This is a genomic window from Vibrio maritimus, assembly GCF_021441885.1.
GTDB classification, from domain to species: domain Bacteria; phylum Pseudomonadota; class Gammaproteobacteria; order Enterobacterales; family Vibrionaceae; genus Vibrio; species Vibrio maritimus_B.
In genome coordinates, this window is the sequence record NZ_CP090438.1 from 921,854 (window position 1) to 1,383,226 (window position 461,373).

Genomic DNA, 461,373 nt, shown 5'->3' on the forward strand with positions numbered 1-461,373 from the left:
CTGACGAAGGACTTAAAGAGAAGATCTTCAACAACATGTCTAAACGTGCTGCCGATATGATGCGTGAAGATATTGAAGCAATGCCACCTGTGCGCGTTGCTGATGTAGAAGCAGCTCAGAAAGAAGTTCTGACGATTGCTCGTCGCATGGCGGATAACGGAGAGCTAATGCTCTCTGGTGGCGCGGACGAATTCTTGTAAGCGAAGCGTGAAGGAAGATTAACTTAATGTCTAATGATAGAAAACGCGGCTTTTTACGCCCGTCAGAAGACAATACCGTTGAAGAAGCCCACTCGTGGGGACTGCCTGACTACACCTCGCAAGTAAGCCAAGAAGCGCGCGAGACGGCATTCAATTACGACCCGAGTTGGACGCCACGCGAAGAAACGCCAGCGGAAGAAGAGCCGCTGATGCTGACCGAAGAGCAGATTGAACAGATCAAACAAGGCGCTTATCAAGAGGGCTTGTTTCAAGGTCAAGAAGCAGGCTTCAAGCAAGGCTATGATAAAGGCAAAGAAGAGGGCTTAGCGGCAGGTCACCAAGAAGGGTTAGACCTAGGTAAAGCCGAGGGTGTGGCTGCTGGTGAAGAGTACATCAAGCAGCAAGTAGACACCTTCATGAACCTTGCCAATCAATTTTCTAATCCGCTTGATCTAATGACTAGCCAAGTGGAGAAACAGCTGGTGGACATGGTCTTAGCTTTGACGAAAGAAGTGGTTCATGTCGAAGTGCAAACCAATCCACAAATTATTCTCGATACAGTAAAACAATCGGTAGAGGCGCTGCCGATTGTAGGTCATGCCATTACCCTCAAGCTCAACCCGATTGATATCGACATCATTCGCGCAGCCTATGGCGACGAAGAGCTGAATATCCGTAACTGGACCTTAGCAGTAGAGCCGTCGCTCAATCGAGGTGATGTGTATATTGAAGCGGGTGACTCCAGCGTGAGTTACAAGCTAGAAGACAGAGTCAAAAACGTATTACAGAGCTTTTGCGGCACGAACCGCCATCAAGGGGGCGAGTAATGCAATCGCTGGCGCAGCGACTGGCCAACTACAAAGTGGAAGGCCATAAATCCAGAGCAACGGCATCCGGCAAGCTAGTGCGTGTGGTAGGGCTAACGCTAGAAGCGATTGGCTGCAAAGCACCTATCGGTAGCTTGTGTAAAGTTGAAACTATGCACGGCGATATGGACGCTGAAGTGGTCGGATTCTCTGGCGAACATCTTTATCTTATGCCCAGTGAGCAAATCACGGGTGTACTTCCCGGTGCGAAAGTCACCCCTATGGCCTCAGAGACCGGTTTACCAGTTGGTATGGAGTTACTTGGCCGTGTTATTGACGGTGTAGGTAATCCTCTAGACGGGCTAGGCGATATCTATACAGACAAGCGTGCCTCCTTTAACGCCGAGCCTATTAACCCACTGGCGAGAAAACCTATTACTGAGCCTCTCGATGTTGGCCTTAAAGCCATCAATGGCTTATTAACGGTCGGCAAGGGACAGCGTATTGGTCTCTTTGCGGGTTCCGGTGTGGGTAAGTCGGTGACACTTGGGATGATGACTAGAGGTACCACCGCGCAAGTCGTTGTGGTTGGCCTTATTGGTGAGCGTGGTCGCGAAGTAAAAGAGTTTATTGAAGAAATTCTCGGCACTGCGGGGCGTGAGCGCTCTGTGGTCGTTGCGGCTCCAGCCGATGCTTCCCCTCTGATGAGACTAAAAGGTTGTCAAACGGCATTAACCATCGCTGAATACTTCCGCGATCAAGGGTTAGATGTCTTGCTATTGATGGACTCACTGACGCGCTTTGCACAAGCTCAGCGTGAAATCGCGCTATCCGTTGGTGAACCACCGGCAACGAAAGGCTATCCACCATCCGTGTTTGCTAAGCTGCCCGCTTTGGTGGAACGTGCTGGTAATGGCGACGTAAACCAAGGGTCGATAACGGCGTTCTTCACGGTGCTTACTGAAGGTGATGACTTGCAAGACCCTATCGCAGATGCTGCCCGTGCCATCTTGGATGGTCACATCGTACTCTCGCGTGAGATGGCTGATGCTGGTCACTATCCAGCGATAGACGTGGAGAAATCGGTCAGCCGTGTCATGCCACAAATAACCGACGATCAGCATGTTCTGATGTCCAAAGCAGTTCGACAAGTTCTATCAGTATGTCGTAAAAACCAAGACTTGGTATCGATCGGCGCTTATAAGCCAGGAACGGATCCTGCAATTGATAGTGCGTTTACCCTTAAGCCAAAACTGGATCAGTACCTGCAGCAGAGCATGAAAGAAACGGTGCCATACGACATGTGCCTTGGCATGTTAAAACAGCTGTTGCAAGTAGAGTCGTAGCGTCATGGATAACGCGTTAGAGTTCTTGCTTGAACAGGCTAAGGATAACGAGCAGCAGGCGGTGCTCGCCTTAAACAAGGCTCGTGCCGAACTCGAGGATTACTACCATCAGGTTAGGCAGATCGAACAGTATCGCTTAGATTACTGCAATCAACTGGTATCGCGAGGACAGGCTGGTCTTACGGCAAGCCAATACGGTCACTTAAATCGATTTTTGACACAGTTAGATGAGACGCTAACCAAACAAAAATCTGCTGAAAGCCATTTCCAACAACAAGTCGGTGACTGCGAAGAGTTCTGGCACAATACGAGAAAACAGCGTCAGTCGTATGAGTGGCTCATCGAGAAAAAAGCGAAAGAGAAAGCGCAACTTGAAGCTAAGCGAGAGCAGAAACAGATGGATGAATTCTCTAACTTGTTGTTTTCCCGTCGTCGTCAAACTCGCTAATTTCCTACCTTAGAGCTAAATCGTTATCGGTACAAAAATTGCATCGAACATGCCTAGATAATATAGGCGGCAAGATCCCGCCGCATACGTAACCTTCTATCAAACGGGCCTAAATGGAATGAGTCTGTCGATTTCAAATAACAATGTATCGAATACAGTACTGCCTAAAGGAGACGGAAAATCTTCTGTCACTGAGGGCGAGACTGGTGAGAATTCAGGCTTTTGGGATAAGTTCAAAGACGCGTTGTCTTCTGAAAAGTCTGAATCTGATCAAAAGGTTGATGGTGCATCTACCTCGGCAGGCAGTAAGTCTAAATCGACAGATGCCATGCTCGATGATGTGAAATCATCGGTTTCTGAGGGCGACTCGGAGACAGAGGAAACTAACGCTGTCGCTAAAAAAGACGCTGAAGCTGCATCTAAGTCTGCTCAAGTGGAAGGCGAAGATGGCACTGCTCTCGCTGATTCGAAAGTAACAGGCAAGGATAAATCAGCGGCAGTCGGTTCTGCTGATTCAGACGAGTCAGAGCAGGCTGTCAAAAAAATGACAGCGAGCGGTGTGGCTGCAGAAGCTGGTGTTAGCAAAGCTCAAAGTTTAGAAGATACAGCGAAATCTAGCGTCAATGCTCAGCCTGATGCGAAGCAAACGGTCTCAGAAAATGCAGAGTTGCTGTCTCGATTAGATAACTCAAATAAAGCGCTGCAAACTCAAGCGGGAGCTGGCGTAGCGGCTGTCGCGGCTCAAGACGCTGAAGCGTCATCAGCGATCAAATCCCAAGGTGCGGATGTCGCTAGCGGTGAGCAGAAAGTGTCGAAGGGCAATCTTAGCCAAGATGAGGCGATGGCTGCATCGACGATGATGGCTGCTGGCTCAACTCAAGTCGCTACCAAGCCTAATGGTGAACCCGTAGCTATGAGCACTAACTCCGCGGTATCTGGTGACTCCGCTGCTGCGTCAAATAAAGGCCAGTTGCTAGCAGCAACCGGTGGCGCTGCTGTCATTCAAGGCAGTGACGGTAAATTGACACCTGCAACCGAATCAGATGCAAAGGCGGCGACAAATAATATCGCGTGGAGCAAATCTGATGCAGATCCATCAGTAAAGCCAGACGCGAAAGCAGCGCTTGCGGGTATGGCTGTGACGACAGATAAGACTGCACTGACTCAATCGCAGATCATGCAGGGGCAAACTCCACAAGCTCTGGCGGCACAGAATAGCGCTAACCCAAGTGCAGCGGTTGCAGGGGCTAGCCAAGGTCAACCGATCGGAGATATGGCCGCCGCTGCGTCGATGAGTGCAATGATGGCGAGTGGGCAAGCAAAAAGTAGCGCGCCACTCAGTACCCAGGCTTCTGGACTTCAAATTGGCGCAGCCAAAGGCACCAACAAGGCCCTGAACCAGCCTGGTGTGGGTTCTGAAGGTGCGTTGCAGGCTGCTGGTGCTGGAGCGCTAACGGCTAACCAAGTACGTGGTGAGCAATCGGCTCAAGCAACTGGGGCGGTGCAATCACCACTTATGCTGACGAAAGAAAACGCCGGAGAGCAGGTGGCCGAACGGGTTCAAATGATGATGTCGAAGAACCTTAAGCATGTGGATATTCGCCTTGATCCGCCTGACTTAGGTCGTATGCAGATTCGAATGAGCCTAAATAACGATTCCGCGACGGTGCACTTTACCGTGCAAAACCAACAAACCCGAGACATGGTGGATCAAGCCATGCCTAGGCTCAGAGAGATGTTGTCGCAACAAGGCATTCAGTTAGCGGACACCTCTGTTCAGCAGCAAGGTCAGCAACAGCGCCATGCGTCTCATGGCTCAGGCAACGGTGGTCCATCTTCCGGTGGCACCAATGGTTCAGCAGAATCTGACGCGAATGTTGAGGGTGGCGTCACAGTCGATGTTGCCGTGAATAAAAATAAAGATGGCATCAGTTACTATGCCTAAATCAAGATAACTCAGTAGTTGAAAAAATATGGCAGAAGAAAGCTTAGAACCCGCTAAAACCAACAGCAAAAAGCTGCTAATTATCATCGTTGCTGCAATTGTCGTATTGCTAGCTGCTGGTGGCGGTGCGTATTGGTTTTTAAGTTCGGATGACAGTGTCGATACGCAACCGATGACAGCAAGCGGTAGTGCAGCTCCGGCGGTGCCAGTCGACCCAATTTCATACGTTAATTTAGCGCAGCCGTTTGTGTTCAATGCGGCGGGCAATCAACGCGATCGTATGGTCCAGATTAAAGTACAGCTGATGGTGAGAGGTCTTGATAATGAAAGCCAAGCTCGCTATCACTCGCCGTTGATTGAAAGTACTCTGCTGTCGACGTTTGCTTCAGCAACGGTAGAGCAGCTTCGTAGTACCAATGGTCGCGTAGAGTTACGTGATCAAGCCACTCAAGATGTGCAAGCGAGCCTAAGCCAAGTGGTAGGTAAGCCTGTGATTGAGCGTGTGCTGTTTACCGATTTTGTAATCCAGTAGGTGCATTGTGACTGATTTATTAAGCCAAGACGAGATTGATGCGCTACTGCATGGGGTCGATGACGTCGATGAGGTAGAGGACGAGCTGGATCAAGATCCCGCAGATGTGGTCCATTTTGACTTCTCGTCACAAGACCGCATCGTCCGTGGTCGTATGCCAACGCTCGAACTTATCAACGAGCGCTTTGCCCGCCACATGCGTATCAGCCTGTTCAACATGCTGAGAAAAACCGCCGAAGTATCGATCAACGGCGTTCAGATGATGAAATTTGGTGAATACCAAAACACCTTGTACGTGCCAACAAGTCTCAACATGGTGAGGTTTCGTCCATTGAAAGGGACGGCGCTTATCACTATGGAAGCGCGCTTGGTGTTTATCTTAGTGGAGAACTTCTTCGGTGGTGACGGACGTTTTCATGCCAAGATTGAAGGCCGCGAGTTTACACCAACAGAGCGACGTATCATTCAGCTACTAATGAAGACGGTGTTTGAAGACTACAAAGAAGCCTGGTCTCCAGTGATGGGGGTTGAGTTTGAGTACCTAGATTCAGAAGTTAACCCAAGTATGGCAAACATTGTTAGCCCAACCGAAGTGATCGTAGTGAGCTCATTCCATATCGAAGTGGATGGCGGTGGTGGTGACTTCCACGTTGTGATGCCGTACTCCATGGTTGAACCTATTCGTGAGCTTCTTGATGCGGGTGTTCAATCTGACAAGATGGAAACGGACGTTCGTTGGAGTAGTGCGCTTCGTGAAGAGATCATGGACGTGCCGGTTAACTTTCGCGTCAACTTGCTTGAAAAAGACGTGTCACTGCGTGATTTGATGGAGCTGCAAGCGGGCGACATCATTCCTATCGAGATGCCAGAAAATGCCACTATGTTCGTTGAAGACCTTCCGACCTTCCGAGTGAAGATGGGACGTTCAGGCGAGAAGATGGCAGTACAAGTATCAGAAAAAATTAGACGTCCAGATGTAGTTAAAACCGACCTGGCCTTCTTAGGGAAGGACATTATGGCGGAGCTAGAGCATGTGGAAGAAGTCGACGAAGAATAACAGAAGTAGAGATAAGCAATGACTATCAGTGATGACCAAAAACTAGCGGACGAATGGGCAGCAGCACTGGGTGAAGACCCAATGGCTCCAGAGATTGATGTCGACGAAGTGCTTGCGGCACCTCTCGATGAGCTAGAAGATTCGCCAGCACCAATCACCGACGATGAGCGACGTAAACTGGATACCATCATGGATATTCCAGTGACCATTTCTATGGAAGTAGGTCGCTCGCAGATTAGTATTCGTAACCTGCTACAGCTTAACCAAGGCTCTGTTGTTGAGCTTGATCGTATCGCAGGTGAATCTCTTGATGTGATGGTCAACGGTACCTTGATTGCGCACGGCGAAGTGGTTGTGGTCAACGATAAGTTTGGTATTCGTCTCACCGACGTGATTAGCCAGACTGAACGTATTAAAAAACTTCGTTAATAGAATACAAGCATGAAACTGAATCGATGTTTGCCGCTCGTCATGGCGGCTGCTCTCTACACAATTCCAAGCGTGGTCAACGCTGCGGCAGAAGTTACGCCGCAGGGCGGGTCTCCTTTCGATCTCGCTGCGACATTGGGTTCATTGGTACTGGTGATTGTCATTATTCTGGGCTTAGCCTGGGTATTGAAACGCATGAAGGTGCCATCTTTGGTTAACCAGCAAGGGCTTAAGATTGTTCGCCAAATTCCAGTGGGCACCAAAGAGCGTATTGCGATTGTTCAAGCCGGTGAAGAGCAGTTTTTAGTCGGCATTACAGCGCAGTCGATTCAACTGATTTCGAAACTAGAACAGCCTCTTGACGAAAGTGAGGTTTCGCAGCCAGCGTTTGCAAGCCAACTATCTAAAATCATGAAGAAGCAACAAAATGACTAACTGGATTCGACTGTTACTGGTCTGCCTATTCATGGTGATTGCGCCGCTGAGCAGCGCTGCAGAAGAAGAACTATCAAGTTCAGTTCCAACCAATGCTGCGCCAAGTAGTAGCGTTACCGTGTCTGAAATGCGCAATGACCAGGGTGCTGCTGGCGTCAGTACATCAAGCGCTTTCGGCACTGGTCCGGGCATTCCTGCGTTTACCATGACAACCAACCCTGATGGTAGTGAAGACTATTCAGTCAACCTGCAGATTCTCGCGTTAATGACTATGCTGGGCTTTTTGCCCGCAATGGTTATTTTGATGACGTCGTTCACTCGTATCGTGGTGGTGATGTCGATTTTGCGTCAGGCAATGGGCCTGCAGCAGACACCTTCTAATCAGGTGATCATTGGTATTGCTATCTTCTTGACCTTTTTCATCATGTCTCCAGTTCTTAATCAGGTGAATGAGCAAGCGATTCAGCCCTATCTGAACGAGCAGATCAGTGCGAAGCAGGCGTTCGATCAAGCTCAAGGGCCTATGAAAGACTTCATGCTGAAGCAAACTCGCGTCAAAGATCTCGAAACCTTTGTCGAGATGTCGGGTTCGACGGCTCAGAACCCTGAAGATGTATCGATGGCGGTGTTGATCCCTGCGTTTATCACGTCAGAGTTGAAAACCGCATTCCAGATCGGCTTTATGCTGTTCTTGCCTTTTTTGATTATCGACTTGGTCGTCGCGTCGATATTGATGGCGATGGGTATGATGATGCTTTCTCCGATGATCGTATCACTACCGTTTAAACTCATGCTGTTCGTGTTAGTTGATGGATGGAACTTGATTTTGTCCACGCTGGCCGGCAGTTTCGCCTTGTAGCTGGAGAAGCGTTATGACTCCAGAGATGTTCGTCGAGCTGTTTAGGGACGCGTTATGGATGGTACTGCTTTTGGTTTGTGCCATCGTAGTGCCAAGTCTTCTTGTTGGCTTAATCGTTGCAGTTTTCCAAGCGGCAACGTCGATCAACGAACAGACATTGAGCTTCTTACCTAGGCTTATTGTGACTATTTTGGCATTGATGGCTTTTGCCCATTGGGGAACTCAGATGATGATGGAATTCTTCTATGAGATCATCGAAAGGCTTCCTCAGGTGCTCTGGTAACGAGCATGGAATATCCAGCGAGTGATGTACTCGATTGGCTAGCCAACTTCTTTTGGCCATACGTGCGTATCTCCGCCATGCTCATGGTGATGTCAGTCACTGGGGCTAACTTTGTTTCACCAAGAATTCGTTTGTTCTTGGGGCTCGCGCTCACCCTTGCAGTATCACCATCTATCCCTGCTATCCCACAAACTATCGAGCTTCTCTCTTTCGAAGGCTTTCTGACGGTTGCTGAGCAAATCTTGATTGGCACGGCGATGGGTATGGTGACCGTTTTCATGGTTCAGACTTTTGTTATGCTCGGTCAGATCTTGGGTATGCAGTCGAGTTTGGGTTTTGCGTCCATGGTAGACCCTGCCAATGGACAAAATACACCGGTACTCGGCCAGTTATTTTTGTTTCTTACGACCATGTTCTTTTTGGCGACGGATGGTCACTTAAAAATGATTCAGCTAGTGGTGATGAGCTTCAAAACCTTGCCCGTTGGCACTGGGCATCTGTCTGCGACGGACTTTCGAGAGATGGCAGGCTGGCTAGGAATCATGTTTCAAACCGCGCTTAGTATGGCATTGGCCGGAATCATTGCGCTGCTAACGGTTAACCTATCGTTTGGTGTGATGACGCGTGCTGCACCTCAACTTAACATCTTCTCACTCGGCTTCGCGTTTGCACTGCTGATTGGTTTGATGATCTGTTGGTACATCATTGCGGGTTTATACAGTCATTACCAGTTGTACTGGTTAGAAGTGGAAGGTCAGGTGTGTCGCTTGATCGACCTAGTGTGTTAAGGGAGGTCTGACGATGGCAGAATCAGACGGCCAAGAGCGTACCGAAGACGCCACCCCCCAGCGGCTTAAACAAGCTCGCGAAAAGGGGCAGGTGGCGCGCTCTAAAGAACTGGCTTCAGTATCGGTACTGATTGTCGGGGCATTATCACTCATGATGTTTGGTGAGGGGCTTGCTCGTGCGCTGTTTGGCTCCATGTCTCGCTTGTTTACCCTGACGCGGGAAGAAATCTATGACCCCACCAAGTTGTTTGACGTCGTGCTAGGAGCACTGTCGAGCTTGCTGCTGCCACTCGCTATTATTTTGTTTGTGCTATTCGTGGCCGCTCTTATCGGTGCCGCTGGTGTTGGTGGTATCAGTTTTTCTGCTGAAGCGGCGATGCCAAAGATGTCTAAGATGAATCCGCTCAGTGGCTTAAAGCGTATGCTCGGCATGCAAAGCTGGGTTGAGCTGATTAAGTCGATACTTAAGGTTGCGTTAGTAGCAGGCATGGCTTTTTATTTGGTAAATGCCTCACGAGCGGATTTGTTTCAATTGAGTATGGAGGTGTTCCCACAGAATATCTTCCATGCACTCGATATCTTGTTGAACTTCATACTGCTTATCAGCACCACTCTACTCATTGTAGTGGCCATCGATATTCCATTTCAGATCTGGCAGCACGCCAACCAGCTAAAAATGACCAAGCAAGAGGTCAAAGACGAGTTTAAAGACACCGAGGGTAAGCCCGAGGTGAAAGGCCGCATTCGTATGTTGCAGCGCGAGGCAGCACAGCGCCGAATGATGGCAGAGGTACCGCAAGCTGACGTTATTATTACCAACCCAGAGCATTTCTCCGTAGCACTGAGATATAAACAAGGACAGGACAAAGCACCGGTCGTGGTTGCTAAAGGTGTCGACCATATGGCGCTGAAAATCCGAGAAGTAGCGCGTGAACACAACATCTATGTCATTCCTTCGCCGCCGCTTGCTCGTTCGCTATACCATACGACTGAGCTTGAACAAGAGATCCCAGACGGTCTGTTTGCTGCCGTGGCACAGATTCTGGCGTATGTGTTCCAGCTCAAGCAATACCGTAAAAAGGGTGGTCAAAGACCAACGCTGCAAAACGAGCAGATCACTATCCCGAAAGATATGCGTTACTAGTGGTGTCAAAAAATTGGCATGTTTTGATGGCGTAAATCTTGCAGTATGTGTCTATTAGAGAAATAACCCGCGTCTCGAAGGATTGACCGAGACCAGCAGTGATGTAGTAGTAATGAAATTGACGTTACCTTTTGCCGATAAGTTGCCGACAATTCCTCGTCGTGCCTTGCCTGCTATCGGCGCACCAGTCATGGTCCTTGCCGCGCTTGCGATGATCGTCTTGCCGATCCCAGCGATTCTACTTGACCTATTCTTTACCTTTAACATCGCGTTAGCGATGGTGGTACTGCTGGTGTCTGTCTACACACGTCGTCCACTCGACTTTGCTGCATTCCCGACGGTACTCCTTATCGCAACACTATTGCGCCTTGCGCTAAACGTCGCTTCTACTCGTGTGGTTTTACTTTATGGTCACGAAGGGGGAAGCGCAGCAGGTAACGTGATTGAAGCGTTTGGTAACGTCGTGATTGGCGGCAACTATGCGGTCGGTCTGGTGGTGTTTATGATCTTGATGATCATTAACTTCATGGTCGTAACCAAAGGTGCAGGACGTATTTCTGAAGTTAGTGCTCGCTTTACGCTAGACGCATTGCCAGGTAAGCAGATGGCGATTGATGCCGACTTGAACGCCGGTTTGATTGACCAAGACCAAGCAAGGTTGCGCCGTTTTGAAGTGACGAAAGAAGCGGACTTCTACGGTTCAATGGATGGTGCTTCAAAATTCGTAAAGGGCGATGCCATTGCCGGTATTCTAATCCTGTTCCTCAACATTGTGGGCGGATTAAGCATTGGTATGATGCAATACGGATTGGGCTTTTCTGAAGCACTACAAATCTACACGCTCCTGACTATTGGTGATGGTCTGGTTGCTCAAATACCATCGCTACTGCTTTCTATCGCGGCAGCGATTATGGTAACCCGTCAAAATACTGACGAGGATATGGGGCAGCAGGTGGTATTTCAGCTCTTTGACAACCCTAAAGCGCTCACCATTACTGCAGGTATCCTATTTGTCATGGGTATTGTCCCTGGCATGCCACACTTCGCCTTCTTATTACTGGCTGCGCTTGCAGGAGGCGGTGCTTACTGGATGCACCGCAAGCAGAAAGTCAAAGAAGAAACCAAGAACCTACCGGCTGAAGCTGGCGGCAACAGCAACGACCCAGCTGCACCACCGAAAGAGCTATCTTGGGATGACGTACACCCGGTTGACGTCATTGGCTTAGAGGTTGGCTATCGATTGATCCCGCTGGTCGACAAAGACCAAGGTGGCGAACTGCTTGAGCGCGTTAAAGGCGTACGTAAGAAACTGTCTCAGGACTTTGGTTTCCTTATCCCAGCCGTCCATATTCGCGATAACCTTGAGCTTACGCCTAACTCCTACCGCATTACCTTGATGGGAGTGGCCGTAGGCGAGGCTGAGATTCGTCCGGATCAAGAGCTAGCGATTAACCCTGGCCAAGTCTACGGTTTGATTGACGGGGAGCAAACCATTGACCCTGCATTCGGACTCGAGGCGGTATGGATTCAAGAAGCGCAGCGTGAGCACGCACAAGCGCTCGGGTATACCGTCGTAGACTCTTCGACTGTACTCGCTACGCATCTAAGCCAATTGCTGACCAACAACGCTGCACAGCTACTAGGACACGAAGAAGTCCAGAACCTTCTGGAAATGTTGGGACGCAGCGCTCCGAAGCTGGTGGAAGATTTTGTCCCAGAGCAGTTGCCATTGGGTACGGTTGTGAAAGTGCTGCAGAACCTGCTGCATGAGGCAATTCCAATCCGTGATGTGCGTACTATCGTCCAAACTTTGGCGGAATACTCTGGTAAGAGTCAAGAACCTGACGTATTGACGGCAGCGGTTCGAATCGCCCTGAAACGCTTGATTGTTCAGGAAATCAACGGCATAGAACCAGAACTGCCGGTGATTACTTTGATACCTGAACTGGAACAAATATTGCATCAAACAATGCAAGCATCTGGCGGGGAATCCGCTGGCATTGAACCTGGATTAGCCGAACGACTTCAAGCTTCGCTGACTCAAGCGACTCAAGAGCAAGAGCTAAAAGGAGAGGCAGCTGTGCTGCTGACATCAGGGGTGTTGCGTTCGACACTGGCTAAGTTTGTGAAAAACACCATTCCGAACTTGCGAGTCTTGTCTTACCAAGAAATCCCTGATGAGAAACAGATTAGAATCGTACAGGCGGTAGGCAACTAACCATTAAGGTTGTCATAATAACGTTTGTACATTGAATGGATGTAACACTTGAAAATTAAACGATTTTTCGCCAGAGACATGAGGCAAGCTCTGCTCCAAGTTAAAGAAGAACTTGGCGCAGATGCGGTGATTATGTCGAACAAAAAAGTGGCGGGCGGCGTAGAAATCGTTGCTGCTATTGATGGTGATACTGCGCAGCCAGAACATCGTCAAATGGGCAGTAATGCACTGGCTGCGCCAAGTCGCACAGCTACGTCGGGTTATGGACGTGATCTCAAAGAAGACGTGGTAAACCTGCAGCAAAAAAGCGCAGCCTCTACCCCTTCGATGACCGATCGTTTTGCCAATATGCTAAAAAGCTACCGTGGCAACGAACCCGCGGAGCAAGTTAAGCCTAAAGCAACCCCACCGGATTCACTTTCCGCGCTTTTGGAGCGTCAGTCCGAACGTGCTAAAGCGGTGAGCGATGGTTATCAAAACAGTGACCGCCTGCAATACTCTCAGCAGAACAGAACCGAGCAGCCTTTTCGTGACCGCCAAGACAATGGACGTCCATCTTACCGTTCAGACGAGTCGTACGTGGATAATGCGAGAGAAGTGCGTCGTCCCTCGGGGCAGCGCGATGGTAAGTTTGGTGAAGAGTTAGAAGCGATGAAAGAGGATATGTCCTCAATTCGTCGCTTGTTGGAGCATCAAGTCTCGGGGCTTATGTGGCAAGAAGTAGAGCGTCGTGAGCCACTGCGTGCCATGTTGATTAAGCGCCTCGAACGAATGGGTATTTCACCAGAGCTTTCAGACCAGCTGGCCTGCTATATTCCAGAGGACACACCGCCACAAAAGGCGTGGAAAGCACTGCTATCTCTGGTCTCTGACCAAATCGTTATTAGTAAGCAAGACATTTTGCGTCAAGGGGGCATTGTCGCTCTACTTGGCCCGACTGGTGTGGGCAAAACCACGACAGTCGCTAAATTAGCGGCTCGTGCGGCAATGGAGTATGGCTCTGATAACGTCGCACTGGTCACTACTGACACCTATCGTATAGGTGCTCACGAGCAACTTTCGATTTATGGCCGAATTATGGGCTGCCCTGTGAGAGTGGCTAAAGATTCTGAAGAACTTGCCGATGTACTATATCAGTTGAGAAATCGACGTTTGGTTTTGATCGATACAGCCGGCATGGGACAACGTGATGTCCGTCTTTCAGAGCAACTTGATACTCTCATGCAGGAAAGCGGCGAAATTATCCATAGTTATCTTGTTCTCCCAGCTACGGCTCAGAGGCAAGTATTACAAGAGACCTTGGATCATTTCAGAAGAATCCCGCTTTCAGGTTGCATAATGACCAAGTTGGATGAGTCGCTCAGCCTAGGTGAGTTTATTAGCGTCGTTGTACAAAATGCACTGCCGGTTACCTACATCGCAAATGGTCAGCGTGTACCGGAAGACATAGTGATCGCGCAGCCAAAATATATGGTCGCGAAAGCCAACGAATTATTAGAGAAGTCGACAGAGAATGAACCTCACTTCTGGAACAGTGATATGGAGGGGGTTTAGATGCAAGCGAAAATGACGAATAACATGATACATGATCAGGCCAGTGGCCTTAGACGTTTGACTAAACCTACTTTGACTAAAGTCATTTCTGTCACTGGTGGTAAAGGCGGTGTTGGTAAATCCAATGTCACGCTTGGTCTCGCAATTTGTATGGCTCGCCAAGGTAAAAAAGTCATGGTACTTGATGCTGACCTTGGTCTTGCTAACGTTGACGTTATGCTCGGTATTCGACCGAAGAAAAACCTAGGCCATGTCCTAGCTGGAGAGTGTGAGCTTAAAGACGCCATTGTGGAAGGTCCTCATGGTATTAAGATCATCCCGGCAACCTCTGGTACTCAAAGCATGACCGAACTGAGTCATGCCCAGCACATGGGACTCATTCGCGCCTTTGGCAGCCTTGAAGAAGAGATGGACGTTCTGTTGGTTGATACCGCAGCGGGCATTTCTGATATGGTGGTGAGCTTTTCTCGTGCCGCGCAAGATGTTGTTGTTGTGGTGTGTGATGAACCGACGTCGATTACTGATGCCTATGCATTGATTAAACTCTTGAGCCGTGAGCACCAAGTTCAACGGTTTAAAGTCGTTGCAAACATGGTCCGCAGCTATCGCGAAGGTCGAGAATTGTTTACAAAATTGACATTAGTCACAGAACGATTCTTGAATGTGAGTCTTGAGTTAGTCGCTTGCATTCCATTAGATGATAAAGTGCGACAAGCAGTGAAAAGACAGAAGATCGTGGTTGATGCATTCCCGCGCTCTCCAGCGGCGCTGGCACTAAGTTCATTGGCGAATAAAGCCCTGATGTGGCCGATTCCAAAAGTGCCGAGTGGTCACTTGGAATTCTTCGTCGAGAGACTTCTCAACAGAACAGAAGCACTAGAGGAACCGTTTGGTGAATAAAGCTTTGACCTATGACCAGCATGCCAATTTGAGTGGTCAGCAAGCTTTCTTGGAGAAATACTCAGTATTGGTGAAACGTATCGCTCACCATTTAATTGGGCGTTTGCCACCAAACGTGTTGGTTGAAGACCTAATTCAAGCTGGAATGATCGGCTTGATAGAGGCTCAAAAAAATTATGACGGTAGCAAAGGTGCAAGCTTTGAGACCTATGCCGGCATTCGCATCCGAGGTGCAATGCTGGATGATATTCGTCGCGGCGACTGGGTACCTCGTTCGGTACACAAACACAGTCGTGATATTTCGCAGGCTATTTCGGCGTTAGAAGTAGAACTCAATCGAGACCCTACTGATGTAGAAGTAGCCAACCATTTGGGAATGGGGTTAGCTCAATACCACAAAGCACTTGCAGACATTAACTGCTCTAGACTGGTTGGTATTGAAGACCTTGGCGTTTCTGAAGACTCTGTATCTGTAGCAGATGAAGAGGACAATTCGCCATTTCAGGGTGTCGCAGATGATGCGTTCCGCGAAGCGTTAATAGAATCAATAAAATCGCTCCCAGAGCGTGAAGCATTAACGTTATCCCTGTATTATGACGAAGAGTTAAATTTGAAGGAGATAGGTGAAGTTTTGGGCGTCAGCGAATCGCGCGTTAGCCAAATTCTGAGTCAATCTATGCAGCGTCTTCGAACCAAGCTTAGCGCTTGGACAGATAATAATTAATAAACACTGATCTTGCTTTCAGTGGAGGCAATTTTGAATAAAAACATGAAAATCTTGATTGTTGACGATTTTTCAACAATGCGACGTATCGTCAAAAACCTATTGCGCGACTTGGGCTTTAGCAACACGCTGGAAGCCGATGATGGTTTGACGGCATTACCTATGCTCAAGAAAGGCGATTTTGACTTTGTAGTAACTGACTGGAACATGCCAGGTATGCAAGGTATCGACCTTCTGCGCCATATTCGTGCGGATGAAGAGCTCAAGCACCTTCCAGTGCTGATGATCACTGCTGAAGCAAAGCGTGAGCAGATCATCGAAGCAGCGCAAGCTGGTGTAAACGGTTATATCGTTAAGCCATTTACCGCTGCAACATTAAAAGAAAAACTAGATAAAATTTTTGAGCGTTTATAAGACGCCATAAATAGCAGACGGCTATATCAGAATGATTTCATTGGAACAAGCTAAGCAGCTTGTTGACTTGTTGGAACAAGACAAGCAGCAGGAAGCAAATGAGCTAGTCATGATGATCCAAGGTGGCAGCGAGAGTAAAGTGCTGCAAGAGGTCGGTGCGTTAACACGAGACCTCCATGATGCTTTAACGGAATTTAGCTACGACACGCGTCTTAACGAGATTGCGAACGACGAAATCCCAGAAGCACGTGACCGCCTTGAGTATGTCATCAATAAAACCGAAGTATCAGCGAATACCACTATGGATGCGGTAGAACGCTGTTTGCCTATGGCAGACAGCCTGCATGAGTGCCTTACTCAAGTGCGCCCACAGTGGAATGAGTTGATGCATGGCAGGCTCGAGCTACAGCAATTTAAAGACCTGTGTCATCGCATTGATGACTTGCTAAGTCAGGTGGAAGGCGACAGTACCGAACTGCGCACTCAGCTCACCAATATCCTTATGGCACAGGACTTTCAAGACCTTACTGGACAAATCATTCGTCGCGTTATCACCTTGGTAAGCGAAGTGGAAACGAGACTTGTGGAAATCTTGAAAGTGTTCAGTGACGAACAACAACCAACAACTACAAAACCAAAGCAAACGATCTCTGGCGTTGAAGGACCAATCATCAATCCTCATGAGCGTGATGATGCCGTTGCTTCGCAAGATGAAGTGGATGACTTACTCTCCAGTCTTGGGTTTTAGGGGTGACTATGAGCTACGAATTAGATGAAGAGATCCTTCAGGACTTCCTTGTGGAAGCGGGTGAAATTCTAGAGCTGCTTTCAGAGCAACTTGTTGAGCTTGAGAACAATCCGGAAGACAAAGATCTCTTAAATGCAATATTTAGAGGTTTTCACACGGTCAAAGGTGGCGCAGGTTTCCTTGCGTTAACTGAACTTGTAGACACTTGTCATGGTGCAGAAAACGTCTTTGACATTCTGCGTAATGGCCAGCGCTCAGTCAATGCGAGCTTGATGGACACCATGCTTAAAGCATTGGACACGGTTAACCACCAGTTCCAATCCGTTCAAAACATGGAATCCATAGAACCGGCTGACCCTGCGTTGTTGGATGAACTGCATCGCCTTAGCAGTCCTGAGTCAGCAGATGAGTCTGCACCAGTAGCCGCTGCCCCAACACCACCTCCAGTTGTAGATATTCCAGAGCCAGTAGTTGAAGCACCAGCGCCGGTATTAGAAACACCTGCGACAACGTCAGAAGTGTCCTCCGGTGGTTCTATCGACGATATTACCCAAGATGAGTTTGAGCGTCTGTTAGATGAGTTGCACGGTAAGGGCGGTAGTCCAACGAAAGCCAGTTCAGCTCCAAAAATGACAGTCGTAGAGGCACCTGCGACCACAGCAAGCGATTTGGCTTCATCTGATATCACTGATGACGAATTCGAAAAACTGCTTGATGAGCTTCATGGCGTGGGTAAAGGACCGTCTGCGGGCGATGCTCAACCAGCACCTGCGGTTCCAGCCGAGCCTGTGAAACCAGCAGCAAGCGCAACACCTTCTGTCAACGAAGGTGGTGATTTGATGACGGATGAAGAGTTCGAAAAGCTGCTTGATGAGCTGCACGGTGTAGGCAAAGGTCCTTCGCCTGATGAACTAGAAGCAGCAACCAAGCCAGTATCAATGAACGCGGCGCCAGCGCCAGTTGAGCCAGCACCCGTTGTTAAGGCTCCTGTTCCAGCACCTGCGGCGGCTCCAGCAGCACCGCTAGCAAACAGCGAGAAATCGCTACCTGCTGAGAAAAAAGCCACTGCTGTCGCCCCGAAAAAACCGCAAGCAGAAGCGAGCGTGCGCGTTGATACCTCGACACTTGATACCATTATGAACATGGTCGGTGAGCTTGTATTGGTTCGTAACCGTTTGGTTAGCTTAGGTTTAAACAGCAATGACGAAGAAATGTCCAAGGCCGTTTCTAATCTAGATGTGGTCACCGCCGACCTTCAAGGTGCGGTAATGAAAACCCGTATGCAGCCTATCAAGAAAGTCTTCGGTCGTTTCCCGCGCGTGGTTCGCGACTTGGCGCGCAGCCTGAATAAAGACATCGTGCTAGAAATGCAGGGTGAAGATACCGATCTTGATAAAAACCTCGTTGAAGCACTAGCGGATCCATTGATCCACTTGGTGCGTAACTCGGTCGACCACGGTATCGAGATGCCTGACGCTCGTGAAGAGTCAGGTAAGTCTCGCACGGGTAAGATCACTCTGTCTGCATCTCAAGAAGGCGACCATATCGAGCTCGCTATCATTGATGATGGCGGTGGTATGGACCCAGATAAGCTACGCGGCATTGCCGTTAAGCGTGGTATGATGGATGAAGATGCCGCTTCACGTCTTACAGATAAAGAGTGTTTCAACCTCATCTTTATGCCTGGCTTCTCAAGTAAAGAGAAGATCTCGGATATTTCCGGTCGTGGTGTAGGTATGGACGTGGTTAAAACGGCGATCAACACCTTGAATGGCTCGATTGATATTGATTCAGAGCTGGGTAAAGGCACTAAGATCACTATCAAGGTACCGCTGACGCTAGCGATTCTGCCGACATTGATGGTTGGCGTAGGTAAGAACCCATTCGCATTGCCGCTTGCGAGCGTGAATGAGATCTTCCATCTTGATTTGAGCCGTACCAACGTGGTTGATGGTCAGTTAACGATTATTGTTCGAGATAAATCCATTCCGCTGTTCTATCTCCAAGATTGGCTCGCACCTCACACGGCTCGAGCACAGCAGCGCACTGGTCATGGACACGTGGTCATCGTTCAGATTGGCAGTCAACGCGTTGGCTTTGTCGTCGACACCTTGATTGGTCAAGAAGAGGTCGTTATCAAACCTCTGGATAGTTTGTTGCAAGGTACGCCAGGTATGGCGGGCGCAACTATCACCAGTGATGGACATATTGCATTGATTCTAGACGTGCCTGACTTACTTAAGCAGTACGCAGCAGCATCGCGTATCTGATAAGGAAGGTTATGTCGTTAAAAGTTTTAGTTGTCGATGACTCGAGCTTCTTCCGTCGCCGAGTCAGTGACATTATCAATGCGGCGCCACGTCTGGAAGTGATTGATGTGGCGGTCAACGGTAAAGAAGCGGTCGAAAAAGCGTTGGCACTAAAGCCTGATGTGATCACTATGGATATTGAGATGCCCGTTATGGATGGCATCTCAGCGGTCCGTGAGATCATGAGTGCGCAGCCAACACCTATCTTGATGTTCTCTTCGCTAACGCATGAAGGCGCAAAGGCGACCCTTGATGCGTTAGAGGCCGGTGCATTAGATTTTCTACCGAAGAAATTTGAAGACATTGCTCGTAATAAAGACGAAGCGGTGACCTTGTTGCAACAGCGAGTTCAGCAGATCGCAAGTCGTCGTGCGTTAATGAGACGTACGGCTGTTCGTCGCCCAGTTACACCAACTGCGGCGCGCGTATCAACGACACGTGCGACGGAATCTGCTCCTTCGGTTGGTAGACCAGCTACCGCAGCACCTGCATCTCGATTTAGAAGCAGTGGCAAGAGCTACCAGCTAACCGCAATTGGTACCTCAACCGGTGGTCCAGTTGCGCTACAGAAGATACTGACTAAGCTGCCATCGAACTACCCACATCCTATTCTGCTGATTCAGCATATGCCAGCGACGTTTACCGCCGCTTTTGCAGCGCGCTTGAACTCACTGTGTCAAATCACGGTGAAAGAAGCGGCCGATGGCGATATGTTGCAGCCTGGCGTTGCCTATTTGGCACCTGGTGGCATGCAGATGATGCTGGAAGGTCGTGCGGGGAGTGCGAAGATCCGCATCCTAGATGGTGGCGAACGCATGAATTACAAACCATGTGTCGACGTGACATTTGGCTCTGCAGCAAAAATTTACCAAGACAAGGTACTTTCAATGGTACTGACAGGTATGGGTGCAGATGGTCGCGAAGGTGCTCGGATGCTTAAGAGTGCAGGCTCCACTGTTTGGGCTCAAGATGAAGAATCTTGCGTGGTTTATGGTATGCCGCAAGCGGTAGCCAAAGCCGGTATCTCAAGTGAAGATTTGCCGCTAGACCGAATTGCCGAGCGCATTTTGGTTGAGCTAAAGAGGCAGTAATATGATCGTATGGAGCGTTGCTAACCAAAAAGGGGGCGTGGGTAAAACCACGACCACAGTGACATTAGCGGGATTGCTGAGTCAAAAAGGGCACCGTGTTCTTCTGATCGATACCGACCCTCATGCTTCACTTACCACATATCTTGGGATGGATTCAGATCAGCTGTCGCACAGCTTGTTCGATCTGTTTCAGCTAAAAGAGTTTAGTGATAGCCGAGTGAAGCCGCTCATCCACAATACCCATATCGATAATATCGATATCATGCCAGCGCATATGTCGCTGGCGACGCTTGATCGCGTAATGGGCAACCGCAGTGGAATGGGGCTTATCTTAAAGCGTGCTTTGATGGCTATTCGTGACGAATACGATTATGTCCTTATCGATTGTCCACCGATTCTTGGTGTGATGATGGTCAATGCGCTAGCGGCAAGTGACCGAATCTTGATTCCTGTTCAGACTGAGTTTTTGGCGATGAAAGGCCTTGAGCGCATGGTTCGTACTTTGGCGATTATGCAGAAGTCACGTCAGCGTCCATTCAAGGTGACGATTGTGCCGACCATGTATGATAAGCGCACGCGTGCATCTTTGCAGACCTTGACTCAGTTGAAACACGATTACCCATCTCAGGTATGGAGTTCGGCGGTACCGATTGATACTAAGTTTCGTGATGCGAGCTTAAAGCATATGCCGGCCTCTCATTTTGCGGCTGGCAGTCGCGGTGTGTTTGCATACAAACAACTACTGATTTACTTGGAGAGGCTCGCGCAAGATGAAAGCTGATACTGCGCCACTCTCAAGTGAACAAGCGCTGGATGATTATTTTTCTGCGCTGCTTGGCCTCGAGCAAGACGAAGAACTCATGGTTGACTTTGGTGAACCATCGCAGGAAGTCTCTGCAGAGCCAGAGCCAGAGCCAGAGCCAGAGCCAGAGCCAGAGCCAGAGCCAGAGCCAGAGCCAGAGCCAGAGCCAGAGCCAGAGCCAGAGCCAGAGCCAGAGCCAGAGCCAGAGCCAGAGCCAGAGCCAGAGCCATATCAGCCGAGTATGCAAGTAGCTACTCAACGTGTCACTGTCGGTGATTATGACCGAGCGTTTGACGAGTTTGCTGAAGAACCCGATCTTAAAAATCTCGAAAAGCTGTTTAGTGGCTTGCAGCAGCAAGTCGATATCGAAGTCGACACCGAAATCGATGTAAAAACAAAGGTTCAACCAGAAATCGTTGTCCCTGAAGTGGAAGTGCCCGTTGAAGAAGAAATTCAGAGCTGGGACGTCACGAGTATTGAGTCAGAGCATCCAGTTACTGAAACAGAAACCGTTACGGAGTCATTCGAACCCGTACAGATTTCAATGGATGCTCAAGAGCTAGAGCAAGCTGCCGATAGTATTGAAGCAACCGCAAGTTATTTAGACTCTAGCAATGGTGGTGGAGCTGAGGTTGTTTGGCAAAACGGCGAACGCACTGAAGGATTTCAGGTTCTCTACTTTGATGTGAACGGCATGACGTTTGCTGTCCCCCTAGACGAACTAGGTGGCATACATCAAATTGCCGAACTCAGTCACCTAATTGGTCGCCCAGCTTGGTATCTCGGTCTGCAGTCCAGCCGTGAGAATAAGCTCGATGTCGTCGACACCGCAATGTGGGTAATGTCTGATGTGCTGCAAGATGATAGCCACAAAGAAGATTACCAATATATTGTGATGTTGGGCGAGAGTAACTGGGGACTGGCAGCCACAGAACTAAAGGGCACCGAACAGCTGGCGCCTGAAGCGGTTCGCTGGCGTGAGAAAGCAGGTAAGCGTCCTTGGCTTGCTGGCATGGTTAAACAGCAAATGTGTGCGCTGGTTCATGTGTCTGAACTAATAGATATGCTTAATGCTGGTTTAGATGTTAAATCAGTACAGTAATTAACAATATTGATGCTAAACACTCGATGTTCATTATGTCGGTGTTGAAGATGAAATTGAGAGGAAGACTATGTCTCAAACGATGGATGTTGAACTAAGAAAAGAACAATCGAACGATGAAGTTCTTCAATGGGTGACTTTTCAACTAGAAGAGGAAACTTACGGCATCAACGTAATGCAGGTACGTGAAGTTCTGCGTTACACAGAAATTGCACCCGTACCAGGTGCTCCAGATTATGTACTGGGTATTATCAACCTGCGTGGTAACGTGGTTACTGTTATCGATACCCGTTCACGCTTTGGTCTTATGCAGGGCGAAATCACGGACAACACTCGCATCATCGTGATTGAATCAGAGCGCCAAGTGATTGGTATCTTGGTTGATAGCGTTGCAGAAGTCGTTTACCTACGTTCTTCAGAAATCGACACGACACCAAGTGTGGGTACTGATGAAAGCGCCAAGTTTATCCAAGGCGTGAGCAACCGTGATGGTAAACTTCTTATCCTTGTTGACCTTAATAAACTACTCTCTGAAGATGAGTGGGATGAGATGGCTTACCTATAATGCTTGATGCTGTGTCTTTGACGTCACCTCTTCTCTGGGGAGGGGTGGCGGTTGTCGTTGTCCTTTTCGTTTGGTTGGTGAAAGTGCATCGTGGGTTAAACATGCACAAGACACATGCACGTCAGCAAAAGCGTGCACTCGAGAAAGAAGTGGAGAAGTGCAACAAGCAACTACTTGAAGTACGCTCTGTGTTGGTTGGTCTTGGACAAAAGGTCTCTGAGCAAGAAGAGATTATCGTTCATCTAACCGAGCGCATCATTGAGCTAGAAAACGTCGACAATGATGGTCGCCTTTATACTCGTGCCAATAAAATGGTTCGTTTGGGTGCCGATATCAACGAGCTTATAGAAGAGTGTGAACTGCCAAAAGCGGAAGCTGAGTTGATGCTCTCTTTGCAAAAGAAAATCGCAGGTAAGGAGAAGGTTCCGCCTCTCCACAAAGACCGTGCTCAACCTCAGCGTCGACCTGCGTCGCAATATTCTCCCCAAAAACGACCTCGCTAACTTAACGTGGCATTAATGAAATATTGATGCCACGTTAATGTCAAAATAACAACGGTAACAATCTTTTACGCTTTCCAATTCGCCCATTGAATGCAGTTTGGTATTCTATGTTTCATCGAAATGTGAAGGATTATGTTAGCGTATACCACTTTGTGGTTATATATTTCAGTTAAAGAACAGTAATTTATTGTTTCTTACTAAGTTTCGTGAAGAGTATTTGATCATTATCGTTTCACGCTAGAGTAGCTATGGTAAGATGGACGCCCAGTCGAACCAGTGTTTAATTGAATGTTAGAAGTAACAAATTTAACCGCGATTCGTGATGAGCGCGTACTCTTCGAGAATTTATCATTTTCGTTACAATCCGGTGATCTCGTACAGATTGAAGGTCGCAATGGAACAGGCAAAACGACGCTGATGCGTATCGTTGCCGGACTGGGTGATAAAGAAGAAGGGGAGATCAAGTGGAATGGTGAAACCATCGAATCGAATCGAGAAGATTTCCACCATGCACTGTTATTTCTCGGACATCAAACTGGTGTTAAGCGCGATCTTACTGCTCTAGAAAATCTTAGGTTCTACCAATCTATCCATGCTCCTCACACTACCGATGAACAAATTTTTGCCGCGCTAACTCAAGTAGGTTTAGCGGGCCGTGAAGATGTACCGGTTGCTCAGTTGTCTGCAGGTCAGCAACGACGCGTTGCGTTGGCGCGCCTTTGGTTAAGCGAACAGATGCTTTGGATCCTTGATGAGCCGCTGACTGCGATTGATAAGCAAGGCGTTAAAGTGCTGGAGAACTTGTTCTTAGAGCACGCTAACAAGGGTGGGATTGTGTTACTGACGACTCACCAAGATATGTTTAGCGATAACCCTAAACTAAGAAAAATTGTGTTAGGAGTGTGATCGATGATGCTTAATTCCATGATGAAAATCATCCGTCGTGAACTGTTGATCGCATTTCGTCGCCAAGCGGATATTTTTAATCCACTTTGGTTCTTTATTATCGTTATCACGCTGTTTCCATTGAGCATTGGTCCGGAGCCAAATTTACTTGCTCGTATTTCAGCGGGCATCGTATGGGTAGCGGCATTGCTTTCGGCGCTGTTATCGTTGGAGCGTCTATTTAAAGATGACTTTCAAGACGGTTCACTTGAGCAGATGATGCTGATGCCAATACCGCTTCAGCTTGTGGTAATGGCAAAAATCATAGCGCATTGGCTCCTCACTGGTTTGCCACTGATTATTATTAGCCCGCTGTTGGCTATCTTGCTGTCACTAGATAGCAATACATGGATTGCGGTAGTACTGACCCTGTTGGTCGGTACACCTACGTTAAGTTTTATTGGCGCGATTGGTGTCGCGCTAACGGTGGGGTTACAAAAAGGCGGCGTACTACTGAGTTTGCTTGTTCTGCCGCTCTATATCCCAATTCTAATATTTGCTACTTCTGCTATTGATGCTGCTTCCTTGGGGGTTGCGTATAATGGTCAGTTAGCTTTATTGGCTGCGATGCTTGCGGGTGCAATGACTCTAACCCCGTTTGCCATCAGCGCAGCCCTAAGAGTCAGCGTAAACTAAAACAATAGCGCCAATATCATTGCCAACGCAATGTGAAGAATGTCGTCAAAGAGTGAGAAACACTATGTGGAAATGGCTTCATCCCTATGCCAAACCCGAAACCACTTACAACCTGTGTGGCACGCTACTTCCGTGGTTTGCTACGCTTGCATTAGCCTGTCTATCGATTGGTACCGTGTGGGGGCTAGCTTATGCGCCTGCCGATTACCAACAAGGTGATAGTTTCAGAATCATCTACATACACGTGCCATCTGCCATTTGGTCGATGGGTGTTTACATGTCGATGGCCATCGCTGCTTTTGTTGGCTTGGTGTGGCAAGTGAAGCTTTCAAGTATGGCCGCATTGGCTATGGCTCCGATCGGTGCAGTGTTCACCTTTATCGCTCTTTTAACTGGTGCCGTATGGGGTAAACCTATGTGGGGCGCATGGTGGGTATGGGATGCTCGTCTGACTTCAGAATTGATCTTGCTATTCTTATACCTTGGCGTTATCGCGCTTTACCACGCATTCGATGACCAAAAAACGGCAGCTAAGGCAGCCGGCATTCTAGCCATTGTTGGTGTTATTAACCTGCCAATCATTCACTTCTCAGTAGAGTGGTGGAACACGCTTCACCAAGGCGCGACCATCACTAAGTTTGCGAAGCCTTCTATCTCAAATGACATGTTGTGGCCACTTCTGCTCAACATTTTTGGTTTCGCATTTTTCTTCGGTGCTCTGACGCTTATTCGTCTGCGTAACGAAATTATTAGTAAAGAAGGCCACAGGCCGTGGGTGATTGCGTTAGCAACGCGATCAAATCAGAAGGGGTAATCACTATGCATTTTGAATCCTTAAGTGACTTTTTCGCGATGGGTGGTTACGCCTCCTATGTTTGGAGCGCGTTTGGTATCACCTTCTTAGCAATGATTATTCTTCTGGTGACCAGCGTGTCACGTGGTAAAAAACTTCTTAAAGACGTACAAGCCAAAGTTGATCGTCAAGCTCGTATCGACGCGGCTAAGAATATGGAGAACACACTATGACCCCAAGACGTAAGAAAAGGCTCGGCATCATTTTAGCCATTTTCATTGGTATCAGCGCCACTGTGGGTTTGATTCTCTATGCACTTAATCAAAATATGGACTTGTTTTACACGCCAACGGAGCTAGTAAACGGTAAGAAGAACGGCGAAAAGCCTGAAATCGGTCAGCGTTTGCGTATTGGCGGCATGGTTGTCGAAGGCTCGGTCAGCCGCGATTCAGAGTCACTTCGTGTGAGCTTTGATCTTGCGGATGTCGGCCCTAAAGTGACAGTGGTCTACAACGGCATCCTGCCTGATTTGTTCCGTGAGGGACAAGGTATCGTGGCTCAGGGTGTTCTCGTTGAACCAACCAAAATCGAGGCATTCGAAGTACTTGCTAAGCACGACGAAGAATACATGCCACCTGAAATTGCTGAAGCGATGAAGAAGACACATGAACCGCTTCAGTACTCTGCAGAACAAAAACAAGGAAGCGGTCAATGATTGCTGAAATTGGTCACTTTGCACTGATACTCTCTCTGAGTTTATCAGTGCTTCTGAGTATTTTGCCGCTCTTCGGCGCGTCACGAAATAATACAATGTTGATGAACACTGCAAGACCTCTGTCTTGGGGTATGTTCATCATGTTATTGATCTCATTCCTTATCTTGGAATGGGCGTTTTATGTCAACGACTTTACTATTCAGTACGTCGCGAACAACTCTAATACCCAACTGCCCTGGTACTATCGCTTAACTGCGGTATGGGGTGCGCACGAAGGTTCACTGCTGTTATGGGTATTGATCCAAGCTGCATGGACCGTTGCGGTTGCGACGTTCAGTCGCGGTATGCCTCAAGAATCTGTGGCTCGCGTTCTAGCCGTAATGGGTATGATCACGGTCGGCTTCTTGCTGTTCATCATCGTAACCTCTAACCCATTCTTACGGACTCTACCTTTCTTCCCCGTAGATGGACGTGACCTCAACCCACTATTGCAAGACCCGGGCTTAATCATTCACCCGCCAATGCTCTATATGGGTTACGTAGGTTTCTCTGTTGCCTTCTCTTTCGCGATTGCCTCTCTGATGTCAGGTCGTTTGGATACGGCATGGGCACGCTGGTCTCGTCCTTGGACAACGGCGGCGTGGGTTTTCCTAACACTAGGTATCGCATTAGGCTCTTGGTGGGCTTACTACGAACTTGGCTGGGGCGGCTGGTGGTTCTGGGATCCAGTAGAAAACGCATCGTTTATGCCGTGGCTCGCAGGTACCGCTCTGATGCACTCCCTTGCGGTGACTGAGAAGCGCGGAACATTCAAAGCGTGGACAGTACTATTAGCAATCTCAGCATTCTCACTCAGTTTGCTCGGTACCTTCTTAGTTCGTTCAGGTATTTTGGTATCGGTGCACGCGTTTGCCTCTGACCCATCGCGCGGTATGTTTATCTTAGGCTTCCTCGTGTTTGTTATCGGTGGATCGTTACTTCTGTTCGCACTAAAAGGTGCGTCAGTACGTGCTCGCGGTAACTTTGACCTTCTATCTCGTGAGAACGCGTTACTTGGTAACAACGTTCTACTTATGGCAGCACTCGTGGTTGTTCTGGTAGGTACCTTGTTACCGCTGGTTCACAAGCAAATCGGTTTGGGCTCAGTCTCTATCGGTGCACCATTCTTCGATATGCTATTTGCTTGGTTGATGATTCCGTTCTCTTTCCTACTTGGTATTGGTCCTCTGATCCGTTGGAAGCGCGACAAGCTATCGACGCTTGCTAAGCCAATGCTGATCTCGGGCATTATCTCAGTAGCGTTCTCTGCGCTAATGATGGTGGTGCTTGCTGAGTACTTTACGGGAATGGCATTCTTGGGCTGGTTGATGGCATCTTGGATCATCACGATGCACGGTTTCGAGCTGTACCAGCGTGCTACGCACCGTCACACGTTTGCTGAAGGTGTGAAGAAGCTACCACGCAGTCACTGGGCAATGATCTTTGGTCACCTAGGTCTAGCAGTAAGCATCATTGGTATTGCCATGGTTCAGATTTACAGCATCGAGCGTGATGTTCGACTTGCGCCAGGTGAGCACTACCAAGTGTACGACTATGACTTCTATTTCAAAGGCGTACGCGACAAAGACGGCCCGAACTACGATGGTTACATTGCCGACTTTGAAATCACTAAAGATGGAAAGTACATCAATACACTACACGCAGAAAAACGCTTCTATCGCACCGCTAAGTCTATGATGACAGAAGCAGCGATTGATCGTGGCGTGACTCGAGACCTTTACATTGCGATGGGTGAGCGCCTAGACGACGGTAAATCGTGGGCAGTTCGTATCTACCACAAACCATTTGTACGTTGGATTTGGCTTGGTGCGATTCTGATGTCGATTGGTGGTGGTCTGGCTATCAGCGATAAACGTTACCGTTTCAGGAAAGGTAGTAAAGCAGAGGGAGAGGCGTAATGAATAAGAAGATTCTATTTATCCCGCTAGTTGCGTTTCTCATTCTAGTCACTGTGTTCGCTATCCAGCTTGGTCGCAACCAAGCTGGTGATGACCCAACCAAGCTAGAGTCTGTATTGGTCGGCAAAGAAGTCCCTGAGTTTCACTTAGAGGATCTTGCAGAGCCGGGCAAAATATACGACCAAGCGATTTTCAAGGGTGAGCCGCTACTGCTCAACGTATGGGCGACTTGGTGTCCAACATGTTACGCCGAGCACCAGTACCTAAACGAACTGGCTGCTGATGGCGTTAAGATCATCGGTCTTAACTACAAAGATGAGCGCAATAAAGCGGTACAGTGGCTAAATGAGCTTGGTAACCCTTATCTAATCAGCTTGTTTGATGGCAATGGCATGTTAGGTTTGGACCTTGGTGTATATGGTGCGCCTGAGACCTTCCTTATTGATGCTAACGGTGTGATTCGCTACCGCCATGTGGGTGATGTGAACGCACGAAACTGGACTGAGAAGCTTCAGCCTATGTATCAACAGATGCTAGAGGAGGCGACACAATGAAAAAGTGGCTAATCGCACTGGCATCAAGCTTGGTGTTGGCGTTTTCAGTAAACGCGACGATTGAGATACATGAGTTTGATAACTTAGAGCAAGAGAACCAATTCAAAGAGCTAAGCCATACGCTTCGCTGTCCTAAGTGTCAGAACAACACCATTGGCGATTCTAATGCAGAGCTTGCGCAGGACCTTCGCCAAAAAGTGTATGAGATGACTAAAGAGGGTAAATCTAAAGACGAGATTGTCGATTACATGATTGCTCGCTACGGTAACTTCGTTACTTACAACCCACCACTGACGCTGGCGACTTCTATTCTGTGGCTTGGTCCGCTGTTTGTGATTGTACTTGGTTTCGGTCTTATCATTGTCCGCAGTCGCAACAACCGCGCGAAAAAAGTGGTTGAGGCAGAAACGTGGAGTGATGAAAAAGAAGCCAAACTTAAAGCTTTGCTCGAAGAAGAAAAAGAGACTGGAGATAAGCAGTAATGACACTATTTTGGATATCCACAGTCGGATTGGTCATTGTCGCTGTCGTGTTGTTGGCGATGACGCTTAACAGTAAGAAAGTGAACAAAGACGAGCAGCTTCGTGATGAGCTCAACAAAGCGTTCTACAGAGACCGTTTAACCGAGCTTGAAGAAGAAGCCAATGAAGGTTTGGTGGAAAACCAAGAGGATCTGATTGATGACCTAAAACAATCACTCCTTGATGATATTCCACATCAGGACAAGGTAGAAAAAACCTCACTGTCTCCAATGACCGTACTGATCCCGTCAGTTGCTCTGATTGTGGTGATGACATACGGCATGTACATGCATTTTGGCGGTGCGTCTAAGGTGAAAGACTGGCAAGAAGTGTCAGGTCGTCTACCTGAGCTTTCTAAAAAGTTGATGGAAGGTACTGATGAACCAATGACAGAAGACGAAATGCAAGATTTGACGCTAGCACTTCGTACTCGTCTTCACTATCAAAGCAACGACTCAACAGGTTGGTTGCTACTGGGTCGAATTGCACTAGCCAATCGTGATGTCACCACAGCGACAGATGCGATGGAAAATGCCTATCGCCTTGAGCCTGAAGACGCTGATGTGAAGCTTGGCTACGCGCAGGCGTTGATGATGTCTCAAGATGAGATGGATCAGAACCGAGCACGTGGATTGCTAAACAGTCTACTTAAGTCTGAGTACGTTGACCTTCGAGTGTTATCACTACTGGCGTTTGATGCGTTTGAGCGTCAAGACTATCCAGCCGCGGTGCGTTACTGGTCTGTGATGCAGCGAATGATCGGTCCTGAAGATAGCCGCTATGAGATGCTAACTCGCAGTATTGAAAATGCTCAAGCTAAGATGGGTGAGCCTATCGTTCAAGGTAAGTCGGTCGCGGTGAACATTAGCGTATCACCAAATGCACGCTTACCACAGGATGCCGCCCTAATCGTCTCTGTGCACCCAGCAGACGGTTCGCCAATGCCTGTCGCAGCAGCTCGATACCCACTCGGAACTTTCCCACGTACCGTTGTCCTCGATGATAACAACAGCATGATGGAAGGACGCAAGCTTTCAAGCCTTGAAGGTTTGATTGTTCGAGCGCGTGTTGATAGCGACGGTAACGTAGCGACTCGCGATGGCGACTGGTATGGTGAGAGTCAACCAGCCGAGCTTGGCGACACAGTAGAGTTGGTTATTGACCAACAATACTAATCAGAATCTGAAGGCATGCGATTAATTTAAATGTAGCCAAGTTGTTGCTTTAGCTAGCTTGACTGCGCGCATGCCGCTATACTCATCCATAGTGGTTATTAATACAGTCTGACGTTTATTCCTTATTTATCAGACAAATAGGGAGCTATAAAAAACCAAACGCAGAATGTACTGGCTTATGGATGAGGTTATGCAATCAGCATTAACCGGCAAGAAGCACGCGCTTTTTGCCGTTTTTGTTTCTAGCGTATTTCTGTTTGGCTGTGCATCAGCCCCAGATGAAGAGCAGGCGGTAGAGACTCAGCAATCAGTATCGAGTCAAACGGAGCCGCTGGCATCAGCGTCTGAAGAAAGCGTGCCTGAAGTAAATGTGGCATCCGAGTCGAGTGTTGTTACTTCTGATGGTTCTGCAGCAACGGAGCTTGAAGCCAGTGCCAGTGTGGGTGCTGATGTTTACGACCCATTTGAAGGCTTCAACCGTGCCATGTGGGCACTTAACTACGACTACCTTGACCCTTATTTCGTCAGACCTGTCTCGCTCGCTTATGTTAATTACACGCCGGTGCCTGTTCGCTCCGGTGTTCGTAACTTCCTCGCTAACCTCGATGAACCCTTTAGTGCCGTGAACAACGCTGTGATGGGTAATGGCGGTAAGGCGCTCGATCATTTCAACCGATTCTGGATCAACAGTACGTTTGGTCTTCTGGGCTTTATCGATATCGCCTCTGCAGCCGGTATTGAAAAACACGATAAGAAAGAGTTTGGTGATGCAATAGGCCATTACGGCGTAGGCGAGGGACCATACATCATGGTACCTGGTTACGGTCCGATTATCTTGCGTGAGGGTGCGGATGTCGTCGATGGTTTATATCCACCGGCATCGCTACTTAACTTCTGGGCAAGCTTTGGTAAGTGGGCGCTAGAGGGCATGGAGAAGAGGGCGCTAGTCGTATCTCAAGAAGCGACGCTAGAGCAGTCTCCAGATCCATACGCACTGACTCGTGATATCTATATTCAACGTCAAAACTACAATGCTGAAATCGTCGATGACACAGTGGATGAGGAACAAGAAGCGTATATTGATGACTACTTGGATAGCTTTGATGAGTAGTTTCTAGTATTGGGTTTCCGAACAATCGGTATCACACTTCTCGTCATCTTCACGGAAGTGAAGATCTCCCAAAGCGCGTAGTAAACTAAAAGTGATTGCTTAGCTGTCCCAAGTTAATTCTACTACGCGACGTGGAAGATCCCCTTTTTCAAGGGGATGACGGTAGTTTACTGTTTTTAGGGATTTAGAAGCGGTAATTCGCTTGGATACCAGCGATCCAAACATCACCAGAGATTTCACCTACAAACGCACCAAATGCTTCAACTTTCTCGTCAAGTTCATCTCTTGGCTCAGTAATAGAAGCGTCTCGAGCCATGATGTAGGTTAGACCACCATCAAGCGTAAATTGCTTAGAAAACGCGTAAGTAAGACCAGCACTTAGCCAAGTACGATCTGTCTCTGGAATGGTCGTTGTACGGTATTTATCATCAACAGCAGACATGTCGTAAGCGATACCGCCACGCAGTGTGATCTCTTTATTCAGCTGATAGGTAGTACCAAGTGCTAAGCGGTAGCTGTCTTTCCAGTTTTCTGTTTTGATTGGTGATACCTGACCATCAACAAATTCAGCTTCTAGTTTGTCGAAGCTGCTCCATTGTGTCCAGTTGATGCTCGCGTGCATTGCCCATTGCTGAGTTAGTTGATGGAACGAAGATAGCTCTGCCGTTGCGGGTAGAGCAACGCTCAGTTTACCATCCTTTTTGCCTGCAAAGCCAAATCCAATGCCTTCACCGTGACCCTCGAAATCCATCATGACTTCAGATTTGTATGCGAAACCAATACGGTGGTCGGGATTAATTTGCCAAGCTGCACCAAGTACATAGCCCCATGAAGAATCGGTGCCTTCTACATACTTGAGGTAATCGCCTTTGTTGACATTGATACCACCTGGAAGAGGGGTAGAGAATGGGGCTGTCGCACCAATTTTGCCTTCACCAGTAACATAGCGAACGCCACCACCAACGCTAATTGCGTCATTGATTTGATAGCCAAGGCTAGCAACGGCTTCAACGGTCATGATCTTCGCTTCATTACCATACTGAGTTGCTTTGAAATCACTACCGAGGTTGGTTTCCATGCCATAGTTGGAGCCAAGCGCTAAACCAGCAAACCACTTATCGTTGATCTGATGTGATACGTATAGATTCGGTACTGGCGCGCTGTTAGCGATGTCTTTCGCTTCAGTGTAACCAAGCGTGCTAGAAGTACCTTTAACGTCAATATTCGGCTCAACATAAAGCACACCACCAGAAATCTGTGTACCTTCCAAATAAGTTAGCATCGCAGGGTTACGCCACTGTGCACCCGCGTTATCAGCCATTGCTGCTTCACCAGCGTACGCACGACCTAGGCCCGTCGCTGAATATTCAGCAAGTTGAAAGCCTGCTGCAGACGCTTGTGCAGACGCTAAGGTGCCCATTACCACTGCAATTGCAAGGGGAGTGTATTTTGAATTTATCATTATTGTTCGCTCAAATTATTTGCGTTTAGAGCGAAGATTCTATTTTTAGAGTAAAGACTTTAAAACTAATTTGTGACAAAAAGTGTATTTTTGAAATTATATATGGGCAGAGTTCATTTGATGGGTGAATGTGCTGGTTGTTATCAGGATGTTGTGAAAACTCAGCGTACAGATGTAAAGGTTTGGAAGGGTAAGGTTGGACCAGTAGGTGTTAAGAAGACAACAAAAAGGGTCGATAAATCGACCCTTAAATGATATTGACGAGCTAGCTTAGAAGCTGTAGCTGTATTGGATACCAGCTAGGATAGCGTTAGCACGTGTTGTTGCAGTTAGATCTGGCGCTAGTGGGTTTACTTCCGTAACCGATACGTCCTGACCCATTAGGTAAGTGAAGCCAAGGTCAACAGTGTGATGTTTCTTGAAGTGATAACCTGCACCAAATGAGAACCAATGACGATCAGAGTCTGGTACAGAGATTGACGTTAGCTGATCTTGTGCAGCAGTGTCATACATATAACCTGCACGCAGCGTCCAAGCATCGTTTAAGTAGTATGTACCACCCAGTGCAACATGGTAACCATCTTTCCAGTTGTATTCTTTAATTAGAGTGTTGTCATTAGTTTCGATCTTGTCGAAAACGCTCCAACCAATCCATTGAAGACTATAGTGTACAGCGAACTTTGTGTCTTCAAGTTTGTGGTAACCAGAGAATTCAACCATACTCGGGAGCGGAAGTGTCACATGGTCGTACGTATTTTGTGACGAAATAGGCGTTCCACCAATTGAAATATTTGGTCCAAATTTGACAGTGCCGCTAGCCTCTACCGCTGGACTGTAGTGGTATGCCAAACCAAATCGGTTATTTTCGTTTAGTTCGAATACCGTACCAAGGTTAAAGCCATAGCCAATGCCAGAAGCATCAATATCAACTACTGCTTGTTGACCAATAGGATCAACCGGAGCACCTGGAGATGGTGTGCCTGGAGAAGTTTCTCGTTTTAGTTTACCAGAGCCGTCAACGATATCTAAACCACCACCAACGCTCCATTGCTCGTTGATTCTATAAGCAACATTAAGGGTATAGTTGATACTCGAGATTTCAGTGGTACCGCCATAAACTTTAGCTAAGTTGTTATTACCGAAAGAATCATCAAAATTGTTTGTGGTGCCAAAGTTAGAGTAGATACCTGCACCCAATGCCCATTTGTCATTTAGACGGTGGATGTAGTAAATGTTCGGAACAGGTGAGTTAGCAGAGTTGTTAGCGTTTGCTTCTTGCACACCGTATGGAGGAGAACCAGCACCACCGATGTCTTTGATGTCGATGCTTGAGCTGATTACATTTACACCACCAGAAAATTGGTGAGTGTCGAACAGTGTCATCGCTGCCGCGTTACGTGCCATTACAGATGCGTTATCTGCAATAACTGCGTCACCCGCAAATGCACGACCTAGGCCTGTTGCTGATTGAGAGTTGAGCTGGAAACCGGCTGCTGTTGCTTGAGTGGAGGCTAATGTGAGTGACGAAACTGCCACTGCTAATAGTGTTTTTTTATACAGACGCGAAGTAGTCATTTAGTATACATCCTTTTTTTGTCATCGCCTCTTATGGGCGTTAATTGGTTAAAATTGAGTTAAAGCTCAATTTTGGGGCTGATCCTAATCGCTAGTATAGACATTAGAAATCAGACCAGTAATCAAAATGACGCAAAAAGTATATAAATGCCGACTAACTGACAGTAAAAGCATCGATTATGCGTATATTTAGAGTGGTTACTCTAAAAAGTGCTTCAGGAAACAAAAAAGGGTCAACTCGACGGAGTTGACCCTTTTATAATAGGTTTTTATGCAGGATTAAGGATCTTATTAATCTTTTCGCCGATCTTATCTAGGTTTTCACCTTCTTCACCTACTAGAACAAAGCTCGCATCTCCCATTGGCTTAACCATGCCTGACATTCCATCCTTGTCGAAGTTCTCTACTTGCTCGGTTGGAATTCTTGTCAAAAACATAGTGACTTTGCCCTTCTCGCCTTCAAACACGATGTGCATCGCATTTGAATCACCAAATCCACAGTGATTAATGTAGAAAACGTGGTACGGAAAATTTTGCCCTAACTGGTAAGCAAACGGCAATAGCTTGGCATTGATTTGGTCTTTAGACGGATTTTCATCCAAAGATTCAATAAAGCTTTTCTCAGCGTTGAAATGCTCCATGGCCATCTCTGGGAGTGATGCTTGTGCGTCAGACACAACAACATTACCCCAGTTAACCTGACCAACAAGCAAACCAAACGCAAACGCCACAGAGGCAGCCAATGATAATGCTCTTTTACTAAAGCTTACCTTGACTACATTATTCTCAGGCGGCTGGTTGAACAAAATACGATCGGCAAGATCATCAGGCACGTCAACTTTCATTGCCTGTTCGATACGCGCATCTAACCCCAGAATTTCTTCTAAGTATTTAGCGTTAGCCTCACTGTTTTTGGTCGCCTCCAACAGCTCAGGATCTCTTGCCTTAGGATCGGACATAACGCGACGACGGAATTCTAACTCATCCATTTTGTTGCCCCCTATGTGCATCCTCAGACTCAAGCATCTCTTTAAGCTGGTTTCGAGCTCTAAATAATCGAGTCATAACAGTATTCTTGTTTAAGTCGAGTATATTACCGATCTCTTCACCACTAAATCCACCTACGACTTGTAAGAAAAGTGGTTCTCGATACTCGACATCGAGTTTCATAATTTGTGCTTGAAGCCATTCCTGTTGGTGGTGCGGATCATCAGAAACCTTGGCATCATTGCCGTAGTCATCGATATCCACCAGATCAAACTGCTTGCGCTCAAAGCGTCTTGCGTTTTCTCTGCGAAGGATAGTGATGAGCCACGACTTCGCTGCCTTTTCGTCTTGCAGGCTGTCTAACGACTTCCATGCACGAAGGCAAGTTTCTTGAACTAAATCCTCAGCCACTGGCTTGTCTTTACACAGCCAATAGGCGTACCGATATAGGTCGCGATGATAAGCACGTACCAGTGCTTCGTACTTTCTTTGTTTGTCCATATCCGAGTTGACCGGACGTTTGGAGAATTTATTTCCAAAATTTTTAATTAATGACACAGGAGCCCCCGTTTTCGCTCTGTGAACTCTATTTTTTGTTCCGCGGTGTCAGTAAAGTCACACAAAATTGATCTAGTTCAAAATTCCGACCTGTGGAGAAGTTATATTAGACCCTGTCATCTCGTTGGTCTTTCGGGACTAACATGTTGAGCAAGATGACACTTCCTTTTGAAGGCTGACTTTACTTTCTCCTAATCAGGAAACTGATTATTTTCAATTGGCGCAAGTTAATTGCTTTAGAGATTCCAACCACACAATTATCTGTGTGGTTTTTTTTTGTCTGAAATCCTACCGATATCTTCTTGTTTTCTCACACCATATTGTTGCCGACTTTACGCAAATCTCATATTCCATTTTGGTCGACCCTATCACGTTATTCAATAAAACCACCAATATTTATCAAACGGTTGTTTTAAATCATTAACAATCTCGTTACAATGCGCGTGGTCAGACCTCTTTAGGAAGGAGAAACTATGAGCAGTAAGGAAGTGGGGAAAATCGATCTCACCACTCGAAACGGTGAGCGAATTGCTGTTGTGGCGGGGCTTCGTACCCCTTTTGCCCGTCAAAGTACCGAGTTTAGTCAAGTACCAGCAGTAGATTTAGGAAAAATGGTTGTAGCCGAAATGATGGCACGCACCGACATCGATCCTAAGTTGATCGACCAAGTGGTATTTGGTCAGGTAGTGCAGATGCCTGAAGCGCCAAACATTGCTCGTGAAATCGTGCTTGGAACAGGTATGAACATCCATACTGATGCGTACAGTGTGACGCGCGCTTGTGCTACCAGCTTCCAAGCTGCGGCTAATGTGTGCGAAAGCATTATGGCTGGCACTATCGATGCGGGTATCGCTGGTGGTGCAGACTCTTCTTCAGTACTGCCTATTGGCGTCTCTAAAAAACTTGCTGCGAACCTACTTGCGCTAAGTAAAACAAAAACCGTAGGTCAAAAGCTCAACATTCTTAAAAAGTTATCGTTTAAAGATTTAATGCCAGTACCGCCAGCGGTGGCTGAGTATTCAACGGGACTGTCTATGGGACAGACCGCTGAGCAGATGGCGAAGTCTCACGGTATCAGCCGCTTAGAACAAGACGAACTGGCGCACCGCTCACACACTCTTGCGTCTCAAGCGTGGAAGGAAGGTAAAGTGCGTGACGAGGTAATGTCGGCATTTCCTGAGCCATATAAAAAGAGCTTGGATGAAGACAACAACATCCGCCATGACTCAGAACTCTCAAGCTATAGCAAGTTACGTCCAGCGTTCGATAGACAATACGGCAGTGTGACTGCTGCCAACAGTACGCCACTTACCGATGGTGCTGCTGCGATTATGCTTATGCGAGAAGGCCGCGCAAAAGAGTTGGGACTAGAAATCAAAGGCTACATCCGCTCGTACGCATTTTCAGCAATTGGTGTGCGTGAAGACATGCTGATGGGACCTTCTTATGCGACGCCGATGGCATTGGATCGCGCAGGTATCTCTCTATCCGATTTGACTCTGATTGATATGCACGAGGCGTTCGCCGCTCAAGCGCTGTCGAATGTGAAGATGTTTGCGAGTGAGAAATTCGCGAAAGAAAAACTGGGTCGCTCGCAAGCTATCGGCGAAATCGACATGGACAAGTTCAACGTGTTAGGTGGCTCGCTTGCCTACGGTCACCCATTTGCCGCAACAGGCGCGCGAATGATTACACAAACGTTGAATGAGCTGAAACGACGTGGCGGTGGGCTAGCCCTTAACACGGCATGTGCAGCAGGTGGTCTGGGTGCAGCAATGGTTCTGGAGGTAGAATAATGAGTGAACAAAAAGCCTTTCATCTTTCGGTTGATGAACAGAACATCGCATGGCTTGGTATTGATGTACCCGGCGAGAAAATGAATACCCTGCAAGCGGCCTTTGCAGAAGAAATGTCGCAGCTGTTTGCTGAACTAGAAGAGAAAAAATCCGACCTTAAAGGGTTAATCGTTCATTCTCTTAAGCCTGATAATTTTATTGCTGGCGCAGACGTGAGAATGTTAGATGCGTGTACTTCAGCAGAAGAGGCGCAAGCACTAGCAGCCAAAGGCCAAGAGATGTTCCAGCAGCTCTCAGATTTGCCTTTCCCTGTGGTTTCTGCGATTCACGGCCCTTGTTTAGGCGGCGGTCTAGAGCTCGCGCTAGCATGTGATTACCGTGTATGTAGTGATGCGGACATTACTAAACTAGGTCTGCCAGAAGTTCAGCTTGGTTTGCTGCCAGGCTCTGGTGGTACTCAGCGCTTGCCTAGATTGATTGGTTTGCTGCCATCACTGGATCTTATCTTAACCGGCAAACAGCTTCGCGCTAAAAAAGCCAAGAAGCTAGGTGTGGTTGATGCCAGTGTTCCTAAGACGATCCTACTTGACGTAGCGAAGCAGTTTTTGGAAAAAGGCAAAAAGCGCAAAGCTAAGAAGCTAACCAAAAAAGAAGTACTTATGTCAGGTACTGGTTTGGGGCGAAAAGTTATTTTTGACCAAGCAGCGAAAAAGACCAACGAGAAGACTCGTGGCAACTATCCGGCTGCCGATGCCATTCTAGATGTGATTCGCTTTGGTCTTGAAAAGGGCATGACAAAAGGTCTTGAGAATGAAGCCAAGCGCTTTGGTGAGCTTGTCATGACCTCAGAGTCTAAAGCTCTGCGCTCTATCTTCTTCGCTACCACAGAGATGAAGAAAGAGTTCGGTAGTGATGCTCCGCCAAACAGTGTGAGTAATGCGGTCGTGCTTGGTGGTGGCTTAATGGGAGCGGGTATTACTCACGTTACTGTGAGCAAAGCGAAAGTCCCAGTGCGCATTAAAGATGTTTCTAATGACGGTATCGTCAACGCGCTCGGTTACAACTTCAAATTGCTAGAGAAGAAGCGCAAGCGCCGCATCATCTCTAAGGCAGATTTGCAGGCTCAGATGCTTCAGATGGCAGGTGGTACTGACTTTACTGGCTTCAATAAAGCGGACGTGGTGGTCGAAGCGGTATTTGAAGATTTAGGTCTCAAGCAGCAAATGGTCAACGATGTGGAGACACACGCTAAGCCAACGACCATTTTTGCCACTAACACATCATCGATCCCAATCGCTCAAATCGCCGAAAAAGCAGAGCGACCAGAAAATGTCGTCGGCCTGCACTACTTTAGCCCTGCGGACAAGATGCCACTCGTTGAGGTCATTCCACACGAGACGACGTCCGAAGAGACCATCGCGACTATGGTGCAGTTTGCCAGAAAGCAGGGTAAGACGCCGATTGTGGTAAAAGACCAGGCTGGTTTCTACGTAAACCGTATTCTTGCACCTTACATGAATGAGTCAGCGAATGTGCTGTTGGCTAACGAGCCGATTGAGTCACTGGACAGAGCCTTGCTTGATTTCGGATTCCCGGTCGGTCCAATCACACTACTCGATGAAGTCGGTGTCGATATCGGCGCGAAGATCATGCCTATCTTGGTCAACGAGCTCGGTGAGCGATTCCAAGGTCCTGACGTGTTCGACAAGCTTCTCAACGATGGTCGTAAAGGCCGTAAGTCGGGTAAAGGTTTCTACACCTACAAGGGTAAGAAGAAGACGGTTGATAGCTCAGTCTATAGCGTGCTAGGTCTAAAACCTGAAGTCTCAATGGCAGAAAAAGAGATTGCGATTCGCTGCGTATTACCAATGCTCAACGAAGCGGTTCGCTGTTTGGATGAAGGTATTATTCGCAGTCCGAGAGACGGTGACATTGGTGCGATCTTCGGTATCGGCTTCCCACCTTTCCTAGGTGGACCATTCCGTTACATGGACTCATTGGGCATCAAGAAAGTCGTTGAGTTAATGAATGAACACGCTCAGAAATATGGTGACCGATTCGCACCATGTGACGGACTGGTTACTCGAGCGGGCCTGGACGAAAGCTTCTACAAGTAACTTATAATAAATTTAGGGTCTACAAACATTCACCCCCTCGAAAGAGGGGGTGTTTTTTATCCTAGGTCAGTATCTTTTGGTCGGAGCTGAAATTCTTCGATAGAGCCAATCTCGCGTCCTAGTTCAAGCTTAGCGGCATCCACATGCGCTTTACCTTGGCTGTGCATAATGAGTCGGTTTGCCGTGCGAGGTTTAAGCTCGTTGACAACGAAGCGAATCATATCGGCACGAGTTAGTGATTTGAGCTCTTCAAGCACTTTCTCACGTTGGCTAAAGCTGGTGTCTTTATTGCCTATTGCTACCCATAAGCGTTGAGCTCGCCCTCGCAGCGTCGTATCAGGGGTGGAGATTTGGTTCCACAGCCCTTTTTTGCTGCTGTGCCATTGATAGTCGTTGAGTTCAAGCAAGACCATATACACCGCATTTAAAAATTCATCTATGGAGCGAATCAAATCGGCAGGTGCCGCTTTCGGTGATTGCACATAGAGCACTATGCCCGGGTGACGATTGAGCGGCATGTTGCCCGTCCCAACCATGTAACCGAGTTGCTGTTTAGTGCGGATCTCGTGGAAGAAGGTCGCTGACATCAAATGGTTGGCGAGTGAATACAAGGCGATACTTCTCGGGTTGATGTCTTCACACTGGTAGTAAACCACAATCGCCGAATCGTCTTGGTCGCAATCCACTTCTTTCTGGAAACTGCCGCTGCGCCCAAGCATCACGAGAGGTCTTAGACTCTCTTCGTATTTTTGATTGTGAATACGAAGGGCATCTTTAAGCGTAGTGGCGATATCATGCGCACCTTGTTTGTGCCAATCTCCATAGACAAACATATCTATGTGTAGCTCGGACAAAATCGCCTGTACGAAACTGGGCAGCTCGTCGACCGATATGGTTTCTAGTGCATCAAGCAACACAGGGTTTGGTGGATTATTAGGCTGCAGAATGCCCGTCATCGCGTTAAAGAGCTGAGAAATCGGACGATCTTTTGTTGAGTTTCGCCAGCCTCTCATCATCTGAGCTTTGATGCTTTCGAAGCGCGCAGGGTTAAATTCACGCGTAGCAAAGCGTTTGAGAATCATCTCAAGCAATTGAGGCTGCTTCTTACTAAATCCAGAGATAGATAGGGTAACCCCACCTTGGTGGGCGTACATATCGTAGCTTAGACCCGCAACTTCAGCCGGATAGGTCTCTTCTGACAATGAGTCGAGGAACATCTCAACACACAAGCGAGTCATAACGATATTACGAGGCGAAGCAACGGAATGTGGGCTGTCGATAGCGATAAACACAACGCCTTTTGGTACCTTGAACTGGCTATCTTGAAGGTGCCATAGCCTAAATCCATCGAGGTCTTCGATAAGCTGCGGATGCTCTTCACTGCCCTCTAAAGGATAGGTCGACAAGTCGTAGTTGATGAATGGGTTTTTCTCGGGCAGCTCAAAAGGTAGTTCGCCGTTATCGGGCTGCTGGTTGAAAAACGCAATCTCTTGCTCGGTAAACTTAGTGACGGAGTAAGGAGTAAAGTACCAGTCCGCCTCACGATCATACGCTTGATCTTTCGCCACCAGGGTAACTTTTAGATTGTCAGTGCTAAAGAAACTGCCGTACTCGGCAAGCATGGCTTCATCGAAGCCTGCCATTTTGTAGTCGCCATAGATGACATCATCCGCTTCATAGTGCTGCATGTTCATCACTAAGTGACTAACCATCTCGAGTTGTCTTGCTGGCTCTTGGAACTGGAAGGCGGATTCCATCACTGCTCGTTTCTCAAGATAACGCCACTCCTGCATTCCATGAGTTTTAATGAGCTCTATGTACTGAAATACTGACTGAATCATTTCATCAACATGTTCAAGCCCAACAGGCGTTAGAGTCATGCTGATACTGAATTCGCGGTAGTTACTGCCAGACGCCCCGCCACCTGCCGATAGGGATGTAATCCAGCCAAGCTCTTTGAGGTAGAGCATTAAGCTTCCTTTGCCTTCATAACCGAGCAGGTTGGCAAAATAAGAGAGCGGCTTTTGATGGTAATGCTGATGCGTTGCCGGGAAAGGGAACGACAAGATAAGCTTACGGATCTCTTTCACAGGCTCAACACGCACCATGACTTTGGTATGTTCTTCGGTGACAAACGGGACGTCGACCGACTTAGTAATGCGTTGATTGTTAGTGATGTCGGAGAATTTCTCCTGAGCCCACTGTTCCAGCTCATCTAGCTCATGCGGTCCGATCATAGCCAATGTCATAATATCGGCTGAATACTGATCGCGGTGAAAGGCGAGGATCTCGTCGCGAATGGTTTTACCATTACGGTCAGCGAGGGTTTCTACATTACCTACCGAGAACTTAGAAAAAGGGTGCGCAGGATTGATGGTCTCTTTTTGTACTTGATAGAGTCTGCGACCATCTTCATTTAGCTTGAGTTTGTACTCGGAGTCTACGGCTTGGCGCTCTTTGTCTAGTGCTTCTTCATTAAACAGGGGCGCAGTGAAAAACTGACTGAAACGATCGAGCCCTTTTTCAAACGCATTCGGGTAGATGTCAAAGAAATAGCAGGTGTGCTCGGTACCTGTCCAAGCGTTATTGCTGCCACCATGTTGGCTGATAAAAGACTGAAACTCGCCAACTTTTGGGTATTTTTCTGTGCCCAAAAACAACATGTGTTCTAGGTAATGCGCAAGACCTTCTCGATCAGAGGGATCGTCGAAATGGCCAACGTTAACGGCGAGCGCAGCCGCGGATTTTTGGGCTTGCTCATCTTGAATGAGCAGCACGCGTAACTCATTGTTTAGCGTGAGGTAGCGATATGAGCGATTATCATTTGGACTTATATGCACGTATCTTCTCCAGAATAAGCGATGGCTTGTCCAGATTAAGCGATGGTTTGGACTGCTTAACCAAGCGTCTGGCTACTAAGGCGATGTCTCACTATTGGTACTAACAGAATGCACCAATACTTAATTACAATCATTCAATAAGAGACTGGCAAACTAAGTTACAAACTTTTTTAGTGTGACATTGTAAATTGTTAAGAAAGTCGAAGCCTTTAGCAAGTGAATTGATATAATTAATTTTTTTAAATAAGTATATACCCTAGTTAATAATTAAGGCAGGTAACCTTTTGAGGTAATTTGCGTATAAACAATAGGGTCGTAACGCTAGAGATGGCGGCTCAGAAATGCCATCGTACAGGCGGGTATTCATATGAAAGTGTTTATAATGCGTCACGGGGAAGCGGTTCATTACGCTCCAACAGACGAACAACGAGCATTAACGTCTCACGGCAAAGAGAACTCAGTCGTGGTCGCGAGAGCTTGCAAACAGCAAGGCTATGGTCGTTTTGATAAAGTATTAGTTAGCCCTTACCTACGCGCTCAACAAACGTGGGCTGCCATTAGCAGTGAGTTTAGCAGTGATGATGTGGTCACATCCGATGACATAACGCCGTACGGACAAGCAGAAGACGTGGTGGAGTTTGTCTCTGCAATCGCTGAGGTTGAAAACCTAGAATCTATCTTACTTGTCTCTCACTTACCTTTGGTCGGCTATTTGACAGCTGAGTTTGTGGGTGACATCAGTGCGCCAATGTTCCCGACGTCGGGTATGGTCTGCATCGAATATGATGTGGAAAGAAGACAAGGCGAAGTGCTTTGGCACATTCACCCATAATCTGATTTCTCTGCGTAGCTTGGTGTGCTCAGAGCGTTAAATAAGGCGACGTCCGATCTAGTGGTGTCGCCCCATATGCTGATTATTTCTCGGGAATGGATAGCAATACTAAGAGAGCACCATCGCCACCGAATTCTAGCGGAGCTTGGTGAAACGCCATCACGTCTGGGTGCTGCGCTAGCCAAAGCGGCGCTTTCTGCTTAAGTATGTGCTTGCCGATGCCGTGCATGACGCAGGCACAGTGAATGTTTTCCTTTACGCAGTGCGCGATCATCGCGCCTAGTTCACGCTTCGCTTCTTGCTGCGTCATCCCGTGCATATCTAAAAACACGTCCGGTACATACACACCACGGCGCAAGCGCTTCACTTCATAAGTCGACACGTCATCGCGAGCGTAGCGCGTTGGCCCCTCGTCGCTTAGATGCGGAACAAACTCGTCCGAGAAGTAAAACTCTGCATCTTTGGCTTCTCGGTTGGTTCTTTTCTGTTCTTTTTGTTTCTTATTTCTGTTTGGCTGCTGGACTATGGTATCCTGTTGCAACTTTTTTACGCCTTGTACTGCATCCCTAAATAGGGCGAAATCGTCATCAGCGTTGGTGTCTTTTTTGCTCATAGACTGGGACAACTCAATAAACATCTAGATTGGCAGTATTGTAGCGCTTTTTGGAGGCAATTTTGGATAAGATTTTTGTGGAAGAAGCCGTTTCTGAGCTTCACACACTTCAAGACTTGATTCGTTGGACCGTTAGTCGATTCAATGCAGCAGGTCTTTTTTACGGCCACGGCACTGATAATGCTTGGGATGAAGCGGTTCAGCTCATCCTGCCAACGCTGTACTTACCGATTGACGTGCCACCACATGTTTTAAACTCGCGCTTGACCAGCAGCGAGCGTTTGCGTGTTGTTGAGCGTGTAATTAAACGTATCAACGACCGCACCCCAACAGCTTACTTAACTAACAAAGCATGGTTCTGCGGTCTTGAGTTCTTTGTTGATGAGCGCGTGTTGGTGCCACGCTCACCAATCGGAGAGCTTATTGAAGCTCAGTTCCAACCTTGGTTGGCAGAAGAGCCAGTGCGCATCATGGACCTATGTACGGGCAGTGGCTGTATTGCGATTGCTTGCGCGCATGCCTTCCCAGACGCTGAAGTTGATGCGATTGACATTTCAACAGATGCCCTAGAAGTTGCTGAGCAGAACGTTCAAGACCACGGTCTAGAGCAGCAAGTGTTCCCTATTCGCTCTGATCTCTTCCGCGATCTGCCGAAAGAGAAATACAACCTGATTGTTTCTAATCCACCTTACGTGGACGAAGAAGACATGAACTCACTCCCAGAAGAGTTCACGCACGAGCCAGAATTGGGTCTTGCAGCAGGTACTGATGGTCTTAAGCTGGTACGTCGTATCCTCTCTAACGCTCCTGACTATCTAACAGATGACGGTATTCTTATCTGTGAAGTGGGTAACTCGATGGTGCATATGATGGAACAGTATCCGCATATCCCATTCACTTGGATTGAGTTCGCAAACGGCGGTCACGGTGTGTTTATGTTGACCCGTGAACAGCTTGTTGAGCATGCAGAAGAGTTTTCGATTTACAAAGACTAATTCTGAGATGACTCTGAGATTGAAAAATGCTGCAATGAGAATTGCAGCGTTTTTTTGTTTGGGGGTTTACATCGCCTGCCTTTGTCGTCACTATGAATCCACGAAGAATAGACAAGCAAAGGACAAGCGCTCACATCCAATCTTTGCTTCACTTAGCATAATTTGTTGAGAGATTCGCAATAAACATCGCGCTTGTTCGGACAGACAGAGGAAGTAATGGCAGGAAATAGCATCGGACAACATTTTCGTGTAACCACATTTGGTGAGAGTCACGGCATCGCACTAGGTTGTGTGGTGGACGGTTGCCCTCCTGGGTTGGAAATCACGGAAGCCGATATGCAAGTTGACTTAGATCGTCGTCGTCCAGGTACATCGAAATACACGACTCAGCGACGTGAACCAGATGAAGTGAAGATTCTTTCTGGTGTGTTTGAAGGACAAACGACAGGTACATCCATTGGCCTGTTGATTGAGAACACAGACCAACGTTCAAAAGACTACTCAGAGATCAAAGATAAGTTCCGCCCAGGTCATGCGGATTACACCTACCATCAGAAGTATGGTGTTCGTGACTATCGTGGGGGCGGCCGTTCATCGGCACGCGAAACGGCGATGCGTGTTGCTGCAGGTGCGATTGCTAAGAAGTACCTTAAGCAAGAGTTCGGTGTTGAAATCCGCGCTTACCTATCACAAATGGGTGATGTATCTATCGACAAGGTAGATTGGGATGAAATCGAAAATAACGCATTTTTCTGTCCAGATGTCGACAAAGTAGAAGCGTTTGACCAGCTTATTCGTGATCTTAAGAAGCAAGGCGATTCAATCGGCGCTAAGCTGCAAGTTGTTGCTACCAACGTACCTGTTGGTCTTGGCGAGCCAATCTTCGACCGCCTAGATGCAGACATTGCTCACGCATTAATGAGTATCAACGCGGTAAAAGGCGTTGAGATTGGTGATGGCTTTGATGTTGTTAATCAAAAGGGCAGCGAACACCGTGATCCACTGACGCCTGAAGGTTTCACGAGCAATCACGCTGGTGGTATTTTAGGTGGTATCTCAACTGGTCAAGATATTGTTGCCAATATCGCACTAAAACCGACATCGAGCATCACGGTACCAGGTGAGACTATCACTAAAACTGGCGAGCCAACGCAACTGATCACTAAAGGTCGCCACGACCCATGTGTTGGCATTCGCGCAGTGCCAATTGCAGAGGCTATGCTGGCGATTGTATTGCTGGATCATCTATTGCGTCATCGTGGTCAGAACCACGGCGTACAAACAGAAACGCCAGTGATCTAACACTCGAAAAACCGAAGAATACTTAAAGCCCTGCTCATTAACAGCAGGGCTTTTTTTGTCCCAAATCACGTCTTGAGCAATAAATACCCCAAAATCCAGACGTTATGAAATTAGTCACAATATTTGTATGGGTATAGGTTCAAACTAAACACTCAACCATTGCTGGGGAGTGCATTTATTTGGACAGAAGGATCCGAAAAATGACTTGGAAGACGAGTAGGCGGGTAACCGCCGACTCAATGTAACTGTGCTTGTTTCCAATCATTTAAGGAGCTCTTTATGTCTCAACATGAAATTAGAAATATTGCCTTTGTCGGTCAAACAGGAACTGGCAAAACCAGCTTGATTGAACGTCTGCTTTACGAGTCCCACGCGATTAATAACTTAGGTCACGTCGAAGATGGCGATACCATTACCGACTTTGATGACCAGTCTATTCACTATCAGCATAGCGTTGAAGCGACCCCCGTTACCCTTTCTTGGCATAAGCACCAGATGAACATCATCGATACTCCGGGGCAAGCTGAGCTGCTTGGTCGAACCTTGAGTATATTCCCTGCGGTTGAGGCGACAGCATTGGTGCTCGATGCAGGGCTTGCAATCAACCAAGTGTCGGAACGCTTGTTCCAGTTCGCCCAGCAACAGAAAAAATGCCAGATGGTGATCGTCAACAAGATCGATCAAAATCCAGACAAAATCTTAGCGCTTCTAGAAGAGATAGAACAAAGGTTCGGCGCCCAATGTCTTCCTATCAATCTACCGTCGGACAAGCCAGCAGACGTTGTCGACTGTTATTTCGAGCCTAATCCAGAGCAAAGTACCCTGTTCAGTGGTGTCGATGAGGCTCATGAGTTACTTGTCGACCAAGTTGTAGAAATGGATGAATCTTTGATGGAGCTGTACTTAGAGCAAGGCTCTGAACTGACTCCAGAGCAGCTGCACGATCCATTTGAAAAAGCATTGCGCACAGGTCATGTGGTACCGGTGTGTTTTGTCTCTTCAGACACGGGGGCGGGCTGCGAGCTTTTACTTCGTACGTTAGCCGAGATCATGCCAATGCCCGATGAGGGTAACCCTCCGATGCTTGAGAAAAACGGTGAGCTGGTTTCTATCGACTGTGATAAACGTGACCATACCGTTGCGCACGTTTACAAGGTCAATGTCGACCCATATATGGGCAAACTGGCTTATGTCCGCGTGTTCCAAGGCGAGATAACCGCAGGCAGTCAGCTGTTCATTGGGGACAGCAGCAAAGCCTTTAAGGTTGGGCATCTATACAATCTGCAAGGTAAGAAGCGTCAAGAGATCAACAGTGCCAAAGCGGGTGATCTGTGTGTGTTGGTTAAGGTGGATGACTTGGCGTTTGATTCGGTCATTCATGACTCTCATGATGAAGATGGTGTTGAGTTTAGAACGCTTAATTTTCCAGAATCTATGTACAGCCTTACACTCAAACCCAAAAAACGGGGTGATGAGCAAAAACTGTCAGATGTATTGACTAAGATTGCCGCAGAAGACCCATCGCTAAAAATCGAACACCGTACGCGCACTAACGAGACGGTGCTAAGCGGACAAGGTGAATTCCATCTTAAGATAGCCTTAGAGAAGATGCAGCAAGTGTTCAAGCTTGATGTCGAAACCAGTCAGCCTAGTGTCGAGTACTTTGAAACCATTACTAAGCCAGCGGAAGCTCAATACCGCCACAAAAAACAGAGTGGTGGCGCAGGGCAGTTTGGTGAAGTTCAACTTAAAGTGCGCCCATTAGAAAGAGGAGCAGGATTTAAGTTCGTGAATAAAGTTGTTGGCGGTGCGATTCCAACCGCATTAATTCCTGCGGTCGAGAAAGGGATCGTTCAGGCGTTAGAAGAGGGGGCGATATCGGGTAACCCAATCAAAGATATTGAAGTCACGGTATTTGATGGCAAGTATCATTCGGTCGATTCTAAGGAAATCGCGTTTGTCATCGCGGGCAAAAAAGCCTTCTTGCAGGCAGTAGAGGCGGCGGGACCTATCGTGCTTGAGCCTATTGTTGACCTGTCACTTGAGATCCCAACTCAGTGTGTTGGTGATGTTTCAGGAGACTTATCTGCCAACCGTGGTTTGATTGTAGGAAGTGAACAGGGAACCTATGGAAGCACCATACTGGTGGCTAAGTCACCCATCAATGAGCTGCAAGATTATTCTCGCAGACTCAAAGCGCTAACCGGTGGAGAAGGGCGTTTCAGTATGACATTGAGTCATTATGAGCCTGCACCACCAACTATTCAGAGCCGTGTTTGTGAGGCACAAGACTGATAAAATTAGCCCCAACTCATGATAAGTTGGGGCTAATTCTTTTACGCCTCTATTTTTTACTAGCCATGGACGTGTTAGGACTTGTTATCTTCTTCAGACTGAGTTGTTGAGGTCGATGTCGTCGTTGAGTTCGCCTCTTGCTTTTCCAAATCCGCTTCTTGTTTTTCCATCTCAGCGATCTGTTTCTCTAGCTCTTTAACTCGAATCTCTGCTTCTAGCTCAGCGACACGTTTTTCTGAATCTGAACGAGTGTCTTTTTGTAGGCTCTCGGCTAAGATCTCGGTTCGTTCTGTTTCACGTGCCTCGGCCGTGTCTTTCATTGAGCCTGATACACCACCCGCAACGGCACCTGCGGTACCCGCTTTAACCGCAACCTCTGGGCTGCCGGTTAGGACACCTGCGGTCACACCAATGAGAGCGCCACCAATGGCACCACGGTTACGAGCTTCGTTACGGTTTGCTGTTTCATCATCCGTGGCTTTATTCGATGCACATCCTGTTGCGAACAGTGCCATAACTAGGGCAAACGCTTTAAGTGTTTTCGATGTAAACAGTTTTGATGAAAGCATGTTCTTTACCTGTATGTTAGTGCGCTTAGTCATTTGAGCGCTTTGTTGTGATTGCCTTGGATGACAAACACTATAACCACAGGAGAAATATTGAACGATAGGGGGGACAAGAAAGCTGATATTTAAGTTATAAATATCAGCTTGAGAATAGAATTAGTGTAACGCTTCTTCACTGTCCAGCTGGAAAGAAGGCAAACGCCACTTAAAGCGCACGGCAGCCATACGTAAACTGTATCCGACAACCAGGGTGATGATGGTCGTGGACAACGTTGACAAGCCGTATTCCAGAAGCCCTAAATACAAGCAGGCAGCGACAACGGAGATCGAAGCGTATAGCTCTTGATGCAGAACTAAAGGTGTTTGACGACAAATCAAATCACGCAGCAAGCCACCAAACACGCCCGTGACTAGGCCTGAAACGACACAAATAAAAGGGTGTAGCCCCATGCTCAGACCAACATTGGTACCGATAATGGTGAACACAATCAAACCCAAGGCATCCAGTCTTACGAACACACCTTTAAATTTTATAATCCATTTGGCAAGTCCAGTGGTGAGTACACCTGCAAGACAAGTGATGGCGAGAAACTCGGGGTGCTTTACCCAACCAAGGGGATAGTGACCCAACAAAATATCACGAACGGTACCGCCACCAATCGCCGTTGCACTTGCAACAAGCATAACCCCAAACCAATCCATATTGCGGCGACCAGCACTTAGGGCACCTGTCATCGCTTCTGCTGTGATGCCAATGATATATAAGACGGTAAGCAACATAACACAATACTCGAAAATTTAAGATGCGACAGTGTAGTGATTAGGTCGAATTTTGACGAATGAAATGTTTTGTAGCGCAAACGTTTTTAGGATTAGATTAACTAATGTTTTTAGTGAGATCATAACAGTGGGATTTCCTTGAACTTGGCTTTTTTAACACTCCAGTAGTTTGCGCTTTACCTTAAGGTCGAATCCATACACAATATCGGCAATCGTTATTGACTCAACACTGATATGCACCACCAGTACCAAGACCTGATTTCCATTTTTAATCACACCTTTTTTGATGACTACCGAACCAAGTTAGAGCTCGGTGGTGATGAGCCTATTTACCTGCCAGCTGATGATAAAGTGGACTTTCATCGCATTATTTTTGCTAGAGGCTTCTATGCGTCGGCGCTGCATGAAATAGCTCATTGGTGTGTCGCGGGACCGGAGAGAAGACTTCTAGAAGACTTTGGCTATTGGTATCATCCTGATGGTCGTACCCAAGAGGTCCAAAGCGAGTTTGAGAAGGTTGAAATTCGTCCTCAAGCTTATGAGTGGATACTCTCAGCGAGTGCTGGCTTTCCGTTTACGGTGAGCTGCGATAACTTAAGTGGTGATTTTGAACCCGACCGCGTTGGCTTCATGCAAAAAGTGCACGCTGAAGTACTGAGCATTTTAGAAGCAGGTATTCCGCTTCGCGTGAAAATGCTATCTGAGGCGTTACGAGCCTTTTACAAGACACCAGAGCTTTCTCACAATACATTCGTGGTTCGCTAACGGCGGACGACTTAAATCAAAAAACAAATCTGAGCCACAATATGATTATTGAATACGAAGAAAAACTACTTGAAACCATCGATTCTCGCATCCAAGACGCATCCGATGATGAACTGTTTGCTGGTGGCTATTTACGCGGGCACATTTCACTGTCAGCCGCGTCTTGTGAAGAAGAAGGTGTATCAGATCTCGGTGAATTTAAAACACGTATCCAAGCAAGTCTTGATGACGCTAAATCTGAACTGACACCAGCTGACCGAATCATTGTTAATGATCTTTGGACAGAATTGCAGTCAGCTATCTAGTCGTTTTATATCGCTTTAACCAGTGCTTGTTCGAAAAATTTGATGAACTAGATTAGATCGCCGCTCTTGTTGTAATGTGGAGATAGATTAACCTTTAAGCATCAAAACGAAACGCATAACGCGTTGTGATGAAAAAGGAATCTGTTATGAAAGTTATCGCATTTGGCGCAAGCACCAGCAGCACTTCTATCAACAAAGCTCTAGCAACGTATGCTGCCGGATTAATTGAAGGCGCTGACGTCGAGGTTCTCGACCTTGCTCAGTTTGACGTGCCACTGTTTTCGGAAGCCAAAGAGAAAGAGATTGGTCAGGCTGAGGGTGCGAAAGCATTTCTAGAAGCGATTCAACAAGCAGATGCCTTGGTCATTTCTTTCGCTGAGCATAACGGTCACCATCCAGCGGCCTACAAGAACTTGTTCGATTGGGCGACCCGAATTGACCGCGAGGTGTTCAAAGGAATTCCTGCGCTGTATCTGGCGACATCACCAGGACCAGGCGGCGCCTCGAACGTCCTAGCGGCAGCGACGAACTCTGCCCCTTATTTTGGTGGCAATGTTAAAGCGAGTGTTTCGGTGCCAAGCTTTTATGATGTGTTCGACCTAGAAGCGGGCAAATTGACCGACAGCGCACTGATAGACAAGATAGAGTCAGCGATAAAACAGCTGTAATACTAATAGAAACAAAGGCGCCTCAATGGGCGCCTTTGTTTTAGGTTAAGCTCTTCAATTGACTCCGCATCAAAACTCTGTGGGAAGATCCGCGCTCGATATTGGCATTCTTAGATTCAGAGAGTACTCTAGCCTGAGCAAAAAATAGAATGATAAACAAAGGAATATCTATGCTCCAGCTAGCAATTATCGGCACAAACTGGATAAGTGAAAAGTTTGCTCAGGCTGCCTTACAATCGGAAAAATACGTTATCCGCGGTGTCTATTCACGTTCCTTAGCTAAAGCGCAAGAGTTTGGTGCCCCTTTTGGCGCAAGCGTGTTCTTCGATTCAGTACAAGCGCTAGGACAAAGTGAAGAGATTGACGCAATCTACATTGCATCGCCAAACAGCCTTCATTGCGCCCAAGCCATTGAGTTAATGTCAGCCGGTAAACACATCATTTGTGAAAAGCCGATGGCATCAAACCTCGCCGAGGTTGAGCGAATGTTTGAGGTAGCCAAAGCAAACAATGTGGTGCTGATGGAGGCGTTTAAAACTGCTTATCTGCCTAACTTTATTGAAGCCAAGAAATCGTTATTGAGTTTGGGTAAGCTGCACAAAGCGCACTTAACCTACTGCCAATACTCCTCTCGCTATCAAAAGTACTTAGATGGTGAGAATCCAAACACCTTTAATCCGGCGTTCTCTAACGGATCAATCATGGATATAGGTTTCTACTCTGTGGCTGCAGCGGTGGAATTGTTTGGAGCGCCAAGCCAGGTGCAAGCCAGTGCGCATTTGTTAGAATCCGGTGTCGATGCTCATGGTAGCGTTCTGCTACGTTACCCTGTCTTTGACGTGACATTAAGCCACTCTAAAGTAAGCAATAGTTACTCAACGAGTGAAGTGCAAGGTGAAGAGGGGAGTCTGATACTGCCAGATTTCTCAGAATGTAATGGCTTTGAACTGCAAGTGCGAAATGGTGAGCGTCAATCAGTCAGTGTTGAGCAAGTTGACAACAGTATGATGTATGAGGCTTTAGCTTTTGCTGAAGCGGTTGAACAGGGTGAAATGGATGCTGATGCAACACAGCGCTCACTCACCATAGCCAAAATTATTACTGAAGTTCGCCGTCAGACTGGCGTTGTATTTCCTGCCGACAGCGAATAAAAAGTAAAGAGTCGGGCAGTGGGTCCGACTCTTTACTTGATTAACGTCTAAGCTAAGCTTTCTGATGTCCTGAGCGGTCTCGTGTTGCCACGCCGTTGTCAATAATCTTCGACTTACCCAATCCGATAAACACCATCACGGTCGCCACTACGATACATACTGCACCCACGCTTACTTGTCCTTGGAAATCACCCGTTGCTGTTGCCGCTTGTGCCACAATTGGACCTGCTGCAAGACCAACGGTACCGATCTCCGGACCATAAGAGCTGAAGTAGCCCGATTTATCGGTGGTTGCCAGTGCTGTGTAGTAGCGAGCGTACATCATATTCCACAGCATAATGTAGAAGGCAGAGAAGCCTAAAAACGAGGTGGTGTCGTTTGTGCTTGCCATTCCAAAACAGACAGCGGCATTAATCACACTCAGAGATACAATAATGGTGGTATGGCTGTATTTTTTATCCACGACAGCCGTTAGGATGCCACCAATGACAGCCATTACTGAACCCACCGCCAACACTAGACCAACATCTTCTGTGGAAGCTTGCATGTCTGCACCGATAATTTCGATGTAAGGGTAGATGATGCCAAGACTCAAGCTATACACCAAGAACGCACCGCCAACCCAAATCATAGGCACAACGTATTTCTTCTTGTCGACTGTGTCGCCATGTGTGGTCGAAATCTGCTTGTCCTTCTCGACGCGTCCGTTGTCTGGGTAAAACCAAAAGGCCACCAAGCAAAGTGCTGACGCAAACATAAAGAATTGGTACAGCGCATTAAGACCGAACTCTGCCATCAACTCTGGAATAAGAATGAACCAAGTGATGAGCCAAACGTTCAACGCGGCAATCATGTAGCCAAAATTGCGACCAGGATGTTTGGTAACACTCATACCAACAAGACCGAGTGAGTAGCCGATGCCTTGTCCACTACCTGCAAGTAGGCGACTTGCGATAAAGCTATCGAAATCTTGTGCGGTCATGCTCATGTAGTTACCGGCAATAAGTGCGATGGCCGCGAGATAACCGATGTATCGCCAATTTACGCGACGAATAAGAAGTAAAGAGAAGAGTAGAGAAGAGAGTGCAGTGGCGAGGAGTTCATACATGGCGATACTTTCTATCTGAGCATCATCTAGTGCCATGGCTTCAGCGGCGCCACCGAGCATAAAGGGTAAAAAGTTAAACGCGTTGGGGGCAAACATCACCAGCATCATGGCGGCGATGATGAGCGCCTTTGAGTCGATCGTCCGTGTTGGGCTAACAAGTTTTTTTAGCATACTAAGCTCCTATCCATCCTAGAACAGCTTTGTTATAGATATGTTAATGGTGAGCATTTTTTAGCAATGACTGAAGTACCCATTTGGGTTACAGAAATGTTAATTAATGTAATTGTTGTGTTTCATATCAAAAGCCTTGTGATGATGAGCAAAAGTTCGCTGCTTTAGCGTGTCACCCATTCGGGTTACAGGCTGATCGAATATTTGAAGCCGTGAGCACATTGTGACGAGAAATTTGAAGGTATCCGTTTAAATCGGGGGTAATTTACTTTTTATCAGCAACTATTTTTGTCAGGATGTTAGAAATAATATACTCAATTATGCATTCCAATCGATGATTCGAATAGATCTAATGCTGACGCGTTTAATCCTCTGGAGGGTCAAGGAGCGCCCACTTGAGCTGACATTGAGAAGCATGGTAATTGAATAGGCATGTGAAGTTAAGATAAGGAGTGTCTATGTCTGAGACCAAAACACAGTCCGAGAGCGTAGAGGCTTGGTCGGAGTTCAATCAATATTATCCTCCCTTGATTGCCTCTATCGGAGAGAGCGATTTTCTAGACCGTTTATCTGAACTTGCTACCGCACTCGTCGACTACGATAGCTTGGTGGTGATGAGCTTCAGTACCGACAAGGCGCCTGTGGTGCTTCATAACGACTCGAGCTATTTCAAAGACCAAGTCATCGACAAAGATTTTATGGGAGCGATGGTTCTCGATCCTTTCTATCAGTTAATTAGAAGGGGAGTCCGTCAAGGGATATTTCGTTTAGAAGATATTGCTCCCGATGAGTTTTACAGCAGTGACTACTACAACAAGATCTACAAACAGACGGGCTTGCAAAAAGAAATAGGGATTATCTCTAGCTGCAACGATGAGTTTTGTTTGGTGCTCTCGATTGGGCTGCGCAATAAAGCCGATGTTGAAGTCGATGAGCTCAAACGTTTGAACACCTTTTATCGTTTGATTCAGTGTGCCATCTGCAAGCACTTTGAGGTTGGGCACCCTGAACAGCGCACCATTGGGCATCAATTGAATGATATTTTTAGTAACTTTGGTAAAGATTTCTTGAGCGAGAGGGAGTGTCAGGTAACGCAACTGGTGTTGCAGGGATACTCTACCAAGGCTATTGCGCCTCTATTAGAGGTGAGCACTGAGACGGTCAAGGTGTATCGAAAGCGTATTCACAATAAGTTAAAAATATCTTCCCAATCAGAGCTGTTTTCGCTGTTCCTAGAGGCGGCATCGACGGTGCCTGCAGATAGCAATATCGATCCACTTACGGTTTACTTTGGTGGTAAGAGCGTTCACTAGTGAATCGTCCCCTATAAGGGTTATTGGCTTAAATGTTAAATATATTTAACATAGTGAGTGTTGGAACCAGTAACCGCCTTCGAACAGCGCTTGCTAGTGACACATCTCCTTATCTGAGCGCACGCTTGAGCCGCGTGGCGCCATCAGTTTACCCGATCTCTTGGTAGTCAGAGGTCGGGTTTTTTTTGTGATCTCAATCCTAGGATGAACTCAACGTGTCAGTTCGAATGTGACTTCGTTCACGTTTGGATTTTTTGTGGTGTTTGATAATTCTGGCGGGTCGGTAAAATGAAAACGAATTGTTAAATATGTCGTTCCTTTTATGGAGGATTGTGCTGTTTAATGATTTGATTTTAGAACTATCAATATATATTTCTGGTGATAATTTTCTAAATAGAAGGAAAATATTGCCATTGGACCATGTTGCAGAGCTTTTACCTAATTTTTATTAGGCTCAGGAGAATTATGCCATTTTTGCTACAAAAATATGGCAAATTCCTTTGAAGATTGGTAATGTGGTCCGCAATCTTTGTATGGATTTAGAATTTTGTGCTCATTTTTTAAGCTAAATAATTCTAAAATGCTGGCCGTTCTAGCAATCTTACAAAGAAGTCATGGATGCAATAATAAAACTTGGAGTTAAATACATGTACAAGAATAAGATCACGCAAGCCCTTCTTCTAGGTGCTGGCATGGCAGTGGCTGCCACTTCTTTTTCTACTCTTGCCGCAGATGTTCCAGCTGGCACGAAACTAGCAGAAAAACAAGAGCTTGTTCGTGGTAACGGTACCGAGGTAGCAACACTCGATCCGCACAAATCTCAAGGTGTTCCTGAGTCTCACGTAATTCGTGATCTTCTAGAAGGCCTAGTAAACCAAGATGCAAACGGCAAAACCATCCCTGGTGTTGCGACTTCTTGGGAAACCGAAGACAACCAAACCTTTACTTTCCACCTACGCAAAGACGCAAAATGGTCTAACGGCGACCCTGTAACTGCAAACGACTTCGTTTACAGCTTCCAGCGCGCGGTTGATCCAGCGACAGCTTCTCCATACGCTTGGTACATGGAATACACCAAGATGGCGAACGCAAAAGACATCGTTGCTGGTAAAAAAGACAAGAGCGAGCTAGGTGTTAAAGCGGTTGACGACTACACACTAGAAGTAACGCTAGACACAGCAGTTCCTTACTTCGTAATGATGATGGGCCACACAACAGTGAAGCCTGTTCACAAAGCGACAGTAGAGAAGTTCGGTGACCAGTGGACTAAACCAGAAAACTTCGTAGGTAACGGTGCATTCGTTCCTAACAAGTGGGTAGTGAACGAGCGTCTAGAGCTAGTGCGTAACGCAAATTACTGGGATAACGACGCAACAGTTCTTAACAAGGTAACTTTCCTACCTATCGAGAACCAAGTTGCAGAAATGAACCGTTTCCTTTCTGGCGAGCTAGACTTCACATACGAAGTTCCTAACGAGCACTTCCGTCGTCTACAGAAAGATTACGCTGAAGACGTAAACATCAAGGGTAACCTGTGTACGTACTACTACCAGTTCAACGCACAGAAAGCACCTTTCAACGATGTTCGTGTCCGTAAAGCAATGTCTTACGCAATGGACCGCGATATCGTAACTAAAGCGATTCTAGGTCAAGGCCAGAAGCCAGCTTACTTCCTAACTCCAGAGATCACTGCAGGCTTCGACCCTGTAACTCCAGAGTACGGTCAAATGTCTCAAAAAGAGCGTATCGCTGAAGCGAAACGTCTTCTTGAAGAAGCAGGTTACACTAAGAGCAACCCTCTAGAGTTCAACCTACTTTACAACACATCTGAAAACCACAAGAAGATTGCTGTAGCAATCGCGTCTATGTGGAAGAAAGAGCTAGGCATCAATGCGAAGCTTGAAAACCAAGAGTGGAAATCTTACCTAGACAGCAAAGACAGCGGTGACTTTGACGTAGCACGTGCTGGCTGGTGTGGTGACTACAACGAAGCGTCTTCTTTCCTAACATTGATGGTAAGTCAGAACACGACTGCGGGTCAGCACTATAAGAGCGCTGAGTACGACAAAGTTATCGATAAAGCACTGCACTCTACTTCAGAAGAAGAGCGTACAGCACTTTACATCGAAGCTGAGAAAATCCTAGCGAAAGATATGCCAATCGCGCCTATCTATCAATACGTTACAACACGTCTTGTATCTCCACAGCTTGGTGGTTACCCAGAAGGTAACGCAGAAGATAAGATCTACTCAAAAGATCTCTACATCAAAGCTAAGTAATTCTATATAAAAAAAATAACGAACTAAGACACTGTGTGTGCATTTAGCACACGCAGCGTCTTCTTATTATTAATTGTCACAGACTGGATGGATGAGTTTATGATTAAATTCATACTTAAACGGATATTTGAAGCAATACCGACACTGTTGGTATTGATTACTGTCTCATTTTTCTTGATGCGTTTCGCACCAGGCAACCCATTTTCAAGTGAGCGCCCACTTCCACCGGAAGTAATGGCGAACATCGAAGCAAAATACGGCTTAGATAAGCCAGTATTTGAACAGTACACTACGTACCTCACGAACATCATTCAAGGCGACTTCGGTCCGTCATTTAAATATCAAGATTACACGGTAAATGAGCTGATCTCGGTGGCGCTTCCTGTGTCAGCGAAAGTCGGTTTAATTGCCTTTATATTTACTGTCATCATGGGGGTCACGGTAGGAACCATTGCCGCCTTGAAGCAGAATACCTGGGTGGACTACACCATAATGTCCACCGCCATGCTGGGAGTGGTAATGCCATCTTTCGTATTGGCCCCAGCACTGATCTACCTATTTTCACTGCACTGGAATTTGTTCCCAGCGGGTGGTTGGCACGATGGCAGCTTTAAGTATCTGTTCCTTCCTGTTATCGGCATGTCGCTACTTTACGTGGCAACTTTCGCGCGTATCACGCGTGGTAGCATGATTGAAACACTGAACAGTAACTTTATTCGTACCGCACGCGCCAAAGGTTTGAGCTATCGATACATTGTTATCAAGCACGCACTAAAGCCAGCGCTATTACCTGTGGTTTCGTACATGGGTCCAGCGTTCGTGGGTATTATTACTGGTTCAGTTGTTATCGAAACTATCTTCGGTCTACCGGGTATCGGTAAGCTGTTTGTGAACGCGGCATTTAACCGTGACTATTCGTTAGTAATGGGTGTGACCATTCTTATCGGCTTCCTATTCATTCTGTTTAACGCCATCGTAGATATTTTGCTTGCGATGATCGACCCGAAAATTCGTTACTAAGGGAGTGTGGTAATGATGCTAACGAAAAAAGAAAACTTAGAAGCGGTAGAAAAGTTTTCAGAGAGCCTAGAAATTGAAGGTCGTAGCTTGTGGCAAGACGCGCGTATCCGCTTTATGCGCAACAAAGCTGCGATGGTCAGTTTGTTTATCCTGTTTGTTATGACGATGGCGGTTATCTTCCTGCCAATGATCGCGCCTTATACTTTCGACGACACAGATTGGTACGCGATGCATGCTGCACCAAGCGCAGAGCATTGGTTTGGTACAGATAGCCTAGGCCGTGACCTATATGTTCGTACCCTTATCGGTGGTCGAATCTCGTTGATGGTAGGTGTTCTTGGTGCCTTTGTAGCAGTACTGATAGGTACGTTATACGGCGCGGCATCTGGCTTTATCGGCGGTAAAGTTGACCGAGTTATGATGCGTATCCTAGAGATCCTGTACGCAGTACCATTCATGTTCCTAGTCATCGTACTAGTGACCTTCTTTGGTCGTAACATTGTACTTATCTTTGTTGCTATCGGTGCGATTGCATGGCTAGACATGGCGCGTATTGTACGTGGTCAAACGCTCAGCTTGCGTAGCAAAGAGTTTATTGAAGCGGCACACGTATCAGGCGTAAGCACATGGCGCATTATTACGCGTCACATTGTTCCTAACGTTCTGGGTATCGTAGCGGTTTACTCAACGCTTCTGATTCCAAGCATGATCCTAACGGAATCATTCTTGTCATTCCTTGGTCTTGGTGTTCAAGAGCCAATGACGAGCTGGGGTGCCCTTCTTCAAGAAGGCTCACAAACAATGGAAGTTGCCATTTGGCAGCTAACATTCCCAGCAATCTTCATGGTGGTAACACTATTCTGCTTTAACTATGTGGGCGACGGTCTTCGTGACGCGTTAGATCCAAAAGACAGATAATAACGATTAAGGAAGTACTATGAGCTTATTAGATGTAAAAGATCTGCGTGTCGAATTTAAAACGCAGGATGGTATGGTAACCGCAGTTAACGACCTAAACTTCTCACTGAACCAAGGTGAAACGCTTGGTATCGTAGGTGAGTCCGGTTCAGGTAAATCTCAGACTGTATTCTCAATCATGGGTTTGCTAGCGAAAAACGGTATTGTATCGGGCAGCGCTCAGTTTGAAGGTCGTGAGATCCTTAACCTACCAGAGAAAGAGCTGAACAAAGTTCGTGCAGAGCAGATTGCGATGATCTTCCAGGACCCAATGACCTCACTGAACCCTTACATGAAGGTAAGTGATCAGTTGATGGAAGTACTGATGCTGCACAAAGGCATGGGCAAAGCGGAAGCGTTCGAAGAATCTGTTCGCATGCTAGAAGCGGTTAAGATCCCAGAAGCACGTAAGCGTATTACCATGTATCCGCATGAGTTTTCAGGCGGTATGCGTCAGCGTGTAATGATTGCGATGGCACTACTTTGTCGTCCAAAACTTCTGATTGCCGATGAGCCTACTACGGCACTCGACGTAACTGTTCAGGCGCAGATCATGGATCTTCTGAACGAGCTAAAAACAGAGTTCAATACAGCAATCATTATGATTACCCACGATTTGGGCGTTGTGGCTGGTTCTTGTGACAAAGTACTCGTGATGTACGCGGGTCGTACGATGGAATACGGTACCGTTGATGAGATCTTCTACAACCCAAGTCACCCATATGCCGAGGGTCTGCTAAAGGCAATCCCTCGCTTGGATACCGAAGGTGAAATTCTGCCTACGATTCCAGGCAACCCACCTAACTTGCTACGTCTACCACCAGGCTGTCCTTACCAAGAGCGTTGCCACCGTGCAACACCTCAGTGCAGCGTGGAAGCACCAAAGCTAGAGAACTTTGGTCAAGGTCGTCAACGTGCGTGTTTTTCTGATTGGGAGGCTTGGGCCAAATGAATGCAATGACAAATAACAAAGAACTTCTTTTAGACGTTAAAGACCTTAAGGTTCACTTTAGCATTGCTTCTAAGTCCGCATGGCCTTGGAGCAAGCCTTCTAACCTAAAAGCTGTCGACGGTGTTAACGTACGTTTATACGAAGGCGAGACACTGGGCGTTGTAGGCGAGTCTGGTTGTGGTAAATCTACGTTTGCTCGTGCCATCATTGGCCTTGTAGAAGCGACGGACGGTGAAGTGATGTGGCTTGGTCAAGATCTGACTAAGATGCAAGCGGTTCAGCGTCGTAATACGCGTAAAGAAATCCAAATGATTTTCCAGGATCCTTTGGCGTCGCTTAACCCGCGTATGACAGTGGGCGACATCATCGCAGAGCCTCTAGAGACCTTCTATCCAGAACTTTCTAAGCAAGAAGTGAAAGATCGCGTTAAGGAAATGATGGCTAAGGTAGGTCTACTACCAAACGTTATCAACCGTTACCCTCACGAGTTCTCGGGTGGTCAGTGTCAGCGTATCGGTATCGCACGTGCACTTATCCTAAAGCCTAAGATGATCATCTGTGATGAACCAGTATCAGCACTAGACGTATCGATTCAGGCTCAGGTTGTTAACCTTCTTAAAGAGCTACAAAAAGAGTTAGGTTTGAGCTTGGTTTTCATTGCCCACGATTTGTCGGTAGTAAAACACATCTCTGATCGCGTATTGGTTATGTACCTAGGTAACGCCGTTGAACTTGGTGAAGCTGAGGCACTGTTTGCTGACCCGAAACACCCGTATACACGAGCGTTGATGTCTGCAGTTCCAATCCCAGATCCAAAGATTGAACGCTCAAAGACGATTCAAATGCTTGAGGGTGATTTGCCTTCACCAATTAACCCACCATCGGGTTGTGTGTTCCGCACGCGCTGTCCACAAGCGACAGAGCAGTGCGCACAACAAAAACCAACAATACAGGGAACGGACGTACACGCAGTGTCGTGCCTAAACGTTAGCGTTTAGTGTATCCCAGTAATCGAATAGCAAGGAAAGCCCTAACGGTATGTGTGAGCTGTTAGGGCCGCTATTTTCAGCCTGTGACGGGCCTAAGCGCGACGAGTAAGTTTAGTCGCGCTTTTTTTGTATCTGTCACCCTGCAAGCCATTTATTTTTTTGTCACGCTGCCTGTTATTCAAAGATTTTGAACGACATAGTTAAAGGCGCCCACTGAAGTTTGTAATCTTTCCGCTCTATACTTTTTTCATCAAAATCATAACGAGGAAGAAAGCCATGGGTAAATTAGTGGATGGTGTTTGGCATGATGTTTGGTATGACACCAAATCCTCTGGTGGCAAGTTCGTGCGCGAAGACGCAGGATTTCGCAACTGGGTCGAGAACCGAGCAGACGCGGAGTTTCAACCAGAGTCGGGCCGTTACCACTTATACGTATCCCTCGCTTGCCCTTGGGCACACAGAACCTTGATATTCCGGTCTCTTAAAGGATTGGAGGAACACATCGATGTGACTGTCGTATGCCCAGATATGCTATCTGAAGGTTGGACTTTTGGTTTGCCAGAGCCGCTTTTTGGTTTTACTAAGCTTCATCAGATTTACACTCAAGCTAAATCAGACTACACCGGCCGTGTGACGGTTCCGGTGCTTTGGGATAAGAAAACCAATACGATCGTTAGCAACGAGTCGTCTGAAATCATCCGCATGTTTAACACGGCGTTTAATGACCTTACTGGAAATCATGACGACTATTACCCAGACTCACTTCGCGCGGGAATTGATCAGTGGAATGAGTTCGTTTATCCAAACATTAATAATGGTGTCTATCGCTGCGGCTTTGCTACCACTCAAGAAGCCTATGAAGACGCGTTCCACGGTTTGTTTGACGCCTTGGACAAGGTAGAGGCACATCTAGCCACATCGCGCTATTTGGTGGGTGATACCCTGACAGAAGCTGATTGGCGCCTATTTACTACATTGGTTAGATTTGATGCGGTTTACGTAGGGCATTTCAAATGCAATAAAAAGCGCATTGCCGATTACCCAAATATTCAAGGGTATCTGAAGGAGCTGTATCAAGTAGAAGGTGTCAGCGCAACGACGGATCTTTATCACATCAAGAGACACTACTACTTCAGCCATACGGGTATAAATCCAACACAAGTCGTGCCATTAGGACCTGAACTTGACCTTGATTCACCTCACGGACGTGAATCGATTGGTGGCTGAAAAGTGATTGAGAGGCCATCATGAGAGACAGTGACTAGCGACAGATGGCCAGAAACGAAAAAACCGACTCGGATGAGTCGGTTTTTCTTTTGTATGGTGGGGGGGGACGGATTCGAACCATCGAAGGCAGTGCCGGCAGATTTACAGTCTGCTCCCTTTGGCCACTCGGGAACCCCCCCAGGGGTTTTTATGCTTGGTCGATGTTTTCCCAACGCGTCGATTCAAGTTAGCTAGCTGATATCGTCAACTAACAAAATATGGTGGGGGGGGACGGATTCGAACCATCGAAGGCAGTGCCGGCAGATTTACAGTCTGCTCCCTTTGGCCACTCGGGAACCCCCCCAGGGGTTTTTATACTTGGTCGATGTTTTCCCAACGCGTCGATTCAAGTTGGCTAGCTGATATCGTCAACTAACGAAATGTGGTGGGGGGGGACGGATTCGAACCATCGAAGGCAGTGCCGGCAGATTTACAGTCTGCTCCCTTTGGCCACTCGGGAACCCCCCCAGGGGTTTTTATACTTGGTCGATGTTTTCCCAACGCGTCGATTCAAGTTGGCTAGCTGATATCGTCAACTAACGAAATGTGGTGGGGGGGGACGGATTCGAACCATCGAAGGCAGTGCCGGCAGATTTACAGTCTGCTCCCTTTGGCCACTCGGGAACCCCCCCAGGGGTTTTTATACTTGGTCGATGTTTTCCCAACGCGTCGATTCAAGTTGGCTAGCTGACATCATCAACTAACAGAAATGTGGTGGGGGGGGACGGATTCGAACCATCGAAGGCAGTGCCGGCAGATTTACAGTCTGCTCCCTTTGGCCACTCGGGAACCCCCCCAGGGTTTTATACTTGTTTGATGTTTTCCCAACGCATCACTCAAGTTCGGAGCGCATCATAACAAACTGCGTATGGCTGTAAACCCTTTTTTGCTGATTTTGAACTGAATGGTGCCTTTTTGGGCAGAGACGGCTAAAAAGCGTGTTTTTAGTCATTATTATTTATACAGCAGCGAGTTATATTGGTTCTACGTCAACATGGATACAAAAGATTAGCCACAATTGTAAATAGATTAGCGCGTTAAGATTTACACTTCTTGACGTTATTGGGCGTATAACTCGCTAGAATAACCATAGTTTTTACACTAAAAGACACACACAATGAAAAATAAAACCATAATGGGTTTGCTGGCACTGTCTATTCTCTGTGTTTCACCAGCAACTCTAGCCAAAGGAAAGGCTGGCGCTAGGGCAGTCTCTGTCGTGACCGAGCAAGTCGCCATTCATCAAGTTTCCCAGTCACTGTCTCTTGTTGGCAAATTAGAAGCTGACGAATCCGTGATTATCTCTTCTGAAGTCAATGGCATTGTCGACCGCATTCAAGTTACCGCAAACCAAACCGTTGAAAAGGGACAACTCCTTGTCCAATTGAACGACGACAAAGCGCTCGCGGCAGTTGCAGAAGCACAAGCCTACGTCCGCGACCAAAAGCGTATCCTTGCAGAGTTCCAACGCCTAGTTGACCGCAACGCGATTACCAAAACAGAAATCGATGCTCAAAAGGCTGCTGTTGATATTGGTAACGCACGTCTAGACGCAGCTAATGCCAACCTTAACGACTTATATATAGAAGCCCCTTTTGCTGGCACTGTGGGTCTTATTGATTTCAGTCGCGGTAAACTAGTGAATGTAGGTACTGAATTGCTGACACTCGATGATCTATCAACGATGCAGCTCGATCTCCAAGTCCCTGAAAGTTATCTTCCAATGCTCGAAAGGGGCATGGATGTTACCGCGCTTACTGCGGCATGGGGCCCTCGAGTATTTACAGGTAAAGTCGTAGCGATAGATACTCGCGTGAATCAAGAAACCCTTAACCTGCGTGTTCGTATTCACTTTGAAAACGAAGACAGCCGCTTGAAGCCAGGCATGCTCGCACAAGCTCGTATGGAATTCCCACCAATTGAAGCACCAATTATCCCAGTTCAAGCATTAGAGTATTCAGGCACTAAGCGCTATGTGTATGTTGTTGATGACAACAATAAAGCCCATCGTACGGAAGTCTTCCTCGGTGCTCGCGTAGGTAACCAAGTTGTGATTGAGAAGGGAATTGAGATTGGTCAGCGCATCGTGGTGCAGGGCATTGTTAACATGCGCGATGGGGTTTCAGTCTCCGAAGTTAACGCGAATGGAGAGCCAAGTGCTGCTCGCATGCAAGGCGACAAAAAGCCAACGGATAAGGAAGCCAGCTAATGTTGTTATCTGATGTTTCCGTTAAACGTCCGGTAGCGGCCATTGTTCTGAGCTTGCTGCTTTGTGTTTTCGGTATCGTGTCGTTTAGCAAACTCGCTGTGCGAGAGATGCCGGATATCGAGAACCCTGTTGTCTCTATTTCTACTCGCTATGAAGGGGCGTCAGCCACTATTATCGAGAGTCAGATAACGTCGGTTATCGAAGACCAGTTATCAGGCATAAGCGGTATCGACGAGATCGAGTCGACAACACGTAATAGCATGTCTCGAATTACTGTGACGTTTGAGCTTGGCTATGACCTAAATACCGGTGTCAGTGATGTTCGTGATGCGGTAGCAAGAGCTCAGCGCTCACTGCCAGATGAAGCTGATGATCCACTGGTGTTTAAGAACAACGGTAGTGGTGAGGCATCGCTTTACATCAACCTCAGCTCCTCTGAAATGGACCGCACCCAGCTAACCGATTACGTCAATCGTGTACTGGTGGACCGCTTTAGTTTGATATCCGGGGTGAGCTCGGTTGATATCTCCGGCGGCCTGTATCAGGTGATGTACGTCAAACTCAAACCAGCCTTCATGGCGGGCCGTGGAGTGACAACGTCTGATATCACTGCAGCACTGAGAAGTGAAAACATTGAGAGTCCGGGTGGTGAAGTTCGTAACGATGCTACCGTTATGTCGGTACGTACAGCGCGTGCTTATAGCACTCCTGTTGACTTTGAGTATCTCGTGGTCAAGCGAGCAAGCGATAATACGCCTATCTACCTTAAAGACGTAGCTGACGTTTATGTGGGGGCCGAGAACGAAAACTCAACGTTCAAAAGCGATGGTGTCGTTAATGTGAGTATGGGTATCGTGCCACAATCTGATGCCAACCCACTGGAGGTCGCAGACCTAGTCCACAAAGAAGTTGAACGCATGCAGCAGTTCCTTCCCGAAGGGACACGCTTGGCGATCGACTATGATTCTACCGTTTTCATCGATCGCTCGATTTCTGAGGTATACAACACCCTGTTTATCACAGGTGGATTGGTCATCCTGGTGCTTTACATCTTTATTGGTCAAGCGCGAGCGACACTTATCCCCGCTGTCACCGTACCTGTGTCTCTGATTTCATCTTTCATTGCAGCGTATTTCTTTGGCTTCTCCATTAACCTCATCACGCTAATGGCACTTATCTTGTCAATTGGCTTGGTGGTTGATGACGCCATTGTGGTTGTGGAGAACATCTTCCACCACATCGAGCGTGGCGAATCACCGCTACTAGCTGCTTATAAAGGGACAAGAGAAGTCGGCTTCGCCGTTATCGCAACCACGCTAGTACTCGTTATGGTGTTCCTACCGATCTCCTTTATGGACGGTATGATAGGACTACTGTTCACCGAGTTCTCAGTTCTGCTTGCTATGTCGGTCATCTTCTCGTCCTTGATAGCGCTGACCCTAACGCCAGTACTTGGCAGTACTATCTTGAGAGCGAATGTAAAACCAAACCGCTTTACTCAAGCGATAGACCGCGGTTTTAGAAAGCTAGAGCGTGGCTATAAGGCGGCGCTTGCTAAAGCCCTTAAGCTAAGATGGCTTGCGCCGATTGTTATTATCGCTTGTGTTGGCGGCAGCTTTCAGTTGATGCAACATGTGCCAGCACAGCTCACGCCATCAGAAGACCGAGGTGTTATCTTTGCCTTCGTTCGTGGTGCGGACGCGACCAGTTACAACCGCATGGCGGCCAATATGGACATCGTCGAAGATCGTCTGATGCCTTTGCTTGGTCAAGGATTCTTGAAGTCATTTAGTATCCAATCTCCGGCATTTGGCGGTAACGCGGGTGACCAAACTGGCTTTGTCATCATGATTTTGGAAGACTGGAACGATCGTGACGTTACCGCGGCGGAAGCATTGGGAGAAGCGCGTAAAGCGTTGGCGGGTATCGCCGATGTTCGAGTGTATCCGTTTATGCCAGGTTTCAGAGGCGGGTCCAGTGAACCAGTCCAGTTTGTTATCGGTGGCTCAGACTACTCAGAACTTCAAACTTGGGCAGACAAGCTAGAGCAAGCCGCAGAGGAATCGCCGTTTATGGAAGGGGCGAGTACTAACTATTCAGAGAAAACGCCGGAACTTGTTGTCACCATTGATCGCGAACGAGCTGCCGAACTGGGTATTAGTGTCGCTGATATCTCAGACACTCTTGAAATTATGCTAGGCGGTAAGAGTGAGACAACCTACGTTGAGCGCGGTGAAGAGTACGATGTGTATATCCGCGGCGACGAGAACAGCTTTAACAATGCGGCGGACCTTAGCCAGATCTACATGAGAACTCAATCGGGTGAGCTGGTGACTTTGGATGCGGTGACCTCAATTGAGGAAGTGGCTTCGTCTATTCGTCTGTCTCACTACAACAAGCAAAAGGCTATCACTATTAAGGCGAACTTATCTGATGGTTATACCTTGGGTGAGGCGTTGGATTTTCTCGACCAACAAGCGATAGAAATGCTACCTGGAGATATTTCTGTAAGCTATGCCGGCGAGTCGAAAGACTTTAAGGAGAACCAATCAAGTATCTTAGTGGTGTTTGGTTTGGCGCTACTGGTGGCTTATCTTGTGTTGGCAGCGCAGTTTGAGAGCTTTGTTAACCCGTTGGTGGTGATGTTTACGGTACCTATGGGGGTCTTTGGTGGCTTCCTTGGCTTGGTGATCATGCAGCAAGGTCTGAACATCTATAGTCAAATTGGTATGATCATGTTGATCGGTATGGTAACTAAAAACGGTATCTTGATCGTCGAGTTTGCCAACCAGCTCCGTGATAAGGGCATTGAGTTTGAGAAAGCCATCATTGATGCCTCAGCTCGACGTCTTCGTCCGATTATGATGACCGCATTTACTACACTTGCCGGTGCGATTCCGTTGATTCTGTCGACAGGTGCTGGTTATGAGAGCCGCGTCGCGGTGGGTACAGTCATCTTCTTCGGAATGGCGTTTGCTACTCTGGTTACGCTGTTTGTCATTCCAGCGATGTATCGTCTGATCTCTGCGAGAACGCAATCGCCGGGGCATGTCGAGGCAGAGCTCAACAGAGCACTCAGTCATGATGTGAAAGCGCGCAGCAGTCATGGTGAGTTAAGCGATGTCTAGCTAAACAAAACATAGATAACAAATGCCCAGTTTCAACTGGGCATTTTTTCGTTTGTTGGTTAGGATGGAGATAGAAAAACCAACAATAAAGGAAAGTAGAGTGGCTGATTTCAAATACAAAGATCTCCCGCAAGACCAACAAGATAAGCTCGACGCAGCTGTATTTCGCCGCCTTCTTGCGCACTTAGATAGCAATAAGGACGTTCAAAACATCGACCTTATGATTCTGGCTGGCTTTTGTCGTAACTGCTTTAGTAAATGGTATAAAGCAGAAGCGGAAACCCAAGGCCTAGACCTAGATATCGATGACGCTCGCGAGCGTGTCTATGGTATGACGTACGACGAGTGGAAGACGAACCACCAACCAAAGGCAACACCTGAGCAGCTTGCTGCGTTCGAAGCGAGACAAGCGAAGAAATAAGCGTTTGTTATCAGATACGAAAAAGGCTTGGTCAGTGACCAAGCCTTTTTGCTTTCTACGTATTTTAGGGCGAGACAACAAGTCTTCGAACGACTACAGCACCATCGCTGCAATCCAACCAAACACGATGAGTGGGATGTTGTAGTGGATAAAGGTAGGAACCACTGTCTCCCAAATGTGCTCGTGTTGACCGTCTGCGTTCAAACCCGAAGTTGGACCCAATGTTGAGTCAGAGGCTGGCGAACCCGCATCACCCAGCGCAGCTGCAGTACCGACAAGTGCAACGGTTGCCATTGGTGAGAAGCCGAAAGCGATAGCAAGCGGTACATAGATAGTTGCAATGATTGGAATCGTAGAGAATGAAGAGCCGATACCCATAGTGACCAAAAGACCAACGACTAGCATTAGCAGTGCCGCTAGAGGCTTGTTGTCACCAATGCTAGTGGATAGAGCTTCTACAAGAGACTCAACGCCACCAGTCTGCTTCATTACCGCAGCAAAGCCCGCTGCAGAAATCATAATAAAGCCGATCATCGCCATCATGTGAACACCTTTAGTGAACACATCTTGTGTCTCTTTCCATGCAATCACGCCGCCAAAGGTAAAGACCATGAAACCAGCAAGTGCACCGATAATCATTGAACCAGAAGTCAACTGAACGGCTAGCGCCGCTACGATACCAGCGATAGCAATAAAGATGTTCTTCTTGTTGATGTGAGAAGGCTCTTCATCGATTTGTGTCATCTCTGTTGCAGCGTACTCACGCGGTTTACGGTAGCTAAAGAAGATCGCGAGAAGTAGGCCCGTGATCATGCCGAGCGCAGGAAGTAGCATCGCCATAGGGACTTGTGATGCAGTTACCGACTCTAAACCGTTGTCATGTAGGTTCTTAAGCAAGATATTGTTTAGGAAGATGCCACCAAAACCGACGGGCAGAACCATGTATGGCGTAACAAGACCAAAGGTCAACACACAAGCTACTAAACGACGATCAAGCTTGAGTTTCGCAAATACGCCTAGCAAAGGTGGAATCAAAATTGGGATAAAGGCGATATGCACAGGGATTACGTTCTGAGACGACATAGTCACGAGAATCAGCGCGACAAGAACCGCATACTTAAGACCTGTTGAGCCCGCTGAGCTTTCTTTGCCATGAATTCGCTTAATCACGCTTTGTGCAAGTAGGTCAGTAATACCAGACTTGGAAATGGCAACCGCGAAGGTACCTAGCATCGCGTAGCTCAATGCGATAGTAGCACCGCCACCAAGACCACCTTCAAAGGCGCTAACAGCATCGGTCAGTGACATACCAGAGACAACGCCACCAACGATGGCACTAAATGTTAACGCAACGACAACGTTAACGCGCATCAATGCCAGAACCAGCATGATGCAAACGGAAATAACGACAGGATTCATAATAATCTCTAAAAGTTGTGTTTGTTTATTCTTGGTTCTCGTCAACGACAGGCCAGCCACCAAGTGCTTTCCATTTGTTGACGATTCGGCAAAACAGCTCAGCCGTCTTTTGGGTGTCGTAAAGAGCCGAGTGGGCTTCCTTGTTATCGAACTCCATGCCTGCGACTTTACAAGCTTTTGCCAATACCGTTTGACCAAAAGCAAGACCACTTAATGTCGCGGTATCGAAGGTAGCAAACGGGTGGAAAGGTACGCGCTTAAGTTTGGCGCGCTCATTCGCCGCACTAACAAAGCTGTGATCAAAATTCGCATTGTGTGCCACCATGATTGCTCGATTACAATCGTGTTGCTTTTGCTCCTTTCGAATCACTTTGTAGATCTCTTTCAGTGCCTCTTGTTCAGAAACCGCTCCACGCAATGGGCTAAACGGGTCTCGAATACCGTTAAACTCCAACGCTTCCTTTTCTAGGTTAGCGCCTTCGAACGGTTCGATGTGATAGTGCATCACAGTGGCAGGTTGTAGGTTACCTTCTTGGTCCATCTTTAATGTGATGGCACAGATTTCCAGTAACGCGTCAGTGCTAGCATTAAAACCTGCCGTTTCCACGTCGACAACAACGGGAAAATAACCACGGAATCGCTTTTTTAGCGTTAGAGCTTCGTTTTCTACAGACATGTTAGAGTTTTTTAATGTGACGAAGCGGGCATTATTGCAGATTCTTTCAGCATAAAAAACCAAACAACGCATTTAATTTCGGGCTTAATACCTCAACCATAGATACAGGTAATCGTTTGTATCTCATTCTTCATGACAAGTTAGTTAAAATCAGACGTTGATGTTGGCGGGATATTTGCAATGTACAAGATGGAGATCCATCTAAATGCATTAGCGGCAAGGATATGCCGCCGATGTTATTGCTGTCGAGTTATCTATCTATATGAAATTAAAAACTTTACTTGCCACTTTCTTGTTGCCAGCGTTAATCGCTCCCGTTGCCAATGCGGCAATTGAGAAGCGCTACGTGGCAACACCAACCCAGTCTCAATGGGAGATGGTAAGTAATACACCGTTGGAGTGCCGCCTTGTTCATCCGATCCCAAATTTTGGGGATGCGGAGTTTATTGCACGTGCGAGCAAAAAGATTAACCTCGACTTTGAACTGAAAATGCGCCGTGCAATGGGCGAAACACGCAATGTTAGCCTAGTATCAATGCCACCACCTTGGCGTCCAGGCGATAGTGCAGACCGCATCAGTAACCTACAGTTTTTCAAACAGTTTAATGGTTATGTCGGCGGACAAGCTGCATGGAGTATCTTGAGCGAGCTCGAAAAGGGACGTTATCCGACCTTTAGCTATCAAGACTGGCAGAGCCGTGATGAACGTATCGAGGTGTCACTCTCGTCGGTATTGTTCCAAGGTAAATACAATGTATTCAGTGATTGTATAGCCAATCTTCTGCCATATAGCTTTGAAGACATCTCGTTCACCATTCTTCACTATGACCGCAACAGCGAGCAGTTAAATAAAACCTCTCAACATCGACTACAACAGATCGCTGAGTACGTAAGATACAATCAGGATATCGACTTGGTGTTGGTATCCACTTACACCGATTCAGGTGAAACAAAAAGTGAGAGTCAGCAGCTTTCCGAAAAGCGCGCTGTGATTCTACAAGACTACTTCCACTCTCTAGGATTACCAAAAGATCGAATTCAGGTGCAGGGTTACGGTAAACGCAGACCGATTGCGAGTAATGAATCCCCGATTGGCAAAGCGAAGAACCAGAGGGTAGTGATTTCGTTTGGGCGGACTGAGGTTTAGGGTCTGTTTGGCGTTGGAGTTTTGGAAACCAGTAGTAGAGAGGCTGCTGGTTTTTTTGTTTTTGGGATTGGTGTTAAGAGGTGATTTGCTCGCTGCCCGGAGCCTGATGGGCTCGACAATGTCGGTCTCAAATTTGTCGTCATTCCGCACTTGATGCGGAATCTACTTAACGCGCGTGCTGAAAGTCAAAAGGGAAGTTGCTAGTTGCTTATTTATGTTTAAATTACTTTTGGACATGAATGAGTCAGCGCTTTTACTAAATTAGAGAAAGTTGAATTAATACAAATTTGGCACCCCGTGAGTTAGCTCTGGTATAGAATAGCTACCAAAGCTAACATTTTCTGGGTAAAAATAAGGTACTGGTTTATACGGTAGTCACGATGCTATCTGGATCGCTAATATCAATTACCTCTTGAATTTAGGTAGTCGTTGATCAGCGAGTTTCGGTAAGTACCAAATGGTGCGTCATTTGCTGAGTCTTTACGAGTGATATATCGCCCTTGTAACCGGACTGTATCGCCTGAACTAACAAAAAAACTTACAGAGTCACCCGTGTCTAATTTTAGACTTTTGGAAGTAAGCACATCATTGATGTATAAGCTATCGATATAGGTAGTTTCGTCTTCCAACTCGGCAATTGTGAACTGTTTTACATTCTCAGGAATAGTAAAAGAATCTGAGACTGTAGTGTTTTGACCGTCTGGAAGCAACTCTCTTATGTATACGGCCTGCTCCGAAGTGAAGAACAAATGTGGGCACGAACCACATTGCCAAGCTTTGTTTATGGTATACATGTTGGTGATATCAAAGTCATGTATTTCTACGGAGTGATTCTTGTTTTGGCTTTGAAAGCCAATAGATTTTGGTGCAATGACCGTCCCAAAACTCAACATTTCTTCTAAGTCGGCAGACGACCCAGATTGATGGCTTAGTTCTCTAAACCATTCTCCATCGGCAAATTTCGGGATGCTAGAGATTTTTTTTGTTGTTATGCCTCCAATTGGAGTAATCAATATGCTTACAGGGATAACAACCGTTTCATTCCGCTTTATAGGCGCTCTAGGTAAAGTATAAGCTCGAGGTTTGAGAGCAGCCTCAGAAGTTCTCTCGAAGGTTTGACTCAGGTGTGTTTCACTTTCTAATTGCTCAAAAGTAACGTTGGTATCAGAGTTATTTGTAATGGTGAGGAATACCCCCCAAACACCTCTTAACATATACTCTTCGATCAAAGGTACCCCCCAACAACCATGCTCATAGGTTCCGATGAGTGCTGTCGGAAACTTCTCGTGAACCTTATGGTCAAGCATTACTCTTGTCAGAGGGTCATCTTCTGAGAGCTTTTTAAGCTCCTCAAACTTAGGTGATCTAATAGTATCAAAGTAAGGAAATCTACCTTGTCTGTCTTCAACAATCTCAGCTTCAGGATATTCTTTTAAGTAATCTTCAACACTATTAAAGTCATTCCCATATTTACCCAAATCTCGATATCTTCCGCTCTCAGTCCTCGTTAGCTCTTGAAGGGAAGTGAATACATTGTTTTCAACAAGCAACGGATTCATCACAGGGATAACCTCTAAGTTCTTGTTTGCTATAGCAATCAGATCATCAAAGGTCTGTGATACCAGATATTTGATAGACAGTTCTGGAAGAGATGTCTGTGACTCGTTCAAAAATGCCTTCAGTTCCTCAAGAGAAAATTGAAACTGAGGGTTAATATGAACATCTCTGCCAGCCTGAATGTTAATAGACTCATCACCAGACTCTATCTTCTGCTTGTTGAACATTGTTACTCCTAGAAACGTGTATCTCTACCAGATTGGATATTTATGGATTTCTTGCCTGACTTTATCTTTTGATTGGCCAAACTGCGCTTGTTTCGTATCTTTATTGTGAGCACAGCCAATAGAACTGCGGCAATACCAGAGATTACGTACGTTCCAAGACCACTAAATAACCACTCATGATTATCCTGCAGGTAATTTATAAACTTTTCAATGAGTTCCATCATGCTCTCTGAGTTGGATTTAGTAAAAGGATGTTGGTATTGAGCATTAGAACGCCGTTGTGTTCAAGTGATAATTTCCCTCAAGAGGCGTTTTTCATGCTCGTTTTTGTTGAGCTCCATTTAATAGCTAGTACCGTGCGAATAGAGTCAAGTGTTGCTTACTGCCTTACCATTAGATCCAGTAGTGCAAAAACAGATCACTAAAATATGCATAATGATCGATGCCAACATGTTTTGGGGCAAAAATGAGTTTTCTCAATGTAGGCAGTTTTGTATTGATATCTAGAAAACCACTTGAACACTGAAGATTAATACCCCCTCTAACTCCCCCTATGTTGCGCTGGTCAGCAAGGCAATGGGCTATGGTATTAAGGGGGAGAACAGTCTTTTGCGTTGGGGAGTCTGTGAAAACTTGAGAGTTAGGGATACTTGGGTGGTGGCAGTAAAAAGTTGGTCGTTAAAGCCCACTGTTTTCTTGGCTCAGTGAGGTGATTTTAACTATTAACGTTTAAGGCCAGCACTAGCTCTATAGTTTTGAATCAACTCAACCTCTGTGCCTTCAGGCTCATTACCAAAGCTAAGTTAGTCTCTTATACACATCAAAGGTTCCTTTTTATTTTTGCAACAATACTAATCATGATTACCTCTTTGTTAATGATTTTCTCAATACTATTCTGACTGTACCGACATAAGTTATGTATTTGAGGTAACAACATGAAGAGTTCGATTGCAATTATTGCAGGTGTTCTAACCTGTGCTTCCATCGGAGCTTACGCTACAGAAACGACGGTTGAAGACACCGGTAATACGGTAGATTATGTTCAAGTTCGAAATGGCGTTGCCTATCAGGTTAATGAGACAACGCCATTCACTGGCAGACTGACCAGAAAATATGATACTGGCCAAAACGCGCTGCAAGTGAAGTTTGCCAATGGTAAAGCAGTTGGTTCAGAAACTACGTGGTATCCCAATGGACAAGTCGCGTCCAGCATTAACTACCGAGAAGGTGTCGCTACCGGTGAATGGAAGCAATGGTATGATAACGGTCAGCTAAAAACGGATTCACACTACCAGAATGGCAAGCGCAGTGGGCACTACACTGAATGGGCTTACAATGGTCAAAAGGTAGTCGATGCCAATTACGACAAAGGTAAACTGCAAGGTCAGGTGTCGACTTGGTATGAAAACGGTCAGCCGCGAACGGAAGCCACTTATGATGGTGGGCAAAAAGATGGACCTGCTATTCAATATTACTCCAATGGTAACAAGGCCTACCAAGCTAATTATGAAGATGGCGCGATCAACAACGGCACCATTACACAGTACTCAATGGACGGTCAAAAAGCTTATGAGGTTACAGTGAAGAACAACAAGGTTGTCTCAGAACAGCATTGGTTTGACGGCAAGTCATAAACAGTTTGGGATGCTAGGGTAGAGAGAGTAAAAAGCCAGTGGTTATTTCCACTGGCTTTGTCATTTGAGCTTTATGAAATCAGCGCTTAACCTTCAAGCCCTGCACTGGCTTCTTTGTTTTGAATCAGCTCAATCATGTAACCGTCAGGGTCTTTGACGAAGGCGATTTGAGTGGTGCCACCTTTTACGGGGCCAGGCTCGCGCGTGACGTTGCCGCCAGCCGCTTTGATTGCATCACATGTGGTGTAGATATCGTCTACGCCAATAGCGATGTGACCATAAGCGCTGCCCAGGTCATATTCAGTAACGCCCCAGTTGTAGGTCAGCTCAATGACTGCACCTTCAGACTCGTCACCAAAGCCTAGGAAAGCTAGGGTGTATTTGTATTCGGTATTTTCATTTTTACGCAGCAATTTCATACCAATGACGTCGGTATAAAACGAGATAGACTTATCTAAATCACCTACGCGTAGCATAGTGTGAAGGATACGACCGTTAGACATAACATTGCTCCCTTAATATTAATTGTCTGGATAGACTTTATCTTTGAACTCACATAAATCTTCAATAATGCAGCTGCCGCAGCGCGGTTTGCGGGCGACACAGGTATAGCGTCCGTGAAGGATCAACCAGTGATGCACATCAAGTTTAAATTCTTTTGGAACGACTTTGAGTAGTTTCTCTTCCACATCGTCGACGGTTTTACCCATCGCGAACTTAGTGCGGTTTGAGACGCGGTAGATGTGGGTGTCTACGGCGATCGTTGGCCAGCCGAAGGCAGTGTTGAGTACTACGTTGGCGGTTTTGCGCCCTACGCCGGGTAGGGCTTCTAATGCTTCGCGGTTTTCTGGTACTTCACTGCCGTGTTTTTCAATAAGGATCTTGCAGGTCTTGATGACGTTTTCGGCTTTTGAATTGAACAGGCCAATAGTCTTGATGTACTCTTTGACGCCATCAACGCCCAGTGCCAGCATGGCTTCTGGTGTATTCGCGACTGGATAGAGTTTATCAGTGGCTTTGTTCACACTGACGTCGGTTGCCTGCGCAGAGAGGAGGACGGCGATGAGCAGTTCAAATGGCGAGCTCCAGTTAAGCTCTGTCTCTGGATTGGGATTGTTCTCGCGAAGCCGCTCTAGAATCTCTTTTCTTTTGGTGTTGTTCATTTGCTGACTATTTCTTCCGCTGATTGCTTGTACTTAGTGTCTGAGTATCCAGTATGTTTTTATTATAAAAATGCCCGAAAGTCTCGGGCATGAAAAGCTTTAGTTAGTAACGCGAGCGCGTTCAATCTCTGGTTTTTCTTGTTTTGGTTGGCGCTGCTCGATTTGCTTATCGATAACGTTCTTAAGGGCAATTAAGAAGCCGACACCGATAAACGCGCCTGGTGGCAATAGTGCCAACAGGAACTGGCTATCAAATTGGAATACTTCAATACGAAGCGCTGCTGCCCAGTCACCAAGCAAGAGGTCGGCACCATCAAATAATGTCCCGTTGCCAATCAGCTCACGCATGGCGCCAAGGACGACCAGAGCAGAGGTCATGCCCATACCCATCCAGAAACCATCCAGTGCCGCTGGACCAACCGCGTTCTTGGAAGCAAAGGCTTCTGCACGACCAATAATGATACAGTTGGTCACGATAAGGGGAATGAAGATACCCAGCGACAAGTAGAGGCCGTAAGCATAAGCATTCATTAATAGCTGAACGCAGGTTACCAGCGCCGCTATAATCATTACAAAGACTGGAATACGGACTTCTTTTGGCACATAGTCTCGCACTAACGAAACAGTAACGTTTGAACCAACAAGTACCAAAAGTGTCGCCAAGCCCAAACCAAGCGCGTTGGTCACAGTTGATGATACGGCTAGCAGTGGGCACAGACCCAGCAGCTGGACGAGGGCAGGGTTGTTATCCCACAGCCCGTTCTTTAGCAGTTCTTTAGACGTTGCCATTATTCACCTCCACAATTAAGCGGTTGGCTTAGAATGGAATCGCGATTGGTGTTCACGTATTCCACGGTGTTTTTTACGGCTTTAACCACCGCACGCGGCGTGATAGTTGCACCGGTAAAGGAATCAAACTGTCCGCCATCTTTGCGAACTGCCCAATCCCCTTGATTGTCTTCAGTGACTTGCTTACCAGCAAAACCAAGAATCCAATCGGTAATTCTAAGGTCGATTTTATCACCCAGCCCCGGCGTTTCTTGATGCGCTAATACTCGTGTACCAAGAATAGTACCAGTCGTGTCTAGGCCGATAATCAGCTTTATTGCACCGTTGTAGCCGTCTGGTGCAATAGTCTCGATGGCCAGTGCCGTCGGTTCATTGTTGACGGTTGCAATGTAGACAGGTTGCGCCTGATTGGTGCCCAGTGCTGGGTCACTTACTAGGGTACAAGCGGCATACAGTTCATTATCGTGCAGTTCATGAGGAATCACCTCATTGAGCGTGGCTTGAAGCTGTGCTCGCTCTTGGCGAACGATTTGGTCTTTGGTTAAGTACTGGGTAACCGCGACTAAACCTGTTGAAGCACAGGCAAAGACAGCAAGCGTTAAGCCGTTTTTTCTGATTGCGTTCAGCATGGTATCAATGTCCGTAGGTTCTTGGTTTAGTGTAGTAATCGATCAGTGGCACACACATGTTGGCGAGAAGAACGCTAAACGCCACACCATCAGGGAAGCCACCCCAAGTTCGGATCACAAAGACCATCAAACCGATAAAGGCACCAAAGATAAGTCGACCTTTCACTGTCGTTGACGCGGAAACAGGGTCAGTTGCAATGAAAAATGCACCCAACATAGTCGCACCGGATAGTAGGTGCAGTAGTGGCGAACCTGTCTCGCCCGGCAGAACCAAAGCAAAGGAACCGCTGACGATAGTCAAAGATGCAAGCATCGCGACTGGGATGTGCCATTGGATTATGCGCAGTTTTAGTAGAACCAATCCACCAAGAAGGTAGGCAAGGTTTACCCACTCCCAGCCAACGCCGGCTAGGCTACCGAAAATAGGCTGTTCGAAGACTTCAGCTGACGTATTGCCGTTACTAATACCGGTTTTGAACGCATCAAGCGGCGTTGCCATCGTGATCCCATCAATGCCGGTTCTGATCTGCTGAAGCGAGTAGCCATCCGCATCAAAACCACCAAAAATCAGTGAAAATGCATCTGCAAAACTCACGGGCTCACTAGAGATAGCGTTTGGTGCAATCCAGCTTGTCATTTCCACAGGGAAAGAGATAAGCAAGACTACATACGCCACCATAGCTGGATTAAACGGGTTTTGTCCTAAGCCACCATAAAGGTGCTTGGCGATAACGATAGCGAAGACCAGACCAATGGCCACAATCCACCATGGTGACAGTGGCGGGATGGCAATCGCCAACAGCCATGCAGTGACCAGTGCACTGTAATCACGAAGTGCTAGTGATGGCGAGCGCTTACGAAGAAGCATAATTGCCGCTTCTAAACCAAGTCCAACAACAATAGCGAATGCAAGTTGAACTAGCGTTCCCCAACCGAAGAAGTAGGTTTGAGCAACCAAACCAGGCAAAGCGCATAGGGCCACACCTTTCATCAAGTCTGGTGTACGTTTGCGGCTATGTGCATGTGGAGAGCTAGCTATAAAGAACGACACTAGTTGTTCTCCTTATTTTTTTCTTGTTCGAGTTTTCGTGCTTTAGCTCGCGCAATCGCAGCGGCGACCGCGGCTTTCTTTGGATCTTCCGTCTCAGGAGCATTCGAATCAGAGGCTGTAGTTTGACTGTCTACCTCTGGCGCTTCAGCTTGTGCTGCTTGCTTGCGAGCCTTAGCTCGAGCAATTGCCGCAGCCACAGCCGCTTTCTTCGGGTCATCCGATTCAGGCGAAGCGGTTTCACTGTCTGCTTCCGGTGTTTCAGCTTGTGCTGCTTGCTTGCGAGCTTTTGCTCGGGCAATTGCAGCAGCAACGGCCGCTTTCTTCGGATCGTCCGATTCAGGCGCAGCTGTTTCGCTTTCTGCTTCCGGCGTGTCAGCTTGCGCTGCTTGCTTGCGAGCTTTAGCACGAGCAATGGCAGCGGCCACAGCCGCTTTCTTCGGATCTTCTGATTCAGGTGCAGTTGTTTTACTTTCTGCTTCCGGTGTGTCAGCTTGCGCTGCTTGCTTGCGAGCTTTAGCACGAGCAACTGCAGCAGCTACGGCCGCTTTTTTCGGGTCATCCGATTCAGGCGCAGCGGTTTCACCGTCTGTTTCCGGTGTTTCAGCTTGCGCTGCTTGTTTGCGAGCTTTTGCTCGGGCAATTGCAGCAGCCACAGCCGCTTTTTTCGGGTCATCCGATTCAGGTGCAGCTGTTTCACTGTCTACTTCTGTTGCTTCAGCTTGTGTCGCTTGCTTACGAGCTTTAGCACGAGCAATTGCTGCGGCAACGGCCGCTTTCTTTGCATCGCCCGTTTCGGCTGCAGGTGATTCACTCTCTGAGATTGAGGTTTCAGCTTGCGACGCTTCTTTTCGTGCTTTCGCCCGCGCTATCGCCGCGGCAACCGCATCTTTTTTCGCACTTTGCTCATTCGACTCAACATCGCCTGCTGATTCCGCAGCTTGTTGCTGAGCCGCTTTTTTCGCTTTGGCTCTTGCCAGCGCTGCGGCTATTGCGGCTTTCTTAGGATCTTGTTCAGTAGTGCCAGCGTCATTCTCAACAGCGTTTGAGTCAGTGGCTTTTTGCGCTTTGCGCTCGCGTGCTTGACGTTTGCGCTCTTCGCGCAGTTTTGCCATTTCGGAGTTATCAGGCTCAGCTTGACCTTGTTTCGCCGCTTCTGCTTGTTTTGCTTTCGCACGAGCAATAGCTGCAGCGACAGCCGGTTTGACTTCGCCAGCTGTATCAGCGCCTGCTTTCTGTGCTTTAACTCGCTCTATTGCTGCGGCAATGGCGTCGTCACCACCGCTAGATTTCATTTGTTTACGACGATCGTCTGCTGCTTTCTTGAAGCGGTTCTCGCGTTCAGCTTTATCACGCTCTAGACGTGCTTTTTTCTCTTCAAAACGAACCTTGGCACGCTCTGCTGCTTCTGATTCTGCTTTACGTGTGCGGATCTCTGCTTTTGCTTGACGATAGTACTGGACGAGCGGAATTTCGCTTGGGCAGACAAATGCGCACGCACCACACTCAATACAGTCTTTAAGGTTGAGCTCTTCACACTTATCGTATTCTTGCGACTTGGCATACCATTGCAGTTGCTGTGGCAACAAAGATGCAGGGCAGGCTTCTGCGCACTGACTACAACGGATACAGGCTATCTCGTGAGAGCGAGGGTCGATCTCTCTAAACGTCGGCGCCAAAATGCAGTTAGCAGTTTTGGTGATAGGCACATTCGCATGCGGCAAGGTGAAGCCCATCATAGGGCCACCCATGATTAGGCGCTGAGATTTCTTATCTGCTTTGTAGCCAAATTCATCGAGCAGGGCTTGCACTGGCGTGCCAATCAATGCCCAAACATTGCGTGGCTTCTTGAAGGTTTTACCCGTAAGGGTCACCACACGCTCAACAAGTGGCTCGCCGTTGCAAACAGCACGTTTAATCGCGTAAGCCGAACCAATATTTTGCACCATCAAGCCAATATCTGCCGGAATGCCACCAACAGGTACCTCCAGGTTGGTTAGGATCTTAATGAGCTGCTTTTCACCACCAGAAGGATACTTCGTTGGAATGACCCGAATGACGATATCTTCGTCAGCTGCTGCCATTTCCAGCGCTTTGATCGCTTCTGGTTTATTGTCTTCGATACCGATGATAGTGAGCTTTGGCTTTAAGACATGCTTAAGGATATTGATCCCTTCAATCACCTCTTGCGCAAAGTCTTGCATTAAACGATCGTCAGCTGTGATATACGGTTCACACTCTGCGGCATTGAGGATCAGGATCTCGGTACGCTGCAAGCCAGACTGAATCTTTTTGGCAGTCGGGAAACCCGCACCACCCATGCCAGAGATACCCGCTAAGCGAATCTTCTCGATAATGGCGTCGGGTTCGAGTGCGGTAAAATCGGCAACTGGATCGAGCTCTATCCATTGGTCTTGTTGGTCTGATTCAATAACAATGCATAGATCGCTAAGACCAGACGGGTGCGCAATAGTGCGAGGCTCAATTGCTGTGATAGTCCCCGAGGTTGGTGCATGAACAGGCAACATAAATGCCGCATTCACTTGGCTAAGCGGTTGTCCCTTGAGCACTCGGTCGCCAACGCTGACCAAGATGTCGCCTGGTTTACCAATATGCTGTTTAAGGGGAATGACTAATTCGTTTGGAACTGACGCTTTAACAATTTCGCTCTGATTAGACTGCTTCTTATTTTCTTGTGGGTGCACGCCACCCGGGAAGTCCCAAAGAGAGCCAGTTTTAATCTGTTCGATGAGTGATAACATAGTGCTCCCTATTTACCGTTTAGTTCTGTAGTTGGTTCGGTAATATTGACGACAGGGATAGCATCCATTTGCCATTTCCATGTATCAGCTGTGGTTTCAACGGGGATCATTTCAATACAATCAGTTGGACAAGGTGCAACACAAAGATCGCAACCCGTACACTCATCCTTGATAACGGTATGCAGGGCTTTCGTGCCCCCCACAATGGCATCTACCGGGCAGGCTTGAATGCATTTAGTGCACCCAATACACATGTCCTCATGAATAAACGCCACTTTCTTAATCGATTTCTCAGCATCGTGAGCAGAGTCCTCGACTTCAACGCCCATTAAGTCTGCCAGTTTTTCGATAGTAGGCTGACCGCCCGGAGGACATTTGTTAATCGCATCACCGTTGGCGATAGCTTCCGCGTAAGGGCGGCAACCTGGGTATCCACATTGACCACATTGGGTTTGCGGAAGAATACTGTCTATTTGGTCAACGATCGGGTCGGCTTCCACCTTAAACTTAATGGAGGCGAAACCCAGCACAGCACCAAATAAGCCTGCGAGAATGACGACGGCAATAATAGCGATAAGGATGGTAGTCATTACAATTTCACCAACCCTGTAAAGCCCATGAACGCCAGTGACATGAGACCTGCTGTAATCATGGCAATCGATGCACCTTTAAACGGTGCAGGGACGTCGGCCGCAGCAATACGCTCGCGCATGGAAGCGAACAGAATGAGCACCAACGAAAAGCCGACAGCCGCGCCGAATCCATAGATGATAGATTCAATAAAGTTGTGGTTTTCATTGATATTAAGAAGTGCAACACCGAGAACCGCGCAGTTGGTCGTGATCAGCGGTAGGAAAATACCGAGTAGACGATAGAGTGTAGGACTCGTCTTGTGCACGACCATTTCTGTGAACTGAACCACCACGGCAATCACCAAGATAAAGCTCATGGTTCTGAGATATTGAATGCCGAGCGGAACCAGTACATAGGTTTCCACCAGATAGGCGCACACAGAGGCTAGCGTCAGTACGAATGTCGTCGCTAGGCCCATGCCAATTGCTGTCTCGAGTTTTTTCGACACGCCCATAAACGGGCACAACCCAAGGAATTTTACCAGTACGAAATTGTTGACGAGTACCGTACCCACCAACAACAAGAGATATTCGGTCATAATAATAAGTGTAAAGAGCTCCGATCCCAATATTATCCTGTTTTGAGCGGTGAATAACAACCTGCGAAATCTATGGTTTTGCTTGTTTGTACGAAAAGTATAAGCGTTCGGGCTAAAAACGAAAAAAGCCATGTCGTTTGACACAGCTTTCGAAGGAGATTTCTGTCTAGCAGATACGAAAAAGCCGCGTCTTACGACACGGCTTATTCTGAATTTGGCTCCCCCTGCGGGACTCGAACCTGCGACATACGGATTAACAGTCCGCCGTTCTACCAACTGAACTAAGGGGGAATTGCTTAAAGCGGGGCGAATCTTAGCTATCCTAGATGTTTGAGTCAACGGTTTTTTTGAAAAATCACCAGAAAAAAAGATCCAAAAATTTCTTTACTTTTCTGAGAGCCTTGCGGGTGTTGAGCTTGTTTTACTTATCCACCAAATTTGTGGATAAATGTGTTAATTGTACGGGGTCAATTCAGAATTTGAGTAATTACTCACTTGTCAGCTTGTGAATAACTGATTCTTAAGTCAATTAAGTTGATAATAAACAGTTATTTACGAATGTTATTGAGAAAAGTATCAAAAGTGAGAATAAGGATGTTCACAGAGTATAATTGATTGATTGGGGAAAAACCGTGGATGAATTTGCGATTAACGTTTGGAGCTAGAGCTTGGCGGGGCGATTACGATAGCAAACATGGTTGATAAAAGCGAGCATTTTAGTTGCAAAATTAGGCGACTAGCGTTGAAATACTAGGGTTGCAGATAAGGGATAGAAACACATGGCAAAACACTTTGATTTGGTTTCCGACTACCAACCATCTGGCGATCAGCCTGCCGCTATCGCTCAACTCGTAGATGGGCTTGATTCAGGTTTGGCACACCAGACTTTGCTCGGAGTGACAGGGTCAGGTAAAACCTTCACGCTTGCTAATGTGATTGCACAGGCGCAGCGCCCTGCTATTTTGCTAGCGCCTAACAAGACACTCGCGGCACAGTTGTATGGTGAGATGAAGGCTTTCTTTCCGAATAATGCTGTCGAGTATTTCGTTTCATACTACGACTACTACCAACCAGAAGCGTACGTTCCGACCACCGATACTTTCATCGAAAAAGATGCATCGGTAAACGCTCATATTGAGCAAATGCGATTATCAGCAACCAAAGCGCTGCTTGAGCGTAAAGACGCCATCATCGTCGCATCTGTATCCGCGATCTATGGTCTGGGTGATCCAGACTCCTATTTGAAGATGATGCTTCACGTGACGCGTGGCGCGGTCATCGACCAGCGAGACATTTTACTTCGCTTAGCAGAGCTTCAATATTCACGAAACGATGTCGCGTTTGAACGCGGACAGTTCAGGGTTCGCGGTGAAGTCATTGACATATTCCCGGCTGAATCGGATCAAGAGGCGGTACGTCTGGAGATGTTTGACGATGAGATCGACTGCATCAGCCTGTTTGATCCTCTTACTGGTGTGATTACCCAAAGAGATATTGCGCGTTACACCATCTATCCGAAGACACACTACGTAACACCAAGAGAGCGCATTCTTGATGCTATTGAAGAGATAAAAAAAGAACTCGTTATCCGACAAGATTACTTAAAAGAGAACAATAAACTGCTCGAAGAGCAGCGGATATCGCAGCGTACCCAGTTTGATATCGAGATGATGAACGAGCTTGGTTTCTGCTCTGGCATCGAAAACTACTCTCGTTACTTAAGTGGTCGTAAAGAGGGTGAGCCGCCTCCGACGCTGTTTGATTACTTACCAAAAGACGGTTTGCTGATCATCGACGAATCCCACGTGACGGTTCCACAGATCGGGGCCATGTACAAGGGTGACCGCTCTCGAAAAGAGACGCTGGTGGAGTTTGGTTTCCGTTTACCTTCAGCATTGGATAACCGTCCAATGAAGTTCGAAGAGTTTGAGATGATTGCGCCGCAAACCATCTTTGTTTCGGCAACGCCAAGTGCTTACGAGCTTGAAAAATCCAACGGCGATGTAGCGGACCAAGTCGTGCGACCTACAGGTCTGTTAGACCCTGAAATTGAAGTGCGCCCGGTGGCGACTCAGGTTGATGATTTGCTGTCAGAAGCAAAAGCGCGAGCTGCGATTGATGAGCGTGTTTTGGTCACAACGCTGACTAAACGCATGGCGGAAGATCTGACGGAATATCTCAATGAGCATGGCGTGAAAGTTCGCTATCTGCACTCAGATATCGATACCGTGGAGCGAACCGAAATCATTCGTGATTTGAGGTTGGGTGAGTTTGATGTCTTGGTAGGGATCAACTTACTTCGAGAGGGTCTCGATATGCCAGAGGTTTCTCTGGTGGCGATTCTCGATGCCGATAAAGAAGGCTTTCTGCGCTCAGAGCGCTCTTTGATCCAGACGATAGGTCGTGCGGCCCGTAACCTCAAAGGCAAGGCGATTCTTTATGGTGACACCATCACCAAATCAATGAAGAAAGCCATTGATGAAACCAATCGTCGCCGTGAAAAACAGCATGCTTATAATGAAGAGCACGGTAAAGTGCCGACTGCGCTAAAACGTAATATCAAAGATATTATGGAGATAGGCGGCGCAGTGAAAAGTGGTAAGCCTAAAAAAGGCAAACAGGTACCACTGTCGAAGGTGGCCGAGCCGTCGCAGGCTTATGTGGCGCTATCTTCTCAAGATCTTGAGAAGCAAATACTCAAGCTCGAAGGCGAGATGTACCAACATGCTCAGAACCTTGAGTTTGAGTTGGCAGCCGAAAAACGTGATGAAATAGAGAAACTTAGACAGCACTTTATTGCAAACAGTTAACAAGCTAGGAGCAGTCTGCTAGGCTGCTCAGGTTTTAAACTGCAAAATAAAAATGGTTTTTACCAGCCAATAATTGCAAAATGCGAATATGCTTATAAAGCAAACATAACAAAACAACAGTTAGCTAGGATTTATGCAACCTTTAATCGACGAGCCGAAGTCTCGCTACCTATTGATGGTAGAAGATACTGCCTCCGTTGCTGCGTTGTATCGCTCGTACCTTTCTCCTTTGGGGATCGATATCAATATCGTTGGCAATGGCCGCGACGCGATTCAAAGCTTAGAGCATCGGACGCCTGATCTAATACTTCTCGACCTGCGTCTTCCCGACATGACAGGTATGGATGTGTTGGACGCAGTAAAAAAATTCAATCCCGATGTGCCGATCATCTTTATGACGGCGCACGGTTCTATCGACATTGCGGTAGACGCGATGCAACACGGGGCGCAAGACTTCTTGATCAAACCCTGTGAGGCAGACCGTCTGCGCGTCACGGTCACCAACGCCATCCGCAAAGCCTCTAAGCTGCGTGATGAGATCAATGATACCGGCAGCCCGAGTTATCAAGGTTTCATCGGCAGTAGTCAGCCAATGCAAGCCGTATACCGTACCATCGACTCTGCCGCATCCAGTAAAGCCAGTATTTTTATCACAGGCGAAAGTGGTACCGGTAAAGAGGTATGCGCAGAAGCCATTCACGCAGCGAGTAAGCGTGGTGATAAGCCGTTCATCGCCATTAACTGTGCTGCAATTCCTAAAGATTTGATTGAGAGTGAACTGTTTGGTCACGTGAAAGGCGCTTTTACCGGCGCGGCGGTAGACAGACAAGGTGCGGCAGAGCTCGCCGATGGAGGAACGTTATTCCTCGATGAGCTGTGTGAGATGGATCTTGACCTACAAACCAAGTTATTGCGATTTATCCAAACAGGTACATTCCAGAAGGTTGGTTCTTCTCGAATGAAGAAAGTGGATGTGCGCTTCGTGTGTGCAACCAACCGAGATCCCTGGAAAGAGGTACAAGAAGGGCGCTTTAGGGAAGATTTGTACTATCGCTTGTACGTTATCCCACTTCACTTGCCACCACTTCGAGACCGTGAAGAGGACGTAATTGAGATTGCCTATTCGCTGTTGGGTTTTATGTCCCATGAAGAAGGCAAAAGTTTCGTACGTTTTTCGCAGGATGTGATAGAGCGATTTATTCAATATGAATGGCCGGGTAACGTACGTCAGTTGCAGAATGTGCTTCGAAATGTGGTCGTGCTGAACCATGGCAAGGAAATTACCTTGGACATGTTACCTCCACCATTGAATATACCTGTCGTCGTAAGTAAGCCCGCAGCTACTATTACGTCGTCGTTTGGTCCTCAGGATATACAGCCGTTGTGGCAAACTGAGCGCCGTACCATCGAGCAGGCGATTGAAGCGTGTGATGGGAATATTCCTCAAGCTGCTAAGTACTTAGATGTTAGTCCATCGACTATCTATAGAAAAATCCAAGCATGGAATGCGAGTGAGAATAAAGTATGACACTTATGAATCGAGAGCGAGTCGATCAGCTTACTAAGGAAATTGGACCTGACAATATTCCAATTCTATTGGGCATTTTTACCGGCGAATTAGTGACATATCAAGAGCAGCTTTCTTCAGGTTCGCTTGAAGACAAGCTAACCCAGTTGGCGGAAATTTGTCATGCGCTTAAAAGCAGCGCGGCAAGTTTTGGAGCGGAGCCGCTATGTCAGTTAGCTATCGAGGTCGACACCTTATCCAAGCAGAATACTCTGCCTCATGACCAAGCATTAATCGACAAAGTACTGGTGTTACTCGACAGAACGCACTCTACTTACGTATCGTTTTTAGCTGAGCTGGAATCATAACAAAGGGCTGTGTTTACACAGCCCTTTTTTAGTGCTCATTTCGATCATTGCAACAGTGATTCTATCGCGGCTTTGAGTTTTGAACGGTCGTGACGCCAATCTCGGTTTGGTGATGCAAGCGGCAGGGTGACGCAATTCCATTCTGAACAAATGTCAGGATGCGCTTCTTCTCCCAAGATAACGTCGAGCTTTCTACCTTGTAATGCACGCTCACACCATTTCAGTTTTTGCTCTAGCGTCATGCGACCTGCCGGTCCATATTCAGGCGATAGGTTCTCCACAAATACCACCTTTGCGTTGGTGTTCTTAGCTATGGCTTGGCTTAAGTCCGCTAAAAGTAGTGGAGGCATGATGCTGGTCAGGAAGCTACCGGGGCCGAGAACAATGCAATCGGCCTGTGCAACTGCGTCTACCGCTTCCTTTGTCGCGGGAACAAAAGGTTCTAGATCAAGGCGCTGTAAGTCTTGTTCCATCTCATCAACTGACGTTTCGCCCGTCACCCACTTACCATCCACCGACAGTGCTTTTAAGTCTGAAGGATGCTCCGACATGGGGATAATATTGACGTCCACTTTCAAAAGGTCACGGATAAGCTCAATGGCTTCTAAAGGTCGAACGGATAAATTGTCGAGCGCGGTCAGCATAAGGTTACCAAGGTTGTGACCGTTTAGGTCTCCAGTCCCTTTAAAGCGATACTCAAACATCATTGAACCAATGGATGGGTCGGTAATGAGCTGGTTGATACAGTTACGCGTGTCTCCCCATGCAATGCCACCTTGGCACTCACGAATGCGACCAGTCGAACCACCATTATCTGTGGTGGCCACAATGCCGGTAGCATTGGAACCAAAATCTTTGAGTGCAGCCAACATTCTGCCAAGTCCGTGGCCCCCGCCAATCGCCACGACTTTTTTTGATGAATGTATGCTCATCTTATTCTTCTTTTATGTTATCGAGTTGTCGTAACATAGGGTAAATTGTTCATTTACGATACTCAACTATAATAAAAATGACGAATAAGTAAGGTTTTTTGATTAGAGAACTGGAAAACCCCGTCGTTATTAAGTATTTTAATCGCACGCTGTTAACGCTCCAAGAGTGTTAATTGCCATAACTCCGAGCTCACGACGCTAAGTCTTATGATGAAATCATTCAAGATAAGCGTGTTGAGCCAGTGACAGATTGGTCACAAGGGCTTGATTGGAAATGATCACGCCTCCCGTGTTTGGAAAGGTGTTCCGTGGCGCAACAATTCGAAGATAAATTCCATCGCAAGTTTTATTACTTGCGCTTGTCGGTTACAGATGTCTGTAATTTCCGATGTACATACTGCCTCCCTGATGGCTACAAACCACCCGGTCAAAAAAGACCGGCATTTTTGACGCTACCTGAAATCAAGCGTGTCGTAACTGCGTTTGCAGATTGTGGTACGTCGAAGGTGCGCATTACTGGTGGTGAGCCAAGTCTCAGGAAGGACTTTCCTCAGATCATTGAAACGGTCGCTAATACTCCGGGTATCACTAAAGTCGCGACGACGACAAATGGCTATCGCATGGCGAAGCAAGTGGATACTTGGCAGCAAGCGGGTTTGACACACATTAACGTCAGTGTCGACAGTTTAGATCCGCGCATGTTCCATCAGATCACTGGTGAAAATAAGTTTACCGAGGTGATGGCTGGTATCGACCGTGCGTTTGAAATTGGGTACGAGCAGGTCAAGGTTAACGTTGTATTGATGAAAGATCTCAATGCAAAAGAGCTGCCTTCGTTCCTCAACTGGATCAAAGACCGTCCTATTCAACTTCGGTTTATCGAACTCATGCAAACGGGTGAAATGGACGAACTGTTCCAGAACCACCACGTGTCAGGTGTCGATATCCGCAACCAACTTATCGCTAACGGCTGGATACTCAAGGCGCGTCAGAAAAACGACGGTCCTGCACAGGTATTTGTTCACGCCGATTACAAAGGCGAGATTGGGTTGATCATGCCGTATGAGAAGAACTTCTGTGAGAGTTGTAACCGCTTACGTGTTTCTGCTATGGGCAAGCTGCATCTCTGCTTGTTTGGCGAACATGGTGTTGAGCTGCGCGACTTACTACAAGAAGACACTCAAGAGCAAGCGCTGATCGAGCGCATCCAAGCACAATTACAGACCAAGTCGGTCAGTCACTTCCTACATGATGGTAATTCGGGAATGACGCCTCACTTGGCATCTATCGGCGGCTAATTCTAGCCGTTGACGTTACGTTTACAGTTTTTATAGGGTGAAAAATCATGGGTCACGCAGAGAGCAAATTTGTGCCTGCGAATATCGCAGTGCTAACCGTTTCAGACACACGTACTGAAGAGAACGATACGTCGGGTCGCTACCTCGTTGAGAATTTACAGGAAGCGGGCCACACGCTTGCGGATAAGAAAATCGTTATTGATGACATCTACCAAATTCGCGCTGTAGTCTCACAGTGGATTGCGGATGAAAGCGTTCAAGCGGTGATGATTACTGGCGGTACTGGCTTCACCTCTCGCGACAGCACGCCAGAAGCGCTGGTTCCTCTGTTCGATAAGCAAGTAGAAGGCTTTGGTGAGCTGTTCCGTGCGGTATCGTATGAAGAGATCGGCACCTCTACCATTCAATCGCGCGCAATTGCGGGTTTTGCGAACCACACTGTTATCTTTGCGATGCCAGGCTCTACCGGTGCGTGTCGTACTGGTTGGACGAAGATCATTAAGCAGCAGCTAGATGCGAGCCATCGTCCATGTAACTTTATGCCTCACCTAACTAAGTAATTGTTGAGGTAAACCATGTCGGAATTTACTCATATTAATGCATCGGGCGAGGCCAACATGGTCGACGTCTCGGCAAAAGCAGAGACGGTTCGAGAAGCACGAGCGGAAGCTTTCGTCCATATGGCGCCAGAAACGCTGAAAATGATTACCTCGGGCAACCATCACAAGGGTGATGTGTTCGCGACAGCGCGTATTGCTGGTATTCAAGCGGCAAAGAAAACTTGGGATTTGATCCCACTGTGTCACCCGTTGTTGCTGTCTAAAGTCGAAGTGCAACTTGAAGCGCTTGAAGATGAGAATAAAGTACGCATCGAGTCAGTCTGTAAACTAGCAGGTAAGACTGGTGTTGAGATGGAAGCACTAACCGCAGCATCTGTTGCCGCTTTGACGATTTACGACATGTGCAAGGCGGTACAAAAAGACATGGTCATCGACAGCGTTCGATTGTTGGAAAAAACTGGCGGTAAGTCAGGACACTTTAAGGTCGAATCATGATTAAAGTACTCTTTTTTGCACAAACTCGAGAACTGGTGGGCGTCGACAGTGTCGACCTAGACATGGATTTTGCTACAGTTGAAGACATTCGTGCTCACTTGGCGACACAAGAAGGCAAGTGGGATCTGGCTCTTGAGCCAGGCAAGCTGCTTGCTGCCGTCAACCAAGATATCATGCCTCTCGATTCTGCTGTGAAAGACGGCGATGAAGTCGCTTTCTTCCCTCCCGTCACTGGGGGTTAATATGACTATTCGAGTATCTGTTCAACGTGAAGATTTCTCTGTCGGTGACGAGTATGAAGCATTGGCGCAGGGTACGGCCTCAGGCGCTATTGTGACTTTCACAGGCAAGGTGCGCGACATGAACTTAGGCGATAACGTGGTCGGCATGACACTTGAACACTACCCAGGAATGACAGAGCGTTCTTTGGAAAAGATCTGTGATGAAGCGGAATCACGTTGGATGCTAAATGGAATTCGCGTTATCCACCGCGTTGGTGACCTTGATGCTGGCGACCAGATTGTATTTGTTGGTGTCTCCAGTGCCCACCGTGGCAGTGCTTTTGAGGCGTGTGAGTTCATTATGGACTATCTGAAAACCAAAGCACCATTCTGGAAAAAAGAGCGCACGACAGAGTCAACTCGCTGGGTGGAGTCTCGGGACTCTGATGCACAGGCTGCTGAGCGCTGGCAGAAGTAAATTTATGCACCGTTCAGGTGAGAAATTATAGGGATCAAGCGAAGGCTTGGTCCCTTTTTTTGTGATTATTTTTGAGCTGCGCATGAACAATTTGTTGGAGTGAGCTTGGGTTCAATGAACTATTTGGTGTAATAAAACAACAAATAACTTTGACTTTGGTCACATGCTGGCGCAAAATTGACCTTTAATCACGCCCTGATGAGATCAAAGTATGAATAGTACAGTAGTTAGCAACGAAGATAGCCAAGTATCAATGAAAACTTCTTTTTACAATGAAGTACTTTTTTTCGCTAAAGCTAGTGTGGTCATGACCGCAATTCTCCTACTCGTAGCATCAGCTTGGGTATAGCTATTCTGTATGGCTTCAGAGTTAACGCTTCATTTTCAAGCTAGACCAATACAAAACAGCCATGAGCAAATAAGTGCCAATTGGTGCAATATAGCTCATTCTTAATGAGTAGTCGTCGATCAAACTGGCCTGCACTAATGGCAATATCACCCCGCCAATTGAACACATAATCAGAATAGCGGCTCCTTGAGCGTTGTATTTGCCTGATGCTCGTAGTGCTTGCGCGTAAATGATAGGGTAGAGAGCGGCATTACATAACCCGACGAATAGTAATAAAAAACCCACCCAACTAGCTTTAACCAATAAAGCAATTGAACTAATCAGTGCCGCGATGAGGCATGCATACGTAAACAATATCTGACGATTCACTAAATGACCGAATTTAGCAAAAAGCAATCGTCCAAGGAACATAAAGACCCAGTAGGTTGCTATGAGTTGTGTTGCCTTAATGAGACCTAAATCTCCATAATGCTCTTCTGCTAAGTAGGTAATTGTAAAGGTGCCAAAACTAACTTCAGCACCGACATAGAGTAGTAGTACTGTCGCAAGCATTACAAACTCTCGGTTTATTGCTAGACGTATTAGTCCTTTCCAAAATCCCGATACTTGTTTTGGCTTGATATCAGGTAAGCTTATTTTGCTGAAAAAGATCAGTAAGAAAACAAAAAAGCTAGCAATCATCAAAAAAAGAATTGAGACATGGAGAGAGGTCCTCACCAATCCTAAAGTGCTAGCAGCCACAATCACTCCGGACAAAACCAAGGGGCCAAGTACGGTACCGATGGAGTTAGCAGCTGTTGCGATACTCTGTCTGACGACACTTTTATCCGGTGTAGATAAAAGTGAGACGTAAGGTGAGCTGACAACTTGAATTGCTGAAATCCCCGATGCCATCAAAAGTATGCCCAATAAGGTAGGATACAGCGATTCTGTCCGAACGAGATATGCCATAACCAAGCAACCCAACAGGCACCACCAAAGACAATACTTCATGGTGGTGCGATATCCGAGTTTTGCCATAATAAATGACGTAGGCAGCGAGACAGTCACCCTTGTAATGAAGAAGGCCATAGGAAAAAGCATGGCCATTTTGTAGTCTAGGGAAAAGGTATCTTTGTAGTAGGGAATAAGAGAATTACTTGAAACAGTAATCAAGCCCCAAATAAAAAAGATCAGTGATAATAAGACCAGCGGGGCATCTTTTAAATGGAATGCTCTCATTGCGCCTCCTCTACCTATAAAAAAAGCAGAAGTTTACCTTCTGCTTTTTGCCGGATTAAGAAAATCTAGTCACGCACAAAGTTGATGTGATGGACATGAATGTTGTATTTCTCAATGATGACTTTAGTAGCGAGCATACTCCTAACTCGCGCATCAGAATCCAAAGCTTTTAGCATCGTCGCTTCGTCTTCATAACTGTGTTGCATCATCAGCAACAAGTTCTTGTGGCTATCGGCTTCGATGGCTTCAGGTTTGTTGACAACGACACCAAGGTTATTTGGAAAGGTGCGAATAATAGGCACAACTTCATTATCCATATACTGATAGAAATCTTGTTTCTGTTCTTCGGTTAACTCGGCTTCAAAGAAAGCGGTGCGAATAATCGTCATAACGTTGTCCCCTTACAGCTCAAAACCAGATTGGTTAGCGATGGATTTGAGGGTCGCTTTGGCTTTAGTGATATCCTCGAACCAGTTGTCGTTTTGAGCCCACATCTCGATCACGAGAGGTCCTCGATAGTCTATATCAGCGAGCGTTTTAAAAATCGAAGCGAAGTCGACTTGACCTTCTCCGATGACCAAGTCACGGAACTGACCATCACAGCTTTCTGAGACGCGTAGTGTATCTTTCAAGTGGACCTGAACCAGATGATCGCGGCTTAACCTGAGTTCAGTGCACACATCGTGGTTCCAACCTGAAATATTGCCTACGTCGGGATAAGCCATAAAATAAGGGGACGGAATCTCACGTTTGAGCACTTCAAATTTGCTGAGCGAGTTTAGGTATGGCGTGTCCATAATCTCGACGCCTAGCATGATGCCCGCTCTTTCCGCTAGCTTGGTCGCTTGTTTCATGCCTTCAACAAAAAGGCGATGGGTTTCTGCTGATTGAGGTTCGTAGTACACGTCATAGCCGGCCATCTGGATACAGCGGATACCTAGTTTGTAGGCTAGAGCAATCGCTTTTTCCATGATGACATGGGATGCTGCGCGAGTGCTTTCGTCCATTGAACCGAATGGGAATTTGCGATGCGCACTTAAGCACATGGATTGCAAAGGCATTTCGTATTTTTCGCATAGGTGACGAAGTTTGTAAATTTCTTCATCAGACCAATCAAGACGAGCTCGACGTTCATCGGTTTCGTCTACAGAGATTTCGACAAAGTCGAATCCAGCGTCTTTGGCTTTTATCAAGCGCTCTTCCCAAGAGAGAGACGCTGGCATAGCTTTTTCGTAAATACCTAATCTGAATTTGTTTTGAGAGTTGAACATACTTTTTCCTTAAAAAAGTTGTTCCTCTATACGCGCGGTAATATCTTGAATTTTACTGGCAATTTCTTCATAACCTAGTGCTTTCATTTTTGGAGTTAGTGAAGAAACGCTGACTGCGTATACAGGGGTGTTGTTTTTGTCAAAAATAGGAACAGCCACACAAGAAATACCAGCTTCGTTTTCTTCATCATCCAAGGCGTAACCACGCGCTTTGATTTGATCAAGAACACTAAAGAACTGAGATTTATCTAAAATAGTATTCTCAGTTAACGGCTTCATTGTGCTGACATTACGTTGCCAATAAGTTTCTCGTACCGCATCGGAGCTAAATGCGAGGTAACACTTCCCAGCTGCGGAGCAGTACATAGGAGAATGTAAACCGACATAGGTGCGAGTTCGAAAGGCGGCGTTGACTGGCTCGAACTTGTCTTTGAAGATGATGTTGTCAGCATCAAACGACAGAAAATTCACGGTTTCATTAACGTCGTTAAGTAGCTCTGATAGGAAAGGTTTCACCGCTCCTGTTACGTCAGAGTTAATTGCGGCATGACCGAGCTGTACCAGCTTCATAGTAAGGCGATATTCTTTACCAGAACTCATTTGAGCAACGTATCCCGAGGCTTCAAATGTTGCCAAAATGCGGTGGACTGAAGACTTATTAAAGCCTGTGCCTTCAGACACTTTTTGTAGGGAAACTCCGTTTGGATAGTTCCCTAGAAACTCCAGTACACTTAACGCTTTAGACAACGATTTAATTTGCTCACTCATATACGTGCTACCAATGTTTTCCTATTTCAGTGTGAAAACTTTCTGCTACTTCACGACCATTGCTACCAGCTAACGCTCGACCAGCAATAAATGACTTAACAGTAAGATTCTTAAACAAATGCAGATCGTCTGGCACAATACCACCAGTGATAGAGAGTTCAATTCCTAAATTCGATAATTCCTGCATTTTATTTAAATCTTGTTGGGTCCAATTAACGCCAGCGAGTTCAGCATCACGTGACCGATGGTAAATAGCATGGGTAATTCCCATCTCGACCCAAGCTCTGGCGTCGTCCAGCGTCCAACGACCGTAGAGCTCGATCTGTACTTCGCCATCGAACTCATCGGTGACATTTTTGGCAGAACGTATGGTTTCGATATGAGCTGCAGCGCTTACGGTGACCCAGTTGGCACCTGCTTCCATGGCCAAGCGCGCTAAAATGGCACTGGCATCGGTTATTTTCATGTCGCAGACGACGGTATGATTGGGGTATTTTTCACGGAGGACTTTTACACTGTCCACACCATGAGCGAACGCCAAAATAGTACCGACCTCAATGACATCTAGTTTGTCCGCAACATGTTCTATCGACGCGAGAGCCACATCGAGGTCGGTTGCGTCAAGTGCCATTTGCAATAAAGGTTTAGGCATCGATTTCATCCTCAAATTGTTTGAATAACTGAACCAGTTTTTGGTAGTTGTGGTATTTCTTTTGGTAACGTGAATGGTTCTCTGGATTGGGCTCGATGCGAGACACCGAACTTGTAATGCTGTTAGTGCATTCCTGGAGAGAATCAAACTCCCCAGAGCCCACCATAGCCATCATTGCTGCCCCTAAAGAGCCAGTTTCATCAACTTCAGATATTTCTACTGTCATACCGGTAAGGTCGGCTAACATCTGCATCCAGACGGAACTCATGGCTGGCCCCCCAGTTACCTTTAGTACCTTTGCTTTTGGAAAACGCTGACGCATCCGTTCAAGGTGCAGATTGTGACAGAAAAGAATCCCTTCCCAGATCGCTTGAATTAAGTGGCCCTTGCTGTGGTGAGACTGAAGACCATAAAAGCCAGATTTCAAACCTAAGCCCTGATTGGAGCCGTAGAGGAAAGGCACGAAGTAGACTGAACTTGACGCTGGCGCTAATGCTGCCACTAATGCTTGGTTTTGTGTGTGGTCGAGCTCACCGCTCTCTCCAAGGTAATCGGCGAACCATTCGTAGTTACCAGCCGAGGTTGGGCTGGCCTCATGAATAATGTATTCATCGTCAATGGCATAGTGACCATAGACGAAGTTATGATGTGCTTTAGTGACCTGTTTTGAGATTCCCGAGGTGACTGCCCATGTACCCATCACATAGTTGAGCTTGTCTTCGGATGAGTTAATGCCAGAACAGATCGCGGTTGAGACGACGTCGAAAAGTCCACCGAACACAGGAGTGCCTTCTGCAAGGCCTGTCTCTTTAGCGATCGCAGCCGTAACTTTGCCGGCTTGTTGTTGCGGTTTTACAATTGGAGGTAGCGCATCCCAGAGCTCCTCTATACCGAATATGCTCAAAAGTGATTTATCGTACTCACCGGTGATGGAATTGAAGAGGTTACTCTCAGATATGTTGGTTAGCTCGGCGGCGACTTCGCCAGTTAAGCGATATCTCAAATAATCGTGGGACATGAGAATCGCACCAATATTGTTGTAACGCTCGATATCGTTCTCTTTGAGCCATCGAAGGATAGACACGGGGTGTCCTGTCCAAAGCGTTTGCAAGGTGGTTGGATAAATCGTCTCAGCAACGCCTTGATCTAACCAACTTTTGACGATGGGCAAAGAGCGCGAGTCGGAAGACATGATGCCGTATCCTAGGCTTTGCCCTTTCTTATCTAGCAGGTAAACCCCTTTACCTTGGGCGGAAATGCTCAGCCCTTTAATGTCGGTAGGGTCAACGTCAGTCTGCGCTAACAGCTGTCTAATCACATCAACCGCGTTTTGCCACAGCGCATCCAAATCACGCTCCACCCAACCTTGTTGATCGTTGATGACGCTTGCTGAAACGCGAGCGAGTCCGCATTGGGTGCCGTTAGCGTCAAATAACGCGGCTTTCATAAAGGTGCCGCCAGAATCAATACCGATGTAATAGTTCATTATTTCGCTTCCAGTAGATCGTTATGAATCTTCACCACAAGTTTCCTTACTGGCTGGTCATCATCATTTTTGATATTGGTAATGTGCACGATATTGGGTGTGAACAAGTAAAACTGTTTTGGCGTAGCGTGAATAAGGTTTAGATCAATACCGTCATGATTGTAGAATTGCAGATCTCTTTGTTCTAAATAAGGTTCGGCGTTTGTGTGCTTGCCCGTGTCGATAGACCACGCCATGGTCTCACTACCCTCTAGCACAATTTGCAAATCAGAGTGATATTTGTGAACTTCAGGCTTGAAGTTTTCCAGAGGTTCTTTGTTGTATTCCAGTACAACAAACCACGCCTTATTTGAATCAAACCCGGGTAATTCATGACGCCCCAAAGTGAGAGATGCATAATCAAGGCTATTTAAGTATTCCAAGACGTTTTGGATAACGATAGGGTACGACTTTGTTATTGAAGTAGGTTGAGTGCTTCCAACTAACATAGAGTTCTCGATTTCTATTAATGAGTATTGAGAAAGAGTTGTTTTAATAAAAGTGCCAGGCTGCGCTTATCATCATTGTTTTTTTCGGTGATAAGGTTGGCGGCGCTTTTTACGGTATCATCGGCGTTTTTCATCGCGATACCGATACCAGCGACTTTCAACATGGAAATATCGTTGTGGTTGTCACCAACGGCCACGCACTCATCAAGTTCGATGCCTAAGGGCAAAATATACTGACATATCGCATTACCTTTGCTGTTGCCTGTTGCTGCAAAATCGACTCGGTCAATCCAAGAACGTTCACCATTAAAGTGTTTTTTTATGAAAGGCAGTTTTGCAAAGCTGTCTACTTCACCCTCGACGACGAACTTCCAAACGTAGTCTGAGCGTTCTGCTTCAAGTTGGAAATCATCTACCTTTTGAATATTCGGGCGTTCGCTTTCTGGGAAGGTTTGTGACCAGGTAAGTAAAGCTTCCATATACTCAATAGGACGAGCTCGTGAGTAGAGCATGGCATCACGAACATACATCACCATTTTGAGGTCATGTGCTTGTGAGAGCGTGATGAACTGATTAGCTATGTTTTTGTCGATGGCATTTTCTTGAATCACAGAGTTGTTCTGGTAGTCAAAGATATAGGTACCGTTGCAACAAATGATTGGCGTCGAAAGACCGAGTTGGTCGTAATATGGCTTCGCGGCGACATGGTGGCGACCTGTTACAATCACCACATGTGTGTTCACCGCGATCTGTTGTATGGTTTCGATCAACTCTCCGCTGATAGTATGCGCTGAGTTAAGCAGTGTCCCATCGAGGTCTAACGCCAATAATTTGTACATAGGATTACCCTTACTTCTGCCCGTAGTATGAATTCTTGCCGTGCTTACGGTTGTAGTGTTTGTCGAGCAACTCGGGTTGAATGGCAACTTCTGGGCTGATAGCACGAGTTGCGGTTGCCATCGCCGCAATTTCCTCCATGACGACGGCATTGTGTACAGCATCAGACCCATCTTTACCCCAGGTAAACGGAGCGTGGCCAGCTATGATGGCGCCTGGCATAGCTTGAGGGTCTATATCTCTTTGGTTAAACTCTTCAATGATGACGAGTCCAGTGTTTTTTTCGTAATCAGTCTCTATCTCTTCCTTACTAAGTAAGCGTGTGCAAGGGACATCGCCATAAAAGTAGTCAGCATGAGTAGTGCCGAGTGCTGGGATATCTCGGCCTGCTTGTGCCCAAATTGTCGCATTGCGTGAATGGGTATGAACAATTCCACCGATGGTTGGGAAGGCTTTATAAAGTTCAATGTGAGTCGCAGTGTCGCTTGAAGGATTCAGATTGCCTTCGAGACGATTGCCTTCAAGATCGATAACGACAATATCGTCGACTGTCATCACATCGTATTCCACACCTGATGGCTTGATAGCAATTACGCCACGTTCGCGATCAATTTCGGATACGTTGCCCCAAGTGAAGGTAACAAGACCATATTTAGGTAGTTGTAAGTTTGCAGCGAGTACGCGTTGCTTTAATTCTTGGTACATAAGTAAACTGCCGTTGTTCGTGTTTTAGGAGGAGGTTAAAGAAGGGTTACTCAGATAAGCTCTAAGCAACCCTAGCGATGGTTACTTAGCCGCTACCTTGATCTTGTTGATCATGGTGTCGCCATTTTTCTCGATATATGCACTCCAAACTGGTTGGATAGCTTGTTGGAATGCAGCGCCGTCAACATCACGGTTCACTTGCATACCCTGTGCTTCAAGCTCTGCAATCATCTCGTCTTCTTTCTCAATGCTGAGCCTGCGTTGCATCGCTACCGCTTCTGCTGAAACCTCTTCGATGATCTTTTGCTCTTCTGGGCTTAGGCCGTTGAATTTACGTAGGTTCATAGTTAGAACCAATGGAGAATAAGCATGCTGAGTAAGGCTTAAGTATTTTTGTACTTCATTGAACTTGAACGAAAGCGTTACAGAAATTGGGTGGTCTTGAGAGTCGACAACGCCTGTTTCAAGTGCTGTGTAAAGCTCAGACACCGGAAGTTGTTGTGGGTTAGCACCAAGTTCGTTAAACATGTCGTTTAGTGCTTTAGAGCCATTAACTCGCATTTGCAGTCCTTTTACGTCTGCCGGTGTGCGAATAGGCTTATCATTATTGGTCATGTTGCGATAGCCGTTTTCCGGGAACCCAAGACCTTTAAGACCGAATTTCTCAAACTTAGCCAGAACTTCTTGACCTGGTTCACCATCAAGTACTTTGTATGCCGTCTCACGGTCTGGGAACATGAACGGCAGGGTAAAGGCTGCCGACTCAGGCATTAACCCGTTATAGTTGTTCAAACCGACCATTGCCAAATCTACAATCCCCGCGCGAGACCCGTCGATCATTTGCTTATCACTGCCTAGCTGACCTTGAGGATAGATGTTGACTTTGATGTCGCCGTTAGAGCGCGCTTCCACTTCTTGCTTGAAGAATAACGACAGGTTTTGTTGTAAATCAGACTCTGGTGCTGCGTGTGCTAATTTCAAAGTTGTTGCAGCAAGTACGTTTGAGCTCATTGCGATAGTTGAAGCAAGCAACGTGAGTTTTAGTAGGGTTTTCATTATGATTTTCTCCGTCGAGGGTTAACCAATGACAAATGACATTGGCACAGTGATAATGCTTGGAAATATGACAAACAATGCGAGTAGGGCCATGTATGCACCTATGAATGGCAATACACCTTTCACAGCAGTCGACATAGGCACTCTAGCTACACCACAAACTACGTTTAGTACGGTGCCTACAGGAGGCGTAATTAAGCCAATTGAACAGTTGATAACGAACAGAAGGCCAAAATAAGTTGGGTCAATGCCAGCCATCTTGATTACAGGCATTAACAGTGGAACGAGAATTAGAATGGTTGGGCTTAAATCCATCACCATGCCCACGCAAAGTACGAGTAACATAATGACCGCCATTAGCAGGCGAGGGCTATCCACGAGTGGACCTAATAGTTCCGCCAATTGTTGAGGAAGCTGAGCGACCGTAATCAGCCACGCTGCTACCATGGCACAGCCAACTAAGAACATGACCATTGCCGTTGACCGACCTGCGTTGATGACGATGTCGTAGAACTTCTTAAGCGTCAACTCTTTGTACACAAAGGTAGAGATGAAAATTGCGTATGCTGCTGCAACAACCGCTGCTTCCGTTGGAGTAAAGATACCGAAGCGAATGCCGACGATGATGATTACTGGTAGCAATAGTGCCCAGACACCATCTTTAAGCGCCGCTCGTTTCTCTGCTTTGGTGGCTTTTGCCGATGTTTCTAGATTCTCTTTGCGAACGGTCATTCGCCAAACGAACATCAATGTCAGGCCCATTAATAGCCCCGGGACGATGCCGCCAAGGAACAGGTTTTTGATGGAGATGCCGCCTGCAACACCTACTAAGATAAGAGGAATTGAAGGTGGAATAACCGGTGCGATGATGCCGCCTGAAGCCAGCAAACCCATTGAAGGAGCTTCAGGATATTTCGCCGCTTTCATCATGGGATACAAGATACTTACTAAGGCTGCTGCGTCCGCCACGGCTGAGCCTGATAGTCCAGCAAGTAGAACTGAGGTCATGATGGCTACGTAGCCTAAACCGCCCTGACGATGCCCGACATAAGTAGTGGCTAAGCGGACAATACGCTGCGACAAACCACCTGATGCCATAACTTCGCCTGCAATGAGGAAGAATGGAATCGCAAGTAGCGTAAAGCTGTCTACGCCATTAATTAAAGACTGCGCAAGAATGTCCGCACTGAAGAAGTCCATATGTAGCATCAGTGCTATTGAAGACAATAACAGGGCAAATGCCACTGGGAGACCAAGTAGGATCGAGACAATCAATACCGATAAGAAAATGGCTAGCGTCATTATTCTTTCTCCTCTTCTAAGCTATCTAACTGCCAGTCTGGCTTGAAGATTCGCACAAAAGCGATTACGCCCATAAGCCCTCCTGACACCACGCCAGCTAAGTAAAATAACGCTGAAGGTAGCCCTGTAAGTTGAGAAATATCAGACCAGTTGGACATCATTTGACGGTAAGAACCGATGAAGAGCATGCTTACTGATACAAGCACCACTATCCAACAAAGTCGTCTTAATACGGGTACTGCTTTTGGAAATAGTCGTTCTGAAAATTCCGAGACAGCAAGGTGCTCACCTCGGCGCAGCACAACGGCTGCACCGAGCATGACTACCCATACAAGACCAAGGCGAGATAGTTCTACAGAGGGACGAAGACCAGATGAAAAGCCGTAACGTAATACAACGTTGGTAAATACGAGGACAATCATGCAAGTCAGTATGACAGCCATGATGACGTCGATGCTTTTCCAAATACTCTTGAATACACTTTGCATAAAGCTTTCCCTACCTTAGGCAAATTACAGAGATGTAATTTGATCCCAAATGCCATCATTGATCTCGATGCCGCCAGCTGCTTCGTGTTTGTTGATGAAGTTTTGGATCTCAGAACCAGCAATCATCACTGAACCTGTTTCTGCTGGTTCAGAAGCAAGGACATAGTCGCGAATGCGCTTCATTTCTGCGCTATAACGGCTCTCGTCCATGGTCTTACTGAGGTCAATCGCGATCAGGAATTGAGATACACCAAATTCACCTCCCATATCTTCAGTCAAGGCAGGTACTGAGTTACCACCTGTGATCGCGGTCAACATCATGTCCAAGACAATGGCCATTGAAGAACCTTTCCAGAATCCCATTGGTAGGAGGCGTTTATTTTCCCAAAGAACATGTGGGTCTTTAGTTAGCTCACCGTTGTTATCGAAGCCGCCAACAACAGGTAGCTCTTTGTCTGCCAAAACGAAATTCTGTAATTGCCCGTAGGAAAATTGGGTCATTGAGCAATCAACTACTACTGGTGGGTCACCTGCAATAGCCATAATCAATGGGTTGGAGCCAACTCGATGGTCTTTACCTCCCCAAGCTGGCATAACTGCAATCGAGTTAGTAGAAGCGATACCAGCGAAACCCTGGCGCGCCATTTTTAGTACGTAGGCACCACCACGCATCCAATGGTTGGAATTGCGCATACCGACCATGCCAATGCCATAATCACGAGCCAATTCCATCGCTCGCTCTGCGCAAATTAACCCGTTGAGTACACCAGGACCAAAATTACAATCCCATTGTTCCAATGCGCCCATGCTGTTTACACATTCTGGTTCGGCGTTAAGTTTGATTTGTCCTTTGTCGACTTGGTCAATAAATACCGGGAATCGGTTAATACCGTGTGAATAAGTCCCTTCGTTGGCCATTTCAACAAAACCCGCGGCTAGCTTAGTTGCCATTTCAGGTTTCATGTCGCGAGCTAAAAGAATTCGTTCATATTCTTGTTGTAGTTTTTCCGTAGATACCAATGGCATTTGAGCTCTCCGCTAAGTTAAATTCCATAATACGGAATTAATTATGAATATAATTCCAAAATAAAACTGTGAGCCAAGTGGAGAAAATTTCGGCTATTAACTCTTTTGCCAATAACTGTTAGCTGGTTAAAAAAAGGAATAAAAAGATTCTATAATTCCGCATTGCGAGACAATTAGTGTGCTCTAGATCTACGTTATGTAGTTTATTCAATGAAAATACGGTTTCATTGAGAGATTTTGCGGGGGGGCATTCTATAAATGGTCGTTATTGATGGGTGGGTTTATTAATTTTCGTTATTGGTTTAATGATCAGATAAAGAGGTGAGCTGTTTTTTAAAATAGGGTCACGCTGAGTATTTAGTATCGTAATACGAATTGCTTGTGGAGCGAGAGTGGATAGTTTGGCTAGATTTGTTCCACCGAGCCTCAATATGAGTAGCTCGATGGAGCAACAAAACTGAATACAGCTACAACTGCCGATATTTCAAATGTAGTTGTGCTGCAATACTTATTTAGCAGTCAAAGCAACGCCATCAAAGCGAATACCAGCCCAGCCGTGTTTGATAAAGTTACGGATGTTTGCGTGGTCGTTGCCATTAGGGTTTTTAAGTACATCATCACGGTAGTACTGACCAAAACACGCTAGCGTTGATTGCTCATCCAGTTCCTTAATTTTCGCAAAAGCAAAAATCTTACAAGAGCCATTGTTTTGGCCTGCTTGGTTCTGGGTCTCACCGTTAGTAAAGCTAACTGGGCTGAACTCGAAATGCTCGTCAATAACCTGCATCGTCTGTTCAAACATGACGTCATTCGGTTGTGCTGCCAGCAACTCTAGAAACTTTTCCATTTTTCCTTTCCTTCGATATTGTTCCGAGTCGGTACTATATCATCAGACAATTGAAAATTGGGCAGGAAGTGAGAAAAACTGAAAGGGAAGGGGTAAGGCTGGTTTTAGCTTTGATTAAAGAGGGGCTCGCGCTAATCTCGAACCCCTGTTAATTGTTCAGTTGGCGACTTAGATAACCTTACCGCTGGTTATCTAAAAAGTCGTATACCGCGCTAATTACGCCAAACTCAGTGTTACTTGGTGCTGAAAAGCGCGCAATTTCTTTGACACCAGGGTGTGCGTTTTCCATTGCATACGAGTAATAGCTCTCTTTAAGCATTTCTGCGTCATTAAAGTAATCACCAAAACTCATGGTTTGTTGATACGTGAACCCCATCGTCTGCTGCAGGTGACGAATTGCGGCACCCTTTGAGGCGACCTTGTTCATAACATCAAGCCAAATTTTTGCACTCACCACAACCTGGAAGTCATCACCGAATGCAGGTCGAATTATTGGCTCAATCTGTTCCGCTGAGCCATTGAAATTAAGTACTGCGATCTTGATGAACTCGTCTTCAACAGTAAGCAGATCTTCAACGTACTCGCAGCGGTGGTAGTACTTGCTAATTTCTTCGAGTGCGGTTGGATCTTGAGTCTCGATATAAGCTCCTCTCTTGCCGCATAAAACGATGAATGCATCATTAATGCTGCGAGCTTTGGTGATGATCGATGGAACTGAATCACTATCGAGTGTGCAGCTATAAAGTTCTTTGCCTTGATGCATCACTAGCGTGCCGTTTTCCGCGATGAACAACATCTCGTCTTGATAGCCTTCAAAGGTATCGTACAGACTGTAGTACTGACGACCAGAGGCAGCAGCGAATAGAATGTTTTCATTCTTGAGTCGTTGGAAAAACTCTGGGAATGCTGGTGGCAAATTGCTGTTTTCGTCAAGCAATGTGCCATCCATGTCGGTGGCGATGAACTTAATAATGTCGGTCATAGGTCGCTGTGTATGGTGTTTGAATGAACAAGGACAGGAGTATACTCAAATTCAAAGTTGCAGGCAGTAAATTACGGTGTCTTAATCATTGTTCTTACATTTTGACCGTGTGTATTTGAAGTTTCGAAAGTGCGCGGAATGCTCGAGCCCGGTGGTTTCATCGTAGGTGCCTGCCCAGTTGGAAATCTGTGGATTAGTAGCCCACACATTCATCATAATTCTAAGCCTGCTATCCGATTTCATCGGGATGGGTTGGTCGTCGGTATTCCTAACGCGATAGACAAGCTCACCATCAATAAACCACTTGATGGTGTTTTTATTCCATTCGATAGCGTAAGTGTGAAAGTCTTCTGAGGCGTCAAAGTCCAGATAATGGATATACTCGTTGTGCTGTTCGTAGTTGTCATCGTTGGTCCAAAAGTTCAGTTGAACCAAATTGGTGTTCATACCTAAAAACTCGATATCTATCTCATTGTGAATTCCGTTTCCACCTTCAGGCTGGTCATAGGGGCCTGCAAACAGAAAGAAAGCGCTCACGACACCATCAGCTTTAACCGGTTTCATTTCGACTTCGAAACAGCCGTTACCATAATAGCCATAGCTTCTTATTTCCCCTGAAACGACATCCTTGTAGCCATGATCATCGATGGTGTTTTTCAGCGTTAGGGTCAAGCCTTCGTTGGTGAATAGCGCTTGCTCTTTAGTCCAGCGGTTCAAAAACGGAAAGCCATTCTCCCAGCCGTCGGCGAGAAACCAAGTTTGATTGTCGAGTTCGGTGAGAGGGTCACTAAAACTGGCTCCCATTGCAATGGCTGGCGTCATCAAACCAGCTGCCAAATAAGTAAATGGCTTAACCATGTCTCAATTCCTTTTGACGAGTAACCTAGACAGTTTAGGTGTGTAAATAGAAAGCTCAATGTAACGGGTGTCTAGTATGTGAGAATTTGCACAATGGCATGCACCACTTTGGTGCTTTAGAAAGCGCGATAACAGTGAGGTAGAGAATGCGTTTCTCATTAAGCTATTGAAAAATATAGTTTCTATTTGTTGGACTCAAATTTGCATTGACTTGTTTAACAAAAGCTCAGCGGATAACTCGATGGTTATCACCGTACTGAAGTGAACAAAAATCTAACTCGTCAATGGCAAAGGCGCCTCTTCTTGTAACAAGGAGAGGCGCCTTTTTGTTGATATAGCCTGGCTAAAGGAGACGTTATGAAGCCGAGAAGTGTCAATACAACATGTCCATATTGTGGTGTCGGTTGCGGCCTCGTCGCAAAATGTGTCAGTAATCCAAAAGATGCTTCGACCAAAGGGGATCTTAACCATCCAGCGAATATGGGAGCCTTATGTGTAAAAGGCTCATCGCTCGATGATAGCCACACCGGACCCGCTAGGCTTCTTTATCCAAAGATCAATGGCAAACAAGCATCGTGGCAAGAAGCAATCGACACAATCGCGACACGATTTCACGATATTAAGCAGCAGCATGGTGCCGACGCCTTGTCTATGTACGTCTCAGGTCAGCTGTTGACGGAGGATTACTATGTCGCGAACAAACTCATGAAGGGCTATGTTGGTACGGCGAACATTGATACCAATTCCAGGTTATGTATGTCTTCTGCCGTTGCTTCCCATGTGCGTGCCTTTGGTGAGGATGTCGTTCCCGTCAACTATGCCGATCTTGAACTTGCTGAGATGATTGTTTTGGTGGGTTCAAATGCGGCGTGGACACACCCGATTGTATTTCGTCGTATCCAGCAGGCGCGTGAGTCGAATCCAAACCTTAAGCTAGTGGTGATCGATCCGCGAAAAACCATGAGTGCTGAGCAGGCAGACCTTCATCTTCCTTTGGAGTCTGACAGTGATGTTGACCTATTTATGGGGCTGGCAAGGTATTGTTTGGATACTGGCACTTTGGATAACGACTATATCGCTGAACATACCCAAGGTAGTGAAGCCCTGCTTGAAGCTGTGAAGCAAGCGACATGCTCGTTGGAGTCGATCGCGGAAAAAACTCAAGTAGATAGAACACGCCTCAAGCAGTTTTATCATTGGTTCGCCACTAAAAAGAGAGTTATCACCCTCTATTGTCAGGGCGTTAACCAAGCCGAGAACGGGACAGACAAGGGAAACGTTATCATTAACGCCCATCTGCTGACTGGAAAAATTGGCAGAGAAGGTTGTGGCCCGTTTTCCATTACCGGGCAGCCGAACGCCATGGGAGGGCGTGAAGTTGGTGGCTTAGCGAACCAACTCGCCGTTCACCGAGGGTTTGACCCAGCATCTATCGACGAAGTAAAAACCATTTGGCGTGCGCCTAATATGGCGACAAAACCTGGCCTAAAGGCGGTCGACTTGTTTGACGCCATTGAAAAAGGCGGGGTGAAAGCGGTTTGGATCATGGCAACCAATCCTGTGGTTTCACTCCCACAAAGTCACAAAATTAAGCGCGCCCTGAAGAAATGTGAGCTGGTGATTGTCTCCGATATCTGTGTGGATTCCGATATTGCTCAGTACGCAGATATCATCCTGCCCGCAGCAGGCTGGGGTGAGAAACAAGGCATGGTTACCAACTCTGAACGCATGATGTCGAGACAGCGAGCCTTCTTGCCACTGCGTGGTGAAAGCAAGCCCGATTGGTGGGCGGTGTCTAAAGTCGGTCAAGCGCTGTGTGAGCTAATGAAGGTAGAAGATGGATTTGACTACGAGAGTGAGTATGACATTTTCAAAGAGCATGTTGAGCTCTCCTCTATCAATAGTGACAGTCCACAGCTGTTTGATCTAAGCGAACTGAGTGAACTGTCGGCGGCCGACTACGCCCACTGGCAGCCTAAACAATGGCCGCTCGATGGTAAGCGTCCGTTCTCAGATGGGCAATTCGCAACGCCAAATGGCCGCGCAAATCTTATTGTTCCAGCAGACTCATTGAGCCAAGCCTCTCGGGGTCAGCATCAGTTTGTACTCAACACAGGCCGCGACAGGGATCAGTGGCACACCATGACACGAACCGGTTTCGTACCTGCTCTGACGCAAAAAGAAACAGAGCCAACGGTATATCTAAATCCGCTTTCGATAGAACGCGCAGCGCTTAAAACGGGGCAATTGGCTCGACTTGTCACTCCAGAAAGCCGTGCTGAGATTGTGGCTCGTGTCAAAGAAGACGACGGCTTAGGATTGCATAGTGTTTACCTCTCTATGCACTGGGCGGGTGAGTTTGGTGCAGGCAGCGGCGTTAACCATGTTACTGAGTCTGTAGTCGACCCATTCTCAGGCCAACCAGCGTTCAAATCCTCGTTCGTTGAGATCGAACCCTTTGCCATTGGTAGTTACTTCGTCGCCATTGGCGAGAACGCTGACAAGCTGGGTGATATCGCGGACTTTTCTTCGATGCAGATTACTGAAGGCGAGGGTCAAAGCCGTAATCTTTGGCGTTACGCTTCTAAATCGGTGTTGAGCAAACAAACATGGACTCAGGCGACGGACGCTGCGTTAAATGGCAAGCTGCTTGTGATGGATACGGAGCATGGCTGGGTAACGCTAAGCTGTGCCAATGACGCCGCTCTCACGGTAAAAAGCTTTGTTCAAGTAGAGGATAAGGCGTTTGACGCTGATGTAGCGCAAATTACTCAACTTATTGGTCAGCCGTTTTCGCTTTCTAAAACCCTGAAAGCGATTCAGAACGAAGCACCGAGTAAGCTCGTTTGCAGCTGTTTTAGAGTCACAGAAAAGCAGATTGTCGATGCGATGCAAACGCAAAACCACACCACTGTAGCCCAGTTGCAAGGGCAGCTTAAATGCGGAAGTAACTGTGGTTCGTGCCTACCAGAAGTAGAGAAGTTGGTGAATCAGCATCACCAACAGTCAGAACAAATTGATGTCGTTGTGAAGTAAGGAGACGTAGGATGAACACTCAAAGGAATGAGCAAGCATACCTTCCTCATCAACAGCAAGATGTAGGGTTTATTGATGAACTGCCACGCAAGGGTGGCAAAGGGTTTGTATCGATTGTTGGTGCAGGGCCGGGTGACCCTGACTTATTGACCATGGCCGCGCATAAGCGAATTCAAAGCGCTGATATCGTGGTTTATGACCGCTTAGTCAGTCAGTCGATATTGGATCTTATTCCAGCATCGACACTGCGTTTCTATGTGGGTAAACGCTGTGGGATGCCGAGCCTTAATCAAGAGTCAATCAATGAGATCCTCAAAGACTGCGGTCAAAAAGGCTATCGTGCCGTGAGACTGAAAGGGGGCGACCCGTTTGTGTTCGGTCGTGGTGGCGAAGAAGCACTAGCGCTGAAGTCGGCCAACATCGCGTTTGAAGTCATTCCTGGCATTACTGCAGCGCTTGGCTGCTCTTCGAGTGCCTTGATACCGCTCACCCACCGTAAGGTGGCACGAAGCGTCACCTTAGTCACGGGGAATGTCGTCTCTGGTGCGCTCCCCGCTTGGTCGTCGTTAATTGCTCAAGGCCAGACCTTAGTGTGCTATATGGGGCTTGAGAAAAGCCTTGAGATACAAACAGGACTGCTAGACTCAGGGTTAAGCCCAACTACGCCGGTAGCGATTATTGGTAAAGGTTGTAGCCCAGAGCAGGAAGTATATACTTTCGAATTATCACAGTTAAATCAGATAGCTGACCAGCTTCGCGGCTTGAGCCCTGCTTTGATGATCATCGGTGAAGTCGTATCGATTCGCCAGGAGCTTCTCGACGTGGCGCAGGAGTATGCCGTTGCTTAGCTTTTTCATTATAAGTAGAACATAGTCTTTACAAGCAGCGCGCAGTAGCGGTCAGACACAAGAAGTAGGAGAGGATGTGTCGTTAATTCAAGAATGTATACGTACCGTGGGTCGCGGTTCTCGAGGACGAGGTCCACTCACACAAACTCAAGCTAGAGAGGTGATGCAAGCCTATCTGGCTGGTGAGGTTGGCGATGATCAAATGGCCATGTTGATGATGCTCATCCGCGTTCGCGATGAGACGCCAGAAGAGATCGCGGGTTTCGTGCAAGCTCTTAAGAGTACCCAAGATCAGTTTGCCGACCTTGATTGGCCGCTTTATGCAGGCAAACGCACAGGACAAACCTCAGGCTTACCGTGGCACCTAGTCGCAGCCAAAATTCTGGCAGACAGTGGAGTGAAGATATTACTGCACGGTGACTTAGACAAGATGCACAATCGTCTGCATGCCCGTGATTTTCTTGGTCACCTCAACATCAATACCGCAGTGAGCTTAGATGAGGCGAAAACCCTGCTTGAGCAGTTTAACATCGCGTATCTACCCTTAGATAACTTCCTGCCTCAGGTAAAAGTGGTGCTCGATTGGAAGCATCGCTACGGCCTAAGAACGCCGATCAATACTGTCGCAAGGGCTCTCAACCCAGCAAATGCACCGTTTGCACTGCGAGGTAGCTTCCACCCAGGGTTTCAAGAGCTGCATGCCAAGGTTGAATCGTTAGTTCACTTACAGTCGGAGCAGACTCAGCGAACAGTATCGTTTAAAGGTCAATCTGGTGAGACGGAGTACAACCCTAAGGTTAGCCAAACCATCTGGTGGGCGGAAGACGGCAAGGTGAACTCTCACTACGTAGAAGAGACGATGACCACTCAGCCCGTGATTCCTTGTCCACTGGGAACCGGTGAAGATGAGCAAGACATGATGGCGAACACCATCATCAGTACGCTGACGATAGCGCTATTTACACTTTCTGGTGACTGGGACAGCGCGGAATCAAAAGCAAAAACACTTTGGCACACATATTGCGATGGTCTAACGAGTGAAGGAACACTATGTTAGGAAAATCGTATGCCAAAAACACCCGTCTTAGTTTGCTGCGACTCTATCGCAGAACAGGCGCATATTAGCGCAAGGCTTGCCAAAGACTTCGACAAAATCATGGGCTGTCAGCTATCTCAGCTGGAGTCTATGCTTGAAAAAGAACCCACTGCCACGCTGGTTATCTCGTGGCAGCAACCTTGTGCTGAACTCTCGCTTATCATGGATGCCGCAAAGCAGAGACAGCGCCCCCTTCTTGTTATTCTAAAACAACTAAATGAGAATGATATCAATCGCTTACCTGTTGGAAATGATTACGTATTGCTGCCTCATGATTCGCAGTTTGAGCTCAGCGCGTGGGTGGTTCATGCCAGACAAGTGCGTGAGAAGTCGATTCAAGACGACCAGAAACTTGAAGCGCTAAACTTAAAGCTGGAAGAGCGTAAGCTTATTGAAAAAGCCAAAGGTTTGCTGATGAAGCATCATCATCTCGATGAGCAGACCGCCTTCGCGGCACTTCGAAAATCGTCGATGCAGTCTAGCTTATCGCTTGCTCAAGTCTCGAAGAACCTCATCCACACCCTAGAGTCCATCAGCCTTTAGCTACTACTTTGGGGTTAGTGGCAATTCATTCAATTGGTGCACGGTGCACACTGGCGAAGCAAAATTTAACCAATAAAGTAACCAAATTTAACTAAAGTGCTGATAAATATAAATAAATACATTTTGGCACGCATATTGAAAGACTAATATCAAACACAATACCCCCGCCCCTTAGTGGGCAGCTCCTGAAATCATCAACGGCGGTGAAGTGAAGGTTGGCGACGGCGTTACTGCTTATACATAGGCTCTATTGCTTATTGATAGCAGTAGCGCCTTTTTTTTGGAAAAAATTTTTAAGCATCACACGGAGAGAGTGTTATGAAGAAATGGACTCAACTAGGAACTCAGATCGGTAAGACGTTTCATCGCGTCAGCACCGCAACAATCGCGACAGCAACGCTACTTGTTGGCACATCAGCATGGGCTGAATTGGGCGAGCCAGAAATCGAAGAGCTGAAGTTTGGCTTCATCAAGCTGACCGATATGGCGCCGCTTGCCGTCGCATACGAGAAAGGCTTCTTTGAGGACGAAGGTCTTTACGTGACGCTAGAAGCGCAAGCGAACTGGAAGGTACTGCTAGACCGTGTGATTGACGGTGAACTTGATGGCGCACACATGCTGGCTGGTCAGCCGTTAGGTGCAACCATAGGTATTGGTACCAAAGCAGAAGTCATCACGGCATTTAGCATGGACTTAAACGGTAATGCGATTACGGTTTCTAACAAAACTTGGTCGGCGATGAAGCCACACCTTGAGATGCAAGCGGATGGCAAACCGGTTCACCCAATCAAAGCCGATGCGCTAAAGCCTGTGGTTGAGGGTTACCTAGATGAAGGTAAACCGTTCAATATGGGTATGGTGTTCCCAGTATCCACACATAACTATGAACTGCGCTACTGGCTCGCAGCTGGTGGTATTCACCCTGGTTACTATGCACCAAAATCCGGTGATAACAGCGGTCAAGTGAATGCCGATGTTCTGCTTAGCGTGACGCCGCCACCGCAAATGCCAGCGACCATGGAAGCGGGCACGATTGAAGGCTATTGCGTAGGCGAACCGTGGAACCAACAAGCGGTATTTAAGGGTATTGGTGTACCAGTCGTGACCGACTACGAGATCTGGAAAAACAACCCAGAGAAGGTATTTGGTGTATCGAAGTCTTGGGCTGAAGAAAACCCAAATACTCATATCCGTGTTGTAAAAGCGCTTATCCGTGCTGCGCATTGGTTGGATGAGAATAACAACGCAAACCGTGAAGAGGCCGTGAAGATCCTTGCCAAGAGTGCTTATGTAGGTGCGGACGCCGAAGTTATCGCTAACAGCATGACAGGTACGTTCGAATACGAGAAAGGCGATAAGCGTGATGTACCTGACTTTAACGTGTTCTTCCGCCACAACGCGACATACCCATACTACAGTGACGCGATTTGGTACCTAACACAGATGCGTCGTTGGGGTCAGATTGCTGATTCACAGGATGATGAGTGGTACATGAACATCGCGAAGGAAGTATACCGTCCTGACATCTATCAACAAGCGGCTGAAGCCTTGGTAGAAGATGGCGTACTAACGTCGAAAGACTTCCCTGATTTTAAATCTGAAGATGGCTTCCGTGCCCCTCAGAAACACTTTATCGACAACATCGTCTACGACGGCACTAAACCTAACGCTTACCTTGAGAAATTCTCAATCGGTCTGAAAGGCAAAGACAAGGTTTAAGCATTAGGTCAACGGAATGATTGCAGTAATAGCTAAGGAGTAAAGGCGATGGCAACGAACGTAATATCACTGAAGCCAAGCCGTGAAATGGTGGTGAACCGCAGCCGAGTGCTGCTGTTCCCCCTCATCGGGATTCTTTGTTTCCTAATGATGTGGCATTTGGCAGCGAGACAGGTTGAAACGTCACTGGGTACCCTTCCAGGTCCCGTTCAAACGTTTGAACAATTTAAAAACCTAGCTGCGGAGCATGTAGAGGAGCGTGAGAAAGCGGAAGCTTTCGTTGAGCGTCAGGAAAAACGCAACGCAGCAAAACTGGCGAAAAACCCAGACGCGGAAGTGAAGATCCGCCCATACACGGGTAAACCGACTTTCTTTGACCAGATTGGAACGTCATTGATTACGGTGGCAGGTGGTTTCATCCTCGCTTCTGTCATCGCGATTCCACTCGGTATCGTCCTAGGCTTAAATCAAGGGGTTTATCAGGCATTTAACCCAATCATTCAACTACTTAAGCCAGTTTCACCGTTGGCATGGCTACCGATTGTGACCATGGTAGTGAGTGCGACTTATGTCAGTGACGATCCACTGTTTGCTAAGTCATTCGTCAACTCACTGATTACCGTTGCGCTATGTAGCTTGTGGCCAACTTTGATTAATACCGCTGTGGGTGTAACGAGCGTAGACAAGGATCTTCTTAACGTAAGCAAGGTGCTTAAGCTCTCGTGGTGGCAACACATTCGCACTATCGTTCTACCGTCTGCGATTCCAATGATCTTTACCGGTCTTCGCTTGTCACTCGGTATCGCATGGATGGTACTGATTGCGGCAGAAATGCTGGCGCAGAACCCAGGTCTTGGCAAGTTTGTTTGGGATGAATTCCAGAACGGCAGCTCAGCATCACTAGGCCGAATCATGGTCGCGGTATTTGCTATCGGCTTTATCGGACTGTTACTAGACCGTGGCATGTTGCTACTACAAAAACACTTTTCTTGGAATAAACAACAATCGCTCCGCTAACTAGGTAGCCACCACACTAACGAGTGATACCTAGACGAATGGAATAAGGAAGTTACTGATGTCGAAACCTTTACTTGACCTGACCCAGCTTGGAATGCGGTTCCCTACGCCACAAGGGGAGTTTGTGGCACTGAAAAACGTTAATTTACAGATACAAAAAGGCGAGTTTATCTCTCTGATTGGTCACTCTGGCTGTGGTAAGTCTACCGTGCTTAACTTGGTCGCTGGGCTTCACTTCCCAACCGATGGTGGTGTTATCGTTGATGGACGAGAAGTGGATGGCCCTGGGCCTGAGCGTGCTGTGGTGTTCCAAAACCACTCGCTTCTGCCATGGCTAACAGTATACGAGAACATTGAGCTTGCCGTTAAGCAGGTAGCGAAGGGCAAAGACAAAGCTTGGGTAAAAGAGCAGGTACACCATTATCTCGATCTCGTGGAAATGGATCATGCAGCAGATAAGAAGCCGGATGAAATCTCTGGTGGTATGAAGCAGCGCGTAGGCATTGCTCGCGCCCTAGCACTTAAGCCAAAAGTACTGTTAATGGACGAACCATTTGGTGCTTTGGATGCATTGACGCGTGCCAAGCTTCAAGATGCCCTAATGGCGATTCAAGCTGAGCTCAACAACACCGTGATTATGATTACCCACGACGTGGATGAGGCCGTACTGCTATCCGACAAGATTGTCATGATGACCAATGGACCAGCGGCGACCATCGGCGAGGTGTTGGATATTAATCTAGAACGCCCACGTAACCGCGTGGCAATGGCGGACAACCCACAATACCAAAAATACCGTCAAGCCGTATTGACCTTCCTATATGAGAAACAGGCGAAAAACGAGCTGTCAGGATCGGTCGAAATCAGCAAACAGAAAGACGCGAAGAAAAGCGCATAGGGAGCAGCAGATATGGAGCATCTAGTCGTAGTTGGAAACGGCATGGTTGGGCATCACTTTATTGCTCATCTTATTAGCCAACAAGGACATTTAAATTATCGAATCACGGTGATTGGTGAAGAGCGCTACGCTGCCTATGACCGTGTACAACTATCATCACTGTTCTCTGGCAATTCACATGATTCACTGATGTTAGGCGATGAAGAGTGGTACAAGAAATATGGCGTTGAGCTTGTACTTGGCAGTCGAGTGACAGACATCGACAAGCAAGCGAAACGCATCACACTCGACGGTGAAGACATTCTCGGTTATGACCATTTGGTATTAGCCACGGGCTCGTATCCATTTGTGCCACCCATTGAGGGTAAAGACCGAGACAATGTATTCGTTTATCGCACATTGGACGACCTCTCCGCGATTCGCAAAGCGTGTGAAGGTGCGAAAACAGGGGCGGTCATTGGTGGTGGTCTATTAGGTCTTGAGGCGGCCAACGCACTTAAACTTCTAGGTCTCGAAACCCATGTTATCGAGTTTGCACCCCGCCTTATGCCGGTGCAGCTTGATGATGGCGCTGGTGGTCTTTTGAAAGATAAGATCGAAGATCTCGGACTTACGGTTCACACCTCTACGGGTACCGATAAAATCTGCGACGGCGAAACAGCCTATCACCGCATGGTGTTCAAAGATGCTGAGCCGTTAGATGTTGATGTGGTCGTGTTCTCTGCAGGCATTCGTCCACAGGATGCGCTAGCAAGAGCCGCTGGCCTAGAGATCGGCGAGCGCGGTGGCATCGTGATTAACGATAACTGTCAAACCAGCGACGATGCTATCTATGCCATTGGTGAGTGTGCGCTTTGGCAAAATCGAATATTTGGACTGGTTGCTCCCGGTTACGCAATGGCGAGAGCCGTTGCAGACCAGCTTATGGGTAAGGTGGCGACGTTTGAAGGCGCAGACATGAGTACCAAGCTTAAGCTGCTTGGTGTTGATGTGGCTTCTATCGGTGATGCGCAGATGCAGACTCCGGGTGCGAAAGAGATGGTGTTGCAAGATACGGCTCAAGGTACCTATAAAAAACTGATTGTAGATGAAACCAGCAGCAAACTTATCGGTGCAATCCTTGTTGGCGATACCTCTGACTACGATTTGTTGTTGCAAGCCTATCTAAATGAAAAAGCCTTGCCAGAACATCCGGCTGAACTGCTGTTTGACACTAGCTCACTCTCTGGTGGTGCGAGCGCATCGACCATGATCTGTTCTTGTCACAACGTGACACGTGGTGATCTGGTTGAAGCGATTCATGCGGGGGCGCACGATCTTGCGACTTTGAAAGATGAAACCAAGGCCGGAACCGGTTGTGGTGGCTGTGCCAATATGGTCAAGAGCGTCCTAGATGAAGAGCTCGTCGCCATGGGGCAAGAGGTCAACAACCACCTTTGTGAGCACTTTGAGTTTTCACGACAAGAGCTGTTCCATATCTGCCAAGTAGAGTCGATAAAAAGCTTTGACGAGCTCATTGAGAAGCATGGTAAAGGCAAGGGCTGTGACATCTGTAAGCCTACTGCCGCATCGGTGTTTGCTTCACTTTGGAATGAGCACGTACTAGAGGGTTCGCATCGTGGTCTGCAAGACTCCAATGACCTTTTCCTTGCTAACCTTCAAAAAGATGGCTCTTATTCTGTTGTACCTCGCGTACCAGGCGGTGAAATTACGCCAGAGAAGTTGATTGTACTCGGTGAAGTCGCGAAGAAATTCGATCTCTACACCAAGATCACCGGTGGTCAGCGTGTCGACTTATTCGGTGCTCAAGTGGAGCAGCTTCCAGAGATCTGGGATACCTTAATTTCAGCGGGTTTTGAGACCGGACACGCTTACGGTAAGTCACTGCGCACCGTGAAATCGTGTGTCGGTTCGACTTGGTGTCGCTATGGTGTCGATGATTCTGTTGGTCTCGCCATCGATCTAGAGAACCGCTACAAAGGGTTGCGCGCTCCGCACAAAATTAAGTTTGCGGTTTCTGGGTGTACACGAGAGTGTGCCGAGGCACAAAGTAAAGATATTGGTGTGATCGCCACCGAAAATGGCTGGAACTTGTACGTATGTGGTAATGGCGGTATGCGCCCACGCCACGCCGATCTATTAGCTTCTGACCTAACGACAGACGAGCTAGTGGCTTTGATTGACCGAGTGCTGATGTTCTATGTGAAAACCGGTGAGCGATTGCAGCGAACCTCGGTTTGGATGGAAAACCTAGAAGGCGGTTTAGAATACCTTAAGCAAGTGGTCATTGAAGACTCTCTCGGTATCAATGCGCAGCTTGAAAAACAGATGCAGCATATAGTCGACACCTACCAATGTGAATGGAAAACCGCGGTTGAATCGGAAGAGAAACGCGCCAAGTTTATGCCGTTTATTAACAGTGACCAAAAAAGTGCCGACCTAGGATATCAGCGCGTTCGAGGTCAGAGAATTCCGGTCACCATCGTTGACCCGCAGTTGGAGGATTAATCATGTGGAATAAGATTTGTGATGTTGCCGATTTGACGCCATATCAAGGACGCGGTGCATTGGTCGGAGAGGCTCAGCTTGCGTTGTTCTATCTACCAGAGACTGAGCAAGCGGTGTATGCCATTGATAACTGGGATCCAATTGGTGAGGCATTCGTGTTAAGTCGTGGAATCGTGGGCGACATTGGAGGACGCGATTGTGTCGCCTCTCCGCTGTACAAGCAACACTTCGACCTAACCTCAGGTGAGTGTATCGAAGACCCTGACGTCTCGGTGAAAACATGGCTTGTTGAAATACGCGGCGAAGAAGTTTGGGTGATGTCCGCCTAAAACCTTAATCCAATAGCGTCATCATTAGTGGCGCTATTTAACTCTCATGAGTTGGTGAGTCGCGCCACCTAGTTCCACTACTACTATTTGGGACGGCTTCATCAACTCAACTTTCTCCAACATACTCTCATCGTAACCCTTGCTTTTCATCCACGAAAGTGGGCTCGAAAACTGGTCCTCATTGACGACGAAAGACTGATCTTTCAAGAACGATTCAGACACATGCACAACCCAAATTCGCGAGCGAAATTCGATAGCGTCTGACAAGGTGTTGAGAAGTTTTTTAATCATGGTGAAGAAAGTACTGGTGACATTTTGTGACTGAGTGAAGACCTGATTGTTACAAAAATCTTATCCATAAGATAGGCAAAACAGAAAAAACCGTCTTACTCTTAGAAATATCAAGCAGTAAAACACTGCGATAGGAATTCACTATCGATAGTATCGGTAATTCCCACTTAGACCTTTTGGCAGTTTCGCCAACAATGGACGTAGAAGGTTATTAGCAAGGGACGAAAAGGAGAGTGCTATGGAGTCGCTAAAAGTAAAAGATTATATGACGCAAAGAACAGTCACGTTTACCGAAGACATGTCGCTCAGCGCTGCACTAGACAAAGTTATGCAGTCGACTCACTTAGGCGGACCTGTGATTGATGATAAAGAGCAGGTCATCGGCTTTATTTCGGAGCAGGATTTGCTTGAGAAGCTGGTAAAGGTGAGTTATCACTGTCAAGACACCCACACGGTCGGTGACTGTATGTACCGAGAAGTATTGTCCGTGTCGCCGCACACATCGATTATTGAGCTTGCCGATATGATGAAAGTGGGCAAACCTAAGATGTACCCAGTTATCGATAATGGACGTTTAGTCGGTATCATTACTCGACGCGATGTGCTTCGAGCGATTGGTAAAACGATTGAAGCGTGCTTCAAACATCCTGTATAACGGTTATGATGATCTAAATGGGCGCTGCGGCGCCCTTTGTTGTATGTAGAGATAAGTTGTTTGTAGAGAGAAAGGGAATTCGATGGCTGAACAATCTGCCAAGTTTGTTGAAGGCTCAACCATGCGCCACATTTTGGTGATGTCGGGTACGTCTACCGTGGGCATTATGGCGATCTTTATTGTCGATCTGCTCGATATGCTATTCATCAGTATGTTGGGACAAGCTGAGCTTGCTGCGGCGGTTGGCTTTGCCGGAACTTTGACGTTCTTTGCCACTTCAGTGAGTATCGGTACCTCTATTGCGATGGGGGCGCTGATGTCCAAAGCAATTGGTGCCAAGGATATTAGCTATGCCCGCGAAATTGGTAGCAGCGTTTTAGTTATTTCATTCCTTATCAGCGCCATCGTGACCGCTGTGATGTGCGCTTATATACCGGAACTTCTCACCGCGATTGGCGCAGAAGGTAAAGCGCATGAGCGTGCTGAAGCCTATCTGTGGATCTTATTACCAAGCACGCCACTTATTGCGCTTGGGATGGCGAGTGGTGCAGGCCTCAGAGCTGCGGGTGATGCCAAGCGCTCTATGTGGGCAACGTTAGCTGGTGGTATCGTTAACGCCATACTTGACCCTTTGTTTATTTTTGGCTTCAACTGGAACGTCGAAGGGGCGGCAGCGGCGTCTGTTGTGGCGAGATTTGCCGTGTTCTATTTCTCGTTCGTTCCTTTAGTCAAAGTACACCAACTGCTTTCAAGGCCCAGTTTTGATAGTGTTCGCCGCGATACTAAAGTCATGTTAGCCATTGCGCTCCCCGCCATTATTACCAATACCGCCACGCCGATTGGCAATGCCATTGTAACGACAGCAATAGCGCAATACGGCGAAGACTTTGTGGCTGGTTTTGCTGTTATAGGCCGAATTACCCCAGTTTGTTTTGCGTTTATTTTTGCGCTCTCTGGCGCGGTGGGACCAATAATTGGACAGAACTTTGGTGCGGCAAAAATAGATAGGGTGGAGGAGACACTCAAAAACTCGTTAATTGTAACGACGCTTTATACAGTGGTTGTGTGTCTTTTACTCTATTTGGTCCAAGACCAGCTTATTGCGGTATTTTCATTAACCGGTGATGCCTCGCTTATTGTCGCTGCGTTTGCAACCTATGTGGCAATCACCTTTGTCTTTAATGGCGTCTTGTTCGTTGCTAATACCTCGTTTAATAATCTCGGCAAGCCTTTGTACTCAACGGCCCTAAACCTTGGCAAGGCAACAGCAGGGACACTTCCTTTCGTTTATTTTGGGTCACTTTGGTTTGGTGCGTTAGGGGTGTTGTATGGTCAAGCGGTCGGGAACATCGTATTTGGCGTCTTAGGTTACATTGTGTTGCGTTTTCACATTGCTGATTTGCACAAAACTGGAGAATGTACGCAAGCAGAAGACCCAAGTATTGTTAGCGTCAACTCACAGCCGTTTTGTACCCATGACCCTGTAATGATTGAAGAGGTGTCGAAGATAGATAAACAGTTGGAGTCGCCGACACTTTCTGGCTAACTTTTTCTTGACCTTGGAGGTAACTCCAAGGTTTACACTTGGGGCGTAGGATATGAAAAGGAGAGTCCCATGTGTACTAAGCATACAGGTTGCAGCTCGCAAAAAATCAAAGTCATCCGCCCTGTGGGGGAAGCATGCGATGTACCGAAAATTGCACAAATTACAACGGTTTCGTCACAAGCAGCATCTGAGGGATGTTCTTCAGGCAGCGAATGCTGTAGTGCTGAACCTGAAGAACCCTCGGCTTCCAGTGGCCTAGAGCATGATGCTTCGACGGCAAGCTCTGATGGTTTATTGAAATCTTGGAAAGTCGTCGGTATGGATTGCCCATCCTGTGCACGTAAGGTGGAGACAGCGACCAATAGAATTAGCGGTGTGGTGAGCTCGAAAGTGATGTTCGCGACGGAGAAACTCGTCGTGCGAGTTGATGAGCCCGCGTTGTTTTCACAAGTCGAAGCGGCGGTTATCGATGCAGGCTTTACCGTCCATGCCCTCGATGGCAGCTCGAATAATACTAACGAACAAGCTCAGTCATCCGGCTGGCAAAAGACCTTTAAAGACAACTTTCATATCCTAGCGATATCCACTGGTATGGCTATCGCCGCTGCTTTTAAAGGCGCTTACCCTGCGATGAGTGAATGGCTATTCACCCTGACCTGTGTGCTCGGTCTTATACCTATTGGTACCAAAGCTATTAAGTTAGCCAAATCGGGTACTCCATTTGCGATTGAAACACTGATGAGTGTTGCCGCTATTGGTGCACTGTATCTAGGTGAAACCGTCGAAGCCGCAATGGTGTTGTTGCTGTTCTTGATTGGTGAGCGTTTAGAAGCCTTTGCTGCCTCTCGAGCAAGAAGTGGGGTACAGGCATTAATGTCTTTGGTACCTGAAGAAGCCACGGTGATTGTTAACAATGAACGCCAATCCAAAAGTGCATCGGCACTGGTACCAGGTGACATCATCGAAGTCGCACCAGGTGATCGAATGCCTGCAGATGGTGAGTTAGTCAGCTCGAATGCCAGTTTTGATGAAAGTGCTTTAACAGGTGAGTCCGTCCCAGTTGAACGTCTGGTAGGCGATACGGTTATGGCAGGTGCGGTATTGGCGGATAAAGTGGTGCGCTTAAAAGTCACGTCGAAGCAAGGTGAGAACGCGATTGATCGAATTTTGCATCTGATCGAAGAGGCCGAGTCTCGCAAAGCGCCAATTGAACGTTTTCTAGATAAGTTCAGCCGTTGGTACACACCACTAATGATGATGGTATCGCTGTTAGTGATTATCACACCACCACTTCTGTTTGCGCAGCCATGGGAAACCTGGGTCTATCGCGGACTTGCACTGTTGTTGATTGCCTGCCCTTGCGCCTTGGTGATTTCCACTCCTGCTGCGATTACATCGGGACTTGCGGCGGCAACCCGACGCGGTGCGCTGATTAAGGGAGGAGCTGCACTAGAGCAACTTGGCAATATAGAGTCAGTGGCCTTTGATAAAACAGGGACGCTCACATTAGGTAAGCCTCAGGTTACCGACGTGATTGTATCTGGTGTTTTAACGGAGCAAGAGCTGTTAGCTGCCACTGCCTCTATTGAACAAGGCTCTAATCATCCACTGGCGACCTCTCTAGTGCGTCATGTTGAACGTTTAGGACTAACTATCCCGAGTGCTGACGAACAAAGAGCACTAGTAGGCATTGGTGTTGAAGGGTTAATTGGTGGCGTAAAATGGGTACTGTCAGCACCGTCTAAGTTAGACATGCCAATCCCAGCTGAAGTAAATAAGCAGATTGAGTTACTCGAGAGTCAAGGCAAAACGGTCGTCGTTGCATTGCGCGCGTCGAATGATGGTCTAAAGCTGGAAGGCTTGATTGCATGGCAAGATGAAATGCGTCCCGACACTGCTGAAGCGGTTGCTAAGCTATCTAAACTCGGCGTTCGCACCATCATGCTAACGGGTGACAATGAGCGCAGTGCAGCTTCCATTGCAGCACCGTTGGGTATGGATTATAAAGCCCGCTTACTGCCAGCCGACAAAGTAACCTTTGTCAATGAATTGGCGAGACAGCACCGAGTGGCAATGGTTGGAGATGGCATTAATGACGCACCTGCTATGAAAGCGGCGAACATTGGTGTTGCGATGGGCGGAGGCACGGATGTGGCGTTGGAAACAGCGGATGCCGCGCTAACGCACAACCGCCTAACCGAGTTGCCTGCGATGATAGAGCTATCACGTGCGACGCTTAATAATATTAAGCAAAACGTCGCCCTTGCGCTTGGATTGAAAGGGGTATTCTTGGTGACAAGTTTACTGGGTATCACAGGGCTATGGGTTGCAGTGCTCGCTGACAGCGGCGCGACCGCGATCGTAACCTTGAATGCGCTTAGATTATTACGTCACAAATCTTCACTAGATTAAACAAGCATTGATATGAACAAAGCCGCTCTTGTGCAGAAACTGCGAAGGGCGGCTTTTTTGTGAGCGTAAAAACTAAATCTGTGCAAAAACACCGCTAATCCGACAGGAAAGTGTGATGCAAACCGTTTTTATTTGAAAATTAGATTTTGTTGCATTGGCAAAGTGTGATCTGAGTACGTTTATTGCTCGCGCTATCTTATAAGCTTAAAACCATACCCAAGAGACAAAAGGAGTCCCCCATGTCCCAAGCTGTTTTCCATCTCGGAGTAAATAAAGAAGATCTACAAGGCGCGACAATTGCCATTATTCCAGGTGACCCAGCTCGAGTTCAGAAGATCGCTGAGTTGATGGATGAGCCAGAGTTTTTGGCAAGCCAACGTGAGTACACTGTGTACCGTGCAAAACTAGACGGCAAGCCAGTGGTGGTTTGTTCGACTGGTATCGGTGGTCCATCAACGTCTATCGCGGTAGAAGAGCTGGCACAACTTGGTGTGCGCACTTTCTTGCGCGTTGGTACGACAGGTGCGATTCAATCACATGTGGATGTGGGCGATATGATTGTGACCACAGGCTCGGTTCGCCTTGATGGTGCAAGCCTACACTTTGCGCCGATGGAGTTCCCAGCGGTTGCAGACTTCGATGTAGCAACGGCAATGAAAGAAGCGGCTATTGAAGCAGGTTCAACTGTACATACTGGCGTGACCGCATCGAGCGATACTTTCTACCCAGGCCAAGAGCGCTACGATACGTTCTCGGGTCGTGTGGTACGTCGTTTCCAAGGTTCTATGGAAGAGTGGCAACAAATGGGTGTGCTTAACTTTGAAATGGAATCTGCCACGCTACTAACCATGTGCGCGAGTTCAGGTCTACGTGCTGGCTGTGTTGCGGGCGTTATCATCAACCGTACTCAAAAAGAGACACCGGATCACGATACGTTGAAACAAGCAGAGACGCGTTCTATTCGCGTTGTTGTGGAAGCGGCGCGCAAGCTACTTGATTAACGGCAGTCGTTGTTAGAAAGTGAGATTATTGAAAAGCGGAGCAGGCAACTGTTCCGCTTTTTTGTTACCTGTGTGTCGGTGTAATTACCTAGATGACAGATACGAAAAAGCCTCTCAATTGAGAGGCTTTTGTCCGTCCAGAAGACTTAAGAATTATGCTTTACGCTGCTTCTCAAGTTCTGCTTTTGCTTTTTTGAAACGCTCTGGAAGGATTTGCGTAGCAAATACGTCTTCAACCGTTTCAGCACGCTTGATTAGCTCAGCTTCACCGTCTTTAACTAATACAGTTGCAGGACGAGGTAGTGAGTTGAACTGGCTCGCTTGAGACTCTGCGTAGTGACCCACATCCATGATAGCTAGAACGTCTTTTGGCTCTAGAGCTGGCATGCGTGCGCCGCTTTCCCAGATTGATGGGATACAGATTGGACCTGCGATTTCAGTTGTCTTCTCAACTAGTGGTTGAGTCATCTTGTTTGCTGGTAGAACTGGGTTCTTAGACTCTTGAGACTCAACTAGCGTTGCTAGGTAAGTAGACGCGTCAACCATTGTGTAGGTGTAGTCCATCTCTTGGTCATCTTTTACTACGTATACAGATGTTAGTAGTGTACCGATGTTACCCGCGATGTAACGACCTGGCTCTAGCCATAGTTGTGGGATCTCGAAGCCTTCTTTGTTGAACTCTTCTAGCATGCCTTTACATACGATAGCTGCGTAGTCTTCGATTGTGTTCGGGTTCATCATGTTCTCAACGCTACGACACTCTGGCTCACGCTCACGTGGCCAACCGCCGCCAAGGTCGATTTGGAATGGTTGAACGCCACACTCACGAGAGATCTCGATAACGTTGCGTGCGTACTCACGGTATAGCGCATCCCAACCTTCAGGCTGCTTAGAGAAACGACCTAGGTGAGTGTGGAAACCGTAGAATTCGAATGCATCGATTTCTTTAACGCGGTTAACGATTTTCTTCGCTTCTTCTTTAAGAAGGCCGAATTTGATCCATTTCATCGCGCCGATGAAGTTAGGGAACGGGTAGGCATCTGGTTCGAAGTCGTTAAAGAAATCTTCTGGGATAACTTTTAGACGTACCGCGATACGTACTTTTTCTTTTGGCTTAACTTCAGCTGCGATGCGCTCAACGATTTCGATTTCTTCGTAAGAGTCTAGGTGGATTGCGTAACCGTACTCAATTGCTTTACGGATAGCTAGCTCAGGCTTCACTGTACCGTTTAGTGCGATAGTTTTTGGATCCGCACCTGCGATGTAAGTGGCTTCAACTTCACCAGGACCGAAACAGTCACCACCAACGCCTTCTTCGTTACAGATAGCACGAACTGCGTAGTTAGTGTTTGATTTGATAGCGAACATTACGTTCACTGGCTTTGGCCAGTTTGAACCGAATGCAGCTTTAACGCGACGTAGGTTACCACGTAGAGTGTCTTCGCTTAGTACGAACAGTGGGCTGCCGTATTGTTCGATTAGATCAGTTGCTTTGCAGCCACCGATGTATAGGTCATCACCTTTAGTGCTTAGTTCATCTGTTGGAGTAAGCAGGTTTTGTAGGCGCTCAGCGTAGTTTTGGTTCGCTTTGTGCTCAGCAAGAAGCTGCTTTTGCTCTTCTAATACAGTGTTTAGGTTTTTAACACTTTCTTCTAGGCGATTTTGGATTGTCATCGTCGACCCTTACTTATGGTAGTCAATGTAATATCTATTTTGCGATTCATAAACTTAAGCGTTCCGAATCACTGTTATTTGCTGAGGTCGAGTATAGGGGAAGGTCTTTGAGTGAGGCACTTCACTCAGCGTCAAAAAAACTTACTCTAGTGTCGTTGTTGTACTTTACAAATTGAAAAGCATCATTCACGGCCTGAATGATTGGGTTTGGCATCAGGCTTTTTTCGTTCTTTTATTGGAAAAGGTAAATAGATAATCGCGGTGAATTTGCGTTATTACGATGCCATGTTACCTAACAAATACTAGGTAACATACCTGATATAACTGGTGTGTTACTTAGTTCTGCCAGGGCTTTGCTTTGTCATGTAGCGGTCAAATTCCCTCTCAAAATGCACCAATTATGTGATCACGATCTGCTCTTATTGCTCAGAGTGATGTGAGGGGCGTTAATCCATTCATGGTCAAATAGTTGTTACCGTAAATCGGTCAAAAAAACTGACACTGAGTGACGTTAATTCCGACAATACCTACGATAAATTCAACTCAACCTTTCACGAGGGTCCAAAAAATAATCCGCTTCAATTGCTCCACAGTGACGGATTGTTTTTAGAGATAAGTGTTTATCGATAATAGAAAGAGGGCGAGTGGCTCTCTTCTTAAATATAAGGTATCGCCCCTATGTACAATAAAGACTTCTTTATTCAGCAAGCTAAAAAGTTCGGTAAGAAGCAACGCATGGTTGTTGCAGCAGCGCATGATGATGCAACGCTAGACGCAGCAAACAACGCATTCCAAGAAGGCATGGCAGACGTGATTCTTGTTGGTGAGCGCGCGCTAATCAACGAAGCAGCAGCAAAAGCAAACGTTGATCTAGCGAACTTCGACATTATCGAAGCTGATGGTCTAGAAGCAATCGCAACTGCAGCGGTATCTGCAATTGCTGAAGGTAAAGGCGACCTACTAATGAAGGGTCTAATCGACACTTCAGTTCTACTAAAAGAAGTGCTTAAGAAAGAGCACGGTCTACGTACTGGTAACGTTCTTAGCCACGCAGGCGTTCTATTTAAAGAAGGCGGCGACAGCTTCCACGTATTCACTGACGCAGCGATGAACATCATGCCAACGCTTGAGCAAAAAGCGGGCATCATCAAGAACGCAGTGAGCCTAGCGCACTCTGTAGGCATCGAAGAGCCTAAAGTGGCTAACCTATGTGCGAAAGAGAAGCCATACGACAAGATGCCAGCGACGATGGACGCGGCAGAGCTTCAAAAAATGAACCAAAACGGTGAAATCGAAGGTTGTATCGTTTCTGGTCCTATCTCTCTAGATATCGCGGTATCTCAGTACGCTGCAAACCTAAAAGGCTACGAGTCTCCAGTAGCGGGCAACGCAGATATCCTAATGGTTCCAAACATCGAAGTAGGCAACGTATTTGCTAAAGCACTTCAGTACATGGCTGGTTTCAGCATGGCGGGTGTTCTACTTGGTGCACGTATTCCTGTTGTTCTAGTTTCTCGCGCTGACGGCGAAGCTGAGAAGACAGTATCTATCGCGCTTGCATGTTCTGTAGCGGCTATGAGCCAGCAGAAAGAAGCAGCAGACGCGTCTGCTTAATTATAACTAGCAATAACTTAATTTAGGTTTATAAGTGATGAAAATTCTAGCTATCAACCCAGGCTCTACGTCTACAAAAATCGGTCTTTTCGAAGGTACAACTGAACTGTTCGAGAAAACTCTACGTCACAGCGCTGAAGAGCTAGCGCCATTCGGTGCAGTTGTTGCAAACCAAAAAGCATTCCGTAAAGAAGCAATCCTAGCGGCTCTAGAAGAAGCGGGCGTTAAAGCTTCTGAGCTAAACGCTGTTGCTTGTCGCGGTGGTGTTCTTAAGCCAATCGCTGGTGGCACTTACAAGGTTGACGATGCAGTAATCGCAGACCTTCTAGAAGCGCAAATCCAGCACCCAGCTAGCCTTGCAGGCATCATTGGCAAAGAAATCGCTGATGAGAACGGCATCGAAGCATTCTTCACTGACGCTCCAGTAACTTACGAGCTATCTGAGCTAGCGGCTTTCTCTGGTCACAAAGCTATCAAGCGTAAGGGTCGTTTCCACGCTCTTAACCAAAAAGCTATCGCGCGTAAATTCGCTGAAGAGCAAGGTAAGAAGTACGAAGACGTGAACGTTATCGTTTGTCACATGGGTGGCGGTATCACTGTCGGTGCTCACATGGGCGGCCAAACTGTTGACGTAAACGACGCAGTTTCTGAAGGTCCATTCACTCCAGAGCGTTCTGGTGACCTACCAACTCGCGAGCTAATCGACATCTGCTTCAGCGGTGAGTACACGCACGCTGAAATGAAAGCATTCATCCAAGGTAAAGGCGGCGCATTCAGCTACACAGGTAGCATCGACATGCGTGAAATCGAAGAGAAAGCGGAAGCTGGCGACGCTGAGTTCAAACTAGTTACAGACGCGATGGCTTACCAAGTTTCTAAGCAGATCGCTGCTATGGGCGCCGTATTCGGCGGTGAAAAAGTTGACGGCATCCTACTAACGGGTGGTATCGCATACAGTAAGTACATCACAGCTGAAATCACTAAGCGCGTTGAGTTCATCGCTCCTGTAACTAAGTTCCCAGGTGAAGTTGAGCTAGAAGCACTAGTACTAGGTACGCTACGCGTAGTGAACGGCGAAGAAGCGGCTCAAGTTTACGCTTAATTCGTAGCCTCGCTTAATTGAATAAAGATTAGGAGCAGGCTGGGCGCTTGCTCTTTAAAAGTGGCTTGCCACTGAATACTTTACAGAAGGTAATTATAATGTCATTCGATATCAACAACGCACAAGGCGTTTTCGAAACTGTTGAAGCTGCAATCGAAGCAACTCACAAAGCACAAGTAGAATTCTACGCTAACTCTACTAAAGAAGGCCGTGAAGCAATCCTAACTGCTATCCGTGGCGCTGTACTAGCTAAAGCTGAAGACTTCGCGAAAATGGTTCGTGAAGAAACTAAGCTAGGTCGTGTTGAAGACAAGATCGCTAAGCACCAGCTAACAGCTGCTAAAACTCCAGGCACTGAAGTTCTAGAAACTAAAGTATGGTCTGGCGACAACGGTATCTCTCTAGAAGAGCGTGCACCTTACGGTGTTATCGGTGCGGTTACTCCTGTAACTAACCCAACTGAAACTATCGTTAACAACGCTATCTCTATGCTAGCGTCTGGTAATGCGGTAACGTTCAACGTTCACCCATCTTCTAAAGTTGTTTCTGCGGTAATGATCGACATGATCAACAAAACTATCGTTGAAGCAGGCGGCCCAGCTAACCTAGTTACTATGGTTAAAGAGCCAACGCTAGAAACGCTAAACGAAATCGCTAAGTCTCCACTAGTAAACATGCTAGTCGGTACTGGTGGTCCAGGTCTAGTTAAAGCAATCCTACAATCTGGTAAGAAAGGTGTAGGCGCTGGCGCTGGTAACCCACCTGTAATCGTAGACGCTTCTGCTAACCTAGACCTAGCTGCGGCTGGCGTTTACGGCGGTGCATCTTTCGATAACAACCTACTATGTATCGGTGAGAAAGAAGTATTCGTTGAAGATTCAGTAGCGGATGAGTTCCTAGCTAAACTAGAAGCAACTGGCGCTTACGTGCTTTCTGCAGAAGAAGCTGAGAAGCTAACGGCACAAATCCTAACTATGGACGAAATCGACGGTGCTAAGCCATGTACTGCGCAAGAAATTGCTCGCGTATGGCACCCAGTTAAGCAACACGTAGGTCAAGACGCAGGTGAAATCCTTAAGTCTATCGGCGTTGAGTCTGAGACTCGTCTAGCGGTTATGGTTGTTGAGAACGATCACCCACTAGTACACGTAGAGCAAATGATGCCAGTACTTCCAGTTGTTCGTTGTGCGAACATCGACGAAGCTATCGAGCGCGCAGTAGCTGCTGAGCGTGGTAACAAGCACTCTGCATGTATCTACTCTGGTAACATCGAGAACGTAACTAAGTTCGGTCGTGCTATCAACACAACTATCTTCGCTCACAACGGTCCAACACTATCTGGTGTAGGTTACAACGCTGAAGGTACTTCAACGTTCACAATCGCTGGTCCAACTGGTGAAGGTATCACAAACGCGTACTCGTTCACTCGCGCACGTCGTTTCGCAATCGCTCAAGGCGGTCTGCGTATCGTTTAATCGATTTTCCCCAATCGATTAACACAACAGAGCTGGGTTTTCCCAGCTCTGATTTTAACTGCACTAAGTAGTCATTTTTTTACTCAATGATTGGAATAGATATTATTTACCTTTCTATTCTCAAGGAGGTGTAAGAGCACTCGATAGGCTAATGAACTAAAAGCATCAACCCATTTTCGATTAACCAATTACCAAATTTTAGAGGTCAGGATTTCCTCTAACGCTGCGTGTGATTGGCAACAATACACGAAGCAATGTGTACGTACGGAAACAGTTGATCTTTTACTTACTAATCATAAGGTTTTAAATGATGAAGAAAGTTCTTTTAGCTACGATGCTTGTTGGTCTAACGAATACTGCAATTGCAGATGATTACTCTGGTTTCCGTTTAGGGGCAGGTGCAACTATGGGTCAATCAACCGAATATGGTGACCTAAAAGCTCAGCCAAGGATTGAGATGGGCTATGACATTAACCGTATCTTCTCGATTAATGGTTATGTTCAGGACATGCGTGGAAAAACAAATGGTAGCTATCTTGGGGCTCCAGCTACACACTACATGGGAGAGGTTATGCCAACACTACCCATGGCCCACGCAGAAGCGGATTTAAATGGATGGCGCGCTGGCATTGAAGCCGAAGCAGGATATGCGTTTGATTTAGGTGTCGTAGACATCAAACCATATGTGGCAGTGGGCCTAGCCACACAAGGCGGAGATATGAATGTTCGCCTACATGACACTATACAAAATGCAAGTGGTACACAATACAACAGCTCTACGTCACTCAACGATACAGCAGTGACAGGTGCGCTAGGTGTGAGATTAAACACACCAGTTGGCATCTACGTTGATACAAGAATAGAGCGAGCTCCGTTCAATAAACACGGAGCACTGAAAGACCAGACTCAAGGGTCGGTCTCAGTAGGATTTAAATTCTAAAATATAGCTCAATGGAGCGAGTCCGAATTTGTAAAAGCCGAGCAATAGCTCGGCTTTTCGCCGTTTAGGGAACGGATTTGTTGCTCTCCCCCTAGAACAAATCGTATATCCCTTCTTCAATCCCATCAATTAACGCCTGGCGCGTCTCAACGGTATGGTCATTTGGTCTCGACATCTCACCAAAGCTCTCGTAGTACATCCCATTAGGGTGTTTTACCACGACCAAGTGCTCCTTACGCAGCTCTTGCTTAACCAATGTCTCTGGAATAATACCCCAACCCAAGTTATCAACGACAGCTTCTAGCACCTCTTGGTAGTTGGAGAAACTCATGGTACTGCTTGAAATCGGTCGAAAATCTTGGTGAATTTCGTCGAAAAGGTGAGAAAGTACAATTTGACGGTGTGCTGTGATATCTGTGCTGGTGACATTGGTGAGCTTGGCTAATGCGTGCTCAGGTGAACAAACGGCCATCATGCGGATTCTGTGCAGGGCACGAACCTTGATCATCGGATCGTCACCAGAGCTGAATACCAGCCCATAGCCTAGATCGACGTGGTTCTCTTTGACCAAAGTAGGGATATCGGCACTTGAGGCTTTGATTGCCGTTAACGAAATGTGTGGGAACTCGTCGGCGAGTCCAACCAGCTGGCGACGCCAGAAGTTCGATGGGAGGGTATCGTCATAAGCAATGCGGATTTTATCGCTGTCCCCTTGACGAAATTGCTCTGCTTTTGAGTAGAGGCTTTCAGCCATTTTTAGAATATTTCGACAATCGGGCAGCAGCGCAGTGCCTGCTTCATTGATCACTAAGCGGTTACGAGTGCGCTCAAACAGCTCCACCCCCAGCTCGTCTTCCAAACTTGATAGCGCCATGCTTAGAGACGTTCTGGTTTTACCCATGATGTTGGCAACTTTTGTTAGCGATCCGTGCTCTGCAGTCAGGGCGAACACACGCAGTTTTGTAAGGTTCATAGGGGGAAACTTCCAGCTATAGGGTTAGCGTCAAAACCTGTCGCTAATGAGTTTATTGTTATGATGGGTAGAGTATAGCATTTCTGACGCCCAGTGAAGTGTTATGTTGACAGTGGGAAGTCCACACTATTACAGGGGAAAGGGGAGCTTGCTATGATTGCGGCCTTCAAAAGCTCTCCGAAATGCAGGGCGCATAGAGTAACAGATGAAAGCCGTTGAAGGGTACCAGTATGTTACTTATTACCGCCTGTTGAGGGAGTTATTATTAGTCTGGGTAAAGGAAGGATGCCTTAACGCTGTGCTAATCCCTAAATCAAATAACCCTATGGATATCTTCCTTAAGAGGTCTGCAACATGTTGAAAAAACTCGGCTTAGAAGGCTGGTTCTCGGCTCACTTTGCTTATGGCATCGTCCAAATTGTTTTCGTTCCTATGATGGTGCCTTCATTCATCCTTGCTCGTACTGGCAGTCCAACCGATGCTGGCCTAGCAATGGGCCTATTTGGTCTTGCGGGTCTTGCTGCTCCTGTAATCGGCATGCTTGCTGACAAATACAAAGCGCACCGTTTAGCTCAGCTATTTGGCATGATCGCTTATCTATTGGCTGGCACGAGTTTCCTTTTAGCTGGAGATAACTTTACGCTGATGGCTATTGGCTCGATTTTCTTCGGCACAGGCTCGGCGATCCTTCTTATGCTTAACCCAGTATTCATCACTTTTGCTGGCTACGATGCAAAAACTGAAGCCTCCAAACTGGGTCGAATGGCGCAGGTTCTTATCATTGGCTCACTGCTTTCTGGTATTGCACTCGCTTATGTCACGGACCTAGGTTGGTCTTATGAGATGCGCTTTATGGCGATGATGGCAATTGTTGCGGTTTTAGCTGTGATTACTATGCTGACCAACAAAAAACCGGCACAACGTATACTCGATAATGCCGAGGCTATCGCTGCGGCTGCGGCGGAAGAAGATGCACCAAAAGTAGGTATCGCCAAGGTAGTATTCTCTAACTTTGGACTGTTCCTGCTCGCAGTAGGCTTGCTTTGTGCAGGTCAAGGTGCGTTCCAAGCTCAGTATCCTAACCTCCTTGAAAATGGATATGGCGTTGCTCAGTCTCTGTCAGCGGCAAACTTATCTGTTGCGTCAGTACTAGGTCTTATTGTGTTGGTTGCGGCTGAAAAGTTTGTGGCTCGCTACGGTAACCTAAGTCTATTCAAACTATCTGCAGTGGCGTCTATCGTGGTGATTGGTATCGCGTATGTGATTGCTGAAGCAGGTATGTCTTTGCATTACATCATTCCGTTAGCCCTGTTCCTTGTTTATCTGCAAGGTATCACGGTGACGGATATGATTTCTCCAGCTATCGCTGCGCGTCTCACTTTTGTGGGTGGTGGTCTGACGCAAGGTCTGATGATGTTCTTTATCTCGCTAGGTTTCGGTATGGGTAGCGTGATCAGTGGTATCGCTGTTGATGGTTTTGGCTGGGCAGCACTTCCATTCGCGATTCTAGGTCTGACGATCGCAGCTTATGTCTGTGTGTTGATTGTTGGTATGAAGCACAAAGCGGCAGTAAAGCGTGAGCAAATGAAGTCGGCATAACGAACTTTGATGTATTAAAAAGGCTTGGCAATCATTGCCAAGCCTTTTTTGTGTCCGACGTCCGTGATTAACTCAGACGTGAGCGCTCGTCGATACCACCTGCGCCTTGGAACCAAATAGTCAGGTGACGCTTGAGGTCTTTTAGCTCATCGGGACCAATAAGCGCGAGACCGAGATCTTCTGCACGAGTAATGTCGTTATGACGCAGCGGTCTAAAACTCACCAACATAGCGCGCGCTTGCAGGCCACCTAACAGATCGCGAAGTGATTCAAGTTTGTAGAGTGTGTCGTCACCATCATCTCGCATGCCTTTCGTTTTGCACTCGATGATGTGGAGCTTATTGTTTACCACAGAGGCAACATCGAGTTCATTGCGAACCTCGCGCTCACCAAGCTGGCGGTATACTTGAACATTGAGCGAATGGTCTTGAATCGTCGGGACGTCCTCGCGGATCTGTTTAACCGTGCTATGAACCAGATTCTCAAGCCACTCGCCATTAGAGAAGCGTCTCGCATCTTCACTGATAAACGTCAGCACGCCATTGTCGTAACTGGCAATTTGGGACTCAACCAAGTCGCTGATTAGCATGTTTAGCTCACGATAGCCTTGCTGCTTTTCAGACAGAGCTACATCCAGTTTTTGCTCTTTGCGGCACGTGGTCGCGAGATAGTTCAGCGTCGCCAGGCCAGGACCAAGTTCAAGCGCATTACTCGCCCATTTCTCTCCAAGGTCGTAGAGCTTTTTGTCTAGCTGAGGAGGAAGGTCGTAATCGGTAAACTCACCTCTTGCACCGAAGATTGTGAGGTAGTCACCGATAGTAATATGGTCTTGGACCTGCGCATCTTGCGCTCCTTCAGGATAAAGCCAGCACATCTTGTCACTGTTTGGTTCGACGACAAAGATTGGCCAATGGAAGGTGCGGAATACTTCGTAAACAGAAAGTAGGCGGTGACGAAGGCCACAGCTAGCATTAAGTTTTACCTCCAGATTCTTCTCTTTTAGTGTGTTTGCTAGCTTCAGAATAGATTGCTTGATCGCAGACGTGTTGACGATATTTGGGATTTCAAAAAACTCAGACGTGATTTCACGCTCAGCGAGAACAGCGTTGAGACGCTCATACATACCAAATTGGGATTCGTCACCAATGAAAATGATGTGACGACTGACGGTGCGATCATCAAGTAATGGAGTGACCAAGCGGATCGGGTCTTGGTCGATAATGCCTACATGAACGGCCATAGGGTTTCCTTCAACATTTGGCTTGCCGAAGAAAATGGAAGACGACGTCGCGCGAAAAGCGCTAGGTCCTTAAAAAGTAAAGCAAGCCATACTCAAGATATAATGGCACGGAAGGGAAAAAACAAGAGCGGGTTCAAAGGAATCCCGCTCTTGATGAATTATTAACAGTGAGTTGACCTGTTAATGTGTTTTTTAGCCTTACAGCTTGAAGCGATGAACTAGCTCACTTTGCTGGTTGGCAAGGCTGGTTAAGCTCTGGCTGGTAGAGGCAATTTCTGACATAGCTTGATAACTATCATCGGCGATATGGTTAATCTCCTCGATATTCTTAGCGATGTCTGCTGTGGTCTCGCTTTGCTCACCTGCCGCTTGCGAGATGTGAGTACTCATCTGGCTAATTTCGATAATCAGGGCTTGAATCTCTTCCATTGCACCATTTGCGCTCGATGCCTGCTCAACAGAAAGCTCCATGTCCTTCATGCAGCTTTCGATAACTTGACCTGCGCTCTTCGAACTCGACTGCAAGTTGCCGATCATGGTTTCAATTTCAGTGGTCGACTCGGTCGTTTTCTGAGCCAGTACGCGTACTTCATCAGCAACAACCGCAAACCCGCGACCTTGCTCACCAGCACGCGCGGCTTCAATAGCGGCATTGAGTGCAAGAAGGTTAGTTTGCTCTGCGATGTTGCGGATAACATCCAAGATACTGCCAATTTGGCTACTCATTCTCTGAAGCTCACCAACCGCTTCGACTGATTCGTTTAGGCGAGTTTCAAGCTGATTGATGGTGCTGATATTGGTGCTCATGATTTGTCGACCAGACTCAGAAGCAGACTCCACCTGATGAACTTTGCTTAGTGAGCTTTGCGCGCTGTTAGCGACTTCTTGCACCGAATGTGACATTTCTGTCATTGCGGTTGCAACGTTAGCGGTCTGCTCTCTTTGCGCACTAAGTTGTTGCTGGGCACTTGCCGATGTCGCTTGGTTGCTACTTGCCGTTTCTGTTAGGTTGTCAGACGCATCATTCAGTTTAACCAAGACATTGTGCAGACTGTCAGCGAGGGTATTGATGTGATTGCCAAGACGACGGAACTCGTTGTTGTATTTCACTTCGATACGCTGCGTCATATCACCTTCGGTCAGGCTTTCAAGTGTTTTCAGCGTGCTGTTAAGTGGTTGACGGACACTTTGCGCAATATGATAGCCGATACCCACAGCAATTAGAGTCACCACAAGGCCGATACCGATAGCTTTGATAACGCCCTGGTCATAAATATCGCCAGCATTTGAGAGAGACTGGTTCAAATTGCCAGTCGCAAATTCGTTGAATCCATTCAACGTCTCCATAGCGCCGTCTACTTCAATCGCGAGGTTCTCGATGTTCTGATACAGGGCAGCTCGTGCGATCAGATAGTTATTGTGTTGATCAAGCACGCCGCCTTTTTGGCCCACATCTTTCGAGAACTGTTGAACCGAAGCTTCAAACGCTTTTTTTAGCGCTGGCATCTGTGTCGCAAGACCGTTAAACGCGTAATTAAGGTGCGTGACAGCTTTACGGTTTTTGTTAACTGCGTCTTGTACGAACGTTGTATCGCTGCTTGCTAGTGCATCAGAGGTAATGAGCTCAGCATCTTTTAGTTTGATGAAGTAGCTCTTCGCCATGACTTTCACTGAAATGCTTGATGCATCATCCACATATTCTTTCATGCCGACAGACAGGTCAGTATTAAGCTTTTGGAAGCGGCGTGTTGATTGTTGAACTTGCTCTTGAGCTGCGAACATGGATTGATAGTTATCCATCGCAACCTGCGCTTCTTGATCGTATCGTGTTTGCACGTCTCTTAACTCGGTAATGGCTGCTTCGAGTTCTGGAAAGCCTTGGCTAACCTGAGCCAGCTCTTCGAGTGCGCTGCCAAAACTTTGCATAGAAGCAGAGAACTCTTCACGACGAAGTGCCATACGTTCTTCGTTCTGCGTAGTGAGGAAGTCTTTGAATGACTTATCGGCCGATAGCAGCTCCACGCTGGTTTGGTTAGACATCGACACTAGAGGCAAAGAGGTATTCGATACTGAGCCAAAGTTGTCGTGAATTTGACTCATGCCGTTGAGCATTATGCCAATGGTGATGACGAACAGAACGACAATAAGCGTAAAGCCGGCGTACATTCTTCTGATTACAGAACCCTGCATTTATCTCTCCCTATAAAGTGCAGCAATACAAAAACGATACAAAAATTAACTGGACCATCTAGACCAAACTAAGCACTATCAATGTTTGAGCTTAGTTTTTTGGCGTTGTGTCTCTTTATCGTTAGAAATAGCAAAAACTGAAATATAACGAATAAGCAGTGCTACGTTTTATGACGCACTCATCAAAAACACAATAAAACTGATAGTTTTATGAAGAATTGTTAGCTGAGGCTTTGAGCAAAAAAGTCGACACGCTGAAGATTTGAACAATAATAAAAACAAGTAGCTAGTTGGAGATTGCTTTCAATTGTGATCCCTAATTCCATGGTGCATACTTTGTTAATGCGGCGAGTATTCGCCTTGTTCTTTCTATTTGATTTGGAAATTGGAGTGCTTCATGGCTGAAGAAACCATTTTTAGCAAAATTATTCGCAAAGAAATTCCTGCTGATGTGTTGTACCAAGATGATTTGGTGACGGCATTTCGCGATATTAACCCTCGTGCTCCAAGTCATGTTTTGATCATTCCGAACAAGTTGATCCCAACAGTCAACGATATTGAAGCGGAAGACGAAGCCATGATGGGACGTATGTTCACTGTGGCAAAGAAGATTGCTAAAGATGAAGGGATTGCTGAAGATGGTTATCGCTTAATCATGAACTGCAACTCTTACGGTGGACAAGAGGTTTACCATATTCACATGCACCTAGTTGGTGGTCGTCCACTTGGCCCGCTGCTAGTCGGCTAATCTTGTTAGCTATGGCAATAGTAAAATCAATGGCAAACAAAAAGCCATTTGCAACCATTATGGTTCGTTGTTGTCCTAGCTTCACTATAATCTGAGTCAATTCTATTTATCATTCATGCTAAAACGTTGCGTAAAACATACTATAACTATTGCACTTACTGCGACCTTGACGGCTTGTGCAGGGCTATCTGCCGGTAACTTGTTTAGTCATTATACTCAGCAAAATACTATCGTTTATCAGTCTGTTAAATCTGGTCAGTATGAAAAAGCGCAAGCCGCATTACCACAAGATGTGGTAGCGGGAGATATTTTGGATAACTTTGAGCGAGGGCGGGTCGATTTTCTTAATGCAGACTACCCAGAGAGTAAGTCTGCGTTAGAGGTTAGTGATAAAGCCGTTCGTGTCCAGCAAGACAAGGCCCTGATATCGATAAGTGATACCGCAACCAGCGTTGGTGCGTTAGCGGTTAACGACAATATTACCGAATATGTGCCGCCTGACTATGAGCTTGGTTTTTTGCATCTTTACCTAGGTCTCAACTATGTTCAGAAAAACGATTTAGATGGCGCGTTGGTCGAAGTTCGACGAGCAAATCGGGTTCAAGAGCGTGCGAGGCAAGCCAGAGAGAAAGACCTTCAGTCCGCCGAGAACGAATTAAAGCAAAAGGGTTTGTCGCCTAACCTTGGATCTGTGTTATCGCGCTATCCAGATGCTGGAAACAAGCTAAAAGCGGTACAAAATGGCTATCTGCTGTATTTATCGGGCTTATTGTATGAAGCGTCTAATGATCTGAATGGAGCCTATATTGACTACACTAGAGCGCTTGCTGTCGCTCCAGACAATGAAGCGGTGATTGAAGCTGCCATTCGCGTTGCAAAACGCTCAGGAAGAAATCAAGACCTTGCGAAGCTGAAGAAACAGTACGGGGATAGACCGGGTGTTTCCGAAGGACAAGGTCGAGTGATTATCCTAGAGGAGCGAGGTGTGGTATCTGCAATGCAGTCTTGGAATCTGACTTTGCCTGTTTATGACAGTCAAGGCAATACGGCACTTTATACTGTTGCGCTGCCATATTATGTTCCAAGCGTCTCACCCAAGCTTTCACCTTTGACATTGGATAGTGCATCGGTGAAAACAGATGAACTGGTTGACGTTAATCTGATGGCACAGCAGCAACTAACGGAAAATATGCCAACCATCTTGCTAAGACAGGCGCTGCGGGTCTACGCCAAAGACCAAATTCGTAAGAGCACCGCAAAGGACGACGATGTAGGGAATCTTCTTTTCAATGTATGGAACACCTTAACAGAGCAGCCTGATACAAGAAGTTGGCAAACGCTTCCAGGCAGTGTGAATGCGGCGAGTAAAATCGTAAAAGCGGGTGAGCATACCGTTTCTGTTGATGGTCAGGACTATACTTTTGAAGTAAGAGACCGTCAGACCGCCCTCGTATGGGTATCTAGGCAAGGTGGAAGTGCCACAATCTGGCATAAGCAATTAGGAAGGATGTGATGAAAAAGTGGTTAGTAGCAATAGGTGTACTTCTCTCGTTAATTGGTTGTGCATCTAACAAAACAGCGGGTATCAAGATAGAAGGTCAAACTCAAACCGTACTTTACGGTGACGAGAGGATGGGAGACAAGTTCTCTGTTGATGACATTTCTACGGTTGATACCAATGGACACCCAAGAGCGGTCGTTAAACTTTCTAACACAACCTCTGTTGATCAAATTATTCAGTACCGTTTTTATTGGTACGATGAACAAGGGTTGGAAGTAAACACTAAGCAGGCGCCTTGGAAGCGTGCGATTTTGAGGGGTGATGAAACTATTACCCTGTCAGAGGTGTCTGTAAATCCAAATGGTAAAGATTTCCGTGTGCAGTTGCGCGGAGCTGATGATTAATTTCCACATGTGGAAACGTAAGCAAGACTAAGGAAACAAAATGAAAAAGAGTATTATTGCTTTGTTAGGTTTGGCTGTCATTCTTGGCGGTTGTTCAAACAAAGTCAGCTATGGCGACGCACAAGCAACAGAAACAACAACCATCGACTTTGGTTCAACGGATCTGCAAAAGATCGCTGGTGACATGGTTGACAGTATGTTGATGTCGGGTTCGGTTGCGGCAATTACCCGCGATAGCCGACCAATCGTGTTCGTAGAGCGTATCAAGAACAAAACCACAGAGCATATTGATACTGAATCTATCACTGACACCATCAGTACCAAGATGTTGAATTCAGGTAAGTTCCGCTTTGTCGACATGGACCGAGTAGAATCTGTTCGTGAGCAACTTAACTTCCAAAACAATGATGAGCTTGTGAACCAAAGCACTGCGATTCAGTTTGGTCAAATGGTGGGTGCTCAGTACATGTTATACGGCAACCTGAGCAGCATCGTGAAGGAAGCGGGTAGCGATAAAGACGTTTACTACAAAATGACAATGCGTCTAATGGACCTAGAAACAGGTCTGATCGAATGGGCAGATGAGACCGAAATTCGTAAGCAAGAGTCTCGCTCTGTACTAGGTCTGTAAGCTGACTAGTCGCTTTTCGCCAACAGGCTATAGTTGGGAGGAGGCGTTGCAGTTGTCACCAGACCTAGCTGCCATTCCTCCTCTTATCAATGAAGTGCCCCTCGGGGCACTTCCGCTTTCTGGTGGATTAACTAACCGAAGTTGGCGCATACTCACTCCAAGCCTTGGGTGGGTAGTATGGCGTGCAAATGCTTTGCACAGTCAGATATTTGATATCTGTCGTCGTAATGAAGCAAAGGTCATCAATGCGGTTTCGCCTTCGATACCAACCTATCAAGTTCTCAAAGAAAATGAGCAAGGTCTCTTGGTGTCATGGATAGAGGGACGCCCATATCAACAGCCCGACCCAGAACCGGCTATTGCACTATTAGCCCGTATTCATAGCCTTGCACCTGATATGTCGATTCGTCAGTTCGATTTTCAAACAAAGGTAGACCACTATTGGTCTCACATTCATGATAGTGACTTAAAAGCGCGCTATAACTCTTTCTATCAAGCATTTCGAGCGCCACCAAACCTTAGAACCTCGATGAGTGCGATCTGCCACTTTGATTTTGGCTTTCATAACTTACTCAAATCTCAAGGTGATATCGCTGTGATTGACTGGGAGTACGCCGCCATCGCATCACCAACGTTGGACTTAGCGATGACGTTAGATATGTTAGGGCTGGACTTCAAAGATGGCTTAACGCTCTATCAGAAGTATCACGCAGTAGAGTGCCCTGAGGATTGGTATGCTGACATGATGGACTGGAAACCTTATATCGACCTTATGGCAATGCTTTGGTATGTGTTGGCCGCGCAAGTTTGGGAGAGTGGCGATTTTTACACCACGGCAGAACAAATTTATCAACGAAATTGTTGAATGGATCACTGTTTATTAGTTCTTTTATCCTAAATGGCCTTTAACCCCTTTGAAGTTATGGCTTTCATGTTAGATTTAAGGAAAGCGTACCATTACAGGACTGATCGAGAGGTACTATGATTATCTATCTTCACGGCTTTGACTCAACAAGCCCAGGCAACCATGAAAAGGTTCTTCAGTTGCAATTCATTGATGAAGATGTTCGCTTCGTCAACTACAGCACTCTTCATCCAAAGCACGACATGCAGTTTCTGCTCAAAGAGGTTAATAAGTTAGTTCAGGAGTCTTCCGATCCGAATCCGCTCATTTGTGGTGTGGGTTTAGGTGGCTATTGGTCTGAGCGTATCGGCTTCTTGTGTGGGATTAAACAGGTTATCTTCAACCCGAACCTTCACCCAGAAGAAAATATGCAAGGGCGCATAGACCGTCCTGAAGAGTACGAAGATATCGCGACCAAGTGTGTAGAGAAGTTCCGTACTAAGAACGCAAAACAGTGTATGGTTGTTTTATCGCGTGAAGACGAGATTCGTGACAACCAAGAGACCGCTGACGAACTAAGTGATTACTACGATGTGACATGGGATGAAACCCAGACTCACAAATTCAAGAAGATATCTCAGCACCTACAAGCGATGAAGGCATTCAAGTTAGCTCAATAAACAAACAATAGCATGCGACATTTATGCGTGCTCTATGGTAAAGACAGCGGCTCTCTTAGTAGGGCCGTTTTTTATTGATAGAAAAATCGTTTGAGAAATAGTCATTTAATTCGGTGTGAAAAAATAATCCCATTGAATAGTTGCGGACATTGATTTGCTCTATATAATAAAACCGTTCCACAATAGTTGATAAATATCAAAAAAAATTGAGAGCAAGAAGAGAACTTGCCCAAAATGCGCAAAAAGTGACGATTTTGCACCGATATGTGAAGTGAAACTGTAAATGTAACGCGTAAGGGGCACCGTGTAGTGGCCAAGGTTTACGCATAATGACAAGAATTTTTGTGCTTGGATAACATCGAGGCACGTTTGATTTTCAATTTTCAAATTTCACTTTTAGGAGAGCCATTGTGACTAATATTGTCGTTGTAGGTGGTGGGGCAGGCGGACTAGAGCTTGCAACCAAGTTAGGCCGAACACTAGGACGTAAAGGGCGCGCCAATATTACGCTTGTAGACCGTAAAGCTAGCCACTTATGGAAGCCATTGCTGCATGAAGTAGCAACAGGCTCATTGGATGAAGGCGTCGATGCATTAAGCTACCGTGCACACGCGAAAAACCATCATTTTGATTTCCAAATGGGTAGTCTTCAAGACATCGATCGCGAAAATAAACACATTACACTTAGTGAGTTGAAAGATGAGCAGGGTGAGCTGCTGATGCCAAGTCGCACAATCGATTATGATGTGCTCGTACTTGCCATCGGTTCTACGTCTAATGACTTCAACACACCTGGTGTGCGCGATAACTGTATTTTCTTGGACAGCCCAGAGCAGGCGCATCGCTTCCGTACAGAAATGAACAACGAGTTCTTGAAGCTACATGCGAAAAATGGTCAAGGTACTGTTGATATCGCTATTGTGGGTGCGGGCGCAACGGGTGTTGAACTTTCTGCCGAGCTACACAACGCAGTAAAAGAGCTACGTACTTACGGTTTTGGTGATCTTGACTCGAGCAAGTTGAACGTAAACTTGATTGAAGCGGGTGAGCGAATCCTACCGGCTCTTCCTCCACGCATTTCTGGTGCTGCACATTCTGAGCTGACTAAGCTTGGTGTGACAGTACGTACTGCGACTATGGTAACGCAAGCAGACGAATCAGGTTTGACAACAAAAGACGGCGAGCACATCCCGGCACAGATCATGGTTTGGGCTGCAGGTATTAAAGCGCCTGATTTCATGAAAGACATTGCAGGGTTAGAGACGAATCGTATTAACCAGTTAGTAGTTAAAGACACGCTGCAAACTACACGCGACGATGACATTTTTGTCATTGGCGACTTAGCACAGTGTACGCAGGCAGACGGCAAGTTTGTCCCACCTCGCGCTCAGGCTGCGCACCAGATGGCGACACGCGCGTTTGGTAATATTGTGGCTAAGCTAAACAGTCGCGAACTGAAGCCTTATGTTTATAACGATCATGGTTCACTTGTCTCTTTGAGTCGTTTCTCAACAGTCGGCAGTCTAATGGGCAACCTAACTAAAGGTTCGATGATGGTAGAAGGTCGTATTGCACGTGTGGTGTATATCTCTTTATACCGTATGCACCAAATGGCGCTTCATGGCATGCTAAAAACAGGTCTGATGATGCTGGTTGGCCGAATTAACCGAGTACTTCGTCCTAACCTAAAGCTTCACTAATCGTTAAGTTAAGCTAAGCAAAATAAAAAAAGCCCCAACCATTGATTTGGTTGGGGCTTTTTCGTTTCAGTTAAAACGTAGAAGTCTCGTGATTTCCCTGCTTAGCGAGACAGAGTTGGCGAGTAACTACCATTCTTTATTGCCTTGGCAACGGTATTGGCCTGACTTTTTAACTGATCGTATTCACTGTCGTTTAAGTTAAACATCAACCTCAGCGCGTTATCGGAAGCGATAGGAATATCAAACTGTTTCGCGACCATAGCCCAGAGAAACGATTGTTGTGGTTGGTTTAAGCTTTGCGTTACGCTCGCCAAGGCCTTGATGACGTCCTTGTTTACTGTTTTACCGCCACTTGAAAGTTCAAGAGAACGGTTCAATAGTTGGTAGGTTTTATTCTTATCTCTCGAGATATAGTAAGTGGCAAGCGCGTACTGAAGCTCCGCCGTATCCAACTGAGGAGAGCCTTCCATCTCTAGAAAGCGTCGGCGCGCGTTATGGTCGCCAGTTTCACTCCAAAGAAAATAGAGGGTTTCTGGTGACGTCGAGCCACTCAATGAATTCGTGACCCGTTCTTGTTCGTTAATGGAATACATCAAAGCATCAAAGCGTCTCGCTTTTAGGTCAGCTTGCTCGATGGGTTGTATTTGCGAGGCGAGTTCAAGACATTTTCTGTACTCTTTCAACAGATAATACTCTTCAATGGTGTTTGCCTCGCTAGGGGCTTTCATCATCTCGTATCGATGCCAAATAAGATTGGTTCTAGGGATCCGACATTGTCCGTCAGACGTATTGAGAACTGCGCAATTAAGAGAGGGTTCTTGTTCGCAAAGCTGGTCTGTGTTTTTGCGAGCCTCAAAACAGCCGGCTAACATTGACGCGCTTAAAAGAACAAGCAAAGCATGGGGTAATTTCATTTTACTACTTGTGATCGAATACACTGATTTATCTAGCTCAACTTGACTCAGTGTATCATCAGGTTAAGGTTCGAGTAATGAATTAACCTCTCAGAACCACAAAATAGCGGTGCTGCTATCAAGGCAGTGCTATCTAGACAGTGAGACGGTTGAAAATAAATAGTGTGACGACAAGAAGGTTCATTATGGATGTAGAACAATTATTAGAAGCAATGACACCAGATGTGTATGAAAGACTGCTTTATGCGACAGAAACTGGGCGATGGCCAGAGGGCAGTCGATTATCACCAGAACAAAGAGACTCTTGCATGCAGGCTGTAATGCTTTATCAGTCGAAGCACAATGTTGAGCCACAGCATATGTCGGTTGCCGCTGGTGGAGACATTACATTCAAGAGTAAAGCTGAGCTGAAAAACCAGTTTGCAGATAACTCGAACGAGATAGCTAGAGTGAAGGTTTCACAAGATTAGTCAATCAAAGTAAACAAAAAGGGGTGTTGCCACCCCTTTTTAGTATTTGTCGATTAACCAGCTAATACGTCGGTTGCGACTTTGTAGCTTGGGTCTTCTTTAACATTAATTTCAACTAAGCTGCCCGCTTTGTCTAGAAGCTTACGGCAGTCTGGGCTGAGGTGGCGCAAGTGTAGGGTTTTACCTACCGTCGCATAACGCTCGGCCAAGGTTTCAATAGCCTCAATCGCAGAATGGTCGGTAACGCGAGAGTTCGCAAAATCAACAATCACATCTTGTGGATCATTTTGTGCGTCAAATAGCTCAAGGAAGTTGGCCGCGGAACCAAAGAAAATTGGACCGTTAACCATGTATTCTTTCGAACCTTCTTCATTGATGTGGCTGCTAGCATAGATATGCTTGGCGTGTTCCCATGCGAACATCAGAGCAGAAGCAACAACACCAACCGCTACGGCAACAGCAAGGTCTGTCATTACGGTTACAGCTGTTACCAACACGATGACAAAGAAATCTTTCTTAGGTACTCGGCGAGCCAGCTTGAAGGTTGCCCATTCAAACGTACCAATAACCACCATGAACATGACACCAACAAGCGCTGCTAGTGGGATCATCTCAATAAGTGCTGCTGCAAATAGAATAAACATCAATAATGCAACCGCGGCAACGATACCAGACAGACGACCGCGACCACCTGAGTTGACGTTGATCATCGACTGACCAATCATCGCACAGCCACCCATTGCACCGAATACAGAACAGGTCACGTTTGCTAGACCTTGACCCACACATTCGCGGTTAGATTGGCCGCGTGTGTTGGTCATCTCATCTAAGACTGTGAGTGTTAATAGAGATTCAATCAGGCCAATTGCCGCCAAAATGATGGCATAAGGTAGGATGATCTGCAGCGTTTCCCACGTTAGTGGAACCGCAGGGATAGAGAAAGTTGGTAGAGAACCTGCTAGCGTTGCAGCATTGTCGCCCGACATTGAGCGCAGGAAGTCGACGACCGTACGAGTATCAAGACCTAGACCTTGGACCAATAGTGTCACAGTGACAATCGCAACAAGAGAAGAGGGTACTGCTGTCGTGATCTTTGGTAAAAAGTGGATGATCGCCATGGTCAGTGCAACAAGACCCAGCATCAGCATCATTTGATCTTGAGGTAGCCAGGTGAGGGCACCGGATAAGTCTGGTGCTTTAAACTGGCCGAGCTGTGCTAGGAAAATAACGATAGCGAGGCCGTTCACAAAGCCGATCATTACCGGGTGCGGCACGATACGAATAAACTTACCGAGCTTAAAGATGCCAGCACTGATCTGAAACAGACCTGCCAACATAATAGCGGCAAACAAGTACTGAACGCCGTGAGTAGCTACAAGGCTAACCATAACAACGGCCATTGCGCCTGTTGCACCAGAGATCATGCCTGGGCGTCCACCGAAGATAGAGGTAACCAAACCGACGATAAAGGCAGCGTACAAGCCAACCATAGGGTCAACGCCTGCTACGAATGCGAAAGCAACCGCCTCAGGAACAAGCGCAAGAGCAACAGTCAGACCTGACAATACGTCATTCTTTACTGAGTGCTTAGAAAACTGTGGGAATTCAAACATGAAATTAATCGTACTTATGTTGTTGGTTTAACATCCATTTCATCCAGCACACATTCGACATTCAAAATGTGTCAACCGTATTAACAGTGAGCAAAAAAGGACTAATTTACAGTCGCTATCTATATCTCGATGGTTATAGACAAGATGCATTGCTAATGAAACAGTCAAAGTCGGGCATGCTACAGAATTGTACCGAGAAGTTCAATATTGAAAGAAAATGTGACGGAATTATCTGTAGATAAAAATAAGGGCTGCAATATAGCAGCCCTTATCGTTAAGTTAGTCTAACTGACTAGCAATTAGTAGTTAGGTTTTGTCATCGCAGCCGATGCAGCATTTGTAGCGACTTGGCTGCCAGCTCCTTTTGGTTGGTAACGTTCAGTTTTTACCGGTGCTGCATTAATGATGATTTCACCCAGCTCTTGTTTGCCTTCTGCTTTCGCCATTGGCGCACTAGCATGACCTTTGAAGCTTGCTTTTGCAGTGACTTTAGTTTCAGCTGGCTTAGCTTCGACTGGAGCTTGCTCTTGTGCTTTCGGCGCTTCTGCAACAACCTCTACGACTTCTTCTGAAACGTTAGAGTCAGGTGTAGTCGTAGATTCAGTTACTGGTACGTCAGCAACAGGTGCTTCAACCACAGGAGCTTCAACCGTTGGCTCAACCACAGGAGCTTCAACAACTGAAGCCTCAACGGCTTTAGGTGCTTCGGTAACCACCGGCGTCTCAACGACGTCAGCAGCAACTTCTGGCGTCGCGACAGGCTCTGGTTTGCGCATAACAATGACTTTACCCATTGCCATCTCTGGCATCGCCATACCAGTTACGTTAACAGTAACTTCCTTCACTTCCGCTTCAGGTTTTGTTTTCGCCTTAGGCTTGGTAATACCGTAACTTGGCATCACTTTACCCATTGCCATTTCTGGTGAAGCAACGCCACCTTTGCGAAGACGGAATGGGTTAGGACGGCGATCACGACCACGACGACGACGTTGACCACTTGCACGTAGGTGACGTGGAGAACGACGGTTGCGACGCTGCTTACCTTCCTCTTTTGCCCCAGCTTCGTTAGACGCTTCTGGCGCTTGTGTTTTTTCAACAGGCGCTTGAGTTGCAGTTGCGACATTTTGTTGCTCTGCGAGCTCTTCCTGTTTGGCATTTTGGTCTTTAACGCGAACTTGCTTAGTCAGTTTGCGACGTTGACGACGCTCTTTAACTTTGGCAGTTTTCTCTTCTGAGCGCTTATCTTCTGAACGAGGGCTCTTCTTCTCTGCTTGTACGTCAGCAGCGATTTGCTTACCTTGCTCTTCTACCTTCGATTTGTTAGCAGCTTCATCTCGCTTCTTATTACGACGGTCTTGCTGCTTGTTACGACGGTTCTGAGATTTGCGTGGCTCTTGTTGAGCGTTGCTTTGCGTCTCTTTCTCTTCATCGCGGTCACGGTTAGGCTTGTTACGACGATTCTTGTTGCGATCGTTGTCACGAGACTCTTTGTTGTTGCGACGGCGCTGATCGTTGTTGCGGCTACGGCGCGAACGATTGTTGCGGTTTTTGTTTGTTTCTTCTTTCTTCTCTGGCTCTTTCTTCTCTGCTTCAGGTGAAGCGAATAGAGAACCGATTGCAGAAAGAATACGAGAGAATAGGCCCGGCTTCTCAGCTTTAGGCTCAGCAGCTGGTTTCTTCTCAGGCGCTTTTGGCGCTGGTGTTGGCGCAGTTTGCGTTGGAGTTGCAAAGCCTTGGAGGGCTGGTTGCTCAACCTTACGCGGCTTCACTTCTGATTCACCCGCTTCTTTAGCTTCAGCTTCACGCAGCGCTTCTAGCTTCTTAGGTAGCAAGTAAGACAGGAGATCTTGCTCTTCGCCTTCACGTACACGGATAACCTCGAAATGCGGTGTTTCCATGTCTGAATCTGGAACGATGGTGATCTTCACTTCTTGAACGCGCTCAATGTGGTTGATAGAGCGACGTTTTTCGTTCAATAGGTAAGAAGCGATAGGCACAGGAACAATCGCTAAAGCCTGCGATGTGTTGTCTTTTAGTGCTTCTTCTTCGATCAAACGAAGTACAGAAAGTGCGAGAGATTCGTTATCACGTACAACACCAGTACCACTACAACGTGGACAGATGTGGTGACTTGCTTCTGCAAGAGACGGGCTCAAGCGTTGGCGAGACATCTCAAGAAGACCGAAGCGAGAAATACGACCGATTTGTACGCGAGCACGGTCGATACGAACCGCTTCTCTCAGACGGTTTTCAACTTCACGTTGGTGACGAACTGGCGTCATATCAATAAAGTCGATAACAACCAAACCACCAAGGTCACGAAGACGCAATTGACGAGCAATCTCATCTGCCGCTTCTAAGTTAGTGTTGAGAGCTGTCTCTTCAATATCACTACCTTTTGTTGCACGTGCAGAGTTGATATCGATAGAGGTAAGCGCCTCTGTTGGGTCGATAACAATAGAGCCACCAGAAGGTAGGCGAACTTCACGTTGGAAGGCAGATTCGATCTGGCTTTCGATTTGGTAGTGACTAAATAGCGGTACTTCGTTGTCGTACTTCTTAACACGGTTTACGAAGTCTGGGCGTACCAATTGAATATGTTGGCGCGCGCGCTCGTAAATCGTGTTGCTGTCAATAAGGATTTCACCAATGTCACGACGTAAGTAGTCACGCAGTGCGCGGACGATGACGTTACTTTCTTGGTGAATTAGGAACGGAGCAGGGTTTTGGTCCGCTGCGCCTTTAATATTTTCCCAGTTGTTTAGAAGGAAACGTAAATCCCACTCAAGCTCTTCGGCGCTCTTGCCTACACCTGCGGTACGGACGATTAGACCCATACCTTGAGGGAGTTCAAGTGTGCTCAGTGCCGCTTTAAGTTCAGTGCGCTCCTCACCTTCGATACGGCGAGAGATACCGCCAGCACGAGGGTTGTTAGGCATAAGAACTAAGTAGCTACCTGCTAGAGAGATATACGTTGTCAGTGCAGCACCTTTGCTACCACGCTCCTCTTTTTCAACTTGCACGATGACTTCCTGGCCTTCGCTCAATACATCTTTGATGCTTGGACGACCTTGGTAGGTATAACCTTGTGGGAAGTATTCTTTTGCAATTTCTTTAAGAGGGAGGAAACCGTGGCGTTCGGCACCGTAGTCAACGAATGCGGCCTCTAGGCTAGGCTCAACTCGAGTGATACGTCCTTTGTAGATATTTGCTTTCTTTGACTCATGGCCAGGGCTTTCGATATCAAGATCGAACAGTTTCTGACCGTCAACCAAAGCAACACGCAACTCTTCTTTTTGAGTTGCGTTGATTAACATTCTTTTCATTACAGAAATTCTCGTTGTATTTTCTTTGTTTTCATCATTGCTCTTGTCACAGGTTTCGTAACTCGCGGTGCCTGATCCCATGGCTTTATTTAATGCAGCCTCCCGGCTGGAAGGGATGCTCGTGGGCACTACAGTCATCACACAGGACTGAGGCTGTGTGATCCGCGTCTGTGGCGGTATTACTCAAACACGAGTACGTGAGTAGGTGACAAGGAAGGCCTAGCTATCAACGTCTTATGCCAGTTGCTGCGTTTCAATACTAAGCGGTCTACTCAACATTTAATTGCTCAAAGATAATAGCGACAAATAGAAAATCGAATCTAATTATCCATTGCAGCTGTGAACTATAGCAGCGCAACCAAATATCAGCAATCAGCTTTAGTCTAAACCACAGAAAAAAACCAAGCTTTCATCGTGTCTGTACGGATAATGTACTGATTTAAATAAGCAAAAATGAGGGGGAGGAAAAGCTAACACTTAGCTGGTCAAAAACTATCCACAACTTGTCCAAAAGGTTACATTCCGACAACTTTGACAGGTTTTCTCTACCAAACAGCAGTTAATCAACATTTAGAAAGCGTTCTTTTCTTGAGAGTTTGAGTGTTATAATGACGAAATGAGTGAAATAAGAACAAAAGTCCAATTCGTCGATATCGACGACGATATGGCTGGCCAGCGCATAGATAATTTTCTGCGTAACCAACTAAAAAACATCCCAAAGAGTGTTGTGTACCGAATTGTGCGCAAGGGAGAAGTGCGCGTAAATAAAAAGCGTGTGAAGGCAGAATATAAATTGCAAGCAGGCGACTTGGTTCGTATTCCTCCTGTAACACTCGAAGAGAAAGAGCCTGAAGCGCCGCTCAATACCAATCTCAACAAGGTGGCGGAGCTTGAATCCCAAATCATCTATGAAGATGATCACATGTTGGTGTTGAACAAGCCATCAGGGTTAGCCGTGCATGGCGGGAGTGGCCTTAAGTTCGGTGCCATCGAAGCACTGCGTGCGCTAAGACCGCAAGCTCGATTTCTTGAGTTGGTGCATCGTATAGACAGAGATACCTCTGGTATTCTGCTGGTCGCGAAAAAGCGCTCTGCGCTTCGTCACCTGCAAGCTCAGTTCCGTGAGAAGACGGTTCAGAAATACTACTACGCGTTGGTGATGGGCAAATGGAAGCCGAGCTGTAAGGTGGTGAAAGCGCCACTTCTGAAAAATGAAGTGAACAGTATTGTTAGAGTGAACCCCAACGGAAAAGCATCGGAAACTCGTTTCAAAGTTCTTGCGTCTTACGAGCAGGCGACCTTGATTCAGGCAAGCCCTATCACCGGTCGAACGCATCAGATTCGCGTCCACACGCAATATACTGGACACCCGATAGCTTGGGATGATCGCTATGGGGACCGTCGATTTGATGCGTATACCGCAAAGGTAGGTCTCGATCGACTCTTCTTACACGCTGCAAATATCATCTTCACGCACCCAGGCAAAGAAGAAAAAATGGAAATCCACGCTGAGATGGAACCTAAGCTACAACGCGCTCTGGATAAGCTGAAAACGATGCAATGATTTTCGGTGATGCGATTTGTAGAAAAGCGAAGCTCTTTACAGCTTCGCTTTTTTGTTATTGGTAAGCACAACGCTTAGGCAAGCGGGGAGATTCCGTGCTTTTCTAGCATGGTGATCAAATCGATCAGAGGCAGTCCGACTAGGGTGTTTGGATCCTTGCCATTTAACGCACTAAATAAAGTGATACCAAGCCCTTCACTTTTAAAGCTGCCTGCGCAGTAGAAGGGCTGCTCAATATCGACATAACGCTCGATCTGCTTTTGTGTTAGCTTTCTGAAGCTGACATCGAATGTGTCGACTGTGACATCTGAGGTGCCGGTTTCGGTATTGTAGACGGCAAGACCCGTATAAAAACGAATGGTTTTACCGCTCTGTTGAGAGAGTTGATTTACGGCATTTTCTCTGTTGAGCGGTTTACCGATAATCTGGCCATCGATGACGCACACTTGATCGCTTCCAATAACGATAGCATCGGGTTCCGCTCTGAGAGCTTGCGCTTTTTCAAGTGCAAGACGCTGTACTAACTGCTCTGCAGACTCGCTTGAGTGGGCTTTTTCATCTACATTGGGTGCCTTCGCTTCAAACTCTAGTGCCAATTTGCTCAAAAGCTCAGCACGGAAGGGAGAAGTGGACGCTAAAATGAGTCTTGTGGATTTCATTTTGGGCTCAGTTTTCTTATCATAATTGCAGTTTCTGGAGATATTGTTAGATTCTTAATCTGTAGGCAAAAAAAGTACAACTTTTTCGCCTTTTTCTTTGACTAAATCCGTTTTGGAAGATAATATTCGCGCCCTATGCAAAAGGTAAAAATACCGCGAACTGTTGACCCGGGTAAGACGGCACAGAAGAGACTCGACTACGATGGCATCATCCAAGTCAGCCTTTTCAAGCGTCTGAGCGAGTCAGTTAGTAGCGTAAAACGCGATGCTGAAGTGACATTGTCCTTTGGGCATGATGAACAGCGACTCGTTGTTATCTCTGGTAAAGCTAACATCGAAGTTGATTTGGAATGTCAGCGTTGTAATGAGATTTTCACACACCTGTGTGAAGTTCAATTCACTTATACTCCTTATTACAGTGAGAAGAGTGAAGAGGACGCACCGGAAGATTACGATTTGGTAGATCTTAATGAGTACGGTGAGGTCGATCTCATACAATTAGTTGAAGACGAGTTCATCTTAAACCTGCCTCAAGTCGCAATGCACGATATAGCAGACTGTAGCGTTGACTCAAACAACATGGTGTTTGGAGATATTCCGGAAGAGGTTCCAGAAGATAAGCCAAATCCATTTGATGTTTTAAAGAGCTTAAAGCGTGAGTAACAGAGTTACTGACGTTTAAATTACTAACATAGGAGTAGGGTCCATGGCCGTACAAAAAAGCAAGAAGTCACGTTCTATGCGTGGCATGCGTCGTTCACATGATGCGCTAACTTCAGCTGCACTATCTGTAGACGCAACTTCAGGTGAAACTCACCTACGTCACAACGTGACTGCTGACGGTTACTACCGTGGCAAAAAGGTTATCAACAAGTAAGGTTGACCTTTGCATAATATAACCGTTGCACTTGATGCAATGGGCGGGGATTTCGGTCCTTCCGTAACAGTGCCTGCCGCCGTGCAGGCACTGTCGCTTTTCCCAGAGCTAAAAGTGGTGCTTGTTGGCGACGAGCCGTCAATAAACACGCAACTCAAACATCTAGGTTACCAAAACAGTAACCGTCTTACGGTCATGCATAGTGACCGAGTCATTTCGAATTCCGAAAAGCCTTCCTTCGCCCTCAGAAACAGTCAAGATACGTCTATGCGTATAGCGATTGATCTAGTTGAATCCGAGCAAGCTGACGCGTGCGTAAGCGGCGGTAATACCGGTGCGCTAATGGCACTATCAAGATTCCGTCTTAAGCTCCTCCCTGGCATAGATAGACCTGCGTTAGTTTCCGCTCTACCTACTGCACAAGGCAGAAAAACCTGGATGCTAGATCTTGGCGCAAATGCGTCTGTCGATGCCGATTCTCTATTTCAGTTTGCTGTAATGGGAAGCGCACTTGCTGAGCAACATCTTGGACGAAGCCCTAGAGTCGCAATATTGAATATCGGTGCAGAAGAAATAAAAGGTAACGATCTCGTCAAACGTTGCTCAGAAATGCTGACACAATGCCGATCTATTAACTATATTGGATTCGTTGAAGGAAATGAGTTACTCAGCGACAGCGCAGATGTCATTGTCTGCGATGGCTTTGTTGGTAACACAACATTGAAAGCTTGCGAAGGAACTGCGCAATTTATTATCAACAAACTTAAAGCCAAATTATCCACCTCTACAATCAAAGGATGGCTGGCTAGATTGCTGTTTTCTGATGTATTAAACGAAGTTAAAGCACTGAACCCCGACCAGTATAACGGGGCAAGTTTGTTAGGATTGCGCGGCATTGTCATAAAAAGCCACGGAAGTGCTGATGTTTCAGCGCTTGTTAATGCAATAGGCGAAGCGGTTCACGAGGTTAAACGCCAAGTGCCAAACCAAATAAGCGATCGTCTAGAAGCAGTGTTACTCGAGAGGCAGTATTAGTCTTCATGTATAGCAAAATTTTAGGTACAGGCAGCTACCTGCCGTCTCAGATCCGCACCAATGCAGATCTAGAGAAAATGGTAGATACGACAGATGAATGGATCGTCACTCGCACAGGTATTAAAGAACGTAGAATCGCTGCAGAGGACGAAACCGTTGCAGACATGGGCTACGAAGCTTCCTTGAAAGCTATTGAGATGGCGGGCATCGATAAGAATGATATCGATCTAATTATTGTTGCAACAACAAGTAGTAGCCACGCTTTTCCTTCGTCGGCTTGTCAAGTTCAAGCAAAACTTGGCATTCAAGGTTGCCCTGCTTTTGATATGGCTGCAGCATGTACAGGTTTTGTATACGCGCTGTCAGTTGCTGATCAACATATCCGTTCAGGAATGTGTAAAAACGTATTGGTGATTGGCTCAGATTGTCTATCTAAAACGGTCGAAGAAATTGATCGCTCAACCATCATCCTATTCGGTGATGCAGCCGGTGCTGTGGTTTTGGGTGCTAGTGAAGAGCCAGGCATCATTTCGACGCATCTATATGCAGATGGTCGTTTTGGCGATCTTCTCAGTCTTGAAATGCCTGTACGTGGCGGTGAACTCGATAAGTGGCTGAACATGTCAGGTAACGAAGTATTCAAAGTTGCCGTTACTCAGCTATCGAAACTAGTTAAAGATACACTAAGCGCGAACGATATGAGCAAAGAGGACCTCGATTGGTTGGTTCCTCATCAAGCGAACTATCGCATCATTTCGGCAACCGCGAAAAAACTGGGTATGTCGATGGATCAAGTCGTCCTAACACTTGATCGCCACGGTAATACTTCGGCAGCAACCGTCCCAACGGCCTTAGATGAGGCGGTTCGCGATGGTCGCATTAAGCGTGGACAGAACCTTCTATTAGAAGCGTTTGGTGGTGGTTTTACCTGGGGTTCAGCGTTAGTTCGCTTCTAACCTCACGAACACCGAGCGATATAAGAGTCATAGATTGCGTTGTTTAAGGAAATAACGATGAGTAATTTTGCAATCGTGTTCCCAGGTCAGGGTTCACAAACAGTTGGCATGCTAGCAGAGCTAGGCGAGCAACATGAGATCGTAAAAGCGACATTTGCGGAAGCATCTGAAGCACTTGGTTACGACCTATGGGCATTGGTTCAAAACGGCCCAGCAGAAGATTTAAATCAAACCCATCGCACGCAGCCTGCGCTATTAGCTTCTTCTGTAGCTATTTGGCGTGTATGGCAAGAGCAGGGTCTTGCTCAGCCTAAACTCGTAGCGGGTCACAGCCTAGGTGAGTACTCAGCGCTAGTGTGTGCTGGTGTCATTGACTTCAAAGAAGCGATCAAACTTGTTGAACTTCGCGGTCAGTTGATGCAAGAAGCCGTTCCTGCTGGCGTTGGCGCGATGTATGCCATCATCGGTCTAGATGATGAGTCGATTGCTAAAGCGTGTGAAGAAGCAGCACAGGGTGAAGTGGTTTCCCCAGTGAACTTTAACTCACCAGGTCAGGTTGTTATTGCGGGTAACAAAGCAGCTGTAGAGCGAGCTGGCGCACTATGTAAAGAAGCGGGTGCTAAACGCGCGCTACCATTGCCAGTGTCGGTACCTTCTCACTGTGCGCTGATGAAACCAGCAGCAGAAAAGCTCGCGGTTGCGCTTGAAGCGATTGAATTCAACGCACCTTCGGTTCCTGTCATCAACAACGTTGATGTTGAAACAGAAACCGACCCAGCAAAAATTAAAGACGCGCTAGTTCGCCAGCTTTACAGCCCAGTTCGTTGGACTGAAGGCGTTGAGAAAATGAGCGAGCAAGGCGTTGAGAAACTGTTGGAACTTGGTCCAGGTAAAGTGTTAACTGGCCTAACAAAACGCATTGTTAAGACATTGAGTGCGGCTGCGGTAAATGACGCTGCGTCACTCGAAGCTGCAAAATAATAAGGAATCCAATAATGATGAACCTTGAAGGCAAGATTGCCTTAGTAACAGGTGCAAGCCGTGGTATTGGTCGCTCAATTGCAGAGCTACTGGTAGAGCGCGGTGCGACAGTAATTGGTACGGCGACATCAGATAACGGTGCAGCTGCTATCAGCGAGTACTTAGGTGAAAATGGCAAAGGCCTAGCGCTAAACGTGACAGATACTGACTCGATCGAAGCTGTTCTTAAGCAAATCAACGATGAATTTGGTGCGATCGACATTCTTGTTAACAACGCTGGCATCACTCGCGATAACCTATTAATGCGTATGAAGGACGATGAGTGGACAGATATCATGGACACTAACCTAACGTCTATCTTCCGCCTATCTAAAGCTGTGTTGCGCGGTATGATGAAGAAGCGTCAGGGTCGCATCATCAACGTGGGTTCTGTCGTTGGTACTATGGGTAACGCTGGTCAAACGAACTATGCTGCTGCAAAAGCAGGCGTAATCGGTTTCACCAAGTCTATGGCTCGTGAAGTTGCTTCACGCGGTGTGACGGTGAACACAGTTGCACCAGGTTTTATCGAAACAGATATGACAAAAGCACTGAATGATGAGCAACGAGCTGCTACACTAGCCAACGTGCCTGCTGGTCGTTTAGGTGACCCACGTGAAATCGCTTCAGCTGTTGCATTTCTTGCATCGCCAGAAGCGGCATACATCACAGGTGAAACACTTCACGTAAATGGTGGCATGTACATGGTTTGATCTGTGCAACATTTGTGCATGATTTAAGTCAAAAATGTACTGAATTTCGGTTAAATTCGCTAAAATTGTGGTTTGACCAGCAAGGACCCCCTTGCAACTTTCAACAGTTCGAATAAACTACGGAAACATCGCATAGAGCGAAATCTGTAAAGGAAAATTAAAATGAGCAACATCGAAGAACGCGTAAAGAAAATCATTGTTGAACAGCTAGGTGTGGACGAAGCAGAAGTTAAAAACGAAGCTTCTTTCGTTGACGATCTAGGTGCTGACTCTCTAGACACAGTTGAGCTAGTAATGGCTCTAGAAGAGGAATTCGACACTGAGATTCCTGATGAAGAAGCTGAGAAGATCACTACTGTTCAAGCTGCTATCGACTACGTAAACAGCGCTCAGTAATATCTCTTTCTAGGCGGCCTCCTTGGCCGCCTGTGTTTTTTTAAAACGTCTTCTATCCTTTCATATAGAATCATAAATATCCCGGAGAAAAAATCGTGTCCAAGCGTCGTGTTGTTGTCACTGGCATGGGTATGTTGTCGCCGGTAGGCAACAGCGTAGAATCTTCATGGAAAGCCCTTCTTGAAGGCAAGAGTGGTATCGTAAATATTGAACATTTCGATACAACCGATTTCTCTACTCGTTTCGCTGGCTTAGTTAAAGACTTTGACGGTAGTGAATACGTGTCTAAAAAAGATGCTAAGAAAATGGATTTGTTTATCCAGTACGGCATCGTAGCAGGTATGCACGCACTCAAAGACTCTGGTCTTGAAGTCACTCCAGAAAACCAACACCGTGTAGGTGTGGCTATCGGTTCTGGTATTGGTGGCCTTGACCTAATTGAAGCGGGACATCAAGCGTTGGTATCGAAAGGCCCTCGTCGTGTAAGTCCTTTCTTTGTCCCTTCGACTATTGTAAACATGGTTGCTGGCCAACTTTCTATTCTTGCTGGATTACGTGGTCCTAACATTGCTATCTCTACAGCATGTACAACAGGCCTACATAACATCGGCCACGCTGCTCGTATGATCGCTTATGGTGATGCAGAAGCAATGGTTGCTGGTGGTTCTGAAAAAGCATCTACACCACTCGGCATGGCGGGCTTTGGCGCAGCGAAGGCGCTATCAACTCGCAATGATGAGCCTCAAAAAGCATCTCGTCCATGGGATGTTGATCGTGACGGCTTCGTGCTAGGTGATGGTGCAGGTATGTTGGTACTAGAAGAGTACGAACACGCAAAAGCACGTGGCGCTAAAATCTATGCAGAGCTTGTTGGCTTTGGTATGAGCGGTGACGCTTACCACATGACGTCTCCAAGCGAAGATGGCTCTGGTGGTGCGCTTGCAATGGAAGCAGCACTGCGTGACGCTGGTATCACTGGCGAACAGATTGGTTATGTTAACGCACACGGTACATCAACTCCTGCAGGTGATGTGGCGGAAATCAAGGGCATTAAACGTGCACTTGGCGAGGAAGGCGCGAAGAAAGTACTGGTTTCTTCTACCAAGTCTATGACAGGTCACCTATTGGGTGCTGCGGGCTCGGCTGAAGCTATCATTACCATCATGTCTTTGGTTGACCAAATTGTTCCACCAACGATTAACCTAGATAACCCTGATCCTGAATGTGATGTTGACTTAGTGCCATTTACCGCACGTAAAGTGGATATGGAATATGCACTTTGTAACTCATTCGGTTTTGGTGGTACTAACGGTTCGCTTATCTTCAAGAAGATGTAAACCGCGGTAATCGCATAAGAGACTTGTATTCGAACGGCTTGATGCTTAGCATTGAGCCGTTTTGTTATTTAAAGGAATCAACATGTTTTGGCGAAATGGCCAGAAGATTGACCATGTTGCGGTCACGGATAGAAGTTTTCAATACGGTGACGGTTGCTTTACAACCATATTGACGCGATATGGCAAACTTCAGTTGTGGGAACGTCACGTCACTCGTATGGAAAAGGCGCTGAAGTGTCTTAAGATCGCGCCGGTAGACTGGCATGCTCTGCGGTTGGAGATCGAGTCACATGCGTCTGATGCAAGTGAAGCTGGCATAAAACTGCATGTAAGTCGCGGCCAAGGTGGGCGCGGTTACAGTACTAAGGTAACTAAAGGTCCTTTTGTTACCGTAAGTAGCTTCGATTTTCCACCGAACTACCACGAAATTCGTGAAAATGGCTTGGAACTATCAATCTCGGATGTACGACTTGGGCATAATGCTTTGCTGGCTGGACTCAAGCACAATAATAGACTGGAACAGATCTTAGCCAAGGAAAATGTTGAATCTAGTGGTCATCTTGATGGCATTGTGCTCGACTTTAACGGCAAAGTGATTGAAACCACAATGGCTAACGTATTCTGGGTGAACAACAATCAAGTGTTTACACCAGACCTTAGTGTTGCCGGAGTTGCTGGTGTCATGCGTGAGGTAGTGATTGAGGAGCTGACGTTACTGGGTATTGCTGTTAACGTTGGGCACTTCGAACTTGAAGATCTCCTTGCGGCCGAAGAAGTTTTCGTTACCAATTGTATTCTGGGGGTTGCACCCATCACTAAAATTAGGGAAGTTGGTCTGTCTATCGGTCCAATAACAAAACAGATTCAGGAGAAATTAAGTCTGTGCTAAAGAAGTTTTTATTGCTCGTCATCATACTTGCTGCAGTCGCAGTAGGTAGCTTTGTTCATGTTAAAAATAGCGTGCAGGATTTTGTTAACCAGCCTCTGAACCTTGAAGAGCCAACACTGATTACCGTAGAGCGCGGCAACAGTCTCAATACGCTAATGGCGACATTTGAGGGTAATCAATGGATTGAACCTACGCCATTTGCCGAATTAGTTCGCCGCTTCCATCCAGAGCTCACGCAAATTAAGGTTGGAACATTCGAACTGAAGCCGACTATGACGTTTAAAGAGGCGATTGACGCGGTTATCGAGGGTAAAGAGTACCAACTTGCGATTACCTTTATTGAAGGCTCTACCTTTAAAGAATGGCGTGAACAGTTTGCTAATGCAGATTACCTAGAGCACAAAACGCTTGAAATGGACGAAAAAGCGATAGCGCAAGAGCTAGGCATCGAGCACGAACGCTTAGAAGGGCTCTTCCTTGCAGAAACCTATCATTACTCCGTGGGTGATAGTGACCTTGATATTTTAAAGCGCGCTAACAGAAAGTTAAACAAGGTACTTTCGGAAAGTTGGGAGCAGCGACAAGATAAGCTTCCACTAAAGAACGAGTACGAAGCCTTGATTTTGGCATCTATTATCGAGAAAGAGACCTCAGTACCATCAGAGCGCGAACGTGTGGCGTCTGTGTTCGTTAATCGCCTAAACATCGGTATGCGCCTGCAAACCGACCCAACGGTGATCTACGGCATGGGCGATAGATATGATGGCAACATTCGTAAGAAAGATCTTCGAGAAGCAACGCCATACAATACCTATGTCATTAATGGCTTACCACCAACGCCAATTGCAATGCCTGGTAAAGCATCTATCATGGCGTCAGTAAATCCGGAAGACAGCAATTATCTATATTTCGTGGCTAGCGGTACAGGTGGCCATGTCTTTTCAAAGAATTTAAGAGACCACAACCGCGCGGTCCAACAGTATCTAAAACAACTAAGAAGTCGAAAATGAACCAAGGCAAATTTATCGTAATCGAGGGCCTAGAAGGCGCAGGTAAGAGTTCAGCAATCAGTGTGTTACGCTCTGAGTTAGAAGCAGCAGGCATTGATTCTATTGAAAATACTCGCGAGCCTGGTGGTACAGCCTTGGCTGAAAAATTGCGTGCCTTGGTAAAAGAAGAGCAAGAAGGGGAGATTCTTCAAGATCGCTCTGAGCTACTGCTGATTTATGCAGCTCGCATTCAATTGCTAGAAACCGTGATCAAGCCTGCTCTTGAGTCTGGCTCTTGGGTTATTGGTGATCGACATGATCTCTCTTCTCAAGCCTACCAAGGCGGTGGTCGTCAAATCGATAAGCATATTATGTCTTCGCTTAAAGAGATCGCACTTGGCGACTTTAAGCCAGACCTCACCCTGTATCTAGATCTTGACCCAAGACTCGGTCTTGAGCGAGCACGTGGTAGAGGTGAGCTAGACCGAATTGAGAAAATGGATATTTCATTTTTCGACCGCACCCGCGAACGCTACTTAGAATTGGCAAATTCGGATTCGAGCATTGTGATTATCGATGCAAGCCAAGATATGGAATCGGTTCAAGCGGACATTCGCCATGCTGTGCAAGCTTGGTTGGCCGCGCAGTAGGAGCAAGTATGCAGGACTATCCATGGCAGGCTGATCTGTGGCAAAAGCTCAAGGGGAACCTTGAGAGGCAGCATATTCCAGGAGCAATGCTGATCCAAGCTAAGATTGGCTTGGGCCCCGAGGCTCTAGTTGAGCGATATGTCGCAGGTTTAATGTGTCAGAACGATGCCTCTGAGCCGTGCGGCTTTTGTCATGCTTGCAGCCTGATCGCTTCTGATTCTCACCCAGACGTTCACTTCGTTGAACCTGAAAAAGATAAAAAGAACCTTTCGGTTGAGCAAATTAGACAAGCGAATAAATGGGCTCTTGAGTCTTCTCAGTTTGGTGGATATCGATTGATTATACTGCCTCAAGCCGAGCGCATGAATGTTTCCGCTGCCAATGCACTACTTAAGACTCTAGAGGAACCACCTAGCAATTGTGTGTTCATCCTAACGACAGAACATGCCCAGCGTTTGCTGCCCACTATTCGCAGCCGATGTGAGGTTTGGCATCTTTCTGCTCCGTCTCAAGCTCAATCTGTTGACTGGGTCAGCGCACAATTAGGAAAGCGTATTTCTCTTCGAATTGCTTACCTATGTCAGTCTGAGCCTTTAGCGATAAAATCGTTCGTAGAACAGGGTAGAGAAAAGGAGTTAGATACACTGCTCTCGGCATTTCTAAGTGCTGTAACGAATCGTAATGCGGACGTAACGGCCTTTATGAATGTATTCTTGAAAAGTGACGTCACCTTTGATGAACAGCTTTCATGGTTGTGGTTGGTATTGGCTAGTGCTCAAAAGCAGTCGTTAGGTCTTGTCCAAGGCGAGATGATTCCTGAAGCTGCCCAACTAGCATCGTTATATTCCTATCAGAGCTTGTTCAAGCAATCTGAATCCTTGGCAGAGCTCAAAAAGCAACTCAGCGAATCTAGCGGGCTAAATGCTGAGTTACTCGTGACTAATTGGCTATACTCTTTCTTAACCGCTTAAATTAACGCTCACTATCCTCGGCATGGTTGTTCATTATTATGCCGAGGGCTTTCATTTGCTGAAGCCGAATTGGGCTGTCAGTATCTTTAAATTCTTACGCACGAAGAAGACGTTATGTTTGTAGATTCCCATTGCCATCTCGATAAGCTGAACTATGAAGAGCTGCATGATGGCATCGAAGATGTACTTAAAAAAGCAAAAGCCGCCAACGTTGATAAGCTTTTATCTGTCGGTGTTACGCTTGACTCATTTCCAAATATGATGGAGCTAATCAAGCCATACCCAGAGATCATGGCATCTTGTGGTGTGCATCCACTTGATGTAGAGAGTGCTTTTTCTTTGGAGCAGTTTAAGAAGTACGTTGCCAATGACAGGGTCGTTGCTGTCGGTGAAACGGGTTTAGACTACCACTATCAACCAGAAACGGCTGAGCTGCAAAAAAAGCGTTTTGAGCAGCAAGTTGAGGTGGCGGTGGATGTCAATAAACCGCTAATTATCCATACTAGAAACGCGCGCGAAGACACGTTATCCATTCTTCGTAATGGCGGAGCGGACAAGTGTGGAGGTGTGATCCACTGTTTCACCGAGGATCTGGCTTTTGCTGAAGCAGCTATGGATCTCGGGTTCTATATTTCTATTTCGGGCATTGTCACTTTCAGGCAAGCCAAAGAACTCAAAGAGGTCGTGAAACAATTACCGCTTGAAAGGCTGCTTATTGAAACAGACTCTCCTTATCTCGCACCAATTCCGCATCGTGGTAAAGAGAATCAACCGGCCTACGTAGTGGAGGTTGCTGCCTATATTGCTCAGCTAAAAGGGGTATCGCTGTCAGAAGTTGGAGAAAAAACCAGCAAAAACTATCAGGATCTTTTTTTGCGTTAGGAAATAACAACTCAGATACAACCGATTAGAAAAGGCGCAGTTTGCGCCTTTTTTGTCGAAAAAATTTGAAAATATCAAATTAATTTAACGTTAACGAAATCTGTTGAGAAAAAAGAAGTGATTCAGCACAAACTGTAATTATGTTACGTAAAATAACTTAAGAGTGTATTTTATTCACCCCGTAAAATTAATTGATGTAATTATTTATTGTATTAATTTCAATGACTTATTTACTCTGAAAACCATTACACAAGCCTGCTTGAAACGTGATCCATGCGTAGTTTTGAAACTAAATTTCGTAAGTGTGTAGAAACCTTGAGGGTCATCAAGATATATTTAGAGGCAGAAAATATAATTCGAATCGTGGTTACATTTTCTATGGGTGCTAACATTTAGGCTACGGGGGTGTGCCGTTAGAGCCCATAATACTAATAACTTTATCAGGAGCATAAACATGTTTAAGAACCTTTTTGCTAACCTGCAAAAAGTTGGTAAGTCTCTGATGCTACCAGTATCGGTACTACCAGTTGCAGGTATTCTACTTGGGGTAGGTGCTGCTAACCTAGGCTTCATTCCAGATGTGGTTTCAAACCTAATGGAACAAGCTGGTGGTTCAGTATTCGGCCAAATGGCACTGCTATTTGCTGTAGGTGTTGCACTAGGCTTTACTAACAACGACGGTGTTGCAGGTCTTGCAGCTATCGTTGGTTACGGCATCATGACTGCTACGCTTAGCGTAATGGCTGGTGTTATGGGCGTTGAAAAAATCGATACAGGTGTACTAGGTGGTATCCTTGTCGGTGGTGTGGCTGCTTGGGCATTCAACCGTTTCTTCAAGATTCAACTTCCAGAATACCTTGGCTTCTTCGCTGGTAAGCGTGCTGTGCCAATCATTACTGGTTTCACTGCAATCGCACTTGGTATCGTACTGTCTATCGTATGGCCACCAATCGGTTCTGCAATCGGTGCATTCTCTCACTGGGCAGCTGAGCAAAACCCACAACTAGCATTCGGTATCTACGGTGTTGTTGAGCGTTCTCTAATCCCATTCGGTCTACACCACGTTTGGAACGTACCATTCTTCTTCGAAGCAGGTACTTGTGTTAACGCTGCAGGCGAAACTCAAAACGGCGTACTAACTTGTTACCTAGTTGCAGACGAAGCGTCTCGTGCTGCTGGTAATGGCTTCGGTCAGCTAGCGGGTGGTTACATGTTCAAGATGTTCGGTCTACCAGCTGCTGCAATCGCTATTGCACACTGTGCTAAACCAGAGAACCGCGCGAAAGTTATGGGTATCATGGCTTCTGCTGCTCTAACATCGTTCCTAACAGGTATCACTGAGCCAATCGAATTCTCATTCCTATTCGTAGCTCCAGTACTATACGCAATCCACGCTCTACTAGCTGGTTCTGCATACGTTGTTGCTAACACTGTAGGTTTCGTACACGGTACTTCGTTCTCACACGGTCTAATCGACTTCCTAGTACTGTCTGGTAACTCTCAGAAGATCGGTCTGATGGTTGGTATCGGTCTAATCTACGCAGCTATCTACTACTTCGTATTCCGCGCTGTAATCACTGCGATGGACCTTAAGACTCCTGGTCGTGAAGACGAGACTGAAGAAGCAGGTGCAGCAGTATCTGGCAACGAAATGGCTGGCGAACTAGTTGCAGCATTCGGTGGCAAAGCTAACATTACAGGTCTAGATGCATGTATCACACGTCTACGTGTTGCAGTAGCTGACACTGAAATCGTTGACCAAGACAAGCTTAAGCAACTTGGTGCAGCAGGTGTAGTTGTAGTATCTGGTGGTGTTCAAGCTATCTTCGGTACTAAGTCAGACAACCTGAAAACAGATATGGATGAGTGGATTCGTAACCACGGCTAATTCCTCAATCCAAAGTTATAAAAGGGAAGCTTAGGCTTCCCTTTTTTTCGTCTGAATGAATGTCTATAGACTCTCGTCTCTTCAATTTAGCGCTATGTAAGATTCCACTCAGATGGCAATAGTGAATACACCATTCCTTCACGCGGTTTACCGTTAAAGATATAACGATTTTTTGCAAGGCACTCGAAGGTGGCACCAAGCTTTTCGGCAAATCGATAACTTGGTTTATTGGCTGGGTCGCAGACTATCTCTAAGCGTGTGAGTAACAGGTGGGCAAAAGAGAACTCCACTAGAGCCTCCATAGCTTCTACTGCGTATCCTTTCTGCTGAGCTTTGTCTTTCATCCAATAACCAAGACTGCCCATATTGAAGGTGTGGTAGAACTCGTTGAGCGCGACCATTCCTAGAAATTCATTGTCGCTTCTTGTGAAAATGGCAAAGCCAAAGGCGTTAGCTTTAACCCAGTTAAGGCGTGTTGCTCCGATAAAGTCGAGTGCTTCGGACTCAGTAAATTCTGAATGACACCAATCTATCCATTGATGAAGTGATGGAGAGGTGCATATGGTGTCTGCAAGTATAGGTGCTTCATCTGGCGTCAGAAGGCGCAGGCAAAGCCGTTTGGTGTAGATGGTGTAATTGGTGTTCATAGCTAAAGTATAAACCTAAGTCATGCGCATATAAAAAAGGCCCGCGTTAGCGAGCCCTTTAACTGTGAGTTGGCGTTAGTTTTGTACGCGTCTCACCTGAATGATCATCCCCATCAGTGGATGATCTAGGTAGTGTGTTTCACTACTGCGCATGCGACGCTTTTGGTCGAGGCGGTAATCTTTTAAGAAAGTAAGTGTCTCGCGTTGCGGCTCGATAGCGGCTAAGTTACCAGCGATAACATTGCTGTCTTGAACATCGTCAGACGCTGTGTTCTCTGATAAATCGTTAGACTCTATTGCATCAGCTGGTGTTTCATCGATAGGCGAGGAGACGATAACCTGCTTGGTACTTGGAGATTTGAGATCAAGCTGAGCTTCGGCATACAGGTAATGCTGCACGTAGATCTGTAGCTTGCCATCTAGCTCGTACAATGGCTTATCAATAGCGACTTCCGTTACACCATCTACAGGTGAAGAGGTGTTACTGCTGCTTCCCTTTTCAGAGCCATCTGGATAAAACTGAGTAGAAAAATCTTTGCCTGCGCGGAATCGGAAAACCGGAGCAGAGCCTTTGCCATTATCACCCTGACGCCATGCTTTGTGCATTAGAACGGTGTAACCCGCGTGATTACGTAGCTTAGCCACTTCATCATTTAGCTGGTAAGAAGCCGACGGAAGTGCTTGGACCCCCTTAGACGCACGGTAGCTTGAATCATTTAGGGAACCAGCGCGACTAAAGTCGATGTCTGGCATATCATTTGGCCATGACTCATTGACCTTTTCAGGATTGACGGCGCGCTTAAAAACGATCACTTCTATGTCAAATTGTCTCTGTGCCAAACTTGGCATCGAAACCAATAGCATTAGCAGTGGGATCAGCTTTTTCATTGTTTCTCCATAGATGGCCACTGTAGATGAGTGGGACCCAGTATATCAATTAATACAAAGTGTTGCCGAAACAATTTGTGGCATTCGCCTTCATTATGTTTCGGCAAGTCTCTACCTAGTCATAAAATTAAGCTGGTATTCGATTCGCTTCAAATTCATCCAGCATGCTGTTTAGGTAGTTCAAACGCTTACGGCGGTCGGTCAACGTTTCAATAAACTTGAATTTCGTTGGTCCTTCCATTGCAAACTTGGTTGGTTGCGCTTGAAGTAGTTTAACCAAGAAGGCTGGGTTAATGTCAGCGTCTGGATAAAACTCAATATAGCCGCCTTTCTCATGGGCTTCTACTTTCTTCACTTTAAGGTCACCACCACGAAGTTTCATTTTAGCGACTTCAAGCAAGTGTTTGGCGGCGTCCGGAAGAAGACCAAATCGGTCGATAAGCTCAACCTTGAGTTCATTCAGTTCATCTTCATTACCCACGCTAGCAATACGCTTGTACATTGACAGACGTGTGTTGATGTCAGGAATATAATCATCAGGGAGCAAGGCTGGAATACGAAGTTCAACTTCGGTCTGCTCGCGCAAGAGATCATCTAATGATGGCTCTTTGCCTTCTTTTAACGCCTCTACCGCTTGCTCTAGCATCTCCATGTAAAGTGAGAAGCCAACGGATTGAATCTGACCACTTTGCTCGTCACCCAACAGTTCACCTGCGCCGCGGATCTCTAAATCGTGAGTCGCGAGGGTGAATCCAGCGCCAAGATCTTCCAATGAAGCAATAGCATCGAGACGCTTCACTGCGTCTTTGGTCATGGCTTTTGGATGTGGAGTCAGAAGGTAGGCGTAGGCCTGATGATGGGAGCGACCCACTCGTCCACGAAGCTGATGAAGCTGGGCCAGACCTAGGTTGTCTGCGCGGTCTATGATAATCGTGTTCGCGGTTGGAACGTCGATACCCGTTTCAATGATCGTCGTACAGACTAGCAGGTTAAAGCGCTGATGGTAAAAGTCATTCATGACGCGCTCTAGTTCGCGTTCACGCATTTGGCCATGTGCAACGGTTACTCGTGCTTCTGGGACCAACTTTTCAAGATCGGCTGCGACTTTTTCTATGGTCTCTACTTGATTGTGAAGGAAGTAAACCTGACCACCACGCATGATTTCACGCAGTATCGCTTCTCGCACTACACTGTCTTCGTTTTGTCGAACAAAGGTCTTTATAGCAAGACGGCGAGCCGGCGGGGTGGCAATGATTGAAAGATCACGCATTCCACTCATGGCCATATTGAGTGTTCTCGGAATTGGTGTCGCGGTGAGAGTAAGGATGTCCACATCCGCACGCATGGCTTTCACTTTCTCTTTCTGACGTACGCCAAAGCGGTGTTCTTCGTCGACGATCAGTAACCCAAGATCTTTAAATTGGATGTCACTTGATAATAGCTTGTGCGTGCCGACCACAATATCCACTTTGCCGTCAGCCACATCTTGAAGAATGGCTTTTTGCTCTTTCGCCGACTTAAAGCGTGACAGTACCTCGACTCGAATAGGCAGATTTGCAAATCGATCGCGGAAGTTCTCAAAGTGTTGTTGTGCAAGCAGTGTCGTTGGGACCAATACCGCTACTTGCTTACCATTGTCGGTTGATACAAATGCAGCACGCATGGCGACTTCTGTTTTACCAAAGCCAACATCACCACAGACGAGTCGATCCATTGCCTTTGGCTGGCACATATCCGACATGACCGCATTGATTGCCTGTGCTTGGTCATCGGTTTCCTCAAATGGGAATCCAGCCTTGAATGTCGCGTATTGGTCGCGATCCAGTTTAAACTTGTAGCCTGGCTTAAGCTCTCGCTTAGCATAGACATCAAGTAGCTCTGCAGCGACGTCTCGAACTTTCTCCGCGGCTTTGCGGCGAGCCTTCGCCCAAGCTTCGCCACCGAGTTTGTGGAGCGGTGCGGACTCTTCGGCGCCACCAGAATAACGTCCAATAAGGTTCAGAGAGGCCACAGGTACGTAGAGCTTGGCGTCGTTTTGGTATTCTAACGTCACGTACTCGGTCGTCATGCCACCGGCTTCTAGCGTTTGTAAGCCCACATAGCGGCCGATGCCGTGGTCGATGTGTACCACCGGCTGTCCCGGTTTGAGCTCAGCGAGGTTACGTATGACAGTGTCACTGTTTATCGAGCGCTTTTCTTTTTTACGACGCTGAATAACGCGATCGCCAAGCATGTCACTCTCACAGATGAATGCGAACTTATCTTGGAAGCTGAATCCGTGTTCACACTGTCCGATAACCAGGGTAAAACGCTCATTGCTTTCTAGTGCATCGTGCAAGCTTGATTGCTCGACAGGACGAAGCTTGATTCTGTGCAACAGTTCTAAAAGCGCCTCACGTCGGCCTTCTGACTCAACAGAGAAGATGATCTTGCCCGTAAACTGCTCAGTGAACTGACGAATTTGCGCCATCGGCTCTTTTAACTGATGCTGAACCGTGATGTCAGGAAGAGCTTGAACTGGCGTATTGTCACGGCCTGCCTTTTGTTCAACTTCTTCGATATGGCATTGAAGTTGAGGGTATTGTTTTAGCTGAGCAAAGAACTCGTCTTTTTCGAGCCACAGCGCCTTAGGTTCGAGTAGCGGGCGCAGTGGGTCGACTTTTCTTTGTTCGAAACGCGTATCAACATCAGCCAAAAAGTGATCGACGGCACTTTCAATATCCCCCACCATGACGATCTGAGATTCTTCGCTGATATAGTCGAACAAGGTCTCGGTATGGTCAAAAAACAGTGGCTGCCAATACTCAATACCTGCAGGCCACGTGCCTTTACTGACCTGCATATACACAGACTCTGGCTCACGTCTCGCATCAAATTGCTGACGCCAGCGGGTACGAAACTCTTCAATGGCATCTTTGGTTGTTGGGAACTCATGTGCCGGAAGAAGACGGATCTCTTCAATATCCTCGATGGAGCGCTGATTTTCAGGATCAAAGGTTCGAATCGTGTCGATTTCATCATCGAAAAAGTCGATACGATACGGCGCTGAACTTCCCATCGGGAAAAGGTCGAGAATCGAACCTCGGCTGGCATATTCACCTGGTCCAAAGACCTGGTCAACATGGCGATATCCAGAGTTTTCAAGCTGCACTCTTAGCTTATCGAGAGAGAATAGATCGCCCGTTTTTACCATGAGTGTATGTTGCAACAAAAAGTCTCTTGGACTCTGTCTTTGTAGCAAAGTGCTGACAGGAACTATCGTTATGCCCGCGCTCTGCTGAGGGAGGGAATACAAGCGAGCGATACGATCAGAGATAATGTCTTGGTGTGGCGAGAAGTTGTCGTAAGGGAGCGTTTCCCAATCGGGAAATAGCGCCACATCGCCACAGTAGAACTGTTCGAGCTCACCTTGAAGCTTTAATGCCATTTGTGGATCGGGGACAACCAAAAGGGTGTGCTGCTCATGTGCACTGGCGTGTTCACCGATCGATAGCGCAAGTGCGCCACCTATTAGGTTACCTAAGTGTTTTTTGTCACCTTTGCCTTGTGGGGCATTAAGTGGAAGTAAGGGAGAATAGCTCATAACGTATTAGTTTTTTTCTCTGTCTAGCGAGCGTTGACGCAGCAGTTTTTGTTGCTGGTGTAAGGCTGCTTTTATGAGTAGATCTTGGTGTTCTTCAAGAATACGAACAAATGAAAGTGTCACGAGATAACCTTCATCTTGATGTTCTATGTTGGCTACTTCACCGTAGCAGTAGACACCTGAAGGCGGGTGATCGAGAAACAGTTTGAGTCTAGTGTACTGTCCTAGTTGTAGTTCATCGCGACTAATGTAGGTCAACTGACTGGCACCGAAGCTTTTGGTAATGTGCCTTAGCGCAGGCTCATCTTGCTGAGCAATCATGTAATTGAGTAGAAGGTTCAGCTTGTTGTTTTGCTGCTCGATCAACTCTGCGACGTGTTTTAAATTGTGTTGGTTGAGTTCGTGCTGCGCGGCATCTGTTTTTTGGTCTAGTTGACTAAACTCACTCGATGCGACAAAAGAAGCGGGAATCTCGGCAATATAGTCCGTTAATTCAGGGAGTGCAGAGCCTACTTTGAGTGGCTCAATGTTCGCCTTAAGCGGTCCATTTACGGTGAAGAAGTCGTCTTGCTGCATAATTTTTCCCTAATTAACATCCATTAATTATCTCTGGGTATACGTGAGTTATCAAGAAAACGGCAGATGAATTCCGCAAAAGTCAGTAATTTAAAAGGAAAATGACATCCAGGGCTACAACCCTGACACTTTTCTGGTTACATTAACTGGTAGATTTCTTTCTATGGCGAACACTATGTTTCACCCCTTGCCAATATTTATTGGACTGCGTTACCTCAGAGGTCGTTCTGGCGACCGATTCAGTCGATTTGTTTCCTATATGTCCACCGCAGGTATCACCATTGGTGTTTTATCGCTTGTGACTGTGCTATCAGTGATGAACGGGTTTGAAGCCCAACTCAAAGGTCGCATTTTAGGTGTATTGCCTCAAGCGGTGATCAGTCATGAGTCGGGTCGTGTTGATCTTGATAACAAGCCGGCGGAGCTACTGTCCGCTTATCCATCCAGCCAACCGGCAGTGCCTATAGTACGCAGTGAGGCTGTACTGCAGAGTCATCAAGGGCTCTCTGCTGCACTCATGATTGGTATTGAGCCTAACAGCGATGACCCTATTCGTTCGAGAATTGTCAGCGGCAGTGTCGAGCGTTTAGCTGCGGGTAAATACCAGGTGTTGCTAGGTCATAGCCTTGCGCGTGAACTGGATGTGCGAGTGGGTGACAAAGTCCGTTTGATGGTCACAAGCGCGAGCCAGTATACGCCACTTGGAAGAATACCGAGTCAGCGTATGTTTACGGTAGCAGGTTTATACAGTACCGGTTCGGATGTCGATAGTCAGTTGGTCGTGACGCATATTTCTGATGCCGCCAAGCTGATGCGCTATAAGTCGAACCAAGCGAGTGGCTGGAGATTGTTTTTCGATGACCCGTTTGTGGTTTCCCAGCTCAGTGAACAACCACTACCAGAAGGGTGGAGTTGGAGTGATTGGCGCGAACAGCGCGGAGAGTTGTTCCAAGCAGTACGCATGGAGAAAAACATGATGGGACTGATGTTGGGGCTTATCATCGGAGTTGCCGCATTTAATATTATCTCAGCGCTCATAATGGTCGTCATGGAGAAGCAGTCAGAGGTTGCCATTCTTAAGACCCAAGGAATGAGTGACAGACAAGTGCTGTGTATCTTTATGGTTCAAGGCGCCAGCAGTGGCGCAGTTGGTGCGATTGTCGGTGGCGTGTTAGGTGTGATTTTGGCAAGCAATCTAAATAGCTTGCTTGATGCAATGGGCGTCGCACTGTTTAGTTTTGGCGGTCAGCTGCCAGTGGTCATCAACCCTTATCAAATTATTGTCGTCGTGGTGTGTGCCGTGTTGCTCAGCTTAGCCGCGACGTTATTCCCTTCTTACCGAGCATCGTCAGTGAAACCCGCAGAGGCCCTTAGATATGAGTAATCCGTTAATCGCGTGTCGTAATATTCGCAAAACCTACCACGACGGCGCTGTTGATACTGAGGTATTGAAAGGGGTCAGCTTTGACATCGCTAGTGGTGAACTGGTGTCCATTATTGGCTCGTCCGGCTCGGGTAAATCAACTCTGCTTCATGTATTGGGCGCGTTGGATGAGGCAACAGAAGGCAGTGTTGAATTCCAAGGGCAGTCTCTTTTAGATATGGGAAGTAATCAGCAAGCTAAGCTTCGCAATCAGCATCTAGGGTTTGTCTATCAGTTCCATCATCTTTTAAGTGACTTTACCGCTGTAGAGAATGTTGCAATGCCACTGCTTATCGGCGGTGCCAAAGTGAGCAGTGCGAAACAAGAAGCCAGAGAGCTTCTTGAAAGAGTAGGGCTACAACATCGACTCGACCATAGACCGTCAGAGTTGTCTGGTGGCGAACGTCAACGTGTGGCAATTGCGAGAGCCTTGGTCAACAAACCCGATCTCGTACTTGCAGATGAGCCGACTGGTAACTTGGATCATGCAACGGCGCTGTCTATTTATGACCTTATGAGAACTCTGAATCGCGAGTATGGCACTGCGTTTCTTGTTGTCACACACGATAATGAGCTCGCTTCGAAAATGGACAAACAACTACATATGCAAGACGGTCTGCTGGTGGATGCAGCGACAGTCAGCGCGTAAGACGAGGAGCAATCGTGTCACTATCGTTTTTCATTGGTAAGCGATTTAGCAAAGCCAAGCAGCGTAACAAAATGGTGTCGTTCATCTCTATGTCTTCAATCGTCGGCATCGCAGTTGGTGTGGCGGTTATTGTGATTGGCCTATCTGCAATGAACGGTTTTGAGCGTGAACTTAAAAACCGAGTACTGTCGGTTATCGCCCATGGTGAGTTTGAAGGTGTGAATGCACCGATTCAAAACTGGCAGAAGGTCGTTGATGCCTCGCTCAACCACAAACGTGTTGAAGGCGCTGCGCCCTATGTCAGACTAACGGCTCTCGTTGAAAAGGGGAGTCAACTCAAAGCGGTTGAGCTAAGAGGTGTGACACCTGAGCTAGAAAGTCAGGTGTCGACGTTGCCTAGTTTCGTTGCAGAGCAGTCATGGAACGCGTTTAAACCGGGCGAGCAGCAAGTTATATTAGGGCAGGGCGTCGCGCAGCAAGTCGGGGTCTCCGTTGGTGATTATGTGACCTTGATGATCCCAACGACTGGAGATACCAGTAAGGTTCAGTCGCCAAGACGAGTGCGAGTAAAAGTCACGGGATTACTTGAGCTTAACGGACAGATCGATCACAGCCTAGCCATAGTCCCACTTGAGGATGCGCAAGGTTATGCGAGGCTTGGAGAAAGCGTCACTGGCGTCTCCATAAAGGTAGACAATGTGTTTGATGCACCGCTCATTGTCCGCGAAATCGGTAATACGCTAACGGAGTACGTTTACCTTCGTAGCTGGAAGCAGAAGTATGGATTTCTGTACCGTGATATCCAATTAGTACGAACTATCATGTATTTAGTGATGGTTCTTGTTATCGGTGTCGCTTGCTTTAATATTGTGTCGACGCTCATGATGGCGGTAAAAGATCGCGCTTCCGAAATCGCTATTCTCCGTACCATGGGAGCGAGTGATGGCCTGATTAAGCGTATCTTTATCTGGCAAGGCGTATTCTCTGGCGTCGTTGGCAGTGTGATTGGAGGCATATTGGGCAGCTTCGTTGCACTTAATTTAACGCCAATTGTATCGGGATTAGAAAACTTGCTCGGGCATCAGTTCTTGTCTGGAGACATCTACTTTGTCGATTTTCTGCCGTCACAATTGATTTGGAATGATGTGCTCTTGGTATCTGGGACTGCAACATTACTCAGCTTGATAGCAACCTGGTACCCTGCGATGAAAGCGAGTCAGCTTAATCCAGCCACAGTCCTGAGTGCCAAGTAGAGATTAGACGAAACGACGAGGTAGTGATTTCCCCTCGTCCAGATAGCAAAAAGGACCACTTGATGTGGTCCTTTTTTAATGCTTGCAAACTTATCAGTTTCAGCCGAGTTGGTGGTTCATCGCATAACGGCTCGAGTGTTTTGTTATGCCACCAAGATACGTTTAACGTGGATCCGCTTAACGTGTTGAGCGTTGTTGCCAGCTACGAACCACTGAATATCGCCAAAGTCCTCGTATTCCAAAGTAACCGGCTATGGCGGCCACAGTGCCACAGATCGCACAGCCCAGCAGGAAAGGGGGACCAATAGTGCTCATCTGGTCTGATAGATATTGCCACGATAGTTCAAAGTGAAACGGTTGTGGCGGAGTGTTCATGCAGAACGCGCCTACCTTATAGGCAAAGTAAAATAATACCGGCATGGTAACAGGATTACTGATCCACACTAAGGCGACCGATAGCGGCAGGTTGACGCCGAAAAGAATAGCGAGTCCGGCGGCCATGATCATTTGGCTAGGAAGCGGTACGAAAGCCATAAAAAGACCGACAGCAAAAGCGCCTGCCGCAGAGCGACGGTTTAGACACCATAAGTTCGGGTTGTAAAGGAGGTTGCCGAACACTTTCAATGCCTTTTGTTTTTTGATCATCTCGTGATCAGGCATGAAACGTTTAATGAACTTTCTTGGCATAGGGAAATATGGCTCTGTTAACAGGTATCGCAGTCCCACTCAGCTACTCGTTAGTGATGATTAGCGCTGTATGGTGGCCTGAGATGCCGAGTATTTTCTGGTTAATTCCTACATGCTGTACATGCATCGCCTGTTTGCTAAAGCGTAGCTGGGTGCTGTCAGCAGTATTCGCCGCAATGTCCGTGGCTTTGATACAAGGGAACCTTTTCAAGTACCAATCCGAGGTACTTTTCCGATTTGGCACAGATATTACCATAAAAGCACGAGTTGACAGCTATTTTAAAAAAATAAGTCATGGCTATGAAGTACATGCAACGATAACGGCCATAAACGGACACCCACTTCCTTCATTTAAGGCGCCTAGAGTTCGCCTCAGAACGCCTTTTGCATTAGAAGCAGGGGCCACGTTTTTTGGGCCTGTTCAGCTTAAGCGCCTATCTGGCGTCCTCAATCAAGTAGGATTTGACCGCGAGAAACATGCTTTTTCTCAAGGTATAGTCGGTATTGCTACTTTAGCCAATAAAAAGCATAGTTTTTCTGTTTCTAAATATCACTGGCGAGCAAAGGCTCATGATTCCGTGAAAGCGGCAACAGAAAACAGTCCTTTTCAAGGCTTGTATCTCGCGCTGGTGTTCGGCGATCGAAGCATGCTACCAATAGAGCAAAGAATGTCGTTACAGCAAAGTGGTCTCTCGCACCTAATTGCAATATCTGGTTTGCACATTGGTGTCATTTTCGGAATGGGGTATTGGGTAGTGAAGTCGCTTATATCGTTTCTCAAGTTGGTTCTGCCCTATAAGCTCGGTTCAAATCTGGTTCACAGTGGCCAATTTTGGTCATTGAGTATTGGTTTGCTATTCGCGTACTGGTACTGCGCACTCGGTTTTTTCGCAATCTCAACGGTTCGCGCCTTGATAATGCTTGGAATTTTATCGCTACTACTATTAACGCAAGTGCGAATTCATCGACTCATGGTGCTGTTGGTTAGCGCAGCTGTCGTCCTGACATTGGTTCCTTTTTCCGCTGCGAGCATGAGCTTTTGGCTCTCTTTTTTTGCAGTCGGCGCATTGCTGTTGACGCTAACTATTTTAGGTAAAACGCGAGGTGTGATGGCGATTGTAAGCCTGCACTTGGTTTTGTCGGGGCTTTTTATCCCATTAATCGGTTTCCTGTTTCATGGCATACCACTACTCAGTGCCGCATACAACTTTGTGTTTGTACCTTGGTTTAGTTTTTGTATTGTCCCGCTCACCCTATTAGCGGCTGCCATCAATATGATGGGCTTCAGTTCAGATTGTTTGTGGTTTTTGCTCGATCAAGCGCTGCTACCCTTAGATCTATTACTTCCCTATGCGTCCTCGTTTTGGACCCCGATAGTTCACAATGATTTGATGTTCGTGATTGTGTTGTTGGTGATCGTTCTGAGTTTCAAGTGGCTTTCAACTTCGATGACGACGGCTGTATTTGTCGTGTTCTCAACACAATATTTTATGATGCATCGAGAAGAGAAAGTTAGTGTTCACTTTCTCGATGTGGGCCATGGATTGTCAGTAGCGATTGTTCAGGGTGACGAAGCGGTCGTTTACGACACAGGAAGGGCGACCCCTACCTTTTCGATGGCTGAAGCAGTGCTGATTCCAAACCTTAGGGCGTTAGGAGTAAAGAGACTGGAAGGCTTGATCTTGAGCCACGCCGACAATGACCACGCTGGTGGTGAGGCCGACCTAAAACAGAACATGGCCCCAAGGTGGATACGTCGTCCAGAGGGCGGTGGTCAGGTCAACTCTTGTATCAGAGGTGAACGATGGAAATGGGGCGCCGTTGACTTTGAGGTGTTGTGGCCTCCTGTAAGAGTCACACGCGCTTACAATCCTCATTCTTGTGTAATCTTAGTCACGTATCAAGAAACAGATCGAACATACCGTTTGCTGCTGACAGGTGATATAGAGAAGGTGAGTGAAATCCTTCTTTCTCGTGAACTTGAACCTCTATCTATTGATGTGATGAGCGTGCCTCACCATGGCAGCAAGACCTCTTCCTCAAGATATCTCCATCAAACGATAGATGCTGACTATGCAGTGGCATCGAACCAGTTTGATTCAAGGTGGCAATTGCCCAGTCCAGTCGTTCGAGAGCAATATCAAAACAATGGCAGTATTTGGTATGAAACTGGACGATCTGGACAAGTCTCATTCCAGTTTATTGGTCAAGAAATCATCGTTTCCACCGCGAGGTCAGATTACCTAGCGCCTTGGTATAGGCAGATGTTACGAAGCAGAGTAGAATGAGAGGATAGATAAAGTAAATCGATAAAGAATTATGTCGCAAAATCAAGATGAAACAACGCTGCAGACGTTTAAGCGTTTGTGGACTTACATTCGTGAGTATAAAACGGGTCTAGCCGTTGCGGTTGTCGCACTAATTATCAATGCGGTCGCAGATACGTACATGATATCGCTTTTAAAGCCGCTTTTGGATGAAGGCTTTGGCGATGTAGAGTCCAACTTCTTGAAGGTTTTGCCTCTGATTATTCTCGGCATGATGTTTATCCGCGGGCTATCTGGTTTTGTCTCGACCTACTGCTTAAGTTGGGTCTCAGGCAAGGTGGTAATGCACCTTAGAAGAGGGATATTTAACCACTTTATGCATATGCCGGTCTCCTTTTTCGATAAGGAGTCAACCGGTGGTTTGCTGTCTCGCATAACTTATGATTCAGAACAAGTGGCAGGGGCGACGAGTAGCTCGCTGGTTAGTATCGTTCGTGAGGGTGCGAGTATCATCGGCCTGCTAGTCTTGATGTTTTGGAGCAGTTGGCAGCTATCGCTCGTGCTGCTCGTCGTCGCGCCAGTTGTTGCGTGGGCGATTCAAGTTGTTTCCAAACGTTTTCGCAAGATCTCCGTCAACATGCAGACCTCAATGGGTCATATGACGACTTCGGCAGAGCAGATGCTGAAGGGACACAAGGTTGTTCTGAGTTACGGTGGTCAACAAATCGAGAAAACGCGTTTTGATGAAATGAGTAATCAAATGCGTCAGCAGACCATGAAAATGGTTGCCGCATCGGCGATTGCTAACCCTGTAATTCAAATGATCGCCTCATTAGCGTTAGTTGCCGTTCTTTTCCTAGCTAGCTTTGATGAAGTTCGTGAGCAGCTTACTGCAGGTACCTTTACTGTTATTTTCTCAGCAATGTTCTCATTGATGCGTCCTCTGAAAGCTCTAACCGGTGTGACGGCTGATTTCCAACGTGGTATGGCTGCGAGCCAAACTTTGTTCAATCTCATGGATTTGGACACTGAGCGCGATAATGGGACCAAAGAAATCACACGAGCTAAGGGTGAACTGTCGGTTAAAGATGTGACCTTTACTTATGAAGGCAGTGAAAAGCCTGCCCTGCGCAATGTAAGCTTCGATTTACCTGCTGGTAAGACGCTTGCACTGGTCGGTCGTTCGGGCTCTGGTAAGAGTACCATCGCTAACCTATTTACTCGTTTCTACGATGTTGATAGCGGCACTATCGAGCTGGATGGTCACAATATCGAAGATATTAAGCTAACCAATCTCCGTCAGCACTTTGCGCTGGTTTCGCAAAACGTTCACCTGTTCAACGATACGATTGCCAATAACATTGCGTACGCGACAGATGGTCAGTATTCTCGTGAGCAAATTGAGCATGCCGCAACCTTAGCCCATGCTATGGAGTTCATTAATAACCTCGATGACGGTTTAGATACCGTGATAGGCGAAAACGGCGCAAGCCTTTCAGGCGGACAGCGTCAACGAATCGCCATCGCTCGAGCCTTGCTTCGAGATGCGCCTGTCCTTATTTTGGATGAGGCAACATCGGCGCTCGATACTGAATCTGAGCGAGCCATTCAGTCTGCTCTTGATGAGCTTCAGAAAGATAAAACAGTGCTGGTGATTGCGCACCGTCTATCCACTATTGAAGAAGCGGATGAAATTCTTGTCGTAGACGAAGGTGAAATTATCGAGCGCGGTGACCACAAGACCCTAATTGAGCATCAAGGTGCTTACGCGCAATTACACAAAATCCAGTTTGGTGATCACTAGTGATAGACAAACTGTGGTTCGGTAATCATCCACTTCGCTTGATATTGTGGCCGCTGCTGTGGCCGCTAAGCCAACTGTACTTGTTGGTGAGTACTCGTCGACGTCGCGCTTACGAATCAGGGAGTAAACCTCGCTACAAAGCCAAGGTGCCCGTTATCGTTGTGGGTAATATTACTGCTGGTGGTAATGGAAAAACCCCCATGGTTGTTTGGTTGGTTGAGCACTTGGTACGCCAAGGCAAGCGCCCAGGTGTCGTCTCTCGAGGCTATGGTGGTAAAGCAGCGCATTATCCATTAATGGTGAGCGCTGAGACGCTACCCTCAGAGTGTGGCGATGAACCAAAGCTAATTTTCGAGCGCACTCAAGTCCCCGTTTGTGTCGACCCCGTTAGAGTGAATGCAACGAAACAGCTTGAGTCATTGGGTGTCGATGTCATTATCACCGATGATGGGCTCCAGCATTACGCACTCGACCGCGCTTTTGAAATTATTGTAATCGATGGGGTAAGGCGCTTTGGCAACCAGCAAGCCATCCCATTGGGACCGATGAGAGAGTCGCTTGCTAGGCTAGATGAGGTTGACCTTAAAGTCGTCAACGGCGGACCGGATTCACAGCAATTACAAATAAACTCAGAAAAGCGCTTTGTCCTCTGTCCAGACACAGCCGTAAATCTAGTGACGGGAAAAACCGCATCCATTTCTGAGTTGGGTTCGTTAGCCGCATTCGCTGGCATCGGACACCCTCCACGTTTTTTTGACACCTTAGAAAAGTTGGGCGCAAGCTTGGCCAAAACACAAGGCTTTGCCGATCATCAAGCGTTTGATGCCCAGAGGCTCGCCGAACTCAGTGTGGGTGTCGATAATGTCATTATGACAGAGAAAGATGCGGTGAAATGCCGCTCGTTTTCAAAGGGCAATTGGTGGTATTTGCCAGTGTCGGCTCAATTTACCGAGCAAGATAGCCAGCAGATACTTCAAGAAATCAATAAGGTAATAGAAAGTTATGGATCACAGACTGCTTGAGATCGTGGCATGCCCAGTATGCAAAGGGAAGCTAACATTCGACAAAGATAAACAGGAGCTTATCTGTAAGCTTGACCGATTGGCTTACCCGATCAAAGAAGGGATTCCAGTGTTGCTTGAACCTGAAGCAAGACAGATGAGTATGGAAGAGGGTCGATAGATGGCATTCACGGTTATCATCCCAGCTCGATATAGCTCCTCACGTCTTCCAGGTAAGCCTTTGGCAGATATTTGCGGCAAACCAATGGTGCAGCATGTTTATGAGCGTGCTGTTGAGTCGGGTGCTGACCGAGTCATTGTTGCCACTGATGACGTGAGAATTGAATCAGCGGTTCAAGCATTTGGTGGAGAAGTCTGTATGACCTCCCCAGATCATCAATCGGGTACTGAGCGCCTAGCGGAAGTGGTTGAGTTAATGGGCATTGAGCCTGAGCACACAATCGTCAACGTTCAAGGTGATGAGCCGTTAATACCAGCGAGTATCATTAAGCAGGTCGCGGACAATCTGCAATCGAGCCAGGCGCCGATGGCGACGCTAGGAGTGACGATTGAGGATGAGGAAGAGGTTTTCAACCCCAATGCTGTAAAGGTTGTCACCGACCAAAATGGCTTCGCCCTTTATTTCAGCCGTGCCACGATTCCCTGGGATCGAGACGCGTATGCCTCAGAGCCGAAGTCAACTGCGGCAAGCCCTCTAATGCGCCATATTGGCATTTATGCGTATCGAGCAGGCTTTATCAACACCTACATCAATTGGGCGCCAAGTGCACTTGAGAAGATTGAATCTCTCGAGCAGCTCCGTGTGCTTTGGTATGGTGAGCGTATTCACGTCGAACTGGCAAAAGAGGCGCCCCCTGCAGGTGTCGATACGCCAGAAGATCTTGATAAAGTGCGAGCACTTTTGTCGAAGTAATGTTTGAAAACGCCGCTGGAATCAGCGGCGTTTTTTTAGTTTAGCTGCGAAACAGGGATCTCTTTCCATTCGCCAGGTTGCAACTCATCTAGGCTGAACCGCCCCATTTTCGCGCGAATTAATCTAAGCGTTGGGAAACCAATATGAGCGGTCATACGGCGCACCTGACGATTTCGCCCTTCAATGATAGTGACACTTAGCCAAGTCGTTGGGATATTAGCGCGAAATCGCACAGGAGGGTGTCGCTCCCAAACCGTAGGGGCGTCCATGCGTTCGATTTTGGCAGGCAGTGTCGGCCCATCTTTCAGTGTCACGCCACTTCTTAGCTTGTCTAACTCTGCTTCGGATGGATCACCGTCGACTTGCACCCAATAGGTCTTCTCAGACTTTGATTGTGGTTGCGTCAATCTTGCCTGCAAGACGCCATCGTTAGTCAGCACCATTAACCCTTCGCTATCGCGATCAAGTCGGCCTGCGGCGTAAACATCTTTTATCGGGATGTAGTCTGCGAGCGTTTTTCTTCCCTCGCCATCAGTAAACTGACTTAAGGTGTCGTAGGGCTTATTGAACAGAATCACTTTTCTTTCACTCGGGGTAGGTCGCTTCTTTTCGGTCCGCTTTGGGTTGCCTGAACGACGTTTTTGATTCGCCCTTTGACCATGACTTTTTTGTTTGAATTGACTCGATGAAGAACGCGAAACACGCTGGGAACCCTTACGCGTTGTTTTAATCGTCATGTTAACTACCTTGCAAAAATGTAAACGAACTGTGTGGTTTAGTTTTGTCTACGGGTGTTTTGAGCTATCATGAGCGCGCTCAAAAACAGGAATAACGCACAAGATAATAGACTAATTGACCAATTTTGTTTAATTATAAGTGCTTAGGATTTCGTTTGACTGAACAAAACTACGCCAAAACGATGAGTTTTCATCTGCAGTTGTCTTAGGTTTGCTCTCGAGTTGGTGTCCAGTCAAAACGTTTACGCCTTCCAAATGGAGGCGTTAATTGATAAAGGGTGCTCAGCCCGATTAGAACGATAGGGAAATTTCATGCCTACAGAAAAGCCGACAATCATCTATACCATTACTGATGAAGCGCCAGCGCTGGCAACATATTCATTGCTACCGATCATTCAGTCATTCACCGCGTCTTCAGGTATTGATGTTGAAACAAGAGATATTTCACTAGCAGGGCGTATCATTGCCAACTTCCCTGACTATCTCAAAGAAGAACAACGCATTGGTGATGCGTTAGCAGAGCTTGGTGAACTAGCCAAAACACCTGAAGCAAACATCATTAAACTACCAAACATCTCTGCATCGATTCCTCAGCTACAAGCTGCTATCAAAGAACTTCAAGCTAATGGCTACGATCTTCCAGATTACCCGGAAGAGCCTGCAAATGCAGAGCAAGAAGCCGTTAAAGCGGTGTATGACAAAATTAAAGGCAGTGCTGTAAACCCAGTACTGCGTGAAGGTAACTCAGACCGTCGCGCGCCACTATCTGTGAAAAACTACGCAAAGAAAAATCCTCACTCAATGGGCGCGTGGGCATCAGATTCTAAGTCTCATGTTTCTAGCATGTCTGATAGCGATTTCTTCGGTAGTGAAAAGTCAGTAACGACGACAGGCGCAACCGATGTGAAGATTCAGTTCACTTCATCAGCAGGTGAGACAAAAATACTTAAAGAAAAGGTTGCATTGCAAGCAGGCGAAATCATTGACGCTTCTGTAATGAACAAAAACGCGCTTGTTGCGTTCTTCGAAGAGCAAATTGAAGACGCTAAGAAACAAGACGTACTACTTTCTCTGCATATGAAAGCGACCATGATGAAGGTATCTGACCCGGTCATCTTTGGTCACGCCGTTAAGGTTTACTACAAAGCGGTATTTGACAAGCATGGCGAGCTTTTTGATGAGCTGGGCGTTGATGTCAATAACGGTATCGGTGATGTGTATGCGAAGATTGCATCACTTCCAGCAGCGCAGAAATCGGAAATTGAAGCTGATCTAGCAGCGGTATACGAGGCACAGCCTCCACTGGCTATGGTTGATTCAGATCGTGGTATTACGAACCTGCACGTACCTAGTGACATCATTGTTGATGCATCGATGCCGGCAATGCTGCGCTCTTCTGGCCAGATGTGGGGTCCAGATGGTAAGCAAAAAGACACGAAAGCGATGATCCCAGATCGCAGCTACGCAAGCATCTATCAAGCGGTTATCGACTTCTGTAAGCAGCACGGTGCGTTCGATCCAACGACGATGGGTAGCGTACCTAACGTGGGTTTGATGGCGCAAAAAGCAGAAGAGTACGGCTCTCACGATAAAACCTTTATTATGAGTGATGCTGGTACGGTTTCTGTCGTTGATACAGAGGGTAATGTTCTTATTGAACAATCCGTTGAGGAAGGCGATATCTTCCGTATGTGTCAGGTGAAAGACGCGCCGATTCAAGACTGGGTCAAGTTGGCGGTAACACGTGCACGCGCTTCAAGCACACCGGCTGTGTTCTGGCTAGATGAAAATCGTGCACACGATGCAGAGCTGATTAAGAAAGTGAATCAGTACCTTCCTCAGCACGACACAGCAGGTCTAGAGATCCATATTAAGGCGCCGCTAGAAGCAACACTATTCTCGCTAGAGCGTATTAAAGAGGGTCTAGATACTATCTCGGTAACAGGTAACGTACTTCGAGACTACCTAACCGATTTGTTCCCAATTCTAGAATTGGGTACGTCAGCAAAAATGCTGTCTATCGTTCCACTGATGAATGGTGGTGGTCTGTTTGAGACCGGTGCGGGTGGTTCTGCGCCTAAGCACGTTCAGCAAGTACAAAAAGAAAACCACCTACGTTGGGATTCTTTGGGTGAGTTCTTAGCCTTAGCTGCTTCTCTAGAGCACCTAGCGGTGGTTTCTGGCAAAGAGAAAGCAAATGTACTCGCGAAAGCTCTAGACTCAGCGACAGGCAAGTTTCTAGACGAAAACAAGTCACCTTCACGTAAAGTGGGTGAGCTAGACAACCGTGGTTCTCACTACTACCTAGCACTCTACTGGGCTCAAGCTCTCGCGGTTCAAACTGAAGATGCAGCATTAGCCGAAGAATTTGCACCGATTGCAGAACAACTAGCGTCTAATGAAAGCATCATCGTTTCTGAATTGAATAACGCTCAAGGCGTTGCAGGTGATCTTGGCGGTTACTATCAACCGAATGACGTGAAAGCTTCTTCACTAATGCGCCCAAGCGCGACGCTGAATAGCATTATCGGCTAACAGTGACTAGATATAAAAAAACCACCTTCGGGTGGTTTTTTTAATCCTGTGGTCAGTACTTCTAGTGTAACGTTGGATTGGATTTGTGATGCTTTACTACTTCGCTAAATCACCTTCTACCGGAGTGACCGAACTTGCGTGGTAGCCCTTTGGTCCTTCTTCTACTTCGTAGTTGACTTGCTGACCGGCTTTAAGAGTGCGGTAGCCATCCATTTTAATTGTTGAGTAGTGCGCGAAAATATCGCCGTCTTCACCCTCTGGACAAATAAAGCCAAATCCCTTGGCATTGTTAAACCATTTTACTGTACCTGTCGCCATGCTATACATCCCTCATGCATTTTGTAACTGAAGTTGTGGTAGAAGATACTGACCTTCGGTAAATCTACTGACTTCATGAGACTATTCGCTCCAAATCATCGTATTTAGCACCAGTGGCTAGCCAAAATCAGCGAGTTCACTGTGAGAAATTTCCCATACGCTGGGGCATACTGATTCAAAACTTGTTAAATTTTAGTCACTAGTTAACCACTCTAGTCAAACATTGAGCGTAGTCAATAGGAAACTAGTATAAATAACTACATATTCTATACATATGCGCTTTGGTTTTAACAAATGTGCAATGAAACGCTTCTGTTTACATAGGCTTACTGTATGCTAGAGGGGAGGGAGGATAACTTTTTTCAACGTGGCTCATATGTGACACACACTAATAGCATTGTTTTGTTTGCAGCGATACAATTGGTGCATTAGTCTCTTAATAAGAGATGTTTTTCGAGTGGCAGATTGAAAGCAACTTAGCTGAGAAGCTCAGACTAGATACTGTCACATTGTGATGAATTTTTAAGAAAACTCTCGAACATCTGGCCATGAGTAAAAATTTTGAATGGGTGACTCCAGACTCAGATTTATTGGAGAAAGAAAAAACTAAGGTTGAGCCACCGGCGCTGTATAACGTTATCCTCAATAACGATGATTACACCCCGATGGACTTTGTTGTAGAAATCTTGGAACGCTTTTTTTCACTCAACGAGGATAAAGCAACGCAGGTGATGCTAGCTGTACACTATGAAGGTAAAGCCGTCTGTGGCACCTACACTGCTGAAGTTGCTGAAACGAAAGTTGCTCAAGTGACCATGTATTCAAGGGAACATGAACACCCACTTTTGTGTACCATGGAAAAAGCCTAATTTTCGCTTGAATGGCGCTTGCCATTCCTTAGGAGGTACTTATGCTGAATAAAGAACTAGAATCGAGTCTGAACGGTGCATTCGCTCGTGCCCGCGACAAAAGACATGAATTCATGACCGTAGAGCATCTCCTTTTAGCTTTGTTGGAAAATGACTCGGCTAAAGAGGCCCTAACAGCATGCAACGCTAACCTAGAAACGTTGCGTAATGAGTTGGATATTTTCATCGATCAAACCACTCCGCTCATTCCAGACTCTGACGATACAAGAGAAACCCAGCCTACGCTTAGTTTCCAACGAGTACTTCAGCGTGCCGTCTTCCATGTTCAATCATCTGGTCGCAGTGAAGTGACCGGTGCCAACGTTCTGGTCGCCATTTTCAGCGAGCAGGAATCTCATGCGGCTTATCTTCTAAAGAAGAATGACATTAGCCGACTAGACATTGTTAACTTTATCTCACACGGGATCACCAAGAATGCCGGCCCTTCAGGTGATGAGCCTTCTAGTGGTTCGTTAGGCGGTAGCAGCGAAAGCATTGAAGATGCGAACAGCGAAGACCGCTTAGAGAGCTTTGCAACCAACCTGAACCAAGTTGCAAAAGCGGGGAATATTGACCCTCTCATTGGGCGTGATAAAGAGCTAGAGCGTACAATCCAAGTCCTTTGCCGACGTCGTAAAAACAACCCGTTGTTAGTGGGTGAAGCGGGTGTTGGTAAGACGGCGATTGCAGAAGGGCTTGCGTGGAGAATCGTCGAAGGTCAAGTACCTGAAGTCATCAAAGACAGCGTTATCTATTCTCTGGATATCGGTTCGCTTCTCGCGGGCACCAAATATCGCGGTGACTTCGAGAAACGCTTCAAGGCAATCCTGAAACAGCTTGAGAAAGAAGACGATGCCATCCTATTCATCGATGAAATTCACACCATCATAGGAGCAGGTGCTGCGTCTGGTGGTCAAGTTGACGCCGCTAACTTGATTAAACCTCTATTGAGTAGTGGTAAATTGCGCTGTATCGGTTCGACGACCTACCAAGAATACAGCAACATCTTTGACAAAGAGCGCGCGCTGTCTCGTCGATTCCAGAAAATTGACGTGGTGGAACCATCTTTAGATGACACCACTAAGATTTTGATGGGTTTGAAACCTAAGTACGAAGAGCACCACGAAGTACGTTATACCAACAAAGCACTGCGTGCTGCGGTAGAGCTGTCGGCTAAATACATTAATGAGCGTCACCTTCCAGACAAAGCCATTGATGTAATCGATGAAGCTGGTGCTCGTAGCCGCTTGGTTCCTGCTAGCCGTCGCAAGAAAACTGTGGGTGTCGCGGACATCGAAGCCATGGTGGCTAAGATGGCTAGGATCCCAGAGAAATCAGTATCTTCTTCTGACAAAGACATTCTTCAGAATCTTGATGAGAAGATGAAGATGTTGGTATTCGGACAAGACCAAGCGATCGATGTGCTTAGTGAAGCAATCAAGATGACTCGCGCAGGTCTTGGCAATGAGGATAAACCTGTAGGTTCGTTCTTGTTCGCAGGTCCTACTGGGGTAGGTAAAACAGAAGTGACAGTTCAGCTGTCGAAACTGCTGGGCATCGAATTGCTTCGCTTTGATATGTCTGAATACGGCGAGAGACACTCGGTAAGCCGTTTGATCGGTGCACCTCCGGGTTATGTAGGTTATGACCAAGGCGGTCTATTGACTGACGCTGTTATTAAGCATCCGCACTCTGTCGTTCTTCTCGACGAGATTGAGAAGGCTCACCCAGATATCTTCAACCTGCTATTGCAAGTGATGGATAATGGTACGCTGACGGACAACAACGGCCGCAAAGCCGATTTCCGAAATGTCATTTTGGTTATGACCAGTAATGCTGGTGTAACCGAGACAGAGAAGAAATCGATTGGTCTTATCCAGCAAGACCATAAACCTGATGCGATGGGCGCGATTAAGCGTGTGTTCACACCAGAGTTCCGTAACCGCCTTGACGGTATCATCTGGTTCAACAGCTTAGATGATGTTGTCATTCACCAAGTGGTCGACAAGTTTATTGTTGAGCTGCAAGCGCAGCTAGATTCACGCGGAGTATCTCTAGAGGTGTCTGATGAAGCTCGTGACTGGTTAGCTGTTAAAGGTTACGACAAGACCATGGGGGCACGTCCAATGGGGCGCGTCATCCAAGACAAGCTCAAAAAGCCACTGGCCAACGAGCTGTTGTTTGGTAGCTTAGTCGATGGCGGTACGGTGCGTGTTTCTTTGGAAGAGGATGATCTCGCATTCGAATACATTGGCTCGAAGGAAGCGGCTGAAGCGCATCACTAACACATTCGCCAAGTAATAAAAAAGCGTACCCAAATGGGTACGCTTTTTAGTATCTGATGTGGAGATCACAATAAAAAACGGAGCCGAGAGCTCCGTTTTTTATTGCATTCGACAATCGTAGATTAACGAGCGCGGAAGACGATGCGGCCTTTAGATAGGTCGTATGGAGTCATCTCTACAGTTACTTTGTCACCAGTAAGGATACGGATGTAGTTTTTACGCATCTTACCAGAGATGTGTGCAGTAACTACGTGACCGTTTTCTAGTTCAACACGGAACATTGTGTTTGGTAGAGTATCAAGAACAGTGCCTTGCATCTCAATTACGTCTTCTTTAGCCATTTAATCCTCTTTCGAAATGTGGCGTTTTTAACGGCGAGCATTGTGCCGCTAAAATCTCAATATGTAAAGTTGCGGTGTATTCTACCCTTGCCAACGCTGATTTACTAGCCTTTGATGACGTTGGAAGCGGGTTTTGTAGTTCATGGCGGAGCAATCATCGATTTGATAGCCCAAGTAGAGCCACTGCTTGTTGTAATGGCGACAGTATTCTAACTGGCACAACACCGCGTAAGTTCCTAATGATAGCTCATAGTCTGGATCAAAAAAGGTGTAGAAAGCACTAGCGCTGTTTTCAAGTATATCCGTAATTGCGATGGCAACCAGATCATCTCCGTCATAGATGTGAAGGTAGTGCATGGTCAACCAAGTGCAATCGGCAAATTCAAAAAACTCTTTTTCACGAGGGGGATACATGCTTCCAGAAGCGTGCCTTCCTTCGATATATTTGGCATAGAGTTCAAACCATTTTTCGTCGAGTTGGCTACGGATTTCCCAACGCAGATGTTTGCCTTTTGACCATAGTCGTTTTTGACTTTTCGAAGGGCTGAAGTCTTGAACTGCCACCCTTAGAGCCTGACAGGCTTGGCATTTGTCGCACTGTGGCTTGTAGAGTGTATTGCCACTGCGGCGAAAGCCATTGGCGAGCAGCATTTCGAAGTTTTCCCCGCTGTGCATCTCCTTTTCAAGGACGATCGCGACACGTTCTTCCTTTGATGGAATATAACTGCAAGGCTGCTGTCGGCTCAGTCCAATACGAATTTGTTGCAAGGCCATGTTCATCTACTCTCACTCCTCTCTATAGGCAATGATAGCGTCTGGTGCTCAAAACAGGAACGTTCAACAGCGGATTGTTGATATTGATACAGCTTTTCCAAGAATGAGACTCGATCCAGTTCTGTCGCGCCGAGGGATTGCAGGTGAGGGTTCATGACTTGGCAGTCGATTAGCTTTCCTCCGCTCAAAGTAAAGTGTTCACAGAAATACCAAAGGGCGATTTTGGACGCATTGGTTGCTAGAGAAAACATGGACTCGCCACAAAATACCTGCCCGATAGAAAGACCATAGAGACCGCCCACTAACTCCTGGTTTTGCCATACTTCGACAGAGTGACAATGACCTTGGTTTGCGAGTTCAATGTATGCAGCTTGCATATCGTCATTTAGCCAGGTTTCTTCCAGTGGCCGAGTACTGGAGCAAAACCCAATTACCGAAGCCGTATCTTTATTTATCGTGACCTGATAACCGTGCTTACGTTGGAACTTTCGTAAGCTTTTCGAGGGTTGGAAAGATTCTGGGAAGAAAACGGCTCGCGGAGAAGGACTCCACCACAAAAGAGGTTCATTGGGTCCAAACCAAGGAAAAACACCGCTCTTATAGGCACTAATGAGTCGTTGCGGACTCAGGTCACCACCAAAAGCGAGTAAACCGTTAGGTTCATCTAAAGCCTCAAATGGCGAAGGGAAGCTTAGGTCATGACTGTCTAGTTCTGGAAGATATATGGTCATACGGAATAGGCTCTGATTTCCTTTATTTTTCGCTGTACTAGCTGGCTAGTACCTGTTTGCCTGATTTTTAACCGCCGTTAGCAGTTTTAGGGGTGGCGCTCATTCTTTATTTTCGATAGTCTGCCAGTACGAAGAATTATAGAGGATACTTCACGTTAGGACCGAAGTATCAGCAAAGGATTAAACACCCCAATGGAAAGCTTAACATTACAACCAATTCAGAAAGTCTCAGGAACGGTGAATCTTCCTGGTTCTAAAAGCGTTTCCAATCGTGCATTACTGCTGGCTGCGCTAGCCGAGGGTACAACTACCCTGACTAATTTGCTCGATAGTGATGACATTCGACACATGCTGAATGCCCTTACTAAACTGGGCGTCGAGTATCAGTTATCTGCGGATAAAACTCAATGTGTTGTCAAAGGTTTAGGTAAGGCTTTTTCCGTAGACTCTTCAACCGAGCTATTTCTGGGTAACGCGGGGACTGCAATGCGTCCACTCGCCGCGGCACTTTGTTTAGGTAAAGGTGAGTTCATCTTGACTGGCGAGCCACGCATGAAAGAGCGTCCAATCGGTCACTTGGTTGATGCGCTTGTAGAGGCAGGGGCGGACATCACTTATCTAGAGAACGAAAACTACCCACCACTCAATATCAAGGGTACGGGCCTGAAAGGCGGTCATGTTAAAATAGATGGCTCAATTTCGAGTCAGTTTTTAACTGCGTTTTTGATGTCAGCGCCACTCGCTGAATCAGACGTTACCATTGAGATTGTTGGCGAGTTGGTTTCTAAGCCATATATTGATATCACCCTACACATCATGAAGCAGTTTGGTGTGGAAGTTGAAAACCAAGATTATCAGAACTTCGTTGTCAAAAGTGGTCAACAGTACCAATCACCAGGTCAATTCCTCGTTGAAGGCGATGCATCATCTGCCTCATATTTCCTAGCGGCAGCTGCCATCAAGGGCGGTGAGATTAAAGTGACGGGTATTGGGAAAAACAGCATTCAAGGCGATATCCATTTCGCAGATGCGCTTGAGAAGATGGGCGCTGATATTGAATGGGGTGATGACTATATCCTATGTCGCAAGGGTGAGCTTGTCGGTATCGATATGGACTACAACCATATTCCGGATGCGGCGATGACAATTGCGACCACAGCACTTTTTGCCAAAGGGACGACGGCTATCCGTAATGTTTACAACTGGCGTGTAAAAGAGACGGATCGCTTGGCTGCGATGGCTACTGAACTTCGTAAAGTCGGTGCTACCGTAGAAGAAGGTGAAGACTATATCATTGTTGAGCCAACGAAAGATCTGAAGCACGCTGCGATTGATACATACGATGACCACCGCATGGCGATGTGTTTTTCACTGGTTGCGCTAAGTGACACCCCAGTGACTATCAATGACCCTAAGTGTACGTCAAAGACATTCCCAGATTACTTTGACAAGCTAGAAGGTCTAAGCCAGTCATAATAAAAAGCGCCCTCTCGTAAGATAGGGCGCTTTTTTTAATCTATTGAGTCGTTATTCGACAGTAAATTCTTTTGAAAGGTGGTGGGCTAAGTATTTGAACATGTTGAATACAGCCGTTGTTTTTTCAGTTGGAAGACCATTGTCATCCAAGAAATAATTGCCCTTAAATACTAATACACCGTCTTTTTCTTCAACGCTGTCAGCACGCATACCTTCGATGAAGTCTTCGTGCTCTTGAATGACCTGATTCGCAATCAACAAAAGGTCGAATTGAGAGATTGGCTTTCTTTGTGACATATTGATGTCCTCTATATATATGGCTTTTGCCGTAGTTTATGAGTGACAACACATTTTGCAAGGACAAATATCTCGGCTATAGTTAGCAGCAATTTGTGATTTGCCACAAATTTTGATTATTGTTGCTAGTCAACTTGGGTAAATGACGTTTAATATTGCGCCATTTTTTAAATGGCGAGCCCGTTTCAATCGGACATTTGTCGACCAATTAGCGTCTGATTGTAAAAAAACAGGTTGACCTTCTTTTGTTCTCGCTCAATAGTAAAAAGAAGCATACATTTCGAACATCGTGCGATTAAATGTCGCAATGTGATATAGGACGTTAGTGTCATTATGGGAAAGTCACTAGTTATAGTGGAGTCACCAGCTAAAGCTAAAACCATTAATAAGTACCTCGGTAAAGACTTTATTGTTAAGTCGAGTGTGGGTCACGTACGTGATTTGCCGACAGCCGGTCAGAGTACAGGTAAAAAAGCAGCAGCGGTGTCTACCAAAGGCTTAAGTGCTGAAGAAAAAGCACGCATTAAAAAAGAAAAAGACCGTAAGGCACTCATTAAAAAGATGGGTATCAACCCATACGACGATTGGGCGGCAAATTATCAAGTACTACCTGGCAAAGAAAAGGTAGTGGCCGAGCTACAAAAGCTTGCAAAAGACGCTGACCACGTTTATCTCGCAACCGATTTGGACCGCGAAGGAGAAGCTATCGCATGGCACCTTCGTGAGATCATCGGTGGCGATGAAGAGCGATACAAGCGTGTGGTCTTTAACGAAATTACTAAAAATGCTATCCAGCAAGCGTTCCAGGATCCTGGCGAGCTGAATATGGATGGTGTTAACGCTCAACAAGCTCGTCGTTTCCTCGACCGAGTAGTGGGCTTTATGGTGTCTCCTCTGCTATGGAAAAAAGTAGCGAGAGGCTTGTCAGCAGGTCGAGTACAGTCTGTGGCAGTGAAACTATTGGTTGAACGTGAGCGTGAAATCAATGCGTTTATTCCTGAAGAGTTCTGGGATATTCATGCCGACACCAAAACAACAGATAAAACAGACTTCCGTTTACTTGTTGCTCAAAAGCAAGGTAAAGCTTTTAAGCCTGCCAACGAAACCGAGGCGCAAGCCGCTGTCGCGACGTTAGATAAAGCAGTTTACGAAGTCTGTAAACGCGAAGATCGTCCGACGCAAAGCAAGCCTTCGGCACCGTACATCACGTCGACACTCCAGCAAGCGGCAAGTACACGCTTAGGTTATGGTGTTAAAAAGACCATGATGCTTGCTCAACGACTCTATGAAGCGGGTTACATCACCTACATGCGTACTGACTCAACAAACTTGAGTGCGGAAGCGGTAGACGCTGTACGCGGCTTTATCGATAGTGAGTTTGGCGGCGAATACCTACCGGCGAAACCAAACTTTTACGGTAGTAAAGAAGGTGCGCAAGAAGCGCACGAAGCGATTCGTCCATCTGACGTGAATGTAAAAGTTGACGACTTAAATGGCGTGGAAGCGGACGCTCATAAGCTGTATGCGTTGATTTGGAATCAGTTTGTTGCGTGTCAAATGACACCAGCAAAATACGATTCAACGACAATCAGCGTTAAGGCAGATGATTACACGCTTAAAGCGAAAGGCCGTATTCTTAAGTTTGATGGTTGGACTCGTGTTCAACGTCCAATGGGCAAGAATGAAGACGCGATTCTTCCTGCAGTACAACTAGGCGATAAGCTTGACCTTGTTGCACTGGATCCAAAACAGCACTTTACTAAGCCGCCAGCGCGCTTCACGGAAGCTGCTTTGGTTAAAGAGCTAGAGAAGCGCGGTATTGGTCGTCCTTCTACTTATGCTTCTATCATCTCTACGATCCAAGACCGTGGCTATGTGAAAGTGGAGCAGCGCCGTTTCTACGCCGAGAAAATGGGTGAGATTGTTACCGACCGTTTGGATGACAGCTTTACCGATTTGATGAACTACGACTTCACCGCTCGTATGGAGCAGAGGCTCGACCAAATCGCTGAAGGTGAGACCAATTGGAAGCAGGTTCTAAATGAGTTCTTCGAAGAGTTCACAACCGACCTTGGCAAAGCTGAATTGGATGAAGACCACGGTGGTATGAAGCCAAACCATATTGTTGAGACTGATATTGAGTGTCCAACATGTGGTCGCCCTATGGGTATTCGCACGGCATCTACTGGTGTATTCCTTGGTTGTTCTGGTTACGCACTGCCGCCAAAAGAGCGCTGTAAAACAACGATCAACCTTGGCGATGAAGAGGGCATCATCAATGTTCTAGAAGAAGACGTTGAGACTGCGGCACTTCGCGCTAAGAAGCGCTGTCCTATCTGTGAAACTGCGATGGACGCGTACCTTATCGATGACAAGCGTAAACTTCACGTATGTGGTAATAACCCGAACTGTGAAGGCTATGTCGTTGAGCATGGCGAATTTAAGGTTAAGGGCTATGATGGTCCGACGGTTGAGTGTGATAAATGTGGTTCTGAAATGGTCCTTAAAAATGGCCGTTTTGGTAAGTATATGGATTGCACAAACGAAAACTGTAAGAACACTCGTAAGATCCTAAAAAATGGTGAGATCGCGCCTCCGAAAGAAGATCCTGTGCACTTCCCTGAGTTGCCATGTGAAAACTCAGATGCGTACTTTGTACTGCGTGATGGTGCTTCAGGTCTGTTCATGGCGGCGAGTAACTTCCCTAAATCTCGTGAGACTCGTGCTCCATTAGTGAGTGAGCTGGCACGCTTTAAAGAGCGTTTGTCACCGAAGTTTGTCTATCTAGCAGAAGCGCCTACAGAGGACCCTGATGGTCGTCCTACGGTCGTTCGTTTTAGCCGTAAGACGAAAGAGAACTACATCCGCTCAGAGATCGAAGGTAAGCCTTCAGGATGGACTGGCCTTTATGTTGACGGTAAGTGGGAAATTACCGACAAACGCAAAAAGCCAAAGAAAGAGTCTTAAGCACTAAACTCGTAAAGCCTGACTTGTCGCTCAAGTCAGGCTTTTTTTGTACCTGTGAGACACAAAAAAATCGGGGCTGCGATACAATCGCAGCCCCGACTCAATAGATGCTGTACTTACTTGTCTTCAGACAGACCCACTAAAGCGGACTGGGTTTCCATGATGTGCGTATCTACGTCACTGATGTCGCTGATACCAAGTTGCTCACGAGCCTCATCTTCACTGATTCCCAAGTGGCAGCACAGTAGATCGATGGCCATCTGAAAGTTGTTGTTTTCTACCATGGTATTTTCCTTTTCAACATGGGCTTTGGACTATGTGGACTTTATCTTGTCGTTGTCATACTCACAATAAGACTAAAGTCTAAGACTTCACTGTCTGTCATTCGCTATCAAAATGCTCAATTGACGTACACTATGAAGCACGCTGGTCGCGTCTTAGTAATAGCTTTGCGATATCAAGATGTTATTCTCTATAAAGTAGTCAAAAGATTAATGCTTTGTTGCAATTTAAAGCTTAAACTTGAATTTCAAAACTACGACACTATGTATATATTAGATTCGAAAAATGCCACTTGGATCTCAAACTCTTTGTAGAGTGATGAACCCGAAAACAATGACAAAGGCATTTGTACAATATAGAGCTTCTTGATCTGGAGAAATGTAAATGAAGCGTATAGCACTCTTTTTAGCGACTAACCTTGCCGTGGTATTGGTGTTGAGCATTGTGCTCAATATCGTCTACGCGACAACGGGCTTGCAGCCAGGCAGCCTGTCAGGGTTACTCATAATGGCCGCCGTGTTTGGCTTCGGTGGTTCATTTATCTCTTTGATGATGTCAAAGAGCATGGCTTTGCGCTCTGTAGGCGGCATGGTTATCGAAAGCCCACGTAATGAAACTGAACATTGGTTGCTAGAAACGGTTGGGCGTCAGGCTCAGCAAGCTGGCATTGGCATGCCAACGGTCGCTATCTATGACTCACCTGACATCAATGCGTTTGCAACAGGTGCAAAACGCGATGATTCATTGGTTGCGGTTTCATCAGGGCTGTTGCACAGCATGACGAGAGACGAAGCAGAGGCGGTACTTGCTCACGAAGTCAGCCACATCGCGAATGGTGACATGGTCACTATGACGCTAATGCAAGGTGTAGTGAACACCTTCGTTATCTTCCTGTCGCGCTTTATTGCCAACATCGTTGCTTCAAACAATTCTAACGAAGAGGGAGAAGGTGGCACTAGCATGATGGTTTACTTCGGTGTATCTATGGTACTAGAGCTGGTATTTGGCTTCCTAGCGAGCTTTATCACTATGTGGTACAGCCGACACAGAGAATTCCATGCAGACGCGGGTGCAGCGCAACTTGTTGGTAAACATAAGATGATTGCAGCGCTTGAGCGTTTGAAGATGAGCCAAGAGTCGCAACTGGAAGGCTCAATGATGGCATTTGGTATTAATGGTAAGCGCTCCATGACTGAGCTTCTTATGAGCCACCCGCCACTAGAAAAGCGTATTGACGCGTTGCGTAGCCAACAGTACTGATACGACGTTAATTAAACCGAACCCATTAAAAAGCTTGGAAAATTTTCCAAGCTTTTTTTTGATCTTTTCAAAACAGCCCGCCGTAATAGTTATACAAAAATCGGAAATGCAAAAACTTGTATAACTTTTAAGGTGTACTAACTTGTACATTGAGAACAAATGTATAACTAACAAAGGGTTGTTATGAATATCGAAGCCGTCAGTGAGGTTTATGAAAAACTGAGCAAAGACAACCTGTATTTGCTCGAAGACCTCTATCACAAGGATGTGGTATTTGAAGATTCAGCGCATCGTTTCGAAGGCTGGGATCAACTGTCCGCATATTTTGATTCTCTCTACACTAACGTTATTCAATGTGACTTCTCCATTCAGCATCACCAACAGGTAGACGACACTGGCTTTCTGACCTGGACTATGAAACTCAAGCACCCGAAGTTAAACGGGGGGCAACCTGTTGAGGTCAACGGTGTCAGTCATATCCGTTTTAAAGGTGATCGCGTTATTTATCACCGCGACTACTTTGACCTAGGAGAGATGCTGTACGAGAACATTCCACTTCTTGGTGCGGTGATAAAAAACATCAAGCAAAGGCTAGGGAAGTGATTCTATGACACACCAAGCAGTGTTTATCACGGGTGCATCATCCGGCATTGGGCGGCAGTTGACTGAAGACTTTGCTGCCCAAGGTCACCACGTCTACGCATGCGGTCGTTCACAAACCAAGTTAGAGGAGGTCAAAGCAGGGCGAGAGAACGTATCGACGCTTAGCTTTGATGTCACAGACTCAGTTCAGGTCAAACAAGCTGTGAGCTCACTCGCAGTGCCGCCAACACTGTGGATTATCAACGCAGGAGACTGCGAATATATTGATGATGGCGTTTTGGATGCACAGCTTGTCGCTCGTGTGATGAATGTAAACGTGATAGGCAGCGTGAACGTTTTGGAAGCGATTCAAGAGCGACTCGACGAGCAGCACCATGTCGTCGTTGTGAGTTCGATAGCGGGTGAACTAGCACTCCCTAGAGCAGAGGCCTATGGTGCTTCTAAAGCGGCAATCACTTATATCACCCGCACACTTGAGTTAGATTGGAAATCAAAGGGAGTCATGCTGAGTTGCGTATTCCCGGGCTTTGTGAAAACACCGCTCACCGACAAAAACGATTTTGATATGCCGATGATAGTGACGCCCGAAGAGGCGTCATCGGCAATACGAAAAGGCATCGAAAAGCGCCAAAAAACCATCTATTTCCCCAAACGGTTTACCTCAATACTTAGGGTAATTGCAGCATTACCTTACAGTTGGCAAACAAGGTTGGTAGGTAAACTTCTTTAAGACGGTCAAGGATAATAACAATGAAAATAGCAATAGTAGGAACTGGAATTTCAGGGTTAACGTGTGGTTACTATCTACATAAAGACCATGACATTACCCTGTACGAAGCCAATGATTACATCGGTGGACATACGGCCACTGTTGATGTGGAGGTCGATGGCAAAGGCTATGCGGTAGACACAGGTTTCATTGTGTACAACGACAGAACCTACCCTAATTTCATTAAGATGATGAATGAGATTGGAGTGAGAGGCGTGCCGACCCAAATGAGCTTCAGCGTTAAAAATGCCTCGAATAGATTGGAGTACAACGGGCACACCATACCTACTTTGTTTGCTCAGAAGAGAAACTTACTCAGTCCAACCTTTTATCGGTTTATCTTCGAGATACTACGTTTTAATAAGCTCGCCAAAGCCTCCGCAGACAATACAAACTTGAGTGAGCAAACTCTCGGAGAGTTTTTAACGACCAACGAGTTCTCAGATTATTTCACCCAAAACTATATCCTACCAATGGGCGCTGCAATTTGGTCATCGACGCTGGCCGACATGCGCTCGTTTCCGCTTCGTTTCTTCTTGCGATTTTTCTTAAACCACGGACTACTTGACGTCGTAGACCGCCCTCAGTGGTATGTCATAGAAGGTGGCTCAAGAGCTTATATCGACCCGCTCACCAAAGGATTCGCGGGTCGAATCCGTTTGAACTCTCCGGTGAGTAAAGTGGAACGTGATTCGTTGGGAGTGAAAGTGACATCTAATGGCGTTACGGAACAGTTCGATAGAGTTATCTTCGCTTGTCATAGCGACCAAGCGCTCAATATGCTTGAAGAGCACTCAGACGACGAGAGAGAGATTTTAGGGGCGATGGAATATCAGCAAAACGAAGTCGTCTTGCATCGCGATATTAGCTTGTTACCAAAACGCAAAGCAGCGTGGGCATCGTGGAATTACGCCTTGGATGGCGGCGATGATGAGCAGCAGCGATTACCGACACTCACTTACAACATGAACATTCTTCAGCATATTGAGTCAGAGTCTACCTTCTGTGTATCGCTGAACTCGGCAGCCAAGATCGAGCCTTCAAAAATCCTCAGGACTTTTAACTACAGCCATCCGGTATTCACAACCGAGAGCATTGCCGCCCAGGAGCGTCGCAAGGAGCTGTGGGGATGTCGAAATACATGGTTCTGTGGTGCCTATTGGTACAACGGATTCCATGAAGACGGCGTAAGAAGCGCGCTGGACGTTGTACGTGGTATTCAAGAAGAGGCCTCGCATCAAAATGAACAAGGCGCGCTGTCAAGAGGAGCTGCCTAATGGAGCTTGTTAGTCGCCTAATGATTGGAGAGGTTGGACACCGGCGCTTTGTGCCGACCAAACACAGCCTCTCTTATCCGCTGTTTATGCCTGCTATCGATCTTGATGAATTGGATATGCTGAGCAAAAACGTGTGGGGTTTCGGTATGCGCTGGTGGCATTGGGCTAGGTTCAAGCGTGAGGACTACCTCGGGGAAGGCGACTTAAAAACAGCGGTACAAGAGAAAGTGCATCAACTCACAGGGGATAAAATTAACGGCAAAGTTATCGCTGTGTGCCACCTTCGCTACCTCGGGTTGTATTTTAGTCCGGTTAATTTCTACTATTTATATGACGAGCTTGGGCAGTGGCGCTATTTATTAGCTGAGGTGAGTAACACACCGTGGAATGAGAGGCACTATTACGCAGTTAATGCCGAGCAAGGGCTGAATAGCGAGAACTGGCAGCATGAGAAAGCCTTTCATGTTTCTCCCTTTAACCCGATAGAACAAACATATCGATGGAGGCTCAAGCCTCTGAAAGATAGGCTTTTTGTTCATTTAGCTTGTCATAAAGACAATAAGGTGTTTGACGCAACTTTGCAGATGAAGGCACATCCGTTTAATTCGTCTTCGCTGATGAAGCAACTGGTCAAAACGCCGATTCTTACCGTAAAAATAGTGGTAGGCATTTATTGGCACGCTTTTAAGCTTTGGCGCAAAGGAGTACCAATATACGACCACCCAGGTAATAGAAATAAAGAATTTTCGCAGCAATCGAATTCTAAGAATTAGGGAGAATTCCAATGTTACAAACGACGTCACTAGACGTACCGAAAACGTTAACCGGCATCCAAAAAACAGCCAAGGGTGTGGCTTTTGGTTGTTTACAAAAACTAGAAATCGGTACGCTTACTATCATTGAAAGCTTCTCCACCAGTGGCGACAGCTGTCGAAAAGTTGAAGAACGCTTCGGAGCCCCTCGGTCAAATGAACCTGCTGCGGTTATCGAAGTCAAACACCCTGATTTCTACCGACGTTTACTCCAAGGCGGGAGTATTGCGGCTGGTGAAGCGTACATGGACGACTGGTGGGACAGCCCTGATCTCTCAGCCCTGATGGAGCTGATGGCCCTTAACCTCGCAGCGCTTGATTCCATTGAAGACAAATCGAGCATGCTCACCAAAATAATGTACAAACTTGGCCACTGGGTAAATAGAAATACCGTTACTAAGTCTAAAGAGAACATCGAGGCACACTACGATTTAGGCAATAGTCTTTACGAAACATTCTTGGATGAGAGAATGTTATATTCGTCAGGTATCTACCGCGCAGACACTGATACGTTAGAGCAAGCGCAGCTCAATAAAATGGAGCGTCTGTGCCAGCAGCTAAAACTCAAGTCGAGCGATCAAGTGATCGAAATCGGAACTGGCTGGGGCGGCATGGCGATTTACATGGCGAAGCATTACGGCTGTCACGTGACGACAACGACAATATCGGAAGAACAATACGCGTACGCTCAGCAACAAGTTGAGAAAGAGGGGCTCGGAGATAAGATTACCTTACTCAAACAAGACTACCGCTTGCTTGAGGGGCAATACGACAAACTTGTTTCGATTGAAATGATCGAAGCCGTTGGTAAGCAATTCCTCGTGTCGTATCTTAAAAAATGCCAATCGCTGCTAAAACCCAAGGGGTTGATGGCGATACAAGCCATAACCATCGCAGACCAGCGCTACGACTATTACTCCGATAATGTGGATTTTATCCAAAAATACATCTTCCCTGGCGGCTTTTTACCATCGATAACGGCGCTCACTGCTAACAGTACAAAGCACACTGACCTTATTGTTCGAGATCTATTTGATATCGGGCAAGACTATGCCAAAACGCTTGTCGATTGGAGGCATCGTTTTGAGAACGCTCTCACTCGAGTCCGTGAGCTCGGCTATGACGAGCGCTTTATTAGAATGTGGCGCTATTACTTCTGCTACTGCGAGGGCGGGTTTAGAGCCAAGAGCATTAGTACCGTTCACATCACGTTTCAGCGCGGCCAATAACTGCAGCCATGGAGTAGAGTGGTCATGACTCGTGGATGGAAGTTGTTGATAGTGAGTACCTGGTTCGAGTTGATGTGGGCGCTGTCCGTTTTTGGTCAAGAGCGATTTCAATGGCTCGCACTTGTGCTCGCTGTGATTACCGTATCTACCACCTTCAACAAGCTCAATCTGTCTTTACCTATCTGGGGTGCCATTGTCGGGCTTGGTTTAGTTGTTGATAGTGCCAATGCACTCACGGGCGTTTTGGTATTTGATGCGGCGCTACTTCCTATTTGGCTTGTGGCACTTTGGCTCATTTTCGCTTGGTATGCGTACTTTCTTGCCAGCTTTCTGACTTCTTATCCGATTTCTATCGTAGTAATGATAGGTGGTGTGGCAGGAGCGCTCAGCTACTTTGCAGGGTTTAAGCTCGGCGCTGTGGATACACACCTTTCTATTTTTACAATGATGGCGCTACTGTTTCTGCAATGGGTTGCCATCGTGTTTGTTGTTCTACGATTGAGCACATACTCAGAGCGGAAGGTGAGTCATGAAAGCTAAAGGATTAATTGGATTATGTTTAGCGTTGGCTGTAGGTAGTGCCTCTGCAACCAGCGATAGACCCGTGAGTTATGAAGGCTGGGGGCAGTGGAAGGTAGTTGGCGAGGCTCAGCTCTCTTGGCTATTTTTTGATATATATCGCTCCCAGCTGCTCGCTCCGCAAGGCACGTATGCATTGAGTAGCGACGTGTCACCTCATCCAGTCGCTTTGCGCATTGAATACCAGCGTGACATTAGCCGAGAGCAACTACTTGAAGCCACGCTCGACCAATGGGAGAAAATGGGCATCGACAAGGAAACTCGCAGTCGATGGATAGCCAAACTGTATGACATTTTTCCGAGCGTCGCAGACGGCCATCAGCTTATTTATGTGACTGACGGTTCATCGGGCAGTTTCTACTATCTAAACAGTGACAAACCTATGCAGAAAGTTGGGCGTATTGAAGATGAGTCGCTTAATGATGGGTTTCTGTCAATTTGGTTGGGCAATAACACTCAATACCCCAAGCTGAGAGCACAGCTTATAGGTATGAACCGATAATAAGGAACAATAATGAAACGTGTGCAGTGGTTGGCTACATGCTTGATACTCCCTCTCGTCCTATTGCTAAGCGCTTGCAGTGCTGATTTAAAGGATTACCAAGGGTCTACACCCGAGTTTAATTTGTTCGAGTACTTTGAAGGGGAAACTAAGGCTTGGGGCATGGTACAAGACTACACCGACAAACAAACTCGGCGCTTTGAGGTAGTCATTGTTGGGACTGTGCAAGGCGACCAGATTACGCTAGTGGAAGACTTTGTGTTTGAGGACGGAGAACTCGATCAGCGTATTTGGACGATAGACAGGTTAGCCGATGGAACATACAAAGGCCGAGCTGACGATATCATTGGAGAGGCCAAAGGAGAGGTCGTAGGCAATGCGCTTCGTTGGCAGTACGACTTTGAATTGGAAGTTGACAGCTCAACTTACACCGTAGCGTTTGATGATTGGATGTACCGTCAAGACGACAAGCATCTTTTTAACCTAACCAGCATTCGCAAGTTTGGTATGGAAGTCGGAACGATTACTCTTTTCTTCCAAAAGCAGTAGCTAGTCCAAAGTGGGTCGTATGTAACAGATACAAAAGCGGCGGCGATATTACTATCGCCGCCGCTTTACTTTGTACTCAATCTAGCTTATCTCCAAGGAGAGCTATCGAGATTTACAGCTTGTCAGTTAGCTCAATCGCTTGACCGATATAGTTCGCTGGTGTCATCTCTTTTAGACGTGCTTTTTCGGCTTCAGGAAGCTCTAGACCGTCGATGAAGTTACGCATTGCTTCGCCGTCAACACGCTTACCACGAGTCAACTCTTTTAGCTTCTCGTATGGCTTCTCGATACCGTAACGACGCATGACTGTTTGTACAGGCTCTGCGAGTACTTCCCAGTTTTGATCAAGTTCAGCTAGAAGCGCTTCACGGTTCACTTCTAGTTTGCTGATACCCTTAAGTGTTGAAGTGTAAGCAATGATAGCGTAGCCACAGCCAACACCTAGGTTACGAAGAACCGTTGAATCTGTCAGGTCACGCTGCCAGCGAGAGATAGGTAGTTTTTGTGCTAGGTGACCAAATACAGCATTGGCTAGACCTAGGTTACCTTCTGAGTTTTCAAAGTCGATTGGGTTAACTTTGTGCGGCATCGTTGAAGAACCGATTTCACCAGCGATAGTTTTTTGCTTGAAGTGACCTAGAGCGATGTAGCCCCAAACGTCACGGTCGAAGTCGATTAGAATCGTGTTGAAACGTGCAATCGCGTCGAATAGCTCGGCGATGTAGTCGTGAGGTTCGATCTGAGTTGTGTATGGGTTCCAAGTTACGCCAAGAGACTCAGTGATGAACTCTTCGCTGAACTTGTGCCAGTCTAGCTCTGGGTAAGCAGATAGGTGAGCGTTGTAGTTACCAACCGCACCATTAATTTTGCCTAGGATCTCTACAGCTTCGATTTGCTTGTATTGACGCTCCATACGGTAAGCAACGTTTGCCATCTCTTTACCCATAGTAGAAGGAGATGCAGGCTGACCGTGTGTACGAGAAAGCAGAGGAATATCACGGTACTCTTCAGCAAGCTTGCTGATAGCATCGATGATGTTGCGAATTTCAGGAAGAACAACGGTGTCACGAGCTTCTTTAAGCATTAGGGCGTGAGATGTGTTGTTGATGTCTTCAGAAGTACATGCGAAGTGAATGAACTCGTTTACCGCGTGAAGCTCAGGTACGCCAGCTACTTTCTCTTTTAGGAAGTACTCAACCGCTTTAACATCGTGGTTAGTCGTACGCTCAATCTCTTTAATGCGTGCTGCGTCTTCTTCACTGAAGTTAGCTGCTAGCTCATCAAGAAACTGGTTAGCTTCTGCACTGAATGCTGGAACTTCTTTGATTGCATCCGTTGCTGCTAGTTTTTGCAACCAACGAATTTCAACGATAGAGCGGTACTTTAGTAGGCCAAACTCACTAAAGATGCTGCGAAGTGCAGTTGTCTTACTACCGTAACGGCCGTCTACTGGTGAAACAGCAGTCAATGCTGACAGTTCCATGATGTTCTCCTGAATTGAGTTTCTAAATTTCGTGAGCTTTATACCAATAACTGCGCCGTTTGTCACGAAGATTGCGCAAACGTTTGCGTTAATTTTATTTTGGTACAAAAAGTAAACTCGCACACCGTGCGAGTTTGTATGTGTTTGTCGTTGATGCCTCTAATAGAGCATCTTAAAGCACGCACCAAGCCCCGAATAGTCGCCACCCCACTGGCCGTGCGCCTGCGCAGGCAGGGGCTTACTTAAAGCGTGTACCAGCTCTAAATTGATACTAATTTCTCGGTAGAAGCTCGGTAACAAAGTACTTCCGAGTTACATTCGAGCTAAAAGAATCTGAGCCTGCTCGACCATCTTCTTACGACCGAACACCAAGTGTCTGCGTTTGCCGCCAACTTGACGCCAAAGCACCGCACTACGAATACCGGATAGAAGCAACGCACGCACTTTTTGCTGTGTGGATGTTTGCTGCAACACAGCGGGTGTGCCTGTTACTTGGATTCGAGGACCAATAGGGCTGATAACATCTAGATAGACACTTGCAAGGTTGCTAATCATTTGTTCATCGAGGAGCTCATAGTGCTCTAGCTGACGGTCAACCATTTGCAGGCGATCGCCAAGTTGCGCCATTGCGTCGTTTCGACTGTTTAGCTTACGCTCTAATGCCATAAGGCTAATGATGTAGCGCGTGATCTCGCTCCCTGTTGGGGTGCTATCGATCCCATTCACCAAACACTCAAGTCCGACTTTTAAGTCAGACTCGATACCGAACACGTCAAGCGTACTTGACGGGTTCATGTTGGTGATTGCTTTGATAGAGGTTTCAAACGCGTCTGAATCACAGTAACCGTCTTTAGCAACTCGTTGTACAAGGGCAACGGCTTGGCAAATCCCTGCAAACGCTATCGTACGGTCATAAAGTGTATTAGCCACGTAGTTCTCCTAAAAAATAATCTGCGAATTGTTTTTAGATGCGCTCTTCAATAATACCGCCACCAAGACATACGTTGTCACTGTAGAATACAGCAGACTGGCCTGGGGTGACTGCCACTTGTGGCTCATCAAAGATCACTTTAATGTTGTCATCGTCGATAGGAATAATAGTACAAGGGATATCCTGTTGACGATAGCGAGTTTTTACTGTGCATTGCAGTGGCGCAGTGATCGGTTGACGATCTACCCAGTGCAATTGTGCTGCGCGAAGGCCGTTTGACTTAAGCAGTGGGTGGTCTGCACCTTGAACGGCAATCAGCACATTACGCTTAAGATCTTTTTCAGCCACGTACCATGGGTCTTCGTTACCGCCGCCACCTTTTTGGCCACCAATGTGTAGACCTTTACGTTGACCTAACGTGTGATACATAAGACCTTGGTGTTCGCCAATTTCTTTACCTTCTGGTGTTTCAATTTTACCTGGTTGAGCCGGTAAATAGCGAGACAAGAAGTCTGTAAATTTGCGCTCACCGATGAAACAGATACCAGTCGAGTCTTTTTTCTTCGCTGTGATAAGTCCTTGCTCTTCAGCAATGCGACGAACCTCAGGTTTTTCAAGCTCGCCAACAGGGAACAAGCTTCTTGCGATTTGCTCGTGGCTCAAAGTGTATAGGAAATAGCTTTGGTCTTTATTGCTATCTAGACCACGAAGCATTTGTGGCTTTTCACCATTCTCTGGGAAGGTTCGGCTCACGTAGTGACCCATCGCAATATAATCCGCGTCTAGCACTTCGTCTGCAAATTCTAAGAAGGCTTTAAACTTGATTTCTTTGTTACAAAGAATGTCTGGGTTAGGGGTACGACCCGCTTTGTATTCTGCTAAGAAATATTCAAACACGTTGTCCCAATATTCAGCGGCAAAATTGATCGTATGCAGGTGGATACCAAGCTTGTCACACACCGCTTGTGCGTCAGCGAGATCCTCTGCTGCTGTGCAGTACTCTTCGTTATCATCTTCTTCCCAGTTCTTCATGAACAGGCCTTCAACTTGGTAGCCTTGCTGTTTCAGAAGATAGGCAGAAACAGAGGAGTCTACACCGCCGGACATACCGACAATCACTTTCTTTTGGCTGTTATCAGACATGTATAAATACCACCTAATTTAATTGGACGCAGATTCTAGCAGAAACGAAACCAGCAATACAGTTCCGCGAACTAAATCACACTTTCTAAGAGGAGGTAAGTGTGTCCCGAAATGGAGAAAATCAAGGGTAATAAGAAAAAAAACGCCACGTAAACGTTTGCTAAGTTTGCCTATGTTGCCGACGTAAACTATACAGAGGTAGAATCGCCGCCCTGATCCTCCTTTATTAATCTATTACGAAGACAACCGTATGAAATTCCCAGGCCAAAGAAAGTCCAAGCATTACTTCCCAGTTCATGAAAGAGATTTGCTTGTCAGCCAATCTCAAGACAGCAAAAAGATGTCGAGAACGCACATTATTGGTATTGACCAAACCTTGGTTGATATTGAAGCAAAAGTAGACAGTAGTGTGATCGAAAAATTTGGTCTGAGTAAAGGTCACTCTCTGGTCATTGATGATGTGGCGGCTGAAGCTCTATACAAAGAGCTTAAAGAGAAAGAACTTATTACCAATGAGTATGCAGGAGGAACAATTGGTAATACGCTTCATAATTACTCTGTACTCGCGGATGATAAATCGGTACTACTTGGTGTAATGAGTGAAGACATTAAAATAGGCAGCTACGGTTACCGATATCTATGTAACACGTCTAGCCGTATGGATTTGAACTATCTTCAAGGTGTCGATGGCGCGATCGGTCGATGCTTTACTTTAATTACAGAAGACGGTGAACGTACTTTCGCGATTAGCGAAGGTCAAATGAATCAGTTAGAAGCGGATAGTATCCCTGAAAAGATTTTCAAAAAGGCATCTGCTTTAGTACTGACTGCTTATCTAGTTCGTTGTAAAGATGGCGACCCAATGCCAGAGGCGACGATGCGTGCCATCGAGTATGCAAAGAAGCATAACGTTCCTGTTGTACTTACTCTAGGTACACGCTTTGTTATTCAAGATGATCCGCAATATTGGCGTGATTTCCTAAAACAACACGTATCCGTTGTAGCTATGAACGAAGACGAGGCGGAAGCCTTAACTGGGGAAACTGATCCACTGGCTGCAGCAGATAAAGCACTAGAATGGGTTGACTTAGTACTGTGCACTGCCGGTCCGGTTGGACTTTATATGGCGGGATATACAGAAGAAGAGGCAAAAAGAGAGACATCGCTGCCATTATTGCCGGGTTGTATTGCAGAGTTTAACCGTTTTGAATTTAGTCGCCCGGCTGTTAAAGAGGCTTGTGAAAATCCTATTAAAGTTTATTCACATATTGCGCCATATATGGGCGGTCCAGAAAAGATTAAAAATACCAATGGTGCAGGGGATGCGGCATTGTCGGCACTATTGCATGACATGGCAGCAAATAAATACCATAAAGAAAATGTGCCTAACTCGAGCAAGCATCAACATACTTTCTTGAGTTATTCGTCGTTTTCTCAAGTATGTAAGTACTCAAATAGAGCGAGTTATGAAGTATTAGTACAACACTCCCCACGCCTGTCTAGAGGGTTACCAGAGAGAGAGGACAGCCTAGAAGAGGCATATTGGGAAAGATAAAAAAAAGCGCCAATTATTGGCGCTTTTTTTATAAATCCACATTAAGACTGAAATTAAATTTCAAAATCTTCTAGTGATTTACCTTCGTCTAGTGCTGCTTGGATTACAGAAGGTGTACGACCTTGACCTGTCCAAGTTTTTTCAGCGCCAGTCGCGTCTACGTATTTATACTTAGCTGGGCGTGGGGCGCGCTTAGCCTTAGTTTTGCCTTTTGATTCACCAGACAATGCTGCAATAAGATCTTCAACGTCGATACCGTCTTGTGCGATCATTTGAGCGTATTCGCTTAGTTTAGCTTCACGAGCTTCTTTAGCTGCGCGCTCTTCAGCTTCAGCTTCTTGTCTTTCACCGACAACAGTAGTTAACTTTTCTAGTGCTTCTTCTAGTTGCTCAAGAGTAAGTTCACGAGCAAATGCACGTAGGCTACGAATATTTAGTAGAGTTTTGGTTAATTCAGACATGACATTCCCATGAGATTATTTATTAGTTTCGGATTAATAATAAACACCAAACAACTAATTGACAATATTTTCGTGATATTAAAACTGTAAAAATAAGAAAACTTACAAAACTCTGATAATTCAACTCTTGAAAGTAACTTCAAAGTAGTAGTGCCCCGCCAATTCAAATCTGTTTTGAATCAATAATGAACTTTTCTCCATTATTGATGTATGAAAAGTGGATTTTGTTGCATATTGTACTAATGCTCGGCTAAATCGAGTTTACTTGTCACGAATTGTTTCGAATTTCTAAGCAACTAAATAGTTCTTTAAATTAATAGCAATTAATGATGGATGCTGACAACAAGATATGTCATTGGTGGCATATATGATATCAAATACGGTATAGAGAAAGAAATTACCCTAACAAAGTCGACATAATCTTTACTCACTTGCAACATCATTCGTGTTGCATTTGGTGTTCTGATAAGTACAATGGCTCGCACCTAATGCAAGAGAAAGAACATTCTTTTAACTTGGCTCGAAATGCCAGTGAATGATTTTGCTCTTGATGTAGAGGCGCGATAGCGAAAAGTAACCATCGTTGGGGTGATACCAATGAACGATGATGAAAGGCTCTATCGCCGAAGTGAGAATAGACCATCAATCTCTCTCGCTGGGGTTGTCTTCGAAAGGAACAACACTGCCATAGTCTATTATATTGTTAAACTATGGAGCGCTACTGTAGGGTTGGGTGAAGTGTTCGCTTCCCTTTCGCTTAGTTCAACGTTTGCGTTTGGACTTCTCGTCCTTTTGCGCATGTCTGCAGTAGATCTCTAACCATAATAAAAAACTGGTTTTTGAAGATCATGAATTTAATCGATTTTGCTACATCACCACTTTCACTGCTACCGCCGATCGTAGCTCTGAGCTTGGCGATCATTACTCGTCGCGTACTACTATCTCTTGGGGTAGGTATTGTACTGGGCGCTTTCCTTCTTAATGACTATTCTGTCGCAGGCGCGGCCGGTTACGTCTTTGATACTGTCTCTGGTGTTGTTATTGAAGATGGTGGTCTTAATACTTGGAACATGAGTATTGTTGGCTTCCTATTGCTACTTGGCATGATGACTGCTCTGTTAACACTGTCAGGCGGTACTAAAGCATTTGCTGAGTGGGCTCAAGCTCGCGTTAAGAGCAAGCGTGGCTCTAAGCTCCTAGCCGCTTTCCTCGGTGTATTCATTTTTGTTGATGACTATTTTAATAGCCTAGCTGTAGGTGCGATCTCTCGTCCTGTTACTGACCGTTTTTATGTATCGCGCGCTAAGCTAGCTTATATCCTAGATTCTACAGCGGCTCCAATGTGTGTACTTATGCCTGCGTCAAGCTGGGGTGCGTACATCATGACTATCGTCAGCGGTATCCTAGTTGCCCACGGTATCACTGAGTACTCAGCGATTGGTGCATACGTTCGTCTTATTCCAATGAACTTCTATGCCGTGTTCGCGCTACTTATGGTGTTTGCCGTTGCATGGTTCCAATTGGATGTTGGCCCAATGCGCAAGCACGAGCTAAACGCGAAGCAAGGTCTAGGTTTTGATAAAGACAAAGAGAATGACGCGAAAGAAGCGCATGAACTCAACGAAGAGCTTGATATCAAAGAAAGCGACTTTGGTTCTGTCTCTGATCTAGTGCTTCCAATCCTAGTGCTTATCGGCGCAATGGTTGTGGCGATGATTTACACTGGCGGCCAGGCGTTAGCTGCTGACGGTGTTGCATTCAATGTACTGGGTGCATTTGAAAACACAGATGTAGGCACGTCACTTATTTACGGTGGTTCAGCTGGTCTTCTAACAGCAGTGTTTACTGTGGTGAAACAGAAGCTATCAATCTCTGATATTGCGACGACCATGTGGATTGGTGCTAAGTCAATGTTTGGCGCTATCCTTATTCTGTTCTTCGCATGGTCGATTGGTTCTGTAATCGGTGACATGAAAACCGGTGCTTACCTCTCTTCAACCGTACAAGGCAATATTAACGTTCACTGGCTACCAGTTATTTTGTTCCTGCTGTCTGGTCTAATGGCGTTCTCTACAGGTACTTCTTGGGGTACGTTTGGCATTATGCTACCGATTGCGGGTGATATGGCAGGTGCAACAGATATCGCAATGATGCTACCAATGCTAGGCGCTGTATTAGCTGGTTCAGTATTTGGTGACCACTGTTCACCGATCTCTGATACAACGATCTTGTCATCGACGGGTGCACGTTGTAATCACATTGACCACGTTGCGACTCAGTTGCCGTACGCGCTATCTGTAGCATTGGTGTCTTGTGTTGGCTTCATTACCTTGGGTATGACTACGTCAGTGTTCATCTCATTCGCCGCTGCATCAATGACATTTGTGATTGTTTGTTTTGTTCTGTCAGCACTCTCTAAAGCGAGAATGTCGCAAGAAGCAAACGTATAATCGATAAAAGAGTCCGTAAGGGCTCTTTTTTTTCACTAGTTTTTGGTTTTCGGGCAAGCGCCTCCCTGTTTTTTATGGTTTTCTCAGTCGAGAAGTAGGGCGTATCTTTCTGATAATTGACCGTTCAGTAAAAAAATTGTTTTCAATTGAAATTAGTGGTTGAAAATCGTCTTAACCTTAGTTAGTGTGAAGGTACAGACACAAAGGAACCTAAACATAAGTATGCTAAATTTTGATATGAACATTCATCATCATCACCATCACCCAGCTTAGTCTTTCGGGAGATGAACGCATACCCGAGAGATAGGTAAAACTCTCGGAGGTTCGATTTAAGATTTCAAGAATTAAACCCTCGGGAGACCAAAGCTCCCGAGGGTTTTTTCGTTTTATATTTTAAAAATCAATATTTTGCACAGGGATACAGCAATGCAAACACAACGCCTAAGAATTGCGATTCAAAAAAAGGGTCGCTTAAGTAAAGAGAGCCAAGACCTACTTAAAAAGTGTGGTGTTAAGTTCAATGTAATGGGTGAGCGCCTTGTTGTTCACTCGCTAAATATGCCAATCGATCTTTTGCTCGTCCGCGATGATGACATCCCTGGTCTAATTATGGATGGCGTGGTTGACCTGGGCTTTATCGGTGAAAACGAACTAGAAGAAGTTCGTCTTGACCGTAAAGCGCTGGGAGAGGCCAACGAGTTTAAGACGCTTCGCCGTCTAGACTTCGGTGGTTGTCGCCTATCTATCGCTATCAATAAAGATGAGACTTATACGGGTCCTCAAGACCTGGCTGGTAAGCGTATTGCGACTACCTACCCACAACTCCTCAAAGCCTACATGGACGAGCAAGGTGTAGATTTTAGCGCTTGTATGCTAACGGGCTCGGTAGAAGTTGCGCCGCGTGCTGGTCTTGCTGATGCGATTGCTGATTTGGTTTCTACCGGTGCTACGCTAGAGGCGAACGGCCTAAAAGAAGCAGAAGTCATTTTCCGCTCTAAAGCGACGTTGATTCAGCGCATGGGTGACTTTGATGCTGACAAACTAGCACTAATCGACAAACTGCTAACGCGTATGCAAGGTGTTCAACAGGCGAAAGAGTCGAAATACATCATGCTACACGCTCCAGTTGAGAAGCTTGAGCAAATCAAATCACTGCTTCCTGGCGCAGAAGACCCAACAGTATTACCGCTGTCTATGGATACGGAGCGCGTTGCTGTTCACTTAGTAAGTACTGAGAATCTGTTCTGGGAAACCATGGAACAACTTAAAGAACTCGGCGCAAGCTCGATTCTTGTTCTACCTATTGAGAAGATGATGGGGTAAGCAATGAGAACCGTAGTTTGGCAACACTTAAGTCAATCTCAGCAAGAGTCTGTTCTTGAACGCCCTGCAATTACTGAAGGCGCAAATATTACAGCGGCAGTGACTGAGGTTATTAATCAAGTTCGTAGCGAAGGTGATAAAGCCCTTCTGGATCTTACCGAGAAGTTTGATCGCGTTCGTCCTGAATCGATTCGAGTTTCTGCCGACGAGATTGAAGCGGCATCAGCGCGTCTTTCTGACAACATGAAGCAAGCGCTCGAGCAAGCGTACTCAAACATCGCTAAGTTCCACAAAGCGCAGCGCCCAGAAGCGTTGCGCGTAGAAACGCAGCCTGGCGTGGTGTGTGAACAGGTCACTCGACCAATTAATAAAGTTGGTTTGTATATCCCGGGTGGCAGCGCTCCGCTGCCATCAACCGTATTAATGCTTGGTGTTCCAGCGCAAATAGCGGGTTGCCGCAAAGTCGTGTTGTGCTCGCCTCCACCAATTGCGGACGAAATCTTGTATGTCGCTAAACTGTGTAAAATCGATGAGGTGTACAACGTAGGCGGTGGTCAAGCGGTTGCGGCTATGGCGTATGGCACAGAGACAGTATCGAAAGTAGATAAAATCTTTGGTCCTGGCAATGCGTATGTCACGGAAGCTAAGCGACAAGTGAGTAATGACTTCCGTGGTGCCGCGATTGATATGCCAGCGGGGCCTTCAGAAGTGCTCGTGATTGCCGATGAGAGCGCAGACCCTGACTTCGTAGCGTCTGATCTATTAAGCCAAGCTGAACACGGTCCTGATTCTCAAGTGGTTCTCGTAACGCCTTCACCAGTGATTGCTGACCAAGTAACGGAAGCCGTTAAAAGACAGCTAAAAGAGCTTTCACGCGCTGATATCGCAGAAAAGGCACTGGGTTCTAGCTTAATTATCATCGCTGAATCACTCACGCAATGCGTGTCTATCTCTAACTACTATGGTCCAGAGCACTTAATTGTTCAGACAAAGAGTCCACGTGAACTATTGCCGTTACTCGACAATGCTGGCTCTATCTTCTTGGGCGATTGGTCTCCTGAATCTGCGGGCGACTATGCGTCGGGCACTAACCACGTATTGCCGACTTACGGTTACACACGCACCTATTCAAGCCTCGGTTTAGCAGATTTCTCAAAGCGTATGACAGTACAAGAGCTAAGTGCGGATGGTCTACTAGGCCTAGCACCAACGGTAGTGACCATGGCTGAAGCTGAAGGTCTTGATGCGCACAAACGTGCGGTAACGATCCGTGTTGAGAAACTCAACGCTCAAAAGGCGTAGACGGGAGAACGACTGATGGAAAAATTAGCTCGTAAACAGGTTCAAGAATTGACGCCGTATCTGTCTGCGCGTCGCATTGGCGGTAGCGGTGATATCTGGCTTAATGCTAACGAGTCACCATTCAACAATGAATACAAAACTGACTTTGCTCGTCTTAACCGATACAGCGAATGTCAGCCAAAACAGCTTATCGAAGCCTATGCCAATTATGCTGGTGTAATGCCTGAGCAAACACTGACTTCACGTGGCGCAGACGAAGGCATTGAGCTGTTGATTCGCGCTTTCTGCGAGCCGGGTCAAGACAGTATCCTTTACTGTCCACCAACCTATGGTATGTATGCAATTAGCGCCGAAACGATTGGCGTCGAGCGCAAAACAGTGCCGTTGACAGCCGATTGGCAGCTTAATCTACCAGAGATTGAAGCGAACTTAGAGAGTGTGAAACTGGTTTTTGTTTGTAGTCCTAATAACCCTACAGGCAACTTAGTTAACCGTGATGACATCGTTTCTCTGTTAGAAATGACAAGAGACAAAGCCATTGTAGTTATGGATGAAGCGTATATTGACTTCTGTCCAGAAGCGTCAACGGTCGATCTCTTAGCTCAATACCCGAATCTTGCGATTTTACGTACGCTTTCTAAAGCGTTTGCACTGGCGGGTCTTCGCTGCGGTTTCACGTTGGCAAATGAAGAGTTAATCAACGTGCTGCTTAAGGTGATTGCTCCTTATCCAGTGCCTATCCCTGTTGCTGAAATTGCAACACAGGCGTTGTCTGAGCAAGGTTTGGCAAGAGCGAAGTTCCAAGTACTCGATCTGAATGCGAATCGCGCGTACCTGCAAGCCGGTTTATCAACCCTACCGGGCGTGACTGTGTTTGAAGGGTGGGGTAACTATCTTTTGGTGAAATTCCAAAACGGTGACGAGCTATTTAAAGCCGCTTGGGACACAGGCATTATTTTACGTAACTCGCCAATTGAAGATTGCGTCCGAATTAGTGTGGGTAATCGTGATGAGTGTGAGAAGACCTTGTCATTTATCCGAAACCAATTAGAACAAAGTGCAGCTTAAGTACACCATCAAAAAGGATTTATAGAGTGAGCAACCAACAGAAAATTTTATTCATAGACCGTGATGGTACGTTAATCGTTGAGCCACCAGTCGACTTTCAAGTTGACCGTCTTGATAAACTAAAACTTGAGCCTTATGTCATTCCAAGCCTACTTGCTCTGCAAGATGCAGGCTATCGCCTAGTTATGGTGACCAACCAAGATGGTTTAGGTACAGACAGCTACCCTCAAGCGGATTTTGATGCCCCACACAATATGATGATGGAGATTTTCGAATCTCAGGGTGTGAAGTTTGACGATGTACTTATTTGCCCTCACTTTGATGAAGACAACTGTTCATGCCGTAAGCCTAAGCTAGGTCTTGTTAAAGAGTACCTACAAAGCGGCAAGGTGGACTTCAAAACCTCAGCAGTGATCGGTGACCGCCAAACGGATCTCCAATTGGCTGAAAATATGGCTATCCGTGGTATTCAGTACAACCCAGAAACAATGGGTTGGAAGCAGATCTTAAAAGATCTAACAGTCAAAGCTCGTACTGCAGAAGTGGTGCGCACGACCAAAGAAACCGACATCAAGGTATTTGTAAACCTGGATGAAGCAGGCGGTAACGAGATCTCTACAGGTATGGGTTTCTTCGACCACATGCTGGACCAAATCGCGACTCACGGCGGTTTCCAGATGAAGTGTCTCGTCAAAGGCGATCTTCACATCGATGATCACCACACGGTCGAGGATACGGCATTGGCGTTAGGTCAGGCACTAAAAGAGGCGCTTGGAGATAAGCGCGGTATTGGTCGTTTTGGTTTCAGCCTTCCGATGGATGAATGTCTTGCACAGTGTGGTCTTGACCTCTCTGGCCGCCCTTACCTTAAGTTTGATGCGGAGTTCTCTCGTGAACAAGTTGGCGACCTATCGACCGAGATGGTTGTGCATTTCTTCCGTTCGCTGACAGACACACTCGCTTGTACGTTGCACCTGTCTTCAACAGGCGATAATGACCACCACATCATTGAGAGCTTATTTAAAGCATTTGGACGTACGCTTCGCCAAGCAATTAAAGTCGAAGGCAATGAGCTTCCAAGCAGTAAAGGAGTACTGTAATGGCTACCTCTACTCAAAATGTTGTCATTATTGATACCGGCTGTGCCAATGTTTCATCGGTGAAGTTTGCAATTGAGCGTCTTGGCTATCAAGTAGTTATCTCAAAAGAGCCAGAAGTTGTACTGGCTGCGGACAAGCTATTTTTGCCAGGAGTTGGCACGGCAAGTGAAGCGATGAAAAACCTAGAAGAGCGCAACCTTATCGACCTCGTTAAGCAGGTTGAAAAGCCAGTTCTGGGTATCTGTCTTGGCATGCAACTGCTTGGCAAACTTTCTCAAGAGAAAGGTCAGAAGGCTGATGAGCTTGTTGAGTGTTTGGGGCTGTGTGAAGGCGAAGTAAGACGATTGGAAACGGGCGATCTGCCATTACCACACATGGGTTGGAATACCGTGAAAGCCGTTGCTGGAAATCCGCTATTTGCGGGTATTGAAGAGGGTGAATACTTCTACTTCGTGCACAGCTTCGGTATGCCTGTTGGTGACTACACCATCGCCGAGTGTGATTACGGAAACCCATTTAGCGCTGCCATTCAAAGTGGCAATTATTATGGTGTTCAGTTCCACCCAGAGCGCTCGTCTAAAGCGGGCTCTAAGCTGATTCAGAACTTTTTGGAGCTGGTGTAACTCACCGCTTTGCTAAAAATTGATTATCGCCTCACAAGGTAGTGGGGCAAAAGGATTGAAACGTGATTATTCCTGCATTAGACCTTATTGAAGGACAAGTTGTTCGTCTATACCAAGGTGACTATGGTCAAGTTACCGAATACAAAGTTGACCCGGTAGAGCAGTTTAACCTTTACCACCAAGCAGGCGCGAACTGGCTGCATCTTGTTGACCTTACTGGCGCAAAAGATACCACAGCGCGCCAGTTAGACCTTATTGCTACACTGCTTGCAGGTACGCCTGCCAATATTCAGATCGGCGGTGGCGTGCGCAGTGAGCAAGATGTGGTTGACCTACTTGAAGCGGGTGCTCAGCGCGTTGTTGTGGGCTCTACAGCGGTTAAACAGCCGGAACTAGTGAAAGGCTGGATGGAGAAATACGGCGCTGAACGCATTGTGTTAGCGCTAGATATTAATATCGACGAAAACGGCACTCGCAAAGTGGCGATCTCTGGCTGGCAAGAAGATTCTGGCGTAACAATAGAGGCGCTGGTTGATGATTACCTAACAGTGGGTCTCAAGCATGTGCTGTGTACTGACATCTCACGTGATGGCACATTGGCAGGCAGTAATGTTGAGCTGTATGTGGACCTTTGTAAGCAGTATCCTCAGGTGCAATTCCAGTCATCTGGTGGTATCGGCAGCTTAGCGGATATTGAAGCGCTCAAAGGCACGGGTGTGTCAGGAGTTATTGTTGGTCGAGCATTGCTAGACGGCAAGTTTACCGCAGAGGAGGCATTCCAATGTTGGCAAAGCGAATAATTCCATGTTTAGACGTCCGTGATGGGCAGGTGGTTAAAGGGGTTCAGTTCCGTAACCACGAAATCATCGGTGATATCGTTCCTCTTGCTGCACGTTATGCAGAAGAGGGTGCGGATGAGCTTGTGTTCTACGATATCACGGCATCGAGTGATGGGCGTGTTGTCGATAAAAGCTGGGTAGCCCGTGTTGCAGAGGTGATTGATATTCCTTTCTGCGTGGCTGGTGGTATCAAATCAGCAGAGGATGCGGCTCGAATTCTCGAGTTTGGCGCTGATAAAGTGTCGATCAACTCTCCTGCACTTGCTAATCCAGAGCTTATTACGGATCTTGCCGACAAGTTTGGTGTTCAGTGCATCGTAGTCGGCATCGACTCTTATTTTGATAAAGAGACAGGCAAATATCAGGTCTATCAGTTCACTGGTGATGAAGCACGCACCAAAGCGACAAAGTGGGAAACTCGTGACTGGGTTCAAGAGGTTCAAAAACGTGGTGCTGGCGAGATTGTACTTAACATGATGAATCAAGATGGCGTGCGCAATGGCTATGACATTGAGCAGCTAAACATGGTTCGTGAAGTATGTAACGTACCATTGATTGCCTCAGGTGGAGCGGGTGCCATGGAGCACTTTGCCGAAGCTTACAAGAAAACAAACGTCGATGGCGCGCTTGCGGCATCGGTATTCCACAAGCAGATCATCAATATTGGTGAGCTGAAGCAGTATTTGAAACAAGAAGGTGTGGAGATCAGATTATGAGCCAAACAGCCGCTGATTTAACAGAGCGTATTAATTGGGAAAAAGTGGACGGTTTGGTTCCTGCTATTATCCAAGACTTTCAATCTAGCCAAGTGCTGATGATGGGTTACATGAACCCTGCGGCGCTTGAGAAGACGCTCGAAACAGAGCAAGTAACATTTTTCTCGCGCACTAAGTCTCGCCTTTGGACAAAAGGTGAAACGTCAGGAAATGTACTTCAGCTCAAGAACATTGCACTTGATTGCGATAACGACACCTTGCTCGTTAAAGTTGAGCCTATCGGTCCAACATGCCACCTAGGAAATACCACGTGTTTTGATGTTGACCCGCAAGAGGAGTCACAAATGGTGTGGCTTCATCAGCTTGAAGGGCTTCTTGCCGCTCGAAAAGATGCGGATCCGGAATCTTCTTATACCGCGAGCCTCTATGCCCGTGGCACCAAGCGTATATCGCAAAAAGTGGGCGAAGAAGGCGTTGAAGTCGCGCTTGCGGCAACGTCGGGTGACAAGGCGGAGCTAGTATGTGAGTCAGCAGACCTAATCTATCACTTGATGGTACTGTTACAAGATCAAGGTCTATCAATGAATGATGTGGTCAATAAGTTGAAAGAGCGCCACAAGTAATTGTCGATTTAAACTACTAAAGCGGCTTATAGGAAACTATAAGCCGCTTTCTTATTTACGGGTTAATACCCAAATGCGGGTGCTAACACATCATAGATTAAACCTGGGAAATCATCTAAAAGATGGAGCGTATTGGTGTGAACGTCACCGTTTTCTAGGACAAAGTCGATATTAAAGAAGAACTTCTCTGACTGCTGATAGGTTGAAATATCAAAATCACTCAAGCCGTAAAATGGCGTTCCATCTGAAATAACGTGGTTGTTGTTAGAGTGGATATTTAGGGTGTGTACGATGCTATCGCACTGTCCTTGGTCACAACCATATCCAATGTTGTATCTTGCACCATCTGGCTCGATATGGACTTCATTATCCTCAAGACCTACAGCTTTGTGGTTTACACCCGGCCACAGTTTTCCATTCACTATCTGTTCGTCACTGACAATCCAGTTAAAAGCATGGTCGTAAAAGTACTCAGGCTCACCAATACCTCTCGAAGCGAAATAGATGATGGTCAACTCGTCATTAGTCCAGTTACATGATACGTGGATATCCATTTGAGGATGCTCGCCCTTGTATCGACAAACCGAATCTAGCGCCTCGACTGTCATCCCGAATCGAGCAGAGACCTCTTCGTACCAAGCGATTGGAAGTCTATCTGGTATCAAATCTCCAGGCAGATGACCAGGCTCTCCAGCATCAGGGTGCGGACGTTCAGGAATTAAGTCGCTAGGAAGGTGAGTGGGTGGAAGCGATTGGGGCAGCTCGTTATCGGAGCTATCATCTGATGAGTTGCAACCGAATAGCAACACGAGGCTAGCTAGTGGAATTAGATATTTCATACGCACCCTTGGTTTGATTTTAGTTGACGTATTTATATCAATCCGATTGTAAGTCGCCTATTTATCACTTCTTATAGCAATTATAAGGTTGGCTAATCAGCGCAAATTAGAGCCGATGGTGACCAATCATCTTTTTTAGAACCTCATCGTCAAACCAACCTGTGTTTGAAATTGATTCATCCATTTGGTCTTAAACCCGATAAAACAACTTTGATCGTCAGTGGGTAAGTTACAGATCGATATGGAGTCACTGCTTACCACTGTACCTTGCCATCTAATCTGGCCGTTGAGCGCGAAGTTTTTCGTTATGTGATACTCCATGCCACCAAAGATACTGGCAGCAAACCCAGTATGAGAGTTTGTCCACTCTCCGGAAGTATGTGACGCCCCAAGTCCTGCTCCAATATAGCCGGAGGTTTTGTCGGTCCAAGCATATTCAGCGCTACTTTGAAATTGTAAGTATTGAATACTTGAATCAAGATTTAAGGTATCGAGTGAAGAGTCTTGCTTGGAGTAGTAGACGCCCATCCGACCATTGCGAAATGGGAATTCGACAGCAAGTGCTGCATTAGCGGATGGAGAAATATCATAGCTTTTTCCTTCTCCGTCCTTGGCTGCACCGCCAAGCGTATAACCGACAAACGGTGTAACAATGACGTTGCTTTGCGCCGAAAGACAGAACATTGCAGCAAAAGAACCTATCACGATTGGCGTTAGTTTCATCCTAATTTCCCCCAAGCCAAAGCTCGAAAATTACATTAGTTGTACTAGCATTAATTATAGTGTGACACTAACACCATAATTTTGAAGCGGTTATTTGTATAGTAGCAGTACATGTCACAATGGTAATGAAAAGTTACATCTGGAGGAGTTATGGAATACGACCTAAAAGTAGCATTGACGATTGTCACAATTGCGTTTAGCGCTATTATCGCTTTTGGCGTTATCGCGATCGGCGCTTAACGAGCAGCCCTAGCGCGGCATATTATGGCGAACTCAGGTATAGTCACTAACCGCCAGACTGTGCTCGATTACGAACAGTTTGGTAAATACCTTGACGGCAAAACCGCGCTCGTCGCGCAAGGTGGAGGACAAAGAGGTATCTTCACATCCGGTGTATTGGATGCCTTCTTAATGTCCAACTTTGATCCCTTTGATGAATTTTATGGGACATCTGCAGGTGCACTAAATATCTGTGCTTTTCTATCTCGCCAAGCCGAGCTGGGTAAATCTTTCATTCTCGACTTAACCACTGATCCCGAGTTTTTTCACCTCTTCAGCTTTATTCGCCGCAAGCAGTACCTCAATTTGAAGTGGGCTCTCGATAAAATCTGCGACTATCCCTATAAGTTAGACGTAGATATGGGCAGACGGGTGATCGGCCATAGGCGTGCATTTGCTGCTACGACCGACATTGCGACCCTTAAAGATCACTATTTACCTATGCTGCAAGAGGACTGGTATCAAGTCTTGATGGCGACCAGTGCGATCCCTACCTTATTTGAAGGCTCTGTGTCGCACCTAGGGCGCGAGTTTATTGATGGCGGCGTTTCTGCGTCCATTCCTGTGCAAGAAGCATGGAGACAGGAGTGTCGCAGTATCATTGTGATACGTACCGAGCAATACGTATCAGAAGACCCTTTATCAGCAGAAGATGCACCAATCGTTACCGAGTCACCCACTTGGTTTAGAGGCTCGTTGAATAACCTTCAGCTCCAATGGCAGGAAAAAGTCGATCAGTGGTCTAGTAACTGGGGGGCTTTTTTTGAGGGTCAGCGACTCAAGGCAAATGCCATCAAACAAGCCGATCACCTTAAACTCATTAATGGTGGACGTTGGTTATTTGGAGCCGGGGACATATATCGACTCAGTCACCTGTTTGGAGACCGTTTTGATTCAGGTTTGGCGGATATGCTTATGGTGCATTATCAGACCTACTCACTGACCAGCGAGTTTCTCAAGACCCCTCCTGACGACTGCTTTATATGGCAAATTGCACCAGATGAACCACTTAAAACCTCATCCTTATTGAGTGATGTCGATGATATTTTGCATGACTATCAAGTGGGTCTGGATGCCGGATATCGATTTGTTGAAAGCTATAATCTCGCCAAACAACATAAGAAGATAAACTGTGCCAATAACGATCTCTGGCGTCCTAATCAAGCAAGTTAACCTCACCATCCTCACTTATTAATAATAGCTAAATAAGTTGCCATTTCGGTAACAAGGCGTTAAACAATGTTGGTTGAATTGTGAGCGAAACCTTACTGTGTCTGTGATGTAAGCCACAGGCGTAACTTGACGTGCCCCCCAAAGATCCATCTATATGCGTGATATTTGTCACGGCAATCCTATAAACTGCTTCACAATTACTTCGCAAAGTAAAAAAATTAATAGGTTGTTGTTTTTTGGAGTTCAAAATGTACATGGCTCAACCCGGGCACATTGATCATATTAAGCAGATCAATGCTGGTCGCGTGTATAAACTGATAGACCAATTTGGGCCTATTTCGCGTATCGACCTATCTAAACTCAGTAGTCTAGCACCGGCTAGTATCACCAAGATTACGCGAGAACTCATCGAAGCACATTTGATCCACGAAACAACGGTTCAAGAGGCGACTAGTCGTGGTCGACCTGCCGTTGGCTTGCAAACCAATAACCAAGGTTGGCAATTTCTCTCCATGCGTCTCGGAAGAGGCTATCTAGCTATTGCACTGCACGAACTGGGTGGTGATGTTCTTATCGACACCAAAATCGAAGTCCACGAAGTGGACCAAGATGACGTGATGGCTCGATTGCTTTATGAGATTGAAGAGTTTTTTGAAAGCTATAGCGAGCAGCTTGACCGTGTCACCAGCATCGCACTAACCCTGCCAGGGTTGGTGAATTCTGATCAAGGTGTTGTGTTGCAAATGCCGCATTACAATGTGAAGAATCTAAATGTTGCTGAAGAAATCTTTAAGGTGACCGGGTTACCGGTATTTGTGGCCAACGATACTCGTGCTTGGGCATTGGCAGAAAACCTTTTCGGTCACTCTCAAGACTGTGACAACTCTGTACTTATTTCCATTCACCACGGTCTAGGTGCAGGCATCATTCTTGATGGTCGTGTTTTGCAAGGCCGACATGGCAACATCGGTGAGTTGGGTCATATTCAGATAAACCGCCAGGGTGAAGATTGCCACTGTGGCAATAAGGGTTGTCTTGAGACTGTCGCAAGCTCACAAGCTATTCGTGATGAGGTCACAAAGCGCTTGGCTCGCGGAGAGGCCTCAATTCTGTCAGAGTATGAGGACATCTCTGTCGAAGCAATTTGCGAAGCCGCTGTTAAAGGGGATGCGCTTGCTATCAACGTCATTGAAAAGCTAGGCGAGCATCTTGGTAGCGCGATCGCTATCGTCATCAATTTATTTAACCCAGAAAAGGTGTTGATCGGTGGTGTGATAAACCAAGCGAAAGACATTCTCTACCCGGCAATAGAGCGCTGTATTTCTGAACAGAGCCTTCCTGTCTACACGGAAGATCTTCAGTTGGTCGAGTCTCGTTTCTACAAACAAGCAACTATGCCCGGTGCTGCTTTGGTTAAACAAGCGCTTTATGATGGGCTTCTATTAATGAAAGTCATTGAAGGATAACGCTTTTCACACTCTTTGCTGACGGTCATACTTTTGTTGTGAAAGTCAGTAAACTTCTTGTGCTTCCTGCCGATAACATGAGATAAGAAATCAGTTATTGTTTATGCCAAGGAAGCCTAATGTCGAGCGTATTGAGTTCTGTCGACCAACGTACCCAACTTGTGGGTGAAAATAGACTTGAGCTGTTAATGTTTACCCTTAACAGCCGACAGACCTTTGCTATTAATGTCTTTAAGGTCAAAGAGGTACTTAAGCTGCCACCTTTGACACAACTTCCTGGCTCACATCCTAGCATTCGCGGTGTTGCTTCATTACGTGGAGAATCACTGCCAGTCATCGACCTTCGACGTGCAATTGGATTTCCAACATTGAACGAAGAAGGCGATCAAAATCTTATCGTTACGGAATACAACCGCTCGGTTCAAGGGTTCTTGGTTGGTGAAGTAAAGAACATTGTTAATACTGCTTGGACAGAAATTCAGCCTCCTCCTAGAACTGTTGGGCGAGCCAACTATCTCACGGCAATCACTAAGGTTGAAGAAAATGATGCCGTCAGCCTAGTTGAAATCATCGATGTTGAAAAAGTGTTAGCAGAGATCATCGATTACGATATCGCTATCTCAGAAGAAACCTTAGACCGTTCATTACTCCCTCACCTGCAAGGTAAGAAGATCCTCATCGTAGACGACTCGTCTACCGCTCGTCATCAGGTGAAAGCAACGCTCGCTCAGCTAGGGGTTGAAATCATTGAATGTTTCGATGGTGCGATGGCTTATAACCTTCTAAAGCAATGGTGCGACGAAGGCATTGATGTTTGCAGCGAACTCTTGATGATGATTACTGACGCTGAAATGCCAGAGATGGACGGCTATAAGCTGACTCACGAGGTTCGAAGCGACCCTCGAATGAAAGATCTGTATATCACTCTCAACACCTCATTAAGTGGTAGCTTCAACGATGCTATGGTTGAGAAGGTGGGCTGTGACCGCTTTATCTCCAAGTTCCAGCCAGATTTGTTGGTCGATGTGGTTCAAGAGCGTATTCGACGAGATTTGTAATTAATTTGTGCTGTTAAATAAATTACACCATACGTTAAAAAATAGGCTATAATTTGGACGTATCTATAGGCTTGACCCTATAGAAGATAAAAATATTTTACTACCGACTAAAGGTTGTTCCATCAGAATGATTTGGTTAACTTCTAAGGTATTGATGACCTTAAGTTTACTCATCTATAAGGAATGGAAGAAAAGACGTACGGAAGCGGCAGTAGAAGCGGATCTATGATTCATAGGATTAAAAAACGGGAACCTAGGTTCCCGTTTTTGTGTTTATGAGTCCCCTAAATTGCGGATTGACCGAGTTAATGAAACTCCCTTGATTGGACTTTGAGCTCGCCAAGATGTTCGGTCATATCAATTAGGCGTCCAGCAATGACATGAGTGACCTCTCCCTCACGCTCGAGTATGCCTTTGACCTTAAGGATCTTTGAGGTGAGATAGGCCTTCTTCTGAGCCCTTGCGGTTGCTTGCCACACCACCACATTAATGTTCCCCGTGTCGTCCTCTAGAGTAAAAAAGGTGACGCCAGCCGCAGTGCCAGGTGACTGCTTGCCTGTCACTGTACCCACCACAGTCACCAGCGATTTATGTTCTTTAGTCACAAGGTCTTTCATTCGAGTAAATCGTCCCAGTTTTCCCGCTCGGTCGAGTAGGGTGATAGGGTGCTGTTCGAGGGAGACATTCATTGATGAAAAGTCCTCAAGCATGTCTTCAATCGCTGAAGGCTTGTAAGGAAGCGCATGGTTTTCAATTGACTGATAGTTTTCAATTGAATGAGACTCTGCGTCATTCTGGAACAGTGGCAGGTCTTGCAGATTATCCATCATCGCCCAGCGCGTCGCATAGCGATCGCCTGAAATGGCTTTTAGTGCATTTGCAGAAGCCAGTATTTCCAGCTCACGACGATTTAGTCCTAGCTGCTTAATCTGGGTCGGAGTACGAAAGCCTTGGGGTGGCCTATGTTGTAGCAGCTTCTGTATGCTTTGCTCACTAAGTCCGTTGACCTGCCTGAAGCCAAGCTGCAAGGTTAGCCCTTGGTCGCTTGGTCTTAGATAATGATGATAGGTTGAGCGATTGACACACACCGGAGCAATAACAACCTGATGCCTTTTCGCATCTTGGATCAGTTGCGATGCGCTATAAAAACCCATAGGAAGGCTATTGAGCAGCGAAGCGTAGAACGCTTCAGGGTAATAATGTTTGAGCCAGGCGCTGCAATAGGCAAGCACAGCGAAAGACGCAGAATGACTCTCTGGGAATCCATACTCCCCAAATCCACAGATTTGCTCAAATAGACGTTCTGCAAAGTCCGCTTGGTAGCCATTTTTCTGCATGCCATCGATAAGCTTAGAGCGAAACTTAACAAGATCGCCATTTTTCTTCCATGCTGCCATTGCTCGCCTGAGTTGGTCGGCTTCACCGCCAGTAAAGCCCGCTGCGACCATGGCAAGTTTGATCACTTGCTCCTGAAAAATAGGGACGCCAAGAGTACGAGACAGCACCGATTTCACCTCCTCAGACGGGTAGGAGATGGCTTCTTCGCCGTTGCGGCGTTTAAGAAACGGATGCACCATATCGCCCTGGATTGGTCCGGGGCGAACGATAGCTATCTGAATGACGAGGTCATAGTAGGTAGTTGGCTTTAGGCGTGGCAACATACTCATTTGTGCTCGAGACTCAATCTGGAATACACCCACCGTGTCAGCACGCTGGATCATGCCATAAACGTTTGGGTCATCTTGAAGTCGAGTAATATCAGCGATAGTGAGTTTACGTCCGTAATGCTTTTCGACCAATTGAAAGCACTTGCGAATCGCGGTAAGCATACCTAAAGCAAGCACATCCACTTTAAGTAGACCTAAGCTTTCTAAATCGTCTTTGTCCCATTGAATCACGGTGCGATCTGCCATCGCAGCGTTCTCTACGGGAACAAGTTCATACAAAGGACCAGAGGCAATGACAAAGCCACCGACATGCTGTGATAAGTGCCTTGGGAAGCCAGTAATGTCGTTGACAAGCTCAATAAACTGTTGCCCTTTGAGTGAATCTGGCTTGAGTCCTAACTCAACCAATTGCGCCTGCCAGCCTTGCGAGCGATCGCGGCGGTTAATGTTCTTGATAAAGTAATCAAGCTGCGTTTCACTCACGCCAAGCGCTTTGCCGACATCGCGTACTGCACTTTTGAATCGATAAGAAATGACCGTAGCCGCAAGCGCGGCACGCTCACGACCGTATTTTTGATAGATATATTGGATCACCTCTTCACGTCGCTCGTGCTCAAAGTCGACGTCAATATCGGGCGGCTCATTACGCTCTTCACTAATAAAGCGTTCAAACAATACCGATATCTGCCGTGGGTCGACGGAAGTTATTTCTAGGCAATAGCATACGACAGAGTTGGCGGCTGAGCCGCGTCCTTGGTAAAGAATACCTTGTCGTTTGGCAAACATAACGATGTCATGAATGGTTAAAAAGAAAAATGGGTAGTGTAGCTTTTCGATTAGAGTGAGTTCTTTTTCAATGGTCTGCTCAACATGCAAAGGCACCCCTTCAGGAAAGCGTAGCTGTTTGCCGTACTCGACTAACTCCCTTAAATAACTCATGGGTGTTTTTCCATTGGGAATCAACTCACTAGGGTACTCATACTGCAGTGTCGATAATTCAAAGTCGCACAAATCCGCAATGTAGACGCTTTCGGCCAGCCACTCCTCACGATAGAGTTTTTCAAGCTTAGTCTTTGGGCGTAAGCTGCGCTCAGTATTTGCCAGTAAGTGACCACACACTTTATCAATAGAGGTATTGAGCTTTATTGCTGTTAGCGTGTGCTGTAATGGCAGGCGAGTCGCGGTGTGCATCAATACCCCACCACAGGCGGTAATCGGGCGTTGAAGCTCGATAGAGAGTGATTCACAGTGACTAATGTATCTGTGCTCCTGTGAGGTGAGGTGACGCTGTAAACCAATCCAGAGTCGATGACCATGGTATTGCTCGAGCCAGCGCCCCCATCGTAAATCATGCTCGTTACCGCAAGGCAGCCAAATAACAAGGCAGTGGCGCAGTGACATCACATCCCATTCTGAGAGTTGATATTCGCCTTTTTCGCAGCGGCGTCTGGCATTGGTAATGATGCGGCACAGTTCAGCGTAGGCCTCACGGCTAGGGCACAACAACAAGAACTGACACTCACTATTGAGCCAAAACATACTGCCGACAATCTGCTTAATGGATAAGCCATGTTGTTTGATTGCAGTATGAGCGCGAACCACACCTGCAACGGAACATTCATCGGTAATCGCTAAAGCGGAATACTGCAAAAAGTCGGCTTGCAGCATAAGCTCCTCAGCATGTGAGGCGCCAGTTAAGAAGGAAAAATTACTCTGACAAAAAAGCTCGGCGTACTTCATAGTGCTTAACTTAAAAAATGGTTAACTAAATTGCCCGTGGATAAACCACTGCTTGTCTTCAGTACGATAAATCCATAACCACTGCCCCTGTTCACTACGTGCGACATAATAGTCACGCTTTACAGGGTTACCATCCCACCAACCACTGACGATGCGTTCAGGGCCGAGAGCGACGGTTACCTTTTGCTCGAGCGCAAGGGGGGGGCTGTACAGTAAGCTTGGACGGAGTTTATGAGGTAAGTGGGCATTTACCTCTGGTTTTTCGTTCACGGTAGGGGCTCTCGGCTGCGTGGCGAACTCAGGTCTAGGGTCGTCGGTGAGCATCAACGAGGTCACATTGTTTTGACCAAGCTTTGCCTGCAGTGTTGAGATGAGCTCAAGGGCTGTTTGACTTCCTTTGACGCCACTAAACAGATCATGCTCATTGACTTGCACCTCATCGGCGCGCACGATTTCCAGCGTTAAACCATTCACAGGACCATCCAACTTGATACTTTCGAGCGTGAGCGCAGAGAGGGTTTGCCATTTCTCGGCAAGATAATCCCCTTGTGCAGAATGGAAGCTTACCGACTTATCGCCATGATCACGCTGGTGGAGGATGAGTGATAGCTCAAACGCCACTTTGTCGCGTAGCTTAAGAAACACCTCGAGCTGGTTGAGGAGCCGCCTTAAAGGCTTTTGTAACCAGTCGATATTCTCGATATCAAATAACAGCTCCAAATACTGGCAAAAGTGCTCAGGTGGGTGATAGAAATCAACAGGGTGTTTGAATTGCCCGGTGAGCCTGCCGACATAGTTCACTAAGTCGATATCAAAGCGTTTGGCGATATCAGGTAAGGGGAGTGCTAAAAGGTCGGCAATGGTTTGAATGCCAACCCGCTGTAGCTTTTCGACCTGTTTGTTTGGTAGCTCAGAGCACGTTAATGAATAGCGAGCAACAGCATCATTGAGCGCCTTTCGATCGGATTCAATCCAGTTGCGCCCTTGCTTTGCCATTAGCATCGCTGAATATGGAGACACACCCGTTGAATAGTAGGCTTGCACGTTCAGATGTTTGAGATGTGTTTGCAGCGCAGCCCAATAGTTACCAATACCCTCGTATAACGACAGCATATTGGTAACCTTAATCAAAAGACCATTGGGTGGGCATAGGCAGATATCGGAGGTGATCATGTACAGCCACTGAGCAATATCGTGCAATCGCCGAGTCTCGACGTCATTGTCGTAAGGGTGCACCTGAAGATCTTGGCAAAGCGCAGCCGCGCTACCCAATCCCATACCTAAGGTTACGCCTTGTTCGAGGGCGCAAGCGTTGGCTTGCACCACTTCATGTTTACGGCCATCAACAATCGCCACAGCGAGCGCTTCTTCTCCGCTAGTTGGCTCTGACGATGTGTCGTTCTCTTCTCGATGCCCAGCAAACAGCGTATCAAGCTGCAGGGTCGGGAAGTGCAAATATAACCACAGTAACATGCTTATCCTTGCTGACGCATTGGGAAGGCAACCACAGTGGAGGTGCTTGGTTTCTTGCTGGTGGTGAGCTCAGGCCAGCGGTCATGCATGTTGATCACAAACTGATCGCGAACAAAACCACCTTTGCGTTTGGTAATTGCCACAGACAATCCCATCTCATGTGGGCTAAGGGTTAAGCTCAAAGAGACTGGGAGTGAAAATACCTGAGTATCGTTATTCGCAGGTGCTGGCTTAAAAAGGAACTGGAGACAGTGACCCACCTCGCTTGCTACTTGCAAACGCTTTGCTTGATGAATTTCAATTCCACTATGCCAAAGACAAACCCCACAGCATGCGCCACTTTTTAAGCACTGCTCGGCAGCCCATAATGCGTGTTGCGGCGAATCAGGATAGAGCAGTAGCACCTGAGAGGGGCTAATACCCTGAGCGTATAGGTACTCGGCACACAGATAACCGGGAGGATTGATCAAAACAAACAATCTTTCAGAGGCCTGTTTTTGTACAAAAGGCATCAATAATCTCAGCTCCCCAATACCTTGAGGAGACTGAATATCAATTACGCCAGATGTAGGAAACCCGCCACCAAGCCTGTGGTCGAGTTCGGAGAAACCAGTACAATGAAACTCGCGAGGAACTTCAACTCGGTTTCCTTTCCATATCAATTGCTTACTGTGTAAATTCTGAATGAGTTCATGCATAATAAAATACCTGTATATACATACAGTATATAATAAAAAGGTCGGCTCGCAAGCCCTGAAAACAGCATCAATTCTTGAATGGTGAGAGAGTGTTCAAAGACACAGGACTAGAAACAAAGAGTTAGTGTATAGATTGGGGAAAGAGTGGTAACAAAAAACCGCGAAAAAGAGTGTAAAGACTAGAGTAAATATTTTAATCTCATTGAACTATGTTAAGGATTCCATGATGGTTGAGGGGCTCAGCGTGTTTAACCAGAAAGATAAATACTCGCTAATTGTACAAGGTGGCGGTCAAAAGGGGGCGTTTGCCTCGGGTGTGTTGGACAAGTTTATTGATGCTGGCTTTGACCCCTTCTCGTTGTACATAGGCACCTCGGCAGGTGCACTGAATGTCTCTTCCTTTGTGACCAAACAGCGTGGCATTGGTCTCGACTTTATCCTTAACTACACTACGCGCGAGCGTTTTTTCGATATGAATAAGTTTCTGCAAAAGCAGCAACCTATGGATCTCGATTGGGCGTTTGACTTCGTCAACAGTGGCGAGTTTCCCCTCGATTTATCTCTCGGTAAGCAGAACCTAGGCGATGATAAAGTAGCACTCGCCTGTATTACGGATGTGGAAGAGTTAAAGGATTACTACTATCCGATCTTCGCTGATAATTGGTTTGATGTGCTAAGAGCAACCTGTGCAATTCCAATGCTTTACTATCATGATATTGAGTTTGATGGGAAAAAATGGGTCGATGGCGGGGTATCGGCAACCATTCCTGTAGAAGAGTCGTATCGCCGCGGTATCAATAATATGGTCGTGATAAGTACCATTCCAAAACCGAAAGAAGCGCTAATGTTGCCAACTTCAGTCCGTGAGTCACTCGATAAATGGAAGAAGGAATTAGAAGAAGGGTTAGAGATGCACATTCGTCATCTCAAAGTCTCAGGGACCAAAGAAAAACTCGCTGAGTTCCAAAAGCAGTTTTCAGCGAAAGTGGCAGAGATGAAGGTCGATTATCAACGATTAACGGGCCCACGCCTTGAGTCGTATCGCGATCAATATAAGTTGATGACGGCAGATAAGCTTAACTTAAAGCAATGGATTCAAGACAAAGAAAAACTGGCTCGCTTGATTGATATTCAAAACAAGCGTACGCCATTTAGTCGAAGCAGCACAAGTCATCTGGATATGCTGGTGTCTCACTATGCTAATCATGCAGAAGTGGAGCAGTTCCTGCTATCGCCACCGGATGATGTCAACCTTTGGCACATACAGCCAGAACGCGAACTGTCGTCTAAAGGGCTGCTGAGCCAAAAAGATCAGATCTTGGAGGACTATGAGCACGGCATCGCAACAGCCGCTGAGTTTTTAGCCAAACATCATCGCTAAACGCATGGAATAGCCCTCACTTAAACCACACTCATCTCATTTGATTAAGGGCTGTTTGCCCTTAATCGCTGTTGCTCTCCCAAATAACGCTTAATATTCAGGCAGGTGGCAGCATGCGGATAGTAACTAAATATAGTGAAAACCGAACCTTCCTCCAAATAACAAACTATATGTATATGATTTTAGTTGGATATTATTCCGTTGAGGGATGAGTCACAGATATTTACAAAAGGTTCTCATACACTCGCGATTAGTTTCGAACGAGCATTTGTGTCGTTCGATGTTTGTACTATTTCGCTCAAAATGAGGTTCCTATGTTCGGAATATTTAAGCCTAAGGCACATATCGAACGTTTGGCGTTCGACAAGGTTGATCGCACCTACTCTCGCCTAAGATGGCAACTGTTTATCGGTATTTTTGTTGGATATGCGGGCTACTACTTAGTGCGCAAAAACTTCAGCCTAGCGATGCCGTATTTAATTGAGCAAGGCTATAGCCGCGGTGATCTTGGGGTGGCATTGGCAGCGGTGTCTATCGCTTACGGCTTGTCTAAGTTTCTCATGGGCAGTGTCTCGGATCGCTCAAACCCAAGGTATTTCTTAAGTGCCGGTCTACTAATGTCGGCAATCGTGATGTTCTGTTTCGGCTTTTTGCCTTGGGCAACCGGAAGCATCACTGCCATGTTTATCTTGTTGTTCCTTAACGGCTGGTTTCAAGGTATGGGATGGCCTGCCTGTGGGCGTACCATGGTGCATTGGTGGTCTCGCAAAGAGCGCGGCGAAATCGTATCAGTATGGAATGTGGCCCATAACGTGGGTGGTGGCTTAATTGGTCCACTATTTATTCTTGGCCTCTGGGCTTTCAGTGATGATTGGCGCACCGCTTTTTATGTTCCTGCCTTTTTTGCCACTCTCGTTGCTCTCTTTGTTTGGATAACTCTACGTGATACGCCGCAGTCTTGTGGCTTGCCTCCAATTGAAGAGTACAAGCAAGACTACCCAGACGATTACGACACCTCACACGAAAAAGAAATGACAGCGAAAGAGATCTTCTTTAAGTATGTATTCTCTAACAAGCTGCTGTGGTCTATCGCTATTGCAAACGCCTTTGTGTATCTAATCCGTTACGGCGTATTGGATTGGGCGCCAGTTTACTTGAAAGAGGCGAAAGACTTCTCGGTCGACAAATCATCGTGGGCATACTTCCTATATGAATGGGCAGGGATCCCAGGGACATTACTGTGTGGTTGGATCTCAGATAAGCTCTTTAAAGGACGTCGTGCACCAGCGGGCATTCTATTTATGGTATTGGTGACAGTAGCCGTCATGGTCTATTGGTTTAACCCAGCGGGTAACCCGGCAGTCGATATGATGGCGCTGGTGGCGATTGGCTTCTTGATTTATGGTCCGGTGATGCTGATTGGCTTGTACGCGCTTGAACTAGCACCGAAAAAAGCAGCGGGAACAGCTGCGGGGTTAACCGGATTATTTGGTTATCTAGGCGGCGCAGTAGCGGCAAACGCAGTGCTAGGCTATACCGTTGACCACTTTGGTTGGGATGGTGGCTTTATCCTGCTGGTGGGTTCGTGCATTGTTTCTATAATTTGTTTGACCTACGCATTGCTGGGTGAGCGTGCTCATCATGAGGCGAAGCAACTGGAAAAACAGTTACAAGACGAGCAATTAAAGAATAAAGAAGCGCTATCTTCGTAGCTCAATAAGGAAATCACGATGAAAACTTCAACGCTTATTCTTTCAGCTGTGGCGTTAGCGGCATCGATGAACGCTATGGCTAAACCCTTGGTGATTGCTCACCGAGGAGCGTCAGGTTATTTGCCTGAGCACACGCTGGAGGCAAAAGCTCTCGCGTATGCAATGAAGCCGGACTACATCGAGCAAGATGTGGTGATGACGAAAGACGATCGCCTAGTGGTGCTACATGATCACTATCTTGACCGCGTCACCGACGTCGCGAGCCGTTTTCCGGACAGAGCTAGGGAGGATGGCCGCTATTACGCGATTGATTTTACCTTAGCTGAAATTAAGACTTTGCGCGTGACAGAAGGCTTTAAGCTCGATGAGCAGGGTAACAAGGTGGCTGGATATCCAGAACGCTTCCCAATGTGGAAGTCAGATTTTACTGTGCCAACTTTGGAAGAAGAGATTGAGCTGATTCAAGGGTTAAATCAAACACTGGGTTATGACATTGGCATCTACCCAGAAATCAAGGCACCCTGGTTTCATCGCCATGAAGGGAAAGATATCTCCAAAGCAGTACTCACGGTGCTTAAGCAATACGGCTACGACGCAAAAGACGACAATATCTACCTGCAGTGCTTCGATGCCAATGAGCTACAGCGTATCAACGACCAATTACTGCCAGATATGGGGATGGACCTGAAATTAGTTCAGCTTATCGCGTATACGGACTGGAACGAAACCATGGTCTATCAAGGCGATAAGAAGCAGCCTTATCGTTATGAATGGATGTTTGAGCCCAAAGGTATGGAGCAAGTCGCTCGCTATGCCGACGGAATTGGACCTTGGAAGCCGATGCTTGTGGATTCATCCTCCACCAAGGGCAATATTAAGGTGACCCCACTGATGGCGTCCGCAAAAGCGGCGGGTTTAGCGGTACATCCTTACACGTTCAGAGCAGATGAGGGGCGTATTCCTGCGTATGCCGAGGACTTTGATGACATGTTGAACATTTTCTATTATCAAGTGAAGGTCGATGGTGTATTCACGGATTTTCCGGATAAAGCCGTCGAGTTTTTGAACAGTAAGTAACGACAGGTCCGGTAAACGAAAAAGCGGCGCAGATACGATTATCTGCGCCGCTTTATTGGTTAGTACGTCGACTATTCTGCTAAGTCAACGGATCAACGTTTAGGCTGAGCATCAATACATTGACCATTCACTTCTGTCACGCTCGGATCCATCAGATGCAGATAGAGCGGGATGATGTCTTGTGGCGTCTTCAATGTATTGGCATCTTCACCTGGGTAGGCTTTTTCACGCATGCGAGTGCGTGTTGCGCCAGGGTTAATCGCATTCACACGAATAGCGGTGTCGCTGAGTTCATCGGCTAAGATTTGCATCATGCCTTCTACCGCAAACTTGGAAATCGCATAGGTGCCCCAGAATGCACGGCCTGAATGACCAACCGTCGATGATGTGAAGACAATGCGGCCAGCTTCTGCTTTCTTCAAGATAGGCAGCAGCGCTTGTGTCATCAAGAACTCCGCTTTTACGTTGATCTGCATAACATCATCAAACGTTTCTTCATCGATTTGATCGAATGGACTTAATGTACCGAGCACACCAGCATTGTGTAAAACACCATCGAGTTGACCAAACTGGTTTTCAATGGTTTCGGCCATATCAACGTAGTTTTGTTTGGTTGCACCTTTCAAATCGAGAGGGATGATGGCTGGCTGCGGGTAGCCTCGCTTCTCAATCTCGTCGTACACCAACTCTAGGTTGTTGACGTTGCGACCAAGCAAAATCACCGTCGCACCATGCTCGGCATAACTCAACGCAGCTTGGCGACCAATGCCGGCACCAGCGCCTGTAACTAAAATAACTTTACCTTGCAAAGCTTCAGGAGCGGTTGAATATTCCACGTAACACTTCCTTAGTTATTAATATAACCCAAGCGAATCTTGCTGAACCTTCATTTTGAGGTCACTTGGGTATAATTCTTATTGGTAATCGTGACAAGTTAGTTACAATACACCAATTCGTCGTATAGAGGATAAGACATTGGAATTTTTATTAGACTACGGATTATTTTTGGCCAAGATCGTGACAGTGGTCGTTGCGATTGTGGCGCTACTGATTGTTGCTAAATCAGTAGGTGGTCGTGCTGGTGGTGCGAAAGGTGAGTTGGAAATCACCAACTTGACTGAGCAGCGTAAACACACAGTAGAACAACTAGAGCATCATCTGCATGATGAAGCCTTTATCAAAGCGCGCGACAAAGCTGAAAAGAAAGCTGAAAAAGAGAAAGCAAAGCAGCGCGAAAAAGAAATCAAGAAGGCCGCAAAAGAGGGTGAGCTAGAGAGCAAACGTGAATCACACCTATTTGTACTGGACTTTATTGGTAGCATTGACGCAAAAGAAGTCGCGTCTCTGCGTGAAGAAGTCAGCGCGATTCTTGCTGTCGCGAAAGAGGGCGATGAGGTCCTAGTTCGACTAGAGTCGGGCGGCGGTATGGTTCACGCCTACGGACTGGCGTCATCGCAGCTTGATCGAATCAAAGCAGCTAACCTGCCTTTGACAATCGCAGTCGACAAAGTGGCGGCAAGCGGTGGCTATATGATGGCATGTATCGCAGATAAGATTGTATCAGCACCCTTTGCGGTTGTTGGCTCAATCGGCGTTATCGCTCAGCTTCCAAACTTCAATAAGCTTCTAAAGAAAAATGATATTGAATTTGAACAGCTAACCGCTGGTGAGTACAAGCGTACCCTAACCATGTTTGGTGAAAACACAGACAAGGCTCGTGACAAGTTCAAGCAAGAGCTAGAAGAGACGCACGGCCTGTTCAAAGACTTTATCCGCGATCACCGCCCTGATCTAGACCTCGATAAAGTCGCAACGGGCGAACACTGGTTTGGTACTCAAGCGAAAGAACTGGGCTTGGTCGATGAAATCAAAGCGTCCGATGACATCGTCATTGAGGCGTGCAAAGACAAAACAGTATTGTCGATTCGTTACGTTCAGAAGAAAAAACTCACTGATAAACTTTCTGGTGTAGCAGGTGATGCGGCAGACAATGTGTTTATGAAGCTGATAAGCCGTGGTCAACGACCAATTGTTTGATTGTTTATATAGCCAATTGACAAAATAAGTACCGCTGTGGTCTTAGGCTGAAAAACGATGAGGGATCTGATTTATGCAGATCCCTTTTTTACATCTTGCTTTTACTTGGTTTCGTAACTGATTTGCTTACTTACGTTCTTTAGCTGCACGCCAACTTTACTAAACGCCACTTGAACAGCGGTTGAGACATGCTGCTGACCCTCTCCCATTAAAAAGTGAGCTCTATCCTGATTCGTTTCAAATACGCAGATAATTTTTAGGCTTTGTGGGAAGGAGGCGTGTTTAACGGTATGAGTCACCCAAAGAAAACCATCGTAGCTTTTTAGCGTCTCTTCACAAACGTCAGTTAACACGCTTCGGATTAGATTCTCGATCTTTTTATCGGATTTTCGCACGACGAAACCTTCCTGTTAGCCTAGATTTATACGGCCGCTGACTTCTTGTAATAGTAGCGATAATAACCTAACAGATTACTCGAAATAAAAAGCACTTCCATTATGACTGCTGTCGGAGAGCCGACGATGTAGTTATGTACTAACCAAAGGGCCGTACCTATTATCATTAACTCCCTTAATCGGCGATCATCGCGATTAAACGCAGCGACCGTTTGAAAAATAGATGCCGAACAACTAATGATACTGACTAAACCTGAGTAGGTGACTAACGCTGAAATAATTGCAACAGTACAAAAGACGTATTTCAGTTTGTTGGAAGTAGAGAAGATACTCACTAAGTACCTTATGGTTGCGATGATCATAAGGCTTGCAGCGGTCCACTGCTCTAGAAGGATAAAGTGGCTAGAGATTAAGATTCCGGCGCAGAATAGGCAGGCTACAATTTTTTGTCTGTCCTTGAACTGAAAAGACATCAAATCAAAACCAATGGCTATAGCCACCAAAACCTGAGACAAAACAAACGGTGTCACGAAACCTCCTGTCAACATAACGCTCTTTAGACGAACTCTTCCATATTCGCAGGACGCCCATCTTGCTGATGTTTAAATTGAAACTCAACACATTTCAACTTGATGCTTTAAATGAAGGAGATCGTGGGGGAGAAACCTAGGTTATTCCAGATAATCTTCCGTGGTTGGAAAAGTATTATATTATCTGCGCGGTGGGACTTATGTGACGATAGGGATTTAGTTTAGAAAAGTGAGGCAGACACGTACAAGGTTAAACAACTCTAGTCATCTTCGAATCGATGCCTAGACGCAACCAATTTACGCTCTGCCTCTTCAACTTCAACACAAATTACAACATGTGTAATACGTCCGCTAAACGCTTGACCGCTACTCTCAATTCGTCTGGTGTCGCGTTGGTAAAGTTAAGACGCAGTGCGGCCTTTACCTCAGAGCCTTCAGGATAGAACACTGGGCTTGGTACAACGGCCACACCGTTGGCAAGTAGTGTTTTTGCAAGCTCAAACGTATCGCATTCTGGGATTTCCACCCATACAAACATCCCGCCATTAACGGGTTTCAATACACAGCTTGTAGGAAGCCGTTGTTCTAGTTCCGCATACATAACGTCGTAGCGAGATTTGTAAAGCTCACAAATGGTGTTGATGTGGGTTTCAAAGTTGTCGTGTCTAAGCAGACCGTGCAGGAGTGCTTGCATCGGTACACTTGAATGCAGATCGGCGCCTTGTTTGATTTTGATTAATGGTTCTAGGTAGCTCGTTTTACCTGTAACCACCCCAATGCGAAGACCTGGTGACGCGATCTTAGAGAATGAGCGCAATAGGATAGAGTTCTGTGGACAGAAATCAGACACCAAAGGCAGAGCCTCACCGGAGAAACGCAGTTCTCGGTATGGCGCATCTTCAATGAAAGCCACGTCATATTGAATACAAAGCTCAGCAACTTTTTGACGCGTTTCGAGCGACCAGCACACCCCTGTTGGGTTATGGAAGTCTGGCACCGCATAGAACATTTTCGGCTTTTCCGTTTCGAAGCATTGCTCTAGCTCGTCAAGGTTTGGACCAAACTCGGTTTGAGAAACGGTAACGATATTGGCTTGGACTAAGCCAAATACCTGCATTGCGCCAAGGTAGCTTGGCGCTTCCATCACCACTTTGTCACCCGGATTCACATAAGCTCGCGCAATCAAATCCAGACCTTGCTGAGAGCCAGTAGTGATCATTGCGGTGTGTGTTTCAGGGAGCTGGAAGTAATCACTGAGAAAATCTAACAGGGGTGTATAGCCTGCTGTTGAACCGTACTGGAACACTTCTGGCATGTTAGCCAAGTTCTCAAGCGTTGGCTTCATCAAGTCAATAGGGAAGGTCTTTTCGTCAGGTAAACCGCCTGCAAGTGAGATGACGTTTTTATCGCTGGCAGCAGCGAGGATCTCTCGAATATATGATGACTTTACTTGTTGCAATGACTGTGCGATTTCCATCTGTTGTTTTTCTCTTATTTATTAACTCTGGTTTTCTTCGAAAGATATTACATGTGAATTGCCAAACTAAGTATGTCCATTTATGCTGTTAAACATGTCCGTTTATGCTATTTCGATAGAACGTTGAATGATGAGCCAACAACAGGTTTCTAGAATTAATGACGTATTGTTCTACATACACCAAGATATTAGTCGAGAGCTAACAGCTAGAGAGCTGGCCAATGTAGCGGCATATTCTGAGCAGCATTTCCACCGTATCTTCAAGAATGTAGTGGGGGAGTCGATTCATCAATACATCCGTCGCACGCGAATGGAGTACGCAGCAAACCAGTTGATGTTCGATACTAAGTCGTCAGTTTTGGAGATTGGCAATAAGTGTGGTTTCAGCTCAGTGTCATCGTTCAGTCGCGCCTTTAAAGCCACATTTGATATGTCACCTGGTACTTGGCGTAAGCATGATTTGCAGGTTGCGGAAAAGCCCTACCTAAAAGATCCTGAGGTGGCAGAGGGTTACCATCGAGTCGCTGAGCTTACATTACCTAAGCCCAAAATCGTTGAAGTGCCACAACGCTTTGCCGCTTACGTTCGTCATGAAGGGTATAACCGCTCTATCCGTAATGCATGGCTGGTACTCAAGGCTTGGGCCAACTCCGAGAACCGTGATTTTTCAACCCAATACGGTTTGCATCACTCGAACCCCGCTTGGGTCGAATTAGATAAGTGCCGCTACGTAGCCTGCATCGCCATTGATAAGCCACTTAAATATCGCGGTGTTGTGAACCAAATGACGATACCTGGCGGTTTGCACGCGGTGTTTCGATTGACGGGTGTCTATGGTGAGTTGCTGCCACAAATCAGTATCGTTTTAGAAAAATGGCTACCGGCTTCAGGCTTTAAACTGCGTTCGACGCCAGCGTATGTGCATTACCATCAGAACCACTTTTTAAACGATGAAGAAGCGTTTGAACTGGATTTTTATTTGCCTATTAGCTTTTTCTAAAACGTGCGCACCAAGCCCCAAGTAGATTCCTGTCTGCGCAGGCCCACGGCCAGTGGAATGACGGGAGTTTCAGGTTCTTCACACTCAAAATAATCGTCATCTCTGCGCAGGCAGAGATCTACCCAACGCGCGCACCAATCCTTAAGTAGATTCCTAGCTACCTAATGAGTCGGTCAGCAACATGATGGTCGTTGGGCTCGATGGATGTATCTCGTTGATTTCAATTATCGAACATAATTAGCTTCAAGACTGACATACCAACGCCACAGTTGACCATTCTCTCGCTCAACCCAAAGGTCGTTATGAAACTGGTAAACTCTGCCATTAACCACGGCTTGTAATGTCTGTTCTCCAGTTACCGAAACCTTTGCAAACTGATCGGAAGTGACTAAAAAAGGCTCTTGATCCTCGATGCTTACAGCATCAGAAAGAACAAAATACGCGAACTTACTCCCAGCATCGGGATCGGTAGAGACGATGCGGTGAGCGGATATTGAGAACTCATCGTTGAGTTCGATTTCGTTGGTTTGTGGTCCAATTCGTTCATGCGTCGGTATAAACACCCAAGCGAGAAGAGCGACAATAGCGAGTAGGGCGGTGGCGAGAGCTAGCAGTATTTTTTTCATAGAAATGCTGATCAGTTAAGCGTTGGCGTCACTTATCCTTTATTCGATTCGCGCTGTCAATTAATGTCGTTAAATAATCGTGGCGAATAAAATTAAGCGGATTACTGCCTAAACAGCAATCCGCTTAAGATCAGGTGACGTCCTAAGGGGAATAAGGGGTTACCTGATTCGTTAAATACTGGAGTTATATGGCTCCCGTTTAGGGCATGTACCCAGTATTTCTCGTCGGCCAGAATCTTTCACTTCTTCTAAGATGACATCAAAGCCCCATAGTCGATATAGGTGCTTCAACACCTCTTCATGCCCACCGTCTAGAGGTATACGATTATGTGGAACATGCTGAAGGGTCAGTGAACGATCGCCTCTCACGTCTACGTTGTAGACCTGAATGTTTGGTTCTAAATTGCTTAGGTTATATTGAGCAGCTAACTTTTCTCGAATCTGGCGATAGCCCAACTCGTCGTGAATAGCCGAGACCTCTACAAAGTTCTTACGGTCATCATCGAGGATGGAGAAGAACTTAAACTCACGCATCAAGCGCGGAGAAAGATACTGGCTGATAAAGCTCTCATCTTTAAAGTTATGCATTGCGAAGTGAACCGCCTCGAGCCAATCGCTGCCTGCGAGATCTGGGAACCACTCCTTATCTTCATCGGTCGGGTCTTCGCAAATTCGCTTAATGTCTTGGAACATTGCAAAGCCAAGTGCATATGGGTTTATCCCACTAAAGTAAGGGCTGTTGTAGGGGGGTTGAGCGACTACACTAGTGTGACTGTGCAAGAACTCGAGAATAAACTTATCACTCACCAAACCTTCATCATATAGATGATTCAAGATGGTGTAGTGCCAAAATGTAGCCCAACCCTCATTCATCACCTGAGTCTGTTTTTGCGGATAGAAGTATTGGCTTACCTTGCGCACGATGCGCACGATTTCACGCTGCCAAGGCTCCAGCAGAGGTGCATTTTTCTCAATGAAATAGAGAATGTTCTCTTGAGGTTCCGTTGGGAAACGTACCTTTTGCTGCTCCTCTTTTGCGCGGTTCTTAGGTACGGTTTTCCATAGCTCGTTGACTTGAGACTGCAGGTAGGATTCACGCTCTTCTTGACGCGCTTTCTCTTCAGCGATTGATATCTTCTCAGGTCGCTTATAACGATCCACGCCATAGTTCATCAGTGCGTGACATGAGTCTAGGATTTGCTCAACTTCTTCGACACCATATTTCTGCTCGCAGTCAGCAATGTAGTTTTTCGCGAATAAGAGGTAGTCGATGATAGAGCTTGCATCCGTCCATGTTTGGAACAAGTAGTTGCCCTTAAAGAAAGAGTTGTGACCGTAACAAGCGTGCGCCATAACAAGCGCTTGCATTGTGACGGAGTTCTCTTCCATTAGGTAGGCGATACATGGGTCAGAGTTGATTACAATCTCGTACGCTAGACCCATTTGTCCATGTTTGTAGCCTTGTTCGGTTTGAATAAACTTCTTACCAAACGACCAGTGGTTATAGTTGATGGGCATACCGATACTCGAGTAGGCATCCATCATCTGTTCAGAGGTGATCACCTCGATTTGGTTTGGATAAGTGTCGAGTTTGTAATGCTGAGCAACACGTTTTATTTCGACGTGATAGCGCTCGAGCATGTCGAAGGTCCAGTCAGGACCATCAGGTAATACCTTAGATTCTGTCTTGGTCTCAGTGGTCATAGCACGTCTCCCTATGCTGTCTCTTTTTGAAACAACTCCCTAAACACAGGGAATATGTCTTCTACCGATCGGATGTTCTTCATCGCGAAGTTGTCAAAATCATTCTCGAGCTTCTCGTACTCATGCCAGAGAGTCTGGTGAGTTCGGCGAGTGATCTCGATATATGAGTAGTACTGACATGCTGGTAGTAGTTTATTCACTAGCAAGTCACGGCATCGCGGTGAATCGTCGGCCCAGTTATCGCCGTCAGAAGCCTGCGCAGCGTAGATATTCCACTCTCCGGTAGGGTAACGGTCTTCGACTATCTCTTGCATGAGTTTTAATGCACTCGAGACAATGGTTCCGCCCGTTTCTTGAGAGTAGAAGAACTCGTGCTCATCCACTTCTTTAGCTTGAGTATGGTGTCTGATAAACACCACTTCGACGTTTTCATAGGTTCGTGTAAGGAACAAGTACAACAAGACGTAGAAGCGCTTAGCAATGTCTTTGGTTGCTTGGTCCATGGAGCCAGATACATCCATCAAGCAGAACATAACGGCTTGGCTGGAAGGTACTGGACGTTTTTCGTAGTTTTTGAAGCGTAAATCAAAGGTGTCAATAAAAGGAACGCTATCGATTTTCTTGCGAAGCTCTGCGATCTCTTCTTTGAGCCTGTTCTCTTCAAGAGGCTGTGCAGGCTCACTGATTTTGATTGCATCAAGCTGTTTATTGAGCTCATCAAGCATTTTGCGCTTGCCTGCCGTCATAGCGGTACGGCGCGCTAAAGATTGTTGAAGTGAGCGTACGATAGCAATGTTAGAGGGCATGCCCGCTGTCTGGTAACCAGCACGATGGGTTTTCCACTCTTTTATCTTGTTAATTTGGTTCTTTTTCAGATTTGGAAGTGCGAGATCTTCGAACAAAATATCCAAGTATTCATCTTTGGATATCTGGAACACAAATTCGTCTTCACCCTCTCCATCAGGGCTAGCTTCACCTTGCCCGGCGCCGCCACCGCCGCCACCTTTTGGTGGGCGTTCGATTTTGTCGCCAGTGATGAACTGATCGTTACCAGGATGGACGCGCTCTTTTACGCCCCCTTGGCCTTGATGGAAGATAGGCTCATTGAGGTCTTTGCTCGGAATCGAGACGTCTTCGCCGGTCTCGGTGTTCGTGATCGAGCGACGGTTAACGGCATCGGTCACCGACTCTTTGATCTTCTGCTTATGTCTGCGCAGAAAACGCTGCCTATTAACGGCACTTTTGTTCTTGCCGTTTAAGCGTCTATCAATAAATTGTGCCATGAGTTACTCCCTGTATTCCCCTCACCATACAGCACCCGAGCAAGCGCTCGGGGCTGCAACTAGACAGTCAGGTGTACTATGAGGATTTACGAACTCTCAAGTACCACTCAGACAGCAATCTGACTTGTTTCTCGGTGTAACCTTTCTCCATCATGCGATTGACGAAATCATCGTGTTTGCGTTGGTCTTCAGACGACGTTTTCGCATTGAACGAGATAACAGGAAGAAGCTCTTCTGTGTTCGAGAACATTTTCTTCTCGATAACGGTGCGAAGCTTCTCGTAGCTGGTCCAAACAGGGTTTGAGCCATTGTTGTTAGCACGTGCACGTAGCACGAAGTTCACAATCTCATTACGGAAGTCTTTCGGGTTGCTGATACCAGCGGTCTTCTCAATTTTTTCCAGTTCTTCATTGAGCGATGCACGGTCAAATAGCTGGCCAGTCTCTGGATCACGATACTCTTGGTCTTGGATCCAGAAATCAGCATACGTGACGTAGCGGTCAAAGATGTTCTGGCCGTACTCAGAGTATGACTCTAAATACGCAGTCTGGATTTCTTTACCGATAAACTCAACGTAGCGAGGAACTAGGTAGCCCTTCAAGAACTCCAGGTACTTCTCCCCAACTTCTTGAGGGAACTGCTCACGCTCAATCTGCTGTTCGATGACGTAGAACAAGTGAACCGGGTTCGCAGCCACTTCAGTTTGGTCGAAGTTAAACACGCGAGATAGGATCTTGAACGCGAAACGGGTAGATAGACCAGACATGCCCTCATCGACACCCGCGTAGTCACGGTATTCTTGATAGCTCTTCGCTTTAGGATCGGTGTCTTTTAGTGTTTCACCATCATAAACGCGCATCTTCGAGAATAGCGATGAGTTTTCTGGCTCTTTCAAGCGAGAAAGAACACTAAATTGACCGAGTAATTCCAGCGTACTTGGCGAGCAAGGTGCTTTAGATAACTCACTGTTTTCAAGCAATTTCTGGTAGATCTTCACTTCTTCAGAAACGCGCAAGCAATATGGCACCTTCACAATGTAAACACGGTCTAGGAAGGCTTCGTTGTTTTTGTTGTTTCGGAATGTCTGCCACTCTGATTCATTCGAGTGCGCGAGGATCATGCCATCAAACGGCAGCGCAGAAAGACCCTCAGTACCGTTGTAGTTACCTTCTTGAGTCGCAGTAAGTAGCGGGTGAAGGACCTTGATCGGCGCTTTAAACATCTCAACGAATTCCATCAAGCCTTGGTTAGCTCGACATAGTGCACCAGAGTAGCTGTAGGCATCTGGATCGTCTTGAGAGTAGTGTTCTAATTGACGAATATCGACTTTACCTACCAATGCAGAGATGTCTTGGTTGTTTTCATCGCCTGGTTCAGTCTTCGCGATAGCGACTTGGTCAAGAATCGATGGTCTTACTTTAACGACTTTAAATTTGGTAATGTCACCACCGAACTCATGAAGGCGTTTCGCTGCCCATGGCGACATGATTGAGCGTAGGTAGCGCTTTTCGATGCCATATTCGCTCTTAAGAATATCGCCATCTTCGTTTACGTCGAACAGACAGAACGGGTGATCGCTCACTGGACTGCGCTCACCGTTAGCGGAAAGCACATAAATAGGCATCTTCTGCATCAAAGCTTTGAGCTTTTCAGCGAGAGAAGATTTACCACCACCAACAGGACCAAGTAGATACAGGATCTGTTTGCGTTCTTCTAGTCCTTGAGCGGCGTGTTTTAGGTAAGAAACGATTTGTTCGATGGCATCTTCCATGCCGTAGAAGTCTTCGAACGTTTTGTAGCGAGAGATAATACGGTTTGAGAAAATACGACTCAAGCGCGGATCCTGTGCGGTGTCGATGACTTCCGGCTCGCCAATAGCGAGTAGAAGACGCTCGGCGGCGTTGGCATAGGCACTTTTATCGTCTTTACATAGAGCTAAGAATTCCTGGATTGATAACTCTTCATCTTTTGCGGCTTCATAACGCGTTTGATAATGATCGAAAATACTCATAGCTGATTCCCCTTAACCTGCAAAGCTGACTGTCAACACATATACAATGCGACTCCATGTCAATTTAAAGACTAGTAGGGTTTTCAGATTAATGCTTAACAATTATGCATTTATTTACAAAGTCCCTTTGTGATAGCAGGAAAAATCACCCTAGTCTCACTAATAGTACGTAAGTCCTAACTATGGGAGATGACCGTGCAATGAGAAAAAAAATCTCAAAAAAATACCCGCTCAAATTGGCGGGCATTCTTCATAAAATACGACTACAGCCGTTTCAAAAACGTCTTAAGCGTTAAAAATCTGGCGGAATTCTGCACTTGATAGGTGATATTGACGTGGGCAGTTTCTCCACGTAACCAGCATGCGACGATATTTGTCTAGCATTGGAACATGGCTATTGAAGTGGTGGTCACCCTTGTCGAACTGAGGATACAGACCTTCAGAGTCCACTAAGAAGCGAACATAGTTCACTAACTGTGCTTCAGTTGCAATATCAAAGCCCAAGAACTGTAGACGGCGCTGATCGACGTCTTTACGATCTTCTTCAGATAGCATTTTGTTTGATTCTTGCATCGCGTGATACATTTCCATGATGTCGATAACTTCACGACACTCATCTTCTACAAGGCAACCGAACTCTTTGTTCATCTCACGCATTTGTAGCTCGTAGCCACGTTCTACGATGGTCTGAAGACGCTGGTATTTCGCTGCGTTTTCTGGCGTGAGTTTCGCCATCAGGTAGTACTGGTTAGATAGGATTAGACGTTGAGCGTTTGTCATTTCCATGTTGAGAGCCTCACTAAATACTTTCTAATAAGTTTATGTATGAATACGAATTATCGACAGATTAACAGTATATGTATGACTTATAACATGATCTCAACACATATTTATGACAAAAAACGCGCCTTCTAGCGCGTTTTTTTCGTGTCAAAGCTTTACAGATTGCAAGCTCTAGTATTTCACCGTATCCGTGTATTGAAGCAAGATGCTTTGGATTTCATCCATCACTTCTTTCTTCGGTGGCTCAACGCCTTCAAGCGGATAATCAAAGCCGAGTGCTTCCCATTTGTGCGCACCAAGTTTGTGGTACGGAAGCAGTTCAACTTTCTCGATGTTATCCATATCTTTAATGAATTCACCTAACATGTGAGCCGCTTCTGGATCGTCGGTATAACCAGGGACAACGACGTAGCGAATCCAGGTTTTTTGACCGATTTTGTGCAGGTAACGTGCAAAGTCGAGAACGCGACGGTTAGAAACGCCGATGAAGTCTTGGTGGATTTCATCTTTCATGTGCTTAAGGTCAAGCATCACGAGATCGGTGGCTTCCAGCACTTCGTCAACAACGTCAGTATGCTTGCGAATGTAGCCGTTAGTATCAAGACAGGTGTGGATGCCTTCTGCTTGAGCTGCTCTAAAGAAGTCACGAACAAATTCTGGTTGAAGCATTGCCTCACCACCAGAGCAAGTCACACCACCGCCAGACGCATTCATAAAGTGGCGGTAAGATTTCGCCTCTTTGATTAGCTCATCGACATTGATTTCTTTGCCGTCATGCGTATCCCAAGTATCGCGGTTGTGGCAATACTGGCAGCGCATAAGACAGCCTTGCATAAAGACAATAAAACGAATACCCGGTCCATCGACGGTACCGCAAGATTCGAATGAGTGAATGCGACCTGTTGTTGACATATGCTCTTCTCTACTAACTTATTTTTACCCGTCATTTTATTACAAAACCACACCCTACGACAGGAAAAGTGGACTCCCATTCATAGTCTGTATCGATCAGTAAACGGCTTCTGTTGCTCATGAGGTGATAATGTTATAGCGTTGTTAATTATATTATTGGTAAGTGGTACATAGATTGCTAGTTTGCTTAGTCTAGACCAAATTTATTGGTTGTGATTGTCGCAGTTTGTTTGGTCGAGAGACCAACACGCTTGTCGCTATAAGGGGAAAACATGGAAGTTGCTTTATCACAAAAACAAAAAACCTTATTTTCGATGCTCACTCTGTGGTCAGGGTTCATCATTTTGGTGCTGTTTATCTTTAATTCACTTGCTAGCCTGAACGAGAAATTCACTAGTAGCAGCGGAATGAATAAGGCCAGCGCTCACCTAGCCTCTACTCAAGTTCTATTGATGGATACAGTCAATCGTCGCACCACACTTTCCGCTGATGGAATGGACGCGTTTGAAAACAGTATGGATGAGCTTGAAACCAGTGCTGAGCAAGATCTGGCGGTCCTGCAAAGTGCGGGTTTAATGATCGAGAGCGATTCAATCTCAACAGCACTTGAGTCATTTATCTTTAACTTGAGTCCTTGGTTAACCTTAAAATCAGAACTCGGTTTTTCTGTTAACGATGGCTTGCTAGAGCAGCTTCAAGAAAACAACGTTAAGATCGACGCCGCTATCAAAGAAACGGGCATGGTGACATTGACGTCGGACTTTCAGAAAGTCGTGACCAGCTTACAAGAGTATCTTATCGATCCGAACGAACAGAATGAGAAGGGTTTTAAGCGAGCTTTGGCAGGGTTTGTTAATGCGTCAAATTCCTATGCCATGCTTGAACTGTATGAGAAAGAAGTGAAAGCATTAGAGCTTGGTTTCGCTCGAGTCGTTGAGCTGTCTGGGACATTAGTCGGTCTTGAGAACAAGCTGGACCAGGCGCAAGCCACAACGCTTGCAGCATTCGACAATGCAGCGCTAGCGCTCAATCAACAAGCACAGGCCTTAAATCAAGAGGCGAGCCAAGTTTCAAGCATGACCCAAATCTCAGTGGGTATTGCCTGTGCGCTTTTGGCACTCTTTACTACCGCGATTTTCCTAACGATGAATGTCTCTTTAGCTCGTTCATTGAAGCAGACACTGAATGCGCTAAAACAAGTAGAGAAGGGTGACTTATCGACTCGACTTCCTGTTAGCAACAATACCCGAGACGAATTTAATCAATTGAAGAAGGCGATTAATGTCAGCTGCGAAAATCTGGGTACCTTGGTAGATGGTGTGAAAGTAAACAGCCAGCAGTTGTCGAATAACTCGGGCGAGCTAGACACTGGCATCAATCAATTGCGCCAGCATCAGAGCCAGGTTATTGAGCAAACACAATTGCTCGCCTCAGCCACCGAAGAGGTCAGTGTCACGACACAGGAAATCTCAGGATCGCTGGAATATGTGGCAAGCATCAGTAAAACCTCGGCAGACTCAGCGCAAGCGGGCGGTGAGATTATCGTAGATACCATTGCCTCTTTTGAGAAAGTGGGCGCGATTCTAGAAGATGCTGCGACCCATATTGAGCAGCTAGAGCAAGCATCGCAAAAGATTGACTCAGTGATGGAAATCATCAACGGCATTGCAGAACAAACCAATTTGCTGGCATTGAACGCTGCTATCGAAGCGGCACGAGCTGGAGAGCAAGGGCGCGGCTTTGCCGTGGTTGCGGATGAAGTACGAAGCCTTGCTGTGAGAACAGTACAAGCAGTGGAAGAGATATCTGGCACTATCGACACCATGAAGCAAGAAAGTACGCAGGTGATACAGTTTATTGCTCAGTCTGACTCGTCGATGCAATCCGGGCGAGAGCAGGGCAATCAAGCGAAAGCGGCGCTCGAAGAGATCATGAACAAAGCGCAAGAGGCAAGTTCACAGACAGAGGTGATTTTTGCCTCTGTGAAAGAGCTAGCCACGACCTCTCAATCAATGGCGAGCAACATGGCCCAAATCAATGAGTCCATGGGCGAGCTAGAAACAAGCAGCCAGAGCTTAAAGCAAACCAGTGATGGTGTGGATAAGCGTTCGACTGAGCTGTATCAGGAGTGTGAAAGGTTTAAAACGGCATAGCTAAGAAATATGACTAAGCGGATAGCAAAACAGGCACTTTAGAGTGCCTGTTTTGTTTTTAAAAGAAGGCAAACAGTGAAATTCCACCATTTCCGTACACGTTTCTCGGTGCTTCTTTATATTCGGCCGACTTGGTGCCAGCAAAGAGGTTGATCCCCACATAAGCGTTGTACCATGTCGCGCCTAAGACCGCTTCACCTTGAATCGGCTGAAGGGTGACATCATAAGCATCGCTTGGCTCTGGTATGCCGGGGCGATCGCCCTCTATAGTGATGTCGTTAAATCGATAGCGTGCTTTAACGCCAAAGTAAGTAAACCAGCCTTGATTCGACGCGCCAATCATACCTGCTTTAAATGGGTTCTCTGTGCCGATGTTTGCTGAACCGAAGTTACCGCCTAATTCAGAGCCAAATCGAAACATCATCCCGGTAGAGATATCACTTCTAAAGTTGCCCAAGTTCGCTTCGGTGACATTAGAAACCTCCCAACCGGTGTTGCCAAACAAAGGCTCTCGCTGCAAATTGAGGTGTGTTAGGTAACCGACACTGCCAACGACTCTATCTTCTATTTGATAAGCCCAGCCTTTGGGGTCGGCTGACCCGACTATGGAATGAACCAACTGCTGAGCTTTATCTGCAAAAGACCCTTCGCCGGTACTTCCCAGCGTGACATTAAATCGCTGTGCCTGCTGTGGGTGCAAACTAATGTAATTTAACTCACCGTGAAAATAGCCAGCATAAGGGCGGTCGTTGGCGATTGGGACTTCAGCTTCAATATCGGAGGGCGTCCACATCTTATGACCGAGTTGGAATTCAATCTTGTCGAGCGAAGATGCTCCCCAATAAGAGAGACTTAGTGGTCTGAAAATCGCCCAAGGCGTGATGGCACTACTCGTGTAGGAGAGGAAGATTCCGTTCGTGTAGTCTTCGTCGGTACCCCAAATACCGTCATTATCCAGTGAAAAGGAGAGGGTGGAACGCTCTGAAGCGAAGGCACAACTGCTGGCGATAAGCAGAGGTATTACAAATGGGATCTTCATTTTATATCAACTCTCTTCAAATACGGCTAGTAGAGATGTTTTCAGTTAAGACGAGTGTGACACGTTTGAGAAGGGCAAGTCAGTGATCTATGAGTGATAAAGTATCTGCAATGTAGGAAAATTGTAAACAATCCTTAACCAATGAGAATCTTTTGTTCGCATTTTGTCCAGCTATAAAAAAACCTCGCCGAAGCGAGGTTTTTATCTAAATCAGTATAATTCTAGATTATAGAGATTCAGTGAACGTACGTGCGATTACGTCAGCTTGTTGCTCTGCAGTTAGAGAGTTAAAGCGAACAGCGTAGCCAGATACACGGATTGTTAGCTGAGGGTATTTCTCAGGGTGCTTAACTGCGTCTTCTAGAGTTTCGCGGTTAAGAACGTTCACGTTTAGGTGTTGACCACCTTCGATGCCAGTTTCGTGGTGGAAGTAACCATCCATTAGGCCAGCAAGGTTAGAACGTTGTGAATCTTCTTCTTTACCTAGTGCGTTTGGAACGATAGAGAAGGTGTAAGAGATACCATCTTTAGCGTCAGCAAACGGTAGTTTACCTACAGAAGTAAGAGAAGCTACAGCACCTTTCTCATCGCGACCGTGCATTGGGTTTGCACCTGGAGCGAATGGAGCACCTGCTTTACGACCGTCTGGTGTAGTACCAGTCTTCTTACCGTATACCACGTTTGAAGTGATAGTAAGGATAGACTGTGTAGGTACTGCATCACGGTAAGTCTTAAGCTTACGGATCTTGTTCATGAAGATAGTAACAAGCTCACAAGCCATGTCATCAACACGAGCGTCGTTGTTACCAAATTTCGGGTAGTCGCCAGAGATGTCGAAGTCGATCGCGATGCCGTCTTCGTCACGGATTGGCTTAACTGTACCGTATTTGATTGCAGATAGAGAGTCAGCTGCAACAGATAGACCAGCGATACCACAAGCCATTGTACGACGTACGTCACGGTCGTGTAGAGCCATAAGCGCTGCTTCGTAGCTGTACTTGTCGTGAGAGTAATGGATTGCGTTTAGCGCAGTCACGTATTGCTTAGCTAGCCAATCCATGAAGCTGTCTAGACCAGCCCAAACTTTGTCGAAGTCTAGAACTTCGTCAGTCATTGCTTCAGTCTTAGGACCAACTTGGATCTTAAGCTTCTCATCTACACCGCCGTTGATAACGTAAAGTAGAGTCTTAGCTAGGTTTGCACGAGCGCCGAAGAACTGCATGTGCTTACCGATAACCATTGGAGATACACAACAAGCGATAGCGTAGTCATCGTTGTCGAAATCTGGACGCATTAGGTCATCGTTCTCGTACTGGATAGAAGAAGTATCGATAGATACCTTCGCACAGAACTTCTTGAAGCCGTCAGGTAGCTGCTCAGACCAAAGTACAGTGATGTTTGGCTCTGGAGAAGGACCCATAGTGTATAGCGTGTTTAGGAAACGGAAGTTTGTACGCGTAACAAGCGTACGACCGTCAACACCCATACCACCCATAGATTCTGTTGCCCAGATTGGGTCGCCAGAGAATAGCTCATCGTACTCAGGAGTACGTAGGAAGCGAACCATACGTAGCTTCATTACGAAGTGGTCGATCATTTCCTGAGCTTGTTCTTCAGTGATGATGCCAGCAGCGATATCACGCTCAACGTATACGTCTAGGAAAGTAGAAGTACGACCTAGAGACATAGCCGCGCCGTTTTGAGATTTAACAGCAGCTAGGTAACCGAAGTAAGTCCACTGGATTGCTTCTTTTGCAGTAGTTGCAGGACCAGAAATGTCGAAGCCGTAAGAAGCTGCCATTTCTTTCATTTGACCTAGTGCGCGGTGTTGCTCTTGAAGCTCTTCACGCAGCTGCATAGTCATTTGTAGATCGTCGCCAGCTTCTAGTTTCTCTTGAGTAGAGTGGAACTGAGCAACTTTGTCCTTCATTAGGAAGTCTACACCGTACAGTGCTACACGACGGTAGTCACCGATGATACGACCACGACCGTATGCATCTGGAAGACCAGTCAGAACACCAGACTTACGACATTTTAGGATGTCTGGAGAGTAAACATCGAAAACACCTTGGTTGTGTGTTTTACGGTACTCTGAGTAGATTTTAGAAACTTGTGGGTCAAGCGTACGGCCGTATGCTTTACAAGAACCTTCGATCATGCGCACGCCGCCGTTAGGCATGATTGCACGCTTAAGAGGCGCTTCAGTTTGTAGACCAACGATTGTTTCTAGGTCTTTGTTGATGTAGCCCGCATCATGTGAAGTGATGGTAGAGATAACAGAAGTATCGAAATCAACAGGAGCGTGAGTGCTGTTTTCCTGCTTGATACCTTCCATTACTTTAGCCCAAAGCGTGTTAGTCGCTTCAGTACCTTCAGAAACTAGGAAAGACTCGTCGCCTTCATAAGGAGTGTAGTTCTTCTGAATGAAGTCACGTACGTTTACTTCGTTTTGCCAGTCACCTGCAGCAAAACCTTCCCAAGCTTTAGCAAATTGCTCTGCCATGACATACCTACCTTTTTAGTAGAAAAAACACGTACTGTGCGTCTTATACGCATGCTCCTCGGAGGAAGAGCCAGTACCATTGAATAAAAATATCGTATAACCACTTATGGTTAGTATGGTTATAGATATTGTCATTCCTGACGTTAAAATCAAGCCTACACTAAAAATAAATTGTAAAACTTAAACTAAATCAATAAATCTTAAAAAAGTGTGATAAAAATTTGGGCAGTGAATGTCACTGCCCAAATAATCAACTAGGTATTATAGGAAAGCTGGGATTCCATACTGTCCTTCAAGCATACCTACAGCGAGCATCGCTACTAGGCAGACTACGAATACGCCAACTGGGATGACAATCTTATCTACAAAAGATAGACGAGAAGCACGCTCTTTGTCACCAATTAGACCATTATTGTCTAAGAACATAGTTAGAGCCCAAGCAAGTACTGGGTTCGCTACTACTGATGCAAAGATACAGATACCTGCAGCTTGTGAATCTTTTGTCTCTTTAACCATCTGCATACCCGCTTCAAGTAGAGGAAGGAATACACCTACCAGAAGAGCAACGCGCATTACTGGTGGCCATACTGCAACATCCATTGGGAAGCCAAGAATAGCAACGATGATACATAGAGAACCAAGTAGAATCGCACCCGCTGGGATAGGACGCTTAGCGATTGCAGCTGGGATCATGTAAGTACCCCAAGAAGATGTGATGTTACCACCACCAACTGCAGTACCAACCATCTGACGTACAGAACACATAGTCATAGTGTCATCTACGTCCATCAGAACTTTTTCAGTCTTACGTGGGTAGTTCAGCTCTTGGAAGATACGGTGACCAAGGAAGTCTGGAGACCACATCGCAACCGCTAGGATTGCAAACGGTAGAGAAGCAATGAAGTGTTGAAGGTTAGGAAGACCAAGCATCCAACCTTGCTCTGTGCTGCCCCACCAGTAAACTGGGTTTAGGTTTGGAAGACCCATTTCAGTTTCGAACGTTAAATCGAAACCAGCGCCTAGACCAAGAGCCAGAAGAAGACCCGTTACCGCACACACTGGGATAGCCAACCAACGCATGTTGATCTTCGCTAGGTAAGCATAAACCGCGATGTTGATACCAAGCACGATAAGGCCAACATAGCCCATGCTGCCTGCTTCAACGTTTGCAGATTGTAGACCTACTGCCCATTCTTGAATCGAGCCGATTTGGCTCATGGTGCCAGTAAAGCCTAGGAATATTAAGAGACCGCCCGCGGTACCTTGAGAGGTGAGGTTTACCAGCTTAGAGCCACCTTTAAAGTAACTTAGCAATAAACCGAATACACCAAGAAGGATGGCAAGAGCAAGAGGGTGAGCACCTGCAAGCGCGATAGAACCGATAAGTGGGATCATCGGGCCGTGGTTACCGGCAAGGTTAGCTCTAGGGTTGATGAAACCAGATGCAAGAACACAGAATAGAAGCGCTGGGATAAGCATTTCTACACGCGCTACCTCGATAGCAAACTCTTTACCAAGGTTTACGTGATCCCAAGCAGCGGTTAGACCGTCTGCCCATGACATCATTACCGCTGAGTACATTGCGATAATGCCGATAGTACCAGCAAGAGCAGGTACCAAATCTTCTAGTTCAAAACGGAAGTCGCGACCCGGTAGGTTTAAACCATAGCGGCGCGGTTTCATGATTTGAAGTTCGTGGTCTAGGTATTCAGAGCGGCTGGCAAACTCAGATGCTGGACGGTGAAGCTCTTGATAGCTCTTAGTCTCGATATCCGAATCAGAATGCGCTTTGTTAACTGCGTCTGACATAGATTCCTCATATATATAAAAGTTAGTCGTTTGGCTTGATATACGAACTGAAGTCACCGATTGCCTCGGCTAGGAGGTGCACGTGGTTAACGTGCTAAGGATAGACAACATTCTAAAAATCGGGTGAATAATTCGTGCTATATCAATGCAGCCGAGTCTAACAAGCAACAGTAAGACCTTGATTGATCTTGATCACTTTAAGAAAAATTGTGAAAGAAAACTACAACAGTTGTTTGAAATAGCGCACTTTATTAACAATCGCCGTAACTGACTTTCAGTAATTAAAACTACATTCCAATTACATTCAGAAGATGAATCCACATTTTGAATGGGAGTCAAAAAACTTGGCTTAGAGTTTGCAACATCTTCATCAATTGAGAGAGAGTGGCAACACTTTGCCGCCAGGACATGAATTAGGAATGTAACAATGAAAAAAGCAGTAATGTTGCCACTAGTAGCAGCAATTTCAGGTGCCATGATTGGTTGTGGTGGCGGCGGTGGTGGTAGTTCAACGCCACCTGGACCTAGCCTTACTTATTATACATTCAGCTTTTATAAGTCAGCAGAAGTTGACTATAACTCTTCTTCAAGTTGTACGGTTTACGATCTTCGCGAAGACAATGGCGATACCAAGGCGTTGAACTACTACGCAATTGGCAGTTCGTTGGATGCGTTCCTGAAGGCTGTTTACTCAGATGCAGAAGGAAATCAGGTTGGCTCTGAAGTTTCAGCTTCAAATGGTACGCTTAAGATTGCATTAGAAAATATTCCTGACGATGGATATGTGACTTTACAAGAGCAGTACGGTAACCAAGTATTTGCTCAATCGTTTTCGAAAGAAGTGCTTAGTTCTGATTCGAGTATGAGAAGCACGTATCTATCAGTTCGTAACCCTGCTTCACAAGGTTCATGTTTGACAGGAGGTAATGACACTCCAACGACAGTGACCAACCTCGCTTACACAAACGATGAGGATGCAACAGGTAACCCAAACATCCAGCTTTACTATGATTCACAGCTAGAGACTATTACGAGTACTAACAATACGTTGGATTCGATTGAAGGCGTTAGAAATGAAAGTACGATGATCAGTCAGTATCGCACTACAGATCGTAGTCAACTATTCCAATATGGCTTTAATGGTTGGAATGGCAATAGCATGAAGTTTACTGGCAACCTTGGTACGGCGGATACATCTAAGTCACAGATTGTCAGTACAACTCCGACTATAGACTTGAACGCCATTTACAATAACTTCATGTATGAACTCGCGGAACTACCAGTTAGCGGCAATCAGGCGAACTACTACCACCCAGATGAAAGACAGGGCGAAACTTGGGCTTACAGCATGAGTGGCTCGATTGCGGCAGCAGGTTGGGAAGCAAGCTATCAAGATGTCATTAGTACGACGTGGTCGATCTCTATCGATGACGAAGGACTGTTTATGTCTAACAATGCTAACGATGCGAAACCATCAGTTTCAAACGAAACTGTAGATGTACGAGCCAGTATTGCGGTCGATACAGAAAAGGGTCTTCAACGTATCGCCTATGAACAAGGCCAAGGTGGTTATCTAGTTAAGCATGCTGTTTATACTCACATATCTCCAACAGTTAAAATTCCTCAGCTTGACTTAAGTGAATTTAGTAGCAGTGTTGCAGATAGTTTGAGAATTACTTCTTCTTCTAAAATCTCTCAGTCCTATTTGTTTACAGAGAATGATAAAGATATGGCGCTGTCAGACTTCATGACTGCATTTAGACACGGTGGTGATGGTAACGTAGACAATGACAACATGAGTATTGTTAAGTCATTACAAGATATGAGATACACGTTGAACAATATTGCGCAAACAAGATCGTACTATCTACATCGTTACGACAACTAAAAGTTAATAGAGTTATATCAAGCCCTCTCATTGCGAGAGGGCTTTTTTGATCTAACTATCAAAAAATTCAACTAGCTCATTATATTTGCTAATGACCTATAAGTTGGTCTTATTCACTGATAAGTCACCCTCAACTAGAAGATCTAACTAAAATAGAGCCTGCGCTCGTAACAAAGATGCAATAAAGTGCACCAAAGAACAAAAAATCACCAATGACTAAATGTGCAGCATTCAGTAAAGTTTATTCACATTTTACAGCGATAAAAACTTCAAATTGCATAATTTGTCAGATACAATGCCTGCGTAGTCAACAAAAACAGGTTAATAGTTTGTTGCAAGTTATACATTCTAGTGCTAGCTTGTATCGAACAAATAAAAGGTCGGAGTACCTTTTGCCTATCAAATAGGCTTAGCAGTCAATAATATACAGGGAGCACAAGCGCATGAATGATGTACCCGCGCTGGACATAAAAGAGCTGCACAAGACCTTTGGTCAAAATGAAGTTTTGAAGGGAATTTCCCTCGCTGCACACAAAGGTGATGTCATCTCAATTATTGGCTCATCTGGTTCTGGTAAAAGTACCTTTCTACGTTGTATCAATCTACTAGAAACGCCTACTGAAGGTGAAATTTGGGTCAATGGTGAATTGATCGAAATGAAGAAAAACCGTCAGGGTGAATCACTTCCTGCCAATGAAAAGCAAGTTCAACGAATCCGTTCTCGTTTAGCCATGGTTTTTCAAGGGTTTAATCTTTGGTCGCACATGACGGTTCTAGAGAACATCATCGAAGCACCGATCCATGTTCTTGGTGTGCCGAAGGCACAGGCTATCGAAAATGCAGAGCTTCTACTTAAGAAAGTGGGCTTGTATGAGCGTCGTGATTACTACCCAGGGCACTTGTCCGGCGGTCAGCAGCAGCGAGCTGCTATTGCGCGAGCGCTGGCGGTTGAGCCTGAAGTGATGCTGTTCGATGAACCAACGTCTGCACTCGACCCTGAGTTGGTAGGTGAAGTTCTCGGTGTAATGCAAGATCTGGCCGAAGAGGGCAGAACGATGCTGGTGGTAACCCATGAAATGGCGTTCGCTAGAGACGTATCTAATCATGTTATGTTCTTGCACCAAGGCCGAGTAGAAGAACAGGGCGATCCTGCAAAGCTGTTCACTAACCCAGAATCAGAACGTTTACAGCAATTTATCTCATCTATCTACTAATATAGTGGGTGGCTAACTGGGGTTTCGACCTTAGAAATCTAAAAACACAACATTCAAAAAACAAAAATTTCAATCACAGGAGTATGGAAATGAAAAAGTGGTTAATGGTAGCAGCACTTGCTGCAACAGCGGCGACTGGAGTAGCACAGGCTAAGGAATGGAAGACAGTGCGCTTTGGTATTGAAGGTGCATACCCTCCATTTAGCTGGACAGAGGCAGACGGTTCTATCAAAGGTTTCGACGTTGATATGGCTAACGCGCTTTGTGAAGAGCTAAAAGCGAAATGTGTGATCGTTCCTCAAGACTGGGATGGCATCATTCCTTCTCTTCTTGCTCGTAAATACGATGCAATCATCGCAGCGATGTCTATCACTGAAGAACGTAAGAAGAAAGTTGACTTCACTGGTAAGTACGCTCAAATCCCTAACAAATTCATCGCTAAGAAAGGCGCAGGTCTAGACTTCGACAACCTAAGCGGTGCGAAGATCGGTGTACAACGTGCGACTACTCACGACAAATACCTAACTGATAACTACGGCGATCAAGTAGAAATCGTACGTTACGGTTCTTTCGACGAAGCGTACCTTGACCTAGCAAACGGCCGTATCGCAGCAGTACTTGGTGACGCATCAGCTCTAGAAGAGGGTGTGATCAACAAAGACGGCGGCGATGCATACGAGTTTGTTGGTCCTTCTCTAACTGATGCGAAATGGTTCGGTGAAGGTATGGGTATTGCAGTACGTAAGCAAGACAAAGACCTAACGAAGCAACTTGACGCTGCAATCACTTCACTACGTGCAAGTGGCAAGTACGACGAGATTGCGTCTAAGTACTTTAACTACGACGTTTACGGTCAATAATCTGATCGCTGAATGAAAACACGAGGGCTTGAGCTAGTCTCAAGCCCTTTTTACTAAAAGGCGGGTCACAGGTCTTTTGGTAAGACTGACCAACAATTTTGCTGTGCTGTTGGAAGGAACTATGCTCGATTTACAAGGATATGAAGCCTCAATTCTCAAAGGGGCCGTACTCACTATAGAAGTGGCGGTGTTATCACTGATCCTCGCTATGGTGCTTGGTATGTTAGGTGCGCTTGCAAAATTAGCACCCTACAAATGGGCTCGCGCGATTGCGACCCTCTATACGACGATCATTCGAGGCATTCCAGACCTCGTGCTTATGATGCTGATCTTTTTCGGCGGACAGATTCTTCTCAACAACAGTTTGTACGCAACAAACGAGTGGTTGAATGAGTGGTTTGCTTCGAGCAACCCAAATCACGAATGGACATCTTACCTTCCAGACTACATTGATGTATCGCCATTTATTGCTGGTGTACTGACAATTGGTTTCATCTTCGGTGCATACATGGCAGAGACTTTCCGTGGTGCGATCATGGCCGTGGATAAGGGTGAAATGGAAGCGGCAAAAGCTTACGGTATGAGTTCAACGTTAGCGTTTCGTCGAATCTTGCTTCCGCAAATGATTCGTCATGCTCTACCAGGGTTTGGTAACAACTGGTTAGTACTGCTCAAGACAACCGCACTAGTGTCAATTATTGGCTTGGAAGATATGGTACGTATGAGCTCTCTAGCCGCAGGTACGACTAAGATGCCATTTACCTTTTACATGGCGGTGTCCATTATCTTCTTGATCTTCACCAGTGTTTCAACCGGTTTACTTAAGCTTGTTGAACGCAAATTCAGTATTCATGTGAGGTAAGCTATGGATTTTTCACTGATTATAGATAGCTTACCCATCTACTTCGATGGCTTGTGGACGACGATGTGGTTAGTCGCGACCGCTCTAATTATTGGTCTGTGTGTAGCGATACCACTAGCAGTTGCTCGTAATAGCACCAATTACCTGTTTAGTTTACCGTCGTGGGGCTTTATCTACTTTTTCCGTGGCACGCCATTGCTGGTACAGCTTTACCTTATTTACTACGGTATGGATCAGTTTTTCCCAGTTAAAGATACACTTTGGGAGAACGCTTGGTTCTGTGCACTGGTGGCGTTTGTTCTCAATACCTCAGCGTATACCGCAGAGATCATACGCGGCGCGATTAACGGATTACCAAAAGGTGAAGTTGAAGCCGCAAAAGCATTTGGCATGAGCACATGGAAAACCTATCGTCGCATCATACTTCCTTCTGCGCTCAGAAGGGCACTACCAGCCTACAGTAATGAAGTAATTTTCATGCTTCATGGCTCTGCTGTAGCGGGTATTGTCACCATAATGGATTTGACTGGTGCTGCGCGACTCGTGAACTCGCGATACTACGCACCCTTTGAGTCGTTCCTAGCGGCAGGCCTGTTCTATATGGCACTGACATTCATAATACTGTGGTGCTTCAAGAAAGCCGAGAAGCGGTTCCTTGCTTATCTAAGGCCATTAAACGGATAAAACAAACCCCCTCCAAAGCGAGGGGGTTTTTCGTTGTAGCAATGAAAACGAACCAATCATGGCTCCATTGAGAGAGTTAAATCACATGTAAATAGAGCAGTAATTTGGAAGCTCTTGGCCACGTCGCTTAGCTAGCTGGCAGTTGCGCCTATCGTTGTGCTCGCCTGCATTACTGTTTAGCGTCGGTGGTGTGATGATAGTACTGTCAAAGGTATCGCTGCTAGCGTTTGCAGTACCCATTGCGAAAACAAGGCTCATTGCGCCTATAAATAATTTCACTTTCATTCGACATCCTCTCAAATCAATTAAGCCTCGAAAAGGCTACTTAAAATCTAGCTCACTAAAACCGAGCCGTCTAGTTTGACCATTGCCATAACTTTTAGCCAGCCTTGTATACGAGTATCTCGCTCGAAACCGATCATTTAAAGCTGAATTAAATGAAGCTGGGAAATAAAAACGCAATGGAATTAAGTCAAAATGGCCATATAAAAGCGAATCAAAAAATATAAACAGCCCAAATTTTGTTCGAAAGATCACATTGTTTATATTTTTTTAATCCAATAATTATTCGCTATTTTAACTAGTGATGAATTTCCAAAATATCACCACGCTGATTTATTGTTGATTATTTGACCTTATGTTAAAAAATTCTGTAGATGTGTCTGTTTATAACATAATGAGCGGGTATGTTGCTATGATGTTATATGTCAATTGTAGGGTTTTAAGTAGGATTTATCGCCAGATAGATGTAAAAATCGTCGTTTTCATGCCAAATGTTAACTTTTGACTGGTGTTATTCATCTGTCATTTTTATTGTCTGCTGTCTTGTATAATTATTCACTTTTGCTGTGTTTTGTATGACTATTGTTCTAGCCAGTTTCATATTGACCTAAAAAAACATAAAAATTAGTATTTCATTGCGGTCCAGGGTTGGACCACAATGGATTGATAATTAATAAAGTGAATTATATGAAAAAGACATTATTGGCAGTGGTATTGCCGACTCTATTTGTTACAGGTGCAAACGCAGCAGAAATATTCAAATCTGAAGAAGGTTCTGCAGAATTCTATGGTCAGATTCGTACTGAATTAACAAGTGTTAATGATTCAGAAACGGACACACGTACTACGAAGCTAAATACATCTGGTTCTCGTGGTGGTATCAACGCTAAATACAATGTTAGCGATGATCTATACGTTCACGGTCTAGTTGAATTTGGTCTACCAGGCAACGGTGAAGTTGCAGGTCGTCTGCACTACGCAGGTTTCGGCGGTGACTGGGGTAAAGTATCTCTAGGTCGTCAATACACGACTCAGGATGATTTCTACGGTGCAGATTTCTCTTACTGGTTTGGCGGTTCAGGTATTCGTTACCTAGCGAGTGCTTCGTTCAAACACGACAACTACATTAAGTACGCGTTTGACGGTGAAAACTTCTCTATCGGCGCAGGTTACGGCCTAGATGAGAACAACTCAGCGCCAAGCACCGCTCAGCTTTTCGGTAGCGCAAACTTTGGTGACTTTGACTTTATTCTAGGTGGTGCAACGGATAAGGACGAAGAGTCTGGCGTTGGTAAACTAGAATCAACAGCATACACTGGTTCTGTAGGTTATACGTTTGAGAAATCTTATGTTCAAGCAACTTACTACAACGCAGAGTACAAAAACCAAGTACTAAAAATCAAAGAAGACGCGTTCAGCGTAGCGGCTAACTACGATATCCAAGACAATGCTACTATTTATGCTGGTTTTGAATACGTTAAGCACGATGCACTTGATGAGCTTCTTGCAATCGGTGTAACGAACGCATCTGACAACAGTAAAAACCTATACGCTGGTATCGTATATCACCTAAACAGCTGGTCTCGTATCTGGATTGAAGGTCAATACGCTGACGGTACAACGCTAGGTGGTTACTCTAAGGGCGCTGACAAAGAATTTGAAGCACAAATCGTTGATGGTGACTTCAATGGTGCGGTTGGTTTCCGCGTATACTGGTAATAACCCAGCAAAACGTCTTTAAATCTCATATTTAATAAGAAGGCCGACACTGTCCGGCCTTCTTTCTATTTATTGAAAACCAATTAATTCGAAAGAATAAATTGGCTATTAATTGAACGTTGACCAAATCGGAGCGTGATCAGAAGGCTTTTCAATACCGCGCAGTTCATAATCAACATCAGATTCAATGCATTTTTCCGCAAGCTTAGGCGTCGCCAAAATAACATCAATACGTAGTCCGCGGTTATCGTCAAAGCCACGAGAGCGATAATCAAACCACGAGAATTTGTCGTCGACATCTGGGTGAAGTTTACGGAAGGTGTCAGCAAAACCCCAATCAAGTAGTGTCTTTAACCACTCGCGCTCTTCAGGTTGGAATGAACATTTACCTGTTTTCAGCCAGCGTTTACGGTTTGGCTCACCAATACCGATGTCTAAGTCGATAGGGCTGATGTTGATGTCACCCATTACAATGACTTGCTCATCATTGGTATGGTGCTCGTTAAGGTACGTCATCAAGTCTTGGTAGAACTCACGCTTGTAAGGGTACTTAGTCTCGTGGGCGATATTGTCACCTTGAGGGAAGTAGCCGTTAAGTACCGTCACCTTTTCGCCGTTGTCATCTTCAAACGTCGCCATGATCATTCGCTTCTGATGGTCTTCATTGTCAGTGGGAAAACCTTTTTGAACTGAGATAGGTTCTTTCTTGCAAAGCATGGCTACACCGTAGTGCGCCTTTTGACCATGGAAGTAGACTTTGTAGCCCATCTCTTCGACGGCTTCGACCGGGAAGGCTTCATCGTGAACTTTGATTTCTTGTAGACCAATGACATCCGGTTGATGCTTGTCGATAAGAGCTTGTAGTTGATGCAGACGCGCACGCAGACCATTGATATTAAAGCTGATGACTTTCATTTCTCACTAATCCTGTGATTTTTAAAATCGAAAGCAAAATACTAGCACTGTGTCTCAATTACATCCATCTATAACCCCAAGTTAGGGCAGATCTGGGTTGAGCGAAAGATGTAAAAATGATGTAATAAAACGCTCAATAATTACGACTTCTGGTCGATATAAAAACAATATGTGCTCTCTGTTTGCTAAAAGGATGTACTATGCGAACTCTCTCCGTGCAGTGGAAAATCACGGTACTGGCAGGCTGCTGCTTGCTGTTTACCTCTATCGCTTTAATAGGCTTTTCTCTTTATAACGCCGTCAATAGCCAGCAATCTATACAAGCGATGAGCTCTCAATCGGTTTCCGAAAAATCACAGTCGCTTTTAGAAGCTCAGGCTGAGATTAACGCTCGTGAAGTCAAAGCCTACTTTGATGAAGCGGTGTACCGTGCCGAGATGCTAATAGCCAACGCTAAGTTTCAGAAATACAACGCTGAAGAGAACTTCCTGCCAAGTGAAGACTTGCGTTTAGCGCTGGATGAAATGATGCGCCAAGCGGTGATTCAGTTTCCTTCGATTCAAGGTGCCTATCTGGTATTCAAGCCAAACATGCTTGATGGCGAAGATGGTAACTACCAAGGCGCTGATTACGTAGGCTCCAATGAGCAAGGGCAGTTTGCGACCTACTGGCAAATGTCTGCAACAGGCGAGAACGCAGTGCGAACTGTGTTATCTAAATCAATGCAAGATGCGATGGAAAACGGCGAACGTTTCTATTGCCCACTTGCGACTGAATCTGCCTGTGTGAGCACACCACGCCTCAGTCAGGTCGGTGAAGTTCAGCATCTCACGTCTTCACTTTCTATTCCTATCGAAGTCGACAGCATCATTATTGGTTTCTTGGGGATTGACCTACAGCTTACTGGACTTGCCAAAACGGTAATGGACTCTGACTCAAGCCTATTCAGTGGTGACGGTCATGTGAACATCATCAGTTTGGATGAGAGCGTTATCGCCAGTGACGATACAAGCGTTCTTGCTGGCTCTCGTTACCAAAGCAAAGTTCTCTCTCAAGACCAAATTACCGATCTCATGTTCGGAGAAGAAGCAGCAACGCTTTGGAGTGCGGACAATCAGTGGTTAACCGTGTTTAACCCCGTTAAGATCGCCAACCAGACCTGGGGTGTGTTCTTTGATATGCCGCGCGAAAGCGTGTTGAGTGATGCGATCACTTTAGATCGAATCATTTCACAACAGCTAAGCGACGGTATTGTATTCGAGATTATCGTTGGCTCTGGCTTTGTTGTGGTCGGTCTTATCATTATTAGTGTGATGTCATCACGCCTAGTGAAGCCAATTCGAGAAGTGGTAACCCGACTTGAAGATATTGCTAGTGGTGAAGGTGACCTGACCCAGCGTCTAGATGTGAAATCGAAGGATGAAATCGGACAGCTTGCCGAGCAGTTTAACGCCTTCTTAAGTAAGCTTCAGACCACCATTCAGCAAGTTGCTAAGACCACAGAACAAATTAGTGGCACTGCAGAATCTGCTAGCCGCACTGCAATGGCGACTCGCGAAAGCAGCGAAGCACAGTTTAGAGAAGTGGACTTAGTCGCAACAGCTTCTGAAGAGATGACGCAAACAGCATCTCTCGTTGTGCAAAACGCGGAGGTTGCAGTAGAGGCAGCCTCTTCTGCGAACGAATCCGCGAGCCACGGTCAAGAAGTCGCGGAGCTGTCAGCTCACGAGATGGTTCGCTTGGTTGAGCAGATGAAGATGACGGTACCGGTCGTTGAAGAACTGGCGCAGAACAACGCAAACATCACAGAGATCTTGTCGGTAATTGAAGGGATCTCCGAGCAAACTAACTTACTCGCTCTTAATGCGGCGATTGAAGCGGCTCGAGCGGGCGAGCAAGGTCGAGGTTTTGCCGTGGTTGCTGATGAGGTTCGAAGTCTAGCAAGTCGCACGCAAGATTCTGTAGGTGAGATCCAGCAGGTAATTGAGCGAGTGCAAAAAGGCACAGCAGATGTTGTCGCCGCCATGCAAGAGAGCTCTAACCTTGCGGATTCGACAGCAGACCATGTTCAACAAGCCGTCGCTGCGCTGAGCCGAATTTTCGAGTCCATCTCAGCCATTAATGATATGAACTCTCAGATTGTTAAGGCAGCAGAAGAGCAGCAATCAGTTTCTTCGGAAGTGAATCAAAATGTCAGCAACATTCGAGATTTGAGTGCGAAGATCCTCGAAAATGCCGGTGACGCAGAGAAAGTAGGGCAGGAGATCAATGCGCTATCTGATACGCAGCAAACACTGATGAATCAATTCAAAGTCTAACGCTGGTTAAAGCCTAGGTTGAATATAAAAACGCGCTCCAATTTGGAGCGCGTTTTCTTTGGTAATTAAGTGCTTCGGTAGTAGCAGTATCGCCGATTGCTATGCTGGTCATGTAGAGCGTGTGACGGTTTGATAGCCCCAAAAAAAGAACTGAGCGCGTTCGGAAGAAGGCACTCAGTTCGTTGTTTCTATCTGCTGTGTAACGACGTTATTCGCTATCGCCAGAGGCGTGACCAAACATCTTAGCTGCGTACTCTACGCGTTCTTCTGGGCTTGGGTACTCGAACGGGTTTGGTTCACCGAGTGACTCGATATGTTGAAGCCTTGGTAGCAGACCACAGCCATTTGCGATCTGAATCGCAAGGCCAGGACGAGCATTCAACTCAAGTACCATCGGACCTTCCTCTCTATCGAGTACCATGTCGGTACCCATGTAGCCAAGCCCAGTCATTTCATAGGCGCTTGAAGCGAGAGTGAGTAGTCGTTTCCAGTGTGGTACTGCTAGAGTAGCGAGCTCTTTGCCTGTATCTGGGTGAAGCGTGACCGGACGGTCAAATTGGACCGCTCGAACCGCTCTGCCGGTTGCGATATCGATCCCGACACCAACCGCACCTTGGTGAAGGTTTGCTTTACCATCGGATGCAGAGGTCGATAGACGCATCATCGCCATGACAGGGTAGCCCTGGAATACGATGATACGAACATCTGGCACACCTTCGAAACTAAAGCCGTCAAAACAGTCGTCAAACTTGATCAAGTTTTCTACGACGGCAACATCGTTCTTACCACCGAGAGAAAACAGACCTGCCAGCGTGTTACTGATGTGGCGCTCAACGTCTTCTTTGTTGATGGTTGCTCCAGATGGTTTGGTGTACACGCCATCTTTGTGGCTAACGACAACAAGAATGCCTTTACCGCCACTGCCTTGAGCAGGCTTAATCACAAACCCTGGCCACTCTTTGACCATGTTGTGGATGCGCTTCGCTTCCGCCTGGTTACTGACGACGCCGATAAGAGCTGGCGTGGTTGCGCCAGCTTTCTCTGCAATGATCTTGGTCTTTAGTTTGTCATCCACAAGTGGATACTTCGAGCGGTCATTGTACTTACCAATGTAACCATGGTTACGTTGGTTCATACCCATAATGCCGCGCTCACGAAGCTTAAAAGGACTGGTTAGCTTTCCAAGCATAGATTAGTCCTCCGTCAATGGTTTAAATCGACGCAGTTCAGTGAGTCGGTAACCTGTGTAGGTACCAAGTAGCAAGATACCACCAAGGATAACCAGCTGCAGACCGATAAAGTTAAACGTTAGATGTTGAACGTAAGAGTTGGTCATCGCTAGGTAAACCAGTACCGCTGTTAACAGCGAACCACCGCCCTGCATAATGACTTCTTTCGCGCCTTCTTCTTCCCAAAGAATAGACATACGTTCGATAGTCCAAGATAGGATGATCATAGGGAAGAAGGTAATAGAAAGACCTTCAGTCAGACCAATCTTGAACGCCACTACGGTAAAGACAGAAATAATCAGAATAACTGTGATGATAACCGCGGATATCCGCGCCACCAGCAGCAGGTTAAGCTTGGATAGATAACTACGAATTACCAGACCAGTACCGACAATCAGTAGGAAGCCCACAATACCTGTTACTAGTTGGGTCTGTACAAACGCAACCGCAATCAGAACTGGCATGAAGGTACCGGAGGTTTTAAGACCGATGAGGATACGCAAGAATACAACAATCAAAGCGCCGATAGGGATTAGCATGATGGTCTTAAACATGGCTTGCTCTTCCAGCGGTAGGCTGTGGATAGAGAAGTTTAGTAGACCGTCTGCATCAACTTTGCTGTTGGTCGCTTCTTGAGGTGATACCTCTTGAGCGATCATTGTAAAGTGCACTTTACTGTCTTTGCCGCCAACTACGTCTAGCAAAGAAACATTGGATTCATCCCAAACCATTAGGTTTTGTTTCTTTTGACCTTCAGTCGTTTCAGGAGAGAAAATCTTCCATTTGGCACCATCCCACACTTGAAGCATCTGTTGAATCGACTGACGACGGCGACCGTCTTCAAGTTCGATTACACCGACTACCTTACTAGGGACTTCAGCAAACGCGAGCAACTTCGCCGCCGCTTGCAGTTTAGTCATGTTGTTTAGGATAAGCGCTGAGTTCTGACTATCACCATCGTTTAGTGCTTTGATTAGCTCACGGGTAAAAGTAACGTTGTCAGAAGAGCGAGACTCTGCACGTTCCACAAGTGCAATCGCGGCAGCTTCTTCAGGACCATCAAAGGTTGGTTTAACGACATCTTCTGAAGGCGGTGTTGAGTTAGCGAGCGCTTGGTCATCCACAAGAAATTGGGTTTTGTAGTAGATGGTCTGTGGACCTTGCGCTTGGCGGATAGACCATTCAGCGCGGCGACCGGCGTCAGAATCGACATAAGAGACACCGTAGCCAGGTGATGAGGCTGATTCGCCAATGAGAGTGAAGCCTTCTTGAGTATATGGTGCTGCTAATGACACTTTGGCTGGTTTGCCAATCGCATTAAACTCAACTCTAGCTTCAATGTCCCAAACCTGACGAGTTTCGCCTGGAGTCCATGGTACGCCATAGGTGTCGTGCCTTATGACACTTAAAGCGATCCCTGCCGCAATAAGTAATCCTACAGATAGGAAAAATGGAATACGTGAAGTCATAAACAACCTTATTATTGTAATTGCTTCCCTGAAGGAGGTGTTATTTTAAAGAAAATTACTTGTTAGATGAAAGTATATATTGCTGACTAACATCAACTAAAGCAATATCTTTGATAAATTCTCTTCCTAGTAGTATAGGGTGGGTCATTTGTGAGCGATCTGCCAGTGTAAATTGTGCTTTTTCATGGATTTTTCCAACACGGATCCATAATTCAACCACAGCTCTGCGTTCCATTTTGTCGCTGGTGGATTGACGAATTTTAACATATCGAATAACAGGTGCTTCAATCCAACGGTTACTTTCTTTCTCGGCCTTTTCGTCAACAAGTTTAAATTTTACCCATTGTTTGCCATCTCTTTCGAATGCTTGAATATCGCTCGCATTTAATGAAGAGGTGACTGCGCCGGTATCAACTCGAGCGTCAAACGTCTTATCGAGCGCATCTAAACGTACGCGTTCAACAGACCCAAGGACAACGGGAGCAGAGGAGAATGTGGTCGGTGCAATTACAGGGAGTGGCTTCGCTTGCTCTTCTTCTTGTTCTTCTTCACTGCCGTCTGCTTTGCGTAGCATCTCGACTTCTTTGGTAAGAGCGATAATTTCAGACTCTAAGCTATCGATATAGTCAGCGTTGTTGCTGATTTGAAGCGTTAGATTGGTCAGTCTATTGTCGAGGCGCTGCTCGGATTCCTGAATTGCGCTGATGGTGTTTTGATGAAGTTCTTGGTGATTGACGGTAGAACAACCTGAAAGTAGGCCGATGGCGACAAGAGGTGCCAAACGTTTGTACATCTTAAACCCTAAAAAACAATAAAGTGGAACTTGGAAGCGTTGATTTTATCGTAACCAATAGGGAGTGCGATACTCCCTATTGTCAGAGCTACGTCAGACTTATAAAAGTGATGTAAAAGCTGATGCATTAAACATCACTTTTTTTGACGTTAGGATTATTTGCTTGGATTTTCAGCCACTAAGATTGCGCGGCGTGGAGCAGGGTAACCTTCGACGGTTTTGCTAGGATCGTTCTGATCTAGGTACTCAGGAAGGGAGTTGTGTGTCATCCATCCTGTGGTGCGCTGCTCGTCTGTTGAGGTCACATTTTCATCGACAATACGTACGTTCACAAAGCCAACTTTCTCTAGCCACACTTTAAGTGCACGCGCTGAAGGGAAGAAGTAAACGTTACGCATTTGCGCGTAGCGATCAACTGGGACTAGCACTGCGTTCTCGTCACCTTCGATAACCAATGTCTCTAAAACCAACTCACCACCAGCAACCAGCTGGTTTTTAAGTTGAATCAGGTGATCCAAAGGAGAACGACGGTGGTAAAGCACGCCCATGCTGAATACAGTGTCAAACGCTTGAAGCTCAGGTAACTGCTCAATACCTAGTGGAAGAAGGTGGGCACGCTGGTCGCCGCCCATCAACTTACGAATCGCTTCAAACTGCACTAAGAACAGATGTGATGGGTCAATGCCGACACACAAACGAGCGCCTTCACCCAGCATGCGCCACATGTGATAGCCATTACCACAACCAACATCCAATACTGAGCGGTTTTTCAGTGGAGAGATGTGCGGAAGCACGCGATCCCATTTCCAGTCAGAGCGCCACTCGGTATCGATATGGATATCGTGAACACGATAAGGGCCTTTGCGCCAAGGGTGGAAGGTACGAAGCAAGTTCTCAAGCTTCTTCATCTCACCGGTTGCCAGTGCGTCATTGTTTGCTAGAGAAACTTCACTTTTTAACTCAACGTTGTCTGGTTGACCTGCCGGAATTTTTGCAAGCGCGCGCAACCAACGGTCAAAATCACCGTGCTCGGCATTCTGCCAGTCGGTCAGTTGCTGTGGCAGGATATTAAGCCAAGGCTGAAGCTTGGTATCTTGAGCGATAAGCTGATAGAAATTCGCAAAGTTAAACATGAAACTCTCTACTAATATTGGGTGTCGACGACTTGGGATACGGTGTCTAGCGCTGCTTAACTATCAGCAGCACTGAGATATTACTTAATGGCGAACATAGAGCCAAAGTTGAAGCATTGGAACCAGACTTCATAGCTAGTAAATCCAATCTCTTTAAATCGCTCTTTATGCACGTTGATCGAGTCTGGGCGCATAACATTTTCAATCGCGCTGCGTTTTTGGCTGATCTCAAGCTCGCTGTAACCGTTGGCACGTTTAAAGTCGTGGTGAAGGTCGATAAGCAGTTCGTTTGAGCCCTCGTCTTCAAATACGTACTTCTCTGACAAAATCAAAATACCACCTGGGCGCAGACCCGCATAGATTTTCTCTAGCAGCGTGCGGCGATCGTCTGGCGATAGGAATTGCAGAGTAAAGTTAAGCACAACCACAGAGGCGTCTTTGATCTCGATATCACGGATATCGGCTTCAACCACATTCACTGGTGTGTCTGAGCGATACGCGTTCACGTGTAGCTTGCAGCGCTCAACCATAGCCGAAGAGTTATCGACAGCGATAATCTGACAACCTTCTTGGGTGATATTGCGGCGCATCGATAAAGTAGCCGCACCGAGTGAGCAGCCAAGATCATAGATGGTTGAGTGGGGTTTGGCGAAACGCTCGGCGAGCATGCCAATTGCAGAAATAATGTTGCTGTACCCAGGCACACTGCGCTGAATCATATCTGGGAAGACTTCAGCTACTCGCTCATCGAAGGTGAAATCACCAATCTTGTCGATAGGAGCAGAGAATATAGTGTCTTTATTCTGCATGTTAAGGTTCCCCATTGCCGTTTATACGGACGCGATAAAAAAGGCGCGCATTTTACGTCATTCGAGGAGAAATGTCATTACCGTGTTGAACCATACAAGATGACCTTGTTTTCGGGCTTAAAACATAGAGATCTGATGATCATCTCTAAGGCTCGGAAACGTCGGTATCTCAGCGAGTTCCAAATTCCCCAGTTGCGACGCTTTTAGCTGATTATAGAGCTTTATCGCCAGCTCTGGCGCTTCGACATTATCGGGCGTGTGGATCATTAAATAAGGCTGTTTACCTTCTGCTATCCATTGCGCGAGTTTTGTTTCCCATGGTTTAAAGAAAGCCAGGTTAGCGTCCATGTCTGGGTGCCCAATAAAACGAATCATTGGATGCGCCGCTGTAGAAATCGCATGGACAGGCACCTTCGGCTTTTTTTCATGGGCGTCTATGACCGCTGGAGTATCTGGCTTGGCAGCAAAAACCGGACGTGAATCCATAATGATCCGGTCGATATGCTCTTCTATTAACCATTGATTAAACGCGCGCTCTTCATCGGATTTGTTGAAGAAGCCCAGATGACGAACCTCAACGCCTAACTTCATGTCTGAAGGGAATTTGGTACAAAACGCTTGCAGTGCGGGTAAATCGGCAGGAGAGAACTTGCTAGGCAACTGAATCGTCCACATACCAATCTTGTGATGCAGTGGCGCCATGACTTGCAAAAACGCCATCAACTCGTCTTGGCACTGGTTCAGCATTCGCTCGTGGGTTATCGCTTTTGGCAGTTTAAAGGTGAAACGAAAATCATCAGACGTGGCTTGATTCCAACTATTCACTGTCTTGACGCTAGGGGTGGCGTAAAACGTGGTGTTACCTTCAACTGTGTCGAATACAGAAGCGTATCGTTCGAGACGCTCAGCGGGCTTAGTACCTTTGCCATAGAATGAGTGTTGCCAATCATTGTGTGACCACATGGTTAGACCAAGTCGCAATTTCGGTTCACTCATTTCTCGTCCTTTAAAAGCCAATAAACAGAAGTCAGTAAATAATAGGATTTGTTGATATTTTATCCGTTTCAAGTGTTCTAGCGTAGCAACGGGCAATTAAACACAACAATTCTGTCAAATTAGGTCGATTTTAGACGATTTTCCGAGTATAAATGAACCTTTGATTTTGTGGGTGGATTTAGAATTGGCGACTTTTTATGCCATCACCCACAATATAGATTTCATATAAACAATCGGAAATTGGGAAATTCATTATGCGTAGCCATTACTGTGGTCACCTGAACAAGTCCCTTGCAGGACAAACTGTAGAACTGTGCGGCTGGGTAAACCGTCGTCGTGATTTAGGCGGTCTTATCTTTATTGATATGCGAGATCGTGAAGGTATCGTTCAGGTTGTTGTTGATCCAGATATGGCTGATGCGTATGAAGTAGCGAACCAACTTCGTAACGAATTCTGCATCAAGCTAACTGGTGAAGTTCGCGTACGTCCAGAGAGCCAAGTAAACAAAGACATGGCGACAGGTGAAGTAGAGATCCTTGCAAAAGGTCTTGAAATCATCAACCGTAGCGACGTGCTACCTCTAGACTTCAACCAAACGAATACTGAAGAGCAACGTCTTAAGTACCGTTACATCGACCTACGTCGTCCAGAAATGAGCGATCGTATTAAACTGCGTGCAAAAGCATCGAGCTTTGTTCGTCGTTTCCTAGATGACAACGGCTTCCTAGACATCGAAACGCCAGTACTAACGAAAGCGACGCCAGAGGGTGCTCGTGACTACCTAGTACCAAGTCGTGTTCACAAAGGTTCGTTCTACGCGCTTCCTCAGTCTCCACAGCTATTCAAACAGCTACTGATGATGTCTGGTTTCGACCGTTACTACCAGATCGTTAAGTGTTTCCGTGATGAAGACTTGCGTGCTGACCGTCAACCAGAATTCACTCAGATCGATATCGAAACGTCATTCATGTCGGCTGATCAAGTACGTGAAGTGACTGAAAAAATGGTTCGCGACATGTGGCAAGAGCTACTGAACGTAGACCTAGGTCAGTTCCCTGTAATGCCATTCTCTGAAGCGATTCGCCGTTTCGGTAGCGACAAGCCAGATCTACGTAACCCACTAGAGCTAGTGGACGTTGCTGATCTAGTGAAAGACGTTGAGTTCAAAGTATTCTCTGGTCCTGCAAACGACGAGAAAGGTCGCGTAGCGGTTATCCGTGTACCAGGCGGCGCTAAACTGACTCGTAAGCAAATCGACAGCTATGCTGAGTACGTAGGTATCTACGGTGCTAAAGGTCTAGCATGGATGAAGGTTAACGACCGTGCTGCTGGCATGGAAGGTATCCAATCTCCAGTGGCTAAGTTCCTAAACGAAGAGGTAATCAACGGTATTCTTGAGCGTACTAACGCAGAATCTGGTGACATCATCCTATTCGGTGCAGACAAAGCAAATACAGTTGCAGAAGCAATGGGCGCGCTACGTCTTAAGCTTGGTAAAGATCTTGAGCTTACAGATGAGTCTAAGTGGGCACCACTATGGGTTGTTGATTTCCCAATGTTTGAAGAAGATGACGAGGGTAACCTGCACGCAATGCACCACCCATTCACGTCTCCTCTTGGCATGACAGCGGAAGAGCTAAAAGCGAACCCAGCGGCAGCAAACTCTAACGCATACGACATGGTTCTAAACGGCTATGAAGTGGGTGGTGGTTCTGTTCGTATCCACAACGCAGAAATGCAAGCAGCGGTATTCGAGATCCTAGGTATCGATGCAGAAGAGCAACGCGAGAAGTTCGGCTTCCTACTAGACGCACTGAAGTTCGGTACGCCACCGCACGCAGGTCTAGCATTTGGTCTTGACCGTCTAGTGATGCTTCTATGTGGTACAGAGAACATCCGTGACGTTATCGCATTCCCGAAAACAACCGCAGCAGCGTGTCTACTAACAGACGCACCAAGCGCAGCAAACCCAGCTGCACTTGAAGAGCTAGCGATTGCTGTGACGGCGGCGAAAGAGAAGAAAGACGCTTAAGGTGTGACGTGGTCTTTAGTTAGGTCGAGCGCTTGAGGTAGATCCCTGCCTACGCAGGGATGACGACTACTTTGGCACACCGATGGTTGATGTGTCATTCCTGCGCAGGCAGGAATCTTCTAACCGCGAGCACCAAAACTCAATCCCAAGATCACAACATACCCAAAACTCCCGCACCCGCGGGAGTTTTTGTTTCTAAATTCTGTATAGTTATACCACTCTATAAATAGTCCAACTTCATAGAACTCAAAGGATTAACCATGGCAGGTCACAGTAAATGGGCGAACATTCGCCATCGCAAAGCGGCACAAGATGCAAAACGCGGCAAAATCTTCACCAAACTGATTCGCGAAATTGTCGTCGCGGCAAAAGAAGGCGGTGGTGAGGTTGATAACAACCCAAGACTTCGCGCGGCTATTGATAAAGCACTCTCAAACAACATGACTCGTGACACCGTCAATCGAGCAGTCTCGCGCGGTGCTGGTGGCGAGGGTGATGACAATATGGAGACCGTCATCTACGAGGGCTACGGACCGGGTGGCACAGCGGTGATGGTTGAATGTATGACAGACAATCGAAATCGTACGGTTTCTGGTGTGCGTCATGCTTTCTCAAAAGCGGGCGGTAACCTTGGCACTGACGGCAGCGTGAATTACCTATTCGATAAAAAAGGCGTCATTTCTTACGCGCCAGGTCTTGATGAAGACGAAGTAATGGAAGTGGCTCTAGAAGGCGGCGCAGACGATATCGAAACAGGCGATGACGGTGCCATTGACGTTTACACCACACCAGCAGAGTTTGGTTCGGTAAAAGACGCACTCGATGAGGCGGGCTTTGAAGCATCAAACGCTGAAGTGACGCTTGTTCCTTCAACGAAAGCTGATCTCGATGAATCTACCGCACCTAAGTTACTGCGTCTTATCGATGCATTAGAAGATCTCGATGACGTCCAAGAGGTTTATCATAATGGTGATATCTCTGACGAAGTTGCAGCGACGTTAGAGTAATTAGCGAGAAACCATGTCTATTATCTTAGGAATTGACCCAGGTTCACGAATCACAGGTTACGGCGTCATTCGCCAGCAGGGTCGACATTTGCAGTATCTGGGGAGTGGCTGTATCCGCACCTCAGAATCGGAGTTACCGGGTCGATTAAAACAGATCTATGCGGGCGTGAGCGAGATCATTACTCAGTTTCAACCTGATGTGTTTGCGATTGAGCAGGTATTTATGGCGAAAAACGCCGACTCTGCACTTAAACTGGGTCAGGCTCGAGGCAGCGCAATCGTCGCGGCAGTGAATAATGACCTACCTGTCTATGAGTACGCTGCAAGGCTCATCAAGCAAGCGGTGGTGGGCACAGGTGGCGCGGACAAAGCTCAGGTTCAACACATGGTGATGGCGATGCTCAAGCTTCCCTCAAAACCACAGGCCGATGCTGCCGATGCTTTAGGTGTGGCAATTTGTCACGCCAACACCAATAAAACGCTCGTTGCTCTGGCAGGTAAGGCAACAGGTGCGAAGAAAGGGCGCTATCGTTAAACGCGCGAATTTTAGTTTCAAGCACTTATCGTCTTGGATACCGATAGTTTTAACGATAACCAGCCCACAGTTTTAGAGCCTTTTCTCTATTCTGCCTTGTTAATTATTTGTTAACTTCCTAATATTGGTCCGATGAGTGCGTCAAAGGACCAATAATAAGGAATAACAAGGGCATGTGGCATAACTTAATAAATAACCCTAAAGATCTCTCCCGAAACACGCTACGCAAAGCGGAAATTACAGCAGTGTTTACCGTTGTTGCGTTAATCGTAGGCTTATACAGTGCCGTTAAATGGCAATCAAATGGACATGCGCTGCTGTTTCTTACTTCAGTATTACTGGTCGCTATCGAGATTGTCGGCTTAGTCGTGCTGCGTTTCTCTAGGCAGATTACCCTCGCGCTAAACATTGGCTTTCTCGGTATGGTGCTTCACGCAGTGAACATCATTTACCAAAGCGGTGGCATCGTAGATTCGACTCAATCGTTTTGGGCGCCTTTGCTCATTGTTGCCTTTTACCTCTCTGCCTCTCGAGCTATGGCTCTGACTTGGAGCTTTGGTATTTTAGTCGTGTCAGGCGTACTGACTTATCTCCATACGAGTGGTTATTCGTTTCCTACTATCTTGCTGTCTGAGTCAAAACAAAACGTTGAGATTTGGTCTGGGATGCTATTGCCGCTTTGCGTTATCTGCTTTGCTCAAAGCTTTACTGCGAAACAAAAAGAGAGTGCCATTAATCGCGCTGAAAAAGCGATGAAAGAAAGTGCTCTGCAAGCCGAAAAAGCGTCGCAAGGCGAAAAGCGCATGGACGGCATGCTGGTGGCGGTGAATGAGAGCGTTCAAGAGCTTGATGAAGTGATACACCAAGTGAATACCCAATCATCACAGCTCAACTCCAATGTTCAATCGCTCGGCATGAACAGCGCCTCGCAAGCAAGTGCAGCTGAAGAGATGAGCCAACAGTTAGAGCAGCTCTCTTCGTTCACTCAAGAGTCAGTCAACTTCATGGAGCAGGTTATCGGACAAACTGACGCCATCAAACAGCAAGCCGAGAGTAGCTCGGAGATGTTGAATGCTTCCACCGAAGCCATCGCGAATATCGACAACAGTAATCAAAAAGTCGTGTCGGTAATTGAACTGATCACATCGGTTGCCGAGCAAACTAACTTGCTCGCTTTGAATGCGGCGATTGAGGCAGCACGAGCAGGCGACCACGGTCGTGGTTTTGCAGTGGTGGCTGAGCAAGTTAGGGAACTCTCTTCGAAGACCAGTAATTCTGTGGAAGAGATCCGCACGCTGATTAGTAATAGCCAGCAAGAGATCGACTCTGGTCAACAGACGATTCAAACCACGGTGAAAGAGCTCAGCCAGATGATAGAGCAGGTGCAAACCATCTCAACCGAAATCACCGATCTTAGCCATCTAGTCACCCAGCAGAATCAAGCTATCGGTGAACTTGACCAAGCAAGTAGCGATGTCGCGCGCTCTGTTACCGGCAGTAAAGCCATCGCCGAAGATATCCAAACCATCAGTGAGCAGCTCAATCAACAGATCTCCGAGGGCACTGAGCTATCGGAGCGACTACGCGCGGCAATGAGCTAATTTTTGCAGAGAATAACTGGATACCTATCCAGTTATTCTATATCCTAAGCCCTATTGCAACGAACAACGAGACATAGACTGTGATAGGACGACTACGTGGCACGCTAATCGAAAAGCAACCCCCTGAACTACTGATAGAAGTTGGTGGAGTAGGGTATGAAGTGCAAATGCCGATGAGCTGTTTTTACGAGCTGCCAGAAATTGGTCAAGAAGCCATTATCTATACCCACTTTGTAGTGCGTGAAGATGCCCAACTACTTTATGGATTTAACACCGTTCGCGAGCGTGCATTGTTCCGCGAAGTGATTAAAGCCAACGGTGTTGGTCCTAAGCTTGGTTTAGGTATCCTATCAGGTATGTCAGCAAGCCAGTTTGTCTCTTGTGTTGAGCGCGAAGATATCTCTACTCTCGTTAAACTGCCTGGCGTTGGTAAGAAAACGGCTGAACGTCTTGTCGTTGAGATGAAAGACCGCCTTAAAGGCTGGGGTGCAGGCGATCTGTTCACACCTGCAACGGATGCAGCGCCAGTTGACAGCGTTGGTGCGATGACCGCAGATAATGCAGAAGAAGAGGCGGTGAGTGCACTATTGGCACTTGGCTATAAGCCAACTCAAGCATCGAAAGTGGTTTCTCAAGTCGCGAAACCAGATATGACCAGTGAAGCGCTGATCCGTGAAGCACTGCGTGCTATGGTTTAATGACCAAGCGCTATTTTAGAAAGACAGTGAGTGTAGAGAGACAGTTAGATGATTGAAGCCGATCGCTTAATCGCCCCAGAAAACCCAGTTTTCCGTGATGAAGACGTCATCGATAGAGCTATTCGTCCTAAGAAGCTGGCTGACTATGAAGGTCAGGAGCACGTTAGCGACCAGATGGAAATTTTCATCAAAGCCGCACAGCTACGTAATGAAGCGCTCGACCACCTGTTGATATTTGGACCCCCAGGATTAGGTAAAACCACGTTGGCGAATATCGTTGCTAACGAGATGGAAGTAAACATCCGCACCACGTCGGGTCCAGTACTTGAAAAAGCGGGTGACCTTGCCGCGCTGTTGACCAATCTCGAAGAGAACGATGTCTTATTTATCGACGAGATCCACCGCTTAAGCCCAATGGTTGAAGAGGTGCTGTATCCAGCGATGGAAGATTATCAGTTGGATATCATGATTGGTGAGGGTCCTGCAGCTCGCTCGATCAAAATCGATCTGCCTCCTTTTACGTTAATTGGTGCTACGACTCGTGCAGGTTCACTGACCTCACCGCTTCGTGACCGATTCGGTATTGTCCAACGCCTCGAGTACTACAAGATTGGCGACCTTCAAAATATCGTTCAACGCAGTGCTCGCTGTTTGGGACTGTCTATGGACCCAGAAGGAGCATTAGAAATCGCTCGACGTGCGCGCGGTACACCTCGTATTGCAAACCGTCTTCTGCGCCGCGTTCGTGACTATGCCGAAGTGAAAGGCAATGGTCATATCTGTGCCGAGATCGCGGATAAAGCTCTAAACATGCTCGATGTCGATAACCAAGGCTTCGACTACATGGATAGAAAGCTTCTGTTGGCGATTATGGAGAAGTTTTCTGGTGGCCCTGTAGGACTTGATAACCTCGCCGCCGCAATTGGCGAAGAGAAAGACACCATCGAGGATGTCATCGAGCCTTACCTCATTCAACAAGGCTACTTACAACGTACACCCCGCGGTCGTATTGCATCAGATCGAGCCTATCTCCACTTTGGAATAGACAAGGCTTAATGGCGGTAAGTTTACCGCCATTTTCCTGTTAACTCTCATCATTCCCAAATCCCGCGTCATTCCCTTGAAAAAGGGAATCTAATACAGCGCGTGGCTACCTAACGGGTGACGCTGCTTGTTAGCCAACCGAAAAGGTTAGTCACACGTTGTAGAAGATCCTCATTGTCATGAGGATGACGGGGAGTCGAGGATGACAGGGAGTTGAGGGTAAAGGGATGTTGCCATCCCCAAATCCCACGTCATTCCCTTGAAAAAGGGAATCTCACACAGCGCGTGACTACCTAACGGTGTAACGCTGTTTGTAAATCGACCGAAAAGGTTAGTCACGCGTTGCAGAAGATCCCTATTGTCATCCACAAGCCCCGCGTCATTCCCTTGAAAAAGGGAATCTTACATAGCGCGTGACTACCTAACGGTGTAACGCTAGTTGTAGGTCGACCGAAAGGGTTAGCCACGCGTTGTGGAAGATCCTCACTGTCATGAGGATGACGGGGAGTTGAGGGTCAAGGGATGTTGTCACCCCCAAATCCCGCGTCATTCCCTTGAAAAAGGGAATCTCATACAGCGCGTGACTTCCTAACGGTGTAACGCTGCTTGTAAGTCGACCGAAAAGGTTAGTCACGCGTTGTGGAAGATCCTCATTGTCATGAGGATGACGCGGAGTGTGGATGATGGGATAAAATGAGTATGACGAACTATTCAAGTAAGAAAGGTCGTACGAATGTTGAACTGCATATTTGTAAAGTAATATTTCAACTATGCAGTGTCATATTCCCGCCAGTTTTATTTCAATTTATTATCAAGTGGTGAATTCATTTTCACAACGCTGATGAAAAACGCTATAATCCATTGCCCCTAAAGGGGTATTGCCCTCCAAAGCACCCGAAACTCACTCCCCAAATTAGTTACAAAAAACCACCAAACTTGACCTGCATCAATGTGATTAAAGATTGTACAATCGTCATTTCGTGTTTGTTGATATAAATCAAGGCAAAACCCTCAAATAAACCTTTTGAAACCGAATCAATTTACCAGTAATATTAGCCACAGCTATATTAGCGCATGCTTAACAATTAACTAACCATTGAGGTACATTTTTGCAACAAGGATGACAATAAGCTCAACAATTTTAGCGGACGCTCAACAAGCTCAACCCCGCTTAAACATTGTTTCCTTTGCGCACTGATGTAGAGAGTGTCGTTTTGTCGGCACAAAAGGAGTTACCATGATAGACGTTGTTGATCTGTCGAGATTGCAGTTCGCAATTACGGCAATGTATCACTTCTTGTTCGTTCCATTGACTCTCGGTATGGCATTCCTACTTGCCATCATGGAGTCCCTCTACGTAATGACCAACAAGCAAATCTACAAGGACATGACCAAGTTCTGGGGTAAGCTGTTTGGTATTAACTTCGCACTTGGTGTTGCCACCGGTCTTACGATGGAATTCCAGTTTGGTACAAACTGGTCGTACTATTCCCATTATGTTGGTGATATCTTCGGCGCGCCTCTGGCGATCGAAGCCCTTGTTGCCTTCTTCCTCGAATCCACCTTTGTCGGACTTTTCTTCTTCGGATGGGATAGGCTTTCAAAACGTCAACACTTAGCGGTAACGTGGTTGGTTGCACTAGGTTCAAACTTCTCTGCACTTTGGATCCTTGTGGCGAACGGCTGGATGCAGCACCCAGTGGGCGCTGAGTTCAACTTCGAAACCATGCGTATGGAAATGGTCAGCTTCGCAGAAGTGGTACTAAACCCAGTAGCTCAGGTTAAGTTTGTTCACACGGTAGCATCAGGCTATACCACCGGTGCGATGTTCGTACTGGGTATCAGTGCTTACTACCTACTGAAAGGTCGTGACGTTGCATTTGCGCGTCGTTCTTTCGCGATTGCGGCGTCTTTCGGTATGGCTTCTATCCTTTCTGTTATCGTTCTTGGTGACGAATCTGGTTACGAGCTTGGTGACGTACAGAAAGTGAAACTTGCAGCGATCGAAGCGGAATGGCACACAGAGCCGGCTCCAGCAGCGTTCACCGTGTTTGGTCTTCCAAACCAAGACAAGATGGAAACCGACTTCGCGCTTAAGATCCCATACGTAATGGGTATCATCGCAACACGTTCTATCGATACTCCAGTTCAAGGTCTTCGTGACCTACGTGAAGAGCACGTTGATCGTATCCGCAACGGTATGTATGCGTACGAGCTTCTAGAAAAACTGCGTGCAGGTGAGCGTACAGATGCAAACCTTGCAGCGTTTGATGACGTGAAAGAAGACCTTGGTTACGGTCTACTGCTTAAGCGTTACACAGACAAAGTAGTTGATGCGACTGAAGATCAAATCCAAGCGGCTGCGGATGACTCTATCCCGACAGTTTGGCCACTATTCTGGTCGTTCCGTATCATGGTTGCGTGTGGCTTCATCATGCTATTCGTATTTGGTGCGGCATTCATTCAGACATGTCGTCAGAAAATTGAACAGAAAAAATGGATCCTTAAAGCTGCGCTATTCAGCATTCCACTTCCATGGATTGCAGTAGAAGCAGGTTGGTTCGTCGCTGAGTTTGGTCGTCAGCCATGGGCCGTAGGTGAAATCCTGCCTGTACACGTCGCGGCATCAGCACTGACAGCGGGTCAGATCTGGACGTCACTATTCGCAATCATCGCTCTATACACGGTGTTCCTAATTGCAGAAGTTTACCTAATGGTGAAATTCGCACGTAAAGGCCCAAGTAGCTTGAAGACAGGTCGCTACCACTTCGAACAAAACGTCGAAACGGTAGAGAACAAAGTTAGTCGTCAAGTAGAAGCGTAAGCAAGGAGAAAAAGAATGTTTGATTACGAAGTCTTACGATTCATCTGGTGGGTACTGATCGGCGTATTGTTTGCTGGTTTCGCTATCACCGATGGTTTTGACATGGGGGTAGGTGCACTAGTGCCTATCCTAGGTAAAACGGATACTCAACGTCGTGTGATGATTAACTCTATCGCACCACACTGGGATGGTAACCAAGTTTGGCTAATCACGGCTGGTGGTGCGCTATTTGCTGCTTGGCCGCTGGTTTACGCAACGTCGTTCTCTGGTTTCTACTTAGCAATGATCCTGACTCTAGCAGCGCTTTGGCTACGTCCAATCGGTCTAGATTACCGCTCTAAGCTAGAAGATAAAAAGTGGCGTGATGCTTGGGATATCGGTATCTCAATCAGTGGTTTCGTTCCACCGCTTATCTTCGGTGTGGCGTTTGGTAACCTGCTACAAGGTGTTCCATTCCAGCTAAGCGACTTTATGATGCCGACTTACCACGGTTCATTCTTCGCTCTGCTTAACCCGTTTGCACTATTGTGTGGTCTAGTGAGCCTGTTCATGATCCTGCTTCAAGGTTCTACATGGCTACAAATGAAGACCACAGGCGATATCCATACTCGTGCTCGTAATACAGCGCAGCTAATGGGTCTACTCACCGTTGTTGCTTTCGTTGGTGCAGGTTTCTGGATCCAAGGCATCGATGGCTACTTAGTAGTTAGCAGCATCGATGGCAACGCAGCGTCTAACCCTCTTGTTAAAGAAGTGGTTCGCGAAGCGGGTGCTTGGATGACGAACTTTGAGAAGTACCCACTGCTTTGGATTGCTCCAGCACTTGGCGTGGTAATGCCTCTTCTAGCGGTTCTTGCGTCTCGTCTTGAGAAATGCGCAGTGTCATTCATTGCGTCTTCTCTAGCGAACGGTGGCATCATCTTTACTGCTGGTTTTGCAATGTTCCCATTCGTAATGCCTAGCAGCATGAATCCAAACCACAGCTTGACCATGTGGGATGCGACTTCAAGTGAGTTGACTCTGAACCTAATGACAGCGGTAGCGTTTGTTATGGTTCCAGTAATTCTTAGCTACACAGCGTGGACTTACTACAAAATGTTTGGTCGTCTTGATGACAAGTTCATCGAAGAAAACAAGAATTCACTATACTAAGGAGCATTTAACATGTGGTATTTCGCTTGGATTTTAGGTGTTCTTCTGGCATGTGCATTCGGCATCATCAATGCACTTTGGCTTGAACACAGTGAGATGATGGACAAAGACAGTGAGTAAGCTTAACCAACAGTTAGAGCAGATTCACAAGCCGATGGATAAGGTGCTGTTACGCGCCTTATCACTGGTGCTTGGCTTTGCCAACGCGGGTCTATTTATGTGGAGTCCTGAGGACTATGACGCGGCCATTGGCGGCTTCGCCCCATGGTTAGGCTTGGTGTTCGTGCTATCGCTCTGTTCGAGTATGGTTTATGGCATCGGCTTCAAACCAAGGTTTTGGTTGTGGCAGGTGGTGTTCAGTCCATATTTATCGCTAACTGTGTTGAGTTACTTAACGTTAATGTACGTTTTCTAGGAAAAGCCCGAGCCATTGCTCGGGCTTTTTACTTTTTGAAACAATGAAATCCCCGTAATCGCTAATATCTTCATCAGTTAAGTGTAAATTTTGGCACTTTAATCAAAAATTCTTGTCAGCACTTATAACAATCACAATCACTTGCGTTATATTAGGGCGTAGATTTAATTAGGAAGTTATCAGTTTGTCTCAGTTATCATCGTATTTCGAATTCCCTGTGACCGTTTATTACGAAGACACGGATGCAGGTGGTGTCGTCTACCATTCGAACTATCTCAATTTCTTTGAACGCGCCCGTACCGAGCTACTTAGAAGCAAAGGTGTGAATCAGCGCGTGTTACTCGAAGAGCACACCGGATTTGTGGTTCGCCATATGGATATTGATTTTATCCGTGGTGCCCGCCTTGATGATCATCTCACGATAAAAACCTATATTTCTGAATTTAAAAAAGCATCGCTTACTTTTGCTCAAGAAATTGTTGACCAAGAGGGTGTGACAATTGCGAAAGCACTGGTTAAAGTGGCATGTATCGATAATGTTAAAATGAAGCCGAAGGCCATTCCTTCGTCTATCGTAGTGGAGTTAAAAGACAGTGACGGCTGATATTTCGTTTGTAGACCTCATATTAGAGGCAAGTCTACTGGTTCAATTGGTAATGCTGATTCTAATGGGGATGTCAGTCGTATCCTGGGCGATGATCATTAAACGCAGCAAAGTTCTTAAAGAAGCGACAAAAGAATCAGAAACCTTTGAAGACAAATTCTGGTCGGGTGCTGACCTTGCGCAGATCTACCAAGATGTGAAAAAACGCAAAGACGATCTTTCTGGTACAGAAGAGATCTTCTACAGCGGCTTTACTGAATTCCTGCGTCTGCGCAAGTCTAACGCTGACTCTCCAGCTTTCATTATGGAAGGGACAGGGCGCTCGATGCGCGTTGCGGTCTCTCGTGAAGTAGAAGACTTAGAAACCAACCTGCCATTTTTGGCAACCGTTGGTTCAATCAGCCCATACATCGGTCTGTTTGGTACCGTGTGGGGTATCATGCATGCGTTTATCGCACTGGGCGAAGTGAAACAGGCAACGCTTGCCATGGTTGCGCCTGGTATCGCAGAAGCACTGATCGCAACGGCGATGGGTCTATTTGCTGCAATTCCAGCAGTAATGGCTTACAACCGCCTGAGCAACAAAGTAAGTAAACTTGAGCACAACTACGCGACCTTCTCAGAAGAGTTCCACAGCATCCTGCACCGACAAGCGATGGCAGGTAGGGAGCAGTAATGGCGGGCTACCAACCCAAAAAACGCAAGCTCACCTGTGAGATCAACGTCGTACCTTACATCGACGTTATGCTTGTGCTGCTTATTATCTTCATGGTGACGTCGCCTTTTATTACTCAAGGTGTCGATGTTGAGCTGCCAAAAACGTCTACTGCCAAGCCAGCCTCTGAGCTAGCGGGCGATACTGACGCAAGCTTCATCATCGTTGAAGTCGACCGCGATGGAAATTTAGGACTAAGCGTGAATAACGAAGACGTTCAACGCGGTCTTAGTCTGCAAGATATTATCGTACGAGTCCGTGCTGAGCTTTCTATCAACCCAGACTCACCGGTTGCGGTGGGTGGTGATGCAGCGACCCCTTATGCTGAAGTGGTATTGCTGCTGGATGAATTAAGCCGCGCAGGTATTCCAAAGGTTGGCTTGTTAACGGACATAAGGGAATAGTCGTCGCAGCCGTATGAAAAGCAATAAGAACAACAGAAACAGCTACGGAAAGCCGATTGCGATCTCTTTGTTTGCTCACGCACTCTTGATCGTCGCTTTGCTGTGGGGCACTGATTTTAATATGACGAAATCAGAACCTACTGGCATGGTGCAAGCCGTTGTGATTGATCCTGCGAAGGTCCGCCAGCAAGCGGCGGAAATTCGTAAGCAGCGTGAAACCGCCGCTAAGAAAGAGCAAGACCGCCTCGACAAGCTTCGTCGTGAGAGCGAGCAGCTTGAGAAAAACCGCAAGGCAGAAGAAGAGCGTATTCGTAAGCTGAAAGAGCAGCAAGCGAAAGATGCTCAAGCCGCGCGTGAAGCGGAGCAGCGCCGCAAGGTTGAAAAAGAGCGTGCAGAGAAGGCAGAAGCAGAGCGTAAAGCGAAAGAAGAAGCTATCCGTATTGCAGAGCAAAAACGTGTTGCTCAAGAAGCGGCTATCGCGAAAGCAGAGCAAGAGCGCTTAGAGAAAGAGCGAGCAATCAAAGAAGCACAAGAAAAAGCGCAGCGCGAAAAAGAAGCCGCTGAGCGTGCAGAACAAGAGCGTGTCGCCAAAGAGAAAGCAGCGGCAGAAGCAGCAGAGAAAGCACGCCAAGAGCAAGAGCGTCTTGAACAGCTAGAGCGAGATCGAAAAGAGGCAGAAAGACTCAAACAAGAGCAAGAAGCAGCATTGAACGACATATTTTCTGGTCTGGAAAGTGAGGCCGCAAGTAACAGTGCTGCGCGCTCCAGCAAGGTTGATGCTGAGATCGCGAGAATGAGTCAAATATACCAGAACCTTATTGAACAGCACTTACTGCAAGAGTCGAGCTTTCGCGGTAAAGAGTGCCGTGTAAACATACAATTAATTCCAGCTGGTAATAGTGCCGTTGCTGGTGCGGTTAAGGTTATTGAGGGTGACACTCGATTGTGTAACGCTACTAAAAGAGCTATTGCGCAAGTAAGATCGTTCCCCCTTTCAGAATTTCCTGAAGTTAATGCTCAGCTAAAGAACATTAACTTGACGTATAAGCCACAGTTATAAGGAAACACCTGTGATTAAGCGAATATTCCTAGGAATGGCGTTGGTGATGAGCATGCTTGCTCAAACGGCTAACGCTGCATTAGAACTTGTGATTACCGATGGTATCGATTCGGCTCGTCCGATCGCTATCGTTCCTTTCAAATGGGAAGGTGAGGGTAAACTGCCACACGATGTATCGGCAGTGATCTCATCAGACTTACAGCGCAGCGGTAAGTTTAGCCCGGTGGCGACCAGCAAAATGCCACAAACACCTTACGACTCATCCGCGATCAATTTTGAAGCTTGGACGTCGATGGGCGTCGATTCACTGTTAACGGGCAGCATCGTAAAAAATGCTGAAGGCAACTACGAAATCAGTTACCAGTTGGTTGATGTGGTACGTGGTCAGTTGACGGGCGGCAAATCAAAAGCACTGAGCGACGATGGTCAACTCGTGCTATCAAACGACCATGTTCTGTTTAAGAAGAAAGCTACGGTACCTGGTCCACGCATGCGTGAATACGCGCACCGTATCTCAGACTTAGTCTATGAAGAGCTAACAGGTGAGCGCGGCGCGTTCTTGACGCGTATCGCTTATGTCGTTGTAAAAGACAACGATGAATTCCCGTACCAAATGCGTATTGCTGACTATGACGGCTACAACGAAAAGCTAGTACTTCGTTCAAAACAGCCGCTAATGTCACCAGCATGGTCACCAGATGGTAAGAAGCTCGCTTATGTAAGCTTCCAAAATGGCCAGGCTGAAATCTTCATCATGAATATCTACACAGGTAAACGTGAAAAGGTAACGTCATTCCCTCGTCACAATGGTGCGCCAAGATTCTCTCCTGATGGGAAGTCTCTCGCGATCACCTTGTCGAAGACTGGGCAACTGCATGTATATACGCTAAATCTGGAAACCAGAAAACTGCGTCAAATTACAAGTGGTCGATCAAATAATACGGAACCGTACTGGAAACCAGACGGCAATTCCCTTATTTTTACGTCGGATAGGGGTGGTAACCCTCAGATTTATGAAGTAAATTTGTCTGACGGTAAAACTAAACGAATCACGTGGCAAGGTAGCCAAAACCTCGGTGGGCAGATCACCCCTGATGGTCGTTACCTAGTGATGGTTAATCGTTCTAACTCTGGTTTTAATCTTGCTAAGCAAGATCTAGAAACTGGCTCGGTACAGATCCTCACGAAAACGCTGCTCGATGAATCACCAAGCATCGCACCGAATGGTGGCATGGTGATATACAGTTCCATTTATAACAAAACTAACGTCCTTTCTATGGTATCCATCGATGGACGATTTAAAGCTAGACTACCGGCTACAAACGGTCGCGTTAGAGCACCGGCTTGGTCACCGTTTTTATAGCAATTAAATTTTTTAGGTTAAGGAAATAACAATGCAATTAAACAAAGTTTTTAAGGGGTTGCTAATCGCACTGCCAGTTCTTGCAATGACGGCATGTAGTTCAAGCGACGACGCTGCGTCATCTACAGGTGCAGAGACTAACAACCAAGCGCAACAAGAAACAACAGTTGCTACACCAATTGATGAGAATGCACAGCTATCTGAGCAAGAGCTAAAAGAAAAAGCACTTCGTGAAAACCAAACGATTTACTTTGCATTTGATAACTCTACTATCGCTGGTGACTACGAAGATATGCTTGCAGCACACGCAGCTTACCTAAGCAAAGACGTGTCTCTAAAAGTAACTATCGAAGGTCACGCTGATGAGCGCGGTACGCCTGAGTACAACATCGCACTAGGCGAGCGTCGTGCTAACGCTGTTGCTAAGTACATCCAAGCTCTTGGTGTACAAGCAGACCAAATCTCTATCGTAAGCTACGGTGAAGAGAAGCCACTAGTACTAGGTCAATCTGAAGACGCGTACGCGAAAAACCGTCGCGCAGTACTAGTTTACTAATCCAATCTGCCCAAGATTGAAATGTTGCAGCGTTCGCGCTGCAACATTGTCGTTTTAGGGCTCGGCAGTTAAGGACCCTACCTTTATGAAAAGTAACATTAAGCGCGTTGTTACGCTTACGTTACTAGCCGGAACGGCAAGTGCTGCACTTGCTGCACAAGCTCCGGTTACCGACTTGAGTGCAACATCTTCTTCGGCAACCGCTGCCTCCATTACAGCGGCATCTGCTGCTAACGAAACCGACGTTCAGCGCCTAGAGCGCCTATTGCAAAACCGCAACCGAGTACAACTGCAAATGCAGCAACAACTCGACGAAATGACGCAAGAAATCGCGACATTACGTGGTCAGCTAGAACGCAATACTTATGACATGGAGCAGATGCTTCAGCGTCAACGCGAACTCTTTATTGAGATCGATAAACTTCGCTCTCAATCGGGTGCTGCCGCAGTTGCAGTTCCTGTCGCTAAAGAAGGCGGCAAAACAGACGGTAAGTTCACCACCAATGTCGATGAGCAAACTGCGTACCAAAACGCCGTTGACCTTATCCTTAAAAAGCGTGACTACCAAGGCGCTATTGCAGCCTTTAAGCAGTTCCAAGTCGACTTCCCAGAGTCTACCTTCACACCAAACAGCCACTACTGGCTCGGTCAGCTTTACTTCGCCAAGCGTCAAGACGCTGAAGCAGAGAAGAGCTTCAAAGCGGTGCTAGAATTTAAAGACTCAAACAAGCGCGCTGATGCGCTAGTTAAGTTGGGTGACTTGGCAAAACGCGGTAACAAAGCGGACGTTGCGAAGCAGTATTATGAGCAAGTGATCAGCGAATATCCTGGTAGCTCTTCTGCTAAGGTTGCGCAGTCTAATTTGTAAAGAAGTGGCGTTGGGGTTGGTGAGTCCTTAAGTTCCCAACGCGCTTTGAGAAGACCCCTGCATGCGCAGGGGTGACGACGCTTTTTAGATTCAGTGATCGCTAAGAGCATGCTATCAACACATACAACTCCTCAAAAGATCGTCATTCCTGCGCAGGCAGGAATCTACCCTCAGCGCACACCAACACTAACCCTATAAAACCCCAAACTCCCGCTCCCCGGGGCAAACTATCAACTCCTTCGCCCCTTTAGCCCACTTTCTATTCAACTTTGGTCGATTAAGTTGGCAGTGCCTTTGTTCTCAATGACAGATGAGTGTACAATGCTCGGACTATTTGGAAGTAGCATAGAGCAACCGCTATGAGCCACATCTTAGACTCAATTGATACGGTATATCCGTTTCCCCCTAAGCCTGTTCCGTTAACGAATGACGAGAAGCAGCAATACATTGCAAGTATCAAATCGCTATTAAAAGAAAAAGACGCGGTTCTGATTGCGCACTATTACACCGATCCAGAGATCCAAGCCCTTGCTGAAGAGACGGGCGGATTTGTGGGTGACTCGCTAGAAATGGCGAAGTTTGGTAATCGCCACGACGCATCAACACTGATCATTGCTGGTGTTCGCTTCATGGGCGAATCGGCAAAAATTCTAACGCCTGAAAAGCGCATCCTAATGCCTACGTTAGAAGCTGAGTGTTCACTTGACCTTGGTTGTCCAGCAGACAAGTTCTCTGAGTTTTGCGACGCGCACCCAGATCACACTGTGGTGGTTTACGCTAATACGTCTGCTGCGGTAAAAGCGCGTGCAGATTGGGTCGTAACGTCAAGCATCGCCCTTGAGATCGTTGAACACCTAGACGCGGAAGACAAGCCAATCATTTGGGGCCCAGACCGTCACCTAGGTTCGTACATCGCTAACCAAACTGGCGCAGACATGTTGCTATGGCAAGGTGAATGTATCGTACACGACGAGTTCTCCTCGAAAGCACTGCGCGATATGAAGTCTGTTTACCCAGATGCAGCGATTTTGGTGCACCCAGAATCACCAGCAAGTGTGGTAGAACTGGCAGACGCCGTAGGCTCAACCAGCCAGCTTATCAAGGCAGCAAAAGAACTACCGAACAAGCAGCTTATCGTAGCAACCGACAAAGGTATCTTCTTTAAGATGCAGCAGTTGGTTCCTGAGAAAGAGCTGATTGAAGCGCCAACAGCGGGTAACGGTGCGACGTGCCGCAGCTGTGCTCACTGTCCTTGGATGGCAATGAATGGTCTTAAAGCGATTGAGAAAGCGTTGAAAGATGGCGGCGAAGAGCATGAGATCTTCGTTGATGAAGCGCTACGCGTGAAGTCACTGATTCCGCTAAACCGCATGCTAGATTTTGCAGAGCAACTGCAAATCAAAGTAAAAGGTAACGCGTAAATCGCTGATTGATTAATAAATAATCCAGCGTAGAACACACAAAACCAGCCTTAGGGCTGGTTTTTTCGTATATGATTAATACAGAAAGTAACAGGCACAAGGACAGTCGTGGTTATCTGGATTCAACTTCGGAAGTGGCTTCACAGCCATTTGTTTGAGCTCAAGTTTCGAACGCTGATGATAGCGTTGTTGCTCTATGCCGTGATCTCTTGGGCTCTGCTCTGGTTAAGTGGCGAAGCTGACCTCACTTTGCCTATCTCACAGTTCATCTATTTCATCGTGGTGACCGCCTCGACGGTCGGCTACGGCGATCTCTCTCCCTCGACTGAAGCAGGGCGATGGGTCGCGATTCTCTTTGTAATACCTGGTGGTTTGATGCTGTTTGCTGCCCTTTTAGGGCGAGTAGCCGCATTAGGTCTAGATTCTTGGCGCGCCGGTCAACTCGGAAAAAGGAAAGTAAGAGTGGAAAACCATATTTTGATGTTGGGTTGGAATGGGCAACGAACCATTCACCTTATCCGTATGCTTCAACACGAAGAGACTGGCAGACGTCCCATCGTTCTTTGCAGCCGCTCAGACATTGAGAACCCGCTGCCCGGAGAGATATCGTTCGTGAAGGTCAATAGTTACACCGATGGTCGCGAGATGGAAAAGACCAACATCGAGTCGGCCAGCTGCATTCTTATCGATAACCCTGAAGACGACATCACCTTGTCAGCAGCGCTCTACTGCGCGAATCGCAACCCAGACGCCCATTTACTGGTTTACTTTAAAGACGAAGCGCTCAGCGATTTACTGCATAAGCACTGTCCGAACTCTGAATGTATTCCAGCAGTGGGTGCCGAGATGCTCGCGAAAGCCGCCGTCGATCCCGGCTCCAGTGCGCTGCATCAAGAGCTACTCAGTTCCACACGTGGAATGACTCAGTATTCCGTTATCTATCCAACCAGTTCTAAAACCACAACAGTGAATGCTCTGTTCCAGTGGATGAAGGCTCATTACCAAGCCACTTTGATTGCCGTCGATGTGGGAGAAGGCATTGTACTCAACCCAGAACTCGATTTAGAGCTTAAACCTGGTGCTAAGCTTTTTTATATCGCAGACGAGCGCATTGATACGTTTCGTTGGGAAGAGGCATAAAGTGGTCAACTCGAGCTTTTTGTACTGGAGCATCATTCGCCTAATCAATGAAAATTATCGTTACACTTAAAAATATTTATTGATACGGATGCTCATCCTGTATATTATGCGCGCGTTTTATAGCAATTGTGAATGAACGTTCATTCATTTTTTAAGGTAATCATGCCATGCGCGTTAGTCTGTTGTCGGTTTTCGTTGTCACTGCGATCTTCTCAAGTTCAGCGGCGTTTGCTGCCAATACATCAGTGTCAACCTCACACGCCTCTCTTCCTATCACTAAGGAAGCGATGCAGTATGAGAGCGATCTAGAGCAAGCCAATGCTCGCCTCGAAGAATACGAGGTGGTCATTGATACGCTCAAAGATCAAGAAACCCGCGATCAAAAAGCGATTGACGATCTTCGCTATGCGAAAAAGTACTACCAAGAGATCAATGGACTACCGATGTTCAGCTTTTTGGGCGGACCTGCATACACACCAGAGCAAGGCTTACTGGTAGCGGTTGGTGGTTTGTATTCTTTTAAAACCGATCGCTCACAGTCCGAGTTGCAGCGCTCTAGTGTCTCTGCGTTTGTCATTGGCAACTACGTGGATTCCGAAGTGGGCTATGGCGTGCGTGCAAACCACGACTTGTATTGGAACAACAACGATATCCAATTCAAGGGCAACTGGACTGCTGGCACGCAAGGCAAACATTATTGGGGTATCGGCTACGACGCTGCTCAAGATTTTGAGTTTGGCGATGTCACTCAGTACGAAGCGACAGTAAACAATTACCAGGGTAACTTGATCTATCGAATTGCAGGTAACTGGTTTGCGGGACCTGCGCTTAAGGTGAATTACTTTAACCCAACGAGCGAGCCAGACTCAGCGTTACTAGACGAGAACTTCAATAAGTTCAAGGACAAACCATTTACGTGGGGTATCGGTGGTAGCATTCAATACGATAGCCGCGATGTTGCCGTCAACGCCTGGAGTGGTTCTCTGTTTCGCACAGAAGTACTGGCATTTAGTGAAGCGCTAGGCAGTCAGGCTGAATATCAGAAGCTGGATGTTGAGTATCGTAAATTTCACAGCTTTGTGGAAGGTCGAGTGCTCGCTGTGTTAGCACACTACCAACAAGCGTTTGGTGATATTCCTTATTACGATATGCCAGAGATAGGCGGCGCTAACTCAATGCGTGGTTACTACCAAGGTCAGTATCGTGACAAGGTTGCTGCTGAGGTCACCGCTGAGTACCGACATACTTTTCGTCGCGACTCAGGCGTTCTATCGAACCATGGTATGACGGCTTGGGCAGGCGTTGGCTCGATTGGTAACACGGTTGAAGATCTCTCGGGTCATGCGATTCTTTCTTATGGTGTCGGCTATCGTTATGAGCTGCAACCAAGAATGAACATTCGTCTTGACCTAGGTATGGGAAGGCACGGCGCAGCGTTCTACTTCAACTTCACTGAAGCGTTCTAATCCTTGTAAACGCTCCAATTATGTTAAGTGGTCTCACTAAGGGGACCACTTGAACATATCCACCACACATCACAAACAAATAGGTAACTAGGTTTGAGAAAGGTTATTAGTCTTTGGGTATTACTACCGCTACAAATGGTATGGAGTTCGGTTTATGCGGCAGGAACTGATTACGGCACGGACAGTGAATTAATCCAGCAAGTAGAGCGCGAAAAGAATCAAGCGCACTGGAGTGGCTTGCCAATTTGGGGTGAGCAAGTCAGAGAGATGGGCTATGAGTTGCCTATTCCGGTAGGTTTTGGGATCTACATGAATACCCAAGATGTGGAATACGTTGCGACCGACGATTTTCATGTGAACGCCGTGGGTGGTGTGCTAGGTGGACTCGGGCATAGCCCGTTAAGCCAGTGTAAGCGGACTTCGGGTATGGATTGCAGTCAGCAATACAGTATTCCAGCAGAAGACGTTCGTATAACTGGTCAAGATAAAAGTATCCAACTACGCCTAGATGCATGGGTGTTTCCTTTCTTAAACGTTTATGGATTGGCTGGCTATACTAAGGGCAGTAAAGAGATTTTGGCAGATCTGTCGAACGCGAAAATGGGTGACACTGCGTTTCCTATCCCAGCGACGTTGCCGCTTAACTTAGAGTATGAGGCGTACAACTTAGGTTTGGGCTCAGTATTGGCGACTCAGTTTGATGTGGCAAAGGGGATTAACCCAATCATCTTGACCGTTGCGGGTGCCGTAACTAACTCGTGGACAACGACAACCGATAGCACCATCTTGACTAAGATTGCCGCGGTGCGCGTGGGTCAACGTTATGACGTGCCATACGGCAAACTTGCGTTGTTGGTGGGTTATCAGTATCAGAGTATCGAACAGAACATTACGGGTAGCTTGTCAGACCTCGGTGTGCTCGCAAATGAGTTACAGTTTGATGTAGATTTGAAAAGTAAGCACACCTCCAACATGTCGCTTGCTGCAGTGTATGACTTTGGTTACCAAAAAGAATGGAACCTCATGGCGGAGTATAGCTTCCTAAACTGGAATCAGCTTATCGTGTCCATGGGTTATCGCTTCTAGCGAAGGATTTAGCGCTTCTAAAAGAATAACAACAACGTTGGCGAAAAAAGGGCCCCTGCCAATTATGGTAGGGGCCCTTACTATTTGGGTCTGTATCTAGCGATGAGCTTATTGCTGCTCTGCCAATACCGCGCCTTTTTGAGTGATACCGCAAAGCATCATAGGAACAGCGGCGAAAATCTCATTAAACTGCTCTAGACCTTCGATACCTTGCGCTTGCAGTGTCGCGATAGATGTCTCTGGATCGAACAACATGCTCAGAGAAAGAAGCACACCGCCAAGCAGCGCGTTATCTTCGCTGTTCTCCGGCATTAGAGTTTCCCAGTCATCACGAGCAAGTTGCCAGCCTTGAAGCACACCTTCACAGAAATCTTTAGTCTCTTGAGTCACGATCTCTTCTTCATCAAGACCACAGCCTTCAGGCCATTGCCATTCGCCATCAAGAAGAGCAGGGCGGTATTCATTCCAAAGGGTAATGACCGCTTGAGCATAGCTCTCTAATTGCTCGCCCGAAGTAAACGGCGCAACTTCTTCTCCACCCCATAAAAACGGTAGCCATTCTTCAGGTGGCAAAGTGTGCGGGGCAGATGCCATAGAAGTCACAAAGCCTTGAGTCTGCGCGTTATTTAGCAGTTTTCCTTCTAGCTCAGGAAGGGAAAGTATGTCTTTTAGTTCCAAAATGCTTTACCGTTAGGGCTGAATTGAGAATTACTTGGGTATAGTAACAAGCTAGACCATAATTACCTAGCATGGTCTTGTTCCACACGAAGAAAAGGACACACTTCGCACGCTATGGTTATTAAAGAGTCGCTGAAAAAGAAAAGCATCATCGCTCTGGCAGTTTACTTAGCCTTGTTTATTGCCATCTTTGGTAGCATTACCTATTGGGTTGTGGAATCGCCTGTTCGCGCCAAGCTTGAGCAAAACCTCGATATCCGAAGTGAGTTCCTCGCCGCTGAAATCTCTTCTCCCTTGCATAGCTCTTTAGGCGTTCTAAAAAGCATTGTCGCCATGGGTGAGTCTATCGAAGATCGCAACGCCCTCGACCAAGCACTTCGCCAGGTATTTAAGCTCAACGATGGCATTGCTGTTAGTGGAGGCATTTGGCCAGAGCCGTACTCCATCGATCCCAACGAGAAACTCTCGAGCCTGTTCTATAACCGAACCGCAGATGGAGAGGTCGACAAGATTGATCTTTGGAACAATCCAGAAGCGGCAGGCTATCACGTTGAGCCTTGGTATACCTCTGTAAAAGATAAGCCAACCAATACCATTACCTGGTCAGAAGTGTATGTCGATCCTTATACCCATGTTCAGATGATCACTGCCTCAGCGCCTTATTATCTCGATAGCAAATTTGCCGGTGTTGCCACCGTCGACTTGTCTCTAGAGAACCTGATCAGCTTCGTAAAAAGCAAAGCCCGCGAGCATGACCTTGGTGTGATTGTTCGTGACGCCAACAACCAAGTGATCACCGAGCACAACTTTCGCGTCGAACGCGATATCTATATCAGTCAGCTAAACTTTGGTGACTTCAATTGGAGTCTAGAGGTAGTTAACGCCAGAAGGCTGGTGGCAGATGAGGTGTTTGATATCGTAATGGGCGTCGAATACGCTATCGTCCCGGTGATGATTCTGTGTTTGATGTTTGGCTATTACCTCATCAACCAATACCTGATTAAGCCTATCGCCGTCATTGCCAAAGAAGTGGATGATTCGCGTCACAGCGGCAGTATCGATATCAACTACAAAAGCCCCGATGAGATTCGATACCTTATAGACAGTTTCAACCAGAAAACCGTCTACCTCGACCAAGAACGGATGAAGGCGCAAGCGTCAACCAAGGCCAAAACTGCGTTCTTAGCAACGCTCTCTCACGAGATCCGAACGCCAATGAATGGGGTACTGGGCACCGCGCAGATCTTATTAAAAACCGATTTGTCTGTTGAACAGAGAAAGCATCTAAAAACCCTTTACGATTCAGGCGATCACATGATGTCGCTGCTTAATGAAATCCTCGATTACTCGAAGATTGAGCAAGGGCATATCGAACTCGATAGCCACCCATTCCCGCTAAATTCCATCATAGGCAGTATGCACAGTGTGTATCACACCCTATGTAACGAGAAGGGTCTTAAGTTTAGCGTCTACTCAGAGGTGGACGATGAGCGTTGGTATATGGGCGACAAGGCGCGTCTGCGTCAGATTCTGTTTAACCTTCTTAATAACGCCGTGAAATTTACCTCGCAAGGCACCATTGAGGTGTTCTTGTCTGAAGAAGTTAGACATAGCGCTAATACATTGACCATTCGCGTGAGAGACACGGGTATCGGCATCTCTCCAGAAGCGCAAGCACGTATCTTCAAGCCATTCGAGCAAGCCGAGTCGAGCACCACACGTCGCTTTGGGGGAACCGGGCTAGGTCTTGCCATCGTTAAAGAGATCGCGTCTGTAATGGGCGGAGATATCAAACTCAACAGCCAAGAAGGCATTGGTTCTGAGTTTGAAGTCACCGTGAAGCTCGAAAGCTGTGAGCCAAAACAGCTTGATGTTCATATTGAACGTAAGCTTGATTATCGCGGTCTGAAAGCACTTATTGTTGAAGATAACCGCACCAACACCATCATCATCGACACCTTTATGAAGCGTAAAGGCTTTATCACATACTCGGTGGTTAATGGTGAAGAGGCGCTAAAAGCAGTGGCCACGCAAAGCTATGATCTCATCCTCATGGACAACCATATGCCGGTCATGGATGGGGTAGAGGCGATCGCCGGTATTCGTAACATGCCTGGCAGAGAAAAAGACACGCTCATCTTTGGCTGTACTGCAGATGTCTTTAAAGAGACTCGTGAACGCATGATGGGCGCGGGTGCCGATTTCATCGTCGGTAAACCTATCGACGAACGCATCTTGGACGATGCTCTTTATCAGTTTGCCAATAAACTGTTCCAGTTTACTGACGGCAAACGCAGTAACGTGACTTCTATTGGCAGCTAACGCTTTAACCTTACATCAGCGCCTCTAAATCAACGCCCTTACACCGAAGCATAGTGCTACAAAGCGAGCACTATGCGCTAATGAGCATCCTAACTTCTATTCTCACCCAGCTTCTCTTCTGACAACTTCAATTTACGTGTAGCAAACCTACAACTTTGAATCGATAACCCGCTGACTTTAAGGGCTTTAGGGTTATGTTTGTAATAAAACTACAACAAATAGCGAGTTTCACTACTTTGAATCCCAAAACTGGTGATTAATTTACTTCTTGGCTCAAAATACGGAATGTAAAACTACCAATAAGGTGTTCTAATGGCGCCCTAATCTGGATGATGAAAAATATCCAGTCATATGAGTCGATATTCGATTTAATGTTAGTTTATTGTCCTGTGAGATTGTAAGTGAAACCGAAAGCTCCTTTCTGTATTCGTAACGCGGCTGCTGACACCTTTGCAATGGTCGTGTTCTGTTTTGTGTCTGGTATGTTGATTGAAGTGCTTGTTTCAGGCATGACCTTCGAACAGTCATTGGCATCACGTTTGTTGTCTATCCCTGTGAACATCGCCATCGCATGGCCATACGGAGTATTCCGCGACTGGGCGCTTCGCCAAGGTGCGAAAGTGTCTACCTCTGGTCCTATGAAAGCGTTCGCTGACCTAGTGGCTTACGTAGCATTCCAGTCACCCGTCTACGCAGCGATCTTGTTTACGGTTGGCGCATCAACAGACCAAATCATTACTGCAGTATCGAGTAACGCAGTCGTGTCTTGTGGTATGGGCGTACTATACGGCTACTTCCTAGACCTATGCCGCCGCTGGTTCCGTGTACCTGGTTACTACCAAAGCGCATGATTTGCCGATCATTTGATCGAATTAATCACAAAGTAAGCAAACAATTAAAAAAGCGCACCTTTTTTCCCTTTTAGGGTTGACCAAGCGGGGCGGAATCATTAAATTACCACCCCGTTAGCCAACAGCGCTAACCAAATCAAAATACGGTGAGTTGTCCGAGTGGCTGAAGGAGCACGCCTGGAAAGTGTGTATACGGCAACGTATCGAGAGTTCGAATCTCTCACTCACCGCCAAATTTTAAGCCCCAGCAGAAATGCTGGGGCTTTTTCGTTGTATAGCCTTTTACTTCAAAATAGCTGCCCCTAAAGAAGTAAGGTACATCATTAGGGGGAAAACTAACCCACCTTAAAATTCACTATCAACCTGAAATACCAACCGCTCTTTAGTATAAGGATGGTCAAGCTCCAGTTGCTCAGCATGCAAATACAAACGATCGGCCTTCTCCCCATAAAGCGTGTCGCCAACCATAGGCATATTCAAGCCAAGATGATGAGCACTGTGAACACGTAGCTGGTGAGTTCTACCTGTTTTCGGGTACATGTACACCTTGCTTCGGCCATCACGTACTTCAATCAACTCCCAATGAGTCTCTGCTGGCTTGCCATGTTCGTAACACACCAGCTGCCTTGGGCGGTCATCGGGGTCGCCACGCATTGGCAACGAAATATCACCCTCAGTCTGAGTCAGTTCACCTTCTAACATTGCGACATAGCGTTTTTGTACACCGCGAGTAATGAACTGCTTTTGCAGGCTCTTGTTGGCGCGCTTGGTCAAGGCGAAGACAACTAATCCGGATGTGGCCATGTCTAGGCGGTGAATCACATATGGACCTTCAACATCAGGGAATAGAGCTTGTAGACGAGTATAGGCTGAGTCTTTTATGGTTTTGCCTGGCACTGATAGTAAGCCAGATGGTTTATTGATAACCACCATCGCCTCATCCTGGAACACAATTTCCAACTCTTTGTCTTCCGCCCAGTTCTGTTCAAGTGGGTTAGGCTCGACGTTTAGACCTTGCAGCATGTGCCCTAAGATAGGCTGGCATTTGTTGTTACATGATGGGTAAAAACTGCCGTGCTTGCGGATCTCTGACTTAGGTGATGCGCCCCACCAAAACTCCGCCAGAGCCAAAGGTTTGAAGTCATGCATATAGGCATATTGCAGTAATTTAGGCGCTGCGCATTCGCCTGCACCGGCTGGTGGAGTCGGAGTAGTCGTCGCCGCAAAGATATCAACCAAATCGCATGTTTCGCCGTGTTGATTTAAAAAGCGATACTGCTTGTGAAGTTTGTGCTGCAGAGCGTTGGATAGCGCTTTGTGGTGCTCTTTAAGCTCCGCAAGATTAGTCTCAAGCTCTTCTAGTCGCTGCTCTTTTACGGCGAGTTTATCTTCCCACTTAAGCTTTAGGTATTTGAGCGTGTTTTTCTCTGCGACACTTTGCTTGCCAAGTTCGTCTAGCAAGGTCTGAAGTTCTTCGCCACTGAGGGTTTGCTGCGCCTCTTTTCGCTGTTGCTTACGACTGGCACGACCTTGAATCATGATCTCGCGATGTGCTTGCTCTTCTTGTTGGTAAGCTGCGCGTTCCGCTGAGATTTGCTCTTTAAAAATTGCGATTTCTGGCGCGTTGGCAAAGGTTTTATAGGTCGCAAGTGCTTTGGTGATGGCATTAGTTTCCTCTCGGAAAAAACCGTCTTCGGTAAGCATGTCGAAAACAGGTGGTACAAATCCAGGCAAGAGATTCTGATCGGCAATCTTGCCAGAAAAGGCACTCAGAAATCCGGTTTCGCCTTGAGGGCTTTGCACCAGCAAAACACCGAACATCTTGCCTCGACCTTGGCTTTCATCGTCTATTCCAAAATCATGAATGAAGTCGGTTTGAGATTGCAGATATTGCTGGAGCTGGTTTGCTGCTAGTACACACAGTGGATGAGGAGTGTAATAGAACGGAAACGTAAATTGTTCTGGTAACTCGTAGCCTTCGATAGCAACATCAAATCGGTTAAAGCAGTGTTGGGGAGAGTGCATATTAAAGGCCGTAGGGTCATAGAAAATTGAGCACGGATTGTACCTTGTTTGGGAGGAATTTCCACGGGTAGTCGTGTCGGCTTTAGATACTGCTTGTCTAAGTAGAATGACCCTGCACTTGCCCGCAGGACTAGCCGAAGTTAGCGCTATATTTGTTCTCACAACTGAGGAAGTGATCATACAAACCCGATAAAGTTGAAATGTAGCGCCGTGATACCCTTCTTATTAGTATGACACCTACCACTGACTAACGACATGGCGCACCTTTTCACTAACCGAAAACGAATACATCATCTGACGGACAACGACGCTAGCGCTAAATCCCAGTTTAAATGGGAAACGCTCAATGCGGTCTTATACAAGTTTGGTGGATTATTCTTCCTCGTTGGTAGCGTATTACTGTTCCCAAGCTTTCAAAGCTACTCGACGTTCGGACAGTGGATCTTCTTTGCAGGTTCACTCTGCTACCTGATCGTTAATGTCCACGACCTTTATGACGTTCACCGTTATTGGCGCAAAACATCCTCTGACTTATCGAGAAAACAGCTGGAATACACCGCCTCCTACATCTACCTGTTTGGTACCTTGATGTTTGTCGCGGGCCGAGTGTTTTCGTTTATCGATGACAGCTACTCAGCGCACAGCGCGTTGATGTTCATTATTGGCAGTACGCTGTTTGTTATCGGTGCCAGTGTCAACATCGTTGCTGATACCAGTAGTGCTGGTGGTACTGAGGGGCAGCTCACCAACTTGACAGCGGTGACGTTTATCGTGGGCAGTGTGCTATTTGCTGTTGGCTCATTTCCGGGGCTTTGGGAAGGAGGCGTGCCGGATGAGTCAATTCAACTAGCTAATTATCTGACTTGGCAGTTTTTGGTTGGGAGCTTTTTGTTCTTTCTTGGGGGGATTTTTAATTATTGGCGAGCTTATCATTATATTCAGAGAAGTCTGAATTTATAGTAAGGGAAACTGTTCCCTAAGTGGATGTATTGTTTATAACGTTGGAACCAACTTCTATGTGCCAGAAGTCTATAGATCATCGGGTCATATGTTTTGCCACCTGAAATTGGTCGTCAGTTAAATCGTACTCTAGGCCTCGGTTTCTATGTGAAAATTGTTCTTTTTCAATCACAAAGTAAAGGAGAAAACTCTGTAGTCGTCATGTAAATGACGATTATCCTTGACGCACGACAAGGTTCAAACAGAGTTCAACTGTCCTGTACTATTACGGCTTTGTTTTAAAGTTACTGTACACATTAACATACTTCATGTTCTTGTTTTATAAGTCTAAACCATCTTGTAGGAAGGTGGTGTCGTTCAGTAGGAGTGAACCCTCTTATCTCGAAGTACAGTCATCTTTTACGGAGAATAAGAATTAATGCTGTTCTGTTAAAAAAAGAGTCGCCCTATACTATTAGTCAGGAAGGCAACTCTTGTTTCTAATTGTCATAAATCAAGGGTATTTTTTGCTAAAAAGACTTAAGCTTCCCAAAGATTCATTAAATGCTGATTCAAGCTCTTCTCAAACAAATTGAATCTATCTTGATAAACAGACCTTATCGATTCACTCTTAATATCATCTGTATTTATTTGATTAAGGCTTTCTGGTATAAACTGGCTCATCAATATATTTTGTGCATAGAACTCATTCTCACCAAGATGCTCAAAATACCTCTTTGGTGAAAGATCACTAATAGCAAGGTTAGCTTCTTGAGAAATATAAACTCTATTTAGCGGACTGTTTAGTACATGTTCTTTGTCGTTCCGCAGTTCTTTTGATGATGTATGAAGATCTTTAGCTTTCGCTATCGGTATAAGGTGGTGATCATGTATAGAGTTTTCTGGCCAAATACTAACATCACCTTCGATTATTTGATATGGTTTTAGAATAGACTGTTTTTCTGCTAGTAAATCAAAAGGCTTTCGACTAAGCAAGAACTGCAGCAAAGCTGATCGGATACCTTCGCCGGGTGCTTCGTCACCGTCCATCGAGAGGTGCTCTTTGTCCGAGTAATCAGCAACTTTTAGCACTTTAGATTTGTCAGGAGGCGTAGGGGCAGAAGTAATGTCTCCTTCTATCCATTTATACAGCGATTTGATGTGATCAAATACAATTTTGCTCTGGTCGTATCGATATGATCCATCGAATCGACAAGTCCAGTACCAGTATTCCACTTTATCGAGTGAGGATTGGTTATTCCAATGTTCGTCATCACTGAGAGCAAAAGCAATAGGTTGTAACATTAAACTATAATTTAACTTACTCACATTGTGTATGCCACATCTAATTATAAGAAAAGCAACTGCTCTCATTACTGCAATAGTAGCTAGCGGCACGAACTCTCGAATTTGCTTTGTGTCAAGTTTCAACTGAGAAGAAGAAGACGTATTAGCTTTTACTACTTGCTTTAAGTCTTTCTTGTTTCTAGTATGGGCAAGTAGTGAACTGATACTCAATATATTACTTCGCAGATCTCCTGAGGGTAAGCCATTTTCTATAGAAGACAAGTTTTCTAAATTCATATATCCACTTGAGGAGGTGGAATCATATTTCAAGACGTCAGAGAGTTCTAATTTATCTTCTAGTATGTTTCGTATTTTGTCCGTTAGAGAGAAATGAGTGTCCTCTGGATCATTCTCGAGCTTTTTAGCCGCTTTTGCTGCCAAGAGGTCAAGATTATCCAACTTCATTCCACCTTCGTTTAGATTAGTAAATATTGGTATAGCGCGGATTATGTCGTCTGTAGAAATAGAATGGACTTTATAATTATATATGTTTTCTAAGTAACTAATTACTTCTGATACCCAAGATACTCGAGCTTGCTCGAGTACCATAATAATACCATTTTCAAGGTACTCATCAGCTTTAGAGAAGTCATCAATGCCCTGAAGCCTGCCTTGAGGGTCGTACTTATCCTTAATATTGTTAAACTTTGCCTGCCATTCTTGGTATTCAGAATCACTTGCAGAGTCGTCTTTTACCCTGTAGTGAGATTCTTTATAATCTTCAGTTATTTCCGTGAGAATTTTCTTTGAGAGATTATCAATTACATTTCTTAATCCAGGATATTGATTTTTATCCGAAACGTAGTCACTTAACCAATAAAGAGGTATGATTCCTTTCTTTACAAAATGTTCTTCAAGTGACTCTTGAACTTGAAATTGCTTTTTACCCGATTTGACCTTTTCAAAAGTATAAAACGGAGAGAAGTGTTTAGTTGGCTTTTTCTTTCTTTTGCTTGTTCCAAATGTCTCTCCTTGAAATATGTTGTAAAGATCGCTAGGTTCAAGGTGTTTAATCATTTCTTTATCGAATAGTAAAGTCTGTGCTCCAAACAAATCGAACACACCTTGGTTGACAGACTCTGTCGGAATTTTCAGGAACCACCTGATTTGTAGCGCATTTGCTTTTCTATCGATCTTGTGGACAAGTTTCTCGATATCGTCGTCAGTAGGATTTGACGGCATATCTAGGTTTTTTAGACTGAAAACATCACTAAGTGCATTAAAGAGTGTTGTCGTTCTTTGTTGACCGTCTAATAAATAATCACATTGATAATCACTTTCAATAGTTGTAGGTTTCTTCTCTCCTATTTTCCGACTGGAGAATTCTTGCGAGCGGCCTTTTAGGATGAGCGAGCTACCGATTGGGAAGTTTAAAAGTACCGAAGCCAGCAAATTACGTTGATAATCAGGCTTCCACTTATAGTCCCGTTGAAAATCTGGAAGAATGAGATGTTGCTTTTGAATAGATGTGAAGATTGTTGCTAAAGAGTTGGATTCCATTTGGCACCTATCTGACGTAAAATATAGTACCCATAAAGAGTACTATACCAAGTTCAGTATTTATATAGGTTTTTCACCGAATTCGTTTATTTATAACATGTTACACATGCGCCACCACCTTCATCTAGGTCGTACATGGCATCCATATCTAACGTGTCAATTAGCATACTTTCATCCACCATTGCATGCATACCTAAGCGACGTTTACGCTCACGAGCTTTTTTCTTCTCGAATCGCTTTTGAACTTTTTCGTGGTTTTCTTTGATTTGTGCAATTCGAACCGGATCTTCCAGAGATTCTAGGGGCTCATTTGGTCCCATCCAAAAGAATGTTTCCCCATTTGCGCTAGTCTCTGCACGTTTCTCGTAAGACTTTGCCTCTGCAAAAGCTTCTGGGTGTCGCTCCATCAAACGAACCCATTCAATCTTGCGTTGGAAGAAGCAGAATGTACATCCAGAACGAGAACGCCATTCATAGTATTTAGGTAAGCCAAGACCAGCACTGTCGAGGATATCCAAAACACCTTGCTTTTTAATGCCGTCATCAGCGAATGGCATCTTTATTTTTAGGTACTTTTGGCTTTCATTTGGTCTATACCCATCACGCCAGGGTTCATCGGCGCGAATACCAACGTATGAGACTACCTCATATCCATCGTCTAAGTATGGCTTGATCCATTTTTCGAATGGCTCTAGTTTCATTCGAATCGTACACCAACGTTGCTGCCCTGCTGGCAAGAAGTTGTTATGTTGCTCCAGCCAGTAATCGAAGCCTTTTTTGTCGTTAATGTGAAGGATTGGCTTACCTAAAACAATTTCGAGCTGTTCTAGGTAGTCATAGACTTCGGGTAGCTCTTTACCTGTATCAGTAAAGAAATAGTCGATATCTATCTCTGGGTAGTTTCTTGCCATGTAAACGGCAAGAGCGGCGCTGTCTTTACCGCCCGATAACCCGAGTACATGTTTAATCTTTCGTTCTTGACTCATGATTAATACCTGTTATTTAACCTTGAGCTTCCAGTGCTTGTTTCAAAAGTGTCTGCAACACATGTATGCGCTCGAACTCGTCCATTTCTAACGCTATAAGCGTGCGCTCAACGTCCTTAACTCTTTTTTCGGTGTTTCCATGCTCTACTACTCGAACTTCTTTTTTGTATGACTTGAGTTGACCAGCATTATCTTCTAATACTAGGGACACCAATTTCGTTTTCACGTCTGATACTTGCTTGCCCTGTACAGTTTCAGTCGATTTTACGACACTCAAGAAGTCTTGGGCAAACTCGCTAATCTTTGTCGATGCTGAGAGTAGTAAACCCTCGTTCCAGCTTTGTTTGCCTCGTCCAACCACTATTTGGATCATGCTTTCTAGCCATTCAAGTAGGCCTTCTTCACTTTTACCAAGTTCACGGGCAAATGCTTTTAGTCTGATGTCGCCTGCTTTTTGTTCAACTAGTTGGCACATCGTTTTAAGTTCTTCACCTCTCTCAGGAAATAGAGTTTTTACTTTTTGCTTAATGTCTTTGAGCATCAATTCGTGTTTGCTGCGAAGGATTTTGAAGCAGCCTTCAAGCACATCAATCTTTTGGGTGAAAGTGAACTCATTGTTAGGGTCTAGGTGTTTAGGTAAGTCGACAATCAACAAAGCATGTGGGTCGTTAGCTTGTAAGAATAAATCTCTAATAGAAATTAGTCTCTTGTTCTCAACAACATCAGTTTCAAAGTTATGCGCATTCTTTACCCAATTCGGTAAGTTGTGCATTGTAGTAACTAAAGGACTCGCGACGGAAAGAACATTGTTTGTAACGTTTCTGTTGGTCTCAGCTGCAGTGAATGATGCTAGGTATTGTAGCCATTCTTGCTCTGACTTATCTAATACAATGTACTTAACAGCTAAGTCTTGAGGTGACTTGATTAGCTTGTGCACATAGTCAACATCGGGCTCTGCGATAAATGCATATTCTCCACCTAGATCTTTCTCGTAAAAAGCTACCTTGTTACCAAGTGACTTCAGGAACGCGAGTAAGAATATTGGTGTAACGCCATGAGTAACGCCGTAAGGTGCTCTACTCCATAACGAATTTATTTCAGACAAATATACATTACGCCCAGCGTTCTCAATTAGGTGATTTTTGGCGGTATCAAACAGAGATTCGATTTCATCGGGTAGTTCAGTATCGTGATGCCAATGTTTATTGTCTTCTAGTTCATGAGTGTGAATCTTTGTGTTTTTTAAGCAACTAATATACATAGACATTTCTGGTGGATGCCCAGAAATACCCAGGTTTTCTTCGTCCTCTTCATCTAACATTGCTTCGAGTAGTTTTTTCAAAGCAGAAACAGCTGTTCCAGATAGCTTGTTACGGTTCACAAGCTCGTTCATAATTACAGGAGTTTTGTTAAAAACCCGATCAGCGGTATCACTTACTATAGAACTTAGAGTTTTAGTGTCACTTCTCTGGCCAAAACAATACCAATCAGCGTTACTGAACGCTTCAGTGATTGCATTGTCTAGCGCAATTTCTGCATTGATTAGCCGCCCGTTGTACTCTTTTTGGGCAACATTGTCATGCTGCAGAGTTGCACCAATCTCCTTGTCAGATTTTATTAGTTCAAGAGCATAGAGCTCTTTTGCGAGAGCCGTAATTTCATCAGAACTTTTTGCGTTAGCGAGAATAAGCGTCGGATATTGAGCTGTTACTTCTTCGAGTTTTTCTTCATCAGTTTGGTTGAGGAGCAATACCATGTTCGCAAACTCACCTTTACGCTGTGCGATTAGGTTGTCCGCAAGCTCATCGTTAAAATGGTGAGAAATCGATTGTTCGGCCCAGCGTAAGGTACCGACTTTATGATAGTAACCTTTTGCAATGATTTGCCTAGAAAAAACGATATGGTTAATTGCTTCAGAGCTATTACCTTGTTGCTCGATCTTTTCTTCGATCAAACTTGGAATATCTAAATCTGAGCCCTCAAAGACAACCCATGAAGATAAGTGTTTTCGATAGATTATACAGGAAGCTTTTTTCAAGCTCTGTAAATATTCACTCAGTTCCTCCTTGTCTTTAATACCCGAGGCAGCAAACAGCATCTCCTCAGTAGCTGCAAGGTTTGCAGGTTTGCCAAACAAAGTTATAAGTGCAATCGATTTTAGTATTTCTATCGCTTTCTCAGGTACTTGCTTTTTCGTAGCTTGACGAATTGACTCTGTTGCAGCGGCCCAACCGTGACCATCAGGAGAGCCGAGGATAGCATGTTCAAGGTTTATCTCCAGGTAGTCCCAGAGGTGCGTCAGTGTGTAACGAGCGTCGCGGTTTGCATTCTCTTTCAAGAACATCTGGAAGCTGTTTTGCTCGTGAGAGTTGAGGAAGCTAAAAGTGCTGCGCTCATTCTGGCTAAATCGGCGCTTCGAGATTGGCCCAAGAATTAAAGCGGTCAGAGGGTGCAAAGGCACGCACTGCTCCAGACGTTGCTTTAATTGGTGCTTTCGCTCGGAGTTGTCGCTACCCAACGCACCCAACACTTGTTGAACGATTCGATCATTTGAGTTATCGATATTTTCAGAGTGAGTTATGGACTTGCCAATCAAGGCGACAGTTTCATCTGTTGAAACATTGTAGAGAATATCGTTATAGCGACCTTGGATTTTTCCCCATTCCTCTTGAAGCTTTGTTCCTCGGTCTTTTGCATACTCACTAAAAGCCTGGTGTAAAAGACCTACAAAGATAACAGGTGTTTCGATGCGACCTAAGACTTCAGCTAAGTCTTGAAATAGGTGAAGTTCGCCACGGTTCTTATTGATGAATTCAAGGCTCTTACCCATTTCATCAGCCAGAAGTAAAACACCGTCGACAAGGGTGTTCGCTTCTGTAAAAAGTGATTCCCACGTTGCTATTAGGTGAGACTCACTTTCTATTTGTATTTCACTGTATTTACTGTGCAGCTTTTTGGTAGCGGAGTGTTCCATGAGTGCGTCAAGAGTTGCCGCCCAGAATGTACTGACAGGGTTGTTAACTCCCCCTACTGAGCGGATTTGTAGCCAACCTTTTGTATACTTGACGCTTTGTTCGAGTAAGTTTTTTGAGTCTTGGTTTATAACGTCTAATGCAGCATTACGCATCCCTTCACTTTCGTGGAGTAGCCCAGTAAGTAACAGTGCAATCGTAGACTTACCAGAGCCATATGGTCCCGTAAGCGTATAAGCACTTTGCCCGGTCTGTGAGTACTGCCTAAATAGTGTCTCTAAAGTAGATTGTGCTGTACCGTGATATACTAACCCTTGAAAAAACTCTGGACTAAGGTCGCTATCAATACGTGTTGAACGCTGTTGTCTGGTGGCAATGGAGTATTGTTTGTTAAGCGTCACGTCTTATTCCCCGTGATAGTAATTTTCTAGGAACATCGCTGGATCTACTTGTTGTAAATCTTCAAAGTTATGTTGTACTTGTCGTAAGCCCTGGGTATCCGTCCAAGCAATTTGACTTTTGCTTAGCACCTCAAGCTCATCTAGTTTTTCACTTAATCCGCTTGTCGTTAAACGGAAAACACGGCCAGGGGAACCAACATCATTCAGAAGTGAATCAAATGATAATGTATTGTTATTGTTTATTTTTTTTCCTTCAGTATCTAGTTGTTTACGTTTCATATAGTCGATAAGCGCATACCCAAATACGGCAGTGGGCAGAGATTTTTGTGAAGATAGCTCAGCGCGATAGTCCTTTGCCGATTCTTGAGATATGAGGCATAGTTCTGTGAAAGGGGACGTAAAGCTGTCCTCGTTGACCTTTCCGGAACTCGTTGTTTTAAAGGCATACATCTGAAATAAACAATCGATGTCTTTTTTGAGTGTTGCTTCGGTTAGATCTTTATCGTGATTCTCTAGAGATAGCTGAATATCTCTAGCCAACTGAAGTTTATCTACTCTTACACCGTTGAAGTAGTTAAAGAACCAACGTGCAGTGTTAAGCTCCGAGTTTTGAGAGTCGATTGATTGCATTAACCAGTGAAGTAGCCACACAGTACCAAGGTTGTCCAGGTATTCATCTAAGGCGTCGTCGCCGACAAAAAGCTTTTCTGCTAGGTCTGTTAGTTTGTAGGTCTGTTTCTTTTTGTCTGTGCACTCTACGAGATTCATAGCTCGTATCCAGTGTCTTACAGACAACACCATGTTTTTGCCCATACCCATAGATGTCATCTGATCTTCAATGTTCTCCTTGCTAGAGAGAGAACTACCTTTTATAACCTCTTGAATTATCTTGTATATCCAGCCATATCGGATAGGAAAAGTTTGATGTCCTGAGAATTTGAGGATGCTAGATTCGATGCTCAATGTGAATACCTTGTCGTTGTATTTGGAGATTTTATCCAAACAGTGATTCTACAGAAGGAATCAAAATGATCTAGTAGAAAATCTGATGAAACTTTTTTGTTTAACTGATGCCTCAATCACACCTAGTAAAAAATCTAATACTTGATGATTTCATCCGATACGATGGTTTTGTCATACTATTGTACACGAAGCAAATAGGACCCTAAATCGTTCCTAGGCGTAAAATGATAAGCAAGTCTGCACAGTTAGTGATAGCTTTCATTCGAACAATCTAAGATTACCTTTTGTAGGATTTATAGAATTATTTGTTAAAAATCGCTATTACTATGTATTGCAATCTATGATATAAAATTTTACCATTACTGTACAGTGTTCTGTATGTTAATTTGATAGTGAGAAAAGTGTGCTCAAACGAATTGTAGATAACCTGTCTCAAAGCGATAAACTAGAGTTGTTGAACTCGACACAGAGAAGTTACGTTGAGAGCTTGAACATTGAATCGAGGCTTAAACTTGACTTGACTAATATGCTCTATGAATCTTTAGGGCTCACGCTTATTACAGATAAAGCATCACTGAGTCTTTTGATTCAAAGACTTAAGAAAGAACAGGCAGCCGAGATAGTTGCTTCGCTTTCGTATGACGGGCTAGACTACCGAGAACTTAACTCTGCACTGTGTTACGAACTATTGCAGTCTGTCGCACAAGAGGCGCCGAGAGACTTGTATCACGCGTTAGGCATAGGTCAGCTATTTGATGACTTTGATAAAATGAGTGAGAAAGTCAACGGGACTGTTCAAGTCAAAGCATCTTATCCATCGTATGACTATCAAATAGACTGTGCGTTGAGAGTTAGACAGATCATTGATAGTAGTGATAGCAAGCGTGCCTTATTGCACTTACCTACAGGAGCAGGTAAAACGCGAACCGCAATGAACATTGTATGCGACTACCTACGTGATAATCCAAATTCATTGGTGGTCTGGCTTGCAGATACGAAAGAACTATGTGAGCAAGCAAGTGACGAGTTTCAAAAGGCATGGGGTTTATTGGGTAATCATAACCTCCCTGTGTACTCATACTATGGTGATTCCGAGTTATCGATCAGTGGATTAAATCGTGGCTTTTTAGTCGCAGGCCTTCAAAAACTACATAGTTTAGGTAAAAAAAACCGAGGGGCATTGAGTTACTTATATAGTGAACTTCGCAAAAGTACGGCTTTGATTATCTTTGATGAGGCTCACATTGCGATAGCGCCAACGTACAAGCATATTGTCGAGGAGTTTTTGAGTCACTCTGAAAATAATGCGTTTCTGCTAGGGCTATCTGCTACGCCCGGTAGGACTCTTGGCGACAATGATAAAATACACTCAGAAAATAAACTCCTCAGTAACTTTTTTGAAAACAACAAGGTTACAATGAGAGTTGAAGGTTATGATTCACCACTTACCTATCTCGTCGAAAACGGTTACTTGTCCAAGGCCGAGTTCGTGGGTTTAGATTACGATGATGTTGACATAAGCTCAACTGTCACTCTTGCGTCAGTTGGCGTGGATAATGGAGAGCTACTCCGTGCACTTTCATCAAACAGAAATCGCAATGAAAAACTAATCGAGACGATATCTCACGAACTCGATCTTGGTTCTCAAATCATTGTTTTCGCTTGCACGGTTTCACATGCAAATGAGTTAACTATGATGTTGACCGGACAGGGGGTGGCTTGTCGCAGCATTGATGGAACTACGCCAAAAGTCATAAGAGCCGCAGCAATCAAGGACTATAGAGAGCGCAATGTAAATGTACTTATTAATTTTGGTGTGTTAACAGCAGGTTTTGATGCCCCTTGTACTAATGTAACTATAATAGCGCGACCAACGAACTCGTTGGTGCAATACTCCCAAATGGCCGGTAGAGCTATGAGGGGGGAGAGAAGTGGCGGCAACAGAAAGTGTCGCGTTTATACTGTCAATGATAATATCCCCGAATTTAGAAGCGTATACAAAGCTTTTGAGTATTGGGATCAAATGTGGAAACCAGAGTAACAATGTCAGATGTAACTGAAAATATCACTAACGATAGACCTTTTATCCGCGGCGCTGTGGCTATTGAGTCAATGAGAGACAATGGCTACAAAAACGCAGCTTACGCTTTAGCTGAACTAATAGACAACAGCATTCAAGCGGGCGCGACTAACGTCAAGTTAATGTGTTTCGAGGCTGTAGATACATCGGGAGTACGTAATACCCGCCGAATCAAAAAGATTGGTATATTCGATAATGGGAAGGGCATGAGCAGGGATGTTCTTCATTTGGCATTGGAGTTTGGAGGTTCAAAACATAGAGATGATCCTGATGGAATGGGCAAGTTTGGTATGGGATTGCCAAACTCAAGCATATCTCAATGCAAAAGAGTGGATGTATGGAGTTGGGAAAAGGGCAGTACACCTAGTCATACATTTCTAGATATTGGTTTGATGCAACAAGGCGCTTTAGAGTCAATCCCATATCCCTCTGAGAAGCCTCTACCTACTGAGTTTAGCGAGCTTTGCAAGGATGGTGGTCTCCCAGATTCCGGTACGTTTATAGTTTGGAGTAATTTGGACCGACTTCAATGGAAAACGGCTGCCTCCATTTATAAACACTCTGAAACGCTCGTTGGTCGAATGTATCGTAAATTCATCGCTAAGGGTAAAGTGAAAATTCGCTTTGAACCTTACCTATGGAACGAGGTGTCTCAAACTTATCTGCCCTCTGACAAACCAACGTCGACCGATTTTAGGGCAAATGACCCAATTTACTTGAGTCCAACGTCTTCGTTACCAGACCTGCCCGATCCAATGACTGGCGAGTCACCGTTTGAAATCAAGCAAAGAGAGATCGTTGAATTACCTTACGAGGGTAGTGTTTTTAAAGTTGAAATCCTTGTATCGATGATCAAGCAAGAAGTCATAAATGCCATAAAACGGTCTCCAGACACAAAGGGTGCTACATTAGGGGCTACGATCTGGGGTAAGCATATGGCAACCAATGTGGGAGTCTCTGTTGTAAGAGCTGACCGTGAACTGGAAACTAGAACAGATTTTATATCTAAGGACATTTTTGCTACAAAATCTCGATTTATGGGAGTCGAGGTAAACTTTCCTCCAGGTCTAGATAAGGTGTTTGGCGTACTCAACAACAAGCAGGCGGCTGTTAATTTTCAGTATATGAATATCGATGAGGATTATGAGCAGCAAGGCTTTGAAAATGTTGAGGATTATATTAAAGACCTCGAAGAGAACAACGATCCTAAGTTAAAACTATATAAAGTTTCGGATCGATTAATGAAAATCATTAAAGAGGTTGAGAAGGAAGTAAAAGCAATAGATGTAGATATCAACAGTGGTTCTAGTAGTAGTATAAATAAGCCAAGACCAAAATCCGAAAAGATTATTGAGCAAATAAATACACGACGTGGTGAGCAAGGAAAGGGGCCCGACCCAGAAGAAAAAATTAGGCCATCTGATAAGCCTGAAATTATTAAGGCGTTGAAGCGAGACTCAAGTGTCACGGAACCCGAGGCGCAAAGGCTTGTTTCTCTTATGATTGAGAATAATGAACATTTCAAAATACAAGAAGTGGGCGTGGCGCAAAATATTTTCTTCGATGTGAGTACTTTCAATGGCCTTACATTATTGCAATTGAATAAAAATCACCCTTTCTATCAGAAGCTCATTGCTCGCTCTGATGAGAATCAAAAAGAGTTGATAAAAGTGTGCTTGGGAGCTTGGGCTCGCATGGAGAATGAGGCGTTGTCTGAGCGCTCAGTTAGGCAGCTTCAATTTGCTAGGGAATTGTGGGGACAGATGCTTCACGAGTATCTGAACGAAGACGAATAATAAAGAAGTTAGCCAGGAGTGAACTACTGCTTCTGGCGTTTTTTTGGATAATTTATGTTTACGAATCTACAAAAGGCGATCGACTTGCTTACAGAGTCTTTGCCGAAAATGGAGCGGCTAGAAAAGGAGTTAGAACAGGCTAAAGCTGAGTTGGTGAGAGTTAGAGAGCTACTTCAGAAAGAAAAAGCTGATAACCTTGAGTTAAGAGGCCAAATACTCAAACTGCAGACTCATAACTCTAAACAGCTTAGATCGTCTGGCGGAGAAATTGAGACTGTTAAGGCTCTTGTGAAGCAAAGTGCTGGTTCTGAAAATCCTGATTCAGTGAGTGAAGTAGTTTCTGATGATGTGTTTACAATCAAAACGCTAGGTCTAAAGCACCAGGATGTTATGCTTCGCACAAAACATATTCACAAATTTCTTTTTTCAAAGCTTGATATAAGAGAACCAAAGCTGAGACTTTGGCTTGACGACGCGCAGATTGTTCTTTTTGAAGAGGCTAAAAGTGCTTTACTACAAAGTGTTCAAAGTAATGTTCAAGCCGAACAGGACTTGCCTATAGTAGATTCCAAAGAGGAGAATAAAGCGGAGATAGTTACTGGTACAACGCTGCTAAAGAATATTGAAATTCCAACGCATCTAGCAAATATAGTTAAGCTTACTTTAGAGACGTTCGGCGAGGGAGTCTCTGTTAGGCAAGTAATGAGATTTGGAGAGAAGGAAAGAATCGAGTATAAGCAGCCAGTTTCAATGTCCTTGAAAGCTCTTGTTTCTCATTTGAAAAAACGTGTCAAGGGAAAGAGTAGCGTAAAGCTAACTCAAGATTCTTTGGAGTTAGAAAATAGGTTGGGACAATTGTCAACCTATACAACTATGAAAGGTAAAGAGCTTAGAGGCTGGTTTATAGGTTCTTTGACTAAAGAGCAAGCTTTCACAATTGACCCCTATACTTTTGAACGAGATGGGAAATACTTCATTAGAGAAAAGCATGGGGATGTATTGTGGAAGCAGTTATCATTAAATGGCGGTGAAAAGGATAGTACTTCTTTAAGCCTCAACGCGGCAGTACCAGTTCATGAACTTAGTAGACACGATAAGAGGTTGATTTCATCCCTTGAGTTCAACGGTGTTAATGTTAACTTTACACAGTCGACTCTTCTAGCAAATGAACTCTTTCGATTTAACAATACCGGATACTTAAATATTGAAGTCAATTTAGAGCACAAGTTTATTCAATCTTTGTCTGATTCAGTGTCAATAGAGTTTTGGCGTTCATTCCAAAGCTTTATTGCATTGTGGGGTATTGCAAAACAAAGTGGTATATCTGATATTGCTAAAGATAACAGTATTCTGTCAAGGGGGTACTTTATGAAAAGCTTGCACGAATATGTTAAGAGTGAGAAAAAGTATAAATATAGCTTTTCAAGTCTACCGCAGCATAAGCTATTTGACTACGAGTTTAGAAATAATGAATTAGAACTGCTAGTAAACAAGGAGCATCCTTTTAATGCTGTTTATTTGAGCCGGCTAACAGCTTATGAGGAGCAAGCGTTTATTGATTTGTATATTGCTTGGATAATTTCTGAGATCAATAATTTGTCAGAGAAAGCGCAAAGTGCCCTTCTTATCACAAGAGAGTTTTTAGGCTCCTATTATTATGATGTAGTTGAGGAAATGCTAGAAGCCTCAGAGGCGCTCCATTGAAGCAAGGTATATTACTGCGTGGACGTGAACTAACCACTGCATTATCTAATGCTTTCAAAGATGCGTCTGAGGTTACAATTTTGACTGCATATTTAAGTTACCCCGCCGTCGAATTTATGTTTGAGCATCTCCCATTAGGAGTTCAAACAAGAGTTGTATGTCGTGCGAGACCGGACGACATAGCTTCCGGTTCTTGTGACCTCCACGCGATAAAAGTATTGCATTACAGCGGAGTTAAATGTTTTTTAAGTCGGGAGTTACACGCCAAACTGTACGTCATAGACTCTAAGCAAGGCTTCATCGGTAGCGCTAACTTCACGAGCAATGGACTTAGGTTGTCTGGTTATGGGAATCTAGAACTGTCGACAAAGATTGGAATTGACGAGCCGGATCTAGCGATGATCGAATCCATAGTTGCTGACTCCGTTCCAGTCACCAGTGATACGATAAAATATTTAGAGAAATTCGAGCGTGAGGCAAAAGCAAACCCGGATAAACTACTAGATGCGTGGTGGAATGATGAAAATGTCGATTCTGCGTACATGCACAATCAAGGTTTATATGTAGCCGACTTGCCTTGGTGTAATCCTCTAAAAGTTCATGACTCTGAAGATGAGATGTATGTTCATGATGCAGATGTTTTTAAGCTAGGGGAGCAAGATGTTGCTACGAGAGCTTGCTTTCTACAAAGTAAAGTTTTCAGTTTTTTGAGTCAACATATAGAGTCTACGGAAAACAAAGAGGCCTACTTTGGGCAGGTTACTGAATGGATCCATAGTGCTCTGAAAGATGATTTGACTCCCTACCGCTCAGAGATAAAAACTTATATAGTAAACCTATTAGCGTACATAGAAGTCTACGCGCAAGACTTGATGATAGTGGATAGACCAAACTACAGTGCAAGAGTTAGTTTAAAGAGAAAAAACAATGAAATACTATGATTTTTCAGCTTCAACACCTACAGCTATTGAAGTTGTCGAGGCTATGAAAGACTGGCATTGTGATAGTTTTGCTAATCCTTCTGCTGCACATGTAGAGGGTGACAAGGCACGAATTGCTATCCAACGAGCTCGTGAAACGATTGCTGAAAAGATCGGTGCAATGCCGAGTGAAATTATATTTACAAGTGGAGCAAGCGAGTCCAATAATCTTGCTATTAAAGGTGTAGCCTTTCAAAATTTAGAGCAAAAAGGACACATAATTACATCTTCAATTGAACATAAGTGCATTCTAAATACATGTTTGTTTTTGGAGAAGTTAGGGTTTCAAGTCACGTATATTAATCCGGGTAAAAATGGACTGATTGATCCGAAGCAAGTGAAAGAAGCTATCCGTCACGATACCCTCCTTATTTCTATCCACCATGTTAATAATGAGTTAGGTGTGATTCAACCTGTCGCGGATATCGGAGACATGGCTTTCGAACATGAGATTCTATTTCATTCTGATGCGGCACAGAGCTTTTGCAAGCTCGATATAGATGTGGATGACTTTAATATCGATATGCTATCGATTTCTGGACATAAAATTTATGGGCCCAAAGGGATTGGCGCTCTATACGTAAGAGATGCTAGAGAGTCTGAACTGGTGCCTCTTATTCACGGTGGTGGGCAAGAGGTAGGCCTGAGAGGCGGAACTTCACCAACTCCTTTGATAGTTGGTTTAGGCGCGGCTGTTGAATACTTTCCGAATAACGTTTCGGAACAGCATATTAGTTTCGAAAATGTGATAAAAGAATACAAATTTGTCAGAAATGGTGGAGAAAAAACTATTCCAACGACTTGGAATATTACTTTTGAAAGTGATGAGGAAGCCAAGCGATTTAACGACGAACAAAACTGGCTCATCTCTCAAGGCTCTGCCTGCAACGCGATGTCCAACACACCTTCTCATGTCCTCAGCGCTATAGGTTTATCAGAAGAAGAAGCTCGTCGAAGCTACCGCATAAGTTTACCTCCATTCAAGGTCATGAATTAGGACTCAATCCCTTGTCACGCGATCAACTTCTAACTACGATACTATCTAGTGAGCACTTATAGATGGTATCGTTGTTAGTTTATGGATTTTCAAGAGTTTAAGTTACAGGTAAAAAAGGTATCGGTAGGTAAGCAACTTCCTGATGCCGTATATTTCCATCGAGATGCGATTGCATCAATCCCACTAGTGTTACAAAAGTTCATTCCGGCTGTCGCCAAAGCCGTTAACCTACCAGATGAACAATGGAACCTAGTAAAGCTATTTAAGAACGAGTTTCGCCTATCGCTTTTATATTACCCAGACTTTTACAGTGACTCATACCCAGCGTTGGAGCAAAGTCTCAACGTTGATCTCGCTAAACTTAGCCATAAAGTGACCTGCTACCGAACTTCTGACAACCCACCAATATTACATCGCAAAGAAACGATGCTACCTGAAGACAATGAGTATGTTGGACTTTTTCGTAATATAACCGAGGAAGGTGAGCGAGCGGGACTCTATGAAAACACTCGCACAATAGGATTCAAGCGTTCTTGGTTAAACTTGATCGCTAAAAAAGGGTATGAGCTCATTGATGGACGCTTACATCCTGCTACTACAACGGACGATAGTCTGGACGAAATAGGAATAGACCGCCATCGTACAGCAATTGTAAGGCATGAGTTATCGGCACCAATGAAGCTTTTGGCTAAGTCGGGATTTCTTGATGGACGTTATTCCATCTTCGATTATGGATGTGGACGAGGCGATGACCTTAGGGAGCTAGAAGCTCATGGACTTGATGCTCTTGGCTGGGACCCTAACTTTCAGCCTGATAATGAAAAAGTGCGTTCAGACGTTGTCAATCTCGGTTTTGTCCTTAACGTTATTGAAGACCGCGACGAACGGCTAGAAGCACTGCTTAGAGCTTGGGATTTAGCGGACAAAGTGCTTGTGGTCTCGGTGATGCTTGCAAATGAGAGTTATATATCGCAGTTCAAGCCATACAAAGATGGAGTGATAACCTCTCGTAACACCTTTCAGAAATATTATGCTCAATCTGAAATCAAAGCATATGTTGAACACTCATTGCAGGAAGATGCAATCGCAGCAGGGCCGGGAATATTCTATGTGTTTAAGGATAAACTAGAAGAGCAGAGCTATCTTCAAAATAAATACAAAAGGTCTCATGCTTGGCAGCAGCTTACTTCTCCCGCACCTATTGAAGCTAAAGATAAAGCAAAACTCGTGATTTCGCAGAATTCCGAGTTGTTCGAGGGTTTCTGGAATAGATGTTTGGACCTTGGGCGGCTTCCTGCAAATGATGAGTTCTCGCGCAGTGAAGAGGTTCGTGCACTTGTCGGCTCTCATAAAAAGACGTTCAGTCTATTAAGTGAAATGTACGACACAAAAATGTTTGAAGCTGCAGAGAAAGAACGAAAAGAAGATCTACTTTTATTCTTTTCTATGGGGTTGTTTGAGAAACGTAAGCCGTACACCCAACAACCAGAAACATTAAAGCGGGATATAAAGGCACTGTTTAGTGACTATAACGCGGCATTATCCTTAGCTACAGAGTTGTTGTTTACCATTGCAGATACAGACTTAATTGAACAGCAGAGTGCGAAAGCCGGTAAGCATTTACCAGCGTCAATTTTTAATGAAGGGCATTCTTTAATTTTCCACAAATCTTACATTAACGAGCTACCTTTGTTACTTCGAGTTTATGTTGGGTCTGCTCTACAGATGTATGGTGAGATCGATGACAACGTTGATTTAATTAAGGTGCATACTACGTCGGGAAAACTGAGCTTGATGTGTTATGACGATTTTGATAGTAGTGTTCCTAAGCTGGTGGAACGTATCAAAATCAAGATGGCGGATCAGGATATTGACTTTTTTGATTATATAGATGAGGGCAGACAGCCGCCTTTGCTCAATAAGCACCTGTTGATGAGTGAAAGTGAAGAGTCTTACAGTAAGCAGCGTAGCTTTGATAAACGATTAGCGAAGCTTTGCGGTATAGTCTCCGATAGGGAAGTTATTATGCATAGGGCTACTTTTGACCAAATTTTGAAGGACAACAACAAGAAACTATCAGGGTATCGTATTCTAGAGAGATAGATACAAACGATGCTTAGGTACTTTGAAGCCTGAGGCTAGAGTTTTCTTATGTAAATTTAATAATAGTAGGCACTATAGTTTAGTAACGTGGCTTTCAACGAGTTTTAGGTGCTTTCATGTTGCTTCTCTCAATAATCTTCATTGCGATACTTGGATGTTTAGCCCAAACCACCGGTCTTTGCATGGTGCGTGGAGTTAAAGAGATGCTAGCAGGGAAGCCACTATTTCTGGTTTCGATACTGTTTAGTGGAACCTTTGTCTGGGGAGCACTACTAGTATCAAGCGCGTTCAGCTATCCCATTAATATGCCTTCCTATTACCCGACATATATAACGGCGTTGGGTGGTTTAATCTTTGGATTAGGTGCTGCATTTAACAGTGGGTGCGGTGTTTCAACTATCAGTAGGCTTGCCAGAGGGCAGCTAGTGATGCTCGCCACCATTTTAGGATGGCTGGTTTCCTGGTTTGCTTTTTCTAACCTGTTTAGTGGTAGCACTGGTGAGTCCTATGAAGTCACGACATTTCAACAGTTGGTGTTTTTAAGCCTAGTCTCAATTCCGCTCATAGCTATTGCTTTAAGAAGTGAACAAGCGACTAAAAAGCTCTGGTTCTCTATGCTGACGATTGGGTTTATGGGTGGACTGGTATTTATCTATGAGCCTCACTGGACACCCAGTGGCTTATTCAAATCTATGGGGCTGTCGCTCTGGGACGCCGACAATGCGCAGTGGCCAAGAATAGAGCGCTTCATGCTATTCGCTGCATTGGTACTAGCTATGATTGTTACTGCACTGCTTACTAAGTCATTTCAGCTCGAAATGATTCGATTAGTGTCGTTATTTAAGCATTTTGCAGCTGGTTTGTTCATGGGAGTCGGCGCTGTATTGGCTGGTGGAGGTAACGACACACAATTGCTTGTCGCATTGCCTGCGCTTTCTTTAGCAGGTTTTGTTGCTATCGGCTTTATTGTTCTGGGGATTGTTGTTGGAGTAAAGGTGCAGAAATGGTTTGCTTAGTCGTTATTCATCTTCCTCTTCATCATTGATTCTTTTTCCACAGCCGAGACAAATAGGTTCTAGGTCAGTTGGCATCATGATAATCAAGCCACAATGTGGACACAGGTCGCCTTGGGTTAGCATCAGCAGTTCTCTTCTATAATTAAACGGTATGACGTATTTTATAATAATTGAGCTGAGCAATCTAGGGCTGCGCCTGAAGAATACTTTGAACAATTACTGATGCGAAAGAGCGTTAGATATTGACCTAAAACGTAAACCCAACCAAAAAACTCAACGTCGTCCTCTCAAACCCAGACTTGACCGTTTCACCTTCGACCTCAATCGTGTCAATACCCGCTAAGTTCGCGTGCACATTAAGTGAAATGCGCTCGCTGATGTGGTAGCCAAGACCGACGAAGGGTTGGTATTTGCTTTCGTTGATGTCATAGACCACGGCTGACTCATTAGATGAGTTGTATGCGTCTTCGCTGAGGTTGATGCTGGTTTTGCTGATGCCCAGTTTTACGGTTAACCCGTCGAGCATGTTTTCTTTGAATCGGTAACCAGTATAGAGCGAGTAGGCTTGGGACGACTTCTTTTGGGTGAATGTCGCGTTGGGGACATCTGGGAGTGAGCCGCCTTGGGTTTGGGTTTCATCGGTTGAGCCGAGGTTGGCTTGTCCGCCGATGATGAAGTTGTCGTAGAACAAGGCTTCGATGCCGCCAGCAAAGCCTTTGTTGTTGTCGACACCAACAAGAAATTGAACATTGCTTGCGTGAGCGGTCGCGGTCATAAGGAGCGATAGTGCAAAAGTTGTACGAAGAAGGGACACTAGAATTCCTTTTGAGTGTATTGAACTGTTTATAGGCTAGAACGGCAAATACTTCGTTGCAATACAAAAAAGTGAGTTTTGTACGGTATCGCATAGAACAAAGCCAAATTGTTCAGATTACAGGCGATATCAGTTAAAAATGAGTGGGTTAGATAGAGGCTTCTGGCGATTGTCTGTAGGCGCTCTTTAACAGCTCACATCTTGGCTGTTCCTAAATCCTTTTGGCGAGTGCCCACTCCATTTTTTGAATGCATGTCGAAAGTTGGCGCTATCAGAAAAGCCAACACGATCGGATATCTCTTCAATCGTAATCTGCGTATTCAGAAGATAATGTCTTGCGAGACGATAACGGACATCATCAAGCAGTTGTTGGTAACTGGTGCCTTCGTTCTTTAGATGGCGACGCAATGTACGCGATGACATGCCGAGCTCTGACGAGAGCGTTTCAATGGATGGATAGTTGCCAAGTCGTTCGACAAACAACTGAGTGATCTTTTCATTGAGGCTGGTGGAGTCCTGAACCGTCGCGAGCAGCTCATCACATGACTTAAGGCACATTTGCAGTGTCATGGTGTTGGCGGCTGGGAGTGGGTCATAGAGTCTGGTGGCGTCAAACTGCCATTCCAGATAGTCGGCATTGAACTCAACGGGGCAGCGGAATATCTCTTTGTAGAGCTCGCTGTGTTCTGGCTCTGGGTAAGGAAAGCGAATCAGTTTGGATGAGAACGGTTGCTGCATCACTTCTTCGCAGAGGTTTTGAATCGCAGTGAACCAATATTCGCAAAAGAAGGGCAGTAAGTCTCTGAGGTCAACGAGCTGCTCTGCTCGAAAATACCCTAAGTTGTTTTCAACCCACATCTGCTTTTTTAAAACAGGTCCCGCTAAGCGCAAATATTTAAAGCCCATCATTAGGGCATCCAACATAGTGTCGCTGCTGAAAACGGCGTAACCCAATACGCCAAAGTCGCTAAACCTTGCTTGTTGCCCCACCTTTAAACCGAGACCAGGCTCATGGACGTGGGAGAGGGCGTTGCTGAAAATCGCCATCTTTTGCGCCATCGTCACCTTAGTATCGGGTTGGTAGAGTTGGTCGGCGGTCAGGGGGGTACCTTCAAACAAGGATTCGCACGGCATTTTACCCTCAAGGTATCGAGTCATAAGCTGAAGATCTAAAATCCCGCACGCTTGTAAATCGGGCTCGTAGACGGCCGTGTACTGCATTGCTGATTCTCCCGTTCCGAATTGACCTAGTTTCAATAAGTTCGCGTCAACATAGCTCAAACTCGGACACCTCATGTCTGACGAATGTCCGAATATCACCGCTTTTTGTCTCTATGCAACCTGTGATTGATGTTATCAGAATGTTGTAATTGAGCAAAATGGCATGCGGGAAAAATAAATGAGCGAAATGATTGATTGGTCAAAAAGTAACTTGGTTGAATGTAATGCTCCAGAGTTGAGTGAATTATCGACGTGGTTTTCCGAGCTTAAACAGGCATATCAACAAGAGACAAACCCAAGTCTTGCGATAAGAAAGCAGCGTTTACAAGCTCTTAAAACGCAATTGACTCGCTACCAAGATGTGTTGGCAGAGGCGATGAGTGACGATTTTGGCGGACGCAGCCATACGGAGTCCATCATGGCGGATGTGTTAGCGCCGGTTCTCGATATCAAACACGTGCTAAGCCACCTTAAAGGCTGGATGAAATCGCAGCGTCGCCCGACGGAATGGCTCTTCAAGGGCAACAAGTTGGAGGTCCGTTATCAGCCAAAAGGGGTGGTTGGCATTATCTGCCCTTGGAACTTCCCACTCTATCTATCCCTAGGACCTATGATCACCGCGTTGGCGGCGGGTAATCGATGTATGATCAAGATGCCTCCAAACTGCCCAGCAACCACTAAGGTGCTGAAGCGCATGTTGGCAGAGATCTACCCAACGGATCTGGTTCGAATCGTCGATGGTAGTCATCCAGAGGCCATGGAGATCTCGCATCTTCCTTTTGATCATCTGGTTTTCACCGGCTCACCAGCCAGTGGAAAACTTATTATGGCCAACGCGGCTGCGAATCTAACGCCGGTCACGCTTGAGCTCGGCGGTAAATCTCCAGTTATTGTGTTTGACGATTACGATATTCAAACAGCAGCGAGCCGCATTGCTCATGGCAAAGGCTTTAACTCTGGGCAGATCTGTATTGCGCCTGATTACGCGTTTGTTCCCGAGTCTAAAGTGACCGAGTTTGTTGAGGCGTTAAAGCAGAGCCATATTGCGATGTACCGTGACATCAAGGGAAATGCTGACTACACCTCGCTGGTGGATGAGGCTCAGCATCAAAGATTCAATGAACTGCTTGACGACGCCAAGCAGAAAGGCGCAACCATCACTCAATGTTTATCGGATGGAGAAGGGCGCAAAACACCGCTTTATGTGGCGACCAATCTGACCCCCGACATGCGTATTTGTCAGGAAGAGATATTTGGTCCGCTACTGCCTGTCCATGGCTATCGAGACATCGATGATGTGGTTGAGTACATCACAGAGCGCCCAAGACCGCTCGCATGTTACCTGTTTAGTCACGATAAAGAGTTGCGTGAGCATGTGTTAGAGCAAACTCATAGCGGCGGTGTCACTATCAATGACTGGGGCTGGCACGTGCTTAACCACTCGGTGCCGTTTGGCGGCGTGGGTAACTCGGGTATCGGTAACTATCATGGCGAAGAGGGCTTTCGAGAGCTAAGTCATGCCCGTTCAGTATTGCAGATGCGCGGCTGGTTCCCGATTCAACTGTTCTCTCCCCCTTACGGCACCTGGGTTCAGAAGCTGGTCGTACGCGTCTTTGTCGGCAAGCCAGATCCGAGTCTGAACAAACGCAGTTAGCGACAGCTCAGTTTTATCCAATAACACATTCAACCCTTCGTCTTACAAGAATCTTCGAGACGCCAGCGAGGGCTGGCGTCGTACACCCCAAAAGGAGACCTAAGATGCACAACCTCGCCGTTAATCTAGAGCGAAGTGCTGCGCTTTTCCCTACCAAAGCCGCACTTAAAATGGGCACCGATGACGTGAGTTATCAGCAGTTGGACGACTACGCAAACATTGTGGCTCACCACTTAGTAAAACTTGGCTTAGTACCGGGTGATAAAGTGGCGCTATCGTGCCCCAATATGACCTATTTCCCCATTGCGTATTACGGCATTTTGAAAGCTGGATGCGTGGTAGTCCCCCTCAATACTCTATTCAAGAGTCGAGAAATTGCTTATCACTTGAATGACTCAGATGCCAAAGCGTATTTCTGTTTTGAAGCGCCGCAAACCAGTGCCGAGGAGCAGTATGAAAGAATTGGCTTTGCTCAGGCACCGCACTGTGAGCACTTTATCCCTATGCTTGCATCAACGAATGCTGAGCATGCACTCGAGACCTGGCTAGAGGCATCACCACAGCCGTTTGAATCCATCGCAAGGCAAGGTGATGACACCGCCGTTATTCTCTATACCTCTGGTACCACTGGGCAACCAAAGGGGGCAGAGCTTTCTCATACTAATATGCTGACCAATGCCATGGCGTCTCAGTATTTGATGCGTCTTGAGTACAGCGACACCACGATGTTGACCCTACCTTTATTCCACAGTTTTGGTCAAACCGTGATGATGAATGCTAGCGTGTTAACCGGCTCGACTATGGTGCTGATCCCGCGCTTTGAGCCCAAGCTGGTAATCGAGCAGATCATCTCGCATAAGGTGAGTGTCTTTGCTGGAGTGCCAACCATGTACATTGCACTGCTTAGCGCTGGCGAGCAGTCACCAGAGCAATCGGAGCAAGTTAAACACAGCTTGAGGCTAGGTGTGTCGGGTGGGGCGTCTATGCCAGTGGAAGTGATTCGCCAGTTTGAATCACGATTTGAACTGCCTGTTTTGGAAGGCTATGGATTGTCGGAAACCGCACCTGTCGCCACCTTTAATCATATCGATAGCGATAGGCTGCCGGGCAGTGTTGGACAGCCTTTGTGTGGTCATATGATCAAGATTACCGATGTTCAGGGTAATACGTTAGCTGGTGGCGAACTAGGCGAGGTGTGCATTAAGAGCCCAAGTGTGATGAAGGGCTACTATGGACGAGCAGAAGCGACTGCTGAGTCGATTCGATACGGTTGGTTTTTAACAGGTGACATTGGACGTCTGGATGAGCACGGTAATTTGTTCATTGTTGATCGCGTCAAAGATATGATCATTCGCGGCGGCTACAACGTCTATCCACGAGAAATCGAAGAGGTATTGATGTGCCATCCGGATGTCGAGATGGTTGCAGTGGTTGGGGGACATGATGAAAGACTAGGAGAAGAGATACACGCGCACGTGGTGCTCCATGAGACTTCAAGTTGCGACGGGGAAACTCTGGTCGCATGGTGTAAAAGCCAATTGGCAGACTACAAATATCCGCGTCGCGTTTTCATTCGCTCATCGCTTCCGATGACAGCAACGGGCAAGATCCTTAAGCGAGAGTTGCATCCTCTAGATATCGTCAAAACCGTTGCAGAGGAGATCAGCAATGGATCGCTATGATTTTATTATTGTTGGCGGCGGCTCAGCTGGGTGTGTGCTTGCCTCACGTTTATCCGAAGACCCATCTGTTTCAGTCTGCTTACTAGAGGCAGGCGGCAAAGACTCAAGCCCATTTATTCACACGCCTGTTGGCTGTGTGGTCATGATGCCGACCAAGATAAACAACTGGGGTTTTGAGACCGTGCCTCAGCCTGGATTGAATGGGCGTAAGGGCTATCAACCGCGAGGTAAAACCCTTGGTGGGTCGAGCTCGATCAATGCCATGATGTATGCGCGTGGGCACCGTTACGATTATGACCTTTGGGCTTCATTAGGAAACACTGGCTGGGACTATGAGCAATGTCTGCCTTACTTTAAAAAGGCTGAGAATAACGAAGTCTTAAACGATGAGTATCACGGTCAAGGTGGGCCGCTCAATGTAGCGGACCTGCGCTCACCGAGTGAGATGGTTGAGCGCTATCTCGATGCCTGTGAATCAATTGGCGTACCAAGAAACCCAGATGTGAATGGAGCCGAGCAACTTGGTGCGATGCAAACGCAAGTCACGCAGAGAAATGGCGAGCGATGCAGCGCAGCAAAGGCTTACCTGACGCCGAATCTTCACCGACCTAATCTAACTGTGCTGACCAAAGCGACTACGCACAAGGTCTTGTTTGAGGGCAAGCGTGCAGTGGGTGTTGAGTATGGATTGAAAGATCAGCGCTTTCGGATTTTCTGCAATCGAGAAGTGATTTTAAGTGCTGGGGCATTTGGCTCGCCGCAGATCCTCAAGCTGTCCGGTGTGGGCGCGAAAGCGGAACTCGATGAGCACGGTATTGAGCAGGTACACGAGCTACCGGGCGTTGGGGAGAACTTGCAAGACCACATCGATTTGGTGCACAGCTATAAATGCTCAGCGAAGCGAGATACGTTTGGGGTGTCGCTGCAGATGGCGGCAGAAATGTCCAAAGCATTGCCGAAATGGCTCAGACAGCGTGAAGGCAAGCTGAGCAGTAACTTTGCTGAGGGTATCGGTTTTTTATGCTCAGATGAAAGCGTGTCGGTACCCGATTTGGAGTTTGTGTTTGTGGTGGCAGTGGTGGACGATCATGCGAGAAAAATTCATGCCAGCCATGGTTTTAGCTCCCATGTCACCTTGCTAAGACCCAAAAGTACTGGGACGGTGAAGCTCAATAGCGCTGACCCGTATGATGCTCCGCAGATTGATCCCGCTTTCTTTAAAGACCCTGACGATATGGCGGTCATGATTAAAGGATGGAAGAAGCAATATCAAATGCTTAACAGCGCAGCGTTTGATGAGGTTCGCGGGGATTGCTTTTATCCTGTCGACCCAAATGACGATGAGGCGATAGAGCAAGATATTCGCAATCGCGCTGATACCCAGTACCACCCAATTGGTACCTGTAAAATGGGCACTGAGCAAGACCCATTAGCTGTTGTGGACAATGAGCTATCGGTCTATGGATTAGAAAACCTAAGAGTGGTCGATGCGTCGGTAATGCCAACCTTGGTCGGGGGAAATACCAATGCGCCAACGATTATGATTGCAGAAAAGATAGCGGATGTGATCAAAAAAGCGTACGCGGATGCTCGCGAGAAGGGGGCGGTTCACGCCTAGTCGCTGAAGCATAGCGGATTTCGTATAGCCACAAACTAAAACACCAACCGTAATGGTTGGTGTTTTCTAGCTTAATGGCTAAGCGAGTTAGCTAGCCATATTAGGCAACTTGACCTAGAAGATTAGTGACCGGCGAACTTAACGCGGATCTTGCTGCCACCAAACATGGTTAGGTTTAGCTCTTTAATTGCTACCTTTGCTTCTTCTGCGTCTGGCATGGTTACAAAAGCGAAGCCCTTAGACTTTCCTGTCTCTTTGTCTAGTACTAGTGTGCATTCGGTAACTCGACCGTACTCACGGAACTGAAGACGTACATCGTGCTCTGTGGTTTCGCGAGATAGGTTGCGTACTAAGATTTGCATAATTGACCATCTGTAATCAAGGGTGAATAACGGGCGGATTGTCGCAGGTTATGCCTTTGAAACCAAGTGATTCCTGCCCGTTTCTTCGATTTTCTTACCTTATTGACATAACTTCAGCTCTTATGTCTCAAAGCTAAGGTGTGATGTCACTGAAGCTCACCGCCTGAACCTTGCCATTATTGAGCGATGTAGTCTTGTTCACTTTGCCTTGGTAATAGTATGGCGTGAAGCTTGGTTGTGACTCATCGTTAACCGCGTAATAAAGGGTCACTGGGTTGTGATTGAGTGAACCGGATGCCAACGTGCCAATGAGCGCGTGTTCAAATTGGTGATAACCATTTCCCCAATGGAACGCTTTAGTCGATTTAGGGTTCAGACCCACACCGCCATACTTATGGTCAACCCACACATCCATAAAGCCCGTGGTGGTATAACCAAGTGGTGCTTTGACTTTTCCGGCATCCATAGAGAGCGTCATAGCCGCTTGGTCAAGCTCTGCCCATTCCCAAGAAGAGGCGCCACCACTATTTGGTCTGCTTTGCCATGTTGGGATGGTGGTTCCTTTTAACGCTTCTTGCTGCTCTTTGGGGAAGTAATCGGCGACATATTCAAATGGCATGTTGTACTGAGCTCTTTGTAGCGTCACTTCCATACCTTGCTTAGCGAAGGTTTCCCATTCCGGTTTATCGAGTAGCTGAGCGGTGAGGTATGTCATCCAGTACGCTTTAATCGTATGACCGAAGTCATTGTGTTTAGCGTTAGGCTGCATGACAGCTTTGTGGTGAATGGCTCCGTAGAATCGCTGCTCATCATCAGAGTGGTAATCATTGACCAAGATTTGCGTTAGCCACTCGAGGTCCGCTAGCCATTTGGCTTTGTGAGGTTCGGGGAGTAGGGGAGCGACTAGGAGCATGTAGCCATTGATTTGATCAAGCTGCGCGACGAGTTCGTGTTGTTTGGCGCTTTGCTCATCACCATCTTCTAATACCCAGGCTAAGCCAACGTCGTCGCTGAGTTTGTATTTATCAAATATGAATGCTTGCTGCTCGATGAGCGCTTTTTCTACCTTAGGATCGCGGGTTAGGTAGTAATACATGGCAAGACCCACAAGAGCATAAGCTTGGTCTTGAGAGGTGCGCTGTGTCCACTTTAGACCCGGCTTATCGTCTTCGGTAAATGAAATAAAGCCACCGTTCTCGGTGTCTTGAAGTTGGTCAATGAGGTAGTAAGCTCCGTCCTTGGCAAGTTCGAGCGCTTTAACATCGCCGGTAAGATGAAATAGAACGCCATAAGCGTAGGTTTGACGTGATTTCATACGCGTGTATTCGCGTCCAAAGTGAGGGGTGATCCAGCCGTGTTGCAGCTCTGGGCAGACATCGGATACGTCTAATAACTCTCCGTTATCACAGCGAAAGGTTGGAAAGTTGCCAACGGGCACACCTTGCGCGGCTTCATGCATCCAGTAGGGAGCGAGCCCTTGTTTTGCGTGTGTTAGCCACGCTTGTGTGCTCGGAAAGGTATCTTCTGGTGTCACGGGCGCTTCTTGAGATGCGATCGCACTACAAGAGGCGGCGATAGAGATCGCTATGATTGAGGTACGAAGAGAATAAGACAACATGACGTATCCTTGTTTTTTATAAGTGTTTGAATTGCAGAAACTATAGCGCCATGACACCTATACAAACTGTTGTACAGTTCAAGAGTTTGAGAATGAAAAAAGCCAAGCTGGGGGCGCTTGGCTTGGAGGTCACGCTTTATCAAGCGCGGGATTAGGGAGGCTGTTGTGTTTGCTGGTGGTGACATCTTTGACTTTGAGTATCAGGATGATTGACGCGAGTATCAGAGTAATCGCATTAGCAATGATGATAGGCAAGTCGATAACCAGTAGACCGTAGATTAACCAAAGGGCGACCCCGTTGACAAAGATGGAATACATGGCGAGTGATATCGATTGCGTATCACGGGTTTTAAGAATGTGCAGCACTTGTGGGACAAAAGAACACGTTGTGCACAGCGCTGCAATGTAGCCGAGTGTGGTAATACTCAACATGGATGTTGCTCCGTAAAGTGACCAAAGAATTGGTCGTTTGGGGTTAGAACCACTAACACTGTCATTCCTGTGTAGACAGGAATCTACTAGAGGCTTTGTGCCCGGTTAGAATTGTTACCTATGAGCCCGGTCAATACCTTTTTAATTGTTATGACACTAAAAACCTCCGTCATTCCTGCGCAGGCAGGAATCTACTTGAGGCCTGGTGCACGCTTGTAGAAGACCCCTGCCTGCGCAGGGGGGACGACTATTTGGGTACACCAAAACCATCAACACCGTCATTCCTGCGCAGGCAGGAATCTACTTAAGGCTTGGTATGCGCTTATAGAAGACCCCTGCCTGCGCAGGGGTGACGATAAATTTGAGTTAGTGAAACTGGCTAAACACCAATTACTTCATTTCAACCCAATACTCTTTATTCGCTTCAATCAGGTCATCCAAAATCGCTTTCGCAACGGTCGCGCTTGGGATGGTTGCTGATAGAGTTAGTGCTTGCCAAAGTTTTTGGTAAGAGCCTTCTACGTGTGCTTCCACGACCAGCTTCTCAACCGAAACTTGTTGGTTCATCATGCCTTTTTGGAACTCAGGGATCGCGCCAATTTGCAGTGGTTTCGCACCTGTGTTGTCAACGATACATGGGATTTCTACCATGGCGGTTGGGTCGAAGTTACTGATAGCGCCGTTGTTTGGAACGATAAGCAGCATGCGCTCTTTGGTGTTGAAGGCGATAGCAGTGGCTAGGTCAACAATGTAAGAGGCGTGCTCTTCCACTTCGATAGTGGTATCCACAGCTGTACCTGCTGCGATAATGCGGTGGCACTCGGTGAATACTTCTTTCTCACGACCTTCCATGACTTCGTTGGCGCGGGTGAACTCTTTGTTTGAGTGCTCAACCACGTAGTCTGGGTACATGTAGTACTTGAGGTACGTGTTTGGAATGGTTTCTGGGTCGAGTGCGTACACATCGCGAACCTTGATAAAGGTTTCTTTCCAAGACTCATCAGTATGCTGAGCACCATTCATCGCGCTTGGTGGTAGGTAGCCGTTCTCTTTGATGTACTCTTTGATGCGTGGCATTAAGTCTTCACCTGTCTTCGCATCTTTAAATTCTTTCCACCAACCGAAGTGGTTTAGACCGTAGTACATGATGTCGAACTGTTTGCGGTCGTCGTAACCAAGGATCTCAGCGATGCGAGTCTCGATGCCGATTGGCATGTCACAGATATTCAGTACTTTGGAGTTTGGACGCATCACACGGCACGCTTCAGCAACGATAGCGGCTGGGTTTGAGTAATTCAGCATCCATGCGTTTGGAGAGTATTTCTCCATGTAGTCGATCATCTCTATCACGGCAGGGATAGAGCGCAAGCCGTAAGCCACTCCGCCAGCACCACAGGTTTCTTGACCAACACAGCCATGACGTAGAGGGATTTTCTCGTCTTGCTCGCGCATTGCATAAAGACCTGCGCGAATGTGTGCCATACAGAAGTCGATGTCAGTGAACGCTTCTTCTGGGTCAGTGGTGTAAGAGAACTCGATATGTGGAGCGCGTTCTTTCAGTAAGATTCTGCATGCTTCAGCGATGGTTTCTTGGCGCTGAGCAAAGTTGTCATAGAATTTCAGCTTGCGGATTGGGAAACGCTCTTGGTTTTCAAGCAGCATCATTACGATACCTGGAGTGAAAGTTGAGCCGCCGCCTGCGATAACTACTGAGAATTCTTGTTTCATGATATGCCTCACTTGGACTAGGGCGGCAAACTTTCCGCCCTTTATTATTAAAAACGTTGTTAGTTGTGGAGTTGTTTAGGTTGCTGGACTGAGTGCCATGTCCACGGTCTTTGAAGCGCTATATATTTTTTCGCACTCTTCTCTAAGTTGTGGGACATTCAGACCGATAATCACTTGAATGGCCTTGCCGTTTTTGACGATGTTCACGGCGCCGGTTTCCATAAAGTACTCTGCTGACATCACTTTGCTTGGGTCTTTGACCGTGACGCGAAGCCTTGTTGCGCAGTTACTTAGGTCTTCGATGTTGTGTACGCCGCCTAAGCCTTCGATTGTCTCTACGGCTTGGATTTGTAGAGGTGTTGCACCTGCCGCTGCGCCTTTACCTGTAATACCGTGCTTTTCATTGAAGTCTTGTTTGGTGTGTAGCTTCATTTCAGCCTCGCCACGACCAGCGATTGGCACGTCGAACTTGACGATAAGGTACTTAAAAGTCACGTAGTAGATAGCTGTGAAACATAGACCGATAGCAATTTGTGTAATGACCATGCTGGTGTGGTTGCCAAGCAGCGGAATCCAGTTGCCGGTTGCGAACTCAATCAGACCGCCACCCATGTTGCCGACAACGCCGAAGGTATACATCACCATTGCCATGGTACCCGCTAGAATCGCATGGATAGCGAACAGCCAAGGTGCAATGAATAGGAAGGTAAACTCTAATGGCTCTGTAATTCCCACCAATACCGCTGTAAGTGTTGCTGGAATAAGCAGCGCAGCGACTTTCTTACGATTTTCTGGTTTAGCAGTGTGGTACATCGCTAGTGCAATACCTGTACAGCCGAAGATCTTAGAGTTGCCGTGCAGAGCAAAGCCGCCAGCAGGGAAAAGATCTTTCATCGATTGCGCAGATTGAGTAAAGGTCTCTAGGTTAGTAAACCAGTCAACAACGATGCCGTTTGGTGTCGCGACGTTACCGTAGACAAATGGGGCGTAAACAAAGTGGTGCAGACCTGTTGGAATCAAAATTCGTTCTAAGAATGTGTATAGCCAAACACCGAATGAACCTGAGCTTACTAAGAAGCCTTGTAGGTTTAAGATGCCATGCTGGATAGAAGGCCAGATATAAAGCGTAAGCCAAGCTGCTGGTAGCATTGCGAAGAATGAGATCATCGCTACGAATGAGGCACCTTGGAAAATACCTAAGTACGTTGGTAGCTGTTTTTCAAACGTGCGGTTGTGAATCCAGGTAACAAAGCCAGAGATAATGATGGCACCAAAGATACCGGTATCTAGCGTCTTAATACCTGCAATTTCAGTCAGTCCAGACGTGCCGCCAATAGCTTGAGAGAAGTCAACGCCAAAGAACTCGCCCCAGAATCCACCCATTGCACCAACAAAGTAGTTGAAGGTGAGATAAGAGACCATTACGACCATAACAGCTCGAGCGTGAGCGGTTTTTGCAAGACCGATTGGCAGGCCAACTGCAAACAGAAGTGCCATATTGCGGAAGATAGTCCAGCCACCTTCTTCAATGACTTGCAGAATTTGATAGTACAGACCGTCTTTATCGGCGAGATCGCCTACAAAGATGGGGTTTTTTAGAACAATGGTTAGTCCCACTAAAATCCCGACAAAAGGGAACAGCAAAACTGGGGTAAACATTGCTCCACCTAAGCGTTGGATAGCACTTAACATGGAAGGGTCCTTTTTGTTATTGGTTTTGTTATTTATTGATGTAATAACTTTTTTGTTTCTCGTTGTCTTTCGACACCATTAACGTTACGCCTGAAAAATAAACATGACAAATATATAATGAATAAAGTGTGATTGAGTACAAATAAAGCACCAAATATGTGATTTGAGGCATAAAAAGACACCTATATAGGATGTTTTTAGTCTGTGGTGAGGAAGTTGTGACGGATATGGCTTAATTGGTTATTGATTTGTATTTAGGGTGGTGATAGCTTGGCAGCTACGAGGTGAGAAAATGTTATATAAAAAGGTAATGCAGGACCTTAAGTCCCGCATTGATTCGGAAGAGTTTGCCATTGGTGACACGCTTCCTACCGAGCGAGACCTTATCGATGCGTATTCCGTTAGTCGCATCACGGTGCGAAAAGCCATCGAAGAATTGGTTAAGCTCGGCTTAGTCGAAAAACGTCAGGGCGCAGGCTCGACAATTATCGGCAAAACCATGACAGGTTCTATGTCGAACCTACGCAGTACCAGTGAATATATGAGTGATGCAGGGTCGACGCTTGAGTACAAGGTGGTCGAGTTTACCCTGGCAGATCCTGATGAAGATGTGGCTGCTGCGCTAAAGATTGGTATGGATGAGAAGGTCTATTTCATTCGCCGCTTTAAGCTGATTAATGGTGTGCCATCTATCTATGAAGACTCCTATATGCCGGTTGCGATGTTCCCACAAATGAACATCATGTCGCTACAAGGTTCTAAGTATCAGTATCTTGAAAAAGATCTCGGCCTACAGATCGATGGCGCGCTACAAGATTTTGAAGCCGTGATGCCAGATAGCCATTTATGCGAGGTATTTGAAATACCCTCCGATGTGCCGATCATTCGATTGCTCTCGACGGGTAAGCTGAAAGACGGCAGTATATTTGAGTACACCAAACTCTACTTCAAACCGAATACTTATTCATACAAGCACTATCTAAAACGATAAGTGATTGTCTAGTTCGAGGGGCACATCTCCCTCGAACTCCTTCAAACTCCCCACTTTCAATACAAAGCATTACACCCCTTGACGGATTAAATATATAGACTATTTCTTTCTATATCGGCACTAATAATTCAAGTTTATGAATTGTTTGGGATTTTACAGAGAATTGACGTAGCGGTCTTTTCTGCACCGCTTAACCTCAGTAGAGTTTGCCGCCAAACCCCTGAAATTGACCGAGTCCAAGGGAGTCTATGCTGTCTACCATTCTTCACTTTGATCAACATCCAACGTCAACGAATGATGTTGCACGCTCACATCGAGCGGCCGCCATCTGGTGTTTCGTCTACGCAATCGCGTGGTCGTTGGTGTCCTATAATCTCGATCCTGCTGTGCCTTACGATGCCATCGAGGCATTAAACTGGGCAAGCAATGGTGAGTTGGGTAGTCCAAAGAACCCTTGGTTGGTTGGGGTTGTGGCGCGCATCCTTTTGTTGTCACCTTCGCCTGAGTTTTCTTCTGCGCATTGGTATGTTGGACACTTCTTCGTTGTTGCCGCGGGCATGCTTGGCTGCTATCGCCTCGCTTATAAGCTGACAGATTCCGTCGCGTTTGCCTGGCTTGGTATGCTGACGCTTAACTTGTCTGGTGTTATCAACTTTGATGCGATTCCTTATAACGACAACTTTTTGTTGTTTGGCTCTTGGTCTTGGATCTTGCTACTGTTTGTCAAAGCGGTATATGAAGACTCGAGATGGTGGATTGCGTTTGGGGTATTAGCGGGCTTATCTGCCATGGCGAAGTACTCGACATTTGCACCCGTAGCCATGGTATTTATCTTGAGCCTGACTGTACCGAGCGTTCGTCGTTTTTGGCGTGACCGTAATTTCTATATTGGGATTGTCGCATTCCTTGCTTTGGTGACTCCGAACTTCTTTTGGATGTTCGCAAACAACTTTTCTTCGGTGAAGTGGGTAGGGAGCCAAGTTGCGGCTCAGCTTAGCCCGGGAAGTTGGTTAGCGTTGCTTTCGGTATTCTATCCGCTGATTCTTTTGGCTGGGCTATTGGGCAAACGTGGTTTGCGCTTTACGAAACAAGTGCCAGAGAAGGTGTGGCTAACGGCTTTTGTTTTGTTTGCACCCCTTGTCGTGATTATGGCTTGGTTTTCGTTCCATGCTGGTGGTCGACTAGTAGAGTGGCTTCACCCGTTCTTTATGCCAGCGCCAGCCGTACTGGTGGCGTTTTTAAAGAAAGAGGTGATTGGCTCGCTGTCTCGCGCTTTCAAGGTTCTGTTCTTCATGGGGCTTTTGATGATCGTCGGGTATAGCTCGGTGATGGTGTTTAACGTGCGCAATGCGGGTCAGTATTTCTCGGGCTTTAAGACGTTAAGCCATGAAGCTGAACAGTATTGGTATGAGCATTCTGATAAGCCGCTTAAGTTGGTTGGAGGTTCTGGTTTGGCAGAGTGGCTAACCTTCTACATCGCGCCTCACCCTATGGTGACCAACCCTTGGGATAACGAGACGCTGCCGAATATCTATAATCGCAATATCTCTGCAGAACAAATCGAGGCTGAAGGTGCATTTTTGCTTGGTGCTGAAGGCGCTGGGTGTAGTGAGAATGCGTTTTCACACTTTACGAATCATTGGCCAGAGTTTGAGGTAGAGAGTACGAAAGAAGTGGTTTACAAGAATAGTCCGGAAGAGCCAGAGGTGTTGGTTTGTTTTGGGGTTGTGAGTCCGTAGTTTGGCGATGCGAAGGTGGGAACTAGCCTTGTGTTCTCCCTTTAATATAGGGGGAGCTAGAGGGGGTAACGCGGATTGACCGTTGGCGATTGAAGCTAGATTCAGACTCTGCGTTTCACCCCTCCCAGCCTCCCCTTAGTAAGGGGAGGAGCCAGTGCTCGCTATCGCGTAGCTCACTAAACAGGCGATGCGACGATAGGAGCTAGCCTTCTGTTCTCCCCATAATATAGGGGGAGCTAGAGGGGGTAAAGCGGACTAACAGTTAGCGATTGAAGCTAGATTCAAGCTCCGCGTTCCACCCCTCCCAGCCTCCCCTTAGCAAGGGGAGGAGCTATAAGCTCGCTTCGCGTAGCTCACTAAACAGGCGATGTGACGATAGGAACTAGCCTTCTGTTCTCCCCCTATATAGGGGGAGCTAGAGGGGGTAAAGCGGACTAACAGTTAGCGTCTGAAGCTAGATTTAGCCTCCGCGTTTCACCCCTCCCAGCCTCCCCTTAGCAAGGGGAGGAGCTATAATCTCGCTGCCGCTAAGCTTACGAAAAGGCAAATGCGACGATAGGAGCTAGCCTTCTGTTCTCCCCCTAATGTAGGGGGAGCTAGAGGGGGTAAAGCGGACTAACAGTTAGCGCCTGAAGCTAGATTTAGCCATCGCGTTTACACCCCTCCCAGCTACGTGCGCCGCTTACAAGGGGAGGAGCCAAACTGCCTCCCTTAAGCCACTTTAATCCCTTCCAAATGCTGTTGACACTGTGCTCGCGCAGTCCCAAAAAACGCTTGTAAATAGTGCTTATCTTTCTCACCATTTCGAACCGCGGCGAATAAACGTCGCCACAAACCATCACCCAGCGGGCGACTGGTAATTAACCCTTGACGTGAAAACTCACTAACTGCCCAATTCGGCAATGCAGCGACCCCCAAACCTGCGGAAACCATCTGAACCAGCATGAGTGTATTGTCCGCCTGTTTCCATCTGTTGGGCTCAATTCCTGCTGGCGTTAGAAAGTGTTTAACCACGTCGAGTCGCTGCTTTTGTACTGGATAGGTAAGTAAAGTTTGGTCCGCCAAATCCTCTGGCTCAATATATTCTTTTTCGGCTAATGGATGGGATAGGGAAGTAACTAAGCGCATCTCGAAATCAAATAAAGGTTCATAATGCACTTCAGATCGAGGTTGGATGTCTGAGGTGATCACGAGATCTAACTCACCACCGACTAACGCAGGGAGTGGTTCAAACCCAAAACCAGAAGAAAAGTCGAGTTCGACATGGGGCCATGCGAGTTGGTATTCCTTAAGGGCAGGCATGAGCCATTGAAAACAGGAGTGACAGTCTATCGCCATATGAAGTCTGCCATTCACATCTTCTTTTAACCCCGCAAGGTCGCCTTCTGCTTGAGCGATTCTAGGCAGAACCTCATTGGCTAAGTTAAGAAGGATCTCACCCTCAGAAGTAAACTTCACCGGACGAGTTTTGCGAATAAAAAGTTGGGATCCGATACGAGCTTCAAGATCTTTTAATTGGTGAGACAACGCCGATTGCGTCAAGTGTAATGAAGTCGCCGTTGCTGTTAATGAACCAGTGTCCCGCAGCGACGCGAGCGTTTTTAAGTGCTTTAACTCAATCATGAAATTCCCTCATCCTTAATCCCTTTTCATTAACTTACCGTGATTTTTAGGATATGTAAACGTCTAGACGTCTAAATGAGAAATTCTTCTTTCATGAGAATCCTTCATATTTATGGTGAATGAATTGCGATTGTTCATGTTGTGCGGTTGAGAGATGCTTTAGCCATCCAGACTGCTAACGAAAAATAAAAGGACAATACTATGACAGCAACGCACATTCTTGGTTACCCACGCATTGGTGAAAAACGTGAGCTTAAGTTCGCCCTAGAGAAATACTGGCGCGGTGAGCTAGACCAAAACGGCTTAAAGGAAGTCGCGGCGACAATCCGTAACGAGAACTGGGTACGCCAACAGCAAGATGGCCTCGACTTTGTAACAGCAGGGGACTTTGCTTGGTATGACCATGTATTAGGTACGAGTTTGTTACTAGGTCACGTGCCTAAACGCCACAATAAGGGCTTCCCAGATCTAGATACCCTGTTTCGAATTGGTCGCGGTCAGTCTCAGTCAAATTGTGGCTGTGCAGGTGAGGCAGCGTCGGACATGACGAAATGGTTCAACACCAACTACCACTACATAGTCCCTGAGTTCTCGTCTGATGATCAGTTTAAAGTGAGCTGGACACAGCTGTTTGATGAAATTAACGAGGCTCAGCAGCAAGGACACAAAGTAAAACCAGTACTACTAGGTCCCCTGAGCTACTTGTATCTGGGCAAAGAGGTGGAAGAAGGGTTCGACCGTTTGTCACTGCTTCCAAGACTTCTTACTGCCTACCAAGCAATTTTCGCTAAGTTTGAAAAACTAGGCATCGAGTGGGTACAGGTTGATGAACCTATTTTGGCATTGGAGTTGGACAAAGCCTGGTTAGATAGCTTCAAACTCGCTTATCAAGTGATTCGTAGCGATGTGAAAGTACTACTGACAACCTACTTTGATTCTGTCGTCGATTCACTGGATAAGATTATTGAGCTCGACGTTGATGGTCTTCATATCGATATCGCTGCAGCGCCAGCACAGCTGGATTCTGTCGTGGAACGGCTACCGGGTGAGTGGGTGTTGTCTGCGGGTATCATCAATGGTCGAAATGTGTGGCGTGCTAATCTGCATAGTGCACTGCAAACACTCAAGCCAATTAAGGAGCAGTTGGGTGAAAGGCTATGGGTAGCCTCGTCTTGTTCGCTTCTGCATAGCCCGGTGAACGTTGAACATGAAACTAAGCTTCCAGAAGGCACGAAAAACTGGTTCTCGTTTGCGAAGCAAAAAGTATCGGAAGTGTCGTGGCTAGCAAAAGCTCTGGATGGTGAACGTGAAGCTATAGAATACTGTGCCCAATATAGTCAGCCAATTCTAGACCGCGCTCGCTCTGCATGGGTAAACAAACCGCAAGTACAAAAACGAGTGGCTGCACTTACTGAAACGAGTGGCGACCGCAGTGCCGCATACATCGAGCGTGCTCATCACCAGCAAGAGGTGTTAAAACTTCCTAAGTTGCCAACGACGACTATTGGTTCGTTCCCTCAAACTGCTGAGGTGCGTAAGAGCCGTGCGGCGTTCAAGCGTGGTGATATCGGTGTTGCTGAATACGAGTCACTAATGAAAGGCTTTATCAAAGATACCGTTGAGCGCCAAGAAGCGACCGGCCTTGATGTTCTGGTTCATGGTGAAGCGGAGCGCAACGACATGGTGGAGTACTTTGCCGAGAACTTATCAGGCTTTCAAACTACGGAGTTTGGTTGGGTACAAAGTTATGGTTCACGCTGCGTGAAACCAGCGATTGTTGTCGCAGATATTGAGCGAGATAAGCCGATTACCGTTGATTGGTCGACCTATGCACAGTCTCTGACTGATAAGCCAATGAAGGGCATGCTGACAGGACCTGTGACGATTCTCTGCTGGACCTTCCCTCGAGAAGATGTCACCCGTGAGACGATTGCGAACCAGTTGGCATTGGCGCTGCAAGACGAAGTAGATGCACTGCAAAACGCAAACATCAATATCATCCAGATTGATGAGCCAGCGATTCGTGAGGGTCTACCTCTAAAACAACGTGATCACAAAGAGTACCTTGATTGGGCAGTGAACGCGTTCAAAGTATCAGCAGCAAGTGCACGACCAGAAACACAGATCCACACTCATATGTGTTACAGCGAGTTCAACGAGATCATTGAATCGGTCGCTGAGCTGGATGCGGATGTGATTACCATCGAAACCTCGCGTTCAAACATGGAGCTACTGAACGCGTTTGAAGAGTTTAACTATCCGAATGAGATTGGTCCTGGTGTGTATGACATCCACTCACCAAACATTCCTAAAGTGGAGTGGATAGAGCAGCTTATTGAGAAGGCGGCAAAGCGTATTCCAGTCGAAAGACTTTGGGTGAATCCAGATTGTGGTCTTAAAACTCGTAACTGGGAAGAAACGGAGGCGTCACTAACTAATCTAGTGCAAGCTGCGAAGAACTTGCGAGAGCGTCTATTGTAATAAACGGTATTTGTTTACTCATACCCAAAAAAGAACCCCACTTTAAAAAGTGGGGTTTGTCGTTTGTTCAGACCGAGGCTAGCGCACTTCGGTCTTTTTCTATTTCTGGCTACGCATTCTTAGGCGGTGTGAAAGCCATAAGCCCCGGTACTTTGCCCGTGTATTTTTCGATACGCACCAAGGCGGAGTTAGCCGCACAGCCGTTAGCTAAGCGCGAGGTAGGGATGTCACTTGTGAGCACGTTAGCACCACCGTTGCGACACATACCCGTCTCTGGGTCCAGATCTGGCCAGCCACCTTCGTGAATACACACGGAGCCTTGCTTAATGCCGTCTGTGACCAGAGCACCCACAAGAACTTGACCACGATCGTTAAACGCACGAACTAAATCACCACTTTGGATACCACGAGCTTTTGCATCCTCGGTGTTGATCGAAATCGGTTCACGGTCGGCAATCGCGTACTCTTCACGTAGTTTGGCATAGTTAAATTGGCTATGTAGACGATGTGCAGCGTGAGCCGTCATTAGCTGTAACTCACCTTCTTTTGCAGAGCCGAAGAATTCCGTTGGTTCCATCCAGGTAGGGTGCGCTGGACAATCTTTGTATCCATAGCCTTCGATGGTCTTCGAATATATCTCGATCTTACCACTTGGCGTACCTAACGGGTTCATCACTGGGTCAGCTCTAAAGTCAGCATGGCGGACGAATGCCGCAGCTTTCTTATTAAACTTCATCTCAATGAGTTCATTGTCATCCCAGAACTTACCGAAGTTAGGCATACGAACGCGTGCAGCACGTCCGCCTTTTTGCGCCGCTTCATAGAAGCCTTTGAGCCAGTCCATCTCAGATTTGCCTTCGGTATACACATCGCGACCGCCGGCTTTGATCATCTCAGCCATATCGGCAAATACATCGAAGTCATTACGAGCTTCGCCTTGAGGCTCGACGACTTGTTTCATAGGCACTAAGTGCTGGTTACTGTAGTCGCCGGTCATGGTCATATCGTTACGCTCGAATGACGTGGTAATAGGCAACACAATATCGGCATGCTTAGCAGCCGCAGTCCAATAGATCTCTGAAATCACGATCAACTCTGGCTTTTGCCACGCTTTGATCAGACGGTTGGTGTCTTGGTGGTGAGTAAAGTTAGCACCGCCAGCCCACCAAATCATTTTGATTTCAGGGAAGGTTTTTTCATGCCCATTGTGCTGATATTTTTGACCTGGGTTTTCCAGAGCTTCGACGATTCGAGCTACCGGGAATGAGTTAACGGCACCGGAGACTGCCCAATCATTACCCGCAGAGGAACCACCACCGATAGATGCTGAAATTGCCGGTAATACACCTGCATCTCGAGTAGGGTTGCCACCATTAGAATAGTGATAAGAGAAGCCAAAACCACCACCTGGGAGGCCAATCTGTCCAAGCATTGCTGCAAGAGTAGCAATCATCCAGTGGCGCTGCTCACCAAATTGCTGACGCTGAATACCCCAGCCGGCCATTAACATGGTGCGGTTTGAGCTAAAGATTTCTGCGAGAAGTTCAATCTGTTTCGCAGGCACTCCAGTGATATCGGCAGCCCACTCAGAGGTTTTTTCGACACCATCTTCTTTACCTAGCAGATACGCTTCGAACTGATCGTAGCCCGTCGTGTATTTATCCAAGAAGGCTTTATCGTGCTTGCCATTCTTAACCAGTGTATGTGCGATACCCATCAGCATAGCGACATCAGTCATTGGACGTGGAGCGATCCACTGGATCTTGTCTTCGAAGAAGTCGATGGTCTCAGAGCGCATTGGGTCAATCGCGATGACCGTCTTGCCCGACTTCTTAAGCTGGTGGAAGAACTCAAGACCAGAGCAGTCCGTTGAGCTCCAAGCGATCTTAAGTGTATTGAGAGGGTTCATACCCCAAAGTACAACAACGTCGCTGTGCTCAAGCACCATAGGGTGTGTTGTTTGCTGCTCATAAACCTCAATAGAGCCCATCACATGAGGCATGATGACCTGTGCAGCACCCGTGGAGTAGTCACCTAGGTGACCAGAATATCCACCAGCCATACTCATATAGCGCTGAAGTAAGGTCTGTGCCTTATGAAGTACACCGGAAGAGCGCCAACCATAGGAGCCGGCAAAGATGGATTCTGGCCCATTCGCCTGACGAATGCGCATATGTTGTTCGTGAATGAGTTTGTAGGCGTCATCCCAAGACACACGCACATACTCATCTTTGCCGCGCTCACCAGATGGTGCTGCTGGATTGTCGAGATAGCCTTTACGTACCATCGGGTATTTGATTCGAGCCTTAGTGTAAACCTGATCAGGGCCAGTAGTCTGTAGGCTATTGGGTACTGTTTGCGCGAGCGCATTCTTACTAGCGACCAGCTTGCCATCTTTGACTTCACATAACATTGGTCCCATGCGACCTGCTGTTAATACACCAGAGCCTCGCTTGGAGGCAGCAACTGCAGATAGGGGAGTGAGGGAGGTAAACGCCAAAGCGCCAGCAGCCATGCTTGAGCCTTTGAGGAATCCACGACGAGTAATATCTGTCATATCTCTTTCCTTATTGTTTTAGTGACCAGCCACGTCTTTTGCGTGGTTTTGGAAGAATTTGGTAAGAATCTCGAGATCCAGAGCTGAGATATCCGTTCTGTCCCCCATGCCTTTAGCAACGGGACCCCAGGCGTTGACGGTAAAGTGGTTGGCAGGGATCTTGGCGTGACAGGTTGCGCAGTAGACGTTATCTAGCTCTTCTGCGTAGCTCCAAAGTGGCTCCGGACTACCTAATACCGGTGCCTCGATGACTGCTGCCAATGTTGCTGTGCGCCATTCGTTGCCATACTCGTCAGCCTCAAACTCGCCTACAGTAAGAGCTTGCTGGCCTGCATCACTTAGCATGGCAATAATGTTTCTCTGTCCACGACCCATGTAAAGCACTTGTTCGGCGCCTTTCATTTGGTAACCAGAGATCTCTATATTGCGAGCATTGTCTTGTGTTGATTTAACCGTCATCTCAACCGCTGGGTTAATGCTGCCGAGTTCATCAAGGTCGATTTTCGCAACTGAATACACGGTCGAAGCGTCAGCTGCCGTGCTTTCAGTTTGAGCGACGACGCGATTGTATGCCTCGCTGTCGAGCTCTGGCTCTGGTGCGAAGTGGGCAACACCTTTATGGCAATCGATGCAGGTTTGGTTATTGGCAATGCCATACTCATGCATCTTCGCGGCGTCTTCAGATTGCTCGTAGCTGTCCATGGCATCGAAAGAGTGGCATGAACGGCAAGTAGCGGAATCATTGGCACGAAGCTGGGCCCATACTGCTTCAGCCATTTCCATACGATGAGCTTCATACTTGTCTTCATCGTCAATCTTGCCAGTGACAAACTCGTGGTAGATATCTTTAGTGGCACGGATTTTCGTGATGACGTAATCAACGGGGTCGGTAGGAATATGGCAGTCAGAACACTCAGCTCTGATGCCTTTTGCGTTAGTGAAGTGGATAGAGCCTTGGTATTCCTCGTAAGGAATCTGCATTGAGTGACAAGATAAGCAAAACTCGGTACTGGAGGTTTTGTGCATGATTGCAGCTGTACCGCCCAGCGAGAGCCAGCCAACTAAGATACCGAGGGTAGCAACGACTAGAATGTGTCTTTTCTTTATTTTCATAAGCACTTATTAATAATTGTGTCATTTTATTTTCTATCTCTACGCTACTCCTTTAGTGGTATCCTTTGACTTGATTTAAATCATAAATAACCCCTCAATTGGTGTGGGTTATCGGAATTGTGCAAAAGCTCACTTTTTATCATCAAATAAGAAATGGGGAGGAAACGCAGTACGAAGAGAGCTCGCGGATTGTTACTCCCTCATTGTGAAAAATAGTTTTTAGGCTTAATTGAAAGGCGTGAAAAATGGATGACCGATAAAAAAAGAGGCTTGCATATGCAAGCCTCTTTAGTGGAATTGAGTTATCGCTTTAGTTAGGAAGCGGCTGACTACAGTACTGCTGAGTCACCATTTGGTCGATCATCAACTGACCACGCGTGTTGCGGATCATGATGCGGTAAGCGAGCCCTAAATCGAGATTCGCTTTCACTTCGCGGTCTGTACAGTAATAGTTCATACTGTTGCGAAGAAGCTGATCTAATGACAAAGCGCCTTTAGCATCAGTATTGTAGAGCATCATAATTTCAACCACGCCTTTGTTTGCTGATGCTTTCATGATCGACAGCGGGCCCTGCTCAATAGGCAAACCAGAAGAAATCACACTGGCGCGACTTTGCGCTAAAAGCTCGAGTTTACGGCGCTCGTCTTCACCTGTGCTCGAACAACCCGCCAGCACGGTGAGTGCGGCAATTGCTAGCCAACTTAGTTTATTTTTCATTGTGCTTCTTATCGCTATTAAAGTACTTTCTTGAATGGTTTGACGATGACATTTTCGTAAACGCCAGCTTCAATGTATGGATCAGCGTCAGCCCATGCCTGAGCCGCTGCAAGCGATTCAAATTCTGCGATGACCGTTGAGCCAGTGAAACCCGCTTCACCTGGGTTCTCACTATCAATAGCTGGCATTGGACCTGCGGTCAGAAGACGACCTTCATCACGTAGCGCTTGAAGTCTTTCTAGGTGCTGTGGGCGTACACTCAGACGCTTTTCTAGCGAGTTCTCGACATCTTGAGAAAAAATAACGTACCACATATTTGTATCCTTCAAATAGTTCAGTAACTTAAATTCGTCCTAATAAGATGTCATTTTTTCGATGAAAAGTCATCGTTAGGTGTCGCTTAATTTGGATTAATTGGACGTGGGCGCCCATCTGCATCGATTGCTACATAGTTAAAGGTGGCTTCGCAGACCTGATAACGCTCACCAACACCCTCAACGCTGACGGGTTTCACCCAAACATCAAGGTTGATGGACATTGATGTATTACCGATGCGAGTACACTCGCCATAACAGCAAACCACGTCACCGACTTTAACCGGGTGCTTAAAGGTGATGCCTGAAACAGAAACGGTAACGATGCGTCCAAGTGAAATTTCCTTGGCAAGGATACCGCCAGCAAGGTCAAGCTGAGACATGATCCAACCACCGAAAATATCACCATTGGCATTGGTGTTTTCCGGCATCGCTAATGTGCGAGTGATTAGTTGGCCTTTGGGAGTGTTCGATGTTGTATTTGTCATGATTATAATTTTCCAGAAACAGCACAGCGACCCGTAGGTCGCTGATTCTTAGTCTTTCGCGGAGTATACAAAAGATCCGGCGCTGATCAAGACGTATGATCTTGGTTCTCATTTTTGGTGTCTTCGTCGGCTTGCTCTTTCGGCATGTGCTTATAGATGTAAATGCCAGTAAAGACAGTAAAAAGTAGAGTCGCGATGAGCAGCCCAAACACTTTGAAGTTGACCCACACATCAAGTGGCAATGAGTACGCGACGTAAATATTCAGACCAGCGCAAAATGAGAAGAAGCCGACCCATGCGTAATTCACTTTTGCCCAGACACTATCCGGTAAGGTTAGCTCTTTGCCCAACATACCTTTGATCAAGCCACGCCCCATTGCATGAGTGACTGCGAGTGCGATGGCGAACAGTGCATAAACAATGGTGACTTTCCACTTAATGAAGTTGTCATCATGGAAGAAGATGGTCATGCCGCCGAACACTGCCACCATAGCAAACGTAATGAGTTGCATTTTTTCTATCTTCTTGTACAGAAGGTAGGTCACACCTATTTGAACGGCAGTGGCTATGATTAACGCCCCTGTCGCCACGTAAATATCCTGCATCTTGTACAAGACAAAGAAAATAATCAGGGGAATAAAGTCGAGTAGTTGCTTCATTGGTTGAGCTAAGCCTTTTTATAGAATATCGCTGTAGTGTATCGAAAAGTCCTCGCAGCATAAAACGGTAATAGGAGGCTGGAAGCAGTAACACAGTTTTCATTATTACTATTATCTAGCACGTCAATTGCACCAGAATGCAGCAGCTATTGATAGAATAGCGCCTGTAAATGTTTACGAAATGTTAATAACCGAGTTTTTGCTCTATTCTTGTTTGTTGCAGATATGTTGCATATGTTTTTACTTCAATCGGATGTTGGTTAACCGATTGAATTATAAGTATTAATTATATCAATAATATTCAAGGATTTCAGAATGAACAATGTAACACGTCAAGCTAGGTGGCTTATTGGAACGTCGAGTATAGCCATGGCTATGTCGGTAAATGCAGCAGAGCTTGTTGAAATGACCGATGCCACTAAGGCACAAGCGCTTATCGACGCGCAGTTTAGTATCGTCCCTCAAGCCGATGCTTACACAGAGATCAAACGCGTTACTTTGCCAAATGGCAAGACTAAGGTGAAATACCAGCAGCTCTATCAGGGGGTGCCGGTCTATGATGCAACAATTACATCGACCAAAGGAGAGCAGGGTATCTCTGAAGTATATGGTGTGATGGCTCAAGGGCTAGCGAGTGATTTACCCGTGGTCAAACCAAACATTTCCAGCGATGAAGCGTTAGAGCTTGCAGAGCGTCATCATTTTACAGTGCATAGCGCAGTGACCAGCGATAAACCAGATATTGAAAATCGCCATTCGAAACTCATGGTGAGAGTCGGAGAGGACCAAGTTGCACGTATGGTGTATCTGGTCGATTTTTTTGTGGCAGGTGACTCGCCAGAGCGACCGTTTATGTTTGTCGATGCAGAGTCTGGGGCGATCTTGGACTCTTGGGATGGCATTAACCACGCTCTTGCAACGGGACCCGGTGGAAACAGTAAAACTGGCGCGTATTACTTCGGACAGGACTTCCCGTCTATTTTAATGAATAAGTCGGGTAACACCTGCACGATGTCGAATGAGAACGTAAAAACAGTCAACCTTAACGGTGCGACCTCAGGCTCGACGGCGTTCAGCTATACCTGTAACGATTCAACCAACTACAACGATTACAAGACAGTTAATGGTGCCTACTCGCCAATAAACGATGCTCAGTACTTCGGTAATGTGGTGTTTGATATGTTCCAAGACTGGATGCAAACGGCCCCCTTGACCTTTCAGCTAACGATGCGTGTTCATTACGGAAGTAACTACGAGAATGCGTTCTGGAATGGCTCGTCGATGACTTTCGGAGATGGACAAAATCGTTTTTACCCATTGGTGGATATTAACGTCAGTGCCCATGAAGTCAGTCATGGCTTCACCGAGCAGAACTCAGGCTTGGTTTACAAAGACATGTCGGGTGGTATGAATGAAGCCTACTCGGATATCGCGGGTGAAGCGGCGGAGTATTACATGCGTGGCAGCGTCGACTGGATAGTGGGTGCGGATATCTTCAAAGGGGATGGTGGCCTTCGTTACTTTGACCAGCCGTCAAAGGATGGCAAAAGTATTGATGATGCGTCGCAATACTATGATGGCATCAATGTTCACTATTCGAGTGGTGTCTTCAATCGAGCATTTTATTTGCTGAGCACCAAATACAACTGGGATATCAAATCGGGTTTTCAGGTGTTTACTCTGGCGAACCAAATGTATTGGGGAGCGAACAGTACCTTTGACCAAGGTGGTTGCGGTGTGGCAAAAGCTGCGGATGATTTGTCGTTTAACCGCGACGATGTTGTAAAAGCCTTTGCTGAAGTAGGTGTGGACGCTAGCTGTGGGGTAACAACGCCAACACCGGGCAATGAGCTTAAGCTTGGACAGCCAATTACAGGTCTTAACGGTGCATACAACAGCACCGACTACTACACCTTCAAACTTGAGAGCAGTGCAACTGTCACGGTTGCTATCGAAGGTGGTGCAGGAGATGCCGATCTCTACGTACAGAAAGGCAGTAAACCGACTACTTCAAGCTACGATTGTCGACCATATCGCAACGGTAACTCTGAAACGTGCTCTATCAACGCTGAAGCGAATACGACCTATCACGTAATGTTGCGAGGCTATCGCGAGTACTCGGGTGTCACACTGTCACTGAATTAGCGATTGTCTTCGAAAAGCAATTATCAATAAAAAAGGGCTGCTCCTATTGGTGTCAGCCCTTTGATATTGAAAGCGTTCGATTATGCTTGTTGTTTTTGAAGCTCAGCTTGCTCTTCTGCTGCTTCTTCAACCAGTGCGTCAACGATAACTGCACAAGCTGCATCACCAGTGATGTTTAGTGCTGTACGAATCATGTCGAAGATACGGTCAAGAGCGAACAGTAGTGGTAGACCTTCGATTGGAATACCTGCCGCCAACAGTACTGCAACAACAAGGAACGAAGGACCAGGAACACCTGCTTGGCCTACTGCACCTAGTGTTGATGTTACGATGATGGCAATGTAAGCACCCATTGATAGATCAATGTTGAAAAGCTGCGCAAAGAAGATAGCAACTAAGCCGTAGTAGATCGCGTTACCAGACATGTTGATCGTCGCACCCAGAGGCAGAACGAATGATGCCGTAGAGTTCTTAACACCAAGCTCTTTCTCTACAGTGTCCATAGTCACTGGTAGCGTTGCCATTGATGAAGCGGTTGATAGTGCAACAGCTTGCGGCTTTTTCATCGCGCTGATGAATTTCTTCGCTGAGGTCTTAGTGAACAGTTGAATCATCAGTGGGTAAGCAACGAAGCCAAAGATTAGGATTGCTGCGATGTAGACAACGAACAGCTTGAATACAACCATTAGTGCGCCAAAGCCGAATGTACCTACAGCCTCAGCCATCAAACCAAATACACCGATTGGCGCGATGATCATTACCTTGTTGATCATCCAAACCATAACGTCAACGATCGCGTTTACACCGTTAAGAAGAGGATCGCGGCGAGTGGACTCAAGCTTAGAAAGGCCGATACCGAAGAACAGACAGAACACAAGGATCTGTAGGATGTTCGCTTCATTTAGGGACTGGAAAACGTTAGTTGGGATCATACCAGTGACGGTAGCCCAGAAAGTGGGTAGTTCACCTTTTGAAGCGTATTCAGATGAGAACATGCCTTCGATACCCGCAGTATCGATATTTACGCCTGGTTGGAAGACTTCGCCCATAACTAGAGCAAGTGCAACCGCAAGTGCTGACGTTAGACCGAAATAAGCGAGCGTAGTCACGCCAACTTTACCGGCGTTACTGCTGTTGCCAAGACCTGCAGCACCAGAAATTAGTGCAACGGCAACCAAAGGAATCACCAACATCTTAATTAGATTGATGAAGATGGTACCTAGTGGAGCAAACATAGAAGCAGATTCACCCATCATGGCACCAATAAGGGTACCGAGGATCATTGCAATCACAACTTGGACGCCAATGTTATTTAGCATCAACTTTTCTTTTAACACTTCCTTAACTCCTGTGCTATTTATTTATCAAATCCTAGAATAGTCGTTTACTTGAACGGAAAATAACAGACTAATCTTCGGTGGCAATTTTTACACTTATTTAGCACTTGGCGCAACAACAGAAATCGAAATCATGTAAAAAACTGCGAAAAAACCGAATGAATGGTGAACAAATACTCGAAAGCAAACGTTTGCTATTGGTTGGGTGAATTGTTGGTGGTCGATTTTTGGGCAGAGTTATCGATAATTAGGATGTGGGGAATATTGAGATGTAAAAAAAAGGTTGCACGATAAGTGCAACCTTTTTGGACAGTAAAGCAGTGATTAACGCTGTGTCGCTGCCTTCATAGATTTAACAAACTGAGACAGTTCGTTCAGCATAGTCTCTGGTGCATCGACATTTTTTTCGATGATTTTTACAACCGCTGAGCCTGAGATCGCGCCTGCAGCGCCAGCGTCTAGCGCTTGTTTCACTTGCTCTGGCTCAGAAATACCAAAGCCAAGCAGTGAAGGCGGTGCATCGAACTTGTTCAGCTTTTCTAGCTGTGTGTTCATCGGCATGTTTGCCTTGGTTTCAGTACCCGTTACACCCGCGCGAGAAAGCAGGTAAGTGTAACCGCCGCCAAGTTTTGCAACTTGCTCGATGGTCTCTTCACTTGCTGTTGGCGGAGCGATGAAGATTGGGTGTACACCGTGCTTGTGTGCTGCTTCTACGAATTCTTTGCTTTCGTTGGTTGGAACGTCTGCGATAAGCACCGAATCCACACCAACATCGGCACATTGCTTGTAAAACGCATCGACACCCTTTGAGTAAACGAGGTTAGCGTACATAAGCAGGCCGATAGGCGTCTCTGGGTACTTTTCACGAATCTTCGCGAGCATATCGAAGCAGATAGTTGGCGTTGTTTTAGCGTCTAATGCACGGATATTTGCGCCTTGGATTGTTGGACCATCCGCTTGAGGATCTGAGAACGGCATACCTAGCTCTAGTGCGTCTGCACCAGACTCAATCAAGGTTTCCATGATCTGTAGCGACAGCTCTGGGCTTGGATCACCCATAGTGACGAAAGGAACGAATGCGCCCTGATTCTTCTCGCCCAAACGAGCGAACATCTCTTTATAACGATCTTGATTCAGGCTCATTACATTACTCCTTTTTCTTTTAGAATGTCGTGTACAGTAAAGATATCTTTGTCACCGCGACCTGATAGGTTCACGACAAGAAGCTGCTCTTTTTCAGGGTTTTCACGTGCCATTTTAAGCGCGTAAGCTAGGGCGTGAGAAGATTCTAACGCAGGGATGATACCTTCATGCTTCGCTAGCTCTTGGAATGCATCCAATGCTTCGTCATCGGTAATTGCGCCGTATTCTGCACGACCAATCGCATTCAGGTGCGCGTGCTGAGGACCCACAGATGGGAAGTCTAGACCAGCCGAAACAGAGTAAGACTCTTCAATCTGACCGTTAGGGTCTTGCATCAATGGTGCCTTCATACCAAAGAAGATACCTGTTGTGCCGTGTTTTAGCGGAGCACCGTGCTGATCAGTGTCAATACCAAGACCTGCTGGCTCTACACCAATTAGGCGTACTGATTCTTCTTCGATGAAGTCTGCGAACATACCGATAGCGTTAGAACCGCCGCCTACACAAGCGATGACGGCATCTGGAAGCTTGCCTTCACGAGCCAGTACTTGGTTTTTGGTTTCTTCACCAATCATGCGTTGGAACTCACGCACGATAGTTGGGAATGGGTGAGGACCTGCCGCAGTACCCAGTAGGTAGTGCGCGTCTTCGTAGCTTGCTGACCAGTCACGCAGCGCTTCGTTACATGCATCTTTCAATGTTGAAGAGCCAGAGTGTACAGGAATCACTTCTGCACCCATCAGACGCATACGGAATACGTTAGGGCTTTGACGTTCAACGTCTTTCGCACCCATGTAAACGCGACACTTAAGGTCGAGTAGAGCACACGCAAGAGCGGTTGCTACGCCGTGCTGACCAGCGCCAGTTTCGGCGATGATCTCTTTTTTACCCATGCGCTTAGCAAGCAGTGCTTGGCCAAGTACTTGGTTAGTCTTGTGCGCACCACCGTGAAGGAGGTCTTCACGCTTTAGGTACAGCTTGGTTTTGGTGCCTTTTGTTAGGTTGCGAGTCAGCGTTAGCGCGGTTGGGCGGCCAGCGTATTCTTGCAATAGCTCCATGAACTCTGAGCGGAACTCAGCGTCGTCTTGAGCGTCGATGAAGGCTTGCTCTAGTTGATCCAGTGCAGGCACTAGGATCTGTGGTACGAACTGTCCACCGTATTCGCCAAAGTAGGCATCTAATTTAGACATGGTTAATTCCTCAATAATCCACTTGCTCTAGCCTTTACAAACGATGATTCGTTGTCGAGCAAGTTTTAATAATTCTTAGTGTATGACCTTAACTCATTGGGTGTCGTTAATCTGGACGTTAGTAGTCTCGGATTAGCGCGAACGCTTGGTTTAACTTCTCAGCGTCTTTTTTACCCGGTGCTGACTCGACTCCTGAGTTTAAGTCTAGTCCGATGCAGCCAAGTGTACTGGCTTGCTTGATGTTGTCTGGAGACAAACCGCCTGCCAACATCACATCGCTCGTGTTGTTTAACAGTTGCCAGTCAAAGCTTTGCCCCGTGCCGCCTGATTGCTCGCCAACTTTGGCATCCAATAGGTGACGGTCTGCTTTAATTACAGTTAGGTCAGGAATAGCATCGGTCACGCCGTGCGCCTTCCAGATTTTTACGTCATCATTCAGAAGTGGGGTCAGCGTATCGATGTAGGCTTGGTCTTCGTCGCCATGAAGCTGTACGGCTGACAGTTTTAGCTCGTTAGCCGTGTTAGCAACAAACTCTGGGTTGTGGTTTTGGAACACACCCACAAACTCAAGTGGTGCACCGCTCATCACCATGCGAGCCGATTCGGCATCAACAAAGCGAGGCGATTTTTCAACAAAGATCAGCCCGCCTTTTACCGCGCCCGCTTGATAAGCTTTCGCAGCATCATCAGCATGAGTGAGACCACACACCTTGTTTTCGCCTAGTAGAACTTTACGCACTGCTAGCTCAAGATTGTCTTCTGCCATGAGCGAGCTACCGATCAGGAAACCATTCGCATAGGCGCAAAGGTCACGAACTTGCTGGTGGTTATAGATACCAGACTCCGAAATGATGATGGTGCCTTCAGGCAGTTTCGGCGCCAACTCTTTGGTGCGATCTAGGTTAACCGATAGGTCGCGAAGGTTGCGGTTGTTGATACCGACTACCTTTGCACCAAGCGCAATCGCACGCTCTAGCTCTTCCTCGTTGCTCACTTCGGTCAAAATGCCTAGCTCAAGAGACTCTGCGACTTCCGCGAGCTCACGGTATTCCTCATCATTAAGCACAGATAGCATCAGCAAGATAGCATCTGCGTTGTAATGACGAGCGAGATAGACCTGATAGGTATCGATCATGAAGTCTTTACACAGTACTGGCTGCTTAACTTGGCTACGCACTTGAGGTAGGAAGTCAAAGTTTCCTTGGAAGTACTTTTCATCGGTCAGTACAGAAATCGCACTAGCGTGATTGTTGTAAACCGATGCAATGTAATCGAGGTCAAAATCATCACGGATCAGACCTTTTGATGGTGATGCTTTTTTACACTCTAAAATGAACGCGGTTTTGCCTGTCGAAAGCGCACCATAGAAGCTGCGGTCTGACGGAACGAGATCCGCTTTGAAGCTCTCTAGTGGCTGAGTTTGCTTACGCTCCTCAACCCAAATCTTCTTATCATCGACGATTTTTGCTAATACTGTTTCCATTGTCTTTTCCTGTTGATTCGCCGAGTTACTTGCCGTGTGCTGCCAGCTTTTGGACGAGCTCGTATGCTTTACCGGAGTTCATTGCCTCGATGGCTTGTGCTGCGTTAGCTTTGAGGTCTTCATGACCAAATAGTTTCATTAGCAGAGCAACGTTTACCGCTACAGCGCCTAATTGCGCGTCCGATCCTTTGCCCGTTAGCATGTTGGTAATGATGGCGCGGTTTTCTTCCGGCTCACCACCTTTGATCGCCTCTAGCGGGTAAGACTCTAAACCAAAGTCTGCTGGTGTTAGGGTGTATTCGGTGATCTTGCCGTCTTGGATTTCTGCTACCAGAGTTTCACCGTGAATAGCTACCTCATCCAAGCCACTACCGTGAACCACAGCCGCGCGCTTCATACCCATTTGTAGCATGGTTTCTGCAATAGGACGAACCAGTTTTGCATCATAAACACCCATCAATTCGATGTTTGGGCGAGCAGGGTTGATTAGAGGGCCTAAGATGTTAAAGATGGTGCGAGTTTTCATCGTTTGACGCACTGGCATCGCATGGCGCACACCACCGTGATATTGCGGAGCAAAAAGGAAAGCAACGCCAATTTCATCTACGGCGCTACGAGTATCTTCCGCCGACATAGCCAAGTCGATACCAAATGAGTCCAGTAGATCTGAAGAGCCAGATTTGCTCGACACGCCACGGTTACCGTGTTTTGCGACTTTCAGGCCACACGCTGCTGCCACAAATGCGGCAGTCGTTGAGATGTTGATGGTGTTGGCACCGTCGCCACCTGTGCCTACGATATCGGCAAAGTCATAATCAGGACGAGGGAATGGGTTCGCGTTGGCAAGTAGTGCCTTTGCCGCGCCAGCGATCTCGTCTGGTGTTTCGCCTTTGATCTTTAGAGCTGTCAGAGCTGCTGACATTAGAATTGGATCAAGCTCGCCTTTGATAATAGTGTCAAACAACGACTGGCTCTCTTCTTGAGTCAGATCCAGTTGGTCGTAAAGTTTGTTGATAATGGTTTCCATAATTACGATTCCTTAGTTGTTTGAATTCTTAAGCCGATTTTGTTTCGTTAGATTTTTCTGTCGCCCAAGCGATGGCATTGCTCAGTAGTGTCGCACCGTAGGTAGTCATAATAGACTCAGGGTGGAACTGGAAGCCGCAGATACGATCTTGTTCGTTCGCGACCGACATCACTAGACCATCAACCTGAGCGGTCACTTCTAGTGAGTCAGGTACTTTCGTTGCCACCAGTGAGTGATAACGTGCTATTGCTAGCGGTGAAGGTAAGCTTTCGTAGATAGCGTGGTTATCGTGCGCCATCATTGACACTTTGCCATGAATGATTTCACCAGCGCCAGCAACAACACCACCGTAAGCTTCTACAATGGCTTGATGACCGAGACAAATACCGATCATCGGTACTTTGCCACGCAATGTCTTAATCAGCTCTGGCATACAACCCGCTTCTGAAGGCGCACCCGGACCTGGAGAAAGTACAACCACAGGGTTATCGAGCTCTAGTACTGCTTTAGCGATTTTGTTTGCGGCAATATGGTTGCGATAAATCTTAACGCTGTGTCCTAGGCTTCGGAACTGATCCACTAGGTTGTAGGTAAACGAGTCAAAGTTGTCGACAAATACGATATTGGCTAGTTCGTTGTTCGCTGAAATTGTAGTGTTAGACATCGTGATTACCCCTTGTGCGCCGTTTTGATTGCTGAAATGACGGCTTGCGCCTTACCACGAGTTTCATCCGCTTCGGATTGAGGGTCCGAGTCAAATACAACACCGGCGCCCGCTTGAACTTGAGCAATACCGTCTTCAACGTACGCTGAGCGAATTACGATACAGGTATCTAAATCACCCGCACCGTTCATGTAACCAACGGCGCCGCCGTAGCTGCCTCGAGTTTGGCCTTCGAATTGGCGAATCAGCTGCATTGCACGAATCTTGGGTGCACCGGTGAGCGTACCCATATTCATACAAGCTTGGTAGCCGTGAAGGGCATCTAGGTCACCACGAAGTTGACCGACGACGCGAGAAACTAAGTGCATGACGTGACTGTAGCGGTCTGTTTTTAGAAGGTCGGCTACATGGCGAGAGCCGGGCTCTGCAATGCGAGCCACGTCGTTACGTGCTAGGTCAACCAGCATCATGTGCTCCGCGTTCTCTTTCATGTCGCTGCGAAGCTCTAGCTCAATGCGGCTATCTAGGTCTTTGTTGATGCTGCCATCCGCATTCTTGCCGCGACGTCGAGTACCCGCGATAGGGTAGATCTCAATTTGGTTTGAGTCTTTGCCGTACTTAAGTGCACTCTCTGGAGAGGCACCAAACAGAGTAAACAGCTCATCTTGCATATAGAACATGTAAGGGCTTGGGTTGCTCTGCTTCAGCTCTTTGTAGGCAGCAAGAGGTGAAGGGCATGGCAGTGTGAAACGGCGAGATGGTACAACTTGGAAGATGTCACCACGAACCACGTACTCTTTTAAGTCGCGAACGATTTGGCAAAAGTCTTCATCTGAGATGCTTACGTCTTCTTGAATACCTTCGACTTTCGTTGCCGCTGGCACCATTTTTAGGTTTTCGCATTGCTGGCTGATCTCTGTGATTCGGCCGCGGATACGAGCAAGTTCGGCATCATCGTGGTTAAACAGCGTCGTTTGTAGGTCGCAAGACTCTTTTTGGTGGTCGACAACCAGTAGACTCTCAGCAACATAGAATACAAAGTCAGGACACTGGTTCGCTTGGTTTGCATCGCCCAGAGGCTCAAAGTTCGCAACGATGTCGTAAGCAAATAGCCCGCCCATGAAAATGGCGTTTTTATCCAAACCGCTTAGGTCAAAGCTGTGTTGAACAAGGCGCAGCGCATCAAAAGAGGAGGCTTCACGAAGTCGAGAGTCTTCATCGAGTGTGTCATCTGGCATCTCAAACTGAACGACGAGCTCTTTGTCTGTTAGCGTGTGTTCGATTTCCTCTGCAATATTCTGAGCAATAATGTTAAGAAGGTTAACACCATTGGTGGTCAGCGCTTCATAACGTACCTTGTGACCTTCACACACAATACGAACGGCAGAATCAACGATAAGTAGGCTCTGTAGGTCTTGTTTTGAGTCGATTTCAGCAGACTCAAGTAGCAGACTATCGGTTTTGTTTTCACACAGGGTGTGAAACAGTCTGGTTGGGTCTTGCGCGTATGGCACTTGGAGAGAAAGGACTTCCAATCGACCCTGTTTATTGATGCTAATGGCTTTATTCACAAAAGCTCCTTTTAATCTTGAATCTGCTGTTGCAACAATCTTGGTTCACCTAGCGGTCATTAAGCTATAGTCGCACAATTAAAACGTTTGCCCAACGCTCAATGTACCCAAATTGTTGCTAAAATAATCGTTTAAATTGAATTCTTTGTCAGATGAATCGAAAAACAAAAAAGCCCACTCGATTGAGTGGGCTTTAATCAAATTCGGGTTTGATTATGCACGCAAAAAAGCCCACTCGGATTGTATCCAAGTGCGCCACCAACCTACTAGAGCATTAACCCCAAGGTTTAAAGGTTTTTTGAATGTATGAATATCGAGTAACATACGTGCCTAATCTCAAAATCTGTATCTGCGTACTAGTTAACTAGTTCGCGAGCTAAAAGTCAACCGAAAATGTGAAAAAATGAAGATAGATTTACACAGTCACACTACCGCCTCTGATGGCCGATTATCGGTTGCTGATCTCTTAGACAGAGCCATAAGCTTCGATGTAAAAGTTCTGGCGATTACTGACCACGACACCTTAGACGCGTTGCCTACCGCGCATCAGCTAATTGAAGAGCAGTCCTTGCCTATTGAGTTGGTGAACGGCATCGAAATTTCGACGGTCTGGCAGAATAAAGACATTCATATTGTCGGGCTTGGCGTAGACATTGACTCCCCTGAATTAAATGCGCTGATCCGCGCTCAGCAAGCAAGAAGAGTAGAACGTTCTGAACTTATCGCTCATCGGCTGGAAAAAGCAACCCGTGAGGGTTTGCTTGAAGAAGTGAAGGCGATAGCGGGCGATGCCCCAATCACTCGCGCTCATTTTGCGAAATGGCTGGTGGACAACGGTTACGCGAAAAACATGCAGCAGGTGTTCAAGAAGTTTATGACGCGCAATAACACCGGCTATGTGCCACCAAACTGGTGCACCATGTCAGAAGCTGTAAATGCCATTCATCAAGCGGGTGGGCTAGCCGTGCTGGCACACCCGGGCCGTTATCAGTTAACGGCTAAGTGGCTAAAGCGTCTACTGACGGCATTTGTTGAAGCTAATGGCGATGCAATGGAAGTGGCTCAGCCACAACAAAGTCAACAAGAAAGGCGCAACCTCGCAGATTATGCGATACAATACAATCTATTAGCTTCACAAGGGTCAGATTTCCACTATCCTTCCCCTTGGATGGAGTTAGGTAGAAACTTGTGGTTACCATCAGGCGTAGAACCGGTATGGGACCGCTTACCACTAAAGACAGCAACTTCGCTGACGACCACTACAATTGAGGGTGGTGCTGAAGATGGTGAAAAAGAATAAAGAAGCCGATATCTTTTGGCCTTAGCGTTTGTCCAAATAGACATAAGCATCTTCACCTCACTTTCTTTTGATTCATTATCGTATTGAAGAGACAGCTCTTGAAGTCGAACGACAGGGAAGGTCGTACCGAGAGCGTCCTTAAGTTTGAAGGAATAACAATGAGCCAATTTTTTTATGTACACCCAGAAAACCCGCAGGCACGCTTGATCACTCAAGCGGTAGCCATAGTTCGTAACGGCGGTGTCATTATCTATCCAACCGATTCTGGTTATGCACTTGGCTGTCAGCTAGAAAACAAACAAGCGTTGGAGCGCATTTGTCAGATCCGTCGTCTCGATGACAAACACAACTTCACTTTGTTGTGTCGTGACCTGTCTGAACTGTCTCTTTACGCACGTGTTGATAACACTGCATTTCGTCTGTTAAAGAACAACACGCCTGGTCCTTACACCTTTATCTTCAAAGGCACTAAGGAAGTCCCGCGCCGTTTGATGAATCCAAAGCGTAAGACGATTGGTATTCGTGTACCAGACAATCAAATTGCTCTTGATTTGCTTGAAGCATTGGGTGAGCCGCTAATGTCGACTTCCCTGATTTTGCCTGGTAACGAAGTGACGGAATCAGATCCCGAAGAGATCCGTGACAAGCTAGAGCATGCGGTAGATTGCATCTTGAATGGCGGTTATTTAGGTGAGCAACCGACGACAGTGATTGACTTTAGTGACGACGAAGCAAAAGTTCTACGTGTTGGTGCAGGCGACCCTGAACCATTCGAGTAGAGTTTTGAATGTTTTCTTACTAAATTAGTGAAGAAACTTGATGCGTGAATCAGGTTTCTTTGCGATAATACGCGACCGCGATTTTTAGGTCGCATTATCTGGTTTCGACGTCTGTGAAGACGACATTATAGGTAGGTAAATGAGCGAAAAATTACAAAAAGTGCTTGCTCGCGCAGGCCACGGTTCTCGTCGTGAACTTGAAGCCCTGATTAAATCTGGGCGCGTGAGTGTGAATGGTCAGGTAGCAAGACTGGGCGAACGTCTGGAAGACGAAAATGCGGTCATCCGTATCGATGGTCATACTGTTTCTGCCAAAGCACAAGAAGAAGTGGTTTGTCGAGTTCTGGCCTACTACAAGCCGGAAGGTGAGCTATGTACACGTCACGACCCTGAAGGTCGTCGTACCGTGTTCGACCGCTTGCCAAAGATCCGCGGTTCTCGCTGGATTTCTGTTGGTCGTCTTGACGCTAACACATCAGGTCTACTCCTTTTCACGACCGATGGTGAACTGGCTAACCGCCTAATGCACCCAAGCCGCCAAGTAGAGCGTGAATACCTTGTGCGTGTATTTGGTGAAGTGAACGAGCAAAAAGTTCGCAACGTGGTAAACGGTGTTGAGCTGGACGATGGCATGGCTCGCTTCGAAGACGTGGTTTACGCGGGTGGTGAAGGTATGAACCACACCTTCTACGTCGTTATCAACGAAGGTCGTAACCGTGAAGTACGTCGTCTGTGGGAATCTCAAGAGACCACAGTTAGCCGCCTTAAGCGTGTACGCTACGGCGACATCTACCTAGACAAGAAACTGCCTCGTGGCGGTTGGATGGAACTCACTCTAAAAGAAGTAAACTACCTACGTGAGCTAGTTGAACTTCGCCCTGAGAAAGAGACCATGCTAGACCAAAGCCAGAACACCTCTCGTCAACGTGAGCGTTCTCGCAGCCAGAAAATTCGTCGCGCAGTACGTCGCCACGAAGAGCGTGCAAATGCGCCAAAAGGTCGTAGCAACCAACAACGCCGCAACAAAAAGTCTTCTGGTGAGCAAGGTGCTCGTAATAAGACGCGTCGCTAATCACGACAGTTATCGAATACTAAAAAAACCAGCGTGAGCTGGTTTTTTTGTACGTGCGAATCGAACAAGAGTCAGTTATTGGCTTTGTTCTGAGTTGAGAAATGCCTTAACCACAGAAGTAAGAGCAATCGTCCCCGTTGGGATTGCGCCTTGTTCAACCACAAAATTTGGATTGTGGTTGGTATATTTAGGGAAAGTGCCGTGTTCGACAAAGCTATCCCATGTGTTCTGTGTTGCCGCACCAACTTCGACAAACAATACCGGTACTTCAGGGTATTCGTAGGTCAACATGTGAAAATCTTCAGACCCCATTACTGGTGGAAACCCGAGTTTCACGTTCTCTTCTCCAAGAGACTCAATCATGGCCTGTTTGGCGACTTCCGACTCTTTAGTTGGATTAATGAGTGGTGTTGAGTAGCCTTTCATCTCATAGGTCGGCATGTTGTCTTCATCCACACCGTACATGCGAGCCACATTGTCGGTGACTTGCTTGATACCTTTAAGCATCACATCACGATCTTCAGTGCGGTACCAGCGAAGGTTAAGCTTGAGCGTCGCCGTATCAGGAATGATGTTGTTTTCACTGCCGGACTCAATCGCGCCGACAGACAGCACGGCCGGTTGTTGTTGGTCGACCATTCGCGACATGATAGTTTGGTAGCCAAGTACTGACATTGATGCCATCACAACCGGATCTTTGGTGACATGAGGTGTTGAACCATGACCACCGACACCTTGAATGAAGACGTCAATCTGGTCGGTACCCGCCATACGACGACCGTCGGAGATTGATACACTGCCTTCTGGCAGAAGAGGGTGAACATGGCCCGCAATCAAAATATCCGGCACTGGCACCTTATTAAATAGTCCGTCTTTTGCCATCGCTGTTGCGCCCATAATTAGCTCTTCAGCAGGCTGGGCGATAAGGACTACGGTGCCGCTCCATTTCTCTTTCGCTTCAGTCAACTGTTTTGCCATGCCCAGAAGCCAAGTTATGTGAGCATCGTGACCGCACGCGTGCATTGCGTAAATCGGATTACCAAAGCGGTCTTTGGTTGGGTTTGTGGATTTGTAAGGCAGGTCCGTTTCTTCTTTAACAGGTAAAGCGTCCATGTCCGCACGGAACATGACCGTTGGTCCATCACCATTTTTAAGCACCGCGGCTACGCCGGTTCGCGCGATGCCTTCGTGAACCTCGAAACCAAGCTGCTTGAGTTCATTAGCAATGATCTTAGCCGACTCAAATTCCATAAAGCCGATCTCTGGGTTGGCATGGAAGTGTTCAAACAGCTCAATCAGTCTTTCATTGTCCTGGTAGACGGACTGTTTCAATTCAGAGTCAGCAAACAGGGTTGGTGAGAATAGGAAGACGGAAGAGGCTAGGGCAGTAAGCGTCATCTTTTTAATCATAATAGTGTTTCCGTAGTTGGGTTGTGATGAGCCAAACGGCGGTTTTCCCTATGCTATTCAACTCATTAGTATCGACAAACTCTTCTGTAGAGGACTCAGTCCTCACCCTCTCGCATTTTAACTAAAGTGAACTTTTGCCCGAGTAGTGCCCAGTTTGGTACCCCAATATTGAAGTAGATGGACAGCGAACGACCGGCAATGATGAGTAAGATACATAGTGTCGAGCTCAGTACCGACCATTGTGGTGCGAGACTTAAAACCACGCAGTGCATGGCACAGCCCAGTGCGATAGGAATCGCGTAAAGTTCGCTTTCAAAAAGTAGAGTAGGTCTTTGCATCAGCATATCTCTGACAATGCCGCCTCCCACTGCAGTTATTAGGCCCATGAACACAGGAGCGATAGGGAGTCCAAACCCAAGTGCCCATGCCTTGTTAGTGGCTTGAATGGCAAACAAAGCAATGGCAAAGGCATCGATATGAAGATAAAACTCGTTTATCCAGCGCTTTTTCAGTAGACCAAAGAAGACGAAACCTAACAGGCTCGCACTGATAGAGATCCATACATAGCTAAGATCTTGAGACCAAAAGACAGGGACATCCAACATGAGGTCACGCATGGTACCCCCGCCAATTGAAGTGATAAGACCCAAAATAATAAGTGAAAAAATATCGACACGTCTTTTACTTGCAGCCAGTACGGCTGACAGTGCGAAAGCGGCGGTTCCTAGTACGGTGACAACTTCACTGAAAATTTCTTGACCAGAGCTCATTTTTTGCCTCAATCATATGCAGATAAACGGTGAGTAACAGGATTCGAAGGTCCAGGCTGTCGACCTTTCGAATCTCATCATCTAAAGGGTTACCACGCAGCCATCTGTTCCTCCGAAGAGATAACTGCGTGGTACGTCGCGTCGATGATTACATCCAAGTGATCATTGATGTCTGAGCTAGCTTGTCAGTCACATCACCGGCGATGAACTCAGGACCATTTAGCTCGATTGCCATAATTGGTGCACCTTGCTCAAGATTTAGGTTGTCTAGGTCAACCCAGATAAGTGCTGGTTGGCTCGCTGAGTCCAGGAAAAAGCGTTTTGCGTCGTGGTCTGACATTGAGCGCCATAGCGTTGCAGAGATGTTTGGGTGTTCTGGATCTTCCATACCTAGAGGTACGCCTACAGAGCGCAATACAGATAGGGCAGCAGCCGTTGCTTCTTGACCGTCAGCGAAGTTAGGCGTGCTTTTTAGTAGGTAGTTAGCACGAACAAAACGGTCTGCCGCATTGATTGTGCCTGGCAGCATTTTGTCTCCACCAACAAGCTCCCAGTATTTGTTGATTGCAATTTGCTCGTCAAAAACTGGAGAGTTAGTCATAACACGGTAGTCATTGCTGTGGTGGATTTTAAGCTCACCATCGACATATTCTAGAATTGCGCTGTCGCCAGTGCTATCAGAAAGAGAAAGGTGAACCGATGCTGCGCGGCCGTTAGGTAGTAGCGGAGCGACAATCACAAAAGGAGGCTCTTGCATTGCAGCGACTGCTTCTGCAACAGTAGCGAAGTTATCCAAGAAGTATTGGTTCCATGCGCCAATAGAAAGACGAGGTTTGTTCGATAGTGTGTAGTCACCGTAATCCGCTTCAGCAAGATAAAGAGTGTTGGCAGCCAAACCCGCTTCATTTAGACCGTCAGAAGATGCTTTGCCGTAAAAAGAAGCAAAAACAGAACCATACTTAGAAGTCCAAGTCAGTGCATTTTCCATACTGCCACCGGTTTGTGCTAGGCCGCGTGGGTATACGATCATGCTGGTTTTTGCGGTTGGATCGTTCCAATCCATGCCACGTGCAGTAATGAATTTGCCAGTTTCTGTTTGATACATAATACGAGTACACATAAGTGCTTTCTCCAAAGGTTAGTTTTGATATTTCGTTGAGCGGTAATACATTTGTCTCAACAACTGCGGTTATAGTATCTGGCTTGTCTCTAACCCCTGAATTCACTGAAGAGGATTCAATCATCACCTCTTAGTAATGCGGGAATAGGAATATAGGGAACCTAAGCGCTTTGTGTAGCGACAAAAAAAGCGAGGGCATTGATGCCCTCGCTTTGATGAGTTTGTGAGAATTATTTGTGGCTGTGACCACAGGTCGGATTGTAGTTTTCGCCCAGTCCAAAATGTTCTAGAGCCGTATGTAGACAGCAGTCGTAGTTGGTCAACTGCTCGTCATTTAAGATGCCTCTAGGGTTATAGTCGGTATCATTTAATGAAGCATATTCCTGGCCGTTTTTGTTTTTCTCAAATTCAGCCGTCACGTCTTTTAGTAGCTGAGGGTTTGTGAGTAACTCAAGTCCTTGCGCAGCCATAACATGGGCTGCTTGTAGACCGGCTTTACGTCCAATACTCATACCGTTACACGCAGTGCAACCCCATTGATGTGGTGGGATGTATTTAGGCCACGCGGCAAACATCACACCCATTGTCGGTACTTTCCAGCTGACATCACCAACGTCTGATGAGCCGCCAACTTCAACACCATGAGGTACATCCATCACGTCTGTAGCAAGGCCGTCTTCTGGTTTGCCCATTTCACGTTGAATAGATTTGGCAAACTCTTGCTCTTCCTCTGTCCAAGCGATCGGCAGATAACGATTCATATGAGTCGTGATTGCTTCGGCAAATGGGTCGTTAGGCAAAATGTCATAGATACCGCCTAGGTTAGTCACGACTTCAGTGGTTTGAGTCGACAATGAGGCACCCTTGGCCATGTCTTCTAGCCACGCCTTATACTTGCGCACATTCTCAGCAGATTTTCCGCGGTAACGAACCAGAACTTTAGCGTAGTCAGGGATGACATTCACTGCGTCACCGCCATTTAGAATCTGGTAGTGTAGGCGACCTGTAGGTTCCATTTGCTCGCGCATCATATTCGCTGACATTAAGAAAATCTCAGCAGCATGGAGTGCACTTCGGCCTTCCCAAGGAGCCGCACCAGCGTGCGCAGTTACGCCTTTCCACTCGATTAGTAGGTCGATGGAAGCCGCAGAATGGAAGTTCAGTGCTGCATTCACCATCGCAGGGTGGTTGTGTAGGCAGACATCCAAATCATCAAATGCGCCAGCAGAAACCATGTAGTTTTTACCGTTCAACGCTTCTTCCGCAGGACAGCCGATAACCTTAATGGTGCCAGCGATACCTTCTTTTTCCATGTGGTTTTTTAGCGCGATCGCTGCGCCAATAGATGAAGAGCCGATAAGGTTGTGCCCACAACCGTGGCCATTAGTATTGCCATTCTTAGCTGGGGTTTTAGTCGGTACCGTATCGTTGCCAAGACCTGGCAGTGCATCAAACTCCACTAAGTAGCCGATGACAGGCTTGCCAGTACCCCATTCAGCGACCCAAGAGGTCTCTAGGCCAGCTACCGCACGCTCAGTAATTGTAAAACCATTGTTTGCAAGTACGGCACTTTCCAGCGCTGAGCTTTTGAACTCTTCATAGCTCAGTTCTGCGTAGTCCCAAACCTTTTCTGCCATATTCCAGATAACGCCGGCTAGCTGCTCAACTTCGTTATCGATTTTTGAGTAATCTGTCATCATGTTTACCTTTATGTTTCACGAGTTAATTTCGTTCAGAGAAGAGCTCTCTGGGTCTGCGAAAATAATATGATGAGATTTCCAATCACCAAACATCACAGCGTAGGACGTAATCCTCACATCTACAGTATGGTGAAAAGCAATAAATAAAGAAGTACAGCCCTCACTACGCTGCCTGAGCTGTGTGACAAATGAAATAATTCGTCTATCATTGACAAGAAAAGTAACGTTTCGACAATAAGTTACGTTTTAAATGGGTTTAGGAGGCGTATGTGAATTTTAGCTTGGAACAGTTGGCGGCATTTGTCAGTGTCTATGAAGAGCGCTCTTTTAGTAAAGCGGGGAGCAGACTAGGTAAACACAGAACCACAGTGGGGCAGGTGATTGCCAACTTAGAAGATCAAGTCTCCGTTGAACTGTTTGAACGTAACACACGCAGTGTTGACCCGACTCAAGATGGCCATTTTCTTTATCGCTATGCAAAACAGGCCCTTGAGCAAGCAAAGACCTTTGATAAAGTGGCATTGAGCTTATCGTTTGGAGAGCTTGATGCCGTTACCGTTGCCTACAGTAGCTTCTTACCCCATCTTGCGATTGCGTTAATCCGCGAGCAGCTTATCGACGACTTCCCCTCGCTTCGGGTGAACTTATTGGTGAGGACGCAAGAGCAGATTCGTGAAGGACTCGCTGATGAGTCGATTCAGTTTGGTATTGTCAATGTGACCAAAGCGAGCGCAATGAGCAATATCGACTACACCATGATTGGCAATATGCCGTTTGTTCCTTTTGCCAGTAAGTACAGTGAGTTAGCAAGCTTACCTGAAGATCAAGTTTATGACGCGTTGAAGACGACACGTCAGTTCGTGCTCAAATCTCTCGTCGATGAAGGGTTAGCCAATCATGTGGTTTTGTCAGCGAACCATGACCTGATTGATCAGTTAGCACTGACCATCAAGCTCACTCAGAAAGGCTTAGGCTGGACTTTGATGCCTAAGAACATTGAAACCAGCGACTATGTAGCGGATAACCTCACCGAGATAAAGTGTGAGAAGATCCGCGGTGGATTGTCTGTGCCGGTCGCGCTCTGGAGCTTGCAATCTAAGCCGCTTATGGAAATAAAAAAGTCGATACAAAAAGGTATCGACAGTTATATAGAGCTGATAGGTTAATAGGCTTTTTAGCGCTTTCGCCTAGCGATGCCGTTTACTAACGATGCTGTTCACTAACGATGCATGGGCGTCTTGTGGAAGTGACTCTCTACCATGCGCTGCGTGACAATATGTTGTGGGTTGGTAAGCACTTCACTGGTCTTGCCATACTCCACAACGTCGCCTTCGTGCATCACCATCACCTTATCCGTAATGTGTTTCACTATGCCTAGATGCTGAGACACATAAACAAACGCAACACCCATCTCTTCCTGAAGCTCGAGAAACAGGTTAATGATCTGCGAGCGCATCGCCATATCCAATCCATTCAGCGCCTCATCGGCAACTATGATAGAAGGCTGCAAAATCAAAGCTCGAGCTAGACAGATACGCTGCTTCTGACCTGTCGCCAGCATTTGCGGATAGAAGTAGGCGTGCTCCGGTAGCAGGCCGACACGAATCAAGGTGTCTTTAACACGCTTCATACGAGCCTCTGGCGGCATATTGGTGTTTCGCTTGAGCGGACCTTCCAGGATACGACCAATCTGAATTCGAGGGTTCAGAGATGTATTCGGGTCTTGGAAGATCATCCGAATCAGCTTACAGCGGGTCGAGTAGTCTTTATGTTCCAGTAAATCACCGTTCACTCGAATTTCGCCAGCGGTTGGCTCAACCACTCCGGCAAGCATGCGAGCCAATGTCGATTTGCCGGAACCGTTCTTGCCGATAAAGCCAATCGTTTGTCCCGCTTCCAGGCTGAAGCTCACAGGCTTAACTGCGTGCTGCACTTTCTTCTGAAATAGCTTAGAGCGCGTGACAAAGTCTTTTTTTAGGTCGGAGACTTCTAACAAAGAACTCATGCTTTTTTCTCCGTGTTCAGAGGGAAGTGACAACTGAACTTATGATTCTTAATTCGTTTTGCTTCAGGGATCTCAACGCACTGTCTCTGGGCGTACGGGCATCTTGGTCCCAAACGACAGCCAATTGGAAGATGCTGTAGTGGGGGAATCGAGCCTGGTAGTGATTGCAGCTTCTCTTTATGAGGGATCCACTCACCAAAGTCTGGCATCGCCTTGAGCAGTGCGACCGTATAAGGGTGCTTCGGCTTAGCAAGAATCTTAGCTGTGTCCGCTGATTCCACCGATTGACCACAATACATAACCGTAATACGTGTTGCCCATTGCGTGATCGTTGTTAAGTCATGACCAATCAACACAATTGTGGTGTTGTTGAGCTGGTTCATGCGACTTAATAGACGCAGGATTTGCGACTGAGTAATTGGGTCTAAGTCGTTAGTTGGCTCATCGGCAAGCAGCAGTTTCGGCTTGGCAGCGATCGCCATAGCAATCATGATCTTTTGACACTCACCATCGGTGAGCTCATAAGGATAGCTGTGCATGACACGCGTGTGTTCTTTAATGCCGACTTTATGAAGCAGGGCAATGGCTTGCTTCTTACGCCATTTAAAGCGCTCCCACCATTTACCTTCGAACGAGCGCGATGGAATGGATTCGATGAGCTGCTTACCGACCTGTTCAGAAGGGTCTAAACAGGTTGTTGGTTCTTGGAAGATCATCGCCACGTCGCGAGCGATGACTCGGCGACGTTCACGGGGCGTAAGCTGCAGTAGGTCTATGTTGCCAAGACGCATGCGGTCAGCCGTGACCTTCCAGTTGTCTTTGGTTACGCCGACGATGGCTTTAGCGACAAGACTTTTACCTGAGCCTGATTCACCTACAAGACCGCGGATTTCTCCCTCGTTGATCGTGAAGCTCATACGGTCAACGGCTTTCACAAGCCCCTGAGGGGTTTCGATTTCGATGGTGAGATGTCGAATATCTAATACTGGCATTATTCGATCCCCGCACTTAATGCACTTCGGATGCCTTCACCCACAATGTTCACCGCTACTACTGTAAATAGAATGGCTAGGCCCGGCAGAATCACTGTCCAAGGCGCCAGATAGAGAAGCTCAGCGGCGTCACCGAGTACCGCACCCCATTCACTGCTTGGTGCTTGAGCACCTAAACCCAAGAAGCCTAGTGCAGTGATATCGAGAATTGCGATAGACAACGCAAAGGTGACCTCAGCGGCAATGACGGTGAGTAGGTTGGGCAAGATCGAGTTCCAAAGTAGATAAAATTCGTTCGCACCATCAAGTCTTGCCGCCATGATGTAGTCTTTCTCAACTTCGGTGTGCACCGCTACGTAGATAGAGCGAATAAATCGAGGGATCAGCGCAAGGCAGATCGCCAACATGATATTGAACTCACCGGGACCCAAAAAGGCGACAAAGATAATCGCTAGCAGCAGCGAAGGAATCGACATTACGGTATCGAGCAAGTGGTTTAGTGTACTAGACAGCAAACCGCGCGTCATACCCGCTAGGATGCCAATTAAACAGCCGACTAGGGTGGCAATCGCAGTGATGATCACCGCCGCGCCAAATGACAATCGAGAGCCGTCGATAATACGCGATAAAATATCGCGTCCTAAGTCATCGGTGCCGAAGAAGAAGTCGACTGTACCCTCTGGATCCCACGAAGGCGGCACCAGCAGATTGGAGCTTTGCGCCATCGGGTCGTAAGGCGTTATAAACGGAGAAAGCAGAGTAATAAGGATCAGAAACCCTAAACACCACAACCCGAACATAGACAGGCTATTAGAGCGATAGCTGCGCCAAAATCGTTCTAGCTGGGTCGGAATGCGCTCTTCCTGATAGACATTATCTGACAGCATACCATTCCTTCCTTACTAGCGGATTGATCATCGCACCAATCAAATCTGACACAATACTTGCCGCTAAAACTATAGTCGCCACAACCAATACACCCGCTTGAATAGATGCGTAGTCTTGGTTTGATAGTGCGTCTAAAAGCCAACGACCGACACCCGGCCAGTTAAAAATGGACTCTGTCATGATCGCGAGCGTAATCATACTCGAGAGCTGAACACCAAGTTTAGGAATAATTGGCGGAATCGCATTACGCAGTACGTGCTCGATGACGATTTCATAGTTAGATAAACCACGAATACGCGCAGCTCGGATATAGTTTTGCGACATCACCTCAGTCACCGAAGTTCTCATCATGCGGATAACCTGCATCGTGGGTGACAGTGCCAATACCAGACAAGGGAGAATCATATGCTCAATCACACTTTGCAGTGCTTCTTTGCGATAAGGTCCGTCTGAGAGCAATGCGTCGATAAGTGCAAACCCTGTGACATGATCGATCTCGTAAAGGAGGTCATATCGACCAGCTACTGGAAACCATTGATAGTTGAGCGAGAAATACATGATCATCAACAGCGCAATCCAAAAGAGAGGCGCTGCGTAGCCAACCATTGAAGAAAACGAAATTACGTTGTCGAGCCATTTCCCTTTGCGCATACCCGCAATAGTGCCCGCTGGAATCCCAAGGAACACAGAGATAGTGAACGCTGCAAAACAGAGCTCGAGTGTGGCCGGAAGAACTGACGCCAATTCTTGAGTGATAGGAACGCCAGCTTTGGTTAGACCAAAATCGAGTTCAATCAGTCGGCCCAAATACTCAAACCAGCCAGCCATCATTGGTTGCGTCGCCCAGTGAGACTGTGGCTCTAGTCGTACCAAGCTGTAGCCGACAAACGTTAGGATCAGCAGTGTGATCACAAAGAGGTTGAGGCGGCGAATCGAATACCAAAACATTTACTTCAACCTCACAACTTGGTCAAACGGCTGAGCGTTAAATGGGCTGGTTCTAAAACCAGTTAGATTCTCGTTATGTGCTTGGTATTTCTGTCCATGAGCGATAGGCAGCACTGGTACTTCCTCGTTCAGAATGTTTTGTGCCTGGCGATAAAGATTCAGGCGATACCTTGGTTGATTCACTTCGAGTGCTAAGTCCAAAATGAAATCAAAGTCGTCGTTACACCACATTGAAAGGTTAAGACCTTCACGCTTAGAGGTGCACGAAAGAAGGGGGCGCAAATAGTTATCTGGGTCACCGGTGTTGCCGACCCAGCCGGTGAGCAACATATCGACGGACTCGATGTTAGATAACTCTTGGCGGTCAACACGATCATCAGTCAGTAGATTCAGGGTGATGCCAATGTCGGCAAAATTCGCCTGAATGAGCTCCGCGGTTTTACGAGGACTTGGATTGTATACGCGTGGCTCTAGAGGAACCGCCATTGTAAGCTCTAAGCCGTGAGCGTAGCCCGCTTCTCTAAGCAGCGCCATGGCGTAGTTACGGTCATAGCGCACTTGAACCGCATCTTTTTGATGTGCCCAAGAGCTTGGAGGGAGCAGGCTATATGCCTTTTCTCCGCTGCCGAAGTATACGGCTTCCAAGATGTTGTCGCGATTGATAGCTAGATTCAACGCTTTGCGTACCCGAGCATCGCTAAGCGCTCGATGTTGTGTATTCATAGCAACAAACGCCACGTTCATCGCAGGTTTGGCTTGCAACACAACAGAGTCTTCTTCAAGGATGACCGGGATCTGACTAGAGATTGGCGAGTTGAGCACATCGCACTCGTTTCGAAGAAGCTTAGCCAGTGCGCCAGCGCCACGGTGCGAGATATCAAATACCACTTGCGACATTTGTACAGGACCACGCCAGTAATTATCGTGACGTTTTAGCCTAACCAAGTCAGCCACTTGATACTCATCGAGGTAAAACGGCCCCGTGCCAACAGGCAATGTATCAATATCCAGCTTCTTGTCGCTAAACAATAGATTGCCTGCATACTCGGCTGAGTAAATAGGCGCATGCGCAGTCGAGATATTCGATAGGAAAGAGTTGTCTGGTCGAGACAAGGTAAATTTCACAGTAAGCTTATCAACCGCTTCGACACTCTGTACAAGGTTGGCAAAATCTATACCCGCAAACCAAGGGTAGACGCTACCGCCAACCTGATGAAATGGGTTATTAGGGTCAATAATTCGATTGAAGCTAAAGACTACGTCATCCGCGTTTAGAGTCCGAGTGGGAGTAAACCAATCTGTGGTTTGAAACTGCACGCCTTGACGTAGATAAAAGGTATATTCAGTACCTGATTTGTCGACCTGCCACGATTTTGCCAAGTTTGGTACAGGCTGATGGGTACCCGAATTTAGCGTGAGCAAGGTATCGAATATTTGCGGTGCTATTGATTCAACAGTGATACCACCGTCGACTAGCTGTGGGTTGAATGTACTTGGTCTGCCTTGGTCGCAGTAGACGAAACCGTCTTGTCTTATTTTCGAGTGGTCGACTTTGTCTTCACACCCTGCTAGCAGAACTAAGCCACATAGCCCAAGTGATAATTTGATTATTGCCTTCATAAACACGCTACATTCGTTGGCGAACGTAATATCTGTATTGAGATCAGGGTAATTTACCACTTTTTTACTCGCTAAACCAATAACGACAAGCACTTATCGTCGACTTTGTTAGATAGGTAGGCGAGGAATCCATCACTCTCAAACCAGTTTATACTTTCGCACCAATCCTCTTAGCTGGTCATAACTCAAGCTTAGCAGTTTGGCAGCACCTCGTTGATTGTATTGAGCTTGCTTAAGTGCTTCATTAATCAACTTTATATTCTGTTCATCCTGCCAAGACTTAAAGTCTAGAGGGAATGCATAGTCCACTGGCGGTGCAGATGCATCAGAACCCTCTGACGCGGTGTCCTCTTCATTGTTATTGCCCTCAAGATCATCCTTTCTTGCCATTGAACTTAGCTTGCCAAAATCGCTCTCAAATGGATTGAATATGAGAGATTCAATCGGGTCTTCATTGGTTCCTTGCTGGTATACAGCGCGCTCTACAACGTTTTTGAGCTCACGTACGTTGCCGGGCCATTGGTAATCGTGGATGCTTTGCCACGCCTGCTCGGTAAAGCCCACAAAGAAGGGCAAACCGAGCTCTCGGCACATTTTGATAGCAAAAAACTCCGCGAGTAGTGCGATGTCCTCTTGTCGGTGTCTTAATGGGGGAAGGTGAATAACGTCGAAGGCCAGTCTATCGAGTAGGTCGGGACGAAACTTACCTTTTTCAGCGAGCAAGGGTAAATCTTCATTGGTTGCGCATACAAGACGAACATTGGCTTCGAGTGCAGTAGCACCGCCGACTCGCTCATATTGACCATATTCGATTACTCTTAACAGTTTCTCTTGCACTGACAGTGGCGTAGTCGCGAGCTCATCTAAGAATAAAGTGCCATTCTCAGCGCGCTCAAAGCGCCCTTGGTGTCGACCTTTTGCACCAGTAAAAGCACCAGACTCATGGCCAAATAACTCTGAATCAATCAAGCCTTCACTTAAGGTCGAGCAGTTCAATGAGACAAGTGGTTGGTCCCAGCGCTTAGACAGGTAATGTAAACGCTGCGCAATGAGCTCTTTACCCGTTCCTCGTTCTCCGATCACCAGCACGGGTCTATCAATCGGAGCTAGTCGAGAAACCTTGTCTAGAACGGCAAGAAACGCAGGAGATTCACCAATTAAGTTTTGAGCCATGATATTCCCTTTGAAGTTGGTAAAAATTACCAATAGTTGGCTAATGCATCTTAGCACTGAGACATGATAAATCGAGTGGAATTTATTAAGCTATTGAATTTTATTGAATATTAAAATTGGCACGGTACTTGGATTATCAATAACAACTACCAAAGAGTTCAATGGCGAACTCGTCCAGACAGGAGATGTATTATGGGTATTTTTTCTCGTTTTGCCGATATCGTAAACTCAAATATTAGTGCACTGCTTGATAAAGCGGAAGATCCAGAAAAAATGATTCGTCTAATCATTCAGGAAATGGAAGATACTTTGGTTGAGGTGCGCACGAACTCAGCAAAAGCCATTGCCGATAAAAAAGAACTGGCTCGTAAAGTGATTGCAATTGAAGAGCAAATTGCGGAGTGGGCACAAAAAGCGACGTTGGCACTGACTAAGCAGCGTGAAGATCTCGCTCGCGCAGCACTGATTGAAAAGCAAAAGCTTGAAAACGTTGTAAAAGGCTTGCACGATGAGCAAACTCTAGTGGAAGAAACCATTGAGAAACTGACTAATGAAATTGCTAAGCTTGAATCGAAGATCACTGAAACTCGTGCTAAGCAACAAGCATTGATTATTCGCTCGGAAGCGGCAAGCAACCGCCGAGATGTACAAAAGCATCTGCACACTAGCCGCACTAACGAAGCGATGGCGAAGTTTGAGCAGTACTCGCGCAAGATTGATGAGCTTGAAGCTGAGGCGGATCTTTATTCAAAAACGGGCAACGCTAAGTCTCTAGACCAAGAGTTTGCAGAGCTGCAAGCGCAAGATGAGATCGACAAAGAACTTGCGAAACTCAAAGAGCAGATGAATAACGAAAAATAACGCGAAGTAGGAGAAAAACATGTCGTCTTTTTTAATTGCGGGTCCATTAATTGTCTTTCTGATTTTTGTTGCACCGCTGTGGCTTTTTCTCCACTACCGCAGCAAACGCAAGTCAGAGAATGGGTTGTCTGAACAAGACTTTCAAAAGCTGCAGACCTTGTCACAACGAGCAGAAAAAATGCAGGCTCGGGTTGATAATCTAGAGCGAATTCTAGATGCGGAAGCGCCGAACTGGAGACAAAATTATGACTCATAGAGAGCTGTATAAAGATCCTGTCAACGGTAAGCTCACCGGGGTTTGCGCAGGACTTGCAAACTACTTTGGACTGGAAGTGTGGCTGGTGCGGATTCTGTTCATCTCCGCCGCACTGTTCAGTGGCTTTTTCCTTGTGATGTTGGCATATTTTGCGCTTAGCTTGATGCTCGAGAAACAGCCAGATAACTTTGTCCAAGCGATGAAAACCAAGAAAGAACACTCACTAAAGAGTAAACCTTGGCAGCAAGGACAAAACGCCAAGGATCTACTTTCTACATTGGAGCGCGATTTCGACTCAATGGAACACAAGGTACGTGATATGGAAGCGTATGTGACTTCTGAAGCGTTTAAAGTCAATCGTGAGTTCAGTAAGCTATAGCACTAGGTAACTGAACTAAGTCCCAACAGGCAAAGTGAAAAGAGGTCGTAAGACCTCTTTTCTTGTTTTAGCGCTGCAACAGCTCAGGAATACGTTTTGCTAGAATATCAGCAAACTTTGCATGTTGATCGACTTGCCAGTGTATCCCTTCTTTAGAACATGGCTCTATCTCTGAAGCTGCATCAAAAAAGTAGCAATCAAGTTCTTTGGCACGGCGTTCGTAGAAAAAACTAAGCTCTTTGGATTTAGCCTCCGCGCCATAAAAGCCTTCCTTTGAAGGATCGACTTCATAGACGTGCGTTGGTGACACTAACAGCACCTTTGGCGGGCTAGTCATAAAACTATGCTGGAAGTTTTGAATCGTCTGAACCAATCTAGCAGCGCCTTTTGAGATATCACTTGCTGTCAGGTTGAAGCGAGACTTTAAGTCATTGGTACCAAGCATCAGTACCACCAAGTCAGGGTGATGGCTTTCCAAGCAAGGTAAAAGATAGCTCAGTCCGTTTTTTCCATCTTCGTATGGATCATCGAGAACCGTAGTGCGGCTGTTCAAGCCTTCTTCAATAATGTTGAACTCTCCTGATAGCTTTGCTTTGAGCAGCATGGTCCAGCGCTCTTCGGGTGTGTATCGACGCGGTAAATCTGGAGAGCAACCCCAAGTATTGGAGTCTCCAAAGCATAGAATGGTTTTCATCGTTCATACTTACAAACAAATACAGAATTTAATTGTATGACAAATTTGACTGGTGGGTGTTAACTTAATGTCATAGGTGAGATGTTGATTAGACTTTGCTTTGGAAAGAGAGCTTAGGTTTAGTTTTTGTTATCAATTTTTTTGCACTAAGCGGTTGATTTTGAATAGTAGACCTCACACTATGAAACCCAATCTATCCCGTTGATTGGCTGTTGCGAGGTAAAACATGAAGCTTATTGTGAATGCAGATGATTTTGGTCTAACGGAAGCGGTAAATTTGGGTATTGTTGAGTGCTTTCGTGCGGGTATCGTTAAGTCGACGACCATAATGATAAATCAACCTGGTACGGAGCACGCGATCGAGCTATACCGCAGGGGACAAGTACCAGAAGTGGGACTTCATTTCACCGTGACCAGCGGTAAACCTGTTTTGCCTGCTGAATACGTTTCTAGTCTGGTTGACGATAGTGGTTACTTTCTCGACAAGTCGGTGCTCCGAAACAAGACAGACGTCAATCCTGCAGAGGTATCGGCCGAGCTCTATGCGCAATATCAAGCAGCCATTGACGCCGGACTAAAAATTAATCACCTCGATAGCCACCATTTTGGTGGTGTGTTTGCTCCGCTCAAACAGGCTTTCACTCAGGTAGCCAATGAGATTGGGCTGCCCGTTCGACGAATTGACAACATCATTACCGGTCAAGAAGGGTTGGAGGTGGTGACACCGACAAGATTTGATATGCGTTTTTTCGCCGAGGGTGTTTCACTCGCTCGGTTTCAAGAGTTGTTATTGGAGCACAGAGCATCATGCCCAGATGGCATTATTGAGTTCATGTGTCATCCTTCGAATGCAGTGACAAAGGAGCTAACTCAGCTATCAGGATATAGCGCTGAGCGAGTTGAAGAGCTAACTATCCTCACGGATCCAGAGTTAAAAGCCTGGCTGGATGAAAAGCAGATCCAGTGTGTAGGATTTGATGATTTGAACAATTAGCGAAAAGCGGTTGTTAATACACCAATAAAAGCAAGGTAAAACTATTAATTATTAATGACTTGGTGGCAAGTCTGTCATCTCTAGACTATGTTTTAAATTACAATTAAAACAAGGTAGTTAGAGAATGAATAGTAAGTTTACCTTGCTGGTGGTCGTCACTAGCCTTCTTAGTGGTTGCGGTAAGGAGCCGCCACCCGTTCCCGAGCCAGAATCTCGCCCAGCCAAACTTTTCTCTGTCGCCGTCGGTAATAGCCAGTTTGAACGAACCTTTCCAGCCACTTCTGAGGCGGGCGACCGAGCGGTATTAGCATTTCGAGTGCCAGGACAACTAGAGCGTATTGCGGTTCGCGCAGGTCAACCGGTAGCAAAAGGGGATCTTCTCGCTGAGCTCAATCCAGATGAATATCAACTGCTTGAAAAGCAAGCTCAAGCCAATTTCCGTCTTGCAGATGTGCAGTACCAGCGAGCATTAAGTCTTCGTAAAAGCCAGGTGGTGTCTGAACAAGACTTTGACCAGGCCAAGGCTAACATGAACTCTGCCCGAGCTGATTGGTCACAGGCAAAAGCCAACCTCAGCTACACTCGCTTAATCGCACCTTATGATGGAACCGTCTCTATCATCCCAGCGGATAACTATGAGTACATTCAAGCCAAAGAAGGCGTGATGAACATTCAGTCTAATCAACTTCTAAAGGTGATATTCCAGCTTCCAGACCATCTTTTGAATCGTTTTCAAGGTGGTACTGAAGTCGAAGCAACGATGGCGTATGACGCCTATCCCTCCAATCAGTACGAGCTTACTTTCCAAGAAATTGATACCGAAGCGGACCCAAAAACCGGTAGCTACAAGGTAACCATGGTGATGGAAAGACCGACTGATATTGGGATCTTACCTGGAATGGCGGGACAAGTTCGCGTGATCGCTAAAAGTGGTTCCGCAACGGTTATTCCAACCTCAGCGCTCTTTATGGAGGGGGATACACAGTGTGTATGGCGTGTTAACGATCAAGGTCTAGTCGAGAAAGTGGCTGTGGAACTGAATGAAAAACGTCAAGTAGTGAGCGGACTGAATGATGGTGACCAAATCGTGATCTCCGGTGTTCAGGGTATTGAAGCTGGCATCAAGGTTCGCGAATGGATCAAAGAGAGGGGGCTCTAATATGACTCATCGTTATCTTATTGCCATCTTACTTGGCTCATTTCTTGTTGGTTGCGGTAAGCCAGAAGTTGGCGTCCGTGACGAAGTACCAAAAGTTCGAGTTTCTGCCATTGGCAAAACGGAACTTAAGAGCAGGCTTTACTTTCCTGCACTCGCAAGTGCTGCTGACCGTTCCCACTTAAGCTTTCGCGTCGCGGGAGAGATCAGCACTATTGATCTGAAGGAAGGGGATTTTGTAAACCGAGGAGATGTACTTGCGGTCTTAGAACCGACCGACTACAAACTCGCTGTAGATAACGCTCAGGCACGATTTAACGTTATCGATAGTCAATATCGCCGTTCTAGCCCGCTAGTGAAAAAAGGCTTACTTGCGCAGTCGCAGTTTGATGAGATAGCGGCTCAGCGAGCGTATGCAAGAGCTGAGTTGGAACTTGCTAAGTTGCGCCTTTCGTTTACTGAGTTGAAGGCACCGGTAGATGGCATTATTTCTCGCGTTTCTGCGGAAAAATTTGAGAACGTTCAGATTGGTCAGCAGATAGTGAACATCCACAGTATTGAAGAGGTCGAGGTAGTGGTTCAAATGCCGGACAGCTTCTCGCTTAATCAACCTAAACATCAAGATATCACCAATATTGAAGCTCTCGTTCGTGTGCCATCTGGCAATGAATATGTCGCGACCTTGAAGGAGTTTACTACCGAGCCAGACCCCGCGCTTGGCACATTTACCGCAACATTAGTGCTGCCAATGCCTGAGAATGAATACATTCTCGACGGCATGGCGGTGGATGTGACCTCTAAAGCAGAGGACGTCGGTCTCAAGCTTGCTGCGGGTGTAAGTGTACCAATTGCCGCGGTGTTCAATCAGGATGGTGATTCGCTCGCCGACGATGAGAAGTTTGTTTGGGTCCTCAACTCAGATAATACAGTGACCAAACAACAAGTGACGACAGGCAAGGTATCACAATCGACGATCCAGATACTGAAAGGGCTTGAGCAGTCACAGCAAATTGTCGTGGCAGGGATTGCACGATTGAGGGAAGGCATGAAGGTTGAAGTATTACCGCAGGAGGCGAAGTAATGAGCCAAGAACAACAAAAATCATTACCGCAATCCGATGATGAAATCACTGGCGTAGCGGCGTATTTTATCCGCAATCGCGTGATCAGTTGGATGGTCTCGCTGATCTTCTTGATCGGCGGCGTTTCAGCATTTTTTGGGTTAGGGCGATTAGAAGACCCGGCCTTTACCATCAAAGATGCCATGGTCGTTACTTCTTATCCTGGTGCGACGCCTCAGCAGGTGGAAGAGGAGGTGACTTATCCTATTGAGAAAGCGATCCAACAGCTAACGTATGTTGATGAGATCAATTCGATTTCAAGTAGAGGTCTTTCACAAATCACTGTGACGATGAAAAACAACTATGGTCCTGATGATCTGCCGCAGATCTGGGATGAGTTGCGTCGAAAAGTAAATGATGTGAAAGGCTCGCTCCCTCCGGGGGTAAATGAACCCTCCGTTATTGATGACTTTGGCGATGTTTATGGTGTGTTGTTTGCCCTGACGGGTGAGGGTTATAGCTACAAAGAGCTTTTGGATTACGTTGATTATTTACGTCGAGAACTCGAGCTTGTTGATGGTGTCAGTAAAGTCTCTGTGACAGGCGATCAGCAAGAACAGGTTTTCATTGAGATTTCTATTAAACGCATTAGTGCGCTAGGAATCGCTCCAAGTACGATCTTTAACTTGCTGCAAACCCAGAATATCGTATCTAACGCCGGTGCAACGCGTATCGGAGATGAGTATATCCGCATCCAGCCAACAGGTGAGTTTACCGATGTGTCTGAGCTTGGTGATTTGATTCTGACCGAAGGCGGGGCACAGGGTCTTATCTATTTGAAAGACGTAGCGGATATTAAGCGCGGCTTTATCGAAGTGCCAAGTAACATCATTACCTACAACGGTGATGTGGCACTTAACGTCGGTATCTCATTTGCTACAGGTGTTAACGTAGTGGAAGTTGGGGATCGCCTATATCGCAGGCTCGCAGAGCTTAAGTTCCAACAACCTGTAGGGATTGAGATAAACGAAGTCTACAGTCAGCCGAAAGAGGTGGACAAGTCGGTTCGAGGGTTTGTTGTCAGTCTTGGACAGGCGGTTGCGATTGTTATTGTTGTACTGCTGTTCTTTATGGGGCTTCGCTCAGGGCTGTTGATTGGCCTGATATTGCTGCTTACCGTACTTGGCACCTTTATCTTCATGCAGTATATGGCCATCGACTTACAACGTATCTCACTTGGTGCGCTGGTTATAGCATTGGGGATGCTGGTGGATAATGCCATTGTGGTGGTCGAAGGGATACTCATAGGGACGCAAAAGGGGCGAACGAGACTGCAAGCGGCAACTGATATTGTCACGCAAACCAAGTGGCCGCTTCTTGGTGCAACCGTGATTGCAGTTACCGCGTTTGCCCCAATTGGACTTTCCGAAGATTCTACCGGTGAGTATTGTGGCACCTTATTTTCAGTGCTCCTGATTTCACTGATGCTGAGTTGGTTTACAGCTATCTCGCTGACGCCTTTCTTTGCCGATATCTTCTTTAAAGGACAAAAGGTGAAAGAGGGCGAAGAAGGCAAGGACCCGTATAACGGCTTTGTCTTCGTTGCATACCGCAAGTTCCTCGAGTTCTGTATGCACAGAGCCTGGTTGACGGTTGTGGTGCTAATTGCAGCACTAGTCGCGGCTCTTTATGGCTTTACTCAGGTGAAACAGTCATTCTTCCCAGCTTCAACGACGCCTATGTTCCAAGTGGATGTTTGGCTTCCTGAGGGAACCGATATTCGAGCAACCAACACTAAGCTAAAAGCCATCGAAACGTGGATTGCCGATCAGCCAGAAACCGACCATATCACCACAACGGCAGGTAAGGGCTTACAACGTTTTATGCTCACTTACGCGCCAGAGAAAAGCTATGCGGCCTACGGTGAGATCACTACTCGCGTTCATAACTACGAAGAGTTGAACTCTTTGATGGAGCGATTCCGTGAGTATTTGGATGCGACGTTCCCAGAGATTAACTACAAGTTGAAACAGATTGAGTTAGGTCCTGGCGGCGGTGCGAAGATTGAAGCTCGTATTATTGGCTCTGATCCAACGGTTTTACGTAGTATTGCATCTCAAGTAATGGACATCATGTACGCCGATCCGGGTGCCTATAACATCCGACACGACTGGCGCGAGCGTACCAAGGTACTAGAGCCAATCTTCAACGAGAGTCAGGCAAGACGTTACGGCATCACAAAATCTGATGTGGATGATGTGCTCATGATGTCTTTCTCTGGTAAGTCGGTTGGTCTGTATCGCGATGGTACCACTCTGATGCCTATCGTCGCGCGTCTTCCAGATGCCGAGCGTGTCGATATTCGTAATATCGAAGGCATGATGATTTGGAGTCCCGCGCTGAGTGAGTTCATTCCATTCCAACAAGTTACTCAGGGTTATGATACTCGATGGGAGGACCCGATTATTGTTCGTAAGAACCGTAAACGCATGCTAACTATTATGGCAGACCCGGACTTACTTGGTGAAGAGACGGCAGCTACGCTTCAAAAACGTCTGCAACCTCAGATTGAGGCCATAGAGCTTCCACCGGGTTACTCGTTGGAGTGGGGTGGCGAGTACGAGTCTTCTGGCGACGCTCAAGAGTCACTGTTCCAGACAATGCCACTTGGCTACTTGTTTATGTTCTTGATCACCATTTTCCTATTCAATGCAGTGAAAGAGGCGCTTATCGTCTGGCTGACAGTGCCGTTGGCTGTCATTGGTGTAACGACAGGCTTGCTTGCTTTAAATACACCATTTGGCTTTATGGCACTGCTTGGTTTCTTGAGTTTGTCGGGTATGCTGCTGAAAAACGGTATCGTACTCTTAGACCAGATTGAGATTGAGATGAAATCAGGTAAAGAGCCCTATTTGGCGGTAGTTGATGCGGCTTTAAGTCGTGTTCGTCCGGTATGTATGGCGGCGATTACCACGATTCTTGGTATGATTCCGCTATTGCCTGATATCTTCTTTAAACCAATGGCCGTAACCATCATGTTTGGTTTGGGTTTTGCGACAGTGTTGACGTTAATTGTTGTGCCGGTGCTGTATCGTATTTTCCATCGTGTGAAGGTGGTATGAGGTTGAAGAGCCTTACCCCTCCCAGCCCCCCCTTAGCAGGGGAGGAGCTCTTGCTCGCTATCGCGTAGCTTGTTAAATAATGCGATGCGACAATAGGAGCTAGCCTACGGTTCTCCCCCTTAATAAGGGGGAGCTAGAGGGGGTAACGCGGACTAACAACGACCGACTAACGCTCGATTTATACTCCGCGTCTCACGCCTCCCAGCCTCCCCTTATTAAGGGGAGGAGCTAATGCTCGCTATCGCGTAGCTTTGTAAATAAGGCGATGCGACGACAGGAGCTAGCCTACGGTTCTCCCCCTTGATAGGGGGAGCTAGAGGGGGTAAAAGCGGACTAACAACGACCGACTAACGCTCGATGTATACTCCGCGCTTCACCCCTCCCAGCCTCCCCTTATTAAGGGGAGGAGCTAATGCTCGCTATCGCGTAGCTTTGTAAATAAGGCGATGCGATGACAGGAGCTAGCCTGCGATTCTCCCCCTTGATAAGGGGGAGCTAGAGGGGGTAAAGCGGACTAACAACGACCGACTAACGCTCGATTCATACTCCGCGTCTCACGCCTCCCGGCCTCCCATTAGCAAAAGAGGGAGCCTTAACAGTACAAACCCAATAACAAGGAGCACAACCCCAATGTCCACCCGCTGCCCATGGCTAGACGAAACAAAACCAGACTACGTCGAATACCACGACAAAGAATGGGGTGTCCCCGTCCTTGACGACAAAACTCTGTTTGAGTTCCTGGTCCTAGAATCCGCTCAAGCCGGTCTTAGCTGGTACACCATTCTCAAAAGAAGAGAAGGATACCGAAACGCGTTTGCAGACTTCGATGTTGAGAAAGTCGCCGCGTTTACCGAACAAGATGAAATTCGATTGCAGCAAGACACAGGCATTATTCGTAATAAACTCAAAATAAGCTCTACCATTACCAATGCCCAGCACTTTATAGAGATTCAAAAAGAGTTTGGCAGTTTTCGCAGCTATCTTTGGTCTTTTACTAACAACAAGGTATTAGTGAGCAGTCACGAGACGCTGGAAGACTACCCTGCGACTTCGCAGGTTTCCGACGCATTAAGTAAGGATCTAAAAAAACGCGGTTTTAAGTTTGTAGGCTCAACCATAGTCTATGCGTATTTACAGGCAGCTGGTCTTATCAACGACCACAGCCTAAACTGCTATCGACGCCAAGAAGTCATCGATAGCTACCAAGCATTAGGCCTGGAATACGAGTTAGTTTGAACTTTGGATGGTGTTGGTGACTTCACCAATACCTTCTATTGCTACGCTCACCACATCCCCAGCTTTAAGAGAGCGAGTTCTGCCAGGCGTGCCAGCGAAAATCAAGTCACCAGGATGTAGGGTGATATAGGTGCTAATGTAAGAGACAATAGCAGGAACATCATGAATCATGTTGGCGACACTCTCTTGCTGCATAACATTGCCGTTAAGTGTTGTTGTGATGACTTGGTCTTTAATGGCGATGTCACTCACGATAAAGTTAGAAACCGGCCCAAATCCTCGAGCTCCTTTCGCTCGCCACCATTGCAGATCTTGCCCTTGCCAGCTGCGCTCTGTGAGATCGTTACCCGCGAGATAGCCGAACACACATTCCAGTGCTGAAGATTTACTGACCTCTTGGCACTCCTTGCCAATCACAATGACGAGTTCACCTTCGAAGTGCACATTGCTGGCTCCCTTAGGGAAGGAAAGATCGCCACTTACTCGTACTGAGTCAACGGATTTAAAGAATATCTCTGGCTTAGCTGCACCAGAGTTTCCAGCATGGCTTCTAAAGTTGAGCCCAACAGCGTACACGCTGCCACTGGTTAGCGGGGCGATGAGCGTTGCTTCGGAGGCTTTGATGGTCTCTAGCGTTTTGGGGTTATCGAAAGGAGCATCAGACAAGATGTCGTAGAGCTTTTGGTTTTCTTCGGCGACTTTGATCCAATGCTGGCTGCCTTCATAGTCAATCCGACCAAATTGTGCGGCTAGAACATTTAGCGGCAGTAGAACAAAAATTAAAAGCGCTATCATAAAGGCTATCCTTAGCTAGATTCCAAGTATCAGTAACGAGTATAGTTACGAAATGCATCTTTTTTGGTTCAATTTAGTCGTTTGCTATTTTGGCAGTAGGTAATGGAAATATATGGAAAAGTTTGATTCGATTTATGCAAGAGCTGCAGAGCGTAAAGGGGGAAAGCAAGGGCTTGAGTCTATTGTTTCTAAGCCCCTAACTCGCGACGAAGTTGCCGCTATTCCCGAGGACCGTTGGTTGTCGGCGTTTTCTATGAAGGTATTCCAAAGCGGTATCTCTTGGAAAGTCGTGCGCAACAAATGGCCGAACTTTGAGGAGCACTTTTTCCAGTTTCGTATCGACCCATTGTTGATGCTTTCAGAAGAACAATGGGAGCAGAAAGCGCAAGATCCAAAGATTATTCGCCATATGACCAAGGTGATGTCGATTCCAGCCAATGCTGCGATGATCCAACGTGCGCGATTTGAGCATGACTCTTTTGCTCAAATGGTGGCAGATTGGCCGAAGGAGTCGATAACGGATTTGTGGGCGCATCTTAAAAAACATGGAGCGCGCTTGGGTGGAAATACAGGGCCTTACGCCTTACGACAACTTGGCGTTGACACCTTTATCTTATCGAATGATGTAGAAGGGTATTTGCGTAATACCAACATCATTGATTCTGGTAGAGGCACAAAGCGTGCGATGACAGCTGCAAACAAAGCGTTTATGGAGTGGCATCAAGAATCAGGTCGCTCGCTGTCTGAAATAAGTCAAATTATTGCTTATGGGTTTGGCGATAATCGCGTCTAGTGGTTCTGAATCCTAAAAAAGGGCAAACAGTGTTTGCCCTTTTTTCGTCTCTTGTTGCTTAATTCCCTGTCACGACTCAAGAATCACACGAGTATCCTCACTCAGCGCTTCAAGTTCGCTTGCTACATCTTCAATTTGCATGGCTGACGGGATTTTCAGGGCCATGTTGGCAGTAAACAGACTTGAGCCAATACCACCGCCACCAGCGATAAACACACGGTGGCAATCCATATCTAAAATACGGATATCTTGACCATCTAAGAACTGGGTAATTTCATTGACGATACCTGCTCTGTCATTGGCGTCGAGTCGGAGCTGGAAAACCGTTTCTTGGTCATGTCGATGCGGGTCAGTATCTGAAATCTGAACGAGCAAACCTTGTTGGTTGTTGAAGGCATTTTTGACAGCTTGCTCATTTTCGCTTGGAAGTTCTACTTTGATGACGGCTGCGACATTGTCTTCAATGAAGTTCACTTTACTCACCAGCCATTTCCCGCCATTTTCGTGGGTAACGGATGCAAGGTTTTTGATGGTGGCTGGGGTAGCTTGGCCAACAAAGTTGACGATAAAGGTACTACTGCTCATACGTTTCCCTCCACAGGTATAAAACCGATAACTAATTGATTAGTTAATTCCAGTTTAGATCTAAAACGGCGGTCTCGCATGACCGACCTCAAGGTTCACACCGAAAACAGCCATGAGTTTATTGAAGTGTAATTGGCCGCACAAAATTCAAGGTTTTTGCTTTGCTGACAACAAGTTATTGAGCCGATCTTGTATTGCGTGTTTTCAATTGACAGATCTCTGACATTTATTAGCTAGACCGACCGGTTTGTTTTGTTTAATGTGTAATCACTTTCTGAGGAGGATTGACATGCAAACCATATCGAATGAACAACTTGTCGCGATTCACAAAAGACTGAAAACGCACTATCAATGTACGCCAATGCCAAGCTTTGAGCTGCGCGTATCAAAACTCAAAGCGCTGAAAAGTGCTCTGCAGCAATTCAGTCAAGACCTGTGTCTGGCTCTCGACAAAGATTATGGAAGACGCAGTCATCAGGACACCTTGATTGCTGATGTACTGCCATGTATCGGCAATATTGATCACACTCTGTCTCAACTGGACAGCTGGATGGCACCTTGTAAACGCAATCCGGGGCCGTTGCTCTCAAGTTCGACCGTTGAAGTGGTTTATCAGTCTAAAGGTGTCGTGGGTATTGTGACGCCATGGAATTTTCCTGTGATGCTATCAATTGGTCCGCTTATCTCAGCTATCGCTGCGGGTAACCTAGCAATGATCAAGCTTAGCGAGTTTACGCCACACACCAACCAAACCATTAAAAAGATGCTGGCGAGCTGCTTTAGTGAAAATGAAGTAGTTGTCATCGAGGGGGAGGCTGATATCGCAGCCAGCTTTACTAGCCTGCCTTTTGATCACTTGCTGTTTACTGGCTCAACTGGGGTTGGTCGTATGGTAATGAAGTCAGCCGCTGAGAACCTTACTCCACTGACGCTCGAACTAGGTGGCAAGTCCCCGGTGATTGTTGCTGATGATGTCGATATCGAGATGGCAGTTGAGAGAATCATTTACGGCAAGAGCCTCAATAATGGACAAGTTTGCGTCGCACCAGATTATGTGTTGCTTCCAGAGGGCAAAGAGCAAGCGTTCGTAGATGCATACTGCAGTCACTATCAAAAGCTGTACACCAACGGGATTGACTCCGACAACCTGACAGGGCTTATCAACAAACGACAGTTTGAACGCATTCAAACACTGCTAGAACACGAAATTGCTGTAAACAGCAAAGTCGTCGCGTGTCACAGCAACTCGATATCAACAGACAGGCAAATAATGGTCACTCATCTCATTGTGAATCCGAAGGTGGATTCTCCGGTTATGAGCGAAGAGATTTTTGGTCCTCTGCTTCCAATTATTACCTATTCAACGGTTGATCAAGCCATAGCGTTTATCACGGCAAGACCGAGACCTCTTGCGCTGTACCTAATGTCTGAGAATGAATCGCTACAGCACAAAGTATCTACTCAGGTCCATTCCGGCGGAATGTGTATCAATGACTGCGTGTTCCATTTGGCTGTCGATGATGCTCCGTTTGGCGGCATCGGTGAGTCAGGAAAAGGGGCGTATCACGGCAAAGAAGGGTTTCTTACCTTTTCTCATGCAAAGACCGTGATGAAAACGGATGCCAAGGCTCATAACGTGAGTCAGCTGCTAGGCCCTGGAGACAATGAATTCAAACGTGCAGTGCTCGCTTCACTGTGCGCCTAATTATTAGTTTGGAGATGAAATCATGAACAACAACTTTATGTTTAACATGCGTACTGTGGTCCTATCGGGTGAGGACTCAATCAGAGATATTCCGGCTCAGTTGGCAGCAAAAGGCGCACATCGTGTGTTGCTACTCAGCGATGTGGGACTTGAGAGCGTTGGTCTTGTTAACCAACTCATTGGTGTTTTCGAGGGCAACAAACAAGTCGAACTCGTTGGCGTGTATACCGATATAAAACCTGATGCGAGTTGCGATGACATCAATAAGGCCGTTCAATATGCCAACAAGGTTCAAGCGGACAGTATTGTGGCGCTCGGTGGTGGCAGCGTGATCGATGCATCGAAAGGCATCAAGTATTCGCTTGAGCACCAACTCGATGATATTCGCGACGCGATTCGTGGCGGTGGACATATCGATGTAGGTCCTCACGTTAAGCCATTTACCGTTCCTCATATTGGCGTACCGACAACAGCGGGTACGGGCGCAGAAGCGTCACCGATTGCAGTGTTCTTTAATGATGTCGAGCAAGTGAAGGCGAGTTTAGTAGTGTCTGGCCTTGAGTGTGATATTGCGGTATTAGACCCGACTTTGACACTTGGATTGCCAGTGTCACTCACGGTGTCAACAGCAATGGATGCATTGACTCACGCGATTGAAGCCGTTGCTTCTCCAATGAGTAACTGCTTTACCGATGCTTATGCTATTCAAGCCAGTCGTTTGATTCTAGACAACCTTCCAAAAGTGGTGTCAGACCCAAGCAACGTCAACGCGAGATCTGAACTGCTTCTAGCTAGCACCATGGCCATTTCGGCATTTTACTCCTCGTTAGGCGGTATACCGATTCACAACTGCGCGCATGCGTTTGGTGCTATTGCTCATATTCCGCATGGTGACGCAAACAGTGTATTGCTACCTGTGGTGATTGAGACGCTACCAGAGTTCTATCTGCCGAGTATCGATAAGCTTGCAGGGATTTTTGAAGTTCCTCAATCGCTATCGGCCGAAGAAAAACATCGCGAGATTGTGCTGTCACTGCGTGCCTTCCAAGCCCAAGTGAAGGCTCACCAGACTTTCACTAACTGGAGTCTAAGTGCAGACACGCAGCTTGAGATTGCACAGGGCATCGAAAAAGACATGAGCTATCAGTTTTATGCCATTCCAAAACAGAAGATAGAGCAGATCCTAGCGGCAGCGTGCTAGGTCTTCCATAAATGCGTTGCCAAGGATGGCTAACTTAACTGGGTAATCAAAAAGTGTGTTCAACAACTCATTCCAACCACGCACCTAGCTCCTTGGAGATTAATTATGTTCTTTACTAAATACGTCGAAAAAATGTTGCTAATTACGGGTATCGGTACTGCCGCTGCACTCGCCTATGCGTTCTTCCCACAGTGGGCAGTGAGCAATATCGGTCAGCTACCGTATCTTGAGCAAGATTTCGTTTTCTATCAGCACTGGGGAATCATGGTAGGCATGATGGGTGTCATGATGATCGGCGCCGCCTTTAAGCCGCAATGGCGTGAAAGCATCATGCTTTACTCAGCGATTGAGAAGGGCTTTATGGTGATATTGCTATTAGCCAATTTAGGTAACCCAGATATCAACGGCTTCATATTGGCAGGCGTCATGGATACCGTAGTTGTACTTTGGACTTTGGGCTATTGGTGGGAGCAAAAAAGGGCAGCAGACGTTTCTATAGCGATGCGTTAGGAGGCTGAAATGAAGAACGCTAACCGTATTTCATTCCTCAGTGTATTTGCATTGTTAGTAGTAGGCATGACCTTTTTTGTTCAAGCGAGAGACGATACGCCCCCTATAGATTCAAGCCTTGGCGTCACATTTCAAAGCGGATATCAAGGTGATGCTAAAGCCCAGTATCAAATTGGCATGCACTATCTAAATGGTTTCGATAGTGGCAGTGCGTACCTAGAGCAGAATAGTGAGCAGGCGAGGGCTTGGTTGTCCCAATCAGCCCACAATGGTTATGCGGACGCTCAGCTGCAACTCGGTTTGCTTTACGCTTCTGGTACGGGTGGTGAGCAAGATGCCTCAATGGCAGTCAGTTGGATCGGCAAGGCTGCAGATCAAAATCATCCACAAGCACTGGACTTGCTTCACTGGATGTCTCAAAGCGCTCATTAATTGAGAGCTTATTATTCAAAGGTAACTCAATGAACAGTAACAAAACTCTATTGTGTACTGCAGTTGCTGCTGCGATTTCGCCAGCGGTGAACGCTTCTCAGGAACAGCCGAACATCTTGCTGATTGTCGGTGATGATGTCGGTTTCGCGGATACCCAGCCGTATGGTTCTGAGGTTGATACACCGAATTTGGTTGAATTGGCCGAAGAAGGGGTCAAATTCACCAATTTTCACGCCTCGCCAACATCATCGGTAACCCGCTCTATGATGCTCACTGGCGCAAACAGCCATGAGGTGGGGCTTGGTACGTTTGACTATGCCGTCTATCCCCCTGCAATCGGTAAACCGGGTTATGAAGGTTACTTGACTCACAAAGGTGTCACTGTCGCCACATTATTGCGAGACAATGGTTATCACACTTATCTATCAGGTAAGTGGCATCTAGGGCATGAGGATGGTTATCTACCTGATGATAGAGGCTTTGAAAGCAGCTACGGCATCTTGGCTGGTGGCTCAAATCACTTTAACCGCAATATGATGTTTCCTGCCAAAAATGAAGCGACGGCACTGGCGATTCAAGAGGGGAGAATGCCGGGTGTTGAACCTGAGCCTATTTATGAGAACGGGCAACGAGTGAAAGATAAGTACCCTGGGGAATACTCAGATCAAGGCTACACAGAAGAGTTGATCAGCATGATCGACAAGAATAAAGACTCTGGAAAACCCTTCTTTGCTTACTTTCCATTTACCGCGATTCACCTTCCACTTCAAGCGCCAAAAGAGTCGTTTGAAGATAAGGTCGATTATTACGTCGAAAATGGTTGGGATGTCGTGAGAAAAGATAGATTTGAACGTATGAAGGACATGGGCGTGATTCCTGAAGAAGCGCAAATTTCTCCACGAAACAGCCTAAGCCGACCATGGGATAAACTGACCGAAGAAGAGAAGGCGTGGTACGGCAAAAAAATGGCCGTTGCGATGGGGATGATGGAACTCCAAGATAAACAAATAGGTCAGGTCACTGACTATCTGAAGAAGATTGGTGAGTATGACAATACTTACATTATCTACCTTGCCGACAATGGTCCCGAGGCGACAGATATTACAGGAGAAAATGTGAGTGATTTGATTCGCTCTTGGACTCATCACCATTTCGACAACAGTACTGAAAACTTAGGTAATGCGAACTCAAGTGTCTCTTTAGGCCCAGAATGGGCGAGCGCTTCAACCGGCGGCCTCTCGTGGTTCAAGGCATATACTGCCGAAGGCGGCATCCGTGTACCACTGATTATCAAGCCGGCCAAAGATGTGTTGGACAGCGAAGGGACGCTCGAGTCAGGAACATCAACCAATGAACTTGCTCAAGTGAAAGATCTCGCAGCGACCATCCTTGACGTAGCTAACGTTAATCATCCTGGTACAGAGTACAAAGGTAGAGAAGTTGCTCCAATGAGCGGGCAGAGCTTAATTCCGTACTTTAAGGGACAAAGCGACATCATTCATTCGGATGGTAATCCGATCCCGTTTGAACTCTTTGGTAGCGGCATCTTGCTGCAAGGTGATTACAAGATCATTCGAATCTCCGTTGGAATGGGTGGTGATAATCAATGGCATATGTACAACACGAAACTCGACCCAGCAGAGACAAACGACGTGAAGGCTCAGTATCCTGCTCTGTTCAAACAGATGCTGGCATCGTACAAGGAGTATGAAAAAGCGATGAATATCGTGCCAGTCGATGAACAATGGAACCCGTTTGAGAACGTGAAATAAAAATTTTACGTCGTCATCATACCGACCAGTAGGTCTTGTGTTTGGCAAGGACGCCGTATTTTTAACAGGATGTCGATTCACCGTTTACTTGCAGGAGTGTTCTATGATTGAGCGCGACCACGTGTCGTTATCCGTACCCCAGTTTCGAGGTAAAGCGCACAGCAAATTTCAGGCGTTGGCTAAGCCGATTGGTGCTATCTGCAACATCAATTGCGACTACTGTTACTACCTTGATAAACAACAGCTACTCGCCTATCCAAAAGGTGAGGCGTACCGAATGACGGATGAGTTACTAGAGCGCTACATCAGGCAGTACATTCAAGGACAAAATACTGAGGAAATCATCTTCTCTTGGCATGGAGGCGAACCTACCCTCCTAGGGTTAGGCTACTTCGAGAGGATTGTTGAGCTGCAGAGAAAGTACGCACCTCAGGGCGTCAAGATCGTCAATGATGTTCAAACCAACGGCGTTTTGGTTGATGACAGGTGGTGTCAATTTTTCAAACAACATGACTTCTTTGTAGGCTTGAGTATTGATGGTCCCGAACATCTTCACAACCACTACCGGAAAAACCGCAGTGGGCGAGGTACGTTTGAAAAGGTGATGCGGGCGGTTGAAAAGCTAAAGGTCCACAAGGTTCGATTTGCGACCTTAACCTGCGTGAATAACCTAAACGCGAACCATCCGCTCGAGGTGTATCGGTTTCTAAGAGATATTGTGGCGCCGTCTCAGATCCAGTTTATACCGGTTGTCGACCCCAACGAGGAGGCAAGTTGGCTTCGTTATTCCGAGGCTGCGATTATTCCCGTCCCTTCAGCTACAACTCGATGGAGTGTTGAGCCCAAACAATGGGGAGCGTTCCTGACTGAGGTATTTGACGAGTGGATGGCACATGATTTTGGGCGCGTTCATGTTCCGTATTTTGAGAATTTCTTTGGGATGTGGATGGGTAAACCAAGCACCATGTGTACACTTAACGATATCTGTGGAAAGGGCATTGCGGTTGAACCAAATGGCGATGTGTACGCTTGTGACCACTATGTACATCCTGACTTTAAGGTAGGCAATATCAGTGATAAGTCGCTGGCTGATATTGCGTTCTCGAAACAGCAAATGGCCTTTGGTTTTGCAAAACAAAAAGCACTGCCAAAGCAGTGTAATGAGTGCCAATATCGGTTTGCTTGCCATGGTGAGTGTCCTAAGAACAGAATAAAAAACGACCGGTACGGTAATCCAGGTCTGAATTATCTGTGTGAGGGCTGGCAACAAATATTTCATCATATCGACCCAATTATTACGCATATACTTGCGTTAAATGGGCTTGAAATCTCTGCTAACCGCTAAAGAGAGACTGTGATGGAAAGTTACCTGCTATTGGGTTTAGCCATGGCGCTATTGAGTATCTGGAAGACCTATTCGGGTCCAGCATTGGCAGCTTTTGTCGGTTTTAGCTACCCGGAAATGCTGCTATTCAATGCGCTACCTGCACTTCTTGCGGGTTACTCTGGCTGGTTTGCAGGACGATATTCGTTTGTTCTTTACTCGCGCAAAAACTTACGCCCCTTTAGACCTAGGCTGCGCCGCTTTGTTATGGCATGGAAGCGCTATGGCAATGTGACTATGGCGGTACTTGCCCCCGTTCTGGTTGGCATCCCCCTTTACACATTAATCGCTAAACGGCTGCGTCAATCCCACAGTGCCACGTTTGCCCTGCTTATCGTATCCATAATTTGGTGGAGTGGCTTGAGTTATGGGTTAGTGAGTGCATTTGACCTTGGGCAGCAGCTAAATCTTCAAGGTTTACTCGATAAAGTTCGCTTTTAACCGACTGGATGTATTTGGAAATTTGAATTTCTGGATACAACTTCTAGTCTCTTAATTAACAGAGGAGGCGCAACATGACGCATACGCAAAAGTTCTTGTTACTAGCCGCTGCAGGACTTACGCCAATCGCACTTTCTTACGGCTTAATGCCTAATCTTTCTCTACCCTTTTTGTTCGACATTGATGCGAGTGCGACCAATGTTAGTCATATCTTCAGGGCGGTGATGGGGCTCTACTTAGCCTTGGTTATCTACTGGCTAATGGGGGCGTTTGGAAGTCAATTATTAGCTCAGTCAGCACTTCAAAGTCTAGTTGTCTTCATGCTGGGGCTTGGTATTGGGCGAGTAGTAAGCATAGTTGTTGATGGCATGCCACATTGGCTACTCGTGGTGTATTTATTGTTGGAGATTGGCTTTGGTGTAGTAGGCCTGATTCTTCTGAGAAGTAGCAAACCGGAAACACAGTACGCAGGATGAATGTATAAAGGAGGCAGGATGCATCGTCATATCATTAGGGTTCTATTGGTCACATTATTGGGGTTTAGTGCGCTAGCAAATGCAGAGGATAAGCCACCGAACATCTTTGTTATTTTTACTGATGACATTGGTATCTCAAATCTTAGCGCCTATCACCGTGGGGTGATGAGCAGTGAGACACCTAATATCGATAGTATTGCCGAAAAGGGCATGCTGCTCACCGACTACTACGCACAGCCATCTTGTACCGCAGGACGCTCGGCTTTTATTACCGGCCAGTTTCCTGTACGAACAGGTATGCACACTGTCGGTCTGCCGGGAAGCCCAGTAGGGCTTAATCCGGATACACCGACTTTACCAGAAATTCTCAAAACACTGGGCTATACGACAGGTCAGTTTGGTAAAAACCATCTTGGTGACCTAGATGCGGTATTGCCTACGATGAATGGCTTTGATGAGTATTGGGGGTGGTTGTATCACTTAAACGCAATGGAATACACCGAAGATCCGGACTGGCCTAAAGACGAGGCGTTTCAGAAGTTTGCCCCTCGAAATGTGATTCATGCGAAATCTGATGGCAAAGGTGGGCAAACCATCACGGATGACGGTCCATTAACCACAGATCGAATGCGCACTTTAGACGATGAAGTGAACAAACACGCCATCAACTTTATTGAGCGTGCCGTCAAAGAAGATAAGCCATTCTTTACCTGGTATTGCCCATCAAGGGGTCACGTTTGGACTCATTTATCACCAGAGTATGAGGCCATGCTTGGTCAAAATGGCTGGGGGCTACAAGAAGTGGTCATGAAAGACCTTGATGATCACGTGGGGGAAATGCTCGCCAAACTTGAAGAGTTGGGTGTCGCAGACAATACCATAGTGATATTCACGGCGGATAACGGCCCTGAGATCATGACTTGGCCCGATGGCGGCATGACGCCATTTCATGGCGAAAAAGGTTCAACGTGGGAAGGTGGTGTGAGGGCACCATTGCTTGTTAGCTGGCCGGGGAAAATTCCCGCGGGCAAAGTTCACAACGGCATGTTTGATGGTATGGATTGGTTGCCAACGCTCGTTGAGGCTGCTGGTGGACCAAGTGACCTGAAAGAGCAGATGTTGACGGGCTATGAAGGCTACAAAGCGCACTTAGATGGCTACAACCAAATGTCGATGCTAACAGAGCAAGGACCTTCAAATCGTAAAGAGATCATCTACTATGAGCGTGATAGGTTGCAGGCAGTGCGAGTTGGCGATTGGAAGGCACACTTTGTGGTGCAAAATCACGGCTGGAGCGGACCAAAAGAAGAGCTTAACGCGCCATTGTTGTTTAATCTTCGACGAGACCCTTACGAGCGAGCTGCAGAAGAGTCCGGGATGTACATTAACTGGATGGGTAAAAAAATGTGGGCATTTGGTCCTGCGCAAGCTGCGGTTAAGCAGCACTTGGAGACCTTCAAAGAGTGGCCACCACTGACGTTTGAACCCGAAGCCGTCGATGCATCGGGAATAGGGCGTTAAATGAATAAAGGGCTGGAAACAGCCCTTTTTTGACAGCCAAAGTATGAGAGCTTAGTAAAACTAGTTGCTACCGACCAACTGCGCGGTTTCACGCATCGCTTGCTCTAAATGAGCTCTATCCTTTTGAACCGCACAAAGTAAAGTCGCGCCTAACCACTTAGCGTAAAGGGAGCGAGATGCCGCATACGGTTCTGAGATAGACATGACACCTAGCGTATTCCCCTCGGTGAAGTAATCTGCCATTCGATTAATGACCTTTTCAGCCCCCTTATCGAGTTCGGCTTGCATGCTTGACGATGTCCCTGCGATCTCTCCGGAAAGCTTGACCACTAAGCATTTAATTTGAAACTCGCATGTGACTTTTGATTCAGACCAGAACTCGAAGTAATTCAAAACGCGATCGGCAAACGGCAAATCTTCATCGCTGAGGTATGATATGACAGTGGCGAGGTGATCCTCGAAGTAGCCCTCGAGCAGCTGGCGTCCGAAGTCTTCTTTTGATTTGAAGTGATGGTAGAAAGAGCCTTTGGTTGCGTTTGCTTGTTGGATAATCTTCATGATGCCGATACCAGCAAAACCATGCTCGCTGATAAGCTCAAAACCTGCATCCAGTAGTGTTTGTTTTAAATCTGCCATAGTTCACTTCCCACGAGTAGATTGACCATTATAACCATGCCCATACCGACCGTACAGTATGGTTTGGTAAAGGTTCTGCTAATCCTATGATTTGCTTAGTTGTCGCTATTGCTATTTCTTTAACTCATGTCATTCTTAAAGAAAAACGAATAAGGAGAGATCATGCCTAAAATAGCGATGCTGAGTACTGGAGAAGAGGTTCTATATGGTGACATTGTGGACACCAATGCCGCTTGGCTCAGTCGTGTCTTTTATGAGCATGGGTTTTCTATGTATAAACGCTCGACGGTTGGTGACCAGCGAGCGTCTTTGCTGCAAGAGTTGGTGATGTTGAGTCTCAACCTAGATGTCATCATTGTGAACGGTGGTTTAGGTCCTACATCGGATGATCTGAGCGCTGAAGTAGCGGCAGAAGCCGCGGACGAGCCTTTGGTATTGAATCAAGGATGGCTCGATAACCTAAAATCCTTCTACGCGAAACGCGGTAAACTCATGCCTGAGAGCAATATAAAGCAAGCAATGTTGCCCGCTAGTGCCTCGGTAGTGGATAACCCAATCGGTACCGCTTGCGGCTTTAAAATGATGATCAACGACTGCTTATTTTACTTTACACCGGGCGTGCCAAGTGAGTTTAAGAAGATGACCATTGAGCAGATCATCCCCGACCTAAAAGCTCAGTTCCCGAATCAGCAGGGCCGAGTATGTCGACGTATTTTTACCTTCGGTCTGTCTGAGTCTGGTATTGCTGACACGCTATCGAACTTACAGCTTCCCGCCGATTATGAGCTTGGCTACCGCTCTTACTTACCGTTCATTGAAGTAAAGCTATTTGGCCCGTCTGACGACTTAGAAACCGGTGCTCGCGTACTTGCTATGATAGAGAAACTGCTGCATAGCAATGTCGTCAGTGTCGATGAGCCTATGTTGGAGCGTATCGGACACCTAGTTGAAGTGCATAAGCCGACCATTGCCATCTCGGAACACTCCACCAAGGGTTGTTTAGCGTCTTGGTTGCAAGACAGTGAGAAAGTATCGCAGTGTTGCGGGGCGACTTGGATCTTAGGTTCCAAAACCGCATCTCCGTTAGATCGTGATAGCGAACAGTTAGGTGCAACATTGGCACTGGCAGGAGCGACGAAAGGAAACTGTTCGGCCGATATCGCGATCTCGACAGGCAAATTAGAAAACGAGCAGTTCTCTGTTGCGATCTCAACGCCAAAAGGAGAGTGGGGGCAGACGCTTAAACTGCAAAGAAGCTATAACGAAAAGAGTGTCAAAACTGTGATCAGTACGGTTGCTGGTGACATGTTGCGTCGATATCTAGACAATCAACCGATGTTTCCTGACTACGGGTTCTTAACGAGAACTCAAGATATATTCTTACCGCTTGAGAAGTTATCTTGATTCATTTGCCCTGAAATGCGATTGGTTGAATATGCTTTTTAGTTATTTATATATGAAAATTGGATCTAGTTCACAATAATCTGATCTCTAAAGGGAATTTCAAATTCTCATTTTTGAGAGTAGCTGTTTTTCTCCAATTGATTAAAATCAATGTTCACCCTAAATATAGTGGTGTGCAGGAGGGGGGAGATATGATCCAACAATCTAAAATAAGAGTGTTTTATCAAGTAGCTAATGAGCAAATCATGCTTGGTGAAGCGTTCAGTAAAAAGTGCGGTGATATAGCAGCTATGTGGTTGAAGGCTCCTATGGAAGAGATCCTGTCCGACGATGGTTTCCGAATCTCGCTTTATGACGATGGTGGTCGTCATGTAGCTGATAAGAGCGTATCTATGGGTACCGCCGATTCAATTTTGTCGACAGTCGATTGAACCAAAATATTCATTCCTTTTGGGCTGACCTATGCGTCAGCCCTTTCTTTTTGTGCCACGTTTTTCACGTGGTTCTTAACGGACTTCACGTAGTTCTTAACGGAAATTATTGAAACTGTGATCGCTTTGGTGCTTTTGCTCTAACCTTCGTCGAGTCGATAAAATCTGATTCATACTTGTACAATCTATGACCACGTTATGGGTGCTCGAGTATGGAACTCTCGTCAATTCAGCAAATTAAAACCTTAATCGATGAGACTGGGCGTCCGTTGCAGGGATATCTCACCTCTATACCAGAGCAGCTGGACGTAGAGAGTTTTCGCTATTTCTCGACCATGGACAAACAGCGCAGTTCGGTTGCCAAGTACTTCCACTACAAACAGTTCCAGTTCATTAGCGTGTTCACGCCAGATTATGTCATTGGTTTTGCGATCGCCGATATACGTTATGTCGGCAATAGCTTTTGCTACCTCTACGACATCAAGCGAAATGAGCTGCTAGAGCAAAGCTGGCTTCGACCATTAGGGCTTGGCTATTTCATGACTCCGTCGCCTTGGCAAGGGAAAGCCGTGTTCAACGGCGGCGCACTGACGTTACAAATCGAAGAAGGTGTCTGGAGCGCTGCGGTTAAATCTAAGCACTTCTCTATGGATATTACACTGACGCCGCCGAGTCATGACAGTGCCCCCATTATGGTGAGCTCGCCTACCGGTTATTCGGGCTGGACCTACACTCAAAAGCATAATGCGCTCAATGTCTCCGGCAGTTTGAACGTTGCTGGTAAATCGGTTTCGCTCAGCAACGCGCGGGCAGGCTATGACTTTTCTGCGGGATTTATGCGCCGTGAGACAAGCTGGCGCTGGGCGAGCATCAGCGCAGATTCTGAAGGAACCCGACTAGGGTTAAATCTCGCGGCAGGCGTGAATGAAACTGGGGTGAGCGAGAATGCCTTATGGATAGATGGGCAAAGAGTGCTTCTTCCAGCCGTGCTGTTTGAGTTTGATCGACACGATCCTGATTCTGCTTGGAGAATTTACGACTCTAACGGGTTGATAGACCTTCGTTTTTCCCCTAAGAATGTGCGCAAGGAGCGACTCAACCTTTGGCTACTTAAAAGTAACTTTCGCCAGTTTGTGGGCACGTTTTCTGGGACGATTTCACTATCGAATGGACGTAGCTATGAGCTGGAGAATGTACTGGGGTTGACGGAAGATCATTACGCCAAATGGTAAGCATTGACTAGGTAAAATAGGAACAAGGACAAGTATGGAAACCCTCGCGGATAAACCTGAACTGCTACTGATTGCGTTAGCCCCCATTTTTCTGCTCATGATGGGGTTGGAATATTGGTTTGGGCAAAGAAGCAACAGGCTACCTGCTTCGGCGCGATACTCTTTCAAGGAATTGGCCTGTAACTTTTCTCTTGCGGGATTACATCAACTGTCTGATTTAATGGCAGGTTTATTCATCGCTAAGCTTTACCTACTCGTGTTTGGATGGAAGCTATTTAACATAGAAATGTCGCTTCCGCTGTTTCTGCTCCTCATGCTGCTGCAAGATTTCTTTTATTACTGGTTCCATCGCGCCAGTCATAGAGTGCGTTGGATGTGGGCGGCACACGTTGTTCACCATAGCTCGGAGAACATGAATTTCAGCACTGCATTTCGTCAAAGCCTGATGTATCCGCTGGCTGGCATGTGGTTATTTTGGATGCCCCTTGTCATTATTGGATTCGAACCCAAATGGGTGGTGTTTGTGGTTTTACTCAACTTGGGGCTACAGTTCTTTGTGCATACTCAGTGGATTCGCAAGCTTGGTCCTTTGGAATGGGTGTTTAACACGCCTTCTCACCACCGCGTGCATCATGGGGTCAACGCTCAGTATATCGATAAGAACTACGCTGGCGTGCTGATTATATGGGATAGGCTGTTTGGAACCTTTGAACCTGAGGTGGAAACAGTGCGGTATGGCATCAGTAAACCAGTCAAAAGCTTTAATCCTTTTATTGTGACTTTTGCAGAATGGAGAGATATGTTGAGGACCGTAGGAAAAGAGCGTTCTATGACGGGAAAAATGAGAGCGGTACTAAGACCGCCCTCTGATGATTAGTTTATGACTAATAGTGGCTACGAGTTATAGCCACTTCGTCTTAGTCAGTTCTTTCACTGATGACAACACGAATGTCAGTCCGCCCGATACGATCACAATCCAAGATAAGTGATGCAAAGCAAGAGGTTCAGTGCTAAACACATATTGACCCATTGAGGTGTAGACCACACAGAGTGATAGTGTGGCTGACAATGCAATAGCGCCCAGTAGATATAGATTGGTAAACGGATTCTTCCTAAACAGCGTAGTAAACGTTCGGCTATCGAATAGGTGCCATAGCTGTGCAAAGATCAGCATCAAGAACGCAATAGTCTGAGCATATTGCGTGCTAAATCCACTGTTCAGTGCCCACGCAAACGAGACATAGCTGAGCGCACCCAGCGCCAAACCACGGGTAAGAATCCTCACACCTAGGCCATCAGAGAAGAATGGCTCGTTTCGTTTGCGAGGCTTTCTATCCATCAAGTCATGCTCTTGAGGCTCCATACCCAGCGCTAAAGCAGGTAGGCCATCGGATACCAAGTTCACCCATAGAATCATCAATGGCGTCAGTGGCAAAACGGTTTCAGGTCCCATCGCAAGGAACGCAAACAGGATAACCGATACCTCTGCGACGTTAGCTGTCAATGCTTGTCGCATGAACTTTCGCAGGTTATCGAAAATCTGACGACCTTGGCGTACTGCCTTAACAATGGTGCTGAAGTTATCATCAAGCAAAATCATATCACCTGAATCCTTAGCAACGGATGTCCCCGTGATACCCATGGCGACACCGATATCCGCTCGCTTGAGCGCAGGAGCATCGTTCACGCCATCACCTGTCATAGAGGCAACTTCGAGGTTCTCTTGCTGCGCTTTGACGATTCTTAGTTTGTGCTCAGGCGTCACGCGAGCAAACACAGCGACAGAAGGACAAATCGCTCGAAGCTGATTGTCGTCCATATGATCAAGCTCGGTGCCCGTCACCACTTTGTGCTCTGGTCTACGTATGATGCCAATTTCTTTGGCGATAGCCTTTGCTGTCGCTGCGTGATCACCAGTGATCATCACAGTACGAACACCTGCGCGGTAGCATTGCTCGATGGCTTCTTTCACTTCTGGTCTTGGTGGATCGATAATGCCAAACAGTGCCGTGAGACAAAAATCTTGCTCTAAATCGCTCGCCTCGAGATCAAGCTGATTTGTTGAGAGTGGCTTAAAGCCAACAGCGATAGTGCGAAGTGCTCGATTGGCGAAACGATCAATTGCGGTTTCGAAGGCTTGTTTTGCGTTGTCGAATTGAGTCGCACTCATGCCCGCGAAGTTAGTTCCTGTCTGGAAGCTAGATGCCTTGGTTAGCAGCACATCTGGCGCGCCTTTGACTGCAAGAAAGTAATCACCATTTGGAGACTTCACCACGGCTGATGCCATCTTGCGAGTAGAATCAAACGGGAATTTCTTGACGATTTGGTAGCCACCATCACAAAGCAGAGTATCTTTGACAAAACCAGCCTTCGCTGCCGCCACCACCATTGCGCCTTCAGTTGGGCTGCCTTGTACGACTAACTTACCGTCTTGTTCTATGACTTTTGAGTCGCTACATAGTGCAGAAATCAGCAGTCCTTGATTCAGGCTTGACGCGTGTGCAAGACGATTGTCGTGACCGTCTGCGACAAACTCGCCCTTTGGCTCAAAGCCTTTACCTGTTACGTCCCAAAAGTGATTCGTGGTGTCGTAAGCTTTAACCACTTGCATCTGGTTTTGAGTAAGCGTACCGGTTTTGTCCGAACAGATAACCGTCACTGATCCTAGCGACTCGATAGCAGAAAGCTGCTTCGCAAGAGCGTTGTTTTTCGCCATGCGCGTCGAGCCCATCGTGAGTACAATAGTCACAACAGTCGGCAATCCCTCTGGTATGGCGGCAACAGACAATGAAATACCTGTCGTCAAAATGTCGAGAACAGGCATACCATGATAGAAACCGACACCACAGACTAGGGCCACGATGCCAAGTCCAACAAACAGCAATAGATGCGCAAGGTTGTCCATGCGAACTTGCATTGGCGACTTAGTGAGAGGTGTCTGGTTCATCATCTCAGCGATGTGGCCGACCTCAGTTTGCATGCCAGTGGCAGTCACAACGCCAAGTCCAGTACCTGTTGTGACCATAGTTGTCATAAACGCCATGTTCTTTTGGTCACCGAGCGCTACGTCTTGGTCGCCAATTGTATCGACGGACTTGGTCACGGGCTCGGATTCACCGGTGAGCGCAGCCTCGTCGATAGCAAGCTGATGCGCCTCCAAAATACGGACGTCCGCAGGCAGAATATCACCGGTGTTTAGCTTGATAATATCGCCAGGTACCAGTTCTTTTGCCGGAATCATTTGCCAATTCGAATCACGAATTACCTCGGCTTGAGGCGCAGCCATCTCCTTGAGTGCTTGCATCCCTTTATGAGCTTTACGCTCTTGCCAGAAAGAGATACCAGTATTGATCATGATGATCACCGCAATCGCAATCGCGTCAACCATATGACCTGTCATTGCTGACACAATCGAACCAATCGCCAGAATGAATACGAGCGGGTTTTTGTACTGCTCTAGATAGAGTTGCCACATTGGCTTTGCAGCCGCTTCTGTGAGGGCATTCTCGCCATAGTGTTCGAGGCGAGAAGCCGCTTCAGCCGAGCATAATCCTGAGCTCTTAGTGGTCTGAAGGTTATTTATTGCACCAGCTGTACTGATGTTGAACCATGGTGTTTTCACATTGATATCTCCAATGTTTAGCCAGTCCGTTGAAATGAATTACATCCATTTGGGGAAGTGAATATAAAAAATAAAATGTCTGTGTTTTCTCATCGAATGCCGAGATATTGGCTGACGATGGTGAAGTAAATCCAGATGCCAGAGATGTCGACGATAGAGGCAAGTACCGGGCTCACAAGTACAGCAGGGTCAAGCTTAAATACCCTAGCCACGATTGGCAGGACACCACCCAAGACAGTCGAAATAACCACCTGAATAAACAGCGCTACTGAAATAGCAAAAGCGATGTCTGTGAGTGCGAATCCGGAGTGGCTTGTAGCGCCGCTAAATATAAGAACGCGCGCCGCAATAATGATTGCCAGCACAATGGCGATGAGTGTGCCAACTCGTAGTTCCTTCCAAGCAACCTGAAGCCATTGCTGTTTTTTTAGCTCACCAGTGGCAAGTGCCCTGATCACCAGCGTTGCCGCTTGGCTGCCCGTGTTACCACCTGCAGCGGCAATGACCGGCATATACACAGCAAGTAAAACTAAGGTGCTTAAGGTATCTTCATATTTCGCAATGATCAGGCCGGAAACAATACCAAGCAGTGCCAACGTAATAATCCAGCCTATTCGCTGGAATACATGCTCTCCGACACTGGTGGTCAGGTAGTCACGGTTGGTCTCTGCTTCTGAGTGGATAATGCCGAGCTGCATCGCGATGTAGCGTACTTTTTTGTCATGTCCGAGCATTTCTAGCTCTTCAAGAAGATGCTGAACTTGCCCATGAGGGCAGTGCTGCAAAACAAAAACACAATGCTCGACATCATTGAGCATCAGAAATTGCAGTTGTCTGTCATCACTACTGTGAACAAACTCGTCAATGTATTGGTCCTGGTAGTTCCTTGAATAGGTGTAGTCTTCAAGCTCCTGAACGTTGAGATTCATAGTGATTAGCCTTTTAGCGATGCACTTAGATTAAAATCGACTAATATCGGAAGTGAGATTTCATTTTCGATTAACCAGTTGCCAATTTTCTCTTTTATTTTTGGAGTAATTTGATAAGCAGAAATTTTCTGTAGGCATCGAGATAGAATCGTATTTTGCTTGTGGATAATGCTTTTGCGTACAAGTGAATCAAGTACTTCACGCTCTATTGTATAAAATCCAAGTCCATTGTTATCAGGAAGTTGAACTTGGAAGGATAGATCGCTTAGCCAAATGCCAATATCTCGATTAAATAGGTATGCACCTTGACCAAACTGTGTGCTGACACTGTACAATGCGACGACTGCAGATATTTCTTCATCACTAAGCTGTGACAACAGTGCTCTCGGAGGATTCTTGTAAAAGTTCATAATATTCAACTGTGATAGTGATTATTAGTTATAGTTTGATTTAACTTTAAATTATTTGGGGAAAGGTGGCGGAGAAAAGATGGCTCATCATGTTATTATTATTCAGGCATGGATGAGCCCCCCAAATATCCTTTCTCCGCGCTAACTTATAGATTTAGTGTTTGTAAAAACGAGATTAAGCTGTTTTCAATACAATGATTGCCGCAATAACTGTAAAGATGCCCGCCCAACCAATTCTCTTAAGCTTTTGGTTAAATAGTAGGTAGCCGCCCAATGCCGTACCGAGAATACCGATTGCCCCCCAGCTTGCGTAAGCGATCGCAAGGTCAATACCTTTTACCGCTTGCGCCAAAAGCGTGAATGCAAGCAGTACCAGAGCGATAGCAGAGAAGCCCCATTTACGCTTCTTAAAACCTTCAGACTTTGACAGCGCCATATTAGCGGCAACGTCTAACAGTGCTGCAAGCACTACGTATCCAAAATAGATGTTTAGAATAGAGTTCATGTTTGCTTCCTACCTTAACTTAGCGGTTTGAATCTTTGGTTTAGTAACGCTCTTTACTTTTACTGGCTCAGGCTGTTCTGTGTGGTGTTCTTCACCAAGTGTCACCATAACAACACCAGCGACAACGAGTACTAATCCGAAAATTTCTTGCATATTGAGTGTCGCGCCAAAATAGAAGATGGACACTAAAGTAATCAGAGCAATACCCAAACCTTCCCAGCAAGCATAGGCGATACCGATTGGGATCTTTTTAGCTGCAAGAGCAAGAAAGTAGTAAGAAACTGAAATTAGAACGTACATTAATACGTAGTTAAGAATGTTTCCTCCTTGACCTGCAACATTCATTGAGCTCGTACCTGCTACCTCAAAGAATATAGCCATCATTAAGAAGAATCTTGCGATAATCATTATTACCTCTATTGAAAATTAGTTTAACGCGAGTCTGCCGCGCTTCGATATTCAATATACATGAATAATCTGCCACGACATTGCATATCAGCTATTCATTATTGAAACGGGAATTGCTTGTTTCTAAACGCTCCCTGAATCACACTATGGACATGTTGAGTTAACGGGTTATTTCTTTTTATTTGGCTAAACCCACCATATATATCGTAGTGAGGAAGGTTAACGTTAATCTTACTAATAGAGTAAGTTTCAATGCCTTGGTAATGCATTGCCGATGAAGGGCTACCAAACATAATAGCGTCACTATTTTTTAAATAACTGGCGGCTGAGCGTAAATTAAGTGTTTGCATAACAATATTAGGTTCCAGTTCGGTATTACGAAACAGACCTTCAATATTGAATGTTGATTTGTGTCCATCGGGAGCAGGAATGGAGACGATTGGCAAACCCTGTACATCACTTAAATCAAAAGGAGCAGAGAGGATAGGGTGATGCTCACGAGCAATGATCACCGCAGACTCCTCGTAAAGTTTCTCTTGGTATATCGCTTGAGGTAGCACGATGTCTTGGTCGGTAATGCAATAGTGGTAATCACCTGATTTAAGCCCCTCAGCGGCATTAGGGTGCCAAATGTCAAAAGAAAGCTTAGCGTTAGGAAAAGCATCAGCACAGGCTTTGGTAAGTGCATCAGCTTGTTCCTCAAGGATGTAAGGGTCAATGACCAAAGAGACGTCACCAGAATAGAGAGTGGCATCAAATTCAGACAATTCGTCAAGTGCATTTTGAAGCGGTGCAAGCATTTGGTCGGTCACACTTGCCAAACGTCTAGCAAGAGGTGATGCCTCCATGCCATGTGCGCTGCGAGTAAAGAGGTTTTGTCCGAAGGCTTGATTTATTTTGGCGACATTACGGCTGACGCTGGCTTGAGAGATACCTAGATGAAGAGCCGTTGCCTTAGTGCTTTTGTACTTTACAAGGCTTCTAACAACAGGAAGTAGGCTTAGGTCGAAGTTATCAAGATTTGGGGTCATGACGAGTGCTCTCTGTTAAGGGTAAAGACAGGGTGCGTGACCAAAGTTGGTCATGAGTCCTTACGCTGGCATCTCGTCCTTATTCAGCGATTTAAGTATCGCTCGATAATGCTCGTGTCTGTCAGATGTGCCAAGAGCTTAATTCAACAGTTCGCAAATCCTGTGCACTAAGAGTGCGTGCAGGAACAGTTAAACGTATTCAATCAATGAGAAAACATTATGAACAATACAATTCAAGACCTGTTTGTGTCACTTCGTAGCTACATCGATGACCACCAAGAAACTAAGTCAAACATGATGACCGTGTACGCTAACTTGGATCCAAGCGATTACACCAACCAGCGTGAGCGTCCAGCTTGGATGATTGAACTAAAGAACCAGTTCGACATGCTAACGCCAGAGCAAAAGGCAGATGCAGAGAGCAAGGTCGGCACTGCACTCACTTGGGAATACATTGAAGAAAAAACACTGGAAGCATTTGCTCAGCATGAGCCTCGTGGCAAGGCGGCAATGATTCTTACTGACTTTGTAGATGGCATGATCGTTGACTTACCGCTTCCTGTGGAAAACAAGGTGCACTTCGGGCTACCTCAGGTATCTGAACTACTTTCTCAATTGCACCGCTACGGTAAGTACCTAGTGGTACTGTTCTCTGAAAAAGAACACCGCGTTATCTCTGTAAACCTAAACACAAACGGCAGCGAGCAACTTGTTGATAGCGGTGTTGAAAGTGGTGTGTTCTTGCGACCAGGTGGCAAAAAGTCACGCACGCAAGCTTCAGAAAGGCGCGACCTTGATACAGAAAGACGTATCTATGGCAGTGCGGCAGAAGAGATTAATGCCCACTTTATGGAAGATACGGATTTTGATCGCATCATTTTAGGTGGAAACCTAAAGATTGCTAAGCAGGTGGCTAATGAACTGCACCATACGGTAGCTGAGCGTCTGGTATCCATTGAGCCGATCCCATTCAAGGTATCTGAGCGCGATCTAAAGCGCATGGTTCGAGTTATCGCAGATGAGTATGAGCAGGTGCAAGATACGTCTCTGGTACAAGAACTACTGATTCGTCAAAACACTTGTGACCGCAGCGCATTTGGTCTGGATGCAGTCATGACCGCGCTGGAAAACGGTCAGGTACGACGCATTTACTTGCCACACCCAGTGAACGCTCAGAAGTTCAACATGGTTCTGGTAGAAGCGATGACGAACAATGTCGATGTGGAAATTCTACACGGCGAAGCAGCAGAGCGACTCAATGCGTTAGGTGGTGTTGCAGCAACCTTGTATTACGCGTTCTAACGATTTAACGATTTAACGATTTGCCCCGCCCAGAGCGGACTCCAAGGATGGTCTCTTGGCTCGGGTGGGGCTCTTTTCTTATCTAATATCTCTATCAATTATTAACTCTATTAATAGAAAGGTGACAGCATGCTTATTGTTGTGTTTATAGCAATCGCAGTAATGGTTTTCTTGAGTGTGTTTTTAAGAGTCAAAGCAGAAAAGGGAATTGTCAAAAAAGTGTGTGACAAGGGCAACGAGCTAAAAGAAGTCTGTATTAGCGTCTGTTGCGGCAGCTTAGGCAGCTACGGCCCTGTACTTCCAAAGAATGTGCAAGAGTTTATCAAGGCTCGCAACCTAAAAGAGGATCAGAAGCTGAACAATGAATAGTGCACTTGATAATAAGAAAATGAAGAAAAAGAAGTACAAGAAGCAGCTAAAAAAGCTTCAAGAAGAGTTAGTTCAGCTTCAAGGGCACATTATTAAAAACGGCCTCAAAGTCGTTATCGTTTTTGAGGGTAGAGACTCTGCAGGTAAAGGTGGCAGCATCAAGCGAATTGTCGATAAGCTCGACCCTAATCACGTTCGCGTCGTTGCAAAAGGTAAACCAACGGATGCTGAAGAAAAACAGTGGTACTTTCAGCGCTGGGTGAAAGAGATGCCTAGTGAGGGCGAAATGGTTATTTTCGACCGCAGTTGGTATACCCGAGCTGGCGTAGAGTCTGTCATGAATTTCGCGAGTGAAGAACAAGTCGCGAGCTTTCTAAAAGATTGCCCATCGTTCGAGAAAAGTTTGGTTAGGCAAGGTGTGATTGTGCTGAAGTATTGGCTTTCTATCACACATCAGACTCAAGAGAATCGTTTTCATGAACGACTAAACAAAGTAACTAAGCGTTGGAAGCTATCACCTATGGATCTTAAGTCTCGTCACAAGTGGTTGTATTACACTCGCGCTAAAGAACGCATGTTTCGCAAAACCCATACGAAACATTGTCCATGGTACATCGTGGATAACAATTGTAAGCGTACAGGCAGACTTAACCTAATTCGTCATATACTCGATCAGTTTGATTTTGAGCGAACTGCGCTTATCGGTGAATCTTTGCCAGAAGTGGCAGTTAATGATTGTAAGCCGAATCCAGAGTTTGAGTCGTTAAGAGTATGCAGTCTATAATCAACGGCAGTGTGATTAACCGAACTCGGCGGCGTATGACGACAGCATTGGAAATAGCGAAAGTATTTAACGTTCCCATAGACTTAGCTGACCTTTTTCTTGAGGTGGGCACGGTTCAAACCGTTCAAGTTGGCGACTTTCTTGGAGTAAGAGGGCAAGAGCCGACGCATTTTGCCTTAGTGATGGATGGGGTGTTTGGGGTAGAGCGTGTTGATCATGATGGCGTTAATAGGCTTGTCGGGTTACTCGGGAGTGGTTCGAGTATTTTCGAGAATCCAATTATCATGGCCAATAAAGTCAATACTGTCATTCAATCTTGGTCTAAGGCGCGGGTTGTGCTTGTTCCAGCAGCAATCATTAAGTCCTTGCTAGATGAAAATTTAGAGCTGAATAAATTATTGGTGCGAACACAGGCCAAGAAGACTATGTATTTTGCACAGCTACTCTATTGGAGTCATGAGAAAGATATGGATCGCAAAGTACATTTAGCGCTCACGTTACTTGGTGATACAGTGAACAGCTCTACACTTACCCTTTCAAATGAGCAGCTATCAACGATTTTAGGTATGTCTCGCAACTCGGTGAGTCGATCATTAAAAGCGCTTACCGAAGCGGGTTCAATAGAAGTTGAGAAAGGTGCGATTACTGTGCTGGAAGAATTGCGAGATCCTGTCGAATAACGGGTCTCGCTTTTTTATAACTGCGATTCGACTGGCAAAAAACGCATCAAGTAGTTTGATGTGCGTTTCCACCAACTTGCCCCTGGCTCTTTGTCGAAGCGCTCCTCGCCTTTTGTCCACATCAATCCGCCATGAGCATCTACAGTCACTCGAAATGCATTTACCGTGACCACATCCTCAAGCGCCTGGTTTAGCTCAATTGCCAGCTCTGGAGAGTGTATTGAGACGCCAATTTCAGTGTTCTCATAGAAGGAGCGCGGATCAAAGTTTGGGCTACCAATAAACACCGTATTTTGGTCAAAGATAAACAGCTTAGCGTGTAGGCTTGAGCGAGAGGCGAACCATGCGTTCAAACTGTCTTTGTCGAGTTTCTGTTTTTCCCGCCCATCAATTTCATACAGAGTCACGCCCATATCCAGCAGCTGTTTTCGATACTTTGAGTAACCTGAATGAACGATAGCAACATCGGTCGATTTCAAAGAATTGGTAATTACGGTGACTTGGATACCTCTGCGTCGCAGGTCAGCGAAAAAATTCATCCCTTTTTTGCTGGGAACAAAGTAAGGCGTGACTATGGTCAATTGATGTTCTAGCTCATCGACCATGTGACTGACCTGTGAAGACCACATAAGATCGTAGCGATCTCGTGCAACGGTGACTTTACTCGGCGAGTCGTACTTTACCTCAGAGAATGCCCACGATAGCTGTAACTCTTCGCGATCGCGTTTGGCGTCAGCAAGCTTCTGACTCACGGCTTCTATGTAGTTTTTTGTTTCCGGTATTTTAGAGGCGCTCTTTAGGGAGCGGGTTTTCGCGATGATGTCTTTGTCTAAGGGTACTTTTCTAATTAGGCTACTCGCAGGTTTGGCTCTTTCGTGATTCCAGAACTCGTCAAAGGATGTCGAAATTTGGTTGGTTGCCGGATTGGTTAACAGCACATCAATATCTTCAAATACGATGTCAGGATTCGCACCAAAATATTCATCTCCAATGTTCCGTCCACCAACGATGGCTACTTGATTATCGATGATGAGTGCTTTGTTGTGCATGCGCCGTGTCGTGTGGCCAAGTCCAAAAGTGAGCTGGCCAATGAGGGTGCGGTTTCTTCGAAAGGCGTTGAAAAGACGCACTTCGATATTTGGATGCTGGTCGAGAGTGATGAGGACGTCATCGATACCAAAGCTGCCAAAATCGTCGAGTAAAATCCGAACTCGCACACCGCGCTCTGCCGCCTTTTTGGCTTCGTCTAGCAGCAGTGCTCCGCTGAAATCATTTTTGTAGATGTAATATTGAATATCGACAGAATGCTCAGCTCTGCTAATCAGTGCCGCTCTCGTGACCAGCGCATCGACAGGATCATTTAGTAGACGAAATCCACTCTGTTCACTGGGCTGAGACCGTCTAGCCATTTTTATCACAGAGGCGATATCACTTTCAGCTTGCTTGTTGACACGAATACTACCTGACGTGTGGTGATAGTGCTGGGGCTTGGTGACACAGCCGAGTGCGGAGGCAATCACAGCAGCGAGAAAGAGATATTTCATCATAGAGACACCACTTTTGCTCATTAGAGCGTTTGGTTGACGTTTCACACTTGCCTGTGCTGTTGACTCTCCATAGCGAGCGGTTTTGAAGCGTAAAATAGTAAGCGGTCAAGCCAGTAACGCCATGCACTGAGAGTGCTCAGAGCTAATTATTAACACCTTATGGCAAGGCGAGACTTCGCATATCTGATATGCAGCTTTGAAGGCAGGATTCGATATCTTTAAAACGCCAAGCTGATAGATTTTTAGTTAACCAAGTTCGCAAGACCGAAGCTTTAGTGCTTTTTATGTGAGTAAAAGATCATTCGGTCGGCAAGTTTAAAAAGGAACTAGTATGAAAGTTAACTCTCTATTTGCGTCGTTGTTCGTGTTGCCTATTTCTACTGCCGTGTTTGCAAGTGGGGCAGGGAATGTCATTAGTAAGGTGGAAGTGATTTCTGCCCAAGAAGATTGGTGTAATGCGGTTGTGCATATCAGTCAAACCTATGAAGAGAAGGGACACCAAGCAGCAGAGATGCTGGCACGTGAGGTTATAGACAATGCTTACGGTTATGAGATGGGCTCAGTGCTGTTTAAGCCTACACTCACCGTTAATCCACAGACGTTTAGATTGGATAGCGAAGGTGCGTTATCTTACTTTGTCGGAGGCAATGACACGTATCCTCAGGACTCAGGCTTTGCGCTAAAAAACTGGACGGAATGTCGCATTGATAACGCAGGTATTTTGGTTGCTGGTAACAGTGTGAATACCATGGGTAAAGTTCACTTCACCAATGCCGCGGGCGAAGTCACCTCGGTGGATAAAACTTGGACGTTCGTGAGAGATGATAAGGGACAGTTGAGAATTACGCTTCATCATTCGTCTCTAGAGTATGTCGCTAACTAATTCTGCTAAATACAGATAGAAAAAACGGCTCATAAGAGCCGTTTTTACTTGGAGAAAGAGCCCTCTATTAATAAAGCGCTATGCTCGCTTCTTCAACTGATGCGCAATATTATCGAGCTCAATATCGGTTTTCGCTCGACAAATACACGGCAAAATCTCATTTGCTTGTGTGTAGGCCATCGCAAACCCTACGTACTCCACTTCGCCTGAAACCAGAGTGCAGCGACAGGCACCGCAGTGACCATCTCGGCAGTTATATTCTGGCTCTAACCCAGCTTGCTCCATTGTCTCTAAGACGGTGTTGGAAGGGTTAGACTCGATCGTGGTGATAGAGTTTATCTTGATGGTTGGCATTAAAGTTCGAAGCCCTCAAAGTCGTCTGCGCTTACTTCGTTGTCAATCTGACCCACAAGGTAAGAACTGATTTCTGCTTCTTGCGGCGCAACCTGAACGTTGTCTGAAGACAGCCAAGCGTTGATCCAAGGAATTGGGTTCGATGTTGCTTCTGGGTAAGCTGCATCAAGACCAACCGCCTGCATGCGAACGTTAGTGATGTACTCAACGTATTGGCACAGGATGTCTTTGTTTAGACCAATCATCGAGCCGTCTTTGAATAGGTATTCTGCCCACTCTTTTTCTTGCTCTGCCGCTTCTTTAAACAGGTCGAAACACTCTTGCTTGCACTCTTCAGCAACTTGCATGAATGAGAAGTCGTCTTGACCGTTACGAAGTAGGTTAATCATGTGCTGAGTACCGGTTAGGTGCAGCGCTTCATCACGAGCAATAAGCTTGATGATTTTCGCGTTACCTTCCATCAGCTCACGCTCTGCGAATGCGAATGAACAAGCGAAACTCACGTAGAAACGAATCGCTTCTAGTGCGTTTACTGACATCAGACATAGGTACAGCTTCTTCTTCAGGTCGTACAAGTTAACTTTAACTTCTTCGCCTTTGATGTTGTGCGTACCTTCGCCGAAGCGGTGGTAGTCGTTGGTCGCTTGAATCAGGTCATCGTAGTAGTGTGCGATGTCTTTCGCACGCTTAAGGATGTGCTCGTTTTCAACGATATCGTCAAAAACCACACCCGGATCGTTCACGATGTTACGGATGATGTGCGTGTATGAACGAGAGTGGATAGTCTCAGAGAATGACCATGTCTCGATCCACGTTTCTAGCTCAGGCAGAGACACAAGCGGTAGCAGAGCGACGTTCGGGCTACGACCTTGAATCGAATCTAGAAGCGTTTGGTACTTCAGGTTACTGATGAAGATGTGCTTTTCATGCTCTGGAAGCTTGTTGTAGTCGATGCGGTCGCTCGACACGTCCACCTCTTCTGGACGCCAGAAGAACGAAAGCTGCTTTTCGATCAGCTTTTCAAAAATCTCAAATTTTTGTTGGTCGTAACGCGCAACGTTGACTGGTTGACCCAGGAACATTGGTTCTTTAAGCGCGTTATTCTTAGTTTGGGTAAAAGTACTGTAAGCCATGATGCTGCAATCCTTTTTAAGCCCTTCCTTCACAAGGAAGGGCAGAGAAATCTAATCTTAAATGCTGTAGAGGTTGTGTGCTGAGCACATTAGATCTTACAGCCACCGCCTGCACAATCGTCGTCTTGCTCAACAACTGCTGCTTTATCGTTCTGGTCGTCTTTCGCGCCGTCACGAGTATTATGGTAGTAAAGTGTTTTCACACCAAACTTATACGCAGTTAGCAGGTCTTGAAGCAGTTTCTTCATTGGCACTTTGCCACTATCGTAGACGCTAGGGTCGTAGTTAGTATTCGCAGAGATAGCTTGGTCAACAAACTTCTGCATGATACCAACAAGGTGCAAGTAGCCATCGTTATTGCCGATGTTCCACAGTAGCTCGTAGTTCTCTTTTAGGTTGGCAAAGTCTGGCACAACCTGCTTCAGGATACCGTCTTTCGACGCTTTCACTGATACGTAACCACGTGGTGGCTCAATGCCGTTGGTTGCGTTAGAGATCTGTGAAGAAGTCTCTGAAGGCATAAGCGCAGTCAGTGTTGAGTTACGTAGACCGAATTCCATGATTTCTGCACGTAGCTCATCCCAGTCGTAGTGAAGTGCTTCATCACAAACGAGATCGATGTCTTTCTTGTACGTGTCGATTGGCATCAAGCCTTTCGCGTAGTTTGTCTCGTGGAACGATGGGCAGCGACCTTGCTCTTTTGCAAGCTCTACAGATGCTTTCAGTAGGTAGTACTGAATCGCTTCGAACGTGCGGTGAGTCAGGTTGTTTGCAGAACCATCTGAGTACTTAACACCGTTTTTCGCTAGGTAGTAAGCGTAGTTAATCACGCCAACACCCAGAGTACGGCGGTTCATAGTTGAACGGTATGCCGCTGGTAGTGGGTAGTCTTGGTAATCAAGCAGTGCATCAAGTGCACGAACCACTAGGTCAGACAGTTCTTTAAGGTCATCAAGTTCGTTAATTGCACCCAGGTTGAATGCAGACAGCGTACATAGCGCAATCTCACCAGATTCGTCTTCAACGTTCGCTAGTGGCTTAGTTGGAAGCGCGATTTCTAGACATAGGTTAGATTGACGAACCGGTGCAACTTTCGAGTCAAACGGGCTGTGAGTGTTACAGTGGTCGACGTTCTGGATGTAGATACGACCTGTAGACGCACGCTCTTGCATCAGTAGTGAGAATAGCTCAACTGCTTTGACAGTCTCTTTCTTGATTGACGGATCGTTCTCGTACTTAACGTATAGACGCTCGAACTCGTCTTGGTCTTCGAAGAATGCATCGTAAAGACCAGGAACATCCGATGGTGAGAACAGCGTAATGTTGCCGCCTTGAACAAGACGTGCGTACATCAGTTTGTTTAGCTGAACACCATAGTCCATATGACGTACACGGTTCTCTTCAACACCACGGTTGTTCTTAAGAACCATCAGTGACTGAACTTCGCCGTGCCACATAGGGTAGAACACAGTCGCCGCACCGCCACGTACACCACCTTGAGAACAGCATTTAACCGCTGTTTGGAAGTATTTGTAGAATGGGATACAACCAGTGTGGAACGCTTCGCCGCCACGGATCTCAGAACCCAAGGCACGAATACGACCAGCATTGATACCGATACCTGCACGTTGTGAAACGTAGCGTACGATTGAGCTTGCTGTCGCGTTAATAGAATCTAGGCTGTCACCACACTCAATCAGAACACAAGAGCTGAACTGACGAGTAGGCGTACGTACACCAGACATGATTGGTGTCGGTAGTGAAATCTTGAATGTCGATGTCGCATCGTAGAAACGCTTGATGTAGTCAAGACGCGTCTCTTTTGGATACTTGGCAAATAGACAAGCAGCAACAAGAATGTATAGGAACTGTGCACTTTCGTAGATTTGACCGCTTACACGGTTCTGTACGAAGTACTTACCTTCCAGCTGTTTAACCGCAGCGTAAGAGAAGTCGTGGTCGCGAGTGTGGTCGATGTAATCGTCCAGCTCGTCTAGCTCAGCTTTTGTGTAGTCTTCAAGCAGGTGCGCGTCATACTTACCCATTTCAACCATTTTAGAGACATGGTCGAACAGCGCTGGTGGCTCATACTGACCGTACGCTTTTTTGCGTAGGTGGAAGATAGCCAAGCGAGCTGCTAGGTATTGGTAGTCTGGTGCGTCTTCAGAGATAAGGTCTGCTGCAGACTTGATGATAGTTTCATGGATGTCTGACGTTGTAATGCCATCATAAAACTGGATGTGAGCCTTAAGTTCCACCTGCGACACAGAAACGTTGTCTAGGCCTTCAGCAGCCCATGCGATAACGCGGTGGATTTTTTCGAGATCGATACTTTCTTTGCGGCCATTACGTTTAGTAACGGAAAGTTGCTGGTTCATTCTGAGGTGTTCCCTAACAAAACAATATGAAACCTCGCTTTTATGAAATTTTGTTGAGTCTTAGCGAAGGCTTCGTGATCAATGTCACCCTATAAAAATTGGCTTCCAACACAAGATATAGGGGTCATTTGGTTTACGGGTTACAAGATAGTGCTATAGAACGAGATTTTCAAGTTCGGCGATTTGAGGAAACTGTGGATAACTAGGGGAAAGAAAAAAATCAGTTAGTGGATACTTACCATTGAAGTTAGACCCGACTTAGTTGTGAAAATTACGTGCTAGCAGATCGGTTTTCTTTTAAACAAAGCGAAAAAAAATTCCTTGATCTTTGGCAAGTTTTGGCAGTTATTGATGAGGTGATTAAAAGTGCGATATCAGCACACAAAACCGACGAAAGTGTCTTGTTTTTGTAAACAAATTGTGTGTGACAGTTAACGTGAGTTGTAGCACCAATTTGGCGTGTTTGCGTGGCGAACCAGATTGGTGCTTTCACTATATCTTGTGTTTCTACAGCGCTTTTTCTGTAAACACGATGTAGTTAACATCTACGCGCTTGCCAAGCTTGTAGGTGTCGGTCAGTGGATTGTAGGAAAGGCCAGTAATGCCTCTCTCAATCAAATCCGTTGCATCAATCATCTTAATGAGCTCAGATGGCTTGATAAACTTATCGTGAGTGTGTGTCCCTTCAGGCACAATCTTAAGCAGTTTTTCTGCACCAACAATCGCGAACAGGTAGGACTGCAGATTGCGGTTTAGGGTAGAGAAGAAGACTTGGCCACCCGGTTTAACGAGTTTGGCACAAGATGCGATGACCGATGCCGGGTCCGGAACGTGTTCTAGCATCTCCATACAGGTCACGACATCGTATTTACCTGCATTGTCTGCCGCGTGCTCTTCGACCGTGCTTTGAACGTAATCGAGTTTGGTGCCAGTCTCTAGTGCATGTAGGCGTGCCACTTCCAATGGTTCTTTACCCATATCGAGACCCGTCACGTTAGCGCCTTGTTTCGCCATGCTCTCAGCTAAAATGCCGCCGCCACAGCCAACATCAAGAACCGTTTTGCCAAACAGACCGTTGGCATTATCCAGCACATAGTTAAGACGAAGTGGGTTGATTTGGTGAAGGGGTTTGAACTCGCCCTCGAGATCCCACCAACGACTTGCCATCTCTTCAAATTTTTTGATTTCGTCTAAATCGACGTTCCGTTGCTTATCCATATTTGCCAATTCTTTGTTCCGACTCGTCTTCGTTCGACATTGGGCAGGAGTATACCGCAATTTAGAACGCGAAAACGCCTTCAGTGATCATTAATGGTGCATTTGTAACTTTTATCCTAGTTTCGTTCAATTGGTTGGGTGTTTTTTCGCCGCTTTTCAGAGTCATAGATTCAAAATGTGCAAATTGTGGACGTTTGAATCACAACCAAGGTCACAACCTGATAAAAGGGCAGGGAAAGTGATGCCGAACCCACTATTCTTGTGTTATATTTTGTCACCTTATACGTATCGAATATACGATCAAACTATAGAGGGATATTGGCTCTATGAGCGATCTAGCTAAAGAGATCACGCCCGTAAACATTGAAGATGAGCTGAGAGGCTCGTATCTCGACTACGCGATGTCAGTTATCGTGGGTCGTGCTCTTCCAGATGTGCGTGATGGCCTAAAACCAGTACACCGCCGCGTTTTGTTCGCGATGAATGTACTAGGTAATGATTGGAATAAACCATATAAAAAATCTGCCCGTGTTGTCGGCGACGTAATCGGTAAATATCACCCACACGGTGATAGTGCTGTATACGACACTATTGTTCGTATGGCTCAGCCGTTCTCGCTTCGCTACATGTTGGTAGATGGTCAAGGTAACTTCGGTTCCATTGACGGCGATTCAGCGGCGGCAATGCGTTATACCGAAGTCCGCATGGCTAAAATCGCTCATGAGCTGTTAGCAGACCTAGATAAAGAAACCGTTGACTACGTTCCTAACTATGATGGAACAGAGCAAATTCCAGCGGTTCTGCCAACTAAGATTCCAAACCTACTGGTAAACGGTGCTTCTGGTATCGCAGTAGGTATGGCGACCAACATTCCACCGCATAACTTAAATGAAGTTATCGATGGCTGTTTGGCATACATCAAGAACGAAGACATCACGATTGATGAGCTCATGGATTACATCCCGGGCCCTGACTTCCCAACAGCGGCGCTGATCAGTGGCCGTAAAGGCATCATCGATGCTTACAAAACGGGTCGTGGTAAGGTCTACATGCGTTCTAAAGCCGAGATCGAAGAAGACAAGAATGGCAAAGAAACCATCATTGTTACCGAGATCCCTTATCAGGTGAACAAAGCTCGCCTAATCGAAAAGATTGCAGAGCTTGTCAAAGATAAGAAAGTAGAAGGCATTAGCGCACTACGTGATGAGTCTGATAAAGACGGTATGCGCATTGTTATCGAATGTAAGCGTGACGCAGTCGGTGAAGTGGTTCTAAACAACCTGTACTCACAGACTCAGCTACAAACGACATTCGGCATCAACATGGTTGCCCTAAACAATGGTCAGCCACAGCTGTTCAACCTTAAGGACATGCTGAAGTGCTTCGTTGATCACCGCCGTGAGGTTGTGACTCGTCGTACTATCTTCGAACTTCGTAAAGCAAGAGACCGTGCTCACATCCTTGAAGCGCTATCTTTGGCACTGGCGAACATCGATGAAGTTATCGAACTTATCAAAAACGCACCAACACCTGCTGAAGCGAAGGTTGGTCTAGTTTCTCGTGGTTGGGAGCTAGGTAGCGTAGCATCAATGCTAGAGCGTGCTGGTACTGACGCGGCTCGCCCAGATTGGCTAGAAGACCAATACGGCATCCGTGACGGTCTGTACTACCTAACTGAGCAACAAGCTCAAGCGATTCTAGAACTTCGCCTACACCGTCTAACCGGTCTAGAGCACGAGAAGATCCTTGATGAGTACAAAGCACTTCTAGAAGAGATTGCAGAATTAATGCACATCCTTGCAAGCACAGAGCGCTTGATGGAAGTGATCACCGAAGAGCTAGAAGAAGTTCAAGCAACTTACGGTGACGAGCGTCGCAGTGAAATTACTGCTGCCGTTCACGACATTGACATGGAAGAGCTGATCGCTCGTGAAGACGTAGTAGTCACTCTGTCTCACGAAGGTTATGTTAAGTATCAATACCTAAGCGACTACGAAGCTCAGCGTCGTGGTGGTAAAGGTAAGAGTGCGACTAAGATGAAGGATGAGGATTACATTGAGCGTCTGCTTGTTGCTAACACTCACGACAACATTTTGTGCTTCTCAACTCGCGGTAAGACTTACCGTCTGAAAGTATATCAATTGCCACAAGCGAGCCGTACTGCTCGTGGTAAGCCTATCGTTAACATTCTTCCACTAGAAGAAGGTGAGCGTATCACGGCTATTCTGCCAGTGTCTGAGTTCAGCGCTGACAAGTACATCTTCATGGCGACTGGCGACGGTACAGTGAAGAAGACGTCACTGGATCAGTTCTCTAACGTACGTGCTAACGGCCTAATCGCTGTGAACCTACGTGACGATGACTCGCTAATTGGGGTGGATATTACTAACGGCGACAGCGACGTGATGCTGTTCTCGAAGCAGGGTAAAGTGGTTCGCTTTAGCGAAGACAAAGTCCGTGCAATGGGTCGTACAGCGGCGGGTGTTCGTGGTATGAAGCTCGCTGAAGATGACCAAGTTGTGTCTCTGATTGTTCCTTCAAACGAAGGCGACATTCTAACCGTGACGCAAAACGGTTACGGTAAGCGTACTGAGCTAGAAGAGTACCCAACTAAGGGTCGTGCAACACAAGGTGTAGTTTCAATCAAAGTCTCTGAGCGAAACGGCCCTGTAGTTGGCGCTGTCCAAGTTGAAGAAGGCGACGAAATGATGATGATCACCGATGCAGGTACGCTAGTACGTACTCGCGTTGCAGAGGTGAGCCAAGTCGGTCGTAACACCCAAGGTGTCACGCTTATCCGTACCGCTTCTGATGAGTCTGTAGTGGGTCTACAGCGCATCGATGAAGTGGAAGAGCTAGCGGAAGTTGAAGGTGAAGAGGGTACAGAAGGCACAGTAGTTGATGCTGCTGCAACTGATACTCCTGAAGCACCAACAGCGGATGATGCTTCTGAAGAGTAACTCGATACTCTCATGACAAAAAACACCTGCCAACTGGCAGGTGTTTTTGTTTGAACTGACGGCTGCTTAACTTATGAATGTTGAGCGATAAACCAATTGGTGAAAACGCGGTTAGGCGAGTGATACAATATCCCCAATTTTATTGTAATACTGTAAAGAGATAACATGACCGAATTCGAAAAAATGCTTGCTGGTGATGAGTTTGATGGCGGTTCAGAGAGCATCAACCAAGTTCGCCAGAACGCCGCGGACTTGCTACAAGCAATAAACGGAAGTACCGACGATCGTCATCGTAGTGAGCTATTTCAGCAACTGATGGGTAGTATGTCGGAGTCGAGTATCATTCGCTCACCATTTTATTGTGAATTTGGCAAAACGATATCGATTGGTGAGAAGACCTTTCTCAATATGAATATCACCATGTTAGATGGCGCTAAGATAACTATAGGAAACAACGTCTTAGTTGGTCCCAACACACAGTTTTATAGTGCCAGCCATGACTTGAACTATCTAAAACGCCGAAGCTGGGCGACGCACTGTGCGCCAATCACTGTAGAAGATGACGCTTGGATTGGTGGCAATGTGGTGATTAATCAAGGTGTAACGATTGGAGCACGCTCTGTTATCGCAGCGAACTCGGTCGTGAACAGTGATGTACCACCTGACTCACTGTATGGAGGTACTCCCGCGAAGCTTATTAGAAAAATTCACGAAAATGAGCAGGGTAGTTAGGCTGTAGTTTGACGTATAAGAAAGGGCTCGTTCGAGCCCTTTCTTATTATTGATTTACCACGACTTTCGCAGTCTCTTTGTTAGATATAGACTCTTTAAGCAAACCGGCATACAACCCATTAATAGCAACGAGTTCACTGTGATTACCACGTTCGATGATTTCACCCTTATCGAGTACTAAAATAAGGTCGGAGTGTCGGACGGTACTTAATCTGTGCGCGATGGCAATGACGGTTTTCTCTTGGTAAAGCCGGCTCATCGCCTTTTGGATGAGGTCTTCGGTGATTGAGTCGACCGAGCTGGTGGCTTCATCAAGCATCATAATTTGCCCACCTTGCGCGATGGCACGAGCAAACGAGATAAGCTGAGTTTGCCCAACAGACAGATTGGCGCCATTTTTGTCCAGCTTAAAGTCATAATCTCTTGGAAGCTGTTCTATAAATCGGTCTGCGTAAACATAGCGCGCGGCTTCGACGACTTCTTCTCGGCCTACACCTTCTTTGCCAAGAGCAATGTTGAAGTGAATGCTCTGCTCAAAGAGGTGAACGTCTTGCATCATCATTGAGAAAAGGTGCGCGCAGTCATCGGCTGCAATTTGTGAAAGCTCGATACCGTTCAGCAAGATACTGCCTTCATAGTGACGATATGTCTTGGTAATCAGACGCATAATCGTAGACTTACCAGAGCCAGTTGAGCCAACTAGCGCGACTTGATGACCTTTGTTAAGAGTAAATGAAATATCCTTCAGCACGTAAGGTGCGTCTTTCTTGTAGCGAAAGCTCACGTTACGAAACTCTAAACTGTTAAACACTTTGAGCGCTGGTTCAATTTGCTGTTTTGAGAGCAACTGATGACCTTCCTCTTCTAGAGGTTCAACAAATAGCTCTTCGATGTGGTCGAACGCCGCAAATGAGCTCTGGATCGACGCAATTTGAGAGGTAAAATCGCGTATCGGCACGAACACCTTCTCAAGTGTATTGATGAAGGCAATAAGCACGCCGAGCGTTAAAGAGGCTTCCAACACCTGACCAGAACCAAACCAAATCATTAGCGCGATGGTGATCGAGGTGACGCCAGAGATAAAGGCAAACAGAATAGCGTCGTATTTATTGACCTTCATTTGAGCCGCCAAAAACTCATCCGTGTAGCTTTTGTATCTCGCTTCTACCTCCTCCTCAGCGCGATAGAACTGCACAGTTTTTACGCCTAGTAGCACCTCTTGTAAGTAACCAATGCCTCTCGCTAGTGCCGAGCGTGTAATCTGATGCATTTGGCGAAGTTTATTACGGACAAAGACAGTCAAGTAAATGACTGGCGGCATGACCACAAGTACCACCATGGTCAACTTCCAATCGATAAATAGCATCATGATTAGCAGTGCAATGGTGTTCAACGAGTCCCTTACTAACCCAACAACGGATTGCACAAACGAATCGCCGATAGTTTCGAGATCGCTTGTTAAACGTGACAAGGTAATACCGATCGGCGTGTTATCGAAATAGCTGCGCGGAAGTTTAAGCACGCGAGAGACCAATACCGAGCGCATATCCGTGATGGTGTGCTGGCCAGTTTTTCTTAGGTTATAAGCATAAGTCGTATCGACGATATAACTGATGATAAGGACGATAACCAAATAGAAGATATGTTGTAGTAACCCATCCATGTTGCCTTGCGATAGGTAGACATCGATGACTTGGATAATTAACCAGGGAAACAATAAGCTAGTAGCAATGGAAAGAGGCAGCATTGCGATGCCTATTATTGCTGTGCGCTTGTACTTTTTCGCGAATTGGAAGAAGTGCTTGAGGTATTTTACATCCATACCTTTTAACATGAGCCCACCTCCGCTTCAGTTTGTTGCAGTTGCCAGGTCTCTTTGTAGTATGGCGATGTTTCTAACAGTGTTTGATGATCACCCTTGGCAATGACTTTACCTTCATTGAGCACGATAATTTCGTCCATATATTCGAGCGCATTGACTCTGTGAGAAACAACCAATACTGATTGATTCTTTAGTCTTTCAAATAGTCCTTCGAGAATCTTACGTTCGGTATCGTAATCGACGGCGGATAGCACGTTATCCATGATGATCAGATCGCAAGGTTCTAACAGCGCCCTGGCGATGCTTAAACGCTGTTTCTGACCTCCAGAAAGCATGACGCCTTTCTCACCAACGACCGTTTGGTCCCCTTGTTCAAAGCGGTCAATGTCAGTGGCGAGCTGGCTGAGCGCCAAAACCGTTTTGACATCCTTCTCATCAATATCTGAATTGGCACTACCAAATCGAACGTTTTCCTCGATAGTGGCAGAAAACAGATAGGGGTCTTGAGTGATGGTTTTGACATAACGCCTTAAGTCACCTCGAGAAAATGCCGTTATATCTTCATTACCAAGAAAAACACTGTTACTGGGCACGTCGAGGTGGTGATTTAGGCAGTTAACTAGCGTAGTTTTGCCTGCGCCAATGCTGCCCAATATGCCAACCTTTTTGCCAGGTGGAATATCAAAGCTGATGTTATCCAAAGTAAGCTTTTCGTCACCCGGGTAGCGATAACTTAGATTTCGAACGGATAAAGTCTGCCCTTTAAGTGATTCGATTTTTGAAGAGGGTAATGTTTGAGTGTCAATCTCCGGGATGTCTGCATTGAGGATGGTTTGCACACTTGTGATACCAACCATACCGCGTTGATAAATGGTTGCGATTCTGCCAAGCGCCATTAACGGCATCGACAGCAGCACTGAGTAGGTCAAAAAGGCCGTGATCTCACCCAAGGTTAGCTCTTGCTGCATCAGCATATAGCCGCCAAGGCCAAGTATGAGGATCTTCATGACGTTGTTGGCGTAATCGAGCACTGGCATGTAAAAGACCTGAATGCGTGTGAGTTTCATTTGACAGTTAAGTAGCTTTTTATTGAGCTGGTCGGTTTCCGCTTGCACCCATGCGGACATTTGCTGGCTTTTGATTAAATCGATCGCTGATAGGTAGCTCATCAACTGGGCTGAATATTTTTGTAGACGACGCATATGCTCCATATGCAGATCTTTCATCCGCGTAAAACCAATGCGAAAAATGACGAAGGCAATCGCGATAGGAATGACGGAATAAAGCGTTAGCTCAGGCGAAATACGCCACATCCAAAGTGGTGTCATCGACAGCGCAAGCATAGTATTGAAGAGCTGCAAAAAACCCACCCCAAACATGAGTCGAATGCCCATTAAGTCATTGTTTACAATGGAGATGAGGCGACCAGAAGCGAACTTGCTATGAAATTGATTGGGCAAGCGATTGAGTCTATTCAGAAGAATGTTTTTTAGTTCTGCCTCGGTAATACGCCCAGGATTGAGTCCATAGATACGCGAGAGGATACGCGTGATGATCATAGCAATCGCCATCACGACGACAATGGAAACGTAGTACTGCAACTGGTTATGGCTCTCAGCGCTGATGTCATCGAGAAGGTCGATAGCCAATTGTATGTAGCGTGGGATCTCAACCTGAAGCCAGTTGACGAGAAAAATGAAGACAATCGCGAGCAAGTAAGAGGTGCGATTCATACGCAAAAAATGCGCGACAAACTGGGTTTTGGTCATTAGACACTTTCTTATCGGGTGAAACAGTAGTTCAAGGAAACCGTTTGATAAGTCGGTTTGTTTCCTGAATAAGTGTATACGGCAGCTTTATAAATAACAGTAAACAGTGAATATTTTAGCTACCAAGTAGAAACGTTTAACTAGTACGAGCTATTGAACGCACTTGAGAGAGGGTCACTTCAGGGCGCTGATAATCGACAGGTAACTCTATAACGGAGGTTCCTTTGACTAAAAACAGAGATGGGAAACTGTTTCCGCCGATACTGCGTGCAAAATTTATCTCTTGAAGTAGTGCTTTATGGGTCTCAGTAGCGGTGAGATCCTGTTCGAACTTAACTTTATCAAGACCAATGCTCTCGGCAAGCTGCATAAGTACCGGGTTGTCACTCGGGTTTTTAGCTTCAAGATAATAGGCTCTTTGTATCGCCGCGTACATTTCCAACTCTGCACCTTGAGCTCGAGCGGCGACTACTGCGCGACACGCAGGATAAGTGGAGCGTCTCGGTTCGTTCAGCTTCCAAAAATCATGGTTAAACTCGGTACCAAGATAAGACTCGATCTTGCGCCAATATTCAGCAATCTGGGCTCGCATGGATACTGGCATGGGTTGGTCAGTATCTTCGGCTAGACCACCTAATACATATTGAATCTCTACTTCATCACTGAGCGATGCTCGAATCGAATCCCAAACGGGCTTGTAGCCCCAACACCACGCACACATGGGGTCGTATACATAATAGAGAGTAGGGGAGATGGCATTCATATGATTTATCCTAATCGAGACATCCATGTTTTAATTCATAACTTTAGCATGGATGACGTATTACCCAAAGGTACGTTCTTTGACGCAGATTATAGAATTTTCTTATTGATGATGTAAATTGTTCGCATTATCAAAAAGGGGCGTTAAATGAAAGCAATTGTAATTTTTGGAGCGAGCAGCGGCTTAGGCCTTGCAGCGGTGCGCTATTTTTCAGACCAAGCTATTCCTGTCATCGGCGTGGCAAGAAACCCGGAAAAAGAACCAGATCTAAAGTCTTTGTGTCAGACTCTTATCACATGTGATGCGACCGATAAACAATCCGTAGAAGAGGCGGTTGGACAGTTGCCAAAAGATGCCGTGGTGCTATCAACCATGGGCAGTTTCCGCTCAGATAACCCTGTTGATTACATCGGACATCGCTACCTAGTGGATGCGCTAGAGCTTAATAGTATTCGTCGCTTCGTTCTCGTGACATCGCTGGGGTGCGGCGATTCGTGGCAGTACCTTTCTGAAAGGGCAAAAGCCGGTTTTGGTGGCGCTGTGCGTGAGAAGTCACTGGCAGAGGCTTGGTTATCAAGCAGTTCACTCGATTATACGATCTTACGACCTGGTGGTTTAAAAGATGGGGAGGTGACCGAACAGGGTGAGTTATCGCAACACGTTGAAGTTCATGGTGCCATACACCGTAGCGAAGTTGCTCGTATTCTCCATCAGTTAATACCCAATGATGAAAGTATCGGTCAGATCTACCAATGTGTGGACCCCACAGTCAGTTACTACTAATAACAAAGGCAGGTATAAACCTGCCTTACTATCTATCGCTTTAACATCAAAGGATGCGAGTATTACTCAATTCGCATGCTACTCAACGCGAGTATTATTTAATGCATAATTCCAGACGCGGTAGAAGTAGAAGATATAGCCAATACCCAGCGTCAAAATTGAAATCACGAACCAGAGTAGTACGTGCCCAAGATCACTAAATAGATCGATGTCGCAATCCATTTTCCTTTCTCGTCCCATGTCATCGATGACGTAGGTTCGATTGAGGATGAACTTTGAAAACGAATAAGGGAAGAAGAACAGCGCGATACCAAAGGTAATGAAGCTCAGTATCAACCAAATTAGAAGATGCCCTAGGATATCTAGGATAGCGACGTCTGCTCTAAGTCTCATGTATATGTCCTTATCTGATAAAAAATGGCTTTCATTTAGAAAGCCATTAAACGTTTATTGAGTAACGGTTTTTTCTTGTATAACCGAATTATAGCGCTCGAAACCTGCTTTCAAATCTTCAATCAAATCTTCGACACTCTCTAGACCAATATGAAGTCGTACAAGCGTGCCTTCAAAGTTCGGGTTAGCGACAGTTCTTAATGAGTTAAAACTCTTTGGCTCGTTCGCTAAGATCAAGCTTTCGAAGCCACCCCATGAGTAGCCCATGCTGAAGTGCTTCATTCCATCTAGCAGGGCAGTCGTTGCGCGTGGGTAGCTTGTTTTTAGTACGAATGAGAATAAACCGTTACCGCCGATAAAGTCGCGATGGAAATATTCACTGCCCGGACAGGTTTCTAGGGCTGGGTGGCGAACATGATCGACCTCTGGTCGTGTTGCCAGCCATTGTGCGACCTTTAGGCTGTTCTCGGCATGTTGACGTAATCTCACATCCAGCGTACGGATGCCACGAAGACCAAGATACGCGTCGTCAGGCGACACGCATTGTCCCATTAGATAGCTTTGTTCTCGAAGTTGGTCCCAGTATTTCTCGTGAGTAACCGCAGTACCGAGCATCACATCTGAGTGACCAACAATATACTTAGTGGCAGCCTGAATCGAGATGTCTACTCCGTGCTCAAATGGAGAGAAGTTCACCCCTGCTCCCCAAGTGTTGTCGAGCATCACAATGATGTCGTGTTCATGAGCAATTTTCGCCATTCCAGGAACATCTTGGATTTCCATCGTAATAGAGCCAGGAGACTCCAAAAATAGGATTTTCGTATTAGGTTGGATTAGCTCTTTAATGCCTTCGCCAATCAGCGGGTCATAATAGGTCGTTTCTACACCCATTTTCTTCATGATGCTGTCACAGAAATCGCGAGTCGGTTCGTAACAAGTATCCACCATAAGAATGTGATCACCAGTCTCTACAAATGAAAGAATGGCATTAGAAATTGCAGCCGTGCCGCAAGGGTATAGCGCACACCCCACGCCACCTTCAATCTCTGTCATTGCATCTTGGAAAGCAAAGTGTGTGTTGGTGCCGCGACGACCGTAAAACAGAGTCTTGTTTGCTCGGTTGACGGTCGCGTGATGTTTTTCCGCTACGGTATCAAAGACGATAGTAGACGCGCGCTGTACTGGCGGGTTAACGACACCATTGGTCCATTTTTTATCGCGACCAGCGGTGACAAATTTGGTGGTTTTGCTTTCTGACATCAAGAATCCCTGTCTGGACCCAAGCACGAATGTGGTTGAGGCTATAATTTTATTGAGTTGATAACAGCAATAAACCATGAAGGCCAAAGAGTTGCAAGTCTTTGGCCTTCATTAAATAGGTCAGTGTTTCGATATACGCTATGGTCAGAGCAGAGGATTGAACAAATAGAATAGTCGTTCAAAGAAACGATGATAAATGCTGCGCTGTTTCCACACGTTGGAGTCTACGAGGTCGCTGCTCTCGATATAGTGACTTTGTAATTGGTGCATCTTGTGAGTGAACTCAGGATCTTCCACTGCGAGCGTCACCTCAAAGTTCAGCCATAGACTGCGCATATCCATATTCACGGTACCCACGAGGCAGAATAACTCGTCAATGACAACGGATTTGGTATGGAGTAAACCGCCATCAAACTCATGGATCTTAACCCCAGAGGCGAGTAGCTCAGAATAGAAGGCACGTGATGCCCATTTCACCATCACTGAGTCATTGTGCTTAGGAATAATCAGCTCAACATCTACGCCACGCTGTGCTGTGGTCTTGATGGTTTCCAAGAGGTCTGCACTTGGTACAAAATAAGGCGTTGTTATTCTAACTGACTTTTCAGCTTGGTGCATGGCAATGGTGAGCACTTGACCTATCAACTGGTCCGGCATACCAGGCCCAGACGGTACCACTTGAACGGGTTTTGAGTCCTCTGGAATACTAATTTGGCATTCTGGTTGAGCGGGTAGCTGTCTGTCACCGGTCTCTACTTCCCAGTCCCAACAGTGAATGGCAGATAGCACGTTGACGGTTGGCCCTTCTACTCGGACCATGATATCGATCCATTGTCCAACCCCTGAGTTTTGTTTGAAGTATGCGGGGTCTACCATATTCATAGAGCCTGTATAGGCAACGTCGTCATCAATAACGATGATTTTTCGGTGCTGTCTTAGATCCAGCCTTCTTAGGAAGATACGCCAAGGAGAGACTTCGAGCCCTTCAACCAACTCAATACCCGCATCTCGCATCATGGTTGCCCAATGGCTTCGAAAGAATGTAGGGCTGCCAGCGGAATCTAGCAACACCTTCACGTTTACACCACGCTTCGATGCCTGTATTAACGCTGATGCGACAGAGTCGGCAAGACCACCTGGATACCAAATGTAAAATACCATGCGAATGCTGTGTTTGGCGTTTTCGATATCTTCAATGACGGATAGGAGAATTTCTTGAGGCGTGGTCTGTAGTTGCAGTTCGTTACCGCATAGCGCGGGGATCCCCATGCGTTTGTTGCACAGGTTATCGATCTTCGAAATGTGAGTACCCATATTGTCGGGAACGTGGGCATTACAGTCGTTTAATTGGTGAAACCACTCCTCAAAAGGGTGGTACATGACCCGCGCTCTTTCAGCTCGTTTTCTACCGAGATTGAGCTCGCCAAACATGAAATAACAGATCACCCCGACGACAGGGATGATATAAATCACCATAAGCCAGGCAAGTGACACGCTAACGGCACGCCTTTTAAGCACGACTCGAAGTGTGACACCAGCTACCAGAACCCAGTATAAACCGATGCCCGCGAGCGTTAGAAAGTGATAGACCTTGTCCATTTAGCCTCAATAGAAAGACGATTTCGCAAATAATAATCTCAGAATCAAGTATTTGGAATAGTTAAGTGTCTGTCAAATACAAAGAGATACAGATGTGAGCGAAAGGCGCGACACTTAGGCAGACTGACACTAAGTTGAACGAGATTATAGCGACTAGAAGGCGTGAAATACCGAATAGTACAGGTTTACCGTTGCTGAAAAATGCAGCGATCTATGGGTAAATTGAATGGAAAATAATCAGCCAAGAGTTTTGGGCTTCCAATTGTAAAGATAACCTGTTTTACTCGCCACCCGCTTGTGAAACTCTCCTTGTTTTTGGTGTGTAAATTTAAATATACACTTCTATTCTAGAGTCACATGACTTCGCACATGGAATAACGGTTCAACATTGAATGGCCGTTTGCGTTGATATTGGTATCAGGGAAAGCCATTTTCAACACAGCGTCGAACATCGACGTGCTGGTACAAAATAATGACAAGTTCCGATAGAGGACAATTTACTTCCCGCTTTGGCTTTATAATGGCGGCTGCGGGTAGCGCAGTGGGCTTAGGTAATGTTTGGGGTTTCCCAACTCAAACTGCCACAAATGGTGGTGCCGCTTTTCTTTTGGTCTATCTGTTAATGATGGGCTTACTTGCCTTTCCTATGTTGATTGCTGAGCTGACGATTGGTCGCTACGGCCAATCCAACCCGATTGCATCGTTACGTAAGATTTGGACTAAGAATAAATCGCTTGCTGCGATGTTTGGCGTGATTGCACTGCTTACCGCGTCAATGATATTGAGTTTTTACGCTATTCTGGCGGGCTGGTTGATCGGGTTTGGCGCAGCACCGGTTGCAAAATTTATTGGTCTAGATTCTGTTGCTGAATGGTTGGTGACCTTCAGTAACGGACGCAATGTGAGCTTAACGGTAATCTTTATGCTCATGACGGTGTTCGTCGTTAAGCGCGGAGTCTCAGACGGCATTGAGAAATGGTCATCTCGACTTATGCCAGTGCTGTTTGCGCTATTCATCCTTCTTATCGCTTATATCTTTACTCAAGATGGGGCAATGGATGGGCTTGAAATGTACTTAGTCCCTGACTGGAACCATGTTGATGCAAGTCTAGTCGTAAACGCCATGGGGCAAGCATTCTTCTCACTCTCTCTTGGTGTGGGCGCGATGATGGTGTACGGCTCTTATCTAAGTAAAGACATCAACATTCCTAAGACAGCCGGACAGGTCGCTATTATAGATACCGGTGTCGCTTTCATGGCTGGTTTGTTGATCCTACCTGCGATGTTTGTTGCTAAACAAAACGGGGTGCAAATCTTTAACGAGCTGGGCGAGCTTATCAGTTCAGGTAACTTGGTGTTTGTCGTACTGCCTAGTTTATTTGAGTCTATGGGGTTAGCGGGAGAGCTTATTGGTATCGCGTTCTTTGCTCTTATGGTGATTGCCGCTCTAACCTCATCGATCGCAATGCTCGAAGTCCCTGTTTCATGTCTACAAGAAGAAACCAAGATGTCACGTGATAAGGCGACGCTGATATTAGGCGGGACTATTCTCCTTTGTAGTGTATTGATTGCAGCAAACTTTGATACCTTGTTTGACCTAGTAGCGACTGCGTCAACCGTTTACATGCAGCCTTTGCTTGGTGTGGTTTGGGCAATCTTTATCGGTTGGATTTGGAGTCGTAACTCTCTACTGAACGAAATTAAGCAAGGTAATCCAGAAATTGAACAGTCTTGGTTCTGGAAGATATGGCCTTGGTATGTGAAGTTTGTTTGTCCAGCCGCGATTCTTATCGTATTTGCCTATCCATTCCTGTAACGCTTAACCTTATTTAGATGAACCAAAGTTTAAGCCAACCAAAAGCTGCCCTTGAGGCAGCTTTTGTGTATCATCCAGTCCACAAATTCTAATCTAGCGCTTGTCATGTTCGATATTCACTTTGAAAACGATGATTTCGTGGTCATCAATAAACATCCAGGGGTAAGCGTCCACAAAGACGATGGCGATACCATGCTGGTTCAAGATGTGGCGGGTCATCTTGGCGTTGAGTCACTGCATCTGGTTCACCGCCTCGACAAAATGACATCAGGTTTGCTGATTCTAGCTAAGCGATCAGACGTCGCCGCGGAGTTTGCTCGATTATTTAAAAACCGAGAGATTGAAAAGTACTATTTAGCGATTGGTTGTAAAAAGCCCAAGAAAAAACAGGGTACGGTTTCTGGAGATATGGAGCGTTCGCGCCGCTCATCTTGGAAGTTGGTTGCGACGAAACAGAACCCAGCGATTACTCAGTTCTTCTCTCTAGCCGGTGAAAACGGTGAGCGAGCATTTTTGTGTAAGCCTTTAACAGGTAAAACCCACCAGATCCGAGTGGCATTGAAATCCGTCGGATCGGCTATCGTTGGCGACCCTATTTATGGGCAAAATGCTAACGAAGATAGAGGGTATCTGCACGCATATGCATTGAGGTTTTCACTCCTTGGTCACGATTATGAGTTTAAGTGTGACCCGCGAATGCCATCCCTAGGATGTAAATGGAACAGCGCAGCATTGAGCAGTGCATTAGAACAATGGTCTCAACCTTGGGAGTTAACATGGCCGAAGAAATAATCTCAGAAAGCCCAATGATGCAAGCCAGTCAGCTTGTGGTGTTTTTTCAACAAATTGAGACCAAGCTTGATCATAAGCCAACGGAAGTTTGCCGTCTGTTTCACGGGCGCGGTAAGTGCTGGCCAGGACTGGAGCAACTGACTTGTGATTGGGCAGCAAACCAGTTGCTGGTTAATTTGTTTAAGCCTGTAGATGACGCTTTTCTCAACGCTCTAAAACAGGGGCTGGCCGAGCTCGCTCAATCTAACCGATGGGAACAAGCTGGTGGTAAAGCCATCATTCTTCAGCATCGTTACAGTGACGGCGCTCCTTCAGAAGTGATTTGTGGTGAGTTGGATGCGAAACCTGTCGTGGAAGAACTGGGGTGTAAGTATCAACTTGATATTGGCCGTAACCAGAACTTCGGTTTGTTTTTGGATATGCGCAATGGACGCGAATGGGTGAAATCCAAGTCACAAGACAAGCGGGTGCTTAACTTATTTGCGTATACCTGTGGTTTCTCTGTCGCTGCAATAGCAGGCGGCGCTGAGCATGTTGTTAATGTTGATATGGCACGAGCGTCTCTCAACAAAGGCCGCGACAACCATAGATTGAATGGTCACGATCTGGGCAGTGTTAGCTTTCTGGCCCACGACATCTTTAAGTCTTGGGGCAAAATTAAGAAATATGGTCCGTACGACATTATCGTTATCGATCCGCCTTCATTTCAAAAGGGCAGTTTTGCATTGACCAAAGACTACAAGAAGATCTTACGTCGCTTGGGTGACCTTATGACCGACGGTGGTGAAGTGATGGCGTGTGTAAACTCGCCGACGGTGACTCCAAACTTTCTTATCGAGAGTATGGCGGAAGAAGCTCCGCAGTTAACCTTTATTGAGAGGTTAGATAACCCAGCAGAGTTTGCCGATATTGATCCAGAAGCAAGCTTGAAAGTTCTACTATTTAAGTAATGAAATGGCACTCATTGAGTGCCGTTCTCTTTTCGATATATTCGTTCTTGATAAAGAAAGGGTTACTCAACAGAAGTGACACTCTTCCTGCTGATATAATGACTCTCCTTTTATCCTACGCACATGCTGGCGGCCTTCCTCAACCCCCATCTGATAACCGATATCAAGTAATGCTTTTTCCATCGTGAGTCTTTGGACTGGAAAGCTTTCCTGCGGTGTAATAACACGCACAACGCAGTCTTTGGGCGGGTTACGAATAAACGCCAAAGACTCATTATAGTTTTTCGCGCGCTGTGCCATCGCTCGCCCAACGTTGGGGTGTTTTATGAATAGCTTTTTCATCAGCCACCCCGCTTTAGGTTTTGGCATCTCATAACTCAGCGGGTGAGAAAGAATAACGGTGATATCACGAGCTCCGCGCCGGTATGCCTCACGGACAGGAATAGAGTCGGCGACGCCGCCATCTGTATAACATCCGCCATCAAAACAAGGAGTATCTTTATACGCCAACGGTAAAGATGCCGTCGCTTCAATCGCCTTCGCGATGTTGTCTGGTGTCACCTCGTAATAGTCTGGTCGACCGGTGGCAACATTCGTGGCGGCTGCAATAAATGGTGTGGAACTAAACACGGTGTCTAAATCGAGCGGAAAGCGACGATTGGATTCCTCAAAAAGCCACTTAACATCGACGAGGTGACCACCTGAGACAAATCGACGAGGATTGTAAAAAGATTTGCTGGTCGCGAGTTCCGTGATGACTTGATAACTTCGTCTTGGTGCATTTCCCAAATAGCCAAGTAGGTTGGAAGCCCCGGCGGATACGCCAAGCACAAAGTCATAGGGTTTATGGTTTTGCTCTAGAAATGCATCGAGCACCCCGGCCGCAAATATACCACGCATTGCGCCGCCTTCTACGATAAGTGCGTTGCTGGTCATGCTAGTTTCTCTTGTGTTTTAACTTGGTGTTACGATAACGGGGAGTTCACAATAGAGAAAATGGGAAGTGTTTATTTCATTGATAGGCAAAAGCTATGTGGATTGCTCTGATGAGGCAGCGGCTGGCTACAAAAAACGACACTCATTGAGTGCCGTTTATAAACTTGATAGCGCTAGTCGCTGGACTAGGGGATTAGTTAACCCAATCTTTCAGCTCAAACGTTAGCGTGTGAGTTTCACCTTTAAGCTCAAGGCCGTTTTGAGTCACAGTGATTTCACTCCAGTCTGAAAGCGTTTGCGATACGGTACGTTCGATATCCATCGCTTCGCCAGGACACATCTTCATCGTCATGCCCATTTTTTCGATGCGGAACTGACCGTCTTTTAGCTCACCTTGACCGAAGAAGTTATTACAACCTGCGTTGCCGTTCGCTGTCATTTTCTCGCCGATCTCTAGGCGCGGCACTTGGTTCTGTTCAGTCACGGTGATTGGGTTACCGTCGATCTGTACTAGATTCCAATTGTGGTGTTGAAGATCCTGAGCAGTTACTGCTTTCATCGGCTCCTCCTGTTTTGCGTCATTAGCGGCACATGCCGTCATAAGAACCGGAAGCGCAACTGCTGCGAGTACCTTCTTAGAAAAAATCTTCATATACATTGCTCCAACTGAATGAAATTATTGACAAGCCTAACTAATAAAACACTGTTTTTTGTCAGGAGTAGGTTATCTTTAGTATAGTGGGATTTCAACACAGGATGTGGAAGTTATTGCGTAACACCTTCAATAAGTACCATTAATTTGGTCGAGTCAGACTATTCTTACTCAGTTGCGCTTGTCACTGGGAGTGGCAAGTAGAGTAGGTCTGTAGAAGTTTAATTCAAGCTCATTGTATAAGATTGAATTATTTGCAAGGGGAGCCAATGGAACAATTAGAATTTTTTACCGTGCCCAGCCCTTGTGTCAGGGTGTGCACTGTGGACGAAAAAGGCTATTGCCAGGGATGCATGCGTAAACGCGAGGAGCGCTTTAATTGGTTGTCATACACTGCCGCCCAACAGCTGCACATTATTAAGCTTTGTCGTATGCGTTATCGACGCAAACTTGCTCAAGGCAAGGCAACCGTGCCCAATGAAGTGTTAGAAGAGTCTAGCCCACAGCAGGATTTGTTTTGATACTCCGCCCGAAGGCGGAGTATGTCGATTAAAGTTACTCTATTCTGTTATTGGTGTTTCGGGAATATAAGCATCATCTTTACCAGCGAAGTAAGTGCTCCAGATTTCGCTTTCATCACTCTCTCCACTGTCAAAGACTAGTACGCCTGCTCCATATTCGCCTTTACTGTAGGCCGCGATAACACGAGTGAAGTCGCCGACTTGAAGTATCAGGTGTCCATCATCATTTATCGACCAAGAGTCCCACTCACCTTGTTTAATGCCATCAACAGTCCAAGTCTCTTGTAGCGGTGGTTCACCCTCATTGAGTGTCCAATAACGAACTTCGGTACCGCTGTTTTTACGTCTCATAATCGTAGAGTCGGTTAAGTCATCTGAGGTGAAGGCTTGCGTTCCACCACACTGAGTCAGAGCAGCCGAGAACGCGGCGGCTGTCGCTCCGTCACCAATAATGTCAACCTCACAATAATCATAGTCGTGTTGTGTACCTCGAATAGACTCACCGATAACCCTTAGCCAAATAGCTTGTTTGCCAAGGTCTTCGTCAACGAGTTCATCGACCACCGTTGGTAAATCATCGATGAACTGTCCCCAATATTCTGGGAAGGTTACCAACTCATCGTTAACCGTGGTTTGATATTTCTGCCCTGATTCTTCGCGAGTGAACTCATATCCATCCAATGGGTAGTGATTCCACATCGTATGAACCCTTACATCGTCTTCACTGTATACCACGGTCGTCTCTAGCCAGTCGTTAAAGACCATAAGCTCATCGTTATCGTCCGTTACCGGCATAGCAGTATCTTCATCTAAGATAGCTTTTTCACCGCCGCTAATGGTTTCTTTGTAGCCATCTGCATTGGTCGATTTCTCGACGTACGACGCTTGCCAATAGTTCAGTTGATACTCGTTACTGACTGAGCCATCCCAATTCCAGACTGGTTCTTCTGTGGTGGCATACGATTCGCCATCAAGTGTTGATGCATTGGAGACGACGCGGTTATAACTGCCATCTGCTTCCCAGTCACTTGAGATGACTTCTTCTGTGCTACCGTCGCTATTTTGCCAATATTCTCTTAGCTCTATATAAGTGGCGAAGTCTTTTGGCGAGGCTTGAGTATGGTCGTAGATGGTAAGATGTCTCGAATCATACATATACTCGCTAGTTTCTTTAGAGGTTTCAGTTAGCTTTTGTAAGCTATCTATACCTGAATAATCTTCAGCCTTTATGGCCGCAACAAACTCTTCAGCGGTATCGTAGTCAAGCTCAATACCCGTGTATTCAGCGATAATATGGTCGCCTTGTTCCAAAATCTGCTCGTCAAGATAGCGTTCAAATGTTCGGCTGCTACCCGATTCTGTATCGGAGAAGGTACCCACATCGTAAGCATGATTAATAAATGTAAAGCTCTTATCGAAGTTGAGGTCAGCTTGGTAGGTACCGTAAGAGTAGAAGCTGTTGTTTGAACTATCTTCCACGTAGGTGCCGGAATATTTGCTGTATTCTTGTTTTTCTCCTTCGTCATTAATGAAGTAAGTGGTTGACGTGTTTTCTATTGTGGTGATTGTGCCTTCTACAGATTCAACACTCGACCATACCTCAGTAACTGTAATAGGCAGGTTTGTGTTATCTGGCGTGAAGAACTTAGAACTAGTGCCTCCTTTTACGGTAGCACCGGCATTGTCTTCAATAAGTTTTTGTATCTCTACTTCTTGATCAACTTTGGTTTGCACATCTCGCGCAGCAATCTTTTCGAGTTCTTTGTCAATACCCGCTAACGATGAAGGCAGATTTTGGGTATCGAAGAAGTCTTGTTGAAGCAATTCGGCTAACTCGTCTGAGTCTAATCCTGAGCTGTCGCCGAGCTCGTCAAGTATTTGAGCCGCAACATCATCAAACGCTTGCTTAATGAGCTCATCAATGCGAGCAAGGCTTGCCGCATCGTCTGAGGTATCGAGCGCCTCTAGAGTCTCAGCAATAGACTCATTGGCACGTGTGGTAAAGGGTGTAATGACTTGACCAGAAACGGATTCATTGGTTTTGAGCGATTCGATATCGTTGGATCCCAGTGGGGGCATACTCAATGTGATTTTGTGAGCGGTGTTCGCCTCATCAAAGAGACGTTTTGCGTCGCCACTCTCTAGGCCTTGTGTAAGACTCTCCATATCGGGATATTGATCAGCTTTCGATCCGATGTCGATGGAATCTTTGGTCAATTCAGCCAAAATCGGAAGGCCGACGATCGCATCTACCTGTTCACTAGTGAGCTCTAAATCATACGAACCATCCAAGCTGGAATAAGTGTTAGGTTCTCCATCGTCTAAGGTGCCATTTTGGTTTATGTCTATCCAAACTAACGCGTTATAGATATAGCCATCGACAACTTCACCACCGACTGAATAGGTGGTGGATTGTTGAGTGGAGTCAGTTCCATCATCGCTGCCTCCACAGGCAGCGAGTGTTACCGCGATGGAAGCAGCAAGTGCGGTTTTGCAAAGTTTCATTGTTAAGCCTCATTTCCTTTGAAGGTATAATTGTTTGTTATCTAGCCAGACGTTGTAGTGAACGTATGTGCAACGGCTTACTAACAATTAAGTTACCTATCAATATTCGGCAACGATGAGACTAGTTTTCCCCCCAAGTGGGGGGGGAGGGTAAATTGGTTGTTGTGAGAATTGTCACGATCAGTTCAGATTGTCGCCTTGTTCCAGTTTTGGTGAAAATAGACTTCAGGTGATCCTTAATGGTGTAAGGCGAGCGGTTAAGCTTATCGGCGATTTCTTGGCGATTAAGTCCGCGTAAACAGCACTCACAGACTTTTATTTCCATATCAGAGAGGTGGTATAACTCCTTTAGGAGAGCGGTATTGGGATTGATTTCGATTTGGCTCGTGATTATGTAAACAAGTGCCCCTTTGTTTTCATGATTAATGGTGATGGGAGAAATAATAAATTTGGCATCACCAAAGGACATGGTTTCGAAGCTTTGTTGCTCCTTGAAGTCTAAACAACACATCCTCAGCATCTTCGCAATGAACTGGCGTGCTTTTTGTGGGGATGAGAACCTTAACTCTTGGTCGATGATTTCTATATCGCTCTGTTTTGCGATAGTACGTTGCGCTTCTATATTCGCTTCTAATAGCTCTCCTCTTGCACCGAAGAGCATTGTCGCATGAGGGATGTGATTAATGACTTTACTCCAGCCGTCTATATTTCCGTAGTGCTCTTTATGCTGGTACAAAAGATAGGCTTGCTTAATGTGTGGCATTAGATTATCGAGAATGAGTAGCTCTTTCCTTTTGAAAGGACCTTGTTCAATCAACCTATGGGCTACTATGGTTGCGGTCGAAGTATTATCACGGTGGATAACAGCGCCACACACGTCTTTAAATCCTTGCCCATCAAACCACTCTTCAGACTCAAGTGGGATGGGAGAACTCTTTCGTCCAATATCTCGCTCTAGTGAGTAAAACCGACTCATGGGGTGACCTTGAATGTAGTCGACCACGTAGTCGTCTTTATCATGTTTTTGTTCAATATACTCTACGATAGCCGATGCCTTTGGACCGGAGAGCCAAGCGGAATAGATGTCTAGCGTCGCGTTCTTGGTAAAGAAGAGACAAATATCGGCTAGGTCAAACATTTCAACCATTTTATCAAGAAATGCTTGAAACCCTGTGGGAGATAGGCTCGACGAGTAAAGTAACTCAAGGAGAACGCTATATTGTGAGAATAGGTTTTCTATATCCGCAGTAATTTCTTGCTCCTGATTGGGAGCGAGTAGTGACTTATCCATGTCTTACCTAGCCATTATTGTTAATGTTGTAAGTAAGGTTAGTAAATATCTTTGCGAAAACAACACGAAGTATGGTTAAGTCACCTCATCCTATTTTTGTGAGCGCAAGATCATGTTTTTACGAACAAAAGGGAGTGGGGCTTAACAGTTCTAAACAGGAACGGAGGCTAACTCGCAATTAACGATGAAAGTGTGATGTCGGTTCAGACTTTCTCTAGCTTCCGGAATGAAATTCTGTTTATATGGCGTAGGGTAATTTATCAATAAGCTGAATGGGTTCATGCGGATATTAATATGTGATGACTCGAAAGTCGCGCGAAAGAGTATAGCAAACTGTATCGACGCAAGTTTTACAGGGGATATTCTGTTTGCAACAAACGGACATGAAGCCATTGAAATTATTGATCTTCAGCCCGTAGATATCGTGTTCCTTGATATTACGATGCATGAAATGGATGGTTTTGAAGTGTTATCCATTTTGCAACAAAGACGATGCACGGCAAAGATCGTAATGGTCTCCGGTGATATTCAAGAATTAGCACAAGCCCGTTGTTTTGAATTAGGTGCTTATGCATTTGTTCAAAAACCTCTCACATCTGAAGTTGCAATTCCGCTATTCAACGATTTAAGTATTCCTTATAAGCGCACTTCGACAGATCGTCAACACTACTCTAAAGCTCAGATGTTTGAGCGCTTTCAAGAAACATCCAATATTGCTTTAGGGGCAGGTGCAGCAACCATATCAATGTTGCTAAAAGAGTTCATTCTGCTGCCCGTACCGACGGTCGGGGAGTTGTCTTTTAGTGAACTGACCATGATGATTCAAGATACATTAACTCGAGAAAATAGCTGCGCTGCCGCTCAGCGCTTTGTAGGCGGCGGACTGCATGGCGAAGCGCTGGTTTGTATTGAAGGCGACTCTATTGCTCAGGTAGGTGAGCGCTTGGGTTTCGCCAGCGGTGAGGTGTCTAATGATGAAGTCGTGGTCAATCTGGTCAACGTTTTAGTCTCTTCATTCTTGGTCTCGCTTTCCGAGCAATTGTGCTTGGAGTTTTCATTACGTGAGCCTCTGAGAATCAATGACTTTAGCCCAGAAAATTCGATGCTCAAGGATAACGAGCATGTATTCACCGTTGAATATACCTACGATGCAGAGGCTTTGGACTTGTTTTGTTCAGTCCTGTTTATGTTCGACGAGGAGTCAGTCGATATTATTCGTCGCCAAATGGAGTTATTGCAATGACGACCATGACACTGGATTTGTCAGACTTTCACTGGACCATGCAGCTACTGGATACCCTAGATGCTGGACTTGTTGTTATTGACCGCGAATATCACGTATGCGCATGGAACAGCTTCATGCAGAATTACAGTGGCATCAACGCTGAGTCAATTATGGGGAAAAGCCTATTTGATAGCTATCCTGAGCTACCAGAGAGTTGGCTGCGAGCAAAACTGGAATCTGCTAGTAAGCTAAAAACCAGAGGATTCTCTAACTGGGAAGACAGACCTATTATCTTTGAATTTAAGAACTTCTCTCCAGTTTCACAGGGGCTCATCAAGATGTACCAGAACATGGTCATCACCCCTCTTAAGTCACCGAAAGGCGAGGTGACCCACTTTGCCATCATGTTGCAGGACGTGAGCGACGTTGCTAAGAGTAAAATGCATCTTAAGCGCTCAAACGAGAAGCTTACCGAAATAGGGCGTACTGACGGTCTGACAGGTCTCTTTAATCGCGCATTTTGGGAAACGAATTTTGTCGACGAGTTCCATCACGTTCAAACTACAGGGCAAAAATCGTCATTAGTCATGTTTGATATCGACCACTTTAAAAGGGTCAACGATACCTATGGTCATGCATGGGGAGATAAGGTTATCAAAGAAACTGCTCGTCAGTTGATGAAAGCAGCTCGTGGGACCGACGTTTGTGGCCGTTATGGCGGTGAAGAGTTTGCAGTATTGTTAGCTGATACGTCAGCAGATCAGGCGACGTATTTTGCTGAGCGCCTACGCAAAAAGATAGAAGAGATGGTTATTGTCATTGACGGAGAGGAACTCAAGTACACCATCAGTTTGGGCATTACCGAGGGACGAACTGATGATGCCAACCACCTTGAGTGGCTTAAGAGGGCGGATAAGGCGCTCTACCAGTCGAAGGAACTGGGACGAAATAGAACGTCTGTACTTTAATTTTCTGCAGCAAGTTGAGTTTATTGATACTCAACTTGCTCTCTTTTCCAGGCCAACAGCGAGTTAAATCGCTTTTTCTACTTTGAGCTGTCGCGTTAATTGATACCGGTGCAGTTTAATGATCACTACGGCAATGATCGAAACCGCTATGCCACTTACTGCCAAGAAGTTTACTACGCCAGCCACATTCTGATTATCGATAAGATATCCGACACAGTATGTTCCAACCGAAAACCCTAATGAGACCGCCGCCGCCATGTAGCCTTGAGAAGTGGCGGGTGAAAAGGGGCTTATTTGATCCGCAAGTGCAGCGATAGAAATATCATTCCATGCACCATTGATGATTGACATGAGAATGAGTGATAACGGCAATAGCGCCACGACTTCTCGTCCATACATAACCCACATTGCAGCGGCGACGATGAGATTGATCCCTATCGTCACTAGCCAGAGCGCTTGAGGGCCGTGATTCTCCATCCATTTCCCAGCAGGGGCTAGCGAAACAAGTGTAGCTAAAGCCGCTATGGCCATACCAAATGCTGAGCTTGCGACCGTGACGCCAAACGCTTGTTCGATAATAACGGGCCCGAACTCAACCATGTTTGAGCCGATAAACATCGATAAAGCCACACAGATGACGAATCCAAACCAAATTGACGGTGAAGAGCGTCGGTGCTCTGCTGAGAGAGTATCTTCGAGACCATCATTTGTTTGTATTTCAGCTGGTGGAGCTATTAGAGTTAGAACAAGCAAGCTTACATCGAGGATGATAAGCGCAATTATCTGAAATGTGTCGGTAAAGCCAAAGTGGCTAAGTGTGCCGACAGCAATGCCAGCGACAGCAACACCAAGCATCTGCAGCTGGAACAGACGTTTTAGCGATCTTGTTTGCTCTGCTGGATTGTGATTGAGCTTTAACGCAAATGTTGGGTTGAGGATGAGGATTAAATTACTTCCAAGACCAACCAGGATCGCAATCCCCCAATAGTGCCAAGCGGTATGCTCGACCAGCAGTAACATTATTAGTGCAAAGCAATGGCAACCAAGAGCAAAGCAATGCAGTTGTCGATGTAGTGAGTAGCGGTCAGCGAGAGCACCGAGCAGAGGAGCAATGAGCCCGATCAGCCCCAGGATTAACATCACCTGCCCAACTAATATGGCACTACCTGTACGAGAGATGATCACTGGAGCAATGATGATGGCGACGCCTATCCATTGCACAATACCCATGGACGCTTGAGAGAAATGCCAAAGATTGTTCTTTTTCATAGTGATCACGACTGGACAAATAAGCCGTGATTATAAAGAAAAAGCGAGCACAGTTAGTGCTCGCTCAGTGTCAATAAAGCTTAACGCATTGCTTTCGCTGGATTGTGCTATCTTTCACTACGCTATAGCCAAACGAGGATTGCTCACCATAGCGTTCCAACGTTTTTTCTGTTCCTTCAAACTAATATCTAACTGCTCTAATTTAACGCGCAGCAGGGCAAGTTCGTACTTCTCTTTTACGCTGGATTTCGCGGAGTCAATAAGTTGGCTCCTAACCTCGTCGTACTCGGTGAGTTTAGCTAACAGTTGCTGAAGCTCTTGCTCTAATGCAGTTTGGATTTGCTCGGCATTAGGAAGCTTGAAAATTCTATCTTTAGCGTTTGCCATGGTTTGTTGCAGGCGTGCTTTCTCAATTCTATAGGCAGAAACACGTTTCAAGTTTGAAGCTAAGCCAATACTAGCGCTACCTCGAATTAACCACTTTGTCGGGTCAAACTGCCACCAACGAATACCATTACGGTAGTCGTGCTCAAAGATATGGTGGAAATTATGATAACCCTCACCAAAAGTGAAGAAAGCAAGGATCCCGTTATCACGAGCGGTATTTTTGCTGGTGTAAGGCTGTGAACCCCAGATATGAGCTAGTGAGTTGATAAAGAAAGTAGTGTGATGGCTCAGCACCAATCTCAGTGCACCCACGACAAGCACAAAGCCAATCAGATCGCCGTAGAGTAAGCCAAGAGCAATCGGGATACCAAAGTTGGTCAATAGCGCGAGAAGTACATAGTGTTTGTGTTGCCACATGACCACAGGATCTTTTTGTAGATCTCGACAATTACGGTAATCATCATAACGCTGAGCCTGATACTCCCTTAGCATCCAACCAATGTGCGAGTACCAGAATCCACGCTTAGCAGAGTAGGGATCTTTGTCGTTGTTATCGACATGCTTGTGATGAACACGATGGTCCGAAGACCAATGTAACGCGCTGTTTTGTAGCGCAAAAGCACCGCCAATCGCAAAGAGATATCTCAACGCCTTGTGGGCTTCATAGGTTTTGTGGGACCAAAGACGATGGTAACCCGCCGTAATAGACATCCCGCAAAATACAAAAGCAATCACCAGCCATACCCAGTGGGCCAAGCTATAGCCCTCGACCACGCCATACCATGCGACACCGACGGTTGCCAAAATAAAAGTGCCTAGAAAAATCGCTACATTTAGCCAAATAACCGGAGGCTTTTTCGCCGTATCCATCAATAAACTCCATTTAAGCTTACAACTGTTCGCTAGAATATCAGCGTACACCTGTAAGTCAAAGAGGAAGTTGTTAATTTGTTTGTCCATATTTGCATCAATTGAGAAAAGAGTTGCTACTTTTCGGTGCGTAGACTCGAACGGATTATAGCTAAGACATTGAATTTAAAGAGTTCAAATTGGTGGTATGCATATTGCTTACTATTGAGTGTTAAGTTTGTATACAATTAAAAATACAGAAAGGAAGTCACATGGAACACGACAAAGAAGATCTCATCTACGGACTCGATGACAAACCCTCGGCAAAATCTGCGAGCTATGCTGCCTTGCAGCACGTGCTTGCGAGCTTTGTCGGCATCATCACACCGACGCTTATCATTGGCGGTGTGCTTGGGCTCGGAGAGCATATTCCTTACTTGATTAGCATGGCGCTCATGGTATCAGGGGTAGGGACGTTCATTCAGGCAAAACGCATTGGCCCGATTGGGGCGGGGATGATTTGTGTACAAGGCACAAGTTTTGCGTTTCTTGGGTCGGTACTTGGTGCTGGCTTTCTGGTTAAAGCCAACGGTGGCGGCCCGGAGGAGATGCTGGCCACCATCTTCGGTGTTTGTTTTTTTGGTGCGTTTGTCGAGATCATTTTGTCGCGTTTCATCGATAAGCTTAAAGTCGTCATTACTCCTGTTGTCACCGGTATAGTCATCACGACCATAGGTATTTCGCTTATCAAAGTTGGAGTGACAGATATTGCAGGTGGAGTTGGCGCCGAGGACTTTGGTTCGGGAAGCAACTTGCTACTCGGCAGTATCGTTCTAGCAACCATCGTTGTGCTAAACCTTAGCCGTAATACTATGATTCGTCTGTCGTCGATTCTTGTTGGATTGCTAGTGGGGTGGCTTGTTGCCTCGATGATGGGTAAAGCTTCGATGGCGGACTTTAGCGCGCAGCCTCTCTTAAGTATTCCAGTTCCGTTTAAGTATGGATTCGCATTCGACTGGCAGGCATTTTTGCCTATTGCGTTCATCTATTTAATTACGGCTATTGAGTCTACGGGCGATCTCACAGCAAATTGCATGTTCTCCAAACAACCTATTGAAGGTAAGAAGTATCTGCAACGAGTCAAAGGCGGCGTTTTAGCTGATGGTATTAACTCTCTGATCGCAGCGACCTTAAACACCTTTCCGAACACGACCTTCAGTCAAAATAACGGCGTGATTCATTTAACGGGGATCGCGAGTCGATACATAGGTTATTTCATTGCTGCGATTCTTTTTGTTCTTGGTATGTTTCCGATCCTCGGTGCAGTACTGATGACTATTCCTAAGCCTGTACTTGGTGGCGCAACACTAGTGATGTTTGGCACCGTCGCAGCAGCCGGCATCAAGATTATTGCCAATGAAGAGCTAGATAGACGCAAAATCATGACGATTGCTATCTCATTTGGTTTGGGTTTGGGAGTGATGCTGGTACCAGATTTACTAAAGGAAGCACCTAAGTTAGTTCAGACGGTGTTTGGTTCTCCGGTCACCATGTCTGGTCTTGTTGCATTGGGGCTTACCGGGTTATTGGCATTGGTTCCGCAGACATTACCGACTAAGGTCAGTAAAACGCCCAAGTCTGATGCTATGGAAGCGACCAAAGCGTAAAAACAAAGCGTAAGCGGTTCGTAAAAAAAGAGACATTCTTTTCAGGATGTCTCTTTTTTGTGTAGTAGAGTGCGTCAACGCATGCTAATGAGCAAGTCAGCTAATTCGGCAAATCCATAACCACCATTGCCTCGAGTCACATACTTAGGTTTAGCATTTAGCTTGCCTAACAGCGGAGTGATGTTATTGACCCCAAATGTGGTTGGCAACCACTCAAACATCGCTTCGTCATTAAGCGAGTCGCCGATATAAGCAATGTTTGCAAGCTTGAGGTTTTCCAAATCAGCGTTTTGCTTAAGATAGAGTTCACTTGCGATACGCTTGTTGTGCTCTCCAACCCAAACGTTGATATGGATAGAGCTCTGTGTTGCTTTTACTGGCTGTCCGTTCAATGTGAGTTGTCGGATTGCAGTCAGCAGTGTTTCAGCCACTATAGGATCGACAGGCTCACGATCCTGCCCTAGGTTAATGGCGACATCGCAAAAACGAAAACCTTGGTCGCTTGCAAAGTCGATGCCTGGATAATCGACAAGTACCTCGTTCAAGAGATCAATCAATGCTTGCTGCTGAGCTCTCATTTCACTCATAGGGATCTGCGAGTGAGTATAAAACCCAGACGGGTTTTTCTGCATCCAGAACGCCCCGTTTTCCCCAATGACACCATTCACTGGCCAAAGCTTGGCAATTTGGTCACACCAACCGGCGCACGCACCGGTTACCGCAACGACCTTAATTCCAGCATTGTTGAGTTTCGATAGAGCGCTCAATGTTTCTGACGGGAGCTTTCCCTCCCATGTCAGTGTGTCATCGACATCCGTTAGTAACCATTGAATCTCATTTGCCTGAGCGTGAGATATCGCTGCTAAAGGCTTAGGCATTAATAACCTCTTGTTGTTCTGCATTGGCGTCAAAGTGAATACGTTTTGATGTTTTACTATCAAAAAGATGGAGGTGTTCTAGGTCAATATCAATACCCAGCTGATCACCGATGGTAATCTTAGAATGCCCTTCGACGCGAATAACCAGCTTTTGGTCTTCTGAGCCTAGGGTTTTACAGTAAAGCAATAGGTCTGCTCCTAGAGCTTCAATCAGTTCGACCTCAACATGGAACCAAGGGTTATCTTCAGTTAGCTTCAAATGCTCTGGTCTTAGACCCAGTTTAATGTCACCAAGGCCCAACGAAGATGTGTTGAGCTTAAGTAGCGAGTGGTCAAGTTCAATACCTTCAATAGAAACATGGGCGTTAAGGATGTTCATCGATGGCGAGCCAATGAAGGTCGCAACGAACAAAGATGCCGGGTTATCGTAGATCTCGAGTGGCGTGCCCACCTGTTCTACGTTGCCCTTGTTAAGAACAACCAATTTGTCCGCTAGCGTCATGGCTTCGACTTGATCGTGTGTGACGTACACTGATGTGGTGCCCAAACGGCGTTGTAGACGTTTGATCTCAAGGCGCATCTGGACACGCAGCTTCGCATCGAGGTTTGACAATGGTTCATCAAACAAGAACACCTTTGGCTCGCGCACGATTGCACGTCCCATCGCCACACGTTGTCTTTGGCCCCCGGATAACTGTTTAGGTTTACGGTCAAGTAGGCCGTTGAGTTCTAGCATCTCTGCCGCTTCTGAGACTAAGCGCTTGATTTCTGCCTTCGGCGTTTTACGGTTCTTGAGTCCATAAGCCATGTTGTCATAGACCGTCATATGAGGATAAAGCGCATAGTTTTGGAACACCATTGCAATATCGCGCTCGCCAGGCTCTAGGTTATTCACCACTTTATCGTCGATTTGCAAGGTTCCAGAGGTGATTTCCTCAAGGCCTGCCAGCATGCGTAACAGCGTTGACTTACCGCAGCCACTCGGACCAACAAGGACAACCATTTCGCCGTCTTCAATGTTTAAGTTGATGTTTGGGATCGCTTGGTAGCCATTTGGGTAACATTTAGCGATGTTTGAAAGAGTAAGTGTAGACATTTATTTCTCCGAATCTACCAAGCCTTTAACGAATGCTTTTTGCATACCGATGACAACAATGACCGGTGGCAACATAGCGATGATGGTGGTCGCCATAATCTTGTTCCATTCAATGACGCCATCAACCACACCAAGCATCTGTTTAATGCCCATGACGATGGTGTAGTACTGCACGTCAGTCGTGATAAGAAGTGGCCACAGGTATTGGTTCCAACCATAGATAAAGGTAATAACGAATAGGGCGGCGATATTGGTGCGCGATAGCGGCAACAAAATATCGAAAAAGAACTTAATCGGGCCCGCACCATCAATTCTTGCGGCTTCGACTAGTTCATTGGGTACCGTCATAAAGAATTGACGGAACAAGAATGTGGCGGTGGCACTGGCAATCAATGGGATCGTGAGTCCATAGAACGAATTCAGCATGTTGAGGTTAGTGATGACCTCAAACGTCGGCATGATTCTGACCTCGACAGGTAGCATTAGGGTGAAGAAGATCATCCAGAACGCAATCATCCGGCCTCTGAATCGAAAGAACACCACGGCATACGCTGACATGATCGAGATGATGAGTTTACCGAACGTGATACATAACGCCATGATCAGAGAGTTAGTCAACATGTGCGTAATAGGTAAGGCACTGTTGTTAAATGAACTCTGATTGCTGAGAAGTTCGCCAAACACGCTAAAGCCAAGGTCGCCAAACCACAGGGGTGTGCCGGTCGCAAACGCAGTGTTGTCGTGAGTGGTTGCTACTAGGGCGATCCATACCGGGAGTGCAATAGAGATGATGCCGAGCGCCAAAACAACGTGGCAAAAAATCGTAAATAGGGGTCTTCTTTCAACCATTAGTACGCCACCTTTTTCTCAACATACTTAAACTGAATCACCGTGAGCAGGGCGACGAGAATCATTAGGATGACCGACTGAGCGGCGGATGAGCCGAGATCCAGACCGATAAATCCATCGTTATATACTTTGTAAACTAAAGTCGACGTGCTGTTACTTGGTCCGCCTTGTGTCATTGCATGGATAATGGCGAACGTATCAAAGAAGGCGTAGACAAAGTTCACGACCAGCAAGAAGAAACTGGTAGGTGAAATAAGTGGGAAGCTGATAGTCAAGAATCGCTTCACAGGGCCACTGCCATCAATCGCTGCCGCCTCATGGAGTGACCTCGGAACAGATTGAAGGGCGGCAAGAAAGAACAGGAAGTTGTAACTGATCTGCTTCCACGTCGAGGTAATGACGACCATCCACATAGCATGCGACCCATTGAGCGTTGGGTTCCACTGCACGCCAAACCACTTAAGCACATCGGTGATAACACCAATTGTTGGGTCGAAGAGGAATAACCATAGTGAACCCGCGACGACTGGGGCAACGGCGTACGGCCAAATTAAGAAGGTGCGATACATGGTCGCGCCGCGTACGATGTGCTCAGCAAACGCAGACAAAATCAGTGCGCTGACTAGCGCTAATACCGCGACACTGACGCTGAACTGTAGGGTAGTGAAAAGAGAATCTAGGTAGTAACTGTCATTGAGCAGTTTGCTAAAGTTCTCCAGTCCAACAAACTCTCGGCTGATACCGAAAGCGTCTTCCAATTGAGACGATTGGAAGACGGCCTGACCTGCGGGCCAGATAAAAAACACGATAGTGATGACCAACTGCGGCGCGATAAGCGCGTAGGGTAACCACTTGTTTTTGAATACAACTTGTGAAGACATAAAAAATACCGAAATGCCGCCACATCAAAAACCGTGGCGGCGTAGAATGGACAACGGGTTACTTCTGTGTGCGCTCAAAGCGACGAAGCTGCTCGTCACCACGGCGAACTGCGTTGTTTAGCGCTGATTTAGCAGAAGCTTTGCCTGCCCAAACGGCTTCTAGCTCTTCATTGATAATGTCGCGAGTTTGTAGGAAGTTACCAAAACGAATGCCTTTTGAGTTCGCTGTCGGTTCTGTCGACGTCATCTGAACAACAGCCGTGTCAGTTCCTGGGTTTGCTTGGTAGAAGCCTTGTTGCTTAGTTAGCTCGTAAGCTTGCTTGGTGATTGGCAGGTAACCTGTAAACTGGTGCCAGTCAGCTTGGACTTCTGAGCTTGAAAGGTAGCTAAAGAACTTAGCCACACCTTTGTACTCTTCTGATGAATGACCACGAAGAACCCAAAGAGATGCGCCGCCGATGATGGTGTTTTGTGGCTTAGCGATTAGTTCATCGTCATATGGAAGTTGAGCAACGCCAACGTTGATGCCCTTCATGTTCTCTTGAATACCAGCTAAGCCTGCAGACGAGCCCATTGTCATTGCACACTCTTGGGTATAGAAAAGTGGCATGCCATCCGACTGGCGACCACCGTACTTATAGATGCCTTCTTTCGACCACTCGCCCAGCTTCTCAATGTGCTTCACATACGGAGCGGCGTTAAACTTAAACTCGGTATCAAATCCACCAAAACCATTGTTCTTAGTCGCAACAGGGATATTGTTACGAGCGCCAAAGTTTTCGATCTGCGTCCAAGATTGCCATGTAGTTGTGAAGCCGCATTTCGCGCCTGACGCAAGTAACTTACGAGATACCTCTTCCATCTCTTTCCATGTCTCAGGAGCGGACTCGATGCCGGCTTTAGCAAACATGTCTTTGTTGTAATACATCACTGGCGTTGAGCTATTAAACGGCATTGAAAGCATTTGACCGTCATTCGTTGTGTAGTAACCCGTCACAGCCGCAAGGTAGTTGTCAGGGTTAAACGGTTCTTTTGTGTCTTCCATCAACTCATAAACAGGGTAGATGGCTTGCTTTGCACCCATCATGGTTGCCGTACCGACCTCAAACACCTGAACAATTGCAGGCTGCTCTTTAGCACGAAAAGCAGCGATTGCACTGGTCATGGTTTCCGCGTAGCTACCCTTATAAACAGGTTTGATCTCGTATTCTGATTGGCTAGCATTGAAGTCAGCGGCAATTTCGTTGACTTTTTGACCCAAAGCGCCACCCATAGCGTGCCACCATTCAACCTCTGTTTTGGCTTGAGCGCCTGTGCTGATAAGCGCGGCTGCCACAGCAATGCTTGTTAGGTGCTTAATAGACATATCCTTTCCCTTCATTCAATGAGTAGTAGTGTTGGTTCACATGAGCAGATGTTCATTTATGTGGTGTTATCCGCTCTAAATGTTCAAATGAAAATTAAACTAGGAAAATGACGATTCAGTGACAGTTAAATGAACTTAATTGAAAGGTTTTGTTTTCATCATTTGTTGTTTTTACTGCAATACTTGTGTCATATTGGGTTGAGATGCTTCAGGTGAACATAAATGAACATTTAGAGGTATCAAATGAAAACGACAGCACACCGTGGCTTATCTAGTCTTGCACCCGAAAATACGATGGCAGCTTTTGAGCTTGCCGCTAAATACGGTGCAGAGTGGATTGAAATTGATGTTCAGCTTAGCCAAGAAAAAGTGCCTGTGGTTATTCATGACCAAACGGTAAACCGTTGCACTAATGGCAGTGGTAAAGTGTCACAACTGACCCTTAATGAGCTTAAAGCACTTGATGCTGGCTTATGGTTTGGTGAAGTCTATCGCGACGAGCCTATTCCAACACTGGCAGAGACCTTGCTTTTTGCTCAGCGAAATAGAGTGAAGCTAAACATTGAGCTTAAGGTTTATGAAGGTGACAACGTTGAGTTGCTTTGCCAGCAAGTAAAAACTGTGATGGAAGAGGTCGATACAGCACCTGAACAAGTGTTGTTTTCTAGCTTCTCTATCGACGCCTTGCTGCAAATGAAACACCAGATGCCAAATATTCGCCGCGGACAGCTTTGGCAGAAAGTACCAGAAGACGCACTGTCTATATTAGATAACTTGTCAGCGTACAGTGTTCACTGCGACTATCGTTTTCTAGATGAAGCCACGGCTCGAGTCGTCAAATCTTCCGGCTACCAACTCTATTGCTATACGCCAAATTTTCCTGAGCTAGTGACGCAATTATGGGGTTGGGGAGTGGATATGATGATCACTGACGTGCCGCAAAACTATTTGGAACCCGCGGAAGCACTTGTGTAGTATTTACTGAGATAAAACAAAAGGTAACAACCACCACTATGACTAACCTAAGCCTGCGACAACAGAGCATTATCGATTTAATCCAGCTTCAAGAGTACTGCACCATTGATGCGCTGTCGGGACATTTTAATGTCACGACGCAGACGATTCGTAGAGACATCAATGAGCTTTGCGCACTCGGGCTTGCTAGGCGACATCATGGTGGTGTGAGTTTGCCGACAACATTGAGTAATCGAAGTTTTGCTTCACGAAGCGCAACGAACTTAGACGAAAAGCAGCTTATCGCTAAACAAGTAGTGGCTGAAATCCCAGACGGTTGTACCTTATTTTTGGGTATTGGCACCACGATTGCGACTATTGCGGAAAAGCTCGCGAATCATCAGCAGCTTCGTGTTGTGACCAACAATTTTCAAGCTGCTCATATTCTCTCTCAGTACGACCATATCGAGACCTGGATTCCAGGTGGCAGGCTACGCACCAATGACGGCGATGTGGTAGGTGACAACATTAGCCAGTTCTTTGGTCAGTTTTCTGCTGACATTGGTATTGTTTGTTGCGCCGCAGTTTGCCTTGCATCTGCAGTGCCAAGCCCACAAGAACTCTCACCTCTAGGCTTGAATCAAGAAGAGTATGCCATGGAACACGAGCTGCGTGAGGCAACAGTGAGTCAAGCGATAGTTGCAGGCTCACAACAAAAGTGGTTAGTCGCAAATAGTACTAAATGGCAAAGAACGGCGAGTGCACGTGTCGCACCTATCAGCTATTTCGATCGCGTGTTCGGCAGTGCAGAGGGCGTTTAACCTTTTTACACATCCTTACCACGCAAAAGGTACTCGGCAAAAGGCACTCAGCAACAGTCACTACGCAACATCACCCTCGGATATAGGCTCCGGAGGAAACTCGTCGTAGATGGCTTGAAAGCGATCAAGATTATCCATCAACGTCGTGACCAGTAATGGGTCGAACGCGAGACCTGCCTCTTGCTCAATATAACGTTGAGTGTCACCCATACTCCACGCACGCTTGTAAGTGCGTTTACTTAACAGTGCATCAAACACATCCGCTATGGTGATGATACGCGCCTCGAGAGGGATGTCTATTCCGCCTATTCTTGATGGATATCCGTGTCCATCGAAGCGCTCGTGATGGTAGTAGATGATGTTTTTTAAGAAGGAAACCTCGGCACTTGATGCGGTCATCACATCAATATTGTCGAGAACATCGTCGATAATATCTACGCCATAATCAACGTGCTTATTCATTATTGCCCGCTCTTCAGGTGTATATCGATGTGGGCTAAACAGAATATGATCGGGAATACGATACTTACCAATGTCATGAAATGGCGAATAGAGCTCTATCCATTGGATGAAGCGATGATCGACGGGAATCTTCACTGCAAGTAACTCTGCCAATAATTTGCTGTATCTACTCATCCTTTGCAGGTGGTCTGCTGTTTCAGGGTCACGCTTGTGACTGATCCGGAGAGCGAGCTTCAAGGCTTGCAAAAACATCTGGTGTTTATAGCGATCGTGACACAGTAAGCTCACGATGACTTCTCGCACAAACAGTAAATCCGCGTGTAACGTCCCGTCATTGAAGTAGTCGGGCTTAGTGGCGTTAAAAAACAGCACAGCACCGTGTTTATGATCGACTTTTAAGCCCATAGTGAAGCTACTGCGATGGCCTAGCATGCGTAGTCGGCTGTTCCTCAGATTATCACTGAGCTCGGTCAGGTCGGAGACGACACGGATCTCTTGATTCTCAATGATCTTGATAAGGGGCTGGCAGTTAGAAGATGACATTGAGATGACGTCATACCGATCGCTATCATCCTGATGGTCGATAACGTGGAAGTTTTCAAGGTGGTCGCCTGATGTGACAGACACACATAACCTGGAAAGAAAAGGGTGTTTCTTTCTTAGACTGTTGAACAGTTCATCGATGCCATTTCGGCAACTAAGCGCTCTATTGGTGCTAGCTATGCAGTTTATATAGTCCATATGTTTCTTATCATTAGTTTTTATATGGGTATTGTCATATTAGCGAGCTTAACTTTGAGTCAGCAAGTGACTTATTTCACACATGGAAATGCAAATGAATGAATATAAACGGCGATATAATGAACTGTGATCACCCTATCAAGTCTATAAATTGAACAAGTTAATCGTTTGCTTTCTGTTCATTATCGTCTAGCATCCAAACATGTGTTTGTATATACGGACAAATGTTTATGACGGAACGTGAGCAGCAGATACTAGATTTGATAAAGCAAGATCCTATGATCCCCCAAAATACGCTGGCGGAGATGTTGGATCTGAGTCGCAGCGCGGTTGCGGGACATATCATGAATCTTACCAAGAAGGGATTTATCCAAGGCAAGGGTTATGTAATCGCGCCTGAGCGTTATGTCGCTGTTATCGGTGGCGCTAACATGGATTTGTGCGGTCGCTCTATCTCTGATCTCGTCATAGGGGATTCAAACCCTGGCGTGTTAACTTCAGGAGCTGGTGGCGTAGCACGCAACATTGCGGACAATCTCGCGCGTTTGGGTAGCAAGGTGCAGTTTGTTGGCGCGATTGGCGACGACTTGTGGGGCGAACAGCTTTTAGATGCTTGTCGAAATGCCTCAGTAGGCATCGATCATTGTTTGATAGTACCTGGCCGAGCCACAAGTACTTACTTGTCTATTCACGACCCAAAAGGTGAGTTACAGCTGGCACTTAATGACATGGCGCTTATCGACGAGCTCAATGTCGACCAGTTAGCGAAGCGTGCAGCCGTATTCAACCGTGCTTCCGCGATAGTGTTAGACGCTAACCTGAGTGACAGTGCACTCGATTATCTGTTCCATGCTCATGGTGACAAGCCCATATTTGTTGACCCAGTATCGTCCGTAAAAGCAGGCAAGATAAAACCTTATCTCGAATATATTCATACTCTTAAGCCTAATCTCGCAGAGGCAGAGCTTTTATGTGGCTATAAGCTGCAGGGTTTAGACCAGCTTCCTGAACTCGCTGGTCAACTGCATAAAATGGGGATTAAGCAATTACTGATCAGTCTTGGAAAACAAGGCGCTTATGCCAGTGATGAGGGACAGGGGCAGTTTATTCCCGCATCACAAACGCAAGTTAACAACGTCACAGGCGCTGGTGATGCTTTAATGGCCGGTCTCGCACATGGATACATCCAGAGCTGGGATTGGCCAACCAGTGTCGACTTTGCACTCGCTGCTGCGAGGCTAGCCTTACAGTCCAACTCAACAATCAATTCAATTATGTCTGAAAAGGCGGTCTCGCGCCTAATAGAGGAATCCACATGTTAGAGAAGTACCTAGATATTCAACCAGAAGTTGCACAAGCATTGGCTGAGAATAAACCTGTCGTTGCACTGGAATCGACGATTATTTCTCACGGCATGCCTTACCCGCGCAATGTTGAAACAGCACTGACGGTAGAAGCAACGATACGTGAATCTGGTGCGATCCCTGCGACAATTGCCATTATCAAAGGTCGCCTAAAAGTCGGTTTAGATAAAGAACAAATCGAATACTTGGGTAAGGCAGGCACAGCGGTAACAAAAGTGAGTCGTCGAGATATTCCGTTTATGGTAGCTGGACAAAAAGATGGTGCGACAACAGTGGCAGCAACCATGATTCTGGCTGAAATGGCAGGGATTCGAGTATTTGCAACCGGCGGTATTGGTGGCGTGCATCGCGGTGCTCAAGAGACATTTGATATCTCAGCTGACCTACAAGAGTTAGCGAACACAAACGTTGCCGTTGTTTGTGCTGGCGCCAAATCCATTCTCGATCTTGCGTTAACTCGTGAATATCTCGAAACACAGGGTGTTCCCGTCATTGGTTATCAAACCGATAGCCTACCTGCGTTTTATACTCGTGAAAGCGAACATGGCATCGATTATCGCTTAGATACTGCTGAAGAAATCGCTATTGCGCTCAAGGCAAAATGGGAGATGAATCTTGCTGGTGGCGCCGTGGTAGCAAACCCGATTCCAGAGCAGTACGCAATGCCTGTAGAGACCATTAACAGTGCGATAGAGCAGGCATTGGCTGAAGCGGATGAGCAAGGTATCGCTGGTAAAGAATCCACACCTTTCTTGCTAGCGCGAGTCTGTGAATTGACGGGCGGGAACAGTCTAGACTCTAATATCCAGCTTGTGTTGAACAATGCAAGACTTGGAGCAGCGATTGCGACGGAATACTGCAACGCCTAATCCTTGATCAACTGTTATTTTCAGCCCCGCTTTAGTTAGGCTCATTTACTAGGCGGGGCTTTTTCATTTTGCAGATCATAATGTTGCAAATATAGTTATTGGCATATGCTAAATATGGACGTACTCTTTTGAAACATGTTCAACAGGAGGAACCTATAATGCTTATCGCCATTCCAGTTAGAAACGAGCGCGTCAGTGGCCACTTCTCAAAGGCTGAATCCATCGCTTTGCTGGATACAGGCCAGCACTCTACGACTATGATCGATCTCACGGACCACGTGCAGGGTTGCCAGCGTAAGAAACAGTGGAAGCAGCTAATAGAATCTAAGCAAGTCGATATGGTTTTGGTGCGAAATATTGGTAAGAAAATGCTTCAATCTCTGTTCGAACTTGGCGTTGAGGTACGGGCAGCGAAGTCAACGCAAATCGTATCGGAGCTAAATATTGAACAATTAGAAACAGTTAACGATATCCGTTATGGTCGGGATACCCCTTCTAAGCAGATGTCGTGTTGCTCTTCTTCACTGCCGCATCGAAATAAACTCTCACCCAGTACGGTCCGTAATATAAGAATGAGGCTCACGAAAATAGAGTGAAGGGGATAAGAGTATGGATATATTACTTGCTATTGTTGTGTTTACGTCCGCGATTGCACTGATGTCCATCGGTGTTATGTTCAAGCGTAAGGCGATACGAGGCAGCTGTGGAGGACTTTCTAAGGTCGGTATCGAGAGTGATTGTGACTGTAAGAAACAAGCGAAAAGCAGCGAGAAGTCGCTTTATCAGATTCAGGAGCCTGATCGCCGCTAATCCAGCTCAGAGGTCGACATCATCAGTGCTTGACCCTCTATCAGGCACTGTGACACCTTTTTGCGGGCAGACTTAACGATGTTAGCAAAGGTCTGTCTAGACACGTGCATTTCTCTGGCTGCATCAATCTGATTCATCCCTTGTAGATCTGCCAAGCGCAATGCTTCAAGCTCGTCGGGAAATAACTCTACCTTTTTAAGTTGTTTTACAGGTACGCCATTGGGTTTGAAACACTCATAGGGTGCTTGGCTGCATACTTTTCGAAGCTTTTTCGGTCTTGCCATGATTTACATCTTACTCAATCTTTGGAGTGGGGTTTTTAGTGCGACGGGCATCATATACAACATCATCAATCGCATCACGTGGTTAATGGCAACAAATGCAGGCTCCAAGCCGAGCAATAGGGCAACTGCAGTCATTGCCTCAACACTACCCGGTACCCATGCTAGAAGTAATACCTCCCAATCGGCACCTGTTAAGTAGCTAAACCCAAACGCGTAGAGAAGGGTCACGGTGACACCTAACACTGTGACGATCAATCCTGCTTTCGAATAGCTGAGAGCTTCTCGTAGCGTGGTTGGCGCTAATCGGCTTCCTATCAGCACGCCTAAAATAGCAGTGGCAAACATAATAAGAGCTTCGGGTACCACTAGAGCGAGAGATGCAAACTGAGCATTATAGATAGCTGCAACAATCAGGCTGGTTAATAGATAAGGGGCAGGCACACCGACTTTACCTACCAGTTTGCCTAACGCATAGCTGATAACAGCCAGTATCAACAAATGCATTGTTTGAGACACCGATAAAGTTTGGCTTAACTGCGAGCCACCCTCTTCGCCTGTTGACGCAATAACACCAGCGAGGACGACCAGTAGTAATAAGCGAATAGAGTGCGAGAATATGATTTTTGGTGAGGGTTTTTCCTGCTCCTCACTGATAACGAGAATGGCAGCCATTGCACCAGGAATGGCGCCTAATAAAGACTCGAAAGGCGTCCAACGCTCACGTTTATACAGCCATAAGAAGTTGACGGTGGTCTGCGATAGCATGCACAAGACGAGCCCGGTGAACAAAGGAAGCGAAAAAGAGCCTACGAGATCAGAAAAATGCACAGTAATGCCGATACTGACTCCCAAGATGATCTGAATGACTGTGATCACCGCATCGGGCAGTCTGACGTTTTGGTGGGTATAGCGAAGGTAAACGATGGTTGCAAACGCCGCAGCAAACAACTCACCCAACGGAATGGGGAGTAGGCTTCCAAGCAAAGCGCCAGCTAATCCGAACAGGATTGTTTTCAATGCGACCATCTTATTCCTTTGATTCAATGGATATTTTGAGGGCTCGATTATACACCAAACAGACTGAGTATTGGCTTTTGCCGTAGCAAAGCGTGTCAACTTACGGCACAATGCGCTCTGATTTGATCGCGGAAATGATGAGAGAACGATGAACTTTAAAGCTGCAATTTTTGATATGGATGGGCTGCTTCTAGATACAGAGAATGTCTGCAAAGGCATTTTTGAAAAGGCATGCGAGACGCTAGGTGTCCCTTTCTTAGAAGAGAGTTATCTGTCTATCATTGGTTGCAATTCAAAGACCATTCACGCCAAATTGGGTGCCGCTTATGAGGGTATTATCGATTATCAAACGATTAATGAAGAGTGGCGTAAACACTACAATGACGTGGTGTTTCATCAAGCTATTCCCAAAAAGCATGGTGTCGTAGAGCTGCTTGATTGGCTCAAATCTCTCAATATTCCTCTCGCGGTTGCAACGTCTACTCACCGTGAAGTCGCGGAAAGCAAACTCAGACTCGCAGGGCTTGATCGCTATTTCGATAACATCACGACAGGGTGTGAGGTCACTCGCGGTAAGCCAGACCCAGAGATCTATCATCTCGCGGCTCAGCGCTTAGGCGTTCCTTCAGAACATTGCTTGGCGTTTGAAGATTCTAACAACGGTGTGAAAGCGGCTATGGCGGCTTCGATGAACACTTATCAAATCCCAGACCTTGTAGCACCTTGCGAGGACGTAAAAGCGTTAAACCCTAACACCCGTCAATCCCTGATGGAGGTCTATGTCGAGCTATCTAATCAAAACGATAAATAGTCGACATAGAGTTTAAAGAGACTAGCTGCGAAAGCTAGTCTTTAGTCCGCTCTACCGCATCGAGCCAACCTGCATAAAGCTGATCACGTTTCTCTCGCTCAATTTGAGGTGAGAATGTTCGTTCAACCTGTTTTTTCTCGGCAAGCTCTTCTTGGCTTTCCCAATAGCCAACCGCCAAGCCAGCTAACATCGCGGCACCAAGTGCCGTGGATTCACGAACGGCAGGTCTTAACACTTTACTGCCCATCACATCCGCTTGGAACTGCATCAAAAAGTCATTCGCTACTGCGCCACCATCGACGCGTATCTGGTTAAGTTTGATGCCTGAGTCCTCTTCCATCGCCATCAATACGTCTTTACTTTGGTAAGCAATGGCCTCGAGTGCAGCTCGGATGATGTGGTTTCGATTCGTGCCTCGTGTTAAGCCTACTAGAGTGCCGCGCGCATGCGGATCCCAATACGGCGCACCAAGCCCCACAAAGGCAGGCACCATGTACACGCCGTTGGCACTATCTACTTGCTCTGCAAAGTAGGCGGTATCTTTGGCATCGCGAATAAGACCAAGTTCATCCCTGAGCCATTGAATCGTGGCGCCGCCCATGAAAACGCTACCTTCTAGAGCGTACGTCACCTCGTCACCGATTTTAAAACCAACCGTCGTTAATAGACCATGTTGAGAAGTCACGGGACTGTGACCCGTGTTCATCAGTAAAAAACAACCAGTGCCGTAGGTGTTTTTTACCATGCCTTTCTTAACGCACTGCTGCCCAAAAAGTGCAGCTTGCTGGTCTCCGGCGATTCCGCTAATAGGGATTGCCTTTGCACCGCCGCCGATTTGAGTGTGTCCATAGGTTTCGCTGGATGACTTGACGCTAGGCAGCATGGCGCGAGGGATATTAAATAGATCGAGCAGAGCATCATCCCACTCAAGAGTGTGGATGTTAAATAGCATGGTTCGCGATGCATTACTGACATCGGTTACGTGCGTTTTGCCATGAGTTAGCTTCCAAATCAGCCAAGTATCGACAGTTCCGAATAGCAGCTCACCGTTTTCTGCTTTTTCTCGCGCGCCTTCTACGTTATCAAGGATCCAGGCCACCTTAGAGGCAGAGAAGTAGGCATCAATGACGAGACCAGTCTTGTCTCGAATCATGGTTTCGTGGCCATCGGCCTTTAACTGGTCGCAATAGTTTGCTGTCCTGCGACATTGCCAAACAATCGCATTATAAATCGGTAGCCCGGTTTCTTTGTCCCAAACCACGGTGGTTTCACGTTGGTTGGTAATGCCTATTGCAGAGACCTCTTCACTAGAAATATCCGCTTGCGCCAAGGCTTCGGTGAGTGATGAGCGCTGCGTTGCCCATATCTCCATTGGGTCATGCTCAACCCAGCCGGGCTGAGGATATATCTGAGTAAATTCACGTTGAGCAGTGGTAACGATGTTCGCATCGTGATCAAAGACGATCGCTCGAGAACTTGTGGTTCCTTGGTCTAGAGCGATGATGACGTTTTTGTTGTTCATAGATTGTCCGTCAGTCGATAGTAATGGTATCAATGGGCGTTAGTGTTCGTTTTCGACCATGTTGGTATTTGGTCTACTAAGCACATCAATGTTTCATCTTAGTGTCGTTGATAATAATGTTCAAAGACGATAACGAAATTTGTGAGCAAAGCAGTAGCGACAAAAAAATATACCTAACTTTTATCAAAATGCTCGCAATGTTCGAATTCGCGCATTATATTGTTCGTATGCGCTCATTTGAAAGTTTAAGGTTAATGGAGGTCAGTGGTGATGAGTCAAGCGAACAAAGTGTACGATGTAGTGGTGATCGGCGGTGGTATTAATGGCGTCGCTGTCGCTGCGGACGCAGCGGGTCGTGGGTTGAATGTGGCACTGTTTGAAATGAACGATCTTGCCTCTGCGACTTCATCAGCGAGCAGTAAACTGATACATGGCGGACTTCGTTATCTAGAACACTATGAGTTTCGTTTGGTCTCTGAAGCATTAGCAGAGCGTGAAGTGCTACTTAAAAATGCACCGCATTTAGTGTCTCCACTACGCTTTCAATTGCCTCACCGCCCCCACTTGCGACCTGCTTGGATGATTCGTGCTGGGTTGTTCCTTTACGATCACCTTGGAAAGCGCGTGTCCTTAATGGGCAGCAGCAGTGTTAAGTTTGGCAGTGATAACAGCCCGTTACTGCCTGAGATGCAGATTGGTTTCGAATACTCTGATTGTGCAGTGGATGATGCGAGATTGGTTGTGACTAACGCGCTATTGGCAAAGGAGAAAGGAGCAGACATTTTTGCTCGAACTAAGTGTATTGGCGCGCAGCGAGCAGAAGACGGTTGGTTGGTAGAGGTTGAAAGCGGCTTAACGGGTGAGCGTTCTACCTTCAAAGCGAAAGCGCTGGTCAATGCTGCTGGTCCTTGGGTGGATCGTTTCTTTGACGAGCAATTAGAGCTCCGCTCCCCAAGACATATTCGCTTGGTTAAGGGCAGTCATATTGTTGTCCCTAGAATGTACGAGGGCGATCATGCTTACATCCTGCAGAACGAAGATAAGCGTATCGTGTTTGTGATCCCGTATATGGATAGCTATTCAGTCGTAGGGACGACCGATGTGGACTATCAAGGTGACCCAAGTAAAGTCGCGATTGATGACAACGAGGTTGATTACCTGTGTGCAATCGTCAACCAGCACTTCAAAAGCAAAATCTCGAAAGAGGACATTGTTTCCGATTGGTCAGGTGTAAGGCCACTGTGTGAAGATGAATCTGATGATCCGCAAGCGGTGACGCGCGATTACACCATTGAACTAGACGATGAACTCGATGATGCTCCACTTCTTTCTATCTTTGGCGGCAAGCTGACAACCTATCGAAAGCTAGGGCAAGCAGCAGTGGACAAATTAGTACCTTTCTTCCCACACATGGGACCAGATTGGACTAAAGAGGCTACGCTACCGGGAGGCAATTTCTCAAACAGAGAGGCGCTCGAAGAGCAAATGGCTAAACGTTATCCATGGTTGGATTCTGCAATCATTCGTCGTTGGGTCCGCTCGTATGGAACGCGAATCGAGGCGGTGTTAGCGGGTATATCCAGTCTAGAGTCAATGGGAGAGCACTTTGGACACGGTTTGTATCAAACCGAAGTTGATTACCTGATGGAGAGCGAATGGGCTGTGTCCACAGACGACATTTTGTGGCGAAGAAGCAAACTGGGTTTAGAATTTAACGAGCTTCAAACTGAAAAGCTTAATGTTTACATGCAAAGCAAACTATTAGCCGCCAAATCGACAGTGCTAAAGTGTGTGGGCAACTAAGTAGGGACAACAATGAGGAAAAGAGCGCATAGTAATGCGCTCTTTTTCGTTTATTTTCTGCGGATAATGACCATGGAGCTTAAGCGATAGAGTATCAGCGATGCGAGCAAGCACAGACAGCCAAGGATTTTGTTTAGTGGCATAGACTCATCGTAAATAAGCACACTGAGTATCAGAGTCCAAACCGGTTCTAACAACATTAATAGTGCAGCATTGGTCGGATTAGCGAGCTTCTGACCGGTCGTTTGCATCAGATAGCGTAAGCTGGTGGCGAGAATTACGCTTAAAGTAAACCATTTCCACGTCACGACTGAGATTTCGCTCGGCCAGGTTTCGGTAAACCATGAGAGAAGTAAACCCAAACAGCCAGTAGAGAACAGCTGGAGGGTAGTCAACAACATCGGTGATAGGCTCGCTGAGTATTTGCTATTGAAGTTGAAGTGCACGGCAAGACCTACGGCCGACACTAAGAACCAAAGCTGACTGGCATTGAACGACCAGCTTCCTTTCCAAGAAAGCAAGAACAGACCTACGACAGCAAGAGGCAAAGACAACCAGAATGCCCGAATGGGTTTGGACTTGAACAGCACCCATGCAACTAAAGGTACGAACAACATTGACAGGCTCATAATAAATGCGCCTTCGCCTAATGTGTCGCTGATAGAAATTGCATGGATCCAGCAAAATATAGCGCCCCCCAAAAAGCCACCAACGCTAAGTGCGCGCAGGCAATCTGAGAGAGAAGCCGCCTTTAGTGCCTTGTAGCAAAAAGGGAGCAGTATGAGCGATGCGGCGAGAAATCGTAGCCCGATAAAGCCAAATGGCGGTAGGCCTTGTATAGCTTCTTTCGAAAATACCCATCCAGCACCAGCAAGCAAAGTGGTGAAAACCAGAATAAGTTCAGCGCGATAGTTCAATGTCGGGGATGTCTTGTTGTTTTTTGTCTATTCTGCGCCAAATAGTTTAACTTAGCCATATAATTAGTGATGAATTATGAGTACTTTAGAGAGCTCTAAACTATTTCCCCATAAGATCTGTACGTTTATTGAAATGCGTCTATATTCATATAGAGAATAGATAACAATACACGCATCTTGGCTAGAGGTGTTTATGGCTTTCGCAACGTACAGTAATGACTCACTTACCGTGATTGAAGTTGAGTCCTCTTCGTTTGATTCAAAAATGGTGACCCAGTTTAGGCAGTTTATTGATGCACTGCCTGAAACGGGCGACAAACCGATTCTTCTCGATCTCTCTCACGTTAGTTTTATGGACAGTAGCGCTTTGGGGGTTTTAATGGCTTTCAAAAAACACCATATGACATCGGAGATTTCCGTGGTTACAGAGAGTGCCCCCGTATTACAGCTACTTAAGGTCACAAAAGTTGACCAGATCGTCCGAGTATACAGTGATATAGAGCAGGCTATTCTGGCAAGCTAAGCCTAGTTGTATAAAAACGACGCAATTCATATCGGCAACTTTCTGTTTTTGTTGACGACTCACGTTGAGTCATACACACTTAGTGTCAACATTTCGTGACACTTTCGACAGGAACATAAAGTGCGTTTAGAAGTCCTCTGTGAAGACAGGCTCGGTTTAACTCGAGAACTGTTAGATATCTTGGCATCCAACAGTATCGACTTACGTGGTATTGAAATTGATACTACGGGCATTATTTACCTCAACTGTCCAGACATAGACTTTGAGACGTTTCGTGACTTAATGGCAGAGATTCGAAGAATCTCTGGCGTAAAAGACGTCCGCAAAATCCAGTTCATGCCTAGCGAAAGGCACAACACAGAGCTTGTCTCTCTACTAACTAACTTACCTTATCCAGTACTTTCTATCGATCTGAAAGGCGCGATTGACATGGCTAACCATGCCGCGTTGAAGCTGTTGGCAAAAAGCGAAGAAGAGGCCATTGGTCAATTAATCTCGCAGCTATTGCCAAGTTTCAATTTCGCCAAGTGGATTGAAGGCGATATCACCAGACAGAAACAAGCGATTGTCGTCGATGGGCTGGATTACACAATGGAAATCTTGCCTGTTTACATCACTGGTGAATCGAACGAGACCGTTCTCGCCAGTGCCGTAATGAGCATTCACCCTACGACTCACTCTGTTAGCACTGAATCTCTGGCAGATAGCAATACACTGGGCTTTGAGCACTTTGTGGGCTTGTCCAACCGTCACAAGGCGTTAATGAGCCAAGCTAAAAAGCTCGCGATGCTTGACCAGCCCTTGCTTATCGAAGGTGAGACGGGCACTGGCAAAGAGATGCTAGCGAAAGCCTGCCATAATCGCTCTAATCGCGCTTCTCAGCCATTTCTGGTATTGAGCTGTGCTTCGATGCCAGATGATGTCGCGGAGACGGAACTATTTGGCCATGCTCCTGGTTCGTTTAATCACGAACATGGACACAAAGGCATTTTTGAGCAAGCGAATGGCGGCACGGTACTGCTTGATGAAATTGGTGAGATGAGTCCACACCTGCAAATCAAGCTGCTTCGTTTCCTTCAAGATGGCACATTCCGTCGTGTAGGCGAAGAACACGAAGTGCATGTTGATGTGAGAATCATTGCGTCAACACGCCACAACCTTGCTGATTTAGCTGAGCAAGGTGCATTCCGTGAGGATCTTTATTATCGCCTTAATGTATTGACGCTGACTATTCCACCGCTTAGAGAGCGTGCTAGCGACATTACGCCGTTGCTAGAATTATTTGTAGCGAAGCACAGCAATAAACTGGGCATTAGCAAACCAGAAGCGGATGAGGAACTTTTGGATGCGCTGAGCAATTATCCTTGGCCGGGTAACATGCGTCAGCTCGATAACATGGTACTCAGAGCACTGACACAAACGACAGGCGCAAGGCTGAAGCTAGAAGATTTTAATTTACCTAAACTAGAGTCAGTCAGCTCAGGTAGTGTCAATCTCAACATCGACGGCTCACTGGACGACATTATGAAGGACTACGAGTCTAAGGTGCTGGAGAAGCTATACCAATCTTTCCCATCGAGTCGTAAGCTAGCGAAGCGTTTGAACGTCTCGCATACCTCTATCGCTAATAAACTGCGTGATTACAACATCAGGAAGAATTAATGGAAGACAGAAGCTCGGCGGTGCAATTGCATCGTCGTGATGGCAATGTGTTGGTAAGAACCTCTTCTCCGTCCGATGCTTATACTGTGTCTCAGTACTTTCAAGATAATCGTCGCTTTCTACAGCCTTGGGAGCCAAAGCGAGATGAAGGTTTTTTCCAGGTAGATACATGGGCAAGCAAACTGCTTAAGTTAGAAGAGCTACATCGTCTTGGTTTGGCATATTACTGCTTGATTTTTGATGCCGATACTAAAGAGATGAAAGGTACGGTGTCATTCAGTAATTTGGTCCGTTTTCCGTTCCATTCTTGTAATTTGGGTTATTCACTTGCTGAAAATGCACAAGGACAAGGATACATGCGACGTGCGCTGTCTATGGCTATCCCTTACATGTTCGAATACCAAAATATGCATCGAATAGCGGCTAGCTATATGCCTCACAATAAGCGAAGTGAAGCCGTATTAGAGAACATGGGCTTTGAACGAGAAGGGTTTGCCAAAGATTACCTACTGATTAATGGGAAGTGGGAAGATCACATTTTGACTTCTCTGCATAACCCAAACTGGAAGCAAGTATGAATCAGAGATTAGAGCAGCAATTATCGCTCTTGATTGAGCTAGACAGGCTGAAAAGCGTGCTGAGAAGAACACGCGTTCGCAGCGCTGAAGGTCGTCTCGAAAACAGTGCAGAGCACAGCTGGCATGTCGCTATGATGGCGCTTCTTATGCAAGAACATGCCAACGAACCCGTAGAGATCACCAAAGTCGTCAAGATGTTGCTGCTTCACGATATTGTTGAAATCGATGCTGGCGATACCTTTGTGTATGATGCGCAAGCTTCAAAGGAACAAGAAGAGAAAGAACTGGCAGCCGCGCATCGTCTGTTTGGGATGCTTCCTCAAGATCAAGGCCAAGAGCTGTTTGATGTTTGGCAGGAGTTCGAATTAGCGCAATCTCCTGAAGCAAAGTTTGCCAAAGCTTTAGATAGACTTATTCCGATGCTACTGAACTATCACAATGATGGTCAAAGCTGGGTAGAAAACGAGGTTTCAATATCTCAGGTCATGCAGGTGAATCAAAAGATAGAAAAAGGTTCACAAGTGCTCTGGGATAAAGCAAAATCGCTCATTGAAGAAGCCGTTGAAAATGGCTGGTTAAAGAATTAGGAAACTGAATGTCGTACACAACTTTGGATGAATACCAAAGAAAATGGATTTTTACCCATCAATCTATGCCGGTGCCTGAAGCGGATTGGCCTCAGATTAAACCAATGACGCAAGCCCGTGCCGCACAGTTTTGGAAAGAAAACATCAGTGCGCAAAGCCCAGATGCAGAGCGCCTAAGTAGCCAAGACTGGCCAATGAAAGACAACAATTGGTGGGACGAAGTGGATTGGATGCAGGCGTGGGAAGCCGATGAAAATGATCTACCAGAAGCGGTAGCGCAGTTCATTGACTGGCAAGATGATGTGACAGTGTACTTCTGCTACGAAAAGTACAACGTGATTGAGACCAAATGGTCGACCTTCAAACGCTATTGGAAGAACTTCCTATTTTACGATGACGGCCCTATTTTGTTAGGCCGCCGCCGCTCAGAAGCGCTTTGGTTCTCGACCAATGGTACGGTAAAACTCGGTAAACGTAAGTAATCAAAAACGCCAGCATCTGCTGGCGTTTTTCTGTCTAGAACGTAAGTCCCAGCTCTCTAAGTGCTCCAGTTGCTTGCTCCGCATCGGCAAACTGAATGGCGTGCATACCGTTGTTTTTCGCCCCTTCCACGTTATAAGGCATATCATCAAGAAACACGGTTTCCTC

General features: G+C 46.4%; 410 protein-coding genes, 7 tRNA genes, 2 riboswitches and 2 other annotated features (2 of these 421 only partly in view). Of the genes, 248 read left to right on the forward strand and 169 right to left on the reverse strand.

The features are described from left to right. From fliG to LY387_RS04430, 35 genes are all read left to right on the forward strand, one after another. Positions 1 to 200, forward strand: partial view of a flagellar motor switch protein FliG gene (gene fliG / locus LY387_RS04260; RefSeq protein WP_042478459.1) — the end only. It extends 853 nt beyond the left edge of the window; the window shows 200 of its 1,053 coding nt (coding positions 854-1,053); its start codon lies beyond the left edge, outside the window; its stop codon occupies positions 198 to 200. 26 nt (positions 201 to 226) lie between these two features. Next, entirely contained in the window at positions 227 to 1,027 is an 801-nt protein-coding gene (fliH, locus tag LY387_RS04265; protein ID WP_234495426.1) for a flagellar assembly protein FliH, read from the forward strand. Beyond that, complete coding sequence (fliI, locus tag LY387_RS04270; protein WP_234495427.1) at positions 1,027 to 2,352, forward strand: flagellar protein export ATPase FliI; 1,326 nt, start codon at positions 1,027 to 1,029, stop codon at positions 2,350 to 2,352. Before fliH ends, fliI begins: the two co-directional genes overlap by 1 nt. A gap of 4 nt (positions 2,353 to 2,356) precedes the next feature. Beyond that, positions 2,357 to 2,800 (forward strand): flagellar export protein FliJ, encoded by a 444-nt coding sequence (fliJ, locus tag LY387_RS04275; RefSeq protein WP_042478466.1) that lies wholly within the window; start codon positions 2,357 to 2,359, stop codon positions 2,798 to 2,800. Positions 2,801 to 2,918: 118 nt separating this feature from the next. Beyond that, the gene (locus LY387_RS04280; protein ID WP_234495428.1) at positions 2,919 to 4,745 is read left to right on the forward strand and encodes a flagellar hook-length control protein FliK; all 1,827 of its coding nucleotides are present in this window, start codon (positions 2,919 to 2,921) and stop codon (positions 4,743 to 4,745) included. A 28-nt stretch (positions 4,746 to 4,773) separates the two neighbouring features. Beyond that, positions 4,774 to 5,277, forward strand: coding sequence for a flagellar basal body-associated protein FliL (gene fliL / locus LY387_RS04285; RefSeq protein WP_234495429.1), 504 nt, complete (start codon positions 4,774 to 4,776; stop codon positions 5,275 to 5,277). A 7-nt stretch (positions 5,278 to 5,284) separates the two neighbouring features. Continuing rightward, a complete protein-coding gene (fliM, locus tag LY387_RS04290; RefSeq protein ID WP_234495430.1) occupies positions 5,285 to 6,334 on the forward strand; it encodes a flagellar motor switch protein FliM in 1,050 nt (349 codons plus the stop codon). A gap of 18 nt (positions 6,335 to 6,352) precedes the next feature. Then, the gene (gene fliN / locus LY387_RS04295) at positions 6,353 to 6,763 is read left to right on the forward strand and encodes a flagellar motor switch protein FliN (RefSeq protein ID WP_128650255.1); all 411 of its coding nucleotides are present in this window, start codon (positions 6,353 to 6,355) and stop codon (positions 6,761 to 6,763) included. A gap of 12 nt (positions 6,764 to 6,775) precedes the next feature. Beyond that, on the forward strand, positions 6,776 to 7,198 hold the full coding sequence (gene fliO, locus LY387_RS04300; protein ID WP_234495431.1) for a flagellar biosynthetic protein FliO: 423 nt from the start codon (positions 6,776 to 6,778) through the stop codon (positions 7,196 to 7,198). A 31-nt stretch (positions 7,199 to 7,229) separates the two neighbouring features. Further along, positions 7,230 to 8,057 carry a flagellar type III secretion system pore protein FliP gene (gene fliP, locus LY387_RS04305; RefSeq protein ID WP_419153437.1) on the forward strand — a complete coding sequence of 276 codons (828 nt, stop codon included), beginning with the start codon at positions 7,230 to 7,232 and terminating at the stop codon, positions 8,055 to 8,057. 13 nt (positions 8,058 to 8,070) lie between these two features. Beyond that, positions 8,071 to 8,340 (forward strand): flagellar biosynthesis protein FliQ, encoded by a 270-nt coding sequence (gene fliQ / locus LY387_RS04310; protein WP_042478472.1) that lies wholly within the window; start codon positions 8,071 to 8,073, stop codon positions 8,338 to 8,340. A 5-nt stretch (positions 8,341 to 8,345) separates the two neighbouring features. Beyond that, positions 8,346 to 9,128 (forward strand): flagellar biosynthetic protein FliR, encoded by a 783-nt coding sequence (fliR, locus tag LY387_RS04315; RefSeq protein ID WP_234495433.1) that lies wholly within the window; start codon positions 8,346 to 8,348, stop codon positions 9,126 to 9,128. Between the two features lie 13 nt (positions 9,129 to 9,141). Continuing rightward, complete coding sequence (gene flhB / locus LY387_RS04320) at positions 9,142 to 10,272, forward strand: flagellar biosynthesis protein FlhB (RefSeq protein WP_042478473.1); 1,131 nt, start codon at positions 9,142 to 9,144, stop codon at positions 10,270 to 10,272. Between the two features lie 112 nt (positions 10,273 to 10,384). Then, complete coding sequence (gene flhA / locus LY387_RS04325; RefSeq protein WP_234495434.1) at positions 10,385 to 12,490, forward strand: flagellar biosynthesis protein FlhA; 2,106 nt, start codon at positions 10,385 to 10,387, stop codon at positions 12,488 to 12,490. 78 nt (positions 12,491 to 12,568) lie between these two features. Then, positions 12,569 to 14,044 carry a flagellar biosynthesis protein FlhF gene (gene flhF, locus LY387_RS04330; RefSeq protein ID WP_419153438.1) on the forward strand — a complete coding sequence of 492 codons (1,476 nt, stop codon included), beginning with the start codon at positions 12,569 to 12,571 and terminating at the stop codon, positions 14,042 to 14,044. Between the two features lie 12 nt (positions 14,045 to 14,056). Further along, complete coding sequence (locus LY387_RS04335) at positions 14,057 to 14,944, forward strand: MinD/ParA family protein (RefSeq protein WP_234496053.1); 888 nt, start codon at positions 14,057 to 14,059, stop codon at positions 14,942 to 14,944. Further along, positions 14,937 to 15,668 (forward strand): RNA polymerase sigma factor FliA, encoded by a 732-nt coding sequence (locus LY387_RS04340; RefSeq protein ID WP_042478478.1) that lies wholly within the window; start codon positions 14,937 to 14,939, stop codon positions 15,666 to 15,668. Before LY387_RS04335 ends, LY387_RS04340 begins: the two co-directional genes overlap by 8 nt. 45 nt (positions 15,669 to 15,713) lie before the next feature. Next, a complete protein-coding gene (cheY, locus tag LY387_RS04345) occupies positions 15,714 to 16,082 on the forward strand; it encodes a chemotaxis response regulator CheY (protein WP_006069980.1) in 369 nt (122 codons plus the stop codon). Positions 16,083 to 16,113: 31 nt separating this feature from the next. Then, positions 16,114 to 16,830, forward strand: a complete 717-nt coding sequence (locus LY387_RS04350) for a protein phosphatase CheZ (protein WP_042478481.1) — start codon at positions 16,114 to 16,116, stop codon at positions 16,828 to 16,830. 8 nt (positions 16,831 to 16,838) lie between these two features. Next, on the forward strand, positions 16,839 to 19,100 hold the full coding sequence (locus tag LY387_RS04355) for a chemotaxis protein CheA (protein ID WP_234495436.1): 2,262 nt from the start codon (positions 16,839 to 16,841) through the stop codon (positions 19,098 to 19,100). 11 nt (positions 19,101 to 19,111) lie between these two features. Beyond that, the gene (locus LY387_RS04360) at positions 19,112 to 20,230 is read left to right on the forward strand and encodes a protein-glutamate methylesterase/protein-glutamine glutaminase (RefSeq protein ID WP_234495437.1); all 1,119 of its coding nucleotides are present in this window, start codon (positions 19,112 to 19,114) and stop codon (positions 20,228 to 20,230) included. A gap of 1 nt (position 20,231) precedes the next feature. Next, complete coding sequence (locus tag LY387_RS04365) at positions 20,232 to 21,011, forward strand: ParA family protein (protein ID WP_234495438.1); 780 nt, start codon at positions 20,232 to 20,234, stop codon at positions 21,009 to 21,011. Next, the gene (locus LY387_RS04370) at positions 21,001 to 22,134 is read left to right on the forward strand and encodes a chemotaxis protein CheW (protein ID WP_234495439.1); all 1,134 of its coding nucleotides are present in this window, start codon (positions 21,001 to 21,003) and stop codon (positions 22,132 to 22,134) included. The genes LY387_RS04365 and LY387_RS04370 overlap by 11 nt, the downstream gene beginning before the upstream one ends. A gap of 70 nt (positions 22,135 to 22,204) precedes the next feature. Then, on the forward strand, positions 22,205 to 22,699 hold the full coding sequence (locus LY387_RS04375) for a chemotaxis protein CheW (RefSeq protein WP_042478487.1): 495 nt from the start codon (positions 22,205 to 22,207) through the stop codon (positions 22,697 to 22,699). After that, positions 22,699 to 23,202 (forward strand): DUF2802 domain-containing protein, encoded by a 504-nt coding sequence (locus LY387_RS04380; protein ID WP_234495440.1) that lies wholly within the window; start codon positions 22,699 to 22,701, stop codon positions 23,200 to 23,202. The genes LY387_RS04375 and LY387_RS04380 overlap by 1 nt, the downstream gene beginning before the upstream one ends. A gap of 288 nt (positions 23,203 to 23,490) precedes the next feature. Beyond that, positions 23,491 to 24,108 carry a cytochrome c biogenesis heme-transporting ATPase CcmA gene (ccmA, locus tag LY387_RS04385; RefSeq protein WP_042478490.1) on the forward strand — a complete coding sequence of 206 codons (618 nt, stop codon included), beginning with the start codon at positions 23,491 to 23,493 and terminating at the stop codon, positions 24,106 to 24,108. Between the two features lie 6 nt (positions 24,109 to 24,114). After that, a complete protein-coding gene (gene ccmB, locus LY387_RS04390) occupies positions 24,115 to 24,783 on the forward strand; it encodes a heme exporter protein CcmB (RefSeq protein WP_042478552.1) in 669 nt (222 codons plus the stop codon). Between the two features lie 64 nt (positions 24,784 to 24,847). Then, positions 24,848 to 25,597, forward strand: a complete 750-nt coding sequence (locus LY387_RS04395; RefSeq protein ID WP_234495441.1) for a heme ABC transporter permease — start codon at positions 24,848 to 24,850, stop codon at positions 25,595 to 25,597. A 5-nt stretch (positions 25,598 to 25,602) separates the two neighbouring features. Continuing rightward, complete coding sequence (gene ccmD / locus LY387_RS04400; protein ID WP_042478492.1) at positions 25,603 to 25,809, forward strand: heme exporter protein CcmD; 207 nt, start codon at positions 25,603 to 25,605, stop codon at positions 25,807 to 25,809. Beyond that, complete coding sequence (gene ccmE, locus LY387_RS04405) at positions 25,806 to 26,291, forward strand: cytochrome c maturation protein CcmE (protein ID WP_042478494.1); 486 nt, start codon at positions 25,806 to 25,808, stop codon at positions 26,289 to 26,291. The genes ccmD and ccmE overlap by 4 nt, the downstream gene beginning before the upstream one ends. Continuing rightward, the gene (locus LY387_RS04410) at positions 26,288 to 28,249 is read left to right on the forward strand and encodes a heme lyase CcmF/NrfE family subunit (RefSeq protein WP_234495442.1); all 1,962 of its coding nucleotides are present in this window, start codon (positions 26,288 to 26,290) and stop codon (positions 28,247 to 28,249) included. The genes ccmE and LY387_RS04410 overlap by 4 nt, the downstream gene beginning before the upstream one ends. Then, positions 28,249 to 28,803, forward strand: coding sequence for a DsbE family thiol:disulfide interchange protein (locus tag LY387_RS04415; RefSeq protein WP_234495443.1), 555 nt, complete (start codon positions 28,249 to 28,251; stop codon positions 28,801 to 28,803). Before LY387_RS04410 ends, LY387_RS04415 begins: the two co-directional genes overlap by 1 nt. After that, on the forward strand, positions 28,800 to 29,285 hold the full coding sequence (locus LY387_RS04420) for a cytochrome c-type biogenesis protein (RefSeq protein ID WP_128649461.1): 486 nt from the start codon (positions 28,800 to 28,802) through the stop codon (positions 29,283 to 29,285). Before LY387_RS04415 ends, LY387_RS04420 begins: the two co-directional genes overlap by 4 nt. Further along, complete coding sequence (gene ccmI / locus LY387_RS04425) at positions 29,285 to 30,499, forward strand: c-type cytochrome biogenesis protein CcmI (protein ID WP_234495444.1); 1,215 nt, start codon at positions 29,285 to 29,287, stop codon at positions 30,497 to 30,499. The genes LY387_RS04420 and ccmI overlap by 1 nt, the downstream gene beginning before the upstream one ends. A gap of 190 nt (positions 30,500 to 30,689) precedes the next feature. Next, a complete protein-coding gene (locus LY387_RS04430) occupies positions 30,690 to 31,610 on the forward strand; it encodes a VacJ family lipoprotein (RefSeq protein WP_234495445.1) in 921 nt (306 codons plus the stop codon). Between the two features lie 184 nt (positions 31,611 to 31,794). On the opposite strand, the gene LY387_RS04435 is transcribed toward LY387_RS04430, so the two are convergent. From LY387_RS04435 to LY387_RS04450, 4 genes are all read right to left on the reverse strand, one after another. Next, positions 31,795 to 33,069, reverse strand: coding sequence for an outer membrane protein transport protein (locus tag LY387_RS04435; protein WP_419153439.1), 1,275 nt, complete (start codon positions 33,067 to 33,069; stop codon positions 31,795 to 31,797). A gap of 273 nt (positions 33,070 to 33,342) precedes the next feature. Continuing rightward, entirely contained in the window at positions 33,343 to 34,647 is a 1,305-nt protein-coding gene (locus LY387_RS04440) for an outer membrane protein transport protein (RefSeq protein WP_234495446.1), read from the reverse strand. Positions 34,648 to 34,916: 269 nt separating this feature from the next. Continuing rightward, positions 34,917 to 35,636, reverse strand: coding sequence for a DUF3379 family protein (locus LY387_RS04445; RefSeq protein WP_234495447.1), 720 nt, complete (start codon positions 35,634 to 35,636; stop codon positions 34,917 to 34,919). Then, positions 35,629 to 36,135, reverse strand: coding sequence for a sigma-70 family RNA polymerase sigma factor (locus LY387_RS04450; protein WP_234495448.1), 507 nt, complete (start codon positions 36,133 to 36,135; stop codon positions 35,629 to 35,631). The genes LY387_RS04445 and LY387_RS04450 overlap by 8 nt, the downstream gene beginning before the upstream one ends. 530 nt (positions 36,136 to 36,665) lie before the next feature. Here LY387_RS04450 and fadI point away from each other — a divergent pair. Beyond that, positions 36,666 to 37,988, forward strand: coding sequence for an acetyl-CoA C-acyltransferase FadI (gene fadI / locus LY387_RS04455; protein ID WP_394150550.1), 1,323 nt, complete (start codon positions 36,666 to 36,668; stop codon positions 37,986 to 37,988). Beyond that, complete coding sequence (gene fadJ / locus LY387_RS04460; protein ID WP_234495449.1) at positions 37,988 to 40,105, forward strand: fatty acid oxidation complex subunit alpha FadJ; 2,118 nt, start codon at positions 37,988 to 37,990, stop codon at positions 40,103 to 40,105. Before fadI ends, fadJ begins: the two co-directional genes overlap by 1 nt. Positions 40,106 to 40,161: 56 nt before the next feature. On the opposite strand, the gene LY387_RS04465 is transcribed toward fadJ, so the two are convergent. Beyond that, positions 40,162 to 42,945: an insulinase family protein gene (locus tag LY387_RS04465; protein WP_234495450.1), complete on the reverse strand. Its 2,784-nt coding sequence runs from the start codon at positions 42,943 to 42,945 to the stop codon at positions 40,162 to 40,164. A 367-nt stretch (positions 42,946 to 43,312) separates the two neighbouring features. Here LY387_RS04465 and sixA point away from each other — a divergent pair, with 367 nt between their 5' ends. Further along, the gene (gene sixA, locus LY387_RS04470; protein WP_234495451.1) at positions 43,313 to 43,777 is read left to right on the forward strand and encodes a phosphohistidine phosphatase SixA; all 465 of its coding nucleotides are present in this window, start codon (positions 43,313 to 43,315) and stop codon (positions 43,775 to 43,777) included. A gap of 82 nt (positions 43,778 to 43,859) precedes the next feature. On the opposite strand, the gene smrB is transcribed toward sixA, so the two are convergent. Further along, positions 43,860 to 44,390: an endonuclease SmrB gene (smrB, locus tag LY387_RS04475; protein ID WP_042478558.1), complete on the reverse strand. Its 531-nt coding sequence runs from the start codon at positions 44,388 to 44,390 to the stop codon at positions 43,860 to 43,862. 62 nt (positions 44,391 to 44,452) lie between these two features. On the opposite strand from smrB, the gene prmB reads away from it, so the two are divergent. The 3 genes from prmB (at position 44,453) to fusA (ending at position 48,982) form a co-directional block, all read left to right on the forward strand. Continuing rightward, positions 44,453 to 45,385: a 50S ribosomal protein L3 N(5)-glutamine methyltransferase gene (gene prmB, locus LY387_RS04480; RefSeq protein WP_128649466.1), complete on the forward strand. Its 933-nt coding sequence runs from the start codon at positions 44,453 to 44,455 to the stop codon at positions 45,383 to 45,385. Positions 45,386 to 45,601: 216 nt separating this feature from the next. Then, entirely contained in the window at positions 45,602 to 46,687 is a 1,086-nt protein-coding gene (aroC, locus tag LY387_RS04485; protein WP_234495452.1) for a chorismate synthase, read from the forward strand. Between the two features lie 279 nt (positions 46,688 to 46,966). Then, a complete protein-coding gene (fusA, locus tag LY387_RS04490) occupies positions 46,967 to 48,982 on the forward strand; it encodes an elongation factor G (RefSeq protein ID WP_234495453.1) in 2,016 nt (671 codons plus the stop codon). 74 nt (positions 48,983 to 49,056) lie between these two features. On the opposite strand, the gene LY387_RS04495 is transcribed toward fusA, so the two are convergent. Then, positions 49,057 to 49,497 (reverse strand): glycine zipper family protein, encoded by a 441-nt coding sequence (locus LY387_RS04495; protein ID WP_234496056.1) that lies wholly within the window; start codon positions 49,495 to 49,497, stop codon positions 49,057 to 49,059. A gap of 207 nt (positions 49,498 to 49,704) precedes the next feature. Beyond that, complete coding sequence (locus LY387_RS04500; RefSeq protein ID WP_234495454.1) at positions 49,705 to 50,328, reverse strand: trimeric intracellular cation channel family protein; 624 nt, start codon at positions 50,326 to 50,328, stop codon at positions 49,705 to 49,707. A 234-nt stretch (positions 50,329 to 50,562) separates the two neighbouring features. On the opposite strand from LY387_RS04500, the gene LY387_RS04505 reads away from it, so the two are divergent. From LY387_RS04505 to LY387_RS04520, 4 genes are all read left to right on the forward strand, one after another. After that, positions 50,563 to 51,093, forward strand: a complete 531-nt coding sequence (locus LY387_RS04505) for an elongation factor P hydroxylase (protein ID WP_042478523.1) — start codon at positions 50,563 to 50,565, stop codon at positions 51,091 to 51,093. A gap of 41 nt (positions 51,094 to 51,134) precedes the next feature. After that, entirely contained in the window at positions 51,135 to 51,398 is a 264-nt protein-coding gene (locus LY387_RS04510; RefSeq protein ID WP_234495455.1) for a YfcL family protein, read from the forward strand. Positions 51,399 to 51,544: 146 nt separating this feature from the next. After that, positions 51,545 to 52,066: an NADPH-dependent FMN reductase gene (locus tag LY387_RS04515; protein ID WP_234495456.1), complete on the forward strand. Its 522-nt coding sequence runs from the start codon at positions 51,545 to 51,547 to the stop codon at positions 52,064 to 52,066. A gap of 170 nt (positions 52,067 to 52,236) precedes the next feature. Continuing rightward, positions 52,237 to 53,217, forward strand: coding sequence for a Gfo/Idh/MocA family protein (locus LY387_RS04520; RefSeq protein WP_234495457.1), 981 nt, complete (start codon positions 52,237 to 52,239; stop codon positions 53,215 to 53,217). A 52-nt stretch (positions 53,218 to 53,269) separates the two neighbouring features. On the opposite strand, the gene LY387_RS04525 is transcribed toward LY387_RS04520, so the two are convergent. Next, a complete protein-coding gene (locus LY387_RS04525) occupies positions 53,270 to 54,496 on the reverse strand; it encodes an MFS transporter (RefSeq protein WP_234495458.1) in 1,227 nt (408 codons plus the stop codon). Between the two features lie 458 nt (positions 54,497 to 54,954). On the opposite strand from LY387_RS04525, the gene LY387_RS04530 reads away from it, so the two are divergent. The 7 genes from LY387_RS04530 to LY387_RS04560 all read left to right on the forward strand — a co-directional run bounded on the left by LY387_RS04530 (position 54,955) and on the right by LY387_RS04560 (position 63,233). Continuing rightward, positions 54,955 to 55,809, forward strand: a complete 855-nt coding sequence (locus LY387_RS04530; protein ID WP_234495459.1) for a helix-turn-helix transcriptional regulator — start codon at positions 54,955 to 54,957, stop codon at positions 55,807 to 55,809. Between the two features lie 647 nt (positions 55,810 to 56,456). Beyond that, positions 56,457 to 58,088 (forward strand): ABC transporter substrate-binding protein, encoded by a 1,632-nt coding sequence (locus LY387_RS04535; RefSeq protein WP_128649476.1) that lies wholly within the window; start codon positions 56,457 to 56,459, stop codon positions 58,086 to 58,088. 99 nt (positions 58,089 to 58,187) lie between these two features. Beyond that, entirely contained in the window at positions 58,188 to 59,108 is a 921-nt protein-coding gene (gene oppB, locus LY387_RS04540) for an oligopeptide ABC transporter permease OppB (RefSeq protein ID WP_234495460.1), read from the forward strand. 15 nt (positions 59,109 to 59,123) lie between these two features. Further along, positions 59,124 to 60,026, forward strand: a complete 903-nt coding sequence (gene oppC / locus LY387_RS04545) for an oligopeptide ABC transporter permease OppC (RefSeq protein ID WP_128649481.1) — start codon at positions 59,124 to 59,126, stop codon at positions 60,024 to 60,026. Between the two features lie 19 nt (positions 60,027 to 60,045). Beyond that, the gene (locus LY387_RS04550) at positions 60,046 to 61,017 is read left to right on the forward strand and encodes an ABC transporter ATP-binding protein (protein WP_128649477.1); all 972 of its coding nucleotides are present in this window, start codon (positions 60,046 to 60,048) and stop codon (positions 61,015 to 61,017) included. Positions 61,018 to 61,022: 5 nt separating this feature from the next. Continuing rightward, the gene (gene oppF, locus LY387_RS04555; RefSeq protein ID WP_042478566.1) at positions 61,023 to 62,015 is read left to right on the forward strand and encodes a murein tripeptide/oligopeptide ABC transporter ATP binding protein OppF; all 993 of its coding nucleotides are present in this window, start codon (positions 61,023 to 61,025) and stop codon (positions 62,013 to 62,015) included. 267 nt (positions 62,016 to 62,282) lie between these two features. Beyond that, positions 62,283 to 63,233, forward strand: a complete 951-nt coding sequence (locus LY387_RS04560; RefSeq protein WP_234495461.1) for a glutathione S-transferase family protein — start codon at positions 62,283 to 62,285, stop codon at positions 63,231 to 63,233. Positions 63,234 to 63,327: 94 nt separating this feature from the next. Here LY387_RS04560 and LY387_RS04565 read toward each other — a convergent pair. The 5 genes from LY387_RS04565 to LY387_RS04585 form a co-directional block, all read right to left on the reverse strand. Beyond that, a tRNA-Tyr gene (locus LY387_RS04565) sits at positions 63,328 to 63,412 on the reverse strand. Between the two features lie 79 nt (positions 63,413 to 63,491). Beyond that, a tRNA-Tyr gene (locus LY387_RS04570) sits at positions 63,492 to 63,576 on the reverse strand. Between the two features lie 79 nt (positions 63,577 to 63,655). Further along, positions 63,656 to 63,740 (reverse strand) — tRNA-Tyr (locus tag LY387_RS04575). 79 nt (positions 63,741 to 63,819) lie between these two features. Then, positions 63,820 to 63,904 (reverse strand) — tRNA-Tyr (locus LY387_RS04580). 80 nt (positions 63,905 to 63,984) lie between these two features. Then, positions 63,985 to 64,069 (reverse strand) — tRNA-Tyr (locus LY387_RS04585). Positions 64,070 to 64,389: 320 nt separating this feature from the next. On the opposite strand from LY387_RS04585, the gene LY387_RS04590 reads away from it, so the two are divergent. The 3 genes from LY387_RS04590 (at position 64,390) to LY387_RS04600 (ending at position 69,030) form a co-directional block, all read left to right on the forward strand. Then, a complete protein-coding gene (locus LY387_RS04590; RefSeq protein ID WP_234495462.1) occupies positions 64,390 to 65,481 on the forward strand; it encodes an efflux RND transporter periplasmic adaptor subunit in 1,092 nt (363 codons plus the stop codon). Next, on the forward strand, positions 65,481 to 68,609 hold the full coding sequence (vexH, locus tag LY387_RS04595; RefSeq protein WP_234495463.1) for a vibriobactin export RND transporter permease subunit VexH: 3,129 nt from the start codon (positions 65,481 to 65,483) through the stop codon (positions 68,607 to 68,609). The genes LY387_RS04590 and vexH overlap by 1 nt, the downstream gene beginning before the upstream one ends. A 100-nt stretch (positions 68,610 to 68,709) precedes the next feature. Further along, complete coding sequence (locus LY387_RS04600) at positions 68,710 to 69,030, forward strand: DUF1244 domain-containing protein (protein WP_042476594.1); 321 nt, start codon at positions 68,710 to 68,712, stop codon at positions 69,028 to 69,030. Positions 69,031 to 69,123: 93 nt separating this feature from the next. On the opposite strand, the gene LY387_RS04605 is transcribed toward LY387_RS04600, so the two are convergent. Further along, complete coding sequence (locus LY387_RS04605) at positions 69,124 to 70,449, reverse strand: Na+/H+ antiporter family protein (protein ID WP_234495464.1); 1,326 nt, start codon at positions 70,447 to 70,449, stop codon at positions 69,124 to 69,126. Positions 70,450 to 70,474: 25 nt separating this feature from the next. Continuing rightward, entirely contained in the window at positions 70,475 to 71,125 is a 651-nt protein-coding gene (gene rnt, locus LY387_RS04610) for a ribonuclease T (protein WP_234495465.1), read from the reverse strand. 262 nt (positions 71,126 to 71,387) lie between these two features. On the opposite strand from rnt, the gene motY reads away from it, so the two are divergent. Next, positions 71,388 to 72,272: a flagellar protein MotY gene (gene motY / locus LY387_RS04615; RefSeq protein WP_234495466.1), complete on the forward strand. Its 885-nt coding sequence runs from the start codon at positions 71,388 to 71,390 to the stop codon at positions 72,270 to 72,272. 401 nt (positions 72,273 to 72,673) lie between these two features. On the opposite strand, the gene LY387_RS04620 is transcribed toward motY, so the two are convergent. Then, positions 72,674 to 74,056 (reverse strand): hypothetical protein, encoded by a 1,383-nt coding sequence (locus tag LY387_RS04620; RefSeq protein ID WP_234495467.1) that lies wholly within the window; start codon positions 74,054 to 74,056, stop codon positions 72,674 to 72,676. A 935-nt stretch (positions 74,057 to 74,991) separates the two neighbouring features. Here LY387_RS04620 and LY387_RS04625 point away from each other — a divergent pair. After that, positions 74,992 to 75,690 (forward strand): toxin-antitoxin system YwqK family antitoxin, encoded by a 699-nt coding sequence (locus LY387_RS04625; protein ID WP_234495468.1) that lies wholly within the window; start codon positions 74,992 to 74,994, stop codon positions 75,688 to 75,690. A gap of 86 nt (positions 75,691 to 75,776) precedes the next feature. Here the strand turns inward: LY387_RS04625 and gloA are convergent, their stop codons facing one another. From gloA to LY387_RS04670, 9 genes are all read right to left on the reverse strand, one after another. Then, positions 75,777 to 76,193 (reverse strand): lactoylglutathione lyase, encoded by a 417-nt coding sequence (gene gloA, locus LY387_RS04630; protein ID WP_042476622.1) that lies wholly within the window; start codon positions 76,191 to 76,193, stop codon positions 75,777 to 75,779. An 18-nt stretch (positions 76,194 to 76,211) separates the two neighbouring features. Then, the gene (nth, locus tag LY387_RS04635; protein WP_042476625.1) at positions 76,212 to 76,853 is read right to left on the reverse strand and encodes an endonuclease III; all 642 of its coding nucleotides are present in this window, start codon (positions 76,851 to 76,853) and stop codon (positions 76,212 to 76,214) included. Between the two features lie 99 nt (positions 76,854 to 76,952). Beyond that, positions 76,953 to 77,642 (reverse strand): electron transport complex subunit E, encoded by a 690-nt coding sequence (locus LY387_RS04640; protein WP_234495469.1) that lies wholly within the window; start codon positions 77,640 to 77,642, stop codon positions 76,953 to 76,955. Further along, positions 77,642 to 78,271: an electron transport complex subunit RsxG gene (gene rsxG, locus LY387_RS04645; RefSeq protein WP_234495470.1), complete on the reverse strand. Its 630-nt coding sequence runs from the start codon at positions 78,269 to 78,271 to the stop codon at positions 77,642 to 77,644. The genes LY387_RS04640 and rsxG overlap by 1 nt, the downstream gene beginning before the upstream one ends. A 4-nt stretch (positions 78,272 to 78,275) precedes the next feature. After that, entirely contained in the window at positions 78,276 to 79,322 is a 1,047-nt protein-coding gene (rsxD, locus tag LY387_RS04650) for an electron transport complex subunit RsxD (RefSeq protein ID WP_234495471.1), read from the reverse strand. Continuing rightward, the gene (gene rsxC / locus LY387_RS04655) at positions 79,322 to 82,081 is read right to left on the reverse strand and encodes an electron transport complex subunit RsxC (protein WP_234495472.1); all 2,760 of its coding nucleotides are present in this window, start codon (positions 82,079 to 82,081) and stop codon (positions 79,322 to 79,324) included. The genes rsxD and rsxC overlap by 1 nt, the downstream gene beginning before the upstream one ends. An 8-nt stretch (positions 82,082 to 82,089) precedes the next feature. Next, the gene (gene rsxB / locus LY387_RS04660; RefSeq protein ID WP_128648622.1) at positions 82,090 to 82,671 is read right to left on the reverse strand and encodes an electron transport complex subunit RsxB; all 582 of its coding nucleotides are present in this window, start codon (positions 82,669 to 82,671) and stop codon (positions 82,090 to 82,092) included. Further along, the gene (gene rsxA / locus LY387_RS04665) at positions 82,671 to 83,252 is read right to left on the reverse strand and encodes an electron transport complex subunit RsxA (protein WP_042476631.1); all 582 of its coding nucleotides are present in this window, start codon (positions 83,250 to 83,252) and stop codon (positions 82,671 to 82,673) included. Before rsxA ends, rsxB begins: the two co-directional genes overlap by 1 nt. Positions 83,253 to 83,467: 215 nt before the next feature. Beyond that, a tRNA-Asn gene (locus LY387_RS04670) sits at positions 83,468 to 83,543 on the reverse strand. Between the two features lie 488 nt (positions 83,544 to 84,031). On the opposite strand from LY387_RS04670, the gene uvrB reads away from it, so the two are divergent. The 3 genes from uvrB (at position 84,032) to LY387_RS04685 (ending at position 87,937) form a co-directional block, all read left to right on the forward strand. Continuing rightward, the gene (uvrB, locus tag LY387_RS04675; protein WP_234495473.1) at positions 84,032 to 86,062 is read left to right on the forward strand and encodes an excinuclease ABC subunit UvrB; all 2,031 of its coding nucleotides are present in this window, start codon (positions 84,032 to 84,034) and stop codon (positions 86,060 to 86,062) included. A 133-nt stretch (positions 86,063 to 86,195) separates the two neighbouring features. Then, positions 86,196 to 87,590: a quorum-sensing sigma-54 dependent transcriptional regulator LuxO gene (gene luxO, locus LY387_RS04680; protein WP_234495474.1), complete on the forward strand. Its 1,395-nt coding sequence runs from the start codon at positions 86,196 to 86,198 to the stop codon at positions 87,588 to 87,590. Continuing rightward, complete coding sequence (locus LY387_RS04685; protein ID WP_234495475.1) at positions 87,587 to 87,937, forward strand: Hpt domain-containing protein; 351 nt, start codon at positions 87,587 to 87,589, stop codon at positions 87,935 to 87,937. Before luxO ends, LY387_RS04685 begins: the two co-directional genes overlap by 4 nt. Before the next feature lie 44 nt (positions 87,938 to 87,981). Here the strand turns inward: LY387_RS04685 and LY387_RS04690 are convergent, their stop codons facing one another. Next, positions 87,982 to 88,869, reverse strand: a complete 888-nt coding sequence (locus tag LY387_RS04690) for a YvcK family protein (protein ID WP_234495476.1) — start codon at positions 88,867 to 88,869, stop codon at positions 87,982 to 87,984. A gap of 170 nt (positions 88,870 to 89,039) precedes the next feature. Continuing rightward, positions 89,040 to 89,189: riboswitch (molybdenum cofactor riboswitch) on the forward strand. On the opposite strand from LY387_RS04690, the gene moaA reads away from it, so the two are divergent. The 5 genes from moaA to moaE all read left to right on the forward strand — a co-directional run bounded on the left by moaA (position 89,178) and on the right by moaE (position 91,921). Continuing rightward, positions 89,178 to 90,167: a GTP 3',8-cyclase MoaA gene (moaA, locus tag LY387_RS04695; RefSeq protein ID WP_234495477.1), complete on the forward strand. Its 990-nt coding sequence runs from the start codon at positions 89,178 to 89,180 to the stop codon at positions 90,165 to 90,167. (Overlaps the previous riboswitch by 12 nt.) Positions 90,168 to 90,214: 47 nt before the next feature. Then, on the forward strand, positions 90,215 to 90,727 hold the full coding sequence (gene moaB / locus LY387_RS04700; protein ID WP_042476651.1) for a molybdenum cofactor biosynthesis protein B: 513 nt from the start codon (positions 90,215 to 90,217) through the stop codon (positions 90,725 to 90,727). 15 nt (positions 90,728 to 90,742) lie between these two features. Then, positions 90,743 to 91,222 carry a cyclic pyranopterin monophosphate synthase MoaC gene (gene moaC, locus LY387_RS04705; RefSeq protein WP_128648620.1) on the forward strand — a complete coding sequence of 160 codons (480 nt, stop codon included), beginning with the start codon at positions 90,743 to 90,745 and terminating at the stop codon, positions 91,220 to 91,222. Further along, positions 91,219 to 91,464 (forward strand): molybdopterin synthase sulfur carrier subunit, encoded by a 246-nt coding sequence (gene moaD, locus LY387_RS04710; RefSeq protein ID WP_234495478.1) that lies wholly within the window; start codon positions 91,219 to 91,221, stop codon positions 91,462 to 91,464. Before moaC ends, moaD begins: the two co-directional genes overlap by 4 nt. A gap of 1 nt (position 91,465) precedes the next feature. Next, a complete protein-coding gene (gene moaE, locus LY387_RS04715; RefSeq protein ID WP_234495479.1) occupies positions 91,466 to 91,921 on the forward strand; it encodes a molybdopterin synthase catalytic subunit MoaE in 456 nt (151 codons plus the stop codon). Between the two features lie 370 nt (positions 91,922 to 92,291). Here moaE and LY387_RS04720 read toward each other — a convergent pair whose 3' ends face one another. The 16 genes from LY387_RS04720 to LY387_RS04795 form a co-directional block, all read right to left on the reverse strand. After that, positions 92,292 to 93,491: an MFS transporter gene (locus tag LY387_RS04720; protein ID WP_234495480.1), complete on the reverse strand. Its 1,200-nt coding sequence runs from the start codon at positions 93,489 to 93,491 to the stop codon at positions 92,292 to 92,294. 65 nt (positions 93,492 to 93,556) lie between these two features. Then, positions 93,557 to 93,880 (reverse strand): hypothetical protein, encoded by a 324-nt coding sequence (locus LY387_RS04725; RefSeq protein WP_234495481.1) that lies wholly within the window; start codon positions 93,878 to 93,880, stop codon positions 93,557 to 93,559. A gap of 12 nt (positions 93,881 to 93,892) precedes the next feature. Next, positions 93,893 to 94,762 carry an L-ribulose-5-phosphate 3-epimerase gene (locus LY387_RS04730; protein WP_234495482.1) on the reverse strand — a complete coding sequence of 290 codons (870 nt, stop codon included), beginning with the start codon at positions 94,760 to 94,762 and terminating at the stop codon, positions 93,893 to 93,895. A 9-nt stretch (positions 94,763 to 94,771) separates the two neighbouring features. Then, the gene (locus LY387_RS04735; protein ID WP_234495483.1) at positions 94,772 to 95,530 is read right to left on the reverse strand and encodes an IclR family transcriptional regulator; all 759 of its coding nucleotides are present in this window, start codon (positions 95,528 to 95,530) and stop codon (positions 94,772 to 94,774) included. A gap of 7 nt (positions 95,531 to 95,537) precedes the next feature. Then, on the reverse strand, positions 95,538 to 96,182 hold the full coding sequence (locus tag LY387_RS04740; protein WP_234495484.1) for a 3-keto-L-gulonate-6-phosphate decarboxylase UlaD: 645 nt from the start codon (positions 96,180 to 96,182) through the stop codon (positions 95,538 to 95,540). After that, positions 96,175 to 97,668: an FGGY-family carbohydrate kinase gene (locus LY387_RS04745; RefSeq protein WP_234495485.1), complete on the reverse strand. Its 1,494-nt coding sequence runs from the start codon at positions 97,666 to 97,668 to the stop codon at positions 96,175 to 96,177. The genes LY387_RS04740 and LY387_RS04745 overlap by 8 nt, the downstream gene beginning before the upstream one ends. After that, positions 97,668 to 98,156: a YhcH/YjgK/YiaL family protein gene (locus LY387_RS04750; protein WP_234495486.1), complete on the reverse strand. Its 489-nt coding sequence runs from the start codon at positions 98,154 to 98,156 to the stop codon at positions 97,668 to 97,670. Before LY387_RS04750 ends, LY387_RS04745 begins: the two co-directional genes overlap by 1 nt. Before the next feature lie 17 nt (positions 98,157 to 98,173). Next, a complete protein-coding gene (locus LY387_RS04755; protein ID WP_234495487.1) occupies positions 98,174 to 98,995 on the reverse strand; it encodes a Cof-type HAD-IIB family hydrolase in 822 nt (273 codons plus the stop codon). A 10-nt stretch (positions 98,996 to 99,005) separates the two neighbouring features. Next, positions 99,006 to 99,698: an L-ribulose-5-phosphate 4-epimerase gene (locus LY387_RS04760; RefSeq protein WP_234495488.1), complete on the reverse strand. Its 693-nt coding sequence runs from the start codon at positions 99,696 to 99,698 to the stop codon at positions 99,006 to 99,008. 81 nt (positions 99,699 to 99,779) lie between these two features. Further along, a complete protein-coding gene (locus LY387_RS04765; RefSeq protein ID WP_234495489.1) occupies positions 99,780 to 100,754 on the reverse strand; it encodes a DctP family TRAP transporter solute-binding subunit in 975 nt (324 codons plus the stop codon). 21 nt (positions 100,755 to 100,775) lie between these two features. Continuing rightward, positions 100,776 to 102,056: a TRAP transporter large permease subunit gene (locus LY387_RS04770; RefSeq protein ID WP_063602942.1), complete on the reverse strand. Its 1,281-nt coding sequence runs from the start codon at positions 102,054 to 102,056 to the stop codon at positions 100,776 to 100,778. Beyond that, on the reverse strand, positions 102,056 to 102,544 hold the full coding sequence (locus LY387_RS04775; protein WP_234495490.1) for a TRAP transporter small permease: 489 nt from the start codon (positions 102,542 to 102,544) through the stop codon (positions 102,056 to 102,058). The genes LY387_RS04770 and LY387_RS04775 overlap by 1 nt, the downstream gene beginning before the upstream one ends. A 24-nt stretch (positions 102,545 to 102,568) precedes the next feature. Then, positions 102,569 to 103,570 (reverse strand): 3-dehydro-L-gulonate 2-dehydrogenase, encoded by a 1,002-nt coding sequence (gene yiaK / locus LY387_RS04780; protein ID WP_234495491.1) that lies wholly within the window; start codon positions 103,568 to 103,570, stop codon positions 102,569 to 102,571. Between the two features lie 508 nt (positions 103,571 to 104,078). After that, positions 104,079 to 104,417, reverse strand: coding sequence for a HopJ type III effector protein (locus tag LY387_RS04785; RefSeq protein ID WP_234495492.1), 339 nt, complete (start codon positions 104,415 to 104,417; stop codon positions 104,079 to 104,081). A gap of 178 nt (positions 104,418 to 104,595) precedes the next feature. After that, complete coding sequence (locus tag LY387_RS04790) at positions 104,596 to 105,399, reverse strand: Cof-type HAD-IIB family hydrolase (protein WP_234495493.1); 804 nt, start codon at positions 105,397 to 105,399, stop codon at positions 104,596 to 104,598. An 81-nt stretch (positions 105,400 to 105,480) separates the two neighbouring features. Next, positions 105,481 to 106,257, reverse strand: coding sequence for a family 16 glycosylhydrolase (locus LY387_RS04795; RefSeq protein ID WP_234495494.1), 777 nt, complete (start codon positions 106,255 to 106,257; stop codon positions 105,481 to 105,483). Positions 106,258 to 106,614: 357 nt separating this feature from the next. On the opposite strand from LY387_RS04795, the gene LY387_RS04800 reads away from it, so the two are divergent. From LY387_RS04800 to nirD, 9 genes are all read left to right on the forward strand, one after another. Then, entirely contained in the window at positions 106,615 to 109,293 is a 2,679-nt protein-coding gene (locus LY387_RS04800; RefSeq protein ID WP_234495495.1) for a nitrate reductase, read from the forward strand. An 11-nt stretch (positions 109,294 to 109,304) separates the two neighbouring features. Then, entirely contained in the window at positions 109,305 to 110,141 is an 837-nt protein-coding gene (gene cobA / locus LY387_RS04805; RefSeq protein ID WP_234495496.1) for a uroporphyrinogen-III C-methyltransferase, read from the forward strand. A 76-nt stretch (positions 110,142 to 110,217) separates the two neighbouring features. Further along, positions 110,218 to 111,198 carry a glycosyl transferase family protein gene (locus LY387_RS04810; protein WP_234495497.1) on the forward strand — a complete coding sequence of 327 codons (981 nt, stop codon included), beginning with the start codon at positions 110,218 to 110,220 and terminating at the stop codon, positions 111,196 to 111,198. 9 nt (positions 111,199 to 111,207) lie between these two features. Further along, on the forward strand, positions 111,208 to 111,780 hold the full coding sequence (locus LY387_RS04815) for an ANTAR domain-containing response regulator (RefSeq protein WP_128648615.1): 573 nt from the start codon (positions 111,208 to 111,210) through the stop codon (positions 111,778 to 111,780). Between the two features lie 318 nt (positions 111,781 to 112,098). Next, positions 112,099 to 113,499, forward strand: a complete 1,401-nt coding sequence (locus LY387_RS04820) for a CmpA/NrtA family ABC transporter substrate-binding protein (protein WP_234495498.1) — start codon at positions 112,099 to 112,101, stop codon at positions 113,497 to 113,499. A 48-nt stretch (positions 113,500 to 113,547) separates the two neighbouring features. Beyond that, on the forward strand, positions 113,548 to 114,516 hold the full coding sequence (locus LY387_RS04825; protein WP_234495499.1) for an ABC transporter permease: 969 nt from the start codon (positions 113,548 to 113,550) through the stop codon (positions 114,514 to 114,516). Positions 114,517 to 114,574: 58 nt separating this feature from the next. Beyond that, positions 114,575 to 115,414: an ABC transporter ATP-binding protein gene (locus LY387_RS04830; protein WP_042476675.1), complete on the forward strand. Its 840-nt coding sequence runs from the start codon at positions 114,575 to 114,577 to the stop codon at positions 115,412 to 115,414. A gap of 12 nt (positions 115,415 to 115,426) precedes the next feature. Further along, positions 115,427 to 117,922 carry a nitrite reductase large subunit NirB gene (gene nirB, locus LY387_RS04835; protein WP_234495500.1) on the forward strand — a complete coding sequence of 832 codons (2,496 nt, stop codon included), beginning with the start codon at positions 115,427 to 115,429 and terminating at the stop codon, positions 117,920 to 117,922. A gap of 2 nt (positions 117,923 to 117,924) precedes the next feature. Further along, a complete protein-coding gene (gene nirD, locus LY387_RS04840; RefSeq protein ID WP_042476678.1) occupies positions 117,925 to 118,251 on the forward strand; it encodes a nitrite reductase small subunit NirD in 327 nt (108 codons plus the stop codon). A gap of 33 nt (positions 118,252 to 118,284) precedes the next feature. Here nirD and LY387_RS04845 read toward each other — a convergent pair whose 3' ends face one another. Next, a complete protein-coding gene (locus LY387_RS04845; RefSeq protein ID WP_234495501.1) occupies positions 118,285 to 118,542 on the reverse strand; it encodes a hypothetical protein in 258 nt (85 codons plus the stop codon). Between the two features lie 238 nt (positions 118,543 to 118,780). Between LY387_RS04845 and LY387_RS04850 the strand changes: the two genes are divergently transcribed. From LY387_RS04850 to udp, 4 genes are all read left to right on the forward strand, one after another. Further along, the gene (locus tag LY387_RS04850; protein ID WP_234495502.1) at positions 118,781 to 119,197 is read left to right on the forward strand and encodes a CBS domain-containing protein; all 417 of its coding nucleotides are present in this window, start codon (positions 118,781 to 118,783) and stop codon (positions 119,195 to 119,197) included. A gap of 82 nt (positions 119,198 to 119,279) precedes the next feature. After that, positions 119,280 to 120,743 carry an MATE family efflux transporter gene (locus LY387_RS04855; protein WP_234495503.1) on the forward strand — a complete coding sequence of 488 codons (1,464 nt, stop codon included), beginning with the start codon at positions 119,280 to 119,282 and terminating at the stop codon, positions 120,741 to 120,743. A gap of 69 nt (positions 120,744 to 120,812) precedes the next feature. Further along, entirely contained in the window at positions 120,813 to 123,155 is a 2,343-nt protein-coding gene (locus tag LY387_RS04860) for a zinc/cadmium/mercury/lead-transporting ATPase (protein ID WP_234495504.1), read from the forward strand. Positions 123,156 to 123,394: 239 nt separating this feature from the next. Beyond that, the gene (gene udp / locus LY387_RS04865; protein WP_234495505.1) at positions 123,395 to 124,156 is read left to right on the forward strand and encodes a uridine phosphorylase; all 762 of its coding nucleotides are present in this window, start codon (positions 123,395 to 123,397) and stop codon (positions 124,154 to 124,156) included. 153 nt (positions 124,157 to 124,309) lie between these two features. Here the strand turns inward: udp and LY387_RS04870 are convergent, their stop codons facing one another. Beyond that, positions 124,310 to 125,830 (reverse strand): diaminopimelate decarboxylase family protein, encoded by a 1,521-nt coding sequence (locus LY387_RS04870; protein WP_234495506.1) that lies wholly within the window; start codon positions 125,828 to 125,830, stop codon positions 124,310 to 124,312. Positions 125,831 to 126,508: 678 nt separating this feature from the next. Between LY387_RS04870 and LY387_RS04875 the strand changes: the two genes are divergently transcribed. The 4 genes from LY387_RS04875 to LY387_RS04890 all read left to right on the forward strand — a co-directional run bounded on the left by LY387_RS04875 (position 126,509) and on the right by LY387_RS04890 (position 130,961). Further along, positions 126,509 to 127,444 (forward strand): bifunctional enoyl-CoA hydratase/phosphate acetyltransferase, encoded by a 936-nt coding sequence (locus tag LY387_RS04875; RefSeq protein ID WP_042476694.1) that lies wholly within the window; start codon positions 126,509 to 126,511, stop codon positions 127,442 to 127,444. 37 nt (positions 127,445 to 127,481) lie between these two features. Then, a complete protein-coding gene (gene buk / locus LY387_RS04880) occupies positions 127,482 to 128,546 on the forward strand; it encodes a butyrate kinase (RefSeq protein WP_234495507.1) in 1,065 nt (354 codons plus the stop codon). Between the two features lie 98 nt (positions 128,547 to 128,644). After that, positions 128,645 to 130,021 carry an aldehyde dehydrogenase gene (locus LY387_RS04885; protein WP_038229549.1) on the forward strand — a complete coding sequence of 459 codons (1,377 nt, stop codon included), beginning with the start codon at positions 128,645 to 128,647 and terminating at the stop codon, positions 130,019 to 130,021. 307 nt (positions 130,022 to 130,328) lie between these two features. Continuing rightward, positions 130,329 to 130,961 (forward strand): outer membrane beta-barrel protein, encoded by a 633-nt coding sequence (locus tag LY387_RS04890; protein WP_234495508.1) that lies wholly within the window; start codon positions 130,329 to 130,331, stop codon positions 130,959 to 130,961. A gap of 91 nt (positions 130,962 to 131,052) precedes the next feature. On the opposite strand, the gene LY387_RS04895 is transcribed toward LY387_RS04890, so the two are convergent. Beyond that, complete coding sequence (locus tag LY387_RS04895; protein WP_234495509.1) at positions 131,053 to 131,934, reverse strand: LysR family transcriptional regulator; 882 nt, start codon at positions 131,932 to 131,934, stop codon at positions 131,053 to 131,055. 354 nt (positions 131,935 to 132,288) lie between these two features. On the opposite strand from LY387_RS04895, the gene LY387_RS04900 reads away from it, so the two are divergent. Beyond that, positions 132,289 to 133,533 (forward strand): MFS transporter, encoded by a 1,245-nt coding sequence (locus LY387_RS04900; RefSeq protein WP_234495510.1) that lies wholly within the window; start codon positions 132,289 to 132,291, stop codon positions 133,531 to 133,533. A 67-nt stretch (positions 133,534 to 133,600) separates the two neighbouring features. On the opposite strand, the gene LY387_RS04905 is transcribed toward LY387_RS04900, so the two are convergent. Together LY387_RS04905 and LY387_RS04910 are read right to left on the reverse strand one after the other, a co-directional pair. Then, positions 133,601 to 134,773, reverse strand: a complete 1,173-nt coding sequence (locus tag LY387_RS04905) for a DUF1887 family protein (protein WP_234495511.1) — start codon at positions 134,771 to 134,773, stop codon at positions 133,601 to 133,603. Positions 134,774 to 134,971: 198 nt separating this feature from the next. Further along, the gene (locus LY387_RS04910; protein WP_234495512.1) at positions 134,972 to 136,963 is read right to left on the reverse strand and encodes a methyl-accepting chemotaxis protein; all 1,992 of its coding nucleotides are present in this window, start codon (positions 136,961 to 136,963) and stop codon (positions 134,972 to 134,974) included. 397 nt (positions 136,964 to 137,360) lie between these two features. Between LY387_RS04910 and hinT the strand changes: the two genes are divergently transcribed. The 7 genes from hinT (at position 137,361) to LY387_RS04945 (ending at position 143,471) form a co-directional block, all read left to right on the forward strand. Beyond that, positions 137,361 to 137,711 (forward strand): purine nucleoside phosphoramidase, encoded by a 351-nt coding sequence (hinT, locus tag LY387_RS04915; protein ID WP_234495513.1) that lies wholly within the window; start codon positions 137,361 to 137,363, stop codon positions 137,709 to 137,711. Between the two features lie 115 nt (positions 137,712 to 137,826). After that, positions 137,827 to 139,224, forward strand: a complete 1,398-nt coding sequence (locus LY387_RS04920; RefSeq protein WP_234495514.1) for a COG3014 family protein — start codon at positions 137,827 to 137,829, stop codon at positions 139,222 to 139,224. Beyond that, a complete protein-coding gene (locus LY387_RS04925; RefSeq protein WP_042476720.1) occupies positions 139,224 to 139,616 on the forward strand; it encodes a YcfL family protein in 393 nt (130 codons plus the stop codon). Before LY387_RS04920 ends, LY387_RS04925 begins: the two co-directional genes overlap by 1 nt. 40 nt (positions 139,617 to 139,656) lie before the next feature. Continuing rightward, on the forward strand, positions 139,657 to 140,247 hold the full coding sequence (gene lpoB, locus LY387_RS04930) for a penicillin-binding protein activator LpoB (protein ID WP_042476725.1): 591 nt from the start codon (positions 139,657 to 139,659) through the stop codon (positions 140,245 to 140,247). Positions 140,248 to 140,293: 46 nt separating this feature from the next. Further along, positions 140,294 to 141,112 (forward strand): phosphotransferase, encoded by an 819-nt coding sequence (locus tag LY387_RS04935; RefSeq protein WP_234495515.1) that lies wholly within the window; start codon positions 140,294 to 140,296, stop codon positions 141,110 to 141,112. A 116-nt stretch (positions 141,113 to 141,228) separates the two neighbouring features. Then, complete coding sequence (gene ycfP, locus LY387_RS04940) at positions 141,229 to 141,771, forward strand: alpha/beta hydrolase YcfP (RefSeq protein WP_128648604.1); 543 nt, start codon at positions 141,229 to 141,231, stop codon at positions 141,769 to 141,771. Between the two features lie 410 nt (positions 141,772 to 142,181). Beyond that, positions 142,182 to 143,471 (forward strand): NAD(P)/FAD-dependent oxidoreductase, encoded by a 1,290-nt coding sequence (locus LY387_RS04945; protein WP_234495516.1) that lies wholly within the window; start codon positions 142,182 to 142,184, stop codon positions 143,469 to 143,471. A gap of 101 nt (positions 143,472 to 143,572) precedes the next feature. On the opposite strand, the gene LY387_RS04950 is transcribed toward LY387_RS04945, so the two are convergent. Continuing rightward, entirely contained in the window at positions 143,573 to 144,385 is an 813-nt protein-coding gene (locus LY387_RS04950) for a DUF2989 domain-containing protein (RefSeq protein WP_234495517.1), read from the reverse strand. A gap of 185 nt (positions 144,386 to 144,570) precedes the next feature. Here LY387_RS04950 and LY387_RS04955 point away from each other — a divergent pair, with 185 nt between their 5' ends. Beyond that, positions 144,571 to 144,855: a YeaC family protein gene (locus LY387_RS04955; protein WP_128648601.1), complete on the forward strand. Its 285-nt coding sequence runs from the start codon at positions 144,571 to 144,573 to the stop codon at positions 144,853 to 144,855. A 53-nt stretch (positions 144,856 to 144,908) separates the two neighbouring features. Here the strand turns inward: LY387_RS04955 and LY387_RS04960 are convergent, their stop codons facing one another. Next, entirely contained in the window at positions 144,909 to 146,468 is a 1,560-nt protein-coding gene (locus tag LY387_RS04960) for a SulP family inorganic anion transporter (protein WP_234495518.1), read from the reverse strand. A gap of 299 nt (positions 146,469 to 146,767) precedes the next feature. After that, positions 146,768 to 149,794 carry a ribonuclease E gene (rne, locus tag LY387_RS04965; protein WP_234495519.1) on the reverse strand — a complete coding sequence of 1,009 codons (3,027 nt, stop codon included), beginning with the start codon at positions 149,792 to 149,794 and terminating at the stop codon, positions 146,768 to 146,770. Positions 149,795 to 150,410: 616 nt separating this feature from the next. Between rne and rluC the strand changes: the two genes are divergently transcribed. After that, positions 150,411 to 151,358, forward strand: coding sequence for a 23S rRNA pseudouridine(955/2504/2580) synthase RluC (gene rluC, locus LY387_RS04970; protein WP_128648600.1), 948 nt, complete (start codon positions 150,411 to 150,413; stop codon positions 151,356 to 151,358). A gap of 74 nt (positions 151,359 to 151,432) precedes the next feature. On the opposite strand, the gene LY387_RS04975 is transcribed toward rluC, so the two are convergent. After that, entirely contained in the window at positions 151,433 to 152,017 is a 585-nt protein-coding gene (locus LY387_RS04975) for a Maf family protein (RefSeq protein WP_042476903.1), read from the reverse strand. A 135-nt stretch (positions 152,018 to 152,152) separates the two neighbouring features. On the opposite strand from LY387_RS04975, the gene yceD reads away from it, so the two are divergent. From yceD to ptsG, 14 genes are all read left to right on the forward strand, one after another. Beyond that, positions 152,153 to 152,680 carry a 23S rRNA accumulation protein YceD gene (gene yceD, locus LY387_RS04980; protein ID WP_042476749.1) on the forward strand — a complete coding sequence of 176 codons (528 nt, stop codon included), beginning with the start codon at positions 152,153 to 152,155 and terminating at the stop codon, positions 152,678 to 152,680. A 43-nt stretch (positions 152,681 to 152,723) separates the two neighbouring features. Beyond that, a complete protein-coding gene (gene rpmF, locus LY387_RS04985) occupies positions 152,724 to 152,894 on the forward strand; it encodes a 50S ribosomal protein L32 (RefSeq protein WP_031493499.1) in 171 nt (56 codons plus the stop codon). A 9-nt stretch (positions 152,895 to 152,903) separates the two neighbouring features. Then, a complete protein-coding gene (gene plsX, locus LY387_RS04990; RefSeq protein WP_042476754.1) occupies positions 152,904 to 153,929 on the forward strand; it encodes a phosphate acyltransferase PlsX in 1,026 nt (341 codons plus the stop codon). 5 nt (positions 153,930 to 153,934) lie between these two features. Further along, entirely contained in the window at positions 153,935 to 154,885 is a 951-nt protein-coding gene (locus LY387_RS04995) for a beta-ketoacyl-ACP synthase III (RefSeq protein WP_042476757.1), read from the forward strand. Between the two features lie 57 nt (positions 154,886 to 154,942). Further along, a complete protein-coding gene (gene fabD / locus LY387_RS05000; RefSeq protein WP_234495520.1) occupies positions 154,943 to 155,866 on the forward strand; it encodes an ACP S-malonyltransferase in 924 nt (307 codons plus the stop codon). Positions 155,867 to 155,883: 17 nt separating this feature from the next. Further along, on the forward strand, positions 155,884 to 156,618 hold the full coding sequence (gene fabG, locus LY387_RS05005; RefSeq protein WP_234496057.1) for a 3-oxoacyl-ACP reductase FabG: 735 nt from the start codon (positions 155,884 to 155,886) through the stop codon (positions 156,616 to 156,618). Between the two features lie 162 nt (positions 156,619 to 156,780). Continuing rightward, positions 156,781 to 157,014 (forward strand): acyl carrier protein, encoded by a 234-nt coding sequence (gene acpP / locus LY387_RS05010; protein WP_004406112.1) that lies wholly within the window; start codon positions 156,781 to 156,783, stop codon positions 157,012 to 157,014. 95 nt (positions 157,015 to 157,109) lie between these two features. Then, complete coding sequence (gene fabF / locus LY387_RS05015) at positions 157,110 to 158,351, forward strand: beta-ketoacyl-ACP synthase II (RefSeq protein WP_042476763.1); 1,242 nt, start codon at positions 157,110 to 157,112, stop codon at positions 158,349 to 158,351. Between the two features lie 82 nt (positions 158,352 to 158,433). Then, positions 158,434 to 159,240 carry an aminodeoxychorismate lyase gene (gene pabC / locus LY387_RS05020; RefSeq protein WP_234495521.1) on the forward strand — a complete coding sequence of 269 codons (807 nt, stop codon included), beginning with the start codon at positions 158,434 to 158,436 and terminating at the stop codon, positions 159,238 to 159,240. Beyond that, entirely contained in the window at positions 159,234 to 160,250 is a 1,017-nt protein-coding gene (gene mltG / locus LY387_RS05025; protein ID WP_234495522.1) for an endolytic transglycosylase MltG, read from the forward strand. The genes pabC and mltG overlap by 7 nt, the downstream gene beginning before the upstream one ends. Beyond that, positions 160,247 to 160,879: a dTMP kinase gene (gene tmk, locus LY387_RS05030; RefSeq protein ID WP_042476770.1), complete on the forward strand. Its 633-nt coding sequence runs from the start codon at positions 160,247 to 160,249 to the stop codon at positions 160,877 to 160,879. The genes mltG and tmk overlap by 4 nt, the downstream gene beginning before the upstream one ends. 8 nt (positions 160,880 to 160,887) lie before the next feature. Further along, complete coding sequence (holB, locus tag LY387_RS05035) at positions 160,888 to 161,850, forward strand: DNA polymerase III subunit delta' (protein WP_234495523.1); 963 nt, start codon at positions 160,888 to 160,890, stop codon at positions 161,848 to 161,850. 114 nt (positions 161,851 to 161,964) lie between these two features. Continuing rightward, positions 161,965 to 162,732 (forward strand): TatD family hydrolase, encoded by a 768-nt coding sequence (locus LY387_RS05040; protein WP_234495524.1) that lies wholly within the window; start codon positions 161,965 to 161,967, stop codon positions 162,730 to 162,732. Positions 162,733 to 163,186: 454 nt separating this feature from the next. Then, positions 163,187 to 164,620, forward strand: coding sequence for a PTS glucose transporter subunit IIBC (ptsG, locus tag LY387_RS05045; protein WP_234495525.1), 1,434 nt, complete (start codon positions 163,187 to 163,189; stop codon positions 164,618 to 164,620). Between the two features lie 92 nt (positions 164,621 to 164,712). Here the strand turns inward: ptsG and LY387_RS05050 are convergent, their stop codons facing one another. From LY387_RS05050 to LY387_RS05065, 4 genes are all read right to left on the reverse strand, one after another. After that, a complete protein-coding gene (locus LY387_RS05050) occupies positions 164,713 to 165,267 on the reverse strand; it encodes a GNAT family N-acetyltransferase (RefSeq protein WP_234495526.1) in 555 nt (184 codons plus the stop codon). A 75-nt stretch (positions 165,268 to 165,342) separates the two neighbouring features. Beyond that, positions 165,343 to 166,155: a peptidoglycan binding protein CsiV gene (locus LY387_RS05055; RefSeq protein ID WP_234495527.1), complete on the reverse strand. Its 813-nt coding sequence runs from the start codon at positions 166,153 to 166,155 to the stop codon at positions 165,343 to 165,345. Between the two features lie 127 nt (positions 166,156 to 166,282). Beyond that, positions 166,283 to 169,738 carry a transcription-repair coupling factor gene (gene mfd, locus LY387_RS05060; protein ID WP_234495528.1) on the reverse strand — a complete coding sequence of 1,152 codons (3,456 nt, stop codon included), beginning with the start codon at positions 169,736 to 169,738 and terminating at the stop codon, positions 166,283 to 166,285. Positions 169,739 to 169,744: 6 nt separating this feature from the next. Next, positions 169,745 to 170,314 (reverse strand): PilZ domain-containing protein, encoded by a 570-nt coding sequence (locus LY387_RS05065; protein WP_234495529.1) that lies wholly within the window; start codon positions 170,312 to 170,314, stop codon positions 169,745 to 169,747. Positions 170,315 to 170,489: 175 nt separating this feature from the next. Between LY387_RS05065 and lolC the strand changes: the two genes are divergently transcribed. The 3 genes from lolC to lolE all read left to right on the forward strand — a co-directional run bounded on the left by lolC (position 170,490) and on the right by lolE (position 173,639). Further along, entirely contained in the window at positions 170,490 to 171,698 is a 1,209-nt protein-coding gene (gene lolC / locus LY387_RS05070) for a lipoprotein-releasing ABC transporter permease subunit LolC (protein ID WP_234495530.1), read from the forward strand. Next, a complete protein-coding gene (gene lolD / locus LY387_RS05075; protein ID WP_042476787.1) occupies positions 171,691 to 172,386 on the forward strand; it encodes a lipoprotein-releasing ABC transporter ATP-binding protein LolD in 696 nt (231 codons plus the stop codon). Before lolC ends, lolD begins: the two co-directional genes overlap by 8 nt. 71 nt (positions 172,387 to 172,457) lie before the next feature. After that, positions 172,458 to 173,639, forward strand: a complete 1,182-nt coding sequence (gene lolE / locus LY387_RS05080; RefSeq protein ID WP_234496058.1) for a lipoprotein-releasing ABC transporter permease subunit LolE — start codon at positions 172,458 to 172,460, stop codon at positions 173,637 to 173,639. A 177-nt stretch (positions 173,640 to 173,816) separates the two neighbouring features. Here lolE and LY387_RS05085 read toward each other — a convergent pair whose 3' ends face one another. After that, positions 173,817 to 174,326 carry a DUF2062 domain-containing protein gene (locus LY387_RS05085; protein ID WP_042476794.1) on the reverse strand — a complete coding sequence of 170 codons (510 nt, stop codon included), beginning with the start codon at positions 174,324 to 174,326 and terminating at the stop codon, positions 173,817 to 173,819. An 8-nt stretch (positions 174,327 to 174,334) separates the two neighbouring features. On the opposite strand from LY387_RS05085, the gene LY387_RS05090 reads away from it, so the two are divergent. The 5 genes from LY387_RS05090 to kdsB are packed head-to-tail and all read left to right on the forward strand — an operon-like array spanning position 174,335 to position 180,332. Beyond that, entirely contained in the window at positions 174,335 to 176,614 is a 2,280-nt protein-coding gene (locus tag LY387_RS05090; RefSeq protein WP_234495531.1) for a DNA internalization-related competence protein ComEC/Rec2, read from the forward strand. A 31-nt stretch (positions 176,615 to 176,645) separates the two neighbouring features. Beyond that, complete coding sequence (gene msbA, locus LY387_RS05095) at positions 176,646 to 178,397, forward strand: lipid A ABC transporter ATP-binding protein/permease MsbA (RefSeq protein ID WP_234495532.1); 1,752 nt, start codon at positions 176,646 to 176,648, stop codon at positions 178,395 to 178,397. Further along, positions 178,397 to 179,419, forward strand: a complete 1,023-nt coding sequence (gene lpxK, locus LY387_RS05100) for a tetraacyldisaccharide 4'-kinase (protein ID WP_234495533.1) — start codon at positions 178,397 to 178,399, stop codon at positions 179,417 to 179,419. The genes msbA and lpxK overlap by 1 nt, the downstream gene beginning before the upstream one ends. Beyond that, positions 179,400 to 179,579 (forward strand): Trm112 family protein, encoded by a 180-nt coding sequence (locus LY387_RS05105; protein ID WP_006075338.1) that lies wholly within the window; start codon positions 179,400 to 179,402, stop codon positions 179,577 to 179,579. The genes lpxK and LY387_RS05105 overlap by 20 nt, the downstream gene beginning before the upstream one ends. After that, positions 179,580 to 180,332 carry a 3-deoxy-manno-octulosonate cytidylyltransferase gene (gene kdsB / locus LY387_RS05110; protein ID WP_234495534.1) on the forward strand — a complete coding sequence of 251 codons (753 nt, stop codon included), beginning with the start codon at positions 179,580 to 179,582 and terminating at the stop codon, positions 180,330 to 180,332. Positions 180,333 to 180,367: 35 nt separating this feature from the next. On the opposite strand, the gene LY387_RS05115 is transcribed toward kdsB, so the two are convergent. Then, complete coding sequence (locus LY387_RS05115) at positions 180,368 to 181,069, reverse strand: pseudouridine synthase (protein WP_234495535.1); 702 nt, start codon at positions 181,067 to 181,069, stop codon at positions 180,368 to 180,370. Between the two features lie 312 nt (positions 181,070 to 181,381). Between LY387_RS05115 and LY387_RS05120 the strand changes: the two genes are divergently transcribed. Continuing rightward, a complete protein-coding gene (locus LY387_RS05120; RefSeq protein ID WP_234495536.1) occupies positions 181,382 to 183,604 on the forward strand; it encodes an NADP-dependent isocitrate dehydrogenase in 2,223 nt (740 codons plus the stop codon). A 96-nt stretch (positions 183,605 to 183,700) separates the two neighbouring features. Here LY387_RS05120 and cspD read toward each other — a convergent pair whose 3' ends face one another. Next, on the reverse strand, positions 183,701 to 183,922 hold the full coding sequence (gene cspD, locus LY387_RS05125; protein ID WP_042476908.1) for a cold shock domain-containing protein CspD: 222 nt from the start codon (positions 183,920 to 183,922) through the stop codon (positions 183,701 to 183,703). Positions 183,923 to 184,470: 548 nt separating this feature from the next. Between cspD and clpS the strand changes: the two genes are divergently transcribed. Next, on the forward strand, positions 184,471 to 184,791 hold the full coding sequence (gene clpS, locus LY387_RS05130) for an ATP-dependent Clp protease adapter ClpS (RefSeq protein WP_042476814.1): 321 nt from the start codon (positions 184,471 to 184,473) through the stop codon (positions 184,789 to 184,791). Between the two features lie 41 nt (positions 184,792 to 184,832). Next, entirely contained in the window at positions 184,833 to 187,115 is a 2,283-nt protein-coding gene (clpA, locus tag LY387_RS05135) for an ATP-dependent Clp protease ATP-binding subunit ClpA (protein WP_042476817.1), read from the forward strand. 122 nt (positions 187,116 to 187,237) lie between these two features. On the opposite strand, the gene infA is transcribed toward clpA, so the two are convergent. From infA to aat, 3 genes are all read right to left on the reverse strand, one after another. Further along, the gene (gene infA / locus LY387_RS05140) at positions 187,238 to 187,456 is read right to left on the reverse strand and encodes a translation initiation factor IF-1 (protein ID WP_001040192.1); all 219 of its coding nucleotides are present in this window, start codon (positions 187,454 to 187,456) and stop codon (positions 187,238 to 187,240) included. Positions 187,457 to 187,537: 81 nt separating this feature from the next. Then, positions 187,538 to 188,236 (reverse strand): arginyltransferase, encoded by a 699-nt coding sequence (locus tag LY387_RS05145; protein ID WP_234495537.1) that lies wholly within the window; start codon positions 188,234 to 188,236, stop codon positions 187,538 to 187,540. Then, positions 188,233 to 188,961, reverse strand: a complete 729-nt coding sequence (aat, locus tag LY387_RS05150; RefSeq protein ID WP_234495538.1) for a leucyl/phenylalanyl-tRNA--protein transferase — start codon at positions 188,959 to 188,961, stop codon at positions 188,233 to 188,235. Before aat ends, LY387_RS05145 begins: the two co-directional genes overlap by 4 nt. A 192-nt stretch (positions 188,962 to 189,153) precedes the next feature. On the opposite strand from aat, the gene aroA reads away from it, so the two are divergent. Next, positions 189,154 to 190,437 (forward strand): 3-phosphoshikimate 1-carboxyvinyltransferase, encoded by a 1,284-nt coding sequence (gene aroA, locus LY387_RS05155; RefSeq protein ID WP_234495539.1) that lies wholly within the window; start codon positions 189,154 to 189,156, stop codon positions 190,435 to 190,437. Positions 190,438 to 190,488: 51 nt separating this feature from the next. Here the strand turns inward: aroA and LY387_RS05160 are convergent, their stop codons facing one another. Then, positions 190,489 to 190,734, reverse strand: a complete 246-nt coding sequence (locus tag LY387_RS05160; protein ID WP_234495540.1) for a YciN family protein — start codon at positions 190,732 to 190,734, stop codon at positions 190,489 to 190,491. Between the two features lie 333 nt (positions 190,735 to 191,067). Here LY387_RS05160 and topA point away from each other — a divergent pair, with 333 nt between their 5' ends. Next, positions 191,068 to 193,701: a type I DNA topoisomerase gene (topA, locus tag LY387_RS05165; RefSeq protein WP_234495541.1), complete on the forward strand. Its 2,634-nt coding sequence runs from the start codon at positions 191,068 to 191,070 to the stop codon at positions 193,699 to 193,701. 116 nt (positions 193,702 to 193,817) lie between these two features. Here the strand turns inward: topA and LY387_RS05170 are convergent, their stop codons facing one another. Next, a complete protein-coding gene (locus LY387_RS05170; protein ID WP_128648446.1) occupies positions 193,818 to 193,985 on the reverse strand; it encodes a hypothetical protein in 168 nt (55 codons plus the stop codon). 382 nt (positions 193,986 to 194,367) lie between these two features. On the opposite strand from LY387_RS05170, the gene htpX reads away from it, so the two are divergent. The 9 genes from htpX to LY387_RS05215 all read left to right on the forward strand — a co-directional run bounded on the left by htpX (position 194,368) and on the right by LY387_RS05215 (position 201,563). Next, positions 194,368 to 195,243 (forward strand): protease HtpX, encoded by an 876-nt coding sequence (htpX, locus tag LY387_RS05175; RefSeq protein ID WP_234495542.1) that lies wholly within the window; start codon positions 194,368 to 194,370, stop codon positions 195,241 to 195,243. 183 nt (positions 195,244 to 195,426) lie between these two features. Next, positions 195,427 to 195,846 carry a nuclear transport factor 2 family protein gene (locus LY387_RS05180; RefSeq protein ID WP_234495543.1) on the forward strand — a complete coding sequence of 140 codons (420 nt, stop codon included), beginning with the start codon at positions 195,427 to 195,429 and terminating at the stop codon, positions 195,844 to 195,846. 4 nt (positions 195,847 to 195,850) lie between these two features. Beyond that, positions 195,851 to 196,576 (forward strand): SDR family NAD(P)-dependent oxidoreductase, encoded by a 726-nt coding sequence (locus LY387_RS05185; RefSeq protein WP_234495544.1) that lies wholly within the window; start codon positions 195,851 to 195,853, stop codon positions 196,574 to 196,576. A gap of 20 nt (positions 196,577 to 196,596) precedes the next feature. After that, on the forward strand, positions 196,597 to 197,892 hold the full coding sequence (locus LY387_RS05190) for an NAD(P)/FAD-dependent oxidoreductase (protein WP_234495545.1): 1,296 nt from the start codon (positions 196,597 to 196,599) through the stop codon (positions 197,890 to 197,892). Then, positions 197,892 to 198,665, forward strand: a complete 774-nt coding sequence (locus LY387_RS05195) for a DUF1365 domain-containing protein (RefSeq protein WP_234495546.1) — start codon at positions 197,892 to 197,894, stop codon at positions 198,663 to 198,665. The genes LY387_RS05190 and LY387_RS05195 overlap by 1 nt, the downstream gene beginning before the upstream one ends. Before the next feature lie 11 nt (positions 198,666 to 198,676). Beyond that, positions 198,677 to 199,933 (forward strand): SAM-dependent methyltransferase, encoded by a 1,257-nt coding sequence (locus LY387_RS05200; RefSeq protein WP_234495547.1) that lies wholly within the window; start codon positions 198,677 to 198,679, stop codon positions 199,931 to 199,933. Between the two features lie 24 nt (positions 199,934 to 199,957). Further along, on the forward strand, positions 199,958 to 200,473 hold the full coding sequence (locus LY387_RS05205) for a DUF2878 domain-containing protein (protein ID WP_234495548.1): 516 nt from the start codon (positions 199,958 to 199,960) through the stop codon (positions 200,471 to 200,473). Further along, positions 200,463 to 201,014 (forward strand): chalcone isomerase family protein, encoded by a 552-nt coding sequence (locus LY387_RS05210; RefSeq protein WP_234495549.1) that lies wholly within the window; start codon positions 200,463 to 200,465, stop codon positions 201,012 to 201,014. Before LY387_RS05205 ends, LY387_RS05210 begins: the two co-directional genes overlap by 11 nt. Before the next feature lie 12 nt (positions 201,015 to 201,026). After that, positions 201,027 to 201,563, forward strand: coding sequence for a DUF3833 domain-containing protein (locus LY387_RS05215; protein ID WP_234495550.1), 537 nt, complete (start codon positions 201,027 to 201,029; stop codon positions 201,561 to 201,563). 112 nt (positions 201,564 to 201,675) lie between these two features. Here the strand turns inward: LY387_RS05215 and purB are convergent, their stop codons facing one another. The 3 genes from purB to mnmA form a co-directional block, all read right to left on the reverse strand. After that, positions 201,676 to 203,046 carry an adenylosuccinate lyase gene (gene purB, locus LY387_RS05220; protein ID WP_234495551.1) on the reverse strand — a complete coding sequence of 457 codons (1,371 nt, stop codon included), beginning with the start codon at positions 203,044 to 203,046 and terminating at the stop codon, positions 201,676 to 201,678. 312 nt (positions 203,047 to 203,358) lie between these two features. Beyond that, positions 203,359 to 203,976 (reverse strand): high frequency lysogenization protein HflD, encoded by a 618-nt coding sequence (hflD, locus tag LY387_RS05225; protein WP_042476845.1) that lies wholly within the window; start codon positions 203,974 to 203,976, stop codon positions 203,359 to 203,361. Between the two features lie 34 nt (positions 203,977 to 204,010). Further along, positions 204,011 to 205,120 carry a tRNA 2-thiouridine(34) synthase MnmA gene (gene mnmA / locus LY387_RS05230; RefSeq protein WP_042476848.1) on the reverse strand — a complete coding sequence of 370 codons (1,110 nt, stop codon included), beginning with the start codon at positions 205,118 to 205,120 and terminating at the stop codon, positions 204,011 to 204,013. Positions 205,121 to 205,370: 250 nt separating this feature from the next. Between mnmA and LY387_RS05235 the strand changes: the two genes are divergently transcribed. Then, positions 205,371 to 206,675, forward strand: coding sequence for an inosine/guanosine kinase (locus LY387_RS05235; protein ID WP_128648453.1), 1,305 nt, complete (start codon positions 205,371 to 205,373; stop codon positions 206,673 to 206,675). A gap of 53 nt (positions 206,676 to 206,728) precedes the next feature. On the opposite strand, the gene LY387_RS05240 is transcribed toward LY387_RS05235, so the two are convergent. Further along, positions 206,729 to 207,136, reverse strand: a complete 408-nt coding sequence (locus LY387_RS05240; RefSeq protein ID WP_042476854.1) for an H-NS family nucleoid-associated regulatory protein — start codon at positions 207,134 to 207,136, stop codon at positions 206,729 to 206,731. Positions 207,137 to 207,681: 545 nt separating this feature from the next. Further along, positions 207,682 to 207,865, forward strand: a riboswitch (Lysine riboswitch). Between the two features lie 119 nt (positions 207,866 to 207,984). On the opposite strand from LY387_RS05240, the gene LY387_RS05245 reads away from it, so the two are divergent. From LY387_RS05245 to hisIE, 9 genes are all read left to right on the forward strand, one after another. After that, entirely contained in the window at positions 207,985 to 209,586 is a 1,602-nt protein-coding gene (locus LY387_RS05245) for a Na+/H+ antiporter NhaC family protein (RefSeq protein ID WP_234495552.1), read from the forward strand. 248 nt (positions 209,587 to 209,834) lie between these two features. After that, positions 209,835 to 209,971, forward strand: a sequence feature (His leader region). A gap of 41 nt (positions 209,972 to 210,012) precedes the next feature. Further along, positions 210,013 to 210,909 (forward strand): ATP phosphoribosyltransferase, encoded by an 897-nt coding sequence (hisG, locus tag LY387_RS05250; protein WP_234495553.1) that lies wholly within the window; start codon positions 210,013 to 210,015, stop codon positions 210,907 to 210,909. A gap of 3 nt (positions 210,910 to 210,912) precedes the next feature. Next, positions 210,913 to 212,211: a histidinol dehydrogenase gene (hisD, locus tag LY387_RS05255; protein ID WP_234495554.1), complete on the forward strand. Its 1,299-nt coding sequence runs from the start codon at positions 210,913 to 210,915 to the stop codon at positions 212,209 to 212,211. Between the two features lie 15 nt (positions 212,212 to 212,226). Further along, positions 212,227 to 213,279 (forward strand): histidinol-phosphate transaminase, encoded by a 1,053-nt coding sequence (gene hisC, locus LY387_RS05260; protein ID WP_234495555.1) that lies wholly within the window; start codon positions 212,227 to 212,229, stop codon positions 213,277 to 213,279. Between the two features lie 26 nt (positions 213,280 to 213,305). Beyond that, complete coding sequence (gene hisB / locus LY387_RS05265) at positions 213,306 to 214,379, forward strand: bifunctional histidinol-phosphatase/imidazoleglycerol-phosphate dehydratase HisB (RefSeq protein ID WP_234495556.1); 1,074 nt, start codon at positions 213,306 to 213,308, stop codon at positions 214,377 to 214,379. Next, positions 214,379 to 215,002: an imidazole glycerol phosphate synthase subunit HisH gene (gene hisH / locus LY387_RS05270; protein ID WP_128648454.1), complete on the forward strand. Its 624-nt coding sequence runs from the start codon at positions 214,379 to 214,381 to the stop codon at positions 215,000 to 215,002. The genes hisB and hisH overlap by 1 nt, the downstream gene beginning before the upstream one ends. Positions 215,003 to 215,064: 62 nt before the next feature. After that, on the forward strand, positions 215,065 to 215,802 hold the full coding sequence (gene hisA / locus LY387_RS05275; RefSeq protein ID WP_234495557.1) for a 1-(5-phosphoribosyl)-5-[(5-phosphoribosylamino)methylideneamino]imidazole-4-carboxamide isomerase: 738 nt from the start codon (positions 215,065 to 215,067) through the stop codon (positions 215,800 to 215,802). Next, positions 215,784 to 216,557, forward strand: coding sequence for an imidazole glycerol phosphate synthase subunit HisF (hisF, locus tag LY387_RS05280; RefSeq protein ID WP_234495558.1), 774 nt, complete (start codon positions 215,784 to 215,786; stop codon positions 216,555 to 216,557). The genes hisA and hisF overlap by 19 nt, the downstream gene beginning before the upstream one ends. Beyond that, positions 216,554 to 217,180, forward strand: a complete 627-nt coding sequence (gene hisIE / locus LY387_RS05285) for a bifunctional phosphoribosyl-AMP cyclohydrolase/phosphoribosyl-ATP diphosphatase HisIE (protein ID WP_234495559.1) — start codon at positions 216,554 to 216,556, stop codon at positions 217,178 to 217,180. The genes hisF and hisIE overlap by 4 nt, the downstream gene beginning before the upstream one ends. A 62-nt stretch (positions 217,181 to 217,242) precedes the next feature. Here the strand turns inward: hisIE and LY387_RS05290 are convergent, their stop codons facing one another. Then, positions 217,243 to 218,019, reverse strand: a complete 777-nt coding sequence (locus LY387_RS05290) for a hypothetical protein (protein ID WP_234495560.1) — start codon at positions 218,017 to 218,019, stop codon at positions 217,243 to 217,245. 135 nt (positions 218,020 to 218,154) lie between these two features. Continuing rightward, entirely contained in the window at positions 218,155 to 218,742 is a 588-nt protein-coding gene (locus tag LY387_RS05295) for an outer membrane protein (RefSeq protein WP_234495561.1), read from the reverse strand. A gap of 150 nt (positions 218,743 to 218,892) precedes the next feature. On the opposite strand from LY387_RS05295, the gene LY387_RS05300 reads away from it, so the two are divergent. From LY387_RS05300 to LY387_RS05315, 4 genes are all read left to right on the forward strand, one after another. Next, positions 218,893 to 218,982: a YnhF family membrane protein gene (locus LY387_RS05300; RefSeq protein ID WP_128648458.1), complete on the forward strand. Its 90-nt coding sequence runs from the start codon at positions 218,893 to 218,895 to the stop codon at positions 218,980 to 218,982. Positions 218,983 to 219,006: 24 nt separating this feature from the next. Further along, complete coding sequence (locus tag LY387_RS05305) at positions 219,007 to 220,194, forward strand: patatin-like phospholipase family protein (RefSeq protein WP_234495562.1); 1,188 nt, start codon at positions 219,007 to 219,009, stop codon at positions 220,192 to 220,194. 248 nt (positions 220,195 to 220,442) lie between these two features. Next, positions 220,443 to 221,660, forward strand: a complete 1,218-nt coding sequence (locus LY387_RS05310) for an ROK family protein (protein ID WP_234495563.1) — start codon at positions 220,443 to 220,445, stop codon at positions 221,658 to 221,660. Between the two features lie 119 nt (positions 221,661 to 221,779). Beyond that, positions 221,780 to 222,718 (forward strand): chemotaxis protein CheV, encoded by a 939-nt coding sequence (locus LY387_RS05315; RefSeq protein WP_042476880.1) that lies wholly within the window; start codon positions 221,780 to 221,782, stop codon positions 222,716 to 222,718. A gap of 305 nt (positions 222,719 to 223,023) precedes the next feature. Here LY387_RS05315 and LY387_RS05320 read toward each other — a convergent pair whose 3' ends face one another. From LY387_RS05320 to imuA, 3 genes are read right to left on the reverse strand one after another with little or no spacing between them, the layout of a single operon-like run. Further along, positions 223,024 to 226,125 (reverse strand): error-prone DNA polymerase, encoded by a 3,102-nt coding sequence (locus LY387_RS05320; protein ID WP_234495564.1) that lies wholly within the window; start codon positions 226,123 to 226,125, stop codon positions 223,024 to 223,026. A gap of 21 nt (positions 226,126 to 226,146) precedes the next feature. Next, entirely contained in the window at positions 226,147 to 227,598 is a 1,452-nt protein-coding gene (locus LY387_RS05325; RefSeq protein WP_234495565.1) for a Y-family DNA polymerase, read from the reverse strand. Positions 227,599 to 227,600: 2 nt separating this feature from the next. After that, complete coding sequence (imuA, locus tag LY387_RS05330) at positions 227,601 to 228,296, reverse strand: translesion DNA synthesis-associated protein ImuA (RefSeq protein WP_234495566.1); 696 nt, start codon at positions 228,294 to 228,296, stop codon at positions 227,601 to 227,603. A gap of 244 nt (positions 228,297 to 228,540) precedes the next feature. Between imuA and LY387_RS05335 the strand changes: the two genes are divergently transcribed. The 3 genes from LY387_RS05335 to glpQ all read left to right on the forward strand — a co-directional run bounded on the left by LY387_RS05335 (position 228,541) and on the right by glpQ (position 232,466). Continuing rightward, the gene (locus tag LY387_RS05335) at positions 228,541 to 229,677 is read left to right on the forward strand and encodes a patatin-like phospholipase family protein (RefSeq protein WP_234495567.1); all 1,137 of its coding nucleotides are present in this window, start codon (positions 228,541 to 228,543) and stop codon (positions 229,675 to 229,677) included. 314 nt (positions 229,678 to 229,991) lie between these two features. Beyond that, positions 229,992 to 231,389: a glycerol-3-phosphate transporter gene (gene glpT, locus LY387_RS05340; RefSeq protein WP_234495568.1), complete on the forward strand. Its 1,398-nt coding sequence runs from the start codon at positions 229,992 to 229,994 to the stop codon at positions 231,387 to 231,389. Between the two features lie 18 nt (positions 231,390 to 231,407). Then, a complete protein-coding gene (gene glpQ, locus LY387_RS05345) occupies positions 231,408 to 232,466 on the forward strand; it encodes a glycerophosphodiester phosphodiesterase (protein WP_234495569.1) in 1,059 nt (352 codons plus the stop codon). Between the two features lie 92 nt (positions 232,467 to 232,558). Here glpQ and LY387_RS05350 read toward each other — a convergent pair whose 3' ends face one another. After that, positions 232,559 to 233,302, reverse strand: coding sequence for a YciK family oxidoreductase (locus LY387_RS05350; protein ID WP_234495570.1), 744 nt, complete (start codon positions 233,300 to 233,302; stop codon positions 232,559 to 232,561). 139 nt (positions 233,303 to 233,441) lie between these two features. Here LY387_RS05350 and sohB point away from each other — a divergent pair, with 139 nt between their 5' ends. Further along, positions 233,442 to 234,503: a protease SohB gene (gene sohB, locus LY387_RS05355; RefSeq protein ID WP_234495571.1), complete on the forward strand. Its 1,062-nt coding sequence runs from the start codon at positions 233,442 to 233,444 to the stop codon at positions 234,501 to 234,503. A 101-nt stretch (positions 234,504 to 234,604) separates the two neighbouring features. On the opposite strand, the gene LY387_RS05360 is transcribed toward sohB, so the two are convergent. From LY387_RS05360 to LY387_RS05370, 3 genes are all read right to left on the reverse strand, one after another. Next, positions 234,605 to 234,898 carry a hypothetical protein gene (locus LY387_RS05360; protein WP_042476893.1) on the reverse strand — a complete coding sequence of 98 codons (294 nt, stop codon included), beginning with the start codon at positions 234,896 to 234,898 and terminating at the stop codon, positions 234,605 to 234,607. Positions 234,899 to 234,924: 26 nt separating this feature from the next. Next, on the reverse strand, positions 234,925 to 235,428 hold the full coding sequence (locus LY387_RS05365) for a YgjV family protein (protein ID WP_042476912.1): 504 nt from the start codon (positions 235,426 to 235,428) through the stop codon (positions 234,925 to 234,927). A gap of 328 nt (positions 235,429 to 235,756) precedes the next feature. After that, positions 235,757 to 236,905 carry a PLP-dependent aminotransferase family protein gene (locus tag LY387_RS05370; RefSeq protein ID WP_234495572.1) on the reverse strand — a complete coding sequence of 383 codons (1,149 nt, stop codon included), beginning with the start codon at positions 236,903 to 236,905 and terminating at the stop codon, positions 235,757 to 235,759. 130 nt (positions 236,906 to 237,035) lie between these two features. Here LY387_RS05370 and LY387_RS05375 point away from each other — a divergent pair, with 130 nt between their 5' ends. Further along, positions 237,036 to 237,905, forward strand: coding sequence for an AraC family transcriptional regulator (locus tag LY387_RS05375; protein ID WP_234496059.1), 870 nt, complete (start codon positions 237,036 to 237,038; stop codon positions 237,903 to 237,905). 224 nt (positions 237,906 to 238,129) lie between these two features. Here LY387_RS05375 and LY387_RS05380 read toward each other — a convergent pair whose 3' ends face one another. The 6 genes from LY387_RS05380 to pflA all read right to left on the reverse strand — a co-directional run bounded on the left by LY387_RS05380 (position 238,130) and on the right by pflA (position 245,224). Next, entirely contained in the window at positions 238,130 to 238,531 is a 402-nt protein-coding gene (locus LY387_RS05380; RefSeq protein WP_234495573.1) for a hypothetical protein, read from the reverse strand. A gap of 171 nt (positions 238,532 to 238,702) precedes the next feature. Further along, the gene (locus LY387_RS05385) at positions 238,703 to 240,235 is read right to left on the reverse strand and encodes a SpoVR family protein (RefSeq protein ID WP_234495574.1); all 1,533 of its coding nucleotides are present in this window, start codon (positions 240,233 to 240,235) and stop codon (positions 238,703 to 238,705) included. A gap of 11 nt (positions 240,236 to 240,246) precedes the next feature. Further along, positions 240,247 to 241,518 carry a YeaH/YhbH family protein gene (locus LY387_RS05390; RefSeq protein WP_234495575.1) on the reverse strand — a complete coding sequence of 424 codons (1,272 nt, stop codon included), beginning with the start codon at positions 241,516 to 241,518 and terminating at the stop codon, positions 240,247 to 240,249. Positions 241,519 to 241,594: 76 nt separating this feature from the next. Next, positions 241,595 to 243,529 (reverse strand): PrkA family serine protein kinase, encoded by a 1,935-nt coding sequence (locus LY387_RS05395; RefSeq protein WP_234495576.1) that lies wholly within the window; start codon positions 243,527 to 243,529, stop codon positions 241,595 to 241,597. A gap of 285 nt (positions 243,530 to 243,814) precedes the next feature. Next, positions 243,815 to 244,315, reverse strand: coding sequence for a YfbU family protein (locus tag LY387_RS05400; protein WP_042471957.1), 501 nt, complete (start codon positions 244,313 to 244,315; stop codon positions 243,815 to 243,817). 168 nt (positions 244,316 to 244,483) lie between these two features. After that, positions 244,484 to 245,224, reverse strand: coding sequence for a pyruvate formate lyase 1-activating protein (pflA, locus tag LY387_RS05405; protein ID WP_042471961.1), 741 nt, complete (start codon positions 245,222 to 245,224; stop codon positions 244,484 to 244,486). A gap of 272 nt (positions 245,225 to 245,496) precedes the next feature. On the opposite strand from pflA, the gene LY387_RS05410 reads away from it, so the two are divergent. Continuing rightward, entirely contained in the window at positions 245,497 to 247,377 is a 1,881-nt protein-coding gene (locus LY387_RS05410; protein WP_234495577.1) for a methyl-accepting chemotaxis protein, read from the forward strand. 58 nt (positions 247,378 to 247,435) lie between these two features. On the opposite strand, the gene LY387_RS05415 is transcribed toward LY387_RS05410, so the two are convergent. The 3 genes from LY387_RS05415 to LY387_RS05425 form a co-directional block, all read right to left on the reverse strand. After that, positions 247,436 to 248,416: a lipid A deacylase LpxR family protein gene (locus LY387_RS05415; RefSeq protein WP_234495578.1), complete on the reverse strand. Its 981-nt coding sequence runs from the start codon at positions 248,414 to 248,416 to the stop codon at positions 247,436 to 247,438. Between the two features lie 226 nt (positions 248,417 to 248,642). Beyond that, positions 248,643 to 250,919, reverse strand: a complete 2,277-nt coding sequence (gene pflB, locus LY387_RS05420) for a formate C-acetyltransferase (RefSeq protein WP_234495579.1) — start codon at positions 250,917 to 250,919, stop codon at positions 248,643 to 248,645. A 261-nt stretch (positions 250,920 to 251,180) separates the two neighbouring features. Then, positions 251,181 to 252,728 (reverse strand): DUF3360 family protein, encoded by a 1,548-nt coding sequence (locus LY387_RS05425; RefSeq protein ID WP_042471969.1) that lies wholly within the window; start codon positions 252,726 to 252,728, stop codon positions 251,181 to 251,183. A 427-nt stretch (positions 252,729 to 253,155) separates the two neighbouring features. Between LY387_RS05425 and LY387_RS05430 the strand changes: the two genes are divergently transcribed. From LY387_RS05430 to LY387_RS05450, 5 genes are all read left to right on the forward strand, one after another. After that, complete coding sequence (locus tag LY387_RS05430) at positions 253,156 to 254,616, forward strand: flagellar sheath protein A (protein ID WP_234495580.1); 1,461 nt, start codon at positions 253,156 to 253,158, stop codon at positions 254,614 to 254,616. Between the two features lie 443 nt (positions 254,617 to 255,059). Beyond that, the gene (locus LY387_RS05435) at positions 255,060 to 255,830 is read left to right on the forward strand and encodes an ABC transporter ATP-binding protein (protein ID WP_234495581.1); all 771 of its coding nucleotides are present in this window, start codon (positions 255,060 to 255,062) and stop codon (positions 255,828 to 255,830) included. Positions 255,831 to 255,919: 89 nt separating this feature from the next. Continuing rightward, on the forward strand, positions 255,920 to 256,690 hold the full coding sequence (locus tag LY387_RS05440; protein WP_234495582.1) for an ABC transporter substrate-binding protein: 771 nt from the start codon (positions 255,920 to 255,922) through the stop codon (positions 256,688 to 256,690). Between the two features lie 121 nt (positions 256,691 to 256,811). Next, the gene (locus tag LY387_RS05445; protein WP_234495583.1) at positions 256,812 to 257,552 is read left to right on the forward strand and encodes an ABC transporter permease; all 741 of its coding nucleotides are present in this window, start codon (positions 256,812 to 256,814) and stop codon (positions 257,550 to 257,552) included. A 3-nt stretch (positions 257,553 to 257,555) separates the two neighbouring features. Further along, complete coding sequence (locus LY387_RS05450; protein WP_042471980.1) at positions 257,556 to 258,236, forward strand: ABC transporter permease; 681 nt, start codon at positions 257,556 to 257,558, stop codon at positions 258,234 to 258,236. An 81-nt stretch (positions 258,237 to 258,317) separates the two neighbouring features. Here the strand turns inward: LY387_RS05450 and LY387_RS05455 are convergent, their stop codons facing one another. Continuing rightward, complete coding sequence (locus LY387_RS05455; RefSeq protein WP_042471982.1) at positions 258,318 to 258,521, reverse strand: hypothetical protein; 204 nt, start codon at positions 258,519 to 258,521, stop codon at positions 258,318 to 258,320. A gap of 684 nt (positions 258,522 to 259,205) precedes the next feature. On the opposite strand from LY387_RS05455, the gene LY387_RS05460 reads away from it, so the two are divergent. Continuing rightward, positions 259,206 to 260,237, forward strand: a complete 1,032-nt coding sequence (locus tag LY387_RS05460; protein ID WP_234495584.1) for a porin — start codon at positions 259,206 to 259,208, stop codon at positions 260,235 to 260,237. Positions 260,238 to 260,345: 108 nt separating this feature from the next. On the opposite strand, the gene xthA is transcribed toward LY387_RS05460, so the two are convergent. Next, on the reverse strand, positions 260,346 to 261,152 hold the full coding sequence (xthA, locus tag LY387_RS05465) for an exodeoxyribonuclease III (protein WP_234495585.1): 807 nt from the start codon (positions 261,150 to 261,152) through the stop codon (positions 260,346 to 260,348). A gap of 200 nt (positions 261,153 to 261,352) precedes the next feature. Here xthA and LY387_RS05470 point away from each other — a divergent pair, with 200 nt between their 5' ends. Next, positions 261,353 to 263,470 carry a methyl-accepting chemotaxis protein gene (locus LY387_RS05470; RefSeq protein WP_234495586.1) on the forward strand — a complete coding sequence of 706 codons (2,118 nt, stop codon included), beginning with the start codon at positions 261,353 to 261,355 and terminating at the stop codon, positions 263,468 to 263,470. 208 nt (positions 263,471 to 263,678) lie between these two features. Here the strand turns inward: LY387_RS05470 and LY387_RS05475 are convergent, their stop codons facing one another. The 6 genes from LY387_RS05475 to LY387_RS05500 all read right to left on the reverse strand — a co-directional run bounded on the left by LY387_RS05475 (position 263,679) and on the right by LY387_RS05500 (position 269,899). Continuing rightward, positions 263,679 to 264,659: an alpha-L-glutamate ligase-like protein gene (locus LY387_RS05475; RefSeq protein ID WP_234495587.1), complete on the reverse strand. Its 981-nt coding sequence runs from the start codon at positions 264,657 to 264,659 to the stop codon at positions 263,679 to 263,681. Between the two features lie 3 nt (positions 264,660 to 264,662). Further along, complete coding sequence (locus LY387_RS05480) at positions 264,663 to 266,168, reverse strand: inactive transglutaminase family protein (RefSeq protein ID WP_234495588.1); 1,506 nt, start codon at positions 266,166 to 266,168, stop codon at positions 264,663 to 264,665. A gap of 55 nt (positions 266,169 to 266,223) precedes the next feature. Continuing rightward, on the reverse strand, positions 266,224 to 266,961 hold the full coding sequence (locus LY387_RS05485) for an ATP-dependent zinc protease (RefSeq protein ID WP_234495589.1): 738 nt from the start codon (positions 266,959 to 266,961) through the stop codon (positions 266,224 to 266,226). A gap of 155 nt (positions 266,962 to 267,116) precedes the next feature. Further along, positions 267,117 to 268,094: a tRNA 5-methoxyuridine(34)/uridine 5-oxyacetic acid(34) synthase CmoB gene (gene cmoB / locus LY387_RS05490; protein ID WP_234495590.1), complete on the reverse strand. Its 978-nt coding sequence runs from the start codon at positions 268,092 to 268,094 to the stop codon at positions 267,117 to 267,119. A gap of 80 nt (positions 268,095 to 268,174) precedes the next feature. Next, positions 268,175 to 268,903 (reverse strand): carboxy-S-adenosyl-L-methionine synthase CmoA, encoded by a 729-nt coding sequence (gene cmoA, locus LY387_RS05495; RefSeq protein WP_128650740.1) that lies wholly within the window; start codon positions 268,901 to 268,903, stop codon positions 268,175 to 268,177. 117 nt (positions 268,904 to 269,020) lie between these two features. Then, on the reverse strand, positions 269,021 to 269,899 hold the full coding sequence (locus LY387_RS05500; RefSeq protein ID WP_234495591.1) for a DUF72 domain-containing protein: 879 nt from the start codon (positions 269,897 to 269,899) through the stop codon (positions 269,021 to 269,023). 254 nt (positions 269,900 to 270,153) lie between these two features. Between LY387_RS05500 and aspS the strand changes: the two genes are divergently transcribed. From aspS to LY387_RS05605, 21 genes are all read left to right on the forward strand, one after another. Continuing rightward, entirely contained in the window at positions 270,154 to 271,932 is a 1,779-nt protein-coding gene (gene aspS / locus LY387_RS05505; RefSeq protein ID WP_042471995.1) for an aspartate--tRNA ligase, read from the forward strand. 260 nt (positions 271,933 to 272,192) lie between these two features. Further along, complete coding sequence (locus LY387_RS05510) at positions 272,193 to 272,939, forward strand: YebC/PmpR family DNA-binding transcriptional regulator (RefSeq protein ID WP_042471998.1); 747 nt, start codon at positions 272,193 to 272,195, stop codon at positions 272,937 to 272,939. 13 nt (positions 272,940 to 272,952) lie between these two features. Further along, complete coding sequence (gene ruvC / locus LY387_RS05515) at positions 272,953 to 273,474, forward strand: crossover junction endodeoxyribonuclease RuvC (protein WP_042472000.1); 522 nt, start codon at positions 272,953 to 272,955, stop codon at positions 273,472 to 273,474. A 173-nt stretch (positions 273,475 to 273,647) separates the two neighbouring features. Beyond that, positions 273,648 to 275,075 (forward strand): methyl-accepting chemotaxis protein, encoded by a 1,428-nt coding sequence (locus LY387_RS05520; RefSeq protein ID WP_234495592.1) that lies wholly within the window; start codon positions 273,648 to 273,650, stop codon positions 275,073 to 275,075. A gap of 80 nt (positions 275,076 to 275,155) precedes the next feature. After that, positions 275,156 to 275,773 carry a Holliday junction branch migration protein RuvA gene (ruvA, locus tag LY387_RS05525; protein WP_128650746.1) on the forward strand — a complete coding sequence of 206 codons (618 nt, stop codon included), beginning with the start codon at positions 275,156 to 275,158 and terminating at the stop codon, positions 275,771 to 275,773. Positions 275,774 to 275,821: 48 nt separating this feature from the next. After that, a complete protein-coding gene (ruvB, locus tag LY387_RS05530) occupies positions 275,822 to 276,829 on the forward strand; it encodes a Holliday junction branch migration DNA helicase RuvB (protein WP_234495593.1) in 1,008 nt (335 codons plus the stop codon). Positions 276,830 to 278,054: 1,225 nt separating this feature from the next. Further along, a complete protein-coding gene (gene cydA / locus LY387_RS05535) occupies positions 278,055 to 279,641 on the forward strand; it encodes a cytochrome ubiquinol oxidase subunit I (RefSeq protein WP_234495594.1) in 1,587 nt (528 codons plus the stop codon). Between the two features lie 15 nt (positions 279,642 to 279,656). Then, on the forward strand, positions 279,657 to 280,793 hold the full coding sequence (gene cydB, locus LY387_RS05540) for a cytochrome d ubiquinol oxidase subunit II (RefSeq protein ID WP_128650741.1): 1,137 nt from the start codon (positions 279,657 to 279,659) through the stop codon (positions 280,791 to 280,793). A gap of 12 nt (positions 280,794 to 280,805) precedes the next feature. Further along, positions 280,806 to 280,913, forward strand: coding sequence for a cytochrome bd-I oxidase subunit CydX (gene cydX / locus LY387_RS05545; RefSeq protein ID WP_000270284.1), 108 nt, complete (start codon positions 280,806 to 280,808; stop codon positions 280,911 to 280,913). Then, positions 280,906 to 281,208 (forward strand): cyd operon protein YbgE, encoded by a 303-nt coding sequence (gene ybgE, locus LY387_RS05550; protein WP_112481006.1) that lies wholly within the window; start codon positions 280,906 to 280,908, stop codon positions 281,206 to 281,208. Before cydX ends, ybgE begins: the two co-directional genes overlap by 8 nt. A gap of 184 nt (positions 281,209 to 281,392) precedes the next feature. Then, positions 281,393 to 281,812 (forward strand): tol-pal system-associated acyl-CoA thioesterase, encoded by a 420-nt coding sequence (ybgC, locus tag LY387_RS05555; RefSeq protein WP_042472009.1) that lies wholly within the window; start codon positions 281,393 to 281,395, stop codon positions 281,810 to 281,812. Further along, positions 281,802 to 282,488, forward strand: a complete 687-nt coding sequence (tolQ, locus tag LY387_RS05560; protein WP_234495595.1) for a protein TolQ — start codon at positions 281,802 to 281,804, stop codon at positions 282,486 to 282,488. The genes ybgC and tolQ overlap by 11 nt, the downstream gene beginning before the upstream one ends. Beyond that, positions 282,488 to 282,931 carry an ExbD/TolR family protein gene (locus tag LY387_RS05565; protein WP_042472013.1) on the forward strand — a complete coding sequence of 148 codons (444 nt, stop codon included), beginning with the start codon at positions 282,488 to 282,490 and terminating at the stop codon, positions 282,929 to 282,931. Before tolQ ends, LY387_RS05565 begins: the two co-directional genes overlap by 1 nt. A gap of 13 nt (positions 282,932 to 282,944) precedes the next feature. Further along, positions 282,945 to 283,991, forward strand: a complete 1,047-nt coding sequence (gene tolA, locus LY387_RS05570; protein ID WP_234495596.1) for a cell envelope integrity protein TolA — start codon at positions 282,945 to 282,947, stop codon at positions 283,989 to 283,991. A 34-nt stretch (positions 283,992 to 284,025) separates the two neighbouring features. Continuing rightward, a complete protein-coding gene (gene tolB / locus LY387_RS05575) occupies positions 284,026 to 285,354 on the forward strand; it encodes a Tol-Pal system beta propeller repeat protein TolB (RefSeq protein ID WP_419153440.1) in 1,329 nt (442 codons plus the stop codon). Between the two features lie 31 nt (positions 285,355 to 285,385). After that, positions 285,386 to 285,910 (forward strand): peptidoglycan-associated lipoprotein Pal, encoded by a 525-nt coding sequence (pal, locus tag LY387_RS05580; RefSeq protein ID WP_042472015.1) that lies wholly within the window; start codon positions 285,386 to 285,388, stop codon positions 285,908 to 285,910. Positions 285,911 to 285,995: 85 nt separating this feature from the next. After that, the gene (gene ybgF, locus LY387_RS05585; protein WP_234495598.1) at positions 285,996 to 286,778 is read left to right on the forward strand and encodes a tol-pal system protein YbgF; all 783 of its coding nucleotides are present in this window, start codon (positions 285,996 to 285,998) and stop codon (positions 286,776 to 286,778) included. A gap of 359 nt (positions 286,779 to 287,137) precedes the next feature. Beyond that, entirely contained in the window at positions 287,138 to 288,199 is a 1,062-nt protein-coding gene (gene nadA / locus LY387_RS05590) for a quinolinate synthase NadA (protein ID WP_234495599.1), read from the forward strand. Positions 288,200 to 288,349: 150 nt separating this feature from the next. Beyond that, entirely contained in the window at positions 288,350 to 289,339 is a 990-nt protein-coding gene (locus tag LY387_RS05595) for a potassium channel family protein (protein ID WP_419153441.1), read from the forward strand. 167 nt (positions 289,340 to 289,506) lie between these two features. Next, the gene (locus LY387_RS05600; protein ID WP_234495601.1) at positions 289,507 to 290,805 is read left to right on the forward strand and encodes a BamA/TamA family outer membrane protein; all 1,299 of its coding nucleotides are present in this window, start codon (positions 289,507 to 289,509) and stop codon (positions 290,803 to 290,805) included. Positions 290,806 to 290,898: 93 nt separating this feature from the next. Next, positions 290,899 to 291,891: a hypothetical protein gene (locus LY387_RS05605; RefSeq protein WP_234495602.1), complete on the forward strand. Its 993-nt coding sequence runs from the start codon at positions 290,899 to 290,901 to the stop codon at positions 291,889 to 291,891. Between the two features lie 108 nt (positions 291,892 to 291,999). Here the strand turns inward: LY387_RS05605 and LY387_RS05610 are convergent, their stop codons facing one another. Further along, the gene (locus LY387_RS05610) at positions 292,000 to 292,569 is read right to left on the reverse strand and encodes a UPF0149 family protein (protein WP_234495603.1); all 570 of its coding nucleotides are present in this window, start codon (positions 292,567 to 292,569) and stop codon (positions 292,000 to 292,002) included. Positions 292,570 to 292,683: 114 nt separating this feature from the next. On the opposite strand from LY387_RS05610, the gene LY387_RS05615 reads away from it, so the two are divergent. The 3 genes from LY387_RS05615 to LY387_RS05625 all read left to right on the forward strand — a co-directional run bounded on the left by LY387_RS05615 (position 292,684) and on the right by LY387_RS05625 (position 295,975). Continuing rightward, a complete protein-coding gene (locus LY387_RS05615) occupies positions 292,684 to 294,891 on the forward strand; it encodes a hybrid sensor histidine kinase/response regulator (RefSeq protein ID WP_234495604.1) in 2,208 nt (735 codons plus the stop codon). 401 nt (positions 294,892 to 295,292) lie between these two features. Further along, complete coding sequence (locus LY387_RS05620) at positions 295,293 to 295,742, forward strand: L-alanine exporter AlaE (RefSeq protein WP_128650480.1); 450 nt, start codon at positions 295,293 to 295,295, stop codon at positions 295,740 to 295,742. 145 nt (positions 295,743 to 295,887) lie between these two features. Beyond that, positions 295,888 to 295,975 (forward strand) — tRNA-Ser (locus LY387_RS05625). A gap of 112 nt (positions 295,976 to 296,087) precedes the next feature. Here the strand turns inward: LY387_RS05625 and LY387_RS05630 are convergent. Further along, the gene (locus tag LY387_RS05630; RefSeq protein WP_234495605.1) at positions 296,088 to 297,767 is read right to left on the reverse strand and encodes an RluA family pseudouridine synthase; all 1,680 of its coding nucleotides are present in this window, start codon (positions 297,765 to 297,767) and stop codon (positions 296,088 to 296,090) included. Positions 297,768 to 298,022: 255 nt separating this feature from the next. On the opposite strand from LY387_RS05630, the gene LY387_RS05635 reads away from it, so the two are divergent. After that, the gene (locus tag LY387_RS05635; RefSeq protein WP_234495606.1) at positions 298,023 to 298,727 is read left to right on the forward strand and encodes a YrhK family protein; all 705 of its coding nucleotides are present in this window, start codon (positions 298,023 to 298,025) and stop codon (positions 298,725 to 298,727) included. Between the two features lie 519 nt (positions 298,728 to 299,246). Here the strand turns inward: LY387_RS05635 and LY387_RS05640 are convergent. The 4 genes from LY387_RS05640 to LY387_RS05655 all read right to left on the reverse strand — a co-directional run bounded on the left by LY387_RS05640 (position 299,247) and on the right by LY387_RS05655 (position 306,875). Continuing rightward, positions 299,247 to 301,553, reverse strand: coding sequence for a DUF262 domain-containing protein (locus LY387_RS05640; RefSeq protein WP_234495607.1), 2,307 nt, complete (start codon positions 301,551 to 301,553; stop codon positions 299,247 to 299,249). An 86-nt stretch (positions 301,554 to 301,639) separates the two neighbouring features. After that, positions 301,640 to 302,539, reverse strand: a complete 900-nt coding sequence (locus tag LY387_RS05645) for a phosphoadenosine phosphosulfate reductase family protein (RefSeq protein WP_234495608.1) — start codon at positions 302,537 to 302,539, stop codon at positions 301,640 to 301,642. 16 nt (positions 302,540 to 302,555) lie between these two features. Further along, positions 302,556 to 305,912: a hypothetical protein gene (locus LY387_RS05650; protein WP_234495609.1), complete on the reverse strand. Its 3,357-nt coding sequence runs from the start codon at positions 305,910 to 305,912 to the stop codon at positions 302,556 to 302,558. A gap of 3 nt (positions 305,913 to 305,915) precedes the next feature. Next, positions 305,916 to 306,875: a DUF4007 family protein gene (locus LY387_RS05655; RefSeq protein ID WP_234495610.1), complete on the reverse strand. Its 960-nt coding sequence runs from the start codon at positions 306,873 to 306,875 to the stop codon at positions 305,916 to 305,918. A 487-nt stretch (positions 306,876 to 307,362) separates the two neighbouring features. Here LY387_RS05655 and LY387_RS05660 point away from each other — a divergent pair, with 487 nt between their 5' ends. The 7 genes from LY387_RS05660 to LY387_RS05690 all read left to right on the forward strand — a co-directional run bounded on the left by LY387_RS05660 (position 307,363) and on the right by LY387_RS05690 (position 317,551). After that, entirely contained in the window at positions 307,363 to 308,916 is a 1,554-nt protein-coding gene (locus tag LY387_RS05660) for a DEAD/DEAH box helicase (protein WP_234495611.1), read from the forward strand. Positions 308,917 to 308,918: 2 nt separating this feature from the next. Further along, positions 308,919 to 310,751: an ATP-binding protein gene (locus tag LY387_RS05665; protein ID WP_234495612.1), complete on the forward strand. Its 1,833-nt coding sequence runs from the start codon at positions 308,919 to 308,921 to the stop codon at positions 310,749 to 310,751. A gap of 54 nt (positions 310,752 to 310,805) precedes the next feature. Then, a complete protein-coding gene (locus tag LY387_RS05670) occupies positions 310,806 to 312,455 on the forward strand; it encodes a hypothetical protein (protein WP_234495613.1) in 1,650 nt (549 codons plus the stop codon). Beyond that, entirely contained in the window at positions 312,452 to 313,396 is a 945-nt protein-coding gene (locus LY387_RS05675) for a phospholipase D family protein (RefSeq protein ID WP_234495614.1), read from the forward strand. Before LY387_RS05670 ends, LY387_RS05675 begins: the two co-directional genes overlap by 4 nt. Next, on the forward strand, positions 313,383 to 314,432 hold the full coding sequence (locus LY387_RS05680) for a cysteine desulfurase family protein (RefSeq protein ID WP_234495615.1): 1,050 nt from the start codon (positions 313,383 to 313,385) through the stop codon (positions 314,430 to 314,432). The genes LY387_RS05675 and LY387_RS05680 overlap by 14 nt, the downstream gene beginning before the upstream one ends. An 81-nt stretch (positions 314,433 to 314,513) precedes the next feature. Further along, the gene (locus LY387_RS05685) at positions 314,514 to 316,535 is read left to right on the forward strand and encodes a DNA phosphorothioation-associated putative methyltransferase (protein WP_234495616.1); all 2,022 of its coding nucleotides are present in this window, start codon (positions 314,514 to 314,516) and stop codon (positions 316,533 to 316,535) included. Positions 316,536 to 316,651: 116 nt separating this feature from the next. After that, positions 316,652 to 317,551 (forward strand): YeeE/YedE thiosulfate transporter family protein, encoded by a 900-nt coding sequence (locus LY387_RS05690; RefSeq protein ID WP_234495617.1) that lies wholly within the window; start codon positions 316,652 to 316,654, stop codon positions 317,549 to 317,551. Positions 317,552 to 317,798: 247 nt separating this feature from the next. Here LY387_RS05690 and LY387_RS05695 read toward each other — a convergent pair whose 3' ends face one another. Next, a complete protein-coding gene (locus LY387_RS05695; protein WP_234495618.1) occupies positions 317,799 to 318,365 on the reverse strand; it encodes an outer membrane beta-barrel protein in 567 nt (188 codons plus the stop codon). A 186-nt stretch (positions 318,366 to 318,551) separates the two neighbouring features. After that, on the reverse strand, positions 318,552 to 319,586 hold the full coding sequence (locus LY387_RS05700) for an AraC family transcriptional regulator (RefSeq protein WP_234496060.1): 1,035 nt from the start codon (positions 319,584 to 319,586) through the stop codon (positions 318,552 to 318,554). A gap of 187 nt (positions 319,587 to 319,773) precedes the next feature. On the opposite strand from LY387_RS05700, the gene LY387_RS05705 reads away from it, so the two are divergent. The 3 genes from LY387_RS05705 (at position 319,774) to LY387_RS05715 (ending at position 324,540) form a co-directional block, all read left to right on the forward strand. After that, complete coding sequence (locus LY387_RS05705) at positions 319,774 to 321,240, forward strand: coniferyl aldehyde dehydrogenase (protein ID WP_419153442.1); 1,467 nt, start codon at positions 319,774 to 319,776, stop codon at positions 321,238 to 321,240. A gap of 104 nt (positions 321,241 to 321,344) precedes the next feature. After that, positions 321,345 to 322,922, forward strand: coding sequence for a long-chain-fatty-acid--CoA ligase (locus LY387_RS05710; protein ID WP_234495620.1), 1,578 nt, complete (start codon positions 321,345 to 321,347; stop codon positions 322,920 to 322,922). Continuing rightward, complete coding sequence (locus LY387_RS05715) at positions 322,909 to 324,540, forward strand: GMC family oxidoreductase (RefSeq protein WP_234495621.1); 1,632 nt, start codon at positions 322,909 to 322,911, stop codon at positions 324,538 to 324,540. The genes LY387_RS05710 and LY387_RS05715 overlap by 14 nt, the downstream gene beginning before the upstream one ends. A 122-nt stretch (positions 324,541 to 324,662) precedes the next feature. Here the strand turns inward: LY387_RS05715 and LY387_RS05720 are convergent, their stop codons facing one another. From LY387_RS05720 to LY387_RS05740, 5 genes are all read right to left on the reverse strand, one after another. Beyond that, on the reverse strand, positions 324,663 to 324,902 hold the full coding sequence (locus LY387_RS05720) for an RNA recognition motif domain-containing protein (RefSeq protein WP_042472161.1): 240 nt from the start codon (positions 324,900 to 324,902) through the stop codon (positions 324,663 to 324,665). Between the two features lie 133 nt (positions 324,903 to 325,035). Further along, positions 325,036 to 326,520, reverse strand: coding sequence for an N-acylglucosamine 2-epimerase (locus LY387_RS05725; RefSeq protein WP_419153423.1), 1,485 nt, complete (start codon positions 326,518 to 326,520; stop codon positions 325,036 to 325,038). A gap of 129 nt (positions 326,521 to 326,649) precedes the next feature. Next, positions 326,650 to 326,952: a SemiSWEET transporter gene (locus tag LY387_RS05730; protein ID WP_234495622.1), complete on the reverse strand. Its 303-nt coding sequence runs from the start codon at positions 326,950 to 326,952 to the stop codon at positions 326,650 to 326,652. 390 nt (positions 326,953 to 327,342) lie between these two features. After that, positions 327,343 to 328,680, reverse strand: a complete 1,338-nt coding sequence (locus LY387_RS05735; protein ID WP_042472166.1) for a 6-phospho-alpha-glucosidase — start codon at positions 328,678 to 328,680, stop codon at positions 327,343 to 327,345. Positions 328,681 to 328,755: 75 nt separating this feature from the next. Beyond that, positions 328,756 to 330,372: an alpha-glucoside-specific PTS transporter subunit IIBC gene (locus LY387_RS05740; protein WP_234495623.1), complete on the reverse strand. Its 1,617-nt coding sequence runs from the start codon at positions 330,370 to 330,372 to the stop codon at positions 328,756 to 328,758. 292 nt (positions 330,373 to 330,664) lie between these two features. Here LY387_RS05740 and LY387_RS05745 point away from each other — a divergent pair, with 292 nt between their 5' ends. Both LY387_RS05745 and LY387_RS05750 read left to right on the forward strand, forming a co-directional pair. Continuing rightward, a complete protein-coding gene (locus LY387_RS05745) occupies positions 330,665 to 331,363 on the forward strand; it encodes a GntR family transcriptional regulator (RefSeq protein WP_234495624.1) in 699 nt (232 codons plus the stop codon). A gap of 248 nt (positions 331,364 to 331,611) precedes the next feature. Then, on the forward strand, positions 331,612 to 333,102 hold the full coding sequence (locus LY387_RS05750; protein ID WP_234495625.1) for an ArnT family glycosyltransferase: 1,491 nt from the start codon (positions 331,612 to 331,614) through the stop codon (positions 333,100 to 333,102). 711 nt (positions 333,103 to 333,813) lie between these two features. On the opposite strand, the gene metR is transcribed toward LY387_RS05750, so the two are convergent. Continuing rightward, on the reverse strand, positions 333,814 to 334,725 hold the full coding sequence (metR, locus tag LY387_RS05755; protein ID WP_128648543.1) for an HTH-type transcriptional regulator MetR: 912 nt from the start codon (positions 334,723 to 334,725) through the stop codon (positions 333,814 to 333,816). A 201-nt stretch (positions 334,726 to 334,926) separates the two neighbouring features. Here metR and metE point away from each other — a divergent pair, with 201 nt between their 5' ends. Beyond that, on the forward strand, positions 334,927 to 337,206 hold the full coding sequence (gene metE / locus LY387_RS05760) for a 5-methyltetrahydropteroyltriglutamate--homocysteine S-methyltransferase (protein WP_234495626.1): 2,280 nt from the start codon (positions 334,927 to 334,929) through the stop codon (positions 337,204 to 337,206). Positions 337,207 to 337,315: 109 nt separating this feature from the next. Here metE and LY387_RS05765 read toward each other — a convergent pair whose 3' ends face one another. The 6 genes from LY387_RS05765 to LY387_RS05790 form a co-directional block, all read right to left on the reverse strand. Further along, entirely contained in the window at positions 337,316 to 339,763 is a 2,448-nt protein-coding gene (locus tag LY387_RS05765; protein WP_234495627.1) for a trimethylamine-N-oxide reductase 2, read from the reverse strand. Positions 339,764 to 339,781: 18 nt separating this feature from the next. Further along, positions 339,782 to 340,876 carry a NapC/NirT family cytochrome c gene (locus tag LY387_RS05770; RefSeq protein WP_234495628.1) on the reverse strand — a complete coding sequence of 365 codons (1,095 nt, stop codon included), beginning with the start codon at positions 340,874 to 340,876 and terminating at the stop codon, positions 339,782 to 339,784. 310 nt (positions 340,877 to 341,186) lie between these two features. Beyond that, positions 341,187 to 341,594, reverse strand: a complete 408-nt coding sequence (locus LY387_RS05775; protein WP_234495629.1) for a GspS/AspS pilotin family protein — start codon at positions 341,592 to 341,594, stop codon at positions 341,187 to 341,189. A gap of 17 nt (positions 341,595 to 341,611) precedes the next feature. After that, the gene (locus LY387_RS05780) at positions 341,612 to 341,908 is read right to left on the reverse strand and encodes a YciI family protein (RefSeq protein ID WP_234495630.1); all 297 of its coding nucleotides are present in this window, start codon (positions 341,906 to 341,908) and stop codon (positions 341,612 to 341,614) included. Positions 341,909 to 341,994: 86 nt separating this feature from the next. Then, positions 341,995 to 342,396: an acyl-CoA thioester hydrolase YciA gene (gene yciA, locus LY387_RS05785; RefSeq protein ID WP_234495631.1), complete on the reverse strand. Its 402-nt coding sequence runs from the start codon at positions 342,394 to 342,396 to the stop codon at positions 341,995 to 341,997. Between the two features lie 86 nt (positions 342,397 to 342,482). Then, a complete protein-coding gene (locus tag LY387_RS05790) occupies positions 342,483 to 343,055 on the reverse strand; it encodes a septation protein A (protein ID WP_234495632.1) in 573 nt (190 codons plus the stop codon). 315 nt (positions 343,056 to 343,370) lie between these two features. Between LY387_RS05790 and LY387_RS05795 the strand changes: the two genes are divergently transcribed. Beyond that, entirely contained in the window at positions 343,371 to 345,200 is a 1,830-nt protein-coding gene (locus LY387_RS05795) for a M4 family metallopeptidase (protein WP_234495633.1), read from the forward strand. Between the two features lie 80 nt (positions 345,201 to 345,280). Here the strand turns inward: LY387_RS05795 and LY387_RS05800 are convergent, their stop codons facing one another. The 7 genes from LY387_RS05800 to LY387_RS05830 all read right to left on the reverse strand — a co-directional run bounded on the left by LY387_RS05800 (position 345,281) and on the right by LY387_RS05830 (position 353,615). Then, a complete protein-coding gene (locus LY387_RS05800; RefSeq protein WP_234495634.1) occupies positions 345,281 to 346,519 on the reverse strand; it encodes a dicarboxylate/amino acid:cation symporter in 1,239 nt (412 codons plus the stop codon). A gap of 342 nt (positions 346,520 to 346,861) precedes the next feature. Further along, positions 346,862 to 347,680, reverse strand: a complete 819-nt coding sequence (gene trpA / locus LY387_RS05805) for a tryptophan synthase subunit alpha (protein WP_128648546.1) — start codon at positions 347,678 to 347,680, stop codon at positions 346,862 to 346,864. After that, positions 347,680 to 348,870 carry a tryptophan synthase subunit beta gene (gene trpB, locus LY387_RS05810; protein ID WP_234495635.1) on the reverse strand — a complete coding sequence of 397 codons (1,191 nt, stop codon included), beginning with the start codon at positions 348,868 to 348,870 and terminating at the stop codon, positions 347,680 to 347,682. Before trpB ends, trpA begins: the two co-directional genes overlap by 1 nt. Before the next feature lie 118 nt (positions 348,871 to 348,988). Continuing rightward, on the reverse strand, positions 348,989 to 350,353 hold the full coding sequence (gene trpCF, locus LY387_RS05815) for a bifunctional indole-3-glycerol-phosphate synthase TrpC/phosphoribosylanthranilate isomerase TrpF (RefSeq protein WP_234495636.1): 1,365 nt from the start codon (positions 350,351 to 350,353) through the stop codon (positions 348,989 to 348,991). Between the two features lie 25 nt (positions 350,354 to 350,378). Next, the gene (gene trpD, locus LY387_RS05820; protein WP_234495637.1) at positions 350,379 to 351,380 is read right to left on the reverse strand and encodes an anthranilate phosphoribosyltransferase; all 1,002 of its coding nucleotides are present in this window, start codon (positions 351,378 to 351,380) and stop codon (positions 350,379 to 350,381) included. 28 nt (positions 351,381 to 351,408) lie between these two features. After that, the gene (locus LY387_RS05825) at positions 351,409 to 352,044 is read right to left on the reverse strand and encodes an aminodeoxychorismate/anthranilate synthase component II (protein ID WP_234495638.1); all 636 of its coding nucleotides are present in this window, start codon (positions 352,042 to 352,044) and stop codon (positions 351,409 to 351,411) included. A gap of 5 nt (positions 352,045 to 352,049) precedes the next feature. Next, positions 352,050 to 353,615: an anthranilate synthase component 1 gene (locus tag LY387_RS05830; RefSeq protein WP_234495639.1), complete on the reverse strand. Its 1,566-nt coding sequence runs from the start codon at positions 353,613 to 353,615 to the stop codon at positions 352,050 to 352,052. Positions 353,616 to 353,779: 164 nt separating this feature from the next. Continuing rightward, positions 353,780 to 353,882: a sequence feature (Trp leader region), on the reverse strand. A 136-nt stretch (positions 353,883 to 354,018) separates the two neighbouring features. Between LY387_RS05830 and rnm the strand changes: the two genes are divergently transcribed. The 3 genes from rnm (at position 354,019) to rluB (ending at position 356,766) form a co-directional block, all read left to right on the forward strand. Beyond that, positions 354,019 to 354,915: an RNase RNM gene (gene rnm / locus LY387_RS05835; protein ID WP_234495640.1), complete on the forward strand. Its 897-nt coding sequence runs from the start codon at positions 354,019 to 354,021 to the stop codon at positions 354,913 to 354,915. A gap of 158 nt (positions 354,916 to 355,073) precedes the next feature. After that, entirely contained in the window at positions 355,074 to 355,694 is a 621-nt protein-coding gene (locus LY387_RS05840) for an L-threonylcarbamoyladenylate synthase (RefSeq protein ID WP_112478851.1), read from the forward strand. Positions 355,695 to 355,833: 139 nt separating this feature from the next. After that, the gene (rluB, locus tag LY387_RS05845) at positions 355,834 to 356,766 is read left to right on the forward strand and encodes a 23S rRNA pseudouridine(2605) synthase RluB (protein WP_112461021.1); all 933 of its coding nucleotides are present in this window, start codon (positions 355,834 to 355,836) and stop codon (positions 356,764 to 356,766) included. Between the two features lie 75 nt (positions 356,767 to 356,841). On the opposite strand, the gene LY387_RS05850 is transcribed toward rluB, so the two are convergent. The 4 genes from LY387_RS05850 to LY387_RS05865 all read right to left on the reverse strand — a co-directional run bounded on the left by LY387_RS05850 (position 356,842) and on the right by LY387_RS05865 (position 361,766). Beyond that, positions 356,842 to 358,176, reverse strand: a complete 1,335-nt coding sequence (locus tag LY387_RS05850; RefSeq protein WP_234495641.1) for an amidohydrolase — start codon at positions 358,174 to 358,176, stop codon at positions 356,842 to 356,844. Positions 358,177 to 358,271: 95 nt separating this feature from the next. Then, positions 358,272 to 358,946, reverse strand: a complete 675-nt coding sequence (locus LY387_RS05855; protein ID WP_234495642.1) for a trimeric intracellular cation channel family protein — start codon at positions 358,944 to 358,946, stop codon at positions 358,272 to 358,274. A 148-nt stretch (positions 358,947 to 359,094) separates the two neighbouring features. Then, positions 359,095 to 360,066 (reverse strand): linear amide C-N hydrolase, encoded by a 972-nt coding sequence (locus LY387_RS05860; RefSeq protein ID WP_234495643.1) that lies wholly within the window; start codon positions 360,064 to 360,066, stop codon positions 359,095 to 359,097. Positions 360,067 to 360,296: 230 nt separating this feature from the next. Then, a complete protein-coding gene (locus LY387_RS05865) occupies positions 360,297 to 361,766 on the reverse strand; it encodes an amidohydrolase (RefSeq protein ID WP_234495644.1) in 1,470 nt (489 codons plus the stop codon). Between the two features lie 269 nt (positions 361,767 to 362,035). Between LY387_RS05865 and LY387_RS05870 the strand changes: the two genes are divergently transcribed. After that, entirely contained in the window at positions 362,036 to 362,932 is an 897-nt protein-coding gene (locus tag LY387_RS05870; protein ID WP_234495645.1) for a LysR family transcriptional regulator, read from the forward strand. A gap of 53 nt (positions 362,933 to 362,985) precedes the next feature. Here the strand turns inward: LY387_RS05870 and LY387_RS05875 are convergent, their stop codons facing one another. The 6 genes from LY387_RS05875 to pspF all read right to left on the reverse strand — a co-directional run bounded on the left by LY387_RS05875 (position 362,986) and on the right by pspF (position 369,392). After that, complete coding sequence (locus LY387_RS05875; RefSeq protein WP_042472203.1) at positions 362,986 to 363,771, reverse strand: ATP-binding cassette domain-containing protein; 786 nt, start codon at positions 363,769 to 363,771, stop codon at positions 362,986 to 362,988. After that, positions 363,768 to 364,763, reverse strand: a complete 996-nt coding sequence (locus LY387_RS05880) for an oligopeptide/dipeptide ABC transporter ATP-binding protein (protein ID WP_234495646.1) — start codon at positions 364,761 to 364,763, stop codon at positions 363,768 to 363,770. The genes LY387_RS05875 and LY387_RS05880 overlap by 4 nt, the downstream gene beginning before the upstream one ends. Continuing rightward, positions 364,763 to 365,650, reverse strand: a complete 888-nt coding sequence (locus tag LY387_RS05885) for an ABC transporter permease subunit (protein ID WP_042472205.1) — start codon at positions 365,648 to 365,650, stop codon at positions 364,763 to 364,765. The genes LY387_RS05880 and LY387_RS05885 overlap by 1 nt, the downstream gene beginning before the upstream one ends. Further along, positions 365,637 to 366,599 (reverse strand): ABC transporter permease, encoded by a 963-nt coding sequence (locus tag LY387_RS05890; protein ID WP_234495647.1) that lies wholly within the window; start codon positions 366,597 to 366,599, stop codon positions 365,637 to 365,639. Before LY387_RS05890 ends, LY387_RS05885 begins: the two co-directional genes overlap by 14 nt. Beyond that, entirely contained in the window at positions 366,600 to 368,219 is a 1,620-nt protein-coding gene (locus LY387_RS05895) for an ABC transporter substrate-binding protein (RefSeq protein ID WP_234495648.1), read from the reverse strand. It abuts the gene before it with no gap. A gap of 138 nt (positions 368,220 to 368,357) precedes the next feature. Continuing rightward, positions 368,358 to 369,392 carry a phage shock protein operon transcriptional activator gene (gene pspF / locus LY387_RS05900; RefSeq protein ID WP_234495649.1) on the reverse strand — a complete coding sequence of 345 codons (1,035 nt, stop codon included), beginning with the start codon at positions 369,390 to 369,392 and terminating at the stop codon, positions 368,358 to 368,360. Positions 369,393 to 369,584: 192 nt separating this feature from the next. Here pspF and pspA point away from each other — a divergent pair, with 192 nt between their 5' ends. The 3 genes from pspA to pspC are packed head-to-tail and all read left to right on the forward strand — an operon-like array spanning position 369,585 to position 370,888. Continuing rightward, positions 369,585 to 370,253: a phage shock protein PspA gene (gene pspA / locus LY387_RS05905; RefSeq protein ID WP_234495650.1), complete on the forward strand. Its 669-nt coding sequence runs from the start codon at positions 369,585 to 369,587 to the stop codon at positions 370,251 to 370,253. 19 nt (positions 370,254 to 370,272) lie between these two features. Beyond that, positions 370,273 to 370,509, forward strand: coding sequence for an envelope stress response membrane protein PspB (gene pspB / locus LY387_RS05910; RefSeq protein WP_128648555.1), 237 nt, complete (start codon positions 370,273 to 370,275; stop codon positions 370,507 to 370,509). Next, positions 370,469 to 370,888 (forward strand): envelope stress response membrane protein PspC, encoded by a 420-nt coding sequence (gene pspC / locus LY387_RS05915; protein ID WP_419153424.1) that lies wholly within the window; start codon positions 370,469 to 370,471, stop codon positions 370,886 to 370,888. The genes pspB and pspC overlap by 41 nt, the downstream gene beginning before the upstream one ends. Positions 370,889 to 370,955: 67 nt before the next feature. Here pspC and LY387_RS05920 read toward each other — a convergent pair whose 3' ends face one another. Then, on the reverse strand, positions 370,956 to 371,582 hold the full coding sequence (locus LY387_RS05920; protein ID WP_234495652.1) for an SGNH/GDSL hydrolase family protein: 627 nt from the start codon (positions 371,580 to 371,582) through the stop codon (positions 370,956 to 370,958). Between the two features lie 226 nt (positions 371,583 to 371,808). Between LY387_RS05920 and LY387_RS05925 the strand changes: the two genes are divergently transcribed. The 5 genes from LY387_RS05925 to LY387_RS05945 all read left to right on the forward strand — a co-directional run bounded on the left by LY387_RS05925 (position 371,809) and on the right by LY387_RS05945 (position 379,150). Beyond that, on the forward strand, positions 371,809 to 372,576 hold the full coding sequence (locus LY387_RS05925) for a carbohydrate deacetylase (protein ID WP_234495653.1): 768 nt from the start codon (positions 371,809 to 371,811) through the stop codon (positions 372,574 to 372,576). A gap of 124 nt (positions 372,577 to 372,700) precedes the next feature. Next, positions 372,701 to 373,735 (forward strand): efflux RND transporter periplasmic adaptor subunit, encoded by a 1,035-nt coding sequence (locus LY387_RS05930; protein WP_234495654.1) that lies wholly within the window; start codon positions 372,701 to 372,703, stop codon positions 373,733 to 373,735. Between the two features lies 1 nt (position 373,736). Then, on the forward strand, positions 373,737 to 374,813 hold the full coding sequence (locus LY387_RS05935) for an efflux RND transporter periplasmic adaptor subunit (RefSeq protein WP_234495655.1): 1,077 nt from the start codon (positions 373,737 to 373,739) through the stop codon (positions 374,811 to 374,813). Then, on the forward strand, positions 374,813 to 377,914 hold the full coding sequence (locus LY387_RS05940; RefSeq protein ID WP_234495656.1) for an efflux RND transporter permease subunit: 3,102 nt from the start codon (positions 374,813 to 374,815) through the stop codon (positions 377,912 to 377,914). Before LY387_RS05935 ends, LY387_RS05940 begins: the two co-directional genes overlap by 1 nt. A gap of 630 nt (positions 377,915 to 378,544) precedes the next feature. Continuing rightward, a complete protein-coding gene (locus LY387_RS05945) occupies positions 378,545 to 379,150 on the forward strand; it encodes a DNA-3-methyladenine glycosylase I (protein WP_234495657.1) in 606 nt (201 codons plus the stop codon). On the opposite strand, the gene LY387_RS05950 is transcribed toward LY387_RS05945, so the two are convergent. Further along, positions 379,142 to 379,945: a fumarylacetoacetate hydrolase family protein gene (locus tag LY387_RS05950; protein ID WP_234495658.1), complete on the reverse strand. Its 804-nt coding sequence runs from the start codon at positions 379,943 to 379,945 to the stop codon at positions 379,142 to 379,144. The genes LY387_RS05945 and LY387_RS05950 overlap by 9 nt on opposite strands. A 112-nt stretch (positions 379,946 to 380,057) precedes the next feature. Between LY387_RS05950 and LY387_RS05955 the strand changes: the two genes are divergently transcribed. Beyond that, the gene (locus tag LY387_RS05955) at positions 380,058 to 380,738 is read left to right on the forward strand and encodes a DNA-3-methyladenine glycosylase I (RefSeq protein WP_234495659.1); all 681 of its coding nucleotides are present in this window, start codon (positions 380,058 to 380,060) and stop codon (positions 380,736 to 380,738) included. A gap of 69 nt (positions 380,739 to 380,807) precedes the next feature. On the opposite strand, the gene LY387_RS05960 is transcribed toward LY387_RS05955, so the two are convergent. Beyond that, a complete protein-coding gene (locus LY387_RS05960) occupies positions 380,808 to 381,323 on the reverse strand; it encodes a glycine cleavage system protein R (RefSeq protein ID WP_234495660.1) in 516 nt (171 codons plus the stop codon). Between the two features lie 289 nt (positions 381,324 to 381,612). Between LY387_RS05960 and LY387_RS05965 the strand changes: the two genes are divergently transcribed. The 9 genes from LY387_RS05965 (at position 381,613) to LY387_RS06005 (ending at position 390,765) form a co-directional block, all read left to right on the forward strand. Then, positions 381,613 to 383,028 (forward strand): coniferyl aldehyde dehydrogenase, encoded by a 1,416-nt coding sequence (locus tag LY387_RS05965; protein WP_234495661.1) that lies wholly within the window; start codon positions 381,613 to 381,615, stop codon positions 383,026 to 383,028. A 19-nt stretch (positions 383,029 to 383,047) separates the two neighbouring features. Continuing rightward, positions 383,048 to 384,229 carry an iron-containing alcohol dehydrogenase gene (locus tag LY387_RS05970; RefSeq protein WP_234496063.1) on the forward strand — a complete coding sequence of 394 codons (1,182 nt, stop codon included), beginning with the start codon at positions 383,048 to 383,050 and terminating at the stop codon, positions 384,227 to 384,229. A gap of 105 nt (positions 384,230 to 384,334) precedes the next feature. Then, a complete protein-coding gene (locus LY387_RS05975) occupies positions 384,335 to 384,739 on the forward strand; it encodes a hypothetical protein (protein WP_234495662.1) in 405 nt (134 codons plus the stop codon). A 9-nt stretch (positions 384,740 to 384,748) separates the two neighbouring features. Further along, the gene (locus LY387_RS05980) at positions 384,749 to 385,171 is read left to right on the forward strand and encodes a tetratricopeptide repeat protein (RefSeq protein ID WP_234495663.1); all 423 of its coding nucleotides are present in this window, start codon (positions 384,749 to 384,751) and stop codon (positions 385,169 to 385,171) included. A gap of 29 nt (positions 385,172 to 385,200) precedes the next feature. Then, complete coding sequence (locus tag LY387_RS05985; protein ID WP_234495664.1) at positions 385,201 to 386,943, forward strand: arylsulfatase; 1,743 nt, start codon at positions 385,201 to 385,203, stop codon at positions 386,941 to 386,943. A gap of 103 nt (positions 386,944 to 387,046) precedes the next feature. Further along, the gene (locus LY387_RS05990; RefSeq protein WP_234495665.1) at positions 387,047 to 388,288 is read left to right on the forward strand and encodes an anaerobic sulfatase maturase; all 1,242 of its coding nucleotides are present in this window, start codon (positions 387,047 to 387,049) and stop codon (positions 388,286 to 388,288) included. Between the two features lie 12 nt (positions 388,289 to 388,300). Continuing rightward, the gene (locus LY387_RS05995; protein WP_234495666.1) at positions 388,301 to 388,768 is read left to right on the forward strand and encodes a hypothetical protein; all 468 of its coding nucleotides are present in this window, start codon (positions 388,301 to 388,303) and stop codon (positions 388,766 to 388,768) included. 74 nt (positions 388,769 to 388,842) lie between these two features. After that, a complete protein-coding gene (locus LY387_RS06000) occupies positions 388,843 to 389,244 on the forward strand; it encodes a DUF4345 domain-containing protein (RefSeq protein WP_234495667.1) in 402 nt (133 codons plus the stop codon). Positions 389,245 to 389,262: 18 nt separating this feature from the next. Continuing rightward, positions 389,263 to 390,765 (forward strand): arylsulfatase, encoded by a 1,503-nt coding sequence (locus tag LY387_RS06005; RefSeq protein ID WP_234495668.1) that lies wholly within the window; start codon positions 389,263 to 389,265, stop codon positions 390,763 to 390,765. Positions 390,766 to 390,825: 60 nt separating this feature from the next. Here the strand turns inward: LY387_RS06005 and LY387_RS06010 are convergent, their stop codons facing one another. After that, positions 390,826 to 391,401, reverse strand: a complete 576-nt coding sequence (locus LY387_RS06010) for a TetR/AcrR family transcriptional regulator (RefSeq protein ID WP_234495669.1) — start codon at positions 391,399 to 391,401, stop codon at positions 390,826 to 390,828. Positions 391,402 to 391,563: 162 nt separating this feature from the next. Between LY387_RS06010 and LY387_RS06015 the strand changes: the two genes are divergently transcribed. From LY387_RS06015 to LY387_RS06030, 4 genes are all read left to right on the forward strand, one after another. After that, positions 391,564 to 392,805, forward strand: coding sequence for a CinA family nicotinamide mononucleotide deamidase-related protein (locus LY387_RS06015; protein ID WP_234495670.1), 1,242 nt, complete (start codon positions 391,564 to 391,566; stop codon positions 392,803 to 392,805). Between the two features lie 191 nt (positions 392,806 to 392,996). Beyond that, complete coding sequence (locus LY387_RS06020) at positions 392,997 to 393,236, forward strand: hypothetical protein (protein WP_042472241.1); 240 nt, start codon at positions 392,997 to 392,999, stop codon at positions 393,234 to 393,236. Between the two features lie 212 nt (positions 393,237 to 393,448). Beyond that, positions 393,449 to 394,468, forward strand: a complete 1,020-nt coding sequence (locus LY387_RS06025; RefSeq protein WP_234495671.1) for a DUF2804 domain-containing protein — start codon at positions 393,449 to 393,451, stop codon at positions 394,466 to 394,468. Between the two features lie 34 nt (positions 394,469 to 394,502). Further along, positions 394,503 to 395,345, forward strand: coding sequence for a sterol desaturase family protein (locus LY387_RS06030; RefSeq protein WP_234495672.1), 843 nt, complete (start codon positions 394,503 to 394,505; stop codon positions 395,343 to 395,345). Positions 395,346 to 395,369: 24 nt separating this feature from the next. On the opposite strand, the gene LY387_RS06035 is transcribed toward LY387_RS06030, so the two are convergent. The 6 genes from LY387_RS06035 to LY387_RS06060 form a co-directional block, all read right to left on the reverse strand. After that, positions 395,370 to 398,090: a cation-translocating P-type ATPase gene (locus tag LY387_RS06035; protein ID WP_234495673.1), complete on the reverse strand. Its 2,721-nt coding sequence runs from the start codon at positions 398,088 to 398,090 to the stop codon at positions 395,370 to 395,372. Between the two features lie 89 nt (positions 398,091 to 398,179). Then, the gene (locus LY387_RS06040) at positions 398,180 to 399,019 is read right to left on the reverse strand and encodes a magnesium transporter (protein ID WP_234495674.1); all 840 of its coding nucleotides are present in this window, start codon (positions 399,017 to 399,019) and stop codon (positions 398,180 to 398,182) included. Between the two features lie 5 nt (positions 399,020 to 399,024). Beyond that, positions 399,025 to 399,429 (reverse strand): hypothetical protein, encoded by a 405-nt coding sequence (locus LY387_RS06045; protein WP_234495675.1) that lies wholly within the window; start codon positions 399,427 to 399,429, stop codon positions 399,025 to 399,027. A 175-nt stretch (positions 399,430 to 399,604) separates the two neighbouring features. After that, entirely contained in the window at positions 399,605 to 399,934 is a 330-nt protein-coding gene (locus LY387_RS06050; RefSeq protein WP_234495676.1) for an SMR family transporter, read from the reverse strand. Between the two features lie 9 nt (positions 399,935 to 399,943). After that, entirely contained in the window at positions 399,944 to 400,342 is a 399-nt protein-coding gene (locus tag LY387_RS06055) for a DMT family transporter (RefSeq protein ID WP_234495677.1), read from the reverse strand. 98 nt (positions 400,343 to 400,440) lie between these two features. Further along, positions 400,441 to 401,373, reverse strand: coding sequence for a LysR family transcriptional regulator (locus LY387_RS06060; RefSeq protein WP_234495678.1), 933 nt, complete (start codon positions 401,371 to 401,373; stop codon positions 400,441 to 400,443). A 219-nt stretch (positions 401,374 to 401,592) separates the two neighbouring features. On the opposite strand from LY387_RS06060, the gene LY387_RS06065 reads away from it, so the two are divergent. The 4 genes from LY387_RS06065 to LY387_RS06080 all read left to right on the forward strand — a co-directional run bounded on the left by LY387_RS06065 (position 401,593) and on the right by LY387_RS06080 (position 404,508). Further along, positions 401,593 to 402,675, forward strand: coding sequence for a hypothetical protein (locus LY387_RS06065; RefSeq protein ID WP_234495679.1), 1,083 nt, complete (start codon positions 401,593 to 401,595; stop codon positions 402,673 to 402,675). Positions 402,676 to 402,804: 129 nt separating this feature from the next. Beyond that, positions 402,805 to 403,044 (forward strand): hypothetical protein, encoded by a 240-nt coding sequence (locus tag LY387_RS06070; RefSeq protein ID WP_234495680.1) that lies wholly within the window; start codon positions 402,805 to 402,807, stop codon positions 403,042 to 403,044. Then, positions 403,037 to 403,828, forward strand: coding sequence for a polyphosphate kinase 2 (ppk2, locus tag LY387_RS06075; protein WP_234495681.1), 792 nt, complete (start codon positions 403,037 to 403,039; stop codon positions 403,826 to 403,828). The genes LY387_RS06070 and ppk2 overlap by 8 nt, the downstream gene beginning before the upstream one ends. Then, complete coding sequence (locus LY387_RS06080; RefSeq protein ID WP_234495682.1) at positions 403,816 to 404,508, forward strand: Crp/Fnr family transcriptional regulator; 693 nt, start codon at positions 403,816 to 403,818, stop codon at positions 404,506 to 404,508. Before ppk2 ends, LY387_RS06080 begins: the two co-directional genes overlap by 13 nt. Before the next feature lie 14 nt (positions 404,509 to 404,522). On the opposite strand, the gene LY387_RS06085 is transcribed toward LY387_RS06080, so the two are convergent. Then, positions 404,523 to 406,055 (reverse strand): phospholipase D-like domain-containing protein, encoded by a 1,533-nt coding sequence (locus LY387_RS06085; protein WP_234495683.1) that lies wholly within the window; start codon positions 406,053 to 406,055, stop codon positions 404,523 to 404,525. Between the two features lie 331 nt (positions 406,056 to 406,386). Between LY387_RS06085 and LY387_RS06090 the strand changes: the two genes are divergently transcribed. After that, entirely contained in the window at positions 406,387 to 406,938 is a 552-nt protein-coding gene (locus LY387_RS06090; protein WP_234495684.1) for a hypothetical protein, read from the forward strand. Between the two features lie 78 nt (positions 406,939 to 407,016). Here the strand turns inward: LY387_RS06090 and yfaE are convergent, their stop codons facing one another. From yfaE to ubiG, 4 genes are all read right to left on the reverse strand, one after another. Continuing rightward, a complete protein-coding gene (gene yfaE, locus LY387_RS06095; RefSeq protein ID WP_128648584.1) occupies positions 407,017 to 407,292 on the reverse strand; it encodes a class I ribonucleotide reductase maintenance protein YfaE in 276 nt (91 codons plus the stop codon). Beyond that, a complete protein-coding gene (gene nrdB / locus LY387_RS06100; protein WP_234495685.1) occupies positions 407,292 to 408,425 on the reverse strand; it encodes a class Ia ribonucleoside-diphosphate reductase subunit beta in 1,134 nt (377 codons plus the stop codon). The genes yfaE and nrdB overlap by 1 nt, the downstream gene beginning before the upstream one ends. A gap of 89 nt (positions 408,426 to 408,514) precedes the next feature. Then, positions 408,515 to 410,803 carry a class 1a ribonucleoside-diphosphate reductase subunit alpha gene (gene nrdA / locus LY387_RS06105; protein ID WP_234495686.1) on the reverse strand — a complete coding sequence of 763 codons (2,289 nt, stop codon included), beginning with the start codon at positions 410,801 to 410,803 and terminating at the stop codon, positions 408,515 to 408,517. A 507-nt stretch (positions 410,804 to 411,310) separates the two neighbouring features. Beyond that, a complete protein-coding gene (gene ubiG / locus LY387_RS06110; RefSeq protein WP_234495687.1) occupies positions 411,311 to 412,021 on the reverse strand; it encodes a bifunctional 2-polyprenyl-6-hydroxyphenol methylase/3-demethylubiquinol 3-O-methyltransferase UbiG in 711 nt (236 codons plus the stop codon). Between the two features lie 326 nt (positions 412,022 to 412,347). Between ubiG and gyrA the strand changes: the two genes are divergently transcribed. Beyond that, positions 412,348 to 414,981 carry a DNA topoisomerase (ATP-hydrolyzing) subunit A gene (gene gyrA, locus LY387_RS06115; RefSeq protein WP_234495688.1) on the forward strand — a complete coding sequence of 878 codons (2,634 nt, stop codon included), beginning with the start codon at positions 412,348 to 412,350 and terminating at the stop codon, positions 414,979 to 414,981. Between the two features lie 165 nt (positions 414,982 to 415,146). Then, positions 415,147 to 415,713, forward strand: a complete 567-nt coding sequence (locus LY387_RS06120; RefSeq protein ID WP_234495689.1) for a sugar O-acetyltransferase — start codon at positions 415,147 to 415,149, stop codon at positions 415,711 to 415,713. A gap of 46 nt (positions 415,714 to 415,759) precedes the next feature. On the opposite strand, the gene LY387_RS06125 is transcribed toward LY387_RS06120, so the two are convergent. The 3 genes from LY387_RS06125 to LY387_RS06135 all read right to left on the reverse strand — a co-directional run bounded on the left by LY387_RS06125 (position 415,760) and on the right by LY387_RS06135 (position 420,067). Further along, positions 415,760 to 417,547 carry an ABC transporter ATP-binding protein gene (locus LY387_RS06125; protein ID WP_234495690.1) on the reverse strand — a complete coding sequence of 596 codons (1,788 nt, stop codon included), beginning with the start codon at positions 417,545 to 417,547 and terminating at the stop codon, positions 415,760 to 415,762. After that, positions 417,541 to 419,304 (reverse strand): ABC transporter ATP-binding protein, encoded by a 1,764-nt coding sequence (locus LY387_RS06130; RefSeq protein WP_234495691.1) that lies wholly within the window; start codon positions 419,302 to 419,304, stop codon positions 417,541 to 417,543. Before LY387_RS06130 ends, LY387_RS06125 begins: the two co-directional genes overlap by 7 nt. A 136-nt stretch (positions 419,305 to 419,440) precedes the next feature. Continuing rightward, the gene (locus tag LY387_RS06135; protein ID WP_234495692.1) at positions 419,441 to 420,067 is read right to left on the reverse strand and encodes a DsbA family protein; all 627 of its coding nucleotides are present in this window, start codon (positions 420,065 to 420,067) and stop codon (positions 419,441 to 419,443) included. A 147-nt stretch (positions 420,068 to 420,214) separates the two neighbouring features. Here LY387_RS06135 and LY387_RS06140 point away from each other — a divergent pair, with 147 nt between their 5' ends. Then, positions 420,215 to 420,850 carry an NAD(P)H-binding protein gene (locus tag LY387_RS06140; RefSeq protein WP_234495693.1) on the forward strand — a complete coding sequence of 212 codons (636 nt, stop codon included), beginning with the start codon at positions 420,215 to 420,217 and terminating at the stop codon, positions 420,848 to 420,850. A 78-nt stretch (positions 420,851 to 420,928) separates the two neighbouring features. Here the strand turns inward: LY387_RS06140 and LY387_RS06145 are convergent, their stop codons facing one another. From LY387_RS06145 to cls, 3 genes are all read right to left on the reverse strand, one after another. Then, complete coding sequence (locus LY387_RS06145; protein WP_234495694.1) at positions 420,929 to 421,243, reverse strand: DUF4234 domain-containing protein; 315 nt, start codon at positions 421,241 to 421,243, stop codon at positions 420,929 to 420,931. A 54-nt stretch (positions 421,244 to 421,297) separates the two neighbouring features. Then, the gene (locus LY387_RS06150) at positions 421,298 to 422,503 is read right to left on the reverse strand and encodes a cystathionine beta-lyase (protein ID WP_234495695.1); all 1,206 of its coding nucleotides are present in this window, start codon (positions 422,501 to 422,503) and stop codon (positions 421,298 to 421,300) included. Positions 422,504 to 422,647: 144 nt separating this feature from the next. Continuing rightward, complete coding sequence (cls, locus tag LY387_RS06155; RefSeq protein ID WP_234495696.1) at positions 422,648 to 424,102, reverse strand: cardiolipin synthase; 1,455 nt, start codon at positions 424,100 to 424,102, stop codon at positions 422,648 to 422,650. Between the two features lie 472 nt (positions 424,103 to 424,574). On the opposite strand from cls, the gene LY387_RS06160 reads away from it, so the two are divergent. The 3 genes from LY387_RS06160 (at position 424,575) to LY387_RS06170 (ending at position 427,660) form a co-directional block, all read left to right on the forward strand. After that, entirely contained in the window at positions 424,575 to 425,918 is a 1,344-nt protein-coding gene (locus LY387_RS06160) for a sodium-dependent transporter (protein WP_234495697.1), read from the forward strand. 105 nt (positions 425,919 to 426,023) lie between these two features. Then, positions 426,024 to 426,710 (forward strand): TIGR01621 family pseudouridine synthase, encoded by a 687-nt coding sequence (locus tag LY387_RS06165; protein ID WP_234495698.1) that lies wholly within the window; start codon positions 426,024 to 426,026, stop codon positions 426,708 to 426,710. Between the two features lie 17 nt (positions 426,711 to 426,727). Next, the gene (locus tag LY387_RS06170; RefSeq protein WP_234496064.1) at positions 426,728 to 427,660 is read left to right on the forward strand and encodes a class I SAM-dependent methyltransferase; all 933 of its coding nucleotides are present in this window, start codon (positions 426,728 to 426,730) and stop codon (positions 427,658 to 427,660) included. A 66-nt stretch (positions 427,661 to 427,726) separates the two neighbouring features. On the opposite strand, the gene LY387_RS06175 is transcribed toward LY387_RS06170, so the two are convergent. Further along, entirely contained in the window at positions 427,727 to 428,596 is an 870-nt protein-coding gene (locus LY387_RS06175) for a patatin-like phospholipase family protein (protein ID WP_234495699.1), read from the reverse strand. 193 nt (positions 428,597 to 428,789) lie between these two features. Continuing rightward, a complete protein-coding gene (locus LY387_RS06180) occupies positions 428,790 to 429,248 on the reverse strand; it encodes an META domain-containing protein (RefSeq protein WP_234495700.1) in 459 nt (152 codons plus the stop codon). A gap of 269 nt (positions 429,249 to 429,517) precedes the next feature. Between LY387_RS06180 and LY387_RS06185 the strand changes: the two genes are divergently transcribed. Further along, the gene (locus tag LY387_RS06185) at positions 429,518 to 429,769 is read left to right on the forward strand and encodes a DUF1289 domain-containing protein (RefSeq protein WP_042472319.1); all 252 of its coding nucleotides are present in this window, start codon (positions 429,518 to 429,520) and stop codon (positions 429,767 to 429,769) included. Between the two features lie 39 nt (positions 429,770 to 429,808). Here LY387_RS06185 and LY387_RS06190 read toward each other — a convergent pair whose 3' ends face one another. Both LY387_RS06190 and LY387_RS06195 read right to left on the reverse strand, forming a co-directional pair. Then, positions 429,809 to 432,274 (reverse strand): PspA/IM30 family protein, encoded by a 2,466-nt coding sequence (locus LY387_RS06190; RefSeq protein WP_234495701.1) that lies wholly within the window; start codon positions 432,272 to 432,274, stop codon positions 429,809 to 429,811. Between the two features lie 121 nt (positions 432,275 to 432,395). Next, complete coding sequence (locus LY387_RS06195; RefSeq protein WP_234495702.1) at positions 432,396 to 433,565, reverse strand: helix-turn-helix transcriptional regulator; 1,170 nt, start codon at positions 433,563 to 433,565, stop codon at positions 432,396 to 432,398. Between the two features lie 280 nt (positions 433,566 to 433,845). On the opposite strand from LY387_RS06195, the gene LY387_RS06200 reads away from it, so the two are divergent. Continuing rightward, positions 433,846 to 434,808, forward strand: coding sequence for a response regulator (locus LY387_RS06200; RefSeq protein ID WP_234495703.1), 963 nt, complete (start codon positions 433,846 to 433,848; stop codon positions 434,806 to 434,808). Then, a complete protein-coding gene (locus tag LY387_RS06205; protein WP_234495704.1) occupies positions 434,805 to 435,758 on the forward strand; it encodes a sensor domain-containing diguanylate cyclase in 954 nt (317 codons plus the stop codon). Before LY387_RS06200 ends, LY387_RS06205 begins: the two co-directional genes overlap by 4 nt. A 63-nt stretch (positions 435,759 to 435,821) precedes the next feature. Here LY387_RS06205 and LY387_RS06210 read toward each other — a convergent pair whose 3' ends face one another. Together LY387_RS06210 and LY387_RS06215 are read right to left on the reverse strand one after the other, a co-directional pair. Continuing rightward, positions 435,822 to 437,027 (reverse strand): MFS transporter, encoded by a 1,206-nt coding sequence (locus LY387_RS06210; RefSeq protein ID WP_234495705.1) that lies wholly within the window; start codon positions 437,025 to 437,027, stop codon positions 435,822 to 435,824. A gap of 117 nt (positions 437,028 to 437,144) precedes the next feature. Further along, on the reverse strand, positions 437,145 to 438,284 hold the full coding sequence (locus LY387_RS06215; RefSeq protein ID WP_234496065.1) for an acyl-CoA desaturase: 1,140 nt from the start codon (positions 438,282 to 438,284) through the stop codon (positions 437,145 to 437,147). A gap of 251 nt (positions 438,285 to 438,535) precedes the next feature. On the opposite strand from LY387_RS06215, the gene LY387_RS06220 reads away from it, so the two are divergent. Beyond that, positions 438,536 to 439,930: a nucleobase:cation symporter-2 family protein gene (locus LY387_RS06220; protein ID WP_234495706.1), complete on the forward strand. Its 1,395-nt coding sequence runs from the start codon at positions 438,536 to 438,538 to the stop codon at positions 439,928 to 439,930. A gap of 74 nt (positions 439,931 to 440,004) precedes the next feature. Here LY387_RS06220 and LY387_RS06225 read toward each other — a convergent pair whose 3' ends face one another. From LY387_RS06225 to ugpB, 5 genes are read right to left on the reverse strand one after another with little or no spacing between them, the layout of a single operon-like run. Next, positions 440,005 to 440,808, reverse strand: coding sequence for an HAD-IIB family hydrolase (locus LY387_RS06225; protein ID WP_234495707.1), 804 nt, complete (start codon positions 440,806 to 440,808; stop codon positions 440,005 to 440,007). Continuing rightward, positions 440,801 to 441,904: a sn-glycerol-3-phosphate import ATP-binding protein UgpC gene (locus LY387_RS06230; protein ID WP_234495708.1), complete on the reverse strand. Its 1,104-nt coding sequence runs from the start codon at positions 441,902 to 441,904 to the stop codon at positions 440,801 to 440,803. The genes LY387_RS06225 and LY387_RS06230 overlap by 8 nt, the downstream gene beginning before the upstream one ends. Further along, on the reverse strand, positions 441,905 to 442,753 hold the full coding sequence (ugpE, locus tag LY387_RS06235; protein ID WP_234495709.1) for a sn-glycerol-3-phosphate ABC transporter permease UgpE: 849 nt from the start codon (positions 442,751 to 442,753) through the stop codon (positions 441,905 to 441,907). It abuts the gene before it with no gap. Next, positions 442,753 to 443,634, reverse strand: coding sequence for a sn-glycerol-3-phosphate ABC transporter permease UgpA (ugpA, locus tag LY387_RS06240; protein WP_234495710.1), 882 nt, complete (start codon positions 443,632 to 443,634; stop codon positions 442,753 to 442,755). The genes ugpE and ugpA overlap by 1 nt, the downstream gene beginning before the upstream one ends. A 58-nt stretch (positions 443,635 to 443,692) precedes the next feature. Next, positions 443,693 to 445,000: a sn-glycerol-3-phosphate ABC transporter substrate-binding protein UgpB gene (gene ugpB, locus LY387_RS06245; protein WP_234495711.1), complete on the reverse strand. Its 1,308-nt coding sequence runs from the start codon at positions 444,998 to 445,000 to the stop codon at positions 443,693 to 443,695. A 243-nt stretch (positions 445,001 to 445,243) separates the two neighbouring features. Here ugpB and LY387_RS06250 point away from each other — a divergent pair, with 243 nt between their 5' ends. Then, positions 445,244 to 445,975 carry a glycerophosphoryl diester phosphodiesterase gene (locus LY387_RS06250; protein WP_234495712.1) on the forward strand — a complete coding sequence of 244 codons (732 nt, stop codon included), beginning with the start codon at positions 445,244 to 445,246 and terminating at the stop codon, positions 445,973 to 445,975. Between the two features lie 38 nt (positions 445,976 to 446,013). Continuing rightward, on the forward strand, positions 446,014 to 446,775 hold the full coding sequence (locus tag LY387_RS06255; protein WP_234495713.1) for a DeoR/GlpR family DNA-binding transcription regulator: 762 nt from the start codon (positions 446,014 to 446,016) through the stop codon (positions 446,773 to 446,775). Between the two features lie 60 nt (positions 446,776 to 446,835). Here LY387_RS06255 and LY387_RS06260 read toward each other — a convergent pair whose 3' ends face one another. Continuing rightward, positions 446,836 to 447,864: an HD-GYP domain-containing protein gene (locus LY387_RS06260; RefSeq protein WP_234495714.1), complete on the reverse strand. Its 1,029-nt coding sequence runs from the start codon at positions 447,862 to 447,864 to the stop codon at positions 446,836 to 446,838. Between the two features lie 344 nt (positions 447,865 to 448,208). Here LY387_RS06260 and LY387_RS06265 point away from each other — a divergent pair, with 344 nt between their 5' ends. The 4 genes from LY387_RS06265 to nqrM all read left to right on the forward strand — a co-directional run bounded on the left by LY387_RS06265 (position 448,209) and on the right by nqrM (position 451,021). Next, positions 448,209 to 449,300, forward strand: coding sequence for a PfkB family carbohydrate kinase (locus LY387_RS06265; protein WP_234495715.1), 1,092 nt, complete (start codon positions 448,209 to 448,211; stop codon positions 449,298 to 449,300). Beyond that, positions 449,294 to 450,211, forward strand: a complete 918-nt coding sequence (locus LY387_RS06270) for a pseudouridine-5'-phosphate glycosidase (RefSeq protein WP_234495716.1) — start codon at positions 449,294 to 449,296, stop codon at positions 450,209 to 450,211. The genes LY387_RS06265 and LY387_RS06270 overlap by 7 nt, the downstream gene beginning before the upstream one ends. 158 nt (positions 450,212 to 450,369) lie before the next feature. Next, on the forward strand, positions 450,370 to 450,807 hold the full coding sequence (locus tag LY387_RS06275; RefSeq protein ID WP_234495717.1) for a NifB/NifX family molybdenum-iron cluster-binding protein: 438 nt from the start codon (positions 450,370 to 450,372) through the stop codon (positions 450,805 to 450,807). 13 nt (positions 450,808 to 450,820) lie between these two features. After that, positions 450,821 to 451,021, forward strand: a complete 201-nt coding sequence (gene nqrM / locus LY387_RS06280) for a (Na+)-NQR maturation NqrM (RefSeq protein WP_234495718.1) — start codon at positions 450,821 to 450,823, stop codon at positions 451,019 to 451,021. Here nqrM and LY387_RS06285 read toward each other — a convergent pair. Further along, positions 451,018 to 451,305, reverse strand: coding sequence for a DUF134 domain-containing protein (locus tag LY387_RS06285; protein ID WP_234495719.1), 288 nt, complete (start codon positions 451,303 to 451,305; stop codon positions 451,018 to 451,020). The genes nqrM and LY387_RS06285 overlap by 4 nt on opposite strands. Before the next feature lie 3 nt (positions 451,306 to 451,308). Next, positions 451,309 to 452,331, reverse strand: a complete 1,023-nt coding sequence (locus LY387_RS06290) for an AbrB family transcriptional regulator (RefSeq protein ID WP_234495720.1) — start codon at positions 452,329 to 452,331, stop codon at positions 451,309 to 451,311. Between the two features lie 139 nt (positions 452,332 to 452,470). Here LY387_RS06290 and LY387_RS06295 point away from each other — a divergent pair, with 139 nt between their 5' ends. Then, on the forward strand, positions 452,471 to 453,133 hold the full coding sequence (locus LY387_RS06295) for an HAD family hydrolase (protein ID WP_234495721.1): 663 nt from the start codon (positions 452,471 to 452,473) through the stop codon (positions 453,131 to 453,133). Between the two features lie 34 nt (positions 453,134 to 453,167). Here the strand turns inward: LY387_RS06295 and glpK are convergent, their stop codons facing one another. After that, a complete protein-coding gene (glpK, locus tag LY387_RS06300; protein ID WP_234495722.1) occupies positions 453,168 to 454,655 on the reverse strand; it encodes a glycerol kinase GlpK in 1,488 nt (495 codons plus the stop codon). A 270-nt stretch (positions 454,656 to 454,925) separates the two neighbouring features. Here glpK and glpD point away from each other — a divergent pair, with 270 nt between their 5' ends. Next, complete coding sequence (gene glpD / locus LY387_RS06305; RefSeq protein WP_234495723.1) at positions 454,926 to 456,458, forward strand: glycerol-3-phosphate dehydrogenase; 1,533 nt, start codon at positions 454,926 to 454,928, stop codon at positions 456,456 to 456,458. 50 nt (positions 456,459 to 456,508) lie between these two features. Here glpD and LY387_RS06310 read toward each other — a convergent pair whose 3' ends face one another. Continuing rightward, a complete protein-coding gene (locus tag LY387_RS06310; protein WP_234495724.1) occupies positions 456,509 to 457,375 on the reverse strand; it encodes a DMT family transporter in 867 nt (288 codons plus the stop codon). Between the two features lie 193 nt (positions 457,376 to 457,568). Between LY387_RS06310 and LY387_RS06315 the strand changes: the two genes are divergently transcribed. The 5 genes from LY387_RS06315 (at position 457,569) to LY387_RS06335 (ending at position 461,207) form a co-directional block, all read left to right on the forward strand. Beyond that, entirely contained in the window at positions 457,569 to 457,898 is a 330-nt protein-coding gene (locus LY387_RS06315; protein ID WP_234495725.1) for an STAS domain-containing protein, read from the forward strand. A 120-nt stretch (positions 457,899 to 458,018) separates the two neighbouring features. Then, positions 458,019 to 459,560, forward strand: a complete 1,542-nt coding sequence (gene tyrR / locus LY387_RS06320) for a transcriptional regulator TyrR (protein ID WP_128648877.1) — start codon at positions 458,019 to 458,021, stop codon at positions 459,558 to 459,560. Further along, a complete protein-coding gene (gene rimJ, locus LY387_RS06325; RefSeq protein ID WP_234495726.1) occupies positions 459,560 to 460,138 on the forward strand; it encodes a ribosomal protein S5-alanine N-acetyltransferase in 579 nt (192 codons plus the stop codon). The genes tyrR and rimJ overlap by 1 nt, the downstream gene beginning before the upstream one ends. Beyond that, positions 460,135 to 460,725: an HD domain-containing protein gene (locus tag LY387_RS06330; RefSeq protein ID WP_234495727.1), complete on the forward strand. Its 591-nt coding sequence runs from the start codon at positions 460,135 to 460,137 to the stop codon at positions 460,723 to 460,725. Before rimJ ends, LY387_RS06330 begins: the two co-directional genes overlap by 4 nt. A gap of 8 nt (positions 460,726 to 460,733) precedes the next feature. Then, positions 460,734 to 461,207 (forward strand): DUF2947 domain-containing protein, encoded by a 474-nt coding sequence (locus LY387_RS06335; RefSeq protein ID WP_234495728.1) that lies wholly within the window; start codon positions 460,734 to 460,736, stop codon positions 461,205 to 461,207. A 34-nt stretch (positions 461,208 to 461,241) separates the two neighbouring features. On the opposite strand, the gene LY387_RS06340 is transcribed toward LY387_RS06335, so the two are convergent. Continuing rightward, positions 461,242 to 461,373: the end of an HAD family hydrolase gene (locus LY387_RS06340; RefSeq protein WP_234495729.1), read on the reverse strand. Its footprint extends 489 nt past the window's final position; 132 of the gene's 621 nt are visible here — the last part of the coding sequence; its start codon lies off the right edge, out of view — the gene reads right to left on this strand; its stop codon occupies positions 461,242 to 461,244.

Coding starts and splice junctions, on each gene's coding strand:
- fliH (WP_234495426.1), top strand. CDS start 227: ATGTCTAATGATAGAAAACGCGGCTTTTTACGCCCGTCAGAAGACAAT.
- fliI (WP_234495427.1), top strand. CDS start 1,027: ATGCAATCGCTGGCGCAGCGACTGGCCAACTACAAAGTGGAAGGCCAT.
- fliJ (WP_042478466.1), top strand. CDS start 2,357: ATGGATAACGCGTTAGAGTTCTTGCTTGAACAGGCTAAGGATAACGAG.
- LY387_RS04280 (WP_234495428.1), top strand. CDS start 2,919: ATGAGTCTGTCGATTTCAAATAACAATGTATCGAATACAGTACTGCCT.
- fliL (WP_234495429.1), top strand. CDS start 4,774: ATGGCAGAAGAAAGCTTAGAACCCGCTAAAACCAACAGCAAAAAGCTG.
- fliN (WP_128650255.1), top strand. CDS start 6,353: ATGACTATCAGTGATGACCAAAAACTAGCGGACGAATGGGCAGCAGCA.
- fliO (WP_234495431.1), top strand. CDS start 6,776: ATGAAACTGAATCGATGTTTGCCGCTCGTCATGGCGGCTGCTCTCTAC.
- fliP (WP_419153437.1), top strand. CDS start 7,230: ATGGTGATTGCGCCGCTGAGCAGCGCTGCAGAAGAAGAACTATCAAGT.
- fliQ (WP_042478472.1), top strand. CDS start 8,071: ATGACTCCAGAGATGTTCGTCGAGCTGTTTAGGGACGCGTTATGGATG.
- fliR (WP_234495433.1), top strand. CDS start 8,346: ATGGAATATCCAGCGAGTGATGTACTCGATTGGCTAGCCAACTTCTTT.
- flhB (WP_042478473.1), top strand. CDS start 9,142: ATGGCAGAATCAGACGGCCAAGAGCGTACCGAAGACGCCACCCCCCAG.
- flhA (WP_234495434.1), top strand. CDS start 10,385: ATGAAATTGACGTTACCTTTTGCCGATAAGTTGCCGACAATTCCTCGT.
- flhF (WP_419153438.1), top strand. CDS start 12,569: ATGAGGCAAGCTCTGCTCCAAGTTAAAGAAGAACTTGGCGCAGATGCG.
- LY387_RS04335 (WP_234496053.1), top strand. CDS start 14,057: ATGACGAATAACATGATACATGATCAGGCCAGTGGCCTTAGACGTTTG.
- cheY (WP_006069980.1), top strand. CDS start 15,714: ATGAAAATCTTGATTGTTGACGATTTTTCAACAATGCGACGTATCGTC.
- LY387_RS04350 (WP_042478481.1), top strand. CDS start 16,114: ATGATTTCATTGGAACAAGCTAAGCAGCTTGTTGACTTGTTGGAACAA.
- LY387_RS04355 (WP_234495436.1), top strand. CDS start 16,839: ATGAGCTACGAATTAGATGAAGAGATCCTTCAGGACTTCCTTGTGGAA.
- LY387_RS04360 (WP_234495437.1), top strand. CDS start 19,112: ATGTCGTTAAAAGTTTTAGTTGTCGATGACTCGAGCTTCTTCCGTCGC.
- LY387_RS04365 (WP_234495438.1), top strand. CDS start 20,232: ATGATCGTATGGAGCGTTGCTAACCAAAAAGGGGGCGTGGGTAAAACC.
- LY387_RS04370 (WP_234495439.1), top strand. CDS start 21,001: ATGAAAGCTGATACTGCGCCACTCTCAAGTGAACAAGCGCTGGATGAT.
- LY387_RS04375 (WP_042478487.1), top strand. CDS start 22,205: ATGTCTCAAACGATGGATGTTGAACTAAGAAAAGAACAATCGAACGAT.
- LY387_RS04380 (WP_234495440.1), top strand. CDS start 22,699: ATGCTTGATGCTGTGTCTTTGACGTCACCTCTTCTCTGGGGAGGGGTG.
- ccmA (WP_042478490.1), top strand. CDS start 23,491: ATGTTAGAAGTAACAAATTTAACCGCGATTCGTGATGAGCGCGTACTC.
- ccmB (WP_042478552.1), top strand. CDS start 24,115: ATGCTTAATTCCATGATGAAAATCATCCGTCGTGAACTGTTGATCGCA.
- LY387_RS04395 (WP_234495441.1), top strand. CDS start 24,848: ATGTGGAAATGGCTTCATCCCTATGCCAAACCCGAAACCACTTACAAC.
- ccmD (WP_042478492.1), top strand. CDS start 25,603: ATGCATTTTGAATCCTTAAGTGACTTTTTCGCGATGGGTGGTTACGCC.
- ccmE (WP_042478494.1), top strand. CDS start 25,806: ATGACCCCAAGACGTAAGAAAAGGCTCGGCATCATTTTAGCCATTTTC.
- LY387_RS04410 (WP_234495442.1), top strand. CDS start 26,288: ATGATTGCTGAAATTGGTCACTTTGCACTGATACTCTCTCTGAGTTTA.
- LY387_RS04415 (WP_234495443.1), top strand. CDS start 28,249: ATGAATAAGAAGATTCTATTTATCCCGCTAGTTGCGTTTCTCATTCTA.
- LY387_RS04420 (WP_128649461.1), top strand. CDS start 28,800: ATGAAAAAGTGGCTAATCGCACTGGCATCAAGCTTGGTGTTGGCGTTT.
- ccmI (WP_234495444.1), top strand. CDS start 29,285: ATGACACTATTTTGGATATCCACAGTCGGATTGGTCATTGTCGCTGTC.
- LY387_RS04430 (WP_234495445.1), top strand. CDS start 30,690: ATGCAATCAGCATTAACCGGCAAGAAGCACGCGCTTTTTGCCGTTTTT.
- LY387_RS04440 (WP_234495446.1), bottom strand. CDS start 34,647: ATGACTACTTCGCGTCTGTATAAAAAAACACTATTAGCAGTGGCAGTT.
- LY387_RS04445 (WP_234495447.1), bottom strand. CDS start 35,636: ATGGATGAGTTAGAATTCCGTCGTCGCGTTATGTCCGATCCTAAGGCA.
- LY387_RS04450 (WP_234495448.1), bottom strand. CDS start 36,135: ATGGACAAACAAAGAAAGTACGAAGCACTGGTACGTGCTTATCATCGC.
- fadI (WP_394150550.1), top strand. CDS start 36,666: ATGAGCAGTAAGGAAGTGGGGAAAATCGATCTCACCACTCGAAACGGT.
- fadJ (WP_234495449.1), top strand. CDS start 37,988: ATGAGTGAACAAAAAGCCTTTCATCTTTCGGTTGATGAACAGAACATC.
- sixA (WP_234495451.1), top strand. CDS start 43,313: ATGAAAGTGTTTATAATGCGTCACGGGGAAGCGGTTCATTACGCTCCA.
- smrB (WP_042478558.1), bottom strand. CDS start 44,390: ATGAGCAAAAAAGACACCAACGCTGATGACGATTTCGCCCTATTTAGG.
- aroC (WP_234495452.1), top strand. CDS start 45,602: ATGGCAGGAAATAGCATCGGACAACATTTTCGTGTAACCACATTTGGT.
- fusA (WP_234495453.1), top strand. CDS start 46,967: ATGTCTCAACATGAAATTAGAAATATTGCCTTTGTCGGTCAAACAGGA.
- LY387_RS04495 (WP_234496056.1), bottom strand. CDS start 49,497: ATGGCACTGTTCGCAACAGGATGTGCATCGAATAAAGCCACGGATGAT.
- LY387_RS04500 (WP_234495454.1), bottom strand. CDS start 50,328: ATGTTGCTTACCGTCTTATATATCATTGGCATCACAGCAGAAGCGATG.
- LY387_RS04505 (WP_042478523.1), top strand. CDS start 50,563: ATGCACCACCAGTACCAAGACCTGATTTCCATTTTTAATCACACCTTT.
- LY387_RS04510 (WP_234495455.1), top strand. CDS start 51,135: ATGATTATTGAATACGAAGAAAAACTACTTGAAACCATCGATTCTCGC.
- LY387_RS04515 (WP_234495456.1), top strand. CDS start 51,545: ATGAAAGTTATCGCATTTGGCGCAAGCACCAGCAGCACTTCTATCAAC.
- LY387_RS04520 (WP_234495457.1), top strand. CDS start 52,237: ATGCTCCAGCTAGCAATTATCGGCACAAACTGGATAAGTGAAAAGTTT.
- LY387_RS04525 (WP_234495458.1), bottom strand. CDS start 54,496: ATGCTAAAAAAACTTGTTAGCCCAACACGGACGATCGACTCAAAGGCG.
- LY387_RS04530 (WP_234495459.1), top strand. CDS start 54,955: ATGTCTGAGACCAAAACACAGTCCGAGAGCGTAGAGGCTTGGTCGGAG.
- LY387_RS04535 (WP_128649476.1), top strand. CDS start 56,457: ATGTACAAGAATAAGATCACGCAAGCCCTTCTTCTAGGTGCTGGCATG.
- oppB (WP_234495460.1), top strand. CDS start 58,188: ATGATTAAATTCATACTTAAACGGATATTTGAAGCAATACCGACACTG.
- oppC (WP_128649481.1), top strand. CDS start 59,124: ATGCTAACGAAAAAAGAAAACTTAGAAGCGGTAGAAAAGTTTTCAGAG.
- LY387_RS04550 (WP_128649477.1), top strand. CDS start 60,046: ATGAGCTTATTAGATGTAAAAGATCTGCGTGTCGAATTTAAAACGCAG.
- oppF (WP_042478566.1), top strand. CDS start 61,023: ATGACAAATAACAAAGAACTTCTTTTAGACGTTAAAGACCTTAAGGTT.
- LY387_RS04560 (WP_234495461.1), top strand. CDS start 62,283: ATGGGTAAATTAGTGGATGGTGTTTGGCATGATGTTTGGTATGACACC.
- LY387_RS04590 (WP_234495462.1), top strand. CDS start 64,390: ATGAAAAATAAAACCATAATGGGTTTGCTGGCACTGTCTATTCTCTGT.
- vexH (WP_234495463.1), top strand. CDS start 65,481: ATGTTGTTATCTGATGTTTCCGTTAAACGTCCGGTAGCGGCCATTGTT.
- LY387_RS04605 (WP_234495464.1), bottom strand. CDS start 70,449: ATGAATCCTGTCGTTATTTCCGTTTGCATCATGCTGGTTCTGGCATTG.
- rnt (WP_234495465.1), bottom strand. CDS start 71,125: ATGTCTGTAGAAAACGAAGCTCTAACGCTAAAAAAGCGATTCCGTGGT.
- motY (WP_234495466.1), top strand. CDS start 71,388: ATGAAATTAAAAACTTTACTTGCCACTTTCTTGTTGCCAGCGTTAATC.
- LY387_RS04620 (WP_234495467.1), bottom strand. CDS start 74,056: ATGTTCAACAAGCAGAAGATAGAGTCTGGTGATGAGTCTATTAACATT.
- LY387_RS04625 (WP_234495468.1), top strand. CDS start 74,992: ATGAAGAGTTCGATTGCAATTATTGCAGGTGTTCTAACCTGTGCTTCC.
- gloA (WP_042476622.1), bottom strand. CDS start 76,193: ATGTCTAACGGTCGTATCCTTCACACTATGCTACGCGTAGGTGATTTA.
- nth (WP_042476625.1), bottom strand. CDS start 76,853: ATGAACAACACCAAAAGAAAAGAGATTCTAGAGCGGCTTCGCGAGAAC.
- LY387_RS04640 (WP_234495469.1), bottom strand. CDS start 77,642: ATGGCAACGTCTAAAGAACTGCTAAAGAACGGGCTGTGGGATAACAAC.
- rsxG (WP_234495470.1), bottom strand. CDS start 78,271: ATGCTGAACGCAATCAGAAAAAACGGCTTAACGCTTGCTGTCTTTGCC.
- rsxC (WP_234495472.1), bottom strand. CDS start 82,081: ATGTTATCACTCATCGAACAGATTAAAACTGGCTCTCTTTGGGACTTC.
- rsxB (WP_128648622.1), bottom strand. CDS start 82,671: ATGACTACCATCCTTATCGCTATTATTGCCGTCGTCATTCTCGCAGGC.
- rsxA (WP_042476631.1), bottom strand. CDS start 83,252: ATGACCGAATATCTCTTGTTGTTGGTGGGTACGGTACTCGTCAACAAT.
- uvrB (WP_234495473.1), top strand. CDS start 84,032: ATGGCAAAACACTTTGATTTGGTTTCCGACTACCAACCATCTGGCGAT.
- luxO (WP_234495474.1), top strand. CDS start 86,196: ATGCAACCTTTAATCGACGAGCCGAAGTCTCGCTACCTATTGATGGTA.
- LY387_RS04685 (WP_234495475.1), top strand. CDS start 87,587: ATGACACTTATGAATCGAGAGCGAGTCGATCAGCTTACTAAGGAAATT.
- LY387_RS04690 (WP_234495476.1), bottom strand. CDS start 88,869: ATGAGCATACATTCATCAAAAAAAGTCGTGGCGATTGGCGGGGGCCAC.
- moaB (WP_042476651.1), top strand. CDS start 90,215: ATGGGTCACGCAGAGAGCAAATTTGTGCCTGCGAATATCGCAGTGCTA.
- moaC (WP_128648620.1), top strand. CDS start 90,743: ATGTCGGAATTTACTCATATTAATGCATCGGGCGAGGCCAACATGGTC.
- moaD (WP_234495478.1), top strand. CDS start 91,219: ATGATTAAAGTACTCTTTTTTGCACAAACTCGAGAACTGGTGGGCGTC.
- moaE (WP_234495479.1), top strand. CDS start 91,466: ATGACTATTCGAGTATCTGTTCAACGTGAAGATTTCTCTGTCGGTGAC.
- LY387_RS04720 (WP_234495480.1), bottom strand. CDS start 93,491: ATGAGAGCATTCCATTTAAAAGATGCCCCGCTGGTCTTATTATCACTG.
- LY387_RS04725 (WP_234495481.1), bottom strand. CDS start 93,880: ATGACGATTATTCGCACCGCTTTCTTTGAAGCCGAGTTAACCGAAGAA.
- LY387_RS04730 (WP_234495482.1), bottom strand. CDS start 94,762: ATGTTCAACTCTCAAAACAAATTCAGATTAGGTATTTACGAAAAAGCT.
- LY387_RS04735 (WP_234495483.1), bottom strand. CDS start 95,530: ATGAGTGAGCAAATTAAATCGTTGTCTAAAGCGTTAAGTGTACTGGAG.
- LY387_RS04740 (WP_234495484.1), bottom strand. CDS start 96,182: ATGCCTAAACCTTTATTGCAAATGGCACTTGACGCAACCGACCTCGAT.
- LY387_RS04745 (WP_234495485.1), bottom strand. CDS start 97,668: ATGAACTATTACATCGGTATTGATTCTGGCGGCACCTTTATGAAAGCC.
- LY387_RS04750 (WP_234495486.1), bottom strand. CDS start 98,156: ATGTTAGTTGGAAGCACTCAACCTACTTCAATAACAAAGTCGTACCCT.
- LY387_RS04755 (WP_234495487.1), bottom strand. CDS start 98,995: ATGTACAAATTATTGGCGTTAGACCTCGATGGGACACTGCTTAACTCA.
- LY387_RS04760 (WP_234495488.1), bottom strand. CDS start 99,698: ATGTACCAAGAATTAAAGCAACGCGTACTCGCTGCAAACTTACAACTA.
- LY387_RS04765 (WP_234495489.1), bottom strand. CDS start 100,754: ATGAAAACCCTACTAAAACTCACGTTGCTTGCTTCAACTATCGCAATG.
- LY387_RS04770 (WP_063602942.1), bottom strand. CDS start 102,056: ATGACGCTAGCCATTTTCTTATCGGTATTGATTGTCTCGATCCTACTT.
- LY387_RS04775 (WP_234495490.1), bottom strand. CDS start 102,544: ATGCAAAGTGTATTCAAGAGTATTTGGAAAAGCATCGACGTCATCATG.
- yiaK (WP_234495491.1), bottom strand. CDS start 103,570: ATGCCATTGGTATCTACGGAAAAACTACAACAAGAATATGAACGAATT.
- LY387_RS04785 (WP_234495492.1), bottom strand. CDS start 104,417: ATGGAAAAGTTTCTAGAGTTGCTGGCAGCACAACCGAATGACGTCATG.
- LY387_RS04790 (WP_234495493.1), bottom strand. CDS start 105,399: ATGACCGACATTATTAAGTTCATCGCCACCGACATGGATGGCACATTG.
- LY387_RS04795 (WP_234495494.1), bottom strand. CDS start 106,257: ATGGTTAAGCCATTTACTTATTTGGCAGCTGGTTTGATGACGCCAGCC.
- LY387_RS04800 (WP_234495495.1), top strand. CDS start 106,615: ATGAAGCCGAGAAGTGTCAATACAACATGTCCATATTGTGGTGTCGGT.
- cobA (WP_234495496.1), top strand. CDS start 109,305: ATGAACACTCAAAGGAATGAGCAAGCATACCTTCCTCATCAACAGCAA.
- LY387_RS04815 (WP_128648615.1), top strand. CDS start 111,208: ATGCCAAAAACACCCGTCTTAGTTTGCTGCGACTCTATCGCAGAACAG.
- LY387_RS04820 (WP_234495498.1), top strand. CDS start 112,099: ATGAAGAAATGGACTCAACTAGGAACTCAGATCGGTAAGACGTTTCAT.
- LY387_RS04825 (WP_234495499.1), top strand. CDS start 113,548: ATGGCAACGAACGTAATATCACTGAAGCCAAGCCGTGAAATGGTGGTG.
- LY387_RS04830 (WP_042476675.1), top strand. CDS start 114,575: ATGTCGAAACCTTTACTTGACCTGACCCAGCTTGGAATGCGGTTCCCT.
- nirB (WP_234495500.1), top strand. CDS start 115,427: ATGGAGCATCTAGTCGTAGTTGGAAACGGCATGGTTGGGCATCACTTT.
- nirD (WP_042476678.1), top strand. CDS start 117,925: ATGTGGAATAAGATTTGTGATGTTGCCGATTTGACGCCATATCAAGGA.
- LY387_RS04845 (WP_234495501.1), bottom strand. CDS start 118,542: ATGATTAAAAAACTTCTCAACACCTTGTCAGACGCTATCGAATTTCGC.
- LY387_RS04850 (WP_234495502.1), top strand. CDS start 118,781: ATGGAGTCGCTAAAAGTAAAAGATTATATGACGCAAAGAACAGTCACG.
- LY387_RS04855 (WP_234495503.1), top strand. CDS start 119,280: ATGGCTGAACAATCTGCCAAGTTTGTTGAAGGCTCAACCATGCGCCAC.
- LY387_RS04860 (WP_234495504.1), top strand. CDS start 120,813: ATGTGTACTAAGCATACAGGTTGCAGCTCGCAAAAAATCAAAGTCATC.
- udp (WP_234495505.1), top strand. CDS start 123,395: ATGTCCCAAGCTGTTTTCCATCTCGGAGTAAATAAAGAAGATCTACAA.
- LY387_RS04870 (WP_234495506.1), bottom strand. CDS start 125,830: ATGACAATCCAAAATCGCCTAGAAGAAAGTGTTAAAAACCTAAACACT.
- LY387_RS04875 (WP_042476694.1), top strand. CDS start 126,509: ATGTACAATAAAGACTTCTTTATTCAGCAAGCTAAAAAGTTCGGTAAG.
- buk (WP_234495507.1), top strand. CDS start 127,482: ATGAAAATTCTAGCTATCAACCCAGGCTCTACGTCTACAAAAATCGGT.
- LY387_RS04885 (WP_038229549.1), top strand. CDS start 128,645: ATGTCATTCGATATCAACAACGCACAAGGCGTTTTCGAAACTGTTGAA.
- LY387_RS04890 (WP_234495508.1), top strand. CDS start 130,329: ATGATGAAGAAAGTTCTTTTAGCTACGATGCTTGTTGGTCTAACGAAT.
- LY387_RS04895 (WP_234495509.1), bottom strand. CDS start 131,934: ATGAACCTTACAAAACTGCGTGTGTTCGCCCTGACTGCAGAGCACGGA.
- LY387_RS04900 (WP_234495510.1), top strand. CDS start 132,289: ATGTTGAAAAAACTCGGCTTAGAAGGCTGGTTCTCGGCTCACTTTGCT.
- LY387_RS04905 (WP_234495511.1), bottom strand. CDS start 134,773: ATGGCCGTTCATGTAGGCATTATCGACCAAGACCCGATCCGCTTGGTC.
- LY387_RS04910 (WP_234495512.1), bottom strand. CDS start 136,963: ATGCAGGGTTCTGTAATCAGAAGAATGTACGCCGGCTTTACGCTTATT.
- hinT (WP_234495513.1), top strand. CDS start 137,361: ATGGCTGAAGAAACCATTTTTAGCAAAATTATTCGCAAAGAAATTCCT.
- LY387_RS04920 (WP_234495514.1), top strand. CDS start 137,827: ATGCTAAAACGTTGCGTAAAACATACTATAACTATTGCACTTACTGCG.
- LY387_RS04925 (WP_042476720.1), top strand. CDS start 139,224: ATGAAAAAGTGGTTAGTAGCAATAGGTGTACTTCTCTCGTTAATTGGT.
- lpoB (WP_042476725.1), top strand. CDS start 139,657: ATGAAAAAGAGTATTATTGCTTTGTTAGGTTTGGCTGTCATTCTTGGC.
- ycfP (WP_128648604.1), top strand. CDS start 141,229: ATGATTATCTATCTTCACGGCTTTGACTCAACAAGCCCAGGCAACCAT.
- LY387_RS04950 (WP_234495517.1), bottom strand. CDS start 144,385: ATGAAATTACCCCATGCTTTGCTTGTTCTTTTAAGCGCGTCAATGTTA.
- LY387_RS04955 (WP_128648601.1), top strand. CDS start 144,571: ATGGATGTAGAACAATTATTAGAAGCAATGACACCAGATGTGTATGAA.
- LY387_RS04960 (WP_234495518.1), bottom strand. CDS start 146,468: ATGTTTGAATTCCCACAGTTTTCTAAGCACTCAGTAAAGAATGACGTA.
- rne (WP_234495519.1), bottom strand. CDS start 149,794: ATGAAAAGAATGTTAATCAACGCAACTCAAAAAGAAGAGTTGCGTGTT.
- rluC (WP_128648600.1), top strand. CDS start 150,411: ATGAGTGAAATAAGAACAAAAGTCCAATTCGTCGATATCGACGACGAT.
- LY387_RS04975 (WP_042476903.1), bottom strand. CDS start 152,017: ATGAAATCCACAAGACTCATTTTAGCGTCCACTTCTCCCTTCCGTGCT.
- yceD (WP_042476749.1), top strand. CDS start 152,153: ATGCAAAAGGTAAAAATACCGCGAACTGTTGACCCGGGTAAGACGGCA.
- rpmF (WP_031493499.1), top strand. CDS start 152,724: ATGGCCGTACAAAAAAGCAAGAAGTCACGTTCTATGCGTGGCATGCGT.
- LY387_RS04995 (WP_042476757.1), top strand. CDS start 153,935: ATGTATAGCAAAATTTTAGGTACAGGCAGCTACCTGCCGTCTCAGATC.
- fabD (WP_234495520.1), top strand. CDS start 154,943: ATGAGTAATTTTGCAATCGTGTTCCCAGGTCAGGGTTCACAAACAGTT.
- fabG (WP_234496057.1), top strand. CDS start 155,884: ATGAACCTTGAAGGCAAGATTGCCTTAGTAACAGGTGCAAGCCGTGGT.
- acpP (WP_004406112.1), top strand. CDS start 156,781: ATGAGCAACATCGAAGAACGCGTAAAGAAAATCATTGTTGAACAGCTA.
- pabC (WP_234495521.1), top strand. CDS start 158,434: ATGTTTTGGCGAAATGGCCAGAAGATTGACCATGTTGCGGTCACGGAT.
- tmk (WP_042476770.1), top strand. CDS start 160,247: ATGAACCAAGGCAAATTTATCGTAATCGAGGGCCTAGAAGGCGCAGGT.
- holB (WP_234495523.1), top strand. CDS start 160,888: ATGCAGGACTATCCATGGCAGGCTGATCTGTGGCAAAAGCTCAAGGGG.
- LY387_RS05040 (WP_234495524.1), top strand. CDS start 161,965: ATGTTTGTAGATTCCCATTGCCATCTCGATAAGCTGAACTATGAAGAG.
- ptsG (WP_234495525.1), top strand. CDS start 163,187: ATGTTTAAGAACCTTTTTGCTAACCTGCAAAAAGTTGGTAAGTCTCTG.
- LY387_RS05050 (WP_234495526.1), bottom strand. CDS start 165,267: ATGAACACCAATTACACCATCTACACCAAACGGCTTTGCCTGCGCCTT.
- LY387_RS05055 (WP_234495527.1), bottom strand. CDS start 166,155: ATGAAAAAGCTGATCCCACTGCTAATGCTATTGGTTTCGATGCCAAGT.
- mfd (WP_234495528.1), bottom strand. CDS start 169,738: ATGAGCTATTCTCCCTTACTTCCACTTAATGCCCCACAAGGCAAAGGT.
- LY387_RS05065 (WP_234495529.1), bottom strand. CDS start 170,314: ATGCAGCAAGACGACTTCTTCACCGTAAATGGACCGCTTAAGGCGAAC.
- lolC (WP_234495530.1), top strand. CDS start 170,490: ATGTTTCACCCCTTGCCAATATTTATTGGACTGCGTTACCTCAGAGGT.
- lolD (WP_042476787.1), top strand. CDS start 171,691: ATGAGTAATCCGTTAATCGCGTGTCGTAATATTCGCAAAACCTACCAC.
- lolE (WP_234496058.1), top strand. CDS start 172,458: ATGGTGTCGTTCATCTCTATGTCTTCAATCGTCGGCATCGCAGTTGGT.
- LY387_RS05085 (WP_042476794.1), bottom strand. CDS start 174,326: ATGCCAAGAAAGTTCATTAAACGTTTCATGCCTGATCACGAGATGATC.
- LY387_RS05090 (WP_234495531.1), top strand. CDS start 174,335: ATGGCTCTGTTAACAGGTATCGCAGTCCCACTCAGCTACTCGTTAGTG.
- msbA (WP_234495532.1), top strand. CDS start 176,646: ATGTCGCAAAATCAAGATGAAACAACGCTGCAGACGTTTAAGCGTTTG.
- LY387_RS05105 (WP_006075338.1), top strand. CDS start 179,400: ATGGATCACAGACTGCTTGAGATCGTGGCATGCCCAGTATGCAAAGGG.
- kdsB (WP_234495534.1), top strand. CDS start 179,580: ATGGCATTCACGGTTATCATCCCAGCTCGATATAGCTCCTCACGTCTT.
- LY387_RS05115 (WP_234495535.1), bottom strand. CDS start 181,069: ATGACGATTAAAACAACGCGTAAGGGTTCCCAGCGTGTTTCGCGTTCT.
- LY387_RS05120 (WP_234495536.1), top strand. CDS start 181,382: ATGCCTACAGAAAAGCCGACAATCATCTATACCATTACTGATGAAGCG.
- cspD (WP_042476908.1), bottom strand. CDS start 183,922: ATGGCGACAGGTACAGTAAAATGGTTTAACAATGCCAAGGGATTTGGC.
- clpS (WP_042476814.1), top strand. CDS start 184,471: ATGAGTAAAAATTTTGAATGGGTGACTCCAGACTCAGATTTATTGGAG.
- clpA (WP_042476817.1), top strand. CDS start 184,833: ATGCTGAATAAAGAACTAGAATCGAGTCTGAACGGTGCATTCGCTCGT.
- infA (WP_001040192.1), bottom strand. CDS start 187,456: ATGGCTAAAGAAGACGTAATTGAGATGCAAGGCACTGTTCTTGATACT.
- LY387_RS05145 (WP_234495537.1), bottom strand. CDS start 188,236: ATGAACATGGCCTTGCAACAAATTCGTATTGGACTGAGCCGACAGCAG.
- aat (WP_234495538.1), bottom strand. CDS start 188,961: ATGACCATATATCTTCCAGAACTAGACAGTCATGACCTAAGCTTCCCT.
- aroA (WP_234495539.1), top strand. CDS start 189,154: ATGGAAAGCTTAACATTACAACCAATTCAGAAAGTCTCAGGAACGGTG.
- LY387_RS05160 (WP_234495540.1), bottom strand. CDS start 190,734: ATGTCACAAAGAAAGCCAATCTCTCAATTCGACCTTTTGTTGATTGCG.
- topA (WP_234495541.1), top strand. CDS start 191,068: ATGGGAAAGTCACTAGTTATAGTGGAGTCACCAGCTAAAGCTAAAACC.
- LY387_RS05170 (WP_128648446.1), bottom strand. CDS start 193,985: ATGGTAGAAAACAACAACTTTCAGATGGCCATCGATCTACTGTGCTGC.
- htpX (WP_234495542.1), top strand. CDS start 194,368: ATGAAGCGTATAGCACTCTTTTTAGCGACTAACCTTGCCGTGGTATTG.
- LY387_RS05180 (WP_234495543.1), top strand. CDS start 195,427: ATGAATATCGAAGCCGTCAGTGAGGTTTATGAAAAACTGAGCAAAGAC.
- LY387_RS05185 (WP_234495544.1), top strand. CDS start 195,851: ATGACACACCAAGCAGTGTTTATCACGGGTGCATCATCCGGCATTGGG.
- LY387_RS05190 (WP_234495545.1), top strand. CDS start 196,597: ATGAAAATAGCAATAGTAGGAACTGGAATTTCAGGGTTAACGTGTGGT.
- LY387_RS05195 (WP_234495546.1), top strand. CDS start 197,892: ATGGAGCTTGTTAGTCGCCTAATGATTGGAGAGGTTGGACACCGGCGC.
- LY387_RS05200 (WP_234495547.1), top strand. CDS start 198,677: ATGTTACAAACGACGTCACTAGACGTACCGAAAACGTTAACCGGCATC.
- LY387_RS05205 (WP_234495548.1), top strand. CDS start 199,958: ATGACTCGTGGATGGAAGTTGTTGATAGTGAGTACCTGGTTCGAGTTG.
- LY387_RS05210 (WP_234495549.1), top strand. CDS start 200,463: ATGAAAGCTAAAGGATTAATTGGATTATGTTTAGCGTTGGCTGTAGGT.
- LY387_RS05215 (WP_234495550.1), top strand. CDS start 201,027: ATGAAACGTGTGCAGTGGTTGGCTACATGCTTGATACTCCCTCTCGTC.
- purB (WP_234495551.1), bottom strand. CDS start 203,046: ATGGAACTGTCAGCATTGACTGCTGTTTCACCAGTAGACGGCCGTTAC.
- mnmA (WP_042476848.1), bottom strand. CDS start 205,120: ATGTCTGATAACAGCCAAAAGAAAGTGATTGTCGGTATGTCCGGCGGT.
- LY387_RS05235 (WP_128648453.1), top strand. CDS start 205,371: ATGAAATTCCCAGGCCAAAGAAAGTCCAAGCATTACTTCCCAGTTCAT.
- LY387_RS05240 (WP_042476854.1), bottom strand. CDS start 207,136: ATGTCTGAATTAACCAAAACTCTACTAAATATTCGTAGCCTACGTGCA.
- LY387_RS05245 (WP_234495552.1), top strand. CDS start 207,985: ATGAATTTAATCGATTTTGCTACATCACCACTTTCACTGCTACCGCCG.
- hisG (WP_234495553.1), top strand. CDS start 210,013: ATGCAAACACAACGCCTAAGAATTGCGATTCAAAAAAAGGGTCGCTTA.
- hisD (WP_234495554.1), top strand. CDS start 210,913: ATGAGAACCGTAGTTTGGCAACACTTAAGTCAATCTCAGCAAGAGTCT.
- hisC (WP_234495555.1), top strand. CDS start 212,227: ATGGAAAAATTAGCTCGTAAACAGGTTCAAGAATTGACGCCGTATCTG.
- hisH (WP_128648454.1), top strand. CDS start 214,379: ATGGCTACCTCTACTCAAAATGTTGTCATTATTGATACCGGCTGTGCC.
- hisF (WP_234495558.1), top strand. CDS start 215,784: ATGTTGGCAAAGCGAATAATTCCATGTTTAGACGTCCGTGATGGGCAG.
- hisIE (WP_234495559.1), top strand. CDS start 216,554: ATGAGCCAAACAGCCGCTGATTTAACAGAGCGTATTAATTGGGAAAAA.
- LY387_RS05290 (WP_234495560.1), bottom strand. CDS start 218,019: ATGAAATATCTAATTCCACTAGCTAGCCTCGTGTTGCTATTCGGTTGC.
- LY387_RS05295 (WP_234495561.1), bottom strand. CDS start 218,742: ATGAAACTAACGCCAATCGTGATAGGTTCTTTTGCTGCAATGTTCTGT.
- LY387_RS05300 (WP_128648458.1), top strand. CDS start 218,893: ATGGAATACGACCTAAAAGTAGCATTGACGATTGTCACAATTGCGTTT.
- LY387_RS05305 (WP_234495562.1), top strand. CDS start 219,007: ATGGCGAACTCAGGTATAGTCACTAACCGCCAGACTGTGCTCGATTAC.
- LY387_RS05310 (WP_234495563.1), top strand. CDS start 220,443: ATGTACATGGCTCAACCCGGGCACATTGATCATATTAAGCAGATCAAT.
- LY387_RS05315 (WP_042476880.1), top strand. CDS start 221,780: ATGTCGAGCGTATTGAGTTCTGTCGACCAACGTACCCAACTTGTGGGT.
- LY387_RS05320 (WP_234495564.1), bottom strand. CDS start 226,125: ATGAAGTACGCCGAGCTTTTTTGTCAGAGTAATTTTTCCTTCTTAACT.
- LY387_RS05325 (WP_234495565.1), bottom strand. CDS start 227,598: ATGTTACTGTGGTTATATTTGCACTTCCCGACCCTGCAGCTTGATACG.
- imuA (WP_234495566.1), bottom strand. CDS start 228,296: ATGCATGAACTCATTCAGAATTTACACAGTAAGCAATTGATATGGAAA.
- glpT (WP_234495568.1), top strand. CDS start 229,992: ATGTTCGGAATATTTAAGCCTAAGGCACATATCGAACGTTTGGCGTTC.
- glpQ (WP_234495569.1), top strand. CDS start 231,408: ATGAAAACTTCAACGCTTATTCTTTCAGCTGTGGCGTTAGCGGCATCG.
- LY387_RS05370 (WP_234495572.1), bottom strand. CDS start 236,905: ATGGAAATCGCACAGTCATTGCAACAAGTAAAGTCATCATATATTCGA.
- LY387_RS05375 (WP_234496059.1), top strand. CDS start 237,036: ATGAGCCAACAACAGGTTTCTAGAATTAATGACGTATTGTTCTACATA.
- LY387_RS05380 (WP_234495573.1), bottom strand. CDS start 238,531: ATGAAAAAAATACTGCTAGCTCTCGCCACCGCCCTACTCGCTATTGTC.
- LY387_RS05385 (WP_234495574.1), bottom strand. CDS start 240,235: ATGACCACTGAGACCAAGACAGAATCTAAGGTATTACCTGATGGTCCT.
- LY387_RS05390 (WP_234495575.1), bottom strand. CDS start 241,518: ATGGCACAATTTATTGATAGACGCTTAAACGGCAAGAACAAAAGTGCC.
- LY387_RS05395 (WP_234495576.1), bottom strand. CDS start 243,529: ATGAGTATTTTCGATCATTATCAAACGCGTTATGAAGCCGCAAAAGAT.
- LY387_RS05400 (WP_042471957.1), bottom strand. CDS start 244,315: ATGGAAATGACAAACGCTCAACGTCTAATCCTATCTAACCAGTACTAC.
- pflA (WP_042471961.1), bottom strand. CDS start 245,224: ATGTCAACAACAGGTCGCATTCACTCATTCGAATCTTGCGGTACCGTC.
- LY387_RS05410 (WP_234495577.1), top strand. CDS start 245,497: ATGGAAGTTGCTTTATCACAAAAACAAAAAACCTTATTTTCGATGCTC.
- LY387_RS05415 (WP_234495578.1), bottom strand. CDS start 248,416: ATGAAGATCCCATTTGTAATACCTCTGCTTATCGCCAGCAGTTGTGCC.
- pflB (WP_234495579.1), bottom strand. CDS start 250,919: ATGGCAGAGCAATTTGCTAAAGCTTGGGAAGGTTTTGCTGCAGGTGAC.
- LY387_RS05425 (WP_042471969.1), bottom strand. CDS start 252,728: ATGTCAGACGCAGTTAACAAAGCGCATTCTGATTCGGATATCGAGACT.
- LY387_RS05430 (WP_234495580.1), top strand. CDS start 253,156: ATGAAAAAAGCAGTAATGTTGCCACTAGTAGCAGCAATTTCAGGTGCC.
- LY387_RS05435 (WP_234495581.1), top strand. CDS start 255,060: ATGAATGATGTACCCGCGCTGGACATAAAAGAGCTGCACAAGACCTTT.
- LY387_RS05440 (WP_234495582.1), top strand. CDS start 255,920: ATGAAAAAGTGGTTAATGGTAGCAGCACTTGCTGCAACAGCGGCGACT.
- LY387_RS05445 (WP_234495583.1), top strand. CDS start 256,812: ATGCTCGATTTACAAGGATATGAAGCCTCAATTCTCAAAGGGGCCGTA.
- LY387_RS05450 (WP_042471980.1), top strand. CDS start 257,556: ATGGATTTTTCACTGATTATAGATAGCTTACCCATCTACTTCGATGGC.
- LY387_RS05455 (WP_042471982.1), bottom strand. CDS start 258,521: ATGAAAGTGAAATTATTTATAGGCGCAATGAGCCTTGTTTTCGCAATG.
- LY387_RS05460 (WP_234495584.1), top strand. CDS start 259,206: ATGAAAAAGACATTATTGGCAGTGGTATTGCCGACTCTATTTGTTACA.
- xthA (WP_234495585.1), bottom strand. CDS start 261,152: ATGAAAGTCATCAGCTTTAATATCAATGGTCTGCGTGCGCGTCTGCAT.
- LY387_RS05470 (WP_234495586.1), top strand. CDS start 261,353: ATGCGAACTCTCTCCGTGCAGTGGAAAATCACGGTACTGGCAGGCTGC.
- LY387_RS05475 (WP_234495587.1), bottom strand. CDS start 264,659: ATGCTTGGAAAGCTAACCAGTCCTTTTAAGCTTCGTGAGCGCGGCATT.
- LY387_RS05480 (WP_234495588.1), bottom strand. CDS start 266,168: ATGACTTCACGTATTCCATTTTTCCTATCTGTAGGATTACTTATTGCG.
- LY387_RS05485 (WP_234495589.1), bottom strand. CDS start 266,961: ATGTACAAACGTTTGGCACCTCTTGTCGCCATCGGCCTACTTTCAGGT.
- cmoB (WP_234495590.1), bottom strand. CDS start 268,094: ATGTTTAACTTTGCGAATTTCTATCAGCTTATCGCTCAAGATACCAAG.
- cmoA (WP_128650740.1), bottom strand. CDS start 268,903: ATGCAGAATAAAGACACTATATTCTCTGCTCCTATCGACAAGATTGGT.
- LY387_RS05500 (WP_234495591.1), bottom strand. CDS start 269,899: ATGAGTGAACCGAAATTGCGACTTGGTCTAACCATGTGGTCACACAAT.
- aspS (WP_042471995.1), top strand. CDS start 270,154: ATGCGTAGCCATTACTGTGGTCACCTGAACAAGTCCCTTGCAGGACAA.
- LY387_RS05510 (WP_042471998.1), top strand. CDS start 272,193: ATGGCAGGTCACAGTAAATGGGCGAACATTCGCCATCGCAAAGCGGCA.
- ruvC (WP_042472000.1), top strand. CDS start 272,953: ATGTCTATTATCTTAGGAATTGACCCAGGTTCACGAATCACAGGTTAC.
- LY387_RS05520 (WP_234495592.1), top strand. CDS start 273,648: ATGTGGCATAACTTAATAAATAACCCTAAAGATCTCTCCCGAAACACG.
- ruvB (WP_234495593.1), top strand. CDS start 275,822: ATGATTGAAGCCGATCGCTTAATCGCCCCAGAAAACCCAGTTTTCCGT.
- cydA (WP_234495594.1), top strand. CDS start 278,055: ATGATAGACGTTGTTGATCTGTCGAGATTGCAGTTCGCAATTACGGCA.
- cydB (WP_128650741.1), top strand. CDS start 279,657: ATGTTTGATTACGAAGTCTTACGATTCATCTGGTGGGTACTGATCGGC.
- cydX (WP_000270284.1), top strand. CDS start 280,806: ATGTGGTATTTCGCTTGGATTTTAGGTGTTCTTCTGGCATGTGCATTC.
- LY387_RS05565 (WP_042472013.1), top strand. CDS start 282,488: ATGGCGGGCTACCAACCCAAAAAACGCAAGCTCACCTGTGAGATCAAC.
- tolA (WP_234495596.1), top strand. CDS start 282,945: ATGAAAAGCAATAAGAACAACAGAAACAGCTACGGAAAGCCGATTGCG.
- tolB (WP_419153440.1), top strand. CDS start 284,026: ATGGCGTTGGTGATGAGCATGCTTGCTCAAACGGCTAACGCTGCATTA.
- pal (WP_042472015.1), top strand. CDS start 285,386: ATGCAATTAAACAAAGTTTTTAAGGGGTTGCTAATCGCACTGCCAGTT.
- ybgF (WP_234495598.1), top strand. CDS start 285,996: ATGAAAAGTAACATTAAGCGCGTTGTTACGCTTACGTTACTAGCCGGA.
- nadA (WP_234495599.1), top strand. CDS start 287,138: ATGAGCCACATCTTAGACTCAATTGATACGGTATATCCGTTTCCCCCT.
- LY387_RS05600 (WP_234495601.1), top strand. CDS start 289,507: ATGCGCGTTAGTCTGTTGTCGGTTTTCGTTGTCACTGCGATCTTCTCA.
- LY387_RS05615 (WP_234495604.1), top strand. CDS start 292,684: ATGGTTATTAAAGAGTCGCTGAAAAAGAAAAGCATCATCGCTCTGGCA.
- LY387_RS05630 (WP_234495605.1), bottom strand. CDS start 297,767: ATGCACTCTCCCCAACACTGCTTTAACCGATTTGATGTTGCTATCGAA.
- LY387_RS05635 (WP_234495606.1), top strand. CDS start 298,023: ATGGCGCACCTTTTCACTAACCGAAAACGAATACATCATCTGACGGAC.
- LY387_RS05640 (WP_234495607.1), bottom strand. CDS start 301,553: ATGGAATCCAACTCTTTAGCAACAATCTTCACATCTATTCAAAAGCAA.
- LY387_RS05645 (WP_234495608.1), bottom strand. CDS start 302,539: ATGAGTCAAGAACGAAAGATTAAACATGTACTCGGGTTATCGGGCGGT.
- LY387_RS05665 (WP_234495612.1), top strand. CDS start 308,919: ATGTCAGATGTAACTGAAAATATCACTAACGATAGACCTTTTATCCGC.
- LY387_RS05670 (WP_234495613.1), top strand. CDS start 310,806: ATGTTTACGAATCTACAAAAGGCGATCGACTTGCTTACAGAGTCTTTG.
- LY387_RS05680 (WP_234495615.1), top strand. CDS start 313,383: ATGAAATACTATGATTTTTCAGCTTCAACACCTACAGCTATTGAAGTT.
- LY387_RS05685 (WP_234495616.1), top strand. CDS start 314,514: ATGGATTTTCAAGAGTTTAAGTTACAGGTAAAAAAGGTATCGGTAGGT.
- LY387_RS05690 (WP_234495617.1), top strand. CDS start 316,652: ATGTTGCTTCTCTCAATAATCTTCATTGCGATACTTGGATGTTTAGCC.
- LY387_RS05700 (WP_234496060.1), bottom strand. CDS start 319,586: ATGCAGTACACGGCCGTCTACGAGCCCGATTTACAAGCGTGCGGGATT.
- LY387_RS05705 (WP_419153442.1), top strand. CDS start 319,774: ATGATTGATTGGTCAAAAAGTAACTTGGTTGAATGTAATGCTCCAGAG.
- LY387_RS05710 (WP_234495620.1), top strand. CDS start 321,345: ATGCACAACCTCGCCGTTAATCTAGAGCGAAGTGCTGCGCTTTTCCCT.
- LY387_RS05715 (WP_234495621.1), top strand. CDS start 322,909: ATGGATCGCTATGATTTTATTATTGTTGGCGGCGGCTCAGCTGGGTGT.
- LY387_RS05720 (WP_042472161.1), bottom strand. CDS start 324,902: ATGCAAATCTTAGTACGCAACCTATCTCGCGAAACCACAGAGCACGAT.
- LY387_RS05725 (WP_419153423.1), bottom strand. CDS start 326,520: ATGTTGTCTTATTCTCTTCGTACCTCAATCATAGCGATCTCTATCGCC.
- LY387_RS05730 (WP_234495622.1), bottom strand. CDS start 326,952: ATGTTGAGTATTACCACACTCGGCTACATTGCAGCGCTGTGCACAACG.
- LY387_RS05735 (WP_042472166.1), bottom strand. CDS start 328,680: ATGAAACAAGAATTCTCAGTAGTTATCGCAGGCGGCGGCTCAACTTTC.
- LY387_RS05740 (WP_234495623.1), bottom strand. CDS start 330,372: ATGTTAAGTGCTATCCAACGCTTAGGTGGAGCAATGTTTACCCCAGTT.
- LY387_RS05745 (WP_234495624.1), top strand. CDS start 330,665: ATGTTATATAAAAAGGTAATGCAGGACCTTAAGTCCCGCATTGATTCG.
- LY387_RS05750 (WP_234495625.1), top strand. CDS start 331,612: ATGCTGTCTACCATTCTTCACTTTGATCAACATCCAACGTCAACGAAT.
- metR (WP_128648543.1), bottom strand. CDS start 334,725: ATGATTGAGTTAAAGCACTTAAAAACGCTCGCGTCGCTGCGGGACACT.
- metE (WP_234495626.1), top strand. CDS start 334,927: ATGACAGCAACGCACATTCTTGGTTACCCACGCATTGGTGAAAAACGT.
- LY387_RS05765 (WP_234495627.1), bottom strand. CDS start 339,763: ATGACAGATATTACTCGTCGTGGATTCCTCAAAGGCTCAAGCATGGCT.
- LY387_RS05770 (WP_234495628.1), bottom strand. CDS start 340,876: ATGAAAATAAAGAAAAGACACATTCTAGTCGTTGCTACCCTCGGTATC.
- LY387_RS05775 (WP_234495629.1), bottom strand. CDS start 341,594: ATGAAAAATAAACTAAGTTGGCTAGCAATTGCCGCACTCACCGTGCTG.
- LY387_RS05780 (WP_234495630.1), bottom strand. CDS start 341,908: ATGTGGTACGTTATTTTTTCTCAAGATGTCGAGAACTCGCTAGAAAAG.
- yciA (WP_234495631.1), bottom strand. CDS start 342,396: ATGACAAATACAACATCGAACACTCCCAAAGGCCAACTAATCACTCGC.
- LY387_RS05790 (WP_234495632.1), bottom strand. CDS start 343,055: ATGAAGCAACTACTCGACTTTATTCCCCTGATTATTTTCTTTGTCTTG.
- LY387_RS05795 (WP_234495633.1), top strand. CDS start 343,371: ATGAACAATGTAACACGTCAAGCTAGGTGGCTTATTGGAACGTCGAGT.
- LY387_RS05800 (WP_234495634.1), bottom strand. CDS start 346,519: ATGCTAAATAACATTGGCGTCCAAGTTGTGATTGCAATGATCCTCGGT.
- trpA (WP_128648546.1), bottom strand. CDS start 347,680: ATGAGCCTGAATCAAGATCGTTATAAAGAGATGTTCGCTCGTTTGGGC.
- trpB (WP_234495635.1), bottom strand. CDS start 348,870: ATGTCTAAATTAGATGCCTACTTTGGCGAATACGGTGGACAGTTCGTA.
- trpCF (WP_234495636.1), bottom strand. CDS start 350,353: ATGGAAACAGTATTAGCAAAAATCGTCGATGATAAGAAGATTTGGGTT.
- trpD (WP_234495637.1), bottom strand. CDS start 351,380: ATGGAAACCATTATCAACAAACTTTACGACCAACTGGATCTGACTCAA.
- LY387_RS05825 (WP_234495638.1), bottom strand. CDS start 352,044: ATGTCTAACACTACAATTTCAGCGAACAACGAACTAGCCAATATCGTA.
- rnm (WP_234495640.1), top strand. CDS start 354,019: ATGAAGATAGATTTACACAGTCACACTACCGCCTCTGATGGCCGATTA.
- LY387_RS05840 (WP_112478851.1), top strand. CDS start 355,074: ATGAGCCAATTTTTTTATGTACACCCAGAAAACCCGCAGGCACGCTTG.
- rluB (WP_112461021.1), top strand. CDS start 355,834: ATGAGCGAAAAATTACAAAAAGTGCTTGCTCGCGCAGGCCACGGTTCT.
- LY387_RS05850 (WP_234495641.1), bottom strand. CDS start 358,176: ATGATTAAAAAGATGACGCTTACTGCCCTAGCCTCTTCCGTCTTCCTA.
- LY387_RS05855 (WP_234495642.1), bottom strand. CDS start 358,946: ATGAGCTCTGGTCAAGAAATTTTCAGTGAAGTTGTCACCGTACTAGGA.
- LY387_RS05860 (WP_234495643.1), bottom strand. CDS start 360,066: ATGTGTACTCGTATTATGTATCAAACAGAAACTGGCAAATTCATTACT.
- LY387_RS05865 (WP_234495644.1), bottom strand. CDS start 361,766: ATGATGACAGATTACTCAAAAATCGATAACGAAGTTGAGCAGCTAGCC.
- LY387_RS05875 (WP_042472203.1), bottom strand. CDS start 363,771: ATGAGTTCTTTGTTAGAAGTCTCCGACCTAAAAAAAGACTTTGTCACG.
- LY387_RS05880 (WP_234495646.1), bottom strand. CDS start 364,763: ATGCCAGTATTAGATATTCGACATCTCACCATCGAAATCGAAACCCCT.
- LY387_RS05885 (WP_042472205.1), bottom strand. CDS start 365,650: ATGCTGTCAGATAATGTCTATCAGGAAGAGCGCATTCCGACCCAGCTA.
- LY387_RS05890 (WP_234495647.1), bottom strand. CDS start 366,599: ATGTTTTGGTATTCGATTCGCCGCCTCAACCTCTTTGTGATCACACTG.
- LY387_RS05895 (WP_234495648.1), bottom strand. CDS start 368,219: ATGAAGGCAATAATCAAATTATCACTTGGGCTATGTGGCTTAGTTCTG.
- pspF (WP_234495649.1), bottom strand. CDS start 369,392: ATGGCTCAAAACTTAATTGGTGAATCTCCTGCGTTTCTTGCCGTTCTA.
- pspA (WP_234495650.1), top strand. CDS start 369,585: ATGGGTATTTTTTCTCGTTTTGCCGATATCGTAAACTCAAATATTAGT.
- pspB (WP_128648555.1), top strand. CDS start 370,273: ATGTCGTCTTTTTTAATTGCGGGTCCATTAATTGTCTTTCTGATTTTT.
- pspC (WP_419153424.1), top strand. CDS start 370,469: ATGCGGAAGCGCCGAACTGGAGACAAAATTATGACTCATAGAGAGCTG.
- LY387_RS05920 (WP_234495652.1), bottom strand. CDS start 371,582: ATGAAAACCATTCTATGCTTTGGAGACTCCAATACTTGGGGTTGCTCT.
- LY387_RS05925 (WP_234495653.1), top strand. CDS start 371,809: ATGAAGCTTATTGTGAATGCAGATGATTTTGGTCTAACGGAAGCGGTA.
- LY387_RS05930 (WP_234495654.1), top strand. CDS start 372,701: ATGAATAGTAAGTTTACCTTGCTGGTGGTCGTCACTAGCCTTCTTAGT.
- LY387_RS05935 (WP_234495655.1), top strand. CDS start 373,737: ATGACTCATCGTTATCTTATTGCCATCTTACTTGGCTCATTTCTTGTT.
- LY387_RS05940 (WP_234495656.1), top strand. CDS start 374,813: ATGAGCCAAGAACAACAAAAATCATTACCGCAATCCGATGATGAAATC.
- LY387_RS05945 (WP_234495657.1), top strand. CDS start 378,545: ATGTCCACCCGCTGCCCATGGCTAGACGAAACAAAACCAGACTACGTC.
- LY387_RS05950 (WP_234495658.1), bottom strand. CDS start 379,945: ATGATAGCGCTTTTAATTTTTGTTCTACTGCCGCTAAATGTTCTAGCC.
- LY387_RS05955 (WP_234495659.1), top strand. CDS start 380,058: ATGGAAAAGTTTGATTCGATTTATGCAAGAGCTGCAGAGCGTAAAGGG.
- LY387_RS05960 (WP_234495660.1), bottom strand. CDS start 381,323: ATGAGCAGTAGTACCTTTATCGTCAACTTTGTTGGCCAAGCTACCCCA.
- LY387_RS05965 (WP_234495661.1), top strand. CDS start 381,613: ATGCAAACCATATCGAATGAACAACTTGTCGCGATTCACAAAAGACTG.
- LY387_RS05975 (WP_234495662.1), top strand. CDS start 384,335: ATGTTCTTTACTAAATACGTCGAAAAAATGTTGCTAATTACGGGTATC.
- LY387_RS05980 (WP_234495663.1), top strand. CDS start 384,749: ATGAAGAACGCTAACCGTATTTCATTCCTCAGTGTATTTGCATTGTTA.
- LY387_RS05985 (WP_234495664.1), top strand. CDS start 385,201: ATGAACAGTAACAAAACTCTATTGTGTACTGCAGTTGCTGCTGCGATT.
- LY387_RS05990 (WP_234495665.1), top strand. CDS start 387,047: ATGATTGAGCGCGACCACGTGTCGTTATCCGTACCCCAGTTTCGAGGT.
- LY387_RS05995 (WP_234495666.1), top strand. CDS start 388,301: ATGGAAAGTTACCTGCTATTGGGTTTAGCCATGGCGCTATTGAGTATC.
- LY387_RS06000 (WP_234495667.1), top strand. CDS start 388,843: ATGACGCATACGCAAAAGTTCTTGTTACTAGCCGCTGCAGGACTTACG.
- LY387_RS06005 (WP_234495668.1), top strand. CDS start 389,263: ATGCATCGTCATATCATTAGGGTTCTATTGGTCACATTATTGGGGTTT.
- LY387_RS06010 (WP_234495669.1), bottom strand. CDS start 391,401: ATGGCAGATTTAAAACAAACACTACTGGATGCAGGTTTTGAGCTTATC.
- LY387_RS06015 (WP_234495670.1), top strand. CDS start 391,564: ATGCCTAAAATAGCGATGCTGAGTACTGGAGAAGAGGTTCTATATGGT.
- LY387_RS06020 (WP_042472241.1), top strand. CDS start 392,997: ATGATCCAACAATCTAAAATAAGAGTGTTTTATCAAGTAGCTAATGAG.
- LY387_RS06025 (WP_234495671.1), top strand. CDS start 393,449: ATGGAACTCTCGTCAATTCAGCAAATTAAAACCTTAATCGATGAGACT.
- LY387_RS06030 (WP_234495672.1), top strand. CDS start 394,503: ATGGAAACCCTCGCGGATAAACCTGAACTGCTACTGATTGCGTTAGCC.
- LY387_RS06040 (WP_234495674.1), bottom strand. CDS start 399,019: ATGAATCTCAACGTTCAGGAGCTTGAAGACTACACCTATTCAAGGAAC.
- LY387_RS06045 (WP_234495675.1), bottom strand. CDS start 399,429: ATGAACTTTTACAAGAATCCTCCGAGAGCACTGTTGTCACAGCTTAGT.
- LY387_RS06050 (WP_234495676.1), bottom strand. CDS start 399,934: ATGAACTCTATTCTAAACATCTATTTTGGATACGTAGTGCTTGCAGCA.
- LY387_RS06055 (WP_234495677.1), bottom strand. CDS start 400,342: ATGATTATCGCAAGATTCTTCTTAATGATGGCTATATTCTTTGAGGTA.
- LY387_RS06060 (WP_234495678.1), bottom strand. CDS start 401,373: ATGACCCCAAATCTTGATAACTTCGACCTAAGCCTACTTCCTGTTGTT.
- LY387_RS06065 (WP_234495679.1), top strand. CDS start 401,593: ATGAACAATACAATTCAAGACCTGTTTGTGTCACTTCGTAGCTACATC.
- LY387_RS06070 (WP_234495680.1), top strand. CDS start 402,805: ATGCTTATTGTTGTGTTTATAGCAATCGCAGTAATGGTTTTCTTGAGT.
- ppk2 (WP_234495681.1), top strand. CDS start 403,037: ATGAATAGTGCACTTGATAATAAGAAAATGAAGAAAAAGAAGTACAAG.
- LY387_RS06080 (WP_234495682.1), top strand. CDS start 403,816: ATGCAGTCTATAATCAACGGCAGTGTGATTAACCGAACTCGGCGGCGT.
- LY387_RS06085 (WP_234495683.1), bottom strand. CDS start 406,055: ATGATGAAATATCTCTTTCTCGCTGCTGTGATTGCCTCCGCACTCGGC.
- LY387_RS06090 (WP_234495684.1), top strand. CDS start 406,387: ATGAAAGTTAACTCTCTATTTGCGTCGTTGTTCGTGTTGCCTATTTCT.
- yfaE (WP_128648584.1), bottom strand. CDS start 407,292: ATGCCAACCATCAAGATAAACTCTATCACCACGATCGAGTCTAACCCT.
- nrdB (WP_234495685.1), bottom strand. CDS start 408,425: ATGGCTTACAGTACTTTTACCCAAACTAAGAATAACGCGCTTAAAGAA.
- nrdA (WP_234495686.1), bottom strand. CDS start 410,803: ATGAACCAGCAACTTTCCGTTACTAAACGTAATGGCCGCAAAGAAAGT.
- ubiG (WP_234495687.1), bottom strand. CDS start 412,021: ATGGATAAGCAACGGAACGTCGATTTAGACGAAATCAAAAAATTTGAA.
- gyrA (WP_234495688.1), top strand. CDS start 412,348: ATGAGCGATCTAGCTAAAGAGATCACGCCCGTAAACATTGAAGATGAG.
- LY387_RS06120 (WP_234495689.1), top strand. CDS start 415,147: ATGACCGAATTCGAAAAAATGCTTGCTGGTGATGAGTTTGATGGCGGT.
- LY387_RS06125 (WP_234495690.1), bottom strand. CDS start 417,547: ATGTTAAAAGGTATGGATGTAAAATACCTCAAGCACTTCTTCCAATTC.
- LY387_RS06130 (WP_234495691.1), bottom strand. CDS start 419,304: ATGACCAAAACCCAGTTTGTCGCGCATTTTTTGCGTATGAATCGCACC.
- LY387_RS06135 (WP_234495692.1), bottom strand. CDS start 420,067: ATGAATGCCATCTCCCCTACTCTCTATTATGTATACGACCCCATGTGT.
- LY387_RS06140 (WP_234495693.1), top strand. CDS start 420,215: ATGAAAGCAATTGTAATTTTTGGAGCGAGCAGCGGCTTAGGCCTTGCA.
- LY387_RS06145 (WP_234495694.1), bottom strand. CDS start 421,243: ATGAGACTTAGAGCAGACGTCGCTATCCTAGATATCCTAGGGCATCTT.
- LY387_RS06150 (WP_234495695.1), bottom strand. CDS start 422,503: ATGTCAGAAAGCAAAACCACCAAATTTGTCACCGCTGGTCGCGATAAA.
- cls (WP_234495696.1), bottom strand. CDS start 424,102: ATGGACAAGGTCTATCACTTTCTAACGCTCGCGGGCATCGGTTTATAC.
- LY387_RS06160 (WP_234495697.1), top strand. CDS start 424,575: ATGACAAGTTCCGATAGAGGACAATTTACTTCCCGCTTTGGCTTTATA.
- LY387_RS06165 (WP_234495698.1), top strand. CDS start 426,024: ATGTTCGATATTCACTTTGAAAACGATGATTTCGTGGTCATCAATAAA.
- LY387_RS06170 (WP_234496064.1), top strand. CDS start 426,728: ATGCAAGCCAGTCAGCTTGTGGTGTTTTTTCAACAAATTGAGACCAAG.
- LY387_RS06175 (WP_234495699.1), bottom strand. CDS start 428,596: ATGACCAGCAACGCACTTATCGTAGAAGGCGGCGCAATGCGTGGTATA.
- LY387_RS06180 (WP_234495700.1), bottom strand. CDS start 429,248: ATGAAGATTTTTTCTAAGAAGGTACTCGCAGCAGTTGCGCTTCCGGTT.
- LY387_RS06185 (WP_042472319.1), top strand. CDS start 429,518: ATGGAACAATTAGAATTTTTTACCGTGCCCAGCCCTTGTGTCAGGGTG.
- LY387_RS06190 (WP_234495701.1), bottom strand. CDS start 432,274: ATGAAACTTTGCAAAACCGCACTTGCTGCTTCCATCGCGGTAACACTC.
- LY387_RS06195 (WP_234495702.1), bottom strand. CDS start 433,565: ATGGATAAGTCACTACTCGCTCCCAATCAGGAGCAAGAAATTACTGCG.
- LY387_RS06200 (WP_234495703.1), top strand. CDS start 433,846: ATGCGGATATTAATATGTGATGACTCGAAAGTCGCGCGAAAGAGTATA.
- LY387_RS06205 (WP_234495704.1), top strand. CDS start 434,805: ATGACGACCATGACACTGGATTTGTCAGACTTTCACTGGACCATGCAG.
- LY387_RS06210 (WP_234495705.1), bottom strand. CDS start 437,027: ATGAAAAAGAACAATCTTTGGCATTTCTCTCAAGCGTCCATGGGTATT.
- LY387_RS06215 (WP_234496065.1), bottom strand. CDS start 438,284: ATGGATACGGCGAAAAAGCCTCCGGTTATTTGGCTAAATGTAGCGATT.
- LY387_RS06220 (WP_234495706.1), top strand. CDS start 438,536: ATGGAACACGACAAAGAAGATCTCATCTACGGACTCGATGACAAACCC.
- LY387_RS06225 (WP_234495707.1), bottom strand. CDS start 440,808: ATGCCTAAGCCTTTAGCAGCGATATCTCACGCTCAGGCAAATGAGATT.
- LY387_RS06230 (WP_234495708.1), bottom strand. CDS start 441,904: ATGTCTACACTTACTCTTTCAAACATCGCTAAATGTTACCCAAATGGC.
- ugpE (WP_234495709.1), bottom strand. CDS start 442,753: ATGGTTGAAAGAAGACCCCTATTTACGATTTTTTGCCACGTTGTTTTG.
- ugpA (WP_234495710.1), bottom strand. CDS start 443,634: ATGTCTTCACAAGTTGTATTCAAAAACAAGTGGTTACCCTACGCGCTT.
- ugpB (WP_234495711.1), bottom strand. CDS start 445,000: ATGTCTATTAAGCACCTAACAAGCATTGCTGTGGCAGCCGCGCTTATC.
- LY387_RS06250 (WP_234495712.1), top strand. CDS start 445,244: ATGAAAACGACAGCACACCGTGGCTTATCTAGTCTTGCACCCGAAAAT.
- LY387_RS06255 (WP_234495713.1), top strand. CDS start 446,014: ATGACTAACCTAAGCCTGCGACAACAGAGCATTATCGATTTAATCCAG.
- LY387_RS06265 (WP_234495715.1), top strand. CDS start 448,209: ATGACGGAACGTGAGCAGCAGATACTAGATTTGATAAAGCAAGATCCT.
- LY387_RS06270 (WP_234495716.1), top strand. CDS start 449,294: ATGTTAGAGAAGTACCTAGATATTCAACCAGAAGTTGCACAAGCATTG.
- LY387_RS06275 (WP_234495717.1), top strand. CDS start 450,370: ATGCTTATCGCCATTCCAGTTAGAAACGAGCGCGTCAGTGGCCACTTC.
- nqrM (WP_234495718.1), top strand. CDS start 450,821: ATGGATATATTACTTGCTATTGTTGTGTTTACGTCCGCGATTGCACTG.
- LY387_RS06285 (WP_234495719.1), bottom strand. CDS start 451,305: ATGGCAAGACCGAAAAAGCTTCGAAAAGTATGCAGCCAAGCACCCTAT.
- LY387_RS06290 (WP_234495720.1), bottom strand. CDS start 452,331: ATGGTCGCATTGAAAACAATCCTGTTCGGATTAGCTGGCGCTTTGCTT.
- LY387_RS06295 (WP_234495721.1), top strand. CDS start 452,471: ATGAACTTTAAAGCTGCAATTTTTGATATGGATGGGCTGCTTCTAGAT.
- glpK (WP_234495722.1), bottom strand. CDS start 454,655: ATGAACAACAAAAACGTCATCATCGCTCTAGACCAAGGAACCACAAGT.
- glpD (WP_234495723.1), top strand. CDS start 454,926: ATGAGTCAAGCGAACAAAGTGTACGATGTAGTGGTGATCGGCGGTGGT.
- LY387_RS06315 (WP_234495725.1), top strand. CDS start 457,569: ATGGCTTTCGCAACGTACAGTAATGACTCACTTACCGTGATTGAAGTT.
- rimJ (WP_234495726.1), top strand. CDS start 459,560: ATGGAAGACAGAAGCTCGGCGGTGCAATTGCATCGTCGTGATGGCAAT.
- LY387_RS06330 (WP_234495727.1), top strand. CDS start 460,135: ATGAATCAGAGATTAGAGCAGCAATTATCGCTCTTGATTGAGCTAGAC.
- LY387_RS06335 (WP_234495728.1), top strand. CDS start 460,734: ATGTCGTACACAACTTTGGATGAATACCAAAGAAAATGGATTTTTACC.